Below are 421,472 nucleotides of genomic sequence, written 5' to 3' on the forward strand. Positions count from 1 at the left end.
GCAATCACGCTGCTGGCTTCTGCTTCGGTGCCTTCATCATTGCGCAGCAGCACTTCCGCATCGAAGCCCTGTACCAGTTCAAACAGTTTCATGGCCGGGCGCGCATGCATCCCCAGCTTATTGGTGATCTCAACGGTTTGTTTTACGGTCATGTTTTGCGTTTTTCCAGCGTACGGTGACGGGATTGAACGTTCTTACCGCGCGAGCGGAAATAATCCGCCAGTTGTTCGGCGACATAGACGGAGCGATGTTTACCGCCGGTACAACCGATGGCCACGGTCAGGTAACTACGGTTGTTGGTCTCCAGCATCGGTAGCCACAACTCGAGATAACTACGCGTCTGGTAGATAAAATTGTGCACTTCCGTATGTCTGTCGAGGAACGCCGCGACGGGTTTGTCGAGGCCGGTCATCGGGCGCAATTTAGGATCCCAGTGCGGGTTCGGCAGGAAGCGAACGTCAAAGACGTAATCCGCATCGATAGGAATACCATGTTTGAAACCGAAGGATTCAAACACCATGGTCAGTTCACGTTCGCGCTTACCTAACAGGCGCGTACGCAGCATTTCTGCCAGTTCATGCACCGACATTTCCGACGTATCGACAATCAGATCCGCACGTGAACGCAGCGGCTCCAGCAAGTTGCTCTCTTCGTCAATCGCGCTTTCAAGCGACAGATTTTTACTGGAAAGTGGATGCAGGCGACGCGTATCGCTGTAACGGCGGATGAGCGTGTTGCGATCGGCATCGAGAAACAATAACTGCGGTGAAAAGGCATCCGGCAGATTGCTCATCGCCTGTTCAAAAATTTCCGGTGACTCCGGCATATTTCGCACATCGATACTGACAGCAGCGGAAGTCTGGCGCTCGGCAAGCGTCTGCGCCAGCTCTGGCAGTAGCACGACCGGCAGGTTGTCGACGCAATAAAAACCCATATCTTCCAGGGCGCGCAGAGCGACGGATTTCCCTGAACCCGAACGACCACTGACGATCATCAGGACCATGAACCATTTCTCCTCAGTACAACTGATAAAAAGGTTTCCTTCCCGTTACGCATCGTCGCTTTCACCTTCCGTCTGCGTGATGATTTGATATAGCTCTTCATCACTTTGCGCGCTGCGCAGGCGCCGGCAGATAGTCTTGTCCGCCAGCCTTTTGGCGACCAGCGAGAGCGTATGCAGATGCGTTTTGGTTTGATCCGCTGGCACCAACAGGGCAAACAGCAGATCGACAGGCTGATTATCGATAGCGTCGAAGGCAATGGGCGTTTCGAGTTGCACAAAAACGCCAACGGCGCGAAGCGTGTCTTCTTCAAGCTTACCGTGAGGAATGGCGATACCGTTTCCAATGCCGGTGCTGCCCATTTTCTCGCGCGTAAGAATCGCTTCAAAGACGACTTGTGGCGGTAAGCCTAACTGTTTTGCCGCCAGTTCACTGATGATTTCCAGAGCACGTTTTTTACTCTGGCAGTGAACGCCGCTACGGGTACATTCCTGGTTAAGGACATTGCTCAATTGAAGAGCGGAATCGTTATTCATCATAATTTCACCTGAGCGACGCCAGAGCCAGCCACCCTACCGGGTTGCGGTAGGGTGCAACGCGCCAGACGGACGCTCGGACAATTAGTGCTGTTTCAGTTTATCTTTATGCTTCGTGAGCTGCCGCGCCAGTTTATCGATCAAACCGTCGATAGCAGCGTACATATCCTGCCCTTCCGCACTGGCATGCAACTCGCCGCCATTGACATGGAGCGTCGCATCCGAGGTGTGAGTCACTTTCTCCACTTTCAACACAATATAGACCTGATTAATCCTTTCGAAATACTGTTCAAGTTTGGCGAATTTATTGGTCACAAATTCACGCAGAGCATCAGTGATCTCGACGTTTTGTCCTGTGATGTTAAGCTGCATAGTGTCTTCCTTATCGGTTGGGTCAAACCAGCTGTTTACGCTGATTCGACGGCGGAATGGATAAAGATTCTCGATACTTCGCAACGGTACGCCGCGCCACCATGATTCCTTGATCGGAAAGCAGGGTCGTCAGCTTACTGTCGCTCAGCGGTTTTGCAGGGTTTTCTGCGGCGATCAATTTCTTCACCAGCGCGCGAATAGCGGTAGAGGAGGCTTCGCCACCACCTTCGGTATTTACATGGCTGGAGAAGAAATACTTCAGCTCGAAAATGCCGCGAGGACTGTGCAGGTACTTCTGGGTCGTTACACGAGAAATCGTCGACTCGTGCATCTCGACGGCCTGGGCGATATCGGCCAGCACCATCGGTTTCATAAATTCTTCGCCTTGTTCAAAAAAGGCTTGCTGCTGCTCCACAATGCAGCGGCTAACGCGCAACAGCGTGTCGTTGCGGCTCTCGAGGCTTTTGATCAACCACTTCGCTTCCTGCAAATTACTGCGGATGAACTGATTATCGGCATCGTTACGAGCGCCGCCGCCCATTGCGGCATAATGCTGGTTGATTTGCAGACGTGGAATGCTGTCGGAGTTCAGCTCCACCGTCCAGCGGCCGTTATGTTTGCGCACCAGAACATCCGGAATCACATATTCCGGTTCGCTGGTCTGGATCGACTGACCAGGGCGCGGATCCAGAGACTGGATCAGATTTACCGCCTCTTTCAGTACTTCTTCTTTCAGACGCGTCACGCGCATCAGAGTGCGGAAATCGTGATTGGCGAGCAGATCCAGGTGATCGCTAATGATAAGCCGGGCTTCTTCACACCACGGTGTCTCTTTGGCGAACTGCGAGAGCTGGATCAGCAGGCAATCGCGCAGATCTCGTGCGGCAACACCAACGGGATCGAAGCGTTGAATGCGTTTTAGCACTGCCTCGACTTCATCAAGCCCTACGTCGTCATTGCCCATGCTTTCCAGCACTTCTTCCAGCGAAACGGTGAGATAGCCTGTTTCGTCAACGGCATCGACAATCGACGTTGCGATAGCACGATCGGTGTCAGAGAAGGGCGTCAACCCTACCTGCCACATCAGATAATCCTGTAGTGACTGCGTGGTTTCGCCCTGATAGATAGGCAATTCATCGTCAATGTAGTCGTGGCTGCTGCCGGAAGGGGTGCCAGCGGTGTAAATTTCATCCCAGCTGGCATCCAGCGGCAACTCATCCGGCATCTCTTTTTGCTCAAGAGCGTCAACGGTATCCAGACCGTCATTTTCCTGAACCTGCTGGCTATCGACTTCCTCGTGAAGGTCAGTTTGTTCCAGCAAAGGATTACTCTCCAGCGCTTGCTGAAGTTCCTGCTGAAGTTCCAACGTGGACAACTGCAGCAGACGGATGGCCTGTTGCAGTTGTGGCGTCATGGCTAGCTGTTGGCTAAGCCTTAGTTGCAAACCTTGCTTCATATTCAGAGCAGCACTCTCCGACAAAAAACGTCAATAAACCCTACCCTATCAGAGTCTGAAGTCTTCCCCAAGATACACGCGCTTAACGTGTTCGTCTTCAAGGATTTGCTGCGGTGTTCCATGCGCAATGAGATGCCCCTGACTGACGATATAAGCACGCTCACACACTGCCAGCGTTTCACGAACGTTATGGTCAGTAATCAGCACGCCGAGGCCGCTGTCACGCAGGTGCTCAATGATACGTTTGATATCAATAACGGAGATCGGGTCGACGCCGGCAAACGGTTCATCCAGCAGGATAAATTTCGGGTTCGCCGCCAGCGCGCGGGCGATTTCCACACGGCGACGTTCACCACCGGAGAGCGATTGGCCCATGTTGTCGCGCAGATGTTCGATGTGAAACTCTTCCATCAGCTCATTAGCGCGATCTTCGCGTTGCTCTGTGGTCAGGTCATCGCGGATTTGCAGGACGGCCATCAGGTTATCGTAGACGCTCAGGCGGCGAAAAATCGAGGCTTCTTGCGGAAGGTAACCAATACCGCGGCGCGCACGCGCATGCAACGGCAGCAGGCTGATATCTTCGTCATCAATAATGATGTTGCCGGCGTCACGCGACACAATACCCACCACCATATAAAAGGTGGTGGTTTTCCCTGCGCCGTTAGGGCCAAGCAGGCCGACGATTTCGCCAGAGTTGACGGTCAGACTGACATCCTCAACTACGCGACGGCCTTTATAAGCCTTGGCGAGATTCTTTGCAGTTAATGTTGCCATAACGAATTAGTTACTCTTTTTTTGCGCCGGAGCCGGGGTTTGTTTGTTGCTCTTATCCTGCAACTGCGACGGAACCAGAACGGTGGTCACGCGTTTGCCTTTGTCGCTGAACGCCTGCATTTTCTGCTCTTTCACCAGATAAGTGATTTTGTCACCGGTGATATTGCTATCCAGCTGTTCCAGATAGGCGTTACCAGTCAGCACAACGAAATCTTTTTCCAGTTCGTAATGCATCTGCGAGGAGTGGCCCTTAACGGGTTTGCCATTGTCCTGCATTTGGTAAAACGTCGCCGGGTTGCCGTAACCGTCAATGATCTCTTTACCTTGCTGACCACCCGGACGGGTAACGACGACTTTGTCGGCATTAATTTTAATTGTTCCCTGGGTTACCACGACGTTGCCAGTGAAGGTCACGACATTACCCTGCATATCCAGCGACTGCTGATCGGAGTCGATATGGATAGGCTGATCGGTATCCCCGGTCACGGCGAGCGCCGGAAGCGCGGCGGCCAAAAGCGTGGTGGCCAATACAAGATTAAGGCTGCGTTTGTTTGTTTTGAATTTCATAGAAGCTTCTAACCTTTTCAATCAGCTCGGCGTTTTTGCTGCGTAAGTTGCCGCGCATTTTCAGGCCGGTGGAATTAAATGTTGTACCGTACAACGTGACCTGATCATTCGAGGTAACATCCTGCGTTACCAGGTTAATCTGGGCGTTATCCGTGGTGATTTTTCGCAGCTGGGCGTCCGCCGTCAGCGCATTAACTTCAACATGTCCATAAAGATAAAGCATTTTGTCATCGGTCAGCTTTGCTTTGTCTGACTTTATCGACCAGGTTGGAACCTTATTCTCGTCGAACGTTGTCAATACTGGCTGCGCGAACCAACTCACACCTTCAGCAGAAAAGTATTCCACATTCTGCGCGATAAGCCGGTAGTTAAGTGCCCCTTCCGGGCTATAAACCACCGTATCCGTATGTTGGCTTTTGTAAGTCGGGTCGGCAGTATTGGTGGCGACCGGATCCGGCTCATCCTGAGCCGTCAGGTTGATCCCTATCAGGATCAGTGCGGCCAGCGCCAGCAGAATGATGACCCAACGTCTGGTTTTACTCATATCGATTGCCCTTTGGCCTCATCCAGCTTACCTTGCGCCAGCAACAACAAATCACAGACTTCACGAACTGCGCCTCGGCCGCCATTAATGCGCGTAACGTAATCCACGCGCGAAAGTAGCAGCGGATGAGCATCGGCAACGGCAACGCTCAAACCAATTTCCGCCATTACTGGCCAGTCGATCAAATCATCACCCACATAAGCAACCTGCTCAGGGGTAAGCGCCAGTTTTGCCAGCAGCTCGCGGTAAGCGAGCAGTTTATCCGATTGACCTTGATACAAGTGCTTAATCTTTAGCGTTTCGCAGCGATCTTCCACTAGTTTAGCTTTTCGCCCGGTAATGATGGCAACCTCGATATCGGAAGTGAGCGCGCAGCGGATCCCGTAGCCATCGCGTACATTAAATGCTTTCAGCTCTTCTCCGTTGTTGCCCATATAGATGAGCCCATCAGATAACACGCCGTCCACATCCAGAATCAACAAGCGTATTTTTTCCGCTTTCGCCATAACTTGCGTGCTTACCGGCCCATAACAGGTTGCAAGCGACGCGCCAGCATTACTCATTCTTATGTCCTTCTTTACACTACGCCAGCGCGCAGTAAATCGTGCATATGTAACACACCGAGCAACTGGTCGCCATCGGCTACCAACACGGAGGTAATGTGCCGGGATTGCATCAGATTCAGCGCATCCACTGCCAGCGTGTTGGGACGTACCCGAACACCGCCGGGCGTCATGACGTCGGCAATGCCCATGCTGCGGACATCGCCGCCCATATCGAACACGCGGCGTAAGTCGCCGTCGGTAAAGATGCCTTCAATTTTCATCAAATCATCGCAGATAACCGTCATACCCAGGTTTTTACGCGTGATTTCAAGCAGTGCATCGCGCAGGCTGGCGTTTTTGCTGACATGGGGGATTTCGTCACCGGAGTGCATGATGTCATTGACGCGCAGTAACAGTTTGCGACCCAGCGCGCCGCCGGGATGCGATAAGGCGAAATCTTCCGCCGTAAAACCGCGCGCTTTCAGCAACGCAACTGCCAGCGCATCACCCATCACCAGCGCCGCCGTGGTGCTGGACGTTGGCGCCAGACCCAGTGGACAGGCTTCTTTCGGCACCTTCACGCATAAATGAATATCTGCGGCGCGCGCCATGCTGCTTTCGGGCCGGCTGGTCATGCAAATCAGCGAAACTTTTAATCGCTTCAGAACCGGAATTAAGGCGAGGATCTCGTTTGACTCTCCTGAGTTTGACAGCGCAATGACCACATCCTGTTGACTGACCATTCCCAGATCACCATGGGCCGCTTCGCCCGGATGCACAAAGAAAGAGGGGGTTCCGGTGCTGGCAAATGTGGCAGCCATTTTTCTACCAATATGGCCGGATTTGCCCATTCCCATCACCACCACTTTCCCGGCGCAATAGAACATTTTTTCGCACGCCTGCGTGAAGTCGGCGTTGATGTATTGATCCAGCTCTGCGAGGCCTTCACGTTCAATTTCCAGGACGTCTTTACCTGCTTGTTGAAAGTCAAAACCCGGCTGCAAATCTATTTGCGACATAATGCGTATCCGATTATCCAGTCAAAAGCGGCGACAGCCAGTAGAGCAGCGCCAGCCATACGATAAACCCGCCGAACAACAGTGCCCCCACAGCTCTGCTGATTTGCTTACGTCGCCAGCACATCAGGGCAAAAAGGGCACTGACCAGCAACATCACGCCATAATCACGCGTAAAGGCTATCGGGTTAAACTCGCCCGGCGCAATCAACGCGGGCAAACCCAGCACAAGAGCAATGTTAAAGATGTTTGAACCAATAATATTGCCAACGGCGATATCGTCTTCACCTTTGCGCGCACCGGCAATCGCGGTCGCCAGTTCAGGCAGACCAGTACCGATAGCAATAACCGTCAGGCCAATGGTCAGCTCGCTGATAGCAAAGTAGTTTGCTACCACGGTTGCGTTATCCACCACCATACGTGTTGCCATCGGCATAATAATTAACGCTACACCCAGCCAAAGGAACGCGACAGAAAGGCTGCCGTCTCGCGGTAGCTCCGCCAACTGCTCTCGGGTGAGACTGTCATTGCCCTGCCGCTCGGCCAGGCGGGCAATTTTAACAATGAACACCAGCCATAGCACGGCTAATAACAGTAAAATAATGCCGTCAAAGCGACTGAGGTGCCCATCGTACAACACCACACCCGCCAGCAGACCGGCTACCAAGGTTAACGGTAATTCGCGGCGCAGAATATCGGAATGTACGGTAAAAGGGTGTAAAAGCGCGGCGACGCCGAGGATCAACAAGATATTCGTGATGTTGGAACCGATCGCCGTGCCGATAGCCAGATCCAACTGGCCATGCAATGATGCGGCAACGGAGGTGATTATCTCCGGTAGTGAGGTACCGATGCTTACAACGGTCATGCCGATGATTAAAGGCGGTACGCCGAAGGTGCGACAAAGGATCGAAGCAGCGAACACCAGACGATCGGCACTGTAGACCACTAAGAGTAAACCAATTATCAATAGCGCCGTCGCTAAAAGCATCTAACGTCCTTTCTTCAGGTATAATCCGCCGGCTCGCAGGCTGCCATGCTGGGTAAAACCGGGAGTTCCGCGTAGCGTAATGATTCCTAATTTTGACTTTATGCGGCTCAAAAGTAAAACAAATGCCAGCTTTCGCTAACCTCAGCAGGTAATATTCTGTAAAAATGTTGGGTTCGTGATGTTATCAAGCGTCATGCTTGTGGCCGACGAGGCTTATAAGGAAGAGGAAATGAGCCAGACTGTGGCGAATTTGGTCGATGTTCGTGGCGTCAGTTTCTCCCGCGGCAGCCGCCCAATCTTTGACAATATTTCACTGACGGTACCGCGCGGTAAGATCACCGCCATTATGGGACCTTCAGGGATCGGCAAAACGACGCTGTTGCGTCTGATCGGTGGACAAATCCCGCCCGATAGCGGTGAGATTTTATTCGATGGCGAAAACGTGCCAGAGATGACGCGTTCGCGTCTGTTCACCGTGCGCAAAAGAATGAGCATGCTGTTTCAGTCTGGTGCGTTGTTTACCGATATGAACGTTTTTGACAACGTTGCTTATCCTTTGCGTGAGCACACGCGGCTGCCCGAGCCGTTGCTGCGAAGCACGGTGATGATGAAGCTGGAAGCCGTGGGGCTGCGCGGTGCGGCAGACTTAATGCCATCAGAACTCTCAGGCGGTATGGCGCGCCGCGCCGCGTTGGCAAGAGCCATTGCACTGGAGCCGGACCTGATCATGTTTGATGAACCCTTTGTAGGTCAGGATCCCATCACAATGGGCGTGCTGGTGAAGTTGATCTCCGAGCTGAATAGCGCGCTGGGCGTCACCTGTATTGTTGTTTCCCACGATGTTCCTGAAGTGCTGAGTATTGCTGATTACGCCTATATTGTGGCTGACAGGAAAATTGTCGCCCACGGTAGTGCGCAAGGGCTGCAAGAGAACAGCGATCCGCGCGTGCGTCAGTTCCTGGATGGTATTGCCGATGGCCCGGTTCCGTTCCGCTACCCGGCGGGTGATTATCAGACCGATTTATTAGAAACAGGGAGTTAAGACGCTCATGCTGCTAAATGCACTGGCATCGCTTGGGCACCGCGGGATCAAAACGATCGCGACGTTCGGGCGCGCCGGTTTGATGCTCTTTAATGCGGTGGTGGGTAAACCCGAATTCCGCAAACACGCGCCGCTGCTGGTTCGCCAGCTTTATAATGTCGGCGTACTGTCGATGCTCATTATTATTGTTTCTGGCGTGTTTATCGGTATGGTGCTCGGTCTGCAGGGTTACCTGGTGTTGACCACCTACAGCGCCGAAACCAGTCTTGGCATGTTGGTGGCGCTGTCGCTGCTGCGCGAGTTGGGGCCGGTTGTCGCCGCGTTGCTGTTCGCCGGTCGGGCCGGTTCTGCATTGACTGCTGAGATTGGTTTGATGCGCGCGACCGAACAGCTTTCCAGCCTTGAAATGATGGCGGTTGATCCGTTGCGGCGCGTGATTTCGCCGCGATTTTGGGCGGGAGTCATCTCGCTACCGCTGTTGACCATTATTTTTGTCGCTGTCGGTATTTGGGGCGGCTCGCTGGTTGGCGTTAACTGGAAAGGTATCGATACGGGCTTTTTCTGGACCGCGATGCAAAACGCCGTTGAGTGGCGGATGGATCTGGTTAACTGCCTGATTAAAAGCGTGGTGTTTGCCATTACTGTGACCTGGATTGCGTTATTTAATGGTTATGATGCGATCCCGACTTCCGCCGGCATTAGCCGGGCGACAACACGCACCGTTGTGCACTCCTCGTTGGCCGTGCTTGGCCTTGATTTTGTGCTCACCGCACTGATGTTTGGGAATTGAGTTCATGCAAACGAAAAAAAGTGAAATTTGGGTCGGTGTTTTCCTTGTACTGGCGCTGCTGGCTGCACTCTTCATCTGCTTAAAAGCGGCAGATGTCGCCTCCATGCGCACTGAGCCGACTTACCGTGTCTATGCCACCTTTGACAACATTGGCGGTCTGAAAGCCCATTCGCCGGTACGAATTGGCGGTGTGGTGGTCGGGCGCGTTGCTGATATCTCTCTTGATCCCAAAACCTATCTGCCGCGTGTCGCGCTGGATATTGAAGAGCGTTACAACCAGATCCCGGATACCAGTTCGCTGGCGATCCGCACTTCCGGGTTGTTAGGTGAGCAGTATCTGGCGCTGAATGTTGGCTTTGACGATCCTGAAATGGGAACTTCTATGCTTAAAGAAGGAAGCACCATTCAGGACACCAAGTCCGCCATCGTGCTGGAGGATCTTATCGGACAATTCCTTTACAACAGTAAAGGCGGCGACAATAAGAATTCAGGCGATGCGGCAGCCCACGATGCAGGGAATACTCAAGCCGCACCGTCTGCTGGCCAGACGAATTAACGAGGAGAATTGACGCATGTTTAAACGTCTATTAATGGTTGCCCTGCTGGTGATTGCACCGCTGGGGGCCGCGATGGCGGCCGATCAAGCTAACCCATACGCCGCAATGAAAGACGCGGCACAGAAAACCTTTGATCGCCTCAAAAATGAGCAGCCGAAAATCCGTGCGAACCCGGATTACCTGCGCGATGTAGTTGATCAGGAATTGCTGCCTTATGTGCAGGTGAAATACGCCGGCGCGCTGGTGCTGGGCCGTTATTATAAAGAAGCGACCCCGGCACAGCGTGAAGCCTATTTCGCTGCATTTCGCGAATACCTGAAACAGGCCTACGGCCAGGCGCTGGCAATGTATCACGGTCAGACTTATCAGATTGCGCCAGAGCAGCCGCTGGGCGATGCGACGATTGTGCCGATCCGCGTGACTATCATCGATCCGAATGGTCGTCCGCCGGTGCGTCTGGATTTCCAGTGGCGTAAAAACACGCAAACGGGCAACTGGCAGGCTTACGACATGATTGCCGAAGGGGTGAGCATGATCACCACTAAACAGAATGAATGGAGCGACCTGCTGCGCACCAAAGGTATCGACGGTTTAACCGCCGAACTGCAATCTATTTCCCGCCAGAAAATTACCCTGGATGAGAAAAAACAATGACAACCCGGTTGAGCTGGGCGCGTGACGGGGAACGCCTGAAACTCCAGGGCGAACTTGATCAGGATATTTTAAATCCGCTGTGGGATGCGCGTGTGGAGGCGATGAGTGGCGTCACCTGCATCGACTTACATGATGTGACACGCGTTGATACCGCTGGCGTCGCGCTGCTGGTACATCTGGTGGCACAGGGGAAAAAGCAGGGCGTGAATGTTGTCCTGGCTGGGGTAAGCGAGAACGTTTCCACCCTCGCTGCGCTCTATAATTTGCCGCAGGATGTATTGCCTCACTAATTTTTTCAATACGTTACTAATTAAAGCCCCATCCTTTATTGTGATGGGGCTTTTTGCTTGTTTAAGCCGACGTCACTTTCCACTAAGATGTGTGACTGTTTTCACTATTAGATGATATTTACACCCATGGAAAATCATGAAATTCAGACGGTGCTAATGAATGCACTCTCTCTCCAGGAAGCCCACGTCACTGGCGACGGCAGTCACTTTCAGGTTGTTGCTGTGGGTGAGATTTTTGACGGCATGAGCCGGGTCAAGAAACAACAGACCATTTATGGCCCGCTGATGGAATACATCGCAGACAACCGTATTCATGCCCTGTCGATCAAAGCCTACACTCCGGCGGAGTGGGCGCGGGATCGCAAACTTAACGGCTTTTGAGCGCAGGGGATAGACCTACTGCGCGTGTGAATTCTTAACAGAGATCAGATGAATGGATAAGTTTCGTGTACAGGGGCCGACGCGTCTCCAGGGCGAAGTGACAATTTCAGGCGCGAAAAACGCCGCGCTGCCGATTCTTTTTGCTGCGTTGCTGGCGGAAGAGCCGGTTGAAATCCGTAACGTTCCGAAACTGAAAGATATCGATACCACCATGAAGCTGCTCAGCCAGTTGGGCACCAAAGTGGAACGCAATGGATCCGTGTGGATTGATGCGGGCGATGTCAATGTTTTCTGCGCACCTTACGAGCTGGTGAAAACCATGCGCGCCTCTATTTGGGCGCTGGGACCGCTGGTTGCGCGTTTCGGTCAGGGGCAGGTCTCTCTGCCTGGCGGTTGCGCGATTGGCGCACGTCCGGTGGATCTGCATATTACCGGCCTGGAACAACTGGGCGCGGAGATCAAGCTGGAAGAGGGCTATGTCAAAGCTTCCGTTAACGGGCGTCTGAAAGGCGCGCATATCGTGATGGATAAAGTAAGCGTCGGCGCGACAGTAACCATTATGTCTGCTGCGACGCTGGCAGAAGGCACGACTATTATCGAAAATGCCGCCCGTGAGCCGGAAATTGTTGATACGGCAAACTTCCTCAATACCCTCGGTGCAAAAATCACCGGTATGGGAACCGATCGTATTACCATCGAAGGGGTGAAACGCCTGGGCGGTGGTGTTTATCGCGTCCTGCCTGACCGTATCGAAACCGGGACTTTCCTGGTCGCGGCGGCGATCTCTGGCGGTAAAATTGTCTGCCGTAACGCTCAGCCGGATACGCTTGACGCGGTGCTGGCTAAGTTGCGCGATGCGGGTGCGGATATTGAGGTTGGCGAAGACTGGATTAGCCTTGATATGCATGGTAAGCGTCCGAAAGCGGTGAATGTGCGCACAGCTCCGCATCCGGGATTCCCAACCGATATGCAGGCGCAATTTACACTGCTGAACCTGGTGGCTGAAGGTACGGGAGTGATCACCGAGACTATCTTCGAAAACCGTTTCATGCATATACCTGAGCTGATCCGTATGGGAGCTCACGCCGAAATCGAAAGCAATACAGCGATTTGTCACGGTGTAGAAAAGCTTTCCGGTGCGCAGGTCATGGCAACCGATTTACGCGCTTCTGCAAGCCTTGTGCTGGCGGGTTGTATCGCGGAAGGAACCACCATCGTTGATCGTATCTATCATATCGATCGTGGCTACGAGCGTATTGAAGATAAACTCAGTGCGCTTGGCGCGAACATTGAGCGCGTCAAAGGCGAATGAGCCAGTCTGCTGAACACTAAGAAGGGAGCCTCGGCTCCCTTTTTTTCTATCGCCTGTTCTGGCAAGCAAGGGGAGGTGCTACTTGCATGACCGCTTATTTCTCCTCCCTTTTCTTTCTGATCAGCTTCGTCTTATCTATAAATTCATGGGTGACAGGATCATGGTAACGTGATGGCCAGATAACCCAGGGATCGGTATCCAGCGCACGAGCAATAATCAATTCCCCTTTTGGCCAGGAGCGGGTCAGCGCGTTAGCGAGGGTCGATGAGCTTAACCCGTTTTTACGGGATTCCGCCGCCAGCGATGTTCCTTTCTTACGCAGCCCGGCAATGATATCAGCCTGGTGCCAGTCCATTAATTTTGTTTCCATAACATCTCCCTGATAGAAAATAGGTGTCAATTATTTACGCCAACAACGCTACTTACTATACGCATGCAGGAGCATTTGTTCTGAAAAGCTCATGTAATATTTTGCGTTTTAGGATTATGACAAGGCTTGATATTACTGGTTATTTTTGGTTTTAACGGGGTTTAAAGAAACTTACTGGAACTTTCCCGCGGCAATGCGCGGGAAGCTGGAAAGATTAACGATCGCGCTGAACGGCGATGTGGGCAAGACCAACCAACGCGTCGCGCCACGGTGAATCCGGCAGAACCTGTAGAGCGGCAATCGCTTTATCCGCTTCTTCTTCCGCACGACGACGCGTCCACTCCAGTGAACCGCAGGCCGCCATTGCTTCCAGAACAGGTTCCAGAAGGTGCCGGCCATTTCCTTGCTCAATAGCTTCGCGGATCATCTGTGCTTGTTCTGGCGTGCCGTTATGCATGGCATGTAACAACGGTAACGTCGGTTTACCTTCATTCAGGTCATCACCGGTGTTTTTACCGAGCGTTTCACCGTCTGCACTGTAATCAAGCAAATCGTCGATGAGCTGAAAAGCCGTTCCCAGATAGCGACCGTAATCCTGCAACCCTTTTTCCTGCGCTTCTGTACAACCAGCCAGCAAGCCGGAGCACTGAGCCGCCGCTTCAAACAGACGTGCGGTCTTGCTATAAATGACGCGCATATAGTTTTCTTCAGTGATATTGGGGTCGTTGACGTTCATCAACTGCAGGACTTCGCCTTCAGCAATCACGTTTACGGCTTCTGACATCACTTCCAGCACTTTTAGCGAGCCGAGGCTGGTCATCATCTGGAAAGCGCGGGTGTAGATAAAATCACCGACCAGTACGCTCGCTGCGTTGCCAAAGGCCGCGTTAGCGGTGGCTTTGCCGCGACGCATGTCGGACTCGTCCACAACATCGTCATGGAGGAGGGTCGCGGTGTGGATAAATTCGATTAATGCGGCAATAGTGACGTGCAAATTGCCCTCGTAGCCAACGGCTCGCGCCGCCAACACGGCAATCATCGGACGGATGCGTTTGCCGCCGCCGCTTACGATGTAATAACCCAACTGGTTGATTAACTGAACATCCGAGTTGAGTTGTTGCAGAATCGTCGCGTTTACACCCGCCATATCGTGCGCGGTTAACTCATTGATTTTTTCTAAATTCATCGCAAAAGCCGGGCTTTCAGTCCTGTTTACCACATAGCAAAATGGGATAACAAAGGGTTACGGGTTAGAATAGTATTGTTGATTGTACTGAAAAAAAGCGCCAGATAAACGTTACCTTACGTGTTGTGTTTTTTTTCTGCATGGAGTGACGATCACTCTTGTCAAAGGCTAGCAATTTGCGTAATATTCGCGCCCTATTGTGAATATTTATAGCGCACTCTGAATTGATCAGAATATGTGCGCGGAAGCGGAGTTTTATATGTACGCGGTTTTCCAAAGTGGTGGTAAACAACACCGAGTAAGCGAAGGTCAGACCGTTCGCCTGGAAAAGCTGGACATCGCAACTGGCGAATCTGTTGAATTCGCTGAAGTTCTGATGATCGCAAACGGTGAAGAAGTCAAAATCGGCGTTCCTTTCGTTGATGGCGGCGTAATCAAAGCTGAAGTTGTTGCTCACGGTCGTGGCGAGAAAGTTAAAATCGTTAAGTTTCGTCGTCGTAAACACTACCGTAAGCAGCAGGGCCACCGTCAGTGGTTTACTGATGTGAAAATTACTGGCATCAGCGCCTAAGACCTGAGGAGTAGATTTAAATGGCACATAAAAAGGCTGGCGGCTCAACTCGTAACGGTCGCGATTCAGAAGCTAAACGTCTGGGCGTAAAACGCTTCGGCGGTGAAGCAGTTCTGGCAGGTAGCATCATCGTTCGTCAACGTGGTACCAAATTCCACGCTGGTTCTAACGTAGGTTGCGGCCGTGACCACACTCTGTTCGCTTTGACTGACGGTAAAGTTAAGTTCGAAGTTAAAGGCCCGAAAAACCGCAAATTCATCAGCATCGTTGCTGAATAAGTTTTTCGCGTCCCGGTAACGGAAAAAAGCCCCGCAACACGTTGCGGGGCTTTTTACATTAGAAGTCCGGTAAATTCTGGCAGGGAATACGGGCATGAAACAGCAGGCAGGCATCGGTATTGCGCTGGCACTCACCACCGCAATGTGCTGGGGTGCGTTACCCATCGCCATGAAGCAGGTGCTGGAAGTGATGGAGCCGCCAACGGTGGTTTTTTATCGCTTCTTGATGGCAGGAATCGGCCTTGGTTTGATTCTCGGCTGGAAAAAAAAGCTGCCCTCGCTGCATCTTTTTCGTAAGCCACGCTGGTTAGTTTTGTTGGCAATTGCCACTGGTGGGCTGTTCGGGAATTTCATCCTCTTCAGTTCTTCCCTGCAATACGTTAGCCCGACGGCTTCTCAGGTGATCGGTCAGCTTTCGCCTGTGGGCATGATGATTGCCAGCGTTGTTATTCTCAAAGAGAGAATGCGCGGCACCCAGGTTATTGGTGCATTGATGCTGATCTGCGGTCTGGTAATGTTTTTTAATACCAGCCTGGTGGAGATTTTTACCCGCCTGACAGATTACACCTGGGGCGTGATTTTTGGTGTCGGAGCAGCCACGGTGTGGGTGAGTTACGGCGTCGCGCAAAAAGTGTTATTGCGGCGTCTGGCTTCCCAGCAAATCCTCTTTTTGCTGTACACTTTGTGTACGATTGCGTTATTGCCGCTGGCAAAACCCGCTGTGTTGCTTCAGTTGAGTGACTGGCAGCTGGCTTGTCTGGTGTTCTGTGGCCTTAATACGCTGGTGGGTTACGGCGCGCTGGCGGAAGCGATGGCTCGCTGGCAGGCGGCGCAGGTGAGCGCATTAATCACGCTGACACCGCTCTTTACGCTGTTTTTTTCAGATTTATTATCAATGGCCTGGCCCGATGTTTTCGCCAGACCGATGTTAAACCTTATCGGTTATCTCGGTGCGTTTGTCGTGGTTGCGGGCGCGATGTTTTCCGCTATTGGCCATCGTCTTTTGGGACGCTGGCGCAGTCGCGAAGTGGTCGCCACTGTGCCCCGCTCAGGCGAATGAGTTACGGAGAGTAAAATGAAGTTTGTTGATGAAGCTACGATTCTTGTCGTGGCAGGTGATGGCGGTAACGGTTGTGTAAGCTTCCGCCGCGAAAAATATATCCCGAAAGGCGGCCCTGATGGCGGTGACGGTGGCGACGGCGGTGATGTCTGGCTGGAAGCGGACGAAAACCTCAATACCCTGATTGACTACCGTTTTGAAAAATCTTTCCGTGCTGAACGCGGACAGAATGGCCAGAGCCGTGACTGTACTGGGAAGCGCGGAAAAGATATTACGGTGAAAGTACCGGTAGGTACGCGTGTTATCGATCAGGGCACCGGCGAAACGATGGGCGATATGACCAAACATGGTCAGCGCCTGATGGTCGCGAAAGGTGGCTGGCACGGTCTGGGCAACACGCGCTTTAAATCCTCGGTTAACCGTACGCCTCGTCAGAAAACCATGGGCACGCCGGGCGATAAGCGCGACCTGCAGCTCGAACTGATGTTGTTGGCCGATGTGGGTATGCTTGGTATGCCAAACGCAGGCAAATCAACCTTTATTCGCGCGGTATCGGCTGCAAAACCAAAAGTGGCGGATTATCCGTTTACCACGCTGGTGCCGAGCCTTGGCGTTGTCCGTATGGATAACGAAAAGAGCTTTGTGGTTGCCGATATTCCAGGATTGATCGAAGGGGCTGCCGATGGCGCAGGTCTTGGGATCCGTTTCCTGAAACATCTTGAGCGCTGCCGTGTCCTGCTGCATCTGATTGATATCGATCCGATCGATGGTTCCGATCCGGCTGAAAATGCCCGTGTCATCATCGGCGAGCTGGAGAAATACAGCGAGAAACTGGCTGCTAAACCGCGTTGGTTAGTATTTAACAAAATCGATTTGATGGATAAAGCGGAAGCAGAAGCTAAAGCAAAAGCCATCGCTGAGGCACTGGGTTGGGAAGATAAATTCTACCTTATATCTGCGGCCAGCCAGCAGGGCGTGAAAGACCTGTGCTGGGACGTGATGACCTTTATCATCGAAAACCCGATCACCCAGGCGCAGGAAGAGCAGCAGCCTGAGAAAGTCGAGTTTATGTGGGATGATTATCATCGCCAGCAGCTCGAAGAAGCGGAAGTGGTTGAAGAAGACGACGAGTGGGATGACGACTGGGACGAAGACGACGAAGAAGGCGTCGAGTTCATCTACAAGCGTTAATCGCTGCGATTTCCCCGGCTGCACGGGGAATATTGCCAACAAAATGCCGGGTTAGCACACGCTACCCGGCATTTTTGTTAGTTGTTCTGGTAGATATCTTTGTACAGCCGGCTTTCAAAACGTACCAGTGGAATGCGGCGATTACGCTGATCCGCCGGTTCGACAGCATAACCAGAGAGATACTGCACGAAAGCCATCCGCTGACCGCTCGCGGTGGTGATAAAGCCGGCCAGATTATACACGCCTTGCAAAGAGCCTGTTTTAGCCGACACTTTGCCATCCACACCTGCTTCATGCAGACCGGCCCGATACTGTAATGAACCGTCATAGCCCGCCAGGGGGAGCATCGAAATAAAATTGAGCTCGGTGTCATGCTGCGCAATGTATTGCAGAACTTGCATCATCGTGGCGGGTGCCAGAAGGTTATGTCGTGACAGGCCGGAGCCATCAGCGATGATTGTATTGCCGAGATCGACGCCAGCCTGCTGGCGCAGGATCTGCCGCACTGCATCCGATCCTGCTCGCCAGGTCCCGGGTACACCAAAGCGCGCGTGACCAATCATACGAAACACCGTGTCAGCGATCATATTGTCTGATTTTTTCAGCATCTGCTTTAGCAGGTCGTGAAGCGGTACCGACTGCTTGCTGGCAATGACAGTGCCGGGCTCGTTCTCTTGCGTCTGGCGCAACAGCGTACCGGTATAAGTGATACCTGCATCGTTCAATTCTGCTTTCAAAATTGCACCAGCATAGCTTGCTCCGTCCTGAATGGCGAAAGCCAGCGGGAGCGGGTCAGCACGTTGTGGCAGGCATCCCGTTAGCGTAAAGCGATTTAAATCGCCCGGGACGACATCCAGTTCGCAATATTGCGTCTCTGCTGAACCGCGCGCAATTGTGCGTACCTGGCTGAACATATTCACCGGATAATAATTAGCGATACGGATATAGGCCAAATCGCCCGGTTTTTGTGCGCTGTAGAGGGAAATCGAGAAGCAGTTACGATCAACAATTGCCGCGGCAGGGGGGGCGCTAAAGCACTGCGTCATATCGTTCCACGGCCAGCCTGGCGCTTTATCATGACTGGCAAAAATAGAGGTATCGACCAGCACGTTACCTTCTATTTTCTGCACACCCGACTTTTTCAGCACCGCGACCATATTGCGAATATCCTGACGTTTTAACGTCGGATCGCCGCCAAATCGCGCAATTAAATCGCCTTTTAACGTGCCGTTATCGACAGAACCTTTGCTTTCCAGCGTGGTTGTAAAGCGAAAGTCCGGCCCAAGCTGCAACAATGCCGCCAGCGCGGTGATGACCTTCTGGGTGCTGGCTGGCAACGCCATTTGTTTACCGTGGTAATCAATTTCAGGCGCCTGAGCTCCGACTTTTTGCACCATCAGCGCCAGGTTAGCACCATCCGGCAGCTGGTTTATGTACTCGTCTACATTCGCGGCCTGAACGTTCAGGGCTATACTTGTGGTCAATCCGATGATAAAGCTGGAAAATCGCATAATCTCGCGCTAGGAAGCAGTAAACAAGCCGTCATACTACGGCGCAACGACCCGGAAAGTAAACGATGACCCATAGTGAACTTCCGGGTAAAATACGTATCAAATTGAAAAATTGCGCTGACCTGGGGCTTTGTCCCCGGGTCAGTTTTCTTTTGCTCCTGCCCGACGGTATATGCCGGTGTACGGGGGAGGTAGATCAGATGGGGTGGGTTACCGCTCCCTACAGGAAAGTTTAAGAGGTATAACAATGCAAGCTATTCCGATGACCTTACGTGGTGCCGAAAAATTGCGCGAAGAACTGGAATTTCTGAAATCCGTTCGTCGTCCTGAAATCATTGCCGCCATCGCGGAAGCCCGCGAACATGGCGATCTGAAAGAGAATGCGGAATATCACGCCGCGCGCGAGCAGCAAGGTTTCTGCGAAGGGCGAATTAAAGATATCGAAGCAAAATTGTCTAATGCGCAGGTGATCGACATTACTAAAATGCCGAAAAGCGGTCGTGTTATTTTTGGTTCCACCGTTACGGTATTGAACCTCGATAACGATGAAGAGCAGACGTATCGCATTGTTGGCGATGATGAAGCCGACTTTAAACAGAACCTGATTTCAGTCAATTCGCCCATTGCCCGCGGCCTGGTAGGTAAAGAGCAAGACGATGTGGTGGTGATCCGCACGCCTGGCGGCGAAGTGGAATACGAAATTATCAAAGTAGAATATCTTTGATCGCTGCATTCGCGTCTATTGTTGACGAATTGTAAAGAAAAGAAAAAGGCCGCGCTGCGGCCTTTTATGAATTCCGGGAGCGTGGCATTTTGCACGTCTGCTGGCGGAAACCCCTCGTTTTACACAGATTTTGTGTTCAATTCAGGATATCCTTAGCGTGGCAGCGAAATTTTACGCTCCGCGGTTGGGCGATAAAGCACCAGCGTTTTACCGATGACCTGTACGCTGCAGGCGCCGGTTTCGCGAACGATAGCTTCCACGATCAAGGTCTTAGTTTCTCTGTCTTCAGAGGCGATCTTCACCTTGATGAGCTCATGGTGCTCTAGCGCTTGTTCAATCTCGGCCAGTACCCCTTCGGTCAAACCATTATTGCCAAGCATAACTACCGGCTTGAGCGGATGTGCCAGACCTTTCAGGTGCTGTTTTTGTTTAGTACTCAGATTCATCGTATATTTTGCTTACGTTGGGATTGAAAACGGGTCATTCTACCGCCATCTCCACTGTATCGCCAAATTGCGCGTCGAAATTTCTCGATGTCGACGATGAACCCGGATGGAAAGTTAAATGACAGGTAAAAAGCGTTCTGCCAGCTCGAGCCGCTGGCTTCAGGAACACTTTAGCGATAAATATGTTCAACAGGCGCAGAAAAAAGGGTTGCGTTCCCGTGCCTGGTTTAAACTTGATGAAATACAGCAAAGTGACAAACTTTTTAAGCCGGGTATGACGGTTGTCGACTTGGGTGCTGCCCCTGGTGGATGGTCGCAATATGCGGTCACGCAGATTGGTGGTAATGGTCGTATCATCGCTTGCGATCTTTTACCGATGGATCCAATCGTTGGTGTGGACTTCCTTCAGGGCGATTTTCGTGATGAATTAGTTCTGAAAGCATTACTGGATCGCGTTGGCGACAGTAAAGTTCAGGTTGTCATGTCAGATATGGCGCCGAATATGAGCGGCACGCCTGCTGTTGATATCCCTCGTTCCATGTATCTTGTGGAGCTGGCGCTGGAGATGTGCCGTGATGTGTTGGCGCCGGGCGGAAGTTTTTTAGTGAAGGTGTTCCAGGGCGAAGGATTCGATGAGTATCTCACCGAAATTCGCTCCCTGTTTACGAAGGTTAAAGTGCGTAAACCGGACTCTTCACGTGCGCGTTCACGTGAAGTGTATATTGTAGCGACCGGGCGAAAATGATACCCCGTCGATTTCGGCCTTTGGTTTGAAAGAGATGGGTTATGTTGTATCCTGACGCTGTTTTTAACACAGTTGTAATATGAGGTTAATCCCTTGAGTGACATGGCGAAAAACCTAATACTCTGGCTGGTCATTGCCGTCGTGCTGATGTCAGTATTCCAGAGCTTTGGGCCCAGCGAGTCGAATAGCCGTAAGGTGGACTATTCTACCTTCCTGCAAGAGGTCAACCAGGACCAGGTTCGCGAAGCGCGTATCAACGGACGTGAGATCAACGTTACCAAGAAAGATAGTAACCGTTACACGACTTACATCCCGGTCGAGGATCCGAAACTGCTCGACAACCTGGTGACAAAAAACGTCAAGGTTGTAGGTGAACCGCCGGAAGAGCAGAGCGTGCTGACGACGATCTTCATCTCCTGGTTCCCGATGCTGCTGCTGATTGGCGTCTGGATTTTCTTTATGCGTCAGATGCAGGGCGGCGGCGGCAAAGGCGCCATGTCGTTCGGCAAGAGCAAGGCGCGTATGCTTACGGAAGATCAGATCAAAACAACTTTCGCTGACGTTGCCGGTTGCGACGAAGCAAAAGAAGAAGTTGGCGAGCTGGTTGAATATCTGCGTGAGCCGAGCCGTTTCCAGAAACTGGGCGGTAAAATCCCGAAAGGCGTCCTGATGGTCGGTCCTCCGGGTACGGGTAAAACGCTGCTGGCGAAAGCGATCGCCGGTGAAGCGAAAGTACCGTTCTTCACTATTTCCGGTTCTGACTTTGTAGAAATGTTCGTTGGTGTTGGTGCATCTCGTGTGCGCGACATGTTCGAGCAAGCTAAGAAAGCAGCACCGTGCATTATCTTCATCGATGAAATCGACGCCGTAGGCCGCCAGCGTGGCGCAGGTCTGGGTGGTGGTCACGATGAGCGTGAACAGACGCTAAACCAGATGCTGGTTGAAATGGATGGTTTCGAAGGCAACGAAGGTATTATCGTTATTGCCGCAACTAACCGTCCGGACGTACTCGATCCCGCTTTGTTGCGCCCGGGGCGTTTTGACCGCCAGGTTGTTGTCGGTCTGCCTGATGTTCGCGGTCGTGAGCAGATCCTGAAAGTCCATATGCGCCGTGTGCCGCTGTCGCCGGATATCGATGCTGCAATCATCGCACGTGGGACGCCAGGTTTCTCCGGTGCCGATCTGGCGAACCTGGTCAACGAAGCTGCGCTGTTTGCCGCTCGTGGTAACAAACGCGTTGTATCGATGGTCGAGTTTGAAAAAGCGAAAGACAAAATCATGATGGGTGCGGAACGTCGCTCCATGGTGATGACCGAAGCGCAGAAAGAGTCCACGGCATACCACGAAGCAGGCCATGCGATTATTGGTCGTCTGGTGCCGGAACACGATCCGGTACATAAAGTGACGATTATTCCGCGCGGCCGTGCGCTGGGTGTGACGTTCTTCCTGCCGGAAGGTGATGCGATTAGCGCCAGCCGCCAGAAACTGGAAAGCCAGATTTCAACGCTGTACGGTGGCCGTCTGGCAGAAGAGATCATTTACGGCGTTGAACATGTTTCTACCGGTGCGTCGAACGATATTAAAGTCGCGACCAACCTGGCGCGTAACATGGTCACCCAGTGGGGCTTCTCTGACAAACTCGGTCCGCTGCTTTACGCGGAAGAGGAAGGCGAAGTATTCCTGGGGCGTAGCGTTGCAAAAGCGAAACATATGTCCGATGAAACTGCACGCATCATCGACCAGGAAGTGAAATCGCTTATTGAACGTAACTACAATCGCGCACGTCAGCTGCTTAATGAAAATATGGATATTCTGCATGCGATGAAAGATGCTCTGATGAAATATGAGACTATCGATGCGCCGCAGATTGATGACCTGATGTCACGCCGCGATGTTCGTCCGCCTGCAGGTTGGGAAGAACCTGGAACGAACAACTCTGACAATAATGGTACGCCGCGAGCGCCGCGTCCGGTCGATGAACCGCGTACGCCAAACCCGGGCAATACCATGTCAGAACAGCTGGGCGACAAATAAGTATTTGCGCTGATGATCTGCTTTTAATGAAAACCCCGGGGCTTGCTCCGGGGTTTTTCTTTTAATTTCTAACTGCCACAACCTCAGGGATTTTAGTCATGAAACTCCATGCTCAGGGCTCAACACTGGATTTGTCTCACCCCCATGTAATGGGCATCCTCAATGTAACGCCGGATTCTTTTTCGGATGGCGGTGCACATAACACATTGATCGAGGCGGTAAAGCACGCGAACCTGATGATCAATGCAGGGGCGACAATTGTGGATATCGGTGGGGAATCGACGCGTCCTGGAGCGGCTGATGTCAGTGTAGAAGAGGAGCTTGAACGCGTAATCCCGGTTGTTGAAGCCGTCGCACAGCGTTTCGAGGTATGGATTTCCGTCGATACATCTAAACCTGAAGTCATTCGCGAATCGGCGCGAGTAGGCGCACATATCATTAACGATATCCGTTCATTAACAGAACCGGGCGCGCTGGAAGCCGCCGCACAAACCGGGCTACCGGTGTGCCTGATGCATATGCAAGGTCAGCCAAAAACCATGCAGGAAGCGCCGAAATACGACGATGTGTTTGCCGACGTGAATCGCTTTTTTATCGATCATATAGCACGATGCGAGCAGGCTGGGATCGCAAAAGAGAAATTGTTGCTCGACCCGGGATTCGGTTTCGGTAAAAATCTCTCCCACAATTATGCATTGCTTGCCCGCCTGGCTGAGTTTCACCATCTTGGCTTACCTCTGTTGGTCGGAATGTCGCGTAAGTCGATGGTAGGCCAGCTACTCAATGTCGGCCCCTCCGAGCGGTTAAGCGGTAGTCTGGCTTGCGCAGTGATCGCGGCAATGCAAGGCGCGCATATTATTCGTGTTCACGATGTAAAAGAAACAGTAGAAGCTATGCGGGTGGTGGAAGCCACGCTGTCAGCGAAGGAAAACAAACGCTATGAGTAATCGTAAATATTTTGGCACCGATGGTATTCGCGGCCGCGTTGGTGACGCACCGATCACCCCTGATTTTGTGCTTAAGCTGGGTTGGGCTGCCGGGAAAGTACTGGCGCGTCATGGTTCACGTAAGATCATCATTGGTAAAGACACCCGTATTTCAGGTTATATGCTGGAATCAGCGCTCGAGGCCGGGCTTGCGGCGGCTGGTCTTTCCGCGTCCTTTACCGGACCCATGCCCACGCCGGCCGTAGCCTACCTTACGCGCACATTTCGCGCAGAAGCGGGAATTGTAATTTCGGCTTCGCATAACCCTTTCTATGACAATGGCATCAAATTCTTCTCTATTGACGGTACAAAACTGCCGGATGCTGTAGAAGAGGCGATTGAAGCCGAGATGGAAAAGGAACTGACTTGCGTTGACTCCGCCGAACTGGGTAAGGCCAGCCGTATTGTTGATGCCGCCGGGCGTTATATCGAGTTTTGCAAAGCGACGTTTCCGAATGAACTGAGCCTGAATGGGTTAAAAATCGTGGTTGATTGCGCCAATGGCGCGACTTATCACATTGCACCGAGTGTTTTTCGCGAACTGGGGGCGAAGGTGATTGCCATTGGATGTGAACCGGATGGCGTAAACATCAACGAAAAGTGTGGCGCGACGGACGTGGCAGCACTGCAGCAGCGCGTTTTGATTGAGAAAGCCGATTTGGGCATTGCCTTTGATGGTGACGGCGATCGCGTCATTATGGTCGATCACGAAGGTAACAAGGTCGATGGCGATCAAATCATGTATATCATTGCCCGCGAAGGGTTGCGCCAGGGGCAGTTGCGCGGTGGTGCAGTTGGCACACTCATGAGCAATATGGGGCTTGAACTGGCGCTTAAGCAACTGGGTATTCCCTTTGCGCGCGCGAAAGTGGGCGACCGTTATGTGCTGGAAAAAATGCAGGAGAAGGGCTGGCGCATCGGTGCTGAAAACTCCGGTCATGTAATTTTGCTCGATAAAACGACGACCGGGGACGGTATCGTGGCCGGTTTGCAGGTGGTTGCCGCAATGGTGCGTAACCATATGTCTCTGCATGATTTGTGCAGCGGCATGAAGATGTTCCCGCAGGTGCTGGTGAATGTGCGTTTTACCGCAGGTATTGGCGATCCACTGGAAGACGAAACGGTCAAGGCGGTGACGGCAGAAGTGGAAGCGACACTGGCTGGCCGTGGTCGTGTGCTGCTGCGTAAATCCGGTACTGAGCCGTTAATTCGCGTCATGGTAGAAGGTGAAGACGAGGCGCAAGTGACATCGCTGGCGAATCGCATCGCTGATGCAGTTAAGGCTGTAAAATAGTGCGATAAGTGCTTAAAAAGGCGGCTGTTGCCGCCTTTTTAATAGCCCGGGATCGCAATTTTGCTGTTTTTTTCCGCACTTGATAAAATGCGCTTAAATTGCCCTTGCGAAGGTGATTCGCTTTGGTTAGTATTCACACCCGCTTCAGTGGGAAAGCAAGAAACATCCCACTTTTATTGGTTTGAAGCATTGGCTGCGGCAACCCCGCAAGGAACAGGTTGATTATGTACGAAGCTCTTTTAGTTATTTTCCTTATTGTAGCGCTGGCTCTTGTAGGCCTGATCATGCTGCAGCAAGGTAAAGGCGCTGACATGGGAGCCTCCTTTGGCGCTGGCGCGTCCGGTACGCTGTTCGGTTCAAGTGGTTCTGGTAACTTCATGACCCGTACAACTGCTGTGCTGGCAACACTGTTCTTTATTATTAGCCTTGTGCTGGGCAACATTAACAGCAATAAAACCAATAAAGGGAGCGAGTGGGACAATCTGAGCGCACCGGTGAAGAGTGAGCAAACTCAGCCTGCAGCTCCGGCGCAGCCGACCAGCGATATCCCGCATTAATAAGTAAGTCGTGCCGAGGTGGTGGAATTGGTAGACACGCTACCTTGAGGTGGTAGTGCCCGATTGGGCTTACGGGTTCAAGTCCCGTCCTCGGTACCAATATTCCGGAAAAAAGACATCGCAAGATGTCTTTTTTTTTGCCTGTCAATTAGTACATTGCCAAACCTTTCAACCTTTCAACCTTTCAACCTTTCAACCTTTCAACCTTTCAACCTTTCAACCTTTCAACCTTTCAACCTTCCAGTCCTTCAACCTCAAACTTCAAACCTCAAACCTCAAACCTCAAACCTCAAACCTCAAACCTCAAACCTCAAACCTCATACCTCATACCTCATACCTCATACCTCAATCCTCAAAGCCCTTCAATGTATTCGACAGGTAATTGCTTCAGTGCTTATTAATTCCACGATTAATATAAAAAATCGTCCCGCGCAAGGCGCTATCTTGCTAGCCAATAGTAATGGCTTGCTAAAGAGCAAGTTAAGATCGCATTAATTTCATATTAATCTTAAAAATCATTGATATAAGTCATCATCAAAAATTTATTTACTGGTCTGAGGAGTAAAATTGATCAAGATTCGGTTTTTAATTATTTATTAATCTGCGCCTCTTCGGTTGCTTTAATTTAGATGCGTGATTATCTTGGCCTCGTTTTCAACGATGTCTGGATTTTTTATATGTACTGCGTTTCCTTATTAAGAAAGATCACATCTGTGTCTGTGATTCTATTCTTCGGATTGAAAATGTCCGTAGCCTTCGCTCTTCCTGAAATAGGAATAGGAAGCATGTATGACACACTTACGCCTGATAAACAGTCTATTGCTAAACGTATTTATAATACCGGGACATCTACTGCGTTTGTCCGGGTAGATATGCTGGAAGTAAATATTGATAAAAGCGGGAAAGTTGTTGAATTACCTCTAAAAGAACTATCAGGAAATTCATTGCAAAAAGACAGACTGATTGTCACCCCGTTAAGGATGATTATTCCACCAGGAGGTTTTCAATCCGTAAGGATTATGTGGCCTGGTGATCGGTCGGTTGAAAAATATTATCGAGTAAGATTTATTCCTGTGCTTCCTAAAACAGATGATGGTTTTGGCTTAAGCAATAAGGAAGTTGATGATTACCGTAAAAAAGCATTGAGTGCCGGGCTAAATGTATTATCCGGTTACGGTACGCTGGTTATTGTTTTACCGACGAAGCCTGTTTTCAGTACACAAATTGAATCATCTTCGCCTTCGGCAATTCGTGTAACTAACAAAGGCACCGCGACTATTGTTTTGGAAAATATCCGCAATTGCACTTCCGCTGGTACGGAATGTAATAGCGCGAAGCGTCTTTTTATCCTTCCTGGCAAAACGAAGGAAATTGATAAAAGCAAAGGACGCACAACCCTTTTCACCCTTATTGAAGGGGAAAACCAAAAGAAACTACGTTTCTAATGTTACGAAGTAAGTTGTAAATAAGCAGAGTTATACTCTTTAAATTGAAAGGATTGACCATGTTGACTAATAAAATTGCAAAAGCTTGTCTTTTTGGTGGTGCGCTGTCTTTGTCCGTATTAGGCAGTTCAATGGCGATGGCAGCCAACCAGCAAAGTTATAACATTGACGTATATGCGCATGTCCCAAGCGACGATTTCCAAATCGAACCTGTTGAAAGCGGCTGGATTAATCAGGCTCAAGAAATTGAATATGATATCACCACGTCCAAATTAAAAGCTTTTGAAAAACAGTTCCAATATAAGAACGTTTCAGGTGGCATTCAGGCAACACTGATGAATACCGATGCTAACGGCCAGGCTATCTTATCAAATGGTACAGATACTATTCCGCTGAAAGTGGAATTCAATGGCGTTGAACTGGATAATTCAGCGAAAACCGTTGTCGATGCTACCGCTGCAAGTGCAGGTGGTCGTACTACGCTGCGTATTAGCCAGGATGATACGCAACCTCTTACTGTTGAAGGTGATTTTACCGGCCAGGTGGCGATGATTTTTGAAGAAGCAGTTACAACGCCTTAATTTCTTAAGCCCGTTTATAATTTAAAAATCATCTATATATTATGAAAATATCATTAATATTCCTGGCCGCAGTTCCTTTCATTGTTTCGGCTGGTGATATGCAACTTGCTGCAAATATGAAAGGTCTGCCAGAGGATTTTAAGCGGTATTTTTATAATTCTGAAGTTGTCGTTCAGGTATATCTGAACGACAACTATATTTTCGATGCCAGTGCTTCCCTGAGTGAAAATGGGGAAATAAAACTGCTGAGAATTATTGATGAACAGCCGAATAGCGATCACGCGACAAATGCCATTTGGTCTGATGTTCTTCAGAAAGGCGTGTCGGCAGGAAAATGCACCTTATCATGTCCGTCCGGGCTGATGCAGGTTGACTATTCCCTGGATAACTCTGCGCTAAAACTCTATACCGCCAATTATGAAACCAGCCAGGTCGTCAGTAATTATCTGTCAGTTCCTGATGATACACCGGCAGGGTTAATTATGAGCAACAGCGTTTCATTATCCGAAGCTGCCTCCATGCGTAGTTGGGGGATTAACTCATCTTTAACATCTTCGCTGGGGGGCTGGAGCCAACAAGTGGCGTTCCAGTCTACAGGCACCGAAGGTGAATACCATTATAACAACTACAGCATTTACCAACTCTTCACACAAAAAGAGCTGAAGGGGAGCTTTTTCCGTCTCGGATTGTTTACCCCTGATAGCGATGACGGCAACGTTCAAACCTCAGGTTTTGGCAACGACACTGTCATTGGTGGAATGTGGGGAACATCCGATGCTTTGCTGGCAACAACCGACAGTGTGAGCGCCTGGCCCGTCTACGTAACAGGGCGTAATCAGTCTATTGCAGAAGTCTGGCGAAATGGGCAAATGATTCGCACCCAGCAACTTCAGCCGGGCATACAAGCGTTGGATACTCGTCCACTGCCTCTCGGTATTTATGATATTACGATCAAAGTTATTGAAAATGGTCAGGTTATCGATACACAAGAAGCGCAAATTTTTAAGGCTCAGGGCTGGAATAATCCCGATAAACGCTGGCGGATGAATTTATGGGGCGGGCAACGTCGCACTCTGGGAAGTGGGGATTTAAGCGTTGTTGATAGTAATCCTTTCACTGCTGGCGCAGGGGTGGAATTACTGGTTAATCCGCGGGCTACTGTTGGGTTCTCTGGCGCTATTACTGAAAAAGAGCAGCACCTGCGCACGCGAACCAATATTACTCTTTCGCAAAACGATCGCTTTTTTGCGCAATACACGCTTGGCAGCTCGCAATATCAAGCTAATCAGGACACGGATATTCGCTATTACCGCAATTTGTATGCCGGTGGTTCAGCCAGTCTTTACTGGCGTTCAACGCTTAGCGATGTTTATGGGCACCGTGTTCGTACCCGCCAGACAGGCCAGACATGGGGCGCTTCTTTGTCATCACGTTTGCCGAGGGCTTCTTCGCTGATTTTCAATGCGCAATATATTGATACGCCATGGCGCAAAGGGGCGGCAGCGGATGTTTCATTAAGCACGCAAACACGTTTTTTAGACCGTGATACCAGTTTACGAATGAGTGCCTACGACCGCCCGGCATTTGATAATAATCGCCGTGATAGGGGTATCTCTTTTAGCGTGTCGATCGCTTTGTCTCCGGCTGCCGAGCATTCGGTTTCGTTCAGCACCGGTCTGGAACAGGATCAAAGTTTTTCCAGCTTGCAATATCAATGGGAACCGACGGAGAAAAATACGCTGCGTAATTTGGGCGCCGGGGTTTCCTGGAATGCAGGAGATACGGTTCTTAATGGCAATGGTGCAGTGGATACGCCATGGGTGAACGGTAATTTCTACGCACAACATGGTATGCGGAGCAAAACCAGTACCGCTGGCGCTAACCTGAGCCAGGTGCTGGTCATGGGCGGCGGAAAGATTGCCTCCGTCAACGGTGATAGCAGTGGTATGCAGTCTGCGGTGATTGTTGATATGGACGCGGATGATAAAAATACCCGCATCCAGGCAACCGGCAGCATGAGTGAACTCAGCCTGAAGCCAGGACGAAATATTCTGCCAGCGGAATTGTGGAAAAAGAGCGATATCCAGTTTAGCGCCCGTGGTGGCGACAGTGTGCAAGTCTTCCCGGAACGCCAGAGCATCCAAATGAACCGTGGTAGCGTTCAATATTTGAATATCAAAACGGTGAAGACGTTTACTTTGATCGGCATGCTGCAAGATGAACAGGGGCAGGCCATCAGGAACCGCTATGTTAAAAGCGATGTCACCGGTGCCATGGTCAACGCAGAAGGCGTATTGACGCTGGACACCGGTACCACGAACCGCCATTTAACGGTTTCGGCAGAAAATGGGCAGCCTGAACTTCTGTGCGAAATTCCGTCCGGGCTGGAACCCAATAAGAAGGTGCAGTTTATCAGCGCCATTCAATGCCAGCGCGCTGATTCACCCGAGAAATAATATGTCTATGCAACATCAGATAATGCGCATGGCTTTATCCGCCATATTTTGCGTGATCAGTTTCTGCGCTACGGCGGCTGAAATGAATATCACCGCCAGTTTTACCCCGTCGGCAACCAATCCGGAAAACAGCACATTCACCAATACCACGCCGATTTCCGGTTATTGTGCAACCTGGCCACAATATTGTCCTGTAGGGGCCTGGGGGATTGCATTGCCGTTAGAATTGAGCTTAAAACGGCCGATTGTGGCCAATGATACACCGAGAAATAACCCTTACTTCGGGCTGAGCAATAAAGCCAGAACCATACCTGTCACTAATGAAACCACGGGCGAAACTTCGCAAGTGACTTTCCGGATCAGTGGCTTCAGTGCGAGATATTCACTGGCTGGTGGAGATAACAGTTGGGTGGGAGGATCGTTTGGTTATCCTAATGCACCTTGCCAGAGAGCGGCAACCCTTGTGGGAAACTCCCAATGGACTGCATTTGTTTGGACAGTCACATCCGCAGACGGTCCCTGCTACAAAGTTAGCACTATAGACCGAACAGAACCCTCCCGTTTCTACGAAATGAGTATCTCCTATGAGCTGGAAACCCCGGACCCGCTGAAAATGAGCTCTGGTGTATACAAAGGCACCGCACCGCTGACCGTTGGCCCCGGCGGCAACATCGATTTTGGCGACGTGTATGAAGCCAGCGATACCATGCTGAATATTAACTTTACGCTGACGGTAACCCACGAACTGAAACTCACCCCGGCCGCCGGAGCGCAGACGGTGGCGCTGCAACCCTGCCCGGCAGGAAAAATCTGCTCAGAAGATGAGGGAAATGCCAACTGGGAACGCTGGATGGTTTCCCGTGTGACGCCGCAACTGAGCGGGCGCAGCGCGTTCACGCTCTCGAGTTCCGGTGGCTTCACGGTGTTTATGGACTGTGCCGATCAGATAGGTAACGAGTGCGCGCTCACCAGCGATAACAGCGGGCAGCGGGTGCCGATGCGTGTGGCGGTAAACCTGCCGGATAACGTGATTGATACGCAGACTGGTTCAACGGTGACCGGCAGACCACTGCTGATTGGCAAATCCGAAGGGCAGAACTACTTCACTGCCAAAACCTATGGCGCGGATAAACCCGGCAGCATTGATTTTCTGGTACGCCAGAAGGATGTGGACACCATGCTTGCCACGCGGCCGGATACGTATCGCGGTGCGGTCACCGTCATTTTTGACCCGAATATTTACTGAGCTGCTGAGTTACCGATCCCGTGAAAAAAATGCATCTTCAAGGTCCGCGTGTGCTTGCAGGGATGATGACCGCCTGCTTGCTCCTCGTCGCAAGCTTCTTTTCCCCGGCAGCGACAATGAATATTACGGCAGAGTTTGTGCCCTCAATGGCGCACCCGGAAAACAACACTTTTACCAACACCACGCCACAGAGTGGATATTGCGTACTCTATCCAGGGCAATGTGTAGCGTACGGGACATTCAGCATCAATATGGGTGGAATCACCGCGTCGCTGGCAACGACAGGGATTACGGCGAATTCAGAGCCCAGAATGGGGATATACTTTAAAATGCCGGGCGCAGTGCGCAATATTACGGTCGTGAATCAACAAACGGGAACTCCGGTCACGCTTGGTTTCAGGGTGAATGCCTTTTCAGCTGACTACCTTACGCGAACATCCTGGACGTTAGCCGACCATAGTCGCTGGAACGGCGGCAGCTTTGTGAATGCTCCCGCGCCTTGCGGTGTTTCTGGGGTAGGCAGTTATAACAAATCACATTACCAATTTATGTGGAAATGGCCCGCCAGTGATGCCGCCTGCTATAAAATTGCTACGGTAGACATGACGGGGGAACCCTATTTTCTCAATGAAAACAGCATCGGTTATGAACTCATCACCCCCGATCCGCTGAAAATGGCGTCCGGAATTTATACCGGCAGCTTATCCCTGACGGTGGGGCCGGGAGGTGATATTGATTTCGGCGATAATTTTACCGCCAGTGACAGTAACCTGACCTTAAATTTCACTCTCACTGTAAACCACGAACTGAAACTCACCCCGGCAGCCGGTGCGCAGATGGTTGCCCTGCAACCCTGCCCGGCGGGAAAAATCTGCTCAGAGGATGAGGGAGATGCCAACTGGGAGCGCTGGATGGTTTCCCGCGTGACGCCGCAACTGACCGGACGCAGCGCGTTCACGCTTTCCAGCTCTGGCAGCTTCACGGTGTTTATGGACTGTGCCGAACGGGTCGGCAACGAATGCGCACTCACCAGCGATAACAGCGGGCAGCGGGTGCCGATGCGTGTGTCGGTAAACCTGCCGGATAACGTGATTGATTCGCAGACAGGTTCAACCGTCACCGGCAGACCACTGCTGATTGGCAAATCCGAAGGGCAGAACTACTTCACTGCAAAAACCTATGGTGCGGATAAACCCGGCAGCATCGATTTTCTGGTGCGCCAGAAGGATGTGGACATCATGCTGGCCACCCGGCCGGATACGTATCGCGGTGCGGTCACCGTTATTTTTGACCCGAATATTTATTGAGTAACAGAGCGGTACGCCTCTAATGGAAAAAATGAACCTTCAGCTTCGGCATGTGCTTTCGGGGGGCATGGCGGTCTGCTTGCTCCTCGCCAGCTTTGTGTCATCGGCCGTGACGATGAATATTACTGCCTCTTTTTCGCCTTCATTAACCAATCCGGAGAATGTGGTTTTTACCGATACAACAGCTCAAAGTGGTTTTTGCGCGACATGGCCAACGTATTGCGTGAATGGCGAGCGAAGCCTGTCAACCGGGTTGATACTAACCCCCAGAACTGGGTTGACAACGACTGATTCCCCTCAGGACAGTCTGTACTTTAAGTGGCCATCCTCATTTCAGAATGTGGAAGTCACTAATGTTGAAAATGGCACTACGACGATGGTTCGTTTTCGCGTAAGCAGTTTCAGTGGTCGATACGATGCTAACAGCAACTATGGTGTTTATGATTGGGGCGAAAGTGGTTATGCATTTACGCTTGGCCCCCTGGGGGGCTGCAACGCGATTACTCCAGGCTGGTTGATTGGAAATACGGGAGTGGCCTGGCTATGGGGCGTTCCAGAAGGCACTGGCGGTTGCTATCGTATCACTAGCGTCGACAGACCTGTGGGCGATGCCAAATTCGTTCGGCAAGTCAATACGTTAAGTTTCGGCTACACCATGATAGCGCCTTCTCCGTTAACGCTGACATCCGGAGAATACGTCGGCACGGTGACTTATACTATCGGGCCTGGCGGTGATATAGATTTTGGTAATAACTTTCAGGCAAATGACAATATCCTTGAGATTAACTTCAAACTTTCTGTTAATCATGATTTGAAATTAACCCCGGCTGCAGGGGCACAGTCAGTCGCTTTACAGCCTTGTGCGACAGGGCGGGTTTGTTCGGAAGATGAGGGGCAGGCCAACTGGGAACGTTGGATGGTGACACGTGTAACGCCGCAATTAACGGGGCGAAGCGCTTTTTCTCTCTCCAGTTCCGGGGCGTTTACGGTGTATCTCAGTTGTGCCGAGCAGTCAGGAACGGACTGTGCGCTTAAGAGTGACAACTCAGGACAATTAGTACCGGTGAAGACCTTGCTGAGCCTGCCTGACAATATTATCGATAGTGCTACCGGGGCGTCGGTTACACGTAAGGCGCTGAGAATCGGGAAAGATATGAGTAACAACATTTTTAATACGCAATCTTACGCACGGGATGCGGCGGGCAACATTGATTTTCTTGTTACTCAGAAAGATGTGGACACCATGCTGAAAACCCGGCCTGACACATATCGCGGTGCAGTCACCGTTATTTTCGATCCGAATCTTTTTTAGGAAGGGAAACGTGCCTGCAAAGCAGGCACGGATGGGCAGGCGGCTTATTTCTTTTCGCCGTTTTCCAGGTTCTCTACCTGCGGCAGGCCGTTGCCAGAAGAGGTGGAAAGTAAGCCTGTTTGCACGTAGTTGAACAGCTTCTCACGAGTATCAGTAATATCCAGATTACGCATAGTTAACTGCCCGATACGGTCGTCCGGTGAGAACACCGACTCGCCTTTTTCCATTGTCAGACGCTCGGCTTTGTAGGTCAGATTGTCGGAAACGGTATTCAGGATCGAGTAATCATTGCCACGACGCAGTTCCAGAGTGACTTCACCGGTGATGGCGCTCGCCATCCAACGTTGCAGTGAATCGCGTAGCATCAGCGCTTGCGGATCGAACCAGCGGCCCTGGTACAGCAAGCGGCCAAGTTGGCGGCCATGCGCGTGGTATTGCTCAATGGTGTCTTCGTTATGAATGCCGGTCAGCAGGCGTTCGTAAGCGATATGCAGCAGCGCCATCCCTGGGGCTTCGTAAATACCGCGGCTTTTCGCTTCAATGATACGGTTTTCAATCTGATCGCTCATGCCCAGACCGTGGCGACCGCCGATGCGATTGGCTTCCAGCATCAGTTCAACATCATCAGTGAAGGTTTTGCCGTTCAGCGCGACCGGGTGACCACGCTCAAAACGTACGGTAACTTCTTCCGCCTGGATTTTTACATTCTCGTCCCAGAATTTAACCCCCATGATAGGGTTAACAATCTTCACGCTCGAGTTGAGGAACTCCAGATCTTTTGCTTCGTGCGTTGCGCCCAGCATGTTGGAGTCAGTCGAGTAGGCTTTTTCTGCCGACATTTTGTAATCGAAACCGGACGCGACCATGAATTCGGACATTTCCTGACGGCCGCCCAGCTCATCAATAAAGTCGGTATCCAGCCACGGTTTATAAATTTGCAGCTCGGCGTTAGTCAGCAGGCCGTAGCGATAAAAACGTTCGATATCATTGCCTTTATAAGTACTGCCATCGCCCCAGATATTCACACCGTCTTCTTTCATTGCCGCAACCAGCATCGTGCCAGTCACCGCGCGACCCAGCGGTGTCGTGTTGAAATAAGTCAGGCCACCCGTCGTGTTATGAAAAGCACCGCACTGGATGGCGGCAATGCCTTCGGCTACCAGTTGCTTACGGCAGTCGATCAGGCGAGCATTTTCTGCACCGTATTCGCGAGCGCGACGGGGGATCGCGTCATAGTCATCCTCGTCCGGTTGACCCAGGTTCGCTGTGTATGCATAAGGAACCGCGCCTTTTTGGCGCATCCACAGCAGTGCTGCGCTGGTGTCCAGTCCGCCGGAGAAAGCGATGCCGATACGTTGACCTGTGGGAAGATGCTTGAGAATCGTCGTCATAAAAAAAACCCTGCTTGATAGACCGATGGTGAGAGACTTAACAGCCACGCCATACTCTTTGTGCCATCCGACCAGAACAATTAGTGAATGGTTATGCAAAATAAATGAGTTTTCATTTAATCATCTTTTGGCGATGACCGGAAGAGAAGAGTGCAATTTTCATTGCGATAGTGGTGAACGGTGCTGTTTACATGCTCAAAAAGCATACGCAACAAAACTGCATACGCCAGGGCGCACAGGATGCTAACCTACTTCGGTTGACAGAACGGTTTGTTTATCAATATACTGCAGGCCGATTTTACGTCCCGTCTTCGGTACCAAATCCCAGCATTATTTGCAAATTTGCACTCAAGCGAGTAGAATTTGCCACGTTTCAGGCGCGGGGTGGAGCAGCCTGGTAGCTCGTCGGGCTCATAACCCGAAGGTCGTCGGTTCAAATCCGGCCCCCGCAACCACTTTCCCTAAGTGTTCTTTTTCAAATATACTATGAAGACTTAACGCCTTCGCAGCTGGATTTGAAAAAAATACTCACGGAAGGTTCTCCAGGCCGCAGTTGCGGCTATAGGGTTCAGTTATTTAAAGCCCCGATTTATCGGGGTTTTTTGTTATCTGAGTACGAAATAACTGGGCTATACGCCCTTTTTTTATGTCTTGGGGGTGGACTTGTCCACATTAGAGCAAAAATTAACAGAGATGATTACGGCGCCGGTTGAAGCACTGGGCTATGAACTGGTCGGCATCGAGTTTGTGCGCGGGCGCACATCTACACTGCGCATCTATATTGATAGTGAAGATGGCATCAATGTTGATGATTGCGCTGATGTCAGCCACCAGGTCAGTGCGGTACTGGATGTTGAAGATCCAATTACCGTGGCTTACAACCTGGAGGTTTCCTCACCAGGTCTTGATCGTCCTTTGTTTACGGCTGAGCACTATGCGCGCTTTAAGGGCGACGAAGTCTCGCTGGTTCTGCGTATGGCGGTTCAAAACCGCCGTAAATGGCAGGGCATCATTAAAGATGTCGATGGCGAGATGATCACCGTTACGGTCGAAGGTAAAGATGAAGTGTTCGCATTGAGCAATATTCAAAAAGCGAACCTGGTCCCCCACTTTTAACAGTCTGGATTTGAGGTGAAAGGCCCCCGATGAACAAAGAAATTTTGGCTGTTGTTGAAGCTGTTTCTAACGAAAAGTCGCTTCCGCGTGAAAAAATCTTTGAAGCGCTGGAAAGTGCTCTGGCTACAGCAACCAAGAAAAAATATGAACAAGAGATCGATGTTCGCGTAAGCATTGATCGTAAAAGCGGTGATTTCGACACGTTCCGTCGCTGGCTGATCGTGGAAGAAGTCACGCAGCCGACACGTGAAATCACCCTCGAAGCAGCGCGTTACGAAGATGAGAGCCTGAACCTCAACGACTATGTTGAAGATCAGATTGAATCCGTCACGTTTGACCGCATCACCACCCAGACCGCAAAACAGGTCATTGTACAGAAAGTACGTGAAGCTGAGCGCGCTATGGTGGTCGATCAGTTCCGCGAGCACGAAGGCGAAATCATCACCGGCGTGGTGAAGAAAGTGAACCGCGACAACATCACGCTGGATCTCGGCAACAACGCTGAAGCCGTTATCCTGCGCGAAGATATGCTGCCGCGTGAAAACTTCCGTCCGGGCGACCGCATCCGCGGTGTGCTCTACGCTGTGCGCCCTGAAGCGCGCGGTGCGCAACTGTTCGTGACCCGTTCCAAACCGGAAATGTTGGTTGAACTGTTCCGCATTGAAGTGCCGGAAATCGGTGAAGAGGTTATCGAGATTAAAGCCGCAGCCCGCGATCCGGGTTCTCGCGCCAAAATCGCCGTTAAGACTAACGACAAGCGTATCGACCCGGTCGGCGCCTGCGTGGGTATGCGCGGTGCGCGTGTGCAAGCTGTTTCGACGGAACTTGGCGGTGAGCGTATTGATATCGTGCTGTGGGACGATAACCCGGCGCAGTTCGTTATCAACGCAATGGCACCGGCTGACGTTGCTTCTATCGTGGTGGATGAAGATAAACACACCATGGATATCGCCGTTGAGGCGGGCAACCTGGCGCAGGCTATCGGCCGTAATGGTCAGAACGTGCGCCTCGCGTCTCAGCTGAGCGGCTGGGAACTCAACGTTATGACCGTTGAGGATCTGCAGTCTAAGCATCAGGCTGAGGCTCATGCCGCGATTGATACCTTCACCCGTTACCTGGACATTGACGAAGATTTCGCCACCGTTCTGGTCGAAGAAGGTTTCTCTACGCTGGAAGAACTGGCCTATGTGCCAATCAAAGAGCTGCTGGAAATCGATGGTCTGGATGAAGACACCGTCGAAGCCCTGCGTGATCGTGCGAAAAACGCGCTGACCACTCTGGCACTGGCGCAGGAAGAAAGCCTCGGTAATAAAGAACCGGCTGAAGACCTGCTTAACCTGGAAGGTCTGGATCGCGCACTGGCTTTCAAACTGGCTGCTCGTGGTGTTTGTACGCTGGAAGACCTCGCTGAACAAGGTGTGGATGACCTGAGCGATATCGAAGGGTTAACCGATGAGAAAGCAGGTGAGCTCATCATGGCCGCACGTAATATTTGCTGGTTTGGCGACGAAGCGTAATAAACTGTAGCAGGAAGGAACAGCATGACAGATGTAACCGTAAAAACGCTGGCCGCTGAGATTCAAACCTCTGTGGACCGCCTGGTACAGCAATTTGCTGATGCAGGGATCCGCAAGTCCGCTGAAGACTCAGTGACGGCACAAGAAAAGCAGACGCTGTTAGCGCATTTGAACCGTGAACATGGTTCTACGCCTGACAAGCTGACTCTGCAGCGCAAGACGCGCAGTACATTAAGTATTCAGGGCACCGGTGGGAAAAGTAAATCGGTGCAGATCGAAGTCCGTAAAAAACGCACCTTTGTAAAACGCGATCCACAAGAGGCTGAACGTCTCGCTGCGGAAGAAGAGGCGATGCGTGAAGCGGAAGAGAAGGCCCGTCGTGAAGCAGAGGAAGCCGCTGAGCGCGAAGCCGAGGACAAAGCCAAACGTGATGCTGAAGCTCGAGCGAAACGTGAAGCTGATGAAAAGGCTAAACGCGAAAATGCTGAAAATGCAAAACGCGAAGCTGCGGAAAATAGCAAAGTGAGCAACCAACAATCTGACGAAATGACCAGGACAGCCCAGGCGGAAAAAGCCCGCCGTGAATCCGAAGCGCAAGAACTCAAGCGCAAAGCGGAAGAAGAGGCTCGTCGTAAACTGGAAGAAAATGCGCGTCGCGTAGCGGAAGAAGCTCGTCGTATGGCTGAACAAAATGAAGCGAACTGGGCGGCTCCGGCAAGCGAAGAAGAAGAGACTACTGGCGACTACCATGTAACCACTTCCCAGCATGCCCGCCAGGCGGAAGATGATAACGATCGTGAAGTTGAAGGCGGTCGTGGTCGCAGCCGTACAGCGAAAGCTGCACGTCCGAAGAAAGGCAACAAACACGCTGAAAGCAAAGCGGACCGTGAAGAAGCGCGTGCTGCGGTTCGTGGTGGTAAAGGTGGCCGTCAGCGTAAAGGTTCTGCTCTGCAGCAGGGCTTCCAGAAGCCAGCACAAGCGGTTAACCGTGACGTCGTGATCGGCGAAACGCTGACCGTTGGCGAACTGGCTAACAAGATGGCGGTTAAAGGCTCTCAGGTCATCAAAGCGATGATGAAGCTGGGCGCAATGGCGACCATCAACCAGGTTATTGACCAGGAAACTGCGCAACTGGTTGCTGAAGAGATGGGCCATAAAGTTATCCTGCGTCGTGAAAACGAGCTGGAAGAAGCGGTAATGAGCGACCGTGACACAGGTGCTGCGGCAGAACCGCGCGCACCGGTTGTGACCATTATGGGTCACGTTGACCACGGTAAAACCTCTTTGCTGGACTACATTCGTTCAACGAAAGTGGCCTCTGGTGAAGCGGGTGGCATTACTCAGCACATTGGTGCTTACCACGTTGAAACTGACAACGGCATGATCACCTTCCTGGATACCCCTGGTCACGCCGCGTTTACCGCAATGCGTGCCCGTGGTGCTCAGGCAACGGATATCGTGGTTCTGGTTGTTGCTGCCGATGACGGCGTGATGCCGCAAACTATCGAAGCTATCCAGCATGCGAAAGCGGCGCAGGTGCCGGTCGTGGTTGCCGTGAACAAGATCGATAAGCCAGAAGCCGATCCGGATCGCGTTAAAAACGAACTCTCTCAGTACGGCATCATTCCGGAAGAGTGGGGCGGCGAAAGCCAGTTCGTTCACGTTTCCGCGAAAGCCGGTACCGGTATCGACGAGCTGCTGGATGCGATCTTGCTGCAAGCCGAAGTTCTGGAACTGAAAGCCGTACGTAAAGGTATGGCGAGCGGCGTGGTTATCGAATCCTTCCTGGATAAAGGTCGTGGTCCGGTGGCATCCGTGCTGGTGCGTGAAGGTACGCTGCATAAAGGCGATATCGTTCTGTGTGGCTTCGAATATGGCCGCGTGCGTGCGATGCGTGACGAACTGGGTCGCGAAGTAACAGAAGCTGGTCCGTCCATTCCGGTGGAAATCCTCGGTCTGTCCGGTGTTCCGGCTGCGGGTGATGAAGCGACGGTTGTGCGTGACGAGAAGAAAGCGCGTGAAGTGGCACTGTACCGTCAGGGCAAATTCCGCGAAGTTAAACTGGCGCGTCAGCAGAAATCCAAACTGGAAAATATGTTTGCCAACATGACCGAAGGCGAAGTTCACGAAGTGAACATCGTTCTGAAGGCCGACGTTCAGGGTTCTGTCGAAGCTATCTCCGATTCTCTGCTGAAACTGTCTACCGACGAAGTGAAAGTGAAGATCGTGGGCTCCGGCGTAGGTGGTATCACCGAAACCGACGCGACGCTGGCTGCGGCATCCAACGCGATTCTGGTTGGCTTCAACGTTCGTGCCGACGCTTCTGCGCGTCGCGTGATTGAAGCGGAAGGTCTGGATCTACGTTACTACTCCGTGATCTATAACCTGATCGACGAAGTGAAAGCGGCGATGAGCGGTATGCTCTCTCCGGAACTGAAACAGCAGATCATCGGTCTGGCGGAAGTTCGCGATGTGTTCAAATCGCCGAAATTCGGTGCGATCGCCGGCTGTATGGTTACCGAAGGTGTGGTTAAACGTCACAACCCGATCCGCGTTCTGCGCGACAACGTGGTTATCTATGAAGGCGAGCTGGAATCCCTGCGTCGCTTCAAAGATGACGTCAACGAAGTCCGTAACGGTATGGAATGTGGTATCGGCGTTAAGAACTACAATGATGTACGTACCGGCGATATGATCGAAGTGTTCGAGATCATTGAGATCCAACGTACTATTGAGTAATTCGCTTCGCTTTTCGGCTGGTAGCCAGCCGAAATGAAAAGTGGATGAACATTGCTGGCCGGGTAAGCGAAGCGCCTCCCGGCAAGAAATATTAAAAGGGGCTACGGCCCCTTTTTAGTCTGGAGAATTATTATGGCGAAAGAATTTGGTCGCCCGCAGCGCGTGGCTCAGGAACTGCAAAAAGAGATTGCGATTATCCTGCAGCGCGAAATTAAAGATCCGCGTCTGGGTATGATGACCACCGTTTCTGGTGTCGAAGTGTCCCGCGATCTGGCTTATGCCAAAGTGTTTGTTACCTTCCTTAACGATAAAGACGAAGCATCCGTGAAAGCGGGTATCAAAGCGTTGCAGGATGCCTCTGGCTTTATTCGTTCCCTGCTGGGTAAAGCGATGCGTTTGCGTATCGTGCCGGAACTGACGTTCTTCTACGACAACTCGTTGGTGGAAGGGATGCGCATGTCCAATCTGGTGACCAGTGTGGTGAAACACGATGACGAACGTCGTGTGAACCCGGACGACAGCAAGGAGGACTGATGAGTCGTCCTCGTCGTCGCGGTCGCGACGTGCATGGCGTTCTGCTGCTCGATAAACAGCAGGGCGCTTCCAGCAATGATGTGCTGCAAAAAGTTAAGCGTCTTTATAACGCCAACCGTGCCGGACACACCGGAGCGCTTGATCCGCTGGCGACCGGCATGCTGCCGATTTGCCTGGGGGAAGCGACAAAGTTCTCCCAATATCTACTGGATTCGGACAAACGTTATCGGGTGATTGCCCGCCTTGGGCAGCGTACCGATACGTCCGATGCGGATGGGCAAATCGTTGAAGAGCGTCCATTGACCTTCAGTGCCGAACAACTGGCGACTGCGCTGGACAGTTTTCGCGGTGATACGCAGCAAGTCCCGTCGATGTACTCTGCCCTGAAATATCAAGGAAAGAAGCTCTACGAGTATGCGCGTCAGGGCATTGAGGTTCCGCGTGAAGCGCGCCCGATTACGGTTTACGAGCTGTTATTTATCCGCCATGAAGGCGATGAACTTGAGCTGGAAATTCACTGCTCGAAAGGGACTTACATCCGCACCATCATTGATGATTTGGGTGAGAAACTTGGCTGCGGCGCACATGTTATCTATCTGCGTCGCCTGGCGGTGAGCAAGTACCCTGTCGAACGTATGGTAACGCTTGAGCAATTGCGTGAACGGGTTGAGCAGGCCGAGCAGCAGGGTATCCCGGCGGCGCAACTGTTGGATCCACTATTGATGCCAATGGATAGCCCGGCGTCAGATTTCCCGGCGGTTAATATTCCGTCAGTCGTCGCGGCATACTTCAAAAATGGTCAGCCGGTCCGGGCATCCGATGCGCCAAAAACGGGGCTGGTGCGTGTCACAGAAGGTGATGATGAGACGTTCATTGGTATGGGCGAAATGGACGACGAAGGCCGTGTTGCGCCGCGTCGTCTGGTGGTCGAGTATCCTGCGCAATGACGGGCTTACCTTGCGGGAAACCGTGACTACGAGTAGAATATTGCCGCTTAACGTCGGGCTATGTATTTAACATCACCCGGCGTTAATCCTGAGGCCGCTGAATTAGAGATCGGCGCCTTTTCATTTTTTTATCACTGGAGTTTAAAATGTCTCTAAGCGTTGAAGCTAAAGCAAAAATCGTTTCCGAGTTTGGTCGTGGTTCTAACGACAGCGGTTCTACCGAAGTTCAGGTTGCACTGCTGACTGCTCAGATCAACCACCTGCAGGGTCACTTTGCAGAGCACAAAAAAGATCACCACAGCCGTCGTGGTCTGCTGCGTATGGTTTCTCAGCGTCGTAAACTGCTCGACTATCTGAAACGTAAAGACGTTGCACGCTACACCGCGCTGATCGAGCGTCTGGGTCTGCGTCGCTAAGTCTGGCGAGTTTCAAGAAGGGGGCCTACAAGGCCCCTTTTTTCAACCAGGCGGCAGCAATTGGCAGTAAACTAATGTATTGTTGCCAGGTATGATCTTCACTGCAGAGGTTCGCGCGGCTAATGAGAGGCTTTATCCGCAATGGGCGGGTTAGGGTTGTCATTAGTCGCGAGGATGCATGAAGATTCGGTTAAATTGTCAGCATGCCAAAGGTGTGCTGACTTTCATTAAGAAAGGACAGAACTTTGCTGAATCCGATCGTTCGTAAATTCCAGTATGGTCAACATACCGTCACGCTGGAAACCGGCATGATGGCGCGTCAGGCGACTGCTGCCGTTATGGTAAGCATGGATGACACCGCAGTATTCGTGACCGTTGTTGGCCAGAAAAAAGCAAAACCAGGTCAGGATTTCTTCCCGCTGACCGTAAACTATCAAGAGCGTACTTACGCTGCCGGTAAAATCCCTGGCGGTTTCTTCCGTCGTGAAGGCCGTCCGAGCGAAGGTGAAACGCTGATCGCGCGCCTGATTGACCGTCCGGTTCGCCCGCTGTTCCCGGAAGGCTTCGTGAACGAAGTGCAGGTTATCGCTACCGTGGTTTCCGTTAACCCGCAGGTTAACCCGGATATCGTGGCAATGATCGGTGCTTCCGCTGCGCTTTCACTGTCTGGTATTCCGTTCAATGGCCCGATTGGCGCTGCGCGTGTTGGTTATATCAATGACCAGTACGTTCTGAACCCGACTCAGGAAGAGCTGAAAGCAAGTAAGCTGGACCTGGTGGTTGCCGGTACTGAAGCTGCGGTTCTGATGGTGGAATCCGAAGCGGAACTGCTGAGCGAAGACCAGATGCTGGGCGCTGTGGTGTTCGGTCACGAGCAGCAGCAGGTTGTTATCCAGAACATCAACGAGCTGGTCAAAGAAGCTGGCAAACCGCGTTGGGACTGGCAGCCAGAAGCGGTAAACGAAGCGCTGAACGCACGCGTTGCGGCACTGGCAGAATGTCGTTTGAGCGATGCGTACCGCATCACTGACAAACAAGAACGTTATGCTCAGGTTGACGTAATCAAATCCGAAACCATCGCCGCACTTGTTGCAGAAGATGAAACCCTGGACGCCAATGAACTGGGCGAAATCCTGCACGCTATCGAGAAAAACGTTGTTCGTAGCCGCGTACTGGCAGGCGAACCGCGTATCGATGGCCGCGAAAAAGATATGATCCGTGGTCTGGACGTTCGTACCGGTGTTCTGCCTCGCACCCATGGTTCCGCACTGTTTACCCGCGGCGAAACCCAGGCGCTGGTTACTGCAACGCTGGGGACCGCTCGTGACGCGCAGATCATTGACGAACTGATGGGCGAGCGCACTGACTCTTTCCTGTTCCATTACAACTTCCCTCCGTACTCCGTAGGGGAAACCGGGATGGTTGGTTCGCCGAAACGTCGTGAGATTGGCCACGGCCGTCTGGCAAAACGCGGTGTGCTGGCAGTGATGCCGGATGCAGATAAATTCCCGTACACCGTGCGTGTGGTGTCTGAAATCACCGAATCGAACGGTTCTTCTTCTATGGCTTCCGTTTGTGGCGCATCTCTGGCGCTGATGGACGCTGGCGTACCGGTGAAAGCGGCCGTTGCGGGTATCGCAATGGGTCTGGTGAAAGAAGGCGACAACTTTGTTGTTCTGTCTGACATCCTGGGCGACGAAGACCACCTGGGCGATATGGACTTCAAAGTAGCGGGTTCCCGCGACGGTATCTCTGCGCTGCAGATGGATATCAAAATTGAAGGTATCACCAAAGAGATCATGCAGGTTGCGCTGAATCAGGCGAAAGGTGCTCGTCTGCATATTCTGGGCGTTATGGAGCAGGCGATTAACGCGCCGCGTGGTGATATCTCTGAATTTGCGCCGCGTATCCATACCATCAAAATTAATCCAGATAAGATCAAAGACGTGATCGGTAAAGGTGGTTCCGTTATTCGTGCGCTGACCGAAGAAACCGGCACTACCATCGAAATCGAAGATGATGGTACCGTAAAAATCGCAGCAACTGACGGTGATAAAGCGAAACATGCCATTCGCCGTATTGAAGAGATCACGGCTGAGATCGAAGTGGGCCGTGTCTATAGCGGTAAAGTGACCCGCATCGTTGACTTTGGCGCGTTTGTTGCCATCGGCGGCGGTAAAGAAGGTCTGGTACATATTTCTCAGATCGCGGACAAACGCGTTGAGAAAGTGACCGATTATCTGCAGATGGGCCAGGAAGTGCCGGTTAAAGTTCTGGAAGTTGACCGTCAGGGCCGTATTCGTCTGAGCATTAAAGAAGCGACTGAGCAGACTCAGCCTGCTGAAGCGTCGGAAGCGCCGCAAGCAGAGCAGGGCGAGTAAGGTTGCCTTTGCCCTCCGCGAAAGCGGAGGGCTTATTAGCAGGCAGGACGCCATGTTTGCAGCCGGGGGACAGGACGTTCATCCAATTGTTGTCTTCGGGAGTGGGAAATGAAGCCTTTTTTGCGCTGGTGTTTCGTTGCGACAGCTTTAACGCTGGCAGGATGCAGCAACTCTGCCTGGCGTAAGAGCGAAGTCCTCGCGGTGCCATTGCAACCGACTTTGCAGCAAGAAGTGATTCTGGCGCGCATGGAACAAATTCTTGCCAGTCGGGCTTTAACCGATGACGAACGCGCACAGCTTTTATATGAGCGCGGAGTGTTGTATGATAGCCTCGGTTTGAGAGCCTTAGCGCGAAATGATTTCTCGCAAGCGCTGGCAATCCGACCCGATATGCCAGAAGTATTCAATTACTTAGGCATTTATTTAACGCAGGCAGGCAATTTTGATGCTGCCTATGAAGCGTTTGATTCTGTACTTGAGCTTGATCCAACTTACAACTACGCGCACTTGAATCGCGGGATCGCACTGCATTACGGCGGTCGCGACAAGTTAGCGCAAGATGATCTGCTGGCGTTTTATCAAGACGATCCTAATGATCCTTTCCGGAGTCTGTGGCTTTACATCGTTGAGCGGAAGCTTAATGAGAAGCAGGCTAAAGAAGCACTGAAACAGCGCTTCGAAAAATCGGACAAGGAACAGTGGGGATGGAACATTGTCGAGTTCTACCTCGGCGACATTAGCGAAGCAACGCTAATGGATCGCCTGAAGGCAGACGCAACGGATAACACCTCGCTCGCTGAGCATCTCAGTGAAACCAACTTCTATTTAGGTAAGTACTACCTAAGTCTGGGGGATAAGGACAGCGCTACGGCACTGTTCAAACTAGCGGTTGCCAACAACGTCCATAATTTTGTTGAGCATCGTTACGCATTGTTGGAATTAGCGCTCTTGGGCCAGGAGCATGACGACCTGGCAGAATCGGACCAGCAATAGCTGACGAACATATCAGCCCGTAATCTTTTTTTGATTGCCATCACCTTCGCGGGTGAGGGCTTCATTGTTCGTTAATTAACCTACTTTGAGCCGGTTCACACTTTTCAATGAAAATTGCTAATTTTTTTCACGATGAGTTATGTAGACTGGCCGCCAATGACATAGAGGCACTTGTACTACATGGCTGAATTCGAAACCACTTTTGCAGATCTGGGCCTGAAGGCTCCCATCCTTGAAGCTCTTAACGATCTCGGTTACGAAAAACCATCTCCGATCCAGGCTGAGTGCATTCCGCACCTGCTGAACGGTCGTGACGTGCTGGGCATGGCCCAGACTGGTAGCGGTAAAACCGCGGCGTTTTCTCTGCCGCTGCTGAACAACATCGATCCGGACCTGCGTGCACCGCAGATCCTTGTGCTCGCTCCGACCCGCGAACTGGCGGTTCAGGTTGCTGAAGCCATGACCGATTTCTCTAAACATATGCGCGGTGTAAGCGTGGTAGCCCTGTACGGTGGCCAGCGTTATGACGTGCAATTACGCGCTCTGCGCCAGGGGCCACAGATTGTCGTCGGTACGCCGGGCCGTCTGCTGGATCACCTGAAACGCGGCACGCTGGATCTCTCTAAACTGAGCGGTCTGGTGCTGGATGAAGCCGACGAAATGCTGCGCATGGGCTTTATCGAAGACGTAGAAACCATCATGGCGCAGATCCCGGAAGGTCATCAGACCGCTCTGTTCTCTGCAACCATGCCGGAAGCAATCCGTCGCATTACTCGCCGCTTTATGAAAGAGCCGCAGGAAGTGCGCATTCAATCCAGCGTGACGACTCGTCCGGATATCAGCCAGAGCTACTGGACTGCATACGGCATGCGTAAAAACGAAGCACTGGTTCGCTTCCTGGAAGCAGAAGATTTTGATGCGGCGATCATCTTCGTTCGTACCAAAAACGCAACGCTGGAAGTGGCTGAAGCACTGGAACGCAGTGGCTATAACAGCGCCGCGCTGAACGGTGATATGAACCAGGCACTGCGTGAGCAGACACTGGAGCGTCTGAAAGACGGTCGTCTGGATATCCTGATCGCAACTGACGTTGCGGCACGTGGTCTGGACGTTGAGCGTATCAGCCTGGTCGTTAACTACGACATCCCGATGGATTCCGAATCCTACGTTCACCGTATCGGTCGTACCGGTCGTGCGGGTCGTGCGGGTCGTGCGCTGCTGTTCGTTGAGAACCGCGAGCGTCGTCTGCTGCGCAACATCGAACGTACGATGAAACTGACCATTCCGGAAGTAGAACTGCCGAACGCAGAGCTGCTGGGCAAACGCCGTCTGGAAAAATTCGCCGCTAAAGTTCAGCAACAGCTGGAAAGCAGCGATCTGGATCAGTACCGCGCGCTGCTGGCAAAAATCCAGCCTTCTGCTGAAGAAGAGATGGATATTGAAACGCTGGCCGCTGCACTGCTGAAAATGGCGCAGGGCGAACGTCCGCTGATCCTGCCGCCGGATGCGCCGATGCGTCCGCGTCGCGAATTCCGTGAACGTGATGATCGCTTCGAACGCCGTGGCGATCGTAACGATCGGGGCCCGCGTGGCGAACGTTCTGAACGTGGTGGCGAAGATCGTCCGCGTCGTGAACGTCGCGATGTTGGCGAAATGGAACTGTACCGTATTGAAGTAGGCCGCGATGATGGTGTTGAAGTCCGTCATATCGTTGGTGCTATCGCCAACGAAGGCGACATCAGCAGCCGTTACATCGGTAACATCAAGCTGTTCGGTACTCACTCTACCATTGAGCTGCCGAAAGGCATGCCGGGCGAAGTTCTGCAGCACTTCACCCGCACGCGTATTCTGAACAAGCCGATGAATATGCAACTGCTGGGCGATGCACAGCCGCGTGAGCGTAGCGAACGCCGCGGTGGCGGTGAGCGTCGTGGCGGTTTTGGTGGTGAACGCCGTGAAGGCGGCCGTGGTGAAGGTCGTCGTTTCAGCGGCGAGCGTCAGGAAGGTCGTAGCTTCGGTGGCGAACGTCGCGCACCGCGCCGCGATCGTGACGACAGCGCTCCGCGTCGCCGTAACGACGCATAATCTGCGTTACAGCCTGTAAAGAAATAGATACAGCCCCGATCGAAAAGATTGGGGCTTTTTTTATCCGTAATGTACTCCTGTACTGGTACAATGCAGCAGCCTGAACTACTGGCATTGTTCACCACAGGAGAATCATTCAGATGTCGACACTGACAACCACACAAGCTTCCCCTTCGCTGTTCGGCGGGGTAGTGATTATTGGCGGCACGATCATTGGCGCAGGCATGTTTTCACTGCCAGTGGTGATGTCCGGCGCGTGGTTTTTCTGGTCATTGCTGGCGCTCGTTTTTACCTGGTTTTGCATGTTGCATTCCGGGCTGATGATCCTTGAAGCCAACCTGAATTACCGTAGCGGCGCGAGCTTCGATACCATCACCAAAGATTTGCTGGGAAAAGGCTGGAACCTGGTCAACGGTATCTCGATTGCTTTCGTGCTCTATATCCTGACTTATGCCTATATTTCGGCAAGCGGCTCTATTTTGCATCACACCTTTGCGGAAATGTCGCTGAATGTCCCGCCGCGCCTGGCCGGGCTGGCCTTTGCGCTGCTGGTGGCGTTTATCGTCTGGCTCTCCACGCACGCTGTCAGCCGAATGACGGCAATTGTTCTGGGGGCGAAGGTCATCACCTTCTTTCTCACCTTTGGCAGCCTGTTGGGGCATGTCGAGCCAGCGACCTTATTTAACGTCGCTCAGAGCGATGCTTCGTATACGCCTTATCTGTTGATGACGCTGCCATTCTGCCTGGCCTCGTTTGGCTACCACGGCAATGTACCGAGCCTGATGAAATACTACGGCAAAGATCCACGCACCATCATTCGTTGCCTGGTCTACGGCACGCTGTTGGCGCTGGGGCTGTATGTTATTTGGTTACTGGTCACGATGGGTAACATCGCACGCCCTGCATTCATTGAGATCGCAGCAAAAGGCGGGAATATCGATGTGCTGGTGCAGGCGCTGAGCGGCGTGCTGAATAGCCGCAGCCTGGATCTGTTGCTGGTTGTCTTCTCAAACTTTGCCGTCGCCAGTTCCTTCCTCGGCGTGACGCTGGGGCTGTTTGACTACCTGGCAGACTTATTCAAGTTTGATGATTCCCCGCTGGGGCGTTTTAAAACCGCACTGCTGACCTTTTTGCCGCCGATTGTCGGTGGCTTGCTGTGGCCGAACGGCTTTCTGTACGCGATTGGTTATGCGGGCTTAGCAGCAACAGTATGGGCGGCCATTGTTCCCGCGCTGCTGGCAAATGCGTCGCGTAAGCGCTTTGGCAGCCCGGCGTTTCGCGTGTGGGGTGGCAAGCCGATGATTGTGCTGATTCTGCTGTTCGGCATTGGCAACGCGGTGGTGCATCTGCTTTCCAGCTTTAATTTGTTACCTGTCTATCAGTAATCATTTTCTCTCCTCTCCCGTATGGGAGAGGAGGATCTCTGCGCTAACCGAGCAGTTCTTCTTTCACCTGCATCGCCAGCTCAAACGAGTAAAGCCGCGCCTGGTGATCAAAAATCTGTCCGTTAACCATAATTTCGTCGGCATCCGTTTCCCGCAGAATTGACTCCAGCCCGTGGCGTACTTTCGCTTTATCACCCACCAGCGACATACTCAGCGCCTGCTGTACACCATACTGTTCCGCCGGCGACCAGAACTGATCCATATTTGGGATCGGCGGCGGCAACTGCGCACTTTCGCCGCGGCGTAATTTCACAAATGCCTGCTGCATTGATGTAAACAGGAATTCCGCATCGCGGTTGCTGTCGGCGGCGACAATGTTGATGCACACCATTGCGTACGGTTTTTCCAGCCGTTCAGAGGGTTTGAACTGCGTACGATAAAGATGCAACGCCTGGAACAACATATCCGGCGCGAAGTGCGAAGCAAAGGCAAACGGCAAGCCCAACTGCGCGGCCAGTTGCGCGCTATACAGGCTTGAGCCCAGCAGCCAGACGGGGATTTTCTCACCGTAACCCGGCACCGGTCGTACGTGCGGATTTGGATCGCGGGCATCAAACCAGTCCACCAGTTCGGCGACATCACGCGGGAAATTATCGATATCACCGCTCATATGGCGGCGCAGCGCCATCATGGTGCGCTGGTCACTGCCTGGCGCGCGGCCAAGGCCAAGATCGATACGTCCCGGATAGAGGGTATTGAGCGTGCCGAACTGCTCGGCAATCACCAGCGGCGAGTGGTTTGGCAGCATCACACCGCCGGAACCCAAATGCAGGGTTTGCGTATTCGCCGCCAGATAGCCAATCAACACGGACGTTGCCGCGCTGGCGATACCGGTCATATTGTGGTGTTCTGCCAGCCAGTAGCGATGATAACCGCGCTGTTCGGCCAGTTTCGCCAAATCCAGCGAATGCGTGAACGCCTCGCGGGCGTTAGAGTTTTGTGGGATCGGCGCGAGATCGAGCACCGAAAAAGGGATCGTTTTATCAGACATACACACTCACTTTGCTACAGCATTGTCATCAGATTGAAGGTCTTCTTCCAGCATGGCGCAATGTGCCGCGCCCGGCCAGAAAAGCTGCAACTTTCATACTGCATTAACTTGTGACAATTCTTGTTAACAAAGTGAGCTTTTTTACGGCTCCAGTACCAGACCCGGCAGCCTGCGCCAGTAGCCGTTACAATCGCTATTAGACGCCAGCGGCAGCGGTGCATGACCCGTTTCATTCGCCTTAAACGCGTCGAGCATGGCAAACGTCTCGTCACCCATCGGCGACAGGCGCACCATATCCACAAGTCCCTTCATTGAGGTCAGCTCATTACCCAGGTTGTAAACATAGCCGCTCATCGTCTGAATGCCGTTGAGCACAAAGACTTGCTGGTTCTCTTGCGAAAGGATGCTGCGCCCGTTCGGGTATTTAATGCAGCAGGTTTCGCACTCATCTTTGGGCCTGTCTTCGGAGCGGGCGGTAAAGCAGCGCGCGGAGTAAGCCAGCGGCAGATGACCGTAACTCAGCACTTCCACTTCAAATTGCTGACGAATACCCAGGGAATCACACTGATCGAGTAAGTTTTTCAGCCAGTCGCGCGAAAGCTCAACCGGCATGCACCAGCGCACCATGCCTTGCTTGAGCAGTAAACGCAGCGTCACCGCGTTATAGCAGTTGAGCGCATGCCCGGCGACAAACGGCAGGTTGCGCTCGGCACACATATTCACCACGCCCAGATCGCTGGCTTCGAGTAAAAACTCGCCGTTATCAACGTAACGTTTGAGTTCATTTAATTCGGAAGAGGCCTGCACCAGCGCCAGCGTGGAAAGCACAACCTGTTTGCCGCTGCCCGCCAACGCTTTTGCCATATCCAGCCAGTCGCCCACTTTGGTCGCGCGGCGCTTGCTGCAGACGGCTTCGCCAAGGTAAATCACATCGGCGCGGCTGGTGGCTGCCTGGCGGTAAAAATCTTCCAGCGTCTCTTTTGGCCAGTAGTAAAGCACCGGCCCTAATGAATATTTCATGGTTTTCCTACTGCCATTTGCGGTGATACGCGCCGAGGGTGGTTTGGGTGCCTTCCGACATCGAACCCAGCGTTTCCATCCACGCCGGTTGCGGCACAAAGTCTTGCGGCGAGGCCATACAGCGGTCGATTGCCTGACGCCATACTTTTGCTACCTGGCTGACATAGGCCGGGCTGCGCTGACGCCCCTCGATTTTTACCGAGGCAATATTGGCGGCCAGCAGCTCTGGCAGCAGTTCCAGTGTATTGAGGCTGGTGGGTTCTTCCAGCGCGTGATAACGCTCGCCATCCACCAGATAGCGACCTTTACATAAGGTCGGATAACCGGCGTTTTCGCCATCCTGATAACGATCAATCAGCACGTCGTTGAGGCGGGATTCCAGCCCCTGCGGCGTTTGCTGCCAACGCACAAAACGTGCCGGAGAACAGGCGCCTACGGTATTGGGCGATTCGCCAGTCAGGTAAGAAGAGAGGTAGCAGCGGCCTTCCGCCATAATGCACAAGCTGCCGAAAGCGAACACTTCCAGCGGTACCGGCGTGACGCGCGCCAGCTGCTTAACCTGGTGAATCGATAACACGCGCGGCAGCACCACGCGCGCCACGTCAAAGTGGCGATGGTAAAAACGAATCGCCTCTTCGTTGGTCGCAGAAGCCTGGACGGAAACGTGGCGCTCAATATGCGGATAGCGCTCTGCTGCATATTCCAGCATCGCTAAATCTGCCAGGATCAGCGCATCAGCGCCAATCTGCGCTGCCATATCAACGGCACGCTCCCAGCGTTGATAGCCATCAGGATGTGCAAACGTATTAATGGCGATATGCAGCTTGCGTCGATGTTGGTGAACAAAGCTGACCGCTTCCTGCAGCTTCTTCTCGGTAAAATTGAGACCGGCGAAATGGCGGGCGTTGGTATCATCTTTCAGGCCGATATACACAGCGTCGGCACCGTTTTCGATGGCCGCCTTCAGCGCCGGAAGGTTTCCGGCAGGGCAGAGCAACTCCATAGTGTATCCTGCAATCAGGGGCGCTATGGCCCGGATGTACCCCGTGGGGTCGCTAAGTTGTTAATGAACTGGGATTTTAGTTAACCTGTCAGCGACAATTTTTGATTTGAGGCAGTTAAATGCGTATTGATGGCGCCAATAATCCCCAGCTGTTTATTCGTAATTGTTGATTTGTGCCGCTATGCCATTTGGCGATTGTGGCAAAATAACAGTCATTATCATTTCAGGGAGTAAAGCTCGTGTTGGATAAATTGCGCTCACGTCTTGTTCAGGTTGGCCCGTCGTTACTGAGCGTGCCGGTTAAACTGACGCCTTTCGGCATCAAACGTCAGGTGCTGGAGCAGGTGCTGCGTTGGCAATTCCAACAGGCGCTGGCGGACGGAGAACTTGAGTTTCTGGAAGGCCGCTGGTTAAGTATCCAGGTTCGGGATATTGGCCTGACGTGGTATACCTCTGTTGCAGATGGGCAGATGATTGTGCGTGAATCTGCCGATGCGGATGTCAGCTTCAGCGCGGACGCCAGCGATTTGCTGATGATTGCTGCGCGTAAGCAGGATCCCGATACGCTGTTTTTCCAGCGCCGTCTGGTGATTGAAGGCGATACGGAACTTGGGCTGTACGTGAAAAACCTGATGGACGCCATTGAGCTGGAGCAGATGCCAAAACCCCTGCGGGTGATGCTGCTGCAGCTGGCGGAATTTGTTGAGGCTGGCCTGCAAGCGCCGCCTGCAACGACACAACCTTCTGTAGGTGAGCCATGCTGATTAGAGTTGAAATTCCCATTGATGCTCCCGGTATCGACGCGCTGCTGCGCCGTAGTTTTGACGGCGAAGCGGAAGCGACGCTGGTGCACGATCTGCGCGAAGACGGGCTGATCACGCTGGGATTTGTTGCGACCGATGATGAAGGCCAGGTCATTGGCTACGTGGCGTTTAGCCCGGTTTCGGTCGCCGGTGAAGAGCTGCAATGGGTCGGGCTTGCGCCGCTGGCCGTTGATGAGCAGTACCGCGGGCAGGGTATTGCGCGTCAGTTAGTGTATGAAGGGCTGGATTCACTCAACGAGTTTGGCTATGCGGCGGTGGTCACTTTAGGTGATCCTGCGTTTTATAGTCGTCTCGGGTTTGAGAAGGCGGCGCAGTATGATTTGCACTGCCGTTGGCCAGAAAGCCACGAGGCGTTTTTAGTCCATCGCCTGGCGGATGACGCGTTCAATGGCGTCAGTGGCCGGGTTGAATACAGCGATCATTTCAATCGTTTTTAATGGTCACAGATAACAAGCTTTCCCGCAGCGCCTCGAATGAGCCATCCCCGGCGACGAGGCGCTCTTTCTGGCGTTTGGTTAACTGCTTAATGCGATACTCCAGCCGTAGCGCCAGAGATCTTTCCCCCACCTCGGCTGAAAAAGCCAACGCCAGCGCGCCTTTTCCCTGCAACGCTTTTGCGCCTTTGCCGGATTGATGCTGAATAAAACGCCGTGCGACATCGGTGGTAATGCCGGTGTAGAGCATGTTGTCAGCGGTGCGAATAAGATAAAGAAACCAGGACGTCATGACGATGTTCAGTATGTTAATGTGAAAGAAAAATAACATGGGGAAGGGAAAAAATGGAGACTCTTGCAGCCATTAATCGCTGGCTGGCGAAACAGCATGTTGTCACCTGGTGCGTGGCGAATCGGGGAGAATTATGGTGCGCGAACGCGTTCTATTTTTATGATCCGCAAGCGGTCGCGTTTTATATCCTGAGCGAAGATCAAACCCGCCATTCACAGATGACGGGTTTGAAAGCGCAGGTGGCGGGCACGGTAAACGGCCAGCCAAAAACCGTGGCGCTGATTCGCGGCGTGCAGTTCACCGGCGAGATCCGCCGCCTTGACGGCGAGGAGAGCGCGACGCTGCGTGCGAAATATAATCGTCGCTTTCCGGTTGCCCGCATGTTATCCGCCCCGATGTGGGAAATTCGCCTTCATGAACTGAAGTTCACCGATAACACGCTGGGCTTTGGAAAAAAACTGCACTGGATCCGCGACTCAGGCGCCGAGTAAGCGCAGCGCTTCGCGATTAAACGCGGGTAAATCATCGGGAGTTCGGCTGGTGACCAGCTGATCTTTATCGACCACCACTTCCTGGTCGTAGAACTCCCCCCCGGCGTTTTTCACATCCACCACAATCGGTTTCACCGCCGTGAGCTTACGCCCGCGTATTGCATCGGCGCTGATCAATAACTGTGGCCCATGGCAAATGGCGAAGACCGGTTTCCCGGTGCTGATGAAGTCCCGCGTGAAAGTCACAAAACGGTCATCGCCGCGCAGATAATCGGGCGAGTGCCCGCCAGGCAGCAGTAATGCATCAAAGTCCGCCGGGCGCACTTCATCAATGGCTTTATCAATCACCACTTCCGCTTCGCCCTTTTTGCCGTGAATGGTTTTCCCGGCCTGTTTCTCAATCGTGATAACCTCATGACCAGCCTTACGAAATTCATGTGCCGGAGAGGTGAATTCTGAATCTTCAAACTCGTCGGTGATCAAGACAGCAATTTTCTTGCTCATACTTCCTCCGTTGTTTTGGCTTCAGAAAGGGAGTTATACATACTGATAACTCACCAGCACACTAAGCCTGGTTCAGCAGGCTGACATTGCAACACAGATTCATCTGCAAAGGGGGAAACGATGCAGCGTGTATTAATCACCGGTGCCACCGGTCTGGTTGGCGGGCATCTGTTGCGATTGCTGAACAGCGACTCGCGTATTGATTCCATTATTGCCCCCACGCGTCGCCCGTTGTCCGGTGTCTCAGGCGTCGAAAACCCACACGATCCGCAACTGAGTGACGCGCTGGCACTGGTGACGGAACCCGTCGATACGGTTTTTTGTTGCCTCGGCACCACCCGGCGTGAGGCGGGGAGCAAAGAGGCGTTTGTGCTCGCCGATTACACACTGGTGGTGGATACCGCGCTTACCGGCCTGCGGCTTGGCGCCACGCAAATGCTGGTGGTCAGCTCGATGGGCGCCAACGCGCGCTCGCTGTTTTTCTACAATCACGTCAAAGGTGAGATGGAAAACGCGTTGATGGCGCAACAGTGGCCGTCGCTGACTATCGTTCGCCCGTCAATGCTGCTGGGGGATCGGCAGAAAAAACGGGTAAATGAATCTTTGCTGGCACCGCTTTTTCGCCTGTTGCCGGGCAACTGGAAGTCGATTTCCGCACACGACGTTGCCCGCGCCATGCTGGCACTGGCCTTTTCGCCCGCAAGCCAGCCTACGCGTGTCGTGAAATCCGCGCAGCTACGCGCGATTGCAGCAGATAGCACATTGGCAAAATAGTTATCACGGCGTACTATTCTCGGGCTTATAAATATATCCCCGGGGAATGTTATGACTGGTCAGTCTTCATCTCAGGCGGCCACACCTGTTCAATGGTGGAAACCCGCTCTGTTCTTTCTTGTTGTTATCGTTGGTCTTTGGTATGTGAAATGGCAGCCTTATTACGGCAAAGCCTTCACCGCCGCCGAGACACACAGCATCGGTAAATCCATTCTTTCCCAGGCCGATTCCAGCCCGTTTCAGGCGGCGCTTGATTATGCCATGGTCTATTTTCTTGCGGTCTGGAAAGCAGCGCTACTCGGCGTGCTGCTCGGCTCGCTAATTCAGGTGCTTATCCCGCGCGACTGGTTGCTGCGCACGCTGGGGCAAAAGCGCTTTAGCGGTACTCTGTTTGGTACGTTGTTTTCTCTGCCTGGCATGATGTGTTCCTGCTGTGCTGCACCAGTGGCGGCGGGCATGCGGCGTCAGCGCGTTTCAATGGGCGGTGCGCTGGCGTTCTGGATGGGCAACCCGCTGCTGAACCCGGCAACGCTGGTGTTTATGGGGTTTGTGCTTGGCTGGCATTTTGCGGCAATCCGCCTGGTTGCGGGGCTGATCACCGTACTCGGCGTGGCAACACTGGTACAGATACTGGTGAAGGACAGCCCGCAACAATCAGAAGCGGTTGAGATCACCTTACCGGAACCGCAGGGCAGCTTTATGGCGCGCTGGGGTAAGGCGTTATGGCAACTGTTCTGGAGCACCATTCCGGTTTATATCCTCGCGGTGCTGGTGCTCGGCGCGGCGCGCGTCTGGTTGTTCCCGCATGCCGATGGCGCGGTGGATAATACCTTGCTGTGGGTGATCTCGATGGCGATTGTCGGCTGCCTGTTTGTTATCCCTACGGCGGCGGAAATTCCGATTGTGCAGACCATGATGCTGGCGGGAATGGGCATGGCGCCTGCCCTGGCGCTGCTGATTACATTACCGGCGGTTAGCCTGCCATCGCTCGTTATGCTGCGGAAGTCTTTCCCGGCGAAAGCGCTGTGGCTGACCGGCGGCCTGGTGGCACTGTGCGGCATGATCACCGGCATTATCGCCTTGCTGTAAGGTAAGTTTTTGCGCGAAAAAAAGCCCGGTGAGAACCGGGCTTTTTCGTCACGGTGAGGTTATTTCAGAATCGTAAAGGCGGTGGTCACGTGTTTCACCCCGCTGACGCGGCTGGCGATGTCCGCGGCGGCCCGGCCTTCACGTTCAGTGACCAGCCCCATCAGGAACACTTCGCCATTTTCCGTGGTCACTTTCACGTTTGACGATTTCACCTGGTCGCTGCTCAACAATTGCGAGCGAACTTTAGTCGTGATCCAGGTATCGGAAGAGGCCGTACCCAGACCAATCGGCTGACCTTGGCGGATCTCGTTGAAAACTTCAGTTGCCCCTTCCACACCCACGGCAATCTGTTTTGCCCGCGAAGCGAGTTCGGTATTCGGCGCCTGGCCAGTCAGCAGCACTTTCCCCTGGTAGGCGGTGACATTAACACGCGCTTCTTTCTTAATTTGTTCGTCTTTCGACAGCGCGCTATTCACGCGTAGTTCCAGCGTGCCGTCATCCACCTGGGTGCCCACAGTTCGCGGATCCGTCGCGGCTTTTGTGCCTACGGCTGCGGAACCTACCACCACTGCGCCAACACAACCCTGTAACAGCAGCGCGGAAATAAGGACTGCGAGGGGCGTAAATGCCTTCATGTGTACTCCTTAATCATCCTGGTGAGGAAAAAGCGTGTTATCAATCAGATCGCATAAGCAATTTACCGTCAGCATGTGCATCTCCTGGATGCGCGCGCTGCGATGGGAAGGAATACGAATTTCGACATCCTGCGGCCCCAGCAGACCCGCCAGCTCGCCACCGTCGTAGCCCGTCAACGCAATGATCGACATATCGCGCGTCACCGCCGCTTCGACGGCTTTAACGATATCGCGACTGTTACCCCGCGTTGAGATGGCCAACAAAATATCGCCGGTATGGCCGAGCGCCCGAACCTGCTTGGCATAAATTTCATCATGCAGACGGTCATTTGCTATCGCGGTTAAGACCACATTATCGGTATTAAGTGCAATGGCAGGTAAACTAGGACGTTCTGTTTCAAAACGGTTGATCATGCTGGCAGCAAAATGCTGTGCATTGGCGGCAGATGTGCCGTTGCCACAACAGAGGATTTTGTTGCCATTTAGCAGGGAGTGAACCATCGTCATGGCTGCTCGGGAAATGGCATCAGGTAGCGCTTCCGCCGCCGCAATTTGGGTTTGAATGCTTTCCGTAAAGCAGACTTTAATTCGTTCGAGCACGGTAATCCCTATCATTGAGCCAATCATGAGTGGTCGTTAAAGGCGTTGGCTATCCACTCAACATCATTTTCGGTGAAGGCTACCACATCAAACCGGCAATCCACAGTGTCAAAACTCCCATTGTGCCGGGCCAGCCATAAACGCGCGGTATGCAGCAGTTTGGCTTGCTTGGTGCGGGTGACGCTGCTTGCCGCACCGCCAAAACGCGCCGATTTTCGATAGCGCACTTCAATAAACACGGTGGTCTTGCCGTGTCGCATTATCAGATCGATTTCGCCGCCGCGCTCGCGCACATTGGCGGCGATAAAGTGCAGTCCTTTGCTTTCAAGCAGGCGACGCGCTTTCGCTTCCCACACGTCGCCGGTCTGCTTACGGCTTAATTCGCCGGGACGATTTGCCCCTGTTGGTATTTGAGCCATGACAACTTCCTGTTGATCACGCAGTCCTGTGTCGCCGTTAAATCGCCGGTATTGCCATTCAGCTCAAAACCCGGCACCTGACGCATTTGCGAGAAGTTATTCGCCAGTGACCACGCATCCGCGCCCATGGCATACAGACGCGCCAGCGAGTAATCATTGTTCACGCTTCTCAGCGCTTGCTGCATCAGCGACGGGTTTGCCCCGGCAAGCATCGGAATTTCGTTGAATTGCAGGCCTTCCATTTCGAGACGGAAGTCCGGCCCTGCGCCGCCCTGCGCGCTGCGTGAGCTGGCGTACAGCATCACGCCGCTCTGGCTGCCGGTCCGCAGGGTGATCATCGGTTTAATCAGCGCGATTTCATCCTGTGTGGCGACGATATACACCGCGTCAACGCTGCCGCTACCGCTAATTTGCGCATCCGTCGGCGGCGCCGGAATATTCAGACCGCCAACCGTCACGCCTTGCTGCTGTGGCAGGCTGGAGGCAACCGGGCTACCGGTCAGGGCGATGCCAGAGCGACCGTTCAGCCCCATACGCAATTCAGCGGTAGAGCCAAATTTCTGTGCCAGCACAACGCCACCACCCAGTTTTTTCCACTCATCGGCAAACGCAGTACTCACGCGTTCACCCAACGCGCTACGTGGCACCAGCAGCAGTGGCGCGTGACGGCCCTGCTCAAAGATATGACGCGCAGCATCGTGAGCTTCATCTTCAGGCGAAAGGGCGAAGTAACAAATGTTGGCGCGGTTTTCGACATGCTCCGGCTGGTTGAGCGCCAGCACGTTCAATGATGTGTTGCTGCGCATCAGCTCTTCAACGTTGTTTTTCAGCAGCGGGCCAACCACGATGCTGGCACCGTCCTGTTGAACCTGGTTGAGGATCTGATCCATCGGCTGCGCGCTGGTATCGTAAACTTTCAGCTCAGCGCCAGGGTTCGCCGGCGTGCCTGTCGCAGCAGGTGCGGCGACCGGTTGGGTCGCATTGGCGTCGGTCGGCTGAGCGGGCGTAGTGGCCGCCGGATCCGGCTGAGCGGCGGCGGAATCCGTTGTTGCTGCGTCACTTTGCGCTGCGCTATCCGGCGCTTGCGCTTGCTGAGCATCCGGTGCCGCCACATTTTGCTGCGCCGGGGCGTTCGTCAGATCATTCACGTTAGCGTCTGCCGGGCTGACAACGGCTGCGGTGGCGGCCTGGGCAACTTGCTGTGGAACTGCCGGGCCGGAAACCGGAGCAATGCCGTTTTTCGCCGCTTCAAAACCTTGCTGGATAGCGCGGCTAAAGACCGACGCCTGGCCGTTTAACGGCAACAGCAGGGCAATTTTATTCGTCGATGCCGGTTTAAAGTTTTGCAGGTTCGAAAGCTGGGTTGGCAGCATTTTCGCCGCCGGGTTTTGCGGGTAGCGCGTTTGCCAGTCGGTAATGCCCGCTTTCAGCATATTGGGGTCGTTGCGGTTGTCGAACCACATGCGTTGCAGATCGAGCCAGCCTTGCAGCGTCACTTCATCGGCGTTGATCACCAGCGCTCTGGCCTGATCTTGCGTCATAGAGGCCAGCGCTTGCCAGGTGGCGTCGATGTTTTTCTGCTTCTCTTCCGGTTTACTCAACAGCGGTTGCTGAGCAATGTACGCACGCAGCAGCGTCAGTGACGGTTTGCCCTGCGAGGCGGAAATGCCAATTTGCCAGTAACGCGCTTGCTGGTTTTGCTCAAGATCGGCGGGATCGAGTTCGTTGAGTTGCGCTTTCGCACCGGCAAAATCCTTCTGCGCCAGTTTCATTTCGGCAGCGAGCAACGTGCGTTCTTTGCGCTGGTTATCGCTCAGATCCTGCGGCAACTGGGCAAACAGTTCGCCGGCCTGCTGGGTTTTCCCCTCTTTTAGCAGTGCACGAATGGCGAGTAATTGCCAGTTGGTCTTGCTATCATCTGTGCTTTGCTGCATCTGGTGTAGGTAATAGCCAGAATCGGCCTGGGCTTCGCCCTGCATATGCGAGGCGCTTTGGTCTGTCGATTGCGTGCCACAGCCTGCAAACAGCAGGGCGGCGAGCACCACAGGCAGGCAGCGCGTGGCTTTCGAACGTAGAAATCTTGACGGTAGCATACTGTATCCAGTGATAATTTTTACGCAATGCTCAATATTAAATCGGCAATACGGATGAAACAATGAAACAACACGAATCGGCGGAGAATTCTCAAGGTCAGCTCTTTATTGTACCTACTCCTATCGGGAATTTGGCTGATATTACGCAGCGCGCGCTTAACGTGTTACAAACCGTTGATTTAATTGCCGCTGAAGACACTCGTCATACCGGTTTACTGCTCCAGCATTTCGCCATTAACGCCCGTTTGTTTGCGCTTCACGACCATAACGAGCAGCAGAAAGCCGAAACGCTGGTGGCGAAGCTAAAAGAGGGGCAGAACATTGCGCTGGTCTCCGACGCCGGAACGCCGCTGATCAACGATCCGGGCTACCATCTGGTGCGCACCTGCCGCGAGGCCGGTATCCGCGTGGTGCCGTTGCCGGGTCCGTGCGCGGCCATCGCTGCGTTAAGCGCCGCCGGGTTGCCGTCGGATCGTTTCTGTTACGAAGGTTTTCTGCCCGCTAAATCAAAAGGGCGTCGCGATACGCTCAAAGCGCTGGAAACCGAAAGCCGTACGCTGATTTTCTATGAATCCACTCACCGCCTGCTGGAAAGCCTGGAAGATATGGTCGCCGTATGGGGCGAATCCCGTTACGTGGTGCTGGCGCGTGAACTGACCAAAACCTGGGAAACCATTCAGGGCGCGCCAGTTGGCGAGCTACTGGCATGGGTGAAAGAGGATGAGAACCGCCGCAAAGGCGAAATGGTGCTGATCGTCGAAGGGCATAAAGCGCAGGAAGAGGAGCTGCCCGCCGACGCGTTGCGTACGCTGGCGTTACTGCAAACCGAGCTGCCGCTAAAAAAAGCGGCGGCGCTGGCGGCGGAAATCCACGGCGTGAAGAAAAATGCGCTGTATAAGTACGCGCTTGATCAGCAGGACTAAGCTGCATTACGAGCGGGGCGCAGTAGTTATGCGCCCCGGCTCCGTCAGAGAATACCCAGTGCGGATGCAAGAATTGACAGCACAAATGTCACCGCAATCAGCACTACCGGGTGAGTCTTTTTCGCACGCAGCAGGTAATACATCAGCAGCGTATAACCCATTGGCAAAATGTTTGGGAACACCTTGTCAAAAAAGTCTTTTTGTAGCGCGACGCTGTGTGTTTCATCAATGGGAAAGGTGGTGATCACATTGATATGCACATATGAGGCAATCAGACCGCCGATAACGGTAATCCCCAGAATTGTCGCCGACCGTGCGATCATTTGTGAGTTTTCACGCACTTTATCAATCGCTTTAACACCCACTGAGTAACCAACGTGGGTCCAGCCGACGCGCAAAAAGAAAATAGCCAGGTAGACTGCGAAGAAAAGTATCGGGCCAAGCAGGTTGCCCTGGCTGGCAAAAGAGGAACAGATACCCGCCATAATCGGTAACAGCGTAAACCAGAAGACGGCATCACCAATCCCTGCAATGGGGCCAAAAAGCGCCACTTTTAGCCCCTTAATGGTGCTGCGGTTTTCCCCTTTCTCTTCCATGGAGATAAGCAATCCCATCAAAAAACCAACCAGGTTGGGGTGGGTGTTAATAAATTCCAGATGGTCTTTCATTGCCGCGCTTAAGCCGTCTTTATCATCCTTATAAATCTTTTTCAGCAGCGGCAGCATCGCCCAGGTAAAACCGCCAGCCTGCATCCTTTCATAGTTAAAACTGGCTTGCAGCACGGACGAACGGAAACCTAAACGGGTAATATCTTTCTTACTGATTTCAGATGCCATTGCTGTAATCCTCTTTATCGCTGGGGTTGCTTTCGACCTGCGGTTGAGACTGGTTTTTCGCCCGCGCATTGAAGAATTCATAGACTGCGAAACCGGCACCTAAAACGGCAACCGGCAGCAGGTTGCTGACCTGGATATAACAGACGAACAGAAAACCGGCGATCAGGTAAGGAATGTATTGCGCTTTGAACATGACACGTAAGAGTAAGCCGAAGCCGACTGCTGGCAAAATACCGCCCGCCACTTCAAAGCCGTGTGTCAGCCAGCCAGGCATTGCTTTCACCAGCGCCTGCATCGCGCCCTGTGCCATGTAAGTACACAGAAACGCGATAATGGCGTATGAACAGGCGACAATCAGCGTAGTGAGCCAGTTAAGGCGCGCAAAGGCCCGGGTATCACCTGTACTGGCGTAGTTATCCGCTTTCGACATAAATAACGAGAAGGCAGAGTAGAAGAACAGGATGATGTACTGCATTAACAGGCTAAACGGCAGCCCAAGGCCGATTGCCGTTTTGGCGTCGACCCCCGTAGACCAGGCGATGACCGTCGTCATTACGCCCGCCATAATCGGGTTTGGCGGTTGTACACCGCCTGCCGGGGTTAAGCCTGCAAAAGCGAGTTCGGTTAAGCCGCCGGTGATTAACCCGATATGAATGTCCCCGAGTATTGCGCCAGTCAGGGTACAAACAATGATGGGTCTGAACAGGAATAATGCTTCCAGCCAGAAATCAATACCGAGGATAAAAACCAGAGCGGCCAGGGATAACCCCTGTATTAGCGTTATTTCATGCATTTTTCGGCCTCATCAGAGAGCGTTGCTTACCATCGTTTGCCGACAAAAAAGCTCAGTCGGGAATATCGGTTTTTGTATCGCCGGGAACATCCTGAATGAAAATATGTGCCCCGTGATGTTTGATAAAACGCAGATCGTCCAGGTCCTGTTCATTGACATAGACTTTGCTGCTTATCTGTTTTTTCCCTGCAGAAAAATGCATGTTGCCGACGTTAACTTCGCCAAGCTTCACGCCACCTTCAATCAGTTTTCGTACCGTTTCCGGTGTGCGGCAGATGAGAAAAATCTTTTGATGAGGCGCAGCTTTATCGAGGATATTTATCGTTTTTTCCAGCGAAAAGAAGCGGATACCAAAGCCGTAGGTTTCTGCTGTTATCCCCATCAGCTTTTGTTGCAATGTATCTTTTGCGACGTCATCGTCAACGACGACAAGCAAATTGGCACCGATAGCCGACGTCCAGGTAACGCCCACCTGTCCATGGACGAGACGGTTATCGATACGGGTTAGTAAAATATTCGGTGAGCTCATCTTATTGTCCTGTCATTAATTAATACGGATATGTTCCTTTGTAATATTTATTCCAGTAATGCTTTCAACATGGTAATGACGTAAAGGCAGTGTCAGTGCCCCAAAATAGTTTCTTATTTCTCCAGTTTGTCGGCAGAACCGCAGACCGTTACCTTGCTTCTCACAACCTCTTTCATCGCATCCATACCGACCCGCATGTAGTAACGCGGATCGTTACCGTCAGGATTCTCGTCAAACCACTTTCTCACCGCCGCAGCGAACGCAATTTTCAGTTCCGTCGCGACGTTGACCTTACAGATGCCTAATTCAATCGCCCGACGGACAAATTCGTCGGGAACATCACTGGCACCGTGCAGCACCAGAGGAACTTCCACCACGTTACGGATTGCTGCCAGGCGCTGAAAGTCGAGTTTCGGCGGCTTCGTATACAGGCCGTGCGCCGTACCAATAGCGACGGCGAGGCTGTCAACGCCGGTTAATTCGGTGAAACGTTGGGCATCCTGCGGTGACGTCAGAAAGGTGCTTTCTTCGTCGACGTCCATGTCGTCTTCTACGCCGCCAAGGCGCCCCAGTTCCGCTTCAACGCTGCAATCCTGGCGATGACAGAAATCGACCACGGATTTAACCAGCCGGACATTTTCGTCGAAAGGGAGATGGCTGCCGTCGATCATGGCGCTGCGCACGCCGATATTGACCTTCCGGCGGATATCATCCAGCGATTCATGATGGTCCAGATGGAGCGCCACAGGCATGTGGTAACTGGCAGAGTAGGCCTCGCACAGCGCGTAGATCTCTTCGATGGCGATGTGTTTATAAGTGCCAGGGGTTCCGGCAAGGATCACCGGTGAACGCATCTCCTGGCAAACTTCAAGGATGGCCTGGATGGTCTCTGCATTATGGATATTAAACGCCGGGACGGCGTAGCCTTTCGCCTGCGCGTCCTGCAAAAGATATTTGGTCGAGATAATACTCATTATGCCCCCTGCCACGGATGAATGACGACGCCCTGTACCACCCGGTTAACAGTCCCGCTCTGGGACGGGGTATCGGGGGCGATCCCGGCTTTTATCGATTGAGTAAGTGCAAAGACCTGCGCGTACATCAGGAAACAAAATGCCTGCTCGACATCCAGAAATTCGCGGGCAGGAGGCAGCGTAATCTGTGCTTCTGCCGGGATAACATGCTCTTGTGAGGCACTGACAGAGACAATACGCAGTGCCTGGTTCTCACGATGAAGCTCTGCCAGTAGATCGCGATCGTAGAGGCGTGTGTAAGGGTGGCTCGACATAAACACGACAACCAGCGTTTCGTTATCAATCAGTGATTTGGGACCATGGCGAAAGCCAGCAGGGGAATCGTAGAAGGCGACCAGTTTACCGGCGGTTAATTCCAGCACTTTGAGCGCTGACTCTCTCGCGACACCCTGCAACCCGCCGCTACCGAGATAGACAACACGTTTGAAGGGGAAATCCCCGAATACGCTGGTGGAGAAATCCCCGAGCGAGTGGATGATTTGCTGGCAACGTGAGGCAACATCACGAAAACGTGTTGTGCTAAAGAAATCGGGGGCAAAGAGGGCAAGGCAGCTTGCCATCATGGTGGTGATACTGCTGGTCATGGCGAAACCACGATCGTGCGTTTCGGCAGGCATCAACAGCGCCTTGCCGTGGTTGCTGGTTTCAGCATTCTGGTACAGCGCACCGGCTTCATTGCAGGTAATCGCGAGGTGATAACACTGCTTGACGAACTGGTCTGCCAGCTTAACGGCCGCGACGCTTTCCGGGCTGTTGCCAGAGCGCCCGAAGGAGACTAGCAGAGTCGGTTGCGTTTCCTGCAGGTAGTCCATGGGGTTGGTAACCAGGTCGGTAGTCGGTACTGCGGTAATATTTTTCCCGGTGTGGCGCGAAAGCCAGGGGCCAATAATGTCGCCAATAAAGGCGGAAGTCCCTGCGCCTGTAAGAATAATTTTAAGATTTTGTATGGATAAAACGGGCTGCAAAAACGCATCGATCTCATCGCGCTGGCGATCGATATTTTCAAGCGAGGCAATCCAGCACGCCGGTTGTTGACGAATTTCTCGTTCGGTCCAGGTTGACGTTGTTGTTCGCCCGGAAATCATTTCACTCATAGCGTATTCCTTAGTCATGCACGATCACGAAAGTGAGCAGGAAAGAAACCTTTCATTTCGTTTCATTAAAATAATTTTCTCGTTAAATGAAACCTAACGAAAGTTAATTGAAAGATCAATGCGAAAATATCAATAAATCGAAAACTGTGATCGTTAAAGCAAAGGAAGTGAAATTTAAATAAACAAAAGAAAGGGTGCTGAAAAGCGAAAGCGAAAGCGAAAGCGAAAGCGAAAGAAAAGACATGGCGTGATAACAGCGCCACGCCCATAAAACAGACAGGAAAAAGGACGACAAGAGGGGAGCCGGGTTAGTGCATTACTCGCGCGCTCATCTGTCAAATTCCTTCTTCGATCTGTTTTTCATCGCGGCAACGCCCCAGTTCATCGGCCAGGCTTGTCAGGCCACGATGGCCGCACTCAAGCGCTTGTGAGCGAAACGCTTCACAACTTAATGCATCCCGTTCAAGTGCCATTTCCAGCAGCAGTTGCAGGTTGGTGCCGGTAATGACTTCACGGTTCGGTTGCTGCATGGCTAAAGTGGACGCGACACGAAATGGCGTGCCGCCCAGTAGATCGGTGAGAAATACCAATCCCTCGTTGCCACTCAGCGTATTGACCGCCTCTTCCAGTTGTTCTGTCAGCAAGGCAGTTGTTGAAGTTTCTGGAAAATCGATAGCGATAAATTGCGATTGCTCACCCAGAATTTGGGTCATTGCTCTTGCCATTCCACTGGCGAAACCACCGTGTCCACAAAGAATAATTCCCAGCATCGTGACTCCTTAATTCAGAGAAGGTGTGCAAATTTACCGACAATACCCAGCGCGGCAGACTGCAACAAGCTGATTTCCATAAGCATGCCTCAAAGTAGGGTGAAGATATCCAGCGCGGGCTCTGTCGGCACACCTTGTACAAGTACCGGGTTCGCCCCGGCAAACCCAGCCCACTTCATGCCTGCCGGGCCGTGGAATAAGCACTCATCCATACGGCTTAACATAATGTTTGGCATAGTGTTTTCCTGTTAATAGTTATCAAACGAAACGCCCTGACAGGCGGCGTGGTACTGACGCAGCACGTCCTGAATGTGGTCAATAATCAGCGCGTTGGGCGTTGCGCTCAGCCTGTGTTCACGCACTCTCGCGTACTGGAGCGGCAAGTACTGGCTGATGAGCGGAAGCGGAATGATCTGCTCGGCCAGATTACGTACCAGTCGTGCGTAAGATTCATCAATTTGGCTATCCGGCCAGTAGTAACGCACGCGGTCTGAATAGCTATAATCCCGCGCCAGGCGGCGGGCATGGCTGTCACCGTGATAATGGCTTTGCCAGTACTCAGGACGGTCAAGCATGACATTTTCCAGCACATGACGAAGATCGGAACAGGCGCGGGCGGGAAGCAGTTCCTCTTCGATCGCCGCCAGGGCGAACAGCGCCTCGCGCAAGGCGAAGGTGAGCGCCGGGCCAACTTTCAAAACAGCAAAGTGATCGTGAACCAACTGACGCAGTGCCTGAGGCGTCTGGTAATCCGTAGAGTGGGCTTCAAACACCAGTGTCGGCTGATCTTCAACCATTTTGCTCAGGGCGCTGGCTTTGTGTGGCTGGTAATCCACGACCTGGCTGTTATCAAATTCAACGCCAGGCTGGACCACCAGCGCGATGATGCGTGGCCAGATGTTGCTTAGCCCCTGGCGTTCAAATGCGATGCGATGTGCCTGTAACGTGGCGCGCGCGGCATCGGGTGAGGTAACGGCAAGTTCGGCCAGCGTCTCGTGGGCACCACCAGGAACGGGAACTTCAGTGCCGATGACGTAGACCAAATCGCTTTCACCCGATTGCGCGATGCAGGCCGCTTCCGCCACTTGTGCCAGCCTTGCGGCGCGTGTCGCTACAATCTCATCGGTAAGCGGCGTGGGATCGTCGGCGCACGACATGCTGCAATCGAGATGGATTTTTTTGAAACCCGCCGTGACGTAATGCTTAATCAGCTCTTCAGCATGCAACATGGCTTCGGATGCGGGTAACGTTTGCCAGCGATTCGGGCCAAGATGATCGCCCCCCAAAATCAACTGCGCGCGTGGGAAGTTCAGCTTATCGGCAAGCTGGCAAACGAAAGCGTGAAACTGCGCCGGTGTCATGCCGGTGTAGCCGCCAAATTGATCGACCTGATTTGATGTCGCTTCAATGAGTAAGGGATGGTGATGAGCGGCGGCAAAGCGGATTGCGGCTTCTAACACCAGGGGATGGGCAGAACAAACGGCGTAGATCCCTTTCTTGTCGCCCTCTTTGTGGTGCTTTATCAGCGCGGTAAGATGTTTCACTTTCCTCTTCCTCTTAGCATTATTAGGTTTGTTTCTTTCGTTTTGTTTTCTTTCATCCTGATTGATGTTGTCTTAAAAATAAAATGAAAGATAATGCTTTTCCGATCTGTTTCACAAAACAAACATAATGAAAGGTTCTTGCCGGTGCTTTCCGAAAGCAACTTGCCATCTCACGCTTGCATTCCTTCTGAAGTCAGGTTTAATAAGTAAATCGAAATGAAACGAAAGTTCAGTTAAAGGATTACTTATGGCCAGCACCAGTTCCTCACCCGAAAAGCGCACTATCGGTACGAGCGAAAGGCGTGAGCAGATCATCCAGCGGCTACGGCAGCAGGGAAGCGTTCAGGTTAATGATTTATCTCTTCTTTTTGGTGTATCCACCGTCACCATCCGTAACGATCTCGCTTTCCTGGAAAAACAGGGAATTGCCGTGCGTGCGTATGGCGGGGCGCTTATTTGTGATGGCAACGCACCAGCAACCGAGCCTTCTGTTGAAGACAAAAGCGCGTTAAATACCGGGCTGAAGCGGGGGATTGCGCTTGCGGCGGCTGAAATGATAAAGCCAGGGCATCGCGTTATTCTCGACTCGGGAACCACAACCTATGAAATTGCGCGCATGATGAAGCAACATCAGGACGTAATTGTGATGACGAATGGGATGAACGTCGCGAATGCATTGCTCGATGCTGAAGGGGTCGAGTTGCTGATGACAGGAGGACACTTGCGCCGTCAGTCGCAGTCTTTTTATGGCGATCAGGCGGAGCAATCATTACAGAATTACCATTTCGATATCCTTTTTCTCGGCGTCGATGCTATCGATCTTGAACGCGGTGTCAGCACGCATAACGAAGATGAGGCGCGGCTGAACCGACGGATGTGCGAAGTCGCTGAGCGCATTGTCGTAGTAACTGATTCCAGCAAGTTTAACCGTTTGAGTTTGCACAAAATTATCGATACGCAACGGATTGATATGATCATTACGGATGAAGGCATTCCGGCGGAAAGCCTGCACGGGTTGCAGAAAAGCGGGATCGACGTGCTGCTGGTGAAACAATAAAAAAAAGCATGGCCGCAGCCATGCTTAAGGTTGAGGTTTACTGCTTTCTTATAAAAATCAGGTCACCGGAGCCGGGTTAAACACCGCCAGTTGGTTGTGCAGGCCCCATTGATCCGAGAAGGTTTTCTTACGGCCGCTGGCGACATCCAGAATGAAGTGGAACAGTTTCCAGCCCACATCCTCAATCGTCTCTTCGCCTGTGGCGATCGTCCCGGCGTTGATATCCATTAAGTCATACCAGCGGTTCGCCAGCTCGGTACGCGTCGCCATCTTAATTACCGGCACCGCAACCAGGCCGTAAGGCGTACCGCGACCGGTGGTGAAGACCTGCACAGTAATCCCGGAAGAGACTTGTTGCGTCCCACACACGAAGTCACTCGCCGGGGTTGCCGCGTAAATCAGGCCACGTTTGGTCGGGCGTTGACCGGGAGAGAGCACTTCAGAAATGGCGCTCTTACCGGATTTCGCAATGGAGCCCAGCGCTTTTTCGACCACGTTCGCCAGGCCGCCTTTTTTGTTCCCCGGAGAAGGGTTGGCGCTGCGGTCGGTTTTGCCCATATCGAGGTAGTTATCGTACCAGGCCATCTCTTCCAGCAGGCGTTTGCCCACTTCTTCGTTAATGGCGCGCGGCGTCAGTAAGTGGATCGCGTCGCGAACTTCGGTCACTTCAGAGAACATCACCGTGCCGCCGCAGCGAATAATCAGGTCCGATGCAAAACCAACCGCCGGGTTAGCGGTGACGCCGGAGAAGGCATCGCTGCCGCCGCACTGCATGCCGACAACCAGTTCGGAAGCCGGGCAAGTTTCACGTTTGCGCTGATTAAGCTTCACCAGGTGACGCTCCGCCACCTGCAGAATGTCATCCACCATGGAGCGGAAACCGACATGGTGCTCATCCTGCAAACGCACGATGCTGGCGCTGTCGACCGGAATGGCCTGCACATCTTCAGTGCCCTGCAGCAGGCGCTCCGGTTGTAATTTTTCACAACCGAGACCAATCACCATCACTTCACCGCCAAAGTTCGGGTTCAGCGCGAGGTTGTGAATGGTACGAATCGGGATCACCGCAGCCGGGGCATTAATCGCCACGCCGCAGCCATACAGGTGGTTCAGACCCACAACGCCGTCGACATTCGGGTATTTTGGCAGCAGGTCGCGTTCGATAATCTTCACCACATAATCGACAACACCGGCCACACAATGCACGCTGGTGGTGATGCCCAGCAGGTTCTTGGTGCCGACGCTACCGTCCGCATTGCGGTAGCCTTCAAAGGTGTAACCTTCCAGCGGCGGCAGTGGCTCTGGCACTTTGGTCGCCAGCGGCAGCGTATTCAGCGGCGGTGCTTTCGGCAGCTCGACCATGGATTCATCAATCCAGCTACCGCGTGCAATGTCGCGTACAGCGTAACCAATGACTTCGCCGTAACGTACGATTTCACCGTGTTGGGGAATATCGACCAGCGCCACTTTATGGCCTTGCGGAATATGCTCAATAAGCTCAAGTCCATCCGGAAAACGGGTTCCCGCTTTTAAGCCATTGTCATTAACGATGATCGCGACATTATCCGTGTCGTGTACCTTAATATAAAACGCCCCTGGCGGTTGCTGTCTAATTTCAATGTCGGACATTGTTAAGTAATCTCCAGCTAACTGTACGATGCATTACTCAATAAAAAGAGGAACCATTCTTTATTCTGTAATTAATATCAGAAAGAAAAATCTCATTTGCTGAAATAAGAATGTCAGGAGTTTAAATAATAAAATGTGATCTACATCACTTATTATTGTGATCTCCCGTCTGGCGGGGCTGTCTAATGCAAGATCTGTGCATTAGCGCCCAGGTGTATGTGCATATGCTCAAAATATTCTTTTTGTAAAAGGTTAAAATTGAGCAACTCTCCAGTGTATGACATCATGGCGCTGATTATACTGAGAGCTAATAAAATCGAAGTGCCAATTATCTGATATTAGTTTCGGGTGCTTAAATAAAATCAGATAAGAAACATCACAATAATTATATTTTAAAGTTAGCGGTGCCAGAGGAAATTAAAATGACTGTTGAACATGCCGTTGAAACAAAACGGGGCTTACCCACCCGTTATTTAATTTTGCTGATTATATTTATTGTTACTGCTGTGAATTATGCCGACCGCGCTACGCTGTCGATTGCCGGGACAGAGGTGGCGAAAGAGCTGCAACTTGATTCTGTCTCGATGGGCTATATTTTTTCGGCATTCGGTTGGGCGTACCTGCTGATGCAAATCCCTGGCGGCTGGCTGCTTGACCGCTTCGGTTCTAAAAAAGTCTACACATACAGCCTCTTTTTCTGGTCGCTCTTCACCTTCCTGCAAGGCTTTGTTGATGTTTTCCCGATCGCCTGGGCCGGGATTTCGATGTTTTTCATGCGCTTTATGCTCGGCTTCTCCGAAGCGCCCTCATTTCCGGCGAACGCCCGCATTGTTGCGGCCTGGTTCCCGGCAAAAGAGCGCGGTACGGCGTCGGCGATTTTTAACTCCGCGCAATATTTCTCGCTGGCGCTGTTCTCTCCGTTGCTGGGCTGGTTGACCTTCGCCTGGGGTTGGGAACATGTGTTTACCGTGATGGGCGCGATCGGTTTTGTGTTGACCTTCGCCTGGGTGAAATTTGTCCACAACCCGACTGACCATCCGCGTATGTCCCGCGAAGAGCTGGAGTACATCGAGCAAAATGGCGCGGTCGTGGATATGGACCACAAAAAAACGGACGACAGTAAAAATGCTGGTCCGAAAATGGATTACATCAAGCAACTGTTGTGCAACCGCATGATGCTTGGCGTGTTTTTTGGTCAGTACTTCCTGAACACGATTACCTGGTTCTTCCTGACCTGGTTCCCGATTTATCTGGTGCAGGAAAAAGGCATGTCGATCCTGAAAGTCGGGTTTGTTGCCTCCATTCCGGCGCTGTGTGGTTTTGTCGGTGGCGTGCTGGGCGGATTTTTCTCTGATTACCTGATTAAGCGCGGTTCCTCGCTGACCGTCGCGCGTAAATTCCCTATCGTGGTCGGCATGTTACTGGCTTCAAGCATCATTCTGTGTAACTACACCGATAACACTGCACTGGTTGTTGCACTGATGGCGCTGGCGTTCTTCGGGAAAGGTTTTGGCGCCCTGGGCTGGCCGGTTATTTCTGATGTCGCGCCGAAAGAGATTGTGGGTCTGTGCGGTGGTGTATTCAACGTGTTCGGTAACGTGGCTTCTATCGTGACGCCGCTGGTTATCGGATACATGGTTAAAGAGTTGCATTCTTTCAACGGTGCGTTGGTGTTCGTAGGCTGTTCGGCGCTGATGATGATGGTCTGCTATCTGTTCGTGGTTGGCGACATCAAACGTATGGAACTGAAGAAATAAGCAACAACTCATTAAGGTACAAAAGATGAATAACGATATCTTCCCAAACAAATTCAAGGCCGCGCTGGCGGCCCAACAGATTCAAATCGGTTGTTGGTCTGCGCTGGGTAGTCATATTAGCACTGAAGTTCTGGGCCTGGCGGGCTTCGACTGGCTGCTGCTGGACGGCGAACACGCCCCAAACGACGTGCTCACTTTTGTACCGCAATTAATGGCATTAAAGGGCAGCGTTAGCGCACCGGTGGTACGGGTTCCGACCAACGATCCGGTGATTATCAAGCGCCTGCTGGATATCGGTTTCTATAACTTCCTGATCCCATTCGTCGAAACCGAAGAAGAAGCGGTGAACGCCGTGGCGGCGACCCGCTATCCGCCGGAAGGCATTCGCGGTGTCTCTGTTTCGCACCGCGCCAATATGTTTGGCACCGTGCCGGATTACTTCCGCCAGTCCAACGCCAACATCACCATTCTGGTACAGATCGAAAGCCAGGCGGGCGTGGATAACCTCGACGCCATTCTGGCGACCGACGGCGTAGACGGGGTGTTTGTTGGCCCGAGCGATCTGGCTGCCACACTGGGTTATATCGGTAATGCCGCGCACCCGGAAGTGCAGCGCACCATTCAACACATTTTTGCGCGCGCCAAAGCGCACAACAAACCGAGCGGTATTCTGGCGCCGGTTGAAGCCGACGCACGCCGCTACCTCGAATGGGGCGCGACCGTGGTGGCCGTTGGCAGCGACCTTGGTGTGTTCCGCTCAGCCACGCAGAAGCTGGCCGACACCTTTAAGAAATAATCAAACCACCATTAAAGAGAGAGACGCAATTATGACGATGAAAGTTGGTTTCATTGGCCTGGGTATCATGGGTAAACCAATGAGTAAAAACCTCATTAAAGCTGGTTACTCACTGGTGGTCGTGGACCGTAACCAGGACGCCGTGGCTGAAGTGATTGCCGCAGGCGCTGAAGCCGTAACCAGCGCGAAAGCCGTTGCTGAGCAGTGCGATGTGATCATCACCATGCTGCCAAATTCCCCGCACGTAAAAGAGGTGGCATTGGGCGAGGGCGGCATCATTGAAGGCGCGAAACCGGGGACGGTGCTGATCGACATGAGCTCTATTGCTCCGCTGGCCAGCCGTGAGATCAGCGACGCGCTGAAAGCGAAAGGTATCGACATGCTCGACGCGCCGGTGAGCGGCGGTGAACCGAAGGCCATCGACGGCACGCTGTCCGTGATGGTGGGCGGTGACAAAGCGATTTTCGACAAATATTACGATCTGCTGAAAGCAATGGCGGGTTCTGTGGTGCACACCGGTGACATCGGTGCGGGCAACGTGACCAAACTGGCAAACCAGGTGATCGTGGCGCTGAACATTGCGGCGATGTCCGAAGCGCTGACGCTGGCGACCAAAGCGGGCGTGAACCCGGATCTGGTCTACCAGGCAATTCGCGGTGGTCTGGCGGGCAGCACCGTGCTGGATGCGAAAGCGCCGATGGTGATGGATCGCAACTTCAAACCGGGTTTCCGTATTGATCTGCACATCAAAGATCTCTCCAACGCACTGGATACCTCGCACGGCGTGGGCGCGCAGTTGCCGCTGACCGCCGCCGTGATGGAGATGATGCAGGCGTTGCGTGCTGACGGTCTGGGCAATGCCGACCACAGCGCGCTGGCATGCTACTACGAGAAACTGGCGAAGATCGAAGTGACTCGTTAATCAAAAGGGCGCGGCGCTGCGCCCTTGACTCCTTATTTATCCATCTCTTCAGGCCGCTGTTGGCCTGAAGGGGGAAGTGCGCGGCACTATCAGGCTCACAACTATGAAAATCGTAATCGCCCCAGACTCTTATAAAGAAAGCCTGTCAGCTACCGAAGTAGCGCAGGCGATAGAAAAAGGATTTCGGGAAATTTTCCCGGATGCTCAATACGTTTCCGTTCCGGTCGCGGATGGTGGCGAAGGTACGGTTGAAGCCATGATTGCCGCCACGAATGGCACGGTGCACACCGCGAGCGTCACTGGACCGCTGGGTAAACATGTTGAAGCTTGCTGGGGGATGTCTGGCGACGGAAAAACCGCGTTTATTGAAATGGCGGCGGCGAGCGGACTGATGCTTGTTCCACCTGAATTACGTAACCCTTTGATTACCACTTCGCGCGGCACCGGGGAACTTATTTTGCACGCGCTGGAGCAGGGGGCGACCACGATTATTATTGGCATTGGCGGTAGCGCGACTAACGACGGCGGCGCGGGTATGGTGCAGGCGCTGGGCGCGAAACTGACCGATGCGAACGGGACGGAAATCGGCTACGGCGGCGGTAGCCTGATAAGCCTGAACGGCATTGATATTTCCGGGCTCGATCCGCGTTTGCAGCACTGTACGCTGCGTGTTGCCTGCGATGTCACTAATCCGCTGATCGGTGAGCAGGGCGCATCACGCATTTTTGGCCCGCAAAAAGGGGCGACGGAAGCGTTGATTGTCGAGCTGGATCGCAACCTGAGCCATTTCGCCGATGTCATTAAAAAATCACTGCGCGTGGATGTGAAAAACGTGCCGGGCTCCGGCGCAGCGGGCGGGATGGGCGCGGCATTGATGGCTTTTCTCGGCGCGGAATTGCGCAGCGGCATTGAGATTGTGACGCAGGCGCTCAATCTTGAAGAGCATATTCACGATTGCACACTGGTAGTGACCGGCGAAGGGCGCATCGACAGCCAGAGTATCCACGGCAAAGTGCCGGTGGGCGTGGCGCATGTCGCCAAAAAATATCACAAGCCGGTGATCGGTATCGCCGGGAGTTTGACCAGCGATGTGGGCGTGGTTCACCAGTACGGCATTGACGCGGTATTTAGCGTGCTGAGCAGCATCGGTACGCTGGAAGAGGCGTTTCGCGGCGCATTTGACAATATTTATCGCGCGTCGCGCAATATCGCCGCCACCTTGCAGGTGGGAATGTTGACGGAAGGGTGACAGGCGCAAGCAAACCCTCTATACTGCGCGCCGAAGCTGACCAGACAGTCGCCGCTTCGTCGTCGTCCTCTTCGGGGGAGACGGGCGGAGGGGAGGAAAGTCCGGGCTCCATAGGGCAGGGTGCCAGGTAACGCCTGGGAGGCGCAAGCCTACGACCAGTGCAACAGAGAGCAAACCGCCGATGGCCCACGCAAGTGGGATCAGGTAAGGGTGAAAGGGTGCGGTAAGAGCGCACCGCGCGTCTGGCAACAGTTCGCGGCACGGTAAACTCCACCCGGAGCAAGGCCAAATAGGGGTTCACAAGGTACGGCCCGTACTGAACCCGGGTAGGCTGCTTGAGCCAGTGAGCGATTGCTGGCCTAGATGAATGACTGTCCACGACAGAACCCGGCTTATCGGTCAGTTTCGACTATTCAGGTAAAACCCCGCTTCGGCGGGGTTTTTGCTTTCTGGTGCAGGCAAGATGAATGACTGTCCACTCCGCTTTCGATGAAAGAACGCGGCTTACCGGCCAGTTTCGACTATTCAGGTAAAACCCCGCTTCGGCGGGGTTTTTGCTTTCTGGTGCAGGCAAGATGAATGACTGTCCACTCCGCTTTCGATGAAAGAACGCGGCTTACCGGCCAGTTTCGACTATTCAGGTGAAACCCCGCTTCGGCGGGGTTTTTGCTTTCTGGTGCAGGCAAGATGAATGACTGTCCACTCCGCTTTCTATGAAAGAACGCGGCTTACCGGCCAGTTTGGGCTTTAAAGCCCCCGCAGGTGTATCTTGCGGGGTTTTGCGTGCGTAAGCTGGAACTTATCGGCCTTTTGCTGTTGCGCGCGTCGTACCGTTAAGCACCGGCGCTTCTAACCTTATAAATAAATATCCCGTCGGAAGCCTGGCGAAAAGCGCTAACATGTTCTTAAACGGTTTTGAAACTAGCATCGCGGGAGTCGCTGCCGTCATGGACCAAAAATCATTGATCATTATTCAGATGGGGGATGCCCCGAAGCCTTTACGTGACGCCCACGGGGATGTTCCGCATTGGTTTTGCCGGGCTCTTGGTTGTGCTCCTGAAGAGGTGGACGTGGTTCGCGTCTTTGAAGGCGAAACGCTGCCAGCCCCGGATGCGCGCCGGGCAGCGATCATTACTGGTTCATGGGCGATGGTGTCTGACAGGCTGCCGTGGAGCGAGAAGACCGCAGAGTGGATCCGCGAAGCCATTGCGGTTGGGATGTCGCTCTTTGGCGTTTGCTATGGTCATCAATTGATGTCCTGGGCCCTGGGCGGGAATGTTGAATACCATCCGCAGGGCCGTGAAGCGGGGACAAAAACCGTTTATTTGCACGTGGCGGCGGCTAATGATCCGCTACTAAGCCATTTGACAGAGAGCTTCCCTGCGCATTTAACGCACCGACAAACGGTGACACGCTTGCCCATTGGTGCAACGGTACTGGCCTCTTCCGCGCATGATAATCATCAGATTGTTCGCTACGGACCTCGGGCCATTTCGGTGCAGTTCCACCCGGAAATGACGCCGGAAATCGCTACCGATCTGCTGCGTTTGAACCGCGCGCACATCGAAAAAGAGGGCACCGATGCCGACAGCTTAGTGGCCAGCGTGCTGCCCGCGCCAGGCGCGGCGGAGATCCTCCGCCGTTTCGTGCAGGAAGTGACCGAGCGTAACAAAACGCTGTTATCTGACGCTGCCCAGTGAACGGTCTTGCGCTATGCCCTGCACCAGCCGGGTTAACTCCTCGCAGCGGGTGATTAACCCGTTTTCCAGCGTGAAATGCGCAAACACGTCAATGTGTGCCTGAGTGCCATCTTTCTTACTTACCGCCACACGATGGTGGGTCAATACATTATTGTTTTGCCCGGCAATAGCGACCACAGTCACATCAATGGCGTGCGTCAGGTGTTTGAGCCTGGCCATATGTTCAACAAAGCCAGTGAAGTCAAGCGTCTGTCCGTCGACAATTTGCTGATAATCCGGCGAGAAGAATTCGCGGATTTTCGCTTCGTTATGGTCAGGGTGGCAAACGACACTGCGCAATGCCAGGGCGATACGTTGGGTGATATCCATCTTTGTTCTCCTCATTTGTGCTTATAAAGAGGATATCGCCACACCGCGTTGGTATATTAACCGTATCAGGACATTAAATACGGCTTATCAGCCATGTTGATCGTACAAAACCAGCGGCTCACGCATCACAACAAGCACACCACTGAGTGGCACCAGCACGTCACCGGCCAGCTGTTTTGCATTCAGCGGGGGATGATGATTGTGAAAACGGAGCAGGCGCAATGGGCACTAACGCCCGCGACAGTCGGCTGGTTTCCTGCACAGATGCGCCACTGCGCCTGGAGCGTGGGCGACGTGGAAGGGCATAGCCTGCAACTCAACCATGATGATGCCCCCGCTTTCGCGGGCGTGTGGCCTGCCGATCCGTTTATGATGCTGTTGATGGAGCGTATAACGCAGTGCGACCCGGCTCGCCAGGCATCGCTTCTGGCGGTGATGATGGAGGAGATTCGCGTGGCGCCAGCCGCGCCGTTGCAGTTAACCCTGCCGCAGGATCGCCGGGCGAAGCGGGTGGCTGAATTGCTGCTGTCGGAGCCACACAATACGGCAAATCAGGCGCAACTGGCGTGTTGCTGTGGTTTGAGCGTCAGAACATTAAGCCGCTTGTTCAGTGAACAAACCGGGCTGAGTTTTAGTCAGTGGCGACAGCAGGCAAAAGTCCTGGCATCCATGGCGCATCTGCTGCGCGGGGAGTCGGTGAGTGAGACGGCAGAACGCTGCGGGTACGATAACGTCAGTGCTTTTATCGCCGCATTTAAGCTGCGCTTTGGCAGCACGCCGGGGCAGTTTCAGGCGCGAAATCGCGCGCGCTAAGTGCGCGTAAAACGACAGTATGTTCCGGAGAGATTTGCCCCGGTCTTATGCGCCGGGGCTTATGGGTCAGGCGGTGGCTTCTTCTTCCGCAAGGCGGATTTCGGCTTCTGCGACAATAGCTTCCAGCTCTGTCAGCATCTCTTCATAACCGAATCCAGCCAGGGCGGGGAGTGGGGTTTGCTGTGTAGGGTCTGTCATAAAATTCATTGTGCTGCTCATTTCATTTACTCACTTACGTAACGCAACTATCACACGGGTAAATCTATCAGCAAAGCGCGAAGCGGCGTATCGGCAACGAGTGTTATGTTAGCCTCGTCACGAATAAACGCACCATCACCGCAGGTCAGGGCTTCTTTTGCTTCGCAATGTGTCACGGCGTGCACCGTACCGTGAATAGATTGCAAATAGGCGCGCGGGCCATGCAGTTGAATCTGCAACTCTTCGCCTTTGGCAAGCTCAATATGGTGCAGCCACACTTGCTGGCGGAGTTGCAAACTTCCCAGGCTGCCATCAGGGGACGCCAGCAGTTGCTGCGCCACATCGGCAATGGTCATTTTTTGCACCTGCGGGTTTTCACGCTCGGGGCAGGCATCCAGCCATAACTGCATGCGCGTTAATGATTTGTCTTTGCTCAGATTATGCTCGCTGTAGCTGATACCGGGCTGGGTGGCAATTAACAACGCTTCACCGGCTTTCGCCTGAACATGGTTGCCCTCGCTATCGCGATATTCCGCTTCGCCTTCCAGAATCAGATTTAAAATATCCACTTTCGGGTAGGTGCGTGGCTGGAACGATGCGCCTGGGGCAAGCACTTCCTGGTTCAACACGCGCAGGGAGGCATAGCCCAGCAATTTCGGGTCGAAGTAATGTCCAAAAGAAAAAGTGTAGCGGGCCTGAAGCCAGCCGAAGTCAGCTTGTCCGCATTGTTTCGCAGTACGCGTAGTAATCATAATTGTTGACCTCTCTTTACTTAAAACAATGTTAAAGGTATGGACGCTGCATTGTTAGCCAGATATTCTGCCCGGTATGTTCAAATTTCCTGAATGAGAACACTCATGGCTAAAGAAAGGGCGCTGACGTTGGAAGCGTTACGTGTGATGGATGCGATTGACCGGCGTGGAAGCTTTGCCGCGGCGGCGGATGAGTTGGGACGCGTGCCTTCTGCGCTCAGCTATACCATGCAAAAACTTGAAGAAGAGCTGGATGTCGTGCTGTTTGACCGCTCCGGGCACCGAACAAAATTCACCAATGTCGGGCGAATGCTGCTGGAGCGCGGTCGCGTATTGCTGGAAGCCGCCGATAAACTGACAACCGATGCAGAAGCGCTGGCGCGCGGCTGGGAGACGCATCTCACACTGGTCACTGAAGCGCTGGTGCCGACGGTCGAGCTGTTTCCGCTGGTCGACCGGCTGGCGGCAAAAGCCAATACGCAGTTATCGCTCATTACTGAAGTGCTGGCCGGGGCGTGGGAGCGGCTGGAACAGGGGCGCGCCGATATTGTTGTCGCGCCGGATATGCACTTTCGCTCCTCGTCGGAAATCAACTCACGCAAGCTCTACTCGGTGATGAATGTCTACGTCGCTGCGCCGGATCACCCGATCCATCAGGAGGCGGAACCGCTCTCGGAAGTGACGCGCGTGAAATACCGCGGCGTGGCCGTTGCCGATACCGCCCGCGAGCGTCCGGTGCTGACGGTGCAGTTGCTGGATAAGCAGCCAAGGCTGACGGTCAGCACGATTGAAGATAAGCGCCAGGCGCTGCTGTCCGGCCTGGGTGTGGCGACCATGCCTTATCCACTGGTGGAGCAGGATATCGCTGAAGGCCGCTTACGTGTTGTGAGCCCGGAATATACCAGCCAGGTGGATATTATTATGGCCTGGCGTCGCGACAGTATGGGTGAAGCGAAAGCCTGGTGTCTGCGGGAAATTCCCAAGCTGTTTGCCGGTAAATAAGCCATTGCTCCACGTTGGTGGAGCAATGTATTTCAGGGGAACGCTTTCGGTTCGGGGCCAAAGGGGTTTTCTACCGGTGTGCCGCGCTGGCTGTAAAACGCCAGCAGCATCAACCAGCCAATCACCGGAAACAGCAGCAGTAACAGCCAGCGCCAGCTCCGGTTGGTATCATGCAGGCGGCGCACCTGAACCGCCAGGTTTGGCACCAGCACCAGCAGGGCGTAAATCTGGCTTAACAGGTGCCAGCCGATGATCCTGTCGACCACATACAGCACGCCAAAGAGGATAAGGTTGACCAGTGTGAACATCCAGAATTCGCGGCGGTGCGCGCGTCCGTGAAATGTCGCGTAGTTGCTCAGTACCCTAAAATACCAGTCCATTTCCCACCTCGATCAACGGTCAATCCGTTGTTTTCTCAACGATCCCTGTAAGAATAGACGGCAAAAATACAAAGCGAAAACCCGGCGAGAAATAATTTGGGCGCGGTGAAACGCGCCCGGAAGATCAGGAGAAACGCAGGTCGCGTCCGTGTGGCTCATCCAGATCCTGCCACGGCCCGATAGAGATAATTCCGGTCGGGTTAATGGTTTTGTGGCTGCGGTAATAGTGGTTGCGGATATGCGCGAAATCGACCGTTTGCGCAATGCCCGGCATCTGATAAATGTCGCGCAGGAAGCCGTGCAGATTCAGATAGTCGCTGATGCGGTGTTTATCGCACTTGAAATGCGTGACATAGACTGGATCAAAACGTACCAGCGTTGTCCACAGGCGGATATCCGCTTCTGTTAATCGATCGCCCGTCAAATAGCGGTGCTGACCGAGGATCTGTTCAAGGCGTTCCAGCGCATTGAAAACATTGACTACCGCTTCGTCATACGCCTGCTGGCTGGTGGCGAAACCGGCTTTATAGACACCGTTATTCACGTTGTCGTAGATCCAGCCGTTCAGGTCATCGATCTGCTCGCGAAGCTCTGGCGGATAATAATCCCCCGCTTTGGCACCCAGACCGTCAAAAGCGGTATTGAACATGCGGATGATTTCCGCCGATTCATTGCTGACAATGGTGTGATTCTTTTTATCCCACAGCACAGGCACCGTAACGCGCCCGGTGTAGTGCGGGTCGGCATGCAGGTAGAGCTGATAGAGGAATTCGTGTTGGTACAGCGTGTCGCCAGTTGCCGCCGGAAAATCATCGTCAAATGTCCAGCCGTTCTCCAGCATCAACGGGTTGACCACGGAAACAGAGATAAACGGTTCAAGGCCTTTTAACGTACGCAGAATAAGTGTGCGGTGCGCCCACGGGCAGGCGAGTGAAACATATAAGTGATAGCGGTCTTTTTCGGCGGCAAAGCCACCTTCGCCAGAAGGGCCTGGTGCGCCATCTGCGGTAAGCCAGTTGCGAAATGCGGATACCGAGCGCTGGAAACGTCCGCCGGTGGATTTGGTGTCATACCAGGTGTCGTGCCAGACGCCGTCTATCAGTTGTCCCATTTTGTCTCCTCCTTCTGAATAGCAAAAGCGAGGAGTGGTCTCCTCGCTTTAATCTCTTCACTCAGTATAGAGCGCTTACCATTTTTTATTCAGGGCGCGGTCGATACTGATGGCACCCGGACCCGTAATACCCAGCAGCAGGTAACCGCCAGCGATGGTCAGGTTTTTCATGAACATCAGCGAGTTCACGCCTTCCGCAAAGTTGCTGTGAAAGATGAACGCGGTCAGCAGCGTGAAGCCTGCGGTGAACAGTGCTGTAGTACGGGTCAGGAAACCAAACAGAATCGCCAGACCGCCGCCAAACTCAAGAAGAATGGTCAGTGGCAGGAAGAACCCCGGCACGCCCATCGCTTCCATATATTGCTGAGTACCTGCATAACCGGTGATTTTGCCCCAGCCTGCGGTAATAAACAGAATCGGCATCAGAATACGAGCAACCAGGAAACCAACATCTTCTAATTTTTTCATCTTTCTCTCCAGGGAACCACAATAGCGGCTTTCAGTAAAAGGTCTGCAATTACGGGCGGATGCCGCTTGCTTGCTGTCGATGGAGAGGATAGTAATCGTGACGGGAAAAGATTGTTAGCAAGGAAAACTGTCGAAATTTTTCAAAAAAACTGAGCAAACAGAAAAGCAAACGGGCGATGGATAACCATCGCCCGCGTAAGCCGTGCTGTGATTGTGTTTCAGTGCGTTGCGTTGAGCGTCGATTTGACCAGCCGCCATAAGCTCCACGCGCCTAAACCGCGTTTAGCCCAGCGCACAAGCATATTGGGGTGGCGAACGGACCATATCGCCATCGCGCTGCTACCCACCAGCGCCCAGGAACGCAAGCTGAGCAGCGTATTCCAGCCGCGATCGTAGGCTCCGGTTGCTTCCAGCCATTCGCGACGGCTGGCGGTGAGATCCAGGCGTTGTTGTTGGATCTCACTGAGCAAACATGCTTTGCGCTTCAGACGTTCCGCTTTGCCGCTCACTTATCCTCCTCCAGCAAGGCACGGTCGTTTGCCAGCTCCTGGCGAGTATGACGCAACAGCGTCGAGGCCCGCGCTTTACGCAATGTCCAGATGCCGCCTATTAATGCCAGCACCAGCAACACGACGGTGGTTGCAATCATCGCGTTCAGGCGATATTGCGGATCGATGGCCCAGATAATCAGCACCATCAGACTCATCAGGCCAAATGCGGCGAAAAGCATGGTCAGCCCTACCATAAGCAGCAGCTGGAATAAGTTCGCTTTCTCTTCTTCCAGCTCGACAACCGCCAGCCGCAGGCGGGTCTCAACCATTTCAACAAGAATGGTCACAATGCGTTGACCAATCCCCAGTACGCTTTTGCCCGGCCCTTGCGCGTTTCGCAAATCCGTCATCTTAGCGACGCGACAGCAGTACGCCCAGCACCACACCGACGGCGGCGCCGATACCTACGCTGGCCCACGGGTTTTCACGCACATACTCATCGGTACGCGCAGCCGCTTCACGGGTTTGGCGGGCGAGCGCATCGCCGGTTTCGCCCAAACGGTGACGGCTGTCGCGCAGCGCCTGTTCCGCTTTGGTGCGTAATTTACTCAGCTCTTCTTTCGACTTATCGCTGGAATTGCTCAGCACTTCTTCCAGCGTATCCGCCAGGGATTTCAACTCAGCGCGCAAATGGTCAGCATTATCTTTCGACATAATTCTCTCCAGGTGAGTGAGTGGTTATTTCCATTAAATCAGTAGTCACGCGCTTCCAGGGCTTTCAGTTCCGCCTGCGCCTCTTTCAGCTTGTGCTCGCGTTTGCTTATTTTGTCCGCATCGCCTTTTTGCCTGGCCTCATTCAGATCGTGGCGGCGCTCGGCCACCTCGTCTTTCATCTCCGCGATTTTTTTCTGATGGGCGGCGCGCAGCTTGCTGTCAGAGCAGTTGGCGCGCACTTCTCGTAGCGCCTTGTTCAGACCGTCAATTCGGCTCTGATTGTTATGCTTTTCGGCATAGCTGATTTCACGCTGGATCTCATGTTCCTTTTCCTGGCAGGGCGAAGCCGCCTGGGAAAATGCGCTCAGCGAAAAAAGGGCCAGCGCCAGTGCGATGCGGTTTTTCATAATCGAGAACCTTCCATTGTTGGCCAGCGAAACGATGGTTACGCCAGCGTCCAGTGACATAAAGCGAACTCTGGTTCCGTGTACTCAAGCATAGTAAGTAAACGGCTAAACACCAAAGTGAGTGAAAAGATTCAGAATCCTGGAAAGGTTAACCGAATCGATGTGTGCTATTGCGCAGGCGGGTCAGCCACGCGGAAGTTTGGCTGTTATCATCGTCCTGAGCGGCAATGATGTAACCATGAGGTAAGGTGCGATCGAGCACGATTTTCGCCGCCGCGCTCTGCTCACTGGATTCAAACTTGATTAACAGCGTGTCGTCCTGCGGCGTAATACTTTTAAAGTGAATGCCGTTGGCATCGAGGTGGTGCCAGACAGAGAAACCATCGGGCACGCTGACATTTTGCGTAATTGGGCGGATCGCCAGCGTTGATTCACGGTGTTGCAGCGTCGTCCAGGCGAAAAACATCACGCTGAAAACGGCTATCGCCGCGACACCCATCAGTAACCAGCGTAAAAAGGGACGTTGCAATTCCATGGTCTTAACCCCGATTGCGGTATTTTTTCTTCCACAGCACCACCAGTGAGCCAGCAAGGCCAATCACCAGTAATACTACCGGAAGCAACATCAGGCAGGACATCAGGGCATCTTCGTATTTACGAAACACTGGCGTCTTGCCCAGCAGATAACCCAGCGTGGTCAGTATCAGCACCCACAGCAGGCCGCTCATCCAGTTGAAAAACTGGAAGCGGGCATTACTCAGACCAGAAAGTCCGGCAATAGTTGGTAACAGAGTGCGAACAAATGCAATAAAACGACCAATCAACAGGGCGGAGAGGCCATGTTTGTGGAAAAGATGGTGCGCGCGCTGGTGATAATGCGCGGGAAGATGCGATAACCAGTTTTGCACAATGCGCGTATTACCCAGCCAGCGCCCCTGAATGTAACTGAGCCAGCAACCCAGACTTGCCGCCACGGTCAGCAGCAAAATGGTTTGCGGATATCCCAGCGCGCCTTTTGCAATCAGCACGCCAATCAGTACCAACAGGCTATCGCCCGGAAGAAACGCGGCCGGAAGCAGGCCGTTTTCAAGAAATAAAATGACAAATAAAACAAAATAAAGCATGCCGATCATGCCTGGCTGCGAGAGTGTCGCGAAATCCTGGCTCCAGAGGGCATGAAGTAATTGGCTTAAAAGTTCCATTCAGTGTTCCTGGTACATCGGTTTACGTCACGCCCGGAACGGCACGGCGATTATCTTTAATACATTATGGTCGCTCGTGGCACACTCGATACGGCATATTCTGGTAACAGACGTTGTGAGCAAGCACTAACTTACATGATGACAAATGCATCCAATTGTAACAAATGCCGACGTTATGAGTCAGTCAGAAAAATGAGTTTCGGTGATGATTTTGCTTGTCGCGGCAGGGGGAGGCGAGGCTATTTACAAAGGCTGACACTCTAGACGGTTTACTTACCTTAAACCGGGTCAGGCGCAGCGTAAGTGTGCGCCTTGTGGGACATTTTTTACTTGCTGCCGGTTGCGGCGGTATCAAGATGCACCACCGGGTTTTCCGCAAACAAATAGCGATCGGCGTTGAATTCGAAATCATCGCTGGTTTCGTTAAACAGCATCTGTTTGGTATTTTCCAGATGTTGCCACATCGCCAGTTTCGCCGCGTGCGGGTCTTTGCGAATCAGCGCGCGCAGGATCTGGTCATGATCGTCACACCAGTTATCCACGGTGCGTAAATCGATGTGATCGTGCAGTTTTTTCCAGTACGGGTTGTGCACACGCTGCGTCCACATTTTTTCGACGATGGCCGCAAGCGCCGTGTTCTGCGTAGCCAGCGCGACCTGTACATGGAACTGCAAATCCCACTCCGAATCGCGAAAACACTTCTCTTTACGCGCATTATCCTGAATTTCCATCAGCTTCATGATGTCCTGTTTCGTCACCTGGGTGGCGGCGAATTCAGCAATATTACTTTCGATAAGCTGACGAGCCTGCAGCAGTTCAAACGGGCCGTAATTGGCGAACTCAAGGTTTTCATCCGGTGCCTGGGTGTGGCGTGCCACGTTGGAGATCACGTGAATGCCGGAGCCTTTGCGAACTTCAACGTACCCTTCCACTTCAAGCATGATAATGGCTTCACGAACCACGGTCCGGCTTACGCTTTTTTCATCGGCGATGAAGCGCTCGGCGGGCAGTTTGTCTCCCACCAGATAGACGCCTTGCTCAATACGGCTTTTAAGCTCCGCGGCAAGCTGCTGGTACAAACGTCGTGACTCGGAGATTTCCATATGTGAGCTCCAGGAAAAAGAAGGGCAATAATAGATTTGTTATACCACTTTTACTGCTTTCTCACCATCGCAGATAGTAAAAAAGCCGCACCAGGCGGCTTTTTTACGTATCAAAATTGAGGTTTAACTTTGTGCGGCGGGGCCGCCAAGCGAATGCTCTTTCACGACCTCTTCGGCTGATTTGTTTTTCAGCACGGTCCAGATAACCACGGCACCCAGCAGGTCGAACAGCGCCAGCACGGCAAACAGCGGGCTAAAGCCGATGGTATCCGCCAGCGCACCCACCACCAGCGCAAACAGGGTACTTGCTGTCCACGCCGCCATACCGGTCAGACCGTTCGCGGTCGCCACTTCGTTACGACCAAATACGTCAGAAGAGAGGGTAATTAGCGCACCGGACAGAGACTGGTGAGCAAAACCACCGATACACAGCAGGCCAATTGCCACATACGGGCTGGTGAACAGGCCGATCATGCCAGGGCCAATCATCAGTACCGCGCCCATGGTCACTACCATTTTACGGGAAACAATCAGGTTCACACCGAAGACGCGCTGGAACAGCGGCGGCAGATAACCGCCCACGATGCAACCCAGGTCCGCGAACAGCATCGGCATCCAGGCAAACATCGCGATTTCTTTCAGGTTAAAACCATAAACCTTGAACATGAACAGCGGGATCCAGGCGTTAAACGTACCCCAGGCAGGTTCTGCCAGGAAACGCGGCAGCGCGATACCCCAGAACTGACGGGTGCCCAGAATCTGCCAGACGGACATTTTCTTGCCGTTGTTGGTCTGGTGTTGTGCTTCCTGACCACCAATGATGTACTCGCGCTCTTCTTCGCTCAGTTTTTTCTGATCGCGCGGGTGTTTATAGAAAATTAGCCAGGCCATCGCCCATGCAAAGCTCAGCACACCAGAGATGATGAACGCCATTTCCCAGCTGTGCATGACAATTGCCCACACCACCAGCGGCGGCGCAATCATCGCACCAATAGAAGAACCGACGTTGAAGTAACCCACCGCGATAGAACGTTCTTTCGCCGGGAACCATTCGGACGCCGCTTTCAGACCTGCCGGGATCATCGCTGCTTCAGCGGCACCCACCGCGCCACGCGCCAGTGCCAGACCACCCCAGCTGCCTGCCAGCGCAGTCGCGCCGCAGAACACCGCCCAGGTGATCGCAAAGAAGGCATAACCAATTTTGGTGCCCAGAACATCCAGTACATAGCCTGCAACAGGCTGCATAACAGTATAAGCCGCGGAATAAGCCGCAATGATGTAAGAGTATTGCTGAGTGGTAATGTGCAGCTCTTCCATCAAGGTTGGAGCGGCAGCCGCTACGGTGTTACGTGTCAGGTAGCCCAGCACGGTGCCGACCGTCACCAGTGCTATCATGTACCAACGTAATCCTTTGATTTTACGCATGTAAACCTCATCGTTATGTTATTACCGCCTGCGCGGCCATCCTGCGATCGCGTTCGGAGGATGAAACGGGGAGGACGTAACCGGGAGAACTCCCGGTACGGCCCAAACCTTGCCATAAGTAAGCGTGTTTAAGTCGGTATCCGTACCCAAAAAATCCGATTAACTTTTTATCGGGAATGCATTCCGTCGGCTTATGTGTTCGACGGCAGGAAAGATAACTTGTCATACAACTTGAAAAGGTGAGTGACATCACAAAAGTGTTTTTCTTTGTGTGGTCTTTAACTTTGCCGGGATAAGCCAGAAACGGCGCGGGTTAGCGGGATATTCAGGCGCATGGATTGTCAGTTTTTGTCTGCTTTTATTGATCCAACTCACGAAAATATCTTCGGTCTATGGAAATTGGTGTGATAACTTTGTCAGCATTAAAGGTAAGCATCAGACGCACTCGTTTAGAGGAAGACGATAATGACCCCGTTTATGACCGAAGATTTTCTGTTAGATACCGAATTTGCTCGCCGTCTGTACCACGACTACGCAAAAGACCAGCCGATTTTTGACTACCATTGCCACTTGCCGCCGCAACAGATCGCAGACAACTACCGCTTTAAAAATTTGTATGACATCTGGTTGAAAGGTGATCACTACAAATGGCGCGCCATGCGTACCAACGGCGTACCTGAGCGCCTGTGTACCGGTGACGCTTCCGATCGTGAGAAGTTTGACGCCTGGGCCGCTACCGTGCCGCACACCATTGGTAACCCGTTATACCACTGGACGCATCTGGAACTGCGTCGTCCATTTGGTATTACAGGTAAGGTGCTGTCGCCGTCTACCGCCGACGAAATCTGGAACCGGGGTAATGAACTGCTGGCGCAGGATAAATTCTCCGCGCGCGGCATCATGCAGCAGATGAACGTGAAAATGGTCGGCACCACCGACGATCCGATTGACTCGCTGGAACACCACGCTTCGATCGCCAAAGATGGCACTTTCCACATCAAAGTGCTGCCGAGCTGGCGTCCGGATAAGGCGTTCAACATTGAACAAGCCACGTTCAATGATTACATGGCGAAACTGGGCGAAGTGTCTGATACCGCCATTCGCCGTTTTGCCGATCTGCAAACTGCGCTAAGCAAACGCCTGGATCACTTCGCGGCGCACGGCTGTAAAGTTTCTGACCACGCGCTGGACGTTGTGCTGTTTGCTGAAGCCAGCGAAGCCGAACTGGATAGCATCCTGGCGCGTCGCCTGGCAGGTGAAACGCTTGGTGAGAAAGAGGTGGCGCAGTTTAAAACCGCGGTACTGGTATGGCTGGGCGCGGAATACGCCCGTCGCGGTTGGGTGCAGCAGTACCACATCGGCGCGCTGCGTAATAACAACCTGCGTCAGTTCAAACTTCTGGGGCCGGATGTTGGTTTCGATTCCATCAACGACCGTCCGCTGGCGGAAGAGCTCTCTAAACTGCTGAGCAAGCAGAATGAAGAGAACCTGCTGCCGAAAACTATTCTGTACTGCCTGAACCCGCGTGATAACGAAGTGCTGGGCACCATGATCGGCAACTTCCAGGGCGAAGGTATGCCAGGCAAAATGCAGTTCGGCTCCGGCTGGTGGTTTAACGACCAGAAAGATGGCATGGAACGTCAGATGACACAGCTGGCGCAACTGGGTCTGCTGAGCCGCTTTGTCGGCATGCTGACCGACAGCCGCAGCTTCCTGTCTTACACCCGCCACGAATATTTCCGTCGCATCCTGTGCCAGATGATTGGCCGCTGGGTCGAAGCGGGCGAAGCCCCGGCGGATATTCAACTGCTGGGCGAAATGGTGAAAAACATCTGCTTTAACAATGCGCGTGACTACTTCGCGATTGAACTGAACTAAGGCCGTTTGAGGTTGATATGCAATACATCAAGATCCATTCGCTGGATAACGTTGCGGTAGCACTGGCGGATCTCGCTGAAGGCGCGGAAGTCGTTATCGACAACCAGACCGTTCGGCTGCGCCAGGCGGTGGGGCGCGGGCACAAGTTTGCCCTGCAACCTATCGCCAAAGGTGAAAATGTTGTCAAGTATGGTCTGCCAATTGGTCATGCGACTGCAGATATCGCGTCGGGCGAGTACATTCATTCCCATAATGCCCGTACCAATCTGAGCGATGTGGACGAGTATAGCTATCAACCTGATTTTCAGGAGGAAGGCGCACAGGCGGCGGATCGTGACATTCAGATCTACCGCCGCGCTAACGGCGAAGTCGGGATCCGCAACGAGTTGTGGATCCTGCCGACGGTCGGCTGTGTGAACGGTATTGCCCGTCAGATCCAGAGCCGTTTCCTGAAAGAGACGCGGGACGCCGAAGATATCGACGGCGTTTACCTGTTCAGCCACACCTACGGTTGTTCCCAACTGGGGGATGACCACATTAATACCCGCACCATGCTGCAAAACATGGTGCGTCACCCGAACGCAGGCGCGGTGCTGGTGATTGGTCTGGGCTGTGAAAACAACCAGGTCGACGCCTTCCGTCAGACACTCGGTGAATTCGATCCGGAACGCGTCCACTTTATGGTCTGCCAACACCAGGATGACGAAGTGGAAGCCGGTCTTGAGCATTTGCATGAACTGTATCAGGCGATGCGCAACGACAAGCGTGAACCAGGCAAACTGAGCGAGCTGAAATTCGGCCTCGAATGTGGCGGCTCTGATGGCCTTTCCGGCATCACCGCCAACCCGATGCTGGGGCGTTTCTCGGATTACGTAATCGGCAACGGTGGCACTACCGTGCTGACCGAAGTCCCAGAGATGTTCGGCGCGGAACGCATTCTGATGAGCCACTGCCGCGACGAAAGTACCTTTGAAAAGACCGTCACCATGGTCAACGACTTCAAACAGTACTTTATTGCGCATAATCAGCCGATTTACGAAAACCCATCTCCGGGGAACAAAGCAGGCGGGATCACCACGCTTGAAGAGAAATCACTGGGCTGCACGCAAAAAGCGGGTGCCAGCCAGGTGGTGGACGTGCTGCGTTACGGCGAACGTCTGAAAACCCACGGTTTAAACCTGTTGAGCGCACCCGGTAACGATGCTGTTGCCACCAGCGCGCTGGCCGGCGCGGGCTGCCATATGGTGCTGTTCAGTACCGGTCGCGGTACGCCATACGGTGGTTTTGTGCCGACGGTAAAAATCGCCACTAACAGCGAACTGGCGGCGAAGAAAAAACACTGGATCGACTATGATGCCGGTCAGTTGATTCACGGCAAAGCGATGCCGCAATTGCTGAGCGAGTTCGTGGATGTGATTGTCGATATCGCGAACGGCAAAAAGACCTGTAACGAGAAAAACGATTTCCGTGAACTGGCTATTTTCAAAAGCGGCGTCACGCTCTGATTGATGATTATCTTTCGCGCCACGCCTGAGTTGGTTGCGTTCATTCACCCTGGTCGCTTACTTGTGTGAGCAACCAGGATTCATGAGCTTGCCGCCCTGGCTGGCGCGAAATTTTTTGGTAAATGCCTCCTTGCAGGCATTGAGTGATGTGCTGCTTTATCCCAAATTCTACAAGGAATTTTCATGACCACGTATTGGCTTGCCCAGGGCGTTGGTGTCATTGCCTTTCTGATTGGTATTACAACCTTTATCAACCGTGATGAACGGCGCTTCAAAAAACAACTCTCGGTCTACAGCGCCATTATCGGCGTGCATTTCTTTCTGATGGGCGCCTTTCCTGCCGGCTCCAGCGCCATGCTTAACGCCATTCGCACCCTGATTACTCTGCGTACCCGTAGCGTGTGGGTAATGGCGCTGTTTATTGTGCTTACCGGTGGCTTAGGGCTGGCGAAATTTCACCATCCCATGGAGTTGTTACCGGTTGCCGGGACGATCGTCAGCACCTGGGCGCTGTTTCGTTTTAAAGGCCTGCCGATGCGCTGCGTGATTTGGTGCTCAACCGGTTGCTGGGTGATCCACAATATCTGGCTCGGATCGATTGGCGGCTCGCTGATCGAAAGCAGCTTTTTAGTGATGAATGGCCTGAACATTATCCGCTTCTGGCGCATGCAAAAACGCGGCATCGACCCGTTTAAAGTCGAAACCGCGCAGCAAGAGAAACCGGCTGCCCGGTGAAGGCAGCCAAAAAGATTAGTTACGCAGAGGATTATTCACCAGCCGCTCATCTTCTGCCTGGCACACCGCCGCGGTAAACAGCACATCGGTAGAGGAGTTGAGCGCGGTTTCGCAGGAGTCCTGCAATACGCCGATGATAAAGCCGACCGCTACCACCTGCATCGCCACATCGTTGGAAATACCAAACATATTGCAGGCCAGCGGGATCAGTAGCAGCGAGCCGCCTGCCACACCGGACGCGCCACAGGCACAGAGCGACGCCACCACGCTCAGCAACAGCGCCGTCGGCACATCAACCGTAATGCCCAGCGTATGCACTGCCGCCAGCGCCAGCACGGTAATGGTGATTGCCGCGCCCGCCATGTTAATGGTGGCACCCAGCGGGATAGAAACTGAATAGGTATCGCGATCGAGATTCAGCTTCTCGCACAGCGCCATGTTCACGGGAATATTCGCCGCTGAACTGCGGGTGAAAAAGGCGGTGACGCCGCTTTCGCGCAGGCAGGTAAAGACCAGCGGGAAAGGATTGCGGCGGATCTTCCAGTACACCAGCAGCGGGTTAACCACCAGTGCGACAAACGCCATGCAGCCCACCAGCACCACCAGCAGTTGCGCATAGCCTAACAGTGCGCCAAAACCGGATGTCGCAAGGGTAGAGGAGACAAGGCCGAAAATGCCGATCGGCGCAAAGCGGATCACGATCCGCACCATAAAGGTCACCGCGCCGGCCATATCCTGTACCAGATTTTTGGTGCTCTCGTTACTGTGGCGCAGCGCGAAGCCCAGCCCCACGGCCCACACCAGAATGCCGATGTAGTTCGCGTCCATGATCGCAGTCACCGGGTTGGCGATCATGCTGGTCAGTAAACCGCGCAACACCTCCACGATGCCGGATGGCGGCGCGACATCATTGGCGCCTGGCACAAGCTGAAGCGTGGAAGGGAAGAGGAAACTGACCAGCACGGCGGTCAGCGCGGCAGTGAACGTGCCTAACAGGTAAAGCACCAGAACCGGGCGCAGATGCGTCTTTTGCCCTTGTTGATGACTGGCGATGGAGGCCATTACCAGCATTAACACCAGAACCGGTGCCACCGCTTTTAACGCGCTGACGAAAAGCGTGCCCAGAATACCTGTCGCAATAGCGGCGGGAGTGGAGATCCACGCCAGTAAAATACCCAGAATTAAGCCAATAAGAATTTGTTTCACCAGGCTGCCATCAATCAAGCGTTGCAGTAACCCGGTGGAGCGGTGCGTTGTCATGCCATGTTCCTTTCGTGTTGTGGAGTCGCATCCCGCATGCCTTTTTAGGGTGGCATTTGTCAGGATGTAACATTTGATTGCAGAAAGGAGTATATGGACTCTGCGGCAACACGGAAGGGGTAACAGCGTACTTTTCCGGCCTGGCGCGGCTTTTTGATTTTTTGTGTTAACGTTTTGTGATAAAGGCGACAAGGCTGATGAAATGGCCGCTCCGCACACTGGCAGAGCGACCATTTACGGCTTACGCCCTATTTTTCTTGTCGTTCTGGTGGTTAACCCACGCGTTGAGCAGCATGGTTAGCACAAGGATGCCGCCCACCACGCCAAGCGAGATGGCAATCGGAATATGGAAGAAATCGACAATCAGCATCTTGATGCCGATAAACACCAGAATGACCGACAAACCATATTTGAGCATCGAAAAGCGTTCTGCCACACCTGCCAGCAGGAAATACATCGCACGCAGGCCCAGAATCGCAAACAAGTTTGAAGTCAGCACGATAAACGGATCGGTGGTCACGGCAAAAATCGCCGGAATGCTGTCGACCGCGAATATCACATCGCTCAGTTCAACCAGAATCAGTACCAGCAGCAACGGCGTGGCAAACAGCAGGCCATTTTTACGCACGAAAAAGTGCTCATTTTCGATGGTGTCAGTCATGCGTAAATGGCTGCGCAGCCAGCGCACCAGCGGTTTATCGCCGATCCCGGTTTCGTCCTCTTTCGCCAGCGCCATTTTCACGCCGGTAAAGAGCAGGAAGGCACCAAAGACATACAGCAGCCACGAGAACTGGGTGATAAGCCAGCTGCCAGCGAAAATCATAATCGTGCGCAGCACAATCGCGCCGAGCACGCCGTAAACCAGCACCCGGCGCTGCAACGCGGCCGGTACAGCGAAGTAGCTAAACAGCATCAGCCAGACGAAGACGTTATCGACCGCCAGCGCTTTTTCAATCAAATACCCGGTGAGAAACGCCAGCGCCTGCGTGTCGGCAACGGCGCGTCCTTCGGTTTGCGTGAGATACCACCAGAAAGCGGCATTGAACAGCAGGGAGAGGCTGACCCAAACCACAGACCAGGCGGCCGCCTGCTTCATGGTCATCGTATGGACGCCGCGACGTCCCTGAAGCAGAAGGTCGATGGCCAGCATAATCACGACCACAATCGCGAAGCCGCCCCATAACATCGGTGTGCCGACAGTATTCATTGTGTGAATCCTTACCTGAAAACAAAAAAGGCTAACATCGGAAGAGGTTAGCCGTTTGCTTTAGGTGCAATGGATCCTCGCCTTCCGGCAAGGTCTCACTTACGTCTGGAAAGACGCCCGGCGACCGGATGCATATACGCATCGTAATGACGATCCACCGGCAATGAAGTTACTCCCCTTTGCAGGTAACAAAATATGTCAGCACATTGATTCCGTCAATGTGAAACCCTGCAGGCTTTACGAACCTTTACGCCGGAAGCTGTTCGCCAATGTCATCTGCCGGGAACACAACGCCAATCTGGCGGCGAATTTCCGTCAGCAGTTTTGCCGTGACCCGGCTGACATCCAGCCCTGGATGGTTGACTTCGTTCTCTTCCACCAGGCGGGCAAAGGTTTCCGCTTCATACAGCATGGTATTGATGTGCTGCGGCTGTGTCAGTTCCTGCGCTTTGCCGCCGCGCGGCACGAACGAGACTTTCTGGCATTCAGAGATTTTCTCAATCACCAGCGATCCGGCTTCACCCTGAATTTCGCTCGGCAGCACGGAATCACTCACTTTTGAGTGTTGCAGCGTGACGCTGAAATCACCGTAATCCATCACCACTACGCCGTGCGCATCCACACCGCTTTCCAGCAGGCTGGCGGTGGCCTGAACGCGGTGCGGTTCGCCCCACAATGCCACGGCGGACGCCAGACAGTAAAAGCCGATATCCATAATTGAACCGTTAGAAAACGCCGGATTGAAGGTGTTCGGGTTTTCTCCGTCCAGGTAGCGCTGGTAGCGCGACGAATACTGGCAGTAGTTGATAAAGGCTTTACGGAGCTTACCCACTTTGGCAAGCGTTTGTTTCAGCAATATAAAATTCGGCAGGCTGGCGGTTTTGAACGCTTCAAACAGCACCACCTGATTTTCCCTGGCGCAGGCGATAGCCGCTTCCACTTCACGCAGGTTGGAGGCCAGCGGTTTTTCGCAGATCACATGCTTTTTGTGACGCAGGAAAAGCTGCGTCTGCGGGAAGTGCAGGGAATTCGGGCTGGCAATATAAACCGCGTCAATCGCATCGCTTTGCGCCATATCCTCAAGCGAGGTAAACAGATGTTCGACCGGGTAGTCGTTGGCGAAAGTTTGCGCCTGTTCAAGGCTGCGGGAAAAAACGGCGGTGAGTTTATATTTGCCCGTTTCATGGGCGGCATCGACAAACTGGCGGGTGATCCAGTTCGTACCTATGACAGCGAAACGTATCATACAGGCGCTAATTCTCCGTAAGGGGGTCTTCGATCACTCTAGCACGACGAGATGACAAAACCAGTGCACTGCCCCGCACAAGCACAAAAGGCCATGGTCAAAATGTCACCCGTTGCGATCCAGCGTAAGCTGCGTCAGCCACAACCGCGTATCAAACTCAAGCTGGTGGTACTGCGGCTCCATATAGCAGCACAACTGGTAGAACGCTTTGTTGTGCTCTTTCTCTTTCAGATGCGCAAGCTCGTGAACTACGATCATCCGCAAGAAGGCTTCTGGCGCGTCGCGAAACACCGTGGCGACGCGGATTTCCGCTTTGGCTTTTAACTTGCCGCCCTGCACACGCGAGACCGCCGTATGCAGGCCGAGCGCGTTGTTTAACACGTGGATCTTGCTGTCATACATCACTTTATTTACCGGCGCGGCGTTACGCAGATACTGATTTTTCAACTCTTGCGTATAGTGATAAAGCGCTTTATCGGTGGTGATGTCGTGGCTTTCCGGGTAGCGCTTTTTCAGCACCTCGCCCAGCCGGTTCTGTTCAATCAGGGCGGTAACCTGCGTCAGCAGGGATTCAGGGTAGCCCTGAAGGTAGGTCAGCTTGTTCATGGCGAAATGTGTTTACATCTCCGGATAATTAAGCGATAAAACGCGCGAATTTTAGCATTGCGGAGGGGCGATGAGCCAGGTTGAGTTAAACGGACAATCATTCACTTTAGACAGATTCCCTGTCGGCGTGGAAGAGGCGTCGCTACAGGCGTGGGACGCGGCGGATGAGTATCTGCTGCAACAGGTGAATGAGGTCGATGGCCCGGTTCTTATTTTTAACGACAGCTTCGGCGCGCTGGCCTGCGCGCTGGCGTCGCATCACCCTGTTTCCGTCAACGACTCCTGTATCGCGGAGCTGGCGACGCAGCATAACTTGCGCATTAACGATCTGGACGAAACCGCCGTTACGCTGCAAGACAGCCTGCGTCCGTTACCTGCAAACCCGTCGTTAGTGCTGATTAAAGTGCCAAAACAGCTGGCGCTGCTTGAGCAGCAACTGCGTGCGCTGCGCAACGTGGTGACACCGCAAACGCGGATTATCGCCGGGGCGAAAGCGCGCGATATCCACAACTCGACGTTAGCGCTGTTTGAAAAAATTCTTGGGCCGACTACCACCACGCTGGCATGGAAAAAAGCGCGGCTTATCAACTGTACGTTTAGCGCGCCTGCGCTTGACGAGAGTGCCATGCTCGCCAGCTGGAAACTGGATGGCACGAACTGGACTATCCATAACCATGCCAACGTCTTTTCACGCAGCGGGCTGGATATAGGCGCGCGATTTTTCCTGCAACATCTGCCGGAAAACGTTGACGGTGAGATGGTTGATCTGGGCTGTGGTAACGGTGTGATTGGTTTAACACTGCTGGCGCAAAACCCGAACAGCCGTGTGTTGTTCACCGACGAGTCGGCGATGGCGGTAGCTTCCGCGCGGCTGAATGTGGAAACGAACCTGCCGGAAGCGGTGGAGCGCAGCGAGTATATGATTAATAACTCGCTCTCCGGCGTGGAGCCGGACAGGTTTGACGCGATAATGTGTAACCCGCCGTTCCACCAGCAGAGCGCGATTACCGATCATATTGCCTGGCAGATGTTTAACGATGCGCGTTACTGCCTGAAATATGGCGGCGAGCTGCGCATTGTCGGCAACCGCCATCTCGACTATTTCCGCAAGCTAAAACGCGTGTTTGGCAACTGCGAAACCCTCGCCACCAACAACAAGTTCGTGGTGCTTAAAGCGGTGAAAGTGCGTAAAAAGCGTTAACGAAAAGTGGCCCGTTCTGCGGGCAACTTCGTGTTAAATCACCAGCGCCAGCTTTGTTCCTTGCGCAATCGCCCGGCGGGCATCCAGCTCCAGCGCCACATCGCAGCCACCGATTAAATGCACTGTTTTACCTGCTTCGCGCAGCGGTTCCGCCAGCTCGCGTTTTGGCTCCTGGCCTGCGCAGATCACCACATGATCGACGGCTAACAGTTGGGGGTCGCCACCGATCAACAGATGCAAACCGGCATCGTCGATCTTTTGATAACTGACCGACGGGATCATTTTTACCCCGCGCGACAGCAACGTGGCTCGGTGGATCCAGCCAGTCGTTTTCCCAAGGCCTTCACCAGGTTTACTGGCTTTACGCTGCAACATCACAATGCGCCGCGGGCTTTTCGGTAACTGCGGTCCTTCCGGGCGCAAACCGCCGACTTCATTCAGGCTGGTATCAATACCCCATTCCACACAAAACTCGGCGATGTTCTGGCTGGTTGGCTCGCCCGGCTGGCTTAAATACATCGCGGTATCAAAGCCAATCCCGCCGCAGCCAATAATGGCCACACTTTCGCCCACCGGCGCTTTATCGCGCAGCACATCGAGGTAGTTCAGCACTTTCGGATGGTCGATCCCGTCGATCGGCGGCATTCGCGGTTCAATGCCGCTGGCAAGGATCACCTCGTCAAAGCCCAACAGGGTGGTCGGATCGACGCGTTGATTCAGGCGCAACGTAACACCGGTCAGCTCGATCATCCGCCGGTAGTAACGCAGTGTTTCGTAGAACTCCTCTTTGCCGGGGATCTGTTTGGCGACATTAAACTGCCCGCCAATCTCCGCCTGGGCGTCAAATAGCGTCACGCTGTGCCCGCGCGCAGCGGCATTAATGGCGAACGCCAGCCCGGCGGGGCCTGCGCCGACCACCGCCAGATTTTTCTTTTGCACAGCGGGAAGTACCGGCATCAGCGTTTCATGGCAGGCGCGGGGGTTTACAAGGCAGGAGGTGACGTTGCCGACGAAGATCTGATCCAGGCAGGCCTGGTTACAACCGATGCAGGTGTTGATCTCATCCGCACGGCCAGTCTGCGCTTTCGACACAAACTCGGCATCGGCCAGAAACGGGCGCGCCATCGACACCATATCGGCATCACCGCGCGCGAGGATCTCGTCGGCAACTTGCGGATCGTTAATACGGTTGGTGGTGATAAGCGGCACCTTCACTTTGCCTTTCAGCTTACGTGTGACCCAACTAAACGCGCCGCGCGGCACTGGTGTGGCAATGGTTGGGATGCGCGCTTCGTGCCAGCCAATACCGGTATTAATCAACGTCGCGCCTGCGGCTTCCACCGCCTGCGCCAGCGCGATGGTTTCCTCAAGCGTACCGCCGCCTTCGACCAGATCCAGCATCGACAGGCGATAGATAATGATAAAGTCGCTGCCGACGCGCTCGCGTACGGCGCGTACCACTTCCAGGGCAAAGCGCATGCGTCGGGCATAATCACCGCCCCATTCATCTTCACGATGATTGGTGCGCGCGGCGAGAAATTCGTTAATCAGGTAGCCCTCAGAACCCATCACCTCGACGCCGTCGTAACCGGCCTGCTGCGCCAGCGCGGCGCAACGGGCGAAATCATCAATCAGCGTCAGAATCTCATCATGGCTCAACGCGTGTGGCATAAAGCGGTTGATCGGCGCCTGTAACGCCGACGGCGCAACCAGGTGCGGCTGATAACTGTAGCGCCCGGTGTGCAGAATTTGCAGGGCGATTTTGCCGCCTTCCTCGTGCACTGCGTCGGTGATTTGCCGGTGATGGGGAAGCTGGCTGACATCATGCAGCACCGCGCCGCCCTCCATAGTGACGCCGGAAAGGGCTGGCGCAACACCGCCAGTGACTATCAGCCCGACACCATGACGGGCGCGTTCGGCATAAAATGCCGCCAGCCGCTCTGCGCCGTCCGGACGCTCCTCCAGACCGGTGTGCATTGAACCCATCAGCACACGGTTTTTTAACGTGGTAAAGCCCAGATCGAGTGGGGCGAACAGCGACGGGTAGTGGCTCATGCTCTCTTCCAATGTAAAATTATTGTTATGTGGTCGGATGAGTTCTACTTTAGCCGTCGCGGCAGAAAAGGGAAAAGGCGGAGCGAATGATTGTGATGGGATTCAAATATCCCTCTCCCACGCGGGAGAGGGAAAAGCGCGTCAGGCGCCGGTTGTTAAGCCGGGTGCCTGCCACAAAGAGGTGGTTAAACCGCTGTCGACCAGCCCGAGCTGCTCGGCGTAGACTTTCTGCCACTTCAGCATCATGGTGTCGTACAGCTCGCGATATTCCGGGTTTGGCGTAAATTCCCGACTCCAGCGCACCAGCCGTTCGCCGGTGGCGGCCATATCGTCATACAACCCGGCGCCGACACCCGCGGCGATAGCGCAGCCCAGCGCGGTGGCCTCCTTCACTTCCGGCACGCGTACCGGCAGGCCTGTGACATCACTTAAAATCTGGCTCCACAACGCGCCTTTCGCACCGCCACCGGCGAAGACCAGGCTTGCGAACTGTACGCCGGAAAAGCGCGAAATCTGCGCCAGATTGCAGGCGGAAACAATGGCGGCGTTCTCTTCCAGCGCGCGGAACAGCGTGGCTTTGTTGCATTTTTCCGGGTCGATGGAGAGGTTAATAAACGACGGCGCGGCGTGATACCACTGCTTAAAGTGCATGGCATCGGAGAAAATGGGCATCACGCCCCATGAACCTGCCGGCACCCGGCCAGCCATCTCTTCCAGTAAGGTATAGGCGTCAATGCCCATCCGCTCGGCAATCAACTTTTCTTCGGCGCAAAACGCGTCGCGGAACCAGCGCATGGTCAGGCCGGTAAAAAAGCTTATCGACTCGGCTTGCACCATGCCTGGAATAACATGCGGATTGACGCGGATATTCATTTCCGGATCGGTGCGCACCTGCGGCAGGTTCACCACTTGCTGCCAGAATGTGCCGCCGAGCACGGCGGTTTGCCCGGCGCGAACCACGCCAAGCCCAAGGCTGCCGAGCTGTACATCACCGCCGCCCATCACTACCGGTGTGCCTTCCCGCAGGCCGCACTCTTGTGCCGCCTGGTGAGTGACTTCGCCCAACAGGCTGCCGGTCTCTTTCACCGGTGATAACAGATCCGGGCGTAACCCGGCCATATCCAGCAAATCAGGTCGCCAGTCGCGGGTAAAGAGATCGAGCATACCGGTGGTGCCGGCATTGGAAGGATCCACCGCTAACCAGCCGGAAAGACGCGAGGCCAGCCAGTCGCTGATCATGGTGATAGTGGCGGTATCGCGGTAAATGTCGGGACGGTGATGCGCCAGCCACAGCAAACGCGGCATGGCGCTGAGCGCCAGCGTCTGCCCGGAAACGCTGTAGACTTCGGCTTCAAACTGCCAGTCATGGATCTCTTTTAACTCGGCAACTTCATGGCTGGCGCGGGAATCCACATTGGCGCATGCCCAGATGGCGTCACCATTGGCGTTATACAGCACGATGCCTTCGCGCATGGAGCAACAGGCGACTGACTGGATATCCGCGCCGCTCAGACCGGCGTTTTTCAGCGCCTGGCGGATGCACTGGCAGGCCAGTTGCCAGTTGGTGTTGAGGTCGAACTCCATAGAGCCGGGGACGTTTTCCACGCTGAGGTGTTTCCACTCGGCCTGGCCGACGGCAATTTGCCGTCCGCTTAAGTCGAAGATCACTGCCCGAATGCTGCCAGTTCCTGCATCTAACGCTAAAAGGTAACTCATGGGTTTTGCCCCCTCGCAAGCATCATAGATAAAACTGTGATCCTCGTACGGTCGTAAATATAGTTCAGCGCCTACGCTTTTGAACATTCTTCAGTCACAAAATCACTTGTTCTATCACAGCTTTTTGCGGGAGGCAGGATGGCGGATGTAGATGACATCAAAGATGGCAAAGACTTTGGACTGGGCACCGCGCAGCAAAATGTGCCTTTCACGCTAAAGGGCTGCGGTGCGCTGGACTGGGGCATGCAATCGCGGCTGGCAAGGATCTTTAACCCACAGAGTAACCGTACGGTGATGCTGGCGTTCGATCACGGCTATTTCCAGGGGCCGACCACCGGGCTGGAGCGTATTGATTTATCGATTGCGCCGCTGTTCTCGCAAACCGATGTGCTGATGTGTACGCGCGGCATTTTGCGCAGTGTGGTGCCGCCCGCCACCAATAAACCGGTGGTGCTGCGCGCCTCCGGTGGCAACTCAATCCTCGCCGAACTCTCTAACGAATGTGTGGCGGTGGCGATGGAAGATGCGCTGCGGCTCAATGTCTGCGCGGTGGCGGCGCAAATCTACATTGGCAGCGAGTATGAGCACCAGTCGATCAACAACATCATCAAGCTGGTGGATGCGGGCAACCGCTACGGTATGCCGACGATGGCGGTGACCGGCGTGGGGAAAGAGATGGCGCGCGACGCGCGTTACTTTTCGCTGGCCAGCCGTATCGCCGCCGAAATGGGCGCGCAGTTTGTGAAAACCTACTTTGTTGAAGAGGGGTTTGAGAAAGTCACCGCCAGTTGCCCGGTGCCGATCGTGATTGCTGGCGGGAAAAAGTTACCCGAGCAGGAGGCGCTGGAGATGTGTTTCCGCGCGATTGATCAGGGCGCGTCGGGCGTGGATATGGGGCGCAATATTTTCCAGTCCAGCGCGCCGCTCGCCATGCTCAAGGCGGTAAAAAAAGTGGTACACGAGCACATGCACGCCCGTGAGGCGTACCAGTTCTGGCTGGAGGAGAAACAAGGAGAGCAACCATGAATGTGACGCTGGTAGAAATCAATATTAAACCGGACAGGGTAGATGAGTTTTTACAGGTGTTTCGCGCGAATCATGAAGGCGCGATCCGCGAGCCGGGGAATCTGCGTTTTGATGTGCTGCAGGATCCGAAAGTGAAAACCCGCTTTTTTATTTATGAAGCATATCGGGATGAAGCCGCAGTGCTGGCGCATAAAGAGACGCCGCACTACCTGGCGTGTGTGGAGAAGCTGGAAGAACTGATGTCGGAACCGCGCAAAAAACGCAGCTTTATTGGTTTACTGCCGGAGTAACCATCCGCTTTCCAGGCGGCATTGATCGCGCCTGCAAAAGACGTTTCGGCGTGACACTCTGATCTCAACACAATAGGGCAGAAAAGCTGAACGTATTGATAACCACTCATTTTCCATAAGCAATAAAAAACCCTCTCCCGGCGGGAGAGGGTTTTATGCGTCTGTTTACGCCAGTTCTTCGGTAACCCGCAGTGCTGCCAGCGCATTGGCCGCCGCTTTCAGCACTTCCTCACACTGCTCGATGGTCAGCGTCAGCGGCGGTTCGATACGAATGGTTTTCGCGTTATTCAATGTTCCGGCGACCAGCACCCGCTGGCGGAACATTTCACTGGCAAAGTTGTAACCCGTTTCATTATCGACAAACTCAATCGCCATCAGCATCCCACGACCGCGCGCATCCTGCACCAGATCCGGATATTGACGCACCAGCGCGCGGAAACCGTCCAGCAGCATGTCGCCTTTCTGCTCCGCCTGAGCAGGCAGGTTCTCTTCCAGCAGCACATTGATGGTTGCCAGCGCTGCCGCACACGCCAGCGGGTTACCGCCAAAGGTGGTGGTGTGCAGGAAGGGGTTATCAAACAGCACCGAGAACACTTCTTCAGTGGCGACAGTGGCACCAATCGGCATCACGCCGCCGCCCAGCGCTTTCGCCAGGCACAAAATGTCTGGCTGCACGTTTTCGTGTTCGCAGGCGAACATTTTGCCTGTACGACCCATGCCGGTTTGCACTTCGTCAAAAATGAGCAGCGCGCCAAACTCATCACACAGCTTACGTACCGCTGGCAGATAACCGGCAGGTGGTAAGATCACGCCACCTTCACCCTGAATCGGCTCCAGGATCACGGCGGCGACATCATCACCGGTTTTCCGGCATTCGCTAAGCAGCGTACGCATCGCTTCTATGTCGCCAAACGGCACATGGCGGAAGCCCGGCAGCAGCGGCATAAAGGGTTTGCGGAAGGTCGATTTCGCCGTTGCCGACAATGCGCCCAGCGATTTACCGTGGAACGCGCCGCTGGTGGCGACAAAGGTGAATTTGCCGCGCGGTGACTGGTACGCTTTGGCCAGTTTCAGCGCCGCTTCGACGGATTCTGTTCCGCTATTGCTAAAGAAGCTGTATTTCAGTTTGCCAGGCGTCAGTGCCGCCAGCGTTTTGGCCAGCATCGCGCGTAATGGATCGAGCAATTCCTGGCTATGCAGAGGTTGTTTGGCGAGTTGATTCTGTACGGCGGAAACCACAACTGGATTACGGTGCCCCACATTGAAAATTCCAAATCCACCCAGGCAATCTAAAAACTCCTGCCCCTGGGTGTCGACAAGCGTGTTCAAACTGCCAGCTTGCCACTCTACGGCTCCGTAATCCCCGCCGGCGGTAACAGATTTTCGATACTCTAAAAACCCCGGATTGACATGCTCTTTAAAGTAATCCACCACCTCTCGGTTTAATGCTTTCATCTCCTCATGGTCGAGCGTTCGCTTTTCAATGAGATTCAGTGCGTGAGCGCTGCACGCTAATGCCGATGCGCTGGAAGGTAACCTGTTCAAAATGGGCTCCAGGGGCTCGCGTATCACATGATACCGATTTAAGTATTGCAGGGATTACGCCACTTCGGTGCGGGAAGCATAAATCGGGATAAATGCCAGGGGAAAATGAATATGCGCAAAATTTAATCATGCCGTTACGTTAATATTTTGTATCTTTTGTGATTAAAAATTGTTCACTTACAGAGAGGGGATAAGTGGCATTGCGCTCATATGGTGCAATAAATGCGCGATTATAGGGCGTTTGCGTTAGGGAAACTCAGTGATAACATGACGAAATTATTAAAATCATAGGGTTAACGAGCCCACGAAAAACAGGGTTTTATTGCAAATTGCGATCTAAATCAAATTTAACAACTAAAGATAAACCCATTATCGCCGAAATAACATTCGCAGTAATTTTTAACAGCAATATAACCTGCATAGGACGCAATCATGTCTTCTCCTCCTTATGTCAGCCAACAGCGCTTTATGCTGGAGGATGACACCACGCTGATGTCGACAACGGACCAGCAAAGTTACATTACCCACGCCAACGACGCGTTTATCCATGCCAGTGGCTACTCCCACAGTGAGTTGCTCGGCCAACCCCATAACCTTGTTCGCCACCCGGATATGCCTAAAGCGGCATTTGCCGATATGTGGTACACCCTGAAGCAGGGCGAGCCGTGGAGCGGCATCGTCAAAAACCGACGTAAAAATGGCGATCATTACTGGGTGCGGGCCAACGCCGTTCCCATGGTGCGCGATGGCAAAGTCACCGGCTACATGTCGATTCGCACCGAGGCGAAAGATGAGGAGATCGCCGCTGTTGAACCGCTGTACAAAGCGTTAAATGAAGGGCGCTGCAACAAACGCGTCTATAAAGGCCTGGTCATTAGCAAACACTGGTGGGGGAAACTGGCAGGCATGCCGCTACGCTGGCGTGCGCGTGGCGTAATGACGTTGTTGTGGGCTGCGCAATTTATCGGGTTGTGGTTTACCGGCGCAGGCGGCCTGCCGCTGGCGGTGAGCACCCTGGCGATGCTGCTGGGCTGCCTGGCATTTGAGTGGCAAATTGTTCGCCCGGCGGAAAATGTGGCACGTCAGGCGCTGAGTGTCGCCACCGGGGAGCGCAATAGCGTGCAACCGCTGAACCGCAGCGATGAGCTGGGGCTGACATTGCGGGCGATCGGGCAACTGGGGCTGATGTGCCGTTGGTTAATCAATGACGTTTCAACTCAGGTTCACAGTGTGCGTAGCGGCAGTGAAACGCTGGCGAAAGGTAATGAAGATCTGAATGAACGCACGCGCCAGACGGTGGTAAATGTGCAGCAGACGGTTGCCACCATGAGCCAGATGGCGGCATCGGTACAAAACAACTCGCAAACGGCATCGGCGGCAGATGAGCTCTCCAGCTCCGCCAGTAGTGCCGCGACGCACGGCGGCAAAGCGATGGAGACGGTGGTGAAAACCATGGACGAGATTGCCGACAGCACCGGACGCATTGGATCTATTACCAAGCTGATTAATGACATCGCTTTCCAGACCAATATTCTGGCGCTGAATGCCGCGGTAGAAGCCGCCAGAGCAGGCGAGCAGGGCAAAGGATTTGCGGTGGTGGCGGGGGAAGTGCGTCACCTGGCGAGCCGCAGCGCCAGCGCGGCGAATGATATTCGTAAGCTGATCGACGCCAGCGCCAGTAAAGTGCAGTCTGGTTACGACCAGGTGCATGCCGCAGGCCGGACGATGGAAGATATTGTCAATCAGGTGCAAAACGTCACTGCGCTGATTGGCCAGATTAGCCAGTCGACCTCTGAGCAGGCGACGGGGCTTTCCGAATTGACGCGTGCGGTGGCGGAGCTGGATGCCATCACGCAGAAAAACGCGGGCCTGGTCGAGGAGAGCGCGGCGGTGTCGGCAATGGTTAAACACCGCGCGGACCGCCTGCAGGATGCAGTATCCGTCTTGCACTGATCGCGTTTTAAAGAACAAAAAACCGCCCGTCACCTTACGGGCGGTTTTTTATTAATTAATTTTCCTGCCGCCATCATTTTATGTAATGGTGATGTGTATAGTTTGTTAATTTATTATTAAATTAAATTCATATTGCGAAGTATAATTATATTCCACGTTTGTTTATTTAAATTTTAATTAACTTTAATGTAGTGACATTAATATCTGTTGTGAATATATATAGCTGAATACATATAACGATCGATAAATAACAATTAATCGTTGCTGGCTATCAGAAGATTCATTAAGTAACTAAAAAAACGATCAAACTCATAAAGTTAGCGCTAACGTTACCGATAACGGCTAGTGGCTGCATTCTTTTAATTTGCGCCAGGGACTTAAGCGTGCCATTTGGGTGACGGCGCGGAACTTTCGTCAATAAAATAATCAAACCCATGGAGAATATATGTTTTTACACGATGTAAAAATCAGCACGAAATTATTTCTGGCGTTCGGCTTTTTTATTGCGTTAATGGTAGTGAGTTCCTGTCTGTCACTCTTCAGCCTGAACCGCGCGAATAACGGAATGCAAGAGATCGTATACGAAGATTATCCCACCACGGTAAAAGCCAATCAGCTTATTGATAATTTCCAGACCTTTGTCAGCACACAACAGTTGATGTTGCTGGATAGCGAGGGCAAATGGAGCGGGGAGTCGCAAAAGCAACTTACCGAGATTAGCGCCCATATTACGGCTCTGCTGGAAGACTTATCCAAAAACCTGCGCGATAGCAAATCGCAGCAAATCCTCGCGGATATCCGTACTGTTCGTCAGCAGTATCTTGATTCCCGCTTCCGTATCCTCGATCTGGTGAAAAAGGGCGATCGCGCGGGTGCGATTCAGGAGATGATGACCAACACCATTAAAATCCAGAATGCGTATAAAGAGCGCGTACTGGCGCTGATAGCGATTCAGGATGGACAGATGCGCGCGGCGGGCACACAGGTGCAGAACGACTTCGTTTCTAACCGTTTGATGCTGATCCTGCTGGCGGTTGTTAGCATCGGTATGGGCAGCCTGATTGGCTGGTATATCGTACGCATGATCACTCGACCGTTGAGAGAAGCGGTGACCTTTGCTGAAGCGATTGCCGATGGCGATTTAACCCGTACCATTGATTCCCGCCATCGCGATGAAACCGGCGTATTGCTGCGTGCGCTGATGGAGATGAAAAACCGCCTTGTCGAGATTGTTCACCAGGTGCAAAACGGCTCTGAGAGTATCTCCAGCGCGGCGGCGCAGATTGTGGCCGGTAACCAGGATCTGGCGGCCCGAACCGAAGAGCAGGCCAGTTCTGTCGAGCAGACGGCGGCGTCTATGGAGCAGATCACCGCAACAGTGAAAAACACCGCCGATCACACCGCCGAAGCGACGCACCTTTCCGCCGATGCCGCAACGGTGGTGAAAAACAATGGCGAAATGATGAAGCAGGTTACCGAGAAGATGCGTGTGATTAACGACACCTCGAACCGGATGTCGGACATCATCAACCTGATTGACGCGATTGCCTTCCAGACTAACATTCTGGCGCTCAACGCAGCGGTCGAAGCGGCGCGCGCCGGTGAGCACGGCCGTGGCTTTGCCGTGGTGGCCGGCGAAGTACGCCAGTTAGCGCAAAAGAGTGCCTCCTCTGCCAACGATATTCGCCATCTGATTGAAAGCTCGACCAGCCAGACCCGCGAAGGTATGGCACTGGTCGAAGAAGCCAGCACGCTGATTAATGGCATGGTCAGTAATGTGGAAGAGATGGATGTTATCCTGCGCGAAATTGGCCAGGCAAGCCGCGAGCAGACCGATGGTATTTCGCAGATTAACAGCGCGATTGGCCTGATTGACTCGACTACCCAGCAGAACTCCAGCCTGGTGGAAGAGTCTGTGGCGGCGGCGGCAGCTCTGAACGATCAGGCGCTGCATCTGCGCGAGCTGGTACAGGTATTCCGCCTGCGCGACGTGCCACAGGCAGTTTAATCGAGTTGTGAAATCTCCAGCGCTGCGCGGTCGATAATGCCAATTATCTGTTTAAGCTGCGTGGCGCTGACTTCCCCCTGATTCACCCGTAAATCCAGCACGGCTTTAAAGTTCTCCAGCGCCCGCTTCATCTGCGGGTTTTTGCGTAACTGATAGCCAACGTTGCGCGCTTTAATGCGCTCCTCAATTTGCGTCAGCAACGGCTGATTTTCCGCCAGCCACTGTCTGCCCGGCGGCGTGATGGCGATCATTCTGCGCCCGTTTTCTTCATCGCCAACGGTAATAAATTGCTGCTCTTGCAGGAAATCCAGTGTCGGGTAAATCACGCCTGGGCTGGGTGTGTAGTTGCCTTGCGTCAGCGCTTCAATGGCTTTGATCAGCTCATAGCCGTGGCTGGCGTTCTGGCTGAGCAGATGCAGGATCACCAGGCGTAATTCACCGTGACCAAAAAAGCGCTGGCGGCGGCCGCTGCCGTGCCCGTGGTGGTGCTCGCTATCGGCATTGCCGTGATGATGGCGCATAGCTGCTTTCTCATATAATTTGATATATCTAATTTATATCTAAAATACCTTGCTTAAACAATGTTGGCGACATTATTTATATTAATTATTTGATTTATAATTGTTTTAATTGTTCTGTTAGCAACCAGTGCGCTTTCGCGTTGCTATATCATAAAAGATCTTGCCTTCTGTCTAATCAACAATCATTATCATTTGCGCAATATTTAGATATATCGTATTCACATTCACGAAGGCCGATTATGACTACCAATCCTCAACGCTATCCCCAGCGAGTGCGCAATGAGCTGCGCTTTCGCGAGTTAACTGTTTTGCGCGTCGAACGTGCGGGTTCGGGCTTCCAGCGCATTGTGCTCGGCGGCGAGCAACTGGATGGCTTCACCTCCCGTGGCTTTGACGATCACTGCAAAGTTTTCTTCCCGCAACCGGGCACGTACTTTGTGCCGCCAGTGGTGACCGACGAAGGTATCGTCTGGGGCGATGGCCCGCGACCGGCTTCCCGCGACTATACGCCGCTGTACGATGCCGGCCGCCACGAACTGGCGCTGGATTTTTATATTCACGACGGCGGCGTAGCGAGCAGTTGGGCGATGCAGGCGCAGGTGGGTGATCAATTGACTATCGGTGGGCCTCGCGGTTCGCTGGTGGTGCCGGAAGATTACGCCTGGCAACTGTACGTTTGTGACGAGTCCGGCATGCCCGCGCTGCGCCGCCGCCTGGAGGTACTCAGCTTGCTGGCGGTGCGCCCGCAAGTCACGGCAGTGGTAAGCATTGCGGATGCTGCTTATAAAGACTATTTCGCGGATGTAAACGGTTTTGATATTCAATGGGTGCAGGGGCATAACCCGCAGGCCGTTGCCGACAAGCTGGTGGCGATAAGCGTGCCGGAAAACGACTATTTTATCTGGCTGACCGGGGAAGGGGAGGTCGTAAAATCGTTGATGACGCGCTTTGAATCGGCTGACATCGATCAACACCTGGTGCGTGCGCAAGCTTACTGGCACAAGAAATAAGCGTTAAGCCCGGTGCGATTACCGGGCTCGTTGCGCTCAGGCCACTTCGTCGTACTCGGCTTCGCTGACCTGCTGTTCCAGCGTCTGGCGGATCTCTGCCAGCGCTTTCTCCTGCTGGCGGAAGTAGGTTTCCCTGTCGCCAAGCGTGGAGATCAACTGCCAGGACTCCTCTTTTTCCAGCGTTGCCAGCTCTTCAATCAGGCTGGCAATATGCTGTTTGACCTCAAGAATACGCTGGCGCAGGCGCTGCAGATCGTTGAGACGATCGCTTGCCATTAAGGGTTCCAGCCCTTTTTGCAGGCGGGTCAAAATCGAGCGAATGGTGCTAAGGTCGCCGCGCTGGCGCGCCTGGTTAAGCTGCACCATCATGCTGTGCGCATCGTTTTTCAGTTCGTTATCCACCAAATCCGGGTGGCAAAGCTTACTGGCCTGACGCCACAGGCGTTTCAGCTCATGACGCTCGTCTTCGCTCATCTTCTGCTCAAAGCTAAAGCGTTTTTCCGCGTCGTGCTGCTGCTCCTGGTAGCTTTCATACTCCTGACGCGCTTCGTCACGCGCCTGGCGCGTGGGCTCTTCTTCCCGCGTGAGGCCACGTTCCAGCTCCTGCGCTTCGGCGAGCAGCGAGGCAATCAATTCGCTTTGTTGTTGCAGATGCTTACGTGCTTCTGCCGCCTGCAATGAGTGGGGAGGCATGCTCTGCCAGCGTTTCGTCAATGTCACTAAGACTTCCACCGCTTGCGACAGGTATTTCTGGCAGCGCAGATAATCCGCCTCGCGACGGCGCGCTTCCGCTTCCTGGCGGCGTACCGCGGCTTCAGCCAGCGTTTTACGCAGCCGCAGGATCTGTGACATCAGCGGCCCAAGGCGGGTTAAATAGAGATCGTTGAACTCATCCAGCAACTGGATACGCGCATTGCGTTTATCAATGAGTTCGCGCATTTGCTCTTCCAGCGCTTTCAGCTCCAGCTTGCTGGCGGCCACTTGTGGATCCTGCCAACTGACCACTGAGCGCTGGTTTTGCAGCCAGACGGTGATGGCGCGCATCGCTTCGCTGTAATTTTTCTCTTCAAGCGCGTGAACGATAAACGCTAACTCCGGGTCCGTAACTTCATTTTTGAGTAAAGGAAGCTGGCTGAGGATGATGCCGTCATCCTCCAGTTCAATGGCGTATTTGATGATTTCAAGCCGTTTTATAGGTTTGTTCATGGCGTTTCGTCAAAGCGCGTTGAGTGTGTTAAAGGGAGTTGTTAATTCATCAAATCTGGACCATGGATGCAAATCTCGCAATAGCCCGGAGCCATATTACATGGGACATATTTCAATGCGTTAGTCTTTCTGTGAAAATTGCGTTTATGGCGTCTTTTTGCCGCGAAACGAGTGAAAAGTTGCTTTATGGCGGGGAGTTTGCCCCCGCCTGTCACGGTTTATCCGCTTGCAGCATAACGACGCAATTACTCTCCCGATCGCTTGCCGATCATACCGATGCGCTGCTGTCTGGCAGCCCGCGAACCCGGATGGGTTCCTCAATGGCGTTCGCTGCGAGCAAGCGCTGCAGAGCCGAGATCGCGGTGTCGGTCAATTCGTGCCCTTTGGTCAGCACCATCAAGCCATTGGTGGTGCGGATATCTTCATCAACCACCCAACCCGGCATCAACTCGCGAATACGCGCAGAGCGCACGCCGGTCACATTGGAGCGGAAATCTGACAGGGATTTAATAATGTATTCAGGTAACGGTGGGTGTGCCGCCCGTAAAATTTCCCATGGCCGCTCCAGGCTCCATCCTCGCGCCGCATGCCGCTCCAGTTCAAGGGCTGCGCGCAGCAGATGAGCACCGCGTAAAACCTCAAGCGGTACATTCGGTGCCGGCTCTTTTGCCTGGTGGCGAATGATCCCGGCGACCAGTTCAAGACGGGGAATATTTTCCACCAGTTTTCCCGCGACGTCGGGATGCCCGAGCAACAGCTTTTTCTCCTCCTCCGAGAGCTTGCGTTGAGCGGCATCAGCCTGAACGATATCGGCGGGAATACCGACACACCCAATTTGGCTTAATGATGCGGCAATGGTGTAAATCCACTCATCAGGCCACTCCAGCTTCGGCAGTGCGTGGCGGACGCAAGATTGTGCGAACGCCGCCCGCTGAAAGGCCCACGGTGCGACCATGGCAAGCACTTCCGTCAGCGTTTTGACCGAGGCGGTGAGGGTGGTTGCCAGCAGCTCTTTTTCTGCACAGACGAGACGATACTGGCGCACGGCGTCATTAAGCGCCGCGACCAGTTCGTCTTTCGGACACGGTTTGCAGAGATAGCGGAAAATGGCGCCTTTATTGATGGCGGCAATAGAGGACTCCACATCGGCCTGGCCGGTAAGCAGGATCCGCACGCTATCGGGCGAGATCTCCCGCGCTTTCGCCAGAAAAGTGGCGCCATCCATACCGGGCATGCGCATATCGGACATGATCACCGCAAAACGTTCTCCCCAACGAACCGCGTCCAGAGCGGCTTCGCCGCCCGGCGCCACGACTACATCAAATTCACCAAACAGGTTTCGTTCCATCGCGGCGAGCACGTTAGGTTCATCATCTACGCACAGCACCCTGGGCAAGGCGGTATCAGTCATGAAGAGTGTCCTGTAGGTTAGCGAGCATCTGTTGCCATAAGGGGAGCTGGTCAAGCACGCCTGCTTTTTCAAGGTAATCGCGATCGGGGGGGCTGTTGTTGGCCAGCGCCACAGCGACATGCACCACACCAGGCGCACCAAATACACCATGTGCGAAACGTGCGGGCTGAGCGTGCCCCGCCACGATGTCGACGATCTCCAGTGGTAATCCCCACACTGCCAGCAGGTAAGCGCCGACTGCTGCATGCATGGAAATAGCATTACATGTTGTTGTTTCGCTACCGATCTCGCTCATTTCGGGGATCAGCTTCGCAATATTGGCGAGTAGCGCGGCGGTGGATTCCAGCCCCTGATGGCCCGCAATCCGGGCGGCGAGTGAAGAGGCAAGAAGAGAACGCCGGCGTAACTCGCTGACAAAAGGATCTCTTTTCGCATCGGTAAAACAGTGTGACGCCAGCACCAGTAATTTCACCTGCTCCATGCCGAGCAGCGTAATAGCGCTACCGATATCGTGGATCGGCGAACCTCTGTTGAACCAGACTGAGTTTGCAAGCTGCATGATTTTGGCGCTCAGCGCCGGGTCGCTGCTCAGCAATTCGGCAATCTGTCGGGCATCGCTCTCGGGATTATTGAGAAGATGCTGAACGTCAGTAAACACCTTCGGCGCGGCTGGTAATTGATTGATTCGTCCGACCACGTCGAGCACTAACGGATCGTTGAACATCGTGCGCAGAGAAAGCGCGCTTTCAATCATCTCTACTAACTTCGCATTGTCGCAGGGTTTAGAGACAAATCGATGCGCGACTTCGAGCATACGCTGGGTGGCACCTGGTTCTGAATAGCCGGATAAAATGATGCGTATCGTACCTGGCCAGCGGTTACGCACCAGCGCCAGTAACTCTGCGCCATCCATGAAGGGCATGCGCATATCGGAGACCACGACATCCGCCGGTGTCTCTTCCAGCATGGTCAGCGCTTCAGGGCCGCTGTTGGCGAAGCGGCACTCCCATTCGGTATCTTGCATCATGATGGCGCGCTCAATGCCTGAAAGCACCCGGCTTTCGTCATCAACGAACATCACTTGCATGCAGGCTCATCCTCGTTGCGGCAATTGAGCGGAAATTGCAGGATAAATGTGGAACCCACGCCTTCTTCTGACTCGCAGCGAATCTTGCCATTATGTTTGTCCACCACGGTGGAATAGACAATCGCTAAGCCCTGTCCCGTGCCTTTACCCACCGCTTTAGTGGTGAAGAACGGATCGAAAATGCGATCGCGAATGGCGGCGGGTATACCGCTGCCATCATCCTGGACACGGAGTTCTAAATAATCGCCGTTTTGGAATGCTGAGATAACGATGCGGCCTTTCTCTTTCACCCCTTCCTGCAGGGTATCCGCAATGGCGTGGGCGGCATTGACCACCAGGTTGAGAATGGCCTGGCCGACCATGTCACGCAGGCAAGGGAGCTGCGGTAAGTTGTCGGCGACGTTGGTTTCGAGCTCCGCCACATATTTCCATTCGTTGCGGGCCACCGTGACCGTGGTATTAATCACATCGCGCACATCTATCCGCTCCTTCACATTCTTCGAAGGGTGGGAAAATTCCTTCATCGCGGCGACAATCCGCGCAATATGTTCAAGCCCTTCCAGAGACTCGTCCAGTGCGCCTGGAATTTGCCGACGCAGAAAATCAATTTTTGTGCGCTTCAATGTGGTATCGAACTCTGCCATTGCCGGATCATCGGCCATTTTTTCTCGCGCGACTTCAGCGAGCGCGAGGGCGGCATTCAGCAGTTTTAGCAGCGAGTCCGTGGCTCCCTTTATGAAGCCAACATTATCGGACACATACTGCGTCGGGGTGTTAATTTCGTGGGCGATACCGGCGGCGAGCTGACCGATAGACTCCATTTTTTGCGCCTGAAGTAACTGAGTTTGCGCCAGACGCAATTCGGCCAGCGCTTTTTCCAGCTCATGCCGTTCGTTTTCTAATTCCATTGTCTTGCGCGCGACCACTTTCTCCAGCCCGACGTTTTGTTCGAGAATGGCAAAAGGGGTGGCGTGACTGTGCCGGGCTTCCTGGGCGATGCGGCGTTTCAGCACATCAATGGTTTTATCCCGGGCTGCGAGTTTGCGCTCGTAGTCGGCAGGGGTAAGACCCGGGGTAGAGGCTTCGGAAAACAGCGACATGAGATTTACCCTCCAATGGCGACACCGGTAAATGTCTGGTTGACATGCAACCCGTTGTACTGCTCACCGTAGGTTGAAAAACCCACCACCCGGTTCTGCACCATGATTTCGCCAATCTGTTGCTCCAGCCCCTCTTTTTCGAACTGGAGACGGCGCAGGATACAATCGCAGCCAATGATGACCGCAGGGTTTGGGATCGTCTCGTGCACTTTTTCAAACGCCTGACTAAAGGTCTGGATCGGATCTTCCGCTTTGCCGATCGAAACGATCAGCCCCTCTTCGATAGCGCAATAACAGGTCAGCGAGAGATCGTCATTCATTTTCTGAATGGAACGGACGTAGGGCTCATCTCCGAAGGAGAGCACCAGCGGGTTGCGGGAAAAGACGGTTGGCGTCAGTTCGTCGACGGTAAGACCAAGGGATTCAGCATAGATCTGCGCGGCAGGTTCACCGTTGATCTCCATAATGAGCCGTTTTTCCGCGTCCGCCTCGGTGATAACCAGCTCGACGTCGCTGGGTACGAAATGTTGGATCTTAAACGTGGCGACCGGTGAACTGGTTTCGATAACCGCGAAAACGGCAGCGTCAGATATGAAATTGCCATCCCCATCATAAATAAAGCTTTTTTCGAAACGCAGATCGTCACCGGCGGAGCCGCCAATGAGGGGCACATTACCAATCTGTTGATAGAGATTGGCCACCAGCCGCTCTTCGGCCATCGACAGACCGTCCACCAGCAGCAGACCAAAACGATGCAGGTTGGGTCTCTCTTCGCTGTCGCGGCGAATGGTTTCCGCGATATCGGTAATGACCGAGGTGTAATCAAGCAGCGGGTGAATGATAAATGCGCGGGCGTGAAAACCACGACTCAGCCCAAGACCCATCAGCCCTGAATGCTGAAAACCTTCCGTACCAATATGACCGGAGGAGGTACAGCCGATGCAGGTGCAGGAGAAGGTGTTTTTTAATTCGCGGCCTAGCACCTGCAGATCGTAATCCGGAGAGCAAAAGAAAAGAATGGTTTCAACATCTTCATGACCGATTTGGGCGGCAAACTGGGCAACAGCTTCGACCGGATCGGGAGATTCACTGCTGGCATATCTGGGCTGGAAACTCACGGCAAATTCTCCCACTCTGTGCAGCGGTTTTCGCCCCTGCGGTAGCATGGCCCAATGTGTTGCGCATTGGTCTGATGAAGGAAGATTAGGAGTTGGGTGAGTAAATATCAAATCGGCAGGTTGATAATTTGACAGGCTTTTTACTTCTCTTTTCTTTTTGTATCGGCAGGGTTAATTCAGCGCATTTCCGCGGGTACAGACGCGGCTGAAGGACTAACTTTTTAAGCGCAGAAGTTGCTCGGCGAAGAGATGAGCAACTTGTTGATGAAGTGATTCGGGGCCATGAGTAATGGTCGATATGCTGTGGCGTGTGGGGGCAATTACCCAAAGAAATCATCGCTTAGCTCATTCTGAACGCCACTATTTCATTCCTCACTTACTGCGGCGGGATTATTGGCAACGGGCGATCAGATTATTGTACTGGTCATACGAGACCGAGCATTCCTGCGCCGTTGCCGGAACCATCAACCCGACGGTTTGCCGCGTATTTTTATACCGGCATACAATGTAGAGCGATGTTGTATGCTGCCTTGCTTCGTCCTGATAATCTGCCAGGGTCCAGACCGTGTCTTTATCTGTATCTGGCATCAGTTCGACCCGCTCATTTGGCGGACCGACAAACAAGCTGGCATCCGCCAGGGCATGTTGCTTCATATTCGCGTTCGCGGACGGAAATTGCGGGCACTGTATGCTATCTGCCTGCGCAATTCTGACGAATGACAACACAGCGACAGTGAAAAGAGTACGTTTACTCCACAACATAATGATTATCCCTCAGTTTTCCGCACGTGGTATAATGATTATCCCTCAGTTTTCCGCACGTGGTGCCCTATGAAAATGAATCATGAGTTTGCTGACACGATCAGGAACTGCCACCTTTTTACCAGAGGGGACGTTCGGCGAAAAACTCACTGTAACATCCTGCCTAGAGTCAATGAAGACATTACTAATATCGTAGTGTGTTAATCAATGGGGAGCAGATCATCTCCCCGTCATTTTCCCTACACAGAACCGGCATAAAGTAGTGCGATCTGTCATGAGGGAAACCACCGATGAAGCTCGTAAAACTCGCCGAAACCTGGATAGACCCCAGCGTGCGCATACGTGAATGCAAAGTTGGTCAGCAGTGTGAAGTGTTGGCCAACAGCCTGATGGAGTACGCCACGCTGGGGGATTTCTCCTACCTGGGAGAATACTGCACCGTCGCCGATGCGCAGATCGGTAAATTTGTGGCGATCGCCAACAACGTGCGTATCGGCGCGCCCAATCATCCGATGGAACGCCCGTCACAGCATCGCATCACCTATTGCCCGGAGTACTACTCTGCCAGCGCCACGCGCGATCACGACTTTTTTGCGCGTCGCCGTGGCGACAGCGTCACCATTGGCAATGATGTTTGGATCGGCCATGCGGCCATTGTATTGCCTGGCGTCACCGTGGGTGACGGCGCGGTGATCGCCGCCGGTGCGGTAGTGAGTAAAAATGTCGCCCCTTACACCATCGTCGGCGGCGTTCCGGCAAAAACGATCCGCCTGCGCTTCCCGCCGCATATCGCCCGGCAGTTGCAGCAGATTGCGTGGTGGGACTGGCCGCTGGAAACCCTCATCGAGCGGCTGGCTGATTTTCAGGATGAGCGCATCGAGGCATTTTGCGAAAAGTGGAGTAAACCGTAACAGCGCTATCGCTGCTCCCGGCTGCAGAGTGCGATCAACATGCCCGCCACGGCTGCGCCGCACAACAGATGAAAGACGACTGACCATGCTGTTAAGTCCGGCTTCGCGCCCAGCAACACGGAAATGATCGCGAGCATCATCGCTCCGGCGATGTACTGGCTGGTAATCATCAGCGCACTGGCGCGCCCCTGCTGGTGCGCTGGCACCGCCGTTAACCCCACGGCAAGCATTGCCGGGTATATCAATCCGTGGCCAATACCGCTCAGCGCAATGCCGAACATAAACGCGGGCGACATCGGAGCCTCCAGCGACATAGCAAGCAGCAACAGGCCGAGCGCGGCGCTGGCAAATCCTGCCGTCAGCACTTTCGCGCTGGCATAACGCGCCGTTAGTCGGGTGTAGAGCGTGTTGCCCGCCACAATCAGCAGTGCCAGCGGCGTGAACAGCAGCCCGGTGGTGACGGCATCGAGCTGTAATGTCTGTTGCCACAAGAGTGTCATGGCATAGAACTGGCTGCCGACGCTCGCCATATAACAGGCGCTGCTCAGCCAGCCACTTTGCAGGCCTGGCAGGCTGCGCAAGGTGCGCGATAACAGCGGCTGCGGGGCAAAGCGCTCATGCAAAATAAACAGCAACAACATCGCCGCTGCCAGCCGGTTGGCGAGAAAATCCGCCGTGCCCGTTTCGCCATAGCGCATTAACGCCCATACCAGCGCGCCGGCGGCTGCGCAGCCAACCAGCGCACCAACGCCGGAGCGTGGCGTGTCACGTTGCGGGATCAAGTGCTGAAAATCGCGCTTCACCCGCCACAGCGCCAGCAAGCCTGGTGGCAGGTTGATAAAGAAAATTGCCCGCCAGCTTAGCGTTGTGAGTACGCCACCGAGCACCACGCCCGCCACCAGCCCAAGTGCGCCAATCGCGCTCCAGATTGCCAGTGCGCGGCGGTGAGATTCGCCATGAAAGCGTTGCCCGATCAGGGCCAGCACCGCGGGTTGCAACAGCGCAGCGGCGATGCCTTGCCCGGCGCGGGCAACCAGCAACAGTTCGCCACTGCGAGCCAGCCCGCCGAGGACAGATGCCAGTAAAAACAGCGGCATGCCGGTGCTGAAAACGCGCCGTGCGCCAAAGCGATCGCACAGGTTTCCGCCCAACAACAACAGCGCGGCGAAGGTCAGGCCGTAGAGCGACACCACCCACTGCATCGTGCTAAGCGAGAGCTGTAAATCGTGCGCCAGCGTCGGCAGCGCAACGTAGACAATGGCGTAATCCAGCGCGATAAGCGCCTGGGCGATGCCGGGTGCCAGCAGTGCAAAATAGCGTGTTGAAGCGGGCGCAGTCAGTGTGTTGAGTTGCGTCATGGGGTTTTCCTGTTAATCTGCAAGAGGTGAATAATCTTCATGATTACTTCGTATGCATTACAGGCTACGCCCTGATTTATGGGTAAGGCAAAGTCATATTCTTCAGCTAAGGATGAGTTAAATTCAGCCATGCGTACACGCCGTTTACCGCCGCTTTCCGCTATTCGCGCTTTTGATGCCGTTGCCCGCCATGCCAGTTTTAAAGCGGCGGCGGAGGAGATTGGCGTGACGCCAACGGCAATCAGTCATCAGATCCGTGTGCTGGAAGCGTCTTTGAACCAACGCTTGTTTAACCGTTCGGCGCGCGCAGTCACCTTAACGGCTGCCGGAGAGATCCTGTTTCGTGCATCGGGGAATATGTTTGCCACGCTGCGCGAAGCGGTTGATGCCATCGACAATGCCAGTCAGCCGGGGGTGTTGACGCTAAGCACCACTTCCAACTTCCTGACCAACTGGCTGGTGCCGCGCCTTCCTTCGCTGCATCAACGCCATCCTGAACTGGAGCTGCGTTTGCACAGCGGCACCGATCTGGTAGATCTGCGTGGCGCAATGGCAGATTGCGCGATCCGTTACAGCATGCAGGCCGATGAGACGCTGGATAACACATTGCTGTATCGCGATCGCTTTGTGCTGGTCGCCAGCCCGCAACTGGTGCTGAAGCGTCCGCAAGATCTGGTGGGTTTAACGCTGTTCCATATCGAAAACCGCCATGTACCAACGCCGGAACCGGACTGGCAGCACTGGCAAGCGGCGTTTGGCCCGGCAGGTTTACCGGTGCAATCTGGCATTCGTTTTGATGATGAGACGCACGCGATTCAGGCGGCGATAGCCGGGCAGGGCGTGCTGCTCGCCAGCGAGTTGCTGATCCAGAACGCGCTGGCTCAAAAGCTGCTGCGTATCGCGTTGCCGGGCAACTTACCCGGCGGGAATTATTATTTTGTGACCAGCCGCGAGAAAGCGCAGCGACAAGATGTGCAGCAGTTTAAACAGTGGGTGCAGGAGGCGTTTGCTGCTGTGAGCATTCCGGCAGAACGCTAAAGAGGTGCTGTAAGCACTCACAAAAAAGCCAGGTTTCCCTGGCTTTCTGTTATTGAATTACCGGAAAACTCAGTTAAACCGGCGCGCGATATCCGCAACGCGTTGGCCGAATTTCACTGCGGTATCCAGATCGCCGGAGGCGATTTGGTCTGCGCCTGCATCGGACGGAGACTGCACCAGCAGGCCAACGGAGCCGCCGAGGTTGTTGATGTCCTGGCGCGTCGCGGCCAGTGTATTCGCGGGCAGTAAGCCCAGGCTTACCCAGATGCCGCCATGCTGTGAGGCCAGCGTTTGCAGGTATTGCAGCGATACTTGTTTGTCGCCGTTCAGGCTGGCGCTGTTGCTAAAACCGGCGAAAACTTTGTCCTGCCAGGCGCGGGTGAACCATGCTTTTGAACTGGCGTCGGCGAATTTTTTAAACTGCCACGGCACGCCGCCCATATAAGTTGGTGCGCCGAAAATGATCGCTTTTGCGTCATTCAGCAATTGCCAGTCGCTCTCCTGAATATCGCCGTTATTATCAATGACGATAAGCTGTGCGTTGGCGCCTTCGGCCACTTTCTCCGCCACTGCTTTGGTGTGGCCGTAGCCGGAATAATAGATCACAACAGTAGACATAATTTTCCCCTATCGAAGAGAGATGTCGTGCAAACCAATTTGCACGATCGCCATCATTTTTCTTTGCCAGCAAACAGGGTGTATTTCCCCGCGCCCAAAAACATAATGCTTAAACCACCCAGGAAATAGAGCGCCTCGCTTTCCAGACCCCATGCGCCAACATTGGTCAGGGTAAAGAATTTCCCCGTGCCGACCAGTAATGTGGCGACCAGAATATTGAAGGCGTAAATAAACGCCGCCTGACGAGTAAACAGACCGATAATAATCAGCACTGGCGTAATGATTTCGCCAATGAATACGCCGTAAGCAATAAAGCCCGGCAAGCCCTGCGCCACCAGCATGCCGGAAATCCAGCCGATGCCATGTTGCACTTTGGCCACGCCGTGGAACAGCATCAACACACCAAATGTCAGACGCAACAGCAGCTTGCCAAATTCCGGGTGCGTGGTGAGCCTGAGAAACGCATTGTTCAGCCGGGTAATCATCCTTTTATTCCTTACTCGTGCGCAGGAGAACTTTTGCCATTTCTGGCACCTTAGTATCAAATAGAAACTTAGGCTTTGAGTTATACACATCCGGTTCCGGTTGCGGAAGAAGGCACCCCAAGGGCACTACGTTTCCTCAAGGAAACCTACTACGAGAGTTTGTCGTTATGATTAAGCCGTCCATTCCTTACGATATCTACGATAACCGCTGTCCGACGCGCGATATGCTGGCACGTCTGGCGGATAAATGGGCGCTGCTGGTGCTGGCGCGGCTGGAAAATGGCCCGATGCGCTTTAACGGCCTGAAACGGGATATCCGTATGATCACCCAAAAGGTGTTAACCCAGACGCTGCGCAAACTTGAGCGTGACGGCATTATCGCCCGCCAGGTGTTTTACACCGTGCCGGTGTCGGTGGAGTACAGCCTGACGCCGCTGGGTCGCACGCTGACGGAAACGGTCTCCGTGCTGGCGCACTGGGTGGAGCACAATATGGATGCGGTGCTGGCCGCGCAGGCGGCGTATGACGAGGCGAACCCGGCCAAAATAAAAGAACCCACCGCGTAGGGTGGGCTCGTGGGGCTTATTGCAGGTGGGTGCGCAGTTCGTGTGCGGCCTGCGATAACGCGGTGCGCACGGTTGGCTCTTCACTGAGGGCGTTCAGCAGACCGTAGTCGTGGATCATGCCGTTATAGCGGGTGACCGTCACCGGCACGCCAGCGGCATCCAGCTTACGACCAAACGCTTCACCTTCATCACGCAGCACGTCCAGCTCAGCGGTCTGAATCAGCGTCGGCGGCAGGCCTTTCAACTGCGCGCTGCTGGCTTCCAGCGGGGAAGCGAGGATATTGCGGCGGTCGCTCTTTTTGGTGGTGTAGTTGTCCCAGAACCATTTCATCATGTTTTTACTGAGGAAATAGCCGTTAGAGAACTGGTTATAGGAGCCAGTTTCAAAGCGCGCGTCGGTAACCGGCCAGAACATCACCTGGTAACGAATCGCGGGTGTATGGTGTTCTTTGGCCTGCAAGGCGACGGCGGCGACCATATTGCCGCCTACGCTGTTACCGGCCAGCGCCAGGCGTGAACCATCGACGCCAATCTCTTTGCCGTGCTCGGCAACCCAGCGGGTCGCTTCATACGCCTGATTAATCGCTACCGGAAAGTGCGCTTCCGGCGATGGCGTGTAATTGACAAACACCGCTGCCGCGCCGGACTCATTCACCAGATCGCGAACCAAACGTTCATGGGTTGGATAGTCGCCCAGCACCCAGCCACCGCCGTGGAAGAACATAAACACCGGCAATGTTCCGGTTGCGCCTTGTGGTTTAACGATAGTCAGTTTCAGCGGTTGGCCGTTGACGGTGATGGTTTTCTCCGAGACATCAGCCGGTGGCAGTTTCGCGCCTTGTTGTGCGCCAATCAGCACCTGGCGGGCATCCTGCGGGGAAAGTTGTTCAATCGGTTTACCGCCGCTGCTGTTCAGCACGGAAAGAAATTTCGCCACACCCGCTGTCGGTGTTGGCGCATCGGCGGCCCAGGCGGTGGAAACGCTGGAGGCAACTAAACTCATGGCAATCAGTAATGAACGTGACATCTTATCTCCCTTGCGATTGTATCGCGTGCTATTTAGTTGGTTGTGTTAAGTGCCGTTGTGTCCGGCTGTGGAGTGCAATTTAAGTAGTGCGCTATTTGATTGCAAGCTAAATTTATAAGGTTAATGCGCGATAGCGTTTTACTGATTGATTTTAAAAAGATTAAATTTTCAAAAAAACTGTGTCAGACGCAGAGGATCGCCTGACTGCCTGTAAAGTACCAAAGATGAGGATGTCATGGGACTGGTAAAAAGAGGATAATAACCGCTTGTTTTTCCTTAAATAAAATTTTAATGAATCTTCAGCGTTTTATTACGGAATATGACGACTCGCTCAGCGGTGAACTGAATATTGACCCGCTTGGTCAATTGATTGTCTGGTCCTCTTTCGGACAGCAGATTTTTCGCAACCGTATTAGTTCAGTCGCCAATGATGTTCGTCACTACACACTCAATCTGCTCCACCATTATGTTATTCGTAGCGTCCTCAGTGATGACAAAACGCAGCTCGGCGACGCATTACAAAAAATCTACGGCGGCAAAAACGATGTAAAACTGACGCACGCCTGTTTGATTTTCCTGGAGAATATTTACACCTTGTCGATGTGTGATAGCCAGAGCAAAAAGGGTGTCGTTACCACCGGCGTGCTGGGCATCGTTAAAGCCCGCGACAAATTTGCGAAATTCGATAATAACCCGCGGCTTATTTTCGGCCACGGAGCGGATAGCCAGTTGCTGACCCAACAATTATTTCTCGGCACCAACGGGCGTTATAAAACGCCGATGATGAATATGCATTTCTTCGATCAAAAATATCATTATCAGTTGGCAGAAGGCATATCCGCGTGGCAACAGGCCGGACAATTTATTTTGCAAACACCGCAGCTAAAAACGCTTTTTCGCCGATTATGTGACTGCCTGAAAACGCAGCTTGGCGTGCGGCTCCAGCAGGGGCTCACGCTGCGCTTTGCCGATATCGATAAGAAAATCACCCGAGCGTATGTGCAGGCGTTTCGCTCGTCGGAATATGTTGGCAGTTACGCCAAATATTTCTGGCTGGCGATGACCCGTTTACGCGAAGGCGCTTCCGGCGCGCTGTATGACGCCCTTGAACAAGCGTCGGAAAAGCTACCTGCGGCAGCGATTTTCCAGCAGGCGTTGCGTCTTAGCCATAACCAAGCCGACCGCCAACTTCTGCGTCACATTGTGCATGTTGAGCCGTTACTGGCGGCGATTGATCTGCTTTTTAGTGGGATGTTACAGCGTAAAAAACAGACGCTGGAGGAGATTCGCCAGTTCTGGACGCAGCGCGGGCTGGACGATCGCACGCTACCGAAACGTGCTGAGCAGGTGATAAACGATAAAACACTGCTGCCCGCGCTTTCCGGCACGGCGCATACCCGCCTTGAGCGTTTGTTGAATGTCGCGCAAGCGCCTTCTGTTGCTGAACAAGCGATTGAATTGCTCAAATACCATGAGTATGTGATGCAAAGCCGCGGCCAGTTACCGTGGATAACACTTACTGGCGAAACGCTGACATTGCAGATTCCCGTACGCGCTCTGCACGACGATCGCCAGAATGACGGCTGGGTTAACGATTATTACATCCCGCAGTTCCGCCATATGCTGCAAGGATTGTGGGGAGTCGAACAATGAAGCTCATCAGCGAATTTAAAGCGCAACTGGCCACGCTTGGCGAGATAAAACGGGTCTGGCTGACCAGTTTTAATATCAATATTGGTTTTATCGAAACGCACCTGCTGCCTGCGGTGCTGGGGATGGAAGAGCCACCGAAAAACCGCAGCGAGTTTGAACGCCTGCAATTTGACCTCACCCGCAAAAAGATCGATTTCCGCGTCTATTGCGATAAACGGCTGATCACCCAGGAGCAGCACAAGCGCACATCGATCGCCATTCTGCCGGTTTCCGTGCGGCAAATTGCCCCGCATCTGGATGCCCAAAATAGCCTTTTTCACCCCAAAGTGATTTATCTCGAAGATGTGCACGGCAACATGATCCTCGGCGCGGGCAGCGCGAACCTGACGCTCAGCGGCTGGGGGCGCAACCAGGAAGCGGTAGATTTTCGCCGCGTCAGCACCAACAAGCAGTATCAGCAGATTAAGTCCTTTTTTACGCAGGTCGACCCGGACATGGATGTCGATGATGCGTTCCCGGTGCGGCGGAAATTTTCCCATGACGATCCTGACTGGGATTTTATTCATTCCCTTTCCGGTAAAACGCTGCTGAAAGCGCTGGCGAACGGCGACACCATTAAAAAGCTCTCTGTCTGGTCGCCCTATCTGGCCGCTGATTTAGCGGGTTTTATTGACTCTTTATCGCATGCGTTTGGTAACCCGGCGCTGAGTATCGATTTGGTGCCCGATCTGGCGCGCGGGCGGTTTTTGCGCACGCCCGGCGGGCAAGGTGTGGAAGCATTGCGTCAATCCGGTCAGTTACGCCTGTGTAAAAATCCGCTAGAGCGTGACGAGCGCTCAGAACTCACTCACGCCAAAGTCTGGCTGGCGACGGGGAAAAGCTCTGCAACACTGGCGATCGGCTCGTGGAATTTCACCGCGCCGGGCTGCAGCAGCATCAACGTAGACAGCACAGACGAGGCGCACCGGAACATCGAAGCGGGCATTGTGCATCGCGTCTCGCCGAAAACAAACATCGTCGGTGATGTACTGGCTGAAAAGGCGTTCGATTTCGCCAGCGCCGGGTTGCTGGAAGCAGAGAGCTTGCACGTTCCCGAGCAATTACCCTTTGATTTACAGGTGCAATTTGACTGGCGTTCGGGAAAATACACCGTATCCGGCGAATGGTTTGACGGCAAATCCAACGCGCAGTATGCCCTTCGCTTGCCGGGTATCGCACAGGCGATTCCGCTGGGCTGGCGCGCTAAGTCATTGATTACACTGCGCGATCTCGTGGCCGAACAGCCGGATGATGTGTTAACCCAGCACTTTTACACCGTCATCCGCCCCGGCGAGGCGGACTGGCAGGGCATTATTCATGAAGTGGGGCAGGCGTTTCGCCGGGTGAACGGGTTTGACTCGCTGCACGATCTTCTGAACAGCTATATCAGTGATGTCGATCCGCAGGCTAACGATGCGGTGCAACTGCGGGAAACGCTGTGCGATGGCGATTCCGCAGAGGATGTGCCGCCAGAGGAAAAACCACCGGTACAGACCAGCGCCACCAGCTATTTCCGTCTTTTCTACGCGCTGGAAAAACGTCGTGAGCAACTCGAAACCCTGAACGATGACGCCTCGTTGCACTACTGGCTGTTCACCTGCCCTGGCTGTTTGCTCGAGCTGGTGGAGAAAGTGCGCGAAAACCTCGCCGCGCAACCGGGAACGTTGTTTGGCTGGTTTATGGCCAACGAGGTGCAAAGCCTCTGTCTGCTGGCGAAAAAACGCTACCGCAAAAAGCGCCTCGCCGCCCACTGGTGGCCGAAGCTTGTCATCGACATTCCGCCCTTACCGGTGAAAGGAAAACAGCGCCAGCAGTACCTCGATGCGATAAAGCAAAGGTGTGGATATGAAGCCTGATAACTGGAAAGCCATTACCCCGCAGGTCGTGGCGAAAATGATGAGTTTTGACGCGTCGCAAGACGACTGGCAATACGATGCGCAGGAAGCGTCAATGGCCGCGCGTCAGGCCGAGGGTGTCGCCGGGCTGTGGAATATTCTGGCAAAACGCCGGCTGGCGCTGCTGGCCGACGAAGTAGGGATGGGCAAAACCTACCAGGCGATTGGCGTGGTGCTCCAGCTCTGGCATAAAAAGCCCGACGCGAAAATCCTTATCCTCGCGCCTAATAAAGACATTTGCCTGCACTGGAAACGGGAATACAAAACCTTTTTGCAGCATCACTATCGCGCTAAAAATCCGCAGATTTGTAACGCCAACAGGGAACCCGTGCATGAAGCGCGCATTTTCACCCGGCTGAACGAGCTTGCGCAGGATATCCATGAATCACAGGGGAATTTTTACCTGACCACCATTCACTCGCTCAGCGGACTGGTGCCGGCGGAGGAGAAAAATAGCAGCAATGCGCAAGCATGCGCGGCGCATGAAGCGGGGAAAATCCATGCGCAAATTAAAGCGATGCTGGGCGAGCAAGGGTTTGATCTCATCATCATTGATGAGGCGCACTACTTCCGTAATCGCGATGGCAAATCCCAGCGCGCGGCGGCGGCGAAGCGCTTTTTTGGCGAGGAGAAAAACCGCTTAGGACAACGAACGTTATTACTCACTGCGACGCCGAATCACTCTTCATCGCGCAATGTCGCCGATATCTTACGTTACTTCGTCGATCCCGAGGCGATTAGCCCCAATGGTGACGCCAAAACGCTGTTAAAAACTTTTGCCATTCGCCGCCTGCGACAGATGCAGGGAAAAGGCGTGACCAACAATAAATATAACTACCGCCATGAGCAGGCGACGGCGGCGGATTTTACCGACAACCCGGATGCAGAGCTCTTTTTCGCCCTTTACCAGCGCGAACTGGTCAAGACGCTGGGCGCAAAAGGTGAGCGCCGCCAGTTCCAGTATGGCTATCTTGAAGGGTTTGAATCGACCGGTATTGTGGCCAAAGAGGACAGCGAAAGCGGTGAAGAGAATTCGGACGATATGGCAAAAGATGCCTTTCATCAGGCACCGGACTCCCGTTTGCTGGTGGAGCTGACGGAGGAGTTTCAGCGCATTTATAACCGCTTTCCGGATCACCCGAAATATGGCGCGCTGGTCAGGCAGTGCGTGCCTGAACAGTTGTTTACTGCACCACGCCCGCTGTATCGCGATAAACACCTGGTGTTCGTGCGCCGTATTCCCTCGGTACGAGAAATTACCCAGCGCATCAACGCCGAATATGACGAGCTAATGGCGCAGGAAATTATTGCCGCCTGGGGCGTTGAATCCCCGGAGGAGACGCTAAAAGCGTGGCGCAAAAGCGGCTGGTCACGTAAGTATTTCAACCGCTTAACCCAGACGGCGCACGTGTTGCAAGAGGCGTCAGCGTTCCAGGATGACGACGCCGGGAGTGATGACGATGAGGAGATCAACGAGCGCAAGCAAAATGAACTGAAGCTGTCATCGAAAATCGCCGATCTGTTTGTGGTGAAAAAAACGGGTGAGAAGCGAACCGATTGCACTAACGTCAGCCAGCGTTTTCGCCGGGCCGAAAGCCTGTTCTCGCTGTTTCTGGAGCCTGCGGCGGATTATCGCTGCGCGCAATATGCCACCTATTACCGGCTCACCGATCGCCAGCGCGATAACTTTGGCGATGCGGCGCGTGACGCCCGTCTGCAAACGTGGCCTGCTGCGCCGGGTCTGGCGCGTCGCGAAACGATGCAGGAAAACCGTTATGAGCAGCCGCTGCAAACGGCCTGGGGGATGATGTTTCCGCTGCTGCCTGCGCACTGCCAGCAGCAACTTCGAGACTGGCAGGCAAGCAACCCGGCGATTGTGGAAAACCTCGCCAACTACCTGAAAACGGGCTACATCTTTGCCAGCCCGGTGATGATTGAACTCTACTGCTGGTTTATCCGCTTTAGCCGCCAGAACAGTACGGCGGACGTGCAAAAGCGCTACCGCGATTTTACCGCCAGCATTGCTGATAAATTGCCGGGATCGTTACTGCTGCGCTATTTCATCAATGGCATTGAAACCTTCGGGGCGATGTGTGAAAAAATCACCGATCACCCGCTGACTGACTGGAAAACGCCGTGGCGGGAACTGACCAACCTCTCAAGTCCGGCGTGGTACGCCAGTGGGCAAACCGATAACCGGCAACGTTTGATCCTCGGTTTCAACAGCCCCTTTTATCCCAATGTGCTGGTGGCAACGTCTGTGTTCCAGGAAGGGGTGAACCTGCATTTGCAGTGCAACCAGGTGCATCACTACGGGATTGCCTGGACACCTGGCGACAACGAACAGCGCGTAGGGCGTGTCGATCGGCTGTTTGGCCGCGTTAATCAGTTACTGAAAGAGCAGGGCACGACTGAGCTGCGCATTCACTATCCTTACCTTGCACAGTCGCTGGATCAGGATCAGCTCGCCGCCTTTATCCAGCACAAACGTAACTTTGAAGCGAAGCTTGATGCCTGCGACTTTGAGCAGTTCAGCCGGGATATCAATCTCAACGACGAAACCGGTGGCTGGCAGGCGGCGCTGCGTAAACCGCAGGCTGCCCTTAAACCGGTCGATCCGTATCCGGCGGAATTTGCCGGGGCAAAAGACCCGGCAAAGTAACGACTTCCTGGCTGGATCAGGCTCTGTCAGCCCAGGCGGGCATCGACGTCAGATAGCGAACGGCGCGTTTACGCGCTTCTTCGTTACCGACGTGCTGCCAGGAATCCAGGTACTGCGCCAGGCCGGAAACGGCCTCTTCCCAGGATTTCAACTGGCCTTCGCTGTCGGTACACCAGACGCAATATTTATCGCTGGGGCCACGCGCTTCCGGTGCGGATAGCGGCATTCCGCAGGAGTGGCAGTGAAGTTCGGCGTGAGACATGGTGTGCTCCTTGGCAGTGAGTTGAGTAATAAACATACAGAAACGGCTGGCGGGAAACTGTTCATCCGCTCATAAAGGCGCATTATTTTCGTGGTTATTGTGGGCGGCATGTTGTTTTACACTTTTCGTTCATTTCGCAGGGAGGATGGCATGACAGATTACTGGTGGAAGGATCTTCGCGATCGTAATGAGAGCTGGCAGGGGCTGGAACTGATGGTGCGCGAAGGCGACGGCCAGGCGATGGAAATGCTCAGCGGGCACAACGGGCGCATGGCGTTGCAGGTCAATGGTAAGACGCTGTTTTGGGCCACCATGCTGAAAGATCACTCCGGCGTCTGGCTGGTGTTCAACGCGGAACATCCTTGTCAGGAATTGCTGTTGCCGGCAATCACCTCGGCAGAGGTGGAAAGCGCTAAACGCGCAGGCGACGCGAACTGGATAAGCTACTGGTGTCGTTATTTTGCCCGCCAGTTGATGGAGGCGCCAACGCCGCTGCTGGCACCGCGCCGCTGGTTGCTGCGCCCAATGGAGCAGGTCAAACCGACTGCGCCGTATGTCCTCAATAAACCGCTACCGTTTGAGCAGTGGCGTTTTCATACTCCGGCCAGCAGCGCGCAAATCAGCGTTAACTGGTCGCTGTGGAGCGAGGATTTCCCCGACCTGCAAAACCCGGAAAAGGTGACGTTTGTCGACTGGTGGTGGAATGGCCATCTGCTGCTGGCGCGTTACCCGGTGGACCCGGCAAGCGGACGCGTGAAGTGGTGGCGCAAGAAATGCCGCGAGGGCGAGTTGCCGCCGATTCTGGTGTGGTTTATCGCCGGGCTGGCGTCGTTCGTGATCCTCGACGGTCACGATCGTTTGCAGGCCGCGCTGGCAGAGAGTATTCAACCGCAGTTCCTGGTGCTCAGTGAACTGACTGAACGGAGTTATACCCCCGACGAAGAGACGCGGGAACGGGTGTTGCGCTCACTGGCTATCCAGCAGGAGAAGTGCAAAAAAACCGGGGCCAATATTGATGCAATGAACCAGTCGCTGCTGAACCTGTATGACACCCGTTATCTTTACGCCCCGACGCACAGCCGCGCGGTGCTGGGCGATGGCAAAGGCTGGGAACGCGACGTGACCAACTATTTGCAGCGCCACCAGTTAGAGGGGCATCTGGCGAAGATCCTTTCGCGGGAAGAGTGAGGTGAAAACGCCAGCCGTTATAGCATTTTCAAGCGCTGGCGTGTAAGTAAATACTTACTGGGGCTTGCTCAATACTTATCACCGATTGCACTGGCTAATCTGGTTATCCCGATGGGTTTTATACCCGACGCACTCCCCGGTGTGTGGATTGACGTAATACCGAATCGATGAGGGCAAGATCTGCTCATAGAATGGCGTGCCGGGCGGAGAAGCCAGGTTAGTTTTAATTTCCCAATACTGAACACCGTCGAGCTCTACAAGCGCTGCAAGGTGAATATCATAGTCCCAGCAGTTGATGAAATTTTTTAACGCGTAAGCTTTCGCGGATTCAATCGCTTCTTTTTCATCAATCATTGCTGAATAACACCCTTATCGCTAAAGCCCATTGAATACCTCTTCCATTGCGATCAACCTGTCGCGCAAATGCGTGAAGCCTGTTGACTGGCGCTCAAATGATACTGAAAAAGCAGAGAAAATCATGGCGAAAAAGGAGAACTGCCCCGCATCCTTGCGGGGCTGAATGGCTTATTTCACAGCTTGCAGCGCCGTTTTTTCAACGTACGGTTTCATCAATGCATCTGCTTCTTTCTGCGCGGCTTCAGCGGCGGCTTGTGGCGTAACTTTCTCGTCGTTCACCACCGCCGCGAGCTGGTTTTCCATCGCTTTACGCACCGCGACCGTCTCATACGTCGAATACCACGGATGGGCATATTTCAGTTGCTCCAGCGCAATCGCCGCGCGCGGATCCTGTTTCAGGTATTCTTTCATCTCGGCGGTGTCGTAAGAGGCCTTCAGCGGCGAGAAATAGCCGGTGAAGCGGCTCCAGGCGCCGTTCACTTCCGGGCTGACGAGGTACGTCAGGAACTGATATGCCGCTTTTTTCTGCGCATCGTTGATGCCCTTAAAGCTCACCAGGCTGGCGCCGCCAATCGGCACGGCGCGCTGCTCCTGCGCGGGCATCATCGCCACGCCCAGCTCGAAATCTTTGGTGTTCTCACGCATAAAGCCCAGCGCGCCGGTGCTCAGCATTGCCATGCCCAGCTTGCCAGAGAAAAACGCGGCGCTGATCTGCTTAGAGTTCAGCACGCCGGAGGGCATCACTTTGTCTTTGTAGATCAGATCCTGCCAGAAGCGCAGCGCGCCAATGGTGGTCGGTGCGTTGTAATAGACTTCGCCGGGATAGTTTTCGTTGAAGTAGTTTCCGCCGTTGGCGCGCACCAGCGAGGAGAAAATCCAGCCGCCGTAATCGTCGTTAGTCGATGGCAGCATAATGCCCCACTGGCCTTTGCTCTGATCGGTGAGTTTTTTCGCGTCGTCGAGCAGTTCTTTCCAGTTCTGCGGCGGCTGTTTGATGCCCGCCTGGTCGAACATCGTTTTGTTGTAGTAAAGGATCGGCGTCGAGTTGTGGAACGGAATGGCGTAGGTTACGCCCATCACTTGCGCGTTTTTGCGCATCGCAGGCCAGAAGGCGGTTTGCAGGAAATCGCCCGCTTTTTTGTCGCCATATTTGAACAACTCGTCCATCGGCAGAATTTCATCTTTCAGCGCCAGATCGGTGGTGAAGTTGGCAGACATGATCACCAGCGCAGGTGGTTGACCCGCTTTCTGCGCGGATTCGGCTTTCATTTTGGTGGTGTCGTAATTGCCGGTGAAAATCCCGCGCACTTCCACCTCTTTTTGCGAGTCATTAAACGCTTTGATGACACGCGTCATCTCCATCGTCAGTTTGCCGTCCACCGGGGCCGGAAACATGAAATCAATCTTCTCCTGCGCCATCGCCGTGCCGCTGATGGCAAAGGTTATGGCGTAAGTAAGCACTCGCAGCGTCTTTGGCAGAGGCTTAGGCATGGTCTTTCTCCTGGTGTAAGTTAAGCAAGGTTTGCGCATCAAAAAGATGGCTATCAAGGGGTGAAAAACCGACGCGGAGTGTGTCCCCTTTATTGGGCACATCGCCTCTGTGACGGCGGATATAACGCAGGTTGCCGATTGGCGTGCTGACGTGAAGCTGGTAATCCGCGCCCATCAGTTCCCGCTGAATCACCGTGGCGGGCAGCACCAACTGGCCCGCTTCCGGCGTATCGGTAATGTGTTCCGGGCGAATGCCCAGCCACACGTCGGCGGCATTGCGGGCGTGAGCTGGTAACGGCAGGCGTTGCTCATCCAGTAGCACGTTGCCATTGGCGCACGGCAACGCGAGCAGATTCATTGCCGGAGAGCCAATAAACCCGGCGACAAACAGGTTCGCCGGGTGCGCATAAAGGTGCTCCGGGCGGCCAACCTGCTGCACGTGACCGCCATTCATCACCACAATGCGATCGGCCATCGACATGGCTTCGGTCTGATCGTGCGTGACATAAATGGTGCTGGTTTTGAGCTGCTGGTGCGTCGCCATAATGCTGTCGCGCACTTCGGTGCGCAGGCGCGCATCAAGGTTAGAGAGCGGCTCGTCCATTAAAAACAGCTTCGGGTTACGCACAATCGCGCGCGCCATCGCCACGCGCTGGCGCTGGCCGCCGGAGAGTTTTGCCGGTTTTCTCTCCAGCAGCGTGTCGAGCTGCAACATCTGTGCCACGCGATCCAGACGCGGCTGCCAGGTCGCTTTCTCTTCGTGGCGCACTTTCATGCCGAAGGTGATGTTGTCGCGCACGGAAAGGTGCGGAAACAGCGCGTAGTTCTGGAAGATCATCGCGAAATTGCGCTCGCGCGGTGAACGCGTAGTGATGTCGTCGTTATCGAGCAGGATCGCGCCGTCGCTGACGCTTTCCAGCCCGGCAATTAACCTTAGCAGCGTGCTTTTACCGCAGCCGGAAGGGCCAACCAGCACCACGAATTCCCCGTCGTGGATATCCAGCGACAGCGCGTTGAGCGCCGGTTTGCCATCGAACTGTTTGCTTATGTTTTGCAGTCTTAACATGGGGTTAACGCTCATCCACCGGGCAACTGATGCTCTCGTTGTATAACCACGGGCCAGCGTAATGCGACAGCGGATGCAGGTAGCTCACCCACTGTTCGCCAATCTGGCGGTGCATCAGGCACGACGGCGGCGACATGTCGTAATACGGGCGGGTATCTTCGTGGCAGTACGGCACCTGGTGAACCGTTGCAGGAATGGTGGCAATTGTCGCCTGGCGATACTGGGTCATGGTCAGGCTGTGGTTGTGGCCGCAGAAAATGCGCGTCAGCGCCGGGAAGCGCTCCACCAGTTTCAGCAACAGATGACCATTTTCGCAGGCGATGCGATCCATCTGCGCGTTACCGAGCGGCAGCGGCGGGTGGTGCATAAAGATTGCGGTCGGTTTGTCTTTGCTATTGCTGAGCTGTGCTTCCAGCCAGCTCAGCGTGTCGTTGGTCAGCCAGCCTTTTGACTCCCCGGCAAGGCTGGAATCAATGAACAGCAGGCGGGTAGCGAAATCATCAATCGCGTAGCGCATGTTCTGCGGATCGTTACCCAGATGCGGGCACAGCGGATGCAAGTATTCGAGAAAATGGGCTTTGTCGTCGTGGTTGCCAGGAATAACAAACAGCGGGTAGTCGAGACTGCCTAAGATCTGGCGCGCCACGCGGTACTCTTCCGGGCGGCCACAGTTAACAATATCGCCGCTGACCACCACCGCATCCGGGCGCTCACGCAGGGCGTTAAGCTGGCACACCACATCGGCATTCCCGGCGTTGATATCAATAAAACCGTACAGCTTCTCGTTCTGGCTGCGGAAATGGGTATCTGAAATTTGCGCTAAAAACATCACTCAACTCCTTATTTAATCCCGGAAAAGCCAAAGCTCCGGAGAAACTGCTTTTGAAAAGCGATAAACGCGACCATCAACGGCAGGCAGACCATCAGCGTTCCGGCGCTGATCATTCCCCACTGGCCGCCGGACTCCGCGCCCATGGCGAATGACACCAGGCCGACCGTCAGCACCTGCTTGTCCGGGTCGTTGAGCATCATTAATGGCCATAAATACTCGTTCCAGTGGTAGGTAATGCTGACGGTGGCGAAGGCCAGCACCGACGGCCACGACATCGGTAACATCACGCGGAACAGCACCTGCCACCAGCGGCAGCCCTCCATCAGCGCGGCCTCTTCGATCTCTTTCGGGATCGCGAGAAACGCCTGACGCATCAGGAACACGCCGAACGCCGAGGTGAAATAGGGCATCATTACGCCGGTCAGGGTGTTGAGCAGGCCGAAGGTTTTCAGCGTCAGCATGTTGGGGATCATCATCACTACTGGCATGATCATCAGTTGCACCAGAAAAAGGATGAACAGCGTTTTCTTGCCGCGAAATTCGTGGCAGGCAAAGACGTAACCGGCAGTAGTGATGGTGAACAGTTGAACGAAGAAGGTGCCGAAGGCGAAAATCAGCGTGTTGGCGTAGAGGCTCAGCCAGTTGGCGCTGTCCCATGCGTCGCGAAAATTATCCAGCGTGAGCGGGAAGCGCGGCAGAATCGACGCCATGTCTTCGCCAAACGTGGTGGCGCTGAACGCAGACGACAGCATCCAGATAAACGGGCTCACCCACAGCAGCGCCAGGCAAACCATCAGTACCGCAATCGTCACCGGGCGGGAGTGGCGCAGGCGCAGCCACAACGGGCGCGCTACGGACGTGCTGCGGCTGATGGCAGGCGTAATCTCAACGCTCATAATGCGCTCCTCTTTCCAGTAGTTTCAGGTTGACCAGCGAGAAGACGAACAGCCCGACCAGCGTCAGAAAGGTGGCTGCGGAGGCTTTACCCAGATCGTGGGTATCCCAGGCGAGGTTTTGAATGTAATAGAGCAGCACGGTGGTGGCGTTGTCCGGCCCGCCGCGCGTCATCACCGCCACGTGGTCGATCTGGGTAATGGAGTAAATCAGTGCCGTAGTAACGACAAAGCTGATGGTCGGGCGCAGCAGCGGCAGCGTCACCTTGAAGAACACCTGCGTGGTGCTCGCGCCTTCCATTACTGCCGCTTCACGCGTGGACGCGGGAATGCCCTGCAAGCCAGCAAGAAAAAACAGCATGTAATAGCCGGCAAACTTCCAGACGCCAATCAACGCCAGCGCAAACAGCGCACTGTTGCTGCGGCCCAGCCAGTTGTTGTTCATCGGGCCGAAGAGTTGCGCCAGATAGTGGTCGAGCATCCCCATACCGGGCATAAAGATAAACAGCCACAGTGCGGCGGCACTGACCATCGGGATAATCATCGGAAAGAAAAAGGCGGTGCGCAGCCAGCGGTTGACGCGGTGGTTTTCCCATAATGCCACCGCCAGCAGCAGCGCCAGCGTGACGCCCGGGATCACCGTCAGCAGCAGATAAACCAGGTTATTGAACAGCGATTGCCAGAACACGCTGTCATCCAGCAGGCGGGTGAAATTTCCCAGCCCGACATATGGCGCATCCTGGGTTGCCATGCGGGTGTCGAACAGGCTGTCGTACACCGAGCGAAATAGCGGAAAGTAGGTAAACAGCGCCAGGAACAGCAGTGACGGCGACAGAATCAGCCAGGGAAGCCAGTATTTTTTCATAAATGCCTGAAAACAAATTTACGGGTTTCGAAAGCCAGAGAGTCTGTGAAAAAAATGCTGCAATAGGATGGCGCGCAAATGACTATTTAGTGAACAGAATGCTACCGCATAGATGTCAGCGTCGAGCGGCTGGCTTTTCAGTATGACGACGCCGACTTCCTGAGTTGGACGTTGTGCAGGTGGTGTGGCGTTATCGCATCAAACCACGCGAGGGCGGCCATCAATGTTGTGGTTATTAACTTCATGACTATTTTCCTGGCATGCGCGAAGCCTGCCCGTTTTTAAAACAGGAGAATAAGCAGGCGAGTTGGCATTTATTTCAGAAGGGCTGGAAATAAGCGCGGGTTTATATTTGTCGGGTTATTTATTTGGCAGAAATATCATCGTGATGATTTCCTGATACAACTTTTTTAACTGCGTCGGGTCGCATTTTTGCGGGGTTAAACGGCGTAATGTCGCGCCTTCCATCAGGCCTGCCAGCAGCTCAACGCAGCAGCGCACCTGTTCGGCGCTTAACTGCGGATGTCGGCTCTGCATATGGTTGCAGGCATTGTTAAACATGCGGGCGTCGGCTTCGACCATCATCGCCTGAACCTGCGGATTACGCGTCGCTTCGGCAGACATCTCCAGCATTAATGCGTCGTCATCCGGGCTAAGCGTTTGCCGCCAGGCCAGCACCTCCGGCAGGTGCGTGGTTTCGGCTTTGTTTTCCATTTCGGCGATGCGGTAGTCGATGATTCGGCGAACAATCTCCTCAATAATGGCGTCTTTACTGCTGAAATAGCGGTAGATCTGCCCGACGCTCAACTGAGCTTCGAGGGCGATTTGCGACATGCTGGCGGCGTGAAAGCCACTCACGCGAAAACGCCGACGGGCGGCGGCGATAATCTCATCTTTACGCTGCTGATGACGTTGTTCCTGCGTGGTTTTCGGCGGCATCGGTAACCCTCGATTGGCTGATTTTTGAGAGTGATCGTTCTCAACTCTCAAATAGATTAAACGAATTTATATTTTCCGCTTAATCATTTTCTGCGCAAATTATTGGAATTTACAAAACTTGCTATTGTGAAGAAATAATGAAAAACAATGGAGAAATGCGCCAGAAAATAATAGCGAAGAGAGTTGATATTAATTTGAAGGCATTGTGAGGGAGTGCAAATAGAATAAACCGGCGCCATTTATTGACGCCGGTTATTTTTTTGCGTTTATGCTTTTCTCTTTTGATGAATTGCCAGCCCAATTTCGCCCGGCGCAATCTCCGGACGCAGGGTTAACGCCGGTATGGTGTAATCCCCGCCGTTTTGCTGGCGAAACGGCAGCGGCGGCGTCTGCCATAACGTATCCAGCCGCTGTGCCAGCTCTTCACGGTGCGCGGCGAATCGCGCGTCATCAACGCGACTGGTGCGATAAATCACCAGCGGCGGCAGCACCTCAAAACCCGGGTAAAACAACATGCCGTGCTGGATCGGAAACAGAATGTCGTCGATAGAGCCGTTGATACCGCGCGGGCTGTAGTGCGATTCCCAACCACCGGCGGTGACCAGCAGCATGGCGCGCTTACCGGCCAGGCTGCCTTCGCCGTAGCGATCGCCCCAGTGTGTGTCGCTGTGCTCGCCCACACCGTAGGCGAAACCGCAGGCGTAAACGCGGTCGAACCAGCCTTTCATGATGGCGGGCATGGAAAACCACCACAGAGGAAACTGGAATATTACCGCGTCGGCCCACAGCAGTTTGGCCTGTTCGGCGGCGATATCCGCAGCTTGTCGGCCCTGCCCGAAGGCGTGTTTCGAATCTGCCGATGGGTTGAAAACATCGCCAACAGGCGCATCAAGGCTGTCGTTCGCGTCGAGCTGCGCTTTCCATTGCATGGCGTACAGGTCGGAAACCTCGACATGGTGGCCTGCTTTTTCAAGGTGCTGCACGGCGAACGCTTTCAGCGCGCCATTCAACGAATGCGGCTGCGGATGGGCATAAACAATCAATACATTCATAACAACTCCCGGCAATAAGATTGAAGCTGCAGGGTAGGCGACGCACGGATATAGTAGAAATTAATTGCTGATATCACAGGTATAGTCATGATTAATCTCAACCGCCTGGATCTGAACCTGCTGCTGACGCTGGATGTACTGCTCCGTGAGCACAATGTCACGCGCGCGGCGCAGCGGCTGAATCTTTCTCAGCCTTCGGTGAGTGTGCAACTGGCGCGGCTGCGCGAGATCTTTGATGATCCGTTGCTGTTGCCTGGCCCGCGCGGTATGCAGCCGACCGTGCGGGCGGACGAACTACGTGAACCGTTACGCCAGGCGCTGGAAGCGCTGGAGCGCGCAGTGTCGCCAGTCAACGCGTTTGATCCCGCCCGCGCCAGTGTTACCTGGCGAATTGCGGCGACGGATTACACCGAATCGGCGGTACTGCTGCCGCTGCTTAGCACGTTGCGTCGCGACGCGCCCGCCAGCCGCCTCGCGGTGTTTGAGCTTAACCCCGGCCAGATTAAGCGCCAGGCCGAGCAGGGCGATATCGATCTGTTCTTCCATTTGCGCGAAGGCGCACCGGCGTCGCTGCACCAGCGGTTATTGTTCACTGAGCGCTATGTCCTTGCGGGGCGTTTAGGCCATCCGGCGCTTAAACGCCGCCCGTCGATCAAACAGTTTTGCCAGCTGGAGCATGTGATTGTCTCGCCGGAGGGCGGCGGATTTCAGGCGGCAACAGACGACGCGCTGGCGGCTCGCGGATTGACGCGCAATGTGGTGCTTTCGGTGCCGCATTTCCTGTTTATGCTGGATGCGCTGGCGCGCACCGATTTGGTCGCTGTGCTGCCGGAGCGGCTTGTCGCCACCACTGGTGCGTTACAGGTGGTTGATCCGCCTGTTGAGTTGGCAGGATTTGACATGCTGATGCTCTGGCATGAACGGCTGCACCGCGATCCCGGACATAAATGGTTGCGCCAGCAAATCCTCGGTGTGCTGGGAAACGCCGACGGGGCTAACACGCCGTAATCAGTGTGTTGAGAATAGTTCTCAATATTATTGAAGCGTATCAGGGCGAATGATAAGGTGTAGGCCGTTTCGCCCGCGCGCGGGTGAGGGTTCGACAGATAGCGATGGCTGCCGTCTATGCAAAAAAGACACTTTTCAATTGAAGACTTTATCGGTTTTGGCGAGCGTTATGGGATTGATTACCGCTTCCCGTCGCTGGCAACCGGTCTTTTCAGCAAAGCGCAGCGCATTGTTATCCAGGGCGATGTTGAAGAGATGACGCTCTCTTCGGGTATCAACCTTACCCGTTCTGATATTCGCGTTCTGCAACCTTATGAAACCACCTCGCTGCACAGTTGCCCGCTCTATATGCTGGTGGTGCTGGAAGGGAGTGTGATGCTGCGCCTCAACGGCGAAGCGTTTGTTGTGCGCTCCGGCATGGCGTTTACCTCGCGCCTGAGCGAACACCAGGTGATGAACGCCAGCCATCTGGCGGATTGCCATCTGCGCACGTTATCGCTTGGCGTCGATCCGGCAAGCTGCTGGCAATCGCCGCTCCTCAGCGCACTTTTACAGCAGTGGGAAGCGCACGGCGCACCGACCTTTTTATGGCAGGTGCCGGGCTTTTTACTGACTGGTTTACAGCAAACCCAGCAAGCCTCGCTGCCTGCGCTCTCTCGCCAGTTGATGCTGGAAGGAGTGATGTTGCAACTGCTGGGTAACGCGCTGTCGCAGCGCTTGCAAGGGCAGGAGAGCCGCCGCACAGCCCCGTGTGGCGCACAGCAGCGGCTGGAAAACGTACGCCGTTTGCTGGAGCAGCACCCCGAAAAAGAGTACACCCTGGCGGCACTGGCGCAACTGGCGGCGATGAGTGCCAGCAGCCTGCGCGTGAAGTTCCGCCAGGCGTACGGTCACTCAGTGTTTGATTATCTGCGCGATTGCCGTCTTGAACTGGCGCGTCGCTATCTGGCCCAGGGCTACAGCGTACAGCAAGCCGCGTGGATGTCCGGTTATCAGCACGCCACCAATTTTTCCACCGCGTTTCGCCGCCGCTACGGTATGGCTCCCAGCGAAATCCGCGCGTCCTGATTTTCCCCTGTGTAGACCAGTTTTGCTGTCGCGGGCGCGGTTTTATCATTGCGCATACGTGAATCATCACTGCGCATAGCTATTGGCGAATTCAAAAGGGTAATAATTCTTATTTACAATAATAACGGCTTCTGGAGATTTTCATGTTCGCAAAAACGCGACTGGCGCTGATGATTGGCTGCATAACCGGCGGGATGAGCGTAACGGTGCTGGCACAAGAGACAACTCCCGGCAACGATACCGTGGTAGTGACTTCACAAATGCAAAGCGGCGCGACCAAACTGGAGACGCCGGATATCGAAACGCCGCAGGCGGTATCGATTGTTACCCGCCAGCAGTATGAAGAGCAGGGCGCCATCAGCGTGCGCCAGGCGGTGAGTTACACACCGGGCGTCTACAGTAACCAGATTGGCGCATCGAACCGTTTTGACTATATCGTGTTGCGCGGTTTTTCTGACGGCAGCCTGGATAACGTCTATCTCGACGGGCTGAAAATGATGGGCGACACCAATTCGCACAGCTCGCTGGTTATCGATCCGTGGTTCCTGGATAGCGTAGAAGTGGTGCGCGGTCCGGCATCCGTATTGTATGGACGTTCATCGCCGGGCGGCATTGTGGCGCTGAATTCGCGCAAACCCTCGTTTGATCCTGGCGGTGAAGTGAAGCTGTTCGCCGGAAATAACAACCAGCGCGGCGCGGCGTTTGATGTCACCGGCCCGGTGGATGACAACGACCGCGTGGCGGTGCGTTTAACCGGTATGACGCGCTATGCGGATTCGCAGTTTGACCACCTGAAAGAGCAGCGTTACGCCATCGCGCCGAGCCTGACCTGGCGCATTACCGATCACACGCGCCTGGAGCTGATGGCTTACCTGCATCGCGATCCGGAAGGCGGCAGCCACTCCGGTTTGCCGTATGAAGGCACCGTGGTGCCGCACGCGGGCAAGAAAATCTCCAGCACCTTCTTTGAAGGCGAAGATGATTACGACAAATACGATCGCCGCGAAAATATGGTCGGCTACAACGTTGAACACGCCTTTGACAGTGGCTGGTCGGTGCGCCAGAAATTGCGCTACCTGCATACCACCGTTGATCTTAACCAGGTGTATGCTTCGGGTTGGCTGAACGACACCGAGTTGAACCGGGGTTACTCCGGCTCGGATGAATCGCTCTCGGCGGTGACGCTGGATAACCAGATCGATGGCAGCATTGATACCGGCGTGATCAACCATCGTTTGCTGTTTGGCGTGGATTATCAGCGTCGCAGCAATAATGTCACCGCGTCGTACGGCAGCTTCCCGGCGATCGACGCTTTCCACCCGGTTTATGGCGCCGATCCGCTGTCGATCAGCGTTTATAGCCGTGAAAAACACAAACTTGAGCAGACCGGGATCTACGCCCAGGATCAGATGTCCCTCGACAGATGGCGTCTGACGCTCGGCGGTCGTTACGATCAGGTGAAGATCACCAACGTCAATAAGATCAACGACACCCGCGATACGCTGGATAAGAACCACTTCAGCAGCCGCGCGGCGCTGATGTACCTGTTTGATAGCGGTTTTGCGCCATATGTCAGCTACTCGACCGCCTTCACGCCGACCAGTTTTACCGACGAGTACGGCAAGATCCTGCAACCGATGAAAGGCAAACAGTGGGAAACAGGGCTGAAATACCAGCCGGAAGGCTCGCAAACCATGTACAGCGCGTCGGTGTATCGCATCAACCAGGAGAACATCGCCACCAAAGTGGAGCCGACCGATCCCTACCGTTCCATCGGTGAGATCGAATCTGAAGGCGTGGAACTGGAAGCGGTGGGGCAACTGACGGACAACCTGCGTTTGCAGGCGGCTTACACCTACAACGACATTCGCTACAAAAAAAGCAGTGCGCAGGAGCAGGGCAAACGCGCGGTGTACGCGCCACGTAATCAGGCCAGTGCATGGCTCAGTTACGACGTGAAAGAGGGGGCGCTGAACGGGCTGACTGTCGGTTCTGGCGTGCGCTATGTCAATGGCATCACCTCCGATCGCCAGAACACGCACACGCTGCCGTCTTACACGCTGGTCGATCTGGCGGTGGGTTATGACCTGAGTAATGTGGGTCTGAAAGGGTTGAGCGCGCAGGTGAATGTCAACAACCTGACCGACAAACGCTATGTCGCGGCGTGTAATTCGCTCTCTTACTGCTACTTCGGTGCGGAACGCAGCATCGTCGGCAGCCTCTCTTATCGCTTCTGATGCCCTGATGTCACCCGGCTTTGCGCCGGGTGACATCGAGCATTAGCTTAAATCCACGTTTTTGTGACCAAAAAACCAGGTAGCGAGAAAACCACACACGTAGGCGACAACCACGCCTGCGGCGTAGACCGCCATTCCCGTGTAGATCCCCTGCCCGGAGGTCATCAACGGCAGCGCCACCAGGCCAGAAGGGCCAAACACAGTATTTAGCCCAACCGGCAACCCGAACCAGGCAATAGTGCCAATAAAGAAACCGCCGCAGGCACCGCCGATACAGGCCGTGACAAACGGTTTTACGCGCGGCAGCGTGACAGCGTAAATCAACGGTTCGCCGACACCGAGCAGGCCGGGAATGATTGCGCCACGGATCTGATTACGTAGCACCGACTCGCGCGCCGAGCGGAAATAAAGCGCCAGTGCCGCGCCCACCTGGCCGCCGCCCGCCATCGCCAGAATCGGGAACAGCGAGTTAAAGCCCTGCGCATCCATCAGCGCGAAATAGACCGGAATAAAACCCTGATGCACGCCAAACACCACGGCAATCAGGAACAGCCCGGCCAACACCGCGCAGCCGAACGGGTTGCCGTTAAGGTGCAGGAACAGCCACGACATGCCTTTAAACAGCTCAACGCCGATCGGCATGATCACCGTGAAGGTGAGCGCGCCGGTGATCAGTAGCGTCAGCAACGAAGTGAGGATCATATCGAGGTTATCCGGCATGAATTTACGGATTTGCCGCTCAATCCAGGCTCCCAGGATCGCGGCGATCAGCACGCCGATAATGTTGCCGCGCGGATCGATGCCCATGCCGAAAAAGTTATCGATACCGGAAAAATAGCCCACTGTCGCTTTTGGATCGTAACCGAGGACAAATAGCGCGGCGATGATCGCGCCATTGACGCCGCTACCGCCAAAGGCTTTTTGCGCGTTGTAGCCAATCAAAATCGGCAGGAAAGTGAACAGCCCTTTGCCGAAAACTTTCATATAACCCACGATATGGACAAGCGTGGCATTTTTTTCGGCGGCATTGATAAGCAGGCTTTGCTCAATCAGGGTGGCGAAGCCGAGCAGCATCCCGGCGGCGATAAAGCCAGGGATTAATGGGGTGAAAATGGTAGAAAATTTCGCCAGAAACTGATGCACGCCGCTGGTCTGTTTCGCTTTCATCTGCTGTTTGGTATCGCTGGCGATACTTTTCAGCGACGCCGCTTCCACAGGCGCGCTGACGCCGCCTGTCATCGCGCTCATCATTTCCGCCGCCGTTTGTGCTTTGCCGGGGCCAACGATAATTTGCAACTGATCCTCGCTATTGACCACGCCGAGAACACCGGGCAGTGCTTTGAGCCCGGCGTTGTCAACCAGGGCATCGTTGTTCAGCGTCAGACGCAGCCGCGTCATGCAGTTGCCGCAGGTTTTAATATTCGCTTTGCCGCCCACCAGTTGCAGGATTGCGGCAATAAACTGCTCGCTGATTTTGGCCATTAGTTGACTCCCGCGTTAGCCAGCGCCTGGCGAATGAACCCACCGTTATCGGCTAACAGACGTGCTGCCTGGTCAGCGCTCAGCCCGCCTGACACCATGACGATGGCGGTCTTACAATGCCCGTCGCAGGCTTTCAGCGCCTGGGTTGCGGTGGCGCTGTCGCAATCGGTCGCTTCCATCACAATATTGATTTGCCGCTGCACCAGCTTCTGGTTGGTGGCTTCCACATCGACCATTAAGTTGCCGTACACTTTGCCGCTGCGGATCATCGCGCCGGTCGTCAGCATGTTCAGCACCAGTTTCTGCGCGGTGCCGGCTTTCATTCGCGACGAGCCGGTAACGACTTCCGCACCCACCACGGGAACGATGGCGATATCGGCGATTTGCGTCATTTCACTGCCCGCGTTGCAGGTCAGCGCGACGGTGGTCGCACCGAGTTTTTGGGCGTATTGCATCGCGGCAATGACATACGGCGTGCGGCCGCTGGCGGCAATGCCGACCAGGATATCGTTGGCGTTAAAATTGAGCGCCTTAAGATCGTCAACACCGAGCGTCAGGCTGTCTTCGGCGTTTTCTACCGCCTGCAAAATGGCGCGATGGCCGCCAGCAATCAGACCCACCACCTGCTCGCGCGGGGTGCCATAGGTTGGCGGGCATTCGCTGGCATCCAGGATCCCAAGCCGTCCGGATGTACCGGCGCCGCAATAAATCAAGCGCCCGCCTTTCTGAAAAGCCACCACAATAGCATCTACCGCTTGCGTGATCGCCGGGATCGTTTTTTCCACCGCCAGCGCCACTTTTTGATCTTCACGGTTGATAACCCGCAACATTGCTTCGGTATCAAGCATGTCAATGTCAGCGCTGGCAGTATTGCGGCCTTCGGTAGTCAGTCTGGAGAGATCAATGTTCATCAACGTTTCGCTCAACTCGGTTTCACAGTTTTTTGCCTGTTGCCCTGCGGCGCAGGCATCCGTTAAGGAATAATATATTACTCACAAAATGTTTAATAAGAATAATTTATTCTTATTTGCTTATTACAGCAGAAATGTGACGCCGTTCATACGACACTATTTCATGCAGATTTTACTTACTGGCATGTTTTCTAAGCGTTAATTATTTAATGTCGTTGATTGATGGGACTTTTCACCCTGTCTGCGTTAAAAGACCCACCGGCTTTAACTATCTATGGTCAGTCACAAATACCATTATGACGCCTGTTATCTGCAAGGATGATGCAATGCATAAACTGAATTACGCCGCTACTTTCCCTTTCTGGCAGAGCCCGCAGCTGTCGCTGCATTGCAATTTACAGTGGCGCAGTTTTGCAAAGGTAGCAGTGCTCTTTAATGTGCAGGATCAGGCATTGCTCGGTGCGCAATGTGCAGTGTTAAGCCAGGCGGGCATAAGCGCGGAACAACTCTGGCCTGTTGCCAGAGCGTCAGGGAGTGATAGCAGACTGGCTGAATTACAGACACAGTGCATGGTATTGAGCGAAGCGCAACGGCAAGGGTGGCGCAATGTCCTGCTGTTAGATGCCGGCTTTCAGCTGGTGCAGGATGAAAGGGCATGCGCCCAGGCGAATCGCATCTTTATGAGTCTTCATCGGCTGGACTGGCATGTGTTGCTGCTGGGTGGGCACTATCAACATTTCTCGCCGCTATTGACGCTACCCGGCATCGCTCGTGTGCATCATGCCGGGAGCGCTGCGGCCTATGCCGTTAATGCCAGCTATTATCCCGTGTTATTAAATGCTTACCATCGTGCGATAGAGCATGCCGCCAGCCTTAATGATATTTGGCCATTACTAATGGGGAAACATTGCTGGCTGGCGATGAATCCGGGTCTGGTGAGCTGGCGTGATAACAACCCCACGCCGTTCCCTACTTGTCGTCCAGCGGGTAGAAAAAGATCATCCCGTTTTGCATAGTGACCAGCGGCACGCCATCTGGCCAAAGTTGCTGCATACGCACTTGCGAATGCACCAGTAAATCAATGTTGCTGGCAAGCAACTGGGTCTCCGGTGAGGGGACGAAATGAACAGATGTGTAGGTAAAAATGCGTTTCTCACCCACCTGGTTTCTCTGCACGAAACTCCCTTTTAGCCTGAACTGAGGGTTAGTAGGACTGCTGACATGGCTTACTATCGTCTCTCCAACGGTGGACAAACGGACGTCATAAAGCTCTTTTTGCTGCTGCGGCAAATCGTAAAAACCGAATTGCTGCGTCATGTTACTGCCCGGTTTTAATGCCGGCTGCGAACGATGCCACACATAGCCGCAGGCAGCACCAATCAGCGCCGTGAGCATCAGCATGACTCCGTACTTATGCGGTCTTGCAAGGCGCCATTTCATCGAGTTTTCTCCGCGTTTCTTCAAGGATCAATTCATTAAGTGAAGCCAAATTGGCCCGCCAGTGATAGATCTGCATCGCCAGAATATTCTGCCCACAGGTGCTGTATAAGCGCAGGGTGAAGTTCAGCGTTTGTTTATCACTTCGCGAATAGATGTTCAGGTTGATGGATTGCTTTTTTATCTGCTCATTTAAAAGGTGATAAGTGTCTTTGAGCCGGTTGTATACCGTGGCCTGATCCTGCAGATGCTCGCCGGGTTTTATAAGCGTATAAAGACGAATATTGCTGTACTCGTTTTTTGCCAGCTCTTCAGGTCGTATGCTCTGGCCGCGAGCGATTTTCAAATAGCCGATAAAGGCGACCAAAAGCGCGACAATCAGTAATAGCGATACGACGGCGCCACGGCGATAGCGCATTGGTTGTACACCTGTTTCATGCGCCACGTCAGAAGCGTGCGGCAGCGTATTGGCTGTTTCCGCCTCTGCGAGAGATTTCTCATTATCTAATGAAATATCTTCCTGAGGACTTTCAACCTGCTGGCAATATTCAGCATCCAGTATGTAGCCCCGTTTAGGTACAGTGCGAATAATGCGTTGCTGTTTGCCGTCATCTTCCAGCGCCGCGCGCAGGGCGTGAATGGCGTTTGGCAGGCTATTATTGCCAATAACCCGCCCCTCCCAGACCTGGTTGGTCAACTCTTCCCGCGTAAAAACCTTACCCGGGTGCTGTTGCAGCAGATCCAGCAGTTTGAGCTGATAGGCGCCCAGCCGCTTATGTTCTCCGGTGACTAAATGGATAATTGAACCGGAAGGTAAATCAATTAACCAATTGTTAATAGCGTAACAATATTTTTTCATGACGAATGTCGGGTCGCTCCATCCTGGAACAAGCTATTATTTAGGCTGTTAACCGTAATTGAGGATTAATTAACGTGAAGGCAGATGAGTAAATCCTCTGACCCCAGTAATCATTCCATATGAGATATTAATAATACTACTGTGCGATAGATGAATTATACGCAAATTCATTAATTGGCGCTTTTCGGGGGATTAAAAATAGGGGGTGTGGTGTATCTTTTTACACCAGTTAAGGCGGGAGGCCGTGCAGTGCCGCTGGTTGTAATAGTTTGATGTTAATTTATTGTTGTTTGTTTAATTAATTAAATAATTAATTTTTTTACGCACTGAACTAATGAAAAACCTCAGCCTTAAAAATGTAAAAACAGCATACGTCTGTTTTTATTTAATAAATCTAGTCTGCGCTGTTAATAATGATGAGTGTAATTTCCTCTGAAACGATAACGTTTCCCGATGAAGCGCGCTACGTACGCGATTATTTGCCGCTGGTGCATAAAGTAGTGAAACAATTCGCCTGGCAAACCAGCAACGTAATGGATAAAGACGATATGCGCCAGGTCGCCCTGACGGGGTTGCTCTTTTCATTGCGTCGCTATGGACAACCGGATGCGCAATTTGCCGGTTACGCCATCCAGCGCATTCGTGGGGCAATTCTTGACGAGCTACGCCAGCAGGATTGGCGTCCCCGGCGGCTGCGCCAAAAAATGTACAAGCTCAACGACGCCATTCGCGATCTGGCGCGAGAACTTGGCTATGTGCCGAATTTTAATGAACTAAGCGAACGGCTTTCTATTACACCGGAGGAGTATCAGCACTATTTATTGCTCGACTCCGCCAGTGAGCTGGAGAGCCTGGATAACGATCTTCACGCCCACGCGCTGGAAAGCCGCTCGCTTGAAGCTGAAGTACTGGATAGCCGGGCACTAAAAAGCGCGGTAGCAAGCCTGACACAGCGCGAACAGACGATTCTGGGGTTGTATTACCACCATGAATTAAGCCTGAAAGAGATTGCCTCAATGCTTGGACTGACAGAAGCCCGAATTTGTCAGCTTAATAAAGTCATCGTACAAAAGTTGCGGGCGTTTTTTGACGAGTGAGTACGTTTCTCCTTCCGTTAAGGAATGAAAAATGTATTTAAAATTTTAACCCATTATTTTTATTAGTATTAATGTTGTGAAATATTTAACTGTATCATCCATCGTTGCCCCCAGGCAGAGCATGCTCCGCGGGTTTTTGGGGCTTTTTTTTCTTATTTTGCTTGCTGTGTTCCTGACCGGTTGTGTGCAATCTAAACCGGTTAGCCGTACACACTCGCCAACGATGCTTGCCGAACAGCGCAAGATCACCCGTGAAGCGATGCTCGCGGCGACGCGTCAGTCAAAAGTTGACAAGGTTGTGCATCACCTTAAAAAACAGTTGGGTAAACCGTATGTTTTTGGCGGCGTCTCGCCGGCGCGCGGTTTCGACTGCAGTGGGCTGGTGTTTTATGCCTACAACAAAGTGTTGAGTAATAAATTACCCCGCACCACCAAAGCCATGTTTCATGACAAACGCTTGATGCGGGTTAAAACCGCGAACTTGCGCCAGGGGGATTTGCTGTTCTTTCGCAGCAAATTACGCGGCCAGGTCGATCATGTCGGTGTCTATCTGGGGCATAACCGCTTTATCGAAGCGCCGCGTACCGGGTTGAATATCCGTATCAGCCATTTTCTTGATGGCTACTGGCAGGATCACTACCTCGGCGCACGCCGGATTCTGACAGGCAAACGCGTACTTTGAATTCAGTCCTCTAAGGCGTTGTGAATGGCTTCGCCTAAGTGCTTGATCACCTCGCGATTGGCGTCGGTCAGCGGCAGGGCGCAATTCAGGCGCAGGCAGTTACGGTACTTGCCAGACGCTGAAAATAACGAGCCGGGTGCAATCTGGATTTTCAGGCGGCACAGCGCGCGGGAAACACAGACCATATCGACGGTTTCCGGCAACTCGACCCACAATAAATAACCGCCTTGCGGGCGCGTCACGCAGATACCGCAGGGAAAATATTGGCGCACCCAGCAGGTATAAGTTTCCAGTTGCTGCTGATAAAGCTGGCGCATGCGTCGCACATGCCGATGGTAATGACCGTCGCGAATAAACGCCGCAACCGCCAGTTGTGTTCCCGGCACATTGGTGCCGATGGCGGCATACTTTTTATGCAGCACCCGATCCAGGTAACGTCCCGGCGCAATCCAGCCGACACGCAAACCCGGTGCCACGGTTTTGGTGATAGAGCTGCACAGCAGCACGCGACCATCAATATCATAGGATTTTATGGTGCTGGGGCGCGGATATTCCGCTGCCAGCTCGCCGTAAATATCGTCTTCAAAAATCACGATGTCGTGGCGCTGCGCCAGCGCCAGCACGGCTTTTTTCCGCGCGTCCGGCATGATAAAGCCGAGCGGGTTATTGCAGTTCGGCACCAGAATCACGCCCTTAATGGGCCACTGTTCCAGTGCCAGCTCCAGGGCTTCCACGCTGATGCCGGTTTCGGGATCGGTCGGAATTTCAATCGCTTTAATGTCCAAACCACGCAGTAACTGCATCGTGCCGTAATACGAGGGGGATTCAACGGCGACAATATCCCCCGGCTGGCACACCGCCAGCAAGGCGAGCGCCAGCGCCGGATGGCAACCACTGGCGATGACAATATCATCGGCGCTGACTGATGCGCCGCCATCCAGCATCAGCCGGGCGATTTGCTCGCGCAGTTCACGGCGGCCTGGCAGCGTGTCGTAGCTTAACGCATCCATCACCTGGTGTTGGGCGATACGGCTCATCTCGCGCCACAGCGGTTTAAGCGTGGGCTGAGTGATATCCGGTGCGCCGCCGCCAAACGCAGCAATCGCTTTATCCGTGCGCGCGTCCAGCAGCGTCAGCACTTCATCCCACTGCGTGACTTCCACCGGCCGTTGTACCGGGCGTGACATTGCGGGCACGGGCGGTTTTGCCTTGCGCGGCGCGACAAAGTAGCCGGAACGCGGTTGGGGCGTTATCAGTTGCAGGTTTTCCAGCACCTGGTACGCCTGCTGCACGGTGCTGATACTCACGCCGTGCTCCTGGCTCAGGCTGCGCACTGACGGCAGCTTTTCGCCGTGGCGATACAATCCCTGTTCAATGCGTTCTGCCAGCAGCGTGGCCAGATGTTGGTAGCGTGTCATGCTGTATCCTTAAAATTCACCATACAGATTTAAGAACCAGTACAGATTGGCGTGAAATTCGCGATTCAGACGTTGTTTTAAGCGATCTGTATGTTAAAGAAAAGTGATTTCTGAATCTGTATTGTCATGGGCGAGAACGGCGAAGATAGAGCTCTTTTCAGGCGAGGAGAGCACCATGGAATTCTTTGAAAATCGACCCAACCGCCCGTTTTTAGGCTTTGTTTTACTCTGGCGCAAACTGCAACGACTGCATGAACGCGTGAAAACGCGGCGGTTACTGCGCGCATTAAGCGACGAGCAGCTAAAAGACCTGGGGTTACGCCGCAGTGAACTGTGATGAGGGCGATAACGCGTGGAGATAATATCTTGTTATTTCCGCCCAACCTGCGTTGGGCTATGCTTAGCTCCACAACCTGAAGGGGAGAAAGCGCATGCACTTTATGAACGAAGACGACGAGAAAAAAGAGAAAGAGACCGGTAACGTCTCACAACTGATGCAGCAAAAACTGCTGGATGCCCGCTCGATCATTATCTCTGGCGAGATCAACCAGGCACTGACCGAAAAAGTCGTCACCCAGTTGCTGCTGTTGCAGGGCATCAGCGATGCGCCGATTAAGATCTATCTCAACAGCCAGGGTGGCCATGTTGAAGCGGCGGATACCATTCATGACATGATTAAGTTCATCACCCCGGAAGTGCACATCATCGGCACCGGTTGGGTGGCAAGCGCCGGGATCACCATCCTGCTGGCGGCGAAAAAAGAGCACCGTTATTCGCTGCCGAACACCCGCTTTATGATCCATCAACCGCTGGGCGGCGTACGCGGCCAGGCCAGCGACATTGAAATCGAAGCGAAAGAGATCATCCGCACGCTGGAGCGCGTTAACCGCATGATCGCTGAAGCAACCGGCCAGCCAGTGGAGAAAGTGAAGCAGGATACTGACCGCAACTACTGGATGAACACCCAAGAAGCCATTGATTACGGCATCGTTTCCCGCGTGGTGAAATCCTACGGTGAGCTGAATCTGGATTAAGTGTGTTCACTACCTTGAGGCGAGAATTTTTTCTCGCCTTTTTTCTCTTCACCCCCGCCAAAATACACTTCTCCCTGACACATAATTTCTGCACACTGTGCGCATTTCTCATTACGGAGTGATGGCATGAAAAGCAGTATCAAAGCGGCGCTGGTGATGACGGCAACGCTAAGTGTGCCCGTGCTGGCGGAGCAAAGTGGTGTCTCGTTTGACCATAAAGACTGGGAAGTGGTTTGTGATAACACCCTGACCTGCCGCGCCGCCGGTTACAGCGCAGAAGAAGAAGCCACCGGTTCGGTATTGATCACGCGCAAAGCCGGGCCGGACACGCCGGTGACCGTTGATGTGGTGCTGGCGGAAATGGACGCCGACGAAACGACGCAGCAGGCAACGCTCAGCCTATGGATCGATGGTAAATCACAAGGTGAGATCGCGACCGAAGATAACGATAGCTGGCGTTTATCCGATGCGCAGGCGCACAGCATGATCGATGCTGTGAAAGGTAGCGGTAAAGTCGAATTCAAAGGCGGCGCGAAACCGTTTGTGCTCTCCGGCGATGGCGCATACGCCGTGTTGCTGAAATTTGATGATGTACAAGGGCGCGTGGGCACACCGGGCGCGCTGAGTAAAAAGGGCGATAAAGCAGAAAGCTCGGTGACGCCAGCGGTTGCCGCGCCGGTGATTCAGGCGGTGGAAGTGAAAGGCGGTGAAGATCGCACCCTCACCAAAGCCGAAACCGCAGCGCTGAAACCGCGTTTGCTGGCGGCGCTTACCAGCGGTAACGAGTGCGATCGCCTTGTCTCCCCACAGGAACCGGTTATCGACGGTGATAACGACATTACCCTGACGCCGCTGGATGGCAAACATGCACTGATCTCCACCCTTTGCTGGCGCGGGGCGTATAACGAAGGTTATGGCTACTGGGTAGTGGATAAGGCGCTGAAAGGGACGCCGCAATTTATTACTAACTCCGCCTCTGATTACAGCGATGGCGTGATCTCATTGGGCCAGCGTGGTCGCGGCATTGGCGATTGCTGGGCGTCGGCGGAGTGGGTCTGGGACGGTGAAACCTTCCGTAAGAGCAGCGAATCCACCTCCGGCATGTGCCGTTATGTGCGTGCGGGCGGCACCTGGGATCTGCCGGAATTCGTCTCGGAAGTGAAAGAGGCGAAGTAATTCGCAGCCCAGTTAACGCTGCATTCAACGCTTTTGTTGGGTGCCGCGTTTTTCCTTCCTATGGCCGGAGTACCAAGCATGTTAAACAGCCTCAACCACCTGACCCTGGCGGTTAGCGACCTTGCCCGCAGTATTGAGTTTTATCATCAACTTCTTGGCCTGAAACTGCATACGCGCTGGGACAATGGCGCTTATCTCACCTGCGGTGAGTTGTGGCTTTGCTTATCTGCCGACGCGCAGCGCCAGTATGTACCGCCAACACAAAGTGACTACACCCATTATGCGTTCAGTGTTGATGCATGCGATTTCGCCCGCTTTGTCACTCGCCTTGAGCAGGCTGGGGTGGTGAGCTGGAAAGCGAATAAAAGCGAAGGCGACTCCTGGTATTTCCTCGATCCCGACGGACACAAGCTCGAAGCGCATGTCGGCAACCTTGCCCAGCGGCTGGCCGCGTGCCGCGAGAAGCCTTATAAGGGAATGGTATTTTTTGATTAAACTTTCGCAATCCATGCTCTTTGCTATTCCCGTTTCTTGATACTTACCCTGATAACTATTATCGTACCCCGCCTGTGAAACGAGAGGATTGCGATGACGGAAGAGGAACTGTTCGCCCGCCGACCGCTGGGTATGCGCATGGCGATGGTTGTGCGCCAGTGGCGTGCCACTATCGATCACGCATTGAGCGACACGGGCATCACGCAGTCGGGCTGGACGGTGCTGATGCAGCTTCACCAGTTAGGGAATAACGTCTCCGTCAGTGAGCTGGCGGAAGTGCAGGGCATTGAGCTGCCGCCGTTGATGCGCACCCTGACACAACTGGAAAAGCAGGGGCTAATTGTGCGTACGACATCGCCGTACGACAAACGTATTCGCCTGTTGGCGCTCACCGCCGAAGGGACGCGTATGTTGGGTAAAATCACGCAGGTGATCGAAGCCTGCCAGCTACGGGCAGCGGGAAATATTCCGCCCGCGAGTCTGCTCGCCTTTAGCGACACCTTGAATCAAATCGCCTGTAATTTGCGTGTGATGCGCGAAGAAGACAACCAAACCGAATAAGAAAATCATGACGCCAGAACAAAAGTTTGCCCGCTGGGTAAGGGTGAGTATTGCCTCTTTCCTGCTGATGTTTGTCTATTTTATCGTTGCCGATATCTGGATCCCGCTGACCCCGGATTCCACCGTCATGCGCGTGGTGACGCCGGTTTCCGCCCGCGTTTCTGGCTACGTTGCGCAAGTGTATGTGCAGAACAACAGCCAGGTGAAGAAGGGCGATCTGCTGTTCGAACTGGACGCCACGCCGTTTAACAACCAGGTAGAAGCCGCGCAAATCGCGCTGGCACAAGCAAAGCTCACCAATCAACAACTGGATGCGCAAATCGTTGCCGCGCAGGCCAGCCTGAAGACGGCGCAGCTTACTGCACAAAACGATCGGGTGACCTTTGAGCGCTACCAGAACCTGAGCGTGATGCATAACGTCTCGCAAGCCGATGTCGATAAAGTACGCACGACCTGGCAAAGCAGTGTGCAATCGGTGAACAACCTGAATGCCTCGATTGATGCGCTGAACATTGAGCGCGGCGATCGCGATGATGCCCGCAACGTAACGCTGCAGAAATACCGCAATGCCCTGCAACAGGCGCAGCTGAATCTGAGCTGGACCCAGGTTCGCGCCGAAGCCGATGGTGCGGTCAGTAATCTGCAATTAAGTCCCGGTTTTTATGCCGCTGCCGGAACTGCCGCACTGGCGCTGGTGCACGATAAAACCGATATCGTGGCGGATTTCCGTGAGAAGAGCCTGCGCCATACGCGCGTTGGCACCGATGCGGCAGTGGTGTTTGACGCGCTGCCGGGGCATGTGTTCAAAGCCCATGTCACCAGCAGTGATGCCGGGGTGCTGGCCGGGCAGCAGGCGGTGAATGGCGAGCTTTCCGCGCCGCAAACCTCTAACCGCTGGGTGCGTGACGCGCAGCGTATGCGCATCCACGTTGCACTGGATGAACCGTTGCCGAAAGAACTCCCGACCGGCGCGCGTGCTACGGTGCAGTTGTATAACAGCGAAGGGGTGTTCGCGCGCTTTTTCTCGGGCCTGCAAATTCACCTGGTGAGCCTGTTGCACTATGTCTATTAATACGCTGGCGCGGGTTTTCACGCCTCACGGCAATATCGTTTACACGGCGAATGACTTTCGCCAGACGCTGCGCATCGTCTTTGCCGGGATGATAGCGCTCAGTGTGTCGAGTTTTTATAACACCCAGTACGGCGTGTTTTATGTCGTCTATCCGGTGATGTTGCTGTCGCTGGTGCCAGTGTTTAACCGCCATGTGGCGAAACAGTTCATCTTCAGTGCGGTGATAAATTGCATCGAAATGGTGTTTATTATCGGCTATTTGTCGCGCTGGCCGGTGATCATGACGCTAGTGGTGTTTGCGCTGTACGTGATGCGTTTTCGTTTTATGAGCAAAGGCGCACTGTTTCTGTTTGGCTCGGCGGGCGTGGTGTGCCAGAGTACGATGCTCAACTTTATGAGCTACCCCTCCAGCGACTGGCACACGCTGCTGTTTTCCAATATTGAAGCCAGCATTATGGCGGTGGCGCTGAGTGCGTTGATGAACTATCTAATCCCGGATGTCGAACCGCGCACGCGTCCACCGATGATCGAGAAAAACGCCGCGCGCGTGCGTCACGAATCACTGCTCTCCGGCACCGTGGCGACGATGATCTTTGTGGTTTTTCAACTGAGCGATCTTAGCGATTCGTTATCCGCGCTGATGGCCGGGATTTTGATCCTGTTTCCGATGCATTATCGCGGTGCGGTGATGAGTTCTGTGTGGCGTGTCGTCGGCGTGGTGCTCGCCTGCCTGTATATCCTGCTGGTGCAGTTGATCCTCTACAACCACAGTAGTCACATGTTATTGATGATGCCGCTGATTGGCCTCGGGCTGGCGTTCAGCGCGCGGCTGCATGTGATGGAGAAAGTCGGGGCCGGTGTGGGGTTTGCCAGCGTGACCACCATCGGCATTATGTTTGGTCAGAACCTGCATCCGGACACGGATTTAGTATTCAGCGATCTCTACCGCATCGTCTCCGTTACCGTGGCGCTGCTGGCGACCTTAACGATGATCTATCTGGTGCATCTGATTTTGAACCGCTTCGAAGCCACACGGTTTGTGATTGAGGAGCAGTAAAGAGGAATGCGCCCGAAAACGCGGTGTTTTTCGGGCCGAAAGCGCTGTGCCGCAGCGATTTTACACGCCAGATAAAGCCCCCGCTCATTCTCCCACGCGCGTAAATTCCTCACCGTCACAACGATAAATCGCCTCTGTCACACCGGGCGTCACCCACCGGTTGACCGCTTCCGCTTCGCTGTGAAAACGGATGCATAGCCCGCAGCCGCCTTTGAGCTGGCGCGGAATATCCTGCACGCGAAAAGCGATGCCCGCCGACTGCATCGCTTTTCGCGTTTGCAGCACGCCGGGCGTGTTATGAAACAACAAAAGATATTCCGCCATTAGCGCTTCCTCTGCCGCTGGCCGATTAACGCCGCGCCCAGCGCGCCCGCGTACTGGGCGTCGTCATGCGTAAACACATCGCTTTTCAGATGTCCGGCCAGCATGCGGCGAAAGGTAGCGCAGTGGCTGACGCCGCCGGTAAACAGCAATGGCCCTTGCGTGGACAGGCGCGAGATAAAGTGCGCGCTGCGTCGCGCCATAGCGTTGATGACCCCGGCGAGAATCGCCTCCGGCGCGATACCCGCCGAGCGCAGGCTGATCACTTCGGATTCGGCAAACACCGTACACATGCTGGTGAGCGGATGCGGCTCCACGCCGTCGGTAATGGTGTCCAGATGTTCCACCTGCGTACCCAGTGTGCGCGAGATAACGTCCAGAAAACGCCCGGTTCCGGCGGCGCATTTGTCATTCATCAGAAAATCGGCGAGATTGCCCTGTTCATCCAGCGCGATCACTTTGCTGTCCTGTCCGCCAATGTCGATCACCGTGCGTGTTTGCGCGAGCAGCAAACGTGCCCCCAGTCCGTGGCAGGAGATTTCAGTCACCTGCTTATCGGCGAAATCGACCAGTTGCCGCCCGTAGCCGGTCAGCGTCAGAAAGGGCTTTTCCTCAAGCCCTGCGCGCAGCGTTTCCCATGCTTCAACAATCGATGCCGCCGGGCGAAACGAGGTCGGGCACAGGAAGCGCCGCACAATCGTCTCGCCCTGAAGCAAAACGCCTTTGGTGGTGGTCGAGCCGGAATCAATACCAACGGTAAACGTCACGCCCGCTCCTTATAACATCTCGATAAACGCGGCGACGCGGGTGCTGAGCTGCCCGATATCCGCTGTCGAATAATCCGTTTCAATCGCCATATAGGGAATGTTGTGCTGCTGGCGGACATGGCGTTTGATTGCCAGCGACTCCACCGCATAGGTGTGGCAGGCCTGCAAAATCACATCGATCACACCATCGGCCTGGTATTCGTCGACCATCTGGCTGAGCAGTTTCAGACGCTCATCATTAGGGGAAATGCAGGAGCAGCCGATCGCCAGATATTTGTCGGTCAGCGCGTCGTACACATCGCCGCTCTCCTCGACGCAGCGCTCGGTGGCTTTTGCGCCGGTACAGTTTTCATACCCGACGACCCAGCCGCCGTTCTCTTCAATGGCGCGCACCACTTTTTCCGCCGCGCCGCCAATCGGACAACCGGTGATTAAAATACGCGGGCGCGGATCCAGCCGTTTACCTGCCTGCCACTCCTCGCGGATCCGCGCCGCTGTGGCGTTCAGTTCGTCGATCAGCGCCGCTTTATCAAAACGGAAGGTTGCGCCGTACACCACTTTCAGGATATCCGCGCCGCTGATTGCCGGTGGATTGAGCTGCCCGACGCGGTAGAAATTCGCCAGCGCCTGGCGCTCGCGGTTTTTCAGCGCGATAGCCTCACGTAACGCGGCTTCGCTAATCGGCTGACCAAAACGTTGCTCGATCGTGTGCTGTAAACGCAGGATTTCCGCTTTCCACAATGCGCGGGAAGCGGCGTCTGCTGCGCTGTTTGGCAACTGCATGACATGGACCGCTTTGAATTCCGCCATGTATTCATACATTTTCTTTTTGCCGTCGCAGGTAGTTTCACCCACCACCAGATCGGAAAAGTAGAAGTAGGGACATTTGTCGGTTTTGCCAAAGCCGTAGCTGCTTTTAATCAGCGGACAGAGGTTGCGCGGCAGATCTTTTTCCGCTTCCTCAATGGTTTCATCATTGGTGGAACAGAGGGAAACCACCACCGCGCCGGCGGCCATGGCGATCTCTTGCGGCATAAAGGTGCAGTAGGTGCCAACCAGCGGGATCCCTTGCTCTTTGAGATCCATCACGGTGAGAAAACCTTTCTGGCGGGCTTCAGAAAACTGTTCGAAAACTTCTGGAAGTGCGGTGATAAGCGACATGATTTTCCTTCCCCGTAACACGGGAGAGCTTGAAAAGAGGCCGCATTATAGGCATGCAAAAAATGCGGAGATATTGATCTCCGGCGGATGAAAAGGTGAAAAAAACGTTTTCAGTAAGCTCAGAGTATTTTTTTGAGATCCATCTCTTCCTGAATGCGCTCGCTGTAGAGCGCATGTGTGCGAATCGCCTCATCGATCCCGGCGTTATAAAAAGCCGGGCCAATCTGTTCGGCAATGAAATCGAGAAAGAACTCGGCGTCAAACTGCTCCAGTTCCAGCTCAAAATTCTGCTCACAATAGGTCTGCAATTTTTTGCGTAACTGCTCGCGTTCGCTGGTGGTGAGGGTAATGTCGGCCATCGTTTCTCCTGGCAACTTAGAAAGCGCTAACGTGCAGCAGCGCGGGCAGCTGCGACAGCAAATAGAGGATCAGGCCGATCGTCCCGCCGACGAGCGTGCCGTTGATGCGGATAAATTGCAGATCTTTACCGATATTCAGCTCGATTTGTTGCGACATATCCCGCGCGTCCCAGCTTTTTACTGTGTCGCTGATATGGCGGGTGAGAAACGCGGCGAACTCCGGTGCCACGCGGTGCGCGGCTTGTTCCAGATGCTCATTTAATGAAGCGCGCAGCGCGCCATCCGCCAGCAGCGTTTCGCCAAACCACAGGCCCGCGTCGGTGATGCGTTTTTGCATACGCGAATCGTCAGACTGCATATCCGTTTTCATCCAGTTACGCAGATCCGCCCACATTTCGCCGACATAGCGGTTAAACGTCTCGTCGTTTTTCAAATACTCTTTGATGTTTTCTGCGCGCTCGGCCATTTCCGGATCGCTTTTCAGACTGGCGATCAGCTTCATTGTCGCGCGATCGAAAGCCTGGCGGATCTGATGTGTGCTGTCGGCATTAACATCGTCGAGCAGCGAATTTACCGCTTCGGAAACCCAGTCGGCACTCTGCTCGCCCAGCCATTCGGTGGGCAGGATCTTCGCCTTCATCGGGTGATCGGTTTTCAGCCAGCGCACGATTTGGCGGGCAATAAAATCGCGGCTGCTTTGCCGTTGCAGCAGGGCGATCAATTGTGCAATGACGGTATCCAGCAGCTTTTGGTGGCGATTGTTGCGGGTCAGGCTTTCCAGCAGCAGTGCGCTGGTTTCGGTGAGATCCACTTTGTCGATGGCTTTGTGCACCGCGCGGCGTAACAGGCGCTGAATGCGGCTGTCGTCGGCCATCTCCAGAAAGCCGCTCATCACCTGCAACAGATGCACTCCCACGCGCTGCGCGTTGTCGGGCTGGCTGAACCAGACGCCAATCATCTGCGCAGGCTGGTGGCGATGAATTAACGCCACCAGCGATTGGGTATCCAGAAATTTTTCCTGCACGAACTGGCCGAGATTGTCGCCAATCCGCTCTTTATTACGCGGGATAATCGCCGTATGGCGGGAGATAAACGGGAACGGCACACGGTGAAACAGCGCGACCACCGCGAACCAGTCCGCCAGTGCGCCGACCATCGCCGCTTCGGCAATGGCTTTCACCCCGCTTACCCAGAAGTTGGGCGGCAGGAACAGTGTGGTGATAAACGTCGCGGCCGCAACCAGTAACAGCGACAGCGCCAGGCGCTTGGCGCGCTTGAGTTCTGCGAATTTATTCATGGTTTAAGCATATAACCCAACGCCGGGTTCTTGCAAAAGGTTAAATCCTAAGCAGATTACGCAGCATGCTCCATAAAATCGACGTCCCAAACACCATTAGCACCGCGCCTGCGATGCGCTCGATCCACCACACGCTGCGGCTCAGTCGCTGTTGCACGGCGGGCAGCCCAATGAGCCAAACCACCGATATATCCCAGACGAATACGACCATTACCATCCACACGCCGCTTACCGACTGCTGGATCAGTGTGACGTTCGGGCCGAGCAGGGCGGTCATCAGCGCGAGGTAAAACAGCGCATTTTTGGGATTAAGCAGCGCGGAACCCAGCCCGAGTAAAAACTGTTTTCTCAGGCTCGGGCACGGCTGACGGGTTTCATCGACGCAAAACGTCTGCGTGCGGCTGTGCAGCAGGTGCCAGCCAATCCACAGCAAATAGATTGCACCCAGCAGTTCAATGGCGCTAAAGAGCACCGTGAACGGGTGCAGCGCACTCGCCCCGATAATCACTATCAGGATATAAAACGCGTTGCCTGCGGCGATACCCGCGCACAGCCCGGCGCTGCCGCGCAGCCGATAGCGGATCGCAAACCCCATTAACAAAAAGAAATCCGGGCCGGGGCTGAGCAGGGCAACAAAATGTGCCAGCGCCAGCGCCGGAAACGCGGTGGGAAATAACGCCATAGTGACCTCCACAGAAAAAAGTGAAGCTCACCTTAGCGGCGCGTCGGCGCTATTTATTGTCGGATATTGATCGGCCAAACGCGTACTGGCGCGGCGTGGCGGCAGTGTAGCTCACAAAAGTGCGGTGGAAATGACTTTGATCGGCAAACCCGCTCTGGTAGCCGACATCCGCCAGCGTGTCGCCCGCGCGCAGGCGGCTTTTGGCAAACTCAACGCGCGCGATATTCAAAAAGCTGCCCGGCGTCAGGCCGGTGTCCTGCTTGAAGGTGCGGATAAGCGTCTCTTTGCGCAGGGAAAAGGCACTTGCCAGCGCATCCAGAGTGGGCGGTTGCTGCAAATCGTGGGTCAACGCCGCCAGCACCTGCTGGCTTACGGGGCGCAGCGGCGCGCAGTGATCCGCACCGCGAGGTAAGGCGCTGAGCAGGGCATTGAGTGCAGCAGGTAATCGTGGCGAGTCGTCACGCTCAATCAACGCCACGATACGCAAGTACAACTGAAATAACGAAGGGTCGCGAATGACCTGTTGTTGGCTGTTTTTATGCGGCAGGTAAAGCATATGGTAGCTGCGTGGCTGCCCGGCGAGTGGGTTACAACTGTGGGGCGTGTGCGGTGGAATGACCATCAGATCGCCCGGTTGGAGTAGGTATTCCTGTCCGTTGCAGAGACAGCGGGTTTGCCCGTCGATAATCGCGCCAATGGATAATTCTGCGTGGCTGTGGCTTTTATACGCCTGCTGGCTGCGCCAGGTGCTGCGCAGTTCGACACCCGGTAACGCCAGTGGACGGCAAAATGATTGCTGTATATCGCGCGTCATCGACATGCTATGCCTCATTTGGTTGGCTTTCTGGTATACCACACCCCTTTATTTGTCGCGAAAGGCATTATGCAGAAGCCGCCACATATGGTGGGCGGCTGGCGTAAAGCGCCGATCGGAGTTACGCAACAGGTGGCACTGAGCACTACTGGCGACCGGATGGTCGAGCGGTACGGCGACCAGTGCGCCAAGGCGAATGGGATCGGCGGCAGCGTAAGCGGTCATAAACGAGATACCCAGCCCCGCCTGGCTTAGCCCCATCGCGGTGGAGAACTGGTTACAGCGATACGCCGGATGAAATTGCAAACCCTGGCTTTTAAACATGGCATTCATATGGCGTTGCAGGCCGAAATTTTCCGTCAGGGCTATTAATGGATAGTCGAGCAGCTCTTCAATGGTGATGCTTTGCCGCTGCGCGATAGGGTGCTGTGGCGAGACGACGGCGCAGATTGGCCCCCACTGAAAGCTGTGGCGCTTGAGTTCCGGCGTACCGATTGGGCCAAAGGCCAGCGCCATATCCGCTTCGCCGCTGACGATATCGTTGAGCATCTCCTGCATGCTACCCACCACAATATCAACAAAAACCTGCGGGTATGATTTGGCAAACTCGCGCATAACCCCTTCGATAAAGGCGGTGATCAGCCCACCGCCAATGCGCACCGAGATTGTTCCGCCGCGCATATGGCGCAGATCTTTTAGCTGGCTTTCCAGCTTTTCACGCCGCTGGCGGCTGGCAAAATAGTCCTCTGCCAGCAGGCGTCCCGCTTCGGTTAACACCACGTTACGCCCGCGCCGCTCCAGCAGCGGGAGCTGCAGTGCGCGCTCCAGTTGCGCGATTTGGCGGCTGACCACGGATGGGTTAACACCAAGGATATCCGCCGCACGACGAATCCCGCCCTGGTTACCCACCTCATACAAATAACCCACCTGTTTGTCCTGGAACATCCGCCACATTCCTTCTCAACTGTTGACCTGAAAGCAACAATAACACCATTAAGCGGATATTTATCATCCGCATTGAATAGTGATAATCGAAATAACTGCCCTGTCCTGTGAGTGAATGAAAATGAAAAGATGAGTCTGCGTTTCTGCACCAAAAGGGTGCCCGATAACGGTGAGAAATTATTTTATTAGGAAGTTCTTAATGCTTAATTAAATAATTTTTTAGTTACTTTGCTTTTTATTCTCGGTATTTCGCGGGAAGGTTTTTTATTGCGTAATAATTCGCGGTAAAAGGTTTTTATTTTAGCGTCGGGCTATTCAGGCACGGATCCTGCTTAGTAATGAGCCATTGTCATCTAATTATTTCAAAGAGAGATATTATGAGTGAATCGAAAACGCTGGAGCAACCCGCGAAAGCGCACGCGGAAGAGTGGAAAGTCGGGCCAGGTGCCTGGATCTCGCTGGTGATTGTTCTGCTGGTTTTTTCCGGCTTCTTTTTCAAAGTCGAGGGTATGGCGTGGCTGGGCGCGTTTGACTTTACCACGCTGGGTGGCGCGTTCGGCACCATGAAGTCACCGGAAACTAACACTTTTATTGGCAGCGGCGGCATCAGCGCGAAGGCCGGTTTTCTGTTCGCGCTGTCGCTGGTGCCAACGGTAATGCTGGCTCTGGGGTTGCTGGAGATTTTTACCCACTATGGTGCGATCCGTGCGGCGCATAAATTACTCACGCCATTGCTTAAACCGCTGCTGGGTATTCCGGGCTATACGGGACTGGCGTTGATTACCGACCTGCAAAGCACCGATGCCGGGGCGGCATTAACTAAAGAGTTATACGACAGCGATAAAATTACCCGTAAAGATGTGGTGATTATGGGGTCGTGGCAATATTCCGGCGCGGGCTTAATCAATAACTATTTTTCGATTGGCTCAGCGATGTTCGCGTCATTAACGATCCCGATTATTGTTCCGTTGGTTTTAATGTTTGTCCTTAAATTCGTGGGCGCAGCGGTGGTTCGTCTGGCATTAAATACTGTTTATAAGCGAGATTTCGACAATGAATAATTCCGCAAAAGTCTCTGGTAATCCGTTCGATATTTTCGTTATTGGTGCGCGTAAAGGTTTTAATATCGCCATTAATAATCTGATGCCTAATGTATTAATGGCCTACGTGATCGCCGAAATGCTCAATTTACTCGGTGTGATGCAGATTATCGGCCATCTTTGCGCGCCGTTAATGGGGCTGTTTGGCCTGCCGGGGGAAGCGATTACCGTGTTACTCACCGCCTGGCTTTCGTCTTCAGCGGGAACCGGCGTGGCAGTCAGCCTGCTCAGCAAAGGCCAGCTTGATATGGGACAAATCACCATTCTCGCGCCCGCCATCTTTTTAATGGGTTCGCAGCTACAGTATATGGGCCGCCTGTTGGGCGTTGCCGATGTGCCGAAGAAGTACTGGCCGCTACTGATGGCGGTCAGCATTCTCAATGCCGTAATCGCCATGCTGATTATGCGCGTTATTGCCTGAGTACCAAGGAGTAAGACGTGTCACGCACACTTGAGCATTTTAATTACCTGCATCAGATCCCGGAACTCGGGTTCGAAGAGTATAAAACCTCCGCTTATATCGCCGGGGTTCTGGAGGCGGCGGGCTACCAGGTTACGCGCCAGGTCAATAACACGACCGGCATTGTCGCGGTGCTGGACAGCGGTAAACCGGGGCCAGTGCTGGCGCTGCGCGCCGATATGGATGCGCTTGGGCATATCATTGATGGCGAGCATGTCGCGCGCCACACCTGTGGTCATGACGGACACTCCACGGTGGTGCTGACCACGGCGCAGGAAGTCATCGCCGAAGGGGTAGTGAAAAAGGGTAAGTTGAAGTTCATCTTCCAGCCCGCAGAGGAACTGGGTACTGGCGCGATTGCACTGACGGAGGCTGGCGTGCTGGACGATGTTGACATGCTGCTTGGTTTCCACCTGCGCCCGCTGGAAGAGTGCCCGATGGGTCAGGCGGTGCCAGCGATGTATTACTCGGCGTCTGCCACGGTGGAAGTAGTGTTCCACGGTAAAGCGGCGCACGCGGCGCGCCCCCACTTAGGTGTAAACGCGCTGGACGCTGCCGCTCACGCTGTGCAGGCGGTCAACGGTATTCATCTTGCGCCCTCGCTCACCTGGAGCGCGAAAGCGACGCGTTTTCTCTGCGACGCCGGGGTGACCAACTCGATTCCGGACAACGCGCTGGTGTGCTGGGATCTGCGTGCGGCGGAAAACGAGGCCATGGATGCGCTAAAACCGCAGGTACTGCGCGCGATTGAAAGCAGTGCGGCGGCATACGGCGCACGGGCTGAGATCCGCATTCTGAAAGAGATGCCGGCGGCGATCATTGATGACGAGGCAACCGACGTGGTTTCCCGCGCCATTCGCAGCGTGTTTGGCGATAGCGGGCTGACCGCGCCAAAATCCACACCCGGCAGCGAAGACTTTTTCCACTACTTGCGCCTGCGCCCGCAGGTAAAAGGTGGTTTCTGGGGGCTGGGCGCCAACCTGCTGCCAGGCCTGCATCACCCGGACATGCATTTCGATCGCGACGCGTTAGCGCTCGGCGTGAAAGTGTTTAAAGCCTGCGTGCAGGATGTGCTGGGCTGATTTACGGCTTCCAGCGACGCAGCGTGGTATCGCGTTCATAAGGCATCGGCGCGGGCCAGGTAATAAACTCGACGATGCTACCCCAGGGCGTGCGCCCATAGCAAAAGCAGTTGCCTGCGCCTTTCTCTGTCGGAAAACCGAGCGGTTGCGGCGCGGTAAACACCTCGCCGCCCGCATCCGCAAAGCGCTGCAGCGCAACATCGATATCATCGCAATAAACCGCAAAATGTTGCAGGCCAACATCGCTGGCCCGCAGCGGCTCACGCTGTTCTGGCCCGTGCATTTCGAAGAGTTCGATACCGGGGCCGTGCTGAAGTTTGAGCATGCGTATTGATGTGATGGTCGTACCCGGCACGAGACGCAACGTTTTTTGCTGCGCCTCGTTATCAAGGTTTTTATCTTCTGGCGCAACGGACTGATAAATCAGCTCCGCGCCCAGCGCTTCAATTAAAAAGCGGGTAGCGTCTTCAATATCCGGAACGGTAATACCAATATGATCGATGCCGCGAATGCTCATGTATCCTCCTGTTAATTACTCTTTTTTAAGCATAGAACAGATGCAGATGGTGCTTTTTGTGGCTACAATGTGGCTACAAAAAGCACAGGAGGTTTTATGGATTCCATTATTCGATCGCGCATTAACAGCGATTTAAAAGCCCGCGCCGGTTCAGTGCTTGAAAGCTGTGGCCTGAACTGGAGCACCGCCATTCGCTTGTTTGCCGAGCAAATCGTGAAAACGGAAGGTATTCCCTTTGAAGTCACGCGCAAACCCACGGCAAGACTGCGTAAAGCAATGACTGAAACAGAAGACATCCTCGCACATCAAAATGGACGCTTTGATGGTATTGACCAGCTTATGGACAGCTTAAACGATGGGAAAGAGTAAACGCGCACCACTGCCTTACCGTTCCGATTATACGAAAACCTTTATTAAAGCTTGGGAGCGCTATAACAGAGCTGGCCGGAGAGATATGCATGAAACCGCTGCGATAATGTCGCTGATTCTCTCCGGTAATCCTCTCCCCGCACAATATAACGATCATGCTTTAACTGGTGACATGGTGGGTTTTCGTGAATTACATATTGGCGGGGATTATTTATTGGTTTATCGCGTCGATAAAGATAAACATTTAGTCGTGTTTACCGATATCGGCACTCATGCGGAATTGTTTGAATAATATTGCTCAATATAGCCAGGGCACCAATTAAATACCTCTGGCAGATTATTTCTCGGCGATAATAATATAGCCCGGCTTAACATGCCTATCCACCTGCTGCGAAAGCGTGGATAACACAATCGTACCGCGCTAAGAGCCTGTGTGTAACCTCAGGGAATAACAACAAAATTTACAGGCAAGTAACGCGGAGAATATCGCGGTAAATCTTAGAAAAAAATAAAAAAATAAGGATCGCATTTAATTGTAATTAACGCTTCTGTTGCTTAGGTATTAGTGCCATTTATAAAATCAGCATTTACTTTTGCTTTCTGTATAAGAAACATCTGCATATACCCAACTTTACTTTCAGGCCCGGTCAATTTTACTACCCTTAATACCCTAAGCGGTAAATAAGGAGACCAATATGGCTTACCAGACAGTGAATCCTTTTAACAACCAGCTCATAAAAGCGTATGCGAACCACAGCGACGCCGATATCGAGGTAGCACTTCGTAAAGCCGATGCGCTGTACCACTCTCCCTGGTCAAAGGGGGATATTGAACAGCGGTTGCCAATTTTGCACAAACTTGCCGATTTGCTGGAAAGCCAGCAGGAGGAGCTGGCGAAAATCGCCAGCTGTGAGATGGGCAAGTTGATTGCGCAGAGCCGCAGTGAAGTCAAAATTTGTGCGCAGATTGCCCGCTACTACGCGGATAACGCGAAACAGTTCCTTGCGCCAGTGAAGTATGAAACGGATCTGGGAGAGGCGTGGGTAGAACATCATCCGATCGGCGTGATCATGGCGGTGGAACCGTGGAACTTCCCTTACTACCAGTTGATGCGCGTACTGGCACCGAATCTCGCGGCCGGTAACCCGGTTATCTGTAAACATGCCAGTATTGTGCCGCAGTGCGCCGAAACTTTTGCGCAGCTGGTGCGCGAAGCGGGCGCGCCGGAAGGTGCGTGGACGAATCTATTCATCTCTTCCGATCAGGTCTCTGCGATCATTGCCGATCCCCGCGTACAAGGTGCTGCATTAACCGGATCGGAAAAAGCCGGTAGCGCGGTGGCGGCGCAAGCGGCGAAACACATCAAGAAATCGACGCTGGAACTGGGCGGTAATGACGTATTTATCGTGCTGGATGATGCGGATCTGGAAAAAGCGGTGGAGACAGGCGTGCAGGCGCGCCTGGCGAACGCCGGACAGGTTTGTACTGCCGCGAAACGTTTTATTATTCATCAGGATATTGCCGATCAGTTCCTGCGTAAATTCACCGAAGCCTTCAGGCAGGTGAAGCTGGGCGATCCGCTTGATGAAAGCACCACCCTTGGCCCGCTCTCCTCGAAAGACGCACTCAATACCCTGAGCCAACAGGTGAGTGAAGCGGTACAAAACGGGGCTAAACTGCACTTTGGTGGCAAACCGGCTAACAGCGAAGGCAACTTCTTCGAACCGACTATTTTGACCCATATCACGCGCGACAACCCGGCCTATTTTGAAGAGTTCTTTGGCCCGGTGGCGCAGATTTATGTTGTTAACAATGATGAAGAAGCGGTGCGCCTGGCCAACGATTCGCACTACGGCCTCGGCGGGGCGATCTTCAGCCGCAATATTCAGCGCGCGAAACAGATGGCGTCTCGCATCGAAACCGGCATGGTCTATATCAACTGGCTGACGGATACCGCCGCAGAACTGCCGTTTGGTGGGGTGAAACGCTCCGGGTTTGGCCGCGAGCTGTCTGATTTAGGCATCAAAGAGTTTGTGAATCAGAAACTGGTGGTGGTGCGACAGTAATTTCTTTTCCCTTCCTCCAGCCGTTAGGGGGAAGGGGATTTCGTTACTTCTTCAAACCCGCAAAGGCGGCTCTGATCTCATCTTCTGGTAGCTGTACGCCAATAAATACCAGTGTGCTGTGCGGTGTTTCGTCGCCCCACGGACGATCCCAGTCGGCGCTGTAGAGGCGCTGCACGCCCTGAAACAGCAGGCGGTTTGGCTCACCGTCGATCCACAACATGCCTTTATAACGCAGCAGTTTGTCGGCAAAGCTCAGCAACAGGTTTTCCATTACGCGGGAGACCTCGCTGATATCCACCGGGTAATCCAGCTCGACCACCAGCGAATTAATGTCGTTCTGTTTGTCGGCAATAAAGTGGAAACGCGGTTTTGCCGCCACCACGTTCTCTTCCAGCATAAAACCATTGGTATTAAACAGCTGCGCCAGCTCGATATCGCCGTGCGTCACGGTATAAATCGGCGCGCGGGCATTGATGCGACTTAAGCGTTCACGCAGTTTTTCGCTCTCGCCTGCAACATCCGTTTTGGTCAGCAGAATACGGTCGGCATAGCCTACTTGCGACTGTGCCAGCGTGAACTGATTCATTTGCTCATCGGCATGTACCGCATCAACCAGCGCGATGACGCCGTCCAGCAGATAGCGCTGGCAAAGGATCTCATGGGAGAAAAAGGTCTGAATGACTGGCCCAGGATCGGCCATGCCGGTGCACTCGATCACCAGCCGATCAAAGGCGATATCACCGCGATCGAGGCTGTCGAGCAGATCCAGTAATGCATCTTCCAGCTCATTGGATCGGCTACAGCAGATACAGCCATTGGTGAGGGTTTTGATTTGCGTGGCACGATCGCCAATCAGTTGATCATCAACAGAAACTTCGCCGAACTCATTTTCGATAACGGCAATCTTGTAACCGTGTTGCTCATTGAGGATATGGCGTAAGAGGGTGGTTTTGCCGGCGCCGAGAAAGCCGGTCAATAGAGTTACAGCAATCGGGGTCATAGATTCTCCTTTAGCAACAGCGGACTCCGCCCTTGCCGTCTCCGCCGTAACGCGCTTGCTGGCGTTCGCGGAAGAACTCTTCGTAAGTCATGTACGGCTTATCCGGATGGTTGGTTTTCATATGATCAACGTAGTTGTCATAGTCCGGGATGCCAATCAGCATCTTCGCCGCCTGACCGAGGTACTTTTTTGCTTCGCCTAAGTTACCAAACATGGCTTGTCTCTGTAAAAGTTAGCCCCACTGTCGTGGGGCTAATTGTGACGCAATTAGTGGTGTGAAGAGGTTTTCACACCGCCTTCCGGCACTGGCACATACGGTGTTTCTTTGTCGGTACGCACGGTGTTGTTACGTACTTTCAGCCAGGTTTTGATGCCATAGAAGATGATGCTGTACACCACCACCAGGAACAGAATACTCAATCCGGCGTTGGTGTAGTTGTTCACCACGATATGGTTCATGTTGGCAATCTGCTGCGCGGTCAGATCAGCGCCACCAGCGGCGATCTTCGCTTTGTACTGGTTAGCCATATAGAGGAAGCCTTCCAGTTGCGGGTTGGTGCTGAACAGTTTCAGACCCAGCGCCCAGGTGGTGCACAACAGCAGCCACATGGCAGGAACCACGGTGACCCAGATGTATTTGGTACGCTGCATTTTCACCAGCACTACGGTACCCAGCATCAGTGCGACGGCCGCCAGCATCTGGTTAGAGATACCGAACAGCGGCCACAAGCTTTTCACGCCGCCCAGCGGATCAACCACGCCTTGATACAACAGATAACCCCACAGACCCACGCAGCCCGCTGTGCCAATGACGCCAGCAACCAACGAGTCGGTTTTCTTCAGGAACGGCACGAAGTTACCCAGCAAGTCTTGCAGCATAAAGCGGCCTGCACGTGTACCGGCATCCAGTGCGGTGAGGATAAACAGCGCTTCAAACAGAATACCGAAGTGGTACCAGAAGCCCATGTCCGCCATCGGAATGATTTTATGGAACACATGCGCGATACCGACAGCCAGTGTTGGTGCGCCACCGGCGCGGTTCAGTACCGACGGCTCACCGATATCTTTCGCGGTTTGCAGGATCTGCTCCGGCGAAATCACAAAGCCCCAGGAGCTGACTGTTGCTGCCGCGTGCGCGGTCACGTCTTTCAGTTGCGCCAGGATCATCGGCGCGTTATCACCGCCCAGCTCATGCAGGTTCGGCATGGTAATCCCAAGGCCGGCCGGCGGGGTGTTCATGGCGAAGTAAAGACCTGGTTCGATAATGGAAGCCGCAACCAGCGCCATCACCGCCACAAAGGATTCCATCAGCATCGCGCCGTAACCGATAAAGCGCGCGTCAGTTTCATTAGCCAGCAGTTTTGGCGTGGTGCCGGACGCGATCAGCGCGTGGAAGCCCGAAACCGCACCACAAGCGATGGTGATAAACAGGAACGGGAACAGCGCACCTTTCCACAGCGGGCCCGTACCGTCGATGTACTGGGTGACCGCAGGCATTTTCAGTTCCGGGTTGAGGATCACAATACCCAGCGCCAGACCGACGATCACGCCGATTTTCAGGAAGGTCGCCAGGTAGTCGCGCGGCGCGAGGATCAGCCATACCGGCAGTAGCGCGGAGATAAAGGCGTAACCAACCAGCGCGAAAGTGATGGTGGTGTCTTTAAAGGTCAGCGCCGGGCCCCAGTACGGGTCGTGCGCGATCACGCCGCCAAACCAGATGGACGCCACCAGCAGCACAATACCGATAACCGACACTTCGCCCACGCGGCCAGGGCGCAGGAAGCGCATGTAGATGCCCATAAACAGGGCAATCGGCACGGTGGAGCAGACAGTGAACACACCCCACGGGCTTTCCGCCAGCGCTTTCACCACAATCAGCGCCAGTACCGCGAGGATGATGATCATAATCAGGAAGCAGCCAAACAGCGCGATGGTGCCCGGTACGCGCCCCATCTCTTCTTTCACCATCTCACCGAGAGAGGCCCCGTTACGGCGGGAAGAGATAAACAGCACCATAAAGTCCTGCACCGCACCGGCCAGCACCACGCCCGCCAGCAGCCACAACGTACCCGGCAGGTAGCCCATTTGCGCGGCCAATACCGGGCCTACCAACGGGCCAGCCCCGGCGATAGCGGCGAAGTGGTGACCAAACAGCACGTAGCGGTTGGTCGGCACATAGTTGAGGCCGTCGTTATTGATGACCGCCGGTGTGGAACGGGTTGGATCGAGTTTCATCACCTTCTGGGCGATGTAAAGGCTGTAGTAGCGGTATGCCACAAGGTAAACGGAAACGGACGCAACCACGATCCACAGCGCGCTGACATGCTCGCCCCGGCGTAGTGCGACAACGGATAAACAAAAAGCACCGATTATCCCGAGGATGGCCCAGGGTATGTGCTTGAGTAGTTTTTTAGTATCCATATTCAGACCTGGTTTTAGCAGAAATAGTGAATGGAATTTGGAATGGTTCAATTGGCTGAAATGCTGGCATTTATGATGGCAAATTACGCGCGCGAATCGGCTGCGATTTGACTGAGTGGTTGGAAAAAGGCGGTGAGCGGTAACGAAGGCGTCATAAGCGGTTTTGAGGGCCAGAAAACGGTCGTGGATCTGTGACGCATGTCACGCTAAGTCCTTGTCTGGCAAGGAAGGGAGAGGATTTTACCGGGGGGCAATCAATGTATAACTGGTGAAAAAATAGCACGTTAAACCATAAAGTTTTCCTATGCCAGGCCGAAAACCTGGTATCTGTTTATAGGGAAAGAGAAAACATGTTGACTCGTATTAAACTTGTGACCAGTTTGTTGCTGGTATTGGCATTATTTGGCTTGTTACAACTCACTTCCGGCGGCTTGTTCTTTAACGCGCTGAAACAGGACAAAGAAAACTTCAACGTTTTACAAACCATTCGCCAGCAGCAATCCACGCTGAATGCTAGCTGGGTTGCGCTACTGCAAACCCGTAATACCCTGAACCGCGCGGGTATTCGCTACATGATGGATCAGAACAATATCGGCAGCGGCGCGACCGTTAACGATCTGATGCAGATTGCCAGCACCTCGCTGAAACAGGCGGAAGCGAACTGGAATGCTTACCAGGCGCTGCCGCGCGATCCGCGCCAGAGTGAAGAGGCTGCGGCAGAGATCAAACGCAACTACGACATCTACCACAACGCGCTGGCGGAACTGATCCAGTTGCTGGGCGCCGGTAAGATCAATGACTTCTTCGACCAGCCGACCCAGAGCTATCAGGATGGTTTTGAGAAACAATACGTTAACTATTTGCAGCAGAACGATAGCCTGTATGAACAAGCGGTTCGCGACAGCGAAAGCTCCTATGGTTCTGCGGTGTGGGTCATCATTACCGTGCTGATCGTGGTACTGGCTGTGATCGTCTGTGTCTGGGTTGGGATCAAAGGCGCGCTGATTAAGCCGCTCAACCATTTGATCGACAACATTCGCCATATTGCCGGTGGCGATTTGGTGCAGCGCATCGAAGTGCAGGGTTCCAATGAAATGGGCGTGCTGGCAGAGAGCCTGCGCCATATGCAAAGCGAACTGGTGCGTACCGTTAGCGATGTACGTAACGGTGCCAACGCCATTTACAGCGGTGCCAGCGAAATTTCCGTGGGTAACAACGATCTCTCTTCCCGTACCGAACAGCAGGCGGCTTCTCTGGAAGAGACCGCTGCCAGCATGGAAGAGCTGACCGCCACGGTGAAACAGAACGCCGAAAACGCCCGTCAGGCAAGCCACCTGGCGCTGAGCGCGTCTGAAACCGCGCAGAAAGGCGGTAAAGTGGTGGATAACGTGGTGCAGACGATGCGCGATATTACCGCCAGTTCGCAGAAAATCGCTGACATTATCAGCGTGATCGACGGCATTGCCTTCCAGACTAACATCCTTGCGCTTAACGCGGCTGTCGAAGCGGCGCGTGCGGGTGAGCAGGGTCGTGGCTTTGCGGTGGTTGCAGGCGAAGTGCGTAACCTGGCACAGCGCAGCGCCCAGGCCGCTCGCGAGATCAAGAGCCTGATTGAAGACTCTGTTGGCCGCGTTGAAGTGGGGTCGACACTGGTGGAAAGCGCCGGTGAAACCATGGATGAGATCGTCAACGCCGTTACGCGTGTTACCGACATCATGGGCGAAATTGCCTCTGCTTCTGATGAGCAGAGCCGCGGCATTGACCAGGTTGGTCTGGCGGTCTCTGAAATGGATCGCGTTACCCAGCAGAACGCCTCGCTGGTGGAAGAGTCTGCCGCCGCTGCAGCCGCGCTGGAAGAACAAGCCAGCCGCCTGACGCAGGCCGTTTCCGTGTTCCGCATCATGCAGGATCAACGTAAAAACGCTGGCGTAACGCCAAGCAGTTTCGTCAAAGCGGAACCTGCATCGGCCCTGCCGCGTAAAGCCGCGACCGATGCGGGTGAGAACTGGGAAACCTTCTAATCGTTATTTGCGCCCTGTCACACAGGGCGCATTTTCTCCCGCTTCACCGTGCTATGCTCATTGCATCATGTCGCGGAGAAGCCTTATGAACCTCGTTGCTGTTCCTGCCATCCACTATAGTTGCGAAGCGCTGACCACTATTACCGGTGCCTGTTTTGAAGGCTACCGCGTACCGTTTTCTCTGCCGCCCGATGTATTTGCACAACGCTTTCTTGCCGAAGGGTTAAGCCTCGTCGATTCCTGCGTCTGGCTGGCAGGCGATACGCCTGCCGCAGTGGCGTTGATCGCCCGGCGTGGCGATTTCGCCCGCCTGGCGGCCTTTGCGGTTTGCCCGCAATTTCGTGGCCAGGGCGTGGGCAGACAAATATTACCGCCGTTAATGGCGACACTGCGCAGCAAAGGCGTTCGCCAGATATGGCTGGAAGTGATGAGCGATAATCATGCCGGTATCGCCCTTTATCATGCGCTGGGGTTTGCCACCGTTCAGCCGCTGTTTGGTTATCAGGGACGCGCGGATGTGGCTGAAGAGAACGGCACATTACAGGAGTGCTATCCGCTGGAAGTGGTGCGCAGCGCCATCAGTGAATGCCATGACCGGCTGCCGTGGCAGGTGGATCCGCTCACTGCGGTATCGCTGCCCGTGCGGGCATTCGAGTACCGCAAACATGCTTATGCGCTGGTTTCCACTCTCGGCGACAAACCCCTGCTGCGGTTTATTTATGTGGAGTCCGAATACCGGCGCAAAGGGTTTGCCTGCGAGTTGCTGCAGGCGCTGAACCAGCATTTTCCGGCGCTTGGCACCACCGTGGCGGTGCCAGAGCGTTTTTCATCTCTGTTTCAGCGCGCGGGCTACGCCACCATGGCCATCAGCCAGTACGAAATGAAAGCGGAACTGTAGCGGTCAGCCTTCACGGTTCACCACTTTGATTTCCACCAGGCCGACGCCCAGTTTGCGCGGCGAATGACCAAGAATATTACCTTCGTTGGTGGATTGCGGTTCCGGCGGCACGATGACCAGCCGGTTGCTGTGAGACGGATTGCTAAAGTGCAGCGTGGTGGTGCTGAGCTCATTACCCAGCGTCAGCGTTTGTTGTTGATCGCCAACGCGCACCGGAATTGGCCGGTTGGCATTCGGGCCATAGGCTTTGGCGGTGATCACCAGCTCAAACTGTTCCGGCAGCGGTTGGTTATATTCGATAGCCACTTCCTCGCCCAGATTGGCATTCGACCAGCGCCCCCAGCTTTCCGGCCGGGAGAGGCCGCTGAACTGTTTTATCTCTTCCGGCGCGCCCGCCACGTTAAAGACAAAACTGTCGGCTTTGTAGCGAATGCTATCGTCGAGGATCTTCAGGGTATCGACGTTTTTCTGGTAACGATCGCTACTGATCACCGTTTGTTTAAACGCGGTTTTCCCTTTCCACTGCACTTTGTCGACACGCTGGACTTGCTGTTCGCCGCCCAGTTGCCCCTGCGAGACGCACCAGTCGGTAGACAGCGCCAGTTCCGGTGACCATAAGCGCGCCATTTTGTAGCATTGGTCGATCCAGACGAAATTATCGCGCGGGGCGAAATCCGCCAGCTGGAAGCGCAGCGGTGCAGAATACTCACTTTCTGGCAGCGGTTCGACTTTATCCGATACCCGCACCAGCAGCGGCAAACGGAACTGGCTACCAGAGAAGGCCACCATCTGTTTATCCGTATCGATGGTGAAATCTTTCATCTCTTTCGGGAAGTTCCACAGACGGATAATGTCCGGTTTCCACGCCAGCATTTTCGCTTTCATATTGAGGAAAATCCCCGAAAGCGACTGCCCGGACAGGCTGCTACGACCAAGGCCGAGGAAATTATCGCCGCCGAGAATATCCAGCACGGTTGCGCCGTTATCAAGGGTGCTGCGCTTAATCCCGGAGATATCCTGCTGCGGTTCATCGCCGCGCAGCACAAAGAACAGGTTGCTGCGATCGTGCTTGTTGAGGTATTTCCACGCGGTGTTATTCATCGCCAGGTGATCCGACGACACCACGATCACTGTGTCTTTAAACCACGGTGAGGCTTTGATTTTGTTGATAAGCGCGGCGATATTTTGCTGGCTGCAGGTTACCGCGCTAAATGACTGGTTCGGCTTGCCATCGTAGGCATAACGTTTACGTTCGCAGCCGCGCGAGATAAAACCGTCCGGGTGGTGGGTATCTACCGTCAGTGCAAACAGCGAAAAGCGTTTACCGGAACGGGAGAGTTCCTCGTACTGTTTCCACACGGTATCCAGCACCGTATCGTCATAAAAACCCCAGTCGTTACGGTAATGCGGGTCCGCTACCTCTTTTTTTAGCTCTTCTGCGCCGATCAGATAATCAAATCCGTGAGATTTCAAAAACACATCTTTCCCGGCAAAACGCAGGTTAGCCCCCTGAATGAAGTGGTTTTCATAACCGGAATTTTTCAGGATGTCGCCAAGGCAAAGATTCTGCGGAAAGAAGCTGGAAACGGAGGCCGACGCGTTGCCTTCGAATGGCGCGAACAGCGGAATGCCGCACTGCGACGAGACCATGCCGGCAATAGTGTAATCGGTGCCGGGTAGCTGTTCGGTATGGCTAAAATCAATGCCTTCTTCTTTAAGCGCCCCCAATTCTGGCGTCAGGCCGGGAAACGCTTCCTCGTTAAAATAGGTGCGCTCAAGGCTTTCACCGTAGATGTAAACGAGGTTCAGTTTGGGGTTGGGGATCTGCTTGGCTGGTACTTTATAAAAAGTGGCAAAGTCAGGATCGCCTTCGCGCGTCTGAGATTTTACCAGCTCGGTAATCTGGCGGAACGCCGGGCTGGCGTCTACCGAACCGAGCGCCAGCGCAAGTGCGAGTAAGCTATAGCCGAAATGGTGTGGCAGATGGCGACGACGGCGCAGCACCCAGCCGAGCGCGCAAAACACCGCCACCAGCGCTAACACTAATCCTGCGCCGGGAAGCAGATATTTGCCGACCCCTGCGCCTGTCAGGCTGTTGGTCAGGGTGTATAACACCGCGTCGTTGATGCCGTCGCCGGTAAAATAATTGCTGGCGTAAAGCGTGATATTCAGGATGACAAACAGACCCAGCACCAGCAAGGTGGCGCTAAACCACCAGGTATTACGGCCCGCTTTCCAGGCATAGATAGCCACAGAGGCAAGAAACAGCGCGATAGAGAGCAACTCGGACAACCGTTATTCCTCATCAACGCCAGACATATTGCTGGCCATTAATTTTTGTAACAGGGCGTATAATTTAATGTTGGCGTCACATATCTGCAATTGTAGTGTCACTTTATAACGAGCTTATTCAGAATTGGTTTAGAAAAGTGTAATAGTGATGGCCGTCGCACTGGCGGCGTTCCGGTAACGTGGGGAAGGGGAAGGCCGCGTTCTGGCTGAACGCGGCGGGATATCAGGAGAGGAAATTAACGCCCTGCTTAAGGACGATATCGCAGGCTTTGGATTTCACTTTTTCCGCCAGCGGCGTACTACCGATGTTGCTCAAATTCAGCTGTTCACCGTTTTTGGTGTTCAGCATGCCCTGGATCCCTTCGAGATAATTGGTGTCTTGCTTTTGCTGAGCGGCACCCAGACCCAGTTTATCCAGCACCTGGTTTTTCACATTTTCGGTATTCGTCAGGCTGGAGAGCTTGTTTTTCGCACACCAGCTCATCACGCCCGCCGCGTTGTTCATGGTGCCAGCGCTCAGCGCCTGGTTACCGCCATTAAGCAGGCTTGTCAGGGAAGAGAGCGACAAGCCCCCTTGTTGAGAGGATGAGGCGGTGGATTTTTGGCTGAGCTCGCTGGCGGCGCTGGAAAGCGTGTCCTGCCAGGAGGCGGCTTGCGCAAAACCGGTGAGCAGCGCGCTACCGAGTGCGGCGCCGCAAAGCAGGCGTTGGGTAAATTTCATATCGTGCGGATCCTGATGTCAACGAAGGCGGCCAGTATACACCGGGGCGCGGGCGCGCCACGGATGGGAAAACTCTCAATACTCTTTACCGGTGACGCGGCTGCGGTAACTCTCCCAGTTGAAAATCACCCACAGGCTGTTGCCGAGGCGCATCCTGTCCATCACGCGTTCGCCCAACAGCTTATTCATCTCTTCCAGGTTGCTGTTGGTCAGCATGCCTGTCGGGCGCTTGGACGAAGAACGGCGGTCAACAATCTGGTTGATAATGACTTTTTCGTAGCGGGATTCCGTCTGCATACCGATTTCATCAATCACCAGCAGATCAACGCTGCTTAAATCATTGAGCAACTGCTCTTCGCTGTTTTCTTTATTGCCGAAGGTCTCTTTCATGGCCGACATAATGTCGGCAACGGTAATGATCAGCACCGATTTACCGCGCAACAGCAGTTCATTACAGATAGCCGCCGCCAGATGATTTTTACCGGTTCCCGGTTTGCCCGAAAAGATAAAACTGGCGATATTACCGTCGAACTCTTCTACATATTGCCGTGCCTGGCTCAATGCCCGCATCTGGCCTTCCGTCTCAACACGATAGTTATCGAAAGAGCAGTTCTGATGCAGGGGACGAATGCCGGAACGGTTGAAGGTGCGCTGCATTTTCATGGCGCGATTTTCGCGCTCCAGCGCCGCCGAACGGATTTCGCCTTGTTGCTTCTGCCAGGCCATCAACTCTTCGCCGGTTTTAAAGGCAGGCTCGGTGTTGGCTGGCATCATTTTTTGCAGTCGCTTCATCAATTCGCCGACGTTTTTCATCGTTATCCTCTAAAACCTGGTGGGATTTGATTATCCGGTTCGGACAGGGCGTTAATATCCCGCTTTGTCGCGCCGTTCTGGCTGCTACGGCCCATTTGCAGGCTACGCGCCAGTTTTTGCTGCCACTGGACGTGATGGAAAACTTTGCCTTCTGCCTGCCAGTAAGCCACGAACGAGGCCAGCTCTTCCGGCGTTGCGGGCTGGGCCAGCGCAATGCCCCACATCGCCGCCAGGCGCTGAAAGTCAGCATCTGGCTGCCAGCCTGCGTACATGGCGAATTTGCCCATGGGCACATTTACCGGCGCGGCGGCGGGTTCTTCGTAAAATTGTGCATCGAGCGAAATATCGCTCACTGGACGCGCAAGCTGTGCTTCGAGCGCCAGAAGCTGTTCAAGGCGCTGCGGCGTAATAGCGTAAAACGCGGGGCGATTATTGGCAAAAACGGCGATGGCGCCGCCTTCCGTGCGTGCCAGCACGCAGGCGGGATCGCGCACAAATTCATCAATGCCAATGACATTCGGCGTCAGGATTCTGGAAGACATAACGCGTTCTCAAACAGGATTACTACGGATACGGCGCACTGTGCTTTTTTCACACAGGCATAATCACACATAGTAACACAGTGAACGCAAAGGGCAGTATCGCACGAAAAAGCCGGGTTTCCCCGGCTTGTGATTTTCCTGAAACGTTAGCTTGTTGGCGTTACGCGATGATATTCAGCGTAACGTCGATGTTGCCACGCGTGGCATTGGAGTAAGGGCAAACAATATGCGCGGCATCGACCAGTTTTTTGGCTTCGGCGGCGTCCATCCCCGGCAGGTGGATGTTCAGTTTGGCTTCGATACCAAAACCGGTGGGCAAAGGCCCGATACCAACTTCACCTTCAATAAAGGCTTCTTTTGGCATGCTGATTTTGTCGCGACCGGCGACAAATTTCATGGCGCCGAGGAAGCAGGCGGAGTAACCCGCAGCGAACAGCTGTTCCGGGTTAGTGACTTCGCCACCCGCGCCGCCCATCTCTTTCGGCACGCCCAGTTTGACATCCAGTACGCCGTCGGAAGAGGTTGCGCGACCATCACGGCCTCCGGTTGCTTTGGCTTTGGCAGTGTAAACCACTTTTTCTAAAGACATGGCAGGTTCCTTATTATCTAGAGTGTTTGCTATAAAGTAGTGTGCTATTTTGTTGCTGGAAATAACTCCCTGCAAAGGGAGCTTATGCCCGTTGAAACTGTTGGCGAAGCCGTTCAAGTTGCTGCTTGATATCGGCAAGCGTTGCGCTATCACAAGCCATTGCACAGCCGATTGCTTCCGGAATCGACGTCGCTTGCTGCTGCAGTTCACGCCCGCTTTCGCTTAAGGTGATCACCACCTGACGTTCATCCTGGCGCGAACGTTGACGACGAATCAACCCGGCGCTTTCCAGACGCTTCAGCAGCGGCGTCAGCGTGGCGGAGTCGAGAAACAGGCGCTCGCCAATTTCCGACACCGTGATGTCATCTTTTTCCCACAGCACCAGCATCACCAGATATTGCGGGTAGGTGAGATTCATCGGTGCCAGTAGCTGCCGGTAGAGCTTATGCAGCGCCAGATTTGTTGAGTACAGCGCAAAACAAAACTGGTTATCTAACGCGAGCTGCGCATTCGCGGTTGGAGTCGATGTCTTCTTCATGGGATTGAATATATATAGCGTGCGATTTTATTGCAAGTTATTTTTTTTGAACAGGTAGACGCATGAGAACTTGCCTGTGGTTTCAACATGGTATTGGCGCTTCGCAACCCGGACCGGGGGTTTTGTAAAAAGGGTTGCGAAAGAGTCAGTATCGTCGATCCGGTGAAAACGAATATTGCTTACTGAGTGTTTGGTAAGTCGCTGCTTTAGAAAATCTTTCTCTATCATGTGATTACGTTGCACGTTCCGCAATGGCTGTCAGTCTCTCTGCCTCAACCTTATTACCCCGGCAGATGTTGACTGCGACGGCAAAAAATGGACCTTATACGCGGGGGCGTTTGCGGTAAATCCACAGACCAGGAATCGACAGGCCAATAGAGAGTGCCCCGACAATCGAGGATGCTTTCAGGAAATTCGTCAACAGTAAAATCATCAGTTCTTCGTTGTAGCCAAAATGGCCGATCTTCACCGCCGAAATCATCGCGGTATAAGCGGAAATGCCCGGAAACATAGGGATCACCGCCGCCACGGTAAAGACTTTCGGGTGCGCCAGATACCAGCGTGACCAGTGGATGCCAATCGAGCCGACCAGCATTGAGGCGGCAAAGGTCGACCATTCGATATTGAATCCCCAGTGCACCATAGCGAAGCGCGAACCATGACCAATCGCGCCAAGCAGCGCGCACCAGGGTAGGGCGCGGTGCGGCACGTTAAATACCATGGCAAAGCCAACGGCAGGGATGGCCGCCAGTAACATATCCTGCGCCAGTGCAAGAAGGAACAAAATTACATCCATCCGCGTAACCCCCACAGTGTCATTGCCATTACCACACCAATACAGGTGGCAAGCGTTAATAAGCTGGCGATTGCCCAACGTGCAAGCCCCGTATTGATATGCCCTTTAAACATATCGGCAACCGAGTTAATCAGCGGAAACCCCGGTACCAAAAGCAAAACGCTGGCCGCCATGGCGACGGTGGATGATTGCAGAAAAACGGGCAGCGTCAGCATCAGGCCGGAAACTGTCGTAGCGACAAAAGCGGTGATACAAAAGTTGATTTGCGGATGTAAGTGACGACCTGCCAGAACCAGGCGAACATACATCGCGACACTACTGGCACAAAAAGTTATAAAAGCACCATCCCAGCCGCCATTATTGAGCTTGCAAAAGCAGGCACAAGAGAGACCTACCATCAACATGACCAGCCAGCGTGGGTAGCGCAACGGTTTTACCTGAGCGAAGCGCTTCTCGACGTCTTTGCAATCCAATAACTTATGTTCAGCGAGAATGACAATATGCTGGACTTCTGTCACCACGTGCATATTGATGCCGCGATCGCTATTTTTGCGGGTTGAAGTGAGGCACTTTCCGTCTTTAATCGTGGTAAGGACAATGGCATTGGAAGAAATCAAGCTTTCAACACTATCCATGCCGAGCGCCAGTCCCAGACGCGTTGAAAGCTCCTCAACCAGCGCACTTTCAGCGCCGTGCTGTAACAAAAAAAGGCCGCACTGAATGCACAGCCGCGTAATGGCCCGCTGTGATGACTGGTCTGTTTGCATGATAACCCTGGTATTGTTGCACTGACGCTCACGAAGGATGGAGCGGAAAGCCTATTTTTAGCACAGGACAAGGGCTGGATGGCGCTAAGAAAGATCAAGAATTGTGCATTAAATCACGCTTGTTCATGTTCAAAAGGAGAGCTTAACGCATGTTAAGAATGACGTGATAACGGAAAAGAAACAGCAGATTTTTTCTACTTAGCTGAGAATAATGATGAAGTTAGCGTTAATAAGATCTTATGTATTATTTAAGATAATTGTTTTTTCCTTATATTAATATATGCCGGCTCTTTTAAATTTCTTATTTTATTATTAATAATGTATCGGATATTTTAATGCGCATTGTGCAATGTTGACACACTACTTGTGGATATTATAATTCAGTACATTATATTTGTTGTCATTCATAAACTGTGCCAATTTTATGGTGACTGCATCAAAAAGGTGTTGCTACTTTACGCAATATGAGTATTAACTGAGTAAATACTTATAAATAAGATTGATAGAACGCGCAAATGGAAGCGGAGGTTTTATGCTATCGAAAGACGGCAATCAGGGGATTATCATCAGCAAAACGCCAGTGCTTAGGGTCGGGATTGGCGGCATTCTTGAGCGACATTTCCCGGAATATGCACTTAATTATTATTCGTCAGTGGAAGAGGTTGCACCGCTCAAATTAAAATCTGCCAGACTGATAATCACTGACTTATCAGGGGAACAGCGCTATGCAAGAAAAAGCTGTCAGCAATATTATTCACTGTTTCCTCAATGCGATAACGCACGCTGGTTATTCTTCGTCTCGCGCAGCCTCTATCCTGTGGCTGCTGAGCTTCTTATGCAGCCCAAAACGACATTGCTGGCGGACGTGGAACCGATCGAGGGTGTAATTGAGGCGATTCGTAATGGGCATAAGGACGTTAAGAATATTAGCCCAACCTTATTGACTTCAGGATGGCATAAACACAACGACAATTCTTTTTCTAACGCAATGTTAACGTTGTCTGAGCGTAAAGTGTTACGTCTCCTCGGAAAAGGGTGGGGTATTAATCAAATCGCCACACTGCTTAAAAAAAGTAATAAAACAGTCAGTGCGCAAAAGAACAGCGCAATGCGGCGATTATCACTTCGTAGTAATGCAGATTTGTATACATGGATTAATAGCAGTCAGGGAATGAAACAGCTGGATTTTGGTACGGCGGACGGAGAACATAATGAATGGAAAATACCAGGAAGAAGGGAAATGTTGCCATCATAGAAAAATGCATAATGAGCGGGGAGGGTCTACGACATTTATTTGATGAATCTGCTATTAATCACTATCAATTTTATTTTTTTAAAGACCATTCGGCGTTTCGGCAGGCGCTGAAACAGACTTCGTTTTTTTCCGTTATCTATTCCCTTTTTGGTCAGCGGAAAGAACGACTCGAATGTCTGATGTGTCTGCATTTACTCTCCCTTTCTCATCCAGAAATGCAACGCATTGTATTAGCGGGAGACAACCGTGAAGCGCGGCTGGTTGGGCATCTCTCCCCCTCACGGTTGCACGGGATATTAAGCAAATCATCGCCACTTTCTGTACTACTGGAGGAGTTGGTCACGTTGTTTGGTGAAACGCGGCGTATTAACGAAAACATGATTAACCATTGGTATGTTAGCCAGTGTCGTATGCTCAGCCCGACCGAAAGGGAAATTCTGAACTACATGACGCGAGGTTATTCTGTGGCCGAGATTGCATCGCAGCTGGATCGTAACGTGAAAACTATTCGCGCGCATAAATTCAACGCGATGGCAAAGCTGGGGGTCACATCAGATGTCGGTTTGCTTGATGCGGCGGATATTCTGACATGGAAGCCGCCCTGCGCGCGCGCCGCGTCTGAATTAATGTAAAAGGGGTTTTGGGAACTGGCGCCAGGTTCTGCCTGGCGCTTTGTTACGCAACTACAGACACACATCAATCCATTTCGCGCGGGTTAACTCTGCCATTCTGTCGGGGGAAATACGAATCGCGCTGTGAATTGCTCCCGCCGCCGGTAACACTTCCTGATAGCGCTTTAACGACACGTCACAATACACCTGTAACGGGTTTTCCAGACCAAACGGGCAGACACCACCAACTGGATGACCGGTAATGGTGACGACTTCGTCACTGCTTAGCATCCGGGCTTTCGCGCCAAAGGTATTTTTTAGTTTTTTATTATCAAGGCGAGCATCACCTTTCGCGACGACCAATATCACTTCGTTTTTCACTTTTAACGACAGCGTCTTTGCGATTTGACCTGGTTCGACATTATGCGCGGCGGCGGCCAGTGCCACAGTCGCTGTGCTTTGGTTAAGTTCAATAATATCGATGTCGGGGGCGTTATCGGCAAAGAACTGCCGCACGGACTGCAAACTCATGATGTTCTCCAGCAAATGACCGCCATTAATCTGTCACAAGCCTGTTATGCGTGTAAATAACCGGGCATAACAAACATCTTACTGCCAGATTCTCGATCCTCTTCACAATCGCGGAAACCGGTTACAGTAACCGGTTGCAGTGTTAACAAGCCGGGTTAATACTCATTTTGTCATTTCCCTCTGTTCATAAAATTAAAAAAGAGCCGTCTATGAAACCTACTCAACGTTGCTGTAATGCTGGTTCGAAAACCTGCATGGTTTCACGTCAAAAACATGGATCGCTGCACGGCAGAACGGTTGCTGATGCGCTTACTTTGTTAGCCTGATAGGAGATCTACTATGTCTGCCAACCATGCTGCGTTTAATCTTATTTTCCGGTTTATAGAAAATTATGTCAGTCCGGTAGCCGGACGCATCTCTTCCCAGCGTCATGTAATGGCGATTCGCGACGGTTTTATCTCCGCGATGCCGTTTATGATAGTGGGTTCATTTTTGCTGGTGTTTGCCTACCCTCCATTTTCGCCAGATACGACCTGGGGTTTTGCCCGAACATGGCTGGACCTGGCGAAGCAGTATGAAGGGCGGATCCTCACGCCTTTTGATATGACGATGGGCATTATGTCTATCTATATCTGTGCGGCGATTGCTTACAACCTCGGTAAACATTATGTGAAGTCGCATCAGCTGGATCCATTTATGTGCGCGATGCTGTCGTTGATGGCATTTCTACTGGTCGCAGCGCCGAAAACTAACGGCACATTGCCAGTGGATAGCCTGGGCGGTACCGGTATTTTTACCGCGATCCTGGTGGCGATTTACTGCGTGGAAATGATGCGTTTCCTGAAAGCACACAATATAGGCATCCGTTTGCCAGACCAGGTGCCGCCAATGATCAAAAACTCTTTTGATTTGCTGATCCCGGTTTTGGTCGTGGTGCTAACCCTTTATCCGCTGAGCCTGCTCATCCAGACGCAGTTCAACATGTTAATCCCGCAAGCCATTATGGCGCTGTTCAAACCGCTGGTGGCGGCGGCGGACTCGCTGCCGGCGATTTTGCTGGCGGTGATCATCGGTCATTTATTGTGGTTTGCGGGGATTCATGGCGCGGCGATTGTTTCCGGAATGCTGCAGATGTTCTGGTTAACAAACCTCGGGCTTAACCAGAGCGCGCTGGCACAAGGTGCGCCGTTACCGCATATCTTTATGGAAGCGTTCTGGACATTCTTTATTGTTATCGGCGGATCCGGGGCGACCATGGGGCTGGTGTTCTGCTACTTGCGTAGCCGCTCGGTGCATTTGCGTTCGATCGGACGCCTGAGCGTGGTGCCCAGTTTGTTCAACATCAACGAACCGGTTATTTTCGGTACTCCCATTGTAATGAACCCCGTGTTCTTCATCCCATTCCTGCTGGCTCCGACTCTTAACGCGATTATTGCCTGGGCGGCAATGAAACTGGATCTGATTGGCCGGGTTATCTCTGTCGTCCCCTGGACCGCGCCAGCGCCGATTGGCGGCGCATGGGCATTAGGTTGGGATTTTCGCGCGGCGATTCTTGTCGTTCTGCTGGCCTGTGTCTCGGCGGTGATTTACTACCCGTTCTTCAAAGTGTATGAGAAACAGTTGCTGGAACAGGAAGCTGAAGAGGCGCAACGCGCAGAGGAAGAGAAACAAGTTGCGTGATGGTGTCGAATAAAAACGTAGAGGGCGATTAATCGCCCTCTGCTTATTTCAATGTACAGTCACCGCACTGCTGAACATCCGGCAGGCGATAGCGCTGGCAGCAAGTACGACGCACCAGAACGCCGTCGCGCAAAACCACTGTGCGCCACAAAGGGTTATCACTGCCGTCCGCGAGCTGCTTTTCAAAAAAGCAAAGCTGTCGAATCGCGGCGACACGCGTTTCACCTAGCTGTGGAATGAGTTCCCCCAGGCACCAGTTAATCAGATAACCGGTATTGCTCCAGATAAGTTTACCGTTGATATCGCCGGTGGCTTCCAGCGCCTGAACAACCGGGAGCATCGCCTGTGTCGTTAACGCACAAATTCGCTGCGCATCATCGCATGACGACAACTTATTATCCTGTTGCACATCAATCCAGAAACACGCCGCGCGGCCGGTTTCATGGAACTCAACATGAAAATGTTCCGGGGAGAGATCAATGGCGCTTTTTTGCGTTAGCAGCGTCAATAAGAGTGGTGGCACCAGCAGGCCGAGATACCACTGCGCCCATAGCGACAGCAACGGTTTGTTCTCACGCGGCTGCGTCAACTGGTTACGGTAAATATGATCGGAATAGGTGGCGATAAGTGACTGCAATGCCGCAGGGCGCGACCACTCGGTCAGTGTCATTGCCGCATACGGTGCGGGTTCATTCAGACGAATAAAATCGAGTAAATATTCACGGGTGCTGGCGATAGTTTCCCGCATGGCGTTTGCCAGCGAATCGCGCTCATCAGTGAGTCGGCTTCGCCAGATAATGTTTTCGGTGATCGATGCGGTGCGATAAGTCATAGCGCCAGCCGATAGGAAATCTAAACGATAATGATTGCCAATCCTATCCAGAGGGAAAATCGATAGCAACAGTTTTATCGTAAAGTTAGCGCCGATCACGCCTCAAGCGACTTGCAGCTCACCACTGACCAGAATGTTATTACGACCTAAATGTTTGGCTTCATATAAGGCTTTATCGGCGAGCGAAAGTGCCGCATCAATATCGTGATCGACAAGAGGCGCAATGCCGATGCTGATTGTGACGTTCGTGGCGACGCTTTCGTTAAACATATGCGGGATTTTTAAATCGTACACTTTCTGGCGGATGCGCTCTCCGGTAAAGCGCGCCTGTTCGACATCGACATTATTCAGCAGGATCATAAATTCTTCGCCGCCAAAGCGCGCGACGATATCACGGGAGCGCACGGCGTCCCGTAAAGCGGCGGAAACGCGGATAAGCGCCTGATCGCCCATCATATGACCGTAATGGTCGTTGTAGGCTTTGAAATGATCAATATCGAGTAGCAGGACGAAACGCGAACTCTCATCGACGGCCAGCAAGTTATCGAGTTTATGTTGCAAACCACGACGGTTATACAGGCCGGTTAGCGGGTCAAGCATGCTCAGATCGTTGAGGGTTTTGCGCTCCTGCATCAGGCGGTTCATCAGCGCAAGGGCGAAACTATCGTTACGTTTTTGGATCGCATGCTGGATAGAGATCCCCAGCACTGGCAACGCAAAGGTACAAATAAGCCTGATTGCGCTTTCCCCTTCGTTAAGCCACAGGCATGTTACGAACACAGGCAAAGAGTGCAGCAAAAAGGCGACAATGTTATTTGAAAAAGCGATGGAGCCGATAAAAAGCACACTTAACAAGGCAATCAGCAGGTAAGTGGAGGTATTGTCATTGAGTAACCTGACTTTGGTGATCACATGCCATGCCCACAGGCAGCCAAATATACATGAGATGAAAGTAATATTGATTTTTGCTTTTGGATAACACTTTTGCCAGGCGGGCAACAGGACGCTTGCCGCAAAAATAGCGCACACCGGAAAGGTGAAGGCGTGCTGATTGTAAAGCGGCATAGCAATAGAGAACAAAGCTGAGATCGCGTTGAGCAGTAAAAAGAGTCGTAGGGACAATCGATATCTCTTATTACACAGAGATTGCCAGGTTTGTAATGTCATACCTAAAAATCGTTATTTATCCGCGAGTTGTCGCTGCATTATGAGTCAAAAAGAAAAGAAGTAACGCAACAAAACTATCATTGCGAAAAATTAGTGATTTGGATTTAGATTTAAGCAGCGCTTAATTTATCACCTTCCTGAATGACTGTCATTAGATGATGAGTAATCTTCATACGACCGTATGACCGCAGGCTGACAAATGAGAAAAGATATCATATGATATTGGTTATCGTTATCGGTGTGAGAGATAAAACCATGTTGCAACGCGCGCTGGGAAGTGGCTGGGGAATTGTTGTGCCGGGAGTCATTGTTGCTGTGCTGATGCTGGCGGATTTATCAGCCAATGCGTGGCGAATGGTGATTGTTCTGGGCTTATTACTCACCCCCGTCATGCTTTACCATAAGCGTTTACGCCATTTTATTTTATTGCCTTCAGGCGTTGCACTGGTTGGCGCAATGATGCTGATCTTGTTGAATCTAAAGATGATGATGTAACAGGGGAGAAATACAGGGAAGGAATAAGATATCTGGTGCGAGGGGGGGGACTTGAACCCCCACGTCCGTAAGGACACTAACACCTGAAGCTAGCGCGTCTACCAATTCCGCCACCTTCGCACAGTCATCTTACTTTTTGATATCGCCTCGTTGGTGCGAGGGGGGGGACTTGAACCCCCACGTCCGTAAGAACACTAACACCTGAAGCTAGCGCGTCTACCAATTCCGCCACCTTCGCACAGTGCGAGCGATATCAACGTGGTTTATGGTGCGAGGGGGGGGACTTGAACCCCCACGTCCGTAAGGACACTAACACCTGAAGCTAGCGCGTCTACCAATTCCGCCACCTTCGCATACCATCGATACTCTTGAAGTATCGTTACCACGGAGGCGCATTCTAGATGTTTTCAACTTTTCGTCAATAGTTAATTGTACAGACTGAGGCTGATCGCTGTAAAAATGGCCGCGGCGTGATGAGGGGGGAAATTTGCCCGATGAATGATTCCATCGGGCCTGCGGGTTACTTCAACGCCTGGCGCGTCATGATCGTACGGTAGACTTTGAACCGGCCTGTCTGGGCGATGACTTCGTGGAAACCAAACGTTTGATCCAGCACATCCGGGTAAGGCAGGAAGGCGTTCGCAACAATACGCAGTTCGCCGCCGCTATTCAGATGGCGTACCGCACCGCGAATCAGCGTTTGCGCGGCTTCCTGGCTGGTTTGCAAACCATCATGGAATGGCGGATTGGAGATGATCATGTCAAAGCGGCCCGTGACTTCTGAGAAGACATTGCTGGCGAAAACCTCACCTTCAATACCGTTCGCCGCAAGCGTTGCGCGGCTGGCTTCTACCGCCGGGGCGGAAACATCGCACAGCGTCAGGCGCACTTTCGGCGAGTGGCTGGCCAGTACCGTTGCAAGCACACCCGCGCCACAACCTACATCCAGCACTTTCCCCTTGGTATGCGGCGTAAGCGTCGACAGCAGAAGTTGGCTACCGACATCCAAACTGTCACGGCTGAACACGCCTGGCAGAGTTTTAATGGTCAGGTTATCCAGCATGTATTCGCCCCAGAAACTGTGCGGATCGAACTGCGGCTGCTTCTCAAGACGACCGTGATACAGCCCACAGCGACGAGCGCTATCGACTTTATTTAACGGACAAAACTCAGCCAGCATCTGTTCGGCACTGCGCACACCGCTACGGTTTTCACCCACCACAAAAATGTCGGTGCCCACCGGCAGCAGCGATAACAGGTTCATCAACTGAAATTGCGCTTCGGGTTTATTTTTCGGCCAGTAATAAATAAGCGTGTCGCTGTTACCGATAGTCTCGCTATCGGCCACCAGGCTATAACGGGCATGTTCACCCATCTGCTGACTTAAGGTCTGCCACTGATGAAATTGTTGCGTCCAGGCACGGCTTTCAGCGGTGTCCAGGCGAGCGGGCAGGTCATCCTGCAAATCGCCGGCAAATAAAATACGGCTTGGTTCGAAATCGTCACTGTGGCGCAGCAAGACTTCACTTGCCGGGGTATAAGCAGACATGAATGGTTCCTCTTTAAATTCAGGCGGCGATTATACACGTTATCCTTCTCACTGCCTCTTTCTTGGCTGTGTCTTCGTCCCCCAGTTAAGCACCAGAGGGGCCTCAACTCTTGCAGTCACAATGTAGTGTGAATGATTTTGTGTATACGCGTTATTTTACGTGCTGCCTCTTAACTGGCTGCGTGTTGATGGCGCAATTTTGTCGAGTTTGTTATATTTGCGCGCCTGATAGAGGAGTGTTTCACGATGACTTCCCGACGCGACTGGCAATTACAGCAACTGGGCATTACCCAGTGGACCTTGCGTCGCCCGGCGGCGCTGCAGGGGGAAATTGCTATTTCGCTGCCCGCGCATATCCGTTTGGTGATGATTTCACCGACATTGCCGACGCTGAGCGATCCATTGGTCAGCGACGTACTGCGCGCGCTAACCGTGACAGAAGATCAAGTCCTCCAGTTGACACCCGATCGCGTCGCCATGCTACCGCCCGAAAGCCAGTGCAACAGCTGGTGGTTGGGTGTTGAAGCGCAGCAGGCTCTGGCGGGCGCTCAGGTTGCGACGCCGACGGTTGATGAGCTACGCACAAACCCTGCGGCTCGCGCCGCGCTATGGCAACAAATCTGCGAACATGAACACGATTTCTTCCCTCAGCACGGCTGATTTAACCCGCGCATATCAAATAGAAACACGGGCACATGCCTTCCCCTGGAGCGAAAAAACGCTGGCCAGCAATCAGGGCGAACGCTATCTCAACTACCGGTTGATGGTCGGAAATGAAATGGCCGCATTTGCCATTACCCAGGTGGTGCTCGACGAAGCCACGCTGTTTAACATCGCCGTCGATCCGGCCTGGCAGCGTAAAGGGCTGGGACGTCAGTTGCTTGAACATCTGATTCATGAACTGGAAGTACGCGACGTGCTGACGCTGTGGCTGGAAGTCCGCGCCTCTAATGTGGGTGCTATCGCGCTGTATGAAAGTTTAGGTTTTAACGAAGCGACCATTCGCCGTAACTATTACCCCACCGCCAACGGGCGCGAAGACGCGATAGTGATGGCTTTAGCAATTTAAAAAGGTGATGTAATGAAATGGGACTGGATACTCTTTGATGCTGACGAAACGCTGTTTACCTTTGATGCGTTTGGCGGCTTACAACGGATGTTTCTTGACTATAGCGTGACATTCACCGATCAGGATTTTGCAGAATATCAAGCTGTTAACAAACCGCTGTGGGTGGATTACCAAAATGGCGCCATCAGCGCATTGCAGTTGCAGACGCAGCGCTTTCAGAGCTGGTCTGAACGCCTGAACGTCCCCGCCGGTTCGCTGAACGATGCGTTTCTGAATGCGATGGCCGAAATCTGCGCGCCACTGCCAGGTGCTGTATCATTACTGGACAGCCTCAAAGGCAAAGCGAAACTCGGCATCATCACCAACGGTTTCACCGCCTTGCAGCAAATCCGCCTGGAACGTACCGGCCTTCGCGACTATTTTGATTTATTAGTGATTTCCGAAGAAGTTGGTGTGGCGAAGCCCGATGCGAAGATCTTTGATTACGCGCTGCAAAAAGCGGGTAATCCGGATCGCGCGCGTGTGCTGATGGTTGGCGATACGGCTGAATCCGACATTCTGGGCGGCATTAACGCCGGGCTTTCGACCTGCTGGTTGAATGCGCACGATCGCACACTGCCTGAAGGTATCAACCCGACCTGGACCGTCACGTCCCTGAACGAACTGGAGCAACTCCTGTGTAAACATTGATTGTCTGCTCTCCACCGTTGAGTACAATAGCCGCATTTTTCGTATTTCATCGCGAGGCCTCAGGCCGCGCAATTACACAGAAGATTTCATTATGACGTTGTCTCCTTATTTACAAGAGGTAGCAAAGCGCCGCACGTTCGCTATCATCTCGCACCCCGATGCCGGTAAAACGACGATCACCGAAAAGGTGCTGCTGTTCGGACAGGCGATTCAAACCGCCGGTACGGTAAAAGGGCGCGGTTCCAGCCAGCACGCGAAATCCGACTGGATGGAGATGGAAAAGCAGCGTGGGATCTCTATTACCACCTCCGTGATGCAGTTCCCGTATAAAACCAGCCTGGTCAATCTGCTGGATACCCCGGGGCACGAAGACTTCTCCGAAGATACCTACCGCACACTGACGGCCGTGGACTGCTGCCTGATGGTTATCGATGCGGCAAAAGGGGTTGAAGATCGGACCCGTAAGCTGATGGAAGTTACCCGTCTGCGCGATACGCCGATCCTCACCTTTATGAACAAACTTGACCGTGACATTCGCGATCCGATGGAGCTGCTGGATGAAGTGGAAAATGAGCTGAAGATCGCCTGTGCGCCGATCACCTGGCCGATTGGCTGCGGTAAGTTGTTCAAGGGCGTTTATCACCTCTATAAAGATGAAACTTACCTGTATCAGACAGGGCAGGGGCACACCATCCAGGAGGTGCGCATCGTTAAAGGGCTGAACAACCCGGATCTGGATAAAGCCGTGGGCGAAGACCTGGCACAGCAGCTGCGCGATGAGCTGGAGCTGGTGCAGGGCGCATCGAACGAGTTCGATAAAGAGCTGTTCCTGAACGGTGAATTAACGCCTGTCTTCTTTGGTACCGCGCTGGGTAACTTTGGTGTCGATCATATGCTGGACGGTCTGGTGGAGTGGGCGCCTGCGCCAATGCCGCGTAAAACCGACACCCGCGAAGTGAAAGCAGATGATGACAAATTCACCGGCTTTGTCTTTAAAATTCAGGCCAACATGGACCCGAAACACCGCGACCGCGTGGCGTTTATGCGTGTGGTTTCTGGCCGTTATGAGAAGGGCATGAAGCTGCGCCAGGTGCGCACCGGCAAAGATGTGGTTATCTCTGACGCGCTGACCTTTATGGCCGGCGATCGCTCTCATGTGGAAGAAGCCTACCCGGGTGACATTATTGGTCTGCATAACCACGGTACGATCCAGATTGGTGACACCTTCACCCAGGGCGAGATGATGAAGTTCACCGGTATTCCGAACTTCGCACCGGAACTGTTCCGTCGCATCCGTCTGCGTGACCCGCTGAAGCAGAAACAGTTACTTAAAGGCCTGGTTCAGCTTTCAGAAGAGGGCGCGGTGCAGGTGTTCCGTCCCATCGCTAACAACGATCTGATTGTCGGCGCGGTGGGTGTGCTGCAGTTTGACGTGGTGGTTTCCCGTCTGAAGAGCGAATACAACGTGGAAGCGGTGTACGAGTCTGTGAACGTGGCGACGGCACGCTGGGTTGAAAGTACTGACGTGAAGAAATTCGAGGAATTCAAACGTAAGAACGAAATCCAGCTGGCGCTTGATGGCGGTGATAACCTGACCTACATCGCCCCAACGATGGTAAACCTGAATCTGACACAGGAACGCTATCCGGAAGTGACTTTCCACAAAACTCGCGAGCATTAATCCTTCTGCAGAGCACGGTTTGCGCCGTGCTCTGTCACTTCTCCTGTCTAATTAGCCCCTTGCGGATTGTTCTTAAAACCCGTCATTTCGCCTCCATTTGTTCGTTTTTTACCCACCCGGCCATGATTTTTGTCGATTGTGATCTATATTTAACAAAGTGATGACAAATCGGGTGGATAAAAGTCCTGTTCAATGCGTGAAGTATAGTCTTTTATCCACTCATTTCTTCGCAAAGGAATATTAACAACTGCTTTAGCGCGATGTTCGGCGGGATTGTAAACGCGTCATCAGTTGCTGAATTGGGTGGTTTTCACCACAGCAGTAGAGCGGCACACGTTGCTGCTTATGGCCCAAATTGTGGGCAAACCAACAGGAATAACATCGATGACTATGAAAAAACTGACTATTTCCAAAACTCTGCTGGCCGTAATGCTGGGCTCTGTTCTGGCAAGTGGTTCCGCATTCGCTGCGGAGACTACCACCGACAAAGCGCAAAATGCTGCTTCCAGTGCAGGGGAATCAATCGATAGCTCAATGAATAAAGTCGGTGGTTTCATGGATGACAGCACCATCACCGCGAAAGTTAAAGCGGCGCTGGTGGATCATGAAGACATTAAAAGCACTGATATCTCCGTGAAAACGGACAAAAAAGTGGTCACGCTGAGCGGCTTTGTTGAGAGCCAGGCGCAGGCAGAAAAAGCCGTCTCCGTAGCGAAAGGCGTAGAGGGTGTGGTTTCTGTGAGCGATAAGCTGCACGTGCGTGACGGCAAAAACAAGACCATGAAAGGTTATGCGGGCGATACCGCAACAACCAGTGAAATCAAAGCAAAACTGCTGGCCGACGATGTTGTCCCTTCCCGTAAGGTGAAGGTTGAAACCACCGATGGCGTGGTGCAGTTGTCCGGTACCGTAGATTCACAGGCACAAAGTGAACGCGCTGAAAGTATCGCCAAAGCAATCGACGGCGTGAAAAGCGTGAAGAACGATCTCAAAGTGAAGTAACTAATCCTGAAAACGTCACTACCCGGTTCAAGCCGGGTATGACAAGCACGTACCAGGAAAAACATCGCCGGTGGGCATCCTGAGCGTCCACCTTAAGCGGTTGAAATTAACTATGGTAAAGGAGAGTTTTATGTTTCGTTGGGGCATTATATTTCTGGTTATCGCGTTAATTGCCGCCGCACTGGGCTTTGGTGGTCTTGCGGGTACGGCAGCAGGAGCCGCGAAAATTGTCTTTATCGTCGGTATCATCCTGTTCCTCGTCAGCCTGTTTATGGGACGTCGGCGTCCATAGCGTATTACACGCTTAAATTTCGGTTACATTAAAGCCAGTCCTTGTGACTGGCTTTGCTGTTTCGGCTGCGGGAAAAGTGCGCTACTTTGAGACATTCAGCGCATCAATAAGGAAAGCAGAGTGGGCCAGCATATTCCCGTTACGCTCGGCAACATCGCGCCGCTGGCGTTAAAACCCTTTCGCCCGGGCAGGCTTGCGCTTGTATGCGAGGGCGGTGGACAGCGAGGTATTTTTACCGCTGGCGTTCTGGACGAGTTCATGCGTGCGGAATTTAATCCTTTCGACCTCTATTTTGGCAGTTCTGCCGGTGCGCAAAACCTTTCCGCTTATGTCTGCAACCAACCTGGTTACGCACGCAAAGTGATCATGCGCTACACCACCTCGCGGGAATTTTTCAATCCGGTGCGCTTTGTGCGCGGCGGCAACCTTATCGATCTCGACTGGCTGGTTGAATCGACCTCAAGCCAGATGCCGCTGGCCATGGACTACGCGGCGCGGACTTTCGATGCGGGCAAAGCGTTTTATATGTGTGCTTGTCGGCAGGATGATTACTCCGCAGCCTATTTCTCCCCTACGCATCAGACATGGCTCGATTTGATCCGTGCTTCCAGTGCGATCCCCGGCTTTTATCGTCCGGGCGTGATGCTTGATGGCATAAATTATCTCGATGGCGGTGTTAGCGATGCCATTCCGGTGCAGGAGGCGGCAAAACGCGGCGCGAACACGATTGTAGTGATCCGTACTGTCCCGTCACAAATGTACTACACGCCCCAGTGGTTCAAACGGATGGAACGCTGGCTGGGAGAGAGCAGCCTGCAATCCTTAATCAATCTGGTGCAGCACCATGAGAAAAGTTACATGGCAATCCAACGCTTTATCGAAGCGCCGCCGGGTAAACTGCGTATTTTTGAAATCTATCCGCCGAAGTTGTTGAACAGCATGGCACTGGGTAGCCGTTTACCGGCGCTGCGCGAGGATTATAAAATCGGGCGTTTGTGCGGGCGCTATTTCCTGGCGACTGTGGGCAAATTGCTGGCGGAAACCCCGCCGCTGGTGCGCCACTCGCCAGTTATCGCGCCTGCGACGCGTGTTGTTCCACCGGCTGCGGTGGCCAACGACGCGCTGGATACGCCGCTGGTCAGCGTCGAGCAGGCCAACGATTTACCCATCAACAAAGAGGATACGGCGTGAGTTTCCGCTTTATCGATACCCACTGTCATTTCGATTTCCCGCCTTTTTACAGCGATGAGGCGGCGAGTATCGCCCGAGCGGGCGACGCTGGCGTGGAGCGCATTATTGTTCCGGCGATCGCCGCGCGTTATTTTGATCGCGTTTGCCATTTAGCGCACCAGCATACCGCGCTGTACGCCGCGCTGGGGCTACACCCGATTGTGATAGAAGAGCACAGCGAGGAAAGCCTGCAACAACTTGAACAGATGCTTGCGACAAAGCCTGAGAAAGTGGTGGCGATAGGGGAAATTGGCCTCGATCTTTACCGCGACGATCCGCAATTTTCGCGCCAGCAGCAGGTGTTAGACGCACAACTAAAACTGGCAAAACGCTTTGATCTGCCGGTGATCCTCCATTCACGCCGCACGCATGACAAACTGGCGATGCATTTAAAAAAACATGATTTACCCCGTCGTGGCGTGGTGCATGGTTTTGCCGGTAGCCTGCAACAGGCGCAGCGCTTTGTTGAACTGGGTTATTGCATCGGCGTGGGCGGCACCATTACCTACCCGCGCGCCAGTAAAACCCGTGACGTAATAGCGCAGTTGCCGCTTTCTGCATTGCTGCTGGAAACGGATGCGCCGGACATGCCGCTCAATGGTTTTCAGGGCCAACCCAACCGGCCTGAGCGGGCAGCGCAAGTGTTCGACGTTTTGTGCGAGTTACGCCGCGAAGCACCAGATGTCATTGCCCAGGCGCTGCTGGAAAATACGCAGCGGCTCTTTGCGCTACAGATATAACGCCGGGCGCAGCACGGTTTTCACGCCCCGTTCCCGTAGTGCCTGCGCCAGTGGTTCCACATCCTCCGGCGTGGCGCTGCGCCATGTCTGCGCCTCACCGTACACGCCATGCGCATGGAAGGCGTTTAGCCGCACCGGCACCTCGCCGAGTTGATGAATAAAGGCTGCCAGCGCATCAATATGCGCGAGATAATCGCTCTGTTCCGGGATCACCAGCAGGCGCAACTCCGCTAATTTCTTCTCTGTCGCCAGTAGCCGCAGGCTGGTTTTCACTGGCGCATTATCCCGTCCGGTAAGAACACGGTGGCGCTCGTTGCCCCAGGCTTTGAGATCGATCATCGCGCCGTCACAGACCGGCAACAGCTTGCGCCAGCCGGTTTCGCTAAGCAGGCCGTTACTGTCGACCAGGCAACTCAGATGGCGCAGTTGAGCGTCATGGCGCAAGGCGGAGAACAGCGCATGCAGAAACGGTAGTTGCAACGTTGCTTCGCCGCCGCTGACGGTAATGCCTTCAATAAACAGCGCCACTTTGCGGATCTGCGCCATAACCTGTTCAACCGTCATTCTCTGCGCCATTGGCGTGGCGTGCTGCGGGCACATGCGAAGGCACGTGTCGCACTGCTCGCAACGCGTTGCGTTCCATTGCACTTCTGCGCCATTGAAGGAGAGCGCCTGTTGTGGACAACCTGCCACACAACCACCGCAGTGGTTGCAGCGACCGATAGTCCACGGGTTATGGCAGCTTTTACAGTGCATATTGCAGCCCTGTAAAAACAGTGCCAGCCGGCTGCCTGGCCCGTCCACGCAGGAGAACGGGAGGATTTTACTGACGAAAGCGCATCTGCTGTTCATGGCTGACCACGCGGGGTTGTCGATCCAGAATAGGCGTGTTACGCGCTGCCTCTTCACCCAGCCAGGTGGTATTGGTGCGTGAGCCTTCGGCACGGAATTTCTTGATATCTGACAGGCGCACCATATACCCGGTGACGCGAACCAGATCGTTGCCTGCGACGTTAGCGGTGAATTCGCGCATGCCCGCTTTAAACGCGCCAAGACAGAGTTGCACGATCGCTTGCGGGTTGTGTTTCACCGTTTCATCGAGGGTCAAGATGTCGCTGATCCCGGCGTGATACCACGCATGATGCGGCGCGACGGTGAGAAGATGGGTAATCGGATCCGGTTCGTCGCCATAAGGCAGCCGCGCGCCTGGCGTGGTGTCAGTGTCGGAGCTGATTCCCGATTGCGCATGGAGCATGGCGCGCTGTCGCCAGCCATGTTTTACCGGCGTGTCTGCCACAAAGCTCGCCAGTTGTTCACTGATGCGGTAACCGAGCGCGTTGGCCTGTTCATCGTGGCCATAACGCGCGGCGAGACCGGCTTTTTCGCACAGCGTATTGACCGCTTCGGCCAGCCCATACATACCAAACATAGGCACAAAACGGTTGGCAGAAATCAGCCCTTCCTGCACCAAGAAGCTATGCTCAAAGAAGCCGGATTGTTGATACAGAAAATCGCAGCGGGCATCGATAATAGCTATTTGCTGCTGGCAATAGTGTGGCAGCTGACGGGTAAAAAAATCCTCCAATGACGCGCTACGCTCAGCGATCCCTTTCAGATTGAGGCGTACCAGCGTGCTGCCGCCACCGCCCAGCGGCAGAGAGTTGTAGCAACTTACAATACCGTAGCCGCCTTTTGTGAAAATATTATCATGCACCGGGCCGTTGGCGATGTGCGGTTTGCTGCATTCGCAAATATTACGCGCCACCTCCAGCAGAAGATCATCTGGCGTAATATCCGGGTCATAGATGAAGGTTAAGTTTGGCGCAACCTGCTTCAGTTCTGCATCCGCGCGTAAAATGGCGCGCGTAACGGGGGTATCGTATGGGCCAATATTGGCATGCATAAAGGCGTCTGGAAGCGTTCTGTCGAGGTAGCGCCAGAAACGTTTTATGCGGATATCGATCTCGTGTTGTGTTAGAATTTTAACATATGGTTGTAGCAGGGCATCAAGCTGACCGAGATAAACAGGCATTGATGTCACTGATGGAACATGGTGGTAGAGGATCGTCAGCAACGAGAGGGCATCATCGAGATCTTTTGCCCCTTCCAGCTCCAGCCAGGCGGAACCGTTTGCAAGAAATTTGGCGTAATCCGGCAGCACATAGCGCGGTTTGTAGGGGGCGTGGCCCTCAAACATATCGCAGATGGCACCCTCATCTAGTGCTGCGCGTGCCGCTTGCGGCAACGCCGGATAGGGCAGGGCGTTTTCCGCTTCCAGCGCCAGGAAGTGGCGCTTTTGTTCCGGTGTGAGCGTTGGGCTGGTAACAATCTGCTGGCAGCGTGACAGCAATAAAGGATCAACAGACGGGGACATCATCGTTCCTCTTATTTCCTTGAGTGATGGCGATGAGTGTACGGAGCCGGCTGTTTGTCGCTTTTGATCCCGTTCCCTGTCAGCGCAATCATTACCGATGTGAATTTAAAAATTTGATCAATGTCCCATTATGGTTTTGCAAACGTGAATTTAGTTTTCATTAACTGTGATGGGTGTCGAAGTGTGAAAGTGGGTTGATGTTAAAATACTAACAAACCCGAACAGAAAACCGGCATTACGCCGTCGGAGAGAATGATGAGTGATTTAACGGCAAGTAGCCTGCGTGCGTTGAAATTGATGGACCTGACCACCCTGAATGATGATGACACCAACGAGAAAGTCATCGCCCTGTGTCATCAGGCAAAAACCCCGGTGGGCAATACCGCCGCCATCTGTATCTACCCGCGTTTTATCCCGATTGCGCGCAAAACCCTGAACGCGCAAGGTACGCCGGATGTGCGTATCGCAACCGTGACCAACTTCCCGCATGGTAACGACGATATCGACATCGCTCTGGCCGAAACGCGCGCCGCCATTGCTTACGGCGCGGATGAAGTTGACGTGGTATTCCCGTACCGCGCACTGATCGCCGGTAACGAGCAGGTGGGGTTTGATCTGGTGAAAGCCTGTAAAGAGGCTTGTGCGGCGTCGAACGTACTACTGAAAGTGATTATCGAAACCGGTGAGCTGAAAACGGAAGCGCTGATCCGTAAAGCGTCTGAAATCGCCATTAAAGCCGGTGCAGATTTCATTAAAACGTCGACCGGTAAAGTGCCGGTAAATGCGACTCCGGAAAGTGCACGCATCATGCTGGAAGTGATTCGCGATATGGGCGTTGAGAAAACCGTCGGTTTCAAACCGGCTGGTGGCGTGCGTAGCGCGGAAGATGCGCAGCAGTATCTGGCCATTGCCGACGATCTGTTTGGCGCCGATTGGGTCGATGCCCGTCATTACCGTTTTGGGGCTTCCAGCCTGCTGGCAAGTCTGCTGAAAGCGTTGGGCCACGGCGACGGTAAGAGCGCAAGCAGCTATTAATTTGTCATTGCCGGGTAGCGGACTGTTACCCGGCCTAAATGGATTTTCCGGCTTTATTCCTCAGGGGGTTACCTTGTTTCTCGCTCAAGAAATTATTCGAAAAAAACGCGATGGTCTCGCGCTGAGTGATGAAGAAATCCGTTTCTTTATCAACGGAATACGCGATAACACCGTTTCTGAAGGGCAGATTGCTGCTCTGGCAATGACCATTTTCTTCCACGACATGACGATGCCGGAGCGCGTTTCGCTGACCATGGCGATGCGAGATTCAGGCACCGTTCTGGACTGGAAACCGCTCGATCTTAACGGCCCGGTGGTGGATAAACACTCGACCGGCGGTGTGGGCGATGTTACCTCGTTGATGCTCGGCCCGATGGTGGCGGCCTGCGGCGGCTATATTCCGATGATTTCCGGGCGCGGACTTGGTCATACTGGCGGCACGCTCGACAAACTGGAAGCGATCCCGGGGTTTGATATCTTCCCGGAAGATAACCGTTTTCGCGAAATTATTAAGGATGTCGGTGTGGCGATTATCGGCCAGACCAATTCGCTGGCACCAGCGGATAAACGTTTCTACGCCACCCGCGATATTACCGCGACGGTGGACTCTATCCCGTTAATCACGGCTTCTATCCTCGCCAAAAAACTGGCCGAGGGGCTGGATGCACTGGTGATGGACGTCAAAGTGGGCAGCGGCGCATTTATGCCGACTTACGCCCTGTCTGAACAACTGGCGGAAGCGATTGTTGGCGTTGCCAACGGCGCTGGCGTGCGGACTACCGCACTGTTGACCGATATGAACCAGGTGCTGGCTTCCAGCGCGGGCAACGCGGTGGAAGTGCGCGAAGCGGTGCAGTTCCTGACCGGTGAATACCGCAATCCGCGCCTGTTTGACGTCACCATGGCGCTGTGCGTGGAGATGCTGATCTCCGGCAAGCTGGCGCAAGATGACGCCGATGCGCGAGCGAAGCTGCAAGCGGTGCTGGATAACGGTAAAGCGGCCGAGGTCTTTGGTCGTATGGTTGCGGCGCAAAAAGGGCCGCGCGATTTCGTGGAAAATTACGCGAAATACCTGCCAACGGCGACGCTCAGCAAAGCGGTATATGCCGATGATGAAGGGTTTATCACGGCGATGGATACGCGCGCGCTGGGTATGGCGGTGGTGTCGATGGGCGGCGGTCGTCGCCAGGCGTCGGACAATATTGATTACAGCGTCGGCTTTACCGATATGGTGCGTCTGGGCGAACGCGTTGATGGTCAGCGACCGCTGGCCGTTATCCACGCCAAAGACGAAGCCAGCTGGCAAGAGGCTGCGCAGGCGGTGAAAGCGGCCATTACGATGGGCGACAGCGCACCAAAAGAGACACCGACGGTCTATCGCCGCATTACTGAATAGCGGTATACTGATCTGATCGCTTTTTTACAAAGCACAAGGTACGGAGAACATATGAAACGTGCATTTATTATGGTGCTGGACTCTTTCGGCATCGGCGCGACCGAAGACGCGGAGCGCTTTGGCGACGTGGGTTCCGATACCCTCGGTCACATCGCTGAAGTTTGCGCGAAAGGTGAAGCCGACACCGGGCGCAAAGGCCCGCTGAATTTACCTAATCTGACCCGTCTGGGTCTGGCGAAGGCGCATGAAGGCGCTACAGGCTTTATTCCTGCCGGGATGGACGCCAACGCAGAAATCACCGGTGCTTACGCATGGGCGCATGAGCTCTCTTCCGGGAAAGATACGCCGTCAGGCCACTGGGAAATCGCCGGTGTGCCGGTGCTGTTCGACTGGGGTTACTTTAGCGACACCGAGAACAGCTTCCCGCAGGAACTGCTGGATAAGCTGGTGAAACGCGCAAATCTGCCGGGTTACCTCGGCAACTGCCACTCGTCCGGTACGGTGATCCTTGACCAGCTCGGCGAAGAGCACATGAAAACCGGCAAGCCGATTTTCTACACCTCTGCGGACTCGGTGTTCCAGATTGCCTGCCACGAAGAGACCTTTGGACTGGACAAGCTGTATGAGCTGTGCGAAATCGCGCGTGAAGAGCTGACCGAAGGCGGTTATAACATTGGCCGCGTGATTGCGCGCCCGTTTGTTGGCGACAAAGCAGGTAATTTCCAGCGTACCGGTAACCGCCATGATCTGGCCGTTGAACCACCGTCAGCCACCGTGCTGCAAAAACTGGTCGAAGAGAAAGATGGCCACGTGGTTTCGGTCGGTAAAATCGCCGATATCTATGCCAACTGCGGCATCACCAAAAAAGTGAAAGCCACCGGCCTGGATGCGCTGTTTGACGCGACCATTAAAGAGATGAAAGAAGCCGGTGATAAGACAATCGTCTTTACCAACTTCGTCGATTTTGACTCATCATGGGGTCATCGTCGCGATGTAGCGGGTTATGCCGCTGGGCTGGAGTTGTTTGACCGTCGCCTGCCGGAACTGATGGAATTGGTTGGTGAAGACGACATTCTGATCCTGACCGCCGATCACGGCTGCGATCCGACCTGGAAAGGCACCGACCATACCCGCGAGCACATCCCGGTACTGGTTTACGGCCCGAAAGTGAAACCGGGCTCGCTGGGTCACCGTGACACTTTCGCCGATATTGGTCAGACGGTTGCGAAGTACTTTGGCGTCTCTGATATGGAATATGGCAAGGCCATGTTCTGATGATTTTGGGCGGGAGCTTCCCGCCCTTTCTGTTTCAACGACAACGACATAAAGGAATTGACGATGGCTACCCCACATATTAATGCAGAAATGGGCGATTTCGCTGACGTAGTGTTGATGCCGGGCGACCCGCTGCGTGCAAAACATATTGCGGAAACTTTTCTCGAAGACTACCGCGAAGTGAACAACGTGCGCGGCATGCTGGGTTACACCGGCACTTATAAAGGCCGCAAAATTTCTGTTATGGGCCACGGTATGGGTATCCCGTCCTGCTCCATCTACACCAAAGAGCTGATCACCGATTTCGGCGTGAAAAAAATCATTCGTGTCGGCTCCTGCGGCGCGGTACGTATGGACGTGCAACTGCGTGACATCGTTATTGGTATGGGTGCCTGCACTGATTCCAAAGTGAACCGTATGCGTTTCAAAGATCACGATTTCGCGGCGATTGCGGATTTCGACATGGTGCGTAACGCGGTTGATGCGGCAAAAGCGCTGGGCGTAGACGCGCGCGTGGGCAACCTGTTCTCCGCCGATCTGTTCTACTCCCCGGACGGTGAAATGTTCGACGTAATGGAAAAATACGGCATCCTGGGCGTGGAAATGGAAGCAGCGGGCATTTACGGCGTTGCGGCGGAGTTCGGTGCGAAAGCGCTGACCATCTGCACCGTTTCCGACCATATCCGTACGCATGAGCAGACCACTTCCGCTGAGCGTCAGACCACCTTCAACGACATGATCAAAATTGCGCTGGAATCTGTCCTGCTGGGTGATAAAGCGTAAGTTTCATTTCTAAGGGCAGGTTCTCTGCCCTTTTATTTATTCATTTTAATATCTCTTCTTTCCGTTTTTTCCTTTCAATTCATAAAAATAGTGCTATAAATTTATTCAAGTATCTATTCAGGAATCTATCCATTGATGAGTGTGCTTACCGATCTTCTGCTACAAGGGCCACAGTCAGCGCTGGCTTTACGTACGGTACTAAAGATTAGTCAGGCAACCTTTTCACGGCTGGTTGCCACCGAGCCACAGGTACTGCAATTTGGTAAAGCACGTGCTACGCGCTATGCCTTGTTACGCCCTGTACGTGGTATTGAGCGTTTTGCATTACGCAGAATTGATGAACAAGGCCATGTTTACAAGTGGGGCGAACTACACACATGCTGGCCACAGGGCAGTTGTCTGGTCACATTAGAAGAGGGTGGCTGGCAATGGTTTGACGGTCTGCCATGGTATCTCACCGATCTGCGGCCGCAGGGTTTTTTAGGGCGATCATGGGGGCGGAACATCGCCCGTCAGTTTGGCCTGCCGGAAGATATTCACCTGTGGCAGGAAGAGGATGTATTGTTCGCGCTCTCGGTCTTTAGCGGCGAGAACCCGGGAGGCTGGCTGATTGGCGACGCCAGTTATCAACGTTGGGTGCAGACGATGCGGCCCACGGCTATAGCAGCGCGTGAAAAAGTCAGTGCCTACGCAGCGTTTGCAAGCGATGCGCTGGAAGGAGAGATCACCGGTTCATCTGCGGGTGGAGAGCAGCCGAAATTTACCTGTTTTGCGCAGACGGAAACCGGGCCGGCTCATGTATTGGTCAAATTTACCGCGCCACAGGTATCTGCTTCTTCTCAACGCTGGGGAGATTTACTGGTAGCGGAGTCGATTGCGCTGAACGTGCTGAGGGCTGCGAATATCCCGGTCAGTGCAGCCAGAGTACTTAGCAATGAAAGCCGCCAGATTTTTCTGGAAAGTGTGCGCTTTGATTGTGTCGGTACGGAAGGACGGCGTGCCATTGTCTCTCTGGAGGCTCTAAAAAGTGAGTATGCCCCTGTGCCAGGTACATGGCCGAAAAGTGTCGCTGAACTTGCCAGCCAGCGGCTGGTGGGTGAAGAGGTTGTAGCGCAGACGGAGCAACTCTGGGCGTTTGGTCGCCTGATCGCCAACAGCGATATGCATGCGGGAAATCTGTCGTTTTACTTTTCTGCGCCGCCGATGGGGTTAACGCCTGTCTACGATATGTTGCCGATGGCCTTTGCCCCTGCCAGTTCGGGCGCAATGCGTAGCGATGCTATCGAACTGGCGCTGGATACGTCGGTCAGCAAGGCCGCCTGGAGCTTCGCTATCCCACTGGCGCAAAGATTCTGGCAAACAGTGGCTGCAGATGAGCGCATTAGTGAGGCGTTTCACCAAATCGCCCGGCAAATGGGCGATAACGTCGCCCAACTGGAACGGATCGCACAACGGCTGGCGTAGTCAGTCATTACAGGGCTACCTCACCGCGCTGGCAATCCATGCGGAAAGCTCGCGAAGTTCTTGTTCCTGCTCAGGAAAATCGACTAATAGCGCATCACACTCCTGCGCCAGCATATCTGCGCGGTAGAGGCAGCCCTGCAAACGTGCGGCCAGCGCTTCTAACGGCGCGGGGTTGAGGCTATCGGTAAACACCTGTGTGCGGGTGATGTGGCCTTTTTCCACGTCAAAATGCAGTTCCACACCGCCCCAGGTAAAGCGCTCATCAAGCAGATGGCTGAACGCCGGTGCCTGGCCGAAGTTCCACTCCCAGCTACTCTGGCGGGCGAAGGTTTCGGCGAAATTGGGTAAGTCCGGGGTTTTATCTGGCGAGATAACTTCCGCCGTGACCCGTTCGCCATAGTGAGCAAAGAAGGCTTCGGTGATCGCTTCACAGATTTGCTGATGGGTAATGCCCGGCAGCAGATCCACCAGATTCGCCACGCGCCCGCGCACCGACGTGATTCCTTTGGCTTGCAGCTTTTTCTTGTCCGGATTGAGGTAATTGGCCAGACGGCTAAGATCGGCGTTCAGCAATAACGTGCCATGATGGAAGCCACGATCTTTGGTTTCCCGGTAGGCTGAACCAGACACTTTGCGATCGCCTTCTGCCGTTTTCACCACCAGGTCGTTGCGCCCGGAGGCTTCTGCGGTCACACCCAGGGAATTCAGGGCATTAAGCACAATCGCCGTGGAGATGGTTTTGTCGTACTCCGGCTTTCCCGCCATAAAGGTGAAACAAGTATTGCCGAGGTCATGGAATACCGCGCCGCCACCGCTGCTACGCCTTGCCAGCCGCACGTTATCTTCTTCCATGCGGCGGGTATTGCACTCTTTCCACGGGTTTTGCGCCCGCCCAATTACCACCGTATCCGCGTTGCGCCATAAGAACAGTACGCGTTGCGTGGCGGGCATCTGGCGGAAAATGCACTCTTCCACCGCCAGGTTGAACCAGGGATCGTACGAGTCAGAGATAAGCAGACGAAGCGTCGACATAGCAGATTTCCTTTCTGTAACCTGTAATTTTTACCGGTAGCGGCCAGAGCTACTCTTTCTTTTGTTGCTCTTCTTCTTCCGGGACGGATTTGTTGGCCGTCAGCAAAAACGGCGACTGCTGCCAGCGCGTGCGTTTGCCCTGCAACAGGGTGCGCGTCAGCACGACGCCAATGGCCAGCGACAGCAGCAACATCAGGCGCAGAATATTGGTGGTGTTATCCACCTGCCTGGCTTCTGTCGCCAGCGTGTGCGTATCCAGCGTCAGGCGCAGGTAGCCCAGCGGGCCGCTCTTTCCCTGAATCGGCTCAACAATTTGCTGGTTGAAATAGCCGCCTGCTTTTTTGCCGTCCAGCGCCAGCCGGTCACGCACATCAATACTTTCGCCGGAGCGCGCGATGAGATCGCCTTGCGCATCGTACACCCCGGCATCCAGAATGCGGCTCTCTTCAGTGAGCTGGCGCAGCACGACGTTGATCCGTTTTTCGTCCGGGGTTTCGGTGCGCATCAGCGGCGTGAGATTCAGCGTCACCTGGCGTGCCAGCGTTCTCGCCAGCTCTTCAAACTGCGGATTGCGCTGGCGCTGATGGTTTTGGCTGAACCAGGATGCGCCCTGCATCAGTGCGACCAGCAGTGCCAGACAGATGAGGACGATTACGGCGCGATGCAGCCGAAATTTAAGTTTTGCGCGAGCCATATTCCACCTGTTGAAAATTTGAGGCTTAATGTTGCCAGAAGCGCTGGTTACAAGGTAGCCTCATGCGTTATTTTCCCCTCCGATGCTTTCTGGCGCGAACGTTTTTACAGGAGCTTTAATGCCTAACAGTTTGACCTGGTGCGATCTGCCCGATGATGTTTCTCAGTGGCCGGGATTGCCGCTCTCTTTAAGTGGCGATGAGGTAATGCCTCTCGACTATCACGCTGGTCGCAGTGGCTGGCTGCTGTACGCGCGTAATCTGGATAAGCAACGTCTGACGACCTATCAGCGTAAATTGGGTGCGGCAATGGTGATTGTTGCCGCGTGGAGCGTTGACGATTATCAGGTTCTTCGCCTGGCGGGTTCGTTGACGCCGCGCGCGACGCGCCTGGCGCACGACGAAGGTATGGATGTCGCCCCGCTGGGGAAAATCCCGCATCTGCGCTCGCCAGGGCTGCTGGTGATGGATATGGACTCCACCGCCATTCAAATCGAATGTATTGATGAGATCGCTAAGCTTGCCGGCACCGGCGAAATGGTGGCGGAAGTGACCGAACGTGCGATGCGCGGCGAGCTCGATTTTGCCGCCAGCCTGCGCAGCCGCGTGGCGACGCTGAAAGGCGCTGATGCCAATATTTTGCTGCAGGTGCGGGAAAAACTGCCGTTAATGCCGGGGCTGGTGCAACTGGTGTTGAAGCTGGAAACATTAGGCTGGAAAGTGGCTATCGCCTCGGGCGGTTTTACTTTCTTTGCCGATTACCTGCGCGATAAGCTGCATTTGACGGCGGCGGTCGCCAACGAACTTGAGATCATGGACGGTAAATTCACCGGCCAGGTGTTGGGCGATATCGTTGATGCGCAGTTCAAAGCCAATACGCTGAAGCAACTGGCTGAAAAATATGAAATCGCGCCGGAGCAAACGGTGGCGATTGGCGATGGCGCGAACGATTTGCCGATGATCAAGGCCGCCGGGCTCGGTATTGCGTTTCATGCCAAACCCAAAGTGAATGAGAAGGCGGAAGTCACCATTCGTCACGCCGATCTGATGGGCGTATTTTGTATTCTTTCCGGCAGCATTAATAAGAAGTAGAGGTTATTGTGGCGAAAGCTCCCAAACGTGCGTTTGTCTGTAATGAATGCGGTGCGGATTATCCGCGCTGGCAGGGGCAGTGCAGCGCCTGTCACGCATGGAACACCATTACGGAAGTGCGTGTTGCCGCTTCGCCCACCGTGGCGCGTAATGAGCGCCTTTCCGGTTATGCGGGCAGCGCTGGTGTATCAAAAGTGCAGAAACTGGCGGATATCAGCCTTGAAGAACTGCCGCGTTTTTCCACCGGTTTTAAAGAGTTCGACCGCGTACTGGGCGGCGGTGTGGTTCCCGGTAGCGCGATTCTGATTGGCGGCAACCCCGGCGCGGGTAAATCCACGTTGTTGTTGCAGACGCTGTGTAAGCTCGCCGAGCAGATGAAAACGTTGTATGTCACCGGCGAAGAGTCATTGCAGCAGGTAGCGATGCGCGCGCATCGCCTGGGCCTGCCGACCGGTAACCTCAATATGCTGTCGGAAACCAGCATCGAACAAATCTGCATGATCGCTGAAGAGGAACAGCCGAAGCTGATGGTGATCGACTCGATTCAGGTCATGCACATGGCTGATATCCAGTCGTCGCCCGGCAGCGTGGCGCAGGTGCGTGAAACGGCGGCTTATCTGACGCGCTTTGCGAAAACGCGCGGCGTGGCGATTGTGATGGTCGGCCACGTTACCAAAGATGGTTCGCTGGCCGGGCCGAAGGTGCTCGAACACTGTATTGACTGCTCGGTGCTGCTCGACGGCGACGCGGATTCACGTTTTCGCACCTTGCGCAGCCATAAAAACCGTTTCGGCGCAGTCAACGAACTCGGCGTGTTCGCCATGACCGAACAGGGGCTGCGTGAAGTCAGCAATCCGTCGGCGATTTTTTTAAGCCGCGGCGATGAAGTGACTTCCGGCAGTTCGGTGATGGTGGTGTGGGAAGGCACTCGCCCGCTGTTAGTCGAAATTCAGGCGTTGGTCGATCACTCAATGATGTCCAATCCGCGCCGCGTGGCGGTGGGACTGGAGCAAAACCGCCTGGCGATTTTACTGGCGGTGCTGCATCGCCACGGTGGTTTGCAGATGGCGGATCAGGACGTGTTCGTCAACGTGGTTGGCGGGGTCAAAGTAACCGAAACCAGCGCCGATTTGGCGCTATTGCTGGCGATGGTTTCCAGCCTGCGTGACAGACCGTTGCCGCAGGATTTAGTGGTGTTTGGCGAAGTGGGGCTGGCGGGAGAAATTCGCCCGGTGCCCAGCGGCCAGGAGCGCATTTCAGAAGCCGCGAAGCATGGCTTCCGCCGCGCGATTGTCCCGTCGGCAAATGTGCCGAAAAAAGTGCCAGAAGGAATGCAAATTTTTGGTGTGAAGAAGCTCGCGGATGCGTTAAACGTCTTTGACGACTTATAATTGGCTAATGATTTTTTGCAGGAGGCAACAATGTCGTCATTCGACTACTTAAAAACCGCGATTCGCCAGAAAGGCTGCACGTTACAGCAGGTGGCCGATGCCAGCGGTATGACCAAAGGCTATTTGAGCCAGCTGCTGAATGCCAAAATTAAGAGCCCCAGCGCGCAAAAACTTGAGGCGCTGCACCGCTTTCTCGATCTGGAGTTTCCCCGTCGGCAGAAAAGTATTGGTGTGGTTTTCGGCAAGTTTTACCCGCTGCATACCGGCCATATCTACTTAATTCAGCGCGCCTGCAGCCAGGTGGATGAGTTGCATATCATCCTTGGTTATGACGAAACGCGCGATCGCGAGTTGTTTGAAGACAGCGCGATGTCGCAACAACCGACGGTGAGTGACCGTTTGCGTTGGCTGCTACAGACCTTTAAGTACCAGAAAAATATTCGTATTCATGCTTTTAACGAGGAGGGCATGGAGCCGTATCCGCACGGCTGGGATGTCTGGAGTAAAGGCATCAAAGCGTTTATGACCGAAAAAGGCATCACGCCAGACTGGATTTACACTTCCGAAGAGGCTGATGCGCCGCAGTACCGGCAGCATCTGGGGATTGACGCGGTACTGGTCGATCCAAAGCGCACCTTTATGAATATCAGCGGTTCGCAAATCCGCGAGAACCCGTTCCGTTACTGGGATTATATTCCGACGGAGGTGAAGCCCTTTTTTGTGCGCACGGTGGCGATTCTGGGCGGAGAATCCAGTGGTAAATCGACGCTGGTTAATAAACTCGCCAATATCTTCAATACCACCAGCGCATGGGAATATGGTCGCGATTACGTCTTTTCTCATCTTGGTGGTGACGAAATTGCGCTGCAATATTCTGATTATGACAAAATTGCTCTCGGACATGCGCAATACATCGATTTTGCCGTGAAGTACGCCAATAAAGTGGCGTTTATCGATACGGATTTTGTCACCACGCAGGCGTTCTGCAAAAAATATGAAGGCCGCGAACATCCTTTCGTTCAGGCTTTGATTGATGAATATCGTTTTGACCTGGTGATCCTGCTGGAAAATAATACGCCGTGGGTGAATGATGGCCTAAGAAGCCTCGGCAGTTCAGTCGATCGCAAGGAGTTTCAGGATTTATTAGTGACGATGCTGCGGGAAAATAATATCGAGTATGTGCGTGTTGAAGCCGCAGATTATGACTCACGTTTTTTACAGTGCGTCGACCTGGTAAAACAGTTAATGGGGCCGTAAGCTGAGGGCAGGCCGGTCTGGTATATTCCGCGGCCTGTATATCGGTTAGTTTGCAGGTTGATTACGAAAGTTCTCCCAACGGTTATGCACCTGCGTCAGCGCGGCGATTGACGGCTGATTCACCTTTTTTAACATATTATATTTGTGCGTACTGACCGTTTTGATATCCAGCCCACTGTGAATTAGCCTGCTTTTCTTGTTACCTGCACTAATAATATGGCTAAGCAGCATTCTCTCTTTTTGTGTTAGTGTAATTTTCAATTCCTGACCTTGTTTATTTCGCCACGATTTATGTTTTAACGTGTGGAATATTTCGGTTAGTTTTGTGTCTTTTTTGATTTTCAAAAATGAATACAATAGGTAGCATTCAAATGCATTTTCGTTTTTTATTATTCTGTTCAGTGTCGATAATGTAGTGATAATAATAAAGTTATTATCAAAATCTAAAATAACATCGTTACTATCCAGTATTATTTCTTTTTGCTTAATAAATGTCTGTAATCCGTTTTTAAGAAAAACATCTTCCGTAATGATATGCATTAATTATAACCATGCGTTCATTTATTAACTAAGGTAATGAGTATCATGTTAGCGTCTGGTCTTAGCGTTAAGCAATATAGAGACAAAATGGCAAATACTAAAAGCATTAGTCTGTTAAAATGAAATTGCTGGATGCTTATTCTATGGGGTAAGTTTTATTCAGGATTTTAGTTTTAGATTATTTCTGCAATGAATGCATCTGCCTCTGGATCGCGGCGAAGATAGTATAAAAACAAATAAACTTTTTTATGCGCTTATTACAGAGGATTTCGCTGAGCGTTTGGGAGGAAAGCGAATGGGTCTCCCCATTCGCTTTTGTCTCGGCTTATTTGGCGATACGTTTGTACTTAATACGCTTCGGCTCCAGCGCATCCGCACCCAGCGTGCGTTTCTTATACTCTTCGTATTCGGTGAAGTTACCTTCGAAGAACTCCACTTTGCCCTCGTCCTGGTAATCCAGAATGTGGGTGGCGATACGGTCAAGGAACCAACGGTCGTGCGAGATAACCATCGCACAGCCCGGGAATTCAAGCAGGGCGTTTTCCAGCGCACGCAGGGTCTCGATATCCAGGTCGTTGGTCGGTTCGTCAAGCAGCAACATGTTGCCGCCAACCTGTAACAGTTTTGCCAGATGCAGACGACCGCGCTCACCGCCGGACAGCTCGCCCACGCGTTTACCCTGGTCGGTGCCTTTAAAGTTAAAGCGGCCAACGTACGCGCGGCTTGGCATTTCAGTGTTACCGATGCGCATAATGTCCAGCCCGCCGGAAACTTCTTCCCACACGGTTTTGCTGTTATCCATCGCGTCGCGGAACTGATCAACCGAGGCCAGTTTGACGGTTTCACCCAGCGTAATGGTGCCGCCATCAGGCTGCTCCTGGCCGGACATCATACGGAACAGCGTGGATTTACCTGCGCCGTTCGGGCCGATAATGCCGACAATCGCGCCTTTCGGCACGGAGAATGACAGGCCATCAATCAGCTGGCGATCGCCGTAAGATTTACTGAGGTTGCTGACTTCAACCACTTTATCGCCCAGGCGAGGTCCCGGTGGAATAAAGAGTTCGTTGGTTTCGTTACGTTTCTGATATTCAGTGCTGTTGAGTTCTTCAAAGCGCGCCAGACGGGCTTTGCCCTTAGATTGACGGCCTTTCGTACCCTGACGCACCCACTCCAGCTCTTTCTCAATAGATTTACGACGGGCCGCTTCCTGAGAGGCTTCCTGCGCCAGACGCTGATCTTTCTGCTCCAGCCAGGAAGAGTAGTTGCCTTCCCACGGAATACCTTCACCGCGGTCTAGTTCGAGGATCCAACCGGCGACGTTATCGAGGAAGTAACGGTCGTGGGTAATCGCCACCACGGTGCCTTCGAAGTCGTGCAGGAAGCGCTCCAGCCAGGCAACGGACTCGGCGTCCAGGTGGTTGGTGGGTTCGTCGAGCAGCAGCATGTCCGGCTTTTCCAGCAGCAGACGGCACAGCGCGACACGACGGCGTTCACCACCGGAAAGATTGGCAATTTTTGCATCCCAGTCCGGCAGGCGCAGCGCGTCGGCGGCGCGTTCCAGTTGCACATTCAGATTATGACCGTCATGCGCCTGGATAATCTCTTCCAGCTTGCCTTGTTCTGCCGCCAGTTTGTCGAAATCCGCTTCTGGATCGGCATACAGCTCATACACTTCATCCAGACGTTTCAGGGCCTCGACCACTTCGGATACGGCTTCTTCAACCGATTCACGTACGGTCTGCTCCGGGTTCAACTGCGGTTCCTGCGGCAGGTAACCGATCTTAATGCCAGGCTGCGGGCGGGCTTCACCTTCGATGTCTGTATCGATGCCGGCCATGATGCGCAGCAGGGTAGACTTACCGGCACCGTTAAGACCCAGCACGCCGATTTTTGCGCCCGGGAAGAAGCTTAGCGAGATATTTTTCAGAATATGACGTTTCGGCGGGACAACTTTGCCGACACGATGCATGGTATATACGAATTGAGCCACGTTGGACTTCGCCTCTTTGTAATGAGAGTGGTATTCAACAGCGGAGTGTAGCCGTTTTCGCGGCTTAATCCCAGCCAGCCGCGACGGGTGTGTTAAATCACGCCAGAAAGGTAAAAAAGTGTGCGCAACGTGGCGCGTTACGAGTTGCCCGGTTAGCATTAACGCATTACGCGGCATGACGCTGCAAAAACGTGACAGATAAGAGGAAAGAGCTGTGCAGAGAGCTAAACATGCCGCCTGGCGATTCGCGGCGGCCTGCGTTTGTTTGCTGTCCCTCAGCAATGTGGCGCGAGCAGATTCACTGGATGAACAACGTAACCGTTACGCGCAGATAAAAAACGCATGGGACAACAAACAGATGGACGTGGTGCAGCAACTGCTGCCCACGCTCCAAACCTATCCGCTTTACCCCTACCTGCAATATCGTCAGATTACCGACGATCTGATGAATCAACCCGCCATTACGGTGACTAACTTTGTGCAGGCCAACCCGACGCTACCGGCGGCGCGCACGCTGAAATCTCGCTTTGTTAATGAGCTGGCCCGTCGGCAAGACTGGCGTGGTCTGCTGGCGTTCAGCCCGGAGAAACCCGCTACCACCGAAGCGCAATGTAACTACTATTTTGCGAAGTGGAATACCGGCCAGGCCGATGAAGCATGGGCTGGCGCGAAAGAGCTGTGGTTAAGCGGCAAAAGCCAGCCTAATGCGTGCGATCAGCTATTTGGCGCATGGCGCGCTTCCGGGAAACAGGATCCACTCGCCTTTCTGGAGCGTATTCGCCTGGCGATGAAAGCGGGTAATACCAAACTGGTCACGCTGCTGGCCGGGCAGATGCCGCCTGATTATCAAACCATTTCGGCGGCTATCATTAATCTTGCCAACAATCCATTGAGCGTGATGTCCTTTGCCACCACCACCGGCGCAACGGATTTTACCCGTCAGATGGCTGCGGAAGCCTTTGAAAGCGTAGCGCGTCAGGATGTGGAAAATGCGCGCCTGATGATCCCGTCGCTGGTGCAGGCGCAGCAGTTGAATGAGGAACAAACCCAGACGCTGCGCGATATTGTCGCATGGCGGTTGATGGGCAATGACGTCACCAGCGATCAGGCGCGCTGGCGCGATGATGCGATTATGCGCTCGCAATCGGTCTCTTTGCTGGAGCGTCGGGTGCGTATGGCGATTGGCAACGGCGATCGTCGTGGGCTGAATACCTGGCTTTCGCGCTTGCCGATGGACGCAAAAGAGAAAGACGAGTGGCGCTACTGGCAGGCGGATTTATTGCTTGAGCGCGGACGCGAGGATGAAGCCAAAGAGATCCTTCACGCCCTGATGAAGCAGCGCGGTTTTTACCCGATGGCCGCTGCGCAGCGGCTGGGTGAAGATTACTCTATGCAGATAGACAAAGCGCAGGGAAATGTCTCCACGACGCTAACGCAGGGCGCAGAAATGGCGCGCGTTCGTGAACTGATGTACTGGGGGCTGGATAACACCGCGCGCAGCGAGTGGGCGAATCTGGTGACCAGCCTAACCCAGCAAGAGCAGGCGCAGCTGGCGCGTTATGCTTTTAATCAACACTGGTGGGATCTGAGCGTGCAGGCCACGATTGCCGGCAAGTTGTGGGATCAACTTGAAGAGCGTTTCCCGCTGGCGTATAGCGATCTTTATGCCCGCTACACCAGTGGAAAAGGGATTTCGCAAAGCTATGCGATGGCGATATCGCGCCAGGAGAGTGCCTGGAACCCGACGGCGCGCTCCCCGGTTGGCGCGGCAGGTTTAATGCAGATTATGCCGGGTACCGCCACGCACACAGTGAAGATGTTTAATATTCCGGGCTACAGCAATTCTGGCCAATTGTTTGATCCGGAAATGAATATCAACATCGGCACCAGCTACCTGCAATATGTCTATCAGCAGTTTGGCAATAACCGTATCTTCTCGTCGGCAGCCTATAACGCCGGGCCGGGAAGGGTGCGTAGCTGGTTGAATAACAGCGGCGGCAAACTGGATGCGGTGGCGTTTATTGAGAGCATCCCGTTCTCGGAAACGCGCAGCTATGTGAAAAACGTTCTGGCTTATGATGCTTATTACCGCTATTTCCTGAACGGAGATAAGCCTGTAGTGTTTAATGATGCTGAATGGCAGCGCCGTTATTGATTTCTGTGGTTTATGCTATGATGTGTACTCGCTAAAGAGTACACATCGGTAAACCTTTAACATGGCGGCTAATTATGACTCAGCAATCACCCTATTCCGCAGCGATGGCCGAACAGCGCGATCAGGAGTGGCAACGCTTCGTTGATCTGGTCCGGCAATCTTACGAAAAGGATCTGCACATTCCATTGCTTAATCTGATGCTTACGCCAGATGAGCGCGAGTCGTTGGGCACAAGAGTGCGGATCATTGAAGAGCTGCTGCGCGGCGAGATGAGCCAGCGTGAACTGAAAAGCGAGCTGGGGGCAGGTATCGCGACCATTACGCGTGGTTCCAACAGCCTGAAAGCCGCGCCTGCTGATTTACGTTTATGGCTGGAGCAGACGCTGCTGAATACTCAGCGATAAATTGCGTTGTGAAAGGGGCTAAGCGCCAGAATCACCGCCTGGTGGTAAACGCTTTCGCGAGTGAGTTTACCTGCGGTGAAAACGCCGATGGCACCCTCTTTGCGGCCGATCTCATCAATTCCGGTATAACGCGACATGACAGGCCCGAGCGCTTCACCAGCGCGCACTTTCTGTAAAATGATCTCCGGTAGCGGCAGCGTTGCCGAGCGGGCTTCACCTTTCTGATCAGCGCTTTCTATCACCACCCAACTGAAGGTACTGCCTTCATCGATCCCGGCTTCGATTGCCACCCAAAAATCCGCTTCGGGGCGCACATGACGGGCATTGGCCACGCGATTTCGTGCGCCAGTACGCGTTTCTTCACTGCCAAACGGCTGTTCCGGTACGCCGCTATCGACGGAAACGGCGTCTATATGGCAGGATCCTTCGCCGAAGATCTCGTTAAAAGCGTGCAGAATCGCCCGAATTTTCGCGGGATTTGTGGTAGCTGAGACAACATGGTGCATAATCAATAACGGTATGTCCGGAATGAGATGCGTTCTTTTACCCCGGACAGAGACCTTCCTCAGATAATAAATTCATCGCAGTATAATGGATAAAAAAGCATGTTACAGGTATACCTTGTTCGCCACGGTGAAACGCAGTGGAACGCCGAGCGTCGTATTCAAGGCCAGTCAGACAGTCCGTTAACCGAAAAAGGGGAGAAGCAGGCGTGGCAGGTAGCTGAGCGCGCAAAAGCGCTGGGCATTACCCACGTTATTGCCAGCGACCTGGGCCGAACCCGCCGGACGGCTGAGATTATCGCTGAAGTCTGCGGTTGCGATATCACCTTTGAGCCGCGTTTGCGCGAGCTGGACATGGGCGTGCTGGAACGCCGTCATATCGATTCCCTGACTGAAGAAGAAGAGAGCTGGCGTCGCCAACTGGTGAATGGCACGGCCGATGGCCGCATTCCCGATGGCGAATCGATGCAGGAGTTAAGCGACCGTATGCATGCGGCGCTGGCAACCTGCCTGGATCTTCCCGAAGGGAGCCGCCCGTTGCTGGTCAGTCACGGTATGGCACTGGGCTGTCTGGTCAGCACGATCCTTGGGCTTCCGGCTTATGCTGAACGCCGTCTGCGCCTGCGCAACTGCTCCATTTCCCGCATTGATTATCAACAGAGCCCGTGGCTGGCTTCCGGCTGGGTGGTGGAAACCGCAGGAGACGTCTCGCATCTGGACGCCCCGGCGTTGGATGAGTTACAGCGTTAACGGCGAATGGGCACCAGATACTCGCAGCGGATGTGTGATGGCGGTTCACCGTCTGCGCGCGGCTCTTCATGCTGCGGGTAAAAATGCTCAATATCCTGGCCTTTACGGCGCGTGAGGTTAAGCATCGGCATGCACGTTCCGTAAACGGTCAGGATGAAATCCTGAAAACCGTGTGGTGAACCCTCATAGGCGAAAGAGACGTAGTCGCCGCCTTCCAGTAATACTGGCTGCGCGTTGCTCAGATAACCGTTCGCCATCTCCGGCGTTAGCGCTGTGGTGTAAAACACTTCCTGTTCGTCATCTTTTTCCAGGCTTGGGCGCGGCTCATGCAGGCCATACATTTCCGGTGGAATCTTCGGTGAATTGCTCAAAAACTCGCGCCAGAACTGAATGCGCATTTGATTACGGAAATCGGAGATCTCCTCCAGCGCGCAGGTATAGCTCTGAGTGGTGCCAATAAGGTGCATTGGCGGCAGGGTGACAAAGTCATGTTTTGGCATGGTAAATTCGCCAAGACGCATCGGCGGGCGAATGCCAAACGCGCTCCAGTCTGGTGAACGGCGATAGAGCGCAGGAGTGACAGCAAACTGTTTTTTGAAAGCGCGGGTGAAGGTTTGTTGCGAATCAAAGCGGTATTGTAGAGCAATATCCAGAATAGGGCGGGCAGTAAGGCGCAGAGCAACCGCGGATTTTGACAGACGACGCGCACGAATATAAGCGCCGATGGCATGACCGGTCACGTCTTTGAACATCCTTTGCAGGTGCCACTTGGAATAGCCCGCTTTTGCCGCCACATTATCCAAAGCGAGCGGCTGATCCAGATGGCTTTCCAGCCAGGAAAGTAAGTCGCGAATGATCCCAGCCTGATCCATACAATATCCTCTTCCTTAAAACAGCATTAACGCCTGATATCAGGCAACGGATAATAACGGGTTTTTAGGTGTTTAGCATTCGGTGTTTTTTTTGTGCACAAATACGCATTGTGACTGATTTTCATCATAAATTTTGTAAATTAGTGATCTGCAAACAGTTTCTCATTTGAAAGCTGAATAGTTGCTCACCGTAATATTCAAAAATGGTAACAATATGAAATATACAAAGTTAATCCTTCCTGCAGTAATGTTGGCCACGCTGGGCTCTGCTCATGCAGAACAAATTGGTTCCGTGGACACCGTGTTTAAAATGTTTGGGCCGGATCACAAAATCGTGGTCGAAGCGTTTGATGATCCTGATGTGAAAAATGTCACCTGTTACATCAGTCGGGCGAAAACCGGGGGCATCAAAGGTGGGCTGGGGCTGGCGGAAGACACGTCCGACGCCGCTATCTCTTGCCAGCAGGTTGGTCCGGTTGAGTTGAGCGATAAGATCAAAAACGGTAAGGCACAGGGCGATGTGGTTTTCCAGAAACGGACGTCGTTGGTCTTCAAGAAATTGCAGGTGGTGCGTTTTTATGACGCGAAACGTAACACACTGGCGTATTTGGCTTATTCCGATAAAGTGGTCGAAGGATCGCCGAAAAACGCCTTAAGCGCAGTACCCATCATTCCCTGGAGTAAATAAGCCCAATGTCTACGCCGCAACCGCTGATCTGGCTGGTAGAGGATGAAACCAGCATCGCTGAAACGTTGATTTACATGTTGCAACAGGACGGTTTTGCCGTCACCGCGTTTGAGCGAGGTTTACCGGTGCTGGATGCGGCGCAGCAGCGGCTGCCGGAGCTGGCGATTCTGGACGTCGGTCTGCCGGATATTAGCGGTTTTGAACTCTGTCGGCGGCTCTTGGCGCGCGCACCCGCGTTGCCGGTGCTGTTTCTTACCGCGCGCAGCGATGAAGTCGACAAATTGCTGGGGCTGGAGATGGGCGCGGATGATTACATTGCCAAACCCTTTTCTCCCCGCGAAGTATGCGCCAGGGTACGCACTGTGCTGCGCAGGTTGCAAAAAGCATCTCTTCACCATGAAATGCGGCGAATCGGCCAGTTTGAGTTGGTCGAGGACGCCGCGATTATTCGCTGGTGCGGCGAAACGCTGCTGCTGACTCGCTACGAATTTTTATTGTTAAAAACATTACTGTTGGCACCAGGACGTGTTTTTTCTCGCCAGCAATTGATGGATCAAGTCTGGAGCGATGCTCAGGAGAGTTTCGATCGCACTGTCGATACTCATATCAAGACTTTGCGCGCCAAGCTACGCGCCATCAATGCTGAACTCACTCCTATCAATACACATCGCGGTATGGGCTATAGCCTGGGGATCCGCTGATGCGCATTGGCATGCGCCTGTTGCTGGGGTATTTCCTGATCGTGGCGGTTGCCGCGTGGTTCGTGCTGTCGATCTTTGTTCAGGAGATCAAACCCGGCGTACGACGTGCCACCGAAGGTACGCTTATTGATACCGCGACACTGCTGGCGGAGTTGGCTCGCGAAGATTTGCGTTCTGGTCATGCACAGGATGGCCGCCTGGCGCAGGCGTTCTCGACGTTAAATCACCAGCCAATCAATGCGCATATCAGCGGGATCCATAAAGTGCGCAATGAGTATCACGTCTACATGACCGACAGCACCGGGCGCGTGGTGTTTGATTCGTCTGGAAAAGCGCTGGGTGAAGACTACTCACGCTGGAATGATGTCTGGCTGACGCTGCGCGGGAATTACGGCGCCCGTAGCTCGCTGGCGGATGCCCGTAACCCGCAGAGTACGGTGATGTATGTTGCCGCCCCGGTGACCGATCAAGGTCGCATTATCGGTGTCATCAGCGTGGGTAAGCCAAACAGCGCGATGGATCCGGTGATTAAACGCAGCGAGCGGCGGATCTTATGGGCTGGCGGCGCGCTGCTGGGTATTGCGCTGCTCATTGGTGCAGTCATGGTCTGGTGGATAAATCGCTCGATTGGCAAGCTGGCGCGCTACGCCGATTCGGTTACCGAAAACCGCCCGGTTCCTTTACCTGAACTTGGAAGCAGTGAGTTGCGCAAACTGGCGCAGGCGCTGGAAAGTATGCGTGTGAAACTGGAAGGTAAAAACTATATCGAGCAGTATGTTTACGCCCTGACCCATGAACTGAAAAGCCCGCTGGCAGCCATTCGCGGCGCGGCGGAGATCTTGCGGGAAGGACCACCGCCAGAAGTCGTGACACGTTTTACCGACAATATTCTTACGCAAAACAGCCGCATGCAGACTCTGGTTGAGAAGTTGTTACACCAGGCAAAACTGGAAAACCGGCTGGAAATTACGTTGGCGGCAGTGGACATCGGTATGCTTTTTCGACAGTTGCAGGAGCAGCGCGGCGTGGTGTTGTCGGCGAAAGGCTTAACTCTGCATATTGACGCCGCGGATGCGGTGGCGGCAGGGGATAGCGAACTACTGGCTCAGGCGTTGGGCAATTTACTGGATAACGCCATTGATTTTACACCGCCTGGCGGTGTGGTCGCGTTACGCGCCAGCCGGGAAGCTGAAGCGCTGGTGTTAACAGTCAGCGATAGCGGTTCAGGTATCCCGGATTATGCACTGCAGCGCGTTTTCGAACGCTTCTACTCCCTGCCGCGTGCCGACGGGCAAAAAAGCAGTGGGCTGGGGCTGGCTTTTGTTCAGGAAGTCGCACGGCTACATCATGGTGATATTAGCGTCCTGAACCGCCCGCAAGGGGGTTGCGAGGCCCGGCTGACACTTCACCCACACTTCACATAACTTCAAATCCTTCACACATAGCCTCGCTACTCTGCGCACATCACTAAGGAGAAGGCTATGTTGAAATCCCCCCTGTTCTGGAAAATGGTAACGCTGCCAGGTTGTCTTTGTGTTCTGCTTATCCCGCTGACGCTGCTGAGCGGCTTAATTGGCGAACGCGCGAATTATCGTAACGATGTGACGGATACGCTGCGCCAGAGTAGCGCTGGCAGTCAAAAATTGATCGGGCCGTTGATTGCCATCCCGGTGACCGAAACGGTGGTTTCCCTGGAAAAAGCCAGTGACAACGAGGCGCCCAAAGAGGTGCGGCGTAAACAAAGTTATCTTCGTTTTTGGTTACCAGAATCGCTGATGGTTAACGGCAAACAGCAGGTCGAAACCCGTAAGATCGGCATTTATGATGGGCAAATCTGGCACAGCGACATTGAGATCAACGCGGAGTTCGACCCAAAGCGGCTGGATATCAAAGCCGATGAGAATGTCTCTCCCGGCGAGCCATTTCTTGTTCTAGCGTTGAGTGATTCGCGCGGTATTGGCCAGTTGCGTACCACCCGGTTGAATGGCGAGACACTCAGCGTTGAGCCAGGAACCGGGCTGGCAAGCGATCTGCAGGGCGTGCATATGCCATTGTCGATGGCGAACTTGCAGCAATCGCTGAAGCTATCCATGGCGTTTAGTCTGAGCGGAACCGGTGATTTTTCCGTGGTGCCGCTGGGGCGAAATAGCGAGATGACACTGAATGGCGACTGGCCGCATCCGGGTTTTATGGGCGATTTTCTGCCGGAACAACGCACGGTGAGCGCCAGTGGTTTTCAGGCGCACTGGCAAAGTAGTTGGTTTGCCAACAATCTGGACAGCAAAATGCGAGCTGCCGGAGCGCTGTCTGTCAGCAAAAGTTGGGAATTACCTGCTTTTAGCGTCAATATCGCTACACCCGCTGATCAGTACCAGTTGACCGACAGAGCCGTTAAATACGCGATTTTGCTGATCGTACTGACTTATCTGGCATTTTTCGTTTTCGAAAGTTTAACCGCGCGGCAGATGCATCCGATGCAGTATTTGCTGGTGGGGCTATCGCTGGTGATGTTCTACCTGGTATTACTGGCGCTTTCTGAACATACCGGATTCACCATTGCCTGGGGAGTTGCCAGCTTGCTTGGTGCATTACTAAACGGTGTTTATTTACAGGGCGTACTGAAAAGCTGGCGTGCGGGTTTGTCGTTTTGTCTCGCACTGTTAGTTCTTGATGCGGTGATGTGGAGCCTGTTGAACTCAGAAGATAATGCGCTGTTGCTCGGCACCGGTGTTTTGTTTATCGCTCTGAGCGCAGTGATGGTGTTGACGCGCAAGATCGACTGGTATGCGCTTTCTGGTTCTGCAAAGAAAATACCGCAACCAGTGAGTGACGAAGAATTACGCATCTGGAAATAAAAAAAGCGGCACTTAGTGCCGCTTTTTCATCATTATTCTGGCTTATTCCTGCAAATCACCGCAGAAACGGTAACCTTCACCGTGAATGGTGGCGATGATTTCCGGGGTGTCCGGCGTCGATTCGAAATGTTTACGAATACGGCGGATAGTTACGTCGACCGTACGATCGTGTGGCTTCAGTTCACGACCGGTCATTTTTTTCAGCAACTCAGCACGAGACTGGATTTTGCCTGGGTTTTCGCAGAAGTGCAGCATCGCGCGAAATTCGCTGCGCGGCAGCTTATACTGCTCGCCGTTCGGGCTAATCAATGAACGGCTATTGATATCCAGTTCCCAACCGTTGAATTTGTAGCTGTCAACGCTGCGGCGTTCTTCGCTAACCGTGCCCAGATTCATGGTACGGGACAGCAGGTTGCGCGCGCGGATAGTCAGCTCGCGTGGGTTAAACGGTTTGGTGATGTAGTCGTCGGCACCAATTTCAAGGCCCAGAATCTTATCGACTTCGTTATCACGGCCCGTCAGAAACATCAGCGCGACATTCGCCTGTTCGCGTAATTCACGCGCCAGCAAAAGACCGTTTTTACCCGGCAGATTGATATCCATGATCACCAGGTTGATATCATTTTCAGAAAGGATCTGATGCATTTCAGCGCCATCTGTCGCTTCAAAGACATCGTAGCCTTCTGCTTCGAAAATGCTTTTTAACGTGTTGCGTGTTACCAACTCGTCTTCAACAATAAGAATGTGCGGGGTCTGCATGTTTGCTACCTAAATTGCCAACTAAATCGAAACAGGAAGTACAAAAGTCCCTGACCAGCCTGGTGCATGTCGAAAATTAACATGACGGCGTAACATGACTAAAGTACGTAATTGCGTTCTTGATGCACTTTCCATCAACGTCAACAACATCATTAGCTTGGTCGTGGGCACTTTCCCTCTGAACCCGACAGTGTCAAAAACGGCTGTCATCCTAACCATTTTAACAGCAACATAACAGGCTAAGACGTAAATGACACCCAATAAAACTACGCTTCGTTGACATATATCAAGTTCAATTGTAGCACGTTAACAGTTTGGAGAAATCTTGATAGCCAAATGCTAGCGTTTCTTACAATTTTTCAATAAACCAACTAGTTGCGCATATTAATTGATAAACAGGGCGAATCCAATACAAGTGGGAAATTCTGTATTAAAATGCCATGAATAAACATAGGGATAAGTCCCTTCTGTTAACATCTTAGCAGGTAATATCACTGATAAATAGTTTAGCTTTTTTTAACCGTAGACAAGGGCTAAATCAGTGATTTGTGTTACATAATTGTAAATTCGCACCGCGTAGTATGATGACAAAGGTCACATTTCCCCGTGGTCTCAGTAAGAAGAGAAAGTAAAATGGAATTGGCTGTTGTTCTTGTCTCCCCCGCGAGAGCGGAAAATGTCGGCGCCGCTGCCCGCGCGATGAAAACCATGGGGTTTAGCGATTTGCGTATCGTTGACAGCGAGGCGCACTTGCAAGACGGTGCACGCCGCGTGGCGCATGGATCCGGCGATATCCTTGATAATATTAAAACTTATACAACTCTTGCCGACGCGCTGGCGGATATTCCTTTTACCATCGCTACCACTGCGCGCAGCCGGGCGAAATTCCATTATTACGCGACGCCTGCGGAACTGGTTCCATTGTTACAAGAGAAAAGTACTTGGTTGAGCAGTGCTGCGCTGGTGTTTGGTCGTGAGGATTCCGGGCTCACCAATGAAGAACTGGCGCTGGCTGATATTTTAACGGGTGTTCCAATGGTGGCGGATTATCCTTCACTTAATCTCGGCCAGGCGGTGATGGTTTTCTGCTATCAATTAGCATCTTTAATGAAACATACTCCGAAAGAGGCAGCCCCGGTTGACGGCAATCAGTTGCAGGCGTTGCGTTTGCGAACTCGCGGATTACTGGAAAAATTAGGCGTAGCGGATGACATTAAAATGGCCGACTGGCTCGATCAGCGTCTTGGCCTTTTGGAACAGCGCGACACCGCAATGTTGCATCGTTTGCTGCACGATATCGAAAAAAAACTCGCCGAGTAAATCGCTGTCATAATGTTTTTTTATAGTTAAAGTCACTGCGATATATGACGAGAATGATCCTAATAGGTTGAAAATGACGTCTGTTGTGGCGCAGCCGGGAATATCGGCAACAGGGCGAAAAATAAAAATAAATTGACTTGAGCAGGCAGATACTTTAACCAATATAGGCATACAGCACAGACAGATAATGATTACAGAGCACACAACATCCATGAAACGCATCAGCACCATTACCACAATTACAACCATCACCATTACCACAGGTAACGGTGCGGGCTGACGCGTACAGGAAACACAGAAAAAAGCCCGCACCTGAACAGTGCGGGCTTTTTTTTCGACCAGAGATTAAGGGGTAAACCATGCGAGTGTTGAAGTTCGGCGGTACATCAGTGGCAAATGCAGAGCGTTTTCTGCGTGTTGCCGATATCCTGGAAAGTAATGCCAGGCAGGGGCAGGTAGCCACCGTGCTTTCTGCCCCGGCGAAAATTACTAACCATCTGGTGGCAATGATCGAAAAAACGATCGGCGGCCAGGATGCCATTCCGAACATTAGCGACGCCGAGCGTATCTTCGCCGACCTGCTGCAAGGGCTGGCGGATGCGCAAGCTGGGTTTCCTCTCGCACAATTAAAAGCGTTTGTTGAACAAGAGTTCGCGCAGATTAAGCACGTCCTGCATGGTATCAGCCTGCTCGGCCAGTGTCCGGACAGCATCAACGCTGCGTTAATTTGCCGTGGTGAGAAACTCTCTATCGCCATCATGGCAGGGTTACTGGAAGCGCGTGGTCACAAAGTCAGCGTTATCGATCCGGTTGAGAAATTGCTCGCTGTCGGCCATTACCTTGAATCAACGGTCGATATCGCTGAATCTACTCGCCGTATCGCCGCCAGCCGCATTCCTGCGGATCATATGGTGCTGATGGCCGGTTTCACTGCCGGAAACGAGAAGGGCGAGCTGGTGGTACTTGGGCGTAACGGCTCCGACTACTCTGCTGCCGTGCTTGCGGCATGTCTGCGCGCAGATTGTTGTGAGATCTGGACCGATGTCGACGGCGTTTATACCTGCGACCCGCGCCAGGTGCCAGACGCCAGGCTGCTGAAGTCGATGTCGTACCAGGAAGCTATGGAGCTCTCCTACTTCGGCGCCAAAGTTCTTCACCCTCGCACCATTACCCCCATCGCACAGTTCCAAATTCCTTGCCTGATCAAAAACACCGGAAACCCGCAAGCGCCGGGTACGCTGATTGGCGCGACCTCTGATGAAGATGGTCTGCCGGTAAAAGGCATTTCGAATCTGAATAACATGGCGATGTTCAGCGTCTCCGGTCCGGGGATGAAAGGCATGGTCGGCATGGCGGCACGTGTCTTCGCCGCGATGTCGCGCAACGGCATTTCCGTCGTGTTGATCACTCAATCCTCCTCGGAGTACAGCATCAGCTTCTGTGTGCCGCAATCCGATTGCGCCCGTGCCCAGCGCGCCATGAGCGAAGAGTTCTATCTCGAATTGAAAGAAGGGCTGTTGGAGCCGCTGGCGGTGATGGAGCGTCTGGCGATCATCTCTGTCGTCGGTGACGGTATGCGCACATTGCGCGGAATTTCGGCGAAGTTCTTTGCGGCGCTGGCGCGCGCAAATATTAATATTGTGGCGATTGCTCAGGGCTCCTCTGAACGCTCGATCTCTGTGGTGGTTAGCAACGACGATGCCACCACCGGCGTGCGCGTCACGCACCAGATGCTGTTTAACACCGACCAGGTGATCGAAGTCTTTGTGATTGGCGTTGGCGGCGTCGGCGGTGCGCTGCTGGAACAGCTTAAGCGCCAGCAAACATGGCTAAAAAACAAACATATTGACCTGCGTGTTTGTGGTGTGGCGAACTCGAAAGCGCTGTTGACTAACGTTCATGGCCTGAACCTGGATAACTGGCAAGCGGAACTTGGCGAAGCCAAAGAGCCGTTTAACCTGGGCCGCCTGATTCGCCTGGTAAAAGAGTATCACCTGCTGAACCCGGTAATCGTTGATTGTACTTCCAGCCAGGCGGTGGCCGACCAGTATGCGGATTTCCTGCGAGAAGGTTTCCACGTTGTCACGCCGAACAAAAAAGCCAACACCTCATCGCTGGATTATTACCACCAGTTGCGTCGCGCAGCGGAAAAGTCGCGGCGTAAATTCCTGTACGACACGAATGTTGGCGCGGGCTTGCCGGTGATTGAAAACCTGCAAAACCTGCTGAATGCGGGTGACGAGTTGCAGCATTTCTCCGGCATTCTTTCCGGTTCCTTGTCGTTTATTTTCGGCAAGCTGGATGAAGGGGTGAGCCTGTCGGCGGCAACGAATCTCGCCCGCGAAATGGGCTACACCGAACCGGATCCGCGAGATGATCTCTCCGGTATGGATGTGGCGCGTAAACTGCTGATTCTGGCGCGCGAAACCGGTCGTGAACTAGAGTTGTCGGATATCGTCATCGAACCGGTGTTGCCGGCGAGTTTTGACGATTCAGGCGATGTCGAGAGTTTTATGGCGCGTCTGCCGGAGCTGGAAGATGATTTTGCCGCGCGAGTCGCAAAAGCGCGCGATGAAGGTAAGGTGCTGCGTTATGTTGGCAACATTGAAGAAGATGGCACTTGCCGGGTGAAAATCGCGGCAGTCGATGGCAACGATCCGCTGTTCAAAGTGAAAAACGGCGAGAACGCGCTGGCGTTCTACAGCCACTATTACCAGCCGCTACCGCTGGTGCTGCGCGGGTATGGCGCGGGTAACGATGTGACGGCAGCGGGCGTGTTCGCCGACTTGCTGCGCACTCTGTCCTGGAAGTTAGGAGTCTGAGATGGTGAAGGTGTATGCTCCGGCCTCCAGTGCCAATATGAGCGTGGGTTTTGATGTGCTTGGCGCGGCGGTTACGCCCGTGGATGGTACGTTGTTGGGCGATAATGTCAGTGTGGAAACCGCCGATCATTTCAGCCTGAAGAATGTGGGCCGCTTCGCCAGTAAATTACCGACTGAGCCGAAAGAAAATATCGTTTATCAGTGCTGGGAACTGTTCTGCCAGGAGATCGGCAAGCAAGTACCCGTCGCGATGACGCTGGAAAAAAACATGCCGATCGGCTCCGGGCTTGGTTCCAGCGCGTGCTCGGTGGTCGCGGCGCTGGTAGCGATGAATGAGTTTTGCGGTAAGCCGCTGAACGAAACGCGCATGCTGGCGCTGATGGGTGAGCTGGAAGGGCGTATTTCCGGTAGTGTGCATTACGATAACGTCGCGCCTTGCTACCTCGGCGGCATGCAATTGATGATCGAGGAAAGCGGCATTATCAGCCAGCAGGTGCCAGGCTTTGATGAGTGGCTATGGGTTTTGGCATATCCAGGCATTAAAGTCTCGACAGCGGAAGCGCGCGCGATTCTGCCCGCGCAATATCGCCGTCAGGATTGCATTGCTCACGGCCGCCACCTGGCGGGCTTTATCCATGCTTGCTACAGCCGTCAGCCAGCGCTGGCAGCAAAATTGATGAAAGATGTGATTGCCGAACCGTACCGCATGAAATTGCTGCCAGGGTTTGGGGAAGCACGTAAAGCAGTGGCGGATATTGGCGCGCTGGCCTGCGGGATCTCGGGTTCCGGGCCAACGCTGTTTGCCTTGTGCGACAAGCCGGATACGGCGCAGCGCGTTGCCGACTGGCTCGGCAAACACTATCTGCAAAATCAGGAAGGCTTCGTTCATATTTGCCGGCTGGACACGGCGGGCGCTCGCGTAGTGGGATAACCAATGAAACTTTACAACTTAAAAGATCATAACGAACAGGTCAGCTTTGCGCAGGCCGTTACTCAGGGGCTTGGCAAAAATCAGGGGCTGTTCTTCCCGCACGATCTGCCGGAATTTAACCTGACCGAAGTCGATGAGATGCTGGCGCAGGATTTCGTCACCCGCAGCGCAAAAATCCTGGCGGCGTTTATTGGCGATGAAATTCCTGAGGAGCAGCTTAAAGCCCGCGTACGTGCCGCGTTTGCTTTTCCTGCGCCGGTGAAACCAGTGGAGAGCGATGTCGGCTGCCTGGAGCTTTTCCATGGGCCAACGCTGGCGTTCAAAGATTTCGGCGGGCGTTTTATGGCGCAGATGCTGAGCGCTATCAGCGGCGACAAGCCGGTGACGATTCTGACGGCAACCTCCGGTGACACGGGGGCCGCTGTGGCGCACGCCTTCTACGGAATGAAGAACGTACGTGTGGTGATCCTCTATCCGCAGGGCAAAATTAGCCCGTTGCAGGAAAAGCTGTTCTGTACGCTCGGCGGCAATATCGAAACCGTTGCTATCGACGCAGACTTCGATGCTTGCCAGGCGCTGGTGAAGCAGGCGTTCGATGACGAAGAACTCAAAGCGGCGCTTGGGCTGAACTCGGCAAACTCCATCAATATCAGCCGCCTGTTAGCGCAGATTTGTTACTACTTTGAAGCGGTTGCGCAGTTGCCACAGGAAGCACGCAACCAGCTGGTGGTTTCCGTGCCAAGCGGTAACTTCGGCGATTTGACCGCCGGTTTGCTGGCGAAGTCGCTGGGGCTGCCTATCAAGCGTTTTATCGCCGCCACCAACGCCAATGACACGGTTCCGCGTTTCCTGAAAGAGGGACAGTGGCAACCGAAAGCGACGCAAGCAACGTTATCGAACGCGATGGATGTCAGTCAGCCAAATAACTGGCCGCGTGTTGAAGAGTTGTTCCGTCGTAAGATCTGGCGCTTAAACGAGCTGGGTTATGCCGCGGTGGATGATGAAACCACGAAAACCACTATCCGCGAGCTGAAAGGCAAGGGCTACATTTCTGAACCGCATGCCGCCATCGCTTACCGTGCGCTTCGCGATCAACTGCAACCGGGCGAATATGGTTTGTTCCTCGGCACCGCGCATCCGGCGAAGTTTAAAGAGAGCGTCGAAGCGATCCTCGGTGAAACCTTGCCGCTGCCGAAAGAGCTGGCCGATCGCGCCGACTTACCTCTGCTTTCGCATCAGTTGCCTGCGGATTTCTCCGCACTGCGTCAGTTGATGATGAGCAAAGCGTGATGTCTCTGTTTCCCCTGCCTGCTGGCGGGGGAAACATAACGCTTACTGCTCGTGACGCTTAAACACCATTTCGTCCGGCGCGGACGCTTCTTCATCAAAGAAATACCCTTCGCTATCAAACCCGGCTAACTGCTCCGGTTTCGTCAACCGCTGTTCAATGATGTAGCGGCTCATTAGCCCGCGCGCTTTTTTGGCGTAGAAACTGATGACCTTAAATTTGCCGTTTTTCTCATCAAGGAACACCGGCTTGATTACTCTGGCTTTCAGTTTCTGGGTTTTGACCGAGCGGAAATATTCGTCAGAGGCCAGATTGATAACAATGTCGTCGCCCTGAGCGGCAATGACGTCGTTGAGTTTGTTGGTAATGGTATCGCCCCAGAATTGATACAGATCCTTACCCTTGGCGTTCTCCAGCCGGATACCCATCTCCAGACGATAGGGCTGCATCAGATCCAGCGGGCGCAGCACGCCGTATAATCCAGAAAGCATGCGCAGATGCTGCTGCGCAAAGTCGAAATCCGCCTCGCTGAAGGTTTCTGCCTGCAGACCGGTGTAGACATCACCTTTGAATGCCAGAATCGCCTGGCGCGCATTTTCTGGAGTGAAATCAGGCTGCCAGTCGTGAAAGCGGGTCGCGTTCAGATCGGCGAGCTTATCGCTGATACCCATCAGCGCCTTGATTTGTGGCGCAGAGAGTTTGCGGGCGGTCTTAATCAATTGCTGGGCGTGATCCAGCAGTTCCGGCTGGGTAAAGCGCGTGGTCGCCAGCGGGCTTTGGTAATCGAGCGTTTTAGCAGGTGAAATCAAAATCAGCATACTCAGTCCTTGCTGTGCGAGAAATTTCCGCTGACTTTAGCAAAAAAACTAACAGACTTGATCGATAGTTGCGATTAGCGCTACGAACGGGGGATGTCATCCCAGCTCCCCGGCGCCAGCTGGCGTTTGATCTCCGGATAGCGCTTCGGATCAAAGACAGGCATGACGCCAAGTTTACGCTGGCGCTGGTAATCACGCGCCAGCACTCTCACCACTGGCGAAAGCAGCAGGATCGCGGTCAGGTTAGTAATCGCCATCAGCGCCATCATCACATCGGCGATGTGCCAGATTAGCGGCAGGCTGAAAAACGAACCTATCAGCACCATCAGCAAAACAGCCGTGCGCAGTACCCAGATATTCCTTGCGCTATTACGGCGCAAAAAGATCAGGTTATTTTCCGCGTAGGTGTAGTTCGCCACAATCGAGGTAAACGCAAACAGCGCTACGATGACGGCAACGAAACCCGCGCCCCAGCTTCCCGTCAGCGACACCATCGCCTGCTGCATCAATTGCGTTCCGTCGATCGCGCCTGTGGCTGGCGCGGTTCCCGCGAGCAGCAGAATAAGCGCGCTGGCAGTACAGACCAGAAAGGTATCGGTCACGACGCCAATCATCTGCACAAACCCCTGGGCGACAGGATGTGGCGGCCATGATGCGGCAGTGGCGGCGGCGTTGGGGGACGATCCCATGCCCGCTTCATTCGCGAGCATGCTGCGTTGAAAACCGCTGGTGATGGCCTGGCTCAGCGTGTAAGCCATGGTTCCGGTTGCCGCTTCCTGCCAGCCAAAAGCGCTTTTAACAATGTTCACAAGAACAGCAGGCAGCAGATTGGCATGCCACAGGCTGACGCCAAAACTGACGACAATCCAGGCCAGCGCCATGACCGGCACCATCCACTGCATCAAGCGCGCAACGTTGTTAAGCCCTTTGAGCATGAATAGGAAAGCACACGCAGCAAGCACAATCCCACTGATAAACCCGGGCACGTTCCACGCATAATGCGCGGCTTGTGCCATTGCAGTGGATTGAATGGTGTTAAACACCAGGCCATAGGTCAGCAGCAAAAAAATGGAGAACAGCACGCCCATCCAGCGCATGCCCAGCCCGCGCTCCATATACCAGGCCGGACCACCGCGCAGCTGCTGATTGTCATCACGTTCTTTGTATAATTGCGCCAGCGAACATTCGGCAAAGCTAATGATCATGCCGATGATGGCGGAAACCCACATCCAGAAAATCGCCCCCGGGCCGCCGGTGGTCAGGGCAAACGCCACGCCCGCCAGGTTACCGCTGCCGAGCCTTGTCGCAAGGCTCAGACATAACGCCTGATACGACGAGAGCGCGCCAGGCTGTGCAACACGGCTGCTTTTCAGACTTTGGCCAAAATCGCGAATGAAACGGAAGGGGACAAACCGGCTACGAAAAGCAAACCAGATACCTGCCGCCGCCAGCAGATAGACCATCAATGAGCCCCAAAGTATTTCACTGATGAATGAGAAAAATTCAGGCATTAACATTCCTCTTGTTGATGCCGGGGGTTGGCCGGGGACGTGGCTACAGGCGTGTACACATCACTTTGCAGGCAATTAATTGAGTGAGTTTACCATACAATTTTCAGAGCATTGTCTGCGGTTGCGCTGGCAAGGCGTCGTGTTATCATCATGGGCAGACCGGTTACATCCCCCTAACAAGTATACTCGTCATACTTCTCGTTCAGGTGCGCTGGCCGCGTTAATGCGCCAGGCGCAGCAACGCGTCGTCGGTCTTAGCGTGGAGTATTAGGGTATCGTTTAAAGAGAAATATTATCATGACGGATAAATTGACCTCCCTGCGTCAGTACACCACAGTCGTGGCTGATACCGGAGATATCGCGGCAATGAAGCTGTACCAGCCGCAGGATGCAACAACTAACCCTTCTCTCATTCTTGGGGCTGCCCAAATCCCGGAATACCGCAAACTGATTGACGACGCCGTAACCTGGGCGCGCAGCCAGAGCAGCGATCGTGCGCAGCAGGTAGTTGACGCAACAGACCGCCTGGCGGTGAACATCGGTCTGGAAATCCTCAAACTGATCCCTGGCCGTATCTCCACTGAAGTGGATGCTCGTCTCTCTTACGACACTGACGCGTCTATCGCGAAAGCAAAACGCCTGATCAAAATGTACAACGATGCAGGTATCAGCAACGATCGTATCCTGATCAAACTGGCGTCCACCTGGCAGGGTATCCGCGCTGCGGAACAGCTGGAAAAAGAGGGTATCAACTGTAACCTGACGCTGCTGTTCTCCTTTGCGCAGGCACGTGCATGTGCTGAAGCTGGCGTGTTCCTGATCTCTCCGTTCGTTGGCCGTATTCTCGACTGGTACAAAGCCAATACCGACAAGAAAGAGTACGCACCGGCAGAAGATCCGGGCGTGGTTTCCGTCACGGAAATCTACCAGTACTACAAACAGCACGGCTATGAAACCGTGGTGATGGGCGCAAGCTTCCGTAACACTGGCGAAATCATTGAGCTGGCAGGTTGCGACCGTCTGACTATCGCTCCGGCACTGCTGAAAGAGCTGTCTGAAAGCGCGGGCACCATTGAACGTAAACTTGCTTACACCGGTGAAGTGAAAGCGCGTCCTGAGCGCATCACCGAAGCGGAATTCCTGTGGCAGCACAACCAGGATCCGATGGCGGTTGATAAACTGGCGGACGGTATCCGTAAGTTTGCCGTTGACCAGGAAAAACTGGAAAAAATGATCGGCGATCTGCTGTAATCATCAGGCGTGGCCGGGTTCCCGGTCACGCTTCTTCTCTCTGCTCTGTTTGCCTTTCCCCTCAGCGTGTATCATTTCGTTAAATTGTTTTTTTGTACGGAATGAATATGGACACACTACGCATTGGTTTAGTTTCGGTTTCCGATCGCGCCTCCAGCGGCGTTTATCAGGACAAAGGTTTGCCTGCACTGGAAGCATGGCTGGCAAGCGCCCTGACTACCCCGTTTCAGATTGAAACCCGTCTGATCCCGGATGAGCAAAGTATCATTGAGCAAACCCTGTGCGAACTGGTCGATGAAATGAGTTGCCACCTGGTGCTGACTACCGGCGGAACCGGGCCTGCGCGCCGCGATGTGACGCCGGATGCAACGCTGGCGGTGGCCGATCGCGAAATGCCAGGGTTTGGCGAGCAGATGCGACAAATCAGCCTCAATTTTGTACCAACGGCGATCCTTTCCCGTCAGGTTGGGGTGATCCGCAAGCAGGCACTGATCCTCAATTTGCCCGGTCAGCCGAAATCAATAAAAGAGACGCTGGAAGGACTAAAAGACGAAGACGGCGCAGTGAAAGTGCCGGGCATTTTTGCAAGTGTACCGTATTGTGTACAGTTACTGGATGGGCCATATGTTGAAACTGATCCGCAAGTAGTAGCATCTTTTAGACCTAAAAGCGCAAGGCGCGAAACATTATCCTAAAAAGTCGTCTTTTATGAGATAAGCACCGCCGTCTATGGAGTGTTAATTTATTTACGGTATAGTAATTTTTAATTTACATAATCCGTAATAATTAAATTAACGCTCCCTCTTTACAAACGGTTCGCTATGTCAACTTATACACGCCCTCTGAACAGACAAGACTATAAAACGCTGACGCTGGCCGCGCTGGGTGGCGCGCTGGAGTTTTACGATTTCATCATTTTTGTCTTTTTCGCCACAGTTGTTGGTGAACTCTTTTTCCCTGCGGATATCCCGGAATGGCTGCGACAGGTTCAAACCTTTGGCATTTTTGCTGCGGGTTACCTGGCGCGTCCGCTCGGCGGCATTGTGATGGCACACTTCGGCGATTTGGTCGGGCGCAAGAAGATGTTTACGCTCAGTATCCTGCTAATGGCGCTGCCCACGCTGGCAATTGGTTTGCTGCCGACTTATGCCTCGATGGGCATTGTTGCGCCGTTGCTGCTGCTGTTTATGCGCGTGCTGCAAGGCGCGGCGATTGGCGGCGAAGTGCCTGGCGCCTGGGTTTTTGTTGCGGAACATGTTCCGGCTCGCCGCATTGGCATCGCCTGCGGGACGTTGACAGCGGGGCTGACGGTAGGCATTTTGCTTGGCTCTGTAGTCGCCACGCTGGTGAACACCAGCATGACGCAGCAGGCTATTCATGATGGCGGCTGGCGTATTCCGTTCCTGTTGGGCGGGGCGTTTGGCCTGGTGGCCATGTACTTGCGTCGCTGGTTACAGGAAACGCCGATTTTCCTTGAGATGCAGCAGCGAAAGGCGTTAGCGCAGGAGTTGCCGGTCAAATCCGTGGTGCTGAAACATAAAAAAGCGGTTGTGGTTTCGATGCTGCTGACCTGGCTGTTGTCCGCCGGGATTGTGGTGGTGATCCTGATGTCGCCGGTTTGGCTGCAGAAACAGTATGGTTTCCCCCCTGCGGTAACACTGCAAGCAAACAGTATTGCTACCGTGATGCTCTGTTTGGGTTGCCTTGCTGCCGGGCTGCTGGTGGACAAATTTGGTTCCAGCCGTACCTTCATCGTTGGCAGTATTCTGCTTGCCTGTTCCAGCTGGTTTTTCTATCACCTGGTCGGCAGCCATCCTGAGCAGCTGTTTATTTTATATGGCGTGGTCGGGCTGTGCGTTGGCGTGGTGGGCGCGGTGCCTTACGTTATGGTGCGCGCCTTCCCGGCAGCGGTGCGTTTTACCGGTATTTCATTCTCTTATAATGTGTCGTATGCCATTTTCGGCGGGCTGACGCCGATTGCCGTTACTATGCTGATGGGCGTCTCGCCGATGGCTCCCGCATGGTACGTGCTGGCGCTGTCGCTGCTTGGACTGGGATTGGGGATTTTGCTGCGCCAGGATCTTCATCACCAGGATAACGTGGCTGAAGGCGCAGTACAGCAATCATAAAAAAACGGAGCCAAATGGCTCCGTTTTGTTTTATCCGTTTGCAGAGAAATTAGTGCTTCTCACCAATTGGCAACACGGTGCGTTCGAACTGCTCGTTCAGCACTTCGCCCATCGCCAGATAGATAGCGCTGGCACCACATACCAGACCGATCCAGCCTGCGACGTGAACAATGCCTTCGTTATCAGCAAGGTGACCAATTGCCAGCAGCGCGAACAGTACCGTCAGGCTCAGGAAAACGAATTGCAGCGCGCGTGCGCCTTTCAGCGTGCCGAAGAACATAAACAGTGTGAAGACGCCCCAAATGCCTAAATAAACGCCCAGGAAGTGACCGTTGGTTGCGTCTGCCAGCCCCATTTTCGGGAACAGCAGAATCGCCACCAGCGTCAACCAGAAAGAGCCATAAGAGGTGAATGCAGTTAAGCCGAAAGTGTTGCCTTTTTTATACTCAAGCAGGCCGGCAAAAATTTGTGCGATACCGCCATAGAAAATGCCCATCGCCAGGATAATGACATCCATCGGGAACAGACCAATATTGTGCAGGTTAAGCAGAATAGTGGTCATGCCGAAGCCCATTAAGCCCAGCGGAGCCGGATTAGCCAACTTAGTGTTGCCCATAATTCCTCAAAATAAATCAATATGAAAAGGGAAAATGAAAGCCCCGCGTCAGTCTTGAGGAGGCGGGGCGCGGCATCATAAATAGCGGCAATGCACCTGTCTATGATCTGAACAGGTGTAAATTAAAAAATTTTTTATCGCTCCCCCTTGATGCGCGAGCTTGCGACCCCATCTTGTAGTCAACCGCAGTGTGTGAACCTGAAAAAAAACAATACAGGGTAGTTGAAACCGCACGTTTCGCCCTTATTACAGGTTCACAACCACATGATGACGAATTTTTAGTGGAGACGTTTAGATGGGTAAAATTATTGGTATCGACCTTGGGACAACCAACTCTTGTGTAGCCATTATGGATGGCGCTCAGGCTCGTGTGCTGGAGAACGCCGAAGGCGATCGCACCACGCCTTCTATTATCGCTTATACACAGGATGGCGAAACTCTGGTAGGTCAGCCGGCTAAACGTCAGGCAGTGACGAACCCGCAAAACACCTTGTTTGCGATCAAACGCCTGATTGGCCGTCGCTTCCAGGACGAGGAAGTCCAGCGTGACGAAGCTATTATGCCGTACAAAATCATCGCAGCCGACAATGGCGATGCGTGGATTGATGTAAAAGGCACCAAAATGGCGCCGCCGCAAATCTCTGCGGAAGTGCTGAAAAAAATGAAGAAAACCGCTGAAGATTACCTGGGTGAACCCGTAACTGAAGCTGTTATCACCGTTCCGGCTTACTTTAACGATGCGCAGCGTCAGGCCACCAAAGACGCCGGCCGTATCGCAGGCCTGGAAGTTAAACGTATTATCAACGAACCGACGGCGGCAGCGCTGGCCTACGGCCTGGATAAAGAAACTGGCAACCGTACTATCGCGGTATATGACCTGGGTGGCGGTACTTTCGATATCTCTATCATCGAAATCGACGAAGTTGATGGCGAAAAAACCTTCGAAGTTCTGGCAACCAACGGTGATACCCACCTGGGTGGTGAAGACTTCGACAGCCGACTGATCAACTACCTGGTAGAAGAGTTCAAGAAAGATCAGGGTATCGATCTGCGTAACGATCCGCTGGCAATGCAGCGTCTGAAAGAAGCGGCAGAAAAAGCGAAAATTGAGCTCTCTTCCGCGCAGCAGACTGACGTGAACCTGCCGTATATCACTGCAGATGCGACTGGTCCGAAACACATGAACATCAAAGTGACTCGCGCGAAACTGGAAAGCCTGGTTGAAGATCTGGTTAACCGTTCCATCGAGCCGCTGAAAGTTGCACTGCAGGATGCGGGTCTGTCCGTATCTGACATCAACGACGTGATCCTGGTCGGTGGCCAGACGCGTATGCCGATGGTGCAGAAAAAAGTGGCCGAGTTCTTCGGTAAAGAGCCGCGTAAAGACGTTAACCCGGACGAAGCCGTTGCTATCGGTGCTGCGGTGCAGGGCGGTGTTCTGACTGGTGAAGTGAAAGACGTTCTGCTGCTGGACGTTACCCCGCTGTCGCTGGGTATCGAAACCATGGGCGGCGTAATGACTGCGCTGATCAACAAAAACACCACTATCCCGACCAAGCACAGCCAGGTGTTCTCTACTGCGGAAGACAACCAGTCTGCGGTAACCATCCATGTGCTGCAGGGTGAGCGTAAACGTGCATCCGATAACAAATCGCTGGGCCAGTTCAACCTTGATGGTATCAACCCGGCACCGCGCGGCATGCCGCAGATCGAAGTGACCTTTGATATCGATGCTGACGGTATCCTGCATGTTTCTGCGAAAGACAAAAACAGCGGTAAAGAGCAGAAGATCACCATTAAGGCTTCTTCTGGTCTGAACGAGGACGAAATCCAGAAAATGGTACGCGATGCTGAAGCAAACGCTGAAGCTGACCGTAAATTTGAAGAACTGGTGCAGACCCGTAACCAGGCCGATCATCTGCTGCACAGCACCCGTAAGCAGGTTGAAGAAGCCGGCGACAAACTGCCAGCTGAAGATAAAACGGCTATCGACGCTGCGCTGAGCGAGCTGGAAACTGCGCTGAAAGGCGAAGACAAAGCGGATATCGAAGCGAAAATGCAGGCGCTGGCGCAGGCTTCCCAGAAACTGCTGGAAATCGCGCAGCAACAGCACGCGCAGCAGCAGGCGGGCGCTGATGCTTCCGCGAACAACGCGAAAGACGACGATGTTGTTGACGCCGAGTTTGAAGAAGTAAAAGACAAAAAATAATCGCCCTGATGCAGGGTAGATAACCAGCACGGGCGTCGGGGTTTTCTCCACGCCCGTGCTCGTATGTTAAGGGGCAGATAAACCGATGGCGAAGCAAGATTATTACGAGATTTTAGGCGTTCCGAAAACAGCGGAAGAGCGTGAAATCAAAAAGGCGTACAAACGCCTGGCCATGAAATATCACCCGGACCGCAATCAGGGCGATAAAGAGGCCGAAGCCAAATTCAAAGAAATTAAAGAAGCCTACGAAGTCCTGACTGATGCCCAAAAACGTGCGGCTTACGATCAGTACGGCCATGCGGCATTTGAACAAGGCGGCATGGGCGGTGGTGGGTTCGGCGGCGGCGGTTTTGGCGGCGGCGCGGACTTCAGCGATATTTTCGGCGATGTGTTTGGCGATATCTTTGGTGGTGGCCGTGGTCGGCAGCGTGCGGCGCGCGGCGCGGATTTGCGCTACAACATGGATTTGACGCTGGAAGAAGCGGTTCGTGGCGTCACGAAAGAGATCCGCATTCCTACGCTTGAAGAGTGCGATGTGTGCCACGGCAGTGGCGCAAAAGCGGGTACGCAGCCGCAGACTTGTCCGACCTGTCACGGTTCTGGCCAGGTGCAGATGCGCCAGGGCTTCTTTGCCGTACAGCAGACCTGTCCGCACTGTCAGGGCCGCGGTACGCTGATTAAAGATCCGTGCAACAAATGTCACGGTCACGGTCGCGTCGAAAAATCCAAAACCTTGTCCGTTAAAATCCCGGCAGGCGTGGATACCGGCGATCGCATCCGTTTAAGCGGTGAAGGCGAAGCGGGTGAGCACGGTGCACCGGCAGGCGATCTGTACGTTCAGGTACAGGTGAAACAGCATCCGATCTTTGAACGTGAAGGTAACAACTTGTACTGCGAAGTGCCGATCAACTTTGCCATGGCGGCGCTGGGCGGTGAAATCGAAGTGCCGACGCTGGATGGTCGCGTGAAGCTGAAAGTACCGACCGAAACCCAGACGGGCAAACTGTTCCGTATGCGCGGCAAAGGGGTGAAATCCGTTCGCGGCGGCGCACAGGGCGATTTGCTGTGTCGCGTGGTAGTAGAAACGCCGGTCGGCCTGAACGACAAACAGAAACAGTTACTCAAAGATTTGCAGGATAGCTTTGGTGGTCCGACAGGCGAAAATAACAGCCCGCGTTCCAAAAGCTTCTTCGATGGCGTGAAGAAATTCTTTGACGATTTAACTCGTTAATTCTTCTTCATGACGTGTGATCAGGCCCGGCTTCTGCCGGGCTTTTTTTATCAGTGTTTTAATTGCTCGGAAAAAGAGAGTTTATCCGCAATAATAATCTGTTTTTGTCGAGGATTAGAGCGGAGTAAGATAGCCGCCACGACGTTACAGGGATCGGAGAACAAGATGAAATTATTGCAACGCTTCTTTAGCAGCGATGCCTCGGGCGGCATTGTACTGATCATCGCGGCGGCACTGGCGATGCTGTGCGCCAACCTCGGTGCTACGCAGGATTTATACAGCTCTTTTCTGCAAACGCCCGTTGAGCTGAAAGTCGGCTCGCTGGAGATCAAAAAAGACATGCTGTTATGGATCAACGATGCGTTGATGGCAGTCTTTTTCTTAATGGTCGGTCTGGAAGTGAAATATGAACTGGTTCAGGGCACGCTCGCCAGCCGCCAGCAGGCCGTCTTTCCGGTTATCGCGGCGCTTGGCGGCATGGTCGCTCCGGCGCTGATCTTTTTGCTGTTCAATCACGATAATCCCCTGGCGAGCCATGGTTGGGCCATTCCCACGGCGACCGATATCGCCTTTGCGCTCGGGGTGCTGGCGTTGTTGGGCAACCGGGTTCCGCCTGTGTTGAAAGTGTTTTTGATGGCGCTGGCGATCATTGATGATCTGGGCGCGATTATTATTATCGCGTTGTTCTATACCAGCGACCTCTCAACGCTGGCACTGAGTGTTGCCGCCGGCGCGATTGTTGTGCTTGCTATCATGAATGCGTTGAATATTCGGCGCATTGGTCTTTACATGCTGGTCGGCGTTGTATTGTGGACAGCGGTGCTTAAATCCGGTGTGCATGCGACGCTCGCGGGTGTGGTAGTCGGTTTCTTTGTCCCACTCCGTGAAGAAAAGGGCGTCTCGCCGTTACATCAGCTGGTGGATGCGATTAACCCGTGGGTTGGCTGGCTGATCCTGCCGTTGTTCGCGTTTGCGAACGCGGGTGTCTCATTACATGGCATGTCCCTGGCCGGGCTTGGCGATATTTTGCCATTGGGTATTATCGCCGGTCTGGTGATTGGCAAACCGCTGGGGATCTCGCTGTTTTGCTGGCTTGCTCTGCGTTTGAAACTGGCGAGATTGCCGCAGGGCGCGGTGTTCAAACAAATTATGGCGGTCGGCGTGCTGTGCGGTATCGGCTTTACCATGTCGATATTTATCTCCTCGCTGGCTTTTGGCGACGCGCATGCGGATATGGTTGCCTGGAGTAAGCTTGGGATCCTGACGGGCTCTATTATTTCGGCGGTAACAGGTTATTGTCTGCTGCGCACACGTATTATCCGTGCCTGACGGCGAGCAGGGCAAAGGACGATGTCGTACATCAATTACAACCATCTTTATTATTTCTGGCATGTCTATCGGGAAGGCTCCGTCGTTGGCGCGGCGGAGGCGCTCTTTCTGACGCCGCAAACCATCACCGGGCAGATCAAAGCGCTTGAAGATCGCTTACAGGGCAAGCTTTTTAAGCGTAAAGGAAGAGGGCTGGAACCTACCGAGCTGGGCGCGCTGGTTTTCCGCTACGCCGACAAAATGTTTACTCTGAGCCAGGAGATGCTCGACATCATTAACTACCGCAAAGAGTCGAACCTGCTGTTTGATGTTGGCATCGCCGATGCGCTCTCGAAAAAACTGGTAAGCGGTATTCTCGATGCGGTTGTGCAGGAGGGGGAGCAGATTCACTTGCGCTGCTTTGAATCCACCCATGAACTGCTACTGGAACAGTTGAGCCAGCATCAGCTTGATATGATTATCTCTGACTGCCCTATCGATTCCACGCAGCAGGAAGGGCTGTTCTCGGTAAAAATTGGCGAGTGCAGCGTCAGTTTCTGGTGCAGCGATTCATCGCTCAAAAAACCGTTTCCGGCTTGCCTGGAAGAACGACGCCTGTTGATACCCGGCCGTCGTTCAATGCTTGGTCGTAAGCTACTGAACTGGTTTAACGCGCAGGGATTGCAGGTGGAAATATTGGGTGAGTTTGATGATGCGGCGCTGATGAAAGCCTTTGGTGCGGCGCATAACGCCATTTTTGTTGCACCGACGTTATATGCGGATGACTTCTATGCTGACGATCGCATGGTAGAAATCGGTCGGGTGGAAAACGTGATGGAGGAGTACCACGCCATTTTCGCAGAACGGATGATCCAGCATCCGGCGGTACAGCGTATCTGTAATCGGGATTACGCCGCGCTTTTTACACCCGCGCAGAAATAAAAAAACCCGCCGAAGCGGGTTTTTTCACAAAGCCAACAACGTAGCGATTAAGCCAGTTTGTTGATCTGCGCGGTCAGGTTAGCCTTATGGCGCGCTGCTTTGTTTTTGTGGATCAGACCTTTAGCGGCCTGACGATCCACGATCGGTTGCATTTCGTTAAATGCGTTCTGCGCAGCGGCTTTGTCGCCAGCTTCAATTGCTGCGTATACTTTCTTGATGAAAGTACGCATCATTGAACGGCGGCTAGCGTTGTGCTTGCGAGCCTTTTCAGACTGAACGGCGCGCTTCTTAGCTGATTTGATATTAGCCAAGGTCCAACTCCCAAATATGATCTATATGGACAATTCAAAGGCCGGGGAATATGCCCTTTTCGCCTTCTTTTGTCAATGGATTTGTGCAAATAAGCGCCGTTAAAGTACAACGCTCGTTACGTATTGATGGCGCAGGATTCTAACAGCTTGCGTGTCGCGAATACAGCTTTTCCGCCAGAAAAATCGTTATCTAAGGCAGATTTTCATGGCACAGGTAGACAGCCCGATGAAATCCTTCCCCTTTCTGCGTTGTTAAGGCAATCGTCGGTTAACGTCGCCCGCTGTACAAGGTATAATCCGACGATTTTCACTGTTTTGAGCCAGACATGAAGCTGATACGCGGCATACATAATCTCAGCCAGGCACCGCATGGGTGTGTGCTGACTATTGGTAATTTCGATGGTGTGCATCGTGGCCATCAGGCGCTATTGCAAGGGCTTGGCGCCGAAGGGCGCGCCCGTGGCCTGCCGGTGGTCGTGATGATTTTTGAGCCGCAGCCGCTGGAGTTGTTCGCCGGGGAAAAAGCCCCTGCGCGATTGACCCGCTTGCATGAAAAGCTGCGCTTGCTGGCCGATTGCGGCGTGGACTACGTGCTCTGCGTGCGCTTTGATCGCCGTTTTGCGGCGCTCACTGCACAAACGTTTGTCAGCGATTTGCTGGTTGAACGACTTGGTGTGAAATTCCTCGCCGTCGGCGACGATTTCCGTTTTGGCGCTGGTCGCCAGGGGGATTTCTTGTTATTACAGAAGGCCGGTGAAAAGTACGGTTTCAGCGTCACCAGTACGCAAACCTTCTGCCAGGGCGGCGTACGTGTGAGCAGCACGGCAGTACGGCAAGCGCTGGCGGAAGATAACCTGGAACTGGCTGCAAATTTACTGGGGCACCCCTTTACCATTTCCGGGCGCGTTGTGCACGGCGATGAACTGGGGCGCACCATTGGTTTCCCGACGGCGAATTTACCGCTGCGCCGTCAGGTCTCCCCGGTCAAAGGGGTGTATGCGGTCGAAGTGGCTGGACTGGGCGATACTGTCCTTCCCGGCGTTGCCAATATTGGTACTCGCCCAACCGTCGCGGGTGTGCGCCAGCAACTGGAAGTGCATTTGCTTGACGTTGTAATGGATCTCTACGGACGCCATATAGATGTAGTACTGCGTAAAAAATTACGTAATGAACAGCGATTTGCCTCGCTTGACGAACTGAAAGCGCAAATCGCCCGAGATGAGGTAGCGGCCCGCGACTTTTTTGGGCTATCTAAACCGGCTTCTTAAGGCCTGGTGGTATTAATCAAACCGAAATACGGAACCGAGAATCTGATGAGTGACTATAAATCTACCCTGAATTTGCCGGAAACAGGGTTCCCGATGCGTGGCGATCTCGCCAAGCGCGAACCGGGAATGCTGGCGCGTTGGACTGATGATGACCTGTACGGCATCATCCGTGCGGCGAAAAAAGGCAAAAAAACCTTCATTCTGCATGATGGCCCTCCATATGCGAATGGCAGCATTCATATTGGTCACTCGGTTAACAAAATTCTCAAAGACATTATTGTGAAGTCCAAAGGACTCGCAGGATTTGACTCGCCTTATGTTCCGGGATGGGATTGCCACGGTCTGCCGATCGAGCTGAAAGTGGAGCAGGAATATGGCAAACCGGGGGAGAAGTTTACCGCCGCCGAATTCCGCGCTAAATGCCGTGAGTACGCCGCCACACAGGTTGATGGCCAGCGTAAAGACTTTATCCGCCTCGGTGTATTAGGCGACTGGTCGCACCCTTACCTGACCATGGATTTCAAAACCGAAGCCAATATCATTCGCGCGCTCGGTAAAATCATCGGTAACGGCCATTTGCTGAAAGGTGCCAAACCGGTGCACTGGTGCGTCGACTGCCGCTCTGCACTGGCAGAAGCGGAAGTGGAGTACTACGACAAAACGTCTCCGTCTATTGACGTCGCGTTCCACGCGGTCGACCAGAACGCAGTAAAAGCTAAATTTGGTGCGTCTAACGTTAATGGCCCAATTTCGCTGGTTATCTGGACCACCACGCCATGGACGCTGCCTGCGAACCGCGCAATTTCTCTTTCTCCGGAATTTGAGTATGCGCTGGTGCAGATTGACGGACAGGCGCTGATCCTGGCGAAAGATCTGGTCGATAGCGTGATGAAACGCATCGGCGTTGCTGATTATTCGGTGCTGGGTACGGTAAAAGGTTCCGAACTGGAGCTGACGCGCTTTAAACACCCGTTCCTCGACTTCGACGTTCCGGCGATCCTCGGCGATCACGTTACGCTGGAAGCCGGTACCGGCGCGGTGCATACCGCAGGCGGCCACGGCCCGGATGACTACACCATTAGCCTGAAATACAGCCTGGAAATCGCCAACCCGGTTGGCCCGGATGGTACCTATCTGCCAGGAACTTATCCGACGCTGGATGGCGTTAACGTCTTTAAAGCGAACGATTTGATCGTGGCGCTGCTGACAGAAAAAGGTGCGCTGCTGCACGTGGAAAAAATGCAGCATAGCTACCCGTGCTGCTGGCGTCACAAGTCGCCGATCATCTTCCGCGCGACGCCGCAGTGGTTCGTTAGCATGGATCAGAAAGGGCTGCGCGCGCAGTCGCTGAGTGAAATCAAAGGCGTGCAGTGGATCCCGGACTGGGGCCAGGCGCGTATCGAATCGATGGTTGCTAACCGCCCGGACTGGTGTATTTCTCGTCAGCGCACCTGGGGTGTGCCGATGTCTCTATTCGTACATAAAGACACCGAAGAGCTGCATCCGCGCACGCTGGAATTGATTGAAGCCGTTGCCAAACGCGTTGAAGTTGACGGTATTCAGGCATGGTGGGATCTCGACCCGCGCGACATCATGGGCGACGATGCCGATAACTATGTCAAAGTGCCGGATACGCTGGACGTCTGGTTTGACTCCGGTTCAACCCACGCCTCTGTTGTTGATGTGCGCCCGGAATTCGTCGGTCATGCAGCCGATATGTATCTGGAAGGTTCAGATCAGCATCGCGGCTGGTTTATGTCCTCGCTGATGATCTCCACGGCGATGAAAGGCAAAGCGCCGTACCGCCAGGTGTTAACGCACGGCTTCACCGTTGATGGTCAGGGACGCAAAATGTCCAAATCCATCGGCAACACCGTTTCACCGCAGGACGTGATGAACAAACTCGGCGCGGATATTCTGCGTCTGTGGGTCGCATCTACCGACTACACCGGTGAGATGGCGGTTTCCGACGAGATCCTCAAACGTGCCGCCGACAGCTATCGCCGTATCCGTAACACCGCTCGCTTCCTGCTGGCGAACCTGAACGGTTTCGATCCGGCAAAAGATATGGTGAAACCGGAAGAGATGGTGGTGCTGGATCGCTGGGCGGTGGGTTGCGCGAAAGCGGCACAGGAAGACATCGTTAAAGCCTACGAATCCTATGACTTCCATGAAGTAGTGCAGCGCCTCATGCGCTTCTGCTCTATCGAAATGGGTTCGTTCTATCTCGATATCATCAAAGACCGTCAGTACACCGCGAAAGCGGACAGTGTGGCACGTCGTAGCTGCCAGACCGCGCTGTATCACATCTGTGAAGCGCTGGTGCGCTGGATGGCACCGATCATGTCCTTCACCGCCGATGAGATCTGGGGTTATCTGCCCGGTTCCCGCGAGAAATATGTGTTTACCGGTGAATGGTATGAAGGTCTGTTCGGCCTGGCTGACAGCGAAGCGATGAACGATGCCTTCTGGGACGAGCTGCTGAAAGTACGTGGCGAAGTGAACAAAGTTATTGAGCAGGCACGCGCCGACAAAAAAGTCGGTGGTTCGTTGGAAGCGGCGGTGACGCTCTTTGCCGAGCCGGAACTGGCAGCGAAGCTGACTGCGCTGGGTGAGGAATTGCGATTTGTCCTGTTGACCTCCGGCGCGAAAGTTGCGGATTATGCCAGCGCTTCTGCGGATGCACAGCAGAGCGAGCTGCTCAAAGGGCTGAAAGTCGCATTGAGCAAAGCCGAAGGTGAGAAATGCCCGCGCTGCTGGCATTACACCACCGATGTCGGTCAGGTGGCGGAACACGCAGATATTTGCGGACGCTGTGTAAGCAACGTCGCCGGTGACGGCGAAAAACGTAAGTTTGCCTGATGAGTAAATCGATCTCTTCAACAGGGCTGCGCTGGCTGTGGCTGGTGGTGGTCGTGCTGATTATCGATCTGGGCAGCAAATACCTGATCCTCCAGAACTTTGCTCTGGGGGATACGGTATCGCTGTTCCCGTCGCTTAATTTGCACTACGCGCGTAATTATGGCGCGGCATTCAGTTTTCTGGCGGACAGCGGCGGCTGGCAGCGCTGGTTCTTCGCGGGTATCGCTATCGGTATCTGCGTGGTGCTGGCGGTGCTGATGTATCGCGCTAAGGCCTCGCAAAAACTGAACAATATCGCCTATGCGCTGATCATTGGCGGCGCGCTGGGTAATTTGTTTGATCGCCTGTGGCATGGTTTTGTCGTCGATATGATCGATTTTTATATGGGCGACTGGCATTTTGCTACCTTTAACCTTGCCGATACCGCAATTTGTATTGGCGCGGCGCTGATTGTGCTGGAAGGTTTCCTGCCCTCAACGGCCGCGAAGAAACAAGCATAAGCAAACCGCTTTGTAGGCCCGGTTAGCCAATGGCTGCCGGGCAATACAACACGAAAACATAAAGAGCAACCTGCATGTCTAAATCCGTACAGAGCGATAGCGCGGTGCTGGTGCACTTCACGCTTAAGCTCGAAGATGGCTCTCTTGCCGAGTCAACCCGCAACAATGGCAAACCGGCGCTGTTTCGTCTTGGCGACGGTTCACTCTCCGAAGGACTGGAACAACATCTGCTTGGCCTGAAAGCCGGGGAGAAAAAAGTCTTTTCTCTGGAGCCAGACGCCGCATTCGGCACGCCGAGCCCGGATCTGATTCAGTACTTCTCGCGCCGTGAATTTATGGATGCCGGTGAGCCGGAAGTCGGTGCGATTATGCTCTTTACCGCAATGGACGGCAGCGAAATGCCGGGCGTGATCCGTGAAGTCAACGGCGATTCGATTACCGTTGATTTTAACCATCCGCTGGCGGGCCGAACCGTTCATTTTGATATCGATGTGCTGGAAGTTGATCCGGCACTGGAGGAAACAAATGCAGATCCTGTTGGCTAACCCGCGCGGTTTTTGCGCCGGCGTTGACCGCGCTATCAGCATTGTTGAAAACGCGCTGGCTCTCTACGGCGCGCCGATTTATGTGCGCCATGAAGTGGTGCATAACCGCTATGTTGTCGATAGCCTGCGCGAACGGGGCGCAATCTTTATTGAGCAAATCAGCGAAGTGCCGGATGGCGCGATCCTGATTTTCTCCGCGCACGGCGTCTCTCAGGCGGTGCGTAACGAAGCGAAAAGCCGCGATTTGACTGTTTTTGACGCCACCTGTCCGCTGGTTACCAAAGTGCATATGGAAGTGGCGCGTGCCAGTCGTCGCGGTGAAGAAGCGATTCTGATAGGTCACGCAGGGCATCCGGAAGTGGAAGGCACCATGGGGCAGTACAGCAACCCGAAAGGGGGCATGTACCTGGTTGAATCGCCGGAAGATGTCGACACGCTGAATATCAAAGACGCGGGCAAACTGTCGTTTATGACGCAAACCACGCTCTCCGTCGACGATACGTCAGATGTGATTGACGCGTTGCGTGCGCGTTTCCCGCAGATTGTCGGCCCGCGCAAAGACGATATTTGCTACGCCACCACCAACCGTCAGGAAGCGGTGCGCGCGCTGGCGGAACAGGCGGAAGTGGTGCTGGTGGTCGGTTCGAAAAACTCCTCTAACTCTAACCGCCTGGCCGAGCTGGCACAGCGGATGGGGAAAGCGGCGTATCTCATCGACGACGCTTCTGATATTCAGGAAGCATGGGTAGACGGTATTAACTGCGTTGGCGTTACCGCCGGGGCCTCCGCGCCGGATATCCTGGTGCAAAATGTTATTGTCCGCTTGCAGGAATTGGGCGGCGGCGAAGCGATCCCGCTGGAAGGGCGCGAAGAGAATATTGTCTTCGAAGTGCCAAAAGAGCTGCGGGTGGATGTTCGCGAAGTCGAATAACGTTTTACGCGAAGCTTTATGCGAAGATGCCAGACTGAGTCTGGCATTTTTTATGGATAATTTTTGTGGAGGCGTTATGCGTTTACCCATGATTCTCGACACCGATCCCGGTATCGATGATGCCGTTGCCCTTGCCGCCGCGCTGTTCGCGCCACAGTGCGATCTCAAACTTATCACCACCGTTGCAGGTAATGTTTCGCTGGAAAAAACTACCCGCAATGCGCTGCAACTACTGAATTTCTGGCATGCGGATATCCCGCTGGCGCAGGGGGCGGCAACACCACTGTTGCGCCCGCTATATAGCGCCGCTGACGTACATGGCGAGTCCGGTATGGATGGCTACGATTTTATTGAACATCAGCGTCAGCCATTGGCTATTCCTGCTTTTCAGGCCATGCGTGACGTACTGCTGGCTTCGCCGGAACCGGTAACGCTGGTCACTATCGGCCCGTTAACCAACATTGCGCTATTGTTAACACACTACCCGGAGTGCCAGTTCAATATTCGCCGCCTGGTGATGATGGGCGGTTCTGCCGGGCGCGGCAATTTTACGCCCAATGCCGAATTCAATATCGCCATCGATCCCGAGGCCGCTGCGCGCGTGTTTACTAGCGGGCTGGAGATCGTGATGTGCGGGCTGGATGTGACTAATCGCGCGACGTTGACACCGGAATATCTGGCGGCGCTACCAGCGCTCAACAACACCGGCAAAATGTTGCATGCCCTGTTTAGCCATTACCGTAGCGGCAGCATGGCAACCGGGCTGCGGATGCATGACCTTTGCGCTATCGCCTGGCTGGCACGTCCGGAACTGTTTACGCTGAAATCCTGCTTTGTTGCGGTGGAAACGCAGGGGCAATACACCACCGGAACCACGGTAGTGGATATTGAAGGCAAACTGGGACTGCCGCCCAATGCGCAAGTTGCGCTGGATATCGATGTCGACGGCTTCCGTCACTGGGTGGCTGAAGTGCTGGCGCTGGCTCCCTGAGCGGCCATTTTCTCTGTCAGGTAATCGATCATTGCCCGCATTCTGGCGGGCATATGCTGGTTACGCATCCACAGCAACCACAGTTCACCGCTATAGCTGCTGATGAATTCCCACTCGGGTAACACTTGCACAATCTCGCCACGGCTCAGCGCGTGTTGCGCGGTAAAGAGCGGAAGGCTGCCAATCCCCAAATGTCGTTTTACGGCATCCAGGCGGACACCGGTATGGTTAGCCGCATAGCGCCCTTGTGTGGTGATAGTTTCTGTTTTCCCGGCGCGACGGAATTTCCAGCGCGCATCCGCTGGCGTTTCGCCAAGGCTAATACAGCTATGTTCGCGCAGCGCCAGTGGTTGTAATGGCGTACCGTTGCGGCGCAGGTATTCTGGGGTCGCGCAAATGACATGCGTTACCGGCATTAATGCTCTGCCATACAGGCCTGGAGAGGGGGAGTGGGTTATGCGTAACGCCAGATCAACACCGCCATCAATCAAATCAATGTAGCGATCTTCGAGACGTAAACAGATATCCACTTGCGGGTAGCGCTGTAGAAATTCGGGGATCAGCGGATGGATAACAAAACTGCCCACCGCTTTGGGCACGCTGATAGTCAGCTTACCTTGTGCGATTTGTTGTGCGCTGCTACCGGAATCTATTGCCTGGCGAGCGGCGTCAAGCATGTCCAGCGCATGTTCATAGACACTTTTCCCCGTCTCGCTAAGCGCCAGTTTACGTGTCGTTCGGTGCAACAGTTTGCTGCCTAACTCGCGCTCAAGACGCGATACGCTGCGGCTGATAGCGGAAGGTGTGGCACCGGAAACCCGCGCAGCGGCGGAAAAACTGCCTTGTTCTACGATCAACACAAAGGTAGCAAGGTCGGGAAGCAGAGAAAGATTCATTTGTGCATACCAGGCAAAGGTGCAATGAATACATGCAGGATTATCGCTTTGGGAGTATGAAATATACTCTTCTTCTTTAGAGGAGAACAGCCGATGACAGAACGTCTTTATTACACCCACGATGCGCTGGAATGCACCGCCCGATTAATACGCACTAGCCTGCAGGATGATGGCCGTTATGCGGTGGTGCTGGATCAGACCCTTTTTCACCCACAGGGCGGTGGGCAGCCCGCGGATACAGGCTGGATCAATGGCGTCGTGGTTGAAAGTGTCCTTCAGCAAGATGACGAGATTATTCATCTCCTGGCCCAACCCTTGCCCCGCGAGGAGGTCACTTTACAGGTAGATGCGGTTTCCAGGGCGCTACACACCCAGTTACACTCCGCCGGGCATTTGATTGGTTATGCGGGAGAGTTGCATGGCTGGCAACCGATTAAAGCGCACCACTGGCCGGGAGAAGGGCGGATTACATTTAACGCAACCGACAGTGCCAGCGTGCCTGATATTGATGCGCTCAGCGAGCACATCGCGCGCTGGCAGGCGGCTGCATTGCCTCGCATTGTTACCTTCGACGCGGGACGTCGCACCGTGCGTTTTGGCGATCTTCCCGCCTATGGCTGCGGCGGAACCCATGTCCCCTCGCTGGCGGCGCTTGGTCAAGTGGTTATCAGTAATATTAAAATCAAAAAAGGTCAGCTTATTGTGTATTACACGGTGCAATGAGCCTTTCTGAACGCGCGCTTCGTCGTATCATGCCTTTTACTGATATTTCCGGCTGTATATCATTAATTTCTTATTATCGGTGTTTTCGGCTGGTGGCCCCGACACGGGCTGGTTAATCTGGAAACGATTCTTACGCATTTTTTTAACAAAAGAGCACAACTATGCATGATGCACCAATCCGCGTAGCCATCGCGGGTGCTGGCGGGCGTATGGGCCGCCAGCTGATTCAGGCAACACTGGCAATGGACGGCGTTGAACTTGGCGCGGCGCTGGAACGCGAAGGTTCTTCTCTGCTGGGAAGCGACGCCGGTGAACTGGCTGGCGCGGCGAAAACCGGTGTGACCGTGCAGAGCAGTCTTGAGGCAGTGAAAGAGGATTTTGATGTCTTTATCGATTTCACCCGCCCGGAAGGCACGCTGGCACATCTGGCTTTCTGCCGCCAGCACCATAAAGGAATGGTAATTGGCACTACCGGTTTTGATGACGCGGGCAAGCAGGCCATTACCGAAGCGGCACACGATATCGCCATTGTTTTTGCTGCCAACTTTAGCGTTGGCGTCAATGTCATGCTCAAACTGCTGGAGAAAGCGGCGAAAGTCATGGGGGGCTACACCGATATCGAAATTATCGAAGCGCACCATCGCTACAAAGTCGATGCCCCGTCGGGTACGGCGCTGGCGATGGGTGAGGCGATTGCCGGCGCACTGAATAAAGATTTAAAAACGTGTGCGGTTTATGCGCGCGAAGGGCATACCGGCGAGCGTGTTCCCGGCTCAATTGGCTTTGCCACGGTACGTGCAGGCGACATCGTCGGCGAACATACCGCGATGTTCGCCGATATTGGCGAACGTGTTGAAATCACACATAAAGCCTCCAGTCGCATGACGTTTGCCAATGGTGCGGTTCGCTCCGCTTTGTGGCTGAAAGGAAAGAATAATGGCCTTTTTGATATGCGGGATGTGCTTGATCTCAACAATTTATAAGGTTTATTACCCATCGTGATGTGGTTGTTGCAGTCATAATCAGTTGATTGCAAAGGGCAATATTTTATTGCCCTTTTATTTTTCCTTTTTCATCCTTCATTTTATACAAACCTGCCATAATCTCTGTTTATCTACCTGTTTTATGTTTCTCAATTGTAAATTTTGACCATCTGGTCTACTTTTTTGATATCCGCCGTTAGAAAATGCAATTTTCTCAGCGCGCAAGCGTTTTCCCGCTGAGTTTATCTGATCTTTTTATCGATTAAATCCAGTAAAAAGGGGCAGTGGCGTAAAAGAATAAGAAAAATACCGGAGAAAAGTTGACTTTTAACCGACATCTCTCCAGAATGCCGCCGTTTGCCAAAAATCCACGGCAAGCAAATTTGCATTGATTCAGGCTCTCAATATGAATTAATATGCAAATAAAGTGAGTGAATATTCTCTGGAGGGTGTTTTGATTAAGTCAGCGCTATTGGTTCTGGAAGACGGAACCCAGTTTCACGGTCGGGCCATAGGGGCAACGGGCACGGCGGTTGGGGAAGTCGTTTTCAATACTTCAATGACCGGTTATCAAGAAATCCTCACTGATCCTTCCTATTCCCGCCAAATTGTTACTCTTACTTATCCTCATATCGGCAATGTCGGCACTAACTCCGCTGATGAAGAATCCTCCCAGGTACATGCGCAAGGTCTGGTCATTCGTGACCTGCCGCTGATTGCCAGCAACTTCCGCAGTACCGAAGATCTCTCTTCTTATCTTAAGCGCCATAACATTGTGGCGATTGCGGATATTGATACCCGTAAGTTGACGCGTCTGCTGCGTGAAAAGGGCGCGCAGAACGGCTGCATCATCGCGGGTGATAACGTTGATGCCGCGCTGGCGCTGGAAAAAGCGAAAGCCTTCCCGGGCCTGAACGGTATGGATCTGGCGAAAGAAGTCACAACGGCGGAAACCTACAGCTGGACGCAAGGCAGCTGGACACTGGCGGATGACCTGCCGCCGGCGAAGAGCGAGAGTGAGTTGCCGTACCACGTTGTCGCATACGACTACGGTGCAAAACGCAACATCCTACGCATGCTGGTAGACAGAGGCTGCCGCCTGACGGTCGTTCCGGCGAAAACCCCGGCGGCGGATGTGCTGAAACTCAATCCGGACGGCATCTTCCTGTCTAACGGTCCTGGCGACCCGGCACCGTGCGATTACGCCATCGAGGTGATTAAAACCTTCCTTGAAACGGATATTCCGGTGTTCGGTATCTGTCTGGGTCATCAGTTGCTGGCACTGGCGAGCGGTGCGAAGACGGTGAAAATGAAGTTTGGCCACCACGGCGGTAACCATCCGGTAAAAGATATCGATAACAATACTGTGATGATCACTGCGCAGAACCACGGTTTCGCGGTTGATGAAGCGTCAATGCCTGCAAACCTGCGCGTAACGCACAAATCGCTGTTCGATGGCACGTTGCAAGGCATTCACCGCACCGATAAACCGGCGTTTAGTTTCCAGGGACACCCGGAAGCAAGTCCAGGCCCGCACGACGCCGCGCCGCTGTTTGACCACTTTATTGAGTTAATCGAGCAGTATCGTCATACCGCCAAATAATCAGGAGAAAAGAGCAATGCCAAAACGTACAGACCTAAAAAGCATCCTGATCCTTGGCGCTGGCCCGATTGTTATCGGCCAGGCATGTGAATTTGACTACTCTGGCGCACAAGCGTGTAAAGCGCTGCGTGAAGAGGGTTATCGCGTCATTCTGGTCAACTCCAACCCGGCGACCATTATGACCGACCCGGAGATGGCTGATGCGACCTATATCGAGCCGATCCACTGGGAAGTAGTACGCAAAATTATTGAAAAAGAGCGCCCGGACGCGGTGCTGCCGACCATGGGCGGCCAGACCGCGCTGAACTGCGCGCTGGAACTGGAACGCCAGGGCGTACTGGAAGAGTTTGGCGTCACCATGATTGGCGCGACTGCCGATGCGATTGATAAAGCGGAAGACCGCCGTCGCTTCGACATTGCGATGAAAAAAATCGGCCTCGACACGGCGCGTTCCGGTATCGCGCATACCATGGATGAAGCGCTGGCTGTCGCGGCTGATGTCGGTTATCCGTGCATTATTCGCCCCTCCTTTACCATGGGCGGCACCGGCGGCGGTATCGCCTATAACCGCGAAGAGTTTGAAGAGATTTGTGCCCGCGGTCTTGATCTTTCACCTACCAATGAGCTGCTGATTGATGAGTCGCTGATTGGCTGGAAAGAGTATGAGATGGAAGTGGTGCGCGATAAGAACGACAACTGCATCATTGTCTGCTCGATTGAAAACTTCGACGCCATGGGCATCCACACCGGTGATTCCATCACCGTCGCCCCTGCGCAAACGCTGACCGACAAAGAGTATCAAATCATGCGTAACGCCTCGATGGCGGTACTGCGTGAAATCGGCGTTGAAACCGGCGGGTCTAACGTGCAGTTCGCGGTGAACCCGAAAAATGGTCGCCTGATTGTTATCGAAATGAACCCGCGCGTATCGCGTTCTTCGGCGCTGGCGTCGAAGGCGACGGGTTTCCCGATTGCTAAAGTCGCGGCGAAACTGGCGGTGGGCTACACGCTGGATGAGCTGATGAACGACATCACCGGCGGGCGTACTCCGGCCTCGTTCGAACCATCTATCGACTATGTTGTGACCAAAATTCCTCGCTTCAACTTCGAGAAATTTGTGGGCGCGAATGACCGTCTGACCACGCAGATGAAATCTGTTGGTGAAGTGATGGCAATTGGCCGTACCCAGCAGGAATCAATGCAGAAAGCGCTGCGCGGCCTGGAAGTGGGTGCGACCGGTTTCGACCCGAAAGTGAGCCTTGACGACCCGGAAGCCCTGACGAAAATCCGCCGCGAACTGAAAGACGCCGGCGCTGAGCGTATCTGGTACATCGCCGATGCGTTCCGTGCGGGCTTATCTGTTGATGGCGTGTTCAACCTGACCAACATCGACCGCTGGTTCCTGGTGCAAATCGAAGAGCTGGTGCGCCTGGAAGAGCAGGTGGCAAGCGTGGGCATCAACGGCCTCGACGCTGACTTCCTGCGTACCCTGAAGCGTAAAGGCTTTGCCGATGCCCGTCTGGCAACCCTGGTCGGTGTGCGCGAAGCGGAAATCCGCAAACTGCGCGACCAGTACAACCTGCACCCGGTTTACAAGCGTGTGGATACCTGTGCGGCGGAGTTCGCGACCGATACCGCTTACATGTACTCCACCTATGAAGAAGAGTGCGAAGCTAACCCGAACCCGGATCGCGAAAAAATTATGGTGCTCGGCGGCGGGCCAAACCGTATCGGCCAGGGCATTGAGTTTGACTACTGCTGCGTACACGCATCATTGGCGCTGCGCGAAGATGGTTACGAGACCATCATGGTCAACTGTAACCCGGAAACGGTCTCGACCGATTACGACACCTCCGATCGTCTCTACTTTGAACCAGTAACGTTCGAAGATGTGCTGGAAATCGTGCGTATCGAAAAACCAAAAGGCGTTATCGTGCAGTACGGCGGGCAGACGCCGCTGAAACTGGCGCGTGCGCTGGAAGCCGCCGGTGTCCCTGTGATTGGCACCAGCCCGGATGCTATCGACCGTGCGGAAGACCGCGAGCGCTTCCAGCATGCGGTTGAACGCCTGAAACTGAAACAGCCTGCTAACGCCACAGTTACGGCGCTGGAGCAGGCAGTTGAGAAAGCGAAAGAGATTACTTACCCGCTGGTGGTGCGTCCTTCTTATGTCCTCGGTGGTCGCGCGATGGAAATCGTCTACGACGAAGTGGATCTGCGTCGCTACTTTATGACCGCGGTTAGCGTTTCCAACGACGCGCCGGTACTGCTGGATAAATTCCTCGACGACGCGGTGGAAGTGGATGTTGATGCGATTTGCGACGGCGAAACTGTGCTGATTGGCGGCATTATGGAGCATATCGAACAAGCGGGCGTACACTCCGGCGACTCCGCTTGTTCGCTGCCTGCTTACACCCTGAGCCAGGAAATTCAGGATGTGATGCGCCAGCAAGTGCAGAAACTGGCGTTTGAATTGCAGGTTCGCGGCCTGATGAACGTGCAGTTTGCGGTGAAAGATAACGAGGTTTACCTGATTGAAGTGAACCCGCGTGCCGCACGTACTGTTCCGTTCGTCTCCAAAGCCACCGGCGTACCGCTGGCGAAAGTGGCGGCGCGCGTGATGACCGGCAAAACGCTGGCTCAGCAAGGTCACACCAAAGAGATTATCCCGCCGTACTACTCGGTGAAAGAAGTGGTGCTGCCGTTTAACAAATTCCCTGGCGTTGACCCGCTGTTAGGGCCAGAAATGCGCTCTACCGGTGAGGTGATGGGTGTGGGACGTACGTTCGCCGAAGCCTTCGCCAAAGCGCAACTGGGTAGTAACTCGACCATGAAGAAACAGGGGCGCGCGCTGCTGTCGGTACGCGAGGGGGATAAAGAGCGCGTGGTGGATCTCGCCGCGAAGCTGCTGAAACAGGGCTTTGAGCTGGATGCGACCCACGGAACGGCGATTGTACTGGGTGAAGCGGGCATTAACCCGCGTCTGGTGAATAAGGTGCATGAAGGTCGACCGCACATTCAGGATCGTATTAAGAATGGCGAATATACCTACATCATCAACACCACGGCGGGGCGCCAGGCGATTGAGGATTCCAAGCTGATTCGCCGCAGCGCGCTGCAGTATAAAGTGCACTACGACACCACGCTGAACGGCGGCTTTGCTACCGCGATGGCGCTGAATGCCGATGCCACAGAAAAAGTGATTTCCGTACAGGAAATGCACGCGCAGATTAGCAAATAATCTGCTCCCCTCTCTCCCTTGCGGAGAGAGGGTTCTTTACTTCCCCCTTCAGAGTGTTCTGCATTTTCCCCACCGTTCAGTGAGTTAACCTAAAATGGCTTAACAGACGAATGAAATTCACTGGAAAGCAGGGAGATAACCATGCGAACTAAACTTCTGATGACCTCGATTTTTACTGCAGCAGCACTGTTTACCGTTGCCGGGTGCTCCTCCAACCAGGCAGTACGCACGACTGATGGTCGCACCATTGTGACCGACGGCAAACCGCAGGTTGATGATGACACCGGGCTGGTTTCTTATAAAAATGCCGAAACCGGAAAAACCGAGCAGATTAACCGCGATCAGGTGAAAAACATGAGCGAACTGGATAACTAATCCCTTCCTCACTTGCGGTGGCTCCGGCTGCCGCATGCCTTTCCGCTATTCCCGCACAGATTGCCGCTTTTAGCCAGACGATTAACTGACTACACTTTCAAGAAAAAGCGTGTAGTGAAAACAGGTTAATCAATGATCCTCATAATTTATGCCCATCCTTATCCGCAGCATTCGCATGCGAATAAGCGCATGATTGAGCAGGCAGGGACGCTGGAAAACGTTGAAATACGTTCTCTTTACGAACTCTATCCTGACTTCAATATTGACGTCGCCGCCGAGCAGGAGGCGATTTCCCGTGCCGATTTGGTTATCTGGCAACACCCGATGCAGTGGTACAGCGTGCCGCCATTATTCAAACTCTGGCTGGATAAAGTGCTGGCGCACGGCTGGGCGTATGGTCACGGTGGAACCGCGCTTCACGGCAAAAATGTGCTGTGGGCGGTGACAACGGGTGGGGATGACCACCATTTTGATATCGGCTCGCACCCTGGTTTTGATGTGCTTTCCCAGCCGCTGCAGGCGACAGCGCTTTATTGCGGGATGAACTGGCTGCCGCCTTTTGCCGTGCACTGTACGTTTATCTGCGACGATGAGACGTTGCAGGCGCAGGCGCGCCATTACAAACAACGTTTACTGGAGTGGCAGGAGGTGCAGCATGGATAGCCATTCGTTAATTCAGGCGCTGATCTATCTCGGGTCGGCGGCGCTGATCGTGCCGATCGCCATGCGCCTGGGGCTGGGGTCAGTGCTTGGTTATCTGATTGCCGGGGGCATTATTGGCCCGTGGGGATTGCGGCTGGTAACTGACGCGGAATCAATTCTCCATTTTGCGGAAATCGGCGTCGTACTGATGCTGTTCGTGATTGGCCTTGAACTCGATCCGCAGCGTTTATGGAAACTGCGTGCCTCGGTGTTTGGCGGCGGCGCGTTGCAAATGGCCAGTTGTGGGTTATTGCTCGGCGGGTTTTGTGCGCTTCTCGGACTCCCGTGGCCGGTTGCGGTATTAATTGGTCTGACGCTGGCGTTGTCATCAACAGCAATTGCCATGCAGGCGATGAATGAGCGCAACCTTACCGTATCGCAAATGGGGCGCAGCGCCTTTTCCGTGCTGTTGTTCCAGGATATTGCCGCGATCCCGTTGGTAGCGATGATCCCTCTACTGGCTGCCAGCGGCGGGGCGATGACGCTCAGTGCCTTCGCGCTTTCAGCGCTCAAAGTGGTTGCCGCGCTGACGCTGGTGGTGCTGATCGGGCGCTATATTGCCCGCCCGGCGTTGCGCTTCGTTGCGCGATCCGGTTTACGGGAAGTGTTCTGCGCCGTGGCACTGTTCTTGGTCTTCGGTTTCGGCTTATTGCTGGAAGAGGCGGGACTGTCGATGGCAATGGGCGCGTTTCTTGCCGGTGTGTTGCTTGCCAGCTCCGAATATCGCCATGCGCTGGAAAGCGATATTGAACCCTTTAAAGGCTTGCTGCTTGGGCTGTTTTTTATCGGCGTGGGAATGTCGATTGACTTCGGCACGCTGGTGACGCATCCACTGCGCATCTTACTGTTGCTGGTCGGTTTTTTGGTGATCAAAAGCGCGGTGCTGTGGCTGATTGCCCGTCCGTTACGCGTTCCTGGCAAGCAGCGTTTATGGTTTGCCGCCCTGCTCGGGCAGGGAAGTGAGTTCGCCTTTGTGGTGTTTGGCACCGCGCAAACCGCGCAGGTGCTGGATAGCGAATGGGCGAAAGCGTTAACTCTGACGGTCGCGTTGTCGATGGCTGCAACGCCGCTGCTACTGGTGCTGTTGGCCCGTCTTGAAGCATCCGGCAGTCAGCAGGAGCGCGAAGCGGACGAAATCGACGAGGAAGAAGCGCGGGTTATTATTGCCGGGTTCGGACGTTTCGGGCAGATCGCCGGGCGTTTGTTGCTCTCCAGCGGCGTGAAGATGGTGGTTCTGGATCACGATCCCGATCATATTGAAACACTGCGTAAATTCGGCATGAAGGTGTTTTATGGCGATGCGACACGCGTTGATTTGCTGGAATCCGCCGGTGCCGGGCGGGCAGAAGTATTAATTAATGCCATCGACGATCCGCAGGCCAGCCTACAATTAACGGAGCTGGCGAAAGAGCACTTTCCGGATCTGCGCATTATTGCCCGCGCCCGCGATGTCGATCACTACATTCGCTTGCGCCAGGCGGGTGTCGAGAAACCGGAGCGTGAAACCTTCGAAGCGGCGTTGAAAACCGGAAGGCTGGCGCTGGAAGGGTTGGGGCTTGGTTCGTATGAAGCGCGTGAACGCGCCGATCATTTCCGTCGTTTCAACACCGCGATGGTGGAAGAGATGGCGCAGGTGGAAAACGATACGCAGGCGCGCGCGGCGGTGTTTAAACGCACCAGCGCGATGCTGACGGAGATCATTTCGGAAGACAGAGCGCATCTGTCATTAACCCAGCGCCACGGCTGGCAAGGTACGGAAGAGGGGCGTCATACGGGCGATCCCGCAGACGAGCCGGCAGTTAAACCGCAAGCGTAAATCGTCGCTTACGGATAACGTGCTGATTCAACACGGCTGGAAAGCTGGCGGTGCAGATTCGGGGTGCGGTGCCGCCAGCAGAATAGAAAATTTTCTTATTCTTTACCTCGCGCCCCGTCGACGAAAGATTGCGCTTTCCGTATAGTGGCGACAATTTTTTGGCTTCCAGGAATGAATAAATGATCAGTCTGATTGCGGCGTTGGCAGTGGATCGCGTCATCGGCATGGAGAATGCAATGCCGTGGAATTTACCTGCCGATCTCGCCTGGTTTAAACGCAATACCTTAAACAAACCGGTAGTCATGGGACGCCTGACGTGGGAATCCATCGGTCGTCCGCTGCCGGGGCGTAAGAACATTGTGATCAGTAGCCAGCCGGGTACTGACGATCGCGTGCAATGGGTGAAATCCGTTGATGAAGCGATTGCACAATGCGGTGACGCTGAAGAGATCATGGTGATTGGCGGTGGTCGTGTTTACGAGCAGTTTCTGCCGAAAGCGCAGCGTTTGTACCTGACGCACATTGATGCAGAAGTGGAAGGTGATACCCATTTCCCGGATTACGATCCGGACGACTGGGATTCCGTGTTCAGTGAGTTCCACGATGCGGACGCGCAGAATTCTCACAGCTACTGTTTCGAGATCCTCGAGCGTCGTTAATTCACTGCGCTACGACCGTGGTTGCACGGTTCTTCTCTTTCCCCGGCCCAGGCCGGGGAAATGATTTCAGGAGGCAATTGCCTCGCCGTCGCCCAAATCCATCTGGCGGTTCGACGCTTGCGTGAAGTACTGTTTATCTTCCCAGCGCAGGCAGGTCATCACGCCACCCCAGCAGCAGCCCGTATCCAGCGCGTAGATGCCTTCAGGCGTCCCTGCGCCTTCCAGCGATGCCCAGTGACCAAAGGCGATGCTGTACTCTTGCGCTACCGGTCCCGGAATTGAAAACCACGGTTTTAGCGGCGCGGGTGCGTTCTCAGGGATGTCTTTGCAGTACATATCGAGCTGCCCGTTCGGGAAGCAGTAGCGCATGCGGGTAAAGGCATTGGTGATAAAGCGCAGGCGGGCAAGACCGCTGAGCTCAGGCGTCCAGTGGTTCGGCAGATCGCCGTACATGGCATCGAGAAAAAGCGGATAAGAGTCGCTCGACAACACGGCTTCAATATCACGCGCGCAATGTTTAGCCGTTTCCAGATCCCATTGCGGGGTGATCCCGGCGTGCGCCATCACCAGTTTTTTCTCTTCGTCAATTTGCAGCAGTGGCTGGCGGCGCAACCAGTTAATTAGCTCGTCGGCGTCGTGCGCTTCCAGCAGTGGGGTAAGCCGGTCTTTGGGCTTGTTGCGGCTGATGCCGGCGTAAACGGCGAGCAGGTGCAAATCGTGGTTACCCAGCACGATACGTACGCTGTCACCAAGTGATTTGACGAAGCGCAATACCTCAAGCGAGCCAGGGCCGCGTGCGACCAGATCGCCCGTCAGCCATAAGGTGTCCTGCTCAGGTGAAAATTCAACCTGTTTTAACAGCGCGACGAGTTCATCGTAGCAACCATGAACGTCACCAATAAGGTATGTAGACATTGTATTAATGGATAAGTGTTGGAACGGCGAGTCGGAAGACCGGAATAGCGATGCGGAAGGTTTCTCCCTGCGCATCGATCATTTCGTAGTGGCCTTGCATGGTGCCCAGCGGCGTTTCAATCACCGCGCCGCTGGTATATTGATATTCGCCGCCTGGCTCAATGTGCGGCTGTACACCAACCACACCTTCGCCCTGAACTTCCGTTGCGCGGCCATTTCCATTGGTGATAAGCCAGTAGCGCTTGAGCAACTGGACAGGGGTTCGCCCCAGGTTCCGGATGGTAATGGTGTAAGCGAAAACATAGCGTTCATCGTCGGGAGCGGACTGAGACTCGATGTAGATGCTTTGTACCTGAACACAAACTCGGGGCGAATTGCTCATACGTTAACTCTCCTTCGGCGGCGCATTCTCAGTCAGGTAGTTCGCCAACTGGCAATATTGCGCAACAGAAATATTTTCCGCGCGCATCGCCGGATCGATACCTAACGACGCCAGCACTTCAACGGTAAAGACGTTGCCGAGGCTGTTGCGAATGGTTTTACGACGCTGATTAAACGCTTCGGTGGTAATGCGGCTCAGCGTGCGGATCTCTTTCACCGGATGCGGTAATTGAGCGTGCGGCACCAGACGAACCACAGCAGAATCCACTTTTGGCGGCGGTGCAAACGCGGTGGGCGGTACTTCCAGCACCGGGATAACCTGGCAGTAGTACTGCGCCATCACGCTCAATCGACCATACGCCTTACTGTTTGGCCCTGCAACCAGGCGATTCACCACCTCTTTTTGCAGCATAAAGTGCATGTCGGCAATGGCATCAGTATAGCTAAACAGATGGAACATCAACGGCGTGGAGATGTTATACGGCAGGTTACCGAAAACACGCAGCGGCTGACCTATCGTTTTTGAGAGTTCACCGAAATCCATGGTCATTGCATCTTGCTGATAAATAGTCAGTTTAGGTGCAAGAAATGGATGCGTTTGCAGGCGTGCAGCCAGGTCGCGGTCAAGCTCAATGACCGTTAATTTATCCAGACGTTCGCCCACCGGTTCGGTGAGCGCGCCAAGGCCTGGACCGATTTCGACCATGGCCTGACCCTTTTGCGGGTTGATGGCCGAGACGATGCTGTCGATCACGAACTGGTCGTGGAGAAAGTTTTGCCCGAAGCGTTTGCGGGCTAAATGGCCCTGATGGACGCGAGTATTCATTGAGTATTAACAATCATTTTGATGGCGAGATTAAGCGCCGTAATAAAACTGCCGACATCCGCTGTTCCTTTGCCCGCGAGTTCAAGCGCGGTGCCGTGGTCGACGGATGTGCGAATAAAGGGTAAACCGAGGGTAATGTTCACGCCGCGGCCAAAGCCCTGGTATTTTAGCACGGGCAGACCCTGATCGTGGTACATCGCCAGTACGGCGTCGGCATTATCAAGGTATTTGGGCTGAAAAAGCGTGTCGGCAGGCAGCGGACCGCTTAAATTCATATCTTGCGCGCGCATTTCATTGAGCACCGGAATGATGGTATCAATCTCTTCCGTCCCCATGTGGCCGCCTTCACCAGCATGCGGATTCAGGCCGCAGACCAGAATATGCGGTTGGGCGATACCAAACTTCTGTTGCAGGTCCGTGTGCAGAATGCCGATCACTTCCCGCAATAAATCAGGCGTAATGGCGTCGGCCACGGCTTTGATGGGCAAGTGCGTGGTCGCCAGCGCCACGCGTAGCTCTTCGGTCGCCAGCATCATCACCACTTTGGCGGCGTGAGAGCGCTCTTCGAAAAACTCCGTGTGACCGGTAAACGGCGTGCCTGAATCGTTGATCACCCCTTTATGCACCGGACCGGTAATCAGCGCTGCAAATTCGCCACTCAGACAGCCGTCGCACGCGCGGGCGAGGGTATCAACAACGTAAGTGCCATTAAGTGTATTAAGTACGCCAGCGGTGACGGGCGCATGCAAAGGGATGGGCAACAGCGTTAACGTGCCCGCTTGTTGCGGTACTGCTGCGGCTGTTGGATCGTAACCGCGCAGCTGAAGCGGTAGACCGAGCCGCGAGGCCCGGTCGGTCAGCAGCGTTGCGTCTGCACAGATAACCAGTTCAACCGGCCAGTCGCGCTGGGCGAGTTGCACTACCAGATCCGGGCCAATCCCGGCGGGTTCGCCGGGAGTGATAACGACACGCTGTGTTTTCATTAGTTGCTCAGAATCTTGACGTAGGCGCTGGCACGCTGTTCCTGCATCCAGGCTGCCGCCTCTTCAGAGAACTTACGGTTCATCAGCATGCGATAGGCTCTGTCTTTTTGCGCCGCGTCGGTTTTGTCAACGTTACGGCTGTCCAGCATTTCGATCAGGTGCCAGCCAAAGGAGGAGTGAACCGGGCCGCTCATCTGGCCGCGTTTTAGTTTCATCAGCGCATCGCGGAAGGCCGGATCGTAAATATCCGCAGACGCCCAGCCGAGATCACCGCCCTGGTTTGCAGAACCCGGATCCTGAGAGAACTCTTTCGCTGCGTTAGCAAAGGTGGTTTTGCCACTCTTAATATCGGCAGCGATCTGTTCCAGTTTCACGCGTGCTTGATCGTCGCTCATGATCGGCGACGGTTTCAGCAGAATATGACGGGCATGAACTTCTGTCACAGAGATGCTCTGCGTCTGACCGCGCAGATCGTTCACTTTCAGGATATGGAAGCCAACGCCCGAGCGGATTGGGCCAATGACATCGCCTTTTTTCGCCGTACTCAGCGCCTGAGCAAAGATGCTCGGCAGTTCCTGAATTCGACCCCAGCCCATCTGACCGCCTTTCAGTGCTTGCTGATCGGCAGAGTAAGTGATGGCCAGTTTGCCAAAATCACCGCCGTTGCGAGCCTGTTCCACAATAGATCGCGCCCGACTTTCCGCTTCGTTCACTTGATCAGAAGTTGGGTTTTCCGGCAGTGGGATCAGAATGTGGCTCAGATTCAGCTCGGTGCTGGCATCATTTTGGTTGCCTACCTGCTGCGCCAGGGCTTCGACTTCCTGTGGCAGCACCGTGACGCGACGGCGCACTTCGCTGTTACGCACTTCAGAGATGATCATCTCTTTGCGGATCTGATTACGGTAGGTGCTGAAATTCACCCCGTCATAGGCCAGACGGCTACGCATCTGATCCATCGTCATGTTGTTCTGTTTGGCAATGTCGGCGATGGCGGCGTCGAGCTGTTCGTCAGTCACTTTGACGCCCATTTTCGTGCCCATCTGCAAAATGATTTGATCCATGATCAGACGTTCAAGGATCTGGTGGCGCAGCGTTGCGTCGTCCGGTAACTGCTGCCCCGCCTGGCCTGCGTTGGCCTTCACGGATTGCATCAAACCATCAACGTCACTTTCCAGCACCACGCCGTTATTGACCACGGCGGCGACTTTATCAACAACCTGAGGCGCGGCAAAACTGGTATTCGCAACCATAGCGATACCGAGAAGCAGCGTTTTCCAGTTCTTCATACCTTTTCCATTTCAATTAACCGCAATGCGGATTACGTTGCAAATCAAACAGATCACAGTGAGCTACGGTACGGCAGAATGTTTGAACGCAGCATTTGTTGCGTTCCCAGGCCGTAGTTGGAGCTCAAGCCACGCAGTTCAATGTTGAAGCCGATGACTTTGTCATATTTGCTTTGTTCATTTTCCCAGCCGTTGATTTTGCGCTCATAGCCAACGCGAATCGCATAACAGCAGGAGTTATATTGCAGGCCCACCATCTGATCGGCAGGTTTACTGGTATTGGTATCGAAATAGTACGCACCAACGATGGACCACCGGTCCGCAATCGGCCAGCTTCCTGCTGCGCCCACCTGCGAAATACCATCTTTATACTGCGCTGCGGTTGCATAGTTTGGCAGCGTAGCCTGAATGTATTCCGGGCTGGCGTAACGGTAGCTCAGTTGCAGCATACGGTCTTCATCGCGGCGATACTCCAGCGACGAGCTGCTGTTAGCGATATTATTCAGACGGGTGTCGTACTGCACCCCGCCGCGCAGACCCCAACGATCGGAGATACGCCAGTACGTATCGCCCGCCCACACCAGCGAACCTGTTTTGTTGTCTTTCTCCCAGTTAATGTTGTCATCACCGGTACGGGACTCGGTGAAATAGTAGATTTGACCAACAGAAACGTTAAAACGTTCAACTGCCGCTTCATCATAAATGCGGGTTGTGACGCCGGTAGTAACCTGGTTTGCTGATGCGATACGATCCAGACCGCCATAAGTGCGATCGCGGAACAGGCCGCTGTAGTCGGATTGCAGCAGTGAGGAGTCGTAGTTATTGATGTGGCTCTGATCGCGATACGGCACGTAAAGATACTGAGCACGTGGCTCCAGCGTTTGGGTGTAGCCCTCCGCCCAGTTCATATCGCGCTCAAACACCAGTTTCCCGTCCGTTTTAAATTGCGGCATGACTCGGCTCACAGACTCTTTGTAATTGGTGTTCTCAATGTTGCTTTGCTGGTAGTGGGTCGCCAGCATTTTCACTTCGGTGTTCAGGCTGCTCCATTCATTAGACACTGGCAGACTGAGCGTTGGTTCCAGATGAACACGGGTCGCTTCCGGTCGGCTGGAGTTAGTATTGGTAAATTTCACTGCCTGGCCGTACATGCGGAAATCAAACGGACCAAGATCGTTGTGATACCAGTTAACATCCACCTGCGGCAGCGCCGAGTAAGAGTTGCTATTCTCGCGGTTAAAGACCTGGAACTGCTTAGTTGAAACGGTAGCGTTAAAATTTTCTACGCCATAGCCTACGCGGAATATCTGTGTCGCGTAACCATCCGTACTTGAGCCATATTTTGAATCGAAGTCATTAAAATAGTGCGGATCGCTTACTTTCGTGTAGTTCGCGCTGAAACGCCACACTTGATCCATCACCCCGCCATGTTGCCAGTAAAACAACCAGCGGTGACGCTCCCCTTCGCTAGGGTATTCATCCTGAAAAACTTTGTCTGACGGCAGGTAATCGAACTCAATAAGGCCAGCACCAGCCTGAGTCAGATAGCGGAATTCGTTTTCCCATTGTATGTTGCCGCGCTTATGGATGTAGTGCGGCGTAATCGTCGCATCCATATTCGGTGCAATGTTCCAGTAGTACGGCAGATAGAACTCGAAATAGTTCGTCGTGCTGTACTTGGCATTGGGGATCAGGAAACCTGAACGGCGCTTGTCACCGATAGGCAACTGCAAATATGGGCTGTAGAAGACTGGCACCGGGCCGAGCTTAAAGCGCGCATTCCAGATTTCCGCAACCTGCTCCTGGCGATCCTGAATAACTTCGCTGCCGACAACGCTCCAGGTGTTTGACCCAGGCAGGCAGGAGGTAAACATCCCATTGTCGAGAATGGTGTAGCGGTTTTGTCCTCGCTGCTTCATCAGATCGGCGGTACCGCGGCCTTGACGACCCACCATCTGGTAATCACCTTGCCAGACGTTGGTGTCTTTGGTGTTCAGGTTTGACCAACCTTTCGGACCTTTCAGGATGACCTGATTATCGTCATAGTGCACATTACCGAGTGCATCCACTGTGCGAACCGGGTCCGTCTGACCTTCCGGCTGCTGCTGATGAAGCTGCACCTCATCGGCCTGCAAACGGCTATTTCCCTGATTAATATCGACATTACCGGTAAAAACGGCATCGTCAGGGTAGTTGCCTTTTGCGTGATCGGCATTGATCGTCACCGGCAAATTATTGGTGTCGCCCTGTACCAGGGGGCGGTTGTAGCTGGGAACGCCAAGCATACATTGCGAGGCAAGATCGGCTGCCATCCCCTGCTGGCTGTAAAGGGCGGAGCCAATCATGGTGGCCAGGAGGGTGGGGATACGTTTTTTCATACGTTGTATTTGTTGTTCCGTCATCTGTGGCTTTACGCTGGCAAACGGTCTGAGACTAACTTACTCGCCTTTGCAACGCTAGTTTTAATCCTGCCCGCGTTCGAGCCAGGGGGAGAAGACTGCGCCTGTGCATGGCATAGAATGACGGGTATGATAAAGCAAATTTTAGCCGACGGCATGACGATTTGGGGAGTATATGCAGTATTGGGGGAAAGTGGTTGGGGTTGTCATCGCTCTTTTCATGGGCGGCGGCTTTTGGGGCGCGGTTCTTGGGTTGTTAATCGGGCACTTTTTTGACAAGGCGCGCAGCCGAAAAATGGCGTGGTTTGCCAACCAGCGCGAACGTCAGACGCTCTTTTTCGCCACCACCTTCGAGGTGATGGGGCATCTCACCAAATCGAAAGGTAGGGTGACCGAAGCGGATATCCAGGTTGCCAGCCTGTTTATGGATCGCATGAACCTGCACGGCGAGTCGCGCAGCGCAGCGCAGCAGGCGTTTCGTGTCGGCAAAACGGATAACTACCCGTTACGCGATAAGATGCGTCAGTTTCGCAGCGTCTGCTTCGGACGTTTCGACTTGATTAGGATGTTTCTGGAAATACAAATCCAGGCGGCCTTCGCCGATGGCTCTTTGCACCCCAGCGAACGCGAAGTGCTGTATGTGATCGCTGAGGAGCTTGGGATTTCGCGTCTGCAATTCGATCAGTTTCTGCGCATGATGCAGGGTGGGGCACAGTTTGGCGGTGGTTACCAGCATCAGCAGCAAGCGGGCGGTGGCGGCTGGCAGCAGGCGCAACGCGGCCCGACACTGGAAGACGCCTGCAATGTGCTGGGCGTGAAGCCATCAGACGATGCGACCACCATCAAGCGCGCCTACCGTAAGCTAATGGGCGAGCATCATCCGGACAAACTGGTAGCGAAAGGCCTGCCGCCAGAAATGATGGAGATGGCGAAACAAAAAGCGCAGGAAATTCAGAAAGCTTACGAGTTGATTCGCGAGCAGAAGGGTTTTCGTTAACCGCGTAACGTTCTCCCGGCGGCAAAGCCGGGGAACCTTTTAAAAATCCACCGGCGCTTTAAACGTCATGCTGTTGTTAAACGCCGGGTGGGTGATGGTCAGCGTCTCTGCATGAAGCAGCAAACGTGGTGACATTGCGAGAGCTTCTGGCGTGGCGTAAAAACGGTCACCGAGAATCGGGTGACCTAACGCTAACATATGTACGCGAAGCTGATGCGAGCGCCCGGTAATCGGCTTCAGACGTACGCGAGCGGTGCCATCTTCCTCAAACGCCAGCACTTCATACTCGGTCTGCGCCGCTTTGCCGGTTTCAAAACACACTTTCTGCTTTGGTCTGTTCGGCCAGTCGCAAATCAGCGGTAAATCCACCAGCCCTTCGGCTTTTTCCGGGTGGCCCCAAACGCGTGCCAGATACTGCTTTTTCGGCTCACGTTCGCGGAACTGGCGCTTTAACTCACGCTCGGCATCTTTGGTAAGCGCCACCACAATCACACCGCTGGTCGCCATATCCAGGCGATGGACGGATTCAGCCTGCGGGAGGTCGCGCTGAATGCGCGTCATCACGCTGTCTTTGTGCTCATCCAGACGCCCTGGCACCGACAACAAGCCGCTGGGCTTGTTGACGACCATAATGTGTTGATCCTGATAAAGAATAACCAGCCAGGGATCCTGCGGCGGATTGTAGGGTTCCATCACCATTGGGGCTCCGTTATTGGTGCGTCACAACAATCAAACGCAGCGCATCAAGCCGCCAGCTTGCCTGCGCCAGGCTTTCCAGCACTTGCAGACGGTTGCTCTCAATCGCGGCCAGTTCATCGTCGCGGATGTTTGGGTTAACCGCTTTTAACGCTTCCAGGCGCGCCAGTTCCGCCGACAGTTTTTCATCCGCTTCGCTGCGCGCGGCGTCAATCAGCGCGCGTGCGGCGGCTTCCACCTGCGTTTCGCCTTTTTGCAAAATGGTGTGAACCTCCTGCTGCACCGCGTTCACCAGCTTGCTGCCAGTATGGCGATTCACTGCGCTAAGCTGGCGGTTGAAACTTTCGAACTCCACCTGGGCCGCGAGGTTGGTGCCGTTTTTATCCACCAGCAGGCGGATCGGCGTCGACGGCAAGAAGCGATTAAGTTGCAGCTGCTTCGGTGCCTGCGCTTCCACCACGTAGATCAGCTCCAGCAGCAGCGTACCAACCGGTAGCGCTTTGTTTTTCAGTAGCGAAATCGTACTGCTACCGGTATCGCCAGAAAGGATCAGATCCAGACCGTTACGAATGATCGGATGTTCCCAGGTGACAAACTGCGCGTCTTCGCGCGAAAGCGCGACGTCACGATCGAAAGTGATGGTGCAGCCATCTTCCGGCAGGCCCGGGAAGTCCGGCACCAGCATATGATCCGATGGCGTCAGCACGATCATATTTTCACCGCGATCGTCCTGGTTAATGCCAATGATATCGAACAGATTCATGGCGAAGGCAATAAGCGCCGTGTCGTCGTCCTGCTCGGCAATGCTTTCCGCCAGCGCCTGCGCTTTTTCTCCGCCGTTAGAGTGGATCTCCAGCAAGCGGTCGCGACCTTGTTCCAGCTGTGCTTTTAGCGCGTCGTGCTGCTCACGGCAGGTTTTGATCAACTGATCAAAACCGTCAGTATCTTCCGGTGCTGCCAGGTAGTTAATCAGCTCATTGTGGACGCTATCGTAGATTGTGCGCCCGGTCGGGCAGGTGTGCTCGAAGGCGTCCAGCCCTTCGTGATACCAGCGCACCAGTACGGACTGCGCGGTTTTTTCCAGATAAGGCACGTGGATCTGGATATCGTGCGCCTGACCAATACGATCCAGACGGCCGATACGCTGCTCCAGCAGATCCGGGTTAAACGGCAGATCGAACATCACCAAATGGCTGGCGAACTGGAAGTTACGCCCTTCAGAGCCGATCTCCGAACACAATAGCACCTGCGCGCCGCTATCTTCTTCACCAAACCATGCCGCTGCGCGGTCGCGTTCAATGATCGACATACCTTCATGGAACACCGCCGCACGGATGCCTTCACGTTCGCGCAACACCTGCTCCAGTTGCAGCGCGGTGGCGGCTTTGGCGCAGATCACCAACACTTTTTGCGAACGGTGGCTGGTAAGGTAGCCCATCAGCCACTCAACGCGCGGGTCGAAGTTCCACCATGTTCCGGTATCGCCTTCAAATTCCTGATAAATCTGCTCCGGATAGAGCATATCGCGGGCGCGCTCTTCCTGGCTTTTACGTGCGCCCATAATGCCGGAGACTTTAATCGCCGTCTGATACTGCGTCGGCAGCGGCAGCTTAACGGTGTGCAGTTCGCGTTTCGGGAAACCTTTTACACCGTTACGGGTGTTGCGGAACAGCACACGGCTGGTGCCGTGTCGGTCCATCAGCATGGAAATCAGTTCCTGGCGCGCGGCAGTCGCGCCTTCGCGATCGCTGTTGGCGGTTTGCAGCAGCGGTTCGATATCCTGCTCGCCCACCAGATCGCTCAACATATTGAGGTCATCGTTGCTCAGGCGTTCGCCTGCCAGCAGCAGGGCGACGGCATCGGCGACCGGACGGTAGTTTTGCTGCTCTTCCACAAACTGGGCGAAATCATGGAAACGGTTCGGGTCCAGCAAGCGCAGGCGGGCAAAGTGGCTCTCCATCCCCAATTGTTCCGGGGTGGCCGTCAGCAGCAGAATGCCCGGTACGCGCTCGGCCAGTTGCTCAATTGCCTGATATTCACGGCTGGCTTCGTTTTCGCTCCACACCAGATGGTGTGCTTCGTCGACCACCAGCAGATCCCATTCGGCATCACACAGGTGCTCCAGGCGCTGCTTGTTACGGCGCACGAAATCGAGCGAGCAAATCACCAGTTGCTCGGTATCGAACGGGTTGTCGGCATCGTGCTGTGCTTCGGCGTAACGTTCATCATCAAACAGGGAGAAACGCAGGTTGAAGCGGCGCAGCATCTCAACCAGCCACTGATGTTGCAGGGTTTCCGGTACCACGATCAGCACGCGTTCAGCCGCGCCTGCAAGCAACTGTTGATGCAGGATCATCCCGGCTTCGATGGTTTTCCCAAGACCCACTTCATCCGCCAGCAGCACGCGCGGCGCATGGCGACGACCCACATCGTGAGCGATATGCAACTGGTGCGGGATCAGGTTGGTGCGCTGACCGCGCAAGCCACTCCACGGCATACGGTACTGTTCACTTTGGTATTTACGCGCACGAAAACGCAGCGCGAAGCGATCCATACGGTCGATCTGCCCGGCGAATAAGCGGTCTTGCGGTTTGCTGAACACCAGTTTGCTGTCGAGTAACACTTCGCGCAGGGTGACATTGCTTTCCTGCGTATCCAGGCGTGTGCCGGTGTAAGCGAGCAGCCCGTTTTCCTCTTTTACGTCTTCAATTGTGAGCTGCCAGCCATCATGGCTGGTCACCGTATCACCGGGGTTGAACATCACACGGGTAACCGGAGAGTCGCTGCGAGCGTATAGACGGTTTTCACCCGTTGCCGGAAAAAGGAGGGTGACCGTGCGCGCATCCATTGCGACGACTGTGCCAAGTCCGAGTTCGCTTTCCGTGTCGCTAATCCAGCGTTGACCAAGTGTAAAGGGCATAAATGAACTCTATATCTCAAATTGCAGGCAATAGTTCGTCACCGCCTGAAGGCAGGCGGGCGTATAAAATTTGGGGCCAGAAAAAGGAAGGGCGCTATGGTAAAGGAAGCAATCCCTTTCGTCACTACCTATACCTGCCGTCTTTCACGCCGTATCGCGGTGAAAATCTGAAATAGCCAGGATAGAGCGGTAGCGTTGCAAGCCGGGAAACTCGACAGGTAAATCTCAAAAGAGTCCCAACTGCCCTGTAAGTAGTGTAGCAAAATCGTCGTCAATGAAAGGCAGAATTCCCTCAGCGACCGGCTGTAGCTGCTTACTCAGATAGTGATCGTAATCGAGCGGCGAGTGCTGGTAATCCACCGGCTCTGGCCCGCTGGTGGTCCAGACATATTTGATGGTGCCGCGGTTCTGATACTGCGCCGGGCGGCCCCGTTTGCGGTTCTCTTCATCCGCCAGCCTCGCTGCACGCACGTGCGGCGGCACATTACGTTCATATTCCGAAAGCGCTCTGCGCAGGCGCTTGCGATAAATAAGTTGATCGTCGAGTTCGCCCGCCATCAGGCTGGCAATGGTTTCGCGCACATAATCCTGATAAGGCTCATTGCGAAACACGCGCAGGTAGAGTGTTTGCTGGAACTGCTGCGCCAGCGGTGTCCAGTCGGTACGTACGGTTTCCAGCCCCTTAAACACCATGCGCTGATTCTCGCTTTCCTGAATCATCCCGGCGTAACGCTTTTTACTACCCTGTTCGGTGCCGCGAATGGTGGGCATCAGAAACCGGCAGAAATGGGTTTCAAACTCCAGCTCCAGCGCGCTTTCCAGTTGCTGGCTTTTCAGATGCGCCGACCACCAGTCATTGACGTGTTCGACCAGCGTGCGGCCAATACGCGCGGCGTCCTCTTCGCTGTGGGCTTTTTTTAGCCAGACGAAGGTGGAGTCGGTGTCGCCATAGATAACGTCGTAACCCTGCGCTTCAATCAGCGCTTTGGTCTGGCGCATGATCTCATGACCGCGCATGGTGATCGACGATGCCAGCCTGGGATCGAAAAAGCGGCAGGCGCTGGTGCCAAGCACGCCGTAAAACGCATTCATAATGATCTTCAGCGCTTGCGAAAGTGGCTTGTTGCCGTGACGTTTGGCTTCATCGCGCCCGTGCCAGATCTGCCCGACAATCCCCGGCAGACAGTGTTTTTCACGCGAAAACCACGCGCCAAGAAACCCCTCGGTACTGTGCGCGTTATCCGGCTGCGCCATGCCCTCAACCAGGCCGACGGGATCAATCAGAAAGGTGCGGATAATAGACGGGTAGAGGCTTTTGTAATCCAGTACCAGCACCGAGTCATACAGGCCTGGGCGCGAATCCATCACATAACCCCCGGGGCTGGCCTGCGGCGGCACGCCACCGAGATTCGGCGCGACATAGCCTGCACGATGCATACGCGGGAAATAGAGGTGGCTGAAGGCCGCCACCGAGCCACCATGGCGATCAACGGGCAAACCATTCACCGTGGCGCGCTCCAGCAGAAACGGCATGATCTCCGTTTTGTGGAAGATGCGTGTCACCAGTTCACAATCTTTCAGGTTATAGGTTGCGAGCGCCGGTTTATCCTCTGCGAAACGCCGGTCGATCTCATCCATGCGATCCCACGGATTATCAATCGCTTTGCCTTCGCCAAGCAGCTCTCTGGAGACGGCTTCCAGCGAGAAGGAGGAGAAGTTCCAGAACGCGGATTTCAGCGCTTCAATCCCGTCAATAATTAGCCGGCCTGTCGCCTGCGCGAAGAAGACGCCATTTTTAAAACCGTGCTCGCGCCACTCCAGCTCGCTGCCGTTACGCCCGAGCGTCAGCGGAACACGGTAGCGCTCGGCGCTTTTTTGCAGCACGCGCAAATCGAACTGCACGACGTTCCAGCCAATAATCACATCCGGATCGTGCGCGGCAAACCAGGCGTTGAGTTTTTCCAGCAGTTGCGGGCGGCTGGCGACATACTCCAGTTCAAAATCCAGCCCCTGTGCGTTGCCGTTTTCTGGCCCGAGCATATAGACCGTGCGCTGTCCGCAGCCCTCAAGGCCGATGCAGTAAAGTTCGCCGTGGCGGCTGGTTTCGATATCCAGCGACACCCATTTCAGCGGCGGGCGATAGTGCGGGCTGGGTTTCAGCCGCGCGTCAACCAGCGCGGCACCTTGTGGCGTGCCGTCAACCCACACCGGCGCGGTAATAAAGCGCTCCATCAGAAAGCGTTCCGGCGGGCGGATATCGGCTTCGTAAACGGTGATGCCGTCATCGCGCAGCATTTTTTCAATGCGCATCAGTTGGCGATGGGCGCGGCAGTAAAGGCCATATACCGGCTGGCGATGAAAGTCGTTCAGGTTCAGCGGCGTTAAACGCCACTGCTTTTCGGCGCGCAGCAGCAACTGCACTTTTTCTACCTGCGCGGCGGGAATAAAGGCGACCGACTCTTGCGGTGGCAGCACGACACGCAGCGGGCCATTATCCGTCGCCAGCCAGAATTCTACCTCGGTTCCGCCGGGGGTATCCCGCCAGTGTCGGGTTAAAATAAAACCTTCTTGCGCCTGCGCCACAGCCGTCTCTCATAAAACAAAACCAGGCGAGATTATAGCCTGGTTTGTTGTCGAGTGCTGTGGTTTTATACAGCTATTGGCCGTAGTACGCTTTCGCGCCGTGTTTACGTAAATAGTGTCTATCCAGCAAGGTTTGTTGCATGGCGGGTAATTCAGGCGCGAGCTGGCGGCAGAAAATGCCCATATAGGCCACCTCTTCCAGCACGATGGCATTATGTACCGCGTCATCCGCGTTTTTGCCCCAGGCGAACGGGCCGTGAGAATGCACCAGCACGCCGGGCATTTGCGCCGGATCGATGCCTTTCTTCTCAAAGGTCTCGACGATCACATTGCCGGTTTCCCATTCGTATTCGCCGTTGATCTCCTCATCGGTCATCTTACGGGTACACGGGATCTCGCCATAAAAATAGTCGGCATGCGTGGTGCCGGTTGCCGGGATCGGCTGACCGGCCTGCGACCAGATGGTGGCGTGGCGCGAATGGGTGTGCACAATACCGCCGATGGTCGGAAACGCCTGGTACAGCAGGCGGTGAGTCGGCGTATCGGAGGAGGGTTTTTTCGTGCCTTCAACCACGTCGCCGGTAGTGATGTTGACGACCACCATATCGTTAGCGGTCATGATGCTGTAGTCCACACCCGAAGGTTTAATCACCATCAGGCCGCTTGCACGGTCAACGGCACTGACGTTGCCCCATGTCAGCGTGACCAGGTTGTGCTTCGGCAGCGCCAGGTTGGCTTCCAGCACCTGCTGTTTCAATGCTTCTAACATGCGTTCCTCCAGGAAAGATGGCCTGCCGCAGCAGGCCGGGTGTTCCCTGTTAACGTTTTGAACCGTAATACACTTCGTTCCAGCGCAGCGCGTCTTTAAACGCGGGCAGGCGGGTGTCGTTGTCGATAACCGTCAGCTCAAGATCGTGCAGTTCGCTGAACTGGCGCATATCGTCGAGCGTCAGCGCCTGGCTGAAGACGGTGTGGTGCGCGCCACCGGCGAGGATCCACGCTTCAGACGCCGTCGGCAGATCCGGTTGCGCTTTCCACAACGCGTTGGCGACCGGCAGCTTCGGCAGGTCGTGCGGGGTTTTCACCGCCTCAACACAGTTCACCAGCAGGCGGAAACGATCGCCTAAGTCGATCAGACTGGCGTTAATCGCCGGGCCGGTTTTGGTGGAGAAGATCAGGCGTGCCGGATCGGCTTTGCCACCGATACCGAGGTACTGCACATCCAGCGTCGGTTTTTCGTCAATGGCGATAGAAGGGCATACTTCCAGCATGTGCGAGCCAAGCACCAGATCGTTGCCGTGCTCAAAGTGATAGGTGTAATCCTCCATAAAGGAGGTGCCACCGTTCAGCCCGCCGGACATCACTTTCATGATGCGCAGCAGCGCGGCGGTCTTCCAGTCGCCTTCACCGGCGAAGCCGTAGCCTTGTTGCATCAAACGCTGTACCGCCAGACCCGGCAATTGTTTCAGGCCGTGCAGATCTTCAAAAGTAGTAGTGAAGGCATGGAAACCGCCCTCTTCGAGGAAGCGTTTCAGACCCAGTTCGATGCGCGCGGCGTCAAGCACGTTCTGGCGTTTATCGCCATGAACCTGCGCGGCAGCCGTCAGGCGATAGCTGCTTTCATACTCATCAACCAGCGCGTTGACATCACCCTCGCTCACGGCGTTCACCACTTGCACCAGATCGCCTACGCCCCAGGTATTGACCGAGAAACCGAACTTGATCTGTGCGGCGACTTTATCGCCGTCAGTGACGGCTACTTCGCGCATGTTGTCGCCGAAACGCACCACTTTCAGCTGGCGGGTATCCTGTTTAGACACCGCCTGGCGCATCCACGCGCCGATGCGTTGATGGGCGTGTTGATCCTGCCAGTGGCCAGTCACCACGCTGTGCTGCTGGCGCATACGCGCGCCGATAAAGCCGAACTCACGGCCGCCGTGCGCGGTCTGGTTGAGGTTCATAAAGTCCATGTCGATGCTGTCCCACGGCAGGGACGCATTGAACTGGGTGTGGAACTGCAGCAGCGGCTTATTGAGGATAGCGAGGCCGTTAATCCACATTTTCGCCGGCGAGAAGGTGTGCAGCCACACCACCATCCCGGCACATTTATCATCGTAGTTGGCGTCGCGGCAGATGTGGGTAATCTCATCCGGCGTGGTACCCAGCGGTTTCAGCACCAGTTTGCAGGGGAGTTTCGCTTCCGCATTGAGGGCGTTGACCACCTGTTCGGCGTGCTTCGTCACCTGTTTCAGGGCTTCCGGCCCGTACAGGTGCTGGCTGCCAATGACGAACCACACTTCATAATTGTCGAAAATAGTCATGATCTTGTCCTTAATGAGTTAACGCGGCCTGCGAGACTGTCGCGGCTGAAGGGAGATAGTGTTGCTCGGCGCTCTTCGCCCACTGCTGATAGCGGCGATAGAGGCGCTCAAACTGTTGCGCCTGCGCGGTCGGTTGCAGAGTTTTTTCGATAGCGCTGGCCATTTTCAGCTGCGCCGCCGGGATATCGGCATGCACACGCGCGGCGACAGCGGCGAAAATCGCCGCACCCAGCGCGCAGCACTGTTCAGATTCAACCACCTGTAATGGGCGGTTCAGCACATCGCAGCAGGCCTGCATTACGCCGAGGTTTTTACGTGCGATACCGCCGAGCGCCATTACGTTGTCGACGGCAATACCCTGTTCGGTGAAGCACTCCATAATGGCGCGCGCGCCGAACGCGGTTGCGGCAATCAACCCGCCAAACAGCGCCGGGGCGTCGGTGGCGAGATTCAAATCGGTGATCACCCCTTTCAAACGCTGGTTGGCGTTTGGCGTACGGCGGCCGTTAAACCAGTCCAGGATCACCGGCAGATGTTCGAGCGACGGATTTTTTACCCACGCATCGGTCAGTGCAGGTAAGAGTTGTTTCTGGCTGGCTTTGATCTGCGCTTTCAGCTCCGGGTGCTGCTGCGCCAGCTGTTCCAGCGGCCAGCCAAGCACGCGGCCAAACCAGGCATAGATATCACCAAAAGCGGATTGCCCGGCTTCAAGGCCGATAAAGTCCGGCACCACGCTGCCATCGACCTGGCCGCAAATGCCTTTCACTGCGCGCTCGCCAACGCTTTGTTTGTCGGCAATCAGAATGTCGCAGGTAGACGTACCAATGACTTTCACCAGCGTATTCGGCTGTGCGCCCGCGCCGACGGCGCCCATATGGCAGTCGAACGCGCCGCCGGAGATGACGACGGATTCAGATAATCCAAGACGCTGCGCCCATTCGGCAGTCAACGTGCCGACGGGTAAATCTGCGGTATAGGTGTCGGTAAACAGTGGCCAGTTCAGGTGTTTGTTAATGATGGGATCGAGTTCATCAAAGAACGCGGCGGGCGGCAGGCCACCCCAGCTTTCATGCCACAGGGATTTATGCCCGGCGCTGCAACGCCCGCGACGAATGGCTTCCGGGCGCGTGGTGCCGGAGAGCAGGGCAGGAACCCAGTCACACAGCTCAATCCATGAAGCGGCCGCCTGCGCGACGGCGCTATCCGCGCGGGTGACGTGCAGGATTTTTGCCCAGAACCATTCGCTGGAGTAAATGCCGCCGATGTAGCGCGAGTAGTCAGTTTTGCCGGGGGTGTGGCACAGGCGGGTGATGGCTTCTGCCTCTTCGACGGCGGTGTGGTCTTTCCACAATACAAACATCGCGTTCGGGTTGTCGGCGAATTCGGGGCGCAGCGCCAGTACGCGGCCTTCGGCATCAATCGGCGCGGGTGTTGAACCGGTGCTGTCGACGCCAATGCCTTTGATCTCAGCGCGTTGCGCGTCGCTCAGTTCTGCCAGCACATTTTTCAGCGCCGCTTCCATCGACTCGATGTAATCGCGCGGGTGGTGGCGAAATTGGTTATGCGGCGCATCGCAATAACGCCCCTCCTGCCAGCGTGGATACCACTCGACGCTGGTGGCGATCTCCGCCCCGGATGTGCAGTCTACCGCCAGCGCACGTACTGAATCGCTGCCGAAATCGAGGCCAATTGTGATTGCCATGTATCTTGCTCCATGAAGAATAACCGTTAGAAAAACGATAGTGAGCGGCGGCAAAAACCGTCAGGCAGGATCCGCTAATCTTATGGATTAAAATGCTATGGGATCGTAAAGTGTGACGCTGTGCAAAAATTCGATGTGGACATTTCTGCCGCCTTTATAGACACTTCCGTTATCCCTTTTTGCCCTGTTCAACGGCGTTAAAAAGGCGTAATCGCTTTTATCTGGCGGGATTGGACAATTGGCATGTTTACGCCCTTCGCCTGCGGGCGGCTGAGGAAAGACGGGATTCTCAATATGGACAATTGGTTTCTTTACCAGGCACGGGAGTATTGCGTTTATGGCTGAATCACAGAACGATCCACTGCTGCCAGGGTACTCGTTTAATGCGCACCTGGTGGCGGGGCTAACCCCCATTGAAGCTGACGGTTATCTCGATTTTTTTATCGACAGGCCGCTAGGCATGAAGGGCTATATCCTGAATCTCACCGTGCGCGGCGAGGGTGTGGTGATGAACCACGGCAAGCAGTTTGTTTGCCGGCCTGGCGATATCCTGCTTTTCCCGCCGGGAGAAATTCACCATTATGGCCGCCACCCTGACGCTAGCGAGTGGTATCACCAGTGGGTTTACTTCCGTCCGCGCGCTTACTGGCACGAGTGGTTGAACTGGCCGACACTGTTCGCGCAAACCGGTTTTTACCGCCCGGATGACGCGCATATGGAGCGTTTTCGTGAGCTTTTCGCGCAAATTATCGATGCCGGGCAAAGCGTTGGGCGCTATGCGGAGCATCTGGCGATAAATCTGCTGGAACAGCTGCTCCTGCGGCGTATGGAAGCGATTAACGAATCGCTGCACCCGCCGCTGGATAACCGCGTACGCGACGCCTGCCAGTACATTAGCGATCACCTGGCGGATAACCATTTTGATATCGCAAGCGTTGCTCAGCACGTCTGCTTATCGCCTTCGCGTTTATCCCACCTGTTTCGTCAGCAACTGGGCGTGAGTGTGTTGAGCTGGCGCGAGGATCAGCGGATCAGCCAGGCAAAATTACTGCTTAGCACCACGCGGATGCCGATTGCCAGCGTTGGGCGCAATGTTGGCTTTGACGATCAGCTCTATTTCTCGCGGGTTTTTAAAAAATGCACCGGTGCCAGCCCCAGTGAATTCCGCGCGGGATGTGAATAAAAAGTAAAGAATGGCAATGAAAGGTTCTGCAATGTGACATAACCGGTAAAATTTTCAGATAATTGAAAGCTTGACGCTTACGGATGACCTCCGGAGAATCCAGCGTTCATTCTGAACAGGACACCTTATGGAAGCGTTGCTGGAACACTTTATTACCCAATCTGCCATCTATTCGCTGGTGGCGATTATGCTGGTGGCGTTTTTTGAGTCGCTGGCGTTAGTCGGGTTGATTTTACCCGGCACGGTAATGATGGCGGCACTCGGGGCGCTTATCGGCAGCGGTGAGGTGAACTTCTGGCATGCGTGGCTGGCGGGGATTGTTGGCTGCCTGCTCGGCGACTGGATCTCCTTCTGGCTGGGCTGGCGCTTTAAAGGGCCGCTGCACCGCTGGTCGTTTATGAAAAAGAACAAAGCGCTGCTCGATAAAACCGAACACGCATTGCATCAGCACAGCGTATTTACCATTCTGGTTGGGCGTTTTGTCGGGCCAACGCGCCCGCTGATCCCAATGGTTGCCGGCATGTTGGATCTGCCCATTCGCAAGTTTTTGCCGCCGAATATTGTTGGCTGCCTGCTGTGGCCGCCGTTCTACTTCCTGCCCGGTATTCTGGCCGGTGCGGCAATTGATATCCCCGCCGATATGCAAAGCGGCAACTTCAAATGGCTGTTATTGCTGACTGCGCTGCTGCTATGGCTGGCTTGCTGGTTGTGCTGGCGGTTATGGCGTGCGGGGAAATCCGGCGTTGACCGTTTGACAAACTACCTGCCACGCCGCCGCCTGTTGTGGCTGGCACCGGGCATGCTGGTCGTTGCTGTTGCGGCGGCGATCGCGCTGGCACAGCACCCGCTGATGCCGATTTATCTCAACATTTTAGGCGACGTTATCCGCGGTCACTGACCGCGAATACCCAGCAAGCCCGATGCGGACGATTTGCCGCTGAGCAACGCGTCCGTGTTGCCATCCCATGCAATGCGCCCGTCGGCAATAACCAACGAACGTGCGGCAATCCGCGCCGCATCCTCCACGCTGTGCGACACCATCAGCAGTGTTAACTGCTGGCGACGGCATACCGTCTGCACCAGCGCGAGCATCTCCTGGCGCAGCGCCGGGTCGAGCGCGGAAAACGGTTCATCAAGCAATAACACAGGTTGTTCGCGCACCAGGCAGCGCGCCAGCGCCACACGCTGACGCTGACCACCGGAAAGCTGCTCCGGCAGACGCGCCAGCAGTGATTCCAGCCCCATGGTTTCGGCGATCTGCTCAAGTTTATGCTGCTGGTCGCTATTCAGCTTCAGGCCTGGGTGTAACCCCAGCCCGATGTTTTGCCGCACAGTCAGGTGGGTAAAGAGGTTATTTTCCTGAAACAGCATCGATACCGGTCGCTGCGAGGGCGTGGTATGCGTGTGATCCTCGCCCGCGATGGTTATTGTGCCGCTGGCGGGACTAAGAAACCCGGCGACCAGGTTAAGCAGCGTGCTTTTTCCCGCGCCACTTGGTCCTAGAACGGCAATCTGCTCGCCCCGGGTAACAGAGAGGGAAAAGCGCATTGGCAGATGGTGATAAAGCCAGGTGACATCAGTCAGTCTTAACATGGCGGCCCGGAAGTTTTTCAATCACGGTGAATAAGAAAAAGCACAGCAGCAGCAAGATGAGCGCGGTTACCGCGCCGTCCTGGCTGCGGTACGACCCAATCTGCTGATAGAGATAAAACGGCAGCGTGCGAAAGTCGTCATTACCAAACAGCGCCACCACGCCAAAATCGCCAATCGACAGTACGCAGGCAAACGCCAGCGCCTGGGCCAGCGGGCGCTTCAGCGCGCGTAGTTCGACCACGCGCAGGCGCTGAAATCCCTGCATTCCCAGCGACTGGCACAACATGCTGTAGCGGGATGTCAGATCGCGCATCGGGTTTTCCAGTACTTTCAGCGCATAAGGAATGGCCATCAGCGCGTTAGTAAAAATGACGATGCCATCGGCGGAAGCGGGCAGGCCAACGCTGTTATTGAGCAGCAGAAAGAAGCCCGTCGCCAGCACGATCCCTGGCATCGCGAGGATCAGCATGCCGCTGATTTCCAGCGCTTGCCCGGCCATGGTTTGCTGGCGCGCGCGTAACTCCCGGCTGCTCCACAACAGCATCATGGTCAGCACGACGCACAATAGCCCTGCGCCCAGAGCGATGCGCAGCGATGTCCATACCGCTTGCCACAACACAGGCTCGGCCAGCACTTTCACCAGGCTCAGATTGAGGCCATCGACAATCACAGCCAGCAGCGGTGGCAGCAGTAATAACAGAGCCAGCACAATCAGCGTGCTATCCGCGACCTTGCTGAACAGCCGATCCTCCGGGTTGCGCCAGCCAGTAATCTGGTGGCTACCGACGGCGATCGCTTTGCTCATGCGCTGGCTCAGCAGCACCAGCCCGAGGCAGCAGATCATCTGGATCAGCGCCAGCATCGCCGCACGGGCGGGATCAAAATCGAAGCTCAGCGCCTGGTAAATTGCCAGTTCAATGGTGGTGGCCTGCGGCCCGCCGCCCAACGACAGCACGGTGGCGAAACTGGCGAAGCAGAGCATAAAAATCAGCGCGGCGACCGGCGGGATCTGGCGACGTAACCACGGCCATTCGACAAAACGGAAGAATGCCCAGCCGCGCATACCAAGCTGTGCGGCCAGTTGCCGTTGCTCGCCGGGGATCTGCTCCAGCGTTTGTAGCAGCAGGCGCGAGGCCATCGGCAAATTAAAAAAGACGTGCGCCAGCAAAATGCCCTGCAAACCATAGGGCGAGAACGTCCACTCCACGCCAAGCTTGTGCCAGAGCGTTGCCAGCCAGCCCTGACGGCCATACACACTAAGAATGCCGAACACGGCGACCAGCACCGGCAGGATCAGGGTCATGGCGCACAGGCGCAGCAAGGCGAGACGACCAGGGAAACGCCGCCGGTAGAGCGCGCGGGCAAGAAATATCGCCGGTACGACAGAGAGCAGCGCGGAGAGAAACGCCTGCCAGAAGGAGAAACGCACCACATGCCACAGGTAGCTGTCTTGTAAAAAATCAGCCAGCCCGCTAAACGGGGCGTTTTGCCACAGCGCAAGAAACGCGGCCAGCGCCACCGCCACCATCAACGTGGCGGCGGTGAGGCCGGGTAGCAGCCAGCCCGCAATCAGCGGCTGACGGCGCGTTGCCATGCATTAATCCATGTTGCGCGCTGAGTCGCGACCTCCTGCGAAGAGTATTCCAGCGAGGTTTGCGGTTTCACCAGTTGGTCGAAGCCCGCAGGCAGCGTCACATTGGTGACCGGGTACATCCAGTTACCGCTCGGGATAGTGTTCTGGAACGCGGGAGAGACCATAAATTTCAGGAATTTTTCCGCCAGTTCCGGCTGTTTACTGGCAGCGGTACGTGCCGCGACTTCGACCTGCAAATAGTGGCCTTCGCTGAAATTCGCCGCCGCGTAGTTGTCTTTCTTCTCTTCAATAATGTGGTAAGCCGGAGAGGTGGTGTAACTCAGCACCAGGTCGCTTTCCCCTTTCAGGAACAGACCATAGGCTTCGCTCCAGCCTTTGGTGACGGTGACCGTTTTGGCCGCCAGTTTCTGCCACGCTTGCGGGGCTTTGTCGCCATAGACTTTCTGCATCCACAGCAGCAGGCCGAGACCCGGCGTGCTGGTTCGCGGATCTTCGTAGATAACGCGCCATTTCTGATCGCTTTCGACCAGCTCTTTCAGGCTTTTCGGCGGGTTTTTCAGTTTGTTTTTATCGTAGACAAAGGCGAACCAGCCGTAATCGAACGGTACAAACGTGTCGTTCTTCCAGCCGCCCGGCACGTTAACCGCATCGGTGGCGACGCCACTTTTGGCGAACAGTTTGGTTTGTGTCGCGGCTTCCAGCAGGTTGTTATCCAGTCCAAGCACCACGTCGGCTTTGCTGTTTTTACCTTCCATGCGCAGGCGGTTAAGCAGCGAAACACCATCTTCCAGCGCCACAAATTTCAGCTCGCAGTTGCAGTCGCTTTCAAAGGCTTTTTTTACCGCAGGCCCTGGGCCCCAGTCGGCAGAGAAGGAGTCGTAGGTGTAAACAGTCAGTACGGGTTTAGCAAAAACAGGCGCTGCGATCAGCAGCAGAAACGGCAGTGATTTTTTTAACACTTTGCACCTCAAAATGGGTGGCAAAGGATTTTGAGAGGTAGCCTCAAATCCCTTCGCCGGCGTTATCCGGATCAGGTTCGACGGGTATTTTCTCAGCACACGCGCATGGCGCAGCACCCCGTTGAGAACGCCGCTATTGTAATGATTTGGTAAAAAATGGGAAAGCCTTATGGATCCGGTGGCGCAAACCAGGCGGATTTAAAGTCGAACCAGCCCAGCGTGTTCATGCGCAGCCCGCGCATGGTGCGCTGTCCCTGGAGCCTCAGCCAGTGGTGGATCAACGGTACGATGGCTTTACTGGCGAGCAACTGTTGCGACCAGACGGCAAGATTCATCTCCCCGTTGCGCCATTTTGCCGCATCCGCCTGCCAGTCGAGCGGAATACAGTGCTGTAGCAGCGGTACTTCGTAGAGGTTGGCGAACACTGAGAAATCCAGCGGCAGCGTGAAATTGGCGCTGTTAAGCCAGATATCGCTCCCGGCTTCGCCCCGATGCCACTCCTCGTAATCCACTTCCTGCACAATCAGCTTCACGCCGTGTTCGGCCAGCAGTGTGCTCATGGTGCGGGAAAGCGCTTCGTGCTCGTTATGTTCGCGATAGAACGTGAGGGTGAGCGTTTCCAGACCGGCCGGTTTTTCACCACTACCGGGGCGGGCATGGTGCCAGCGCGGCAGCAGGCCGTAAGCCGGGAACCAGTAGCGTTGGTACTGCTCATTGGCGTGCCACAACAAATTGGTGGGGGAGAGCACGTGGCTGACCCACTCCCTGATCGCCGGGTTCGCGCCACGGCTGGAACGCGCATCAAACAGCAGGTAATAACAGCCCTCTTCGAGGCGGCTTTCCACCGCTTTTTCGCCGTCGGTTGGCCCTTCAAGCGTCAGGCCGCTGGTCGGTTCGTCGCTGAGATCCGGCAACACCCAGACGTTGACTTCATCGATCAGGGCGCGAAAGCCGAAGTAGTCATCAAAAGCATGGATTTTTAGCTGGTTATTGGTATTGCGCGTCACCGCGTAAGGGCCGGTGCCAATCGGCTGGCTGGCAAAGTTGCTCATCGTGTTCCACTCGCGCGGCAAAATCATGGCGGGCACATGTCCCAGCAACCACGGTAGCCAGTTATCCGGCTGGCTGAGATGAATATCCAGCGTCCAGGGCGTTGGTGAGAGCACTTCGCGGATGTGCGAATAGAGCGGCAGGGCGGTGGCGCGCTCCAGAGAAGCAATCACATCGCTCATTTCCAGCTCACGGCCATGGTGAAAATGAATGCCGGGGCGCAAATAAAACCGCCAGTGCAAAGGGGAAATCAACTTCCAGTGGTGGGCGATATCCGCTTCCAGTTCCCCGTTTTCCTCATTTATTCGCGTCAGCGCGCTGAAAATTTGCCGTGCTATATGGGTTTCGGAACGGCGCAATGCACTACCTGGCAGTAGGTTGCGCAGCGGCCGGTAGTAAAGCACCCGCAGGATATGTCGCCCCTGGCGAAAGCTGCGGCCGAGATGCGAAACCAGCATCTGGCGCACGGCCTTTTTATCGCCGACCAGTTGCACCAGTTGATCGATACGATCCTGCTCCAGCAGGTCTTCAGCGCGCTGTTGCTGGAGCGCAAGGCCGGTATACAGGAAGGTGAGCCGCGAACGTTTGCCGCGGCCCGCTTCCGCATCCCATGTCAGCCAGCCGCGTTCTTGCATGGTGTTAAGCAAGGTACGCATGTGGCGGCGCGAACAGCTAAGCAGCTCCGCCAGCTCGTTGAGCGTGGTCTCTTGTGACTTCCCATCGCAGCATTGCCACAGACGGATGAACTGTTGTTGCAGGCGGCCGGACGACATAAAAGGGGAACTCCTGATAAAAACTCAGCAATTTATTAATCCCTATATTAAGCCAATACTTCTCTGCGATGAAAGCGAGGAGGTCATATGCAGAGATCATCCCTACGACGGTTTTATCTGGACTATTTTCGCGCCACGCAGGATGCGGGCTGGCTCGCCCGCCTGAGCGCACGGCAGCGCCTGAAAATGCTGGAAGAACTGATGCAGTGGGAAGTGACAACGCCGATCTCGAAAGACTGAACCGCCGAAATCATGTGTGACTGAGTATTAAGTGCGAATGCACCCGCCAGCAAAACGTTTTTTGCTGGCTTTTTCGTTTATGCTGGCAGCCGCCTTTTGGGCTTTCACTTTTTCCCGTTTTAACAAGGAAATCTTCATGCTCTGGTTAATGACGATGGGACGCCGCCTTAACGGTGTTTACGTCGCTTTTATGATCGTCGCCTTTATGATGGGAGTTGCCGGAGCGCTACAGGCACCGACGCTCAGCTTGTTTCTGAGCCGGGAAGTGGGCGCTGAGCCGTTCTGGGTTGGGCTGTTTTATACCGTCAACGCCATTGCCGGGATCGTTGTCAGCCTTGGGCTGGCAAAACGATCCGACAACCAGGGCGACAGGCGCAAGTTGATCCTCTTTTGTTGCCTGATGGCAGTGGGCAATGCGCTGTTATTCGCCTTTAATCGCCACTATCTGACGCTTATCACCTGCGGTGTACTGCTGGCGTCGCTGGCAAATACCGCCATGCCGCAGCTTTTCGCGCTGGCGCGCGAGTATGCCGACAGTTCCGCACGTGAAGTGGTGATGTTCAGTTCTGTTATGCGCGCGCAGCTCTCGCTGGCGTGGGTCATTGGTCCGCCGCTGGCGTTTATGCTGGCGCTTAATTATGGCTTTACCGCCATGTTTTCCATCGCCGCCGGGATTTTCGTTATCAGCCTGATGCTGGTGGCGTTCTGGCTGCCTTCGGTGGCGCGTGTTGAACAGCCCGCCGACGTGGCGGTGACGCAGGTCAGCGGCTGGAGCGATAAAAATGTGCGCATGCTGTTTATTGCCTCTACGCTGATGTGGACCTGCAACACCATGTACATCATCGATATGCCGCTGTGGATTAGCCTGGAACTGGGGCTGCCCGACAAACTGGCCGGGATTTTGATGGGCACGGCGGCGGGGCTTGAGATCCCGGCGATGATCCTGGCGGGTTATTTTGTCAAACGCATAGGCAAACGGCGCATGATGGTTACCGCCGTTACGGCGGGCGTGCTGTTCTATATCGGCCTGATTTTTTTCCACAGCCAGACGGCGTTACTCTCCCTGCAACTGTTTAATGCGGTATTTATCGGCATTATCGCCGGGATTGGCATGTTGTGGTTTCAGGATCTGATGCCGGGGCGGGCAGGTTCGGCGACCACGCTGTTTACCAACAGTATTTCGACCGGCGTGATCCTGGCCGGGGTGATTCAGGGGGCGCTGGCGCAAAGCTATGGCCACGGCGCGGTGTATATCGGCATTGCGGTGATTTCAGTGGTAACGCTGTGGCTGACCAGTCGCGTTAAAGATGTGTAAGCGTAAAAAGGCCCGGAAACCGGGCCTGTGGTGGGTTAGCGCATAAAAGCGGGCTGTTTGTTTTCGTAAGCGGCGATGGCATCGTCGTGCTGTAACGTCAAACCGATGCTGTCCAGACCGTTCAGCATGCAGTGGCGGCGGAAGGCGTCGATTGAGAAACTGTACGACTTCCCGCCCGCTTTCACTACCTGGGCTTCCAGGTCCACTTCAAAGGTAATGCCCGGATTGTTCTGCACCAGCGTAAAGAGTTCATCGACCTCTTTATCGCTGAGCGTCACCGGCAGCAGCTGGTTGTTAAAGCTGTTACCGTAGAAGATGTCGGCGAAACTTGGCGCAATCACCACTTTGAAACCGTAATCGGTCAACGCCCACGGCGCGTGTTCACGTGATGAACCGCAGCCAAAGTTTTCCCGCGCCAGCAAAATCGATGCGCCTTTGTATTGCGGGAAATTCAGTACGAACTCCGGGTTCGGCTGTTGGCCTTTGTCATCCAGAAAACGCCAGTCGTTAAACAGATGAGCGCCAAAACCGGTGCGCGTCACCTTCTGCAAAAACTGCTTCGGGATAATGGCGTCGGTATCCACATTCGCGGCATCCAGCGGAACGACCAGGCCGGTATGTTGGGTAAATTTCTCTGCCATGGTTGCTCTCCTTACAAGCTGCGAATATCAGCGAAATGGCCGGTTACGGCGGCGGCAGCGGCCATCGCCGGGCTGACCAGATGCGTGCGTCCGCCGCGGCCCTGGCGGCCTTCAAAGTTACGATTACTGGTCGACGCGCAACGTTCACCCGGATTGAGGCGATCGTTATTCATGGCCAGGCACATGGAGCAACCCGGCAAGCGCCACTCAAAACCGGCTTCAATAAAGATCTTGTCCAGACCTTCGGCTTCCGCCTGCGCTTTCACCGGACCGGAACCCGGCACGACCAGCGCCTGCACGCCCGGCGCGACTTTTCGCCCTTTGGCGATTTCCGCCGCTGCGCGCAAATCTTCAATGCGTGAGTTGGTGCAGGAGCCGATAAAGACTTTATCGATAGCCACTTCCGTTAACGGTACACCGGGTTTCAGCCCCATGTAGGCCAGCGCTTTTTCCGCCGACGCGCGCTCAACCGGATCGGCAAACGAGGCCGGATCGGGAATGATATCGGTCACGGAAATGACCTGGCCTGGGTTGGTGCCCCAGGTAACCTGCGGGGCGATCTCTTCTGCTTGTAAAGTGACGACGGTATCGAAAACCGCGCCTTCATCGGTGTGCAGCGTTTTCCACCAGGCTACCGCCTCATCGAAATCTTTGCCCTTCGGCGCGTGCAAACGGCCCTGCACGTAGTTAAAAGTGGTTTCATCCGGCGCGACCAGTCCGGCTTTCGCCCCCATCTCGATTGCCATATTGCACAGCGTCATACGGCCTTCCATGCTCAGCGCACGGATGGCGTCACCGCAGAATTCAACGACGTGCCCGGTTCCGCCCGCGCTGCCGGTTTTACCAATGATCGCCAGCACAATATCTTTCGCGGTGATCCCAGGTGCTGCCGTGCCTTTGACTTCGATCTTCATGGTTTTGGCGCGCCCCTGTTTCAGGGTTTGCGTCGCCAGAACGTGTTCCACTTCCGATGTACCGATCCCGAACGCCAGCGCGCCAAATGCGCCGTGGGTGGCGGTGTGGGAGTCGCCACAAACGATGGTCATGCCCGGCAGGGTGATGCCCTGTTCCGGTCCCATCACGTGGACAATGCCCTGATACGGGTGGTTCAGGTCATACAGCTCAACGCCGAATTCGTTGCAGTTTTTGATTAACTCCTGCATCTGAATGCGCGCCATCTCGCCGGAAGCGTTGATATCTTTGGTTTGCGTCGAGACGTTGTGATCCATCGTCGCGAAGGTTTTACCCGGCTGGCGCACCGGACGGTGGTGCGCGCGCAGCCCATCGAAGGCCTGCGGTGATGTCACTTCGTGCACCAGATGGCGGTCGATATACAACAGTGGGGTTTCATTCGGCGCTTCATAGACCACATGGGCGTCAAACAATTTTTCGTACAAACTCTTAGCCATGATTACACCCCTTCGGCGACATAACGAGCGATGATGTCGCCCATCTCATCGGTACTGACAGCGGCAGCGCCACGGGCTAAGTCGCCGGTGCGCACGCCTTCTTCTAATGCACGATTGATAGCGCCTTCGATGGCGTCAGCCGCGTCGCCTGCATTCAGGCTGTAACGCAGCAGCAGCGCCAGCGACAGGATTTGCGCAATCGGGTTGGCGATATTTTTCCCGGCGATATCAGGCGCTGAACCGCCTGCCGGTTCATACAGACCAAAACCTTGTTCGTTCAGGCTGGCAGAAGGCAGCATGCCCATCGAACCGGTGATCATGGCGCATTCGTCGGACAGAATGTCACCGAACAGGTTGGAGCACAGCAGTACGTCAAACTGGGACGGATCTTTAATCAGCTGCATGGTGGCGTTGTCGATATACATGTGCGCCAGTTCAACGTCCGGGTAATCCCCCGCGATTTCGTTGACGATTTCACGCCACAACAGCGAGGTCTGCAGCACGTTGGCTTTATCAATCGAGTGGACTTTTTTGCGACGTTTACGCGCGGATTCAAACGCGATACGCGCAATGCGCTCGATTTCAAAACGGTGATAGATCTCGGTATCAAACGCTTTTTCATGCTGACCGCTGCCTTCGCGGCCTTTCGGTTGACCGAAGTAGATACCGCCGGTCAGTTCGCGTACGCACAGAATATCGAAGCCGTTGGCGGCGATGTCTTCGCGCAGCGGACAGAATGCTTCCAGCCCCTGATACAGTTTTGCCGGGCGCAAGTTACTGAACAGTTTGAAGTGCTTACGCAGCGGCAGCAGCGCGCCACGTTCCGGCTGCTGCGCCGGAGGCAGGTTTTCCCATTTCGGGCCGCCGACAGAGCCGAACAGAATGGCGTCGGCTTGTTCACAACCTTCAACCGTGGCCTGCGGCAGCGGGTTGCCGTGACGATCGATGGCGATGCCACCAACATCATAATGGCTGGTGGAAATACGCATACCAAAACGGTTACGCACGGCTTCCAGGACTTTCAGCGCTTGTGCCATCACTTCCGGACCGATACCGTCGCCCGGCAACACAGCAATATGGTAATTCTTCGACATCACACGGTTTCCTTGTTGTTTTCTTTGTTCTGAGCCTGGCGTTGCAACTCTTTTTCGACTTCGGCGGCGCGCCAGATGTTGTTCAGCACGTGCACCATGGCTTTGGCGGAGGACTCCACAATATCGGTCGCCAGACCGACGCCGTGGAAGCGGCGACCGTTGTAGTTCACCACGATATCAACCTGACCCAGCGCGTCTTTGCCCTGGCCTTTGGCGCTCAAATCGTATTTCACCAGTTCGATGTCATAGGCCGTCACGCGGTTAATGGCCTGGTAGACCGCATCGACCGGGCCGTTGCCGTTCGCGGCTTCGGCTTTGATCTCGTCGCCACACGCCAGCTTCACAGACGCGGTGGCGATATCGTTAGAGCCGGACTGCACACTGAAGTAGTCCAGGCGGAAATGTTCTGGCTCTTCCTGCTGTTTATTAATGAATGCCAGCGCTTCCAGATCGTAATCAAAGACCTGGCCTTTTTTATCCGCCAGCTTCAGGAAAGCGTCGTACAGGTTATCCAGGTTGTAATCAGCTTCTTTGTAGCCCATCTCTTCCATGCGGTGTTTCACCGCAGCGCGCCCGGAACGGGAGGTCAGGTTCAACTGAACCTGGTTCAGCCCGATGGATTCCGGAGTCATGATTTCGTAGTTTTCGCGGTTTTTCAGCACGCCATCCTGGTGAATACCGGAGGAGTGGGCGAAGGCGCCGGTGCCAACAATCGCTTTGTTCGCCGGAATCGGCATATTGCAAATCTGGCTGACGGTCTGGCTGGTGCGCCAGATTTCATGGTGATTGATTTGGGTGTGCACGTTCATGATGTCTTTGCGCACTTTAATGGCCATGATCACCTCTTCCAGCGAGCAGTTACCGGCGCGTTCGCCGATACCGTTCATTGCGCCTTCTACCTGGCGTGCGCCGGCATGTACTGCGGCGATAGCGTTGCCCACGGCTAAGCCTAAGTCGTCATGAGTGTGAACAGAGATAATGGCTTTATCGATATTGGGTACGCGTTCATACAGGCCGGTGATGATATTGGCGAACTCGAACGGCATGGTGTAGCCGACGGTGTCCGGAATATTGATGGTTTTTGCACCGGCATTGATGGCGGCTTCTACAACGCGCGCCAGATCGGCGATCGGGGTGCGGCCTGCGTCTTCACAGGAAAACTCCACGTCGTCGGTATAGTTGCGGGCGCGTTTAACCATGTAAATGGCGCGTTCAATCACTTCATCCAGCGTGCTGCGCAGCTTGGTAGCGATATGCATCGGCGAGGTGGCGATGAACGTATGGATACGGAACGCTTCGGCAACTTTTAACGACTCGGCGGCAACATCAATATCTTTTTCGACGCAGCGGGCGAGGGCGCAAACACGGCTGTTTTTCACCTGGCGCGCAATGGTTTGTACGGATTCAAAATCGCCCGGAGAAGAGACCGGAAAACCCACTTCCATCACATCGACGCCCATACGTTCCAGCGCCAGGGCGATTTGCAGCTTCTCTTTCACGCTCAGGCTCGCCTGTAACGCCTGTTCACCATCACGTAATGTGGTATCGAAAATAACGACTTGCTGGCTCATGGTTTAGGTCCTTTGTCTCTTAGGTCGCCTCGCTACGAGCATAAAAAAACCCGCGCCAAGGCGCGGGTTCTTAGTCTTAACTGGAAGGACGATTCAACTCAGAATGTCGCCCACCGGTCTACCGCGCACGAGAGATGCGTTTAGTAGTAGTAGACCAGCGAAACCGACGTTGCGAATCATGAATCATGCTCCAGGTGAATGCGATATGCTTTTAGTGGTACTGGATACGTAAGTTAATGTCAACCCCTCGTCTGAAAAGCATGGCTGAAGAGCGCCGGTTATTTTGTTGCGCATTAGTTAATAATTCTGCCTGTGAGATGGAAATCCATTTTTCATGCTTACAAATGGTCGGTTGTATCTGGCGTAATGCACTATATAAGGCTTTGCGTAAACGCGACACGCATGATCGATTTAGGTGTGCTGAAAAACAGCGTCAGGGATATATTTTTATTGAGATTACAGAATGTTTGCCAACGTAAAAATATATGAAGCGCTCCCTTAATTTAAGATGAAATATTAAATATTCATTCGCCATGAAAATAAAATAGCAGCTTTATATATTCCTAATTTGTCACACCACACTTCTAATAATGCTATATGCGTGATAAATCATCTTCCTGAATATTATTATGACGCAGGTCGAGGGAGTTCAAGATGACGACGGATTGCAAAATACCTGGTGAAGACGTTTATAATCAGCACGTTAATGAAGAGGGGAAACCGCAGTTACGTTCTGTCGATCTCAATTTACTGACTGTTTTTGATGCAGTAATGCAGGAGCAAAATATCACCCGCGCAGCACATGCTCTGGGTATGTCGCAACCCGCAGTGAGTAATGCTGTTGCGCGGCTTAAGGTCATGTTTAATGACGAGCTTTTTGTTCGCTATGGCCGTGGGATCCAGCCAACGGCACGTTCGTATCAACTGTTTGGATCTATCCGCCAGGCGCTGCAACTGGTGCAAAATGAACTGCCCGGTTCCGGATTCGATCCGCTTAGTAGTGAACGAGTATTTAATTTGTGTGTTTGTAGCCCGCTGGATAATCTTTTAACGTCAGCGATTTATAACAACGTGGAGAAAATCGCCCCCGGTATTAATTTGGTGTTTAAATCCGATCTTAATCACAGCACCGAGCACCAACTGCGTTATCAGGAAATTGAGTTTGTGATTGGCTACGAAGAGTTTCGCCGACCTGAATTTTCCTGTATCCCGCTATTTAATGATGAAATGGTGCTGGTTGCCAGCCATCAACATCCCCGCCTCAATACGCTCACTACAGAAAATGCCGTATTCAGAGAACAGCATGCGGTGGTTTCGCTGGATCGGTACGCATCATTTAGCCAGCCATGGTATGACAGCGTGGATAAACGCAGTTGTATTGCTTACCAGGGTATGGCGCTGACCAGCGTATTAAGCGTGGTTTCGCAAACCCATCTGGTGGCGATTGCACCGCGTTGGTTAGTGACGACATTTGCGGAAGGGCTGGATTTAGCGATGCTGCCGCTCCCGTTAGATCTCAAGAGCCGCACGTGTTATCTCTCCTGGCACGAAGCCGCAGGAAGAGATAAGGGGCATCAATGGATGGAAGAACTCCTGGTGTCGGTGTGTAGCCATTAACCATTGGGCAGAATCATCCAGCGGTGAAAACGTTTGGTTATTCTGCTCTGTTTTTTTCTGGCAGTATTTTGTCCTGATTTATGTCTGTCGCAATGACAGACGATGTTGCAAAAATGGATCAATTACTGGACAACTTCGTATTCAGATGATGAATGGTCATCGTCTTTACTTATCACAGATGTTTCCACCAATTCTGCGTTTTTGACGTCGTTTTTTCACTTTTGCTCAGGGTTCGCCGCCAGGGCTTGCTAATTGCCTGCCAGATTTTGAGCGGTTATGGTAACTGCCATTCATAATCAGAGTGCAGGGATTTCCTGTTCTGAACAGAGCGACAGCGCGGAAATGATTTTCGCCGTCAGTCGACAAACGTAAGCCTGGAGGCAAAGCATGGAGATGTTGTCTGGAGCCGAGATGGTCGTCCGATCGCTTATCGATCAAGGCGTAAAGAAAGTATTCGGCTATCCCGGAGGCGCGGTTCTTGATATCTACGATGCCCTGCATACTGTCGGCGGTATTGAACACGTGCTGGTTCGCCACGAACAGGCGGCAGTACATATGGCCGATGGTCTGGCACGCGCGACGGGTGAAGTGGGCGTGGTCCTGGTAACGTCCGGCCCCGGCGCGACCAACGCCATCACCGGCATCGCCACGGCATATATGGATTCTATTCCGCTGGTGGTGCTCTCCGGTCAGGTTGCAACGTCGCTGATTGGCTATGATGCCTTTCAGGAGTGCGACATGGTGGGTATCTCCCGTCCGGTGGTAAAGCACAGTTTCTTAGTCAAACAAACGGAAGATATTCCCGGTGTATTAAAGAAAGCTTTCTGGCTTGCCGCCAGTGGTCGTCCTGGACCGGTAGTGGTGGATTTGCCGAAAGACATCATGAACCCGGCCAATAAGCTGCCTTATGTCTGGCCGGAGTCCGTCAGCATGCGCTCCTATAACCCGACTACTCAGGGACATAAAGGGCAAATTAAGCGCGCATTGCAAACGCTGGCGGCGGCGAAAAAGCCAGTGGTATATGTAGGCGGTGGCGCGATCAATTCTGCCTGCGAAGCACCGCTACGCCAGCTTGCGGAAAAATTGAATTTGCCGGTGGTCTCTTCATTAATGGGGCTGGGGGCATTTCCTGCTTCCCACCGACAGGCGCTCGGCATGCTGGGCATGCACGGCACTTACGAAGCCAATATGACGATGCACCATTCGGACGTCATCTTTGCCGTTGGCGTGCGTTTTGACGATCGTACTACCAACAATCTGGCGAAATATTGCCCGGATGCGACGGTGCTGCATATCGATATCGATCCCACGTCCATTTCCAAAACCGTGCAGGCAGATATTCCCATTGTTGGCGATGCGCGGCTGGTGCTGGAACAGATGCTGGAATTGCTGGATCAGGAAGCGTATCCGCAGCCGTTAGATGAGATCCGCGACTGGTGGCTGCGCATCGACCAATGGCGTGCCCGCCAGTGCCTGAAATATGATACCCAAAGTGAGAGCATTAAACCGCAGGCGGTGATTGAAGCGGCCTGGCGCCTGACGAAAGGCGAGGCTTACGTGACATCAGATGTCGGCCAGCACCAGATGTTCGCCGCGCTCTACTACCGCTTTGATAAGCCGCGCCGCTGGATCAACTCCGGCGGGCTGGGCACGATGGGATTCGGTTTGCCTGCGGCGCTTGGTGTGAAAATGGCATTGCCGGAAGAGACGGTGATTTGCGTGACCGGCGACGGCAGTATCCAGATGAACATTCAGGAGCTTTCTACCGCATTACAGTATGAATTGCCGGTGCTGGTGCTCAATCTGAATAACCGTTACCTGGGCATGGTGAAGCAGTGGCAGGACATGATCTATTCTGGTCGCCATTCACAATCGTATATGGAATCGTTGCCTGATTTCGCCCGCCTGGCGGAGGCTTATGGGCACGTTGGGATCCGCATTACGCGCCCGGATGAGCTGGAAGCGAAGCTGGCCGAAGCACTGGAACAGGTGAAGAATAATCGCCTGGTGTTTGTTGATGTTACCGTTGACGGTAGTGAACACGTTTATCCGATGCAGATCCGCGGTGGCGGTATGGATGAGATGTGGTTAAGCAAAACGGAGAGAACCTGATTATGCGCCGGATATTGTCTGTGTTACTGGAAAATGAATCGGGCGCGTTATCGCGCGTGATTGGTCTGTTCTCTCAGCGTGGTTATAACATTGAAAGCCTGACGGTTGCGCCAACCGATGATCCGACGTTATCAAGAATGACGATCCAGACCGTTGGCGATCAGAAAGTACTTGAGCAGATCGAAAAGCAACTGCACAAACTGGTCGATGTTCTGCGCGTCAATGAGTTGGGGCAAGGCGCGTATGTTGAGCGCGAGATTATGCTGGTGAAGATCCAGGCCAGCGGCTACGGACGTGAAGAGGTGAAACGCAACGCGGAAATTTTCCGTGGACAAATCATCGATGTCACTCCGTCTATTTATACGGTTCAGCTTGCCGGAACCAGCGACAAACTGGATGCATTTCTGTCGACGATCCGCGATGTCGCGAAAATCGTTGAAGTGGCGCGGTCTGGCGTGGTGGGTTTGTCGCGCGGCGACAAAATCATGCGTTGATCGTGATCACTCTCTCCATTTATTCGCCCGGCCTCTTACGCCGGGCTTTTTTTTGCGAAATCATACGGAACCCGATACGAAAGCGGTTGCCGCAGTGAGTATTCTGCGCTTAGATGTTATGGAAATTAGCCTATATCCCTAAAAAGGTTATGGAGTGCATTATTTTAAGGGGCAATTGTGAAACTGGATGAAATCGCCCGGCTTGCCGGCGTCTCACGAACCACGGCCAGCTACGTCATTAATGGTAAGGCGAAGCAGTATCGTGTCAGCGACAAAACCGTCGAAAAAGTGATGGCGGTTGTTCGTGAGCATAACTACCACCCGAACGCGGTGGCGGCTGGGCTGCGAGCAGGACGAACTCGCTCGATTGGGTTGGTTATTCCCGATCTCGAAAACACGAGCTATACGCGTATTGCCAACTATCTGGAGCGCCAGGCGCGTCAGCGCGGCTATCAGCTTCTGATTGCCTGCTCTGAAGATCAGCCTGATAACGAAATGCGTTGTATTGAACATTTGCTACAACGGCAAGTGGACGCGATCATCGTGTCTACTTCGCTGCCGCCGGAGCATCCGTTCTATCAACGGTGGGCGAATGACTCCTTCCCGATCGTCGCACTCGATCGCGCATTGGATCGGGAACACTTCACCAGCGTTGTCGGTGCCGATCAGGATGATTCGGAAATGTTGGCAGAAGAGCTGCGTAAATTCCCGGCGGAGCGTGTGCTTTACCTTGGCGCTTTACCGGAGCTGTCGGTGAGCTTCCTGCGCGAACAAGGCTTTCGCACCGCGTGGAAAGACGATCCGCGCGAGGTTCAGTATCTCTACGCCAACAGTTATGAGCGGGAAGCCGCTGCTCAACTGTTTGAAAAATGGCTGGAAACCAACCCGATGCCGCAGGCGCTGTTTATCACCTCGTTTGCCTTATTACAGGGTGTGCTGGATGTGACGCTGCGTCGCGACGGCAAGCTGCCGTCTGATTTGGCGATTGCCACGTTCGGCGATCATGAATTGCTGGATTTCCTGCAATGCCCGGTGCTTGCGGTGGCGCAGCGTCATCGTGATGTGGCCGAACGCGTTCTGGAGATCGTGCTGGCAAGTCTTGATGAGCCACGCAAACCGAAAGCGGGCCTTAGCCGCATTCGCCGTAATCTCTACCGTCGCGGCATACTTAGTCGGGTATAGTTTCGGGTGAAAGGCAGCGAGAGCTGCCTTTTTACTATTCACCTCTTACCTTTAATCAAATTATTGTTGAGATTCTCCTAAGATAAATCCTTAATTTCCCAATGGCTGCTGCTAATTTATTTTGCCCATTTCTTAAAAAACATTTTTAAAGCGTAATTGAGAAGTAACTTATCCCGATTTTTGTATTGAATTGTTACATCTAAAAAAGACCATGCGCATTGAATTAACGCTCATTTATCGCGTTGAGGTTTTATCACTGCGGAAGTGCCGCCGCGCTATGTGCGCGTTGGTGTAACTGGTGCTGTTAACTCTCTTCAATATGTCTTAAAATGCCGCCCGCGTCGCAAACTGACACTTTATATTTCGCGCGCAGAAATTGAATGGTTTTAAACGCGCGTGCGCATATTCTGTTTTTTTTCTTGCAAATATTCATGACGTTAATTTGCCTCGTAAGCTGAGCACTATTTCACCGGCGCAGATATTCGCTGCGAATAAGGGATCTTTTGTTCTGGTTAGCCATTGCGCTGGCTTGACAAGCTTTTCCTCCGCTCCGTAAACTCCCTCAGTGGGGATTTGTGGGATAAAGTGGTGTAAAAGGGTCACCTGGGGGTGAATCGGAAATGTTCCGTGGAGCGACGTTAGTCAATCTCGACAGCAAAGGGCGGTTATCCGTACCCACCCGATATCGGGATTTGCTGCAGGAGAATGCCTCCGGTCAAATGGTTTGCACCATTGACATCCGTCACTCATGCCTGCTGCTTTACCCTTTGCCCGAATGGGAAATTATCGAGCAAAAACTGTCGCGTCTGTCGAGCATGAACCCGCTCGAACGGCGCGTACAACGTTTGTTGCTGGGGCATGCCAGCGAGTGCCAGATGGATAGCGCCGGGCGTATTTTGATTGCGCCTGTTTTACGGCAACACGCCGGATTAACGAAAGAAGTGATGCTGGTCGGGCAGTTCAATAAATTTGAGCTGTGGGACGAAACGACCTGGTATCAACAGGTCAAGGAAGATATCGACGCTGAGCAATCGGGTTCCGAAGCGCTTTCGGATCGGTTGCAGGATTTGTCTCTGTAATGATGATGGAAAATTTTAAACACACGACGGTGCTGCTGGATGAGGCCGTTAACGGCCTGAATATTCGTCCGGATGGCATTTACATCGATGGCACTTTTGGTCGCGGTGGCCACTCGCGCTTGATCCTCTCCCAACTGGGAGCGGAAGGACGCTTGCTGGCGATCGATCGCGATCCGCAGGCGATTGCTGTAGCTAAAACCATTGATGATCCCCGCTTCTCCATCATTCATGGTCCCTTTTCCGCGCTTGCTGATTATGTCAGCGAGCGCGACCTTATTGGCAAGATCGACGGCATTCTCCTCGATCTTGGCGTCTCTTCACCGCAGCTTGACGATCCGGAACGCGGCTTTTCCTTTATGCGTGATGGCCCGTTAGATATGCGTATGGATCCTACTCGCGGTCAGTCTGCCGCCGAATGGTTGCAAACCGCTGAGGAAGCCGATATTGCCTGGGTTTTAAAAACCTTTGGTGAGGAGCGCTTTGCTAAACGTATTGCCCGCGCCATTGTCGAGCGCAATCGTCTTGATCCCATGACCCGCACCAAAGAGCTGGCGGAAGTGGTGGCGGCGGCAACGCCGGTGAAGGACAAATTCAAACATCCCGCGACCCGTACCTTCCAGGCGGTGCGCATTTGGGTGAACAGTGAACTGGAAGAGATAGAGCTGGCGCTAAAAAACTCGCTCGGCGTGCTTGCCCCGGGAGGGCGGCTTTCGATTATCAGCTTCCATTCACTGGAAGACCGCATTGTGAAACGCTTTATGCGTGAGCAAAGCCGTGGCCCGCAGGTTCCTGCCGGGTTGCCGATGACCGAAGAGCAACTCAGGAAACTGGGAGGCCGTCAGTTGCGAGCCTTAGGAAAGTTGATGCCGGGTGAAGAAGAAGTGGCTGAAAACCCACGTGCCCGTAGTTCAGTTCTGCGCATTGCAGAGAGGACGAACGCATGATCGGCAGAGTGACAGAGACCCTGAGCAAAGTGAAGGGATCGTTAGGAAGCAACGAGCGCCATGCTTTGCCTGGCGTGATCGGCGACGATCTTTTGCGATTTGGGAAACTGCCACTCTGCTTGTTCATTTGCATCATCATGACGGCAGTGACGGTAGTCACCACCGCACATCACACGCGTTTATTAACCGCGCAGCGTGAACAACTGGTTATTGAGCGTGACGCGCTGGATATCGAATGGCGCAACCTGATCCTTGAAGAGAACGCGCTCGGCGATCATAGCCGGGTTGAACGGATCGCCACAGAAAAGCTGCAAATGCAGCATGTCGATCCCTCACAGGAAAATATCGTGGTGCAGAAATAGAGATGAATAAGGAATCACGCAACGCATGAAAGCAGCGGCGAAAACGCTTAAACCGAAACGCCAGGAAGAACAGGCCAACTTTGTCAGTTGGCGTTTTGCGTTGCTTTGCGGTTGTATCCTGCTGGCGCTGGCGTTCCTGCTCGGACGCGTTGCCTATCTGCAAGTTGTCAATCCGGACATGCTGGTGCGCGAAGGGGATATGCGTTCCCTGCGTGTACAAGAAGTGGCGACATCGCGCGGGATGATAACCGACCGTTCTGGTCGCCCACTGGCGGTGAGTGTGCCGGTGAAAGCTATCTGGGCGGATCCGAAAGAGCTGCACGATGCGGGCGGTGTGACGCTGGATAACCGCTGGAAGGCGCTCTCTGACGCGTTGAATATGCCGCTCGACCAGCTTGCTTCGCGCATTAATGCCAACCCGAAGATGCGCTTTATTTATCTTGCACGTCAGGTGAATCCTGATCTCGGCGATTACATCAAGAAACTGAAATTACCGGGTATTCATCTGCGTGAAGAATCTCGCCGTTACTATCCGTCCGGAGAAGTAACCGCTCACCTCATCGGTTTTACCAACGTCGACAGTCAGGGCATTGAAGGCGTTGAGAAGAGCTTTGATAAATGGCTCACCGGTCAGCCAGGTGAACGCATTGTGCGTAAAGACCGCTACGGGCGCGTGATCGAAGATATTTCGTCTACCGATAGCCAGGCTGCACACAATCTTGCCTTAAGTATTGATGAGCGTTTACAGGCGCTGGTCTATCGCGAGCTGAATAACGCCGTCGCGTTTAACAAAGCAGAGTCGGGCAGCGCCGTGCTGGTGGATGTGAACACCGGCGAAGTGCTGGCAATGGCCAACAGCCCTTCCTATAACCCAAACAACTTCACCGGCACGTCGAAAGATGCGATGCGTAACCGCGCCATTACCGACGTATTTGAACCGGGTTCCACCGTGAAACCGATGGTTGTCATGACCGCGCTTCAGCGCGGCGTGGTAACGCCAAATACGGTGCTGAATACGGTGCCTTATCGTATTAATGGCCATGAAATCAAAGACGTGGCGCGATACAGCGAATTAACCCTTACCGGGGTCTTACAGAAGTCGAGTAACGTTGGCGTTTCGAAGCTGGCGTTAGCGATGCCCTCCTCAGCGTTAGTAGATACTTACTCACGTTTTGGCCTGGGAAAAACGACCAATTTGGGGATGGTCGGGGAACGCAGTGGCTTATTTCCTCAAAAACAACGGTGGTCTGACATAGAGAGGGCCACCTTCTCTTTCGGCTACGGGCTAATGGTAACGCCGTTACAGTTAGCGCGAGTCTACGCAACCATTGGCAGCTATGGCATCTATCGCCCGCTGTCGATCACCAAAGTTGATCCGCCAGTACCGGGCGAACGCATCTTCAACGAATCCATTGTCCGTACCGTTGTACACATGATGGAGAGCGTGGCGCTACCAGGCGGCGGCGGTGTGAAGGCCGCCATCAAGGGTTATCGCATCGCGATTAAAACCGGTACGGCGAAAAAAGTCGGTCCCGATGGCCGCTATATCAACAAATACATTGCTTACACCGCGGGCGTCGCGCCTGCCAGCCGCCCGCGCTTTGCGCTGGTGGTAGTCATTAACGATCCGCAAGCGGGTAAATACTACGGTGGCGCCGTGTCCGCACCGGTCTTTGGTGCCATCATGGGCGGCGTTCTGCGCACCATGAACATTGAGCCGGATGCGCTGACCACGGGCGAAAAAAGTGAATTTGTAATTAATCAAGGCGAGGGATCAGGTGGCAGATCGTAATTTGCGCGACCTTCTCGCTCCGTGGGTGCCAATGCTACCTGCGCGAGCGCTACGAGAGATGATACTCGACAGCCGTGTGGCTGCGTCGGGCGATCTTTTTGTGGCAGTGGTCGGTCATCAGGCGGACGGGCGTCGATATATCCCGCAGGCGATTGCGCAAGGTGTTGCTGCCATTATTGCTGAAGCGAAAGATGAAGCAAATGACGGTGAAATTCGTGAAATGCACGGTGTTCCAGTCATTTACCTCAGCCAGTTAAATGAGCGTCTCTCCGCGCTGGCGGGCCGTTTCTACGGTGAGCCTTCTGAACAATTGCGCCTGGTTGGCGTGACCGGTACGAACGGCAAAACAACCACCACGCAGTTACTGGCGCAGTGGAGCCAACTGCTTGGCGAAACCAGCGCGGTGATGGGCACAGTGGGTAACGGTCTGTTGGGTAATGTCGTGCCAACGGAAAATACCACCGGATCGGCTGTCGATGTTCAGCATGTTATTGCCGGGCTGGCGGCGCAAAACGCGACCTTTGCCGCGATGGAAGTCTCTTCCCACGGTCTGGTTCAGCATCGCGTGGCGGCACTGAAATTTGCCGCCAGCGTGTTCACCAATTTAAGCCGCGATCACCTGGATTATCACGGTGATATGACGAACTACGAAGCGGCGAAATGGCTGCTGTTCTCTTCGCATCATTATGGCCAGGCGATCATTAATGCTGATGATGAAGTTGGCCGTCGCTGGCTGGGCAAATTACCGGACGCCGTTGCAGTATCGATGGAAGAAAATATCAATCCGGACTGCCATGGACGCTGGTTAAAAGCGGTAAGCGTTAATTATCACGACAGCGGTGCGACGATCCATTTCGACTCCTCATGGGGCAACGGTGAAATTGAAAGCCGCCTGATGGGCGCGTTTAATGTCAGCAACCTGCTGCTGGCGCTGGCGACGTTGCTGGCGCTGGGTTACCCGTTGAGCGAACTGTTGAAAACCGCATCGCGTCTGCAACCGGTTTGCGGTCGTATGGAAGTCTTCAGCGCGCCGGGTAAACCGACCGTGGTGGTGGATTATGCCCATACGCCGGATGCGCTGGAAAAAGCGCTGCAGGCAGCGCGCCTGCACTGCACTGGCAAACTGTGGTGCGTGTTTGGCTGCGGTGGCGATCGCGATAAAGGTAAACGTCCATTAATGGGCGCGATTGCCGAGCAGTTCTCTGATGTCCCGGTCGTGACGGACGATAACCCGCGTACCGAAGAGCCGCGCGCCATTATTAACGATATCCTCGCGGGCATGCTGGATGCGGGTCAGGCCCGCGTGGTGGAAGGCCGCGCAGAAGCAGTGACCAATGCCATCATGCAAGCCAAAGAGAACGACGTTGTACTGCTCGCCGGTAAAGGCCATGAAGATTATCAAATTGTCGGTACGCGCCGTCTGGATTACTCCGACCGCGTCACCGCAGCGCGTTTGCTGGGGGTAGTGGCATGATTAGCGTAACGCTGAGTCAACTTACCCGTACGCTGCACGCGGAACTGCACGGACAGGATGTGCAGATTGAGGCGGTAACCAGCGATACACGTAAACTGACGCCGGGCTGCCTGTTTGTCGCTCTGAAAGGCGAGCGTTTTGATGCTCACGATTTCGCAGATAAAGCGAAAGAGGGTGGCGCGGGCGCGCTGCTGGTGAACCGAAAACTGGATATCGACCTGCCGCAGTTAGTGGTGAAAGACACCCGCCAGGCCTTTGGCGAGCTGGCTGCCTGGGTTCGCCAGCAAGTACCAACGCGCGTGGTGGCGCTGACCGGTTCTTCCGGCAAGACGTCAGTGAAAGAGATGACCGCCGCCATTCTCAGCGAATGCGGCAATACGCTCTACACCGCAGGCAATCTTAACAATGACATTGGTGTGCCAATGACCTTGTTGCGCCTGACCAAAGAACACCAGTTTGCGGTGATTGAACTGGGGGCGAACCACCAGGGCGAAATCGCGTGGACTGTGGGGCTGACGCGCCCGGAAGCCGCGCTGGTCAATAACCTGGCGGCAGCGCATCTGGAAGGCTTCGGCTCGCTTGCTGGTGTGGCGAAAGCGAAAGGCGAAATCTACACCGGTCTGCCCGCTAACGGTATCGCCATTATGAATGCCGACAATAATGACTGGCTGAACTGGCAGAGCATTATTGGCGATCGCAAAGTCTGGCGCTTCTCACCCAACGCAGCGAATAGCGATTTTACCGCGACGAACGTGCATGTGACTTCACATGGCACCGAATTCACGCTGCAAACCCCAACCGGCAATGTGGATGTCACTCTGCCGCTGCCGGGTCGGCATAATATCGCTAATTCGCTGGCAGCAACGGCGCTGGCGATGGCGGTTGGCGCAAGCCTGGACGCGGTAAAACGCGGGCTGGCGAACCTGAAAGCGGTGCCGGGGCGCTTATTCCCGGTGCGGTTGGGCGAGAATCAACTGCTACTGGATGACACTTACAACGCCAACGTCGGTTCTATGACCGCCGCTGCCCATGTGTTATCTGAAATGCCGGGTTACCGGGTGATGGTGGTCGGCGATATGGCTGAGCTGGGTGATGAGAGCGAAGCGTGTCATATCCAGGTCGGTGAAGCGGCGAAAGCCGCAGGCATTGATAAGGTTCTGAGCGTCGGCACGTTGAGCAAAGCGTTGAGCGAAGCCAGCGGCGTAGGCGAGCATTTTAACGATAAAGCTGCAGTGACAGCGCGTTTAAAGGCGCTCATCGCTGAGCAGAAAATTATTACTATTTTGGTGAAAGGTTCACGTAGCTCCGCCATGGAAGAGGTGGTACGCGAATTACAGGAGAACGGGACATGTTAGTGTGGCTGGCCGAACATTTGGTCAAATATTATTCCGGCTTTAACGTCTTTTCTTATTTGACGTTTCGCGCCATTGTCAGCCTGCTGACCGCGCTCTTCATCTCTTTGTGGATGGGGCCGCGCATGATTGCCCGCTTGCAAAAACTCTCTTTTGGTCAGGTTGTGCGTAACGACGGTCCGGAATCGCACTTCAGCAAACGCGGCACGCCAACGATGGGCGGGATCATGATCCTGACCGCGATTGTGGTTTCCGTTGTGCTGTGGGCGTACCCATCCAACCCCTACGTCTGGTGCGTGCTGGTGGTACTGGTGGGTTACGGCGCAATTGGCTTTGTCGATGATTACCGCAAAGTGGTGCGTAAAGACACCAAGGGCCTGATTGCTCGCTGGAAGTATTTCTGGATGTCGGTCATTGCGCTGGGCGTAGCGTTTGCGCTCTATCTGGCAGGGAAAGATACTCCCGCAACCGAACTGGTGGTGCCGTTCTTTAAAGATGTCATGCCGCAACTGGGCATGTTTTACATTCTGCTGGCTTATTTCGTGATCGTTGGCACCGGTAACGCGGTCAACCTGACGGATGGCCTGGATGGTCTGGCGATTATGCCGACGGTCTTCGTTGCTGGCGGTTTTGCGCTGGTGGCGTGGGCGACCGGCAACATGAATTTTGCTAACTACCTGCACATTCCTTATCTGCGTCACGCAGGGGAACTGGTGATTGTCTGTACGGCGATTGTCGGGGCAGGGTTGGGGTTCTTGTGGTTTAACACCTATCCGGCACAGGTCTTTATGGGCGATGTCGGTTCACTGGCTCTGGGCGGCGCGCTGGGCATTATCGCTGTGCTGCTGCGCCAGGAGTTCCTGCTGGTGATCATGGGCGGGGTGTTTGTGGTGGAAACATTGTCGGTCATTTTGCAGGTCGGTTCATTCAAACTGCGTGGCCAACGTATTTTCCGTATGGCACCGATTCATCACCACTATGAACTGAAAGGCTGGCCGGAACCGCGCGTGATCGTGCGCTTCTGGATTATTTCGCTGATGCTGGTGCTGATTGGCCTGGCAACGCTGAAGGTACGTTAATCATGGCTGATTACCAGGGTAAAAAAGTCGTCATCATCGGTTTGGGTCTCACAGGCCTTTCCTGTGTGGACTTTTTCCTCGCACGCGGTGTCACGCCGCGTGTGATGGATACGCGCGTTTCTCCGCCGGGGCTGGACAAGCTGCCGGAGGCGGTGGAACGCCATCTTGGTAGTCTTAACGATGACTGGCTGCTGGCCGCCGATCTGGTCGTTGCAAGCCCGGGCATCGCACTGGCGCATCCTTCCCTGAGCGCGGCGGCAGATGCGGGTGTCGAGATTGTCGGTGATATTGAACTCTTCTGCCGTGAAGCGCAGGCTCCGGTAATCGCCATCACTGGCTCTAACGGCAAAAGCACCGTCACGAAGCTGGTTGGTGAGATGGCTGAAGCTGCCGGAGTGAACGTCGGGGTTGGCGGCAATATCGGTCTGCCAGCGCTGATGCTCCTCGACGATGCGCGCGAACTGTATGTACTGGAGCTTTCCAGCTTTCAGTTGGAAACCACTTCAAGCCTGCACGCGGCGGCAGCCACCATCCTGAACGTCACTGAAGATCATATGGATCGCTATCCGTTTGGGTTGCAGCAATATCGTGCTGCCAAGCTGCGCGTGTATGAAAACGCGAAAGTGTGCGTGGTGAATGCCGATGACGCTTTGACGATGCCGGTACGCGGCGCGGATGAACGTTGTGTCAGTTTTGGCGTTGATGTCGGCGATTACCACTTAAACCGCCAACAGGGTGAAACCTGGCTGCGCGTGAAAGGTGAGAAAGTGCTGAACGTAGCCGAGATGAAACTGAGCGGCCAGCACAACTACACCAATGCGCTGGCAGCGCTGGCGCTGGCGGATGCCGTCGGTTTACCGCGCGCCAGCAGCCTGAAAGCGCTGACGACCTTTACCGGGCTGGCTCACCGCTTCCAGCTGGCGCTGGAGCATAACGGCGTGCGCTGGATCAACGACTCGAAAGCAACCAATGTCGGCAGCACAGAAGCAGCATTGAATGGTTTGCACATCGACGGCACGCTGCATTTGCTGCTCGGCGGTGACGGGAAGTCGGCAGATTTCTCCCCGCTGAAGCGTTATCTGAGCGGCGATCGTATTCGTCTTTACTGCTTCGGTCGTGACGGCGCGGAGCTGGCGGCGCTGCGCCCGGAAATCGCGGAACAAACCGAGACAATGGATCAGGCCATGCGGCTCATCGCGACACGTGTACAGCCGGGCGATATGGTGCTGTTGTCACCCGCTTGCGCCAGCCTTGATCAGTTTAAAAATTTCGAACAACGGGGCGATGTCTTTACCCGTCTGGCGCAGGAGTTAGGCTGATGCGTTTAACGCTCCCCCGCCCGAGAATACCGCGCCTGCCAGGATTTAGCATCCTGGCCTGGCTGTTCACGGCGTTAAAAGGCTGGGTCATGGGCTCGCGACAGAAAGATACCGACAGCCTGGTCATGTATGACCGCACGCTGCTGTGGCTGACGCTGGGTCTTGCGGCAATCGGCTTCATCATGGTGACGTCGGCGTCGATGCCAGTAGGGCAGCGCCTGACGGACGATCCCTTCTTCTTTGCCAAGCGTCACGCGCTGTATCTGTTCCTGGCGTTTTGTATGTCGATGGTGACTCTGCGGTTGCCGATGGATTTCTGGCAAAAATACAGCTCAGCAATGCTGATCGCCGCGATCATCATGCTGCTGGTGGTGCTGGTTGTGGGGAGTTCGATCAATGGGGCATCGCGCTGGATTGACCTCGGGCTGATGCGTTTCCAGCCAGCGGAGTTCACCAAGCTGTCATTGTTCTGCTATCTGGCGAACTACCTGGTGCGCAAAGTAGACGAAGTGCGAAACAACCTGCGCGGTTTCTTAAAACCGATGGGGGTTATCCTGGTGCTGGCGGTGTTGCTGCTGGCGCAGCCGGACCTCGGTACGGTGGTGGTATTGTTTATCACCACGCTGGCGATGCTGTTCCTGGCGGGGGCGAAGCTGTGGCAGTTCATCGCCATTATCGGTATGGGGATTTCAGCGGTAGTGCTGCTGATCCTTGCCGAACCTTATCGTATTCGCCGCGTAACGTCGTTCTGGAACCCATGGGAAGATCCCTTTGGTAGCGGTTATCAGCTTACCCAGTCGTTAATGGCGTTTGGCCGCGGTGAATTGTGGGGCCAGGGCTTAGGCAATTCGATTCAGAAACTGGAGTATCTGCCGGAAGCGCATACCGACTTTATCTTCTCCATTATCGGCGAAGAACTCGGTTATATCGGTGTGGTAGCGGCACTTTTAATGGTATTCTTCGTCGCTTTCCGCGCCATGTCCATCGGGCGGAAAGCGCTGGAAATTGATCACCGTTTTTCGGGGTTTCTGGCCTGCTCGATAGGTATCTGGTTTAGCTTCCAGGCGCTGGTTAACGTTGGTGCTGCGGCAGGTATGCTGCCAACCAAAGGGTTGACGCTGCCGCTTATCAGTTACGGTGGTTCCAGCTTATTAATTATGTCAGTGGCGATTACGCTGCTGCTACGCATAGATTATGAAACGCGTCTGGAGAAAGCCCAGGCGTTTACACGAGGTGTGTGATGAGTGGTCAACCAAAGCGGTTAATGGTGATGGCTGGCGGTACCGGCGGGCATGTCTTCCCCGGTCTTGCGGTCGCGCACCATTTGATGGATCAGGGCTGGCAAGTGCGCTGGCTCGGAACCGCCGATCGCATGGAAGCTGACCTGGTGCCAAAACACGGCATTGAGATCGATTTCATTCGCATCTCCGGTCTGCGCGGCAAAGGTATTAAGGCGCAGTTGCTGGCGCCGGTGCGTATCTTCAATGCGTGGCGTCAGGCACGCGCCATTATGCAGCGCTTTAAACCTGATGTGGTGCTGGGGATGGGCGGTTATGTTTCCGGTCCTGGCGGGCTGGCAGCCTGGTCGCTCGGTATTCCGGTGGTGCTGCATGAGCAAAACGGCATTGCCGGTTTGACCAACAAATGGCTGGCGAAAATCGCCACCAAAGTGATGCAGGCGTTTCCGGGGGCTTTCCCGACAGCGGAAGTCGTCGGTAATCCGGTGCGTGTCGATGTGTTGGCGCTGCCGCTGCCGCAGCAACGTCTGCCCGGTCGTGAAGGCCCGGTGCGGGTGCTGGTGGTTGGTGGTTCGCAAGGCGCGCGCGTGCTTAACCAGACGATGCCGCAGGTTGCAGCAAAGTTAGGCGCTGCCGTCACTATCTGGCATCAGAGCGGGAAGGGTGCGCAGCAGGAGGTTGAGCAAGCCTATGCAAGCGCTGGCGAACCTCAGCATAAAGTTACTGAGTTTATTGACGATATGGCACAAGCCTATGCGTGGGCGGATGTGGTGGTTTGCCGCTCCGGCGCGCTAACGGTCAGCGAGATCGCCGCCGCAGGATTACCAGCGCTATTTGTGCCGTTCCAGCACAAAGATCGGCAGCAGTACTGGAATGCCTTGCCGCTGGAAAAAGCGGGTGCAGCAAAGATTCTGGAGCAACCGCAATTTACCGTTGATGCGGTGGCTGCGACGCTCGCGGGCTGGAACCGCGAGGCATTACTGGAGATGGCCGAACGCGCGCGCGCGGCAGCGATCCCCGATGCTACCGAACGGGTGGCAAACGAAGTGAGCCTGGCAGCGCAGGCATAAATACTGGCGACGCCTTTTGCGTCGCGCAAATTTAAGTAGTCGATGGCGTTTAGAGAATGAATACACAAGAACTGGCGAAACTGCGTTCAATCGTGCCCGAGATGCGTCGCGTCCGGCACATTCACTTTGTCGGCATTGGCGGTGCTGGCATGGGCGGTATTGCCGAAGTGCTGGCCAACGAAGGTTACCAGATTAGCGGCTCTGATTTGGCGCCCAATCCGGTTACGCAGCAATTGACGTCGCTTGGCGCCACGATTTATTTCAACCACCGCCCGGAAAACGTGAGCGATGCGAGCGTTGTGGTGGTCTCCAGCGCGATCTCTGCCGATAACCCGGAAATCGTAGCGGCGCATGAAGCGCGCATTCCGGTGATCCGCCGCGCAGAGATGCTGGCGGAATTAATGCGTTTTCGCCACGGTATTGCCATTGCCGGTACGCACGGCAAAACAACCACCACGGCGATGGTGGCAAGTATTTATGCTGAAGCCGGGCTGGACCCGACTTTTGTCAATGGTGGCCTGGTTAAAGCCGCTGGCGTGCATGCGCGCCTGGGGCATAGCCGTTACCTGATCGCGGAGGCGGATGAGAGTGATGCCTCGTTCCTGCATCTGCAGCCGATGGTGGCGATTGTCACCAATATCGAAGCTGACCACATGGATACCTACCAGGGCGACTTCGAGAATTTAAAAACGACCTTTATCAACTTCCTGCACAACCTGCCGTTCTATGGACGTGCGGTGATGTGCGTCGACGATCCGGTGATTCGGGAGTTGTTGCCGCGTGTAGGTCGCCAGATTACCACCTACGGTTTTAGTGATGATGCTGATGTCCGTGTGGAAAACTACCGCCAGGTTGGGCCGCAAGGGCACTTTACGCTGGTGCGCCAGGATAAACCGGAACTGCGCGTGACGCTGAATGCGCCAGGTCGCCATAACGCGTTAAACGCGGCAGCAGCCGTTGCAGTGGCAACGGAAGAGGGGATTGAAGATGACGCGATCCTGCGTGCGCTGGAAAGCTTCCAGGGGACAGGCCGCCGTTTCGACTTCCTTGGTGAATACCCGCTGCAAGAGGTAAACGGTAAAGCCGGTACCGCAATGCTGGTTGACGATTATGGTCACCATCCGACAGAAGTGGACGCCACTATCAAAGCAGCGCGTGCAGGCTGGCCGGATAAAAACCTGGTGATGCTGTTTCAGCCGCACCGTTACACGCGTACACGTGATCTGTATGACGATTTTGCCAATGTGCTGACCCAGGTGGATTCGCTGTTGATGCTGGAAGTTTATCCGGCGGGTGAAGCAGCGATCCCTGGCGCAGATAGCCGTTCTCTGTGCCGCACTATTCGCGGGCGCGGCAAGATCGATCCGATTCTGGTGTCCGATCCGGCGCAGGTTGCCGCGATGCTGGCACCGGTGCTGACCGGCAACGATCTGATCCTGATCCAGGGGGCCGGTAACGTCGGTAAGATTGCGCGCAGCTTGGCCGAGAGCAAACTGAAACCGCAGACTGTGGAGGAGGAGCGCCGTGGCTGAGAAAGTAGCGGTTCTGCTGGGCGGAACCTCCGCCGAGCGCGACGTTTCGCTTAATTCCGGTGCAGCGGTGCTGGCTGGTTTGCGTGAGGGCGGCGTTGATGCGCATGGTGTGGATCCGCGCGATGCGGATGTCACCCGCCTGAAAGAGATGGGGTTCAGTAAAGCGTTTATCGCCCTGCATGGCCGTGGCGGCGAAGATGGCACCCTGCAGGGGCTACTTGAATTAACCGATATCCCATATACCGGGAGCGGTGTGATGGCCTCGGCGATTTCAATGGATAAATGGCGTAGCAAGCTACTGTGGCAGGGGGCGGGGTTGCCCGTTGCGCCGTGGATAGCTCTGACGCGCAGCGAATTTGAATCAGGCCTGAAAACTATTGATATTCAACGCATTGAGGAGCTGGGTTTACCTGTTATTGTCAAGCCCAGCCGCGAAGGCTCAAGCGTCGGAATGTCAAAAGTCGATAAAAAAGAAGAATTGCATGCAGCATTAGCGCTTGCATTTCAACATGATGATGAAGTTCTGATCGAAAAATGGCTCAGTGGGCCGGAATTTACTGTCGCATTGCTTGGAAACGAAATTTTACCGTCGATCCGTATTCAACCTGCGGGAATCTTCTATGATTATGAGGCGAAGTATCTCTCTGATGAGACGATGTATTTTTGCCCGTCAGGTCTGGAAGCGGACGATGAAGCAGCATTACAAGACCTGGCGCGTGAAGCCTGGCAAATTTTAGGCTGTCGCGGTTGGGGTCGTGTTGATGTCATGCTGGACAGCGATGGACAATTTTATTTGCTGGAAGCGAACACGTCGCCAGGGATGACCAGCCATAGCCTGGTGCCGATGGCAGCACGTCAGGCAGGGTTGAGTTTCTCCCAGTTAGTTGTTCGCATTCTGGAATTGGCGGAGTGATATGTCACAGGCTGCGCTGAACACGCGAAACCGCGAAGCGGAGGCTGTAAAAATCTCCCGCCGCAACAATGGAACGCGTCTTGCAGGTATCGTATTCCTGCTGACGGTGCTATGCACTGTGTTGGTGAGTGGCTGGGTGGTACTGGGCTGGATGGACGACGCGCAGCGTTTGCCGTTATCAAAGCTGGTGTTGACTGGCGATCGTCATTACACCCGCAACGATGATATTCGCCAGTCTATTTTGGCGTTGGGCGCGCCCGGCACGTTTATGACGCAGGACGTTAACATCATTCAAAGCCAGATAGAACGTCTGCCCTGGATCAAGCAGGCGAGCGTCAGAAAACAGTGGCCAGACGAATTGAAGATTCATCTGGTTGAATATGTGCCTATTGCACGGTGGAATGATCAACATATGGTCGATGTGGACGGCAACGCATTTAGCGTGCCGGCCGAACGTACCAGTAAGCAGGTTTTACCGATGTTGTACGGCCCTGAAGGGAGCGAAAGCGAAGTATTACAGGGCTACCGCGACATGGGGCAAGTGCTGGCAAAGGATAAATTCACGTTAAAAGAGGCGGCGATGACCGCGCGGCGTTCGTGGCAAGTTACGCTGAGTAATGACATCAAGCTTAATCTGGGCCGTGGCGATACGATGAAACGTCTGGCGCGCTTTGTGGAACTCTACCCGGTGCTCCAGCAGCAGGCGCAAACGGATGGCAAAGAGATTAGCTACGTGGATTTACGCTATGACTCAGGTGCGGCCGTAGGCTGGAAAGCGGCCCCTGTTCAGGAACCGAATCAGCAGCAAAATCAGGCACAACAGAATCAGGCACAGGCAGAGCAACAATGATCAAGGCGACGGACAGAAAACTGGTAGTTGGACTGGAGATTGGCACCGCGAAGGTCGCCGCTTTAGTAGGGGAAGTTCTGCCCGACGGTATTGTGAATATCATTGGCGTAGGCAGTTGTCCGTCTCGTGGGATGGATAAAGGCGGAGTGAACGATCTGGAATCGGTGGTGAAATGCGTTCAGCGCGCTATCGATCAGGCTGAATTGATGGCCGATTGCCAGATTTCATCGGTCTACCTTGCGCTCTCGGGGAAACATATTAGCTGTCAGAACGAAATTGGTATGGTGCCGATTTCGGAAGAAGAAGTTACGCAGGAAGATGTGGAAAACGTGGTGCATACGGCTAAATCGGTACGCGTGCGCGATGAACACCGTGTTTTACATGTGATTCCACAGGAGTACGCTATCGACTACCAGGAAGGGATTAAAAATCCGGTAGGTTTGTCCGGCGTACGCATGCAGGCGAAAGTGCATTTGATTACTTGCCATAACGATATGGCGAAAAACATCGTTAAAGCTGTTGAACGATGTGGATTGAAAGTTGACCAACTTATTTTTGCCGGACTGGCTTCCAGCTACTCAGTGCTGACTGAAGATGAACGTGAGCTGGGTGTCTGCGTTGTCGACATCGGCGGTGGTACAATGGATATGGCGGTTTATACCGGCGGTGCGCTGCGTCATACCAAAGTTATCCCTTATGCGGGGAACGTGGTTACCAGCGATATTGCGTATGCGTTTGGAACACCGCCGAGCGATGCTGAGGCGATTAAAGTTCGCCATGGTTGTGCCCTGGGTTCGCTGGTTGGCAAAGACGAGAGCGTTGAGGTGCCGAGTGTCGGCGGCCGTCCGCCACGTAGCCTGCAGCGCCAAACGCTGGCAGACGTAATAGAGCCGCGCTACACCGAGCTGCTCAACCTGGTGAACGACGAGATTTTGCAGTTGCAAGAACAGCTTCGCCAACAAGGTGTGAAACATCATCTGGCGGCGGGGATTGTGTTGACCGGTGGTGCTGCGCAAATGGAAGGCCTGGCGGCCTGCGCGCAGCGTGTGTTCCATACGCAGGTGCGTATCGGTGCGCCGCTCAATATTACTGGCTTAACGGATTACGCCCAGGAGCCTTACTATTCAACGGCGGTGGGGTTGCTGCACTACGGGAAAGAGACCCATTTAAGTGGTGAAGCAGAAGTTGAAAAACGCGTGTCAGTGGGTTCGTGGTTCAAACGAATCAACAGCTGGCTACGAAAAGAGTTTTAATTTTTTTCAGAGACCATAGAGAATTAGCGGTCTCAGGCGACAGGCACAACGGAGAGAGATTATGTTTGAACCGATGGAATTAACCAACGACGCGGTGATTAAAGTCATCGGCGTCGGTGGCGGCGGCGGTAACGCCGTAGAGCATATGGTGCGCGAGCGCATCGAAGGGGTTGAGTTCTTCGCGGTGAATACCGACGCGCAGGCGTTGCGTAAAACAGCGGTTGGGCAAACCATTCAGATCGGCGGTGGTATCACTAAAGGTCTGGGCGCTGGGGCAAACCCTGAAGTAGGCCGTAACGCGGCGGAAGAGGATCGTGAAGCGCTGCGCGCTGCGCTGGAAGGTGCTGACATGGTCTTTATCGCAGCGGGAATGGGTGGCGGTACCGGTACCGGTGCGGCGCCTGTAGTGGCTGAAGTTGCAAAAGATTTAGGCATCCTGACCGTTGCTGTCGTGACCAAGCCTTTCAATTTTGAAGGCAAGAAGCGTATGGCATTTGCGGAACAGGGGATCACTGAGCTTTCCAAGCATGTGGACTCGCTGATCACCATTCCTAACGACAAACTGTTGAAAGTGCTGGGGCGTGGTATTTCGCTGCTGGATGCATTTGGCGCGGCGAACGATGTATTGAAAGGCGCCGTGCAGGGTATTGCCGAACTGATTACGCGTCCGGGCCTGATGAACGTCGACTTTGCTGACGTGCGCACCGTGATGTCCGAAATGGGCTACGCAATGATGGGTTCTGGCGTTGCCAGCGGCGAAGATCGCGCGGAAGAAGCGGCCGAAATGGCCATTTCCAGCCCGCTGCTGGAAGATATCGATCTGTCTGGTGCGCGTGGTGTACTGGTTAACATTACGGCGGGCTTTGATCTGCGTCTGGATGAGTTCGAGACGGTAGGTAACACTATCCGTGCGTTTGCATCGGATAACGCAACCGTGGTGATCGGTACTTCCCTTGATCCGGATATGAACGACGAACTGCGTGTCACTGTTGTGGCGACCGGTATCGGTATGGACAAGCGTCCGGAAATTACCCTGGTCACCAATAAACAAGCGCAGCAGCCGGTAATGGATCGCTATCAGCAGCACGGTATGCAGCCGATGCAGCAGGAGCAGAAACCAGCGAAAGTGGTTAACGACAATACGCCGCAGACCACTAAAGAGCCTGATTATCTGGATATTCCAGCGTTTTTGCGTAAGCAAGCAGATTAAGAATTTGCTGGAAGTTGGGCTTCGTCGCTCTTTGTGCTAAACTGCCCGTCCGATTGTGTTATACACTTTGGATGGATTGGTAATTAGGCGAGATTATACGATGATCAAACAAAGGACACTTAAACGTATCGTTCAGGCGACTGGTGTCGGTTTACATACCGGCAAGAAAGTCACACTGACGTTGCGCCCTGCGCCGGCAAATACCGGGGTCATCTATCGTCGCACTGACTTAAATCCACCGGTGGACTTCCCGGCTGATGCTAAATCTGTGCGTGATACAATGCTCTGTACTTGTCTGGTGAATGAGCATGACGTGCGGATTTCAACCGTTGAGCACTTAAATGCTGCTCTGGCGGGGTTAGGCATCGACAATATTATTGTCGAAGTCGATGCGCCGGAAATTCCGATTATGGATGGCAGTGCTGCACCATTCGTTTACCTGCTGCTGGATGCAGGGCTCGAAGAGCTGAACAGTGCCAAAAAATTTGTTCGCATCAAAGAAACGGTGCGCGTTGAAGACGGTGACAAGTGGGCTGAGTTCAAACCGCATAACGGTTTTTCACTCGACTTCACCATCGACTTTAACCACCCGGCAATTGATGCCAGTACGCAACGTTACGCGATGAATTTCTCTGCCGACGCGTTTATGCGCCAGATTAGCCGTGCGCGTACCTTCGGTTTCATGCGTGATATCGAATACCTCCAGTCTCGCGGACTGTGCCTGGGCGGTAGCTTCGATTGTGCCATCGTAGTGGATGATTATCGCGTACTGAACGAAGACGGTCTGCGTTTCGAAGATGAATTTGTTCGCCACAAAATGCTGGATGCAATTGGCGATCTGTTCATGTGTGGTCACAACATTATTGGTGCATTTACCGCTTATAAATCTGGTCATGCGCTGAATAATAAACTGTTGCAGGCTGTTCTGGCGAAACAGGAAGCCTGGGAATATGTGACTTTCGAAGACGAAGCAGAACTGCCGCTGGCATTCAAAGCCCCGTCAACGGTTCTGGCGTAACGCCATAACCTCAAAATCGACTGGTTAACCTGGCACTCTCTCCGGTCAGGGAAACCAGTCGTTTTTATTTGTGCACTTCATAAAAAACGCCTGTGCGCAGAACCAATTCAAAATCTTATCTTTCCGCTTTTTCAGCGCGACTGCTGCTTTCCTGTCCAGTTTTCTACCTTGCAACGTCCGAATACTGCTGTGGCGTGGTGGCTTTAGTGGTAAGATTTGGGGCGTAAAACGACATATACTGACGCATTTTGAGACAGGCGTTATTTTAGGGTGGAGCAAGTGAGCGGAATACTGACGCGCTGGCGACAATTTGGCAGACGCTATTTCTGGCCGCATCTCTTATTAGGGATGGTCGCGGCAAGTTTTGGTTTGCCTGCGCTTGCCTGCAATACGGAAGCCGCTCAGCCTGCACGCGAAACGACCCGCAATCACGATAACGCCAGCGCGGTCAATTTCAGCAGTTTTGTCTTGCTGGAAGCCAAACGCCGTCCGAACTTTACCGTCGACTATTGGCACCAACATGCCATTCGCACCGTTATTCGCCATCTTTCGTTCGCCATGGCACCGCAAGCGCTGCCGGTGGCAACGGAAGAGCCGTTGCCGATTCAGGCACATCATCTTGCTTTGCTGGACACGCTCAGCGCGCTACTGACGCTGGAAAGCAAGCCGCCAGCAATTGTTCGCCTTGCTGACCAAACCTCCTTCGCACCGCCTGCTGCGTTTCGTGTTTCCGCCTGGATAAGCCAGGTACAAGGTATCCGCGCCGGGCCTCAACGTCTCAGCTAAAAAAACGAGTCTTTTTATCCATTTTTTAGCTCCGCAAAACGGGGCGCTTGAGATTTTTATTATGCTTACCAATTTGTTAACTAAAGTATTCGGTAGTCGTAACGATCGTACGCTGCGTCGCATGCGTAAAACTGTTGCCCAGATTAACGCCATGGAACCGGCCATGGAGCAGCTCAGCGATGACGAGCTGAAAGGTAAAACTGCTGAGTTCCGCGCGCGTCTGGAAAAAGGCGAAAGCGTAGATAGCCTGCTGCCAGAGGCGTTTGCGGTCGTACGCGAAGCGAGTAAACGCGTGTTCGGCATGCGCCATTTCGACGTGCAATTGCTGGGCGGTATGGTCCTGAACGATCGCTGTATCGCAGAGATGCGTACCGGTGAAGGTAAAACGTTAACCGCAACATTGCCGGCCTACCTGAACGCCCTGAGCGGTAAAGGCGTGCACGTCGTAACCGTGAACGACTATCTGGCGCAACGTGACGCCGAAAACAACCGTCCGCTGTTTGAATTTCTCGGCCTGAGCGTTGGCATCAACCTGCCGGGCATGCCGTCTGTCGCTAAGCGCGAAGCCTATGCCGCTGACATTACTTACGGCACAAACAACGAATACGGCTTCGATTACCTGCGCGATAACATGGCATTCAGCCCTGAAGAACGCGTGCAACGTAAACTGCATTACGCGCTGGTGGATGAGGTCGACTCCATCCTTATCGATGAAGCGCGCACCCCGCTGATCATCTCTGGTCCGGCGGAAGACAGCTCCGATCTGTATAAAAAAGTGAACAAAATCATTCCTCACCTGATTCGTCAGGAGAAAGAGGATTCCGACACTTTCCAGGGCGAAGGCCACTTCTCCGTAGACGAGAAAGCGCGTCAGGTTACCCTGACCGAACGTGGTCTGGTGCTGATTGAAGAGCTCCTGGTGAAAGAAGGCATCATGGAAGAGGGCGAGTCGCTCTACTCGCCAGCGAATATCATGCTGATGCACCATGTCACTGCTGCTTTGCGTGCCCACGCACTGTTTACCCGCGATGTTGACTACATCGTGAAAGATGGTGAAGTCATTATCGTTGACGAACACACCGGGCGTACCATGCAAGGGCGTCGCTGGTCAGATGGTCTGCACCAGGCTGTTGAAGCCAAAGAAGGCGTGGAGATCCAGAATGAAAACCAGACGCTGGCCTCGATCACCTTCCAGAACTATTTCCGCCTGTATGAAAAACTCGCCGGGATGACCGGTACTGCGGATACCGAAGCGTTCGAATTCAGTTCAATCTATAAACTGGATACCGTTGTCGTTCCGACTAACCGTCCGATGATCCGTAAAGATATGGCGGATCTGGTCTATATGACCGAAGCGGAAAAAATTCAGGCGATTATCGAAGATATTAAAGAGCGTACGGCAAAAGGCCAGCCGGTGCTGGTGGGGACTATCTCCATTGAAAAATCAGAAGTTGTGTCCAATGAGCTGACAAAAGCGGGCATCAAGCACAACGTTCTGAACGCCAAATTCCACGCCAAAGAAGCAGAGATCGTGGCGCAAGCGGGCTACACCGGTGCGGTGACCATTGCGACAAACATGGCGGGTCGTGGTACGGATATCGTGCTGGGCGGCAGCTGGCAGGCTGAGCTGGCAGAGATCGAAAACCCAACGCCTGAGCAAATCGCCAAAGTGAAAGCCGACTGGCAAGTGCGTCACGACGCGGTGCTGGCGGCTGGCGGCCTGCACATTATCGGTACTGAGCGTCATGAATCACGCCGTATCGATAACCAGTTACGTGGTCGTTCCGGTCGTCAGGGCGATGCGGGTTCCTCCCGTTTCTATCTTTCCATGGAAGATGCGCTGATGCGTATTTTCGCCTCCGACCGTGTTTCCGGCATGATGCGTAAGCTGGGGATGAAACCGGGTGAAGCGATTGAGCACCCGTGGGTCACTAAAGCCATTGCCAACGCTCAGCGTAAAGTGGAAAGCCGCAACTTTGATATTCGTAAGCAACTGCTGGAATACGATGATGTGGCCAACGATCAGCGCCGCGCGATTTACACCCAGCGTAACGAATTGCTGGACGTATCTGATGTTAGCGAAACGATCACCAGCATCCGTGAAGATGTCTTTAAAGCAACGATTGACGGCCATATTCCGCCGCAGTCGCTGGAAGAGATGTGGGATATCCCGGGTCTGCAGGAACGTCTGAAAAACGACTTCGACCTCGACCTTCCGATCGCAGAATGGCTGGATAAAGAGCCGGATCTGCATGAAGAAACGCTGCGTGAACGTATCCTGCAAAGCGCGGTTGAAACCTATCAGCGCAAAGAGGAAGTTGTTGGCGCCGAGATGATGCGCCACTTCGAAAAAGGCGTAATGCTGCAAACGCTTGATTCCCTGTGGAAAGAGCACCTGGCAGCGATGGATTATCTGCGTCAGGGTATCCACCTGCGTGGCTATGCGCAAAAAGATCCGAAGCAGGAATATAAGCGCGAATCTTTCGCCATGTTTGCTGCGATGCTGGAGTCGCTGAAATACGAAGTTATTAGTACCTTGAGTAAGGTACAGGTTCGGATGCCGGAAGAAGTGGAAGAGATGGAGCAGCAGCGCCGTCAGGAAGCAGAACGTCTGGCGCAGATGCAGCAACTGAGCCACCAGGATGACGAATCCGCCGCTGCGGCAGAGCTTGCCGCGCAAACTGGCGAACGCAAAGTAGGGCGCAACGATCCGTGCCCTTGTGGTTCAGGTAAAAAATACAAACAGTGCCACGGGCGTCTGGCATAACGCGTTGATATTAATTACTAAGGCGCAGATATCTGCGCCTTTTTTATGGGGTCTGCAAAATGAAAATACTCAACATCGCTGTAGGGATCATCCGTAATCCACAAGGAGAAATTTTTATTACCCGGCGAGCCGCCGATGCGCATATGGCAAATAAACTGGAGTTCCCGGGTGGCAAGATTGAGACCGGTGAAACACCGGAGCAAGCCATGATCCGCGAATTACAGGAAGAAGTGGGTATAACACCAGTTGAAGCGGTACTGTTTGATAAGCTGGAATATCAGTTCCCGGATCGCCATATCACGTTGTGGTTTTGGCTGGTAGAGCGCTGGGAAGGGCAACCCTGGGGCAAAGAGGGACAGCCAGGCGAGTGGATAGCGCAGGATAAGCTGAATGCGGACGATTTCCCGCCAGCAAATGAACCCGTTATTACCCGGCTGGCGCAGCGCTAAGCAACGCGCCAGCAAGTTCGTCAGCGATTACGGCTGCTCTTCACTCCAGTCGTCGCTGTCGGTGAGATCGCCTGCACTCGGAATACGTTTCTCTTCTGCTGCCCATTCGCCTAAGTCAATAAGTTGGCAGCGTTTGGAGCAGAAGGGGCGAAACGGGCTTTCTTCACTCCAGACCACAGGTTTGCCGCAGGTCGGGCAGTTAACCATCGTAGCTTCAGTCATTACGGAACTCCTTAACAGCAGGCCAGTTCAAAATCCAGCCGCTCCGGTACCAGGCCGTTTTCGCTGTCGAGGGGCATAAAACGAATAGCAAAGCGGCTCTTATGGCCGGAGATTTGTGGATATAAACGGTCTTTCAATGGTAATTGCAGGCGCAACAAGTCGGCATCTTCGCCATTATCCTGGTAAAAACCATTCAGGCTGGTCTGGCGACGAAATGGTGCAGCGTTGCGAATGAGATCGAGGATCAGCGATAGCGTTGCGCGCAGCGGCTCAAGGCTTGCAAGCCATAATTCGATTTGCGCATCGCGCTGTTCTTGCGGTAAGTGCAGCCACATATGCAGCGTGGGTAAATCGAAACTACAACATCCGCCAGGGATGCTCAGGCGCTGACGCACCAGCCCAATCAGGCGATCTTCACGTAACAACTGACCGATACGTGGTGCAGTCATCAATACCGCGCCACTCTCTTTTAACTGTTGCCGGATAGCGTCAATACGGTTGAGATCAACGCCAGGCAGTTCGCTCCAGGCTCGCAGTTTACGCTGCTGGCGTTCCAGCTCTTTCAGTAATTCAGTGCGGGTATCGCCCCGCTCAAACACATCCAGCAATTCACCTACGTTGCGGAAAAAGTGCAGCGCGTCAGCGTGATCGCTCACCGGTAAATGAACCGAAAGTTGTTGCAGTAAAAACTCAACGCGCAGCCAGGTACGCATCTTTTCGTTAAGCGGATGTTCAAAAAGAATGTGGGTGTGCATTACGGTTTTTCCTGTGATACGGCCTGCGAAGCATTGCGTAGATAGGTTGCATGCAGGCGGGCAACATCCGATGCTATCGCATCTGGTGCGCCATTATTGTCAATAACATCATCTGCGATGGCAAGTCGCGCTTCACGCGTGGCCTGTGCTGCGAGAATTTTTTCTACATGTTCGCGGCTGACGCCATCACGCTGCATGGTGCGTGAAATCTGTGTCTCAACCGGGACGTCGATGACTAAAACGCGATCGGCTTTATCATAAAGCTGGTTTTCCACCAGCAACGGAACAACCCACAGTACATAAGGTGATGTCGCTTGCGCAATCTGGCGTTGAGTCAGTTTTTGAATAAGTGGGTGGAGTAAGCCATTTAGCCATGCTTTCTCGGCTTGGGAAGCAAAAATATGTTCGCGCAACAAACGACGGTTCAGTGAGCCGTCCTTGAGGAGCATTTCTGCGCCGAAATGTCCGACAATGGCGCGTAATGCTTCAGTACCGGGTTCCACAACCTGACGTGCGATAATATCCGCGTCGATAACGGTAACACCCAATGCAGCAAAGGCATTTGCCACGGTGCTTTTACCGCTGCCGATGCCGCCTGTTAACGCGACCGTATACCCCATAACGCTTTGTCCTAAAATAGCCTGCCATTCATCACTATGCGCCTTCTTTTCCTGCTTTAGTAACGGTATTTTGCCGTCCCGGGTAAGAGAAAAACGCAAAAGTGCTAATATAATTATTAAATTATTCAGCGAGTTGTGTTTAAAGCAAGCGACAATGAAATCAATTAACCCAAACTTGCCTGTTCACCAGGTAAATTTATAGGATTGTAGCGTAAAAAAAGAGAATTTCGCAGTCTTGCGCGGTCCTTATTAGCGCGTATGATAGCGTCACTGGAGTTGTGAGTTTGTCATGTCGCCATTAACCCCAGGAATCTGCACCCATGCGTATTGAAGAAGATCTGAAATTAGGTTTTAAAGACGTTCTTATCCGCCCTAAACGTTCTACCCTCAAAAGCCGTTCCGATGTCGAACTGGAACGCAAATTCACCTTTAAACATTCCGGGATGAACTGGTCTGGTGTGCCGGTTATCGCTGCCAATATGGATACCGTAGGCACGTTCGCGATGGCGAAAGCGTTGGCCTCCTTCGATATTCTTACCGCTGTACACAAACACTACTCTGTTGAAGACTGGAAAGCCTTTGTTCAGCGTGAGTCTGCAGATGTGCTGCGTCATGTGATGGTTTCTACTGGTACATCCGATGCGGATTTCGAAAAAACCAAACAGATCCTCGCGTTACATGCAGATCTGAATTTTGTCTGCATCGATGTGGCGAACGGTTACTCAGAACATTTTGTGCAATTCGTTGTTAAAGCGCGTGCAGCCTGGCCGAATAAAACCATCTGTGCCGGTAACGTCGTAACGGGTGAAATGTGTGAGGAGCTCATTCTTTCCGGCGCCGATATCGTGAAAGTGGGTATTGGCCCGGGTTCTGTGTGCACCACACGGGTGAAAACCGGGGTCGGTTATCCTCAATTGTCTGCGGTGATCGAGTGTGCCGATGCGGCTCACGGCCTCGGCGGTCAGATTGTCAGTGATGGCGGCTGTACCGTGCCTGGCGATGTGGCGAAAGCGTTCGGTGGCGGCGCGGATTTCGTCATGCTCGGCGGTATGCTGGCGGGTCATGAAGAGAGCGGTGGCACCATCGTTGAAGAAAACGGTGAGAAATTCATGCTTTTCTATGGCATGAGCTCCGAATCCGCCATGAATCGTCACGTTGGTGGTGTTGCGGGTTATCGAGCGGCGGAAGGGAAAACCGTGAAGCTGGCACTGCGTGGCCCGGTGGAAAATACTGCGCGCGATATCCTCGGTGGTTTGCGTTCTGCCTGTACTTATGTTGGCGCTTCCCGCCTGAAAGAGCTGACCAAACGCACCACCTTTATCCGCGTTCAGGAGCAGGAAAACCGCGTTTTCAATAGCCTCTGATATTTTTGCAGGCGCACAGCGTTGCGCCTGCATTATCCGCCACCACTCATCGCATCTCCCAGATGAAAGATGGGCAAATACATCGCCACAACTAATACCCCGATAATAAGCCCTGTCCCCACCAGTAAGAGCGGCTCCAGCACTGCAGCCAGACCATCAGCCTGACGCTGGGTTTGCTCGCTATGATGTTGCGCCAGATTCTCCAGCATGCTATCCAGCGCCCCAGAAACTTCCCCTGTACGAACTAGCTGAATGCACAATGGCGGAAATTCACCACTCTCCTGTAACGCCGCCGAAATGGCCGCGCCCTGGGTAATTTCCTGATGTGCACGTCGCAGCACCGCCTGCCAGTAAGGGCAGGAGAGGGTTTCCCGTACACTCTCCAGCCCTTGCAAAAAAGCGATCCCTGCCCGCTGCGTCAGCGCAAGAACGGTAAATATCTGGCTCAGGCGCTGGCCACGAATCAGCGGGCCAATGATCGGGCTTGCCAGGAGTAACCGCTGTCGATGGCGTTGCCAGCCTGTATGGTTGCGCAGCATCCGTAAGACACCGACTGTTAAGAATGCGCAAATCATTAAGGGCAGTGCCGCTTGCTGCATGATTGCGGCACCCGCAATGACCCCTCGCGTCAGCATTGGCAGTGGGGTATTGAATGTCCGGTAAATGGCGGTAAATTCCGGCAGTACCAGATAGATCATTGCCAGCACCACGACGGCAGTCAGCGCGAGGATGATTAACGGATAACGCAGCGCTTTTTTCACCTTCAGTGTTAACTCTCGTTGCGCTTTTTGCTGGCTGGCGAGTTTAAAGCAGCACTCATCCAGCTTGCCGGTTAATTCACCGGTGCGAATCATCGCCAGCCAGAGCGGTGGAAATACCTCTGGCCACTGGCGCAGCGCAGCGGAGAAGGTTTCCCCCTGTTCCAGCGCTTGTGCCAGGTGGTGTAACAACGCACGCCATTGCTTTGCAGGGTACTGTTCTGCCAGAAGTTGTAACCCTTCCGGCAACGTTAATCCTGCCCGCAGTAAGGTTGCCAGTTGATGAAGTAACTGGCTGCTGTGTTCCGGCTTCCACAGTGCACGCCGTATAACGCAGCGCTTTATCGCAAGCGGATGGATTTGCTGTTGGTGCAACAGCAACAGTATGCTGGTGCGGTTTTCGCTCCATAACAGGCCGCTTTGCAGTTCGCCGCTTTTCTCAAGCCCGGACCATTGCCAGAGTTGTTTACTGGCCATCAGGGAAACCCAATATCCGAACCAGTTCCTCGAACGTGGTCAGCCCTTGCTCAACGGCGAGGCAGCCATGCTGAAAAAGCGTGGTCATCCCACCTGCGCGTGCCCGCTGTTCGATCTCATCCGCGCTGAGATCGCTGGCGATGGCCTGGCGAACGTCCGGGGTGATGGCGAGCACTTCGAATAACGCGACGCGTCCATAGAAACCGTGGTAGCACTGTTCGCAACCTTCGGCGCGCCAGCGAGGCAGCGGACGCGGCCACAGATTGCCGGGCAAATGATGGTTTTCTACCCCCAGTTTGCGGCAATGCGGGCAAAGCTTTCTCACCAGCCGCTGCGCGACAACCAATGATAGCGCGGAGGAGATCATCCAGCGCGCAACGCCCATTTGCTGAATGCGCACCAGCGTTTCGCTGGTAGAGTTGGTGTGCAATGTCGACAGCACCAGATGGCCGGTTTGTGCGGCTTTGATGGCAATTTCCGCCGTTTCGCCATCGCGGATTTCGCCGACCATGATGATATCGGGATCCTGGCGCAGTAGGGCGCGCAGCACGCTTTGAAAGGTCAACCCGGCGCGCGGGTTTATCTGTGTCTGATTTAAACCGTTCAGCGGGATCTCGACCGGATCTTCAACGCTACAAATGTTGACTTCCTGCTTGTTACGCGCCTGAAGTGCGCTGTATAGCGTTACTGTTTTACCACTGCCGGTTGGCCCGGTGACCAGTAACAACCCTTGTGGTTGCGCCAGCGCGTTATTAAAGAGCGCCATTTGCGCTTCCGTCATACCAAGGGCGGCGATCTCCAGGGCCTGGTTAACCTGGTGCAAAAGCCGCAAGACGACTTTTTCACCGTGGCGGCAGGGCAGGGTTGCGATACGAAACGAAATGGACTGCCCGGACAACTCGACATTGAACTGCCCATCCTGCGGGAGGCGTCGTTCGGCAATATCGAGATTACCAAGCACTTTTAGCCTTGCCGTCAGGGTGCTGGCAAGTGAGCCGGGTAGTGGCGATAAAGCATGCAGTACCCCGTCAACACGCAGGCGAATGACATACTGGGTTTCGCCGGGTTCAAAATGAATGTCGGAAGCGCGCAGCATCAGGGCCTGTTGCAGGGTGTGGTTTAAAATTTCAACCGCAGAGCCGCTCTCTTCTTTGGGTTCTTGTATTGCCGGCGCTGGAGCCTGCGCGGTTATCTGTTGGTGTTTATCCATCTGTTCTGCTGTCCAGCAACGGATATCGATGCGTTTTTGCACCGCGAATTGCAGGGATTCCATCAACTCTGTACTGGGGCTATCCACGACGGCAATAGTGAGCACATCGATTTCATTATTGAGCACTACCGCATTGTGGCGCTGGCAGAGCGCGATAAGTTTGTCCTCTTTCATTGCTGCTCCTTAGCGTCCGGTACGGAAAACATCTTCGCAAGCCTGTTGCAATGCGCTATCCGCTTGCGTATTGCAGGTGCGCGTCCAACCCTGCATGCCCTCTGCACTGTTCCACTGTGGTGTCATGACCACACTCAGCCCGTTCAGGCTTTCCTGGCCGGTCAGTGTGACGATGCCTTTTGCAACACTCATGGCAGAAACATATCGCGTGGTTGTCGGCGCGGGGATGCCATTACTGCTGGCATCACAGGTATCTAAGCCACCGCGCTCAAGTGCGCATAACTCGATTGCGGTGCGATAGGGAACATAGGCTTGCAGCATGTCGGTTAGCGCGGCTTTACGCAGGTAGTTTTGATAGGCGGGAATTCCGATAGCGCTCAAAATCGCAATGATGCCGATAACCACCATCAGCTCAATTAAGGTGAATCCTTGTTGTCTGTTCATAAACGGCTCCTTGTTTTGAGCCGCTACTCTGTCAGCCCCTGGGCCGGCTGGCGAGGTGTAAAAAGAAAGGTGGGAAAGAGGCTTCCAGCGTTATTGATGAAATTGCAGTTCACAACAAAAAAGGTGCGAGTTAACACGCAAAAAAAAACGGGCCAGCGGCCCGTTCAAAAGTGAGGACTAGCGAAAGCGCATTGACAGGTCGAGAGCGCGAACATGCTTGGTGAGCGCTCCGACAGAGATGTAATCAACACCGGTTTCGGCGTATTCGCGCAGGGTTTCCTGCGTCACGTTGCCGGAAACTTCCAGCCGCGCCTGGCCGTGGGTACGCTTCACGGCTTCGCGCATTTGTTCGGTGGCAAAGTTATCCAGCATGATGATATCCGCTCCGGCTTTCAGGGCGTCATCGAGCTCTTCCAGCGACTCCACCTCGACTTCAACCGGCACATCCGGATGCATCCAGAAGGCTTGTTCTACCGCCTTACGTACAGAACCCGCAGCGATAATATGGTTCTCTTTGATCAGAAATGCATCGGAAAGACCCAGCCGGTGGTTAGCGCCGCCGCCGCACAGCACCGCGTATTTCAGGGCGGTGCGCAGCCCTGGCAGCGTTTTGCGGGTATCCAGTAGCTGTGTTTTGGTGCCGTTGAGCAGATCCACATAGCGGCGCACTTCGCTGGCGACACCGGAGAGTGTCTGAACAAAATTGAGCGCGGTACGTTCGCCGGTCAACAACACGCGTGAGGGGCCTTCAAGCTCGAATAGCGGCTGGTTAGCGCGAATCGCGTCGCCATCCGCGACATGCCAGGTGATAGCGACATCATCGCCAGCCAGTTGAATAAAGACCTCTTCAACCCAGCGTTTGCCGCAGAATACGCCATCTTCACGGGTGATGATCACCGCATGAGAGCGGTTCTCTGGCGGTAACAATTGCGCGGTAATGTCGTTATTTGCATCGACTTCTCCACCTAAGTCTTCACGCAGGGCCTGAGCCACTGCGGCGGGAATATCCAGTTCGATGCGTTCGAGCAGCGCGTCACGTCGGTGATCGGGGTTATAGCGGCGAGGCGGCATGATAAACTCCAAAAAGGGTAACGAATCACAAAGTTAGGTGATGTCCTGCTGGCAACGCCATTACGGGACACAGTGCAAACATGCTACTCTGAAGCGTGTTTCAGCACCATCCTCTATAAGGAGTTCCTTATGCAGTTACGTAAGGGCTGGCTGGTCGAGGCGCGGCATGTGCCGTCTCCCCATTTTGATTGCCGCCCGGATGATGAACAGCCTTCATTGCTGGTGGTACATAATATTAGCCTGCCCCCCGGCAAATTTGGCGGCCCGTGGATAGACGCGCTGTTTACCGGCACGCTGGATGCCAGCGCCGATCCCTTCTTTGAAGAGATTGTTCATCTGCGTGTTTCCGCACACTGCCTGATTCGCCGCGACGGGGAGATTGTGCAGTATGTGCCTTTCGATAAACGCGCCTGGCATGCGGGCGTCTCTTCGTATCATGGGCGGGAACGCTGTAACGATTTTTCCATTGGTATTGAGCTTGAGGGCACCGATCATCTGCCTTATACCGATGCGCAATACCGTCAGCTGGCGGCAGTGGCACGAACGGTGATTGAGCTTTACCCGTCGATTGCCGACAATATGACCGGGCATAGCGATATCGCCCCCGAACGCAAGACCGATCCCGGGCCGGCTTTTGATTGGGCGAGATTCCGTGCGCTGGTTGCCGGTATGTCAGAAAAGGAGATGCCATGACATTATTCACTCTGCTGCTGGTGTTAGCAGCAGAACGGCTGTTTAAACTGGGCGAGCACTGGCAACTGGATCATCGGATGGAAGTGCTGTTCCGGCGGATAAAACACTACTCCATGTTCAGAACGTTGCTGATGACGGCGCTGGCGATGCTGGTTACCTTCCTGATTTTGCGTGCCTTGTATGGGCTGTTTTTCAATGTTCCGCTGCTGGTGGTGTGGATTTTGCTCGGCGTGTTGTGTATCGGCGCGGGTAAAGTGCGGCTCCATTATCACGCCTATCTGAAAGCGGCAGCGCGCAATGACGCCCATGCTCACACGGCAATGGCGAATGAGTTGACGCTGATCCACGGTGTACCGCCAGGCTGCGACGAGCGCGAGTTTCTGCGCGAGTTGCAAAACGCGCTGGTGTGGATCAACTTCCGTTTTTATCTCGGGCCAATGTTTTGGTTTATCGTCGGTGCGTCGTGGGGGCCCGTATTGCTGGTGGGTTACGCCTCACTGCGTGCGTGGCAATACTGGCTGGCGCGTTACAAAACGCCAAACGAACGTCAGCAGTCGGGCATTGATGCGATTTTGCATCTGCTGGATTGGGTACCGGTACGTCTCGCGGGCGTGGTTTATGCACTGGTCGGGCACGGAGAAAAAGCGCTCCCGGCCTGGTTTGCCTCGTTGGGCGATCGTCATGCTTCGCAGTACCAGGTGCTGACGCGTCTTGCGCAGTTCTCGCTGGCGCGCGAGCCGCACACCGATAAAGTCGAAACGCCGAAAGCCGCTGTCTCAATGGCGAAGAAAACGTCGCTGGTGCTGGTGGTCGTGGTGGCGTTGTTAACGATTTACGGCACGCTGATTTAACCGCGTGCCGCAGTATCACTGATTATCCGCTGCCGGGATGCCGAAATCGGGCATCCCGTTTTCTTGCCAGCGGATGGTTTTCAGGCGGGTATGGCGATTGGGATCGTAAAGCGGATCGTCTTCAATCTCGGTGTAATTGCGTGCGTGATAGACCAGCACATCTTCCCCTTCCGGCGTTTGCGTAAAACTGTTGTGCCCCGGTCCGTACTGGCGGTTTTCATAACTGGTTTTAAACACCGGCTGCGGCGATTTATGCCAGTTTTTGGGATCCTGCGGGTTGGCGGTGATATCGATCCACAACAAGCCCATGCAGTAGTTTTCGTCGGTGGCGCTGGCGGAATAACTCACAAAAAGTTTATCGCTGTGGAACAATACCGCCGGGCCTTCATTGACCAGAAAACCACGACACTCCCAGTCAAACTCTGGTTTGCTTAACATGACCGGTTCGCCTTTCAGCGTCCACGGATTTTCCATTTCCGCCAGGTAAAGATTAGAGTTACCGGCAATATCCGGCGCTTTTTGCGCCCATAAATACCAGCGTTTCCCCTGATGTTCAAAGGTCGTGGCATCGAGGGCAAACGTATCGAAAGGTGTTTTTACCTGGCCTTTTTCGACCCAGCGCCCGCTGAGCGGATCGGCATCCGCGCACTCCAGTACGAACATGCGGTGCTGGAACATATTCAGCGCATCCAGCGCCTTAGTCCATGTCGCGGCAAAATATAAATACCATTTATCCTCAATGTGATGCAGTTCCGGCGCCCAGATAAGCTCGCTCATCGGCCCGCTTTGCGGTTTGCGCCAGACTACGCTTGCCTGCGCGTGACGCAGACCTTCCAGCGTGGCGGCACGACGGATCTCCAGTCGGTCATATTCCGGCACCGAGGCTACGAAGTAGTACTCGCCTTGATGGTGCAGGATAAACGGATCGGCACGCTGTTCAATAAACGGGTTCGGCCAGGTATTCATTATGCATTCCTTACGTTATCGCCCGCCGGTAGAGGCTGATTTTCCGTCAGTTCATGGTAGTTGACGCGGCGTTTTTCCAGATCCGCCTGGATCTGTTTCATCAATTCACGGTCGACTTTCAGCAGGCGCACCACGCCTGCGGTGATCAGGTAGCCCACGCCCGGAATAATAGTAAACAGCAGCATGATTCCGTTAATGGCGCTGGCGCTTTGCTGTTTGGCTCCGGCGTCATAGCCGTACCAGGAGAGCAGGAAACCGACCATCGCCCCGGCAACTGCCAGGCCCACTTTCAGGAAGAACAGGTTGCCGGAGAAGCTCATACCGGTAATGCGTTTGCCGGTTTTCCACTCGCCGTAATCATCGACATCCGCCATCAGCGACCAGTGCAGCGGGGAAGGGATCTGATGCAGAATGTTCAGCAGGAAGTAGAGCACCACAATCAGCACCGTGGCGTGCGGGTCAAAGAAGTAAAAGGCGCAGGAGAAAAACGCCAGCACGATATTGGTCCAGAAGAAGACTTTCAGTTTGCACCAGCGGTCGGTCAATACTTTCGCCAGCATACTGCCGAACATCATGCCGACCACGCCAAGGCTAATAAACATCGTCGCGAAATGGGTGCTTTCCCCCATCACCCAGGTGACGTAATACATGGTCGCCGCCATGCGGATAAAACCGGGACAAACGTTGCAGAGCGTCAGCAACAAGATGCGCACCCATTGATCGTTTTTCCACACATCTTTGAAGTCTTTCTTCAGATCATCGTTGGTTGGCACCGCCGGGCGGATACGCTCGCGCACGGTGGCAAAGCAGAACAGGAACATGCACATGCCGATAAATGCCAGTACCGTCATTGCCATCTGGTAGCCTTTGGCTTTATCGGCACCGCCGAACCACTCAGCCATCGGCAGCAGCGTGAGCGACAACAGCAGGGTTGCAATCCCCACCATCACAAAACGGTAAGACTGGCAGGCAACGCGCTCTTTCGGGTCGTTGGTGATCACGCCGCCCAGCGAGCAGTAGGGGATATTGATCGCGGTATACGTCAGCGACAACAGGAAATAGGTGACAAAGGCATAGATAACTTTACTGTTATAAGTCCACTCCGGCGTGGTGAACATCAGCACGCTGAAAACGGCGTAAGGTACGGCTATCCACAACAGCCACGGGCGAAAACGGCCATATTTACTTTGTGTCCTGTCAGCAAGCGCTCCCATCAGCGGGTCGGTCACCGCATCAATCACGCGAATCGACAGCAGTAATACCCCAACCAGCGCAGGTGCGAGGCCGAAGATATCAGTATAGAAATAGTTAACAAACAGCATGATAGCGCCAAAGATGATGTTGCATCCGGCGTCGCCCATGCCATAGCCAATCTTTTCTTTAACAGACAGTTTGTTGTCCATTGCCGGTTCTCCCTTTGAGATATGGCATGAAGTATTTGTCTGTAAGTTTTTGTTTGCGTAGCAGGATCAGGCCGCAGAGATGGACAAAATGGCTATGGAAAGGAAAGTGTGAGGAAGTTAACACAGTGATAACAACCCTCTCCCGGGCGGGAGAGGGCAGAACGGATAAGGATTAATGCGCTTTCACGGCATTGGCGTTTTTCTGCTTCAGCAGGTAGCCGACGCCGAGGATGGCAATCCACACTGGGATCAGGTAAACCGATATCGCCATGCCGTCTGTCATCAGCATGATCACCAGCACCGCCGCCATAAACACCAGGCAGATCCAGTTCCCCAGCGGGTAGAACAGCGCCGGGAAGCGCGGTGTTACACCTTGCTGTTTTTTGGCGCGGCGAAAACGCATGTGCGCCAGGCTAATCATCGCCCAGTTGATCACCAGCGCGGAAACCACCAGCGCCATCAGCAGACCAAATGCGGATTCCGGGGCGAAGTAGTTGATCAGCACGCACAGCGCGGTAAACAGCGCAGAAGTGATGATGGTGTTCACCGGCACGCCGCGTTTATCCACTTGTTGCAGTATTTTCGGCGCGTTGCCCTGTTTTGCCAGACCGAACAGCATACGGCTGTTGCAGTACACGCAGCTGTTATAAACAGAGAGCGCGGCAGTCAGCACCACAATGTTCAACGCATTGGCCACAAACGCGTCGCCCAGTTCATGGAAGATCAGCACAAACGGGCTGGTATCAGAAGTAACGCGCGTCCACGGCAGCAGGGAGAGCAGCACGGCCAGCGAACCCACATAGAAGATCAGAATACGGTAGATAACCTGGTTGGTGGCTTTGGGAATGCTTTGTTCCGGGTTGTCGGCTTCTGCGGCGGTGATCCCCACCAGCTCCAGACCACCGAAAGAGAACATGATGATCGCCATCATCATCACCAGCCCACCGATGCCGTGCGGCAGGAAACCGCCCTGTTCCCACAGGTTACGCACGGTGGCCTGCGGACCCGCGCTACCGCTAAACAGCAACCAGCCGCCAAACACGATCATCGCCACAACCGCGAAAACCTTAATAATGGCGAACCAGAACTCCATTTCGCCAAACACTTTAACGTTGGTCAGGTTGATGGCGTTGATAATGACAAAGAACACGGCGGCGGAGACCCAGGTTGGGATTTCTGGCCACCAGAACTGAATATATTTCCCGACGGCAGTGAGTTCCGCCATCGCCACCAGCACGTACAACACCCAGTAATTCCAGCCGGAAGCAAAGCCTGCAAAGCTGCCCCAATATTTGTAGGCGAAGTGGCTGAATGAACCGGCTACCGGCTCTTCAACCACCATTTCGCCCAGCTGGCGCATGATGAGAAACGCGATAAAACCGGCAATGGCATAACCCAGAATTATCCCCGGGCCGGCAGATTGAATGACGGATGCGCTGCCCAGAAACAGGCCAGTCCCAATAGCGCCACCCAGCGCGATAAGCTGAATGTGGCGGTTCTTAAGGCCGCGCTTTAGCTGATCGCCGTGCTGTTGACCTTCCATTATTAAACCTCGTGTGTGGTTGTTATTTGTACGCTGCGGTTTGCGTGTAATAAATAAATTCCGTTTTTTGTATTTTTTAGTTTACGAAATGTCGACGGGTTTTTTCGTCAATCCCTTTCATAGGGCTCAGAATAGTGATAAGTGCGCGGGAATGCATCTGCTTTATGAAACTCTGATGACGAGCGGGTAAAAAAGAAACCATTTCTGCGTACCTCCTCTACCTCTGCATTGAACTCATTTCTTCGTTTTATGCACCTAAACAGAATAACCATTCATATATTCAACAACTGAATCGGTTCATATGCCTTAACTGGCGTTTCAGGAAAGTTAAAACTGCCTCTTTCGCGGTAAACGAGGCATTTGTGCAAGGTTACATCTTTGAAACGCTATTTCTGTAACATTGTTAAAATGTGCGTGGTTTCCTGATTTCAATCAAAACCTGTATGGACAGAAGGTGAATACTTTGTTACTTTAGCGTCAAGAACATGAAATTGGTAAGACCAATTTACTCCGGGCGAGTGGTAGAGACAGGGAACAATGGCCTACAGCAAAATCCGCCAACCAAAACTTTCCGATGTGATTGAGCAGCAACTGGAGTTTTTGATTCTCGAAGGTACGTTGCGTCCCGGCGAGAAACTGCCTCCAGAACGCGAGCTGGCCAAACAGTTCGATGTTTCTCGTCCTTCACTGCGCGAGGCCATTCAGCGCCTCGAAGCGAAAGGTCTGCTCCTTCGTCGCCAGGGTGGCGGTACTTTTGTCCAAAGCAGCCTGTGGCAAAGCTTCAGCGATCCGCTGGTTGAGCTTCTGGCCGATCATCCCGAATCCCAGTTTGACCTGCTTGAAACCCGCCACGCGCTGGAAGGCATCGCTGCATATTACGCGGCGCTGCGCAGCACCGATGAAGACAAAGCGCGGATCAGCGAACTGCACCAGGCCATTGAGCTTGCGCAGCAGTCCGGGGATTTGGACGCGGAATCCAGTGCCGTCGTGCAGTATCAAATAGCCGTAACCGAGGCGGCACATAATGTTGTGCTGCTTCATCTGCTACGCTGCATGGAGCCAATGTTGGCGCAAAACGTTCGTCAGAACTTCGAATTGCTGTACGCGCGCCGCGAGATGCTGCCGCTGGTCAGCAACCATCGCTCGAGTATTTTCGCGGCGATCATGGCCGGGAAGCCGGAAGAGGCGCGTGAAGCGTCGCACCGCCACCTGGCGTTTATTGAAGAGATTTTGCTGGACCGTAGCCGTGAGCAGAGCCGTCGTGAACGCTCGCTTCGCCGGTTAGAGCAGAGAAAGAATTAAGATTTTCTGGTGCAGGTTGTACCGGAAGAGTTGTAACACCAGCGCCAAACTTTAGAGCGCGGCAACTAAACGCAGAACCTGTCTTATTGCACTTTTGTGGTTTGAACGAAAAGGCATGAGAATGCAATGGGACAGGTTCCAGACAAATCAACGTATTAGATAGATAAGGAATACCCCCCATGTCAGAACGTTTCCAAAATGACGTGGATCCGATCGAAACTCGCGACTGGCAACAGGCGATCGAATCGGTCATCCGTGAAGAAGGTGTTGAGCGTGCTCAGTATCTGATTGACCAGCTTCTTTCTGAAGCCCGCAAAGGCGGTGTGAAAGTGGCAGCTGGCACAGGGGCGAGCAACTATGTAAACACTATTGCCGTTGAAGATGAACCGGAATACCCGGGCAATCTGGAACTGGAACGCCGCATTCGTTCAGCTATTCGCTGGAACGCCATCATGACGGTTCTGCGCGCGTCCAAAAAAGACCTTGAGCTGGGCGGCCACATGGCGTCCTTCCAGTCTTCCGCGACCGTTTATGAAGTTTGCTTCAACCACTTCTTCCGTGCCCGTAACGAGAAAGACGGCGGCGACCTTGTGTACTTCCAGGGCCACATCTCTCCGGGCATCTACGCGCGTGCGTTCCTGGAAGGTCGTCTGACTGAAGAGCAGATGAACAACTTCCGTCAGGAAGTTCACGGTAAAGGCCTCTCCTCTTACCCGCACCCGAAATTGATGCCGGAATTCTGGCAGTTCCCGACCGTATCGATGGGTCTGGGCCCGATCGGTGCTATCTATCAGGCGAAGTTCCTGAAATATCTGGAACACCGTGGTCTGAAAGATACTTCTGAACAAACCGTTTACGCCTTCCTCGGCGACGGTGAGATGGATGAGCCGGAATCCAAAGGCGCTATCACCATCGCCACCCGTGAGAAACTGGATAACCTGTGCTTCATCATCAACTGTAACCTGCAGCGTCTGGATGGCCCGGTAACCGGTAACGGCAAAATCATCAACGAACTGGAAGGCATCTTCGCAGGTGCTGGCTGGAACGTTATCAAGGTGATGTGGGGCGGTCGTTGGGATGAGCTGCTGCGTAAAGATACCAGCGGTAAACTGATCCAGCTGATGAACGAAACCGTTGACGGCGACTACCAGACCTTCAAATCCAAAGATGGCGCGTACGTACGTGAGCACTTCTTCGGCAAATACCCGGAAACCGCAGCGCTGGTTGCAGACTGGACTGATGAGCAGATCTGGGCTCTGAACCGTGGCGGCCACGATCCGAAGAAAGTTTACGCGGCACTGAAAAAAGCGCGTGAAACCAAAGGTAAAGCGACTGTTATCCTGGCCCATACCATTAAAGGTTACGGCATGGGCGATACCGCAGAAGGTAAAAACATCGCTCACCAGGTGAAGAAAATGAACATGGACGGCGTGCGCTATATCCGCGATCGTTTCAATGTTCCGGTTACCGATGAGCAGGTTGAAAACCTCTCTTACATCACCTTCCCGGAAGGTTCTGAAGAGCATAAATACCTGCACGAACGTCGCCAGGCGCTGAAAGGCTACCTGCCGTCTCGTCAGCCGAACTTCACCGAGAAACTGGATCTGCCTGCGCTGGAAGACTTCTCCCAGTTGCTGGAAGAGCAGAACAAAGAGATCTCCACCACTATCGCTTTCGTGCGTGCCCTGAACGTGATGCTGAAGAACAAGTCGATCAAAGACAGACTGGTTCCGATCATCGCCGACGAAGCGCGTACTTTCGGTATGGAAGGTCTGTTCCGTCAGATTGGTATTTACAGCCCGAACGGCCAGCAGTACACCCCGCAGGACCGTGAGCAGGTTGCTTACTACAAAGAAGACGAGAAAGGTCAGATCCTGCAGGAAGGTATCAACGAACTGGGTGCTGGCGCATCCTGGCTGGCGGCTGCGACCTCTTACAGCACCAACAACCTGCCGATGATCCCGTTCTACATCTACTACTCCATGTTCGGGTTCCAGCGTATCGGCGACCTGTGCTGGCAGGCGGGCGACCAGCAGGCTCGCGGCTTCCTGATCGGTGGTACTTCTGGTCGTACAACCCTGAACGGCGAAGGTCTGCAGCATGAAGATGGTCACAGCCACATTCAGTCGCTGACTATCCCGAACTGTATCTCTTACGACCCGTCTTACGCGTACGAAGTGGCAGTCATCATGCATGACGGTCTGCAACGCATGTACGGTGAAGCGCAAGAGAACATTTACTACTACATCACCACGCTGAACGAAAACTACCACATGCCGGCGATGCCGGAAGGTGCCGAGGAAGGTATCCGTAAAGGTATCTACAAACTCGAAACCGTTGCCGGTAGCAAAGGTAAAGTTCAGCTGCTGGGCTCCGGTTCTATCCTGCGTCATGTTCGTGAAGCAGCGCAGATCCTGGCGAACGACTACGGCGTGGGCTCTGACGTGTACAGCGTTACCTCCTTCACTGAACTGGCGCGTGATGGCCAGGATTGTGAGCGCTGGAACATGCTGCACCCGCTGGAAACGCCGCGCGTTCCGTACATCGCTCAGGTGATGAACGACGCACCGGCTGTGGCATCAACTGACTATATGAAACTGTTCGCCGAGCAGGTTCGTACTTACGTACCGGCTGATGATTACCGCGTACTGGGTACAGATGGCTTCGGTCGCTCCGACAGCCGTGAAAACCTGCGTCACCACTTCGAAGTTGATGCTTCTTACGTGGTGGTAGCAGCACTGGGCGAACTGGCTAAACGTGGCGAAATCGACAAGAAAGTGGTGGCGGAAGCCATTACCAAATTCAACATCGATGCAGAAAAAGTTAACCCGCGTCTGGCGTAAGAGGTAAAGAGATAATGGCTATCGAAATCAAAGTACCGGACATCGGGTCTGATGAAGTTGAAATCACCGAGATTCTGGTCAAAGTGGGCGACAAAGTAGAAGCTGAACAGTCGCTGATCACCGTGGAAGGCGATAAAGCCTCTATGGAAGTTCCGTCTCCGCAGGCTGGCGTTGTTAAAGAGATCAAAGTCTCTGTAGGCGACAAAACCGAGACGGGCAAACTGATCATGATTTTCGATTCCGCCGATGGTGCAGCAGCCGCTGCACCTGCTCCGGCAGAAGAGAAGAAAGAGGCCGCGCCGGCCGCTGCTGCGCCAGCAGCCGCGGCAGCGAAAGAAGTGAACGTGCCTGACATCGGCGGTGACGAAGTTGAAGTCACCGAAATCCTGGTGAAAGTGGGCGACACCGTTGCGGCAGAACAATCTCTGATCACCGTAGAGGGCGACAAAGCCTCTATGGAAGTTCCGGCGCCGTTCGCCGGCACCGTGAAAGAGATCAAAATCAACACCGGCGACAAAGTTTCTACCGGCTCGCTGATCATGATCTTCGAAGTGGCGGGTGCTGCACCTGCTGCGGCTCCGGCTCAGGCCGCCGCTCCGGCTGCGGCGATCGCACCGGCAGCAGCGGCTGGCCCGAAAGAGGTCAACGTACCGGATATCGGCGGCGACGAAGTTGAAGTGACCGAAGTGCTGGTGAAAGTGGGTGATAAAGTCTCCGCTGAACAGTCGCTGATCACCGTCGAAGGCGATAAAGCTTCTATGGAAGTTCCGGCACCGTTCGCAGGTACCGTGAAAGAGCTGAAAGTGAACGTGGGCGACAAAGTCTCCACCGGTTCTCTGATTATGGTGTTTGAAGTGGAAGGCGCTGCGCCTGCCGCTGCTCCGGCTGCCGCTGCTGCTCCGGCATCTGCTGCTGCCCCGGCTCAGGCTGCTAAACCTGCTGTGGCACCGGCTGCGAAAGCAGAAAGTAAATCTGATTTCGCGGAAAACGATGCTTACGTTCACGCTACCCCGCTGATCCGCCGCCTGGCGCGCGAGTTCGGCGTTAACCTGGCGAAAGTGAAAGGCACCGGTCGTAAAGGCCGTATCCTGCGCGAAGACGTTCAGGCTTACGTGAAAGACGCGGTGAAACGCGCTGAGTCCGCACCTGCCGCTGGCGCAACCGGTGGTTCTCTGCCGGGTCTGCTGCCGTGGCCGAAAGTGGACTTCAGCAAGTTCGGCGAAATCGAAGAAGTGGAACTGGGCCGTATCCAGAAAATCTCTGGTGCTAACCTGAGCCGTAACTGGGTGATGATCCCACACGTTACACACTTCGACAAAACCGATATCACCGATCTGGAAGCGTTCCGTAAACAGCAGAACGCCGAAGCTGAGAAGCGCAAACTGGATGTGAAATTCACGCCGGTTGTCTTCATCATGAAAGCCGTTGCTGCTGCGCTTGAGCAGATGCCGCGCTTCAACAGCTCGCTGTCTGAAGATGGTCAGCGCCTGACGCTGAAGAAATACATCAACATCGGTGTTGCGGTGGATACCCCGAACGGTCTGGTTGTTCCGGTCTTTAAAGACGTGAACAAGAAGAGCGTTACCGAGCTTTCCCGCGAACTGACGGTGATTTCCAAAAAAGCGCGTGACGGTAAGCTGACCGCTGGCGAAATGCAGGGCGGTTGCTTCACCATCTCCAGCATCGGCGGCCTGGGCACAACCCATTTCGCACCGATTGTTAACGCGCCGGAAGTGGCTATCCTGGGCGTCTCCAAATCGGCAATAGAGCCGGTCTGGAACGGTAAAGAGTTCGTACCGCGTCTGATGATGCCGATTTCGCTCTCCTTCGACCACCGTGTGATTGACGGTGCTGATGGGGCGCGCTTTATCACCATCATCAACAACATGCTGTCTGACATTCGCCGTCTGGTGATGTAATCGAAGAAGCCGGCCTGACGGCCGGCTTTTTTCTGGTAATCTCATAGAGCTGTTGGGGTTATCAGGGGCAAAAGGACAAATCGTTTGCCGTTTGTTGTTTCAAAATTGTTAACGATTTTGTAAACTGCGGGCGGATAGAACGTCCCGGTGGATGAAGGGCGACATGAAGTACCCCTGACCGCCGGAAATCAATAAGAGGTCATGATGAGTACTGAAATCAAAACTCAGGTCGTGGTACTTGGGGCAGGCCCGGCAGGTTACTCTGCTGCCTTCCGTTGCGCTGATTTAGGTCTGGAAACCGTCATCGTTGAACGTTACAACACCCTCGGCGGTGTTTGTCTGAACGTGGGTTGTATCCCTTCTAAAGCGCTGCTGCACGTTGCAAAAGTTATCGAAGAAGCCAAAGCGCTGGCTGAACACGGTATCGTCTTCGGCGAACCGAAAACCGATATCGACAAGATTCGTACCTGGAAAGAGAAAGTGATCACTCAGCTGACCGGCGGTCTGGCGGGTATGGCCAAAGGCCGTAAAGTGAAAGTGGTTAACGGTCTGGGTAAATTCACCGGGGCGAACACCCTGGAAGTGGAAGGCGAAAACGGCAAAACCGTAATCAACTTCGACAACGCTATCATCGCGGCGGGTTCCCGTCCGATCCAACTGCCGTTCATTCCGCATGAAGATCCGCGCGTATGGGATTCTACCGACGCCCTGGAGCTGAAATCCGTACCAAAACGCCTGCTGGTGATGGGCGGCGGTATCATCGGTCTGGAAATGGGTACTGTGTACCATGCGTTGGGTTCAGAAATTGACGTGGTTGAAATGTTCGACCAGGTTATCCCGGCCGCTGACAAAGACATCGTTAAAGTCTTCACCAAACGCATCGGTAAGAAATTCAATCTGATGCTGGAAACTAAAGTGACCGCCGTTGAAGCAAAAGAAGACGGCATTTACGTTTCCATGGAAGGCAAAAAAGCCCCTGCTGAAGCGCAGCGTTACGACGCCGTGCTGGTGGCTATCGGCCGTGTGCCGAACGGTAAAAACCTCGACGCGGGCAAAGCAGGCGTGGAAGTGGACGACCGTGGCTTTATCCGCGTTGATAAACAGCTGCGCACCAATGTGCCGCACATCTTCGCTATCGGCGATATCGTCGGTCAGCCGATGCTGGCGCACAAAGGCGTGCATGAAGGCCACGTGGCCGCTGAAGTTATCGCCGGTAAAAAACACTATTTCGATCCGAAAGTTATCCCGTCTATCGCCTACACCGAGCCGGAAGTTGCATGGGTGGGTCTGACCGAGAAAGAAGCGAAAGAGAAAGGCATCAGCTACGAAACCGCCACCTTCCCGTGGGCAGCGTCCGGCCGTGCCATCGCTTCTGACTGCGCTGACGGTATGACCAAACTGATTTTCGACAAAGAGACGCACCGTGTTATCGGTGGCGCGATTGTCGGCACCAACGGCGGCGAGCTGCTGGGTGAAATCGGTCTGGCTATCGAAATGGGCTGCGACGCTGAAGATATCGCGCTGACCATTCACGCGCACCCGACGCTGCATGAATCCGTCGGTCTGGCTGCTGAAGTGTTCGAAGGTAGCATTACCGACCTGCCGAACCCGAAAGCGAAGAAAAAGTAAGTTTCGCCAATTTAAGATAAGGCAGCCTTCGGGCTGCTTTTTTTTGTCTCTTTCCCGTCGATCTCCTCTTCTCACATAACTACAAGTTTTAGTAGGCATTTTTATTCAGATTATTCCTTAAAATGCCGATAACTCATCCAGAAATATTTTTAATAACGCAGGCAGTAAGCCCGCGCCTCTGGCTCCGTCATGACATGGACTGTGTGACTTTTCCTCGTTTCATTGCTCCCGTCCGGCGTTTGCCGCATTTGTAGTTCTTATCCCTGGTTTGGAATGAAAAAAGGAATCGTTATGTCTTATAAAAAAATTGCTGTCGTCGGTGTGGTATTGGCTGCGTTCGTGCTGTCGGGTTGTGGCGCGATGACCACGGCGGTGAAAAAACGTAATCTGGAAGTGAAAACCCAGATGAGCCAGACCATCTGGCTGGAACCCTCCTCTGAGAAAACCGTTTATATCCAGGTGAAAAACACCTCTGATAAAGACATGAGCAACCTGCAGACGCTGCTGTCAAAAGAACTGACTGATAAAGGTTATAAAGTGACCTCTTCCCCGGATACCGCTTACTACTGGATCCAGGCCAACGTGCTGAAAGCCGACAAAATGGACCTGCGTGAAACCCAGGGGTATCTCAAAAGTGGTTATGAAGGTGCGGCGGTGGGTGCGGCGCTTGGCGCAGGTATTACTGCGTACAACAGCAACTCTTCCGGCGCGGCGCTGGGCGTGGGCCTGGCCGCTGGCCTGATCGGTATGGCGGCTGACGCAATGGTCGAAGATGTCAACTTCACCATGGTAACCGACCTGCAAATCTCTGAGCGTAGCAAAGCGAAAGTGACCACCGACAACGTGGCAGCGCTGCGTCAGGGCACTTCCGGTATCAAGCTGCAAACCAGCACCGAAGAAGGCAATCGCGCGAAATACCAGACGCGTGTTGTGTCTAACGCGAACAAAGTGAACCTGAAATTCGAAGAAGCCAAACCGGCTCTCGAAGCACAGCTGGCGAAATCTGTCGCGAACATCATGTAACGGCTGACGCATTCCAGTTGCGAATGCGGGTGTAGCCTAAAATAGGCGAGTCAGGTAACTGGCTCGCTTTTTTTATTGTATTTCGTGATGAATTTAGGGTTTTCATCCGCAGAGTATAAAGATTGTGCAAAAACTGCCGATGTTAGATGACTACCATTATCGGTGAGAGAGGGAGTTTCATCGTCATGATCCGCGGACTTAGTTTTGCCTTACAGCTGCCTTCTGTTACGCGCGTGAGCGCGACAACGCAGGTTGGCGCTGCTGCTCGTGCCGCCAGCAGCAATAACGCTGTCGCCAACAATAACATCTCGGCGAAAGTGATGTTCGGGAGCCAGACTTCCGAGATTTCGGCGGTTTATAGCCTGTCACCGAAAAAGATGAGCACCAGTGTCGCACAGCACACCAACCCCATTATTGAAGGGCTGATGCAATCGGCAGTGGGCAGTGCTTCGGTTTCCTCAATGGCTGGCCTTGGCAGTGCGCTGCTTGACAATCTGAAGGAGAACCGGGGCGATTTCACCCAGGCGCTGACCGGAGTGCGTGCTGAATTGGGCGCCAGTGCCGGTGCGAATAAATCGGCGGTAACGCTCAGCATCGCCACCAAATCCGGCTCGACCGTTCACCTGACGATGACCCAGCAGGACAATGGCATCGCGGTTGAGGTGAAAACAGAGGGTGAGGCGTTAAATGATGATGATGCTGCGGCAGTGGCGAACCTCGGCAATGCGTTGAGCAAAGCGCTTAGCGGGCTGGGGCAGCAACCGCCGAAACTGGATATCGCTGGTTTAACCAACTTTGATAGCAATCGGTTGAAATCTGTCGATCTGAAAACGGATATACGCAATGGCGATGATTCGCTGCAGTCGCTGAATTTCCATGCCGATGACAAAGCGCGCTCCGTTGCCTACCAGGATGGCGACTACTCGCTGAAGATGAGCAGCGATATGTCCAAACCTGCACTCTCCGGCAGCTATGGCCAACAGCAGCTGGCGCTGAAAGCGTATGACGATAAATTCGATAAAGCGCGTATTGCCGGTAATGGCGATCGGGGTCAGATGGAAGCGATGAAATCCGTCTTCCGCGCGCTCAACACCACTCGCGATGCGGAAAGCGCCAACGTCACTCCAGGCCAAAATTTCACTCTTAATACGAGCGGCGTTTCGCAATTAAGCGGGCTGAATGATTTTTCGCTGTCGCTCGTGCAAACCGAGAAATCACCTAACCCGTTGCATGAAGAAGAGAAAGATCGCTTCTCCTATACCGCCTCGCAATCTTCCGAAGAGCAGACACGCGATGATGGCTCAAAAACCGTGAAGCAGACGACACGCAGCCATTTGAGCGCCGCCTGGCATGAGGCTATCGACCCGTCGATTCCGCTGGCGCTGAACAAAATGAAGTCGTCGCAAAACTACTTCTACCATCTGGTGGAAAACGATGAAGAGAACACCACCACGCTCAACTATAACGGTCGCGGGCAACTGGCAAGCGTCGGTCATAACGAGCAGGTGAACAACCGCTCAACGGTCCAAAAATACGTGCTGGGTAAACTGGTGGACCAAACCGTCACGCCGGAAAAATATGCCAACAGTAGTGTGCGTTCGTTGTTAGGTTCGGTGTAACAGCCGCGTAACCAAACGGTCCTGCGGGGCCGTTTTTCATTTCTGCGGGCGAGGATTCTCTGTCGTTAAAACCTTCTCCCGCCTGCTTTATTCCGTCCTTAACGATTCAGCAAGTATTTAATGTTGCTTTTTTGTAAACAGATTAACACCCCCTGAAAATCCTGCTATGCTGCCCGACGCGGTTCGCGGATTTACCCTACAAACTGCTGTCTCACAGGAGCGTGAAGAGAAACGCCTGCCGCATTATGACAATGAGAGCGAGGAGAACCGTCGTGCTAGAAGAATACCGTAAGCACGTAGCTGAACGTGCCGCTGAGGGGATTGCGCCAAAACCATTAGATGCAACCCAAATGGCAGGGCTTGTCGAGCTGCTGAAGAACCCGCCTGCTGGCGAAGAAGAATTTCTGATTGACCTGCTGGCTAACCGTGTCCCACCGGGCGTCGATGAAGCAGCCTATGTAAAAGCGGGTTTCCTTGCCGCTATCGCCAAAGGCGATGCCACCTCCCCACTGGTTACCCCTGAAAAAGCGATCGAACTGCTGGGCACCATGCAGGGCGGCTACAACATTCACCCGCTGATTGACGCGCTGGACAGCGAAAAGCTCGCGCCGATCGCCGCCAAAGCCCTGTCCCACACGCTGCTGATGTTCGATAACTTCTACGACGTGGAAGAGAAAGCGAAAGCGGGCAACGTGTACGCCAAACAGGTGATGCAATCCTGGGCCGATGCCGAATGGTTCCTGAGCCGCCCGGCGCTGGCAGAAAAAATTACCGTTACCGTTTTCAAAGTAACGGGTGAAACCAACACCGATGATCTTTCCCCTGCTCCTGATGCCTGGTCGCGTCCGGATATCCCGCTGCACGCGCTGGCGATGCTGAAAAACGCTCGTGAAGGCATTGAGCCGGATCAGCCAGGTAGCGTGGGTCCGATCAAACAGATCGAGCAGCTGGCGAAAAAAGGGTTCCCGCTGGCCTATGTGGGCGACGTTGTCGGTACCGGTTCTTCGCGTAAATCCGCCACCAACTCGGTGCTGTGGTTTATGGGCGACGACATTCCGTTTGTGCCGAACAAACGCGGTGGTGGCCTGGTGCTTGGCGGCAAAATCGCGCCGATTTTCTTTAACACCATGGAAGACGCCGGCGCGCTGCCGATCGAAGTGGATGTTAGCAGCCTGAACATGGGCGACGTGATTGACGTTTACCCGTTCAAAGGCGAAGTGCGTAACCACGAAACCGGTGAGCTGCTGGCGAGCTTCGAGCTGAAAACCGAGGTGCTGATTGACGAAGTACGCGCCGGTGGCCGTATTCCGCTGATTATCGGCCGTGGCTTGACCACCAAAGCGCGTGAAGCGCTGGGTCTGCCGCACAGCGATGTTTTCCGTCAGGCGAAAGATGTGGCGGAAAGCAACCGCGGTTATTCGCTGGCGCAAAAAATGGTTGGTCGTGCCTGCGGTGTGGCCGGTGTCCGCCCTGGCGCTTACTGCGAACCGAAAATGACCTCTGTGGGTTCTCAGGACACCACCGGGCCGATGACGCGTGATGAGCTGAAAGATCTGGCGTGCCTGGGCTTCTCTTCCGATCTGGTGATGCAGTCTTTCTGTCACACGGCGGCGTATCCGAAGCCGGTTGACGTCACCACGCATCACACGCTGCCGGACTTCATTATGAACCGTGGCGGCGTTTCCCTGCGTCCGGGCGACGGCGTTATCCACTCGTGGCTGAACCGTATGCTGCTGCCGGATACCGTTGGTACCGGTGGTGATTCACATACCCGTTTCCCGATTGGTATCTCCTTCCCGGCAGGTTCTGGTCTGGTGGCGTTTGCCGCTGCGACCGGCGTGATGCCGCTGGATATGCCGGAATCTGTGCTGGTGCGCTTCAAAGGCAAAATGCAGCCGGGTATTACGCTGCGCGATCTGGTGCATGCGATCCCGCTGTATGCCATCAAACAGGGTCTGCTGACCGTTGAGAAGAAAGGTAAGAAAAACATCTTCTCCGGCCGCATTCTGGAGATCGAAGGTCTGCCGGATCTGAAAGTTGAGCAGGCGTTTGAGCTGACCGATGCCTCTGCAGAGCGTTCCGCTGCCGGTTGTACCATCAAGCTGAACAAAGAGCCGGTTATCGAGTATCTGAACTCCAACATCGTGCTGCTGAAGTGGATGATCGCTGAAGGCTACGGTGACCGCCGTACGCTGGAGCGCCGTATCCAGGGTATGGAGAAATGGCTGGCCGATCCGCAACTGCTGGAAGCGGATGCCGACGCGGAATACGCGGCGGTGATCGATATCGATCTGGCGGAAATCAAAGAGCCGATCCTCTGTGCGCCGAACGATCCGGACGACGCGCGTCTGCTCTCTGACGTGCAGGGTGCTAACATCGACGAAGTGTTCATCGGTTCCTGCATGACCAACATCGGTCACTTCCGCGCAGCCGGTAAACTGCTGGACAGCCATAAAGGTCAGTTGCCGACCCGCCTGTGGGTGGCGCCGCCGACCCGTATGGATGCGGCACAGTTGACTGAAGAGGGCTACTACAGCGTGTTTGGTAAGAGCGGGGCGCGTATCGAGATCCCGGGTTGCTCGCTGTGCATGGGTAACCAGGCGCGTGTCGCGGACGGCGCGACGGTGGTATCCACCTCAACCCGTAACTTCCCGAACCGTTTAGGTACGGGTGCGAACGTCTACCTGGCTTCTGCGGAGCTGGCGGCGGTGTCGGCGCTGATCGGCAAACTGCCAACGCCGGAAGAGTATCTCAACTTTATGGCGCAGGTGGATAAAACCGCTGTTGATACGTACCGTTACCTCAACTTTGACCAGTTGAACCAGTACACCGAAAAAGCGGACGGCGTGATTTTCCAGACAGCCGTCTGATAACGAAGGCCACCCTGCGGGGTGGCTTTTTTTTGCCCGCGTGTTTTTATTCCCGTCACTTAAACGCATCCCGCGCCTACTTTCTCTTCGCCCAGGCGGTTATTTTTCCTCGCTTCCGTCCGCTGCGCTTTTTTTCTTGTATTGTGCTGCGATAATTACTGCATAGGCGGCGATTTGCCTGCATGAGGAAGCGATTATGGATTACGAATTTTTGCGTGATATCACCGGAGTGGTAAAGGTGCGCATGTCAATGGGCCACGAAGTGGTGGGCCACTGGTTCAATGAAGAAGTAAAAGAGAACCTGGCGCTGCTCGATGAAGTGGAGCAGGCGGCGAAAACGGTGAAAGGCAGTGAGCGTTCCTGGCAGCGCGCCGGGCATGAATACACGCTGTGGCTGGATGGCGAAGAGGTGATGATTCGCGCGAATCAGTTGGAATTTTCCGGCGATGAAATGGAAGAGGGGATGAGTTACTACGACGAAGAGAGCCTGTCGCTGTGCGGCGTCGAGGATTTTCTTCAGGTGGTGGCGGCCTACCGGCAATTCCTCCAGCAGCGTTAATCAGGGCGCGTCCTTGCTCCCCTGGTGCGTTACACGGCCGGAATGTTACGGCCGTAGTAGATCTCGCGCATCTCTTTCCACAACGCTTCCGTGATCTCTTTACGTTCTTGCGGCGTCAAATCTTCCGGTTTGGTATGGAACATGTAGTGTTTCAGGTCGAACTCTTTAAGCAACATCTTGGTATGGAAGATATTTTCCTGATACACGTTAACGTCCACCATGTCATACAGCGATTTCATGTCATCTGACATGAAGTTCTGAATTGAATTAATCTCATGATCGATAAAGTGTTTCATGCCGTTGATATCGCGGGTAAAGCCGCGCACGCGGTAATCGACGGTGACAATATCGGATTCGAGCTGGTGGATCAGGTAATTCAGCGCTTTCAGCGGTGAAATCACGCCGCAGGTTGAGACTTCAATGTCCGCGCGGAAAGTACACAAGCCGCCTTCCGGATGGCTTTCCGGGTAGGTGTGCACGCAGATATGGCTTTTATCCAGATGCGCGACGACCGCTTCCGGCAGCGGGCCGGGATGCTCGGTTTTGTCGATAAGCTGCGGGTCGACGGGCTCTTCGCTTACCAGGATGGTTACACTCGCACCTTGCGGCTCGTAATCCTGGCGGGCAATGTTCAAAATGTTGGCGCCAATAATGTTGCAGGTTTCCGTGAGGATCTCCGTCAAACGGTTGGCGTTATAGAGTTCATCAATGTAGGCAATATAGCCGTCACGCTCTTCTGCGGTTTTGGCGTAGCAGATGTCGTAGATACAAAAACTCAGGCTTTTGGTCAGGTTGTTAAAGCCATGTAGTTTAAGCTTTTTCAATTTTTATCACCCCCTTAGTGTTACTGTGCAGCCAGTGCATCATGTAAATATTGCGGCAGGGCAAAGGCTGCCGTATGAATCGCCGGGTTGTAGTAGCGGCAGGTGAGACGGGCACTGTGGAAACGGGCGGCAATAATCTCGGTTGAGAGATGGCGCAGTGCCTCGTTATCCGTGGCCCAGGCGAACGTCATAATGCCGCCGTAATAGGTTGGTACCGCCGCCTGATAGAAGCCGACATCGCTGAAATAGTGGCCGAGCTTGCGGTAGCTGTCGACCGCTTCATCTTGCTGTAAGAAGCTGACGCCGTTTTGCGCGACGAAGATCCCGCCAGGGTTCAGGCAGCGTTTGCAACCTTCATAAAACGCAGAGGTGAACAGGCTCTCACCTGGCCCGATCGGATCGGTACAGTCCGAGATAATCACGTCAAACGTCTGGTCAGTGTGAGTCACAAAATTGACGCCGTCGTCGATCACCAGCGTAAAACGCGGATCGTCATAGGCACCTGCATTGTGCTTTGGCAGATACTGGCGGCAGAAAGAGACGACGCCAGCGTCGATTTCTACCATGGTGATGGTTTCAATATTTTTATGGCGGGTGACTTCGCGCAACATCGCGCCGTCGCCGCCGCCGATGATCAGTACATGTTTCGCGTGGCCGTGCGCCAGCAGCGGAACATGGGTCATCATTTCGTGATAGATAAACTCGTCGCGTTCGGTGGTTTGCACCACGCCATCCAGCGCCATAACGCGGCCAAAAGCGGCGTTCTCGAAAATAATCAGATCCTGATGATCGGTCTTTTCGTGATACAGCACCTTATCAACGGCAAAGTATTGACCAAAATGGTCGTGCAGCGTCTCTTGCCATACGTTGTTATCGGCCATCGGTAGCTCCTTTGTTAACACCCGCGAAAAACGGGCGCAACATCATAGCTAACTCTGCTTAGCGATGCACGGTCAAAAGTTCACCGTTATTTGACGTAGGCGAGCAGGCTCAGGGAGTCGCGGGCGAGGGCTTTACATTTTTTGGCGGTCGGAATGCCGATACCGCTGAGATCGCGGTAACTCTCTTCGCCAAGCGATTTCATGTCCCACGTGTCATAGTTGCTGAGATCCCACTGATTTTGCTGGGCGAAAAAAACCAGTGCGCGGCGGATCTGCCCATTCGGTAAGTTGTTATAACCGCAGTCGTTTTTCAGAAATACAAACACCGCCGTGAGATCGGCCATGTCTTCAGCTTCGGATTCACTTAGGGCATAACTGTTAGCGGAGACAGCCAGCATGCTGCCCAGGACAATTGTTCTGAAAAACGTCTTCATTATTTCTACCACGGCGTAACGGAATTTAAACGTTAGCACAGTCCGGATATGGCGACGATATTTATTATTGCCTCTTTTCTTGACCTTCCGGCAGGGGGAGGGTTTAAGCTCAAAAGATGACCTGCAATCGATAAGGAAATGCCCATGCAACGTCGAGATTTCTTAAAATATTCCGCCGCGCTGGGGGTGATGAGCGCGCTGCCGCTGTGGAGCCGTTCACTGCTCGCCGCTGAGCGCCCCGCATTGCCCATCCCGCCACTGCTCACCGCCGACGCGCAAAACCGTATCACGTTAACGGTGCAGGCGGGGGAAACCCTGTTCGGCAATAAACGTGCTGCCACCTGGGGATACAACGGTGCGCTGTTAGGCCCGGCGCTTCAGCTCCGCCAGGGGCGTGAGGTGACCGTTGAGATCCGCAATACGCTGGCCGAAGAAACCACTGTACACTGGCACGGCGTTGAGGTGCCGGGCGAGGTCGATGGCGGGCCGCAAGGCATCATTAAAGCGGGCGGTAGCCGAACCGTAACGTTTACCCCGACACAGCAGGCGGCGACATGCTGGTTCCATCCGCATCAACACGGCAAAACCGGTCGACAAGTTGCGATGGGGCTCGCGGGTCTGGTGCTGATTGAGGATGACAACAGCCGTAAATTGCGTCTGCCGCAACAGTGGGGCATTGATGATGTGCCGGTCATCGTGCAGGACAAAAAATTCACTGCCAACGGGCAGATTGACTACCAACTGGATGTGATGAGCGCAGCCGTTGGCTGGTTTGGCGATACGCTGCTCACCAACGGCGCCATTTATCCGCAACATTCCGCCCCGCGCGGCTGGCTGCGTTTGCGTTTGTTGAACGGCTGCAATGCGCGCTCGCTGAAGTTTGCCACCAGCGATCAACGCCCGCTGTATGTGGTAGCCAGCGATGGTGGTTTGCTTGCGGAGCCGGTGAAAGTGAGCGAGTTACCGGTGCTGATGGGCGAGCGCTTTGAAGTATTGGTTGATACCAGCAACGGTAAGCCGTTTGATCTGCTGACCTTACCGGTTCAGCAGATGGGAATGACCGTTGCGCCGTTTGACCAGCCGCAACCGGTACTGCGCATCCAGCCACTACAGGTGACCGCTTCCGGCACGTTGCCGGATACGCTGGCGACGCTGCCGGCTTTACCCGCGCTTGCAGGATTAACGCAGCGCACTTTGCAGCTGTCGATGGATCCGATGCTCGACATGATGGGCATGCAGGCGCTACAGCAGAAGTATGGCGATAGCGCGATGGCCGGAATGATGGATCATGGGCAGATGGGCGGGATGCATATGGATCAAAACCAGATGCACCATGGCGACATGGGCAATATGCAAATGGGTAGCGGCCAGATGCAGCACGGCAACATGCAGATGAATCACGGCCAAATGAATCACGGTGGCAACGGTTTTGATTTCCATAACGCCAACCGCATCAACGGCAAAGCCTTTGATATGACGACGCCGCAATTTGCCGCGCAGAAAGGGCATTATGAGCGCTGGGTGATTTCTGGCGAGGGCGACATGATGTTGCACCCGTTCCATATTCACGGCACGCAGTTCCGCATTTTGTCGGAAAATGGCAAACCGCCAGCGGCGCATCGCGCAGGCTGGAAAGATACGGTTGAAGTGTATGGCGCACGCAGCGAAGTGTTGGTGCGTTTCCAGCATGACGCGCCGAAAGAATTTGCGTATATGGCGCACTGTCATCTGCTGGAACATGAAGATACCGGGATGATGCTAGGGTTTACGGTGTAGCGCTTAACGCTCCGCTTTATGCGGTGGTTTGTGGCCGAAAAAAGAAATCCCCTCGTGCCAGATGGCAGAGGGGATTTTTTATAGCCAGTAATATTTACCGCTCCCGCTCAGGGAGAAAGCGGATTATTTGGCGTCATCCGGCAGCGCGTAAGCGACAATGTAGTCGCCCATTTTGGTACCGAACGAACCGTGACCGCCTGCGGAAATGACCACGTACTGCTTGCCATTCACTTCATAAGTCATCGGCGTTGCCTGGCCACCGGCCGGCAAACGGCCCTGCCACAGTTTCTCACCGTTGCTCATGTTATAAGCGCGCAGGTAGTTATCTGCGGTCGCGGCGATAAACAGCACATTACCGGCGGTGGAGATTGGGCCACCAAGCATCGGCATCCCCATATTGAACGGAACCGGGACCGGCATCGGGAACGGCATGCTGTCTTGCGGCGTACCAATACGTTTTTTCCACACCACCTGGTTGGTTTTCAGATCCAGTGCGGAAATGTAACCCCAGGCCGGTTGTTTACACGGCAGGCCGAACGGCGAGAGGAACGGGTTCAGCGTCACGCCAAACGGTACGCCATACTGCGGCTGAATACCGGATTCCGAACCGGTGCCTTTCGCATCTTTCGGCGGCTCCATCGGGTTGCCTGGGCCGCGCGGGATCAGTTTTGATACAAACGGCAGCGCCATTGGGTTGGCAATCGCCACCTGACGGTTTGGATCAACGGAGATACCGCCCCATTCGAACATCCCCAGGTTCCCCGGGAACACCAGCGTGCCCTGCTCAGATGGCGGCGTAAAGATACCTTCATAGCGTAACTGGTGGAACATCACGCGGCACACCAGTTGGTCAAACATGGTGGCGCCCCACATATCCGCGCCGCTCAGATCTTTCTTCGGACGGAAACTCAGGTCGGAGAAGGGCTGCGTTTTGGCTACGTAATCGCCTTTTGCCGCGCCCTGAGGAACCGGTTTTTCCGGTGCCGGAACCACCAGCTTACCGTTAGTACGATCGAGGACGAAAATGTTGCCGGTTTTCGCTGGCGCGTAGATAACCGGTACGGTTTTGCCATTCACGGTGATGTCCGCCAGCGTCGGCTGGGACGGCATATCCATATCCCACAGATCGTGGTGTACGGTCTGGTAACTCCAGGCGAGCTTACCGGTAGTGGCATTCAGCGCGACGATCGAGCTGGCATAGCGCTCCTGCTCCGGTGTGCGGTTGCCGCCCCAGATATCCGGAGTGGTCACGCCCATCGGCAGATAGACTAAATCCAGTTTCGCGTCATAAGCCGCAGGTGCCCACGAGTTCGGTGAGTTAAAGGTGAAAGAGTGTTCATCCGATGGGATAGCATTCGTATCTTTCGCGCCCGGATCGAAGGCCCACAACAGCTTACCGGTGTTCACATCGAAACCACGGATAACACCAGAGGTTTCACGGGTCGAGAAGTTATCCGTTACCGAACCGGCAATCACGATGGTTTTATCGGTGATGATTGGCGGAGACGTCGGCTCATACAGACCCGGTGTGGTGTCCGGCATATTGGTTTGCAGATTCAGAATACCTTTGTTGGCAAAGGTTTCGCACAGCTTACCGTTATCCGCATTCAGCGCAAACAGACGGCCATCGTTCACCGGCAGAATAATGCGGCGCGGACAATCCGCAACCACATCCGGGCTGGCGTTATCGGCACGGGCTTCATGATACGAAACACCGCGGCAGGTCACATGCTGGAACGACGGATTGGTGTTGAGTTGCGGATCGAAATGCCACTTCTCTTTACCGGTTGCCGCATCAATCGCAAATAAACGCTGGTGCGCGGTACACAGGAACAGCGTGTCGCCCACTTTAATTGGCGTCACTTCGTTGGTGATTTCACCGGGATCGTTTGGCATTTTCAGGTCGCCGGTGCGGAATACCCAGGCTTCCTTCAGGTTTTTCACGTTATCGGCATTAATCTGTTTCAGCGGCGAGTAGCGCTGGCCTTCCTGGTTACGCCCATAAGCTGGCCAGTCACCATCGGCTACCTGTGAAATCGACGCGGCCGGTGTGGCATCGGCGCTCAGGGTACCGTGAACTTCTTGCGGATCGTTGAAACCCGCCCAGGTGAGAATACCGCCGCTAATCAGCAACGCCACGACCAGTGCCGCCACTGCGCCGCTGGACGGCACAATCAGACGACGCCAGACGAAAGGCAGGATCAGCCAGATACCGAAGAAGACGAGGATATCGCTACGCGGCGTCAGCGCCCAGAAGTCGAAACCGACTTCCCACACGCCCCAAATCATGGTTGCCAGCAGCAGGGCGGCATACAGCCACAGCGCGGTGCGCTTCCCTTTCCACAATAGCCATGTCACGCCGAGCATGACCAGACCGGCGATGGGGTAGTACCAGGAACCGCCAATGCTAACGAGCCAGACTCCACCAAGTAAAAGATACAGCCCGCAGAAGGCTGCAAAGAGCGTCGTCAGCGTAATAAGTAGCCGCGACTGTTGAGTTTTTGTTTCCGCCATAAAACACATCCGTTGATTTGTTAATATTTTGATAGCAAGTAATTATAGGAGTTAACAAGTGTGACCGTCATCACAAAATGAGCTTTGTCGCGGAATAACCCGCAATAATCTTTTTGCTGGTATACTGCGCATCTTGCGTTTCAATCACTGGTTTAAGCGCCGGTATTGAGTGATTTACTCTTTAAATCATATGGTTAGTAAAATGAAACACACTGTTGAAGTGATGATCCCGGAAGCGGAGATCAAAGCGCGTATCGCTGAGCTGGGTCGTCAAATCACTGAGCGTTATAAAGATAGCGGCAGCGAAATGGTGCTGGTTGGGCTGCTGCGCGGTTCGTTTATGTTTATGGCTGACCTGTGCCGTGAAGTGCAGGTGTCGCATGAAGTCGACTTTATGACCGCCTCCAGCTACGGCAGCGGCATGTCCACCACGCGTGATGTGAAAATCCTCAAAGATCTCGATGAGGATATTCGTGGTAAAGACGTGCTGATTGTCGAAGACATTATCGATTCGGGTAATACGCTGTCGAAAGTGCGCGAGATCCTGCGTCTGCGCGAGCCAAAATCGCTGGCGATTTGTACCCTGCTGGATAAACCGTCGCGTCGTGAAGTGGATGTTCCGGTCGAATTCGTCGGTTTTGCTATCCCGGACGAGTTCGTGGTGGGTTACGGAATTGACTACGCTCAGCGCTACCGTCATCTGCCGTATGTTGGCAAAGTGGTGATGCTGGACGAATAAAAAAACGGGGCCGATGGCCCCGCTTGTTATTTGTGGTTGATATGCTTCTGGCTCAGATTGGAAACGCCCTGGCGATAGCGCTGTTCCAGCGTTTCGCGGTTAGTGGCGGTCACGTCCAGATCGCGCAGCAAGCCATCATGAATACCGTAGGCCCAGCCATGGATCGTCACGTTCTGACCACGTTTCCACGCGGACTGCATGATTGTCGAGTGGCCCAGGTTATACACCTGCTCCATCACGTTCAGTTCACACAGGGTATCGAGACGGCGTTCTGGCGGCATTTCGCCTAACAGCGAGCTATGTTTAAACCAGATATCGCGAATATGCAGCAGCCAGTTGTTGATCAAGCCCAGTTCCGGGTTTTCAACCGCCGCCTGCACACCGCCGCAGCCGTAGTGACCGCAAATGATGATGTGCTCAACTTCCAGCACATCCACCGCGTACTGGACGACCGAGAGGCAGTTCAGGTCGGTGTGAATGACCAGGTTGGCAACGTTACGGTGGACAAACAGTTCACCCGGTTCGAGGCCGGTAAGGCGTTCGGCGGGTACGCGTGAGTCGGAGCATCCAATCCAGAGAAAGCGCGGCTTCTGTGCTTGCGCCAGTGTTTCGAAGAATCCAGGATCTTCCTCTACCAGCATTTTTGACCATAGTGCGTTGTTGCTGATGAGTGTATCTATGTCTTTCATGGAAGTTAACGACCTGTAACCAAATAAGTGCGTTGCGCTAATATAGGTCAACTCTTTCTCTTTTTAAACCACACATCGAGTGTAAGAAAACAGGTAAGTGAGAATTCATGACCATTGCACTGGAGCTTGAGCAGCTTAAAAAAACCTATCCGGGCGGCGTTCAGGCGCTGCGCGGCATTGATTTACAAGTAGAAGCGGGCGATTTCTACGCGCTTCTCGGACCAAATGGCGCCGGCAAATCCACCACCATTGGCATTGTCAGTTCGCTGGTAAATAAATCATCCGGGCGTGTCAGCGTTTTTGGTTACGACCTGGAAAAAGACGTGGTGAACGCCAAACGCCAGCTGGGGCTGGTGCCGCAGGAGTTCAACTTTAACCCGTTTGAAACCGTGCAACAGATTGTGGTTAACCAGGCGGGTTACTACGGTGTCGATCGTAAAGAGGCGTTGATTCGCAGCGAAAAGTACCTCACACAGCTCGATCTGTGGGAAAAACGCAACGAACGTGCACGGATGCTCTCCGGCGGGATGAAGCGCCGTTTGATGATTGCCCGCGCGCTAATGCATGAGCCAAAACTGCTGATCCTCGACGAGCCAACCGCGGGGGTTGATATCGAACTGCGCCGCTCAATGTGGGGCTTTTTGAAAGATCTCAACGACAAAGGCACCACTATCATTCTGACGACGCACTACCTCGAAGAAGCCGAGATGCTGTGTCGCAACATCGGCATCATTCAGCGTGGCGATCTGATTGAAAACACCTCGATGAAAGCGCTGCTGTCGAAACTGAAATCGGAGACTTTTATTCTCGATTTAGCGCCGAAAAGCCCGCTGCCGAAGCTGGAAGGGTATCAGTACCGGCTGGTGGACACGTCCACGCTTGAGGTGGAAGTGCTGCGCGAGCAGGGCGTGAACAGCGTGTTCAGTCAGCTTAGCGCCCAGGGTGTGCAGGTATTAAGTATGCGTAACAAAGCCAACCGTCTCGAAGAGCTGTTTGTCACGCTGGTTCATGACAGAAAAGGAGAAAGCGCATGATGCAGCTATTCTGGGTGGCGCTGAAGAGTATCTGGTACAAAGAGATCCAGCGTTTTATGCGCATTTGGGTGCAAACCCTGGTGCCGCCGGTGATCACCATGACGCTCTACTTTATTATTTTCGGCAACCTGATCGGTTCGCGTATCGGTGAAATGCACGGCTTTACCTACATGCAGTTTATCGTGCCGGGCTTAATCATGATGGCGGTGATCACCAACGCTTACGCCAACGTGGCTTCATCGTTCTTCAGCGCCAAGTTCCAGCGCAATATCGAGGAGCTGCTGGTGGCCCCGGTGCCAACGCATGTCATTATCGCCGGCTATGTGGGCGGCGGCGTGGCGCGCGGGCTGTGTGTGGGCATTCTGGTCACGGCGGTGTCGCTGTTTTTCGTGCCGTTCCAGGTTCACTCCTGGCTGTTTGTCGGCCTGACGCTGCTGCTGACAGCGGTGCTGTTTTCACTGGCCGGGCTGTTGAATGCGGTATTTGCCAAAACCTTTGATGACATCAGCCTGATCCCGACTTTTGTGCTGACACCGCTGACTTATCTGGGCGGGGTGTTCTACTCCCTGACGCTGCTGCCGCCGTTCTGGCAGGCGCTGTCGCACCTCAACCCGATCGTGTACATGATTAGCGGCTTCCGCTTTGGTTTCCTCGGCATTTCCGATGTGCCGCTGTTTACCACCGTAGGGGTGCTGGTGGTGTTTATCATCGTCTTTTACCTGCTGTGCTGGTATCTGATCAACCGCGGACGCGGGCTGCGCAGCTAATCCACACCGCAACGGCTCTCTTCTGTGGAAGAGAGCCAATCCTCAGGATTAGGCTATTTTTTAGCCTGCTCATTGCCGTTGGTTTCTCCCGTTCTGTTGCTACAATAGGTGCAGTTTTTCTATTCGGTTCGTCTCATGTCTCGTTTGATTACCCTTTTGCTGTTGCTGGTTGCCTTGAGCGCATCTGCCAGCATTGTCAGTGAACAACGCATTCCCGCGCGCTATATGCAAACCACTGAAGATGCCAACATCTGGGCGCAGGTGGGGGACAGAGTCGTTACCGTCGGCAATATTCGCGCCGGGCAGATCCTGGCGGTCGTGCCAGGGGCGGAAGATTATTACGCGTTTCGCTTTGGTTTCGGTAGCGGGTTTATCGACAGAGGCCATCTTGGCGCGGTGTCAGGTAATGAGCGGGTCGAAGATACGCTTGGCGATCTGAATAAACCGCTTAGTAATCAAAACCTGATCACCTGGCAGGATACGCCGCTCTATACGTCGCCGGATATCACCAGTAAACAGGTGGGTACGCTGGCGGAAAACTTGCGTTACCCGATAATCGATAAGCTGAAAGATCGCCTGAACCAGACCTGGTTTCAGATCCGCATCGGCAACCGGCTGGCGTGGATAAGCAGCCTGGATGCACAAGAAGACAACGGGATTCCGGTGCTGACTTATCACCATATCTTGCGTGATGAAGAAAATACCCGTTTTCGCCACACCTCAACCACCACGTCGGTACGCGCCTTCACTAACCAGATGACCTGGCTGCGCGATCAGGGTTACACCACGCTGTCGATGTATCAGCTGGAAGGCTATGTGCGTAATCGTATGAATTTGCCTGCGCGTTCGGTGGTGATCACCTTTGATGACGGGCTGAAGTCGGTCAGCCGTTACGCCTGGCCGATCCTGCGCGAGTACGGTTTTAAAGCGACGGCGTTTATCATTTCCTCGCGCATTAAGCGCAAACCGCAGCCGTGGGACCCGAAATCCCTGCAGTTTATGAGTGTGTCGGAGCTGAATCAGATTCGGGATGTGTTCGATGTGCAGTCACATACCCATTTCCTGCACCGGGTTGATGATGCTATGCACCCGATTTTGCTCAGCCGCAACTACCACAATATTCTGTTCGATTTTAAACGCTCGCGCCGCGCGTTAGCGCAGTTCAATCCGCATGTTCTTTATCTCTCGTACCCGTTTGGCGGCTATGACGATAAAGCGGTAAAAGCGGCGAATGACGCCGGTTTTCATCTGGCGGTGACCACGGTGCGTGGCAAGGTGAAACCGGGAGATAACCCGTTTTTACTGAAACGGTTGTACGTGCTGAGAACGGATTCGCTGGAGACAATGTCGCGGCTGATCAGTAATCAGCCGCAGGGGTAGGGCGTCAGGCAACCTGAACCGGCACGGCTTTCGCGGTGCGTTTCATCTCGTTGTCGCCATCAAAATAGGCCACTTTCGGCTGCCAGCTACGGGCAACCTCATCCGGCACGGTGACATAGCTGGCGATAATCAGGATATCGCCAACGTCCGCGCAGTGCGCTGCCGCACCGTTAACCGAGATAATGCGTGAACCGCGCTCGCCGGCAATCGCGTAGGTAGAAAAGCGTTTGCCGTTGGTCACGTTATAAATATCGATGGCTTCGTATTCCAGAATACCGGCCGCCTCAAGGAAATCCTGGTCAATCGCGCAGGAACCTTCGTAGTGCAGGTCGGCCTGCGTCACTTTGACGCGGTGGAGCTTGCCTTGCAGCATCGTGCGAATCATAAGTTAAACCTTCATTACTGATAATTAACCTGAAAATGGAGGGCGGCTCCCTGCGAATCCCTCGTGTGCTCGCGCCACGTCCTGGCGGGCGTAAGGGCAAGCCAGGAGTGGAGTATTGCCCGATTTTTTCGCCCTGTCTAGCGGGGTAACTCAACCACTTTATTATCGATAAGCCGCGCCTGGCCGAGCCATGCCGCCATCAAAATTACCGCGCGTTTACTGCCCTCGGACAGCGCCAGCAGCGTATCCGCATCGCGGATCTGAATGTCATCGGCGCGCAGACCCGCGTCGTTGATCTCCTGCTCAGCAATGGCAATCAGCTCTTCTTCATTGCGCTCGCCCGCCAGCAGTTTATCGGCAATCGAATTCATTACTTTGCTGAGCGCCGGGGCGATTTTGCGCTGTTCTGCGGTGAGATAGCCATTACGCGAGCTCAGCGCGAGGCCATCTTTTGCGCGCACGGTCGGCACGCCGACAATCTCGATGTCATAGCCCATGTCGGCAACCATTTTGCGGATCAGCTGCAGTTGCTGGTAATCCTTCTCGCCAAAGCAGGCGATATCCGGTTGCACCAGGTTGAACAGCTTGCTGACGATAGTCGACACACCGCGGAAATGGCCCGGACGGCTCGCGCCTTCCAGCATGGTCGAGATACCCGGCACATCAACATAGGTTTGGCTGTCGGTGCCCTGCGGGTAGATATCCGCCGGTGCAGGGGCGAAAACAAGATCGACTTTGCGCTTGTTCAGCTTTTCGCAATCTTCCTGCAAGGTGCGCGGATAACGCACTAAATCATCCGGGCGGTCAAACTGCATTGGGTTAACGAAAATACTCACAACCACCACATCGGCGCGGGCTTTCGCTTCGTCGACCAGCTTCATATGGCCATCGTGCAGGTTGCCCATCGTTGGCACCAGCGCAACACGCTTTCCTTCCTGACGCAGTCTGCGGATGTGCTGGCGCAGCAGCGGGAGGGTTTCAATAATCAACACAACCAGGCTCCTTAATGGAAACTATGTTCTTCACCCGGATAGGTTCCGGATTCGACGTCGGCAACATACTGCCTGACCGCTGCGCGCATGTCGCCTGCTTCACTGAGGAAATTTTTGGCGAATTTCGGGATATGTCCGCCGGTAATACCGAAGGCGTCATGCATCACCAGAATCTGGCCGTCGGTGACATTACCTGCGCCAATACCAATTACCGGAATGGTTAATGCCGTCGTGATACGTTGCGCCAGCTCGACCGGAACACACTCCAGCACCAGTAGCTGTGCGCCTGCGGCTTCCAGCGCCAGCGCATCGTCAAGCAGACCTTGTGCCGAGTCGCCGCGCCCCTGCACTTTATAGCCACCGAAAATATTAACGGACTGCGGGGTCAGCCCCAGGTGGCCGCACACCGGCACGGCGCGCTCGGTCAGCATTTTCACCGTAGGCGCCAGCCAGCGGCCGCCTTCGATTTTCACCATATTGGCGCCCGCGCGCATGACCACAGCGGCATTTTCAAATGCCTGCTCCGGCGTGGCGTAGGCCATAAACGGCAGATCGGCGAGCAACAGGCAGGCCGGTGCGCCGCGGCGCACAGCCTGGGTGTGATAAGCGATATCGGCAACCGTTACCGGCAGGGTGGAGTCGTGACCTTGTACCGTCATCCCTAACGAATCACCAACCAGCATCACGTTAATCCCTTCTTCGGCAAACAGTTTCGCGAAGCTGTAGTCGTATGCGGTGATAGTGGCGAAGCGTCTTTTTTCCTGCTTGCACTTGTGCAGCCAGGAGATGGTGGTGGGTTTCATAGCGTTTCCTGATAGTCGAAAGCGATTCTGGCGCATTCTAGCAGCAACCATCAGGTGGGCAATGATTTTAGGCAAGCGGTGAGCGCGGGGCGTGACGAACGCGGGAAATTACCAGGCGTCGGGTTTCGGCGCGTTCAGGTTTGCAAGAATTTCCTGCAACGATGTACCGTCCGGGAAGTGCAGATCGGGCGCAATTTCAAACAGCGGCCACAGCATAAAACCCCGGTTTTTCATGTCGTAATGCGGCACCGTCAGGCGTTCGGTATTCAACGTAAGATTGCCAAACAGCATGATATCGAGATCGAGCGTGCGCGGTCCCCAGCGTTCTGCTTTACGTACGCGGCCTTGCTGGAGTTCAATGCGTTGCGTGTGATCGAGCAGCGTTTCTGGCTCAAGGGCAGTTTCCAGCGCCACGGCGGCGTTGAGATAGTCCGGTTGATCCGGCGGGCCAAGCGGGGGAGTGCGATATAACGAAGAGACCGCCACGATGCGGCTTTGTGGGATCTCTCCGAGGGCGGTAATCGCGGCGTTAACCTGGTCGAGCGGTGACGCTAGGTTGCTGCCAAGCGCGATATACGCGAGGGTCATGCGCTACCTTCACGGCGCGGCGCGCGTTTGCGCGGGCGGCGGTGGCGACGGCGTTCTGCCGGTTCATCGTCTAAATTATTGAGCATATCTTTCTGGGCTGGCGGCGCGGAAACCTGGAACTCACCCCACCATTTCGCCAGACGTTGCAGTTCGCCGTTATTTTCGGCTTCGGCCCGCAGCGCCAGTAAATCATAAGCCGCGCGGAATTTCGGGTGTTCCATCAGCTTCCATGAGCGCTTGCCCTGGCGGCGGGACATCCGCAATTGCAACTGCCAGATATCACGGATCAGCGTGGTGATGCGTTTCGGGATCGCCAGTGAACGGCACGCTTCATCCAGCACATCGTTCATCGCCAGCGCGAAAGCGTCGTAATAAGCAAGCCCGCCTTCCTGGGTAATACGCTGGGCGTTTTCCAGCAGCGGATACCAGAACATAGCGGCAAACAAAAACGCCGGGTTAACGCGCATGTCGTTGCGAATGCGGTTGTCGGTATTCTTCAGCACCTGGTCAATAATCCGCTCCATCGGGCTGTCGCCTTTTTCGGTGAAGTAGCGGGTGATGCTGGGGAACAGCGGCTGGAACAGACCATACTCACGCAGTAAACGGTAGGTTTCGTAACCGTAACCGGCCTGCAACAGTTTCAGCGATTCCTCAAACAGGCGTGCCGGAGGAACATCGTTAATCAGCGTTGCCAGGCGCGGGATCGGCTCGGCGGTCTCTTCGCTGATACGCATATTGAGCTTGGCGGCAAAGCGCACCGCGCGCAGCATGCGCACCGGATCTTCGCGGTAGCGGGTTTCCGGGTTACCAATCAGGCGAATCACACCCTCTTCTAAATCACGCATGCCGCCGACGTAATCACGCACGGTGAAATCAGCCACGCTGTAATAAAGGCTGTTGATGGTGAAGTCGCGGCGCTGGGCATCTTCTTCGATGGAGCCGAAAATGTTGTCGCGCAGCAGCATGCCATTCTGCCCGCGCTGGGAGATGGTGCGATCGGTTTGTTGTTCGTCGTGATGACCACGGAACGTGGCGACTTCGATGATTTCCGGCCCGAACATCACATGGGCAAGGCGGAAACGGCGGCCAACCAGGCGGCAGTTGCGAAACAGTTTACGCACCTGGTCCGGCGTTGCGCTGGTGGTCACGTCAAAATCTTTTGGTTTTTTGCCCAGCAATAAATCGCGCACACCGCCGCCTACCAGGTAAGCGTCGTAGCCCGCTTTATTCAGACGATAGAGCACCTTGAGCGCATTTTCACTGATATCTTTGCGGGAAATAGCGTGCTGCTCACGCGGAATAACCGTCATCTGCGGTTGGGCCATAGCCTCAACGACCATGCTCTCTTCGCGGCTTAGCACCTTGCGGCAAAAATTAGCGACTCGGGTAAAAATAGTACACCTCGGTAGTGTCAAACGTCAGGACAAAAAAATAGCGGCTAATCATAGCTCAGCGCGAGCCGTTTGAGAATGCTGTATTCGCATCCACGGCATCTGGCACACGGCAAAGCGTCCAGTTTTCCACCGCTTTTTGCAGCAGTGCGTCGATGCGCAGATCCTGCCACTCATTTGTTACATCCTGGTTCAAAAATTGTAAAGCCCTGATTATTACCGGGCGCGGATCGCCTTCAGGCAACGCGGGGGCGTGGTTTTGCTTGGAAAGCTTGTTCCCCTGCTCATTGAGCGCCAGCGGCAAATGAACGTACGTCGGAACCGGCCAGCCAAACTGGTTATAAAGGGAGATTTGCCGCACCGTCGGTTCAATCAGATCCGCGCCGCGCACAATTTCCGTGACACCCTGAAAATGGTCATCGACCACCACCGCAAGGTTGTAGGCGAACAGCCCGTCACGGCGATGAATAATGAAATCTTCCCGCGCCAGTTTTTCGTCGGCGGTAATGCGCCCACGTAATTTATCGCCGAAGTGCAGTACCGGCTGCTGCTGTACCAGCCGTACGGCGGCGTTTTGCGGGCCATTTTGTAATGTCCGGCAATGCCCATCGTACGTGCCGCCGATGCTTTGGATGCGCGCGCGCGTGCAGGTACAAAAATAGCTCAGCCCTTTGCGTTGCAGGGTGGCGAGCGCCTCGCGGTAGGCGTCATGACGCCGGGATTGCCACAGCACCTCGCCGTCCCAGTGCAGACCATAATGCTCAAGCTGGCGAAGAATGGTGTTTGCCGCGCCGGGAACTTCTCTGGGGGGATCGATATCTTCGATGCGAACAAGCCAGGTGCCGTGGTTGGCGCGGGCTTGCAGATAGCTGCCGAGAGCAGCAATTAACGAACCAAAATGCAGTTCACCGGACGGGGATGGCGCAAAGCGCCCAATATAGTGTGATTCAGGCATATCGCTGGCAAAAATATAGGCGGGAATCCATCCCGCCATATAGGGCGCACCACACCTTAGCGGTGCGCCATCGAAGACGTCAGGAGATTAACCCGCCATCTGTTTTTCGCGGATTTCCGCCAGGGTTTTGCAGTCGATGCACAGGTCGGCAGTCGGACGTGCTTCCAGACGACGGATACCAATTTCAACGCCACAGGATTCGCAGAAGCCGAAATCTTCGTCTTCCACTTTTTTCAGCGTCTTCTCGATCTTTTTAATCAACTTGCGCTCGCGATCACGGTTACGCAGTTCGAGGCTGAACTCTTCTTCCTGCGCGGCACGGTCGACCGGATCGGGGAAGTTAGCTGCTTCGTCCTGCATATGCGTGACGGTGCGATCGACTTCATCCCTAAGTTGATTACGCCATGCTTCAAGAATACGCTTGAAGTGCGCCAGCTGGGCTTCGTTCATATACTCTTCGCCCGGTTTCTCTTGATACGGCTCCACCCCAGCGATGGCGAGAATACTCAGGGACGATGTTTTACGGTTTTGCCCTTCTTGCATGTTGCTTCTCCTTAACACGCACTATCGATCCCCGTGTGGGGGAAAAATCAGGCCGCTATAAATAGCAGATGCTTTTACGGATGGCAAATATCTAAACGTAACACTTGACAACCCTGTGAAGAAAAGCGTATTTGCGCACGCGACCAAATCACTTACTCGTCAAAAGCTTGCCTTTATACCGTAAAAGGTAGTGGCAACCTAAGAGTGATATTATCGGCAGAAAGTTCCGCTTTATAAGCGATTACTTCCACCCCACGGCGTTGTGCTTCATTCAGTAATCGTGCGTATTCCTCATCAATATGGCGTGCGGGAGAAAAATGTTCAACGGCGGAGTGCAGAACGGCAAACAGAATTACCGCGCGATCGCCGTTGGCCGCGACGCTCATTAATTCCCGTAAATGCTTCTGTCCCCGCAGGGTGACGGCATCCGGGAAGTAGCCTGACTGCTGCTCGGCGAGCGTGACCGATTTCACTTCAATATAGCAGTTGCGCCGGTCATCTGCCTGTAACAGAAAATCAATTCTGCTACCTTCCGCACCATATTTTACTTCGCTTTTCAGCGTGCTATATCCGGTTAGCTCAGGCAGGCTGCCTGCTAATATTGCTTCTTTTGTCAGCATATTTGCCCGCTGAGTATTGACGCAAATAAATGCCCCCTGTTGGGTTTGGGATAATTCCCACGTATGGGCATATTTGCGCTTAGGATTATTCGACGTGGAATACCAGACCGTGTCGCCTGGCGTCGCACAACCGGTCATCGCACCGGTATTCGGGCAATGCAGCGTGAGGGTTTCCCCTTCAGGCGTAACCACATCCGCAAGGAAGCGTTTATAACGCTGAATCAGCGTGGCGGCGTTAAGCGGCGGGGAAAAATCCATGGAGAATCCTTAGTTTTTGAGCGTCCAGCGATGCAACGGCGTGTAGCGGGTTCGACCCTGAATAAATTGCGATTCATACAATGCAAACGCCGTCACCGGAAATGACCAGCGAAAACCCGGCGGTGGAATAGTGACGGCGTGGCTGGCGTCGCGCAGCAGCGTAATGTGCGGGTGAAACGGCTGCGGGCTTTGATAACACCCGCTGCGGGAAGCCTGGGCGCGGAGCATATCCGCCAATTGCAGCAGCCCGCGCGGCGGCTGGCGTGAACCGAGCCAGACGACGCGTGAACGCAGCCATTGCCCGGCATCGTCCAGCGTGAGCGTGAAACCCGGCTGGCGTATCCGTCCGGCCAGCGCTTCCAGTGCGCGCTGTTTTTCCGCACTGATTTCGCCGAGAAACGCCAGCGTCAGATGCAGATTCGCCGCTGCAATCGGTCGCCCCGCATCCGGCGGGAACTGCTGCGCACGCCACTGCACCACCTGCGTCTGAATATCCGCAGGGAGTTCAAGGGCGAAAAACAGCCTTTTTGGTTCAGACATGGCAGGCTCGAGGTCAAAGGTTTACGGCGATGTTATACTGCTGGCCGGCTTATGTTAACCCTCCGGAGCTTTTGTGTCCTCACTGCCAGTCGCCGCCGTTCTGCCCGATATTCTTTCTGCCCTGCGCGCCGCGCCACAGGTACTGTTAAGCGCGCCCACCGGCGCAGGGAAATCGACCTGGTTGCCGTTGCAACTGCTGCAACACGGCGACATTGATGGCCGTATTTTGCTGCTTGAGCCGCGTCGGCTGGCGGCGCGCAATGTGGCACAGCGACTGGCGGAGCTGCTTGATGAAAAACCCGGCGAAACCGTGGGGTACCGTATGCGTGCGGAAACCTGCGTAGGGCCGACTACCCGGCTCGAAGTGGTGACAGAAGGCATTTTGACGCGGCTGGTGCAGCAAGATCCGGAACTCAGCGGTGTGGGGCTGGTGATCCTCGATGAGTTCCACGAGCGCAGCCTGCAAGCGGATCTCGCCCTGGCATTGCTGCTGGATGTGCAGCAAGGACTGCGCGATGATCTCAAACTGCTGGTGATGTCGGCAACGCTTGATAATGCACGTTTACAAGCGCTGCTGCCGGATGCGCCAGCCATTATTTCCGCCGGACGTGCCTATCCGGTTGAGCAACGCTATCAGCCATTGCCGACTCATCTTCGCTTTGACGAGGCGATTGCCCAGGCGACAGCGGAAGTGCTGCGTAATGAACCCGGTTCGCTGCTGCTGTTTTTACCCGGTGTTGGTGAAATCCAGCGCGTACAGGAGCAACTGGCTTCCCGCGTCGGCAGCGATGTTCTCCTCTGCCCGCTCTATGGCGCGCTACCGCTCAGTGAGCAGCGCAAAGCCATTTTGCCCGCGCCCAAAGGGCTGCGAAAAGTGGTGCTTGCTACCAATATCGCCGAAACCAGTTTGACCATTGAAGGCATTCGCCTGGTGGTGGATAGCGCCCAGGAGCGCGTCGCGCGGTTTGATGCCCGCAGCGGCTTAACCCGGCTGGTGACACAGCGCATTAGTGTTGCTTCGATGACGCAGCGCGCCGGGCGTGCCGGTCGTCTTGAGCCTGGCATTTGCGTGCATTTACTGAGTAAAGAGCAAGCGGAGCGCGCGGCGGCGCAGAGCAGCCCAGAAATATTGAGTAGTGATTTATCCGGACTGTTGATGGAATTAATACAGTGGGGATGCCAGGATCCTGCCCAGCTCAAATGGCTGGATCTGCCGCCAGCGGTGAATCTCGCGGCGGCGCGCAAGCTGCTCAGCCAGTTGCAGGCGCTTGAGGACGGGCGGCTGACGGCGTTTGGACAACGCATGGCGGCGCTCGGTAACGATCCGCGGCTTGCGGCGATGCTGGCGGCGGCGAATGGTCGCGACGAAATTGCCACGGCGTCGAAGCTGGCGGCGATTCTGGAAGAGCCACCGCGCGGCGCAAACAGTGATTTGAGCGCGGCGTTTTCACGCAACCAGCCAAACTGGCAGCAGCGTGCGCGCCAGCTGGCACGCCGCCTGAACAGCAGTGATGGCGAGCTGAATAACACCGCTCTTGCGCCGTTGCTGGCAAGCGCCTTTGCCGATCGCATTGCCCGCCGGCGCGGGCAGGAAGGTCGCTATCAACTGGCGAACGGCATGGGCGCAACGCTGGATGCCGATGATGCGCTCAACCGCCACGAATGGCTGATAGCACCTCTGCTGTTGCAGGGCAGCGCATCGCCGGATGCGCGCATTTTGCTGGCGCTACCGCTGGATATCGACGCGCTTATCACCCGCTGCCCACATTTATTGCAGCAGTCCGACACGGTTGAGTGGGACGAGGCGCAGGGCACATTAAAAGCGTTTCGTCGCAGCCAGATAGGCCAACTGACGTTAAAAGTGCAGCCGCTGGCGAAGCCCTCTGAAGAGGAGTTGCATCAGGCGATGCTGAACGGCATTCGTGATAAAGGCTTGCGGGTACTGAACTGGACGCCGGACGCCGAGCAATTGCGTTTGCGTTTACACTGTGCGGCGAAGTGGCTACCGGAGGTTGACTGGCCTGCGGTCGATGAGGCCTCGCTGCTGGAAAACCTTGAGCAGTGGTTATTGCCTCAAATGAGCGGTATCCGCTCGCTGCGTGAGCTGAAAGCGCTCGATTTAAGCCAGGCGTTACAAAATGCGATGCCGTGGTCATTACGTCAACGTCTGGATAGTGAGCTGCCTGCGCATTACACTGTGCCGACGGGAAGCCGGATAGCGATTCGTTATCACGAAGATAACCCACCGGCGCTGGCGGTGCGCATGCAAGAGATGTTTGGCGAAGCGACAACGCCTGTCATTGCGCAAGGGCGCGTGGCGCTGGTGCTGGAGCTGCTTTCCCCGGCGCAACGTCCGCTGCAAATCACCCGTGATTTAAGCGCGTTTTGGGCGGGCGCGTATCGCGAAGTGCAAAAAGAGATGAAAGGGCGCTACCCGAAGCATGTCTGGCCGGACGATCCGGCCAATACGGCACCGACGCGGCGCACCAAAAAGTATTCGTAACAGGGATGGGCTTCTCGCCATCGAACAGTGCGATAAATTGAGAGATTTCTTCTTCTGCCCCGGTGCGGAAGAGTTGAGAATCAGGCCCTTGCGCCTGAAAGTTGCGGAGAGTAAAGCATGGCGGGGAATGACCGCGAGCCAATTGGACGCAAGGGGAAACCAGCGCGTCCGGCGAAAGAGAAAATCAGCCGTCGTCGACTTCGGGAAGAGGAGTACGACGAGTATGAAGATGACGATGAAGACGAGGAACCGATGCCGAAAAAAGGAAGAGGCAAAGGCAAGAAGCCACGCGGCAAACGCGGCTGGTTCTGGCTGCTGTTAAAAATTGCCATCGTTCTGGCCGTGCTGTGCGCCATTTATGGCGTTTATCTGGATCAAAAAATCCGTGCCCGTATCGACGGCAAAGTCTGGCAACTGCCTGCCGCGGTGTATGGCCGTATGGTCAACCTCGAACCGGATATGGCAATCAGTAAAAACGAGATGGTGAAACTGCTGGAAGCTACGCAGTACCGCCAGGTGACGAAGATGACGCGTCCCGGCGAGTTTACCGTGCAGGCGAAAAGCATTGAGATGATCCGCCGTCCGTTTGATTTCCCGGACAGTAAAGAAGGGCAGGTGCGCGCGCGTCTGACCTTTGACGGCTCTCGTCTGGAAACCATCGAGAATATGGACAGCAACCGCCAGTTCGGTTTCTTCCGCCTCGATCCGCGCCTGATCACCATGCTCTCTTCGCCGAATGGCGAGCAGCGTCTGTTCGTACCGCGCAATGGTTTCCCGGATCTGCTGGTGGATACGCTGCTGGCGACCGAAGACCGCCACTTCTACGAGCACGACGGCATCAGCTTTTACTCCATTGGCCGTGCGGTGCTGGCGAACCTGACCGCCGGACGCACGGTGCAAGGGGCGAGTACGCTGACGCAGCAGCTGGTGAAAAACCTGTTCCTCAGCAGCGAGCGCTCTTACTGGCGTAAAGCCAACGAAGCCTATATGGCGCTGATTATGGATGCCCGCTACAGCAAAGATCGCATTCTTGAGCTGTATATGAACGAGGTGTACCTCGGTCAGAGCGGCGACAATGAGATCCGCGGTTTCCCGCTGGCGAGCCTCTACTATTTTGGCCGCCCGGTGGAAGAGCTGAGCCTTGATCAGCAGGCATTGCTGGTGGGGATGGTGAAAGGCGCGTCAATCTACAACCCGTGGCGTAACCCGAAACTGGCGCTGGAACGCCGTAACCTGGTACTGCGTTTGCTGCAACAGCAGAACGTTATCGACCAGGAGTTGTATGACATGCTGAGCGCGCGTCCGCTGGGCGTGCAGCCGCGCGGCGGGGTGATTTCACCGCAGCCGGCATTTATGCAGATGGTACGCCAGGAGTTGCAGGCTAAGCTCGGCGATAAGGTGAAAGATCTCTCCGGCGTGAAGATCTTCACCACTTTTGATTCCGTGGCGCAGGACGCCGCCGAAAAAGCGGCAGTGGAAGGTATTCCGCTGCTGATCAAACAGCGCAAGTTGACCGATCTTGAAACGGCAATGGTGGTAGTTGACCGCTACACCGGTGAAGTGCGCGCGATGGTCGGCGGTGCGACGCCGCAATTCGCGGGCTATAACCGTGCGATGCAGGCGCGCCGCTCTATTGGTTCGCTGGCGAAACCGGCAACCTATCTGACGGCGCTGAGCCAGCCGAACATCTATCGCCTGAATACCTGGATTGCCGATGCGCCGATTTCGCTGCGCTTGTCTAACGGCCAGGTGTGGGCGCCGCAGAACGATGACCGTCGTTTTAGCGGCCAGGTGATGCTGGTCGATGCGTTGACCCGTTCGATGAACGTACCGACGGTGAACCTCGGGATGGCTGTGGGTTTACCTGCTGTAACCGATACCTGGCAGAAACTTGGCGCACCGAAAGATCAACTGACCGGCATGCCGTCTATGTTGCTCGGGGCGCTGAACCTGACGCCGATTGAAGTGGCGCAGGCTTTCCAGACCATCGCCAGCGGTGGTAACCGCGCGCCGCTTTCCGCGCTGCGTTCGGTCATTGCCGAAGATGGCACGGTGCTGTATCAGAGCTTCCCGCAGGCCGAGCGCGCCGTACCGGCGCAGGCGGCATACATGACGCTGTGGACGATGCAGCAGGTTGTCCAGCGCGGCACTGGCCGCCAGCTTGGCGCGAAGTATCCGGGCCTGCATCTGGCGGGTAAAACTGGTACCACCAACAACAACGTTGATACCTGGTTTGCGGGCATTGACGGGCGCGAAGTGACCATTACCTGGGTCGGCCGTGATAATAACCAGCCGACGAAGCTGTATGGTGCCAGCGGCGCGATGGCGATTTACCAGCGTTATCTGGAAAATCAGTCGCCGATCCCGCTGGATCTGACACCTCCGGAAGACATTACCAATATGGGCGTTGACGACATGGGTAATTTCGTTTGCGGTGGCGGCGGCGTGCGTCAGCTTCCGGTCTGGACGACGAACCCGGAAACGCTGTGCCAGCAAAACCAGGTGCAGCCGCCAAGCGGCAACCCGTTTGATCAGTCCCAGCAGCCGCAGCAACCAGCGCAGCAGCAGCCTCAACAGCCGCCGCAGCAGGAGCAGAAAAGCGATGGTGTCGCTGGCTGGATCAAAGAGATGTTTGGCGGTAATTAACTATCTGTCGTGACAAAACCTGAAACCCCCGATGGCAACACCGGGGGTTTTTTAACGCCTTAAACATGCAAATAACGTTGTTTTAAACCCCTGTTAACCACCTGCTTTTCGTCTGGTTATTTCTTCATCCTTCACGCCGTTTCAGGCGGCTTACTGCTTGCTATGCGCACAGCGCTTCGCATATTATGCTGCGGTCATAATAATAATTCTCGTTTACGTTATCGTTCACTCATTTGAATCAGAGATAAACCAATGGCGCGTCCTAACACTGCTCAGCCAGTCAACACTACGCTGCGTAAAATCGCAGTTGTAGTAGCCACAGCGGTTAGCGGCATGTCTGTTTACGCACAGGCTGCAACAACCCAAAAAGAAGAGACCATCACCGTTACCACCAGCGCGGCACCCCAGGAAAGCGCATGGGGACCCGCGCCGACTATCGCGGCAAAACGTTCCGCCACGGCGACCAAAACGGATACCCCGATTGAAAAGACGCCGCAGTCTGTTTCGGTGGTAACGAATGAAGAGATGCAAATCCGTCAGCCTGCCTCGGTGAAAGAAGCGCTGGGTTATACGCCTGGCGTGGTGGTTAGCAACCGTGGTGCATCGAACACTTACGACTTCGTCAGCATTCGTGGTTTCTCCACACCTGGACCTACGCAGAACAACTACCTGGATGGCATTAAACTGCAGGGGGATTACTACAGCGGTGCGACCATCGATCCCTACATGCTGGAGCGTGTTGAACTGATGCGTGGACCGACTTCCGTTCTGTACGGTAAGAGCAATCCGGGCGGTATCATCGCGATGGTCAGCAAGCGTCCGACCACCGAGCCGCTGCATGAAATTCAGTTCAAAATGGGCACCGATAATCTCTACCAGACTGGTTTCGATTTTAGCGATGCGCTGGATGATGACGGCAAGTATGCTTACCGCTTGACCGGTCTTGCACGTTCTAACGATGAGCAGCAGGACTTTGCGAAACAAAAACGCTACGCCATTGCACCGTCATTTAGCTGGCGCCCGGATGATAAAACCAACCTGACATTGCTGGCGAACATTCAGAACGAACCGAATACGGGTTATTACGGTTGGTTGCCAAAAGAGGGCACGGTTGAGCCATTGGCTTCGGGAAAACGTGTCTCGCCAGGCTTTACTGACAGTGCGCCGAACAACGAATATTCCCGTTATCAGCGCCTGGTGGGTTACAGTTTTGAACACGCGTTTGATGATGTGTTCACCGTTCGCCAGAACCTGCGCTACAGCCAGATTAAAACCTCGCAGAAAACCGTTTATGGCTTTGGCGCTACAAACGATCAGCTTACACGTTCAATCATTGTGGCTGACGAAGACTACAGCGATTTCGGCGTCGACACCCAGTTAGAAAGTAAATTCGCGACGGGTGATGTTTCCCACATCGTTCTGACGGGCATTGATTACTCCCGTTTTCGTAATGACATCAAAAACGCCTACGGAAGTGCGCCTACGCTGGATATGAATAATCCGGTTTATACCGATGTTGATTTCCCGACCGCGACGCCTTTCCAGTTAAATACCCAACACCAAACCGGGCTGTACGTTCAGGACCAACTGGAATGGAATAAGTGGGTGGCAACCGTCGGCGGTCGTTATGACTGGTCCGAACAGGCAACGCTTATTCGCAGTAGCGGCCAGAAAGTGAAGCGCGATGACAATCAGTTTACCTGGCGTGCCGGGGTGAACTATCTCTTCGATAATGGCATTACGCCTTATGCCAGCTATAGCGAATCTTTTGAGCCTAACCCGTCAAAAGCCTGGGCTGCGACCCCTGCTGATAACGTGGCTTATGCGCCGTCGAAAGGTAAGCAATACGAAGCGGGCGTGAAATACGTACCGAAAGATATGCCGGTTGTTATTACGGGCGCGCTTTATCAGCTCACCAAAACAAACAACCTGACTACGGATCCGACTAACCCGTTCGCACAAGTTCCTGCAGGTGAAATTCGCTCTCGTGGCGTTGAACTGGAGGCAAAAGCCGCAGTTAACGCGAACGTCAACGTAACGGCGTCCTACACCTATACCAATGCCGAGTACACGCAGGACACCACGCTGAAAGGCAAAACGCCGGTACAAATTCCGAAACATATGGCTTCCTTGTGGGGTGACTACACCTTCAACTCGGGCATGCTTTCTGGCCTGACCGTGGGTACAGGTGGCCGTTTAATCGGTTCCAGCTACGGCGATCCGAATAACACATTCAAGGTCGGTAGTGCGGCGGTGATGGATGCCGTGGTGAAATACGATCTGGCACGCTTTGGCCTGGCGGGCTCCAGCCTTGCTGTGAACGTCACTAACCTGCTTGATCGTGAATACGTCTCAAGCTGTTTCGACACCTATGGCTGCTTCTGGGGCGCAGAACGCCAGGTGGTGGCGACAGCAACCTTCCGCTTCTAATCTCTCTTCGGGCACGGTTCGCCGTGCCCTTTTATAAGTTGGCAATCATGCAGGAAAACAAAGCGCTTCCCGATACCACCTTTCAACTTACCGATGTCACCTTTCGTGTTCCCGGACGCACGTTGCTGCACCCGTTGTCGCTCACCTTTCCGGTGGGTAAAGTCACCGGTTTGATTGGCCACAACGGTTCCGGTAAATCCACGCTGCTGAAAATGCTTGGCCGCCACCAGCCGCCATCGGACGGGGATATCCTGCTTGATGGGCAGCCGCTTGAGAGCTGGAACAGCAAAGCGTTCGCCCGCAAAGTGGCCTATCTGCCGCAGCAGTTGCCGCAGGCGGAAGGGATGACGGTTCGTGAACTGGTGGCGATTGGCCGCTACCCGTGGCACGGGGCGTTGGGACGTTTTGGCATTGCCGACAGAGAAAAAGTGGAAGAAGCGATTGCGCTGGTGGGGTTAAAACCGCTGGCGCACCGCCTGGTGGATAGCCTTTCCGGCGGCGAGCGCCAGCGCGCGTGGATTGCCATGCTGGTAGCGCAGGACAGCCGTTGCCTGCTGCTGGATGAACCCACCTCGGCGCTGGACATCGCCCATCAGGTGGATGTGCTGGCGCTGGTGCACCGGTTGAGCCAGCAGCGCGGGCTGACGGTGATTGCTGTGCTGCACGATATCAATATGGCGGCGCGATATTGCGATTATCTGGTGGCGCTGCGCGGCGGTGAAATGATCGCCGAAGGGACGCCGGAAAGGTTAATGCGCGCCGAAACGCTGGAACAGATTTACGGCATCCCGATGGGGATCCTGCCGCATCCTGCGGGTGCAGCACCGGTGAGTTTTGTCTACTGATGGCTGGATTACATCACATTAGCCGTCGTCGCTTACTGACGGCGATGGCGCTCTCTCCCCTGTTGTGGAACATGCGCAGCGCGCAAGCAGCGGCGATCGATCCCACGCGTATTGTCGCGCTGGAGTGGCTGCCGGTTGAATTGCTGCTGGCGCTCGGCGTCGCGCCTTATGGCGTGGCGGATGTGCAGAGTTACAACTTGTGGGTCAACGAGCCTGCGCTGCCCGCTTCGGTGATTGACGTTGGGCTACGTACCGAGCCCAATCTCGAATTACTGACGCAAATGAAACCCTCCTGGCTGGTGTGGTCGGCAGGTTATGGCCCTTCCGAAGCGAAGCTGGCGAAAATCGCGCCGGGACGCGGCTTCACTTTTAGCGATGGCAAAAAGCCGCTCGCCATGGCCAGGCACTCGTTAAACGAGATGGCGCAGATCCTGAATCTGGAAGCGGAGGCGAAAAAACATCTCGACGAATTTGATGCCCTGATTGAAGCGCGAAAACCGCATTTTGCGCGTCGTGGCGATCGCCCGTTGTTGATGATCACCTTGCTCGACCCGCGCCATGTGCTGGCGTTTGGGCCGAACTGCCTGTTCCAGGAAGTGCTCGATAGCGTGGGTATTCGTAACGCCTGGCACGGCGAAACCTCTTTCTGGGGCAGCGTGGCGGTGGGTATCGACCGGCTGGCGGAATACAAAGACGTTGATGTTATCTGTTTCGATCACGGTAACGAGCAGGATATGCAAAAACTGATGGCGACGCCGTTGTGGCAGGCAATGCCCTTCGTGCGCGCCGGGCGTTTCCAGCGGGTTCCGGCGGTCTGGTTTTATGGCGCAACGCTGTCGGCGATGCATTTTATCCGCGTGCTGGACAACGCGCTGGGAGGCCGGGCATGAACCGACGTGTTTCGCCTTTCCCGGCGTTGCTGCTGACGGTGCTGTTTATCACTGCCGCCGCGCTTACCTGGAACAATTTAACCGTCGCCTTGCCGCGTGCGCAGTGGGCGCAGGCATTCGTCGCGCCGGACATCAACTTTATCGATCAGATGCTGTTTCACTACAGCCTGTTGCCGCGTCTGGTGATTTCTCTGTTGGTTGGTGCCGGGCTTGGTCTGGTCGGTGTGCTGTTTCAGCAGGTGCTGCGTAACCCGCTTGCCGAACCGACCACGCTCGGTGTGGCGACCGGCGCGCAATTGGGCATTACCGTGACCACGCTGTGGGCGATCCCCGGTGTGCTGGCTTCACAGTTTGCCGCGCTTGCCGGGGCATGTGCGGTCGGTGCGCTGGTGTTTGGCGTTGCCTGGGGCAAGCGTTTGTCGCCAGTGACGTTGATCCTCGCCGGTCTGGTGGTGAGCTTGTATTGCGGGGCGATTAACCAGTTGCTGGCGCTGTTCCATCACGATCAGCTGCAAAGCATGTTTTTATGGAGCACCGGGACGCTAACGCAAACCGACTGGAGCATCGTGCAGCGCTTGTGGCCGCAGCTGCTTGGCTGTGCGGTGTTAACGTTGCTGCTGTTGCGCCCGCTGACGCTGATGGGGCTGGATGACGGCGTTGCGCGAAATCTTGGCCTGGCATTGTCGCTGGCGCGTCTGGCAGCGCTGACGCTGGCGATTGCGCTGAGTGCGTTACTGGTCAATGCGGTCGGCATTATCGGTTTTATCGGCCTGTTTGCACCGCTGTTGGCGAAAATGCTCGGTGCGCGTCGTTTGTTGTCACGCCTGCTGCTGGCACCACTGATTGGCGCGCTGATCCTCTGGCTTTCCGATCAAGTGATCTGGTGGCTGACACGCGTATGGATGGAGGTTTCCACCGGTTCGATTACCGCGCTGATTGGTGCGCCGCTGTTGCTGTGGCTGTTGCCGCGTCTGCGCAGTATGAGCGCTCCGGCAATGAACGCCGGGGATAACGTGGCCGCTGAGCGTCAGCAGGTACAGTGGTTTGCGTTGGGTGGCTTAGTGCTCCTGTTGCTGGCGATGGGGTTAGCACTGACCTTCGGGCGTGACGCGGCAGGCTGGCACTTCGCAAGCGGTCAGTTGCTTGAGGAACTGATGCCGTGGCGCTGGCCGCGCATTGTCGCGGCGCTTACCGCTGGCGTGATGCTGGCGGTGGCGGGCTGTATTATTCAGCGCCTGACCGGTAATCCGATGGCCAGCCCGGAAGTGCTGGGCATAAGCTCAGGCGCGGCGTTTGGCGTAGTGTTAATGCTGTTCTTCGTACCGGGTAACGCGTTTGGCTGGTTGATGCCTGCCGGTAGTCTGGGCGCGGCGATGACGCTACTGATCATTATGGTTGCCGCCGGTCGCGGCGGATTTTCACCGCACCGAATGCTGCTGGCGGGGATGGCGCTCAGCACCGCGTTCACCATGCTGCTGATGATGCTGCAGGCAAGTGGCGACCCGCGTATGGCGACGATCCTGACGTGGATCTCCGGGAGTACTTATAACGCCTCTGCTGAGCAGGTCTGGCGTACCGGAGCGATGATGGTCCTTTTGCTGGCGCTGACACCGCTGTGTCGTCGCTGGTTAATGATCTTGCCGCTCGGCGGTGATACCGCGCGTTCGGTCGGGATGGCGTTGACATCGTCGCGCGTCGGCCTGCTGTTACTGGCGGCAGCGCTCACGGCAACAGCGACGATGACCATTGGCCCGCTGAGTTTTGTTGGCCTGATGGCTCCGCATATCGCGCGGATGATGGGTTTTCGGCGCACGATGCCGCATATGGTGATTTCGGCGCTGGTGGGGGGATTACTTCTGGTGTTTGCCGACTGGTGCGGACGGATGCTGCTGTTTCCGTTTCAGATCCCTGCCGGGTTGCTGTCGACCTTTATCGGCGCGCCGTACTTTATCTATTTGCTGAGAAAGCAGAGCCGCTAAAAGAGCGCCTCTCCCGTCGGGGAGAGGCTTTGCGAATTACAATTTGGCGAATGCGCGACGCGCGGCATCGATGGTGTTATCAATGTCCTCTTCACTGTGCGCAACCGACATAAAGCCCGCTTCAAACGCTGACGGTGCCAGATAAACGCCTTCTTCCAGCATCAGATGGAAGAAGCGTTTAAAACGTTCAACGTCGCACTTCACCACATCCTGGTAGCTGGTCACGCTATCGGCATCGGTAAAGAACAGACCAAACATCCCGCCGACATGGTTGACCACCAGCGGAATGCCGGCGTCCTGCGCGGCTTCAAGCAGGCCGTTGGCCAGTTGCGTGGTCAGCTCGGTCAGCGTGGCGTGAATGCCCGGTTGGGCAACTTCGGTTAAACAGGCATAGCCCGCCGCCATGGCAATCGGGTTACCGGAGAGCGTACCGGCCTGGTAGACCGGGCCGGTAGGTGCCAGCGCGTCCATCACCTCGCGACGCCCGCCGAATGCGCCAACTGGCATGCCGCCGCCGATGATTTTGCCAAGGCAGGTCAGATCCGGTGTGACACCGTAATAATCCTGCGCACCCGCCAGCGCGACGCGGAAACCGGTCATCACTTCATCAATAATCAGCAACGCGCCAAATTCATCGCACAGCGTGCGCAGGCCTGGCAGGAATTCCGGCAGCGGCGGCACACAGTTCATGTTTCCAGCCACCGGCTCAACGATAATGCAGGCGATCTCCTGCGGATATTGCTCAAACGCCGCGCGTACCGAGCTGAGATCGTTATAGGTGCAGGTGAGGGTATGTTTAGCGAAATCGGCCGGGACGCCCGGTGAGTTCGGCTGGCCCAGGGTTAACGCGCCGGAACCGGCTTTCACCAGCAGGCAGTCGGCGTGACCGTGGTAGCAGCCTTCGAATTTGATGATCTTATCGCGGCCGGTAAACCCGCGCGCCAGACGAATGGCGCTCATCGTCGCTTCGGTACCGGAGTTCACCATGCGCACCATATCCATGGTCGGCACCAGCTCAGTGACCAGCTCCGCCATTTTGACTTCCATTTCGGTAGGTGCGCCGAAGCTCAGGCCGCGGCTGGCGGCTTCAATCACCGCGTTGCGAATCGCCGGATGGTTGTGACCGAGCACCATGGGCCCCCAGGATCCGACGTAATCGATATAGGCTTTGCCGTCGACATCATACAAATAAGCACCGTCAGCACGCTCGATAAACAGCGGCGTACCGCCCACGCCGGTAAAGGCGCGTACGGGTGAGTTCACACCGCCCGGGATAAGCTCACGCGCTGCGTTATAGAGGTTTTCAGACTTACTCATGCTTTTCATTCCTGGTTCGTGGAAAAATCAATGCCGGTCATTCTATGTGATTACGGGAATGTTATGAAAGTTTTGCCCCGGTGAAACGACATATTTTGCAGGGATTTTGCCCGCGACGCGGCGGCACTTGCCGGGTAAAATGCCCCTTTTGTATTACTTATCGAAAACCCATGTCAGCACAAATCCCTTCATTTGAACAACAGCAGGTTGAGCAACGGCGACGCCGCAACATCATGCGCCAGATGCTGCAACGCGATAAAACGCCACTGGCGATTTTGCTGGTTGCCGCCGTCGCGGGCGCCGTCACAGGATTGGTCGGCGTATTTTTTGAAAAAGCCGTGAACGCGGTGTTGAACGCACGGATTGGCGCGCTGGCGCAGGTGGCGGACAGCGCACTGGTGTGGCCGCTGGCCTTTATTGGCTCGGCAGTGCTGGCGATGATGGGCTATTTTCTGGTGCGTCGGTTCGCGCCTGAGGCTGGCGGTTCGGGCATTCCGGAAATTGAAGGTGCGCTGGAGGAGCTGCGTCCGGTGCGCTGGTGGCGGGTCTTACCGGTTAAGTTTTTCGGCGGGATGGGAACGCTTGGCGCGGGCATGGTGCTGGGTCGGGAAGGGCCAACTGTGCAGATCGGCGGCAATATCGGGCGCATGATGAGCGATCTGTTTCGCCTGCGCAGCGGTGAAGCGCGTCATACGTTGCTGGCGACCGGCGCGGCAGCCGGGCTTTCCGCCGCGTTTAACGCGCCGCTGGCCGGCATTCTTTTCATCATAGAAGAGATGCGTTCGCAGTTTCACTACAACCTGATCTCGATTAAAGCGGTGTTCACCGGCGTGATTATGTCGAGCATTGTCTTTCGCGTGTTTAACGGCGAGGCGGCGGTCATTGATGTCGGTAAGCTCAGCAATGCGCCGGTGAATACGCTGTGGCTTTATCTGCTGTTGGGCATGATTTTTGGCGCGATCGGGCCGCTATTTAACACGCTGGTGTTGCGCACCCAGGATCTGTTTCAGCGTATCCACGGCGGGCATACCGGGAAATGGGTGTTGGTTGGCGGTGTCATCGGCGGCGGCTGCGGCGTTCTTGGCTTGATTGCGCCCGCGCTCTCCGGCGGCGGTTTTGCGCTTATCCCGATTGCGACCGCTGGCAATTATACCGTTGGCGCATTGCTGTTTATTTTCCTTATTCGTGTGGCAACCACATTACTCTGTTTTAGTTCCGGTGCGCCTGGCGGCATTTTTGCGCCGATGCTGGCGCTTGGCACGGTATTAGGCATGGCGTTTGGCAGCGCGAGCGCAGCGATTTTTCCGCATTATCAGCTCGACGCGGGAACGTTCGCGATCGCCGGAATGGGGGCATTACTGGCCGCTTCGCTGCGGGCGCCGCTGACCGGGATCGTGCTGGTTCTGGAAATGACTGACAATTATCAGCTTATTTTGCCAATGATCATTACCTGTCTTGGTGCGACACTGTTAGCACAGTTTTTAGGCGGAAAACCGCTCTATTCCGCGATCCTGGCACGTACGCTTGCCAGGCAGGATGCGGCTCGCGAAAGTGAGTTGCCGCGGGAGAATACTTGAACGATTTAGTAGCGTATTGGATAATAGCTGAAAAGGTCGGGTTACTATTTGACCAGATCGCAGTATCAACGGGAGCAAGACATGAGTGATGACGTAGCGTTGCCGCTGCAGTTTACCGACGCGGCAGCCAACAAAGTAAAAAACCTGATTGCGGACGAAGATAACCCAAATCTGAAGCTGCGTGTCTACATCACCGGTGGTGGTTGCAGCGGCTTCCAGTATGGTTTTACCTTTGACGATCAAATCAACGATGGTGATATGACCATTGAGAAGCAGGGCGTTGGCCTGGTGGTTGATCCGATGAGCCTGCAATATCTGGTTGGTGGTTCAGTCGACTACACCGAAGGTCTGGAAGGTTCCCGCTTTGTGGTGACTAACCCGAACGCGACCAGCACCTGTGGTTGCGGTTCTTCATTCAGTATTTAACCAATCCCATCGTGCATAAAAAAGCCGTGTCACTGACACGGCTTTTTGTTATCTGCCTGATTCATCAAGCGCAAACGTGGGTAACTTCAGGTGCCAGCGAATCGCCGCCAGCCTGATAACCAGCGTGACCACCATGCCCATCATACTTGCCGTTTCCAGCGGTATGGCAAAAAAGTGATACGCCGTCGCATGCACAATGCCACCCGCAATACAGGCGGTGGCGTAGATTTCGGTACGCAGGATCATCGGCACTTCGCGTGCCAGCACGTCCCGGATAATCCCGCCGCCAACGCCCGTAACGACGCCCATACAAATCGCCACCAGCGGGCCGGTTTCGGCGAGAAAGGCTTTATTCACGCCGATGCCGACAAACACCGCCAGCCCGACGGCATCCAGTACCGGTAATATCCATTTCGGCAAGCGACGCGGCTGACGCACCAGCACAATGGTTAGCATGCAGGTCACCATCGCCACCACTAAATCCGTTGGATCTTTAACCCAGAACACCGGGCCGTGCGCCAGCGCCATATCGCGGATCGTCCCACCACCAACGGCGGTGACCACGCCGAGTACCAGCACACCAAACGGATCCATTCGCAGTTTTCCCGCCAGCAGAACGCCTGAAATCGCAAATACGGCGGTGCCGATAATATCCAGCCAGTAAACCAGCATGGTGAATTCCCCGGTTATTTCACCTGCGCAAGGGCAGTGCAGAGTTGTTGAGCGGCGAGGATAATACGCGGGCTTGCCCGTTCAAACCAGTCACCGTGCAGAGAAATAATCGGTACATTGAGCTGGTTTCGCCAGAACTGTTCGATTCGCGGGATCTCTTTTTCATCACCTGCCACCACAATCGCCTGCGGCTGGCGCGCCAGCACCTGTTCACGGCTCACTTGTGGCCACGGTACGCGGCTGGCGGCAAAGATATTTTCCCCTCCGCACAACTCCAGCACCTGGTTTTGAATCGAGCCTTTTCCGCTGGTAAACAGCGGCTGCGCGCCAAATTGCAGGAACACACGCTTTTTCGGCAGGCTGGCGTAGCGGGTTTTCAATTCGTGGTACTGAGAAAGCAGCTTCTGCGCCGCTTGTTCTGCCTGCTGCGGATGCGGGCTGTATGCTTTGAGCTTACGCAGCGTCTCGATGACCTGCTCAATGGTGATCGCATCAACCCACATCACGGTGATACCGAACTGCTTGAGCTGATTTACCTGGCGTTCGGTATTGCCGCCGCGCCAGGCCAGTACCAGATCCGGTTTCAGCGCGACAATACGTTCCAGATTGATCCCTTGCCAGCTTGCCACCTGCTCAATTTTCGCGGCTTGTGGCGGGTAGTCGGAATAGCTGCTGACGCCGACAGGGGTAATGCCCGCAGCGAAAAGCAGTTCAGTATTGGCTGGCGAAAGTGAGATAACACGCGGTGCGGCGAAAATCCACGCCGGAAGCAGAATAAGCAGGGCGGCAAGCGCCCTGAAAAGAGAGTTAGCCACGCGCCAGTTTCTGCACCAGGGTTTCAACCATCAGGCTGGATTGCTTCGCAGCCACCACCAGGAATTCGTCAAAGCTCAGATGGGATTGCTGGTCCGCCACGTCGGAAATAGCGCGGACCACCACAAACGGCACGCCAAAGTTATGGCAAACGTGCGCGATGGCGGTCGCTTCCATCTCAACGGCGATCGCTTGCGGAAAGTTGTGGCGGATTTTCGCCAGACCGTCGGCACCGTTAATAAAGGCGTCGCCACTGACGATAAGGCCGCGTACGGCGTGCAGGTTCAGCTCGCCAATGCAGGCTTCTGCTGCGGCAACCAGTTTGTCATCCGCTTTGAAACCTGCCGGGCAGCCGGGTAATTGACCAATATCATAGCCAAAGGCGGTTACGTCAGCATCGTGATAACGCGCTTCGTCGGAAACCACGATATCGCCCACTTTCAGCGTCGCTGCAAGGCCACCGGCAGAACCGGTATTGATGATCACATCCGGCTGGCAGCGCTCCAGCAGCAGCGTCGCGCCCATGGCGGCAGCCACTTTACCAATGCCGGATTTCAGTAGCGCAACCTCTGTACCATTCAGCGTACCGGTGTAGATTTCGCTCCCGCCGACGTTCAGTGTCTGACGGTTCTCGATTTTGTCACGCAGCAGCGTAACTTCTTCTTCCATTGCACCAATAATGCCAATTTTCATGGAGATACTCGCTAATGTGATAAGACAGGATTACGTTTTCAGGGCATAGTCTATCATGGCATACACAATTGCATGATATCCCGTGACGCTAAGCACAGGAGAGGAAATGGCAGAGATCGACTTTCGCAACAAGATAAACTGGCGCCGCCGCTACCGTTCACCGCAGGGTGTAAAAACCGAACGTGAAATACTGCGCATCTTTGAAAGCGATCGTGGGCGCATTATCAACTCTGCCGCTATCCGACGTTTGCAGCAAAAAACCCAGGTCTTCCCGCTGGAGCGTAACGCGGCGGTGCGTACGCGTTTGACGCATTCGCTGGAAGTTCAGCAAGTGGGGCGTTATATCGCCAAAGAGATTTTGAGCCGCCTGAAAGAGCAGCGCCTGCTGGAAACCTACGGTCTGGATGAGTTGACCGGGCCGTTTGAAAGTATCGTTGAGATGGCGTGCCTGATGCATGATATCGGCAACCCGCCGTTTGGCCATTTTGGTGAAGCGGCAATCAATGACTGGTTTCGCCAGCGCCTGGCGCCGGATGATGCGGTGAGCCAACCGCTCTCGGATGATCGCTGCGAAGTGGTGGCGCTTAAATTGCGCGAGGGCGAAGACACACTGAATGCGTTACGCCGGAAAGTGCGCCATGATTTAAGCCATTTTGAAGGTAACGCCCAGGGGATCCGCCTGGTTCACACATTAATGCGTATGAACCTGACCTGGGCGCAGGTCGGCTGTATTTTAAAATATACGCGCCCGGCGTGGTGGATTGGTGAGCCGCCGGCATCACACAGCTATTTAATGAAAAAACCGGGTTACTATTTTTCTGAAGAAGCCTATGTAGAACGGCTGCGTAAAGAATTAAACCTCGATACTTACAGCCGCTTTCCGCTGACGTGGATAATGGAAGCGGCGGATGATATTTCCTATTGCGTGGCGGATTTAGAAGATGCGGTAGAAAAACGGATATTTAGCGCAGAACAACTTTATCAGCATCTTTATGACGCCTGGGGGCAGCATGAAAAAGGATCGTTGTTTGCTCAGGTTGTTGAAAACGCGTGGGAGAAATCACGCGCTAATTCGATGAGTCGCAGCGCGGAAGATCAATTTTTCATGTATCTGCGCGTCAATACGCTGAATAAACTGGTGCCGTACGCGGCACAGCGTTTTATTGATAACTTGCCGCAGATTTTCAGCGGCGAATTCAATCATGCGTTACTGGAAGATGAAAGCGGCTTTAGTCAGCTACTTGAATTATATAAAAATGTCGCCATAAAACAGGTGTTCAGCCATCCCGACGTTGAGCAGCTGGAATTACAAGGCTATCGCGTCATCAGTGGTTTGCTGGATATTTATCGTCCGCTGTTACAATTATCAACGGCGGATTTTGCCGAGCTGGTGGAAAAAGAGCGTTTGCGTCGTTTTCCGATTGAATCGCGCCTGTTTCAAAAACTTTCGACGCGCCACCGGCTAGCCTATGTTGAGGCGGTGAGCAAATTATCGCCCGACGCGGCAGAGTATCCGGTGCTGGAGTATTATCATCGTTGTCGATTAATTCAGGATTATATCAGCGGGATGACGGATTTATATTCATGGGATGAATATCGTCGTTTGATGGCGGTGGAATAACGCCGTTGAATTGTAAAGAACGACAATAAATTTTTACTTTTTCCAGACACTTAATACCTGAACTTCACGCTATAAATCGACTCTGAGTGACACATACACAGCAGTTTGCGTTAATCGGTAAAGAGTGAGAGACATGAAAAAAACCACGTTAGCAATGAGTGCACTGGCTTTAAGTTTAAGTTTGGCGCTGTCTCCTCTGTCGGCTATGGCAGCGGAAACGGCATCGTCCACGGCCACGACATCGCAGCAAATGCCTAGCCTCGCGCCGATGCTGGAAAAAGTGATGCCATCAGTGGTGAGTATCAATGTTGAAGGCAGCACCACGGTAAACACACCGCGTATGCCGCGCAACTTCCAGCAGTTCTTTGGTGATAATTCACCGTTCTGCCAGGATGGTTCCCCGTTCCAGAGTTCGCCGTTCTGTCAGGGCGGCGGCGCACCGGGCGGGCAGGGCGATAGCCAGCAGCAGAAATTTATGGCGCTGGGTTCCGGCGTAATCATTGATGCCGCGAAAGGCTATGTGGTGACCAACAACCACGTGGTCGATAACGCTACCACCATCAAAGTGCAGCTGAGTGACGGGCGTAAATTTGACGCCAAAGTGGTGGGTAAAGACCCGCGTTCCGACATTGCGCTGATTCAGATTCAGGATCCGAAAAACCTGACGGCGATTAAACTGGCGGATTCCGATGCGCTGCGCGTGGGGGATTACACCGTGGCGATTGGTAACCCGTTTGGCCTCGGTGAAACGGTGACGTCCGGGATTGTCTCCGCGCTGGGGCGCAGCGGCCTGAATGCGGAAAACTACGAAAACTTTATTCAGACGGATGCCGCGATTAACCGCGGTAACTCCGGCGGCGCGCTGGTGAACCTGAATGGTGAACTGATCGGTATTAACACCGCGATCCTCGCACCGGATGGCGGCAACATTGGTATCGGTTTTGCCATCCCAAGTAACATGGTGAAAAACCTCACCGGGCAGATGGTCGAGTTCGGCCAGGTTCGTCGTGGTGAACTGGGTATTATGGGAACCGAACTGAACTCTGAGCTGGCGAAAGCGATGAAGGTCGATGCGCAGCGCGGGGCGTTTGTCAGCCAGGTCATGCCGAATTCTGCCGCCGCGAAAGCCGGTGTGAAAGCAGGGGATGTGATCACCTCGCTTAACGGTAAACCGATTAGCAGCTTTGCCGCGCTGCGTGCGGAAGTCGGTTCAATGCCGATCGGCAGCAAAGTCGCACTTGGCCTGCTGCGCGATGGCAAACCGGTGAACATTACGCTTGAGTTGCAGCAAAGCAGCCAGAATCAGGTTGATTCCAGCACCATCTTCAGCGGTATTGAAGGTGCGGAGATGAGCAACAAAGGCAAAGATGGCGGCGTGGTGGTTAATTCGGTGAAAGCCAATACCCCGGCGGCACAGATTGGCCTGAAAAAAGGCGATGTGATTGTCGGCGCGAACCAGCAGCCGGTGAAAAATATCGCCGAGTTGCGCAAAATCCTCGACAGTAAACCTTCTGTGCTGGCGTTGAACATTCAGCGCGGTGACACCTCTATCTACCTGCTGATGCAGTAATCCGCTCTACACCCTCTTCCCTGACGACGGGAAGAGGGCCTTTCCTCTGTTTTGTGAAGCCTTCCACAACTCCATACTTCTGAATGCCGCTTTGTGCAATTGCACAGTGCGTACGGTAATTATCTTCCCTATGCTTGGGCTCTGCACACGGGAGGGTTACATGGCTGGCTGGCATCTTGATACCAAAATGGCACAGGATATCGTGGCGCGCACGATGCGTATCATCGATACGAACATTAACGTGATGGATGCACGGGGCCGTATCATTGGTAGCGGTGACCGCGAACGAATTGGTGAATTGCACGAAGGGGCGCTACTGGTGCTCTCGCAAGGGCGCGTGGTGGATATCGACGATGCGGTTGCCCGCCATCTGCACGGCGTGCGCCAGGGCATCAACCTGCCGTTACGTCTTGAAGGGGAAATCGTGGGTGTTATTGGCCTGACGGGTGAACCTGAGACGTTACGCAAATATGGCGAATTAGTCTGCATGACCGCCGAGATGATGCTGGAACAATCTCGTCTGATGCATCTGTTGGCGCAGGACAGCCGTCTGCGCGAAGAACTGGTCATGAACCTGATCCAGGCGGAAGAGCACACGCCTGCTCTGACCGAATGGGCGCAGCGTTTAGGTATTGATTTAAACCAGCCGCGCGTGGTGGCAGTGGTGGAAGTGGACAGCGGTCAGTTGGGCGTAGACAGCGCCATGGCTGAGTTACAGCAACTGCAAAATGCCCTTACCACACCCGAGCGCAACAACCTGATTGCTATTGTTTCGCTGACCGAAATGGTCGTGCTGAAACCAGCGCTTAACCAGTTTGGTCGCTGGGATGCGGAAGATCATCGCAAGCGGGTGGAGCAGCTGATCACGCGTATGAAAGAGAACGGCCAGCTGCGTTTTCGCGTCGCGCTGGGCAATTATTTCACCGGTCCTGGCAGCATTGCCCGTTCTTACCGTACCGCACGCACCACCATGATGGTGGGTAAACAGCGTATGCCGGAAAGCCGTAGCTATTTTTACCAGGATTTGATGTTACCGGTGTTGCTCGACAGCTTACGCGGCGGTTGGCAGGCCAACGAGCTGGCACGACCATTGTCACGTTTAAAAGCGATGGATAATAACGGCCTGTTGCGTCGCACGCTGGCAGCATGGTTTCGCCATAATGTGCAGCCACTGGCAACATCTAAAGCGCTGTTTATTCATCGCAATACGCTGGAGTATCGTTTGAACCGGATCTCGGAACTGACCGGGCTGGATTTGGGGAACTTCGATGATCGGTTGCTGCTGTATGTGGCGCTGCAGTTAGACGAACAACATTAAAAATGATGTTGTGCCGGGTAGTGAGCCCGGCACAATGCGATAGACCCCGCGTTTTACTTCCCGCGTGTCAGCTTTTCAAGATCGGATTCGATTTCGTTGATCTTGTTGGTAACAACACTTTCCAGGTGGCGCAGATCGTCCAGGATCTTACGTTTCAGATCCACTTCCGTGCGATCGCGCTGGCAGATTTGATCCAATTCATCAATCACATAGCGCAGGTTCGGGCTGATTTCCTGCACCTCTTTATACCCCTGACCGACACCGTCGGCGACAACAGTTTTACGCTGGCGTGGGTATTTGAATTTGACGCTCTTGGCAAAAAACTCGCCTTTATCCTTATGAAAATAGATTTTCAGAATATCGTTATTGGCTTCCTGGCGGAGGCTATAGCGATCGATTTCATCGGGATTGGTGATGCCTAAACTTTTCAGATTATCGTACATAGCGGTACCCTTAAGCTCAACATAACCTATGAATAATTAACGAAAAAATCTATTTTTTCCACCTGCGAATGCAAAAAAGGCGGGATATATCACCCTCTTCCTGGCAGGAAGAGGGACCGACTTAGTCGATGGTACGCAGCAGTTCGTTAATACCTACTTTGCCGCGCGTTTTCGCATCCACTTTTTTCACGATTACCGCGCAATACAGGCTGTATTTGCCATCTTTAGACGGCAGGTTGCCGGAAACAACCACTGAGCCTGCCGGTACGCGGCCATAATGCACTTCGCCGGTTTCACGATCGTAAATACGCGTGCTCTGACCGATGTACACACCCATCGAGATGACAGAACCTTCTTCAACGATAACACCTTCCACCACTTCAGAACGTGCGCCGATAAAGCAGTTATCTTCAATGATAGTCGGGTTTGCCTGCAGTGGTTCCAGAACGCCGCCAATACCTACGCCACCGGAAAGGTGAACGTTTTTACCGATCTGCGCACAAGAGCCGACGGTCGCCCAGGTATCCACCATGGTGCCTTCATCAACATAAGCGCCGATATTGACATAAGACGGCATCAGCACGGTATTGCGGGCGATAAACGCACCCTGGCGCACTGCTGCTGGCGGCACTACGCGGAAACCTTCTTTCTGGAAACGCGCTTCGTCGTAGTCGGCGAATTTCATCGGGACTTTGTCGAAGTAGCGGCTTTCCGCACCGTCGATAACCTGGTTATCGTTAATGCGGAAAGAGAGCAGAACCGCTTTCTTCAGCCACTGGTGAGTGACCCACTGGCCATCGATTTTTTCTGCGACGCGAAGTGCGCCGGAATCGAGCAGGGCAATAACCTGATTCACCGCTTCACGGGTAACGGTATCGGCATTTGCCGGGGTGATCTCTGCGCGACGCTCGAAAGCGGCTTCAATAACGTTCTGTAACTGCTGCATTGTTTACTCTTTCCATCTGTGTAAAAAAATAATCACCCTTTATCGTTTGGATTGAGGGCCTCTGTCAACCGTTGTTGCACCTCCTTTTGCAGCGCATTATTAAGGCCACGCCGGTCGGCAGTGGCGATTATGAATAAATCTTCTACTCGCTCACCAATGGTTGTAATTCTCGCCCCGTGCAGCGAAATTCCCAGATCCGCAAACACCTGCCCGACGCGGGCAAGCAGCCCTGGCTGGTCAAGGGCAATCAATTCAAGAAACGATTTTCTGTCGGTATGGGTCGGCAGGAAATTCACTTCGGTATCGACGGTAAAGTGGCGCAATTTGGCAGGCTGGCGGCGCGGCTGCGGCGGCTGCCAGGTGTGTTGTGTAATGGCCTGTTCCAGCCCGAAACAAATTGCATCGTGGCGATCGGCGGAGAGTGGGCTGCCGTCCGGTTCCAGCACTATAAAGGTGTCCATTGCCATACCGTCGCGTGTGGTAAAAATCTGCGCGTCGTGGACGCTCAGGTTGCGGCGATCAAGCTCGGCGCACACTGCCGCGAACAGATAGGGGCGGTCAGGGCTCCAGATAAAGATCTCCGTGCCGCCGCGCGTCGCCTGTGGGCTAAGCAAAATCATCGGTTTGCTCAGATCATGTTGCAATAAGTGCCGTGCATGCCAGGCGAGCTGGTTTGGGCTATGGCGCACAAAGTAGTTCGCCCGACAGCGTGCCCAAATCTGATGCAATTGCTCTTCATCAATGTTGTCCATACGTAACAACGCCAGCGCCTGAAGCTGGTGATGGCGCACACGCTCGCGCATGTCCGGCGTATTTTGCATGCCGCGACGCAGCTGTTTTTCAGTCGCGAAATAGAGCTCGCGCAGCAAGCTCTGCTTCCAGCTGTTCCACAGGGTTTCGTTAGTGGCACAGATATCCGCCACAGTCAGGCAGACAAGGAAGCGCAGACGGTTCTCCGTTTGTACCTCTTCGGCAAACTGCTTGATCACTTCCGGATCCTGAATATCACGGCGCTGGGCGGTGACCGACATTAACAGGTGATGGCGCACCAGCCAGGCGACAAGCTGGGTTTCGCGTGAGTTAAGCCCATGTAATTCAGCGAACTTCAGCACATCCTGTGCGCCCAGCACGGAGTGGTCGCCGCCACGCCCTTTGGCGATATCATGGAACAGCGCTGCAATCAGGATCAGCTCCGGGTGGGTTAAACGCGGCCACAGTTCCACGCATAAAGGGTGCTTATTGCGCGTCTCTTCTTTGGCAAAACTTTCCAGCTTCAGCAACACGCGAATGGTGTGTTCATCCACGGTATAGGCGTGGAACAGGTCAAACTGCATCTGGCCAACGATGTGCGACCACTGTGGCATATAAGCCCACAACACGCTGTGGCGGTGCATCGGCAGCAGACCACGGCTGACGGCACCCGGATGGCGCAACATGCTGAGGAAAATAGAGCGCGCTTCGGCGATATAACACAGCGGCTGCGTCAGATGGCGGCGGGCGTGGCGCAAGTGGCGCAGCGTGGTGGAGTAGATGCCAGTAATGGTGCTGTTGCGCACCATAATATAGAACATGCGCAGGATGGCCTGCGGCTCACGGATAAACAGCGTTTCGTCACGCAAATCGATAAGTGAACCACGCAACTGGAACTCGTCGTCAATCGGGCGCGGTTTCTCGTCGGTGGTCAGCGCCAGAATCGCTTCATCGAAGAGCTGTAACAGCATCTGGTTCAGTTCCGCGACACGGCGGGTGACGCGGAAGAAATCCTTCATCATATGTTCGACGGGCTGGTTGCCTTCGCCGACATAATTCAGACGCTGCGCTACGCTCAGTTGCCTGTCGAACAGAAGCCGGTTGTCGTAGCGATTCACTTCCAGATGCAGCGCGAAACGGATTCGCCAAAGCAGATGCAAACACTCGTTCAGCTCATTGCGCTCGGCTTCAGTCAGAAAGCCAAAGCCCACCATTTCATCCAGTGAGGTGGCACCAAAGTGACGACGAGCAACCCATTGCAGGGTGTGAATATCACGCAGACCGCCGGGGCTACTTTTTATATCGGGTTCCAGATTGTAACTGGTGCCGTGATAGCGCTGGTGGCGCTCGTTTTGTTCCGCCACTTTGGCCGGGAAAAAGGTTTCCGATGGCCAGAAGTTGTCGCTAAAAATATGCTTTTGCAGTTCCAGAAACAGCGCAACGTCGCCAATCAGCAGGCGTGATTCAATTAAGTTGGTTGCGACAGTGAGATCCGATAATCCTTCCTGTAAGCACTCATCCAGCGTACGAACGCTGTGTCCCACTTCGAGTTTGACATCCCACAGCAGCGTGAGCAGCTCGCCAATCTTTTGCGCTTGTTCGTCGGAAAGCTTGGTACGGCTGAGGATCAGTAAATCAATATCCGATAGCGGATGCAGCTCGCCGCGACCATAGCCGCCCACTGCAACCAATGCGGTATCGCTGACGTCGCCAAAACCGTACTCCAGCCATAAGCGTTGCAGAAGTTGATCAATAAATTCGGTGCGCGCTTCGATTAATTGCTCGGCTGAAATACCCGCGTCAAAGACATGCCCCAGCCACTGCTGGAACGCTTCAATATGCGTTTTGATATGTGCGCACTGGAATTGATCTTGTGACCAAACCCCTGGATATTCAGGCTGGCCGGGAAGGGTGGGTTGTACCGCGCTGACAAATTGTTCTGAAGTGATGTTGCTCATTATGGGCCACCCGTCTGGAGTGCATATGCATAGCAAAACAACTTAAAAGAGATAATGAAAAATGAAAAGTCGTTTATATGTATGACGCAGCAGGGGAGTGCGGTAAAAAAAACGGCCCGCAGAGCGGACCGTTTAGTGCGTTTGGCAATGTCAGAATCAGGCGGCAGTCAGCACGGCATCGATGGTGTCATCTTTGCGCAGCGTCAGGATCTCGCAGCCGGTTTCGGTGACGACAATTGTGTGCTCATACTGCGCAGACAGGCTGCGGTCTTTGGTTTTCACCGTCCAGCCATCTTTCATGGTGCGAATACGGTAATCACCGGCGTTTACCATCGGCTCGACGGTAAACGTCATGCCCGCTTGCAGCACCACACCGCCATCGTCCGCATCGTAGTGCAGCACCTGCGGCTCTTCATGGAAACCGCGGCCAATACCGTGGCCGCAATATTCGCGCACGACGGAGAAGCCTTCACCTTCAACATATTTCTGAATAGCGGCGCCCAGCGTACGCAGGCGGATGCCTGGTTTGACCATGCGCAGTGCCAGGTAAAGGCTCTCCTGGGTTACGCGGCACAGGCGCTCGCCCAGAATGGTCGGTTTACCGACGATAAACATTTTGGAGGTGTCGCCGTGGTACTCGTCTTTAATCACGGTTACGTCGATGTTGACGATGTCGCCATCTTTCAACAGTTTTTCGTCATCCGGAATACCGTGGCACACCACTTCGTTAATAGAGATGCAAACAGATTTCGGGAAACCGTGATAACCGAGGCAGGCGGAAATGGCGTGCTGCTCTTTGACGATGTAGTCGTTGCAGATGCGATCCAGTTCACCGGTGCTGACGCCCGGCTTAATGTGCGGTTCAATCATTTCCAGTACTTCGGCGGCGAGTCGACCCGCGACGCGCATTTTTTCGATTTCTTCAGGTGTCTTAATAGAGATAGCCATGGAATGTGTCCATCAGTGTCGATTTTTTCGACTATACCAGGATTAGTGCTGTCAATGGTAACAGTCGGGCAAGTGTTGTGCCAAATCGAGAATCATTAACAGCACGCTGCGTCAACAACTATTGGTTTCCGGCGGGGTTTTATGGTATAAAGCGCGCCGGACTTCCGTTCCTGTTTTGGGATGGGAGCCACAAATCTCACTTTGTGTAATAACACACACGTATCGGCACATATTCCGGGGTGCCCTTCGGGGTCGGTAATATGGGATACGTGGAGGCATAACCCCAACTTTTATATAGAGGTTTTAAACATGGCAACTGTTTCCATGCGCGACATGCTCAAGGCTGGTGTTCACTTTGGTCACCAGACCCGTTACTGGAACCCGAAAATGAAGCCGTTCATCTTCGGTGCGCGTAACAAAGTTCACATCATCAACCTTGAGCAAACTGTACCGATGTTCAACGACGCTCTGGCTGAACTGCACAAAATTTCTGCTCGTAAAGGCAAAATTCTGTTCGTTGGTACAAAACGCGCAGCAAGCGAAGCGGTAAAAGAAGCTGCTCTGAGCTGCGACCAGTTCTTCGTGAACCATCGCTGGCTGGGCGGTATGCTGACTAACTGGAAAACCGTTCGTCAGTCCATCAAACGTCTGAAAGACCTGGAAACTCAGTCTCAGGACGGTACCTTCGACAAGCTGACCAAGAAAGAAGCGCTGATGCGCACTCGTGAACTGGACAAGCTGGAAAACAGCCTGGGCGGTATCAAAGATATGGGCGGCCTGCCGGACGCACTGTTCGTTATCGACGCTGACCACGAGCACATCGCAATCAAAGAAGCAAACAACCTGGGTATCCCGGTATTTGCTATCGTTGATACCAACTCCGATCCGGACGGCGTTGACTTCGTTATCCCGGGTAACGATGACGCAATCCGTGCTGTTAGCCTGTACCTGAATGCCGTTGCTGCTACCGTTCGTGAAGGCCGTTCTTCGGATCTGGCTACTCAGGCGGAAGAAAGCTTCGTAGAAGCTGAGTAATAAGGCACGCTCGTTGAGCCCCTTATTGAGCAGGTAGTACCGAGTTTGGTTAGGGGGCCTGTTAATGGCCCCCTTTTTCACTTTTAAGCCTGTTTGGTTGCAAACCGTGCAGGTCATATCTCTCCCGAGGAATAAAGAATGGCTGAAATTACCGCATCCCTGGTAAAAGAGCTGCGTGAACGTACTGGCGCAGGCATGATGGATTGCAAAAAAGCGCTGACTGAAGCGAATGGCGACATCGAGCTGGCGATCGAGAACATGCGTAAGTCTGGTGCGATCAAAGCGGCGAAAAAAGCAGGCAACGTTGCTGCTGACGGCGTGATCATCACCAAAATCGACGGCACCTACGGCATCATTCTGGAAGTTAACTGCCAGACTGACTTCGTGGCAAAAGACGGTGGTTTCCAGGCATTTGCTAACAAAGTTCTGGACGCTGCTGTTGCTGGCAAAATCACCGACGTTGAAGTTCTGAAAGCGCAGTTCGAAGAAGAGCGCGTTGCACTGGTTGCTAAAATCGGTGAGAACATCAACATCCGTCGCGTTTCCGCTCTGGAAGGTGACGTTCTGGGTTCTTACCAGCATGGCGCGCGTATCGGTGTTCTGGTTGCGGCTAAAGGCGCTGATGACGAGCTGGTTAAACAGCTGGCAATGCACATCGCTGCAAGCAAGCCGGAATTCGTTAAACCGGAAGACGTATCCGCTGAAGTCGTAGAAAAAGAGTACCAGGTTCAGCTGGACATCGCCATGCAGTCTGGCAAACCGAAAGAAATCGCAGAGAAAATGGTTGAAGGCCGCATGAAGAAATTCACCGGTGAAGTTTCTCTGACTGGCCAGCCTTTCGTTATGGATCCGAGCAAATCTGTTGCTCAGCTGCTGAAAGAGCACAACGCTGACGTAACTGGCTTCATCCGCTTCGAAGTGGGCGAAGGCATCGAGAAAGTTGAGACTGACTTCGCAGCAGAAGTTGCTGCAATGTCCAAGCAGTCTTAATCAATAAAAAGGAGCCGCCTGAGGGCGGCTTCTTTTTATGCCCTTCATCTGAAAATCAGCCAGCACACTAGTGTTTGCGCTGGCAGGCGACGTATCATAAGCGCCGGTATTAACCCCGTCCAATTGTTGACAGTCTCAGGAAAGAAACATGGCTACCAATGCAAAACCCGTCTACAAACGCATTCTGCTTAAGCTGAGCGGCGAAGCGCTCCAGGGATCCGAAGGCTTCGGTATTGACGCAAGCATTCTTGACCGTATGGCGCAGGAAATTAAAGAGCTGGTCGAACTTGGGGTTCAGGTTGGCGTGGTGATTGGTGGCGGCAACCTGTTCCGTGGGGCGGGTCTGGCGAAAGCGGGGATGAACCGCGTAGTGGGCGACCACATGGGTATGCTGGCGACCGTGATGAACGGCCTGGCAATGCGTGATGCGCTGCATCGTGCCTATGTGAACGCACGTCTGATGTCCGCGTTTCCGTTAAATGGTGTTTGCGACAACTACAGCTGGGCAGAGGCGATTAGCCTGCTGCGCAACAACCGTGTGGTAATTTTCAGCGCCGGTACGGGTAATCCGTTCTTTACGACCGATTCCGCAGCTTGCCTGCGCGGTATCGAGATTGAAGCGGATGTGGTGTTGAAAGCGACCAAAGTGGACGGCGTGTTTACCGCCGATCCGGTGCTCGATCCGACAGCCACGCTGTGCGAACAGCTGAGCTACAGCGAAGTGCTGGATAAGGAACTGAAAGTGATGGATCTGGCGGCCTTTACGCTGGCTCGCGACCACAAACTGCCGATTCGCGTGTTCAACATGAACAAACCTGGCGCGCTGCGTCGCGTTGTCATGGGCGAAAAAGAAGGCACATTGATTACGGAATAATTCCCGTAAGCAATAAATAAAGGTAAGATTCCGCTTTAATTTATTGAGCAGTTCTTTCTGGCATCTTCAGGGTGCCAAAAATTGAACAGGCTATACTTAGCACACCCGCCGTATGGCCTGCCTGCGACAAGATTTCAAGGATCCGTAACGTGATTAGCGATATCAGAAAAGATGCTGAAGTACGCATGGATAAATGCGTCGAAGCGTTCAAAACTCAAATCAGCAAAGTGCGCACTGGCCGCGCTTCCCCGAGCCTGCTGGATGGCATCGTTGTGGAATATTACGGTACGCCGACACCGCTGCGTCAGTTGGCTAGCGTTACCGTTGAAGACTCCCGTACGCTGAAAATCAACGTGTTTGACCGCTCAATGAGCCCGGCTGTTGAAAAAGCAATTTTGACCTCCGATCTCGGTTTAAACCCGAGCTCTGCGGGCAGCGATATTCGCGTTCCGCTGCCGGCACTGACCGAAGAGCGTCGTAAAGATCTGATCAAAGTTGTACGCGGCGAAGCTGAACAAGCGCGCGTTGCGGTTCGTAACGTTCGTCGTGACGCGAACGATAAAGTGAAGGCACTGCTGAAAGATAAAGAAATCAGTGAAGACGACGATCGTCGTTCTCAGGATGACGTCCAGAAGCTGACCGATGCTGCAATCAAAAAAGTGGATGCGGCGCTGGCGGACAAAGAAGCGGAACTGATGCAGTTCTGATTCGAAACAAACCGACTAAAACGCCGTACAGAGAGCTGCGAAAGTGGCTTTGCTGGCGGCGTTTTGCTTTTTATCCTTGCAATGTTGCGAGCGTTTCATGAAGCATTTAACTCTTCTGGGCTCAACGGGTTCTATTGGTTGCAGCACGCTGGCCGTGGTTCGCCACAATCCCGATCGTTTCTCCGTTACTGCGCTGGTTGCCGGTAAAAACGTTACCCGCATGGTTGAGCAGTGCCTTGAGTTTTCTCCCAAATTTGCGGTGATGGACGATGACGAAAGCGCGCAACAGGTGAAGCGTGCTTTGCGGGAACATGGTAGCCGGACAGACGTGCTGAGTGGCCAACAGGCAGCCTGTGAAATGGCGGCGCTGAGCGGCGTCGATCAGGTGATGGCGGCCATTGTGGGTGCTGCGGGCCTGGTACCCACGCTTGCTGCTATTCGCGCCGGGAAGACGGTGCTGCTGGCGAATAAAGAGGCTCTGGTGACGTGTGGCCGTCTGTTTATGGATGCGGTGAAGGAGAGCGGGGCGCAGCTTTTGCCTGTAGACAGCGAGCATAACGCTATTTTTCAGAGTTTACCGGAAACAATTCAACATAACCTGGGGTACGCTGATCTGGAGCAGAATGGCGTTTCGTCTATTCTGCTTACCGGGTCTGGTGGCCCGTTCCGGGAGACCCCACTTTCCGATCTGGCCGCAATGACGCCGGATCAGGCATGTCGGCACCCGAACTGGTCAATGGGGCGCAAAATCTCCGTTGACTCCGCCACTATGATGAATAAAGGTCTGGAATACATTGAAGCGCGCTGGTTGTTTAATGCCTCTGCCCGCCAGATGGAAGTGTTGATTCACCCGCAATCGGTGATCCACTCCATGGTGCGTTACCAGGATGGCAGTGTATTGGCACAACTGGGTGAGCCGGATATGCGTACGCCCATCGCTCATACGATGGCCTGGCCGGAACGCGTGCCGTCAGGTGTTAATGCCCTCGATTTTTGCAAACTAAGTTCGTTAAGTTTCGCGCAGCCCGATTTTGACCGCTATCCTTGCCTGAAGCTGGCCATTGATGCTTCTGACGAAGGGCAGGCGGCAACAACGGCGCTCAATGCGGCGAATGAGGTAACGGTTTCGGCATTCCTGGCATCTGCTATCCGTTTCACAGATATTGCCGCCCTGAATCTTTCTGTGCTTGAACAGATGGATTTACGCGAACCGCAGAGCATTGATGACGTGCTGGCTGTAGATGCACAGGCACGCGACGTTGCGCAAAAACAAGTGATGCGCCTCGCAAGCCAGTGATATTACAGCGATGAGTGACGGTGCTATTTGTTAGCGTTGGGCTTCGGTGATATAGTCTGCGCCACAAAATTGCCAGTTCGTATTATGGCGTTTGGTGTAAGCCGTGGTTTACACGGCTTTTTTGCGTAAAGGCTTTTGTATTCCTGAGTACCGCTAAATCCTTTTCAGGGACTAAAACGCGTTATGTTGTCTGCTAACCAACCGATAAGCGAAAGTTTGCCAACGCATGGCTGCCGCCATGTAGCGATAATTATGGATGGCAATGGTCGCTGGGCGAAAAGACAAGGGAAACTCCGGGCTTTTGGTCATCGGGCCGGAGCGAAGTCTGTACGCCGTGCGGTCTCTTTTGCCGCCAATAATGGTATTGATGCGCTGACGCTTTATGCTTTTAGTAGCGAGAACTGGAATCGCCCGGCGCAGGAAGTGAGTGCGCTGATGGAGTTGTTTGTGTGGGCGCTGGATAGCGAAGTAAAAAGCCTGCACCGCCATAATGTGCGTTTACGCATTATTGGCGATACCAGTCGTTTTAATACGCGTTTGCAGGAGAGAATCCGCAAAGCGGAAGCGTTAACCGCCCAGAATACCGGGCTGACGCTGAATATCGCAGCGAACTATGGTGGACGCTGGGATATCGTACAGGGAGTCCGGCAGCTTGCCGAGCAGGTGCAGGAAGGGCTGTTGCGCCCGGATCAAATTGATGAAGAAACGCTCAATAAGCAAGTCTGCATGCATGAGCTGGCTCCTGTGGATTTAGTGATAAGGACTGGCGGGGAACATCGCATAAGTAATTTTTTACTTTGGCAAATTGCCTATGCCGAACTTTACTTTACAGATGTTCTTTGGCCCGATTTTGATGAACAAGACTTTGAAGGTGCGCTGCATGCCTTTGCCAATCGAGAGCGTCGTTTCGGCGGTACCGAGCCAGGTGGCGACAAAGCCTGATGGGGGTTGCTTTTGCTGAAGTATCGCCTGATTTCTGCTTTTGTATTGATACCCATTGTTATTGCAGCGCTTTTTTTGCTGCCGCCGGTGGGATTCGCGATCGTTACGCTCGCTGTTTGCATGCTCGCTGCGTGGGAGTGGGGGCAATTAAGCGGCTTTACTTCCCGGAGTCAACGGGTTTGGTTGGCCGTATTATGCGGGTTTTTACTCACCCTTATGCTGTTTACGTTGCCGGAATATCACCATAATACCCATCATCCGCTGGTGACGATTTCGCTCTGGGCTTCTCTTGCCTGGTGGCTGGTGGCGTTGGTGCTGGTGCTGAGTTACCCGTCAACTGCCGCGGTATGGCGTCACTCTAAAATTTTGCGCCTGATTTTCGGGATCTTGACGATTATCCCTTTTTTCTGGGGCATGCTGGCGCTGCGCGTGTGGCATTACGATGTAAACCACTACAGCGGCGCACTGTGGTTGCTGTATGTGATGATCCTCGTATGGGGAGCCGATTCAGGCGCTTATATGTTTGGCAAACTATTTGGTAAACATAAGCTTGCACCGAAAGTCTCACCGGGGAAAACCTGGCAAGGTTTCCTGGGAGGCCTGCTGACGGCGGGTATTATCTCCTGGGGTTACGGTGCGTGGGCGAATCTGGATGTGACTTCATCGACGCTCTTTATTTGCTCGGTGGTTGCGGCGTTAGCCTCTGTATTGGGCGATCTCACGGAAAGTATGTTCAAGCGTGAAGCCGGAATTAAAGATAGTGGGCATCTTATTCCGGGTCATGGCGGTATACTGGATCGCATTGACAGCCTGACAGCGGCAGTTCCTGTATTTGCCTGCCTGTTATTGCTGGTTTTCAGGACGATTTGACGGAAGGTTTTATGCTGAGCATTCTCTGGAATCTGGCGGCGTTCATTGTTGCGCTTGGTGTATTGATCACCGTGCATGAATTTGGCCATTTCTGGGTTGCTCGCCGCTGTGGCGTGCGGGTTGAGCGTTTTTCCATCGGTTTTGGTAAAGCGCTCTGGCGTCGCACCGACAAACATGGCACCGAATTTGTCATCGCCCTGATCCCCCTGGGCGGTTATGTCAAAATGCTGGATGAGCGTGTTGAGGCCGTTGCGCCGGAAATGCGCCACTACGCTTTCAATAACAAAACAGTTGGTCAGCGTGCCGCCGTTATCGCTGCCGGCCCCATCGCTAACTTTATCTTTGCCATCTTCGCTTACTGGCTGGTGTTTATCATCGGTGTCCCTGGTGTTCGTCCGGTTGTTGGTGAAATAACGCCCAACTCTATCGCTGCAAACGCGCAAATTGCACCCGGCACGGAACTTAAAGCGATTGATGGTATCGAAACGCCTGATTGGGATGCTGTGCGCTTACAGTTGGTGTCTAAAATCGGCGATAGCCAGACGACCATCAGCGTAGCGCCATTCGGCAGTAACAATCGTCAGGAAAAGGTGCTGGATTTACGTCACTGGGCCTTTGCGCCTGATAAAGATGATCCGGTTATGTCGCTGGGGATTCGTCCTCGGGCGGCGCAGCTTGAACCGGTGCTTGCGGAGGTGCAACCCGGTTCCGCCGCCAGCAAAGCGGGTTTGCAAGCTGGCGACAGGATCGTTAAAGTCGATGGTCAGCAGTTAACGCAGTGGATGACGTTCGTTACGCTGGTACGGGATAACCCAGGTACGTCGTTAGCGCTGGAAGTGGAAAGACAAGGGGCTCCTTTGTCTTTGACGTTGATACCGGATACAAAGCCCGGTAGCAAGGCAGAAGGGTTTGCGGGCGTGGTGCCCAAAGTCATTCCTCTGCCAGATGAATACAAAACAGTACGCCAGTACGGGCCATTTAGCGCCATCGTTGAGGCCACGGATAAAACGTGGCAGTTGATGAAGCTAACGGTCAGTATGTTGGGGAAATTGATCACCGGTGATGTAAAACTGAACAACCTCAGTGGGCCGATTTCTATCGCTCAGGGGGCTGGGATGTCAGCGGAGTTCGGGTTGATTTACTACCTGATGTTCCTTGCTTTGATAAGCGTGAACTTAGGCATCATTAACCTGTTCCCTCTGCCCGTTCTTGACGGCGGGCATCTGCTGTTTTTGGCGATTGAGAAGCTGAAGGGCGGACCGGTATCCGAGCGAGTTCAAGACTTTAGTTATCGCATTGGCTCTATCTTGCTGGTGCTGTTAATGGGGCTTGCACTTTTCAATGATTTCTCTCGCTTGTAAGAGAGTTTGTTAGGAAGAACGCATAATAACGATGGCGATGAAAAAGTTGCTCATAGCGTCGCTGCTGTTTAGCAGCGCCACCGTATACGGTGCTGATGGATTCGTAGTGAAGGATATTCATTTCGAAGGCCTACAGCGTGTCGCCGTTGGTGCGGCCCTCCTCAGTATGCCAGTTCGTCCTGGCGATACGGTGAATGATGAAGATATCAGTAACACCATTCGCGCGTTGTTTGCCACCGGCAACTTCGAGGATGTTCGTGTCCTGCGTGATGGTGATACGCTCCTCGTTCAGGTGAAAGAACGCCCGACAATCGCCAGCATCACCTTCTCCGGCAACAAGTCGGTGAAAGATGACATGCTGAAACAGAACCTTGAAGCTTCTGGCGTCCGTGTGGGGGAATCACTGGATCGCACCACCCTCTCCGATATTGAAAAAGGGCTGGAAGACTTCTATTACAGCGTGGGTAAGTACAGCGCCAGCGTCAAAGCTGTCGTCACCCCATTGCCGCGTAACCGTGTTGACCTGAAGCTGGTCTTCCAGGAAGGCGTTTCCGCGCAAATCCAACAGATTAACATTGTCGGCAACCATGCCTTCACGACGGAACAGCTGATCTCCACTTTCCAGCTGCGTGATGAAGTGCCGTGGTGGAACGTTGTCGGCGATCGTAAGTACCAGAAACAGAAACTGGCGGGCGACCTGGAAACCCTGCGCAGCTACTATCTGGATCGTGGTTACGCACGTTTCAACATTGATTCGACTCAGGTTAGCCTGACGCCGGACAAAAAAGGCATCTACATTACGGTTAACGTAACCGAGGGCGATCAGTACAAACTCTCTGGTGTGCAGGTTAGCGGTAATCTCGCAGGCCACTCTGCGGAAATTGAAAGCCTGACGAAAATCGAGCCGGGTGAGCTGTATAACGGCGCCAAAGTGACCAAAATGGAAGATGACATTAAAAAGCTTCTTGGTCGCTATGGTTACGCCTATCCGCGCGTTCAATCGCAGCCTGAAATCAACGACACGGACAAAACGGTTAAACTGCATATCAACGTCGATGCTGGTAACCGCTTCTATGTGCGTAAGATCCGTTTTGAAGGTAACGATACCTCTAAAGATTCCGTACTGCGTCGCGAAATGCGCCAGATGGAAGGGGCGTGGCTGGGCAGCGATCTGGTCGATCAAGGTAAAGAGCGTCTGAACCGTCTGGGCTATTTTGAAACGGTCGATACGGAAACCCAGCGTATTCCGGGTAGCCCGGATCAGGTTGATGTTGTCTATAAGGTAAAAGAGCGTAACACCGGTAGCTTTAACTTCGGCGTTGGCTACGGCACCGAGAGCGGCGTCAGCTTCCAGGTTGGCGTTCAACAGGATAACTGGTTAGGTACCGGCTACTCTGTCGGTATCAGCGGGACCAAAAACGACTATCAGACCTACTCAGAGTTCTCCGTCACCAACCCGTACTTTACGGTGGATGGCGTGAGCCTCGGCGGTCGTATCTTCTATAACGACTTTAAAGCTGACGATGCGGATCTGTCGTCCTATACCAACAAGAGCTACGGTCTTGATGGTACGCTCGGTTTCCCGATCAACGAATACAACACGCTGCGCGCCGGCTTAGGCTATGTTCATAACAGCCTGTCGAAGATGGAACCGCAGGTGGCAATGTGGCGTTACCTGGATTCCGTGGGACAGAACGCCAGCACGCAGAACGACAGCAACGGTTATTCGGCGGATGATTTCACCTTTAACTACGGCTGGACTTACAACAACCTTGACCGCGGCTATTTCCCGACGAAAGGTTCACGCGTCAACCTGAACGGTAAAGTAACGGTTCCGGGCTCGGATAACGAGTTCTACAAAGTCACTGTCGACACCGCTTCCTACTTCCCGATTGACGACGATCACAAATGGGTGGTCTTAGGTCGTACACGTTGGGGCTACGGTGATGGTTTAGGTGGCAAAGAGATGCCGTTCTATGAGAACTTCTACGCAGGTGGCTCCAGCACCGTGCGTGGCTTCCAGTCCAACAACATTGGTCCGAAAGCGGTTTACTACGGCGGTAACAACCAGAGCAACTGTAAGAACACGATTGCAGACTCAATCTGTAAGTCTGATGATGCGGTGGGCGGTAACGCCATGGGCGTTGTCAGCGCCGAGCTGATTACACCGACGCCGTTTATCAGTGATAAATACGCCAACTCTGTGCGTACCTCGTTCTTCTGGGATGCGGGTAGCGTGTGGGATACAAACTGGCAAAATACCGCGCAGATGAAAGCGCTGGGTATTCCGGATTATAGCGATCCGAGCAATATCCGCATGTCAGCCGGTATCGCATTACAATGGATGTCCCCATTGGGGCCGTTGGTTTTCTCCTACGCCCAGCCGTTTAAAAAGTACGATGGAGACAAAGCGGAACAGTTCCAGTTTAACATTGGTAAAACCTGGTAACGCCGTACTGCAATGGAATGCACCAGCAGTGTAGTGATGGCTGAGGTTTTCAATAGAAAGCCCGGCCACGCAAAGAACTGTACCTCCGGGTACAAACGGGATGGTAAGGAGTTAATTGTGAAAAAGTTGTTATTAGCTGCAGGTTTCGGTTTGGCAATGGCTGCGTCGGCTCAGGCCGCTGACAAAATTGCGATTGTTGATATGGGTAGCCTGCTGCAGCAGGTTGCGCAGACTTCCGGCGTTTCTCAGACGATGAAAAACGAATTCGGCGGCCGCGCGAGCGAACTGCAAAGCATGGAATCCGACCTGCAAGCAAAAGCACAGCGTTTGCAGCGCGATGGTTCCACGATGAAGGCAAGCGATCGCAGCAAGCTGGAAAAAGACATCACTTCTGGTCGTCAGGCATTTGCTCAAAAAGCGCAGGCTTTCGAGCAGGATCAGGCCCGTCGTTCTAATGAAGAACGTGGCAAACTGGTGACTCGTATCCAGACCGCAGTGAAAAAAGTGGCTTCTGATCAGGGTGTTGATCTGGTTATTCCTTCCAACGCCGTTATTTACAACAGCAACGATGTAAAAGACATCACTGCTGATGTACTGAAACAGGTTAAATAAGTAATGCCTTCAATTCGACTGGCTGATTTAGCTCAGCAGTTGGATGCAGAACTACACGGTGATGGCGATATCGTCATCACCGGCGTTGCGTCCATGCAATCTGCCGTAGCGGGCCACATCACTTTCATGGTCAATCCTAAGTACCGTGAACACCTGACCGCATGTCAGGCCTCTGCCGTTGTAATGACGCAGGACGATCTTCCTTTTGCCAACAGCGCTGCGCTGGTCGTAAAAAATCCTTACCTGACCTACGCACGTATGGCGCAAATTCTTGATACCACGCCGCAGCCTGCGCAAAACATCGCGCCTGGAGCAGTAATTGATCCAACGGCTCAGCTGGGTAGCAACGTAGCAATTGGCGCGAACGCCGTGATCGAATCTGGCGTCAGCCTGGGCGATAACGTGGTCATCGGTCCGGGTTGCTTCGTTGGGAAAAATACGAAAATTGGCGCGGGTTCGCGTCTGTGGGCCAATGTATCCATTTACCATGAGATTGAGATCGGTGAAAATTGCCTGATCCAATCAGGCACGGTGATAGGTTCTGACGGCTTTGGCTATGCCAACGATCGTGGCAACTGGGTTAAAATCCCACAGCTTGGTCGCGTCATTATCGGCAATAACGTCGAGATCGGCGCATGTACCACAATCGATCGTGGTGCGCTGGATGACACTCGTATTGGTAATGGCGTCATCATCGATAATCAGTGTCAGATTGCACATAACGTTGTGATTGGCGACAATACCGCGGTTGCTGGTGGCGTTATCATGGCGGGTAGTTTGAAAATTGGTCGCTATTGCATGATTGGCGGCGCCAGCGTAATCAACGGGCACATGGAAATTTGCGACAAGGTTACCGTAACGGGGATGGGGATGGTCATGCGTCCTATCACTGAGCCGGGTATTTACTCCTCAGGTATCCCGCTGCAACCGAATAAAGTGTGGCGAAAAACCGCAGCCCTGGTGATGAATATTGATGATATGAGCAAGCGCCTGAAAGCTATCGAGCGCAAGGTTAATCAGCAAGACGAATAATTCATCCGCATAACGCTTGTACACAGAAGAATTCGGGGGACAGAAAAGCCTCTGCACCTCGAAGAATAAAGTGTATATACTTCCCGGCCTGTTGGCATTCTTATGATTGCCGCGGGCCGTGTTATTATTGCCTTTTAGTATATTTGGACAGGAAGAGTATTTTGACTACTGACACTCATACTCTGCACATTGAAGAGATCCTGGAGCTTCTGCCGCACCGCTACCCGTTCTTACTGGTTGATCGCGTGCTGGATTTTGAAGAAGGTCGTTTTCTGCGCGCAGTCAAAAATGTTTCGGTAAACGAGCCGTTTTTCCAGGGGCACTTTCCTGGCAAACCGATTTTCCCGGGCGTGCTGATTCTTGAAGCAATGGCGCAGGCAACCGGTATTCTGGCGTTTAAAAGCGTTGGTAAACTGGAGCCGGGTGAGCTGTATTACTTCGCCGGTATCGACGAAGCGCGCTTTAAGCGTCCTGTTGTGCCAGGCGATCAGATGATCATGGAAGTCACTTTCGAAAAAACCCGCCGTGGCCTGACCCGTTTTAAAGGGGTTGCGCTGGTAGACGGTAAAATTGTTTGTGAAGCTACTATGATGTGTGCACGTAGCCGGGAGGCCTGATACGTGATTGATAAAACCGCCTTTATTCATCCTACCGCCATTGTTGAAGACGGTGCCGTTATCGGTGCTAACGCTCACATTGGCCCATTTTGTATTGTGGGACCTCACGTCGAAATTGGTGAGGGTACCGTACTGAAATCTCATGTCGTCGTGAATGGTCATACGACTATCGGTCGTGACAACGAGATTTATCAGTTCGCCTCCATCGGCGAGGTTAACCAGGATTTAAAATATGCTGGTGAACCGACTCGTGTGGAAATTGGCGATCGCAACCGCATCCGCGAAAGCGTCACCATCCACCGTGGCACAGTACAGGGTGGTGGATTAACGAAGGTGGGTAGCGATAACTTGCTGATGATCAATGCGCACATTGCGCACGATTGCATCGTTGGGAATCGCTGTATCCTCGCAAATAACGCAACGTTGGGGGGACATGTTTCCGTCGACGACTTTGCAATCATCGGTGGCATGACCGCAGTGCATCAGTTCTGCATTATCGGTGCGCACGTGATGGTTGGCGGCTGTTCTGGCGTTGCCCAGGACGTACCGCCTTACGTGATCGCTCAGGGCAACCATGCCACACCGTTCGGTGTGAACATTGAAGGTCTGAAACGTCGCGGCTTTAGCAGAGAAGCGTTAGTGGCTATTCGTAACGCGTACAAATTGCTGTACCGCAGCGGTAAAACGCTGGAAGAGGCGAAACCGGAAATTGCTGAGCTTGCTGCTAAGCATCCGGAGGTTGACGCATTCATGCAATTCTTTGAGCGTTCAACACGTGGTTTGATCCGTTAATGATCGACGCGCGTCCTCTTACGATAGCCCTCGTCGCCGGAGAAACCTCCGGCGATATTCTTGGTGCCGGTCTTATCCGTGCGCTGCGGGCTCGCCTGCCGAATGCGCGTTTTGTTGGTGTCGCCGGGCCGCGTATGCAAGCCGAAGGCTGCGAAGCCTGGTATGAAATGGAAGAGCTGGCGGTAATGGGCATCGTTGAGGTGCTGGGCCGTTTGCGCCGTCTGCTGCATATCCGCGCCGATTTAACCCGTCGTTTTAGCGAACTGAAACCGGATGTCTTTATCGGCATTGACGCACCGGACTTCAACATTACCCTCGAAGGCAATCTTAAAAAGCAGGGTATCAAAACCATCCATTATGTCAGTCCGTCCGTCTGGGCGTGGCGACAAAAACGCGTTTTCAAAATCGGCAGAGCTACCAATCTGGTGCTCGCGTTTCTGCCTTTCGAAAAAGCGTTTTACGATAAATTTAATGTCCCGTGCCGTTTTATCGGCCATACCATGGCGGATGCCATGCCGCTGGATCCTGATAAGAACGCGGCGCGGGCGCACCTGGGTATTGCCGATAACGTGCATTGTCTGGCTTTACTGCCGGGTAGTCGCGGGGCGGAAGTCGACATGCTGAGCGCGGACTTCCTGCGCACCGCGCAGTTGTTGCGTGAGCGCTACCCCGATCTGGAAGTGGTGGTGCCGCTGGTTAATGCGAAACGGCGTGAACAGTTTGAACGCATCAAAGCGGAAGTCGCGCCGGAGCTGCCGGTGCATATGCTGGATGGCCAGGCGCGGGAGGCGATGATCGCCGCAGACGCTGCGCTGCTGGCCTCGGGAACCGCTGCGCTGGAGTGCATGCTGGCGAAATGCCCGATGGTCGTTGGCTATCGTATGAAGCCATTCACTTTCTGGCTGGCAAAACGTCTGGTAAAAACGCCTTATGTTTCGCTGCCAAACTTGCTTGCCGGGCGTGAGCTGGTGAAAGAGTTGCTCCAGGATGAATGCAATCCCCAGGCGCTCGCTGCCGCGCTGGAACCCTTACTGGCCAACGGCAAAACCAGTCACGAGATGCACGACATTTTCCGCGAATTGCATTTGCAGATTCGCTGCAATGCCGATGAACAGGCGGCTGACGCCGTACTGGAGTTAGCACAATGATAGAGTTTGTTTATCCGCATACGCATTTGGTCGCGGGTGTGGATGAAGTCGGTCGCGGCCCGTTGGTGGGCGCGGTGGTGACAGCGGCGGTGATCCTTGATCCCGAGCGTCCTATTGTCGGTCTGAACGATTCTAAAAAATTATCCGAAAAACGTCGTTTGTCGCTCTGCGATGAGATCAAAGAGAAAGCGCTGGCCTGGAGCCTGGGCCGCGCAGAGCCGCATGAAATCGACGAGTTGAATATTTTGCATGCCACCATGCTGGCGATGCAGCGTGCTGTTGCCGGGCTGGCAATCGCGCCCGAGTTCGTGCTGATCGACGGTAACCGTTGCCCGGCTTTGCCGATGCCTTCGCTGGCGGTGGTAAAAGGCGATAGCCGTGTCGCAGAAATTAGCGCCGCATCGATTCTCGCCAAAGTGGCGCGCGATGCGGAGATGGCAGCACTTGATATCATTTTTCCGCAATATGGTTTTGCGCAGCATAAAGGCTATCCTACGGCTTTCCATCTGGAGAGACTGGCGGAGCACGGCGCAACCGAGCATCACCGACGCAGCTTTGCGCCGGTCAAACGCGCGTTGGGTCTTGCGTCCTGATTCTTGTGAACGTGAAATAAACCAGGCTGGAATCTAAAAATGGCTGAACCACGTTTCGTACACCTGCGGGTGCATAGCGACTATTCCATGATTGACGGGCTGGCGAAAACCGGGCCGCTGGTGAAAAAGGCGGCCGCGCTCGGCATGCCTGCGCTGGCGATCACCGATTTTACCAACCTGTGTGGTCTGGTGAAGTTTTACGGAACGGCGCACGGTGCCGGGATGAAACCAATCGTTGGTGCCGATTTTCATGTGCAAAGCGATCTGCTCGGTGACGAGCTGACGCAGCTCACCGTTCTCGCTATCAACAATACGGGTTATCAAAACCTGACACTGCTTATTTCGCGTGCCTACCAGCGTGGTTATGGCGCGCTCGGCCCGTGGATCGACCGAGATTGGCTGGTAGAACTCAATGAAGGGCTGATTCTGCTTTCCGGCGGGCGCATGGGCGACGTGGGTAAAAGTGTGCTGCGTGGCAATAGCGCACTGGTAGAGCAGTGCCTTGAGTTCTATAAAACCCATTTTCACGATCGCTACTACCTGGAGCTGATCCGTACGGGGCGAGCGGACGAAGAGTCTTACCTGCATGCCGCCGTCGCGCTGGCAGAAGAGCATGGCTTGCCGGTAGTTGCGACCAACGATGTGCGGTTTATTGATGCCGGCGACTTCGACGCCCATGAGATCCGCGTGGCGATCCACGACGGTTTTACCCTCGACGATCCCAAACGCCCGCGTAACTATTCGCCGCAGCAATACATGCGCAGCGAAGAGGAGATGTGCGAGCTCTTCTCGGATATCCCGGAAGCGCTGGAGAACACGGTCGAAATCGCCAAACGCTGTAACGTCACCGTGCGTCTTGGCGAATACTTCCTGCCGCAGTTCCCGACAGGTGATATGACCACTGAGGATTTCCTCGTGGCGAAATCCAAACAGGGGCTGGAAGAACGACTGGCCTTCCTCTTCCCGGATGAAAACGTGCGCGCTGAAAAGCGCCCACCTTACGATGAACGTCTCGATGTTGAACTCCAGGTTATCAACCAGATGGGGTTCCCGGGCTACTTCCTCATCGTGATGGAATTTATCCAGTGGTCAAAAGATAACGGCGTGCCGGTAGGGCCGGGGCGTGGTTCCGGTGCGGGTTCGCTGGTCGCTTATGCGCTGAAAATTACCGATCTTGATCCGCTGGAATTTGACCTGCTGTTCGAACGTTTCCTTAACCCGGAACGTGTGTCGATGCCTGACTTCGACGTCGATTTCTGCATGGAAAAACGCGACCAGGTTATCGAGCACGTGGCGGATATGTACGGGCGCGATGCGGTATCGCAGATCATCACCTTTGGTACCATGGCGGCGAAAGCGGTTATCCGCGACGTTGGCCGTGTGCTTGGTCACCCGTATGGCTTTGTAGACCGCATTTCAAAACTGGTGCCGCCCGATCCGGGGATGACGCTGGCCAAAGCGTTTGAAGCCGAACCACAACTGCCGGAAATTTACGAAGCCGACGAAGAAGTCAAAGCGCTGATTGATATGGCGCGTAAGCTGGAAGGGGTCACGCGAAACGCCGGGAAACACGCCGGTGGGGTGGTTATCGCGCCAACCAAAATTACCGACTTTGCGCCGCTGTATTGTGATGAAGCCGGTCAGCACCCGGTTACCCAGTTCGATAAAAACGATGTGGAATATGCGGGCCTGGTGAAGTTTGACTTCCTCGGGCTGCGAACGCTGACCATCATTAACTGGGCGCTGGAAATGATTAACGCCCGGCGCGAGAAGAATGGCGAGCCGCCACTGGATATCGCCGCTATTCCGCTGGATGACAAGAAAAGTTTCGACATGCTGCAACGCTCGGAAACCACAGCGGTTTTCCAGCTTGAATCCCGCGGCATGAAAGATCTGATCAAACGCCTGCAGCCCGACTGCTTCGAAGATATGATCGCGCTGGTGGCGCTGTTCCGGCCGGGTCCGCTGCAATCGGGCATGGTGGATAACTTCATCGACCGTAAACACGGGCGTGAAGAGATCTCCTACCCGGATGTTCAATGGCAGCACGAGAGCCTGAAGCCGGTGCTGGAGCCAACCTATGGCATCATTCTGTATCAGGAACAGGTGATGCAGATTGCCCAGGTGCTTTCCGGTTACACCCTTGGCGGCGCGGACATGTTGCGCCGTGCAATGGGCAAGAAAAAGCCGGAAGAAATGGCCAAGCAGCGCGGCACGTTTGAAGAAGGCGCGAAGAAAAACGGCGTCGATGGCGAACTGGCGATGAAAATCTTTGACCTGGTGGAAAAATTCGCCGGTTACGGATTTAACAAATCGCACTCTGCCGCCTATGCTTTGGTGTCATACCAGACGCTGTGGCTGAAGGCGCACTATCCGGCCGAGTTTATGGCGGCGGTAATGACCGCCGATATGGACAACACCGAGAAAGTGGTCGGCCTGGTCGATGAGTGCTGGCGCATGGGGCTGAAAATTCTGCCGCCGGATATCAACTCGGGTCTGTACCATTTCCACGTCAATGACGATGGCGAAATTGTTTACGGCATTGGCGCGATCAAAGGCGTGGGTGAAGGGCCGATCGAGGCGATCATTGAAGCGCGTAACAACGGCGGCTATTTCCGTGAACTGTTTGATCTGTGCGCCCGCACCGACATCAAAAAACTCAATCGTCGGGTGCTGGAAAAATTGATTATGTCCGGGGCGTTTGATCGCCTTGGCCCGCATCGCGCCGCGCTAATGAACGCGCTGGGCGATGCGCTGAAAGCCGCCGATCAGCACTCGAAAGCAGAAGCGATTGGGCAGGCAGATATGTTTGGCGTGCTGGCAGAAGAACCGGAGCAGATCGAGCAGTCCTACGCCAGCTGCCAGCCATGGCCGGAACAGGTGGTGCTGGACGGCGAGCGTGAAACGTTAGGGTTGTACCTGACCGGGCACCCGATTAACCAGTATTTAAAAGAAATTGAGCGCTATGTCGGAGGCTACCGGCTGAAAGACATGCATCCGACCGAACGTGGGAAAGTGACCACGGCGGCGGGGCTCGTCATTGCCGCGCGGGTTATGGTCACCAAGCGCGGCAATCGTATCGGCATCTGTACCCTGGATGACCGTTCCGGGCGTCTTGAAGTGATGTTGTTCACTGACGCCCTGGATAAATACCAGCAACTGCTGGAAAAAGACCGCATACTTATCGTCAGCGGACAGGTCAGCTTTGATGACTTCAGTGGGGGGCTTAAAATGACCGCCCGCGAAGTGATGGACATTGACGAAGCCCGGGAAAAATATGCCCGTGGGCTTGCTATCTCGCTGACGGACAGGCAAATTGATGACCAGCTTTTAAACCGACTCCGTCAGTCTCTGGAACCCCACCGTTCGGGAACCATTCCAGTACATCTCTACTATCAGAGGGCGGATGCGCGCGCGCGATTACGTTTCGGCGCAACGTGGCGCGTCTCTCCGAGCGATCGTTTACTCAACGATCTGCGTGGCCTCATAGGTTCGGAGCAGGTGGAACTGGAGTTTGACTAATACAGGAATACTATGAGTCTGAATTTCCTTGATTTCGAACAGCCGATTGCTGAGCTGGAAGCGAAAATCGATTCTCTGACCGCCGTTGGCCGTCAGGATGAAAAACTGGATATTAACATCGACGAAGAAGTGCATCGTCTGCGTGAAAAAAGCGTTGAGCTGACACGTAAAATTTTCGCCGATCTTGGCGCATGGCAGGTCGCGCAGTTGGCTCGTCATCCGCTGCGTCCATACACCCTGGATTATGTCCGCCTGGCTTTCGACGAGTTCGACGAACTGGCTGGCGATCGCGCTTACGCTGACGATAAAGCCATTGTTGGCGGGATCGCGCGTCTGGATGGGCGTCCGGTGATGATCATCGGTCACCAGAAAGGCCGCGAAACCAAAGAGAAAATCCGCCGTAATTTCGGTATGCCAGCGCCGGAAGGTTATCGCAAAGCGCTGCGTCTGATGGAAATGGCAGAACGCTTTAACATGCCGATCATTACCTTTATCGACACGCCGGGTGCTTATCCGGGTGTGGGCGCGGAAGAGCGTGGTCAGTCTGAAGCGATCGCGCGTAACCTGCGTGAAATGTCCCGCCTGAACGTGCCGGTTATCTGCACTGTGATTGGTGAAGGCGGCTCCGGCGGCGCACTGGCGATTGGTGTGGGCGATAAAGTGAATATGCTGCAATACAGCACCTATTCTGTTATCTCTCCGGAAGGCTGCGCATCGATTCTGTGGAAAAGTGCCGACAAAGCGCCGCTGGCTGCCGAAGCGATGGGGATTATCGCCCCGCGTCTGAAAGAGCTGAAACTGATCGACTCGATCATTCCGGAACCGCTGGGCGGCGCTCACCGTAACCCGGAAACGATGGCGGCTTCGCTGAAAGCGCAGCTGCTGGCCGATCTGGCCGATCTGGAGGTGCTGAGCAAAGATGATCTGCGTAACCGCCGTTACCAGCGTCTGATGAGCTACGGCTACGCCTGATCCTCATCCCACTCTGAAAAGCCGCACCGCTGTGCGGCTTTTTTTATACCTGCCGTTTAGCTCAACTATGCTTAGCTAAGGTTTTTAACGGAGGTAGCCGTGAATATTATTGCCATCATGGGACCACATGGCGTTTTCTATAAAGATGAGCCAATTAAGGAGCTGGAGCAGGCATTACAGGCGCAGGGTTTTCAACTTATCTGGCCGCAAAACAGCACCGACTTACTGAAATTTATCGAACACAACCCACGCATCTGCGGTGTTATCTTTGACTGGGACGAGTACTCCCTCGATCTGTGCAGCGAAATCAATCAGCTTAACGAATATCTCCCGCTGTACGCCTTTATCAATACCCACTCGACGATGGACGTCAGCATCCAGGATATGCGCATGGCGCTGTGGTTTTTCGAGTATGCGCTGGGTGTGTCCGAAGATATTGCTACGCGTATCGGTCAGTACACCCGCGAGTACCTGGAAACCATCACACCACCGTTTACCCGGGCGCTGTTTACCTATGTGAAAGAGGGCAAATATACCTTTTGTACACCCGGGCATATGGCGGGTACGGCTTATCAGAAAAGTCCGGTTGGCTGCCTGTTTTACGATTTTTTCGGTGGCAATACGTTAAAAGCGGATGTCTCTATTTCGGTCACGGAGTTGGGCTCGTTACTGGATCACACAGGCCCGCATCTGGAAGCCGAAGAGTATATCGCCCGCACCTTTGGCGCTGAGCAGAGCTACATGGTGACCAACGGTACTTCCACGTCGAATAAAATTGTCGGCATGTATGCCGCTCCGGCCGGTAGCACCTTGTTGATTGACCGTAACTGCCATAAGTCACTGGCGCATTTGCTGATGATGAGTGACGTTACACCGCTATGGCTGAAACCCGGGCGCAATGCGCTGGGGATTCTGGGCGGTATTCCACGCCGTGAATTTACCCATGCCAGCATCGAACAGAAGGTGGCAAAAACGGCAGGCGCTCGCTGGCCGGTACACGCGGTTATCACCAACTCCACCTATGACGGATTGTTGTATAACACCGACTGGATCAAAAAGACGCTCGATGTGTCATCGATCCACTTCGATTCCGCCTGGGTTCCGTATACCAATTTTCACCCGATCTACGCCGGGAAAAGCGGTATGAGCGGCGAGCGGGTACCGGGAAAAGTGTTCTTCGAGACCCAGTCGACGCACAAAATGCTGGCAGCATTTTCGCAGGCGTCGCTGATTCATATTAAAGGTGAATATGATGAAGACACCTTTAACGAAGCCTTTATGATGCACACCACCACCTCGCCGAGTTACCCGCTGGTGGCCTCTATCGAAACGGCGGCTGCGATGCTGCGTGGGAATCCTGGCAAACGGCTGATTAATCGCTCCGTCGAGCGCGCGCTGCATTTCCGTAAAGAAGTTCAGCGGCTGAAAGATGAAGCCGATGGCTGGTTCTTTGATATCTGGCAGCCAGAAGAGATTGAAGAGGCGGACTGCTGGCCGGTTGCGCCCGGTGATGCATGGCACGGTTTCCGCGACGCGGATGCCGACCATATGTTTCTCGATCCGGTTAAAGTGACCATTCTGACGCCGGGGATGGACGAGCAGGGTAATATGAGCGACGAAGGGATCCCGGCGGCGCTGGTGGCGAAATTCCTTGATGAGCGCGGCGTGGTGGTCGAGAAAACCGGACCCTATAATTTGCTGTTCCTGTTCAGTATTGGCATTGATAAAACCCGTGCGATGGGTTTGCTGCGCGGGTTGATGGAGTTTAAACGCGCCTACGATCTGAATCTGCGCGTGAAGAATATGCTGCCGGATCTTTACGCCGAAGATCCCGATTTCTACCGCAATATGCGCATTCAGGATCTGGCGCAGGGGATCCATAAGCTCATCCGCCAGCACGATCTTCCACGCTTAATGCTGCAAGCGTTTGATGTGTTGCCGGAAATGAAGCTGACACCGCACCAGGCCTGGCAGCGGCAAATTCAGGGCGAGGTGGAAACCATTGAGCTGGAGCGGCTGATCGGGCGGATTTCGGCGAATATGATCCTGCCTTATCCGCCAGGCGTGCCGCTGGTGATGCCCGGCGAAATGATCACCGAAGCGAGCAGAGCCGTGCTGGATTTCCTGTTGATGCTCTGCGCCATTGGCCGCCACTATCCTGGTTTTGAGACGGATATTCATGGTGCGAAGCGGGACGAAGAGGGCGTTTATCGGGTACGAGTCTTAAAAAGCCGCTGATCTATTGCGGGCAAACACCGGCAGGCGTAACGTTCTGGCATTCAGAAAAGGAGAAACTATGCTGGGTTTAAAACAGGTTCATCATATTGCCATCATCGCTACGGACTACGCGAAGAGCAAAGCGTTTTACTGCGATATCCTGGGGTTTACGCTGCAAAGCGAAGTCTATCGCGAAGCGCGTGATTCATGGAAAGGCGACCTGGCGCTGAACGGTCAGTATGTGATTGAGCTGTTTTCTTTCCCGTTCCCGCCTGCGCGTCCCAGCCGGCCAGAAGCCTGTGGGCTGCGCCATCTGGCCTTTAGCGTTGATGATATCGACAAGGCAGTGGCGCATCTGGCTGCTCACGGTGTGCAGTGTGAAGAAATCCGCATCGATCCCTGCACCGATAAACGCTTCACCTTCTTTACCGATCCTGATGGCCTGCCGCTGGAGCTTTATCAGCAGTAGTACTTGCCACTTCCGCGAATGCCCGGTAACGTGCCGGGCATTACTCCGTTTTGATAATCGCTATGACCGCGCCCTTTTTTGCATCAATGCCAACCACATCGCGCCAGTTTCTGGTGGCGTTTAGCGGTGGGCTGGATTCGACCGTCCTGCTGCATAAATTGATGCTTTGGCGTCAGCAATTACCCGAACTCAAGCTGCGAGCTATTCATATTCATCACGGGCTTAGTCCGCACGCCGATGCATGGGCGGAGCATTGTGAGGATATTTGCGCGCGCTGGCAGATCCCGCTTCGCGTCATTCGCGTTCAACTGGTGAACAACGGGGAAGGGATTGAAGCGCAGGCGCGCAACGCACGTTATCAGGCGTTTGCGGAGGCATTGATGCCCGGTGAAGTGCTGGTTACGGCGCAGCATCTGGACGATCAATGCGAAACGTTCCTGCTGGCGTTAAAACGCGGCAGCGGGCCTGCCGGGCTGGCGGCCATGCCCGAAAGCATGCCGTTTGCCGGAACCCAGCTTATTCGTCCGTTACTGACACAAACTCGCGATGAGCTGCACCAGTGGGCGCTTCACCATGCGCTGTCGTGGATCGAGGATGAAAGTAACGCCGACGCCAGCTTCGATCGTAATTTTTTACGCTTGCAGGTTTTACCGGCACTGACCGCGCGCTGGCCGCATTTTGCTGATGCCGTTGCGCGTAGTGCCGCGCTGTGTGGCGAACAAGAGCGGTTACTTGATGAGCTACTGGCGGAGGAACTTGATGCGGCGACGACGGCTGAAGGGGCGCTGGAACTTGCCCCTCTATTTGCGCTAAGCGATGCGCGCCGTCGGGCACTATTGCGGCGCTGGCTGGCGCAGCGCGGTGCAGTCATGCCATCACGCGCCATGCTTGACCGCTTGTGGCAGGAAGTGGCGCTGGCACGTGAAGATGCTTCACCGTGTCTGCGACTCGGCGAGTTTGACGTGCGTCGTTATCAGTCGAGCCTGTGGTGGATCCGCACAATTGAAAGCCAGCGCGATACGCTACTGCCGTGGCTGGCACCTTTCGAACCGCTACTATTACCGGCGAATCTTGGTGAGCTTTTGCTGTTAGCGGGGGGCGAAATCCGCCCGCCCAACGCTGGCGAGGCGGTTTCGATCCGTTTTCAGGCTCCCGGTATGTTGCATATCGTTGGGCGCAGCGGCGGGCGCAAGCTGAAGAAAATCTGGCAGGAACTCGGTGTGGCGCCCTGGCGACGCGATACCACGCCGCTGCTGTTTTATGGTGAAACGTTGATTGCGGCGGCGGGGCTATTTGTCACGCGGGAAGGGGCGAAAAGCGCGGAGCAAACGGGCGTACGACTTGAGTGGCGAAGATAACGGGCAACAGGCGCTGCCCGCAAAATGTCAGGACTCGCTCACCACAACGGTGCCGATTTCAGGATGGCTGAAGCTGGCAATTTTATCGAGACGCAGTTCGCGCGCGGCGCCTGCGACATCAACCACCAGATACTCCACATTTTTACGTGAGACTAAATCGTTGGCTTTGGCGCTGAGCACCTCGCCGTCTTTCATTTCCAGCTTCAATAAAAGATGATGCTGGCAGGCGAGTTCAAGGTTGTCATAGTCATCACAGTTGATGGGTTGATAGGCATCATTCATTGACATAATCGCTCACCAGTAAGTTCGCGGCAGCATACGCCGCCTTTTCCCTGACCGACTCTGAAAGGGTGTCATCCGACGCCATTTCATTCAGCACTTTCAACACGCACCCCAGCGCATCCGGGATATACCCTAAATCTCCGCTGGCGATTTCCGCATAACGTCTGCGTACTAACTCACAATAATTGTTCACATCACCTCCTGTCAGCAACCTGACTTTACTGTGAGATAACACTAAGCCTACGAAGTTAAACTCTGTTTAGCAAGGTGACTATACCACAGCTTATTCGTCATTATCAGGGCGATGAATACCCACTGCGACAAGAGATAACAGCGCTTTATGCTTATATTCGCTACAATAGCGGCCATTTTATGAAGGAGCGGTGACATGGCATTAAAAGCGACAATTTATAAAGCGACGGTGAACGTTGCCGATTTGGATCGTAATCAGTTTTTAGATGCAACGCTGACGCTGGCTCGCCATCCTTCCGAGACGCAAGAACGCATGATGCTGCGCCTGCTGGCGTGGATGAAATACGCGGATGAACGCCTGCAATTTACCCGCGGTCTCAGCGCTGACGATGAACCGGAACTCTGGTTACGCAATGATTATCTGGGTATCGATTTGTGGATTGAGCTGGGGCTGCCGGATGAAAAACGGCTGAAGAAAGCCTGCTCACAGGCGAAAGAGGTGGCGCTTTTTACCTATAATTCACGCGCGGCGCAGATCTGGTGGCAGCAGAATCAGTCGCGCTGCTCGGTGTTTAGCAATCTGAGTATCTGGTATCTGGATGATGCGCAACTGGCCGGTTTGAGTGCGTTTGCCAGCGATCGCACCATGACGCTGCAAGCAACTTTGCAGGATGGCGCTATCTGGTTATCGGATGAGAGTCAGAATTTGGAGATCCACCTTGAAGCCTGGCAGCAGCCGCAATGATTGAGATCTCCCGTTCGGTCTCGATTGCTGACGACGAGCTGGAAATCACGGCTGTGCGGTCGCAGGGTGCGGGCGGGCAGCATGTTAATAAGAGCTCAACGGCGATCCACCTGCGTTTTGACATCCGGGCTTCAAGCCTGCCAGAGTATTACAAAGCGCGTTTACTGGAAGCGTCGCACCATCTGATTAGCAGTGAAGGCTGGGTGGTGATAAAAGCACAGGAATATCGCAGCCAGGAGATGAACCGCGAAGCGGCAATTGCTCGTCTGGTAGCGTTAATTAAAGAATTAACCGTTGTGCAAAAGAGCCGTCGGGCAACGCGACCAACCCGCGCATCAAAAGAGCGCCGGTTATCTGGCAAGGCGCAAAAGTCGTCGGTAAAGGCGTTACGCGGTAAAGTTCGTGGCCATGAAGGCTGACGGGTACTAACAGAATTGAGCATAAGGAATCGGGTGTGAAAAAAGCGATTTTATCTGTGCTGGCAGGGTGTACGCTCTTTGCGCTTTTCGGATGTAACAACCGTGGCGACGTCGAGACGGTGCAGCCAGCACACGTTGAAGAATTGAAACCGATGCAGCAAAGCTGGCGCGGTGTATTGCCCTGCGCGGATTGCGAAGGCATTGAAACCTCTCTGTTTCTGGATAAAGACGGTAGCTGGGTGATGAACCAGCGCTATCAGGGAGGAAAAGCGCCCGCAGTGTTTGCCACGTATGGTAACTGGGCGCGTACGGCGGATAAACTGATCCTCACCGATACGCACGGTGATAAAACCTTTTTCCGCGCCAAAGGCGATGCGCTGGAGATGCTTGATCGGGAAGGCAATCCCATCACTTCTCAGCTCAATTACACGCTACAGCCTGTAAAAGCCGCGCTACCTGCGACGCCAATGGCGATGCGTGGCATGTATATGTACATGGCGGATGCGGCAGTATTTACCGATTGCGCAACCGGCAAGAAGGTAACCGTTGCCAGCAATGCGCAGCTTGAGCGTGACTATGCGGCCGCACGCGGAACAGAAACCAAACCTATTCTGCTGGTGGTCGAAGGGCATTTCACCGTTGAGCCAAATCCGGACACCGGTGCGGCGCAGAAAGTGCTGGTGACGAATAAACGCGGTAAGTTTAGCCCCAATAAAGGCTGTGATGATTAAGCATTAGCAGTGCAAAAACCGCCTTCACAGAAGGCGGCATGATTTATCATGAAGGGCATGCGAAACCTGCGTTTACAATGAAACCTCTGTTGATCATGCTTGATTTAAGCCCAGTAATAATAAGGCAGCGCTAAAACCAGATGCCCGTCATGTGGTTTTCCGGTAGTGATAAAAAAGCCCCGCAGTGCGGGGCTTTTTGTTGGCTCGCTTAGCCTTTGATGGCGTTAACCAGATAGTTGAGGATATCCCCGGTTTTGATCAGCTGCTTCTCGCCATTGCGACGGTATTTATATTCGATATCGTCATTGTCGAGGTTGCGATCGCCAATCACCACCGTGTGCGGGATACCGATCAGTTCCATATCGGCAAACATCACACCCGGGCGCTCTTTACGATCGTCCATCAGCACTTCAATACCCTGCGCACGCAGCTCAGCGTAGAGTTTTTCCGCCAGCTCCTGCACACGATAAGATTTGTGCATGTTCATTGGCAGCAGTGCGACCTGGAACGGCGCAATTGCGTCTGGCCAGATGATCCCGCGCTCGTCGTGGTTCTGCTCAATGGCCGCAGCCACTACGCGCGTTACGCCGATACCGTAGCAACCCATAGTCAGGATCTGGTTGCGACCATCTTCACCCTGCACGGCGGCATTCAGCGCCTGGGAGTATTTGGTGCCCAACTGGAAGATGTGACCAACTTCGATACCGCGTTTAATAAGCAGCGTCCCTTTGCCGTCCGGGCTCGGATCGCCGGCAACAACATTACGAATATCTGCCACTTCCGGGGTGACCACATCACGATCCCAGTTGATGCCAAAGTAGTGTTTGCCATCAATATTCGCGCCAGCGGAGAAATCGCTCATCGCCGCAACGGTACGGTCAATCACGACCGGAATCGGCATATTCACCGGACCAAGTGAACCCGGGCCTGCGTTCACTACCGCGCGGATTTCCGCTTCGGTGGCGAAGGTCAACGGCGCGGCAACCTGCGGCAGTTTTTCCGCTTTAACTTCGTTCAGCTCATGATCGCCGCGCACCAGCAGCGCAACCAGCGGATAGCTGCTGCCTTCAACGGCTTTAACCAGCAGAGTTTTCACGGTTTTTTCAATCGGCAGGTTGAACTGCTCAACCAGCTCAGCGATGGTTTTGGCGTTCGGCGTATCAACCAGCGTCATTTCCTGCGTTGCTGCAGCGCGCGGCTCTTTTGGTGCCAGCGCTTCGGCAAACTCAATGTTGGCGGCAAAATCGGAAGAGTCAGAGAAGATCACATCGTCTTCACCGCTCTGCGCCAGCACCTGGAATTCGTGCGAGGCGCTACCGCCGATCGAGCCGGTATCTGCCTGTACGGCGCGGAAATCCAGACCCATACGGCTGAAGATTTTGCTGTAGGCGGCGTACATGGCATCGTACGTCTCCTGCAGCGATTCCTGAGAGGTATGGAAAGAGTAAGCATCTTTCATCAAGAATTCGCGCGAACGCATTACGCCAAAACGCGGGCGCACTTCGTCACGGAACTTGGTCTGGATCTGGAAGAAGTTCAGCGGCAACTGTTTGTACGAGTTCAGCTCGTTACGAATCAGGTCGGTGATCACTTCTTCATGCGTTGGGCCGAGGACAAATGGACGATCGCCGCGATCGACAAAACGCAGCAGTTCCGGGCCATATTGCTCCCAGCGGCCGCTTTCCTGCCACAGGTCGGCGGGCTGCACTACTGGCATGGACACCTCAATCGCACCGGCGTTATTCATCTCTTCACGCACGATGTTTTCGACTTTTTTCAGAACGCGCAAACCGGTTGGCAGCCAGGTGTATAACCCGGAGGCCAGTTTGCGGATCATCCCGGCGCGCAGCATCAGCTGGTGGCTGATGACTTCGGCGTCGGCAGGCGTCTCCTTCAGAGTGGAGAGCAAGTATTGGCTAGTACGCATGTTGTTACGGTTCCATTTGGACAATCGGAACAGGCCTAAGACAGGCCTGACACAGAAAAAAGTGGTTTAGTTTATCAGCCTGGCAGAGATGCCAAAAGAGAGGGGGATAAAATTAGCGCGCTTCGAGCGCAAACACTTCAAAGCCGCCATCGGTTACGCGCCAGCGCACGTTAAAATCCAGCAGCCAGACGGCGTAAGTTTTTCCCTGCTCTTCCCCTTTTTTATAAGCCGGGCGCGGATCCTGCGCCAGCACTTCGCACAGAAAGGTTTTGAAATGCGGGTAGCGCTTTTCAAGCCCACTAAGCTGCGCTTCGACATCCGGTGTAAAGGTGACGGCGACATCAGCCGCGGGTGCCTGTTGCGCGTAACTGGCTTGCGCATCCGGCAAGGCTTCAGCAAACGGCAAATAGGGTTTGATATCCACCACCGGCGTGCCATCGACCAGATCAAGACTGCCAAGTTGTAAAATCACCTGATCTTTCTGGCAGCGGATGCCGTGCAACTCAACCAGAGACATCCCGATCGGGTTGGGGCGGAAGGTCGAACGCGTGGCGAAAACGCCCATCCTCGCATTTCCTCCCAGCCGGGGCGGGCGCACAGTTGGCCGCCAGCCGCCTTCCATCGTTTGATGAAATACGAAAAGCACCCACAGGTGGCTGAAATCTTCAAGACCACGCACGGCATCGGGCTGGTTATAAGGAGGAAGCAAGTGAAGTTCGCCGCCGCCATGTTTCACAAGGCCTGGCTGGCGCGGTACGGCGAACTTCTCTTTATAGGGTGAGCGGATAACGCCGATTTGCTCGAAAGCAAATGTACTCATTTGGATGAGATATTGAGTGCAGAACCTACGCAAACCGCCTGACGGTAACAACCCGGCGTGCCGCTGGTCACTTCGCAGCTGTGCTGCAGAACCGCGTTAGCTTTCAGCTTAGATGCATTGATCTGCATGCGTTTACGCGCGGTAGGGATATTCGGCGGAGAGTCCTGATTGCTAGCCTGGCAAGATTCGCCGGTAACTTCGCCCAGATCGCGGAACGGTTTACCCACCAGTTCAGTGGCATCCGTAATGACCCGTACAGGGGCAGGACGGGTGACTTTCGGTTTCTCCGGTTCTACTTTTGGCGCCGCAGCGGTGCTTTTTACAGGTTCGACAGGAGATCTGCTTAGCAAGGAGCAGCCACTTAGCATGAGTGCTAATAAACAGATCGGTAAAGCACGCATAATATATCCTCGAAGTAATTTTCTTAACGCCGCTTATTGAATCAGGCGCATGCACAAATGACAAGGCGGGCTTGCGCCCGCCTTGAATGATATTACAGACTGAGGAGATTACCAGCCTTTCACTGCACCGCCGTTGAAGACTTTTCTTGCTGCTTCGCTAACTTCGTCAGACTGGTAAGCCTGAACGAATTTCTTCACGTTTTCCGCGTCCTTGTTATCTTCACGCGCGACGATCAGGTTGACGTACGGGGAGTCTTTATCTTCAACGAAGATGCCGTCTTTTTCCGGCGTCAGGCCAATCTGGCTGGCGTAAGTAGTGTTGATGACCGCCAGAGCAATTTGCGCATCGTCCAGTGAACGCGGCAGTTGCGGAGCTTCCAGTTCAACAATTTTCAGGTTTTTCGGGTTTTCGGTGATATCCAGCACGGACGGCTGCAGACCTACACCATCTTTCAGTTTGATAAGACCCTGTTTTTGCAGCAGCAACAGCGAACGGCCGAGGTTGGTTGGGTCGTTCGGAATCGCTACCTGAGAACCATCCTGTAGCTCAGACAGCGCTTTGATTTTTTTGGAGTAGCCAGCGATGGGGTAAACGAAAGTGTTGCCGACCGGAACCAGTTTGAAGCCACGGTCTTTGATCTGCTGATCCAGATACGGTTTATGCTGGAAGGCGTTCGCGTCAATGTCGCCTTTACTCAGCGCTTCGTTCGGCAGCACGTAGTCGTTAAAGGTAACCAGCTCAACGTCCAGACCATATTTCTCTTTGGCGACTTTCTGGGCGACTTCAGCAACTTGCTCTTCCGCACCCACAATCACACCGACTTTAATGTGATTAGGATCTTTTTCGTCCTGGCCGCAACCAGCCAGCGCCAGAGAACCCAGCAGAGCACCTACTGCCGCAAAGGTCTTGAATTTAAAAGCCATGCTATTTTCCTTTCTATCTGAGTCGTTATGTTGTGTGTAACGTTATTTATGCGTCACAGCCCGGACGATACGATCGCCAGCGAACTGAATTAAGTAAACCAGCACCACGAGCAATATTAGTACGGTATTCATCACTAACGGATCGTAGGTCACGTAACCGTAGCGGATACCCAACTGACCTAAACCGCCTGCACCGACGGCGCCGCCCATCGCTGAGTAACCCACCAGGGTAATCAGCGTAATGGTCGCCGCGTTAATCAGTCCCGGCAGCGCTTCTGGCAGCAGAACTTTGCGGATGATCTGCATCGGGGTTGCGCCCATGGCGCGTGATGCTTCAATCAGACCCGCAGGCAGCTCCAGCAGGGTATTTTCTACCATGCGGGCAATAAACGGCGCGGCACCGACGGTCAGTGGAACGATAACCGCATAGAGGCCAATAGATGTGCCAACAATCACGCGGGTGAAGGGGATCATCCACACCAGCAAAATGATAAACGGGATGGAGCGAAAAATATTCACCAGGGCGGAAATCACGCGATACAGCCCCGGGTTTTGCATGATCTGACCCGGACGCGTCACATACAGCAGTACGCCAAACGGCAGACCGACGATAAAACCCAGCAGGCCTGAAGCAAAGGTCATAAATAATGTTTCCCAGATGCTGCGGGCAAAAAGCCACATCATTGCCTCAGACATAACCGAGTACCTCTACTTTTACATGGTGTTCCTGCAACCAGGCGATTGCCGCCTGGGTATCCTCCGGGGTGCCGTGCATTTCGGTCAGCATAATGCCGAACTTCACGCCGCCCGCATAATCCATCTGCGCGCTGATAATGTTGTTGTTCACGTTAAAACGACGCGCCGTTTCCGACAGCAGCGGGGCATCGACGGACTGACCGGTAAACTCCATCCGCAACATCGGTACGCTGTCCGCTTGCGGCTGCGCCTGTAAGCGCTGGAGGTAATCTTCCGGAATATCCAGGTGCAGCGTGGACTGTATAAACTGCTGCGCCAGCGGTGTTTTCGGATGGGAGAACACTTCGCTCACCGTGTCCTGTTCAATCAGCTCACCGTTGCTGATTACCGCCACGCAATCACAAATGCGTTTTACCACATCCATTTCATGCGTAATGAGCAGGATGGTCAGCCCGAGGCGACGGTTAATATCTTTGAGCAGTTCAAGAATAGAACGTGTTGTGGCGGGATCTAAGGCGCTGGTGGCTTCATCACATAACAACACTTTCGGGTTGCTGGCCAGCGCACGTGCAATGGCGACACGCTGTTTTTGCCCGCCGGAAAGATTGGCCGGGTAACTGTCGTGCTTATCAGCCAGACCTACCAGCTCGAGAAGTTCTGCCACCCGGCGATTGATCTCTTCGCGCGGGGTATTATCCAGTTCCAGCGGTAAAGCAACGTTACCGAAAACGGTTCGTGAAGAGAGCAGATTAAAGTGCTGGAAGATCATGCCAATTTGGCGGCGCGCTTTGGTTAATTCCGCTTCTGACAGTTGCGTCAGATCCTGGCCGTCGACCAGTACACTGCCCTGCGATGGGCGTTCAAGCAAGTTCACGCAGCGGATAAGCGTACTTTTCCCCGCGCCTGACGCGCCAATAACGCCATAAATTTGGCCAGCAGGAACGTGCAGGCTAACGTTGTTAAGCGCCTGAATCGTACGGTTTCCTTGCTGGAACACTTTGGTGATATTCGAAAGTTTAATCATTAGATTATTTTTATCGTATGAGAGTTAGCCGTGGCATTTTCTTCTGCCGGTTACGACTTTCAGCCGTAAACAGAGCGGATGGTAAGGCATCCAGACGTCTAAATCAATGTTGCTCATCAACGATGAGCACTTTCCTGTGTAGCGAAACATGAGATACTAAGAACATATGCCTTTTTCAGGAGCAAACCCGTGGCAAAGTCTGTACCCGCTATTTTTCTCGATCGTGATGGCACTATTAATGTTGATCACGGCTACGTCCATGAGATTGATGAATTTGAATTTATTGACGGCGTTATTGATGCCATGCGCGAACTGAAAGAAATGGGTTATGCGTTGGTGCTGGTGACTAACCAGTCTGGTATCGCGCGCGGAAAATTCACCGAGGCGCAGTTTGAAACGTTAACCGAATGGATGGACTGGTCTTTAGCCGATCGCGGCGTTGATTTGGACGGCATCTACTATTGCCCACATCACCCGCAGGGAACTGTGGAAGAGTTCCGTCAGGTTTGTGACTGCCGTAAACCGCACCCGGGCATGCTCATCTCGGCGCGCGATTTTCTGCACATTGATATGGCCGCTTCTTATATGGTTGGCGATAAGCTTGAAGATATGCAGGCGGCATCTGCTGCACAAGTAGGAACAAAAGTACTGGTACGCACCGGTAAACCTGTCACGCCGGAAGCTGAAAATAGCGCCGATTGGGTAATTAATAGCCTTGCGGAGCTGCCTGCAGCCATTAAAAAGCACCAAAAATAGCCGTTATGACGAAAAGATGAGCGGTTGAAATAAAAATGTGTTTTTCCGCTTGTCATTCAGCCCCGGCTCCCTATAATGCGCCTCCATCGACACGGCGGATGTGAATCACTTCACACAAACAGCCGGTCCGGTTGAAGAGAAAAAATCCTGAAAATCAGGGTTGACTCTGAAAGAGGAAAGCGTAATATACGCCACCTCGCGACAGAGCGCTGAAGCGCGTCGCACCTGCTCTTTAACAATTTATCAGACAATCTGTGTGGGCACTCAGGGTGACTGGATTCTTGAACGTCGCAAGACGAAAAATGAATACCAAGTCTCAGTGAGTGAACACGTAATTCATTACGAAGTTTAATTCATCGAGCATCAAACTTTTAAATTGAAGAGTTTGATCATGGCTCAGATTGAACGCTGGCGGCAGGCCTAACACATGCAAGTCGAACGGTAGCACAGAGAGCTTGCTCTCGGGTGACGAGTGGCGGAC

Annotated in this window: 397 protein-coding genes, 5 tRNA genes, 1 rRNA gene, 1 other RNA gene, 1 pseudogene, 1 riboswitch and 1 other annotated feature (1 of these 407 only partly in view); of the genes and pseudogenes, 222 read left to right on the forward strand and 183 right to left on the reverse strand. The window is 54.1% G+C overall.

The window, feature by feature from the left end:
* The 11 genes from npr to BN2591_RS06605 form a co-directional block, all read right to left on the reverse strand.
* Positions 1 to 152, reverse strand: the 5' portion of a protein-coding gene (npr, locus tag BN2591_RS06555; protein ID WP_007369893.1) for a PTS phosphocarrier protein NPr. 121 nt of this gene lie to the left of the window's left edge; only the first 152 of its 273 coding nucleotides appear in the window; it begins with the start codon at positions 150 to 152; the stop codon falls past the left edge of the window.
* Positions 149 to 1,003, reverse strand: coding sequence for an RNase adapter RapZ (gene rapZ / locus BN2591_RS06560; RefSeq protein ID WP_017457318.1), 855 nt, complete (start codon positions 1,001 to 1,003; stop codon positions 149 to 151). Before rapZ ends, npr begins: the two co-directional genes overlap by 4 nt.
* Before the next feature lie 45 nt (positions 1,004 to 1,048).
* Positions 1,049 to 1,540, reverse strand: a complete 492-nt coding sequence (ptsN, locus tag BN2591_RS06565) for a PTS IIA-like nitrogen regulatory protein PtsN (protein ID WP_017457319.1) — start codon at positions 1,538 to 1,540, stop codon at positions 1,049 to 1,051.
* 81 nt (positions 1,541 to 1,621) lie between these two features.
* Positions 1,622 to 1,909 (reverse strand): ribosome hibernation promoting factor, encoded by a 288-nt coding sequence (gene hpf, locus BN2591_RS06570; RefSeq protein ID WP_020455445.1) that lies wholly within the window; start codon positions 1,907 to 1,909, stop codon positions 1,622 to 1,624.
* Between the two features lie 22 nt (positions 1,910 to 1,931).
* Entirely contained in the window at positions 1,932 to 3,365 is a 1,434-nt protein-coding gene (gene rpoN, locus BN2591_RS06575; protein WP_086870055.1) for an RNA polymerase factor sigma-54, read from the reverse strand.
* Between the two features lie 48 nt (positions 3,366 to 3,413).
* Entirely contained in the window at positions 3,414 to 4,139 is a 726-nt protein-coding gene (gene lptB, locus BN2591_RS06580) for an LPS export ABC transporter ATP-binding protein (RefSeq protein ID WP_086870057.1), read from the reverse strand.
* 6 nt (positions 4,140 to 4,145) lie between these two features.
* Complete coding sequence (lptA, locus tag BN2591_RS06585; protein WP_017457323.1) at positions 4,146 to 4,706, reverse strand: lipopolysaccharide ABC transporter substrate-binding protein LptA; 561 nt, start codon at positions 4,704 to 4,706, stop codon at positions 4,146 to 4,148.
* Entirely contained in the window at positions 4,675 to 5,250 is a 576-nt protein-coding gene (gene lptC / locus BN2591_RS06590) for an LPS export ABC transporter periplasmic protein LptC (RefSeq protein ID WP_086870060.1), read from the reverse strand. Before lptC ends, lptA begins: the two co-directional genes overlap by 32 nt.
* Entirely contained in the window at positions 5,247 to 5,813 is a 567-nt protein-coding gene (gene kdsC, locus BN2591_RS06595; RefSeq protein WP_017457325.1) for a 3-deoxy-manno-octulosonate-8-phosphatase KdsC, read from the reverse strand. Before kdsC ends, lptC begins: the two co-directional genes overlap by 4 nt.
* 14 nt (positions 5,814 to 5,827) lie before the next feature.
* Entirely contained in the window at positions 5,828 to 6,814 is a 987-nt protein-coding gene (gene kdsD / locus BN2591_RS06600; protein WP_086870062.1) for an arabinose-5-phosphate isomerase KdsD, read from the reverse strand.
* A 13-nt stretch (positions 6,815 to 6,827) separates the two neighbouring features.
* The gene (locus BN2591_RS06605) at positions 6,828 to 7,802 is read right to left on the reverse strand and encodes a calcium/sodium antiporter (RefSeq protein WP_086870065.1); all 975 of its coding nucleotides are present in this window, start codon (positions 7,800 to 7,802) and stop codon (positions 6,828 to 6,830) included.
* Between the two features lie 229 nt (positions 7,803 to 8,031).
* Between BN2591_RS06605 and mlaF the strand changes: the two genes are divergently transcribed.
* From mlaF to murA, 7 genes are all read left to right on the forward strand, one after another.
* The gene (gene mlaF / locus BN2591_RS06610; RefSeq protein WP_086870067.1) at positions 8,032 to 8,844 is read left to right on the forward strand and encodes a phospholipid ABC transporter ATP-binding protein MlaF; all 813 of its coding nucleotides are present in this window, start codon (positions 8,032 to 8,034) and stop codon (positions 8,842 to 8,844) included.
* A 7-nt stretch (positions 8,845 to 8,851) separates the two neighbouring features.
* Positions 8,852 to 9,634, forward strand: a complete 783-nt coding sequence (mlaE, locus tag BN2591_RS06615) for a lipid asymmetry maintenance ABC transporter permease subunit MlaE (RefSeq protein WP_017457329.1) — start codon at positions 8,852 to 8,854, stop codon at positions 9,632 to 9,634.
* Between the two features lie 4 nt (positions 9,635 to 9,638).
* The gene (gene mlaD / locus BN2591_RS06620; RefSeq protein WP_086870070.1) at positions 9,639 to 10,190 is read left to right on the forward strand and encodes an outer membrane lipid asymmetry maintenance protein MlaD; all 552 of its coding nucleotides are present in this window, start codon (positions 9,639 to 9,641) and stop codon (positions 10,188 to 10,190) included.
* A gap of 16 nt (positions 10,191 to 10,206) precedes the next feature.
* Positions 10,207 to 10,845: a phospholipid-binding protein MlaC gene (gene mlaC / locus BN2591_RS06625; RefSeq protein ID WP_086870072.1), complete on the forward strand. Its 639-nt coding sequence runs from the start codon at positions 10,207 to 10,209 to the stop codon at positions 10,843 to 10,845.
* Complete coding sequence (gene mlaB / locus BN2591_RS06630) at positions 10,842 to 11,135, forward strand: lipid asymmetry maintenance protein MlaB (protein ID WP_086870075.1); 294 nt, start codon at positions 10,842 to 10,844, stop codon at positions 11,133 to 11,135. The genes mlaC and mlaB overlap by 4 nt, the downstream gene beginning before the upstream one ends.
* A 126-nt stretch (positions 11,136 to 11,261) precedes the next feature.
* Entirely contained in the window at positions 11,262 to 11,516 is a 255-nt protein-coding gene (gene ibaG, locus BN2591_RS06635) for a BolA family iron metabolism protein IbaG (RefSeq protein WP_017457333.1), read from the forward strand.
* A 52-nt stretch (positions 11,517 to 11,568) separates the two neighbouring features.
* Positions 11,569 to 12,828, forward strand: coding sequence for a UDP-N-acetylglucosamine 1-carboxyvinyltransferase (murA, locus tag BN2591_RS06640; RefSeq protein WP_017457334.1), 1,260 nt, complete (start codon positions 11,569 to 11,571; stop codon positions 12,826 to 12,828).
* A 94-nt stretch (positions 12,829 to 12,922) separates the two neighbouring features.
* Here murA and sfsB read toward each other — a convergent pair whose 3' ends face one another.
* Both sfsB and ispB read right to left on the reverse strand, forming a co-directional pair.
* Positions 12,923 to 13,198, reverse strand: a complete 276-nt coding sequence (sfsB, locus tag BN2591_RS06645) for a DNA-binding transcriptional regulator SfsB (RefSeq protein WP_017457335.1) — start codon at positions 13,196 to 13,198, stop codon at positions 12,923 to 12,925.
* Positions 13,199 to 13,412: 214 nt separating this feature from the next.
* Complete coding sequence (ispB, locus tag BN2591_RS06650) at positions 13,413 to 14,384, reverse strand: octaprenyl diphosphate synthase (protein ID WP_020455433.1); 972 nt, start codon at positions 14,382 to 14,384, stop codon at positions 13,413 to 13,415.
* A gap of 259 nt (positions 14,385 to 14,643) precedes the next feature.
* Here ispB and rplU point away from each other — a divergent pair, with 259 nt between their 5' ends.
* The 4 genes from rplU (at position 14,644) to cgtA (ending at position 17,484) form a co-directional block, all read left to right on the forward strand.
* On the forward strand, positions 14,644 to 14,955 hold the full coding sequence (rplU, locus tag BN2591_RS06655; protein ID WP_003025032.1) for a 50S ribosomal protein L21: 312 nt from the start codon (positions 14,644 to 14,646) through the stop codon (positions 14,953 to 14,955).
* Between the two features lie 20 nt (positions 14,956 to 14,975).
* A complete protein-coding gene (gene rpmA, locus BN2591_RS06660; protein WP_017457338.1) occupies positions 14,976 to 15,233 on the forward strand; it encodes a 50S ribosomal protein L27 in 258 nt (85 codons plus the stop codon).
* A 94-nt stretch (positions 15,234 to 15,327) separates the two neighbouring features.
* A complete protein-coding gene (locus BN2591_RS06665; protein ID WP_086870078.1) occupies positions 15,328 to 16,293 on the forward strand; it encodes a DMT family transporter in 966 nt (321 codons plus the stop codon).
* 15 nt (positions 16,294 to 16,308) lie between these two features.
* Entirely contained in the window at positions 16,309 to 17,484 is a 1,176-nt protein-coding gene (gene cgtA / locus BN2591_RS06670) for an Obg family GTPase CgtA (protein ID WP_086870080.1), read from the forward strand.
* Between the two features lie 77 nt (positions 17,485 to 17,561).
* Here the strand turns inward: cgtA and dacB are convergent, their stop codons facing one another.
* Positions 17,562 to 18,995, reverse strand: a complete 1,434-nt coding sequence (gene dacB, locus BN2591_RS06675) for a serine-type D-Ala-D-Ala carboxypeptidase (RefSeq protein ID WP_086870082.1) — start codon at positions 18,993 to 18,995, stop codon at positions 17,562 to 17,564.
* A 247-nt stretch (positions 18,996 to 19,242) separates the two neighbouring features.
* On the opposite strand from dacB, the gene greA reads away from it, so the two are divergent.
* Positions 19,243 to 19,719 (forward strand): transcription elongation factor GreA, encoded by a 477-nt coding sequence (gene greA / locus BN2591_RS06680; protein ID WP_086870084.1) that lies wholly within the window; start codon positions 19,243 to 19,245, stop codon positions 19,717 to 19,719.
* A gap of 152 nt (positions 19,720 to 19,871) precedes the next feature.
* Here greA and yhbY read toward each other — a convergent pair whose 3' ends face one another.
* Positions 19,872 to 20,165, reverse strand: coding sequence for a ribosome assembly RNA-binding protein YhbY (gene yhbY / locus BN2591_RS06685; protein WP_086870087.1), 294 nt, complete (start codon positions 20,163 to 20,165; stop codon positions 19,872 to 19,874).
* Positions 20,166 to 20,283: 118 nt separating this feature from the next.
* Here yhbY and rlmE point away from each other — a divergent pair, with 118 nt between their 5' ends.
* The 9 genes from rlmE to BN2591_RS06730 all read left to right on the forward strand — a co-directional run bounded on the left by rlmE (position 20,284) and on the right by BN2591_RS06730 (position 30,263).
* A complete protein-coding gene (gene rlmE, locus BN2591_RS06690) occupies positions 20,284 to 20,910 on the forward strand; it encodes a 23S rRNA (uridine(2552)-2'-O)-methyltransferase RlmE (protein ID WP_020455430.1) in 627 nt (208 codons plus the stop codon).
* Positions 20,911 to 21,012: 102 nt separating this feature from the next.
* Entirely contained in the window at positions 21,013 to 22,944 is a 1,932-nt protein-coding gene (gene ftsH, locus BN2591_RS06695) for an ATP-dependent zinc metalloprotease FtsH (protein ID WP_086870090.1), read from the forward strand.
* Positions 22,945 to 23,042: 98 nt separating this feature from the next.
* A complete protein-coding gene (gene folP, locus BN2591_RS06700) occupies positions 23,043 to 23,891 on the forward strand; it encodes a dihydropteroate synthase (RefSeq protein ID WP_086870092.1) in 849 nt (282 codons plus the stop codon).
* On the forward strand, positions 23,884 to 25,224 hold the full coding sequence (glmM, locus tag BN2591_RS06705) for a phosphoglucosamine mutase (protein ID WP_086870095.1): 1,341 nt from the start codon (positions 23,884 to 23,886) through the stop codon (positions 25,222 to 25,224). The genes folP and glmM overlap by 8 nt, the downstream gene beginning before the upstream one ends.
* Positions 25,225 to 25,448: 224 nt before the next feature.
* A complete protein-coding gene (secG, locus tag BN2591_RS06710) occupies positions 25,449 to 25,781 on the forward strand; it encodes a preprotein translocase subunit SecG (RefSeq protein WP_086870097.1) in 333 nt (110 codons plus the stop codon).
* Positions 25,782 to 25,793: 12 nt separating this feature from the next.
* A tRNA-Leu gene (locus tag BN2591_RS06715) sits at positions 25,794 to 25,880 on the forward strand.
* A 644-nt stretch (positions 25,881 to 26,524) separates the two neighbouring features.
* Positions 26,525 to 27,226, forward strand: a complete 702-nt coding sequence (locus BN2591_RS06720; RefSeq protein WP_244172989.1) for a hypothetical protein — start codon at positions 26,525 to 26,527, stop codon at positions 27,224 to 27,226.
* A 59-nt stretch (positions 27,227 to 27,285) separates the two neighbouring features.
* The gene (locus BN2591_RS06725) at positions 27,286 to 27,807 is read left to right on the forward strand and encodes a CS1 type fimbrial major subunit (protein WP_086870099.1); all 522 of its coding nucleotides are present in this window, start codon (positions 27,286 to 27,288) and stop codon (positions 27,805 to 27,807) included.
* Positions 27,808 to 27,848: 41 nt separating this feature from the next.
* Positions 27,849 to 30,263 (forward strand): TcfC E-set like domain-containing protein, encoded by a 2,415-nt coding sequence (locus BN2591_RS06730; protein ID WP_162842157.1) that lies wholly within the window; start codon positions 27,849 to 27,851, stop codon positions 30,261 to 30,263.
* 15 nt (positions 30,264 to 30,278) lie between these two features.
* Here the strand turns inward: BN2591_RS06730 and BN2591_RS24870 are convergent, their stop codons facing one another.
* Positions 30,279 to 30,413 carry a hypothetical protein gene (locus BN2591_RS24870; RefSeq protein WP_279627210.1) on the reverse strand — a complete coding sequence of 45 codons (135 nt, stop codon included), beginning with the start codon at positions 30,411 to 30,413 and terminating at the stop codon, positions 30,279 to 30,281.
* Between the two features lie 421 nt (positions 30,414 to 30,834).
* On the opposite strand from BN2591_RS24870, the gene BN2591_RS06735 reads away from it, so the two are divergent.
* From BN2591_RS06735 to BN2591_RS06745, 3 genes are all read left to right on the forward strand, one after another.
* Positions 30,835 to 31,509, forward strand: a complete 675-nt coding sequence (locus BN2591_RS06735; RefSeq protein WP_086870103.1) for a hypothetical protein — start codon at positions 30,835 to 30,837, stop codon at positions 31,507 to 31,509.
* A 116-nt stretch (positions 31,510 to 31,625) separates the two neighbouring features.
* Positions 31,626 to 32,816, forward strand: a complete 1,191-nt coding sequence (locus BN2591_RS24710) for a hypothetical protein (RefSeq protein WP_244172990.1) — start codon at positions 31,626 to 31,628, stop codon at positions 32,814 to 32,816.
* A gap of 22 nt (positions 32,817 to 32,838) precedes the next feature.
* Complete coding sequence (locus tag BN2591_RS06745; protein WP_244172991.1) at positions 32,839 to 34,128, forward strand: hypothetical protein; 1,290 nt, start codon at positions 32,839 to 32,841, stop codon at positions 34,126 to 34,128.
* 44 nt (positions 34,129 to 34,172) lie between these two features.
* Here the strand turns inward: BN2591_RS06745 and argG are convergent, their stop codons facing one another.
* Positions 34,173 to 35,519: an argininosuccinate synthase gene (gene argG, locus BN2591_RS06750; protein WP_086870105.1), complete on the reverse strand. Its 1,347-nt coding sequence runs from the start codon at positions 35,517 to 35,519 to the stop codon at positions 34,173 to 34,175.
* A 378-nt stretch (positions 35,520 to 35,897) separates the two neighbouring features.
* On the opposite strand from argG, the gene BN2591_RS06755 reads away from it, so the two are divergent.
* From BN2591_RS06755 to mtr, 12 genes are all read left to right on the forward strand, one after another.
* Positions 35,898 to 35,974: transfer RNA gene (locus BN2591_RS06755), tRNA-Met, on the forward strand.
* A 208-nt stretch (positions 35,975 to 36,182) separates the two neighbouring features.
* Positions 36,183 to 36,635, forward strand: coding sequence for a ribosome maturation factor RimP (gene rimP, locus BN2591_RS06760; protein ID WP_065370654.1), 453 nt, complete (start codon positions 36,183 to 36,185; stop codon positions 36,633 to 36,635).
* A gap of 29 nt (positions 36,636 to 36,664) precedes the next feature.
* Entirely contained in the window at positions 36,665 to 38,152 is a 1,488-nt protein-coding gene (nusA, locus tag BN2591_RS06765) for a transcription termination factor NusA (protein WP_086870109.1), read from the forward strand.
* Positions 38,153 to 38,176: 24 nt separating this feature from the next.
* The gene (gene infB, locus BN2591_RS06770; RefSeq protein ID WP_086870111.1) at positions 38,177 to 40,891 is read left to right on the forward strand and encodes a translation initiation factor IF-2; all 2,715 of its coding nucleotides are present in this window, start codon (positions 38,177 to 38,179) and stop codon (positions 40,889 to 40,891) included.
* Positions 40,892 to 41,023: 132 nt separating this feature from the next.
* Positions 41,024 to 41,425 (forward strand): 30S ribosome-binding factor RbfA, encoded by a 402-nt coding sequence (gene rbfA, locus BN2591_RS06775; protein ID WP_017457355.1) that lies wholly within the window; start codon positions 41,024 to 41,026, stop codon positions 41,423 to 41,425.
* Positions 41,425 to 42,372: a tRNA pseudouridine(55) synthase TruB gene (truB, locus tag BN2591_RS06780; protein WP_086870113.1), complete on the forward strand. Its 948-nt coding sequence runs from the start codon at positions 41,425 to 41,427 to the stop codon at positions 42,370 to 42,372. Before rbfA ends, truB begins: the two co-directional genes overlap by 1 nt.
* A gap of 146 nt (positions 42,373 to 42,518) precedes the next feature.
* On the forward strand, positions 42,519 to 42,788 hold the full coding sequence (gene rpsO / locus BN2591_RS06785) for a 30S ribosomal protein S15 (protein ID WP_017457357.1): 270 nt from the start codon (positions 42,519 to 42,521) through the stop codon (positions 42,786 to 42,788).
* A 245-nt stretch (positions 42,789 to 43,033) separates the two neighbouring features.
* The gene (pnp, locus tag BN2591_RS06790; RefSeq protein ID WP_086870115.1) at positions 43,034 to 45,169 is read left to right on the forward strand and encodes a polyribonucleotide nucleotidyltransferase; all 2,136 of its coding nucleotides are present in this window, start codon (positions 43,034 to 43,036) and stop codon (positions 45,167 to 45,169) included.
* A gap of 108 nt (positions 45,170 to 45,277) precedes the next feature.
* Positions 45,278 to 46,162 (forward strand): lipoprotein NlpI, encoded by an 885-nt coding sequence (gene nlpI, locus BN2591_RS06795; protein WP_020455412.1) that lies wholly within the window; start codon positions 45,278 to 45,280, stop codon positions 46,160 to 46,162.
* Between the two features lie 107 nt (positions 46,163 to 46,269).
* Positions 46,270 to 46,350: a protein YrbN gene (gene yrbN / locus BN2591_RS24975; RefSeq protein WP_097400725.1), complete on the forward strand. Its 81-nt coding sequence runs from the start codon at positions 46,270 to 46,272 to the stop codon at positions 46,348 to 46,350.
* Positions 46,343 to 48,247: a DEAD/DEAH family ATP-dependent RNA helicase gene (locus tag BN2591_RS06800; RefSeq protein WP_017457360.1), complete on the forward strand. Its 1,905-nt coding sequence runs from the start codon at positions 46,343 to 46,345 to the stop codon at positions 48,245 to 48,247. Before yrbN ends, BN2591_RS06800 begins: the two co-directional genes overlap by 8 nt.
* A gap of 140 nt (positions 48,248 to 48,387) precedes the next feature.
* Entirely contained in the window at positions 48,388 to 49,632 is a 1,245-nt protein-coding gene (mtr, locus tag BN2591_RS06805; protein ID WP_086870117.1) for a tryptophan permease, read from the forward strand.
* 43 nt (positions 49,633 to 49,675) lie between these two features.
* On the opposite strand, the gene BN2591_RS06810 is transcribed toward mtr, so the two are convergent.
* The 3 genes from BN2591_RS06810 to ubiU form a co-directional block, all read right to left on the reverse strand.
* Complete coding sequence (locus BN2591_RS06810) at positions 49,676 to 50,683, reverse strand: luciferase-like monooxygenase (RefSeq protein WP_086870119.1); 1,008 nt, start codon at positions 50,681 to 50,683, stop codon at positions 49,676 to 49,678.
* 141 nt (positions 50,684 to 50,824) lie between these two features.
* The gene (locus tag BN2591_RS06815) at positions 50,825 to 51,703 is read right to left on the reverse strand and encodes a U32 family peptidase (RefSeq protein ID WP_086870121.1); all 879 of its coding nucleotides are present in this window, start codon (positions 51,701 to 51,703) and stop codon (positions 50,825 to 50,827) included.
* A 7-nt stretch (positions 51,704 to 51,710) separates the two neighbouring features.
* Entirely contained in the window at positions 51,711 to 52,706 is a 996-nt protein-coding gene (gene ubiU, locus BN2591_RS06820; RefSeq protein WP_086870123.1) for a ubiquinone anaerobic biosynthesis protein UbiU, read from the reverse strand.
* Positions 52,707 to 52,945: 239 nt separating this feature from the next.
* Here ubiU and ubiT point away from each other — a divergent pair, with 239 nt between their 5' ends.
* Positions 52,946 to 53,470: a ubiquinone anaerobic biosynthesis accessory factor UbiT gene (gene ubiT, locus BN2591_RS06825; protein ID WP_086870125.1), complete on the forward strand. Its 525-nt coding sequence runs from the start codon at positions 52,946 to 52,948 to the stop codon at positions 53,468 to 53,470.
* The gene (locus tag BN2591_RS06830; protein ID WP_017457366.1) at positions 53,464 to 53,967 is read left to right on the forward strand and encodes a GNAT family N-acetyltransferase; all 504 of its coding nucleotides are present in this window, start codon (positions 53,464 to 53,466) and stop codon (positions 53,965 to 53,967) included. Before ubiT ends, BN2591_RS06830 begins: the two co-directional genes overlap by 7 nt.
* On the opposite strand, the gene BN2591_RS06835 is transcribed toward BN2591_RS06830, so the two are convergent.
* The gene (locus BN2591_RS06835) at positions 53,954 to 54,295 is read right to left on the reverse strand and encodes a GIY-YIG nuclease family protein (protein ID WP_086870127.1); all 342 of its coding nucleotides are present in this window, start codon (positions 54,293 to 54,295) and stop codon (positions 53,954 to 53,956) included. The genes BN2591_RS06830 and BN2591_RS06835 overlap by 14 nt on opposite strands.
* 14 nt (positions 54,296 to 54,309) lie before the next feature.
* Between BN2591_RS06835 and BN2591_RS06840 the strand changes: the two genes are divergently transcribed.
* Positions 54,310 to 54,747, forward strand: a complete 438-nt coding sequence (locus BN2591_RS06840; RefSeq protein ID WP_086870130.1) for a YhbP family protein — start codon at positions 54,310 to 54,312, stop codon at positions 54,745 to 54,747.
* On the opposite strand, the gene BN2591_RS06845 is transcribed toward BN2591_RS06840, so the two are convergent.
* Positions 54,733 to 55,251 carry a type 1 glutamine amidotransferase gene (locus BN2591_RS06845; protein ID WP_020455402.1) on the reverse strand — a complete coding sequence of 173 codons (519 nt, stop codon included), beginning with the start codon at positions 55,249 to 55,251 and terminating at the stop codon, positions 54,733 to 54,735. The genes BN2591_RS06840 and BN2591_RS06845 overlap by 15 nt on opposite strands.
* A gap of 120 nt (positions 55,252 to 55,371) precedes the next feature.
* On the opposite strand from BN2591_RS06845, the gene BN2591_RS06850 reads away from it, so the two are divergent.
* Together BN2591_RS06850 and BN2591_RS06855 are read left to right on the forward strand one after the other, a co-directional pair.
* A complete protein-coding gene (locus BN2591_RS06850) occupies positions 55,372 to 56,025 on the forward strand; it encodes an NAD(P)H-binding protein (protein ID WP_086870132.1) in 654 nt (217 codons plus the stop codon).
* A 51-nt stretch (positions 56,026 to 56,076) separates the two neighbouring features.
* On the forward strand, positions 56,077 to 57,114 hold the full coding sequence (locus BN2591_RS06855) for a permease (protein ID WP_086870135.1): 1,038 nt from the start codon (positions 56,077 to 56,079) through the stop codon (positions 57,112 to 57,114).
* A gap of 59 nt (positions 57,115 to 57,173) precedes the next feature.
* Here BN2591_RS06855 and dolP read toward each other — a convergent pair whose 3' ends face one another.
* From dolP to BN2591_RS06875, 4 genes are read right to left on the reverse strand one after another with little or no spacing between them, the layout of a single operon-like run.
* Positions 57,174 to 57,749 (reverse strand): division/outer membrane stress-associated lipid-binding lipoprotein, encoded by a 576-nt coding sequence (dolP, locus tag BN2591_RS06860; RefSeq protein WP_086870137.1) that lies wholly within the window; start codon positions 57,747 to 57,749, stop codon positions 57,174 to 57,176.
* Positions 57,750 to 57,758: 9 nt separating this feature from the next.
* Entirely contained in the window at positions 57,759 to 58,349 is a 591-nt protein-coding gene (diaA, locus tag BN2591_RS06865) for a DnaA initiator-associating protein DiaA (RefSeq protein WP_040016590.1), read from the reverse strand.
* Between the two features lie 23 nt (positions 58,350 to 58,372).
* On the reverse strand, positions 58,373 to 58,768 hold the full coding sequence (locus BN2591_RS06870; protein ID WP_086870140.1) for a YraN family protein: 396 nt from the start codon (positions 58,766 to 58,768) through the stop codon (positions 58,373 to 58,375).
* A complete protein-coding gene (locus tag BN2591_RS06875; RefSeq protein WP_086870142.1) occupies positions 58,726 to 60,861 on the reverse strand; it encodes a penicillin-binding protein activator in 2,136 nt (711 codons plus the stop codon). The genes BN2591_RS06870 and BN2591_RS06875 overlap by 43 nt, the downstream gene beginning before the upstream one ends.
* 62 nt (positions 60,862 to 60,923) lie before the next feature.
* Between BN2591_RS06875 and rsmI the strand changes: the two genes are divergently transcribed.
* Positions 60,924 to 61,784, forward strand: a complete 861-nt coding sequence (gene rsmI, locus BN2591_RS06880) for a 16S rRNA (cytidine(1402)-2'-O)-methyltransferase (protein ID WP_086870145.1) — start codon at positions 60,924 to 60,926, stop codon at positions 61,782 to 61,784.
* Positions 61,785 to 61,828: 44 nt separating this feature from the next.
* Here rsmI and agaD read toward each other — a convergent pair whose 3' ends face one another.
* The 8 genes from agaD to kbaZ all read right to left on the reverse strand — a co-directional run bounded on the left by agaD (position 61,829) and on the right by kbaZ (position 68,384).
* A complete protein-coding gene (gene agaD / locus BN2591_RS06885) occupies positions 61,829 to 62,620 on the reverse strand; it encodes a PTS galactosamine transporter subunit IID (RefSeq protein ID WP_086870147.1) in 792 nt (263 codons plus the stop codon).
* Positions 62,610 to 63,413, reverse strand: coding sequence for a PTS galactosamine transporter subunit IIC (gene agaC, locus BN2591_RS06890; RefSeq protein ID WP_086870149.1), 804 nt, complete (start codon positions 63,411 to 63,413; stop codon positions 62,610 to 62,612). The genes agaD and agaC overlap by 11 nt, the downstream gene beginning before the upstream one ends.
* Positions 63,414 to 63,465: 52 nt before the next feature.
* Positions 63,466 to 63,942, reverse strand: a complete 477-nt coding sequence (gene agaB / locus BN2591_RS06895) for a PTS galactosamine transporter subunit IIB (protein ID WP_086870151.1) — start codon at positions 63,940 to 63,942, stop codon at positions 63,466 to 63,468.
* 113 nt (positions 63,943 to 64,055) lie between these two features.
* Positions 64,056 to 64,916 (reverse strand): tagatose-bisphosphate aldolase subunit KbaY, encoded by an 861-nt coding sequence (kbaY, locus tag BN2591_RS06900; RefSeq protein ID WP_086870154.1) that lies wholly within the window; start codon positions 64,914 to 64,916, stop codon positions 64,056 to 64,058.
* Positions 64,916 to 66,070 (reverse strand): SIS domain-containing protein, encoded by a 1,155-nt coding sequence (locus tag BN2591_RS06905; protein WP_086870156.1) that lies wholly within the window; start codon positions 66,068 to 66,070, stop codon positions 64,916 to 64,918. Before BN2591_RS06905 ends, kbaY begins: the two co-directional genes overlap by 1 nt.
* 335 nt (positions 66,071 to 66,405) lie before the next feature.
* Entirely contained in the window at positions 66,406 to 66,840 is a 435-nt protein-coding gene (gene agaF, locus BN2591_RS06910) for a PTS galactosamine/N-acetylgalactosamine transporter subunit IIA (RefSeq protein ID WP_086870158.1), read from the reverse strand.
* Positions 66,841 to 66,929: 89 nt separating this feature from the next.
* The gene (locus BN2591_RS24470; protein ID WP_159457492.1) at positions 66,930 to 67,076 is read right to left on the reverse strand and encodes a PTS sugar transporter subunit IIB; all 147 of its coding nucleotides are present in this window, start codon (positions 67,074 to 67,076) and stop codon (positions 66,930 to 66,932) included.
* 12 nt (positions 67,077 to 67,088) lie between these two features.
* Positions 67,089 to 68,384: a tagatose-bisphosphate aldolase subunit KbaZ gene (kbaZ, locus tag BN2591_RS06915; RefSeq protein WP_086870160.1), complete on the reverse strand. Its 1,296-nt coding sequence runs from the start codon at positions 68,382 to 68,384 to the stop codon at positions 67,089 to 67,091.
* Positions 68,385 to 68,631: 247 nt separating this feature from the next.
* Here kbaZ and BN2591_RS06925 point away from each other — a divergent pair, with 247 nt between their 5' ends.
* Entirely contained in the window at positions 68,632 to 69,441 is an 810-nt protein-coding gene (locus tag BN2591_RS06925; protein ID WP_086870162.1) for a DeoR family transcriptional regulator, read from the forward strand.
* Positions 69,442 to 69,498: 57 nt separating this feature from the next.
* On the opposite strand, the gene garD is transcribed toward BN2591_RS06925, so the two are convergent.
* A complete protein-coding gene (gene garD, locus BN2591_RS06930; RefSeq protein ID WP_086870164.1) occupies positions 69,499 to 71,070 on the reverse strand; it encodes a galactarate dehydratase in 1,572 nt (523 codons plus the stop codon).
* Positions 71,071 to 71,492: 422 nt separating this feature from the next.
* Here garD and BN2591_RS06935 point away from each other — a divergent pair, with 422 nt between their 5' ends.
* The 6 genes from BN2591_RS06935 (at position 71,493) to BN2591_RS06960 (ending at position 77,494) form a co-directional block, all read left to right on the forward strand.
* Positions 71,493 to 72,827, forward strand: coding sequence for an MFS transporter (locus BN2591_RS06935; protein ID WP_086870166.1), 1,335 nt, complete (start codon positions 71,493 to 71,495; stop codon positions 72,825 to 72,827).
* A gap of 25 nt (positions 72,828 to 72,852) precedes the next feature.
* Positions 72,853 to 73,623 carry a 2-dehydro-3-deoxyglucarate aldolase gene (gene garL / locus BN2591_RS06940; protein ID WP_020455394.1) on the forward strand — a complete coding sequence of 257 codons (771 nt, stop codon included), beginning with the start codon at positions 72,853 to 72,855 and terminating at the stop codon, positions 73,621 to 73,623.
* Between the two features lie 31 nt (positions 73,624 to 73,654).
* Complete coding sequence (gene garR, locus BN2591_RS06945; protein ID WP_017457388.1) at positions 73,655 to 74,545, forward strand: 2-hydroxy-3-oxopropionate reductase; 891 nt, start codon at positions 73,655 to 73,657, stop codon at positions 74,543 to 74,545.
* A gap of 103 nt (positions 74,546 to 74,648) precedes the next feature.
* Positions 74,649 to 75,794: a glycerate 2-kinase gene (gene garK / locus BN2591_RS06950; protein ID WP_086870169.1), complete on the forward strand. Its 1,146-nt coding sequence runs from the start codon at positions 74,649 to 74,651 to the stop codon at positions 75,792 to 75,794.
* A gap of 32 nt (positions 75,795 to 75,826) precedes the next feature.
* Positions 75,827 to 76,205, forward strand: an RNA gene (gene rnpB, locus BN2591_RS06955) — RNase P RNA component class A.
* A 536-nt stretch (positions 76,206 to 76,741) separates the two neighbouring features.
* The gene (locus BN2591_RS06960) at positions 76,742 to 77,494 is read left to right on the forward strand and encodes a glutamine amidotransferase (RefSeq protein WP_086870671.1); all 753 of its coding nucleotides are present in this window, start codon (positions 76,742 to 76,744) and stop codon (positions 77,492 to 77,494) included.
* Here the strand turns inward: BN2591_RS06960 and BN2591_RS06965 are convergent.
* A complete protein-coding gene (locus tag BN2591_RS06965; protein ID WP_086870172.1) occupies positions 77,474 to 77,863 on the reverse strand; it encodes a nuclear transport factor 2 family protein in 390 nt (129 codons plus the stop codon). The two genes, BN2591_RS06960 and BN2591_RS06965, sit on opposite strands and share 21 nt — an antisense overlap.
* 93 nt (positions 77,864 to 77,956) lie before the next feature.
* Here BN2591_RS06965 and BN2591_RS06970 point away from each other — a divergent pair, with 93 nt between their 5' ends.
* The gene (locus BN2591_RS06970; RefSeq protein ID WP_086870174.1) at positions 77,957 to 78,676 is read left to right on the forward strand and encodes an AraC family transcriptional regulator; all 720 of its coding nucleotides are present in this window, start codon (positions 77,957 to 77,959) and stop codon (positions 78,674 to 78,676) included.
* Between the two features lie 66 nt (positions 78,677 to 78,742).
* Here the strand turns inward: BN2591_RS06970 and yhaL are convergent.
* Positions 78,743 to 78,832: pseudogene (gene yhaL, locus BN2591_RS24875) on the reverse strand (protein YhaL); the annotation flags it as partial.
* Positions 78,833 to 78,924: 92 nt separating this feature from the next.
* Positions 78,925 to 79,626, reverse strand: a complete 702-nt coding sequence (locus tag BN2591_RS06975) for a pirin family protein (RefSeq protein ID WP_086870176.1) — start codon at positions 79,624 to 79,626, stop codon at positions 78,925 to 78,927.
* Positions 79,627 to 79,731: 105 nt separating this feature from the next.
* Between BN2591_RS06975 and BN2591_RS06980 the strand changes: the two genes are divergently transcribed.
* Entirely contained in the window at positions 79,732 to 80,628 is an 897-nt protein-coding gene (locus BN2591_RS06980) for a LysR family transcriptional regulator (protein ID WP_017457395.1), read from the forward strand.
* 32 nt (positions 80,629 to 80,660) lie between these two features.
* On the opposite strand, the gene BN2591_RS06985 is transcribed toward BN2591_RS06980, so the two are convergent.
* The 11 genes from BN2591_RS06985 to BN2591_RS07035 all read right to left on the reverse strand — a co-directional run bounded on the left by BN2591_RS06985 (position 80,661) and on the right by BN2591_RS07035 (position 87,929).
* Positions 80,661 to 81,008, reverse strand: coding sequence for a DUF805 domain-containing protein (locus BN2591_RS06985; RefSeq protein WP_017457396.1), 348 nt, complete (start codon positions 81,006 to 81,008; stop codon positions 80,661 to 80,663).
* Positions 81,009 to 81,132: 124 nt separating this feature from the next.
* On the reverse strand, positions 81,133 to 82,119 hold the full coding sequence (locus BN2591_RS06990) for a glutathione S-transferase family protein (protein WP_086870178.1): 987 nt from the start codon (positions 82,117 to 82,119) through the stop codon (positions 81,133 to 81,135).
* Between the two features lie 75 nt (positions 82,120 to 82,194).
* On the reverse strand, positions 82,195 to 82,587 hold the full coding sequence (locus BN2591_RS06995; RefSeq protein WP_086870181.1) for a DoxX family protein: 393 nt from the start codon (positions 82,585 to 82,587) through the stop codon (positions 82,195 to 82,197).
* Between the two features lie 218 nt (positions 82,588 to 82,805).
* Positions 82,806 to 83,096 carry a YqjK-like family protein gene (locus BN2591_RS07000; protein WP_086870183.1) on the reverse strand — a complete coding sequence of 97 codons (291 nt, stop codon included), beginning with the start codon at positions 83,094 to 83,096 and terminating at the stop codon, positions 82,806 to 82,808.
* Positions 83,093 to 83,488: a phage holin family protein gene (locus BN2591_RS07005; protein ID WP_017457400.1), complete on the reverse strand. Its 396-nt coding sequence runs from the start codon at positions 83,486 to 83,488 to the stop codon at positions 83,093 to 83,095. The genes BN2591_RS07000 and BN2591_RS07005 overlap by 4 nt, the downstream gene beginning before the upstream one ends.
* A gap of 1 nt (position 83,489) precedes the next feature.
* Positions 83,490 to 83,792, reverse strand: coding sequence for an ElaB/YgaM/YqjD family protein (locus BN2591_RS07010; RefSeq protein ID WP_086870186.1), 303 nt, complete (start codon positions 83,790 to 83,792; stop codon positions 83,490 to 83,492).
* A gap of 38 nt (positions 83,793 to 83,830) precedes the next feature.
* Entirely contained in the window at positions 83,831 to 84,199 is a 369-nt protein-coding gene (locus BN2591_RS07015; protein ID WP_086870673.1) for a DUF1090 domain-containing protein, read from the reverse strand.
* Positions 84,200 to 84,347: 148 nt separating this feature from the next.
* Positions 84,348 to 84,734, reverse strand: a complete 387-nt coding sequence (gene mzrA / locus BN2591_RS07020) for an EnvZ/OmpR regulon moderator MzrA (protein WP_086870187.1) — start codon at positions 84,732 to 84,734, stop codon at positions 84,348 to 84,350.
* Positions 84,735 to 84,738: 4 nt separating this feature from the next.
* Positions 84,739 to 85,401: a DedA family general envelope maintenance protein YqjA gene (gene yqjA / locus BN2591_RS07025; RefSeq protein WP_017457404.1), complete on the reverse strand. Its 663-nt coding sequence runs from the start codon at positions 85,399 to 85,401 to the stop codon at positions 84,739 to 84,741.
* Positions 85,402 to 85,727: 326 nt separating this feature from the next.
* Positions 85,728 to 86,504: a transcriptional regulator ExuR gene (exuR, locus tag BN2591_RS07030; protein ID WP_020455378.1), complete on the reverse strand. Its 777-nt coding sequence runs from the start codon at positions 86,502 to 86,504 to the stop codon at positions 85,728 to 85,730.
* Positions 86,505 to 86,627: 123 nt separating this feature from the next.
* Positions 86,628 to 87,929, reverse strand: a complete 1,302-nt coding sequence (locus BN2591_RS07035; protein WP_017457406.1) for an MFS transporter — start codon at positions 87,927 to 87,929, stop codon at positions 86,628 to 86,630.
* A 465-nt stretch (positions 87,930 to 88,394) separates the two neighbouring features.
* Between BN2591_RS07035 and uxaC the strand changes: the two genes are divergently transcribed.
* From uxaC to BN2591_RS07050, 3 genes are all read left to right on the forward strand, one after another.
* Entirely contained in the window at positions 88,395 to 89,807 is a 1,413-nt protein-coding gene (gene uxaC / locus BN2591_RS07040) for a glucuronate isomerase (protein WP_086870190.1), read from the forward strand.
* Positions 89,808 to 89,824: 17 nt separating this feature from the next.
* Positions 89,825 to 91,312 carry a UxaA family hydrolase gene (locus tag BN2591_RS07045; protein ID WP_086870192.1) on the forward strand — a complete coding sequence of 496 codons (1,488 nt, stop codon included), beginning with the start codon at positions 89,825 to 89,827 and terminating at the stop codon, positions 91,310 to 91,312.
* A gap of 183 nt (positions 91,313 to 91,495) precedes the next feature.
* Positions 91,496 to 92,047 (forward strand): YgjV family protein, encoded by a 552-nt coding sequence (locus tag BN2591_RS07050; protein ID WP_086870194.1) that lies wholly within the window; start codon positions 91,496 to 91,498, stop codon positions 92,045 to 92,047.
* 15 nt (positions 92,048 to 92,062) lie between these two features.
* Here BN2591_RS07050 and sstT read toward each other — a convergent pair whose 3' ends face one another.
* The 4 genes from sstT to BN2591_RS07070 all read right to left on the reverse strand — a co-directional run bounded on the left by sstT (position 92,063) and on the right by BN2591_RS07070 (position 96,366).
* A complete protein-coding gene (gene sstT, locus BN2591_RS07055) occupies positions 92,063 to 93,307 on the reverse strand; it encodes a serine/threonine transporter SstT (RefSeq protein ID WP_086870197.1) in 1,245 nt (414 codons plus the stop codon).
* 241 nt (positions 93,308 to 93,548) lie between these two features.
* Positions 93,549 to 94,514 carry a TerC family protein gene (locus BN2591_RS07060; RefSeq protein ID WP_086870199.1) on the reverse strand — a complete coding sequence of 322 codons (966 nt, stop codon included), beginning with the start codon at positions 94,512 to 94,514 and terminating at the stop codon, positions 93,549 to 93,551.
* A 247-nt stretch (positions 94,515 to 94,761) separates the two neighbouring features.
* Positions 94,762 to 95,760, reverse strand: coding sequence for a Gfo/Idh/MocA family protein (locus BN2591_RS07065; RefSeq protein ID WP_086870201.1), 999 nt, complete (start codon positions 95,758 to 95,760; stop codon positions 94,762 to 94,764).
* A gap of 105 nt (positions 95,761 to 95,865) precedes the next feature.
* A complete protein-coding gene (locus BN2591_RS07070; protein WP_086870203.1) occupies positions 95,866 to 96,366 on the reverse strand; it encodes a M48 metallopeptidase family protein in 501 nt (166 codons plus the stop codon).
* A 70-nt stretch (positions 96,367 to 96,436) separates the two neighbouring features.
* Between BN2591_RS07070 and rlmG the strand changes: the two genes are divergently transcribed.
* Positions 96,437 to 97,567 (forward strand): 23S rRNA (guanine(1835)-N(2))-methyltransferase RlmG, encoded by a 1,131-nt coding sequence (gene rlmG / locus BN2591_RS07075; protein WP_086870205.1) that lies wholly within the window; start codon positions 96,437 to 96,439, stop codon positions 97,565 to 97,567.
* 33 nt (positions 97,568 to 97,600) lie between these two features.
* Here the strand turns inward: rlmG and BN2591_RS07080 are convergent, their stop codons facing one another.
* A complete protein-coding gene (locus BN2591_RS07080; protein WP_086870207.1) occupies positions 97,601 to 99,622 on the reverse strand; it encodes an NADPH-dependent 2,4-dienoyl-CoA reductase in 2,022 nt (673 codons plus the stop codon).
* Positions 99,623 to 99,763: 141 nt separating this feature from the next.
* Positions 99,764 to 101,338, reverse strand: coding sequence for an autoinducer-2 kinase (lsrK, locus tag BN2591_RS07085; protein WP_086870210.1), 1,575 nt, complete (start codon positions 101,336 to 101,338; stop codon positions 99,764 to 99,766).
* A gap of 138 nt (positions 101,339 to 101,476) precedes the next feature.
* On the opposite strand from lsrK, the gene lsrF reads away from it, so the two are divergent.
* Positions 101,477 to 102,364 carry a 3-hydroxy-5-phosphonooxypentane-2,4-dione thiolase gene (gene lsrF / locus BN2591_RS07090; RefSeq protein ID WP_086870212.1) on the forward strand — a complete coding sequence of 296 codons (888 nt, stop codon included), beginning with the start codon at positions 101,477 to 101,479 and terminating at the stop codon, positions 102,362 to 102,364.
* Positions 102,361 to 102,654, forward strand: a complete 294-nt coding sequence (gene lsrG / locus BN2591_RS07095; protein WP_086870214.1) for a (4S)-4-hydroxy-5-phosphonooxypentane-2,3-dione isomerase — start codon at positions 102,361 to 102,363, stop codon at positions 102,652 to 102,654. The genes lsrF and lsrG overlap by 4 nt, the downstream gene beginning before the upstream one ends.
* Positions 102,655 to 102,819: 165 nt before the next feature.
* Here the strand turns inward: lsrG and ygjG are convergent, their stop codons facing one another.
* Positions 102,820 to 104,199 carry a putrescine aminotransferase gene (gene ygjG / locus BN2591_RS07100; protein WP_167372801.1) on the reverse strand — a complete coding sequence of 460 codons (1,380 nt, stop codon included), beginning with the start codon at positions 104,197 to 104,199 and terminating at the stop codon, positions 102,820 to 102,822.
* Positions 104,200 to 104,631: 432 nt separating this feature from the next.
* Between ygjG and BN2591_RS07105 the strand changes: the two genes are divergently transcribed.
* Together BN2591_RS07105 and BN2591_RS07110 are read left to right on the forward strand one after the other, a co-directional pair.
* The gene (locus tag BN2591_RS07105; RefSeq protein WP_086870218.1) at positions 104,632 to 106,152 is read left to right on the forward strand and encodes a methyl-accepting chemotaxis protein; all 1,521 of its coding nucleotides are present in this window, start codon (positions 104,632 to 104,634) and stop codon (positions 106,150 to 106,152) included.
* 445 nt (positions 106,153 to 106,597) lie between these two features.
* Positions 106,598 to 108,160 (forward strand): methyl-accepting chemotaxis protein, encoded by a 1,563-nt coding sequence (locus tag BN2591_RS07110; protein WP_086870220.1) that lies wholly within the window; start codon positions 106,598 to 106,600, stop codon positions 108,158 to 108,160.
* Here the strand turns inward: BN2591_RS07110 and BN2591_RS07115 are convergent.
* Positions 108,157 to 108,681, reverse strand: a complete 525-nt coding sequence (locus BN2591_RS07115; protein ID WP_086870223.1) for a PadR family transcriptional regulator — start codon at positions 108,679 to 108,681, stop codon at positions 108,157 to 108,159. The two genes, BN2591_RS07110 and BN2591_RS07115, sit on opposite strands and share 4 nt — an antisense overlap.
* Before the next feature lie 239 nt (positions 108,682 to 108,920).
* Here BN2591_RS07115 and BN2591_RS07120 point away from each other — a divergent pair, with 239 nt between their 5' ends.
* Positions 108,921 to 109,691, forward strand: a complete 771-nt coding sequence (locus BN2591_RS07120) for a siderophore-interacting protein (protein ID WP_086870227.1) — start codon at positions 108,921 to 108,923, stop codon at positions 109,689 to 109,691.
* A gap of 36 nt (positions 109,692 to 109,727) precedes the next feature.
* On the opposite strand, the gene BN2591_RS07125 is transcribed toward BN2591_RS07120, so the two are convergent.
* The 6 genes from BN2591_RS07125 to BN2591_RS07150 form a co-directional block, all read right to left on the reverse strand.
* Positions 109,728 to 110,897: a coiled-coil domain-containing protein gene (locus BN2591_RS07125; protein WP_086870229.1), complete on the reverse strand. Its 1,170-nt coding sequence runs from the start codon at positions 110,895 to 110,897 to the stop codon at positions 109,728 to 109,730.
* A 268-nt stretch (positions 110,898 to 111,165) separates the two neighbouring features.
* On the reverse strand, positions 111,166 to 112,308 hold the full coding sequence (locus tag BN2591_RS07130) for a response regulator (RefSeq protein ID WP_086870231.1): 1,143 nt from the start codon (positions 112,306 to 112,308) through the stop codon (positions 111,166 to 111,168).
* On the reverse strand, positions 112,301 to 113,395 hold the full coding sequence (locus tag BN2591_RS07135) for an HDOD domain-containing protein (protein WP_086870233.1): 1,095 nt from the start codon (positions 113,393 to 113,395) through the stop codon (positions 112,301 to 112,303). The genes BN2591_RS07130 and BN2591_RS07135 overlap by 8 nt, the downstream gene beginning before the upstream one ends.
* The gene (locus BN2591_RS07140) at positions 113,386 to 114,495 is read right to left on the reverse strand and encodes a sensor histidine kinase (RefSeq protein WP_086870235.1); all 1,110 of its coding nucleotides are present in this window, start codon (positions 114,493 to 114,495) and stop codon (positions 113,386 to 113,388) included. The genes BN2591_RS07135 and BN2591_RS07140 overlap by 10 nt, the downstream gene beginning before the upstream one ends.
* A gap of 5 nt (positions 114,496 to 114,500) precedes the next feature.
* Positions 114,501 to 115,613 (reverse strand): FIST N-terminal domain-containing protein, encoded by a 1,113-nt coding sequence (locus BN2591_RS07145; RefSeq protein ID WP_086870238.1) that lies wholly within the window; start codon positions 115,611 to 115,613, stop codon positions 114,501 to 114,503.
* Positions 115,614 to 116,003: 390 nt separating this feature from the next.
* Positions 116,004 to 116,375, reverse strand: coding sequence for an STY0301 family protein (locus tag BN2591_RS07150; protein ID WP_086870240.1), 372 nt, complete (start codon positions 116,373 to 116,375; stop codon positions 116,004 to 116,006).
* A gap of 290 nt (positions 116,376 to 116,665) precedes the next feature.
* Between BN2591_RS07150 and BN2591_RS07155 the strand changes: the two genes are divergently transcribed.
* On the forward strand, positions 116,666 to 117,286 hold the full coding sequence (locus BN2591_RS07155; RefSeq protein ID WP_086870242.1) for a DapH/DapD/GlmU-related protein: 621 nt from the start codon (positions 116,666 to 116,668) through the stop codon (positions 117,284 to 117,286).
* Positions 117,287 to 117,291: 5 nt separating this feature from the next.
* Here BN2591_RS07155 and BN2591_RS07160 read toward each other — a convergent pair whose 3' ends face one another.
* The gene (locus tag BN2591_RS07160; protein ID WP_086870244.1) at positions 117,292 to 118,644 is read right to left on the reverse strand and encodes an MFS transporter; all 1,353 of its coding nucleotides are present in this window, start codon (positions 118,642 to 118,644) and stop codon (positions 117,292 to 117,294) included.
* Positions 118,645 to 118,773: 129 nt separating this feature from the next.
* Between BN2591_RS07160 and BN2591_RS07165 the strand changes: the two genes are divergently transcribed.
* On the forward strand, positions 118,774 to 119,682 hold the full coding sequence (locus BN2591_RS07165) for a LysR substrate-binding domain-containing protein (RefSeq protein ID WP_086870246.1): 909 nt from the start codon (positions 118,774 to 118,776) through the stop codon (positions 119,680 to 119,682).
* A 69-nt stretch (positions 119,683 to 119,751) separates the two neighbouring features.
* Here the strand turns inward: BN2591_RS07165 and BN2591_RS07170 are convergent, their stop codons facing one another.
* Together BN2591_RS07170 and BN2591_RS07175 are read right to left on the reverse strand one after the other, a co-directional pair.
* Positions 119,752 to 120,300, reverse strand: coding sequence for a flavodoxin family protein (locus BN2591_RS07170; protein WP_017457750.1), 549 nt, complete (start codon positions 120,298 to 120,300; stop codon positions 119,752 to 119,754).
* A 53-nt stretch (positions 120,301 to 120,353) separates the two neighbouring features.
* Entirely contained in the window at positions 120,354 to 120,785 is a 432-nt protein-coding gene (locus tag BN2591_RS07175; RefSeq protein ID WP_086870248.1) for a DoxX family protein, read from the reverse strand.
* 167 nt (positions 120,786 to 120,952) lie between these two features.
* On the opposite strand from BN2591_RS07175, the gene BN2591_RS07180 reads away from it, so the two are divergent.
* Positions 120,953 to 121,351, forward strand: a complete 399-nt coding sequence (locus BN2591_RS07180; RefSeq protein WP_020456379.1) for a winged helix-turn-helix transcriptional regulator — start codon at positions 120,953 to 120,955, stop codon at positions 121,349 to 121,351.
* Between the two features lie 16 nt (positions 121,352 to 121,367).
* Here the strand turns inward: BN2591_RS07180 and BN2591_RS07185 are convergent, their stop codons facing one another.
* Positions 121,368 to 122,378, reverse strand: a complete 1,011-nt coding sequence (locus tag BN2591_RS07185) for an alpha/beta hydrolase (protein ID WP_086870250.1) — start codon at positions 122,376 to 122,378, stop codon at positions 121,368 to 121,370.
* Between the two features lie 291 nt (positions 122,379 to 122,669).
* Between BN2591_RS07185 and BN2591_RS07190 the strand changes: the two genes are divergently transcribed.
* The 3 genes from BN2591_RS07190 to BN2591_RS07200 are packed head-to-tail and all read left to right on the forward strand — an operon-like array spanning position 122,670 to position 128,627.
* The gene (locus tag BN2591_RS07190) at positions 122,670 to 124,031 is read left to right on the forward strand and encodes a hypothetical protein (protein ID WP_086870252.1); all 1,362 of its coding nucleotides are present in this window, start codon (positions 122,670 to 122,672) and stop codon (positions 124,029 to 124,031) included.
* Complete coding sequence (locus BN2591_RS07195) at positions 124,028 to 125,926, forward strand: phospholipase D-like domain-containing protein (RefSeq protein ID WP_086870254.1); 1,899 nt, start codon at positions 124,028 to 124,030, stop codon at positions 125,924 to 125,926. The genes BN2591_RS07190 and BN2591_RS07195 overlap by 4 nt, the downstream gene beginning before the upstream one ends.
* Positions 125,916 to 128,627 (forward strand): DEAD/DEAH box helicase, encoded by a 2,712-nt coding sequence (locus tag BN2591_RS07200; protein WP_086870256.1) that lies wholly within the window; start codon positions 125,916 to 125,918, stop codon positions 128,625 to 128,627. Before BN2591_RS07195 ends, BN2591_RS07200 begins: the two co-directional genes overlap by 11 nt.
* A 16-nt stretch (positions 128,628 to 128,643) precedes the next feature.
* Here BN2591_RS07200 and BN2591_RS07205 read toward each other — a convergent pair whose 3' ends face one another.
* Positions 128,644 to 128,889: a zinc ribbon domain-containing protein gene (locus BN2591_RS07205; protein ID WP_086870258.1), complete on the reverse strand. Its 246-nt coding sequence runs from the start codon at positions 128,887 to 128,889 to the stop codon at positions 128,644 to 128,646.
* Positions 128,890 to 129,039: 150 nt separating this feature from the next.
* Here BN2591_RS07205 and BN2591_RS07210 point away from each other — a divergent pair, with 150 nt between their 5' ends.
* On the forward strand, positions 129,040 to 130,077 hold the full coding sequence (locus BN2591_RS07210) for a hypothetical protein (RefSeq protein WP_086870260.1): 1,038 nt from the start codon (positions 129,040 to 129,042) through the stop codon (positions 130,075 to 130,077).
* Positions 130,078 to 130,155: 78 nt separating this feature from the next.
* Here the strand turns inward: BN2591_RS07210 and BN2591_RS07215 are convergent, their stop codons facing one another.
* The 8 genes from BN2591_RS07215 to BN2591_RS07250 form a co-directional block, all read right to left on the reverse strand.
* Positions 130,156 to 130,431 (reverse strand): hypothetical protein, encoded by a 276-nt coding sequence (locus BN2591_RS07215; protein WP_086870262.1) that lies wholly within the window; start codon positions 130,429 to 130,431, stop codon positions 130,156 to 130,158.
* A 171-nt stretch (positions 130,432 to 130,602) separates the two neighbouring features.
* A complete protein-coding gene (locus BN2591_RS07220) occupies positions 130,603 to 131,925 on the reverse strand; it encodes an ABC transporter substrate-binding protein (protein ID WP_086870263.1) in 1,323 nt (440 codons plus the stop codon).
* Positions 131,918 to 132,991 carry an ABC transporter ATP-binding protein gene (locus BN2591_RS07225; RefSeq protein WP_086870265.1) on the reverse strand — a complete coding sequence of 358 codons (1,074 nt, stop codon included), beginning with the start codon at positions 132,989 to 132,991 and terminating at the stop codon, positions 131,918 to 131,920. The genes BN2591_RS07220 and BN2591_RS07225 overlap by 8 nt, the downstream gene beginning before the upstream one ends.
* Before the next feature lie 4 nt (positions 132,992 to 132,995).
* Positions 132,996 to 133,820, reverse strand: coding sequence for a phosphodiesterase (locus BN2591_RS07230; RefSeq protein WP_086870267.1), 825 nt, complete (start codon positions 133,818 to 133,820; stop codon positions 132,996 to 132,998).
* A gap of 11 nt (positions 133,821 to 133,831) precedes the next feature.
* Positions 133,832 to 134,719, reverse strand: coding sequence for a carbohydrate ABC transporter permease (locus tag BN2591_RS07235; protein WP_086870268.1), 888 nt, complete (start codon positions 134,717 to 134,719; stop codon positions 133,832 to 133,834).
* The gene (locus BN2591_RS07240) at positions 134,709 to 135,581 is read right to left on the reverse strand and encodes a carbohydrate ABC transporter permease (RefSeq protein ID WP_086870270.1); all 873 of its coding nucleotides are present in this window, start codon (positions 135,579 to 135,581) and stop codon (positions 134,709 to 134,711) included. Before BN2591_RS07240 ends, BN2591_RS07235 begins: the two co-directional genes overlap by 11 nt.
* A gap of 360 nt (positions 135,582 to 135,941) precedes the next feature.
* Positions 135,942 to 136,520: a TetR/AcrR family transcriptional regulator gene (locus tag BN2591_RS07245; protein ID WP_086870272.1), complete on the reverse strand. Its 579-nt coding sequence runs from the start codon at positions 136,518 to 136,520 to the stop codon at positions 135,942 to 135,944.
* A 266-nt stretch (positions 136,521 to 136,786) separates the two neighbouring features.
* Positions 136,787 to 137,572 carry an NAD(P)H-dependent oxidoreductase gene (locus BN2591_RS07250; RefSeq protein ID WP_086870274.1) on the reverse strand — a complete coding sequence of 262 codons (786 nt, stop codon included), beginning with the start codon at positions 137,570 to 137,572 and terminating at the stop codon, positions 136,787 to 136,789.
* Between the two features lie 87 nt (positions 137,573 to 137,659).
* On the opposite strand from BN2591_RS07250, the gene BN2591_RS07255 reads away from it, so the two are divergent.
* The 3 genes from BN2591_RS07255 to foxA all read left to right on the forward strand — a co-directional run bounded on the left by BN2591_RS07255 (position 137,660) and on the right by foxA (position 141,885).
* Complete coding sequence (locus BN2591_RS07255; RefSeq protein WP_086870276.1) at positions 137,660 to 138,580, forward strand: LysR family transcriptional regulator; 921 nt, start codon at positions 137,660 to 137,662, stop codon at positions 138,578 to 138,580.
* A 117-nt stretch (positions 138,581 to 138,697) separates the two neighbouring features.
* A complete protein-coding gene (locus BN2591_RS07260) occupies positions 138,698 to 139,648 on the forward strand; it encodes a helix-turn-helix transcriptional regulator (protein ID WP_086870278.1) in 951 nt (316 codons plus the stop codon).
* Between the two features lie 143 nt (positions 139,649 to 139,791).
* The gene (gene foxA / locus BN2591_RS07265) at positions 139,792 to 141,885 is read left to right on the forward strand and encodes a ferrioxamine B receptor FoxA (protein WP_086870280.1); all 2,094 of its coding nucleotides are present in this window, start codon (positions 139,792 to 139,794) and stop codon (positions 141,883 to 141,885) included.
* A gap of 42 nt (positions 141,886 to 141,927) precedes the next feature.
* On the opposite strand, the gene murP is transcribed toward foxA, so the two are convergent.
* Both murP and murQ read right to left on the reverse strand, forming a co-directional pair.
* Complete coding sequence (murP, locus tag BN2591_RS07270) at positions 141,928 to 143,367, reverse strand: PTS N-acetylmuramic acid transporter subunit IIBC (protein WP_086870282.1); 1,440 nt, start codon at positions 143,365 to 143,367, stop codon at positions 141,928 to 141,930.
* Positions 143,367 to 144,278 (reverse strand): N-acetylmuramic acid 6-phosphate etherase, encoded by a 912-nt coding sequence (gene murQ, locus BN2591_RS07275; RefSeq protein ID WP_086870284.1) that lies wholly within the window; start codon positions 144,276 to 144,278, stop codon positions 143,367 to 143,369. The genes murP and murQ overlap by 1 nt, the downstream gene beginning before the upstream one ends.
* A gap of 326 nt (positions 144,279 to 144,604) precedes the next feature.
* On the opposite strand from murQ, the gene BN2591_RS07280 reads away from it, so the two are divergent.
* Complete coding sequence (locus tag BN2591_RS07280) at positions 144,605 to 145,294, forward strand: hypothetical protein (protein ID WP_086870286.1); 690 nt, start codon at positions 144,605 to 144,607, stop codon at positions 145,292 to 145,294.
* Here BN2591_RS07280 and BN2591_RS07285 read toward each other — a convergent pair.
* Together BN2591_RS07285 and BN2591_RS07290 are read right to left on the reverse strand one after the other, a co-directional pair.
* A complete protein-coding gene (locus tag BN2591_RS07285; protein ID WP_086870288.1) occupies positions 145,248 to 145,679 on the reverse strand; it encodes a hypothetical protein in 432 nt (143 codons plus the stop codon). The genes BN2591_RS07280 and BN2591_RS07285 overlap by 47 nt on opposite strands.
* Before the next feature lie 10 nt (positions 145,680 to 145,689).
* Positions 145,690 to 146,574, reverse strand: a complete 885-nt coding sequence (locus BN2591_RS07290) for a winged helix-turn-helix domain-containing protein (protein ID WP_086870290.1) — start codon at positions 146,572 to 146,574, stop codon at positions 145,690 to 145,692.
* Positions 146,575 to 146,987: 413 nt separating this feature from the next.
* On the opposite strand from BN2591_RS07290, the gene BN2591_RS07295 reads away from it, so the two are divergent.
* Both BN2591_RS07295 and BN2591_RS07300 read left to right on the forward strand, forming a co-directional pair.
* A complete protein-coding gene (locus tag BN2591_RS07295; protein ID WP_086870292.1) occupies positions 146,988 to 147,671 on the forward strand; it encodes a FliA/WhiG family RNA polymerase sigma factor in 684 nt (227 codons plus the stop codon).
* A 121-nt stretch (positions 147,672 to 147,792) separates the two neighbouring features.
* Complete coding sequence (locus BN2591_RS07300) at positions 147,793 to 148,353, forward strand: C40 family peptidase (RefSeq protein ID WP_086870294.1); 561 nt, start codon at positions 147,793 to 147,795, stop codon at positions 148,351 to 148,353.
* A 2-nt stretch (positions 148,354 to 148,355) separates the two neighbouring features.
* On the opposite strand, the gene BN2591_RS07305 is transcribed toward BN2591_RS07300, so the two are convergent.
* Positions 148,356 to 149,771, reverse strand: a complete 1,416-nt coding sequence (locus BN2591_RS07305) for an aminotransferase-like domain-containing protein (RefSeq protein WP_086870296.1) — start codon at positions 149,769 to 149,771, stop codon at positions 148,356 to 148,358.
* 175 nt (positions 149,772 to 149,946) lie between these two features.
* Here BN2591_RS07305 and BN2591_RS07310 point away from each other — a divergent pair, with 175 nt between their 5' ends.
* The 7 genes from BN2591_RS07310 to BN2591_RS07340 all read left to right on the forward strand — a co-directional run bounded on the left by BN2591_RS07310 (position 149,947) and on the right by BN2591_RS07340 (position 155,166).
* Positions 149,947 to 150,108, forward strand: coding sequence for a DUF1127 domain-containing protein (locus BN2591_RS07310; protein ID WP_086870298.1), 162 nt, complete (start codon positions 149,947 to 149,949; stop codon positions 150,106 to 150,108).
* A 103-nt stretch (positions 150,109 to 150,211) separates the two neighbouring features.
* The gene (locus tag BN2591_RS07315) at positions 150,212 to 150,805 is read left to right on the forward strand and encodes an ATP-dependent Clp protease proteolytic subunit (protein ID WP_425268947.1); all 594 of its coding nucleotides are present in this window, start codon (positions 150,212 to 150,214) and stop codon (positions 150,803 to 150,805) included.
* A 126-nt stretch (positions 150,806 to 150,931) separates the two neighbouring features.
* On the forward strand, positions 150,932 to 151,981 hold the full coding sequence (locus tag BN2591_RS07320; protein ID WP_086870302.1) for a DUF1176 domain-containing protein: 1,050 nt from the start codon (positions 150,932 to 150,934) through the stop codon (positions 151,979 to 151,981).
* A 78-nt stretch (positions 151,982 to 152,059) separates the two neighbouring features.
* The gene (locus BN2591_RS07325; protein ID WP_086870304.1) at positions 152,060 to 152,476 is read left to right on the forward strand and encodes a FosA family fosfomycin resistance glutathione transferase; all 417 of its coding nucleotides are present in this window, start codon (positions 152,060 to 152,062) and stop codon (positions 152,474 to 152,476) included.
* Between the two features lie 93 nt (positions 152,477 to 152,569).
* Positions 152,570 to 153,037 carry a MarR family transcriptional regulator gene (locus BN2591_RS07330; protein ID WP_086870306.1) on the forward strand — a complete coding sequence of 156 codons (468 nt, stop codon included), beginning with the start codon at positions 152,570 to 152,572 and terminating at the stop codon, positions 153,035 to 153,037.
* 4 nt (positions 153,038 to 153,041) lie between these two features.
* Positions 153,042 to 154,109 carry an HlyD family secretion protein gene (locus tag BN2591_RS07335; RefSeq protein ID WP_086870308.1) on the forward strand — a complete coding sequence of 356 codons (1,068 nt, stop codon included), beginning with the start codon at positions 153,042 to 153,044 and terminating at the stop codon, positions 154,107 to 154,109.
* Positions 154,099 to 155,166 (forward strand): DUF2955 domain-containing protein, encoded by a 1,068-nt coding sequence (locus tag BN2591_RS07340; protein ID WP_017457796.1) that lies wholly within the window; start codon positions 154,099 to 154,101, stop codon positions 155,164 to 155,166. The genes BN2591_RS07335 and BN2591_RS07340 overlap by 11 nt, the downstream gene beginning before the upstream one ends.
* A gap of 84 nt (positions 155,167 to 155,250) precedes the next feature.
* Here the strand turns inward: BN2591_RS07340 and BN2591_RS07345 are convergent, their stop codons facing one another.
* From BN2591_RS07345 to BN2591_RS07380, 8 genes are all read right to left on the reverse strand, one after another.
* Positions 155,251 to 155,490 carry a putative Se/S carrier protein gene (locus tag BN2591_RS07345; RefSeq protein WP_086870310.1) on the reverse strand — a complete coding sequence of 80 codons (240 nt, stop codon included), beginning with the start codon at positions 155,488 to 155,490 and terminating at the stop codon, positions 155,251 to 155,253.
* Positions 155,490 to 156,254 carry a putative 2-hydroxyacyl-CoA dehydratase activator YjiL gene (gene yjiL / locus BN2591_RS07350; RefSeq protein WP_086870312.1) on the reverse strand — a complete coding sequence of 255 codons (765 nt, stop codon included), beginning with the start codon at positions 156,252 to 156,254 and terminating at the stop codon, positions 155,490 to 155,492. The genes BN2591_RS07345 and yjiL overlap by 1 nt, the downstream gene beginning before the upstream one ends.
* A 9-nt stretch (positions 156,255 to 156,263) precedes the next feature.
* Positions 156,264 to 157,415: a double-cubane-cluster-containing anaerobic reductase gene (locus tag BN2591_RS07355; RefSeq protein ID WP_086870314.1), complete on the reverse strand. Its 1,152-nt coding sequence runs from the start codon at positions 157,413 to 157,415 to the stop codon at positions 156,264 to 156,266.
* Positions 157,416 to 157,534: 119 nt separating this feature from the next.
* Positions 157,535 to 157,774, reverse strand: a complete 240-nt coding sequence (locus tag BN2591_RS07360) for a DUF2164 domain-containing protein (protein ID WP_086870316.1) — start codon at positions 157,772 to 157,774, stop codon at positions 157,535 to 157,537.
* A 16-nt stretch (positions 157,775 to 157,790) separates the two neighbouring features.
* On the reverse strand, positions 157,791 to 159,071 hold the full coding sequence (locus BN2591_RS07365; protein ID WP_086870318.1) for a DUF445 domain-containing protein: 1,281 nt from the start codon (positions 159,069 to 159,071) through the stop codon (positions 157,791 to 157,793).
* A 40-nt stretch (positions 159,072 to 159,111) separates the two neighbouring features.
* Positions 159,112 to 159,753 (reverse strand): LysE family translocator, encoded by a 642-nt coding sequence (locus tag BN2591_RS07370; protein ID WP_086870320.1) that lies wholly within the window; start codon positions 159,751 to 159,753, stop codon positions 159,112 to 159,114.
* A 49-nt stretch (positions 159,754 to 159,802) separates the two neighbouring features.
* Positions 159,803 to 160,573, reverse strand: coding sequence for a helix-turn-helix transcriptional regulator (locus BN2591_RS07375; protein WP_086870322.1), 771 nt, complete (start codon positions 160,571 to 160,573; stop codon positions 159,803 to 159,805).
* Positions 160,574 to 160,615: 42 nt separating this feature from the next.
* Positions 160,616 to 161,512 (reverse strand): LysR family transcriptional regulator, encoded by an 897-nt coding sequence (locus BN2591_RS07380; protein WP_086870324.1) that lies wholly within the window; start codon positions 161,510 to 161,512, stop codon positions 160,616 to 160,618.
* 377 nt (positions 161,513 to 161,889) lie between these two features.
* On the opposite strand from BN2591_RS07380, the gene BN2591_RS07385 reads away from it, so the two are divergent.
* The 3 genes from BN2591_RS07385 to BN2591_RS07395 are packed head-to-tail and all read left to right on the forward strand — an operon-like array spanning position 161,890 to position 164,154.
* Positions 161,890 to 162,573 carry a nucleoside recognition domain-containing protein gene (locus BN2591_RS07385; protein ID WP_086870326.1) on the forward strand — a complete coding sequence of 228 codons (684 nt, stop codon included), beginning with the start codon at positions 161,890 to 161,892 and terminating at the stop codon, positions 162,571 to 162,573.
* Positions 162,566 to 163,033 (forward strand): YjiG family protein, encoded by a 468-nt coding sequence (locus BN2591_RS07390; RefSeq protein WP_020456432.1) that lies wholly within the window; start codon positions 162,566 to 162,568, stop codon positions 163,031 to 163,033. Before BN2591_RS07385 ends, BN2591_RS07390 begins: the two co-directional genes overlap by 8 nt.
* A gap of 17 nt (positions 163,034 to 163,050) precedes the next feature.
* The gene (locus tag BN2591_RS07395; protein ID WP_086870328.1) at positions 163,051 to 164,154 is read left to right on the forward strand and encodes a M20 peptidase aminoacylase family protein; all 1,104 of its coding nucleotides are present in this window, start codon (positions 163,051 to 163,053) and stop codon (positions 164,152 to 164,154) included.
* Position 164,155: 1 nt separating this feature from the next.
* Here the strand turns inward: BN2591_RS07395 and BN2591_RS07400 are convergent, their stop codons facing one another.
* Entirely contained in the window at positions 164,156 to 164,671 is a 516-nt protein-coding gene (locus tag BN2591_RS07400) for a VOC family protein (protein WP_086870330.1), read from the reverse strand.
* 96 nt (positions 164,672 to 164,767) lie between these two features.
* Between BN2591_RS07400 and BN2591_RS07405 the strand changes: the two genes are divergently transcribed.
* From BN2591_RS07405 to BN2591_RS07415, 3 genes are all read left to right on the forward strand, one after another.
* Entirely contained in the window at positions 164,768 to 165,040 is a 273-nt protein-coding gene (locus BN2591_RS07405) for a type II toxin-antitoxin system RelB/DinJ family antitoxin (protein WP_086870332.1), read from the forward strand.
* Positions 165,027 to 165,332, forward strand: a complete 306-nt coding sequence (locus BN2591_RS07410; RefSeq protein WP_086870334.1) for a type II toxin-antitoxin system RelE/ParE family toxin — start codon at positions 165,027 to 165,029, stop codon at positions 165,330 to 165,332. Before BN2591_RS07405 ends, BN2591_RS07410 begins: the two co-directional genes overlap by 14 nt.
* A gap of 403 nt (positions 165,333 to 165,735) precedes the next feature.
* Positions 165,736 to 167,106, forward strand: a complete 1,371-nt coding sequence (locus BN2591_RS07415) for an NAD-dependent succinate-semialdehyde dehydrogenase (RefSeq protein ID WP_086870336.1) — start codon at positions 165,736 to 165,738, stop codon at positions 167,104 to 167,106.
* A gap of 43 nt (positions 167,107 to 167,149) precedes the next feature.
* Here the strand turns inward: BN2591_RS07415 and yjiA are convergent, their stop codons facing one another.
* The 3 genes from yjiA to BN2591_RS07430 are packed head-to-tail and all read right to left on the reverse strand — an operon-like array spanning position 167,150 to position 170,527.
* Complete coding sequence (yjiA, locus tag BN2591_RS07420; RefSeq protein ID WP_086870338.1) at positions 167,150 to 168,106, reverse strand: GTPase; 957 nt, start codon at positions 168,104 to 168,106, stop codon at positions 167,150 to 167,152.
* Between the two features lie 10 nt (positions 168,107 to 168,116).
* Positions 168,117 to 168,320, reverse strand: a complete 204-nt coding sequence (locus BN2591_RS07425) for a YbdD/YjiX family protein (protein WP_007373011.1) — start codon at positions 168,318 to 168,320, stop codon at positions 168,117 to 168,119.
* Between the two features lie 53 nt (positions 168,321 to 168,373).
* The gene (locus BN2591_RS07430) at positions 168,374 to 170,527 is read right to left on the reverse strand and encodes a carbon starvation CstA family protein (RefSeq protein WP_086870340.1); all 2,154 of its coding nucleotides are present in this window, start codon (positions 170,525 to 170,527) and stop codon (positions 168,374 to 168,376) included.
* Positions 170,528 to 170,877: 350 nt separating this feature from the next.
* Between BN2591_RS07430 and tsr the strand changes: the two genes are divergently transcribed.
* Complete coding sequence (tsr, locus tag BN2591_RS07435) at positions 170,878 to 172,548, forward strand: methyl-accepting chemotaxis protein (protein WP_086870342.1); 1,671 nt, start codon at positions 170,878 to 170,880, stop codon at positions 172,546 to 172,548.
* Positions 172,549 to 172,633: 85 nt separating this feature from the next.
* Positions 172,634 to 173,446, forward strand: coding sequence for a GNAT family N-acetyltransferase (locus BN2591_RS07440; RefSeq protein WP_086870344.1), 813 nt, complete (start codon positions 172,634 to 172,636; stop codon positions 173,444 to 173,446).
* 3 nt (positions 173,447 to 173,449) lie between these two features.
* On the opposite strand, the gene opgB is transcribed toward BN2591_RS07440, so the two are convergent.
* From opgB to BN2591_RS07480, 8 genes are all read right to left on the reverse strand, one after another.
* Positions 173,450 to 175,738 (reverse strand): phosphatidylglycerol--membrane-oligosaccharide glycerophosphotransferase, encoded by a 2,289-nt coding sequence (opgB, locus tag BN2591_RS07445; protein WP_086870346.1) that lies wholly within the window; start codon positions 175,736 to 175,738, stop codon positions 173,450 to 173,452.
* 223 nt (positions 175,739 to 175,961) lie between these two features.
* Positions 175,962 to 176,459 (reverse strand): YjjA family protein, encoded by a 498-nt coding sequence (locus BN2591_RS07450; RefSeq protein WP_086870348.1) that lies wholly within the window; start codon positions 176,457 to 176,459, stop codon positions 175,962 to 175,964.
* Positions 176,460 to 176,534: 75 nt separating this feature from the next.
* Positions 176,535 to 177,272: a replicative helicase loader DnaC gene (gene dnaC / locus BN2591_RS07455; protein ID WP_017457818.1), complete on the reverse strand. Its 738-nt coding sequence runs from the start codon at positions 177,270 to 177,272 to the stop codon at positions 176,535 to 176,537.
* Between the two features lie 2 nt (positions 177,273 to 177,274).
* On the reverse strand, positions 177,275 to 177,814 hold the full coding sequence (gene dnaT / locus BN2591_RS07460) for a primosomal protein DnaT (protein ID WP_086870350.1): 540 nt from the start codon (positions 177,812 to 177,814) through the stop codon (positions 177,275 to 177,277).
* Between the two features lie 160 nt (positions 177,815 to 177,974).
* Positions 177,975 to 178,403: an organic hydroperoxide resistance protein gene (locus BN2591_RS07465; protein WP_086870353.1), complete on the reverse strand. Its 429-nt coding sequence runs from the start codon at positions 178,401 to 178,403 to the stop codon at positions 177,975 to 177,977.
* Positions 178,404 to 178,485: 82 nt separating this feature from the next.
* Positions 178,486 to 178,941, reverse strand: a complete 456-nt coding sequence (locus BN2591_RS07470; RefSeq protein WP_086870355.1) for a MarR family winged helix-turn-helix transcriptional regulator — start codon at positions 178,939 to 178,941, stop codon at positions 178,486 to 178,488.
* Between the two features lie 322 nt (positions 178,942 to 179,263).
* Entirely contained in the window at positions 179,264 to 179,737 is a 474-nt protein-coding gene (locus BN2591_RS07475) for a threonine/serine exporter (RefSeq protein WP_086870357.1), read from the reverse strand.
* Entirely contained in the window at positions 179,728 to 180,504 is a 777-nt protein-coding gene (locus tag BN2591_RS07480; RefSeq protein WP_086870359.1) for a threonine/serine exporter family protein, read from the reverse strand. The genes BN2591_RS07475 and BN2591_RS07480 overlap by 10 nt, the downstream gene beginning before the upstream one ends.
* 532 nt (positions 180,505 to 181,036) lie before the next feature.
* Here BN2591_RS07480 and BN2591_RS07485 point away from each other — a divergent pair.
* The gene (locus BN2591_RS07485; protein WP_086870361.1) at positions 181,037 to 181,759 is read left to right on the forward strand and encodes a response regulator transcription factor; all 723 of its coding nucleotides are present in this window, start codon (positions 181,037 to 181,039) and stop codon (positions 181,757 to 181,759) included.
* An 11-nt stretch (positions 181,760 to 181,770) separates the two neighbouring features.
* Complete coding sequence (gene bglJ, locus BN2591_RS07490; protein WP_086870363.1) at positions 181,771 to 182,391, forward strand: DNA-binding transcriptional activator BglJ; 621 nt, start codon at positions 181,771 to 181,773, stop codon at positions 182,389 to 182,391.
* A gap of 51 nt (positions 182,392 to 182,442) precedes the next feature.
* Here bglJ and BN2591_RS07495 read toward each other — a convergent pair whose 3' ends face one another.
* Complete coding sequence (locus tag BN2591_RS07495; protein ID WP_017457826.1) at positions 182,443 to 182,901, reverse strand: YbaK/EbsC family protein; 459 nt, start codon at positions 182,899 to 182,901, stop codon at positions 182,443 to 182,445.
* Between the two features lie 339 nt (positions 182,902 to 183,240).
* On the opposite strand from BN2591_RS07495, the gene BN2591_RS07500 reads away from it, so the two are divergent.
* Positions 183,241 to 184,581: a PTS sugar transporter subunit IIC gene (locus BN2591_RS07500; RefSeq protein WP_086870365.1), complete on the forward strand. Its 1,341-nt coding sequence runs from the start codon at positions 183,241 to 183,243 to the stop codon at positions 184,579 to 184,581.
* 43 nt (positions 184,582 to 184,624) lie between these two features.
* On the opposite strand, the gene fhuF is transcribed toward BN2591_RS07500, so the two are convergent.
* Complete coding sequence (gene fhuF / locus BN2591_RS07505) at positions 184,625 to 185,413, reverse strand: siderophore-iron reductase FhuF (RefSeq protein WP_086870367.1); 789 nt, start codon at positions 185,411 to 185,413, stop codon at positions 184,625 to 184,627.
* 102 nt (positions 185,414 to 185,515) lie between these two features.
* Positions 185,516 to 186,580 carry a GGDEF domain-containing protein gene (locus tag BN2591_RS07510; RefSeq protein ID WP_086870369.1) on the reverse strand — a complete coding sequence of 355 codons (1,065 nt, stop codon included), beginning with the start codon at positions 186,578 to 186,580 and terminating at the stop codon, positions 185,516 to 185,518.
* 216 nt (positions 186,581 to 186,796) lie between these two features.
* On the opposite strand from BN2591_RS07510, the gene BN2591_RS07515 reads away from it, so the two are divergent.
* Positions 186,797 to 187,075 (forward strand): DUF1435 domain-containing protein, encoded by a 279-nt coding sequence (locus BN2591_RS07515; RefSeq protein WP_086870371.1) that lies wholly within the window; start codon positions 186,797 to 186,799, stop codon positions 187,073 to 187,075.
* Positions 187,076 to 187,108: 33 nt separating this feature from the next.
* Here BN2591_RS07515 and BN2591_RS07520 read toward each other — a convergent pair.
* From BN2591_RS07520 to rsmC, 4 genes are all read right to left on the reverse strand, one after another.
* Positions 187,109 to 187,195: transfer RNA gene (locus tag BN2591_RS07520), tRNA-Leu, on the reverse strand.
* A gap of 31 nt (positions 187,196 to 187,226) precedes the next feature.
* Positions 187,227 to 187,313 (reverse strand) — tRNA-Leu (locus tag BN2591_RS07525).
* Positions 187,314 to 187,341: 28 nt separating this feature from the next.
* Positions 187,342 to 187,428 (reverse strand) — tRNA-Leu (locus tag BN2591_RS07530).
* A 167-nt stretch (positions 187,429 to 187,595) separates the two neighbouring features.
* Positions 187,596 to 188,624, reverse strand: coding sequence for a 16S rRNA (guanine(1207)-N(2))-methyltransferase RsmC (gene rsmC / locus BN2591_RS07535; RefSeq protein ID WP_086870373.1), 1,029 nt, complete (start codon positions 188,622 to 188,624; stop codon positions 187,596 to 187,598).
* A 246-nt stretch (positions 188,625 to 188,870) separates the two neighbouring features.
* Here rsmC and BN2591_RS07540 point away from each other — a divergent pair, with 246 nt between their 5' ends.
* The 8 genes from BN2591_RS07540 to BN2591_RS07575 all read left to right on the forward strand — a co-directional run bounded on the left by BN2591_RS07540 (position 188,871) and on the right by BN2591_RS07575 (position 195,328).
* Positions 188,871 to 189,284 (forward strand): DNA polymerase III subunit psi, encoded by a 414-nt coding sequence (locus tag BN2591_RS07540; RefSeq protein WP_065369349.1) that lies wholly within the window; start codon positions 188,871 to 188,873, stop codon positions 189,282 to 189,284.
* Positions 189,253 to 189,693 carry a ribosomal protein S18-alanine N-acetyltransferase gene (gene rimI / locus BN2591_RS07545; protein ID WP_017457833.1) on the forward strand — a complete coding sequence of 147 codons (441 nt, stop codon included), beginning with the start codon at positions 189,253 to 189,255 and terminating at the stop codon, positions 189,691 to 189,693. Before BN2591_RS07540 ends, rimI begins: the two co-directional genes overlap by 32 nt.
* A gap of 12 nt (positions 189,694 to 189,705) precedes the next feature.
* On the forward strand, positions 189,706 to 190,383 hold the full coding sequence (gene yjjG / locus BN2591_RS07550) for a pyrimidine 5'-nucleotidase (RefSeq protein WP_086870375.1): 678 nt from the start codon (positions 189,706 to 189,708) through the stop codon (positions 190,381 to 190,383).
* 91 nt (positions 190,384 to 190,474) lie between these two features.
* The gene (gene prfC / locus BN2591_RS07555) at positions 190,475 to 192,064 is read left to right on the forward strand and encodes a peptide chain release factor 3 (RefSeq protein WP_086870377.1); all 1,590 of its coding nucleotides are present in this window, start codon (positions 190,475 to 190,477) and stop codon (positions 192,062 to 192,064) included.
* A 384-nt stretch (positions 192,065 to 192,448) separates the two neighbouring features.
* On the forward strand, positions 192,449 to 193,066 hold the full coding sequence (gene osmY / locus BN2591_RS07560) for a molecular chaperone OsmY (RefSeq protein WP_086870379.1): 618 nt from the start codon (positions 192,449 to 192,451) through the stop codon (positions 193,064 to 193,066).
* 130 nt (positions 193,067 to 193,196) lie between these two features.
* Complete coding sequence (locus BN2591_RS07565) at positions 193,197 to 193,358, forward strand: DUF1328 domain-containing protein (protein WP_007373037.1); 162 nt, start codon at positions 193,197 to 193,199, stop codon at positions 193,356 to 193,358.
* 120 nt (positions 193,359 to 193,478) lie between these two features.
* Entirely contained in the window at positions 193,479 to 194,549 is a 1,071-nt protein-coding gene (locus tag BN2591_RS07570) for a patatin-like phospholipase family protein (RefSeq protein ID WP_086870381.1), read from the forward strand.
* The gene (locus BN2591_RS07575; protein WP_086870383.1) at positions 194,546 to 195,328 is read left to right on the forward strand and encodes a TatD family hydrolase; all 783 of its coding nucleotides are present in this window, start codon (positions 194,546 to 194,548) and stop codon (positions 195,326 to 195,328) included. Before BN2591_RS07570 ends, BN2591_RS07575 begins: the two co-directional genes overlap by 4 nt.
* Here BN2591_RS07575 and BN2591_RS07580 read toward each other — a convergent pair.
* Positions 195,317 to 196,180, reverse strand: a complete 864-nt coding sequence (locus tag BN2591_RS07580) for a YjjW family glycine radical enzyme activase (RefSeq protein ID WP_086870385.1) — start codon at positions 196,178 to 196,180, stop codon at positions 195,317 to 195,319. The genes BN2591_RS07575 and BN2591_RS07580 overlap by 12 nt on opposite strands.
* Positions 196,152 to 197,702 (reverse strand): YjjI family glycine radical enzyme, encoded by a 1,551-nt coding sequence (locus BN2591_RS07585; protein ID WP_086870387.1) that lies wholly within the window; start codon positions 197,700 to 197,702, stop codon positions 196,152 to 196,154. The genes BN2591_RS07580 and BN2591_RS07585 overlap by 29 nt, the downstream gene beginning before the upstream one ends.
* Before the next feature lie 255 nt (positions 197,703 to 197,957).
* Between BN2591_RS07585 and deoC the strand changes: the two genes are divergently transcribed.
* From deoC to yjjJ, 5 genes are all read left to right on the forward strand, one after another.
* Complete coding sequence (gene deoC / locus BN2591_RS07590) at positions 197,958 to 198,737, forward strand: deoxyribose-phosphate aldolase (RefSeq protein ID WP_086870389.1); 780 nt, start codon at positions 197,958 to 197,960, stop codon at positions 198,735 to 198,737.
* Between the two features lie 73 nt (positions 198,738 to 198,810).
* Positions 198,811 to 200,133, forward strand: a complete 1,323-nt coding sequence (gene deoA / locus BN2591_RS07595) for a thymidine phosphorylase (protein ID WP_086870390.1) — start codon at positions 198,811 to 198,813, stop codon at positions 200,131 to 200,133.
* 51 nt (positions 200,134 to 200,184) lie between these two features.
* Positions 200,185 to 201,408: a phosphopentomutase gene (gene deoB, locus BN2591_RS07600; protein WP_086870392.1), complete on the forward strand. Its 1,224-nt coding sequence runs from the start codon at positions 200,185 to 200,187 to the stop codon at positions 201,406 to 201,408.
* A 63-nt stretch (positions 201,409 to 201,471) separates the two neighbouring features.
* A complete protein-coding gene (gene deoD, locus BN2591_RS07605) occupies positions 201,472 to 202,191 on the forward strand; it encodes a purine-nucleoside phosphorylase (protein WP_017457844.1) in 720 nt (239 codons plus the stop codon).
* A gap of 135 nt (positions 202,192 to 202,326) precedes the next feature.
* A complete protein-coding gene (gene yjjJ / locus BN2591_RS07610; protein ID WP_086870394.1) occupies positions 202,327 to 203,655 on the forward strand; it encodes a type II toxin-antitoxin system HipA family toxin YjjJ in 1,329 nt (442 codons plus the stop codon).
* A gap of 15 nt (positions 203,656 to 203,670) precedes the next feature.
* On the opposite strand, the gene lplA is transcribed toward yjjJ, so the two are convergent.
* Together lplA and BN2591_RS07620 are read right to left on the reverse strand one after the other, a co-directional pair.
* A complete protein-coding gene (lplA, locus tag BN2591_RS07615) occupies positions 203,671 to 204,687 on the reverse strand; it encodes a lipoate--protein ligase (protein ID WP_086870396.1) in 1,017 nt (338 codons plus the stop codon).
* A 49-nt stretch (positions 204,688 to 204,736) separates the two neighbouring features.
* Entirely contained in the window at positions 204,737 to 205,381 is a 645-nt protein-coding gene (locus tag BN2591_RS07620; protein ID WP_017457846.1) for a YtjB family periplasmic protein, read from the reverse strand.
* A gap of 118 nt (positions 205,382 to 205,499) precedes the next feature.
* On the opposite strand from BN2591_RS07620, the gene serB reads away from it, so the two are divergent.
* The 3 genes from serB to nadR are packed head-to-tail and all read left to right on the forward strand — an operon-like array spanning position 205,500 to position 209,119.
* On the forward strand, positions 205,500 to 206,471 hold the full coding sequence (gene serB, locus BN2591_RS07625) for a phosphoserine phosphatase (RefSeq protein ID WP_017457847.1): 972 nt from the start codon (positions 205,500 to 205,502) through the stop codon (positions 206,469 to 206,471).
* A gap of 8 nt (positions 206,472 to 206,479) precedes the next feature.
* Positions 206,480 to 207,862 carry a DNA repair protein RadA gene (gene radA / locus BN2591_RS07630; RefSeq protein ID WP_017457848.1) on the forward strand — a complete coding sequence of 461 codons (1,383 nt, stop codon included), beginning with the start codon at positions 206,480 to 206,482 and terminating at the stop codon, positions 207,860 to 207,862.
* Between the two features lie 30 nt (positions 207,863 to 207,892).
* Positions 207,893 to 209,119 carry a multifunctional transcriptional regulator/nicotinamide-nucleotide adenylyltransferase/ribosylnicotinamide kinase NadR gene (gene nadR, locus BN2591_RS07635; RefSeq protein WP_086870398.1) on the forward strand — a complete coding sequence of 409 codons (1,227 nt, stop codon included), beginning with the start codon at positions 207,893 to 207,895 and terminating at the stop codon, positions 209,117 to 209,119.
* A 45-nt stretch (positions 209,120 to 209,164) separates the two neighbouring features.
* Here nadR and BN2591_RS07640 read toward each other — a convergent pair whose 3' ends face one another.
* Positions 209,165 to 209,659, reverse strand: coding sequence for a response regulator transcription factor (locus tag BN2591_RS07640; RefSeq protein ID WP_086870400.1), 495 nt, complete (start codon positions 209,657 to 209,659; stop codon positions 209,165 to 209,167).
* Between the two features lie 325 nt (positions 209,660 to 209,984).
* Positions 209,985 to 211,652: an energy-dependent translational throttle protein EttA gene (gene ettA, locus BN2591_RS07645; protein ID WP_086870402.1), complete on the reverse strand. Its 1,668-nt coding sequence runs from the start codon at positions 211,650 to 211,652 to the stop codon at positions 209,985 to 209,987.
* Between the two features lie 214 nt (positions 211,653 to 211,866).
* On the opposite strand from ettA, the gene sltY reads away from it, so the two are divergent.
* Both sltY and trpR read left to right on the forward strand, forming a co-directional pair.
* Positions 211,867 to 213,807 carry a murein transglycosylase gene (sltY, locus tag BN2591_RS07655; RefSeq protein ID WP_086870404.1) on the forward strand — a complete coding sequence of 647 codons (1,941 nt, stop codon included), beginning with the start codon at positions 211,867 to 211,869 and terminating at the stop codon, positions 213,805 to 213,807.
* Between the two features lie 74 nt (positions 213,808 to 213,881).
* A complete protein-coding gene (trpR, locus tag BN2591_RS07660) occupies positions 213,882 to 214,211 on the forward strand; it encodes a trp operon repressor (RefSeq protein ID WP_017457853.1) in 330 nt (109 codons plus the stop codon).
* Here trpR and yjjX read toward each other — a convergent pair.
* Positions 214,202 to 214,717, reverse strand: coding sequence for an inosine/xanthosine triphosphatase (gene yjjX / locus BN2591_RS07665; protein WP_086870406.1), 516 nt, complete (start codon positions 214,715 to 214,717; stop codon positions 214,202 to 214,204). The two genes, trpR and yjjX, sit on opposite strands and share 10 nt — an antisense overlap.
* Before the next feature lie 99 nt (positions 214,718 to 214,816).
* On the opposite strand from yjjX, the gene gpmB reads away from it, so the two are divergent.
* Positions 214,817 to 215,464, forward strand: coding sequence for a 2,3-diphosphoglycerate-dependent phosphoglycerate mutase GpmB (gene gpmB, locus BN2591_RS07670; RefSeq protein ID WP_017457855.1), 648 nt, complete (start codon positions 214,817 to 214,819; stop codon positions 215,462 to 215,464).
* Here gpmB and robA read toward each other — a convergent pair.
* On the reverse strand, positions 215,461 to 216,336 hold the full coding sequence (gene robA / locus BN2591_RS07675) for an MDR efflux pump AcrAB transcriptional activator RobA (protein WP_086870408.1): 876 nt from the start codon (positions 216,334 to 216,336) through the stop codon (positions 215,461 to 215,463). The two genes, gpmB and robA, sit on opposite strands and share 4 nt — an antisense overlap.
* Positions 216,337 to 216,550: 214 nt before the next feature.
* Between robA and creA the strand changes: the two genes are divergently transcribed.
* The 4 genes from creA to creD are packed head-to-tail and all read left to right on the forward strand — an operon-like array spanning position 216,551 to position 220,580.
* Positions 216,551 to 217,024, forward strand: coding sequence for a protein CreA (gene creA, locus BN2591_RS07680; RefSeq protein WP_086870410.1), 474 nt, complete (start codon positions 216,551 to 216,553; stop codon positions 217,022 to 217,024).
* A gap of 5 nt (positions 217,025 to 217,029) precedes the next feature.
* A complete protein-coding gene (gene creB, locus BN2591_RS07685; RefSeq protein WP_086870412.1) occupies positions 217,030 to 217,725 on the forward strand; it encodes a two-component system response regulator CreB in 696 nt (231 codons plus the stop codon).
* Entirely contained in the window at positions 217,725 to 219,149 is a 1,425-nt protein-coding gene (creC, locus tag BN2591_RS07690; protein ID WP_086870414.1) for a two-component system sensor histidine kinase CreC, read from the forward strand. The genes creB and creC overlap by 1 nt, the downstream gene beginning before the upstream one ends.
* 57 nt (positions 219,150 to 219,206) lie before the next feature.
* The gene (gene creD, locus BN2591_RS07695) at positions 219,207 to 220,580 is read left to right on the forward strand and encodes a cell envelope integrity protein CreD (RefSeq protein ID WP_086870416.1); all 1,374 of its coding nucleotides are present in this window, start codon (positions 219,207 to 219,209) and stop codon (positions 220,578 to 220,580) included.
* Positions 220,581 to 220,622: 42 nt separating this feature from the next.
* Here the strand turns inward: creD and arcA are convergent, their stop codons facing one another.
* Positions 220,623 to 221,339, reverse strand: coding sequence for a two-component system response regulator ArcA (gene arcA / locus BN2591_RS07700; RefSeq protein WP_003856501.1), 717 nt, complete (start codon positions 221,337 to 221,339; stop codon positions 220,623 to 220,625).
* Positions 221,340 to 221,433: 94 nt separating this feature from the next.
* Here arcA and yjjY point away from each other — a divergent pair, with 94 nt between their 5' ends.
* The 6 genes from yjjY to thrC all read left to right on the forward strand — a co-directional run bounded on the left by yjjY (position 221,434) and on the right by thrC (position 227,702).
* On the forward strand, positions 221,434 to 221,574 hold the full coding sequence (gene yjjY / locus BN2591_RS07705; RefSeq protein WP_086870418.1) for a YjjY family protein: 141 nt from the start codon (positions 221,434 to 221,436) through the stop codon (positions 221,572 to 221,574).
* Positions 221,575 to 221,972: 398 nt separating this feature from the next.
* Positions 221,973 to 222,659 carry a tRNA/rRNA methyltransferase gene (locus tag BN2591_RS07710; protein ID WP_086870420.1) on the forward strand — a complete coding sequence of 229 codons (687 nt, stop codon included), beginning with the start codon at positions 221,973 to 221,975 and terminating at the stop codon, positions 222,657 to 222,659.
* Between the two features lie 211 nt (positions 222,660 to 222,870).
* On the forward strand, positions 222,871 to 222,939 hold the full coding sequence (gene thrL, locus BN2591_RS07715; protein WP_110093700.1) for a thr operon leader peptide: 69 nt from the start codon (positions 222,871 to 222,873) through the stop codon (positions 222,937 to 222,939).
* Positions 222,878 to 222,995: a sequence feature (Thr leader region), on the forward strand. Its footprint overlaps the gene before it by 62 nt.
* A 23-nt stretch (positions 222,996 to 223,018) precedes the next feature.
* Positions 223,019 to 225,481 (forward strand): bifunctional aspartate kinase/homoserine dehydrogenase I, encoded by a 2,463-nt coding sequence (gene thrA / locus BN2591_RS07720; RefSeq protein ID WP_086870422.1) that lies wholly within the window; start codon positions 223,019 to 223,021, stop codon positions 225,479 to 225,481.
* Position 225,482: 1 nt separating this feature from the next.
* Complete coding sequence (thrB, locus tag BN2591_RS07725; protein ID WP_086870424.1) at positions 225,483 to 226,412, forward strand: homoserine kinase; 930 nt, start codon at positions 225,483 to 225,485, stop codon at positions 226,410 to 226,412.
* A 3-nt stretch (positions 226,413 to 226,415) separates the two neighbouring features.
* The gene (thrC, locus tag BN2591_RS07730) at positions 226,416 to 227,702 is read left to right on the forward strand and encodes a threonine synthase (RefSeq protein ID WP_086870426.1); all 1,287 of its coding nucleotides are present in this window, start codon (positions 226,416 to 226,418) and stop codon (positions 227,700 to 227,702) included.
* Positions 227,703 to 227,744: 42 nt separating this feature from the next.
* Here thrC and yaaA read toward each other — a convergent pair whose 3' ends face one another.
* A complete protein-coding gene (gene yaaA, locus BN2591_RS07735; protein ID WP_086870428.1) occupies positions 227,745 to 228,518 on the reverse strand; it encodes a peroxide stress protein YaaA in 774 nt (257 codons plus the stop codon).
* 80 nt (positions 228,519 to 228,598) lie between these two features.
* On the reverse strand, positions 228,599 to 230,029 hold the full coding sequence (locus tag BN2591_RS07740; protein ID WP_086870430.1) for an alanine/glycine:cation symporter family protein: 1,431 nt from the start codon (positions 230,027 to 230,029) through the stop codon (positions 228,599 to 228,601).
* A gap of 297 nt (positions 230,030 to 230,326) precedes the next feature.
* Between BN2591_RS07740 and tal the strand changes: the two genes are divergently transcribed.
* From tal to BN2591_RS07755, 3 genes are all read left to right on the forward strand, one after another.
* Complete coding sequence (gene tal / locus BN2591_RS07745; RefSeq protein WP_017457867.1) at positions 230,327 to 231,280, forward strand: transaldolase; 954 nt, start codon at positions 230,327 to 230,329, stop codon at positions 231,278 to 231,280.
* Between the two features lie 107 nt (positions 231,281 to 231,387).
* Positions 231,388 to 231,975: a molybdopterin adenylyltransferase gene (gene mog / locus BN2591_RS07750; RefSeq protein WP_086870432.1), complete on the forward strand. Its 588-nt coding sequence runs from the start codon at positions 231,388 to 231,390 to the stop codon at positions 231,973 to 231,975.
* A gap of 126 nt (positions 231,976 to 232,101) precedes the next feature.
* Positions 232,102 to 233,409 (forward strand): MFS transporter, encoded by a 1,308-nt coding sequence (locus BN2591_RS07755; RefSeq protein ID WP_086870434.1) that lies wholly within the window; start codon positions 232,102 to 232,104, stop codon positions 233,407 to 233,409.
* A gap of 49 nt (positions 233,410 to 233,458) precedes the next feature.
* Here BN2591_RS07755 and satP read toward each other — a convergent pair whose 3' ends face one another.
* Positions 233,459 to 234,025 carry an acetate uptake transporter gene (gene satP, locus BN2591_RS07760; protein ID WP_086870436.1) on the reverse strand — a complete coding sequence of 189 codons (567 nt, stop codon included), beginning with the start codon at positions 234,023 to 234,025 and terminating at the stop codon, positions 233,459 to 233,461.
* 295 nt (positions 234,026 to 234,320) lie between these two features.
* Here satP and dnaK point away from each other — a divergent pair, with 295 nt between their 5' ends.
* From dnaK to nhaR, 4 genes are all read left to right on the forward strand, one after another.
* Positions 234,321 to 236,234, forward strand: coding sequence for a molecular chaperone DnaK (gene dnaK / locus BN2591_RS07765; RefSeq protein ID WP_086870438.1), 1,914 nt, complete (start codon positions 234,321 to 234,323; stop codon positions 236,232 to 236,234).
* Positions 236,235 to 236,319: 85 nt separating this feature from the next.
* A complete protein-coding gene (gene dnaJ / locus BN2591_RS07770) occupies positions 236,320 to 237,465 on the forward strand; it encodes a molecular chaperone DnaJ (RefSeq protein ID WP_017457872.1) in 1,146 nt (381 codons plus the stop codon).
* Positions 237,466 to 237,630: 165 nt separating this feature from the next.
* Complete coding sequence (gene nhaA, locus BN2591_RS07775) at positions 237,631 to 238,794, forward strand: Na+/H+ antiporter NhaA (RefSeq protein WP_086870439.1); 1,164 nt, start codon at positions 237,631 to 237,633, stop codon at positions 238,792 to 238,794.
* 21 nt (positions 238,795 to 238,815) lie between these two features.
* Positions 238,816 to 239,715 (forward strand): transcriptional activator NhaR, encoded by a 900-nt coding sequence (gene nhaR / locus BN2591_RS07780; RefSeq protein WP_086870441.1) that lies wholly within the window; start codon positions 238,816 to 238,818, stop codon positions 239,713 to 239,715.
* A gap of 47 nt (positions 239,716 to 239,762) precedes the next feature.
* Here the strand turns inward: nhaR and rpsT are convergent, their stop codons facing one another.
* A complete protein-coding gene (gene rpsT, locus BN2591_RS07785) occupies positions 239,763 to 240,026 on the reverse strand; it encodes a 30S ribosomal protein S20 (RefSeq protein ID WP_003856458.1) in 264 nt (87 codons plus the stop codon).
* Positions 240,027 to 240,352: 326 nt separating this feature from the next.
* On the opposite strand from rpsT, the gene ribF reads away from it, so the two are divergent.
* The 6 genes from ribF (at position 240,353) to rihC (ending at position 247,123) form a co-directional block, all read left to right on the forward strand.
* On the forward strand, positions 240,353 to 241,294 hold the full coding sequence (gene ribF, locus BN2591_RS07795) for a bifunctional riboflavin kinase/FAD synthetase (protein ID WP_086870445.1): 942 nt from the start codon (positions 240,353 to 240,355) through the stop codon (positions 241,292 to 241,294).
* Positions 241,295 to 241,339: 45 nt separating this feature from the next.
* Positions 241,340 to 244,156, forward strand: a complete 2,817-nt coding sequence (gene ileS / locus BN2591_RS07800; RefSeq protein WP_086870447.1) for an isoleucine--tRNA ligase — start codon at positions 241,340 to 241,342, stop codon at positions 244,154 to 244,156.
* Positions 244,156 to 244,656 carry a signal peptidase II gene (gene lspA, locus BN2591_RS07805; protein ID WP_086870449.1) on the forward strand — a complete coding sequence of 167 codons (501 nt, stop codon included), beginning with the start codon at positions 244,156 to 244,158 and terminating at the stop codon, positions 244,654 to 244,656. Before ileS ends, lspA begins: the two co-directional genes overlap by 1 nt.
* Positions 244,657 to 244,730: 74 nt before the next feature.
* The gene (gene fkpB, locus BN2591_RS07810; RefSeq protein WP_020456500.1) at positions 244,731 to 245,201 is read left to right on the forward strand and encodes an FKBP-type peptidyl-prolyl cis-trans isomerase; all 471 of its coding nucleotides are present in this window, start codon (positions 244,731 to 244,733) and stop codon (positions 245,199 to 245,201) included.
* A complete protein-coding gene (gene ispH, locus BN2591_RS07815) occupies positions 245,182 to 246,132 on the forward strand; it encodes a 4-hydroxy-3-methylbut-2-enyl diphosphate reductase (RefSeq protein WP_017457879.1) in 951 nt (316 codons plus the stop codon). Before fkpB ends, ispH begins: the two co-directional genes overlap by 20 nt.
* 76 nt (positions 246,133 to 246,208) lie before the next feature.
* The gene (gene rihC, locus BN2591_RS07820) at positions 246,209 to 247,123 is read left to right on the forward strand and encodes a ribonucleoside hydrolase RihC (RefSeq protein WP_086870677.1); all 915 of its coding nucleotides are present in this window, start codon (positions 246,209 to 246,211) and stop codon (positions 247,121 to 247,123) included.
* Here rihC and BN2591_RS07825 read toward each other — a convergent pair.
* Positions 247,087 to 248,019 carry a LysR family transcriptional regulator gene (locus BN2591_RS07825; protein WP_086870451.1) on the reverse strand — a complete coding sequence of 311 codons (933 nt, stop codon included), beginning with the start codon at positions 248,017 to 248,019 and terminating at the stop codon, positions 247,087 to 247,089. The two genes, rihC and BN2591_RS07825, sit on opposite strands and share 37 nt — an antisense overlap.
* Positions 248,020 to 248,112: 93 nt before the next feature.
* Between BN2591_RS07825 and BN2591_RS07830 the strand changes: the two genes are divergently transcribed.
* The 8 genes from BN2591_RS07830 (at position 248,113) to folA (ending at position 258,121) form a co-directional block, all read left to right on the forward strand.
* A complete protein-coding gene (locus tag BN2591_RS07830) occupies positions 248,113 to 248,742 on the forward strand; it encodes an alanyl-tRNA editing protein (RefSeq protein ID WP_086870453.1) in 630 nt (209 codons plus the stop codon).
* 161 nt (positions 248,743 to 248,903) lie between these two features.
* Positions 248,904 to 249,725 (forward strand): 4-hydroxy-tetrahydrodipicolinate reductase, encoded by an 822-nt coding sequence (gene dapB, locus BN2591_RS07835; RefSeq protein WP_086870454.1) that lies wholly within the window; start codon positions 248,904 to 248,906, stop codon positions 249,723 to 249,725.
* Positions 249,726 to 250,179: 454 nt separating this feature from the next.
* Entirely contained in the window at positions 250,180 to 251,328 is a 1,149-nt protein-coding gene (carA, locus tag BN2591_RS07840) for a glutamine-hydrolyzing carbamoyl-phosphate synthase small subunit (protein WP_086870456.1), read from the forward strand.
* Positions 251,329 to 251,344: 16 nt separating this feature from the next.
* A complete protein-coding gene (carB, locus tag BN2591_RS07845) occupies positions 251,345 to 254,569 on the forward strand; it encodes a carbamoyl-phosphate synthase large subunit (RefSeq protein WP_086870458.1) in 3,225 nt (1,074 codons plus the stop codon).
* 141 nt (positions 254,570 to 254,710) lie between these two features.
* Positions 254,711 to 254,944 carry a YgdI/YgdR family lipoprotein gene (locus tag BN2591_RS07850; protein ID WP_086870460.1) on the forward strand — a complete coding sequence of 78 codons (234 nt, stop codon included), beginning with the start codon at positions 254,711 to 254,713 and terminating at the stop codon, positions 254,942 to 254,944.
* Between the two features lie 132 nt (positions 254,945 to 255,076).
* The gene (gene kefF / locus BN2591_RS07855; RefSeq protein ID WP_086870462.1) at positions 255,077 to 255,607 is read left to right on the forward strand and encodes a glutathione-regulated potassium-efflux system oxidoreductase KefF; all 531 of its coding nucleotides are present in this window, start codon (positions 255,077 to 255,079) and stop codon (positions 255,605 to 255,607) included.
* Positions 255,600 to 257,462 (forward strand): glutathione-regulated potassium-efflux system protein KefC, encoded by a 1,863-nt coding sequence (gene kefC / locus BN2591_RS07860; RefSeq protein WP_086870464.1) that lies wholly within the window; start codon positions 255,600 to 255,602, stop codon positions 257,460 to 257,462. The genes kefF and kefC overlap by 8 nt, the downstream gene beginning before the upstream one ends.
* Positions 257,463 to 257,641: 179 nt before the next feature.
* The gene (gene folA / locus BN2591_RS07870) at positions 257,642 to 258,121 is read left to right on the forward strand and encodes a type 3 dihydrofolate reductase (RefSeq protein WP_086870466.1); all 480 of its coding nucleotides are present in this window, start codon (positions 257,642 to 257,644) and stop codon (positions 258,119 to 258,121) included.
* A gap of 66 nt (positions 258,122 to 258,187) precedes the next feature.
* Here folA and apaH read toward each other — a convergent pair whose 3' ends face one another.
* The 6 genes from apaH to lptD are packed head-to-tail and all read right to left on the reverse strand — an operon-like array spanning position 258,188 to position 264,890.
* Positions 258,188 to 259,036, reverse strand: a complete 849-nt coding sequence (gene apaH / locus BN2591_RS07875) for a bis(5'-nucleosyl)-tetraphosphatase (symmetrical) ApaH (protein ID WP_086870468.1) — start codon at positions 259,034 to 259,036, stop codon at positions 258,188 to 258,190.
* Positions 259,037 to 259,040: 4 nt separating this feature from the next.
* The gene (gene apaG, locus BN2591_RS07880; protein WP_086870470.1) at positions 259,041 to 259,418 is read right to left on the reverse strand and encodes a Co2+/Mg2+ efflux protein ApaG; all 378 of its coding nucleotides are present in this window, start codon (positions 259,416 to 259,418) and stop codon (positions 259,041 to 259,043) included.
* Between the two features lie 3 nt (positions 259,419 to 259,421).
* Positions 259,422 to 260,243, reverse strand: coding sequence for a 16S rRNA (adenine(1518)-N(6)/adenine(1519)-N(6))-dimethyltransferase RsmA (rsmA, locus tag BN2591_RS07885; RefSeq protein ID WP_020456512.1), 822 nt, complete (start codon positions 260,241 to 260,243; stop codon positions 259,422 to 259,424).
* Positions 260,240 to 261,226, reverse strand: coding sequence for a 4-hydroxythreonine-4-phosphate dehydrogenase PdxA (gene pdxA, locus BN2591_RS07890; RefSeq protein WP_086870472.1), 987 nt, complete (start codon positions 261,224 to 261,226; stop codon positions 260,240 to 260,242). Before pdxA ends, rsmA begins: the two co-directional genes overlap by 4 nt.
* Positions 261,226 to 262,512, reverse strand: coding sequence for a peptidylprolyl isomerase SurA (gene surA, locus BN2591_RS07895; protein ID WP_086870474.1), 1,287 nt, complete (start codon positions 262,510 to 262,512; stop codon positions 261,226 to 261,228). The genes pdxA and surA overlap by 1 nt, the downstream gene beginning before the upstream one ends.
* Positions 262,513 to 262,565: 53 nt before the next feature.
* Positions 262,566 to 264,890, reverse strand: a complete 2,325-nt coding sequence (lptD, locus tag BN2591_RS07900) for an LPS assembly protein LptD (RefSeq protein WP_086870476.1) — start codon at positions 264,888 to 264,890, stop codon at positions 262,566 to 262,568.
* Positions 264,891 to 265,086: 196 nt separating this feature from the next.
* Here lptD and djlA point away from each other — a divergent pair, with 196 nt between their 5' ends.
* On the forward strand, positions 265,087 to 265,908 hold the full coding sequence (gene djlA, locus BN2591_RS07905; RefSeq protein ID WP_020456517.1) for a co-chaperone DjlA: 822 nt from the start codon (positions 265,087 to 265,089) through the stop codon (positions 265,906 to 265,908).
* Positions 265,909 to 265,947: 39 nt separating this feature from the next.
* On the opposite strand, the gene rluA is transcribed toward djlA, so the two are convergent.
* From rluA to araB, 6 genes are all read right to left on the reverse strand, one after another.
* Positions 265,948 to 266,607: a bifunctional tRNA pseudouridine(32) synthase/23S rRNA pseudouridine(746) synthase RluA gene (gene rluA / locus BN2591_RS07910; protein WP_086870478.1), complete on the reverse strand. Its 660-nt coding sequence runs from the start codon at positions 266,605 to 266,607 to the stop codon at positions 265,948 to 265,950.
* Between the two features lie 10 nt (positions 266,608 to 266,617).
* Entirely contained in the window at positions 266,618 to 269,524 is a 2,907-nt protein-coding gene (gene rapA / locus BN2591_RS07915) for an RNA polymerase-associated protein RapA (RefSeq protein ID WP_086870479.1), read from the reverse strand.
* 225 nt (positions 269,525 to 269,749) lie between these two features.
* Positions 269,750 to 272,107 (reverse strand): DNA polymerase II, encoded by a 2,358-nt coding sequence (gene polB / locus BN2591_RS07920; RefSeq protein WP_086870481.1) that lies wholly within the window; start codon positions 272,105 to 272,107, stop codon positions 269,750 to 269,752.
* A gap of 73 nt (positions 272,108 to 272,180) precedes the next feature.
* Positions 272,181 to 272,876: an L-ribulose-5-phosphate 4-epimerase gene (gene araD / locus BN2591_RS07925; RefSeq protein ID WP_086870483.1), complete on the reverse strand. Its 696-nt coding sequence runs from the start codon at positions 272,874 to 272,876 to the stop codon at positions 272,181 to 272,183.
* Positions 272,877 to 272,925: 49 nt separating this feature from the next.
* Positions 272,926 to 274,428, reverse strand: a complete 1,503-nt coding sequence (gene araA, locus BN2591_RS07930) for an L-arabinose isomerase (RefSeq protein WP_017457902.1) — start codon at positions 274,426 to 274,428, stop codon at positions 272,926 to 272,928.
* Positions 274,429 to 274,438: 10 nt separating this feature from the next.
* On the reverse strand, positions 274,439 to 276,130 hold the full coding sequence (araB, locus tag BN2591_RS07935; protein ID WP_065369315.1) for a ribulokinase: 1,692 nt from the start codon (positions 276,128 to 276,130) through the stop codon (positions 274,439 to 274,441).
* A 337-nt stretch (positions 276,131 to 276,467) separates the two neighbouring features.
* On the opposite strand from araB, the gene araC reads away from it, so the two are divergent.
* Both araC and BN2591_RS07945 read left to right on the forward strand, forming a co-directional pair.
* Positions 276,468 to 277,313, forward strand: a complete 846-nt coding sequence (gene araC, locus BN2591_RS07940; RefSeq protein ID WP_086870485.1) for an arabinose operon transcriptional regulator AraC — start codon at positions 276,468 to 276,470, stop codon at positions 277,311 to 277,313.
* 127 nt (positions 277,314 to 277,440) lie between these two features.
* A complete protein-coding gene (locus BN2591_RS07945; RefSeq protein ID WP_086870487.1) occupies positions 277,441 to 278,211 on the forward strand; it encodes a DedA family protein in 771 nt (256 codons plus the stop codon).
* Here the strand turns inward: BN2591_RS07945 and thiQ are convergent.
* From thiQ to sgrR, 4 genes are all read right to left on the reverse strand, one after another.
* Positions 278,205 to 278,906: a thiamine ABC transporter ATP-binding protein ThiQ gene (gene thiQ / locus BN2591_RS07950; RefSeq protein ID WP_086870490.1), complete on the reverse strand. Its 702-nt coding sequence runs from the start codon at positions 278,904 to 278,906 to the stop codon at positions 278,205 to 278,207. The two genes, BN2591_RS07945 and thiQ, sit on opposite strands and share 7 nt — an antisense overlap.
* Positions 278,890 to 280,500, reverse strand: a complete 1,611-nt coding sequence (gene thiP / locus BN2591_RS07955; protein WP_086870492.1) for a thiamine/thiamine pyrophosphate ABC transporter permease ThiP — start codon at positions 280,498 to 280,500, stop codon at positions 278,890 to 278,892. The genes thiQ and thiP overlap by 17 nt, the downstream gene beginning before the upstream one ends.
* Positions 280,476 to 281,459 carry a thiamine ABC transporter substrate binding subunit gene (gene thiB, locus BN2591_RS07960; RefSeq protein WP_086870494.1) on the reverse strand — a complete coding sequence of 328 codons (984 nt, stop codon included), beginning with the start codon at positions 281,457 to 281,459 and terminating at the stop codon, positions 280,476 to 280,478. Before thiB ends, thiP begins: the two co-directional genes overlap by 25 nt.
* Before the next feature lie 30 nt (positions 281,460 to 281,489).
* Positions 281,490 to 281,590, reverse strand: a riboswitch (TPP riboswitch).
* Between the two features lie 36 nt (positions 281,591 to 281,626).
* Positions 281,627 to 283,282 (reverse strand): HTH-type transcriptional regulator SgrR, encoded by a 1,656-nt coding sequence (gene sgrR / locus BN2591_RS07965; RefSeq protein WP_086870496.1) that lies wholly within the window; start codon positions 283,280 to 283,282, stop codon positions 281,627 to 281,629.
* An 87-nt stretch (positions 283,283 to 283,369) separates the two neighbouring features.
* Here sgrR and sgrT point away from each other — a divergent pair, with 87 nt between their 5' ends.
* Positions 283,370 to 283,522 carry a glucose uptake inhibitor SgrT gene (gene sgrT / locus BN2591_RS07970; RefSeq protein ID WP_071908185.1) on the forward strand — a complete coding sequence of 51 codons (153 nt, stop codon included), beginning with the start codon at positions 283,370 to 283,372 and terminating at the stop codon, positions 283,520 to 283,522.
* A gap of 136 nt (positions 283,523 to 283,658) precedes the next feature.
* Complete coding sequence (locus tag BN2591_RS07975; RefSeq protein WP_086870679.1) at positions 283,659 to 284,837, forward strand: sugar efflux transporter; 1,179 nt, start codon at positions 283,659 to 283,661, stop codon at positions 284,835 to 284,837.
* A gap of 35 nt (positions 284,838 to 284,872) precedes the next feature.
* Here BN2591_RS07975 and leuD read toward each other — a convergent pair whose 3' ends face one another.
* The 5 genes from leuD to leuL form a co-directional block, all read right to left on the reverse strand.
* Positions 284,873 to 285,478, reverse strand: coding sequence for a 3-isopropylmalate dehydratase small subunit (gene leuD, locus BN2591_RS07980; RefSeq protein ID WP_086870498.1), 606 nt, complete (start codon positions 285,476 to 285,478; stop codon positions 284,873 to 284,875).
* 11 nt (positions 285,479 to 285,489) lie between these two features.
* A complete protein-coding gene (leuC, locus tag BN2591_RS07985) occupies positions 285,490 to 286,887 on the reverse strand; it encodes a 3-isopropylmalate dehydratase large subunit (protein WP_086870500.1) in 1,398 nt (465 codons plus the stop codon).
* Positions 286,888 to 286,889: 2 nt separating this feature from the next.
* Positions 286,890 to 287,981 carry a 3-isopropylmalate dehydrogenase gene (gene leuB, locus BN2591_RS07990; RefSeq protein ID WP_086870502.1) on the reverse strand — a complete coding sequence of 364 codons (1,092 nt, stop codon included), beginning with the start codon at positions 287,979 to 287,981 and terminating at the stop codon, positions 286,890 to 286,892.
* Complete coding sequence (leuA, locus tag BN2591_RS07995) at positions 287,981 to 289,552, reverse strand: 2-isopropylmalate synthase (RefSeq protein WP_086870504.1); 1,572 nt, start codon at positions 289,550 to 289,552, stop codon at positions 287,981 to 287,983. The genes leuB and leuA overlap by 1 nt, the downstream gene beginning before the upstream one ends.
* A 93-nt stretch (positions 289,553 to 289,645) precedes the next feature.
* Entirely contained in the window at positions 289,646 to 289,732 is an 87-nt protein-coding gene (leuL, locus tag BN2591_RS24980) for a leu operon leader peptide (protein ID WP_110093646.1), read from the reverse strand.
* Between the two features lie 474 nt (positions 289,733 to 290,206).
* Between leuL and leuO the strand changes: the two genes are divergently transcribed.
* The 23 genes from leuO (at position 290,207) to mutT (ending at position 317,444) form a co-directional block, all read left to right on the forward strand.
* Positions 290,207 to 291,169 carry a transcriptional regulator LeuO gene (gene leuO / locus BN2591_RS08000; RefSeq protein WP_086870507.1) on the forward strand — a complete coding sequence of 321 codons (963 nt, stop codon included), beginning with the start codon at positions 290,207 to 290,209 and terminating at the stop codon, positions 291,167 to 291,169.
* 387 nt (positions 291,170 to 291,556) lie between these two features.
* Complete coding sequence (gene ilvI / locus BN2591_RS08005; RefSeq protein ID WP_086870509.1) at positions 291,557 to 293,281, forward strand: acetolactate synthase 3 large subunit; 1,725 nt, start codon at positions 291,557 to 291,559, stop codon at positions 293,279 to 293,281.
* Between the two features lie 2 nt (positions 293,282 to 293,283).
* Entirely contained in the window at positions 293,284 to 293,775 is a 492-nt protein-coding gene (gene ilvN, locus BN2591_RS08010) for an acetolactate synthase small subunit (protein WP_086870511.1), read from the forward strand.
* Between the two features lie 177 nt (positions 293,776 to 293,952).
* Complete coding sequence (gene cra / locus BN2591_RS08015) at positions 293,953 to 294,957, forward strand: catabolite repressor/activator (RefSeq protein ID WP_086870513.1); 1,005 nt, start codon at positions 293,953 to 293,955, stop codon at positions 294,955 to 294,957.
* A 620-nt stretch (positions 294,958 to 295,577) separates the two neighbouring features.
* Positions 295,578 to 296,036, forward strand: a complete 459-nt coding sequence (mraZ, locus tag BN2591_RS08025) for a division/cell wall cluster transcriptional repressor MraZ (RefSeq protein WP_017457919.1) — start codon at positions 295,578 to 295,580, stop codon at positions 296,034 to 296,036.
* 2 nt (positions 296,037 to 296,038) lie between these two features.
* Positions 296,039 to 296,980, forward strand: coding sequence for a 16S rRNA (cytosine(1402)-N(4))-methyltransferase RsmH (gene rsmH / locus BN2591_RS08030; RefSeq protein ID WP_086870681.1), 942 nt, complete (start codon positions 296,039 to 296,041; stop codon positions 296,978 to 296,980).
* Positions 296,977 to 297,342: a cell division protein FtsL gene (ftsL, locus tag BN2591_RS08035; RefSeq protein WP_017457921.1), complete on the forward strand. Its 366-nt coding sequence runs from the start codon at positions 296,977 to 296,979 to the stop codon at positions 297,340 to 297,342. The genes rsmH and ftsL overlap by 4 nt, the downstream gene beginning before the upstream one ends.
* Before the next feature lie 25 nt (positions 297,343 to 297,367).
* Positions 297,368 to 299,134, forward strand: coding sequence for a peptidoglycan glycosyltransferase FtsI (locus BN2591_RS08040; RefSeq protein WP_017457922.1), 1,767 nt, complete (start codon positions 297,368 to 297,370; stop codon positions 299,132 to 299,134).
* On the forward strand, positions 299,121 to 300,608 hold the full coding sequence (gene murE, locus BN2591_RS08045; RefSeq protein ID WP_086870517.1) for a UDP-N-acetylmuramoyl-L-alanyl-D-glutamate--2,6-diaminopimelate ligase: 1,488 nt from the start codon (positions 299,121 to 299,123) through the stop codon (positions 300,606 to 300,608). Before BN2591_RS08040 ends, murE begins: the two co-directional genes overlap by 14 nt.
* A complete protein-coding gene (murF, locus tag BN2591_RS08050) occupies positions 300,605 to 301,963 on the forward strand; it encodes a UDP-N-acetylmuramoyl-tripeptide--D-alanyl-D-alanine ligase (RefSeq protein WP_086870519.1) in 1,359 nt (452 codons plus the stop codon). Before murE ends, murF begins: the two co-directional genes overlap by 4 nt.
* Positions 301,957 to 303,039, forward strand: a complete 1,083-nt coding sequence (gene mraY / locus BN2591_RS08055; RefSeq protein WP_020456544.1) for a phospho-N-acetylmuramoyl-pentapeptide-transferase — start codon at positions 301,957 to 301,959, stop codon at positions 303,037 to 303,039. The genes murF and mraY overlap by 7 nt, the downstream gene beginning before the upstream one ends.
* A gap of 2 nt (positions 303,040 to 303,041) precedes the next feature.
* A complete protein-coding gene (gene murD, locus BN2591_RS08060) occupies positions 303,042 to 304,358 on the forward strand; it encodes a UDP-N-acetylmuramoyl-L-alanine--D-glutamate ligase (protein ID WP_086870521.1) in 1,317 nt (438 codons plus the stop codon).
* The gene (gene ftsW, locus BN2591_RS08065; RefSeq protein WP_086870523.1) at positions 304,358 to 305,599 is read left to right on the forward strand and encodes a cell division protein FtsW; all 1,242 of its coding nucleotides are present in this window, start codon (positions 304,358 to 304,360) and stop codon (positions 305,597 to 305,599) included. Before murD ends, ftsW begins: the two co-directional genes overlap by 1 nt.
* On the forward strand, positions 305,599 to 306,666 hold the full coding sequence (gene murG / locus BN2591_RS08070; protein ID WP_086870525.1) for an undecaprenyldiphospho-muramoylpentapeptide beta-N-acetylglucosaminyltransferase: 1,068 nt from the start codon (positions 305,599 to 305,601) through the stop codon (positions 306,664 to 306,666). Before ftsW ends, murG begins: the two co-directional genes overlap by 1 nt.
* Before the next feature lie 56 nt (positions 306,667 to 306,722).
* Complete coding sequence (gene murC / locus BN2591_RS08075) at positions 306,723 to 308,198, forward strand: UDP-N-acetylmuramate--L-alanine ligase (protein ID WP_086870526.1); 1,476 nt, start codon at positions 306,723 to 306,725, stop codon at positions 308,196 to 308,198.
* Entirely contained in the window at positions 308,191 to 309,111 is a 921-nt protein-coding gene (locus tag BN2591_RS08080; RefSeq protein WP_086870528.1) for a D-alanine--D-alanine ligase, read from the forward strand. Before murC ends, BN2591_RS08080 begins: the two co-directional genes overlap by 8 nt.
* A gap of 1 nt (position 309,112) precedes the next feature.
* Positions 309,113 to 309,961, forward strand: a complete 849-nt coding sequence (gene ftsQ / locus BN2591_RS08085) for a cell division protein FtsQ (RefSeq protein WP_045511930.1) — start codon at positions 309,113 to 309,115, stop codon at positions 309,959 to 309,961.
* Positions 309,958 to 311,214 (forward strand): cell division protein FtsA, encoded by a 1,257-nt coding sequence (ftsA, locus tag BN2591_RS08090; RefSeq protein WP_017457932.1) that lies wholly within the window; start codon positions 309,958 to 309,960, stop codon positions 311,212 to 311,214. Before ftsQ ends, ftsA begins: the two co-directional genes overlap by 4 nt.
* Positions 311,215 to 311,275: 61 nt before the next feature.
* Entirely contained in the window at positions 311,276 to 312,424 is a 1,149-nt protein-coding gene (gene ftsZ / locus BN2591_RS08095; RefSeq protein ID WP_007373153.1) for a cell division protein FtsZ, read from the forward strand.
* A 100-nt stretch (positions 312,425 to 312,524) separates the two neighbouring features.
* A complete protein-coding gene (gene lpxC, locus BN2591_RS08100; RefSeq protein ID WP_086870530.1) occupies positions 312,525 to 313,442 on the forward strand; it encodes a UDP-3-O-acyl-N-acetylglucosamine deacetylase in 918 nt (305 codons plus the stop codon).
* Between the two features lie 279 nt (positions 313,443 to 313,721).
* The gene (gene secM / locus BN2591_RS08105) at positions 313,722 to 314,228 is read left to right on the forward strand and encodes a secA translation cis-regulator SecM (protein ID WP_162842158.1); all 507 of its coding nucleotides are present in this window, start codon (positions 313,722 to 313,724) and stop codon (positions 314,226 to 314,228) included.
* Between the two features lie 61 nt (positions 314,229 to 314,289).
* The gene (gene secA / locus BN2591_RS08110; protein WP_086870534.1) at positions 314,290 to 316,995 is read left to right on the forward strand and encodes a preprotein translocase subunit SecA; all 2,706 of its coding nucleotides are present in this window, start codon (positions 314,290 to 314,292) and stop codon (positions 316,993 to 316,995) included.
* Between the two features lie 59 nt (positions 316,996 to 317,054).
* Positions 317,055 to 317,444 carry an 8-oxo-dGTP diphosphatase MutT gene (gene mutT, locus BN2591_RS08115; protein ID WP_086870536.1) on the forward strand — a complete coding sequence of 130 codons (390 nt, stop codon included), beginning with the start codon at positions 317,055 to 317,057 and terminating at the stop codon, positions 317,442 to 317,444.
* A 27-nt stretch (positions 317,445 to 317,471) separates the two neighbouring features.
* Here the strand turns inward: mutT and yacG are convergent, their stop codons facing one another.
* From yacG to coaE, 3 genes are read right to left on the reverse strand one after another with little or no spacing between them, the layout of a single operon-like run.
* Positions 317,472 to 317,666, reverse strand: a complete 195-nt coding sequence (yacG, locus tag BN2591_RS08120; protein WP_086870538.1) for a DNA gyrase inhibitor YacG — start codon at positions 317,664 to 317,666, stop codon at positions 317,472 to 317,474.
* 11 nt (positions 317,667 to 317,677) lie between these two features.
* On the reverse strand, positions 317,678 to 318,421 hold the full coding sequence (gene zapD / locus BN2591_RS08125) for a cell division protein ZapD (RefSeq protein ID WP_086870540.1): 744 nt from the start codon (positions 318,419 to 318,421) through the stop codon (positions 317,678 to 317,680).
* A complete protein-coding gene (gene coaE / locus BN2591_RS08130; protein WP_086870542.1) occupies positions 318,421 to 319,041 on the reverse strand; it encodes a dephospho-CoA kinase in 621 nt (206 codons plus the stop codon). Before coaE ends, zapD begins: the two co-directional genes overlap by 1 nt.
* 320 nt (positions 319,042 to 319,361) lie before the next feature.
* Between coaE and BN2591_RS08135 the strand changes: the two genes are divergently transcribed.
* Complete coding sequence (locus tag BN2591_RS08135) at positions 319,362 to 320,405, forward strand: GMP reductase (protein ID WP_086870544.1); 1,044 nt, start codon at positions 319,362 to 319,364, stop codon at positions 320,403 to 320,405.
* A 32-nt stretch (positions 320,406 to 320,437) separates the two neighbouring features.
* Here the strand turns inward: BN2591_RS08135 and hofC are convergent, their stop codons facing one another.
* From hofC to nadC, 4 genes are all read right to left on the reverse strand, one after another.
* Positions 320,438 to 321,640, reverse strand: coding sequence for a protein transport protein HofC (hofC, locus tag BN2591_RS08140; protein WP_086870546.1), 1,203 nt, complete (start codon positions 321,638 to 321,640; stop codon positions 320,438 to 320,440).
* Positions 321,630 to 323,024 carry a type II secretion system protein GspE gene (gene gspE / locus BN2591_RS08145; RefSeq protein WP_086870547.1) on the reverse strand — a complete coding sequence of 465 codons (1,395 nt, stop codon included), beginning with the start codon at positions 323,022 to 323,024 and terminating at the stop codon, positions 321,630 to 321,632. The genes hofC and gspE overlap by 11 nt, the downstream gene beginning before the upstream one ends.
* Positions 323,025 to 323,033: 9 nt before the next feature.
* Positions 323,034 to 323,468 (reverse strand): prepilin peptidase-dependent pilin, encoded by a 435-nt coding sequence (ppdD, locus tag BN2591_RS08150; RefSeq protein ID WP_020456560.1) that lies wholly within the window; start codon positions 323,466 to 323,468, stop codon positions 323,034 to 323,036.
* A gap of 177 nt (positions 323,469 to 323,645) precedes the next feature.
* On the reverse strand, positions 323,646 to 324,539 hold the full coding sequence (gene nadC, locus BN2591_RS08155; RefSeq protein ID WP_086870549.1) for a carboxylating nicotinate-nucleotide diphosphorylase: 894 nt from the start codon (positions 324,537 to 324,539) through the stop codon (positions 323,646 to 323,648).
* Between the two features lie 129 nt (positions 324,540 to 324,668).
* On the opposite strand from nadC, the gene ampD reads away from it, so the two are divergent.
* On the forward strand, positions 324,669 to 325,232 hold the full coding sequence (gene ampD / locus BN2591_RS08160) for a 1,6-anhydro-N-acetylmuramyl-L-alanine amidase AmpD (protein ID WP_086870551.1): 564 nt from the start codon (positions 324,669 to 324,671) through the stop codon (positions 325,230 to 325,232).
* Positions 325,229 to 326,083 (forward strand): beta-lactamase regulator AmpE, encoded by an 855-nt coding sequence (ampE, locus tag BN2591_RS08165; protein WP_086870553.1) that lies wholly within the window; start codon positions 325,229 to 325,231, stop codon positions 326,081 to 326,083. The genes ampD and ampE overlap by 4 nt, the downstream gene beginning before the upstream one ends.
* A 15-nt stretch (positions 326,084 to 326,098) precedes the next feature.
* Here ampE and BN2591_RS08170 read toward each other — a convergent pair whose 3' ends face one another.
* The 3 genes from BN2591_RS08170 to aroP all read right to left on the reverse strand — a co-directional run bounded on the left by BN2591_RS08170 (position 326,099) and on the right by aroP (position 329,998).
* The gene (locus BN2591_RS08170) at positions 326,099 to 327,049 is read right to left on the reverse strand and encodes a glycoside hydrolase family 43 protein (RefSeq protein WP_086870555.1); all 951 of its coding nucleotides are present in this window, start codon (positions 327,047 to 327,049) and stop codon (positions 326,099 to 326,101) included.
* On the reverse strand, positions 327,049 to 328,452 hold the full coding sequence (locus tag BN2591_RS08175) for a glycoside-pentoside-hexuronide (GPH):cation symporter (protein ID WP_086870556.1): 1,404 nt from the start codon (positions 328,450 to 328,452) through the stop codon (positions 327,049 to 327,051). Before BN2591_RS08175 ends, BN2591_RS08170 begins: the two co-directional genes overlap by 1 nt.
* A gap of 172 nt (positions 328,453 to 328,624) precedes the next feature.
* Positions 328,625 to 329,998, reverse strand: a complete 1,374-nt coding sequence (gene aroP, locus BN2591_RS08180; protein ID WP_086870558.1) for an aromatic amino acid transporter AroP — start codon at positions 329,996 to 329,998, stop codon at positions 328,625 to 328,627.
* Positions 329,999 to 330,532: 534 nt separating this feature from the next.
* Between aroP and pdhR the strand changes: the two genes are divergently transcribed.
* The 8 genes from pdhR to yacL all read left to right on the forward strand — a co-directional run bounded on the left by pdhR (position 330,533) and on the right by yacL (position 343,759).
* The gene (gene pdhR, locus BN2591_RS08185; RefSeq protein WP_086870560.1) at positions 330,533 to 331,297 is read left to right on the forward strand and encodes a pyruvate dehydrogenase complex transcriptional repressor PdhR; all 765 of its coding nucleotides are present in this window, start codon (positions 330,533 to 330,535) and stop codon (positions 331,295 to 331,297) included.
* A 179-nt stretch (positions 331,298 to 331,476) separates the two neighbouring features.
* Complete coding sequence (aceE, locus tag BN2591_RS08190) at positions 331,477 to 334,140, forward strand: pyruvate dehydrogenase (acetyl-transferring), homodimeric type (RefSeq protein ID WP_020456568.1); 2,664 nt, start codon at positions 331,477 to 331,479, stop codon at positions 334,138 to 334,140.
* A 14-nt stretch (positions 334,141 to 334,154) separates the two neighbouring features.
* Positions 334,155 to 336,059 (forward strand): pyruvate dehydrogenase complex dihydrolipoyllysine-residue acetyltransferase, encoded by a 1,905-nt coding sequence (gene aceF, locus BN2591_RS08195; RefSeq protein ID WP_086870561.1) that lies wholly within the window; start codon positions 334,155 to 334,157, stop codon positions 336,057 to 336,059.
* 204 nt (positions 336,060 to 336,263) lie between these two features.
* Positions 336,264 to 337,688, forward strand: coding sequence for a dihydrolipoyl dehydrogenase (lpdA, locus tag BN2591_RS08200; RefSeq protein ID WP_025263731.1), 1,425 nt, complete (start codon positions 336,264 to 336,266; stop codon positions 337,686 to 337,688).
* 291 nt (positions 337,689 to 337,979) lie between these two features.
* Positions 337,980 to 338,711, forward strand: coding sequence for a conjugal transfer complement resistance protein TraT (gene traT, locus BN2591_RS08205; RefSeq protein WP_086870564.1), 732 nt, complete (start codon positions 337,980 to 337,982; stop codon positions 338,709 to 338,711).
* A 185-nt stretch (positions 338,712 to 338,896) separates the two neighbouring features.
* Positions 338,897 to 340,330 (forward strand): hypothetical protein, encoded by a 1,434-nt coding sequence (locus tag BN2591_RS08210; RefSeq protein ID WP_086870566.1) that lies wholly within the window; start codon positions 338,897 to 338,899, stop codon positions 340,328 to 340,330.
* Positions 340,331 to 340,602: 272 nt separating this feature from the next.
* On the forward strand, positions 340,603 to 343,200 hold the full coding sequence (acnB, locus tag BN2591_RS08220) for a bifunctional aconitate hydratase 2/2-methylisocitrate dehydratase (RefSeq protein ID WP_086870567.1): 2,598 nt from the start codon (positions 340,603 to 340,605) through the stop codon (positions 343,198 to 343,200).
* Positions 343,201 to 343,396: 196 nt separating this feature from the next.
* A complete protein-coding gene (gene yacL, locus BN2591_RS08225) occupies positions 343,397 to 343,759 on the forward strand; it encodes a protein YacL (protein ID WP_017457957.1) in 363 nt (120 codons plus the stop codon).
* Positions 343,760 to 343,788: 29 nt separating this feature from the next.
* Here yacL and speD read toward each other — a convergent pair whose 3' ends face one another.
* From speD to BN2591_RS08240, 3 genes are all read right to left on the reverse strand, one after another.
* On the reverse strand, positions 343,789 to 344,583 hold the full coding sequence (gene speD, locus BN2591_RS08230; RefSeq protein WP_065369286.1) for an adenosylmethionine decarboxylase: 795 nt from the start codon (positions 344,581 to 344,583) through the stop codon (positions 343,789 to 343,791).
* A 20-nt stretch (positions 344,584 to 344,603) separates the two neighbouring features.
* Positions 344,604 to 345,464 (reverse strand): polyamine aminopropyltransferase, encoded by an 861-nt coding sequence (gene speE, locus BN2591_RS08235; protein ID WP_086870569.1) that lies wholly within the window; start codon positions 345,462 to 345,464, stop codon positions 344,604 to 344,606.
* Positions 345,465 to 345,550: 86 nt separating this feature from the next.
* Positions 345,551 to 345,898, reverse strand: coding sequence for a YacC family pilotin-like protein (locus tag BN2591_RS08240; protein ID WP_086870571.1), 348 nt, complete (start codon positions 345,896 to 345,898; stop codon positions 345,551 to 345,553).
* Positions 345,899 to 346,042: 144 nt separating this feature from the next.
* On the opposite strand from BN2591_RS08240, the gene cueO reads away from it, so the two are divergent.
* The gene (cueO, locus tag BN2591_RS08245) at positions 346,043 to 347,674 is read left to right on the forward strand and encodes a multicopper oxidase CueO (protein ID WP_086870573.1); all 1,632 of its coding nucleotides are present in this window, start codon (positions 346,043 to 346,045) and stop codon (positions 347,672 to 347,674) included.
* Between the two features lie 123 nt (positions 347,675 to 347,797).
* Here cueO and BN2591_RS08250 read toward each other — a convergent pair whose 3' ends face one another.
* Entirely contained in the window at positions 347,798 to 350,188 is a 2,391-nt protein-coding gene (locus BN2591_RS08250) for a glucose/quinate/shikimate family membrane-bound PQQ-dependent dehydrogenase (RefSeq protein ID WP_086870575.1), read from the reverse strand.
* Between the two features lie 202 nt (positions 350,189 to 350,390).
* Here BN2591_RS08250 and hpt point away from each other — a divergent pair, with 202 nt between their 5' ends.
* Entirely contained in the window at positions 350,391 to 350,927 is a 537-nt protein-coding gene (hpt, locus tag BN2591_RS08255; RefSeq protein WP_017457963.1) for a hypoxanthine phosphoribosyltransferase, read from the forward strand.
* Between the two features lie 26 nt (positions 350,928 to 350,953).
* Here the strand turns inward: hpt and can are convergent, their stop codons facing one another.
* Positions 350,954 to 351,616 (reverse strand): carbonate dehydratase, encoded by a 663-nt coding sequence (gene can / locus BN2591_RS08260; RefSeq protein ID WP_086870576.1) that lies wholly within the window; start codon positions 351,614 to 351,616, stop codon positions 350,954 to 350,956.
* Positions 351,617 to 351,723: 107 nt separating this feature from the next.
* Between can and BN2591_RS08265 the strand changes: the two genes are divergently transcribed.
* From BN2591_RS08265 to BN2591_RS08275, 3 genes are all read left to right on the forward strand, one after another.
* The gene (locus BN2591_RS08265) at positions 351,724 to 352,650 is read left to right on the forward strand and encodes an ABC transporter ATP-binding protein (protein WP_017457965.1); all 927 of its coding nucleotides are present in this window, start codon (positions 351,724 to 351,726) and stop codon (positions 352,648 to 352,650) included.
* Entirely contained in the window at positions 352,647 to 353,417 is a 771-nt protein-coding gene (locus tag BN2591_RS08270; protein ID WP_017457966.1) for an ABC transporter permease, read from the forward strand. Before BN2591_RS08265 ends, BN2591_RS08270 begins: the two co-directional genes overlap by 4 nt.
* A 135-nt stretch (positions 353,418 to 353,552) precedes the next feature.
* Entirely contained in the window at positions 353,553 to 354,797 is a 1,245-nt protein-coding gene (locus BN2591_RS08275) for a polysaccharide deacetylase family protein (RefSeq protein WP_086870578.1), read from the forward strand.
* A 4-nt stretch (positions 354,798 to 354,801) separates the two neighbouring features.
* Here BN2591_RS08275 and panD read toward each other — a convergent pair whose 3' ends face one another.
* The 9 genes from panD to thpR form a co-directional block, all read right to left on the reverse strand.
* Positions 354,802 to 355,182: an aspartate 1-decarboxylase gene (panD, locus tag BN2591_RS08280; protein ID WP_020456583.1), complete on the reverse strand. Its 381-nt coding sequence runs from the start codon at positions 355,180 to 355,182 to the stop codon at positions 354,802 to 354,804.
* A 137-nt stretch (positions 355,183 to 355,319) separates the two neighbouring features.
* Positions 355,320 to 356,174: a pantoate--beta-alanine ligase gene (panC, locus tag BN2591_RS08285; protein WP_086870580.1), complete on the reverse strand. Its 855-nt coding sequence runs from the start codon at positions 356,172 to 356,174 to the stop codon at positions 355,320 to 355,322.
* A gap of 11 nt (positions 356,175 to 356,185) precedes the next feature.
* Positions 356,186 to 356,977, reverse strand: coding sequence for a 3-methyl-2-oxobutanoate hydroxymethyltransferase (gene panB / locus BN2591_RS08290; RefSeq protein WP_086870582.1), 792 nt, complete (start codon positions 356,975 to 356,977; stop codon positions 356,186 to 356,188).
* A 108-nt stretch (positions 356,978 to 357,085) separates the two neighbouring features.
* Positions 357,086 to 357,565, reverse strand: coding sequence for a 2-amino-4-hydroxy-6-hydroxymethyldihydropteridine diphosphokinase (gene folK / locus BN2591_RS08295; RefSeq protein WP_086870584.1), 480 nt, complete (start codon positions 357,563 to 357,565; stop codon positions 357,086 to 357,088).
* A complete protein-coding gene (gene pcnB / locus BN2591_RS08300) occupies positions 357,562 to 358,959 on the reverse strand; it encodes a polynucleotide adenylyltransferase PcnB (RefSeq protein ID WP_208616136.1) in 1,398 nt (465 codons plus the stop codon). The genes folK and pcnB overlap by 4 nt, the downstream gene beginning before the upstream one ends.
* A gap of 55 nt (positions 358,960 to 359,014) precedes the next feature.
* Positions 359,015 to 359,911, reverse strand: a complete 897-nt coding sequence (gluQRS, locus tag BN2591_RS08305) for a tRNA glutamyl-Q(34) synthetase GluQRS (RefSeq protein ID WP_167372802.1) — start codon at positions 359,909 to 359,911, stop codon at positions 359,015 to 359,017.
* A gap of 87 nt (positions 359,912 to 359,998) precedes the next feature.
* A complete protein-coding gene (dksA, locus tag BN2591_RS08310) occupies positions 359,999 to 360,454 on the reverse strand; it encodes an RNA polymerase-binding protein DksA (protein WP_007373199.1) in 456 nt (151 codons plus the stop codon).
* A 173-nt stretch (positions 360,455 to 360,627) separates the two neighbouring features.
* On the reverse strand, positions 360,628 to 361,332 hold the full coding sequence (gene sfsA, locus BN2591_RS08320; RefSeq protein ID WP_086870591.1) for a DNA/RNA nuclease SfsA: 705 nt from the start codon (positions 361,330 to 361,332) through the stop codon (positions 360,628 to 360,630).
* A gap of 9 nt (positions 361,333 to 361,341) precedes the next feature.
* Complete coding sequence (gene thpR, locus BN2591_RS08325) at positions 361,342 to 361,872, reverse strand: RNA 2',3'-cyclic phosphodiesterase (RefSeq protein WP_086870593.1); 531 nt, start codon at positions 361,870 to 361,872, stop codon at positions 361,342 to 361,344.
* A gap of 73 nt (positions 361,873 to 361,945) precedes the next feature.
* Between thpR and hrpB the strand changes: the two genes are divergently transcribed.
* From hrpB to fhuB, 6 genes are all read left to right on the forward strand, one after another.
* A complete protein-coding gene (gene hrpB, locus BN2591_RS08330) occupies positions 361,946 to 364,375 on the forward strand; it encodes an ATP-dependent helicase HrpB (RefSeq protein ID WP_086870595.1) in 2,430 nt (809 codons plus the stop codon).
* 117 nt (positions 364,376 to 364,492) lie between these two features.
* Positions 364,493 to 367,021, forward strand: coding sequence for a bifunctional glycosyl transferase/transpeptidase (gene mrcB / locus BN2591_RS08335; RefSeq protein ID WP_086870597.1), 2,529 nt, complete (start codon positions 364,493 to 364,495; stop codon positions 367,019 to 367,021).
* 252 nt (positions 367,022 to 367,273) lie between these two features.
* Positions 367,274 to 369,451 carry a ferrichrome porin FhuA gene (gene fhuA, locus BN2591_RS08340; protein WP_017457977.1) on the forward strand — a complete coding sequence of 726 codons (2,178 nt, stop codon included), beginning with the start codon at positions 367,274 to 367,276 and terminating at the stop codon, positions 369,449 to 369,451.
* 47 nt (positions 369,452 to 369,498) lie between these two features.
* Positions 369,499 to 370,296 (forward strand): Fe3+-hydroxamate ABC transporter ATP-binding protein FhuC, encoded by a 798-nt coding sequence (fhuC, locus tag BN2591_RS08345; RefSeq protein WP_086870599.1) that lies wholly within the window; start codon positions 369,499 to 369,501, stop codon positions 370,294 to 370,296.
* Entirely contained in the window at positions 370,296 to 371,186 is an 891-nt protein-coding gene (gene fhuD / locus BN2591_RS08350; RefSeq protein WP_086870601.1) for a Fe(3+)-hydroxamate ABC transporter substrate-binding protein FhuD, read from the forward strand. The genes fhuC and fhuD overlap by 1 nt, the downstream gene beginning before the upstream one ends.
* Positions 371,183 to 373,165 carry a Fe(3+)-hydroxamate ABC transporter permease FhuB gene (gene fhuB / locus BN2591_RS08355; protein ID WP_086870603.1) on the forward strand — a complete coding sequence of 661 codons (1,983 nt, stop codon included), beginning with the start codon at positions 371,183 to 371,185 and terminating at the stop codon, positions 373,163 to 373,165. The genes fhuD and fhuB overlap by 4 nt, the downstream gene beginning before the upstream one ends.
* A 36-nt stretch (positions 373,166 to 373,201) precedes the next feature.
* Here the strand turns inward: fhuB and hemL are convergent, their stop codons facing one another.
* The gene (gene hemL / locus BN2591_RS08360) at positions 373,202 to 374,482 is read right to left on the reverse strand and encodes a glutamate-1-semialdehyde 2,1-aminomutase (protein ID WP_086870605.1); all 1,281 of its coding nucleotides are present in this window, start codon (positions 374,480 to 374,482) and stop codon (positions 373,202 to 373,204) included.
* Between the two features lie 170 nt (positions 374,483 to 374,652).
* On the opposite strand from hemL, the gene clcA reads away from it, so the two are divergent.
* Both clcA and erpA read left to right on the forward strand, forming a co-directional pair.
* Positions 374,653 to 376,059 carry a H(+)/Cl(-) exchange transporter ClcA gene (gene clcA, locus BN2591_RS08365; protein WP_086870606.1) on the forward strand — a complete coding sequence of 469 codons (1,407 nt, stop codon included), beginning with the start codon at positions 374,653 to 374,655 and terminating at the stop codon, positions 376,057 to 376,059.
* An 81-nt stretch (positions 376,060 to 376,140) separates the two neighbouring features.
* Positions 376,141 to 376,485 (forward strand): iron-sulfur cluster insertion protein ErpA, encoded by a 345-nt coding sequence (erpA, locus tag BN2591_RS08370; protein WP_017457984.1) that lies wholly within the window; start codon positions 376,141 to 376,143, stop codon positions 376,483 to 376,485.
* A 48-nt stretch (positions 376,486 to 376,533) separates the two neighbouring features.
* On the opposite strand, the gene BN2591_RS08375 is transcribed toward erpA, so the two are convergent.
* The 3 genes from BN2591_RS08375 to mtnN are packed head-to-tail and all read right to left on the reverse strand — an operon-like array spanning position 376,534 to position 378,663.
* The gene (locus BN2591_RS08375; RefSeq protein WP_086870608.1) at positions 376,534 to 377,157 is read right to left on the reverse strand and encodes a TRIC cation channel family protein; all 624 of its coding nucleotides are present in this window, start codon (positions 377,155 to 377,157) and stop codon (positions 376,534 to 376,536) included.
* 14 nt (positions 377,158 to 377,171) lie between these two features.
* Positions 377,172 to 377,972, reverse strand: coding sequence for a vitamin B12 ABC transporter substrate-binding protein BtuF (btuF, locus tag BN2591_RS08380; protein ID WP_086870609.1), 801 nt, complete (start codon positions 377,970 to 377,972; stop codon positions 377,172 to 377,174).
* Positions 377,965 to 378,663: a 5'-methylthioadenosine/S-adenosylhomocysteine nucleosidase gene (gene mtnN, locus BN2591_RS08385; protein WP_086870611.1), complete on the reverse strand. Its 699-nt coding sequence runs from the start codon at positions 378,661 to 378,663 to the stop codon at positions 377,965 to 377,967. The genes btuF and mtnN overlap by 8 nt, the downstream gene beginning before the upstream one ends.
* A 106-nt stretch (positions 378,664 to 378,769) precedes the next feature.
* Here mtnN and dgt point away from each other — a divergent pair, with 106 nt between their 5' ends.
* The 3 genes from dgt to cdaR all read left to right on the forward strand — a co-directional run bounded on the left by dgt (position 378,770) and on the right by cdaR (position 383,172).
* Entirely contained in the window at positions 378,770 to 380,284 is a 1,515-nt protein-coding gene (dgt, locus tag BN2591_RS08390) for a dGTPase (RefSeq protein ID WP_086870613.1), read from the forward strand.
* Between the two features lie 133 nt (positions 380,285 to 380,417).
* A complete protein-coding gene (gene degP, locus BN2591_RS08400; RefSeq protein WP_086870615.1) occupies positions 380,418 to 381,854 on the forward strand; it encodes a serine endoprotease DegP in 1,437 nt (478 codons plus the stop codon).
* 160 nt (positions 381,855 to 382,014) lie between these two features.
* Positions 382,015 to 383,172 (forward strand): DNA-binding transcriptional regulator CdaR, encoded by a 1,158-nt coding sequence (gene cdaR / locus BN2591_RS08405; RefSeq protein ID WP_020456602.1) that lies wholly within the window; start codon positions 382,015 to 382,017, stop codon positions 383,170 to 383,172.
* A gap of 53 nt (positions 383,173 to 383,225) precedes the next feature.
* Here the strand turns inward: cdaR and BN2591_RS08410 are convergent, their stop codons facing one another.
* The 4 genes from BN2591_RS08410 to map all read right to left on the reverse strand — a co-directional run bounded on the left by BN2591_RS08410 (position 383,226) and on the right by map (position 388,217).
* Entirely contained in the window at positions 383,226 to 383,615 is a 390-nt protein-coding gene (locus BN2591_RS08410; protein ID WP_017457991.1) for a DUF3461 family protein, read from the reverse strand.
* A gap of 121 nt (positions 383,616 to 383,736) precedes the next feature.
* Positions 383,737 to 384,561, reverse strand: coding sequence for a 2,3,4,5-tetrahydropyridine-2,6-dicarboxylate N-succinyltransferase (dapD, locus tag BN2591_RS08415; RefSeq protein WP_017457992.1), 825 nt, complete (start codon positions 384,559 to 384,561; stop codon positions 383,737 to 383,739).
* Between the two features lie 32 nt (positions 384,562 to 384,593).
* Positions 384,594 to 387,269: a bifunctional uridylyltransferase/uridylyl-removing protein GlnD gene (gene glnD, locus BN2591_RS08420; protein WP_086870617.1), complete on the reverse strand. Its 2,676-nt coding sequence runs from the start codon at positions 387,267 to 387,269 to the stop codon at positions 384,594 to 384,596.
* A gap of 156 nt (positions 387,270 to 387,425) precedes the next feature.
* Complete coding sequence (map, locus tag BN2591_RS08425) at positions 387,426 to 388,217, reverse strand: type I methionyl aminopeptidase (RefSeq protein ID WP_086870619.1); 792 nt, start codon at positions 388,215 to 388,217, stop codon at positions 387,426 to 387,428.
* A 309-nt stretch (positions 388,218 to 388,526) separates the two neighbouring features.
* Between map and rpsB the strand changes: the two genes are divergently transcribed.
* From rpsB to tilS, 20 genes are all read left to right on the forward strand, one after another.
* Positions 388,527 to 389,252 (forward strand): 30S ribosomal protein S2, encoded by a 726-nt coding sequence (gene rpsB, locus BN2591_RS08430; RefSeq protein ID WP_086870620.1) that lies wholly within the window; start codon positions 388,527 to 388,529, stop codon positions 389,250 to 389,252.
* Between the two features lie 138 nt (positions 389,253 to 389,390).
* On the forward strand, positions 389,391 to 390,242 hold the full coding sequence (tsf, locus tag BN2591_RS08435; protein WP_086870622.1) for a translation elongation factor Ts: 852 nt from the start codon (positions 389,391 to 389,393) through the stop codon (positions 390,240 to 390,242).
* A gap of 148 nt (positions 390,243 to 390,390) precedes the next feature.
* Positions 390,391 to 391,116, forward strand: coding sequence for a UMP kinase (gene pyrH, locus BN2591_RS08440; protein WP_017457997.1), 726 nt, complete (start codon positions 390,391 to 390,393; stop codon positions 391,114 to 391,116).
* Positions 391,117 to 391,265: 149 nt separating this feature from the next.
* Entirely contained in the window at positions 391,266 to 391,823 is a 558-nt protein-coding gene (gene frr, locus BN2591_RS08445) for a ribosome recycling factor (RefSeq protein ID WP_017457998.1), read from the forward strand.
* 97 nt (positions 391,824 to 391,920) lie between these two features.
* The gene (gene ispC, locus BN2591_RS08450; protein ID WP_086870624.1) at positions 391,921 to 393,120 is read left to right on the forward strand and encodes a 1-deoxy-D-xylulose-5-phosphate reductoisomerase; all 1,200 of its coding nucleotides are present in this window, start codon (positions 391,921 to 391,923) and stop codon (positions 393,118 to 393,120) included.
* Positions 393,121 to 393,303: 183 nt separating this feature from the next.
* Positions 393,304 to 394,062, forward strand: a complete 759-nt coding sequence (gene ispU, locus BN2591_RS08455) for a (2E,6E)-farnesyl-diphosphate-specific ditrans,polycis-undecaprenyl-diphosphate synthase (protein WP_017458000.1) — start codon at positions 393,304 to 393,306, stop codon at positions 394,060 to 394,062.
* A gap of 12 nt (positions 394,063 to 394,074) precedes the next feature.
* Positions 394,075 to 394,932 carry a phosphatidate cytidylyltransferase gene (gene cdsA / locus BN2591_RS08460; protein ID WP_086870626.1) on the forward strand — a complete coding sequence of 286 codons (858 nt, stop codon included), beginning with the start codon at positions 394,075 to 394,077 and terminating at the stop codon, positions 394,930 to 394,932.
* Between the two features lie 11 nt (positions 394,933 to 394,943).
* Complete coding sequence (gene rseP / locus BN2591_RS08465; RefSeq protein WP_086870628.1) at positions 394,944 to 396,293, forward strand: sigma E protease regulator RseP; 1,350 nt, start codon at positions 394,944 to 394,946, stop codon at positions 396,291 to 396,293.
* A gap of 31 nt (positions 396,294 to 396,324) precedes the next feature.
* On the forward strand, positions 396,325 to 398,742 hold the full coding sequence (gene bamA, locus BN2591_RS08470; protein ID WP_086870630.1) for an outer membrane protein assembly factor BamA: 2,418 nt from the start codon (positions 396,325 to 396,327) through the stop codon (positions 398,740 to 398,742).
* Positions 398,743 to 398,859: 117 nt separating this feature from the next.
* Positions 398,860 to 399,354, forward strand: coding sequence for a molecular chaperone Skp (gene skp, locus BN2591_RS08475; RefSeq protein WP_020456611.1), 495 nt, complete (start codon positions 398,860 to 398,862; stop codon positions 399,352 to 399,354).
* 3 nt (positions 399,355 to 399,357) lie between these two features.
* Positions 399,358 to 400,386, forward strand: a complete 1,029-nt coding sequence (lpxD, locus tag BN2591_RS08480) for a UDP-3-O-(3-hydroxymyristoyl)glucosamine N-acyltransferase (protein ID WP_086870631.1) — start codon at positions 399,358 to 399,360, stop codon at positions 400,384 to 400,386.
* A 161-nt stretch (positions 400,387 to 400,547) separates the two neighbouring features.
* Entirely contained in the window at positions 400,548 to 401,003 is a 456-nt protein-coding gene (gene fabZ, locus BN2591_RS08485) for a 3-hydroxyacyl-ACP dehydratase FabZ (RefSeq protein ID WP_017458006.1), read from the forward strand.
* Between the two features lie 3 nt (positions 401,004 to 401,006).
* Positions 401,007 to 401,795 carry an acyl-ACP--UDP-N-acetylglucosamine O-acyltransferase gene (gene lpxA / locus BN2591_RS08490; protein WP_086870633.1) on the forward strand — a complete coding sequence of 263 codons (789 nt, stop codon included), beginning with the start codon at positions 401,007 to 401,009 and terminating at the stop codon, positions 401,793 to 401,795.
* A complete protein-coding gene (gene lpxB, locus BN2591_RS08495; protein ID WP_086870635.1) occupies positions 401,795 to 402,943 on the forward strand; it encodes a lipid-A-disaccharide synthase in 1,149 nt (382 codons plus the stop codon). The genes lpxA and lpxB overlap by 1 nt, the downstream gene beginning before the upstream one ends.
* Positions 402,940 to 403,536 (forward strand): ribonuclease HII, encoded by a 597-nt coding sequence (gene rnhB, locus BN2591_RS08500; protein ID WP_086870637.1) that lies wholly within the window; start codon positions 402,940 to 402,942, stop codon positions 403,534 to 403,536. The genes lpxB and rnhB overlap by 4 nt, the downstream gene beginning before the upstream one ends.
* 39 nt (positions 403,537 to 403,575) lie before the next feature.
* Entirely contained in the window at positions 403,576 to 407,058 is a 3,483-nt protein-coding gene (dnaE, locus tag BN2591_RS08505) for a DNA polymerase III subunit alpha (protein ID WP_086870639.1), read from the forward strand.
* Positions 407,059 to 407,070: 12 nt separating this feature from the next.
* Positions 407,071 to 408,030, forward strand: a complete 960-nt coding sequence (gene accA, locus BN2591_RS08510) for an acetyl-CoA carboxylase carboxyl transferase subunit alpha (protein WP_086870641.1) — start codon at positions 407,071 to 407,073, stop codon at positions 408,028 to 408,030.
* 99 nt (positions 408,031 to 408,129) lie between these two features.
* Positions 408,130 to 410,268: a lysine decarboxylase LdcC gene (locus BN2591_RS08515; RefSeq protein ID WP_086870643.1), complete on the forward strand. Its 2,139-nt coding sequence runs from the start codon at positions 408,130 to 408,132 to the stop codon at positions 410,266 to 410,268.
* Between the two features lie 58 nt (positions 410,269 to 410,326).
* On the forward strand, positions 410,327 to 410,716 hold the full coding sequence (locus BN2591_RS08520; RefSeq protein WP_086870645.1) for a VOC family protein: 390 nt from the start codon (positions 410,327 to 410,329) through the stop codon (positions 410,714 to 410,716).
* A gap of 62 nt (positions 410,717 to 410,778) precedes the next feature.
* Entirely contained in the window at positions 410,779 to 412,074 is a 1,296-nt protein-coding gene (gene tilS / locus BN2591_RS08525; protein WP_086870647.1) for a tRNA lysidine(34) synthetase TilS, read from the forward strand.
* A 27-nt stretch (positions 412,075 to 412,101) separates the two neighbouring features.
* Here tilS and rof read toward each other — a convergent pair whose 3' ends face one another.
* Together rof and BN2591_RS08535 are read right to left on the reverse strand one after the other, a co-directional pair.
* A complete protein-coding gene (gene rof / locus BN2591_RS08530) occupies positions 412,102 to 412,362 on the reverse strand; it encodes a Rho-binding antiterminator (RefSeq protein ID WP_017458015.1) in 261 nt (86 codons plus the stop codon).
* Positions 412,349 to 412,549 carry a YaeP family protein gene (locus BN2591_RS08535; RefSeq protein WP_017458016.1) on the reverse strand — a complete coding sequence of 67 codons (201 nt, stop codon included), beginning with the start codon at positions 412,547 to 412,549 and terminating at the stop codon, positions 412,349 to 412,351. The genes rof and BN2591_RS08535 overlap by 14 nt, the downstream gene beginning before the upstream one ends.
* A 195-nt stretch (positions 412,550 to 412,744) precedes the next feature.
* Between BN2591_RS08535 and BN2591_RS08540 the strand changes: the two genes are divergently transcribed.
* From BN2591_RS08540 to nlpE, 3 genes are read left to right on the forward strand one after another with little or no spacing between them, the layout of a single operon-like run.
* On the forward strand, positions 412,745 to 413,293 hold the full coding sequence (locus BN2591_RS08540; RefSeq protein ID WP_017458017.1) for a YaeQ family protein: 549 nt from the start codon (positions 412,745 to 412,747) through the stop codon (positions 413,291 to 413,293).
* A complete protein-coding gene (gene arfB, locus BN2591_RS08545; protein ID WP_017458018.1) occupies positions 413,290 to 413,712 on the forward strand; it encodes an alternative ribosome rescue aminoacyl-tRNA hydrolase ArfB in 423 nt (140 codons plus the stop codon). The genes BN2591_RS08540 and arfB overlap by 4 nt, the downstream gene beginning before the upstream one ends.
* 35 nt (positions 413,713 to 413,747) lie before the next feature.
* Positions 413,748 to 414,443, forward strand: coding sequence for an envelope stress response activation lipoprotein NlpE (gene nlpE, locus BN2591_RS08550; protein ID WP_086870649.1), 696 nt, complete (start codon positions 413,748 to 413,750; stop codon positions 414,441 to 414,443).
* A gap of 208 nt (positions 414,444 to 414,651) precedes the next feature.
* Here nlpE and proS read toward each other — a convergent pair whose 3' ends face one another.
* The 6 genes from proS to metN all read right to left on the reverse strand — a co-directional run bounded on the left by proS (position 414,652) and on the right by metN (position 420,235).
* Positions 414,652 to 416,370, reverse strand: coding sequence for a proline--tRNA ligase (proS, locus tag BN2591_RS08555; protein ID WP_086870651.1), 1,719 nt, complete (start codon positions 416,368 to 416,370; stop codon positions 414,652 to 414,654).
* A 112-nt stretch (positions 416,371 to 416,482) separates the two neighbouring features.
* On the reverse strand, positions 416,483 to 417,190 hold the full coding sequence (gene tsaA / locus BN2591_RS08560) for a tRNA (N6-threonylcarbamoyladenosine(37)-N6)-methyltransferase TrmO (RefSeq protein ID WP_086870653.1): 708 nt from the start codon (positions 417,188 to 417,190) through the stop codon (positions 416,483 to 416,485).
* Positions 417,187 to 417,591, reverse strand: coding sequence for an Rcs stress response system protein RcsF (gene rcsF / locus BN2591_RS08565; protein WP_086870655.1), 405 nt, complete (start codon positions 417,589 to 417,591; stop codon positions 417,187 to 417,189). The genes tsaA and rcsF overlap by 4 nt, the downstream gene beginning before the upstream one ends.
* A 108-nt stretch (positions 417,592 to 417,699) precedes the next feature.
* A complete protein-coding gene (locus tag BN2591_RS08570; protein WP_086870657.1) occupies positions 417,700 to 418,515 on the reverse strand; it encodes a MetQ/NlpA family lipoprotein in 816 nt (271 codons plus the stop codon).
* Positions 418,516 to 418,557: 42 nt separating this feature from the next.
* The gene (locus BN2591_RS08575; protein WP_086870659.1) at positions 418,558 to 419,211 is read right to left on the reverse strand and encodes a methionine ABC transporter permease MetI; all 654 of its coding nucleotides are present in this window, start codon (positions 419,209 to 419,211) and stop codon (positions 418,558 to 418,560) included.
* Positions 419,204 to 420,235 (reverse strand): methionine ABC transporter ATP-binding protein MetN, encoded by a 1,032-nt coding sequence (gene metN / locus BN2591_RS08580; protein WP_086870661.1) that lies wholly within the window; start codon positions 420,233 to 420,235, stop codon positions 419,204 to 419,206. The genes BN2591_RS08575 and metN overlap by 8 nt, the downstream gene beginning before the upstream one ends.
* Positions 420,236 to 420,424: 189 nt before the next feature.
* Here metN and gmhB point away from each other — a divergent pair, with 189 nt between their 5' ends.
* Together gmhB and BN2591_RS08595 are read left to right on the forward strand one after the other, a co-directional pair.
* The gene (gmhB, locus tag BN2591_RS08585) at positions 420,425 to 420,991 is read left to right on the forward strand and encodes a D-glycero-beta-D-manno-heptose 1,7-bisphosphate 7-phosphatase (protein WP_045512055.1); all 567 of its coding nucleotides are present in this window, start codon (positions 420,425 to 420,427) and stop codon (positions 420,989 to 420,991) included.
* Positions 420,992 to 421,364: 373 nt separating this feature from the next.
* Positions 421,365 to 421,472, forward strand: a 16S ribosomal RNA gene (locus tag BN2591_RS08595); the annotation flags it as partial.

The organism is Kosakonia pseudosacchari (genome assembly GCF_900184035.1).
Classification (GTDB): domain Bacteria; phylum Pseudomonadota; class Gammaproteobacteria; order Enterobacterales; family Enterobacteriaceae; genus Kosakonia; species Kosakonia pseudosacchari.

Bases quoted from the DNA above. Each gene is read 5' to 3' on its own strand.
- BN2591_RS07360 (WP_086870316.1), bottom strand. From the start codon at position 157,774: ATGGCCGACATTACCCTCACCACCAGCGAACGCGAGCAGTTACGCAAA.
- rcsF (WP_086870655.1), bottom strand. From the start codon at position 417,591: ATGCGTGCTTTACCGATCTGTTTATTAGCACTCATGCTAAGTGGCTGC.
- BN2591_RS07475 (WP_086870357.1), bottom strand. From the start codon at position 179,737: ATGGATGTAATTTTGTTCCTTCTTGCACTGGCGCAGGATATGTTACTG.
- lplA (WP_086870396.1), bottom strand. From the start codon at position 204,687: ATGTCGACGCTTCGTCTGCTTATCTCTGACTCGTACGATCCCTGGTTC.
- BN2591_RS07260 (WP_086870278.1), top strand. From the start codon at position 138,698: ATGCAAAAAAGACACTTTTCAATTGAAGACTTTATCGGTTTTGGCGAG.
- ampE (WP_086870553.1), top strand. From the start codon at position 325,229: ATGACATTATTCACTCTGCTGCTGGTGTTAGCAGCAGAACGGCTGTTT.
- BN2591_RS07485 (WP_086870361.1), top strand. From the start codon at position 181,037: ATGCTATCGAAAGACGGCAATCAGGGGATTATCATCAGCAAAACGCCA.
- BN2591_RS07115 (WP_086870223.1), bottom strand. From the start codon at position 108,681: ATGCGCCATCATCACGGCAATGCCGATAGCGAGCACCACCACGGGCAC.
- lpxC (WP_086870530.1), top strand. From the start codon at position 312,525: ATGATCAAACAAAGGACACTTAAACGTATCGTTCAGGCGACTGGTGTC.
- BN2591_RS06725 (WP_086870099.1), top strand. From the start codon at position 27,286: ATGTTGACTAATAAAATTGCAAAAGCTTGTCTTTTTGGTGGTGCGCTG.
- sfsB (WP_017457335.1), bottom strand. From the start codon at position 13,198: ATGGAAACAAAATTAATGGACTGGCACCAGGCTGATATCATTGCCGGG.
- pyrH (WP_017457997.1), top strand. From the start codon at position 390,391: ATGGCTACCAATGCAAAACCCGTCTACAAACGCATTCTGCTTAAGCTG.
- BN2591_RS07440 (WP_086870344.1), top strand. From the start codon at position 172,634: ATGAACCTCGTTGCTGTTCCTGCCATCCACTATAGTTGCGAAGCGCTG.
- panD (WP_020456583.1), bottom strand. From the start codon at position 355,182: ATGATTCGCACGATGCTGCAAGGCAAGCTCCACCGCGTCAAAGTGACG.
- sgrR (WP_086870496.1), bottom strand. From the start codon at position 283,282: ATGTCGTCCGGCCGCCTGCAACAACAGTTCATCCGTCTGTGGCAATGC.
- rimI (WP_017457833.1), top strand. From the start codon at position 189,253: ATGAACACGATTTCTTCCCTCAGCACGGCTGATTTAACCCGCGCATAT.
- BN2591_RS06810 (WP_086870119.1), bottom strand. From the start codon at position 50,683: ATGTCTGATAAAACGATCCCTTTTTCGGTGCTCGATCTCGCGCCGATC.
- ftsH (WP_086870090.1), top strand. From the start codon at position 21,013: ATGGCGAAAAACCTAATACTCTGGCTGGTCATTGCCGTCGTGCTGATG.
- creD (WP_086870416.1), top strand. From the start codon at position 219,207: ATGTTGAAATCCCCCCTGTTCTGGAAAATGGTAACGCTGCCAGGTTGT.
- BN2591_RS07375 (WP_086870322.1), bottom strand. From the start codon at position 160,573: ATGTCGATGACGCGCGATATACAGCAATCATTTTGCCGTCCACTGGCG.
- hemL (WP_086870605.1), bottom strand. From the start codon at position 374,482: ATGAGTAAGTCTGAAAACCTCTATAACGCAGCGCGTGAGCTTATCCCG.
- rlmG (WP_086870205.1), top strand. From the start codon at position 96,437: ATGAGCCAGGTTGAGTTAAACGGACAATCATTCACTTTAGACAGATTC.
- BN2591_RS06970 (WP_086870174.1), top strand. From the start codon at position 77,957: ATGTTGATCGTACAAAACCAGCGGCTCACGCATCACAACAAGCACACC.
- BN2591_RS07200 (WP_086870256.1), top strand. From the start codon at position 125,916: ATGAAGCCTGATAACTGGAAAGCCATTACCCCGCAGGTCGTGGCGAAA.
- erpA (WP_017457984.1), top strand. From the start codon at position 376,141: ATGAGTGATGACGTAGCGTTGCCGCTGCAGTTTACCGACGCGGCAGCC.
- BN2591_RS07515 (WP_086870371.1), top strand. From the start codon at position 186,797: ATGATATTGGTTATCGTTATCGGTGTGAGAGATAAAACCATGTTGCAA.
- BN2591_RS07370 (WP_086870320.1), bottom strand. From the start codon at position 159,753: ATGGCGTTATTTCCCACCGCGTTTCCGGCGCTGGCGCTGGCACATTTT.
- kefF (WP_086870462.1), top strand. From the start codon at position 255,077: ATGATCCTCATAATTTATGCCCATCCTTATCCGCAGCATTCGCATGCG.
- BN2591_RS07390 (WP_020456432.1), top strand. From the start codon at position 162,566: ATGAATAATTCCGCAAAAGTCTCTGGTAATCCGTTCGATATTTTCGTT.
- serB (WP_017457847.1), top strand. From the start codon at position 205,500: ATGCCTAACAGTTTGACCTGGTGCGATCTGCCCGATGATGTTTCTCAG.
- leuB (WP_086870502.1), bottom strand. From the start codon at position 287,981: ATGTCGAAGAATTACCATATTGCTGTGTTGCCGGGCGACGGTATCGGT.
- rnhB (WP_086870637.1), top strand. From the start codon at position 402,940: ATGATAGAGTTTGTTTATCCGCATACGCATTTGGTCGCGGGTGTGGAT.
- panB (WP_086870582.1), bottom strand. From the start codon at position 356,977: ATGAAACCCACCACCATCTCCTGGCTGCACAAGTGCAAGCAGGAAAAA.
- BN2591_RS07280 (WP_086870286.1), top strand. From the start codon at position 144,605: ATGCATAAACTGAATTACGCCGCTACTTTCCCTTTCTGGCAGAGCCCG.
- hpt (WP_017457963.1), top strand. From the start codon at position 350,391: ATGAAACACACTGTTGAAGTGATGATCCCGGAAGCGGAGATCAAAGCG.
- creA (WP_086870410.1), top strand. From the start codon at position 216,551: ATGAAATATACAAAGTTAATCCTTCCTGCAGTAATGTTGGCCACGCTG.
- garR (WP_017457388.1), top strand. From the start codon at position 73,655: ATGACGATGAAAGTTGGTTTCATTGGCCTGGGTATCATGGGTAAACCA.
- BN2591_RS07045 (WP_086870192.1), top strand. From the start codon at position 89,825: ATGCAATACATCAAGATCCATTCGCTGGATAACGTTGCGGTAGCACTG.
- pdhR (WP_086870560.1), top strand. From the start codon at position 330,533: ATGGCCTACAGCAAAATCCGCCAACCAAAACTTTCCGATGTGATTGAG.
- garL (WP_020455394.1), top strand. From the start codon at position 72,853: ATGAATAACGATATCTTCCCAAACAAATTCAAGGCCGCGCTGGCGGCC.
- lptB (WP_086870057.1), bottom strand. From the start codon at position 4,139: ATGGCAACATTAACTGCAAAGAATCTCGCCAAGGCTTATAAAGGCCGT.
- BN2591_RS08040 (WP_017457922.1), top strand. From the start codon at position 297,368: ATGAAAGCAGCGGCGAAAACGCTTAAACCGAAACGCCAGGAAGAACAG.
- leuO (WP_086870507.1), top strand. From the start codon at position 290,207: ATGACGACGGATTGCAAAATACCTGGTGAAGACGTTTATAATCAGCAC.
- ilvI (WP_086870509.1), top strand. From the start codon at position 291,557: ATGGAGATGTTGTCTGGAGCCGAGATGGTCGTCCGATCGCTTATCGAT.
- degP (WP_086870615.1), top strand. From the start codon at position 380,418: ATGAAAAAAACCACGTTAGCAATGAGTGCACTGGCTTTAAGTTTAAGT.
- BN2591_RS07105 (WP_086870218.1), top strand. From the start codon at position 104,632: ATGTCTTCTCCTCCTTATGTCAGCCAACAGCGCTTTATGCTGGAGGAT.
- deoB (WP_086870392.1), top strand. From the start codon at position 200,185: ATGAAACGTGCATTTATTATGGTGCTGGACTCTTTCGGCATCGGCGCG.
- BN2591_RS08375 (WP_086870608.1), bottom strand. From the start codon at position 377,157: ATGCTGGTTTACTGGCTGGATATTATCGGCACCGCCGTATTTGCGATT.
- yjjY (WP_086870418.1), top strand. From the start codon at position 221,434: ATGACTAAAGTACGTAATTGCGTTCTTGATGCACTTTCCATCAACGTC.
- uxaC (WP_086870190.1), top strand. From the start codon at position 88,395: ATGACCCCGTTTATGACCGAAGATTTTCTGTTAGATACCGAATTTGCT.
- BN2591_RS07245 (WP_086870272.1), bottom strand. From the start codon at position 136,520: ATGCCGCCGAAAACCACGCAGGAACAACGTCATCAGCAGCGTAAAGAT.
- BN2591_RS06870 (WP_086870140.1), bottom strand. From the start codon at position 58,768: ATGGCTCAAATACCAACAGGGGCAAATCGTCCCGGCGAATTAAGCCGT.
- BN2591_RS07160 (WP_086870244.1), bottom strand. From the start codon at position 118,644: ATGACGCAACTCAACACACTGACTGCGCCCGCTTCAACACGCTATTTT.
- leuC (WP_086870500.1), bottom strand. From the start codon at position 286,887: ATGGCTAAGAGTTTGTACGAAAAATTGTTTGACGCCCATGTGGTCTAT.
- murC (WP_086870526.1), top strand. From the start codon at position 306,723: ATGAATACACAAGAACTGGCGAAACTGCGTTCAATCGTGCCCGAGATG.
- thiQ (WP_086870490.1), bottom strand. From the start codon at position 278,906: ATGTTAAGACTGACTGATGTCACCTGGCTTTATCACCATCTGCCAATG.
- ispB (WP_020455433.1), bottom strand. From the start codon at position 14,384: ATGAATTTAGAAAAAATCAATGAGTTAACCGCGCACGATATGGCGGGT.
- BN2591_RS06735 (WP_086870103.1), top strand. From the start codon at position 30,835: ATGAGTATCTCCTATGAGCTGGAAACCCCGGACCCGCTGAAAATGAGC.
- BN2591_RS07405 (WP_086870332.1), top strand. From the start codon at position 164,768: ATGGATTCCATTATTCGATCGCGCATTAACAGCGATTTAAAAGCCCGC.
- BN2591_RS07035 (WP_017457406.1), bottom strand. From the start codon at position 87,929: ATGCGTAAAATCAAAGGATTACGTTGGTACATGATAGCACTGGTGACG.
- BN2591_RS07355 (WP_086870314.1), bottom strand. From the start codon at position 157,415: ATGTCGCTTATCACCGCACTTCCAGAAGTTTTCGAACAGTTTTCTGAA.
- BN2591_RS07165 (WP_086870246.1), top strand. From the start codon at position 118,774: ATGCGTACACGCCGTTTACCGCCGCTTTCCGCTATTCGCGCTTTTGAT.
- araA (WP_017457902.1), bottom strand. From the start codon at position 274,428: ATGACTATTTTCGACAATTATGAAGTGTGGTTCGTCATTGGCAGCCAG.
- mog (WP_086870432.1), top strand. From the start codon at position 231,388: ATGGACACACTACGCATTGGTTTAGTTTCGGTTTCCGATCGCGCCTCC.
- BN2591_RS06875 (WP_086870142.1), bottom strand. From the start codon at position 60,861: ATGCTACCGTCAAGATTTCTACGTTCGAAAGCCACGCGCTGCCTGCCT.
- BN2591_RS07005 (WP_017457400.1), bottom strand. From the start codon at position 83,488: ATGACGGATTTGCGAAACGCGCAAGGGCCGGGCAAAAGCGTACTGGGG.
- BN2591_RS07305 (WP_086870296.1), bottom strand. From the start codon at position 149,771: ATGACACGCTACCAACATCTGGCCACGCTGCTGGCAGAACGCATTGAA.
- ilvN (WP_086870511.1), top strand. From the start codon at position 293,284: ATGCGCCGGATATTGTCTGTGTTACTGGAAAATGAATCGGGCGCGTTA.
- yjjX (WP_086870406.1), bottom strand. From the start codon at position 214,717: ATGCACCATGTTGTCTCAGCTACCACAAATCCCGCGAAAATTCGGGCG.
- BN2591_RS07315 (WP_425268947.1), top strand. From the start codon at position 150,212: ATGAACGAAGACGACGAGAAAAAAGAGAAAGAGACCGGTAACGTCTCA.
- mlaF (WP_086870067.1), top strand. From the start codon at position 8,032: ATGAGCCAGACTGTGGCGAATTTGGTCGATGTTCGTGGCGTCAGTTTC.
- tal (WP_017457867.1), top strand. From the start codon at position 230,327: ATGACGGATAAATTGACCTCCCTGCGTCAGTACACCACAGTCGTGGCT.
- BN2591_RS06905 (WP_086870156.1), bottom strand. From the start codon at position 66,070: ATGAGTGAAATGATTTCCGGGCGAACAACAACGTCAACCTGGACCGAA.
- BN2591_RS07975 (WP_086870679.1), top strand. From the start codon at position 283,659: ATGCTCTGGTTAATGACGATGGGACGCCGCCTTAACGGTGTTTACGTC.
- mraZ (WP_017457919.1), top strand. From the start codon at position 295,578: ATGTTCCGTGGAGCGACGTTAGTCAATCTCGACAGCAAAGGGCGGTTA.
- mraY (WP_020456544.1), top strand. From the start codon at position 301,957: ATGTTAGTGTGGCTGGCCGAACATTTGGTCAAATATTATTCCGGCTTT.
- BN2591_RS07015 (WP_086870673.1), bottom strand. From the start codon at position 84,199: ATGAAAAACCGCATCGCACTGGCGCTGGCCCTTTTTTCGCTGAGCGCA.
- mlaE (WP_017457329.1), top strand. From the start codon at position 8,852: ATGCTGCTAAATGCACTGGCATCGCTTGGGCACCGCGGGATCAAAACG.
- BN2591_RS08210 (WP_086870566.1), top strand. From the start codon at position 338,897: ATGATCCGCGGACTTAGTTTTGCCTTACAGCTGCCTTCTGTTACGCGC.
- BN2591_RS07220 (WP_086870263.1), bottom strand. From the start codon at position 131,925: ATGCCTAAGCCTCTGCCAAAGACGCTGCGAGTGCTTACTTACGCCATA.
- fhuB (WP_086870603.1), top strand. From the start codon at position 371,183: ATGAACCGACGTGTTTCGCCTTTCCCGGCGTTGCTGCTGACGGTGCTG.
- BN2591_RS06665 (WP_086870078.1), top strand. From the start codon at position 15,328: ATGAAACAGCAGGCAGGCATCGGTATTGCGCTGGCACTCACCACCGCA.
- BN2591_RS07345 (WP_086870310.1), bottom strand. From the start codon at position 155,490: ATGGCGGAATATCTTTTGTTGTTTCATAACACGCCCGGCGTGCTGCAA.
- arcA (WP_003856501.1), bottom strand. From the start codon at position 221,339: ATGCAGACCCCGCACATTCTTATTGTTGAAGACGAGTTGGTAACACGC.
- fhuF (WP_086870367.1), bottom strand. From the start codon at position 185,413: ATGACTTATCGCACCGCATCGATCACCGAAAACATTATCTGGCGAAGC.
- agaF (WP_086870158.1), bottom strand. From the start codon at position 66,840: ATGCTGGGAATTATTCTTTGTGGACACGGTGGTTTCGCCAGTGGAATG.
- leuL (WP_110093646.1), bottom strand. From the start codon at position 289,732: ATGATTCGCAACGTCGGTTTCGCTGGTCTACTACTACTAAACGCATCT.
- BN2591_RS07065 (WP_086870201.1), bottom strand. From the start codon at position 95,760: ATGATACGTTTCGCTGTCATAGGTACGAACTGGATCACCCGCCAGTTT.
- murD (WP_086870521.1), top strand. From the start codon at position 303,042: ATGGCTGATTACCAGGGTAAAAAAGTCGTCATCATCGGTTTGGGTCTC.
- greA (WP_086870084.1), top strand. From the start codon at position 19,243: ATGCAAGCTATTCCGATGACCTTACGTGGTGCCGAAAAATTGCGCGAA.
- mrcB (WP_086870597.1), top strand. From the start codon at position 364,493: ATGGCGGGGAATGACCGCGAGCCAATTGGACGCAAGGGGAAACCAGCG.
- creB (WP_086870412.1), top strand. From the start codon at position 217,030: ATGTCTACGCCGCAACCGCTGATCTGGCTGGTAGAGGATGAAACCAGC.
- ubiU (WP_086870123.1), bottom strand. From the start codon at position 52,706: ATGGAGTTGCTCTGCCCTGCCGGAAACCTTCCGGCGCTGAAGGCGGCC.
- BN2591_RS07230 (WP_086870267.1), bottom strand. From the start codon at position 133,820: ATGTTTTTAGCGCAAATTTCAGATACCCATTTCCGCAGCCAGAACGAG.
- BN2591_RS07190 (WP_086870252.1), top strand. From the start codon at position 122,670: ATGAATCTTCAGCGTTTTATTACGGAATATGACGACTCGCTCAGCGGT.
- BN2591_RS07565 (WP_007373037.1), top strand. From the start codon at position 193,197: ATGTTTCGTTGGGGCATTATATTTCTGGTTATCGCGTTAATTGCCGCC.
- ftsW (WP_086870523.1), top strand. From the start codon at position 304,358: ATGCGTTTAACGCTCCCCCGCCCGAGAATACCGCGCCTGCCAGGATTT.
- BN2591_RS24470 (WP_159457492.1), bottom strand. From the start codon at position 67,076: ATGCCAAACATTATGTTAAGCCGTATGGATGAGTGCTTATTCCACGGC.
- mlaC (WP_086870072.1), top strand. From the start codon at position 10,207: ATGTTTAAACGTCTATTAATGGTTGCCCTGCTGGTGATTGCACCGCTG.
- metN (WP_086870661.1), bottom strand. From the start codon at position 420,235: ATGATTAAACTTTCGAATATCACCAAAGTGTTCCAGCAAGGAAACCGT.
- mzrA (WP_086870187.1), bottom strand. From the start codon at position 84,734: ATGGAATTGCAACGTCCCTTTTTACGCTGGTTACTGATGGGTGTCGCG.
- ftsQ (WP_045511930.1), top strand. From the start codon at position 309,113: ATGTCACAGGCTGCGCTGAACACGCGAAACCGCGAAGCGGAGGCTGTA.
- gspE (WP_086870547.1), bottom strand. From the start codon at position 323,024: ATGAAAGAGGACAAACTTATCGCGCTCTGCCAGCGCCACAATGCGGTA.
- BN2591_RS07945 (WP_086870487.1), top strand. From the start codon at position 277,441: ATGGAAGCGTTGCTGGAACACTTTATTACCCAATCTGCCATCTATTCG.
- yqjA (WP_017457404.1), bottom strand. From the start codon at position 85,401: ATGGAACTTTTAAGCCAATTACTTCATGCCCTCTGGAGCCAGGATTTC.
- BN2591_RS07070 (WP_086870203.1), bottom strand. From the start codon at position 96,366: ATGAACAAGCTGACCTACCTTCAGGGCTACCCTGAATCCCTGCTGACG.
- BN2591_RS07710 (WP_086870420.1), top strand. From the start codon at position 221,973: ATGGAATTGGCTGTTGTTCTTGTCTCCCCCGCGAGAGCGGAAAATGTC.
- BN2591_RS07640 (WP_086870400.1), bottom strand. From the start codon at position 209,659: ATGCATATCATTACGGAAGATGTTTTTCTTAAAAACGGATTACAGACA.
- truB (WP_086870113.1), top strand. From the start codon at position 41,425: ATGAGTCGTCCTCGTCGTCGCGGTCGCGACGTGCATGGCGTTCTGCTG.
- accA (WP_086870641.1), top strand. From the start codon at position 407,071: ATGAGTCTGAATTTCCTTGATTTCGAACAGCCGATTGCTGAGCTGGAA.
- thrA (WP_086870422.1), top strand. From the start codon at position 223,019: ATGCGAGTGTTGAAGTTCGGCGGTACATCAGTGGCAAATGCAGAGCGT.
- BN2591_RS06605 (WP_086870065.1), bottom strand. From the start codon at position 7,802: ATGCTTTTAGCGACGGCGCTATTGATAATTGGTTTACTCTTAGTGGTC.
- ftsZ (WP_007373153.1), top strand. From the start codon at position 311,276: ATGTTTGAACCGATGGAATTAACCAACGACGCGGTGATTAAAGTCATC.
- rpoN (WP_086870055.1), bottom strand. From the start codon at position 3,365: ATGAAGCAAGGTTTGCAACTAAGGCTTAGCCAACAGCTAGCCATGACG.
- lptC (WP_086870060.1), bottom strand. From the start codon at position 5,250: ATGAGTAAAACCAGACGTTGGGTCATCATTCTGCTGGCGCTGGCCGCA.
- BN2591_RS07110 (WP_086870220.1), top strand. From the start codon at position 106,598: ATGTTTTTACACGATGTAAAAATCAGCACGAAATTATTTCTGGCGTTC.
- secA (WP_086870534.1), top strand. From the start codon at position 314,290: ATGCTTACCAATTTGTTAACTAAAGTATTCGGTAGTCGTAACGATCGT.
- BN2591_RS07150 (WP_086870240.1), bottom strand. From the start codon at position 116,375: ATGTTGTGGAGTAAACGTACTCTTTTCACTGTCGCTGTGTTGTCATTC.
- rplU (WP_003025032.1), top strand. From the start codon at position 14,644: ATGTACGCGGTTTTCCAAAGTGGTGGTAAACAACACCGAGTAAGCGAA.
- BN2591_RS08135 (WP_086870544.1), top strand. From the start codon at position 319,362: ATGCGTATTGAAGAAGATCTGAAATTAGGTTTTAAAGACGTTCTTATC.
- BN2591_RS07755 (WP_086870434.1), top strand. From the start codon at position 232,102: ATGTCAACTTATACACGCCCTCTGAACAGACAAGACTATAAAACGCTG.
- yrbN (WP_097400725.1), top strand. From the start codon at position 46,270: ATGAAAATTGCTAATTTTTTTCACGATGAGTTATGTAGACTGGCCGCC.
- murF (WP_086870519.1), top strand. From the start codon at position 300,605: ATGATTAGCGTAACGCTGAGTCAACTTACCCGTACGCTGCACGCGGAA.
- hofC (WP_086870546.1), bottom strand. From the start codon at position 321,640: ATGGCCAGTAAACAACTCTGGCAATGGTCCGGGCTTGAGAAAAGCGGC.
- murG (WP_086870525.1), top strand. From the start codon at position 305,599: ATGAGTGGTCAACCAAAGCGGTTAATGGTGATGGCTGGCGGTACCGGC.
- kdsD (WP_086870062.1), bottom strand. From the start codon at position 6,814: ATGTCGCAAATAGATTTGCAGCCGGGTTTTGACTTTCAACAAGCAGGT.
- BN2591_RS24710 (WP_244172990.1), top strand. From the start codon at position 31,626: ATGAATATTACGGCAGAGTTTGTGCCCTCAATGGCGCACCCGGAAAAC.
- BN2591_RS07185 (WP_086870250.1), bottom strand. From the start codon at position 122,378: ATGTCACGTTCATTACTGATTGCCATGAGTTTAGTTGCCTCCAGCGTT.
- BN2591_RS07125 (WP_086870229.1), bottom strand. From the start codon at position 110,897: ATGAACAAACCTATAAAACGGCTTGAAATCATCAAATACGCCATTGAA.
- thrB (WP_086870424.1), top strand. From the start codon at position 225,483: ATGGTGAAGGTGTATGCTCCGGCCTCCAGTGCCAATATGAGCGTGGGT.
- araC (WP_086870485.1), top strand. From the start codon at position 276,468: ATGGCTGAATCACAGAACGATCCACTGCTGCCAGGGTACTCGTTTAAT.
- leuD (WP_086870498.1), bottom strand. From the start codon at position 285,478: ATGGCAGAGAAATTTACCCAACATACCGGCCTGGTCGTTCCGCTGGAT.
- BN2591_RS07175 (WP_086870248.1), bottom strand. From the start codon at position 120,785: ATGATTACCCGGCTGAACAATGCGTTTCTCAGGCTCACCACGCACCCG.
- BN2591_RS07170 (WP_017457750.1), bottom strand. From the start codon at position 120,300: ATGTCTACTGTTGTGATCTATTATTCCGGCTACGGCCACACCAAAGCA.
- BN2591_RS07830 (WP_086870453.1), top strand. From the start codon at position 248,113: ATGACAGAACGTCTTTATTACACCCACGATGCGCTGGAATGCACCGCC.
- aceF (WP_086870561.1), top strand. From the start codon at position 334,155: ATGGCTATCGAAATCAAAGTACCGGACATCGGGTCTGATGAAGTTGAA.
- BN2591_RS06965 (WP_086870172.1), bottom strand. From the start codon at position 77,863: ATGGATATCACCCAACGTATCGCCCTGGCATTGCGCAGTGTCGTTTGC.
- thpR (WP_086870593.1), bottom strand. From the start codon at position 361,872: ATGTCTGAACCAAAAAGGCTGTTTTTCGCCCTTGAACTCCCTGCGGAT.
- BN2591_RS07135 (WP_086870233.1), bottom strand. From the start codon at position 113,395: ATGCAAGTGATGTTCGTTGATGACGAAAGCCGGGTGCTTTCAGGCATT.
- surA (WP_086870474.1), bottom strand. From the start codon at position 262,512: ATGAAGAACTGGAAAACGCTGCTTCTCGGTATCGCTATGGTTGCGAAT.
- BN2591_RS07290 (WP_086870290.1), bottom strand. From the start codon at position 146,574: ATGAAAAAATATTGTTACGCTATTAACAATTGGTTAATTGATTTACCT.
- BN2591_RS07740 (WP_086870430.1), bottom strand. From the start codon at position 230,029: ATGCCTGAATTTTTCTCATTCATCAGTGAAATACTTTGGGGCTCATTG.
- cdaR (WP_020456602.1), top strand. From the start codon at position 382,015: ATGGCTGGCTGGCATCTTGATACCAAAATGGCACAGGATATCGTGGCG.
- lsrG (WP_086870214.1), top strand. From the start codon at position 102,361: ATGAATGTGACGCTGGTAGAAATCAATATTAAACCGGACAGGGTAGAT.
- BN2591_RS07330 (WP_086870306.1), top strand. From the start codon at position 152,570: ATGACGGAAGAGGAACTGTTCGCCCGCCGACCGCTGGGTATGCGCATG.
- leuA (WP_086870504.1), bottom strand. From the start codon at position 289,552: ATGAGCCAGCAAGTCGTTATTTTCGATACCACATTACGTGATGGTGAA.
- bglJ (WP_086870363.1), top strand. From the start codon at position 181,771: ATGAGCGGGGAGGGTCTACGACATTTATTTGATGAATCTGCTATTAAT.
- apaG (WP_086870470.1), bottom strand. From the start codon at position 259,418: ATGAGCAATTCGCCCCGAGTTTGTGTTCAGGTACAAAGCATCTACATC.
- kefC (WP_086870464.1), top strand. From the start codon at position 255,600: ATGGATAGCCATTCGTTAATTCAGGCGCTGATCTATCTCGGGTCGGCG.
- BN2591_RS07850 (WP_086870460.1), top strand. From the start codon at position 254,711: ATGCGAACTAAACTTCTGATGACCTCGATTTTTACTGCAGCAGCACTG.
- BN2591_RS06980 (WP_017457395.1), top strand. From the start codon at position 79,732: ATGGCTAAAGAAAGGGCGCTGACGTTGGAAGCGTTACGTGTGATGGAT.
- speE (WP_086870569.1), bottom strand. From the start codon at position 345,464: ATGGCCGATAACAACGTATGGCAAGAGACGCTGCACGACCATTTTGGT.
- BN2591_RS06995 (WP_086870181.1), bottom strand. From the start codon at position 82,587: ATGAAAAAATTAGAAGATGTTGGTTTCCTGGTTGCTCGTATTCTGATG.
- dnaK (WP_086870438.1), top strand. From the start codon at position 234,321: ATGGGTAAAATTATTGGTATCGACCTTGGGACAACCAACTCTTGTGTA.
- carB (WP_086870458.1), top strand. From the start codon at position 251,345: ATGCCAAAACGTACAGACCTAAAAAGCATCCTGATCCTTGGCGCTGGC.
- ampD (WP_086870551.1), top strand. From the start codon at position 324,669: ATGCAGTTACGTAAGGGCTGGCTGGTCGAGGCGCGGCATGTGCCGTCT.
- BN2591_RS07495 (WP_017457826.1), bottom strand. From the start codon at position 182,901: ATGAGTTTGCAGTCCGTGCGGCAGTTCTTTGCCGATAACGCCCCCGAC.
- agaC (WP_086870149.1), bottom strand. From the start codon at position 63,413: ATGCATGAAATAACGCTAATACAGGGGTTATCCCTGGCCGCTCTGGTT.
- yaaA (WP_086870428.1), bottom strand. From the start codon at position 228,518: ATGCTGATTTTGATTTCACCTGCTAAAACGCTCGATTACCAAAGCCCG.
- rlmE (WP_020455430.1), top strand. From the start codon at position 20,284: ATGACAGGTAAAAAGCGTTCTGCCAGCTCGAGCCGCTGGCTTCAGGAA.
- BN2591_RS08250 (WP_086870575.1), bottom strand. From the start codon at position 350,188: ATGGCGGAAACAAAAACTCAACAGTCGCGGCTACTTATTACGCTGACG.
- BN2591_RS06745 (WP_244172991.1), top strand. From the start codon at position 32,839: ATGGAAAAAATGAACCTTCAGCTTCGGCATGTGCTTTCGGGGGGCATG.
- dnaJ (WP_017457872.1), top strand. From the start codon at position 236,320: ATGGCGAAGCAAGATTATTACGAGATTTTAGGCGTTCCGAAAACAGCG.
- rluA (WP_086870478.1), bottom strand. From the start codon at position 266,607: ATGGTGATGGAACCCTACAATCCGCCGCAGGATCCCTGGCTGGTTATT.
- argG (WP_086870105.1), bottom strand. From the start codon at position 35,519: ATGACGACGATTCTCAAGCATCTTCCCACAGGTCAACGTATCGGCATC.
- BN2591_RS07620 (WP_017457846.1), bottom strand. From the start codon at position 205,381: ATGGCTCGCGCAAAACTTAAATTTCGGCTGCATCGCGCCGTAATCGTC.
- BN2591_RS06855 (WP_086870135.1), top strand. From the start codon at position 56,077: ATGACTGGTCAGTCTTCATCTCAGGCGGCCACACCTGTTCAATGGTGG.
- creC (WP_086870414.1), top strand. From the start codon at position 217,725: ATGCGCATTGGCATGCGCCTGTTGCTGGGGTATTTCCTGATCGTGGCG.
- exuR (WP_020455378.1), bottom strand. From the start codon at position 86,504: ATGGAAATCTCCGAGTCACGACGTTTGTACCAGCAGCTTGCCGCGGAG.
- BN2591_RS07325 (WP_086870304.1), top strand. From the start codon at position 152,060: ATGTTAAACAGCCTCAACCACCTGACCCTGGCGGTTAGCGACCTTGCC.
- ftsL (WP_017457921.1), top strand. From the start codon at position 296,977: ATGATCGGCAGAGTGACAGAGACCCTGAGCAAAGTGAAGGGATCGTTA.
- BN2591_RS07480 (WP_086870359.1), bottom strand. From the start codon at position 180,504: ATGCAAACAGACCAGTCATCACAGCGGGCCATTACGCGGCTGTGCATT.
- BN2591_RS07510 (WP_086870369.1), bottom strand. From the start codon at position 186,580: ATGACATTACAAACCTGGCAATCTCTGTGTAATAAGAGATATCGATTG.
- BN2591_RS07295 (WP_086870292.1), top strand. From the start codon at position 146,988: ATGATGAGTGTAATTTCCTCTGAAACGATAACGTTTCCCGATGAAGCG.
- BN2591_RS06830 (WP_017457366.1), top strand. From the start codon at position 53,464: ATGCTGATTAGAGTTGAAATTCCCATTGATGCTCCCGGTATCGACGCG.
- BN2591_RS07155 (WP_086870242.1), top strand. From the start codon at position 116,666: ATGAAGCTCGTAAAACTCGCCGAAACCTGGATAGACCCCAGCGTGCGC.
- secG (WP_086870097.1), top strand. From the start codon at position 25,449: ATGTACGAAGCTCTTTTAGTTATTTTCCTTATTGTAGCGCTGGCTCTT.
- dgt (WP_086870613.1), top strand. From the start codon at position 378,770: ATGGCAGAGATCGACTTTCGCAACAAGATAAACTGGCGCCGCCGCTAC.
- prfC (WP_086870377.1), top strand. From the start codon at position 190,475: ATGACGTTGTCTCCTTATTTACAAGAGGTAGCAAAGCGCCGCACGTTC.
- yjjJ (WP_086870394.1), top strand. From the start codon at position 202,327: ATGAGTGTGCTTACCGATCTTCTGCTACAAGGGCCACAGTCAGCGCTG.
- BN2591_RS06845 (WP_020455402.1), bottom strand. From the start codon at position 55,251: ATGAGCAAGAAAATTGCTGTCTTGATCACCGACGAGTTTGAAGATTCA.
- sgrT (WP_071908185.1), top strand. From the start codon at position 283,370: ATGCAGAGATCATCCCTACGACGGTTTTATCTGGACTATTTTCGCGCC.
- fhuA (WP_017457977.1), top strand. From the start codon at position 367,274: ATGGCGCGTCCTAACACTGCTCAGCCAGTCAACACTACGCTGCGTAAA.
- BN2591_RS06720 (WP_244172989.1), top strand. From the start codon at position 26,525: ATGTCCGTAGCCTTCGCTCTTCCTGAAATAGGAATAGGAAGCATGTAT.
- kbaY (WP_086870154.1), bottom strand. From the start codon at position 64,916: ATGAGTATTATCTCGACCAAATATCTTTTGCAGGACGCGCAGGCGAAA.
- deoC (WP_086870389.1), top strand. From the start codon at position 197,958: ATGAGTGATTTAACGGCAAGTAGCCTGCGTGCGTTGAAATTGATGGAC.
- sfsA (WP_086870591.1), bottom strand. From the start codon at position 361,332: ATGGATTTTTCCCCGCCGCTTAACGCCGCCACGCTGATTCAGCGTTAT.
- BN2591_RS07240 (WP_086870270.1), bottom strand. From the start codon at position 135,581: ATGAAAAAATACTGGCTTCCCTGGCTGATTCTGTCGCCGTCACTGCTG.
- hpf (WP_020455445.1), bottom strand. From the start codon at position 1,909: ATGCAGCTTAACATCACAGGACAAAACGTCGAGATCACTGATGCTCTG.
- coaE (WP_086870542.1), bottom strand. From the start codon at position 319,041: ATGGGGTATACGGTCGCGTTAACAGGCGGCATCGGCAGCGGTAAAAGC.
- BN2591_RS06935 (WP_086870166.1), top strand. From the start codon at position 71,493: ATGACTGTTGAACATGCCGTTGAAACAAAACGGGGCTTACCCACCCGT.
- rapZ (WP_017457318.1), bottom strand. From the start codon at position 1,003: ATGGTCCTGATGATCGTCAGTGGTCGTTCGGGTTCAGGGAAATCCGTC.
- BN2591_RS07050 (WP_086870194.1), top strand. From the start codon at position 91,496: ATGACCACGTATTGGCTTGCCCAGGGCGTTGGTGTCATTGCCTTTCTG.
- agaD (WP_086870147.1), bottom strand. From the start codon at position 62,620: ATGGCATCTGAAATCAGTAAGAAAGATATTACCCGTTTAGGTTTCCGT.
- rsmC (WP_086870373.1), bottom strand. From the start codon at position 188,624: ATGTCTGCTTATACCCCGGCAAGTGAAGTCTTGCTGCGCCACAGTGAC.
- fhuC (WP_086870599.1), top strand. From the start codon at position 369,499: ATGCAGGAAAACAAAGCGCTTCCCGATACCACCTTTCAACTTACCGAT.
- BN2591_RS06985 (WP_017457396.1), bottom strand. From the start codon at position 81,008: ATGGACTGGTATTTTAGGGTACTGAGCAACTACGCGACATTTCACGGA.
- BN2591_RS07320 (WP_086870302.1), top strand. From the start codon at position 150,932: ATGAAAAGCAGTATCAAAGCGGCGCTGGTGATGACGGCAACGCTAAGT.
- BN2591_RS07380 (WP_086870324.1), bottom strand. From the start codon at position 161,512: ATGTTCCAGGACAAACAGGTGGGTTATTTGTATGAGGTGGGTAACCAG.
- BN2591_RS07210 (WP_086870260.1), top strand. From the start codon at position 129,040: ATGACAGATTACTGGTGGAAGGATCTTCGCGATCGTAATGAGAGCTGG.
- mtr (WP_086870117.1), top strand. From the start codon at position 48,388: ATGTCGACACTGACAACCACACAAGCTTCCCCTTCGCTGTTCGGCGGG.
- glnD (WP_086870617.1), bottom strand. From the start codon at position 387,269: ATGAGCAACATCACTTCAGAACAATTTGTCAGCGCGGTACAACCCACC.
- tsf (WP_086870622.1), top strand. From the start codon at position 389,391: ATGGCTGAAATTACCGCATCCCTGGTAAAAGAGCTGCGTGAACGTACT.
- BN2591_RS06815 (WP_086870121.1), bottom strand. From the start codon at position 51,703: ATGAAATATTCATTAGGGCCGGTGCTTTACTACTGGCCAAAAGAGACG.
- agaB (WP_086870151.1), bottom strand. From the start codon at position 63,942: ATGAGCTCACCGAATATTTTACTAACCCGTATCGATAACCGTCTCGTC.
- mlaD (WP_086870070.1), top strand. From the start codon at position 9,639: ATGCAAACGAAAAAAAGTGAAATTTGGGTCGGTGTTTTCCTTGTACTG.
- lpxB (WP_086870635.1), top strand. From the start codon at position 401,795: ATGATCGACGCGCGTCCTCTTACGATAGCCCTCGTCGCCGGAGAAACC.
- apaH (WP_086870468.1), bottom strand. From the start codon at position 259,036: ATGTCTACATACCTTATTGGTGACGTTCATGGTTGCTACGATGAACTC.
- rsmH (WP_086870681.1), top strand. From the start codon at position 296,039: ATGATGGAAAATTTTAAACACACGACGGTGCTGCTGGATGAGGCCGTT.
- BN2591_RS07425 (WP_007373011.1), bottom strand. From the start codon at position 168,320: ATGTTTGGTAACTTAGGCGAAGCAAAAAAGTACCTCGGTCAGGCGGCG.
- robA (WP_086870408.1), bottom strand. From the start codon at position 216,336: ATGGATCAGGCTGGGATCATTCGCGACTTACTTTCCTGGCTGGAAAGC.
- folP (WP_086870092.1), top strand. From the start codon at position 23,043: ATGAAACTCCATGCTCAGGGCTCAACACTGGATTTGTCTCACCCCCAT.
- BN2591_RS07205 (WP_086870258.1), bottom strand. From the start codon at position 128,889: ATGTCTCACGCCGAACTTCACTGCCACTCCTGCGGAATGCCGCTATCC.
- garK (WP_086870169.1), top strand. From the start codon at position 74,649: ATGAAAATCGTAATCGCCCCAGACTCTTATAAAGAAAGCCTGTCAGCT.
- satP (WP_086870436.1), bottom strand. From the start codon at position 234,025: ATGGGCAACACTAAGTTGGCTAATCCGGCTCCGCTGGGCTTAATGGGC.
- nlpI (WP_020455412.1), top strand. From the start codon at position 45,278: ATGAAGCCTTTTTTGCGCTGGTGTTTCGTTGCGACAGCTTTAACGCTG.
- BN2591_RS07140 (WP_086870235.1), bottom strand. From the start codon at position 114,495: ATGTCGCTGTTTTCCGAAGCCTCTACCCCGGGTCTTACCCCTGCCGAC.
- nusA (WP_086870109.1), top strand. From the start codon at position 36,665: ATGAACAAAGAAATTTTGGCTGTTGTTGAAGCTGTTTCTAACGAAAAG.
- BN2591_RS07580 (WP_086870385.1), bottom strand. From the start codon at position 196,180: ATGAACAGCAGATGCGCTTTCGTCAGTAAAATCCTCCCGTTCTCCTGC.
- osmY (WP_086870379.1), top strand. From the start codon at position 192,449: ATGACTATGAAAAAACTGACTATTTCCAAAACTCTGCTGGCCGTAATG.
- BN2591_RS07465 (WP_086870353.1), bottom strand. From the start codon at position 178,403: ATGTCTTTAGAAAAAGTGGTTTACACTGCCAAAGCCAAAGCAACCGGA.
- rihC (WP_086870677.1), top strand. From the start codon at position 246,209: ATGCGTTTACCCATGATTCTCGACACCGATCCCGGTATCGATGATGCC.
- BN2591_RS08410 (WP_017457991.1), bottom strand. From the start codon at position 383,615: ATGTACGATAATCTGAAAAGTTTAGGCATCACCAATCCCGATGAAATC.
- cueO (WP_086870573.1), top strand. From the start codon at position 346,043: ATGCAACGTCGAGATTTCTTAAAATATTCCGCCGCGCTGGGGGTGATG.
- BN2591_RS07195 (WP_086870254.1), top strand. From the start codon at position 124,028: ATGAAGCTCATCAGCGAATTTAAAGCGCAACTGGCCACGCTTGGCGAG.
- yacG (WP_086870538.1), bottom strand. From the start codon at position 317,666: ATGACTGAAGCTACGATGGTTAACTGCCCGACCTGCGGCAAACCTGTG.
- fhuD (WP_086870601.1), top strand. From the start codon at position 370,296: ATGGCTGGATTACATCACATTAGCCGTCGTCGCTTACTGACGGCGATG.
- BN2591_RS07255 (WP_086870276.1), top strand. From the start codon at position 137,660: ATGATTAATCTCAACCGCCTGGATCTGAACCTGCTGCTGACGCTGGAT.
- garD (WP_086870164.1), bottom strand. From the start codon at position 71,070: ATGTCCGACATTGAAATTAGACAGCAACCGCCAGGGGCGTTTTATATT.
- yhbY (WP_086870087.1), bottom strand. From the start codon at position 20,165: ATGAATCTGAGTACTAAACAAAAACAGCACCTGAAAGGTCTGGCACAT.
- thrC (WP_086870426.1), top strand. From the start codon at position 226,416: ATGAAACTTTACAACTTAAAAGATCATAACGAACAGGTCAGCTTTGCG.
- BN2591_RS07400 (WP_086870330.1), bottom strand. From the start codon at position 164,671: ATGAGCATTCGCGGCATCGATCATATTGGTATTACCGTTCCGGATATT.
- ptsN (WP_017457319.1), bottom strand. From the start codon at position 1,540: ATGATGAATAACGATTCCGCTCTTCAATTGAGCAATGTCCTTAACCAG.
- rsmI (WP_086870145.1), top strand. From the start codon at position 60,924: ATGAAACAACACGAATCGGCGGAGAATTCTCAAGGTCAGCTCTTTATT.
- nhaR (WP_086870441.1), top strand. From the start codon at position 238,816: ATGTCGTACATCAATTACAACCATCTTTATTATTTCTGGCATGTCTAT.
- mlaB (WP_086870075.1), top strand. From the start codon at position 10,842: ATGACAACCCGGTTGAGCTGGGCGCGTGACGGGGAACGCCTGAAACTC.
- ppdD (WP_020456560.1), bottom strand. From the start codon at position 323,468: ATGAACAGACAACAAGGATTCACCTTAATTGAGCTGATGGTGGTTATC.
- rsmA (WP_020456512.1), bottom strand. From the start codon at position 260,243: ATGAATACTCGCGTCCATCAGGGCCATTTAGCCCGCAAACGCTTCGGG.
- BN2591_RS08540 (WP_017458017.1), top strand. From the start codon at position 412,745: ATGGCATTAAAAGCGACAATTTATAAAGCGACGGTGAACGTTGCCGAT.
- ispU (WP_017458000.1), top strand. From the start codon at position 393,304: ATGTTGTCTGCTAACCAACCGATAAGCGAAAGTTTGCCAACGCATGGC.
- BN2591_RS08265 (WP_017457965.1), top strand. From the start codon at position 351,724: ATGACCATTGCACTGGAGCTTGAGCAGCTTAAAAAAACCTATCCGGGC.
- thiP (WP_086870492.1), bottom strand. From the start codon at position 280,500: ATGGCAACGCGCCGTCAGCCGCTGATTGCGGGCTGGCTGCTACCCGGC.
- dolP (WP_086870137.1), bottom strand. From the start codon at position 57,749: ATGAAGGCATTTACGCCCCTCGCAGTCCTTATTTCCGCGCTGCTGTTA.
- murP (WP_086870282.1), bottom strand. From the start codon at position 143,367: ATGGCCAAAATCAGCGAGCAGTTTATTGCCGCAATCCTGCAACTGGTG.
- BN2591_RS06800 (WP_017457360.1), top strand. From the start codon at position 46,343: ATGGCTGAATTCGAAACCACTTTTGCAGATCTGGGCCTGAAGGCTCCC.
- lsrF (WP_086870212.1), top strand. From the start codon at position 101,477: ATGGCGGATGTAGATGACATCAAAGATGGCAAAGACTTTGGACTGGGC.
- BN2591_RS08170 (WP_086870555.1), bottom strand. From the start codon at position 327,049: ATGAATACCTGGCCGAACCCGTTTATTGAACAGCGTGCCGATCCGTTT.
- clcA (WP_086870606.1), top strand. From the start codon at position 374,653: ATGTCAGCACAAATCCCTTCATTTGAACAACAGCAGGTTGAGCAACGG.
- BN2591_RS07300 (WP_086870294.1), top strand. From the start codon at position 147,793: ATGCTCCGCGGGTTTTTGGGGCTTTTTTTTCTTATTTTGCTTGCTGTG.
- yjiA (WP_086870338.1), bottom strand. From the start codon at position 168,106: ATGACCCCGATTGCTGTAACTCTATTGACCGGCTTTCTCGGCGCCGGC.
- BN2591_RS07060 (WP_086870199.1), bottom strand. From the start codon at position 94,514: ATGAATACTGTCGGCACACCGATGTTATGGGGCGGCTTCGCGATTGTG.
- lptD (WP_086870476.1), bottom strand. From the start codon at position 264,890: ATGAAAAAACGTATCCCCACCCTCCTGGCCACCATGATTGGCTCCGCC.
- trpR (WP_017457853.1), top strand. From the start codon at position 213,882: ATGACTCAGCAATCACCCTATTCCGCAGCGATGGCCGAACAGCGCGAT.
- lptA (WP_017457323.1), bottom strand. From the start codon at position 4,706: ATGAAATTCAAAACAAACAAACGCAGCCTTAATCTTGTATTGGCCACC.
- BN2591_RS06850 (WP_086870132.1), top strand. From the start codon at position 55,372: ATGCAGCGTGTATTAATCACCGGTGCCACCGGTCTGGTTGGCGGGCAT.
- BN2591_RS08570 (WP_086870657.1), bottom strand. From the start codon at position 418,515: ATGGCTTTTAAATTCAAGACCTTTGCGGCAGTAGGTGCTCTGCTGGGT.
- BN2591_RS07180 (WP_020456379.1), top strand. From the start codon at position 120,953: ATGATTAAGCCGTCCATTCCTTACGATATCTACGATAACCGCTGTCCG.
- BN2591_RS08520 (WP_086870645.1), top strand. From the start codon at position 410,327: ATGCTGGGTTTAAAACAGGTTCATCATATTGCCATCATCGCTACGGAC.
- BN2591_RS07430 (WP_086870340.1), bottom strand. From the start codon at position 170,527: ATGGATACTAAAAAACTACTCAAGCACATACCCTGGGCCATCCTCGGG.
- sstT (WP_086870197.1), bottom strand. From the start codon at position 93,307: ATGACAACGCACCGCTCCACCGGGTTACTGCAACGCTTGATTGATGGC.
- rpsO (WP_017457357.1), top strand. From the start codon at position 42,519: ATGTCTCTAAGCGTTGAAGCTAAAGCAAAAATCGTTTCCGAGTTTGGT.
- folA (WP_086870466.1), top strand. From the start codon at position 257,642: ATGATCAGTCTGATTGCGGCGTTGGCAGTGGATCGCGTCATCGGCATG.
- araB (WP_065369315.1), bottom strand. From the start codon at position 276,130: ATGGCAATCACAATTGGCCTCGATTTCGGCAGCGATTCAGTACGTGCG.
- rseP (WP_086870628.1), top strand. From the start codon at position 394,944: ATGCTGAGCATTCTCTGGAATCTGGCGGCGTTCATTGTTGCGCTTGGT.
- mtnN (WP_086870611.1), bottom strand. From the start codon at position 378,663: ATGAAAATTGGCATTATTGGTGCAATGGAAGAAGAAGTTACGCTGCTG.
- ispH (WP_017457879.1), top strand. From the start codon at position 245,182: ATGCAGATCCTGTTGGCTAACCCGCGCGGTTTTTGCGCCGGCGTTGAC.
- tsr (WP_086870342.1), top strand. From the start codon at position 170,878: ATGTTGACTCGTATTAAACTTGTGACCAGTTTGTTGCTGGTATTGGCA.
- BN2591_RS07215 (WP_086870262.1), bottom strand. From the start codon at position 130,431: ATGATTGATGAAAAAGAAGCGATTGAATCCGCGAAAGCTTACGCGTTA.
- BN2591_RS07540 (WP_065369349.1), top strand. From the start codon at position 188,871: ATGACTTCCCGACGCGACTGGCAATTACAGCAACTGGGCATTACCCAG.
- BN2591_RS07385 (WP_086870326.1), top strand. From the start codon at position 161,890: ATGAGTGAATCGAAAACGCTGGAGCAACCCGCGAAAGCGCACGCGGAA.
- nadC (WP_086870549.1), bottom strand. From the start codon at position 324,539: ATGCCGCCTCGCCGCTATAACCCCGATCACCGACGTGACGCGCTGCTC.
- BN2591_RS06925 (WP_086870162.1), top strand. From the start codon at position 68,632: ATGGCCAGCACCAGTTCCTCACCCGAAAAGCGCACTATCGGTACGAGC.
- lspA (WP_086870449.1), top strand. From the start codon at position 244,156: ATGAGTAAATCGATCTCTTCAACAGGGCTGCGCTGGCTGTGGCTGGTG.
- murA (WP_017457334.1), top strand. From the start codon at position 11,569: ATGGATAAGTTTCGTGTACAGGGGCCGACGCGTCTCCAGGGCGAAGTG.
- map (WP_086870619.1), bottom strand. From the start codon at position 388,217: ATGGCTATCTCTATTAAGACACCTGAAGAAATCGAAAAAATGCGCGTC.
- deoD (WP_017457844.1), top strand. From the start codon at position 201,472: ATGGCTACCCCACATATTAATGCAGAAATGGGCGATTTCGCTGACGTA.
- BN2591_RS07365 (WP_086870318.1), bottom strand. From the start codon at position 159,071: ATGAATAAATTCGCAGAACTCAAGCGCGCCAAGCGCCTGGCGCTGTCG.
- glmM (WP_086870095.1), top strand. From the start codon at position 23,884: ATGAGTAATCGTAAATATTTTGGCACCGATGGTATTCGCGGCCGCGTT.
- BN2591_RS08175 (WP_086870556.1), bottom strand. From the start codon at position 328,452: ATGGACAACAAACTGTCTGTTAAAGAAAAGATTGGCTATGGCATGGGC.
- BN2591_RS07285 (WP_086870288.1), bottom strand. From the start codon at position 145,679: ATGCTGATGCTCACGGCGCTGATTGGTGCTGCCTGCGGCTATGTGTGG.
- nhaA (WP_086870439.1), top strand. From the start codon at position 237,631: ATGAAATTATTGCAACGCTTCTTTAGCAGCGATGCCTCGGGCGGCATT.
- BN2591_RS08575 (WP_086870659.1), bottom strand. From the start codon at position 419,211: ATGTCTGAGGCAATGATGTGGCTTTTTGCCCGCAGCATCTGGGAAACA.
- zapD (WP_086870540.1), bottom strand. From the start codon at position 318,421: ATGCACACCCACATTCTTTTTGAACATCCGCTTAACGAAAAGATGCGT.
- nadR (WP_086870398.1), top strand. From the start codon at position 207,893: ATGTCGTCATTCGACTACTTAAAAACCGCGATTCGCCAGAAAGGCTGC.
- ileS (WP_086870447.1), top strand. From the start codon at position 241,340: ATGAGTGACTATAAATCTACCCTGAATTTGCCGGAAACAGGGTTCCCG.
- BN2591_RS07225 (WP_086870265.1), bottom strand. From the start codon at position 132,991: ATGTTAAGACTGCAAAACATAAGCAAACAGTTCGATGGCAAACCGGCG.
- dksA (WP_007373199.1), bottom strand. From the start codon at position 360,454: ATGCAAGAAGGGCAAAACCGTAAAACATCGTCCCTGAGTATTCTCGCC.
- ribF (WP_086870445.1), top strand. From the start codon at position 240,353: ATGAAGCTGATACGCGGCATACATAATCTCAGCCAGGCACCGCATGGG.
- BN2591_RS06730 (WP_162842157.1), top strand. From the start codon at position 27,849: ATGAAAATATCATTAATATTCCTGGCCGCAGTTCCTTTCATTGTTTCG.
- aceE (WP_020456568.1), top strand. From the start codon at position 331,477: ATGTCAGAACGTTTCCAAAATGACGTGGATCCGATCGAAACTCGCGAC.
- traT (WP_086870564.1), top strand. From the start codon at position 337,980: ATGTCTTATAAAAAAATTGCTGTCGTCGGTGTGGTATTGGCTGCGTTC.
- proS (WP_086870651.1), bottom strand. From the start codon at position 416,370: ATGCGTACTAGCCAATACTTGCTCTCCACTCTGAAGGAGACGCCTGCC.
- bamA (WP_086870630.1), top strand. From the start codon at position 396,325: ATGGCGATGAAAAAGTTGCTCATAGCGTCGCTGCTGTTTAGCAGCGCC.
- BN2591_RS07825 (WP_086870451.1), bottom strand. From the start codon at position 248,019: ATGAATCTTTCTCTGCTTCCCGACCTTGCTACCTTTGTGTTGATCGTA.
- araD (WP_086870483.1), bottom strand. From the start codon at position 272,876: ATGTTAGAAGCATTGAAACAGCAGGTGCTGGAAGCCAACCTGGCGCTG.
- ftsA (WP_017457932.1), top strand. From the start codon at position 309,958: ATGATCAAGGCGACGGACAGAAAACTGGTAGTTGGACTGGAGATTGGC.
- rpmA (WP_017457338.1), top strand. From the start codon at position 14,976: ATGGCACATAAAAAGGCTGGCGGCTCAACTCGTAACGGTCGCGATTCA.
- BN2591_RS07235 (WP_086870268.1), bottom strand. From the start codon at position 134,719: ATGAGCGTTGAGATTACGCCTGCCATCAGCCGCAGCACGTCCGTAGCG.
- BN2591_RS06990 (WP_086870178.1), bottom strand. From the start codon at position 82,119: ATGGGACAACTGATAGACGGCGTCTGGCACGACACCTGGTATGACACC.
- BN2591_RS07585 (WP_086870387.1), bottom strand. From the start codon at position 197,702: ATGTCCCCGTCTGTTGATCCTTTATTGCTGTCACGCTGCCAGCAGATT.
- BN2591_RS07340 (WP_017457796.1), top strand. From the start codon at position 154,099: ATGTCTATTAATACGCTGGCGCGGGTTTTCACGCCTCACGGCAATATC.
- BN2591_RS07470 (WP_086870355.1), bottom strand. From the start codon at position 178,941: ATGAAGAAGACATCGACTCCAACCGCGAATGCGCAGCTCGCGTTAGAT.
- BN2591_RS07080 (WP_086870207.1), bottom strand. From the start codon at position 99,622: ATGAGCCACTACCCGTCGCTGTTCGCCCCACTCGATCTGGGCTTTACC.
- pdxA (WP_086870472.1), bottom strand. From the start codon at position 261,226: ATGAAAACACAGCGTGTCGTTATCACTCCCGGCGAACCCGCCGGGATT.
- gluQRS (WP_167372802.1), bottom strand. From the start codon at position 359,911: ATGCCTGAATCACACTATATTGGGCGCTTTGCGCCATCCCCGTCCGGT.
- kdsC (WP_017457325.1), bottom strand. From the start codon at position 5,813: ATGAGTAATGCTGGCGCGTCGCTTGCAACCTGTTATGGGCCGGTAAGC.
- cgtA (WP_086870080.1), top strand. From the start codon at position 16,309: ATGAAGTTTGTTGATGAAGCTACGATTCTTGTCGTGGCAGGTGATGGC.
- BN2591_RS07120 (WP_086870227.1), top strand. From the start codon at position 108,921: ATGACTACCAATCCTCAACGCTATCCCCAGCGAGTGCGCAATGAGCTG.
- BN2591_RS07450 (WP_086870348.1), bottom strand. From the start codon at position 176,459: ATGAAATTTACCCAACGCCTGCTTTGCGGCGCCGCACTCGGTAGCGCG.
- BN2591_RS07500 (WP_086870365.1), top strand. From the start codon at position 183,241: ATGTCTGCCAACCATGCTGCGTTTAATCTTATTTTCCGGTTTATAGAA.
- gpmB (WP_017457855.1), top strand. From the start codon at position 214,817: ATGTTACAGGTATACCTTGTTCGCCACGGTGAAACGCAGTGGAACGCC.
- tsaA (WP_086870653.1), bottom strand. From the start codon at position 417,190: ATGAGTACATTTGCTTTCGAGCAAATCGGCGTTATCCGCTCACCCTAT.
- arfB (WP_017458018.1), top strand. From the start codon at position 413,290: ATGATTGAGATCTCCCGTTCGGTCTCGATTGCTGACGACGAGCTGGAA.
- can (WP_086870576.1), bottom strand. From the start codon at position 351,616: ATGAAAGACATAGATACACTCATCAGCAACAACGCACTATGGTCAAAA.
- rapA (WP_086870479.1), bottom strand. From the start codon at position 269,524: ATGCCCTTTACACTTGGTCAACGCTGGATTAGCGACACGGAAAGCGAA.
- dapD (WP_017457992.1), bottom strand. From the start codon at position 384,561: ATGCAGCAGTTACAGAACGTTATTGAAGCCGCTTTCGAGCGTCGCGCA.
- BN2591_RS06840 (WP_086870130.1), top strand. From the start codon at position 54,310: ATGGAGACTCTTGCAGCCATTAATCGCTGGCTGGCGAAACAGCATGTT.
- BN2591_RS08240 (WP_086870571.1), bottom strand. From the start codon at position 345,898: ATGAAGACGTTTTTCAGAACAATTGTCCTGGGCAGCATGCTGGCTGTC.
- BN2591_RS08270 (WP_017457966.1), top strand. From the start codon at position 352,647: ATGATGCAGCTATTCTGGGTGGCGCTGAAGAGTATCTGGTACAAAGAG.
- yacL (WP_017457957.1), top strand. From the start codon at position 343,397: ATGGATTACGAATTTTTGCGTGATATCACCGGAGTGGTAAAGGTGCGC.
- BN2591_RS07010 (WP_086870186.1), bottom strand. From the start codon at position 83,792: ATGTCGAAAGATAATGCTGACCATTTGCGCGCTGAGTTGAAATCCCTG.
- BN2591_RS07130 (WP_086870231.1), bottom strand. From the start codon at position 112,308: ATGACTGATACCGCCTTGCCCAGGGTGCTGTGCGTAGATGATGAACCT.
- BN2591_RS06960 (WP_086870671.1), top strand. From the start codon at position 76,742: ATGGACCAAAAATCATTGATCATTATTCAGATGGGGGATGCCCCGAAG.
- BN2591_RS07310 (WP_086870298.1), top strand. From the start codon at position 149,947: ATGGAATTCTTTGAAAATCGACCCAACCGCCCGTTTTTAGGCTTTGTT.
- foxA (WP_086870280.1), top strand. From the start codon at position 139,792: ATGTTCGCAAAAACGCGACTGGCGCTGATGATTGGCTGCATAACCGGC.
- BN2591_RS07410 (WP_086870334.1), top strand. From the start codon at position 165,027: ATGGGAAAGAGTAAACGCGCACCACTGCCTTACCGTTCCGATTATACG.
- lpxD (WP_086870631.1), top strand. From the start codon at position 399,358: ATGCCTTCAATTCGACTGGCTGATTTAGCTCAGCAGTTGGATGCAGAA.
- dnaT (WP_086870350.1), bottom strand. From the start codon at position 177,814: ATGTCTTCCAGAATCCTGACGCCGAATGTCATTGGCATTGATGAATTT.
- BN2591_RS07250 (WP_086870274.1), bottom strand. From the start codon at position 137,572: ATGAATGTATTGATTGTTTATGCCCATCCGCAGCCGCATTCGTTGAAT.
- ispC (WP_086870624.1), top strand. From the start codon at position 391,921: ATGAAGCATTTAACTCTTCTGGGCTCAACGGGTTCTATTGGTTGCAGC.
- murQ (WP_086870284.1), bottom strand. From the start codon at position 144,278: ATGAACATTGATCTCTCCAGACTGACTACCGAAGGCCGCAATACTGCC.
- tilS (WP_086870647.1), top strand. From the start codon at position 410,779: ATGACCGCGCCCTTTTTTGCATCAATGCCAACCACATCGCGCCAGTTT.
- fkpB (WP_020456500.1), top strand. From the start codon at position 244,731: ATGTCTAAATCCGTACAGAGCGATAGCGCGGTGCTGGTGCACTTCACG.
- BN2591_RS08275 (WP_086870578.1), top strand. From the start codon at position 353,553: ATGTCTCGTTTGATTACCCTTTTGCTGTTGCTGGTTGCCTTGAGCGCA.
- folK (WP_086870584.1), bottom strand. From the start codon at position 357,565: ATGACCCTCGCGTATATCGCGCTTGGCAGCAACCTAGCGTCACCGCTC.
- djlA (WP_020456517.1), top strand. From the start codon at position 265,087: ATGCAGTATTGGGGGAAAGTGGTTGGGGTTGTCATCGCTCTTTTCATG.
- lsrK (WP_086870210.1), bottom strand. From the start codon at position 101,338: ATGAGTTACCTTTTAGCGTTAGATGCAGGAACTGGCAGCATTCGGGCA.
- yjjG (WP_086870375.1), top strand. From the start codon at position 189,706: ATGAAATGGGACTGGATACTCTTTGATGCTGACGAAACGCTGTTTACC.
- mutT (WP_086870536.1), top strand. From the start codon at position 317,055: ATGAAAATACTCAACATCGCTGTAGGGATCATCCGTAATCCACAAGGA.
- dapB (WP_086870454.1), top strand. From the start codon at position 248,904: ATGCATGATGCACCAATCCGCGTAGCCATCGCGGGTGCTGGCGGGCGT.
- lpdA (WP_025263731.1), top strand. From the start codon at position 336,264: ATGAGTACTGAAATCAAAACTCAGGTCGTGGTACTTGGGGCAGGCCCG.
- BN2591_RS07415 (WP_086870336.1), top strand. From the start codon at position 165,736: ATGGCTTACCAGACAGTGAATCCTTTTAACAACCAGCTCATAAAAGCG.
- BN2591_RS06835 (WP_086870127.1), bottom strand. From the start codon at position 54,295: ATGTTATTTTTCTTTCACATTAACATACTGAACATCGTCATGACGTCC.
- BN2591_RS06975 (WP_086870176.1), bottom strand. From the start codon at position 79,626: ATGATTACTACGCGTACTGCGAAACAATGCGGACAAGCTGACTTCGGC.
- dnaC (WP_017457818.1), bottom strand. From the start codon at position 177,272: ATGAAAAACGTCGGCGAATTGATGAAGCGACTGCAAAAAATGATGCCA.
- ibaG (WP_017457333.1), top strand. From the start codon at position 11,262: ATGGAAAATCATGAAATTCAGACGGTGCTAATGAATGCACTCTCTCTC.
- dnaE (WP_086870639.1), top strand. From the start codon at position 403,576: ATGGCTGAACCACGTTTCGTACACCTGCGGGTGCATAGCGACTATTCC.
- dacB (WP_086870082.1), bottom strand. From the start codon at position 18,995: ATGCGATTTTCCAGCTTTATCATCGGATTGACCACAAGTATAGCCCTG.
- rbfA (WP_017457355.1), top strand. From the start codon at position 41,024: ATGGCGAAAGAATTTGGTCGCCCGCAGCGCGTGGCTCAGGAACTGCAA.
- infB (WP_086870111.1), top strand. From the start codon at position 38,177: ATGACAGATGTAACCGTAAAAACGCTGGCCGCTGAGATTCAAACCTCT.
- rpsB (WP_086870620.1), top strand. From the start codon at position 388,527: ATGGCAACTGTTTCCATGCGCGACATGCTCAAGGCTGGTGTTCACTTT.
- rof (WP_017458015.1), bottom strand. From the start codon at position 412,362: ATGTCAATGAATGATGCCTATCAACCCATCAACTGTGATGACTATGAC.